The sequence below is a fragment of the Pseudomonas pharyngis genome, assembly GCF_021602345.1.
Taxonomy (GTDB): Bacteria; Pseudomonadota; Gammaproteobacteria; order Pseudomonadales; family Pseudomonadaceae; genus Aquipseudomonas; species Aquipseudomonas pharyngis.
Genome location: NZ_BQID01000002.1, coordinates 1 through 461373 on the forward strand (window position 1 = coordinate 1; position 461373 = coordinate 461373).

Sequence of the window (461373 nt, forward strand, 5' to 3'; positions counted from 1 at the left end):
GGGAGGGGGTGGAGATGCCTAGGTTGGCGAGGCCGTGATTTGTTGTTGGAAAAGCAGTTTTTTTGGTATTGGGGATAGCGTGCGGCAGCCACAGCTAGCCACTTGCTTCACATCTGCGCCTCCGCTTACGCTTCTTTCAAAGGACCGAGCTCCCTGCGTAGAGCTGCGGAGGTACGGGTAGGATAATATTTAGGAGCGGCCATGGAACACTTCGTACCGTTTGAGATTGCCACTTGCGAAACGGTTGAGTCGTCACAAAGGCACTACCCCCTGGACCCCGACCCAGAACGACCCTTTCATCCGTTCAGAATTCAGGATCCCTTTGGGCTGAGGAATGCCGTAGTACCCGTATTTCGGCAAGACACAAAGGGACAGCTCTTTGGGCTTGGCACTGCATTCAACATTAATCAGTTTGGCACGTTCCTTACAGCCCATCATGTCATCGACTTCTCTGAAGAAAGGGGAATGAGCCGACCGATCCTGTTTCTGAGCATGAATGCGATCCTGTTCGGCTCACTCACCATTCCCAGTGAGTGTTTTGTACCTGTAGCCGGGTATCACATAGCCATGATGGATTCTGATGACCCTATGGGGGCTTGCGAGGGAGGCAGGAGCGTAAAGTTGCCATGGATTTAGCAGTCATGCAGGCCTCTCCACTAGGTCCGCAAGTGCGCCCTCCTCAAACGGTGAGCGTGTGTATCAACGGATGGCAGCCTCAAGTCGGGGATATATTGCTTGCTGTGGGATACCCAGAATTGGACCTTTCTAAGCTCTCGGGCGACTCTCAAAAAATGCTTTTGTCGGAAGGGATGTATGGCGCATATGGACGCATTGTTGATGTGCACCTGAATGGGGTTGGCACGGCCAACCCTAGTCCGGTTATTGAGGTGGAGACTGACTGGCCACCGGGTATGAGCGGTGGTCCGGTGTTCAATCGGGCAGGAGACGTTGTTGGTATCGTTAGCCGTTCAATTCGAGCCGAAGGCAATCTTCCCGGCAGAGGTTTTGCGGTGGACCTTGGTAGGGCATACGACATCCAGCCATTTGCGCCAAGCTTGGATGCGCCAGGATGGCAGGTGTGTTGGGGTGTCTTCCTAGAAAATGAGATCGGACCTTTTAGTGTTCATGCTTCGGAGGAAGACGCGGTGTCAGCTGGAGACTTGCTCAGAAAGCCTCACCGCATCGTGAAAGTTGTAAACAAAATCGGTACCAAAGATTTTATGTCGGCGTAGAGAAAGCGTGGTTTCACCACGAAGATGGAGAAAGATGACTGATTTATTTCCAGAAAATACATCAGTCCTCTTTGTTTCTGCCTGTCCCAACATCCTGCGTGCTCCCAGCTGCCCGATGCGAGAGTTTTGCCGCAAGCCAGACGGGGCGGCTACTTTTTCAACAGAATCCGCTGAGCAGACTGGCTAATTCCTCATCACGAGCAGTATTAGCTCGGCCCAAACAGCCTGTGGACACGCTGCGACCGAATTTGTAATCTCTGCTTAAGCCATGTCGTTTTTTCTTCTTGCCTCATGTTGCGTTTCCACCGCGCCCTGCATGCCGCTGAAGGATTTTTCATGGACAAGGATCGTTATCAGACACAAGTGGTGGAAGAGTATTACACCGCTTGTGGCGTTTACTTACAGTTGGGCGTCTGGAGAGAAGTTTGGCTAACAACATTCCAAATTCAGTTATAGGTGCGGTCGCTTCCGTTATCGGGGCGTACTACTTCAGCCATTCGACGCTGAACTCGCTTTTTATGGAAAGCGGAGCCCCCGGTGACGCGCCTATTGGTAACTGCGAGACGAAGTGTTCCCTTTGGCTTAAGCGATGCAATGAAGATCCGTCAGTGGATGCGTTGGCAGTACTCGGTCAAGTCATACAAAAATTTATGGATCAAGAGCCCAACGACTGGCGTCCGGAAATCGTTATCGGTCAGAAACGGATACGTGAAAGCCTCGCAAAGAATCAGCTCACATATCAGCTAAATGGATATGTCGGGCTTGCTGGAGCAAGTCTTGCCGCTAAGACATTAGCTGACTTCCTCCGGACTGGCGACTTCGCCTCTGTTGAGGCGGAATTCAAGCGGGCAATCGGTCAACTTGAGCGTGATCCCCATGCGGCTATCACCGCGGCCTGTTCAATCATTGAGGCGACTTGCAAGACGTACATTGAGACGTTTGCTCTTGATATGCCCGCCAGCCAGACAGTCACGCCGCTTTGGCGCACGGTTCAAAGTCACTTGGGCCTTAACCTAGATCCAACGCTTCGAGATGACGAGAAGAGGATCCTTCAAGGGCTGGCGTCCATCGTGGATGGTGTTGGCGCGTATCGAACACATATTGGTTCAGCGCATGGGCGTGGCGTAAGCCCGCCGTCGCTAGCTGTGTCCGAGGCACGACTTGCGGTGAACGCATCGCACTCGTTGGTCATATTCATCATGGAGCGTTGGCACTCAGCGCGGACGCCCAACCATTCGTTCTAGCGGACTGCGTTCGGTAGCCGCTGAACTCAGAATTTATAAGTCTTATCAATTTAAGAGTAACCAATGAGCGACTATCAAGATTTATGTGAGATGTTCGGCAGAAGTCCGAATGATCCTGACTTTATCGATGACTTAATTGATGATGTTTCGGGAGATACTATTCTCGAACAGGAAGATTATGAGTGGTATGAAGAAAATGAGAACAGAAAGCACTATCAGCTATTAATAGATCAGCTGGAGAGTGTTGATTTGATTCGAGAGCTAAATGTTCCTGAGAAAGCACGATTTAGCTTTTTAGTTATGATTCACGCTCATGTGGTTTCTACGATTGAAGGGTATTTGGCTGGTGTATTTATCCATCAGGTTTGTAATTCTGAAGAGCTCACTAGAAAGCTTGTTGAAAGTGATCCGGAGTTTTCCAAGCGTAAGCTTACCCTGCGTGAGATATATCAAGAAAAAGAAACTTTAAAAGTAACCGTTGCCAGCTATCTAAAGGGTCTGATATTTCACGACATTAAAAAAATAAAGCCAATGTACGAAGTGGTGTTGAATCACAAGTTTTCAGACCTTTCTTGGTTATTTAAAGCCGTAGAAGTTCGCCACCATTGCGTACATCGTGCTGGATACAATAAAGATGGTGAAAGAGTAGATATTTCAGTTGGGTCCATCGCTGATCTGCTAAATTCCGCAAATGATTTAGCGATTGAAATTGATTCCACGGTTGACACTGTGCAACGCGAATTATAACAACTACCACAAGTCGTTTTTTCTCTCGCTCGGGTGTCAGCAAGCTACGCATCGCGAATGCCCAAAATCCAAACGTTAGGTTCTTAGAATATGCCAACTTCAAAGCCTGCATTCTTTTTTTCATCGACTCAGAGTGTAGATGACCGTCTGGGCGATATTTTTAGTTTTATTTGGGGGAGTTATGCAGGGTTGCGCGATCTTTGGTGGCAAGTAAGAGGTTTTAAAGAGCAATTCCCAGAGCTACATATCAGCGCAATTGAAAAAAAATTTCTTGCAGGCTTGCCTATGCCAGGTGGAATTGACTTTCAAAAAACATTTATAGAAAAAGATTGGAATGAGCACGAAAGGGAGTTTTCGCGCTGGATTATATTTGATGCGTGCACCCTATATGAAGGCTGGGCAGAGAAAGTATGCAAGGACATATTTACCTCATCTACCTATGAAAAAAACGCCAAGGCAATACAGTATCCTTCTGGAGTAAAGCCAAACGGTAAATTATCTGGCTATCCTATTGCAGTGAATGAGGCCAATGCCTCCGTATCAAATCTGATGAAAAATGAATTCCTTCCAACCCTTAAAAATACACACCAAAATTGTTGGAGCTATATAGATCAGCATTTGATTGCGTACAGGTTTTTCAAAGAATGTAGAAATTCATTTATTCATTCCGAAGGCATTGTGACGCAAGACATAGTCGATAGGCATGCTGAGCTGTCAGCTGTTCAGATCGTCGCACCCTCACCATTTCGCAATAATTTTATTTTGCCGAGCCAAATACTTGGTCATCGTATTGAACTGAACCTAAAAGACTGCGTTAATTTTGCTACAGTTGTTAGAAAATTGATCTGCACATTCGATGCGGCACTATCTGTTTCCATTGCAAGCGAAACTATTCTCGAGCAGCGAATTAGAAAATTAATATCAAACAATCCAAAATGGAATAGTTTGCCATCTGATTCTGTGAAAAGAGAAAGGCGAGTTCACAGGATATTAGCTGCTTCAAAAATCCCGGAACCTCAATGCTTTGCAAATATGATGGCTTGGATGAGATTAAAAAATATTATTTAAGATTTAACCTAACAATCATCTAGCAACTGGTTCAAACCGTTTGCCCGCTCTCTGCGAAAAAATAGATCAGCGCCCTTTTTCTCTAGCTGCCTGCGGCGCCAAAGGCACCTTAAAAGAAAAAAGGACTGATTTATTTTCGATTTAGAAAAAAGTGGTGGATTTGTTTTCCAGAAAATAGATCAGTCCCCTTTGTTGGTCCCTGTGTTGAGTTATAAGCTCCTACGGTTAGGGTCATAGAGAGTTACATGAAAGTAAGGCGGTAACCCCAAAGCATTTAAATTCAGTTCAGGGTGTTTGCGTTAGTGCGGCGTTCAAGGGGTTAGTTAATCGAGTTGTATCGATATTTCGTGAGAGGCCTAAATGCAATTGTCATTGACTACTTTAAACTGTCCACCAACCCAACAACGGCTACTAGACTCCTTGGTATTGCTCTATAGACGACTTGAGTCTATTTCCAAAGGTGAGGCGAGTTTTGGCGGCTTTATCGAACGGGGCGATCTAGCAGAAAAATTTCACTTGAAACTTGAAAAATATCCTCGATTGACTATGAAGTTTTTGCCGTCGGATTACAATGTCTTGGCAAACTATGCACAGATGAGTAGAGCGGACTTGTTAGCCTCTGCTACAACTCCTCTAGAGCGATTGGCAATCGCTGCTTTATGGAAACAGGAAGATCTTGGAAAAATTGGATATATCGCAGCGGGAATTGTTGAGAGTGCAAGTGTCGGCGATAGCAATATAACTGGCTCTGCAGCTCCTGTTTTTAGGCAGTTTGGCCGACACCTAGCCAATCCGGATGCCCAACCGATAGCCGACCAACACAGCTTGCGAGCCTACAGATATCTGCTAAACCGAGATCTTTCTGATAGTCGACATAGACTTGGCACTGTCAAGATGGAGGAGGTCAAAAGTTACGTAGAGTGGGTGCGGGCTCTATCTAATTGCAATGTATCTAGTTCTCGTGCGGATCAAATGTATAAATTTGATAGGTCTATGTTTTCGCTCGGCAAGGCAACAAAATTTTTTATCGATGCAGTGGTTCCAACTCCTAAGACGAATAATGTTAAAAAAAAGGGCAAAAAAGGGGGGTGATTTATTTCCATAAATAAATCAGCCCACTTTATTGGTCCTTTTGTTACATGTGAAAATAGATCCGTCTTTGTCACCATTTTATTAGAATCTTACTAGGAGCGAACATGACGATACCGACGCCATGGGCGGTAGTCTTCAAAGCCCTTGTGTGGAGCTGGCACCGCGTTACCAAAGCACTGTTTTATAAAACCTACTTTGAGGCTCATCAGCGATGGGCCAGCCGTAATCGGCTAGGTGCTCGCTGGCAAAAGCTTGGTCAGCATGTTGAGTACTCTCTTTACCTTCCAAACCCAACTGACGCGGAGCCCCGGGTACCCAAGGTCGCATTTCGATCTGTTAACACTGATGTGGCGAAATTCGAATGTGTATTTGAGGCAGAGGGCGCGGGAGTTCGCTATCAGGATGCGCTAAGTGTGTATGACCTCGATCGCTCCCCGATTGTTTTCAACCTAAAAAGTATCCCTTCGCAAGATTTTCTGTCTCACCACCACAACATCCGATTCTCCTTGGAACACTACCAATTTCGAAGGTGCTCCGTTTTTGTGGACGGTAGCCAACTCGAGGAGTTCGATTCTCTAACTTCGTACCTCACTCACAACTGGTTAATGAATGACACTTGGAGTCGGCGATGGGGTACTTTTTGGAATTGCAATTCGATCACGTATGCGAAGAGAGAGATTGAGATTTACTGGAAGTGGGGGTTTGGCGCCCGTGGCGGATCTTTTTACACACCTCTACTTTGGCGCAAAGCATTGGCTTGGATTATGTTTAGACCATGGATTCTAACGATTCAGTTTTGGGCTGCAATCTGGTCACGACAGTTCATATTGGATGAAAACGATCGGTTGCGACGGCGGAGACTTTAAGATGAGTAACATCAGTTTTTTCGTAAGCGCTTCGGTGAGAATGTTAGGGAAGGAGGTTTCGGGACCTTCAGAAATTTTGCGTGTGGACCGTTACCGGTCCACACGAAAAAAAACTGACACTCTCCAACTGCTTCCTCCGCCGGTGCCACAGCAATGGAAAAGCTTTTAATCGCAGTAACCTTCGCCGTAGTAACAATACTCTATGTCGGCTACTACGAAGCCCTTGAGGACGGAGACATCGAAACCATTGTCTTCATCAAGAAGCATCCGATGTTTCAGATGAAGTTCTACAACATCCACGCCAACGATGGAGAGATCAGGAAGGTAGAGCGCCTGACGGCAGAGGAGCGGGGGTGGATTATTGATTACTGCAGGTATCGCTTGGGAATCGACACTGACCTGAAGACTCAGGATGACGTCGAGATGTGTCGAAAAAAATAGAATTGCTCACTTGGCCGAGGTCGTCAGTTACACCTGACAACCTCGGCCATTTTCTTTCGGCTGTTGATCTAAAGCGCTCAGCCGCTTACGCCTTCACCTCAACATGATCCAACGCCTGATTCACCGCCAACTCGCTCAACATCACCAACTGCGCAATCCCAATCGCGGTTTTGCGATGAGCAGGCTCGAGAGTGGCGGCGAAGTTGTTGAGCATTTCGCTCGCCGATCCCAGTGATTCACTGGCGTTGGCGAGGAGGGATTCGGTGTTGTACGCCGGATTGGCCAGGTACATGGGGTCGTGTTTGTGGTGGCTGCCCATGATGCGTTGTTGTGGGGTGAGGTAGTGGTCGAGGGCGCGTTCGGCGGCTTCGTTGAGGGTTCGGGAATCAGGGAATTTGTAGGGGGATACCGGATCGGTTTCAGGGGGATTGGGCGTCGGTTTGAACATAGATGAAACTCCTCATGCTTCAAAAAGGGAGGCCATCCAATTTCGCTACCAAACGAAGGTGGCGGCCATGCTCAGGTTGGTAGACCGGCACATGAGGAACCCGGCGCACCCGAAGGTGCCCTGTGCATGACCACCATAAAGCCGAGACGAAACGACGCCGCGAATGGTGATGCTGTGCAACTCTCATGTGCAGGCTACCAAACCCGATCACTGTTTTTCAGTGACCCGGAAACGATAAGACCCGCGCACTAGACGCACAAGCCGGCGGATTCTGGCGTAGTCGTAGGTAATGACGCAAGGTTGTGTAGCCTTGGGGACGTTACGGTTGGTGTCTTTTAAACGGGGTTTTTGGGAGGCGTTAAACGGGTGGGTCAAGAGCGGCCCTCACCCCAGCCCTCTCCCGGAGGGAGAGGGGGCCGACCGAGGTTTCTGGCGTTGTACATCGACCTGGGCGACCGCGTTGATTATGAGTTTGGAGGCGGGCGTTTGAGTTGATTATGGGTTCAACGCGGTGTGTGCGTGGTGGTGAAGATTTTCAGGTGGTTGTCGGAAGTATCTCTCGGTCAATTCTGCTGCATACCAGCGGTCTGACGTTTCGGGAGGGCTAGGGATTTTCGGGGCGGCTGAGTAACGTCTCCAGCCGAGCCAGCGGCGGCGCATCTTGGTTGCGGTCAAACACCTGAACTCCAACCTTGAGCAACCGTCCATTCTCTGCCGCTGCGATCACCTGCTCACACCGCAACAACAACCGCCCCTGATCACACTCCATCGCCTTAACCCCCATCGGCAATTTCCCTTCCAACCGAAGTTCAGCCATCCGACTCTGCGCCGCAATCATCGCAATCGAACGATCCCGCAAAACCCCGCTGCTCTGCGTCATCAACCCCGCCACGCGCACGGCGGCGGACATGGCGACGGCGATGATCGCCAGTGCGACGAGCACTTCAATCAGGGTGAATCCGGCTTGCGGGGAGGGGGTGCGCATCGGGGGCTCGGGCAGTCGGGCAGCCCTTGACGCTAACGCCCGTGCTTGACGGCTTGACGACGAAAACACCCGAGGATTTTCAACATCCCTGACATATCTTCTTGCAACACTGCGCGTCGAATCGAATCAAGCCAGGGAATGACGAGATGGATATCGCGCAGTTCAAACAGCCCAATCGACCGAGCCGGATGCCCCGTGGGCAGCAGGGTTTCACGTTGATCGAGATCATGGTGGTCGTGGTGATTCTCGGGATTCTGGCGGCGATGGTGGTGCCCAAGGTGCTCGACCGGCCGGATCAGGCGCGGGCCACGGCAGCGAAGCAGGACATTGGCGGGTTGATGCAGGCGCTGAAGCTGTATCGCCTCGATCACGGCACTTACCCGAGCCAGAGCCAGGGCCTGAAGGTGCTGGTGGAGCGGCCGACCGATGCGAAGAACAGCAACTGGCGCTCGTACCTGGAGCGCCTGCCGAATGACCCGTGGGGTCGTCCTTATCAGTACCTCAATCCCGGTGCCAACGGCGAGATCGACATTTTTTCCCTCGGCGCCGACGGCCAGCCTGACGGCGACGGCGTGAATGCCGACATCGGTTCCTGGCAGTTGTAAGGCCGGTCATGAACAGCCAATCGAACCAGCAGGGGATGGCGATCATCAGTGCGCTGCTGATTGCGGCGGTGGTCGCGGTGATCGCCGCCGGCATGCTGACCCGCCAGAGCGTTTCGACCCGGGCGCTGGAAGCCGAACAACTGCGGGTGCAGGGCCGTTGGGTGCTGCACGGCGGGTTGGAGATCAGCCGGCAATTATTGTGGGACGCCCGGCAGCGCGATCCGTTGACCCGACTCGATCAACCGTGGGCGCAGCGGTTGAACACTCAGGGTTTCGAGGGGTGGCTGGAGGACGAGCAGGGCAAGTTCAACCTGCGCAATCTGGTGGCCAACGAGCGGATCGATGACGCGCAGGTGCAGGCGTTCGAGCGTTTGTGCGAGTTGATCGGTGTCAGCACTGGCTTGAGCCGGCGCATCAGTCAGCGGGTGATCGGCTCTTATCCGCACCTGTTGAATGCCCAAGTGGTGGACAAGCCTGTGACGAAAAATACGTTCGACAGCGGGCGCGCCACGTCGCCGTCCGCGTCGCGCAAACCGCAATCGCCGACCTTGCCGATGCTGCGCACGCTTGACGATTTGCGCAGTGTCGACGGGGTCAACGATGCGCTGTTGGCGAAGCTCGCGCCGTACCTGACGGTGATTCCGGCGACCACCTGGCTCAATGGCAACACCGCCACGGCGCCGGTGCTCGCGGCGTATGTGCCGGGGTTGTCGCTGGAGCGGGCGCAGGCGTTGATCAATGAGCGTGACGCCGGGCGCTGGTTTATCAATCGCGGGGATTTCGTCAATCGCCTGCGCTTGCCGCAACTGGAGATCACCAGCGTCAAGGTCGGCATCACCAGCGACTGGTTCCGGTTGCGCGGGCAGGCGCGGCGGGATCAGCGGCGGGTCAGCCTCGATGCGTTGCTGCATCGCAGTGAAGACCGTTTGCCGCAAGTGATCTGGTCGCGGGTGGGCGTATGAGCCCGTTGCGCGTGAGTCTGCCACCGCTGGCGGAGCTGAGTCTCGACAGTGAAGTGGATTGTGCGTGGCCGGATCGTCAGGGGCAGGTCACACGCCAGGAACGTGTGCGGCTCGGTGCGCTGCCGAAGCAACCGCTGGTGTGCTTTCTGCACCCGTCGGACAGCCTGCTGGCGAGCATTGATCTGCCGCCGCTCCCCGCGAACAAAACCGCTGCGGCTGTGCAATGTGCGGCGCAGGCGTTGATGCTCGGCGACAGCGCCGAGATGCACATCGCTCACAGTGCTCGTAATGAAAGCGGCCAGGTGCAGATTGCCTGGGTAGCACGCAAGGATTTGCAGCACCTCGGGCAATTCGGCCTGAACCTCAAAGGCCTGTACCCAGCGGCTTACAGCTTGCCGGTGATGGCCGGCGGCGTTGGCTGCCTGCACGACGATCATCTGTTGCTGCGCCACGGCCCGAATGCGGCGCAGGTGCAGCCGATGATCGATGAAGCGTGGTTGCTGGAAACCGGTCTGCCGGCGCACTGGATCGGTGACGGCGCACCTGAAGCGGTGCAATCGACATTGGCCGACTCGCAACGCTGCTCCGGCCCGTTGCCGAACTGGGGCCTGCACGGCGGCCTTCAGCAACCGGGCACTGAGCATCGCGGTTGGGGCCGGGCGCTCGGTTGCTGTGCGCTGGCGCTGGCGGTGTGGGTGATCGGTTTGAATCTGTACGCCGCTCGCGAGGCCGGGCAGGGTCAGCAACTCAAGGCACAAATGGCGCAGCGGGTGAAGCAGGCGTTCCCCGAGTTGCCGGTGATCCTCAATCCGCTGCAACAGGCGCGTCAGCAAATCGCGGCGCGCCAGCAAGGCGCGGTGGATGCGCCGGGGCAGGATTTCACGCGGCTGGTGTCGCAGGCCGGCAGTGGCATGCCGTCCATGGCGGGCACGGTGCAGCGGCTGGAGTTTGTCGACGGCGCGTTGCAACTGAGTCTGTTGCCCGAGGCGCGGCGTTCGGGCAACGACAAGGATTGGCAAGGCACGCTGGCCCAGGCCGGTATCAGCATCAGCCCGAATGACGACGGCTGGGTCCTGCGCCCGGCCAGCGAGGCGACCGCCGCCAGCGACAACGACGACACCAGCGGAGCCGAAGATGAATAGCCCATCGCTTGCGAAATACCGCGCCGGTTGGCAGCGCTTCAACGCTCAGTTGCAGGCCCGTTGGCAGCCCTTGGCGCGGCGGGAAAAACGCATGGTCTGCGGCATGGCGGCGCTGTTGTTGGGACTGTTTGTGTGGGTGGCGTTGATTCAGCCGCCGCTGAAGAAGATTGCCGTATCGCAAGTCGAAATCCCGAAATTGCGCGCCCAGGCCGAAGCGCTGGAAGTGCTGTTGCGCGACGTCAGCGTGCGCCCCGACGGGCAGAACCTGGAGCAGTCGCTGCAACAAACCTTGCAGGCCAGCGGACTGGGCGGCCATTACCAATTGGCGGCCGTGTCCGCCGGCTGGCAGTTGACCTTCGACGCGGCACCGGCCGACGCCGTGCTCGACTGGCTGCTGAGCCAACCGCGGATTTTTTCACTGCAAGTGGTCGAGGCCCGTCTGCAACGCGCAGACGACGCCGCGACCGATGACACCGCCGGCACTCTGTCGGGCACCGTACGCATGGATCAGGCGCTGGGCGCTAAGGAAGCTTCATGAAGGGGTCAGGATCCAAACGCATGGCGTTGCCGATGCTGTTGATGGCATTGAGCGCGTGCAGCAACACCACGCCACCGAATCAACCGCCGCTGTTGGTGGACAGCGAACTCGGCCGGCCGCTGGCCAACACCCAGCGCAGTGGCGACGCGGTGCTCGACCGCGAGCGCGCGCAAGCTCAGGTCAAACCTGCGCCGAAGCAATTGCACAACATCACCGAACGCGCCCGCAGCGGCGGCTCGGCGCGTGGCACGACGTTGCCGACCAATCCGTTGGGCGATCAACCGGTGACGCTGAATTTTGTCGACGCGGATATTCAAGCGGTGGTGCGGGCGTTGTCGCGCTCGACCGGCCAGCAGTTTCTGGTCGACCCTCGGGTCAAGGGCAACCTGACGCTGGTCTCCGAAGGCCAGGTGCCGGCGCATCAGGCTTACGACATGTTGCTGGCGGCGCTGCGCATGCAGGGTTTCAGCGTGGTGGACGTCGGCGGCGTGGCGCAGGTAGTGCCGGAGGCCGACGCCAAACTGCTCGGCGGGCCGATCTACAGCGCCGACAAACCGGCCGGCAACGGCATGCTCACTCGCACGTTCCGCCTGCAATACGAGAACGCGGTGAACCTGATCCCGGTGCTGCGCCCGATCGTGTCGCCGAACAATCCGATCAACGCCTATCCGGGCAACAACACCATCGTCGTCACCGATTACGCCGAGAACCTGACGCGGGTCGCGCAACTGATTCAAGGCATCGACACCCCGAGCGCCATCGACACCGACGTGGTGCAGATCCAGAACGGCATCGCCGCCGACATCGCGCCGATGGTCGCCGACCTGCTCGACGCACCGGGCAACGATCCAACCCAGAAAATCGCGGTGATCGGCGACCCGCGCTCCAACACCATCATCATCCGCGCCGGCAGCCCCGAGCGTACGGAGTTGGCGCGCAACCTGATCTACAAACTCGACAACGCCCAGAGCAATCCGAGCAACCTGCACGTGGTGTACCTGCGCAACGCTCAGGCCGGCAAACTGGCCCAGGCCCTGCGCGGTTTATTGACCGGCGAGAGCGACAGCGGCACCAGCGACAATGCGCGTTCGGTGCTCAGCAACATGGGCAGTTCCACCAACTCGGGCGGTGGGCAGAACGGCCAGGGCGGCACGCAAACCACCGGCAGCACGTCGACCACCAACAGCGGCAGCACCGGCGGCAGTTACGCCCAGGGCAGCGGCGCCACCAGCGGCAGCGGTAATGCGCAAAGCAGCGAACAGAACGTGGCCTTCAGCGCTGGTGGCGTGACTATTCAGGCCGACGCGACCACCAACACCTTGCTGATTTCCGCGCCGGAGCCGTTGTACCGCAACCTGCGCGAAGTCATCGACCTGCTCGACCAGCGCCGCGCGCAAGTAGTGATTGAAAGCCTGATCGTTGAAGTCGGCGAGGACGACGCCAGCGAATTCGGCGTGCAATGGCAGACCGGCAATCTCGGCGGCAAAGGCGTGATCGGCGGCGCCAACCTTGGCGGTTCGGGGATCAACGTCAACGGCAAGACCAGCCTCGATGTGCTGCCGCAAGGTCTTAACCTCGGCTACGTCAACGGCACGGTCGACATCCCCGGCATCGGCAAGATTCTCGACCTGAAAGTGCTGGCCCGGGCGCTGAAGAGCAAGGGCGGCACCAACGTGCTGTCGACGCCGAACCTGCTGACCCTGGACAACGAAGCGGCGAGCATTTTCGTCGGCCAGACCATCCCGTTTGTCAGCGGCAGTTACGTCACCGGCGGCGGGGGCACCAGCAACAACCCGTTCCAGACCGTGACTCGCGAAGAGGTCGGTTTGAAGCTCAACGTACGGCCGCAGATTTCCGAGGGCGGCACGGTCAAGCTCGACATCTATCAGGAAGTCAGCAGCATCGACGAGCGCGCCTCGGCGGCGGCCAATTCGGCGGGGATCGTCACCAGCAAACGCGCGCTCGACACCAGCATCCTGCTCGATGACGGACAGATCATGGTGCTCGGCGGTCTGCTGCAGGATGGCTACAGCCAGAGCAATGACGCGGTGCCGTGGCTCTCGAATATTCCAGGGCTGGGCGCACTGTTTCGCAACGAGCGCCGCTCGATCACCAAGACCAACCTGATGGTGTTCCTGCGCCCGTATATCATCCGCGACAGCGCGGCGGGGCGCAGCATCACGCTCAACCGTTACGATTTCATGCGCCGCGCCCAAGGCGGTCTGCAACCGGAGCGCAGCTGGGCGATGCCGGACATGCAGGCGCCGCAATTGCCGGCCACCGCCCAAGGCGTGCCGGCACCGGTGTCCGGCCCCCGCGCGACGATCAAAGCGGTGCCGCTGCAATGAGCGCATTGCCTTACGCCTGGGCCAAGGCGCAGCGGATTCTGCTGCGCGACGGCGTGCTGACGGTATGCCCGTCGACGCCGGGCTGGTCGATCAGCGAAGTACGGCGGCAGTTCGGCGCGGCGAGGCTTGAGCGGGTGCGCGATGACGAGCTCGACGGCCTGCTGGCCACGGCCTACGCCGACACCGGCAGCGCGGCGGCGGTGGTTGGTGCGGCGGAAAACGAAGTCGACCTCGACCGCCTGATGCAGGACATGCCGGAAATCACCGACCTGCTCGACACCCAGGACGGCGCGCCGGTGATCCGCATGATCAACGCCTTGCTCACCCAAGCGGCGCGGGACGAGGCCAGCGATATTCACATCGAACCGTTCGAAACCCATTCGGTGGTGCGCTACCGGGTCGACGGCACCCTGCGCGACGTGGTCTCGCCACGCAAGGCATTGCACGGCGCGCTGGTGTCGCGGATCAAGATCATGGCCCAGCTCGATATCGCCGAAAAACGCCTGCCGCAGGACGGCCGCATTGCATTGCGTGTAGCGGGGCGGCCAATCGACATTCGTGTTTCCACCGTGCCCACCGGCCATGGCGAGCGAGTGGTGATGCGTCTGCTGGACAAACAGGCCGGGCGCCTGCATCTGGAAACCTTGGGCATGGACGCGCAAGTGCTGGCCAAACTCGATCACCTGATCCGCCAGCCCCACGGCATCGTGCTGGTCACCGGCCCGACCGGTAGCGGCAAGACGACGAGTTTGTATGCGGCGCTGGCGCGACTGGATGCGAGTACCAGCAACATCCTCACCGTGGAAGACCCGGTGGAGTACGACCTGCCGGGCATCAGCCAGATTCAGGTCAACGCCAAGATCGACATGACCTTCGCCCTCGCGCTACGCGCCATTTTGAGGCAGGACCCGGACATCATCATGATCGGCGAGATCCGCGACCTCGAAACCGCGCAGATTGCGGTGCAGGCTTCGTTGACCGGTCACCTGGTGCTGGCGACGTTGCACACTAACGACGCGGTGTCGGCGGTCAACCGCTTGGTCGACATGGGCGTCGAGCCGTTTCTGCTGGCCTCGTCGATGCTCGGCGTTCTGGCCCAGCGCTTGGTGCGGCGCCTGTGCAATCAGTGCAAACAGGAAGACCCGGCCACGCCCGGCACCTGGCGCCCGGTGGGCTGTGCGGCGTGCAATCACACCGGTTACAGCGGCCGGACCGGCATTCACGAGTTGTTCTGCATCGATGACGACATCCGCACCCTGATTCACCAAGGGGCAGGGGAGCAGGCGTTGCGCGCAGCGGCGAGCAAGGCCGGGATGTTCAGCCTGCGCGAGGACGGCGAGCGCTGGATCCGCAGCGGTGCCACGGCGCCTGAAGAAATCCTTCGTGTGACACGGGACGCCTGATGAATCGCTATCGTTTTGAGGCCGCCGATGCCAGCGGCAAGATCGAGTCCGGGCATCTGGAGGCGGAGAGTCAGGGCGCGGCGTTTGGCGTGCTGCGTGGTCGTGGTTTGACGGCATTGTCGGTGGAGAAGGAAAGCAATGTCTCCCAGCACGGCGGCGGTGGAATGTTCAGCGCCAGGCTGTCGGATAACGATCTGGCGTGGGCCACCCGGCAGCTGTCGAGCCTGCTCGGCGCCAGCCTCCCGTTGGAGGCTGCGCTGAGTGCCACCGTCGAACAGGCCGAAAAAAAGCACATCGCCCACACCCTAAGCGCCGTGCGCGCCGATGTGCGCAGCGGCATGCGCCTGGCCGAAGCGCTGGCGGCGCGGCCACGGGATTTTCCGGAGATTTACCGGGCGCTGATTGCAGCAGGTGAGGAGTCCGGGGATCTGGCGCAGGTGATGGAGCGGCTGGCGGATTACATCGAGGAACGCAACAACTTGCGCGGCAAGATTCTCACTGCGTTCATCTATCCGGGCGTGGTCGGGCTGGTGTCGATCGGCATTGTGATTTTCCTGCTGAGTTACGTGGTGCCGCAGGTGGTCAGCGCGTTTTCCCAGGCGCGCCAGGATCTCCCAGGGCTGACTTTGGCGATGCTCAATGCCAGTGATTTCATTCGTGCGTGGGGCTGGTTGTGCGCGGGCGTCATGGCCGGTGCGTTCTGGAGCTGGCGTCTGTATTTGCGCAATCCGGCGGCGCGCTTGAGTTGGCATCATCGGGTACTGAAGCTGCCGCTGATCGGGCGCTTTGTGCTGGGGCTGAACACCGCGCGGTTCGCCTCGACGCTGGCGATTCTCGGCGGCGCCGGGGTGCCGTTGTTGCGCGCGTTGGAAGCGGCGCGGCAGACCTTGTCCAATGATCGTCTGAGCCTGAGCGTCAATGAGGCCACTGCCAAGGTGCGCGAGGGCGTCAACCTGGCAGCAGCGCTGAAAGTGGAAAACGTGTTCCCGCCGGTGCTGATTCACCTGATCGCCAGCGGCGAGAAAACCGGCGGGCTGCCACCGATGCTTGAACGCGCTGCGCAGACCCTGTCACGCGATATCGAGCGCCGGGCGATGGGCATGACCGCGTTGCTTGAGCCGCTGATGATTGTGGTGATGGGCGGGGTGGTGTTGGTGATCGTGATGGCGGTGCTGTTGCCGATCATCGAGATCAACCAGTTGGTGCAGTAGTTTTCTCAACTTTTTTTACCGGCGTCTGATCTCACCCGAGCGCCAAAAACAGCATCCTCGGGTTCTCCTTTCTGTCATCTGCAACGGCCCTTCAAGGGCTGTGGCCGATTCCCTCGAAAAGCTTGCCGTAGACACTCCGCACAACCCCCGGAACACCCGAGAAAATCCCTCAAAAATCACCTCGCACCTCCCGAGGTTTTTTCCTTTATCTGTCACCGGAAACTGCGAATTTCTCAGTGCGACTTAACCCCGGACCCCGCTTGCGAAGGTCAGCGGTGAGTCCTCCCAGCGTCATGCAAGACCCCTGAAAACCTGTGTTCACAACCAACGTTGAAAAGGAGATTCTTCATGTTCAAGCGCACTCTGATCGCAGCTTCCCTGACCGTTGCCGCTCTGGCTTCCGCTCAAGCCATGGCCGTTACCGGTGGTGGTGCAACCCTGCCAGCCGCTCTGTACAAAGGTTCGTCCGACAGCATCCTGCCAGCCAACTTCAGCTACGCTGCCATCGGCAGCGGCGGTGGCAAGACCGCTTTCCTGACCAACAACCCGGCTGGCTTCAGCACCACTGGCACTGTGCACTTCGCCGGTAGCGACTCGATCCTCAGCGCTTCGGAACTCAGCACCTACAGCAGCACCTACGGCGCTTCGTTCGGCCCGCTGATTCAACTGCCTTCGGTTGCCACTTCGGTTGCCATCCCTTACAAAAAAGCCGGTCAGACCGCTCTGAACCTGACCAGCGCTCAACTGTGCGACGTGTTCTCCGGCGCCAAAACCACTTGGGGTGCTGTACTGGGCACTTCCGACACCACCGCCATCCGCGTTGTTTATCGCAACGTTTCCAGCGGCACTTCGGAAATCCTGACCCGTCACCTGAACGCCGTCTGCCCGACTCAGTTCGCCACCAGCACCACCTTCACCGCCGCTCGTATCGGTGGCATCGCGCTGCCTTCGAACTGGGTCGGCGTTGCCAACACTTCCGATGTCGCCACTGCCGTGAACGCAGTTGACGGCTCCATCGGTTACGTCGGTCCGGACGGTGTAGATGCCACCAGCAACGCTGTTGTTGCCCGCGTCAACGGTGTTCAGCCGACTTCGGCCAACGTCAACCTGGCACTGGCATCGGTTACCGCTCCTTCGACCGCTGCCCAGGCTGCCAACCCGGCCAACTGGTCGCCAGTGGTTGCCAACCCGGCTCTGGGTTACAAGCTCGCTGCCTACACCAACTTCATCTTCGGTCAATGCTACAAGGATGCAGCCGTGGCCGCCGACGTCAAAGCCTTCCTGACCAAGCACTACAGCATCCCGGGCAACAACGCCGCGACTCAGGCTCACAAGTTCGTCGCAGTGCCTGATTCCTGGAAAAACGCTGTAACCGCCAACTTCATCACCAACACCTCGGGCAACAACCTGGACATCAACAACACCACCGTGTGCAACACCATCGGTCGTCCTTTGTAAGCTCGCGCAGTCGTAACAGAAATGGCGGCAACCTTCGGGTTGCCGCCATTTTTTTTGGCTGGATACACCTCAATCATGAAGTTTGTGTGACATCCGTTCGGTCGCGCCCCTCGCCAACTGCCTATGACGTAACAGCAGGTTTTTGCACGCCTGCGGCCTTGTGTGGCAATCAAAAAGGATCTCGTAGTGATGCTCGCTCGCCCATCCCGTCGTCGTACCAGCGTTCTGTCCTCCAAACGTGAAGCCATGGAGCCGGCGCTGTGGTTGCTCAAACCGTTGGCGCACGCGGTGGCGTTGTGTCTGGTGGCGGGCAGCGCGCAGGCGCAGACGGCGTTCAGTTCGGGCTGGTTTGCTGCCAAGGGCGCGGCGCAACAGGCTGCGGCGGCGCGTCCGAGCGTGGGTGGCTTGCCTGGAATGACACCGCCGCTGGCCCAGCAGCAGAAGGCCAATGCGCAGTTGCAGCGTTCGATTCAGACCCTGAACAACACGGTCGCCGCGATTGCCGCGCAACAGGCGGCGCAGGCGGCCGGGCGCGCCGCCGCGTTGGGCTCGGTGCAGTTTGTGCCGGACGGTCTGGGCGAAGGCGGTCTGAAAGTCGACAACAGCCTGACCCAGGGCTGGCAGAACGCGAAGGGCCCGCAGCAGACCCAGGTCGATGGCAAGACCACAGTGACGATCGAGCAGACCGCCGACAAGGCCATTCTCAACTGGGAAACCTTCAACGTCGGTCGCAACACCACGGTCGATTTCGCGCAGCAGTCGAACTGGGCAGTGCTCAACCGGGTCAACGATCCGAACGCCCGGGCCAGCCAGATTCAAGGCCAGATCAAGGGCAACGGCACGGTGATGCTGATCAACCGCAACGGCATCGTGTTCAGCGGCAGCAGTCAGGTCAACGTGCGCAACCTGGTGGCGGCAGCGGCGAACATCACCGATATCCAGTTCCGTGATCGGGGTCTGTATTTCGACAGCACCGGCAGTCAGCCGACCTTCACCGATGCGGCCGGCAAAGTGCTGGTGGAGCGCGGTGCCTCGATTGAAACCCATAAACCGTCGGCTTCCACCGATGCCGGCGGCTATGCGCTGCTGCTCGGCAACGAAGTGCAGAACGACGGCAGCATCAACACTGCCAAGGGCCAGGCCGTGCTGGCCGCCGGTGACCGTTTCTACATCCGCAAGGGCTCGGGCACCGAAAGCAATGCGCTGTCGACCACATTTGGCAGCGAAGTGATTCCGGGATTCAAGGCCGGTGCGGTGGCGGGCAAGGTCAGCAACAACGGATTGATCCAGTCCGCTACGGGCGACATCACCCTGACCGGTCATGAGGTGGTGCAAAACGGCGTATTGCTCGCCAGTACGTCAGTAGCGACGCGGGGCACGATTCACCTCACCAACCCGATCTCCGATACCAACGGCAGCGTGACGCTGGGGCAGGGCAGTGCCACGGCGATCATGCTCGACAGCAGCGACATGACCGCCCTCGACAGCCAGCATCAGGCCGCGCTGACGGGCGTCACGGCCAACAACCGGATCCGTGGCGACCAGTCGCGCATCGAGATCCAGAGCGGCGGCAGCGTCGAGTTCCAGAACGGCTCGATCACCCTGGCCACCGGCGGGCAGGTCGCGGTCAGCGCGCAGCGCCGCAGCCTGGTGCGTGAGGGCGCGATGATCGATGTGTCCGGTGCCATCGGCGTCAAGGTGGCGATGGAAAACAACAGCATCAAGATCAACGTGCAGGGCAATGAGCAGCGTGATGCGTCGGTCAACCGCGAGAAGGGCGCGCTCAACAGCAACGACATCTGGGTCGATGTTCGCGAGCTGGTGTATGTGCCGGCCGGCACCAACGGCTATGCCACGGATCGCTGGTACACCGCCGGTGGCCTGTTGGAAGTCGGTGGTTATCTCGGCACCCAGGGGCACAGCGTCGGCGAGTGGATGGCCCAAGGTGGCGTGGTGAATTTCGCCGGCAACGACGTGGTCACCGAAAAGGGTTCGCTGATCAACCTGTCCGGCGGCACCCTGGATGTGCAGAGCGGGCAGATCCGCCAGAGCTGGCTGCGTGGCGCAGACGGGCGCTTGTACGAAGTTTCCCGTGCACCGGGGGATCTGCTCTACACCGGGCTGTACAAAGGTTATGAAGACAACAGCGAGCGCTGGGGCCAGACCAGCTACTTCTACAACCCGCTGATCGCTCCGCGTTCGCGCTTCGAGTCGGGTTACACCGTGGGCCGGGATGCCGGGCAACTGGTGATTTCCACTGCCAGCGCCGTGCTCGACGGGCAGATGATCGGTGATGTGTACCAGGGCGAGCGGCAGAATCAGGCGCCGAAACCGGTGCTCGACGGCTATCAGCAGAGCCAGACCGCGCTGGCCCGGCGTGCGCAATTGATTGTCGGCAGTTACGACCCGACCTTTGTCGCGGCATCGAACGGCCTGCTCTACACCCTCAATCCAATGCTTGATCAGGTGCAGATCGGTGGCACGCGCCCGGTCGCCGGCAACGATCTTGAATTGACCGGCGCGGTGTCCGATGCCCGCAAGGGCAAGCTGTATCTCGATAACGATCAGCTCAACGGATTCCGCCTGGGTGCGCTCAAGGTTTCGGCCAAGGATCAGATCGCCGTTGACGGCGCGCTCACGGTCGATAACGGTGGCGACATCACCCTGTACGCCCCGGATGTGCAGGTCGGCGCCGACCTGACTGCTCGCGGTGGCAGCCTGCGTCTGGGCAACGTACTCAATCAGTTCAACGGCGGTACAAACACCGACACTCGCCTGGCGGCCAAAACCGACAAGGCGACACAAACCCGCATCGCCGAGGGCGTGCTTCTCGATACACGAGGCCTGTGGAGCAACCTGCGCACCAACCCGGACGATAACGCCAGCCTGGCGTATCTGAACGGTGGCCTGATATCGGTCCGCAGCAGCGGCGATATCGACGTCGCTGCCGGCAGCCTGCTCGATGTCTCTTCCGGTGGTGCCGTGCTTGCCAATGGCAAAACCCGGGGCGGCAAGGGCGGCGACCTGACGCTGGAGTCGAGCGCTATTTCCGCGCCAGGCAAAACCCATCTGAACCTCGATGGCGAACTGCGCGGGTACGGCGTCACGGGCGGCGGCACCCTGACGGTGCAGGCCAACAAAATACTCGTCGGGCAAACGGATAAAGCCCTGGCGGACAACACCCTGCAACTGTCCGCGGATCTGTTCGGCAAAGGATTCTCCGCCTATAACCTGATCGGCCTGAGCGGACTCGAAGTTGCCGAAGGCACCGCAATCGACGTGACCATGCCGGTCTACCGTTTCGGCGATGCGGCACCGAACGAGATCAGCGGCGTTGATCCGCGTACGGCGCTGGAGCTGTGGACCGCGACGCTGTTCCAGGAAAACCCGACCAAGGGCGTTCTGACCCAGCGCGCCGGTGCCAGCCTGACGTTGCAAGGTGGCGCAACATTGGACGACCTGATCGATGCCGCCAACAGCACCTTGACGCTGGGCCGTGGCTCGCGCATCAGCGTCGACCCGGGACAAAGCATCAAACTGCGTGGCGCCGGGCAGATCACCGTCGATGGTGAGCTGTATGCAAGGGGGGGCACGATTGACATCCGCCAGCAACAGTTCGGCTCGATCAAGCCGGCGACGTCCATCCTGGTTGCCGATCCGAAGGCCCATGACCGTTCGATCTGGATCGGTGAACAGGCCGTGCTGGATGTATCCGGCCAAGTCAGTACCGCAACGGACGTTCTGGGGCGCACGTATGGTCAGGTGGGCAAGGGCGGCAGCATCGTCATCGGCGGCGAGATCGACTCGAAACTCGCCACAGCCACCGCTGCCGATGCTTACGTGATCGTACGACCAGGCGCACGGCTGGATGCCTCGGGTGCAGAGGCGTTGCTCGATATCGCCGGCCAGGGTCCGATCCGCATCGCCACTGACGGTGGTCGCATCAGCCTGAGTTCTTACAACGGTCTGTTCATCGAAGGCAGTCTGCGTGCGGTGGCGGGTGGTCTCGGGGCCGCTGGAGGACGTCTGGACATTGCCCTGGAATCACCGTTGTACGCGGACTCTGCGGACAACAAGGTGCGAGCGCCAAGGGAGATGATCATTGCTCAAGGCGCGGCTGATCAGCGATTGGGATCGAATCTGGAACCCGGCCATAGCGCTGACGGTTTGCGCTACGGGCAGGCGCGCTTGAGTGCCGATGGTTTGATGAGTGGTGGTTTCGATAACCTGAGTCTGCTCAGCAACGGTCTGCTGTCGTTCGACGGTGACGTGAATCTGCACATGAATCAGAGCCTGAGCCTGTATGCGGGCGCCTTGTCTCTGGCCGAGTCGTCGAACGATGCAACGCGTGTCAATGTCAGCGCACCCTATCTGCGCCTGTCCGGAGTCGGCACTTACTACGGCATCGTCGGTAAGGTTCGACCTCAGGCAACACTCAATCCGACGACCCGACTGTCAGAGGCCAGCTTCAACGCATCAGCGAATCTGCTGGATCTGAGCAACGGTCTGTCGTTCGGTACCCAGGGCGTGATCCGGCAAGTCAGCGGCCCTGCCGCTGAATACAGCCGACGGGCTTTTGGCGAGGTATCGCTTGATAGCAGCGGTGATCTGCGTTTCCTGGCACAGACCGATGGCGCGGAGAAGACCCGCCTGTGGACGCCGGGTGACTTGAGCCTTGGCGCTGCACAGATTTATCCCGCCAGCGGCGTCCAGGCTGAAGTGCGTGTCGGTTATCAGGGCTCGATTACGGCGCCGGCGCACACGTTGCGCATCAGCGGACGGGGTGCGGCGCCCGTTGCATTGCCGTACTCGGTGTTCGGCAAGTTGAGTCTGTATGGCGGGTACGTCGAGCAGGGAGGGGTGATTCGCGCACCGCTGGGCCTGATTTCTCTGGGTGACGATCTGTTGACCCAGACTCGCGAGGTTCATCTGCTTCCCGGCAGCCTGACCTCGGTCAGCGCTGCCGGCCTGGTGATGCCGTATGGTGGCACCACCGATGGCATCGACTACCTTTACAACGGCAAGTCCGTCGCCCTTGAGGGGATCACGGGCGAGAACACAGGCGTGGCAATCCGCTCGCAATTCATTGACGTACAGAGCGGCGCGGTGATTGACCTTTCGGGCGGTGGCGATCTGCGCGGCGCCGGTTTCGTTTCCGGGCGTGGCGGCTCAACCGATGCGCGTTTCAACCCGCTGGTACGCAACGCCGCTGACGGTACATTCAGCTTGCCGGGGCTGGCAAGCAACCCGGTCTACGCCATTGTCCCGGGCAATCAGAGTATCTACGCGCCCGTGCTCGCCGAAGCCGGTGCGGTGGACCCGCGTATCGGCCAGCAAATCACGCTGGGGGCTGGTGTGCCGGGGCTGCCGGCGGGCACTTACACACTGTTGCCTTCTACTTTCGCGCTGTTGCCCGGTGCGTTCCGGGTCGAGGTCAATGGTCAGGCCGCACCAGGCACGACAACGGGCACATTGCGCAATGGTTCGTGGACCAGCAACGCACAGATGTCGATTGCCAATACCGGCCTGCGCGACAGTCTGGCCAGTCAGGTCATTCTGACTTCGGCTGATGTGTTGCGCCGTTATTCGCAGTACAACGAAACCGGATTCACTGCATTTATCCAGAGCGATGCCGCGCGCCGTGGCGTGCCAAGGGCGCTGGCACCGATGGATGGCAAGACACTGGATTTGCGTCTGGTTGCTGGCGGCAAGCAAGACATTGCGCTTCAGTTCGCGGGTAGCGCGTTATTCGCGGCAGCCGAAAATGGCAGGGTTGGCACAGCGGTGGTACGCAGTGGCAACGCCGGCGCAGATTTTGAAATCCTGGGTGCAGGGCATGCACCCACGGAAGGTTTCAAAGGCGTCTCTCTCTATGCCGATACCCTGAACAACCTGAATGCAGGACGTCTGACCGTCGGCGCAATGCCGAATGTGCGGTACACCGTGGAAGGTAATCTCATCAGTTTCCTGGGTGATAACTCCAGCATCGTTCTGCGCGAAGGGGCCGTATTGTCGGCGCCGGAAGTGCTGTTGCGCACGACATCGGGCGCCGGCGGGATAACGGTCGAGGCGGGGGCGGGCATCAATACGCTGGGGCGCGGCAATGTCGCTTATGACTCCGCAGACGGCTATCTCTATAAACCGGGGGCCGCCAGCATGTTGTTGGTGTCCAACGGCTGGACCAATGTGCTGGCACCCGACCTCGGCAGCGGCGGCAACGTTCGTATCGGCACCTGTGCGTCTGACGCATGCAGCAATCCGGCGCTGCTTTATTCCAATGGCAGCATTACCGCCGCCACCAACGATCAGTTCGAGCTGGGTGAGACAGTACGTTTCGGTACTCGACATCTGGCGCTCGCCGTTGGCGCGGTGAATGTCGGTAATGCAGCGTCGCTGGCGGCGGCAGGCAACCGCGTACCCAATGGCCTGGTACTGAACCCGACTGTGCTTGACCGCCTGTTACGCGGCGATACCCAGTATGGTGCGCCAGCCCTTGAAACCCTGAGCCTGACCGCTCGCGATGCAATCAACTTCTTTGGCAGCGTGACCCTCGATACGCTGGATCCGCAGACCGGTCAGAGCAAGTTGCAGAATCTGTTACTCGTGACACCTGCGATTTACGGCTTGGGCGATGCCAGTGATGTGGCGACCATCCGTACCAGCAATCTGATCTGGAACGGTGCCACTCAAAACCCGGGCACGGTGATCAAAGAGGGGGCCGGCACCGGAAAGGGGACGCTGGATATTCAGGCGCAACGCATCGAGTTGGGTTACGGGCCGATGCCACAGCCCAATGGTCTGGATCAGAACAATCGTCTGGTGCTGGGTTTTGCCAACGTGAACCTGAGTGCCAGCGACCGTATCACCGCCAATCACAAGGGCAGCCTGGCGGTGTATCAGGAGCAGGGCGTTTACGACCCGGTCAAAGGCTACACCTACAGTGGCGGCAATCTGAATCTGCGCACACCGTTGCTGACCGGTGAAGCGGCATCGGTCAGTCTGCTCAAGGCCGGCAACAGCCTGACGCTCAGTGGCGCCGGGGCTGTCGGAGTGGCCAATGCCCTGGGGGCGGAGTTGAACCTCGAAGCCCGCGACATCGTGCTCGACAGCCGTATCGCATTGGCCAGCGGCAAGCTGACGGTGAAGTCCGAGGGCGATCTGACCCTGGGCAGCGGAGCCATGCTGGATATGGCCGGGCGCACCTTGCCGTTCAACGATGTCAACAAGTACAGCTGGGGCGGCGATGTTTCGCTGTACAGCGCCAACGGCAATATCCGTCAGGCCGCGGGCTCGCGCATCGATCTGTCGGCGCAGAACAATCAGGCCGGCAATCTCAGCGTCGTCGCATTGGCGGACGCAGCCGGGATGGTCGACCTGCAAGGCGAGATTGTCGGCGGCAGCAGCGGTTACTACGACGCCGGGGGCACGTTGGTGCCGTACAAGGCCGGGGGCGTGGACATTCGCGCGCAGCGTCTGGACGGTGACGCCTCCGAGCAGTTTGCCGCGCTCAACCAGCGCTTGAACGCCGGTCAGGTGTTCGGCAGCCGCAGCTTGCAGCTCAAGCAGGGCAACCTGGTGATCGGCGACGGTCTCAAGGCCGGTGAGGTCAATGTGTCGGTGGACAATGGCAGCCTGATGGTGGCCGGTCTGATCGATGCCAGCGGCGAACGTGTCGGCAGCATTCGTCTGTCGGCGAAAAACGGTCTGACCCTCGCGGGTAACAGCGTGCTCGATGCCCATGGTCGCGTGCTGCGGGTGGACAGCTACGGCAAGATCATCGATGCGCCGAACCGTGCCACGGTCGAACTCGGTTCCGGCGATGGCTTGCTCACGCTGGGCAGCGGCGCGCGCATCGACCTGCGCCACGGCACCGATGCCGTGCCCGGTTTCCTCGCAGGGCAACACGATGGAATGCTGCGCGGCACGCTGGAGCTGAACGCGCCACGCCTGGGCAACAATGACATCGCCATCGACGCCAGCGGTGCGCTGACCATTCAGGGCGCGCGTTCTATCGGGCTCAATGGCATGCGCCGTTACACCGATGCCCGTGATGGTGTCGATCAGGCCGTCAGCGGGCGGCCGTATCAGGTCATCGATCAAGCCATGCTCGATCGCATTCACGGTGACAGCAACAACTTCATCAACGCTGCGCTGGGCAACAGTGATCTGCTGCAACGCAAACTGGCCGGGCTGAACAACGCCACCTACGCCGATGCATTCCATCTGCGACCGGGCGTGGAAATCGCCAGCAAGACTGCCGACGGTGATCTGGTGGTGGAGGGCGATCTGGACCTTTCGGGCTATCGCTACGCCAGTCTCAATCCGCACACGCGGCTGAACCCTGCCGTTTACGGTTCAGGGGAGGCCGGCAGCCTGGTGATCCGTGCCGGCGGCAACCTCGATATTTACGGCAGCATCAACGACGGCTTCGCCCCGCCACCTGAAACCGTCGATGATGCCGGCTGGAAACTGATTGCCGGTGTGCAGCCGTTCGGCGGCGATCTGATCGTTCCGGGCACCGGTGTTTCGCTGGCCGAGGGTACGAGGTTCCCGGTAGGTGCAACGCTGAACTATGACGTGGCGATTCAGAGTGCGACCTTCGCCAGCGGTACGTTGCTGCCAGGTCAAGTGACCCTGAAAGAGTCCTATACCTTCAGCGCCGGTACGGTGCTGGCTGGCGCGATTCACGACCAGAACGGCAATTTGCTGTACGCCGCAGGAACATTGCTCAGCGACAGCGTGACCTTGCCAGCCACTACGCGTCTGGGTGCAGGCATTCGCCTGAACAAGGCGACCTCGCTGGACGCGATGACCTGGCCCAAAGGAGTGCCGCTCCCCGGGACTGTCGATGCAGACACCGGCAACACTGACGGCGTTCTGTTGAGCGGTTCACTGGCCTTGTTGCGCGGGTCGCTGATTCCGTCAATGACGGACGTGAAACTGGCCGACGGTACGTCCCTGATCGAGTTGCGCCCGTTCAACGGCACGCAGCAGGGCAAGAACTGGGCAGTGGCGAGCATGTTGCCGTCGGGCAGTGCTTCGTGGTCAATGCGTGTGGTGGCCGGTGCCGATCTTGAGGCCGCCGATAACCGCATGGTCAAACCGGTGACCAGCGAAGGCAATTTGCGACTGGCGGATACTCACTATGGCGTGACGGTCACTCAGGGTGCCGCGAAACTGGTCTGGGCCGTCGGCAACCAGTATGGCTTCCCCGCGTATGAGCCGATCCCCGAGGAATACCTGATTCTGTGCGAGATCGGTCCCGGCGATTGCGCGCCGATGGCACGCTGGGTCTGGGCACCGGGCAGTGGCATGGGCGCCGATTACGAGCCCGTTCCGGATGACTACCTGATCCTCTGCCAACTGATGCCGGAGTTGTGCCTGGAAAACAATCCGCAGAAATCCGCCAAGGCTCACACCCAGATGTTCAGTGTGCTGCGCACAGGGACGGGCGATCTCGACCTGATATCGGCGGGCAATCTGAGCATGGACTCACCTTTTGGTGTGTACACCGCAGGGACGCAGTCGGCCAATGTCGATCCGCTCTATAACCAGCCACGCGGGCACCTTTCCGATACCAACTCGGTTCTGGGCAGCACGGGGGCCGACTACGAAAAATGGGTCAACGGTGGCACTGACAGCCTTTATCAGGCCTGGTATCCACAGCTGGGCGGCAACCTCACAATCAATGCCGGTGGATCGATTTCCGGCGATTCGGTAGGGCACAAGGAGCAAACCACGTCCGGCGGTTTCCGCGACCAAATCGCCAGCGTCGCCGTCGGCAACTGGGTGTGGCGCCAGGGGACGGGGAGTGCCGATGTTCCAACCGCCTGGTGGATCAACTTCGGCAGTTACATCACTCAGCCGATACCGAATGCAACCAGTACCGACCCATATCTGGTGGGGTTTACCGGCTTTGGTACGCTTGGCGGCGGCAACATCAGTTTGCGCGCCGGGGCTGACGCGGGCCTGTTGAAGCCCATGGGCGATTCGCGCAATTACCTGCGCAGTCAAGGGCTGATCGTGGCAGTCGGCAGCACAGGCAGAATCGGCAGCGATGGTAGCGTGCAGATGACCGGTGGCGGTGACATGGATATCCGCATTGGCGGTCAGCTCAACCCGTCGCTGCAAGCCCGGGCGGGTGATACCGGCACGGCGCGACCATTCCACGATCTGCAAGGTGCACTGATCAACCTGCGCGGCGCGGCACAATTGAGTGGCGGGGCTGTGGGCGGAATTGATCTGCAATACGGCGCGGCCTCGCAATTCAATGACCCGCGAGAGACGCGCGCTTTCGATCCGTTTACTTCCACGCTCAGCAAAGCTTCCGGTGGCCTGGTGTTGATTCCCGGTGACTCGGGCATGAGCCTTAGCACCCGTGGCGATCTGGTGTTGGGCGGGGCTGGGGATCCGGGGCGAGTGAGCCTGCAGAACGCGACCCCTGTTTTCGACAGCAATGGGGACATCAATAGAGGCGGGATCCTGAGTGGTTTTTCGTTGTGGACCGACCATACGGCAATCGACTTGTTTTCGGCGGGTGGCAATCTCACGCCCAGTACGCAGATCGCAGAGTTCGACGGTTCCAACAATCTGATCCTTGGGCGAAACACTTCGCCTACGGACGGTCGATTCGTCTATCCCTCCATCCTTCGGGCAGTGGCGGGGCAGGGTTCCATTTATGCCGGTCCGTCTGCCGCTTTTGACGGCGGGCTTGGCAACAACCCGCTTAAAGCCTATTCGTTGCTGCTGGCGCCATCGCAGTCAGGTCAGCTGGAATTGTTGGCGGGTGATTCGATCTACGCAGGTGGCTATGCGATCAATCAATCCGGTGCCAGTCCTTTAGCCATCGCGACACCATTCAATCCGGCGTTCAATCGCTTTGATGCCAATTCGCAAGGCACACTGGTGGCCAGCAATTACAGTCGCGACGGTGTTGTTCCGGACGGAAACACGCGTTATCCGTTGTTCGCATTCGGTCCCGACAGCTATTCGGGATTGAGCGATGTGCAGCAGCCTGCACGCTTTTATGCGTTGACCGGTGATCTGGTGGGTATACGCACCGGTGAGACCTTGAATTTCGAAACATCCAAACGTACCTGGTACGAAGCCGCGGGCCCCGTCTGGATGATCGCCGGTCGTGACATCGTCGCGTCCGGAACCAATCTTGGACAGCCAACCTCCGTGCAGCCGGAAGAGATGGGCATCAACCGTGAGAACATCACGTCCACCGGCAACCTGTTTGTCCATAACGATCCACGAGACATTTCTCGCGTTTCTGCCGGTCGCGACATTCTCTACAGCAGCTTCGATATCGCCGGTCCTGGTGTCCTCGATATCAATGCCGGGCGCAACATCCTCATGGAAAACCGCGCCAGCATCACCAGCCTCGGATCGCTGGTGGCAGGCGATAAGCGGCCCGGCGCCAGCGTGGTGATGCAGGCGGGCGTGGGTGCGCAAGGACCGGATTATTCGCGGTTCATCGCGCGTTATCTGAACCCGCAGAACCTTGCCGATCCGAGCGTTTCCCTCAACGGTCAACCGGGCAAAGTGGTCAAGACTTACCTCGACGAATTGCAGAGCTGGCTGACCCTCGGCTACGGCTTCAGCGGCAACGCCGAACAGGCGCAAGCCTTCTTCGCTGAATTGCCAAGCGTTGAGCAAGCGATCTTCGCCCGCCAGGTGTACTTCGCCGAATTGCGTGCTGGCGGCCTGGAATACAACGATGTCGACGGCCCGCGCAAAGGCAGTTACCTGCGTGGTCGCAACGCCATTGCTTCGCTGTTCCCGACCACCGACGTGGCCGGAAACCCGATCCGGTATGACGGCGACATCACCCTTTACGGTGGCGCCGGGGTCAAGACCCTGTTCGGTGGCGATATCCAGATGCTCACGCCGGGCGGCGGTCAGGTGTTCGGCATCGAGGGTGCCGCGCCGCCGTCCACGGCAGGGATCATCACTCAGGGTTCGGGCAACATTCAGCTTTACTCCCAAGGCAGTATTTTGCTGGGGCAGAGCCGGATCATGACCACGTTCGGCGGCTCGATTCTCGGCTGGTCTGCCGAGGGCGACATCAACGCCGGTCGCGGCTCGAAAACCACCGTGGTCTACACCCCGCCGAAACGCGTGTACGACACCTGGGGCAACGTGACCCTGTCGCCATCGGTGCCGAGCACCGGCGCCGGTATCGCCACGCTCAACCCGATTGCCGAAGTGGCCCCGGGGGACATCGACCTGATCGCGCCGCTGGGCACCATCGATGCGGGCGAGGCGGGGATTCGCGTGTCGGGCAACGTCAACATCGCCGCGCTGACGGTGGTCAACGCCGCCAACATCTCGGTGCAGGGCAAGGCGACCGGCGTGCCGGTGGTTTCGGCGGTCAACACCGGGGCGATCACCTCGGCCAGCTCCGCTGCGTCGTCGGCAACCCAGGCGGCGGAAGACGTCGCCCGTCAACAACAGGCCGCCTCGCGCCAGAACCAGGCCTCGGTGTTCACCGTGCAGGTACTGAGCTTCGGCAACGAACAACTGGCCCCGACCCGCGACGGCGCCAGCCGCGCGCCGACACCCGGCTACAACCCCAACAGCCCGGTGCAGGTGCTGGGCGCCGGGGCGCTGGATGAACAGGCGAAACAGCAGCTGACCGAGGAGGAGCGGGGACAGCTGACGTTGTAAAGAACTCTCGTGTAGTACGCTTCGGGCGGCCGTTTGGTCGCCCTTTTTTTTAGGTTGATGAAGTTGGAGGGTATTTTTGTCGGGCGTGAAGCACCCTCAGTATTTTGATGTGGCCATTCACTCGATAGACCAGCAGATAATTCGGATGAATCACCATTTCGCGAGTGCCAGGTACTCGGCCGGGTCGGTAACCATAAGGTATTGATGAAAGTCGCTGTGCTGCTGCACCCACCTTGTTTCTTAGCGAAATTGAAGCGTTGGTGTTGTGTTGCTCGATGTATTTGAAGATATCAGCCAGTTGACGCGAGGACTTGCTGCTCCATTCAAGCAGCAGAGCGGCGCTTCCTGCGCATCTCTTCCAGCATCTGGTCGAGCATTGCCATAACTTCATCATGGGGAATGCCAGGACTTGGATCATCAAGTGCATCCTGTACCTCCGCACGAAACCAGCGATCGTAGCTCTCTGCCTCTTCTTCGGATTCGAAGTCAGCGTAAAACGGGGAATGCAATATGCTCATAGTGATCTCCGTGATCAATTTCAGCAGTTTAAGGGGGAATGGCCCATTGTCGTCACTGGCAGACGATGTACCCCATGAGCCCTTGAAGAACCATGGGATAACGAAGCCCAGTATCTGCAAGCGCCCCTTTGAAATCTGCCGGACGTTTCCCCCCGTTGTCCGGCAATCTCGACTGCCACTGTAGGCCTATTCCTACCCTCTGTTTTTCAGGTTTTCAGCCTACAAATCCGCGCGCACCTTCCTACAAATGCACTCAGAACGAATACGGAATGCTCACCTTCGCCCACAGCATTTCCCCCTCCGGCCGGTTCTCCACGTCGAACTCCTTGGCCCAGCGGATCTCCGCGCTGGCGTACTTGAGGAAGGTGAAGTGCAGCGCCGGACCGATGGCGAAGACCTTGCCGCGCACGCCGTCATTCACGTCTTCGCCGGCGAATTGCACGGTGTGGCCGAACTGTTTGTCGTCGGTGGTCTGCTTGAGGTAATAGCCGTTGATGCCGAGCATCAGGTCGTCGGTGATCTTGTAGCTGGCCGAGTAATCGAAGTGGAAGATCTGCCCGGACTTGTAGTCGGTGTCCTTGTTCTTCTCGTTGAAGCTGTAGGTGGTCTTCATCGACACCTCGGTGCGTTCGGTCGGCAGCCAGGTGAAGGAAAACAGCGGTTTGTAGGTGTAGAAATTGTTGCTGGTGTTGGCCAGGCGATCGACGCTGTATTCGCCGGTGGGCACGGTGATTTCCACGGCGGCGCCGAGGGTCAGGTCCTTGCCCATGTCCCACAGGATGATCGGCGCGATGGTGGTATCGCCCATGCCTTCACGCGTGTCGCTCAGGCCGAACACCGAGACTTCCTGCTTGAGCCACGGCTGGGCGATGTAACCGGCCAGACGTCCGCCGAAAATCCGCACCGGGCTCAGGTAATCGAGGCGCGGGATGACGGCGGTGGATTCGATCTCGACATTCGGCACCTTGCCGCCGAGCGAACTGATGTTGAGCTTTCGTGACTTGTAGTGGTTGTAGTAGAGGTTGAAGGCGACCATGTTCTCCGGAAGGCTGTCGACTTCCAGCGGCAGCATGAAGAAGCCGTCGGTGCCGGGGCCGATGTTGTCGACGCCGGCTTCGGTGGCCAGCGCCGGCAGGGTCGCGGCGCAGCCGAGCAGGCTCAGCGCCAGTCGCACAGGGAATGTCGCGCGGTTCGGGGTCATGTCCGTCCTCATTATTATTGTGTTTGGGCGCAACGCCGGCACGCAGGGTGCCCGGCCACGATAGAAATAAGCCCTTGGCGCACAACAGGGCAGGGTATTGGCGGACACGGAAGGGGACTTCTGCGGACAGTCCGCCAACCCTGTGCTAACTTCCTTCGACATAACCGGTTACAAAAATAACAATTCAGCGTGATCCGGAATGTCAGCCCCCATGAACGTAAAAGTCCAAGACCCGACCTTCGAAATGGCGCTGGTGTCGCCGTTTCTCCTGCAAACCCTGGCCGAAGTCGCCGCCAACAAGGGCGTCGAGCCGCAGAGCCTGTGCCGTGGCCTGGGTTTTGATTTCGAAGATCTGCAGGATCCGGCGCAGCGGATTTCCTACCGCCAGGCCGTGGCGATGATCCAGCGGGCGCTTAAAGCTTTGCCCAATCAGGGGCTGGGCCTGTGGGTGGGCGCGCAGAACGTGCTCGGTACGCTCGGTTTGCTGGGGCACGTACTGTCGCTGTGCAAGACCTTGCGCGATGCGTTCGAAATCGGGGTTCGGCATCAGCACACCTCCGGCGGGATCGTCGTTTCCAGCGTCGATGTGGTGGGCGATCAGGTCTACGTCGACGTTGAATGCCGGCTGCCGTTTGCCGAGGTGCAGGTGTTTGCGGTGGAAGAGTTTTTCGCCAGCCTGCTGGTCTATGGCCGGGCCCTGGTGGGCGAGACGTTCAAGCCGATTGCCGTGGAATTCATGCACGCGGCGCCGGATTACGTTGATGAATACCGGCGCCTGCTGGGGCCGGAGGTGCGCTTCGGTTGCCTGCACAATCGGATGCTGATCGACGTGCAATGGCTGGATGTGAACCTGCCCAATCATCATTCGCTGGCGCTGCGTCAGGCGGTCAAACTGCTGGAACTGGAAGCGGCGCAGGTTCATCAAAAACTTGATCTGATCCAGGCTGTGGAGCGGGCGATTGCCCGGGATCTGAGCCGGGGCAGTCACATTGAAAAGATTGCCGGTGACTTGAACATGAGCAGCCGGACTTTGCGCCGGCGGCTGACTGAGCACTCGCTGACATTCGAAGCGTTGCTGGAGCAGGTGCGGCAGGCGCGCACCATGAGTTTGCTGGCCAATCCTGATATGCCGATCGAGCGGATTACCGAGGAGGTCGGCTACAGCGATGTGCGCAGTTTTCGCCGGGCGTTCAAGCGTTGGACGGGGAAGAGTCCGAGTGCGTGGCGCATGGAGAGTTCTGTGATTTGACTTGAGACCGATACCCCTCACCCCAGCCCTCTCCCCGAGGGAGAGGGGGCCGACCGAGTTGTCTTGCGCGATACATCGACCTGAAAATTCTGTGTCGATTATGGATTCACCATCGTTCGTTCAGGTCGGCGTACCTCCTCAATTTTCCCCAATCAGTTCCCTCTCCCTCCGGGAGAGGGCTAGGGTGAGGGGGCGCTTTTGAGGCCATTCAACTCCACACAAACCCTCCGCCTACAGTTAAACTCCGCGCTCTTTCCAAGGAGTCGACATGAGTTACTACCAGCCGGGCATTCTCGCCACCCCTGTTCCGCCGCAAGCACGTCACCTGTTTTTCGCTCTCGAGTCGGTTGAAGCGCTGCCGCAGGCGATCGACAACCTGCTGAACCTGGTGGATGGCAAGTCGGCGGTGGTCGGTTTCGGTGAATCCCTGGCCAAGGCCCTGAATGTGCACGTCGACGGCCTGCGCAGCTTTCCGGCGCTGACCGGTGTCGGCGTGGAAAACCCGTCGACCCAGCACGCCCTGTGGGTTTGGCTGCACGGCGTCGACCGTGGCGAGCTGCTCAACCGCAGCACTGCGCTTGAGGCCGCCCTGGCCCCGGCGCTGCGTCTGGTGCAGATGCAGGAAGCTTTCCGCCACAAGGACGGCCATGACCTCACCGGTTATGAAGACGGCACCGAAAACCCCCATGACGAAGCCGCCATCGCCGCCGCACTGCAAAGTGAAGGCGCTGACGGTCTGGTCGGGGGCAGCTTCGCTGCGATCCAGCAGTGGCAGCACGACCTCAAGGGATTCCATGCGCTGTCCGCTGAAGACAAGGACAACATCATGGGCCGTCGCCTGAGCGACAACGAAGAGATCGACGACGCCCCGGTGTCCGCTCACGTCAAACGCACCGCCCAGGAAAGCTTCGCCCCGGAAGCCTTCGTCGTGCGTCGTTCGATGCCGTGGATCGAAGGCGATCGCGCCGGCCTGATGTTCCTCGCGTTCGGCTTCTCCCTTGATGCCTTCGAAGCGCAACTGCGGCGCATGAGCGGTCTGGAAGACGGCATCACCGACGGTCTGTACCGCATCAGCCGGCCGATCACCGGCGGCTACTACTGGTGCCCGCCGCTGCAAAACGGCCACCTCGACCTGCGCGCACTGCGCATCGGCTGAGGCGCAAGCATGCACGTGGTGCGTTGGGGCATGATCGGTTGCGGCAGCGTTGCCGAACGCAAGAGCGGGCCGGCTTTCTACAAGGCCCCCGGCTCGGCGTTGGTGGCCATCATGGGGCGACGCCTCGAAGCGGTGACCGATTACGCCTCGCGCCACGGCATCGCCCGGACTTACACCGACGTCGATGCCCTGATCAACGATCCCGAGGTGGACGCGGTGTACATCGCCACGCCACCCGACAGCCACCACGCCTACAGCCTGAAAGTCGCCGCCGCCGGCAAGCATTGCTGCGTGGAAAAACCCATGGCCCTCAACGCCGGGCAAAGCCGCGAAATGCAGCAGGTGTTTGCCGATGCCGGTTTGCACCTGTTCGTCTCCTATTACCGCCGTTCATTGCCGCGCTTCCAGCAGGTGCGGCAATGGCTGGAGCAGGGGCGCATCGGTGAGGTGCGGCATTTGAGCTGGACGCTGACCAAGGCACCATCGCCCAAGGATCTGGACGGCAGCGCAAACTGGCGCACCGATCCGGCGGTGGCCGGTGGTGGTTACTTTGCGGATCTGGCCAGCCATGGGTTCGACCTGTTCCAGTACCTGCTCGGCGATATCGTTGAAGTCGCTGGCTTCACCGCGCGTCAGGCCGGGTTATACGCGGCGGAGGATGCGGTCAGCGCCAGTTGGCGATTCGCCTCGGGCGCGTTGGGCATGGGCTGCTGGAGTTTCGTTGCGGACCGGCGCGAGGATCGGGTCGAGATCATCGGCAGCCAAGGGCGGATCGGTTTTTCGGTGTTCGACGAGCACCCGGTCGAGTTGCATGCCGGTGAACACATCAGCCTGGAAATCCCCCATCACGATCACATCCAGTGGCACCACGTACTGGGCATGAACGCGCAGATTCGCGGTGAGTCCCGGCACCCGGCAGTCGCCGCCGAAGCCCTGAAGACCGATTGGGTCATGGATCAGATCCTCAAGCGCCACTGAAGGCGCATCTAACCTTATGCTCATTCGGTATTTCTCAAGCTTGTCATAACGTCTCTAAGATCACGTCATAACTCGTTATAACAAGTGATCCCGTGATGACCGATAACGTTCTCTCCTTAAGCAGCGTTCCTCTGCATACCCAACTGCGCGACGTGCTGCGCGCCCGGATTCTCGACGGCGAATACCCGCAAGACAGCCAGATGCCGTCCGAAAGCGAACTCGGCGCACTGTTCAAGGTCAGCCGCATCACCGTGCGCCAGGCCCTGGGCGATCTGCAGAAGGAAGGCCTGATCTTCAAGATCCACGGCAAGGGCACCTTCGTCGCCAAGCCCAAGACCTTTCAAAACGTCAGCACCCTGCAAGGCCTCGCCGAGTCCATGACCGGCCGTGGCTACGAGGTGATCAACCGCCTGCGCAGCTTCAAATTCATCGCCGCCGACAAACTGGTCGCGGAGCGTTTGCAGGTCGCCGAAGGCGAAACTGTTGCGCAGATAAAGCGTGTACGGCTGATCAATCGCGAGCCGATTTCGCTGGAAATCACCTACCTGCCCAAAGCGGTCGGCGAGCGTCTGGAGAAGGCCGATCTGGTCACCCGCGACATCTTCCTGATCCTCGAAAACGACTGCGGCATCGCCCTTGGTCACGCGGATCTGGCCATCGACGCGGTGCTGGCCGACAGCGACCTGACTCAGGCGCTGAACGTCGAGGCTGGCTCGCCGATCATGCGCATCGAGCGTCTGACCCACGACGCCAACGGTCAGCCGCTGGACTTCGAACACCTTTACTACCGTGGCGATGCGTTCCAGTACCGCCTGCGGATCGACCGGCAAAAAGGGGCCTGAACATGACCCGCAATACCTTAGAGCAGGAATACGACATCGTCGTGATCGGCGGCGGCACCGCTGGCCCGATGGCCGCGATCAAGGCCAAGGAAAAGAACAAGGAGCTGCGCGTGCTGCTGGTCGACAAGGCCAACGTCAAGCGCAGCGGCGCGATCAGCATGGGCATGGACGGCCTGAACAACGCGATCATCCCCGGCCACTCGACGCCCGAGCAGTACACCAAGGAAATCACCATCGCCAACGACGGCATCGTCAATCAGGCAGCGGTCTATGCCTATGCCACCCACAGTTTCGAAACCATCGAGCAGCTCGACCGCTGGGGCGTGAAGTTCGAGAAGGACGAAACCGGCGATTACGCGGTGAAGAAAGTCCACCACATGGGCGCCTACGTGCTGCCGATGCCGGAAGGGCACGACATCAAGAAAGTCCTGTATCGCCAGTTGAAACGCGCAAGGGTCAACATCACCAATCGCCTGGTCTGCACCCGTCTGCTGACTGACGAGGAGGGCGCCGTCAACGGTGTGATGGGGTTCGACTGCCGCACCGCCGACTTCCATGTGATCAAGGCCAAGGCAGTGATCCTCGCTTGTGGCGCGGCCGGCCGATTAGGTCTGCCGTCCTCGGGTTACCTGATGGGCACCTACGAAAACCCGACCAACGCCGGCGACGGTTATGCGATGGCGTATCACGCCGGGGCTGAACTGGCGAACCTCGAGTGCTTCCAGATCAATCCGCTGATCAAGGATTACAACGGCCCGGCCTGCGCCTACGTCACGGGGCCGCTCGGCGGCTACACCGCCAACAACAAGGGCGAACGCTTCATCGAGTGCGACTACTGGAGCGGGCAGATGATGTGGGAGTTCCACCAGGAGCTGGAAAGCGGCAACGGCCCGGTGTTCCTCAAGCTCGATCACCTGGCCGAGGAAACCATCCAGAACATCGAGGAAATCCTCCACAGCAACGAGCGCCCGAGTCGCGGCCAGTTCCACTCCAATCGCGGCACCGATTACCGCACGCAGATGGTCGAGATGCACATCTCGGAAATCGGTTTTTGCAGCGGCCATTCGGCGTCCGGCGTGTGGGTCAACGAGCGCGCCGAAACCTCGGTGAAGGGTTTGTACTCGGCCGGCGACATGGCTGCCGTGCCGCACAACTACATGCTCGGCGCGTTCACCTACGGCTGGTTCGCAGGTAATAACGCGGCGGAATTTGTCGCCGGGCGCGAGTTCTCCGTGCTGGATGCCGAGCAGATCGAAAAGGAAAAGGCCCGGGTCTACGCACCGCTGGATCGCGAACACGGTCTGCCACCGGCGCAGGTCGAGTACAAGCTGCGGCGCTTCGTCAACGACTACCTGCAACCGCCGAAAGTGACGAAGAAGATGGAAATCGGCCTGCAACGCTTCAGCGACATCGAGCGCGATCTCAACCAGATGAAGGCCAACAACGCCCATGAACTGATGCGCGCCATGGAAACCAGCGTGATCCGCGACTGCGCCGAAATGGCTGCGCGTGCCTCGCTGTTCCGCGCCGAAAGCCGCTGGGGCCTGTATCACTACCGCGTCGATCATCCGCAACGGGACGACCGCGAATGGTTCTGCCACTGCCATCTGAAGAAGGGCGAAGACGGGCGCATGACCAGTTTCAAGAAAGCCGTCGAGCCTTACATCATCCCCCTCGATGCCGAGGAAATGCAGGCCTACGACCGTTTGCGGGTCGGCGCTTTCGCCGCTTGATGCATCACTAGAGAGAGTCCGAACCATGGCCTATCAAGCCCAGGAAATCTTCTTCCGCTCCAACGCCCCCGTCACCGTGGACGAGGACAAATGCATCGCCGAAAAGGGCTGCACCGTGTGCGTCGACGTCTGCCCGATGGACCTGCTGGCGATCAACCCGGCCACGCAAAAGGCCTACATGGCCTTCGATGAGTGCTGGTACTGCATGCCGTGCGAAAAGGACTGCCCGACTGGCGCCGTCAAAGTCGAAATCCCGTATCTGCTTCGCTAAAACGCTATCCGGCAACACCGGACGCCTGATTCAACACACCCCTCGTTTCCCACCGCGCCCTGATCGCGGCGGAGACGAACATCCTATAAATGATTCGAGGGGATTCAACCATGTTGCGTGCAGCAATCGCCGGTCTGGTACTGGCTTCGTTCACCCTGTCGGCCTCGGCCGAAACCATCCGCATTGCCATCGGCACTCAGGACACCACCATCAACTGCGCCGCCGGCGGCCTGTTGATTCGCGAGCTGGGCCTGCTCGACAAATACCTGCCTCACGACGGCGCCTACAAGGACGCCAAGTACGACGTGCAGTGGAAGAACTTCACCAGCGGTGCGCCGCTGACCAACGAGATGGTCGCCGGCAAACTCGACTTCGGCGCCATGGCCGATTTCCCCGGTGCGTTCAACGGTGTGGCATTTGAAACCGCCGGCAAACACAGCCTGTTCATCAGCGTGCTGTCGGGCAGCATCAAGGGCAGCGGCAACGGCATCGTGGTGCCGAGCGCGTCGGGCGTGCAGTCGTTGAGCGAGCTCAAGGGCAAGACCATTTCCGTGCCGTTCGCCTCCACCGCCCACGGCATGCTGCTGCGCGCGGTGGCGGAACAGGGTTGGGACCCGCTGAAGGACGTGAACATCATCGCCCAACCGCCGGAGGTCGCAGGTTCTGCGTTGCAGGCCGGCAAGATCGACGCCCACGCCGACTTCGTACCGTTCTCCGAGCTGTTCCCGAGCCGTGGCTTCGCTCGCAAGATTTACGACGGCGCCCAGGCCAATGCACCGACCTTCCACGGTGCGCTGGTGGATCAGGCCTACGCGAAAAAATACCCGGAAATCGTCGTTGCTTACCTGCGCGCCAGCATCGAGGCCAATCAACTGCTGGCCGCCGAACCGGAGAAATACAGCGAGCTGATTGCCAAGGTCACCGGCGTTGATGCCGAGGTCAATTACCTGTTCCACGGCCCGCTCGGCGTGCAGACCCGCGACCTGAGCTGGAAACCGGAATACCGCCAGGCCGTGGGCACTGCCATCGACACGCTAAAACTGCTGAAGAAGGCCGATCGCGGGCTCGACCTGAACACCTTTATCGACGATCAGTACATCCGCGCGGCGTTCAAGGCCTCGAATCTGGATTACACCGCGCAACTGGCCAACTACGCGCAGACGCCGTTGAAGTCTGTCGATGCGGTGACTGGAAAAGCTATCAGCGATTTCAGCCATGTCGCGGAAATCTGGGTGCGCGGTGAGGACAAGGTCCGGCGCTATGCCTCGGCTGAAGAGGCGTTCACCGCGCTGGCCGGCCTGAAGTCGGAAGGCAAGAACATCCGGGCGGTGTATGCCCAGGCGAGTGACAGCGGGATCAAGTTGCTGGCGGAGCAGGCGTGGTTTGCCAGTGATGCGAAGGGGCGGTTGAGCGCGTTCTTGCTCAAGGGGCAGGCGCAGCAATTTGCCTCGGCGCAGGGTGGGAAGGTCTTCGACTTCACCGATGCCACGACTCAGGCCGTGGCTGCACGCTGATTGAAGATCAAGAGCCCCTCACCCTAACCCTCCCGAAACGTCGGACCGCCCGGAGGGAGAGGGGACTGACCGAGGTGTTTGCTGGAGCTACACCGACCTGAAATATCGAGTCGAGCTCAGGTTTTGAACATCATGAACACCTGCTCGCTATCGAGCCGAATCGAGATTTTGAAACGCTTGAAGATCGGCTCCCTTTCCCCCTCGCCCCCTTGGGGGAGAGGGCTGGGGTGAGGGGGTAATCTCAGCCACAACACAGCTCCACAATTGGAAACCCGATCCATGAAGTCACCCACCCTACGCTGGACATCGAGAGCCGCCTCATTGCTGCTCTGCCTTCTCTTCTGGCAACTAGCCGCCAGCCACCACTGGAACCTCGGCCTCGTCACCTTCGCCAACGTCCCGACCCCGCTGGCCGTGATCGAAGCCGCCCTCGGCCTCGGCGACTCCGGCAAGCTCATCCAGCACCTGACCGCCAGCCTCGGCCGGGTCTTCGCCGGCTACCTCGCGGCGCTGGTGATCGGCATCGCCCTGGGCCTGGCCATCGGCCGTTCGAAATGGGCCGAAGACCTGCTGCTGCCGCCACTGGAAGTCCTGCGCCCAATCCCCGCCGTGGCCTGGATTCCACTGGCCATCCTGATGTTCCCGTCGTCGGAACTGTCGATGGTCTTCATCACCTTCACCGGCGCGCTATTCCCGATCCTGCTCAACACCGTGCACGGCGTCGAAGGCGTCGACCCGCGTCTGATCGCCTCAGCGAAAAGCCTCGGGGCCGGGCGTCGGGCGATTCTGCTGGAAGTGATCCTGCCAGGCGCCGCGCCGAGCATCATCACTGGCCTAGCGATCGGCATGGGCACTTCGTGGTTCTGTCTGGTGACCGCTGAAATGATCTCCGGCCAGTTCGGCATCGGTTACTACACCTGGGAGTCCTACACCATCCAGAACTATGCGGACATCGTGGTCGGCATGTTGCTGATCGGCGTGTTGGGCATGGGCAGCAGCCTGCTGATCAAACGCCTGGGCGGGCTGTTCACGCCCTGGCATCGACCACGAGGAAAAGCCTGATGAGCATGATGCAAACCCCGGAAGGGCGGATCGATATCCGTCAGTTATCCATTGTCCTCGGCGAAGGCCGGCAAGCGTTTGAAGCGGTGCAGGGCCTGGATTGCCAGATCGAACCCGGCCAGTTCGTGTGCATTCTCGGTCCGTCCGGTTGTGGCAAGTCGACCTTGCTCGGCGCGCTGGCCGGGCATCTGCAGCCCCATGGCGGGCAGTTGAAAGTCGATGGCGCCGAAGTGTCCGGCCCGTCGCCACAGCGCGGCATGGTGTTCCAGCATCACACCCTGTTCCCGTGGCGCACGGTGCGCGACAACGTTGCCTTCGGCCTGAAAATGCGTGGAATCGGCAAGTCCGAGCGCCATCGCGCCGCCGATGAAATCCTCAAACTGGTCGGCCTCGACGGTTTCGCCGAACGCTGGCCCGATCAACTTTCCGGCGGTATGCAGCAGCGGGTGGAGATCGCCCGGGTGCTGGTCAACCGGCCACGGCTGTTGCTGATGGACGAACCCTTCGGCGCACTGGACGCGCTGACCCGGCTGAACATGCAGGAACTTCTGCTGGACATCTGGACACGGATTCGCACCACCGTGGTGTTCGTCACCCATGACATCGACGAAGCGCTGTTCCTTGCCGACCGCTTGCTGGTGATGAGCGCACGGCCAGGGCGAATCATCGAAGACCTGCGCCTGGATTTCCCCCGGCCACGCACCACCGAACTGGTCACCAGCCACGAGTTCTCGCGCCTCAAGCGCCACTGCCTCGACCTGCTGCGCCACGACAACGACCGACCGCTGCCGCGCCTCAACCCGCTCGGCCTGCCTCCCGAAAACTCCTTGCCGAGATTTGCCCTGTGACCTCATTTTTTGCTGTGACCGATAACGACGACATTCTCGCTCTGCAACCGCGCCTGACCGCCGATGATGCCGGGGTGCGGCGGATTGCCCTGATCGACCTGGCCGACCTCGAAGAGCCGGACGGTCTGCTCTGGCTGGTCGAACGACTGGCCGAAGACCCTGCCGAAGAGGTGCGTGCCGAAGCGGCGCGTTTATTGGAAGCCTGGGAAGACGAGCCGGTGGTTGAAGCGCTGTGCCAGGCGCTGACGGATCCGTCGCCGGCGGTGCAAGCCGCTGCGGCGCAGAGCCTGAGCCTGCTCAAGACCGAAGCGGCGGGCAGGGTGATTCTGCCGTGGACCAGCCATGCCGAAACCGGCGTGCGGATTGCCGCGTTCCGGGCCTTGCGTGAATTGCGCTTCCCCGGCGCTGCGCCGGCCGCGATTCAGGCGCTGAACGATGCCGACGCCAGCGTGCGCCGTGAAGCCGTCGGCGTGCTTGGCTGGCTCAAGCAACTCGACGCGCTGCCGGCCCTGGCCCGCTTGGCCAGCAATGATCCGGACACCGAAGTGCGCCGCGCCGCCACCGGCGCCCTGGGCCTGGCAAGTGACGCTGACGTGCTGCCTGCGTTGCGTCAGGCCTTGCAGGATCAAGCCTGGCAAGTGCGCGAAGAAGCCGCGACCACCCTTGGCAAGGTCGGCCATACCGACGCGGGCCCGGCGCTGATCGAAGCCTTGGCCGACGACTACTGGCAGGTTCGCCTGCGTGCCACCCGCAGCCTCGGGCGCCTCAAGTACGTCGCAGCCCTCGACGCCCTGATCGACACCCTCGGCCATCGCATCAGCAACCTGCGCAAGGAGGCCGCGCTGGCCCTCGGCGAATTGAACGATCACGGCGCCGTGGCCGCATTGCAGGCCGCGCAGGACGACGGCGATCCGGAAGTGCGCAAAGCCGTGCGGATTGCCTTGAGTCAGCTGCAATGAATCCGCTGTCGGTCGGCAATTCTCAAACTGAGCACCGGTTGCGGCTGAGCTGGCCGGATGGCCGCGAGCAGTTGCTTGACCATGCCGAACTGCGCCGCCAATGCCCGTGCTCGCAATGCCGGGCGTTTCGCCTGCGGGGCTCGCCGCCCATGGTTGACCCGCGTGTGCGGGTCCTCGAATTGAACGCTCAGGGCTACGGTCTGCAACTGGTGTTCAGCGACGGCCATCAGCGCGGGATTTACCCGTGGGCCTATCTGGCGCAGCTGGAGGGGATCACTGTCCCGCCGTCATCGCCGGCCGACAGCCATGGAAAATATCCAGCCCCGGCTGATACAGCGACGTCCTGACCTCGAACAACCCCAGCACCGAGTGGAACAGGTTGTCATGGCTCAGATCCGGCTGGCTGCTTTTGCCTTGCAGGCAGCCACGGTCGATGCCCAGTTGCGCCAGGGTGTTGTTGCCGAACCACATCACCATCGGCACATGGGTCTGCGCTTCCGGCGCCAGCGCATAAGGTGCGGCGTGCAGGTACAGGCCGTTTTCGCCCAGGGATTCGCCATGGTCGGAGACGTACAGCATCGACGTATCGAGGTGGTCCTGATTGCGCTTGAGCAACTCGATCACCTTGGCCAGGAAATGGTCGGTGTAGAGGATCGTGTTGTCGTAGACATTGACCAGTTCGTCACGGCTGCAACTGCCCAGTTGATTGGTGTGGCAGATCGGTTTGAAGCGCTCCATGTCCTTGGGATAGCGCTCGTAGTATTCCGGGCCGTGACTGCCGTCGGCGTGCAGGACGATGATCGCGTTGCCCTTGAGGCTGTCGATGTAGCCTTGAAGGTCGGCCAGCAGCGCTTCGTCGAGGCAGTTGTTGCCGTCGCAGAACGGCCCCGGCTGGTTCTTCGCGATGTCGCGGTTCGGCACCCGCAGGCAAGTGCCCTTGCAGTCGCTGTTGTTGTCCAGCCACAGCACCTGTACGCCGGCCCGTTGCAGGATGTCCAGCAGGCCTTCGTAGGTTTTGCCTTTCTTGTCGCTGTAGTCCTCGCGCGGGAACATCGAGAACATGCACGGCACCGACACCGCCGTCGAGGTGCCGCAGGAATGCACCTGGGTGAAGTTGAGGATGTCGAGTTTGCTCAGCTCGGGATTGGTCTCGCGCTCATAACCGTTGAGCGAGAAATGGTCGGCCCGGGCAGTTTCACCGACCACGAACACCATCAGCGATTTCTTCTCGCGACCGGCCGCCTTGGCGCTCATCACCGCGTCTTCGCCGATGGCCTGCACCACGAAATGCTTTTTGATCCCCAGCCGTTGCTTGGAGTATTTGCTGATCGCGTAGATGTAGTTGGTCGGGTTGATGAAGTGGGTGAGCTTGTCTTCCTCGCGAAAGATCGGCGCGTAGGTCGAATAGAACGCGCCCACCGAAGCGCCGATCACCAGCACACAGGCCGCGATCACCAGCACCTTGTTCAGCAAACCCCGAAAGAACGGCCGATACACCACCGGCCAGCGCCAGATCAGCACGGCCGGCAACACACCGAGCAACAGCACGTAAGCCAACAGTTTGCCGCTGAACAGCGCCGTGGCTTCCCCGGGGTTGGTTTCGAACACGTTCTGGATCATCACCGTGTCGATGGTGATGCCGTATTCGTTCATGAAATACGCCGCGCAGGCCGAGAGGAGGGCCACCAGGGTCAACGCCGGTTTCAGCGTCCAGCGAAACGACACCAGGGTCAGTAACAGGGTGATCGCCGCCCACAGAAACAGCCCGAAGGACGCGAAAAACGCCAGTTTCTGTGCGCCTTGCAGGGTGATCAGCGTTCCCAGCGCCTTCCAGGTCGCCAGGTTGTACAGCGCCACCAGTGCCAGCGAAAACAGCAGCACCAGGCGGGTCGGAGTGATGGACGGTAAACGCAGTCCTTTGCCCAAAGCCATTTCGAAACCTTCCTCTACGTCAGTCGAAAACCCATACGGTTACGCGCGTAACTGTAGAAGAGCATTGGTAAAAATTCCGTAAACATCCGGTAACAAAATCCACGGTAAGTGCAAAAAAACGTGGGCGCCAGCAGGCCGGCTCCCACGGAGAACTGCGGAGGTTCAGAAGGATTTGCTGATGCTGGCGACGACCGTCGCCGTGCACACGTCCTTGAAGCCCCAGTTGCTCAGGCATTGGCTCTGCGACAGGTCGGTGTCGATGTAGCTCAGGCCCAGCACTACGCCGGCCAGGTTGTGGGTCAGTTTGACTTCCCACTCCCGGTAGGACTCTTCGCTGTGACCGGACGCCGAATACATATGCGGATCCTTGAAGTCCATGTTGCCGTAGCGCAGTTTCAGCCCGGAATCGAACGGCAATTCGGTTTCATAGCCGATGTAGCTGTAGAGCGAGCTCTGTTTGCTGTCGATGCCCGGCGCGTCGCTGGAGTAGTAGGCCGCGAGTTTCACGCCGTAAGCGCTGAGAATCGAGTACACCTCGCTCTGGTTGAACTGGCTCTCCTTGGGATACGCGTATTTGATGTAGCCCAGATCCAGGCTCACGGCCTCGGTCGCCTGCCACAACCAGCCGGCGTAGTAATCGACTTCCTGACGGGTTGTCAGGCCGCCACCGAAATCGACGTTCGAGCTCCACGCGCCGAGGTACAGGCCGCTGCTGTGGGCCAGGGTCAGACCGGCCTGTACGGCCGGGTCGTTCTGGGTCTGGGAGATGCCGCGGGTGCGGTAGTCGCTGGCCAGGGTCAGGTCGACCAGCACCGCGAAATCATCGTTCAGGGGAATCGCGTGGCTGCTCAAAGGCAGCAGGCTCAAGGAAGCGAGGGCGAGCAGGGGCAAGGCTTTCATGTGAAGTCCCGTTGTTGTGGTTGTTATGGGCAGGAAGCGGGCAAGGCTGCGCCGGACCCCGGCGGCTGGCGCGGGGTCGGGCAGCGGATACGGCGATTGTTATTAGAGGGTAGGGGCGTAGACCTGACGGCCGGCGAACCAGGTTTGCAGGACCTGGGTGTCATGCAGGGCCTTGTCGTCGACGCTGAACACGTCGCGATCGAGCACGATGAAGTCGGCCTGTTTGCCGGGGCTCAGCGAGCCGATCTGTTGTTCCAGGCCGATGGTTCGCGCGGCATTGGCGGTGTAGGCGTAGAACATGGTTTCGCGGTCCAGGCGTTCGTCGGCGTTGAGCACGCCCAGCGGCCCGGTGCGGGTGATGGCCTGGGCCATGGCGTTCCACGGGTTCGGCGAGGACACCGGCCAGTCGCTGGCGCCGGCAATCGTCGCGCCTTGCTTGAGCAGCGAATGCGCCGGGTATTGATAGCGGAAGGCTAGGGCGCTGACGTAAGGCTTGATCATGTCGGTGGTGTAGTCGTCGGCGCTGGCCCACAGCAGTTGCATCGAGGCAATCACGTTCAGCGGCTTGAAGCGGGCGAACTCCTTCGGGTTGACCATTTGCAGGTGGGTGATCGAGTGCGTTACGCCGCTCTGTCGGTCCTTGCGCGCCTGGGCGATACCGTTCAGTGATTCGCGCACCGCGCGATCGCCGATGGCGTGGATGTGCACCAGCCAGCCGCGCTGGTCGATGGCGCTGACCAGTTCGCCGAAGTGCTGTGGATCGATCAGCAGCTCTCCCTGTTTGTGCGAGTTGCTGTAGGGATCGATCATCGCCGCGCTCTGGGCCGGGTATTCGATCACGCCGTCGGCGAAGATCTTGATCCCCGGCAGCGTCAGATTGGGAATGTCCTGAAACTGCCGGCGAACCTTGTCGAGGGTGTCGAGATCGGCCGGGACGCTTTTCGGATTGGCCACCAGCAGCGCGGCGACGTGAGCGGTCATGCCGCCGCTTTCCGACAGGGCCTTGTAGGCCGGCAATACGCCGACGGTTTTTTCGGTGGGCTTGAGGGCGAACACCGGCTCACCCGGCGCGGCGTTGGCGGCGGGGTCCATCCACGCGGTGATGCCAAGGCTGTTGTTGAAGCGCACTGCCGATTGCGCGGCCTTGAGCATGTCGGCCGGGCTCGGCACCGGCATTTTCGAGGCGACCCGATCCCAACCGGCGTCGACCACAAAGCCGTTCGGTTCACCGCTGGCCAGTTTGCCGATGGTGTCTTTTTCCGCATCCGGCAGGGTTTTCAGCAGCGCGGCGTCGATGCCCGCACGCTTGAGCATCACGTTGTTGGCCCACGCCGTGTGGTGATCGCTGCCGGTGAACACCACCGGCACGTCGGTCCATTCGCCGTTATTGAAGATTTTGCCCAGCGCTTCAGCCTTGGCCCAATACGCCGAACTCATGCCGGCCACGCTCAACACATCGCCATGCCGGGCCTTGCCGTCGTCACGCCAGCCGCGCAGGCGTTTTTCCAGTTCGTCGAGTTCGACCACCTCGTCTTCCATGTTGGCCGAGACCATTTCCAGTCCGCCGAAAATCGCGTGGGAATGGCTGTCGATCAGGCCGGGCATCAGCGCCTGACCTTTCAGGTCGATGACCTGGGTGCCGGGCTCGATCAAGGCCTTGATCTGCGCGTCGCTGCCGACTTTCAGCACCTTGCCGCTCTCCACGGCCAGCGCCTGAACCTTCGGTTGAGCGCGGTCGGCGGTGAAAATCTTGCCATTGAACAGCACCAGATCGGTGGCGGCCATGGCTTCCATCGAGGCAAAACTCATAGCGGCGATCAGCAGATTTTTTGTGAAATGCGGGATGAATCTTTTCATTGAACATTTCCTTGTTATTGCGTCTGATGGCCAGATTAGTGGCTGCCAACGCCCGACAGAACGCCTCCCTCACGAAAAACGTTTTTGCCTGAATGGAAAAAGCATGGACAAGCTGGGTGCACTGAAAATGTTCGTGGTCACCGCGCAGCTCGGCAGTTTCAGCCGCGCTGCCGAGCAACTGGGCAAGACCCCGTCGGCCCTGACCAAAGCGGTCAATCACTTGGAATCCGAACTTGGGGCGCGGCTGTTCGAGCGCAGCACGCGGCGGATTCTGCTGACCGAAATCGGCCGGCTGTATCTGGAAACCGCACGCCAGGTGCTGCAACGGCTGGACGAGGCCAGCGAAGAAATCGAGCAGTTGCAGCATGGCCTGCGCGGCAGCCTGAAAATCACTGCGCCGCTGGCCTATGGGCGAGCGTTTCTCGATCAGGTGTGTGACGGCTTTTTGCAGCAATTCCCGCAGATCAGCCTGCAAGTGGATTTGTGCGACGAATTCGTCAATCTGCTGGAAAGCGGCTACGACCTGGCCTTGCGCGAAGGGCACGATGATTTGCCGGGGCTGATTGCGCGGGTGGTCGGCAGCAATCGGCTGGCGCTGTGCTGCAGCCCCGAATACCTGGCGCGCAAGGGCTTGCCGGTCACGCCGCAAACCCTCGATCAGCATGAATGGCTGCTGTACCGGCATCCGTTGCTCAGTCGCGAATTCTGGTGGGCCGAACGCGACGGCCAGCGCCTGAGCCTGGCGCAACCGGCGGCGCCGCTGTTGCGCAGCGACAATTACGACCTGCTGCTGGCCAGCGCCCTGGCCGGGCGTGGCCTGCTGCACACGCCGCTGTGGAGTGCCGCGCCGTACATCGCCGACGGGCGACTGGTGCGGGTCATGGCCGATTACGAGATCGACCCGGACAGCTTTGGCCCGCACATTCTGGCGGTGTACCCGAGCCATCGACGGGCGACGGCCAAGGTTGTGGCGTTCATTGATTACATCGCGGGGTTTCTCGCGGAGCGCGGTTTGAACTGACTGGCGGTGCTTGTCAGGAAATTCCCACAAGAGTACAAATGTACTCCATGACGACTCTGACTCCCCGCCGTACCGCCATCCTGACCTTTATCCGCGAACGCATCGCCGAACACGGTCAGCCCCCAAGCCTCGCTGAAATCAGCGAGGCTTTTGGTTTTGCCTCCCGCAGCGTGGCGCGCAAGCATGTGCTGGCGCTCACCGAAGCCGGGTTTATCGAGGTCAATCCGCATCAGGCCCGGGGCATTCGCCTGCTCGGGCAGCCGGCGCGGCCGGAACTGCTCGAAGTGCCGGTGCTTGGCCGGGTGGCCGCCGGTGCGCCCATCGGTGCCGATGCCGACCTGCACAATCGGCTGATGCTCGACCCGGCGCTGTTCTCCCGCACGCCCGACTACATGCTGCGGGTGCAGGGCGATTCGATGATCGAGGACGGGATTCTCGACGGCGATCTGGTCGGCGTGCGGCGCAACCCCGAGGCGCTCAACGGCCAGATCGTGGTGGCGCGGCTCGACGGTGAAGTCACCATCAAACGCTTCGAGCGGGTCGGCGATGAGGTTCGCCTGTTGCCGCGCAACCCGGCGTACCAGCCGATTGTGGTGCGGGCCGATCAAGACCTGGCCATCGAAGGGGTGTTCTGCGGTCTGGTGAGGCAAGGCTGATGGGGGCCGTCGTTGCGCTGGATACGCTGTTCAATGGCGGCCAGGTCTGGAAGGGCCGGCCTGCGCCACCGACCGCCAGCCCGCAACCCACCGGCCATGCGGTGCTGGATGCGGCCTTGCCCAGTGGTGGCTGGCCGGAAGCGGCACTGAGCGAAATCCTCCTGGCCGGGCCCGGTGTCGGTGAGCTGCAACTGGTGTGGCCGACGTTGGCGCGGCTGTCGGCGGCGGGCGAGCGCATCGTGCTGGTGGCGCCGCCGTTTGTGCCGTATCCGCAGGCCTGGGCCAATGCCGGGGTCGATCTGCGGCAGTTGTCGGTGATCCAGGCCAGCGAGCGCGATGCGTTGTGGGCGGCAGAACAATGCCTGCGCTCGGGCAGCTGCGGTGCGGTGCTGTGCTGGCCGCACAAGGCCGATGATCGCGCCTTGCGCCGTTTGCAGGTGGCGGCGGAAACCGGCCAGACCCTGGCGTTCGCGTGGCGCCCATTGAGCGAGGCGGTCAACCCGTCGCCGGCCGCATTGCGCATTGCCATCGATGCACGACCCGCGCAATTGCGCGTGCTCAAGTGCCGGGGTGGTCTGGCGCGCAGCGCACCGATTGCCTTCGCCGTGGGGCATTGAGGTCGCCATGCGCTGGGTTTGCATTCTGTTCCCGCAATTGGCTCTCGACGCCGTGCTGCGTCAGCGCCCCGATCCCGAGCAACCGTTGGCGCTGCTCAGCGGCCCGGCCCAGCGCCGGGTGCTGCAAGCGGTCAACCCGGCGGCGCGGGCACTGGGCTTGCGTCCGGGGCAGTCGATGACCGCCGCGCAGGCCATGAGCAAAGGGTTCGCCACCGTCGATTACGATTCGGCCGAGGTCGAGCACTGGCAGCAGTTTCTCGCCGCCTGGGCCTATCGTTTCAGCGCCCAGGTCAGCGTGCATTATCCGCGCACCGTGGTGTTCGAGATCGAATCGAGCCTCGGGCTGTTCGGTTCCTGGGCGCAGTTCGAGGCGCGGTTGCGCACGGAGCTGACCGAGTTGGGTTTTCGTCATCGCATCGTCGCCGCGCCCAATCCGGTGGCGGCGCGGGTGTTGGCCAACGCCTACGACGGATTGGTGGTGCCCGACGGTGAAGCCCTGCGCCATCACCTCGGACAATTGCCGGTCGACCGCATCGGGCTTGAACCGAGCGTGGCCACGGCGTTGTCGCGCATGGGCCTGCGCAACCTCCATCAGGTGCAGAACCTGCCGCGTCAGGCCTTGGCCCGGCGTTTCGAGGCGCCGATGCTCAAGCACCTGGACACGCTGTTCGGCGCACGGCCGCTGGCGCTGGCGTTCTACCTGCCGCCAGATCGCTTCGACGTGCGCATCGAACTCAATTTCGACGTGCAGTCCCATCAGGCGCTGCTGTTTCCATTGCGCCGCCTGACGTCCGATCTGGCGGCGTTTTTGTGCGGGCGCGACAGCGGCGTGCAGCGCTTCGATCTGCATCTGGAACACGCCGGGTTGCCGGACACGCTGATCAAGGTCGGCCTGCTCAGCGCCGAGCGCGATCCGGCGATGCTGTTCGAGCTGGCCCGTGGTCGACTGGAGCAGGTGCAGGTCGAAGCCCCGGTGCGCGGTTTTCGTTTGCGCGCCGAGGATCTGCCGAGTTTCGTGCCGCAGTTTCAGGAGCTGTTCGACGACCGTCCGCAGCAGACCTTGCCCTGGGAACAATTGCGCGAACGCCTGCGCGCGCGGCTGGGGGATGAGGCGGTGCAGGGCCTGCGCTTTCAGGCCGATCATCGACCGGAGTGCGCGTGGCAGAGCGCCGATGACAAACAGCGTTGTCCTGCATTGCCGGGCGTGCAGCGTCCGGGCTGGTTGTTGGGCGAACCGCAGTCCGTGCCGGAAGGTTCGGCGCGCATCCTCATGGGCCCGGAACGGATCGAGTCCGGCTGGTGGGACGGTGACGACGTGCGCCGCGACTATTACCTGATCCAGAACCGCGCCGGCCAGCAAGGCTGGGCGTACCGATCAGTGGGTGAGGGCGGCCCGTTGTGGCTGCAGGGCTGGTTCGCGTGAGCCAGGGTTATGCCGAGCTGCACTGTCTGTCGAACTTCAGCTTCCAGCGCGGGGCGTCCAGTGCACTGGAGCTGTTCCAGCGGGCGAAAAAACACGGCTATCAGGCACTGGCGATCACCGATGAATGCACCCTGGCCGGGATCGTTCGTGCCTGGCAGGCGGCCAAATCCGTGGAGCTGCCGCTGATCATCGGCAGCGAAATCCGCATCGAGAACGGCCCGAAACTGGTGTTGCTGGTCGAGAACATCGAGGGTTATCAGGCGTTGTGCGGTTTGATCACCCAGGCTCGACGGCGAACCCGGAAAGGCCAGTATCAAATACTGCGCGAGGACTTCAGCGAACCGCTGCCGGGGCTATTGGTGCTGTGGGTGCCGGATTCGGTCGATGAGGAGGAAGAGGGCCGCTGGCTGAAACAGGCGTTCGGTGAACGGCTGTGGCTGGCGGTGCAGTTGCATCGCGGGCAGAACGATCAGCAACGGCTGGCCGCACTGCTGAGTCTGGCGGATGAACTGCAGATTCCAGCGGTGGCCAGCGGCGATGTGCACATGCACGCCCGTGGTCGCCGGGCCTTGCAGGACACCATGACCGCGATCCGACACCACGTCCCGGTAGCGGAAGCCGGATTGCGCCTGCACCCCAATGGCGAGCGGCATTTGCGCAGTCTCGATGTGTTGCGCGAGTTGTATCCGCAGACCTTGCTGGACGAGTCGGTGAATCTGGCTCGCCGCTGCACCTTCGATCTGGGCGAGTTGCGCTATCAATACCCCAAAGAGCTGGTGCCTGAAGAGCACAGCGCCAGTTCCTGGCTGCGCCACCTGACCGAGCAAGGCATCGCCTGGCGCTGGCCGAAAGGCGCACAACCCAAGGTACTCAAGCAGATCGACGATGAACTGAAGCTGATCGCCGAACTCGGCTACGAAAGCTACTTCCTCACCGTGCACGACGTGGTGCGCTTCGCCCGTGAGCAGAAAATCCTCTGTCAGGGCCGGGGGTCGGCGGCCAACTCGGCGGTGTGTTTTGCCTTGGGCATCACCGAGATCGATCCGGACCGCACCACGCTGCTGTTCGAGCGTTTCATGTCGAGGGAGCGCAACGAGCCGCCGGACATCGACGTGGATTTCGAGCACGAACGCCGCGAAGAAGTCCTGCAATACGTGTTCCGGCGTTATGGCCGCCGTCGTGCGGCGCTGACCGCGGTGGTCAGCACCTACCACGCTTCCGGCGCGATCCGCGATGTGGCCAAGGCGCTGGGTTTGCCGCCGGACCAGATCAATGCGCTGGCCGACTGCTGCGGCCACTGGAGCGATGACACGCCGCCCGTGGAGCGCCTGCGCGAAGGCGGTTTTGACCCGGAAAGTCCGCTGCTGCACCGGGTGCTGAGCCTGACCGGGCAACTGATCGGCTTCCCCCGGCACCTGTCGCAACACCCCGGTGGTTTCGTGATTTCCGAGCAACCGCTGGACACTTTGGTGCCGGTGGAAAACGCCGCCATGGCCGACCGCACCATCATCCAGTGGGACAAGGACGACCTCGACGCCGTCGGGCTGCTCAAGGTGGATATCCTCGCCCTCGGCATGCTCAGCGCGATCCGCCGCTGTTTCGATCTGCTGCGCCGTCATCGTAACCAGAAGCTGAGCCTGGCGACGATTCCGGCCGAGGATCGCGCCACGTACGACATGATCAGCCGCGCCGACACCATCGGCGTATTCCAGATCGAGTCCCGGGCGCAGATGTCGATGCTGCCGCGCCTGCGCCCGCAAACCTTCTACGACCTGGTGATCGAGGTGGCCATCGTCCGGCCGGGGCCGATCCAGGGCGGCATGGTCCATCCGTACCTGCGCCGCCGGAACAAGGAGGAAGAGGAAACCTATCCGTCCCCGGAACTGGAAGTGGTGCTCAAGCGTACCCTCGGCGTGCCGCTGTTTCAGGAACAGGTGATGCAGATCGCCATTGTCGCCGCCGACTACAGCCCCGGTGAGGCCGACCAGTTGCGCCGCTCCATGGCCGCGTGGAAGCGCCACGGCGGGCTGGAGCCGCACAAGGAGCGATTGGCCGCCGGCATGAAGAAAAACGGCTACAGCCCGGAATTCGCCGCGCAGATCTTCGAGCAGATCAAGGGCTTCGGCAGTTACGGATTCCCTGAATCCCACGCTGCCAGTTTTGCCTTGCTGACCTATGCCAGTTGCTGGCTCAAGTGCCACGAACCGGCGGCGTTCGCCTGCGCGCTGATCAACAGTTGGCCGATGGGGTTCTACAGCCCGGATCAGATTCTTCAGGACGCGCGCCGGCATCATTTGCAGATCCGCCCGGTGGACGTGCGCGCCAGTGACTGGGATTGCAGCCTGGAGCCGATCACCGGCGAGCAACCGGCCATCCGCATGGGCCTGCGGATGATCAAGGGCTTTCGCGAGGAGGATGCGCGCAGCATTGAAAGCGCGCGGGCGAGGGGTGCGTTTGCCGATGTCGCCGATCTGGGCGAACGGGCCGGGCTCGACAGTCGCGCTCAGGCGCTATTGGCCGATGCCGGGGCATTGCGCGGTCTGGCCGGTCATCGTCATCGGGCACGCTGGGAAGTGGCCGGGGTGCAGAAACAGCTCGGATTGTTTGCCGGGTTGCCGAGTCAGGAAGAGCCGGATGTGCTGCTGCCGACGCCGAGTGTCAGCGAAGATCTGTTCACCGACTACGCCACACTGGGCACTACGCTGGGGCCGCACCCGCTGACGTTGTTGCGCAACGAGTTGCGGGCACGGCGCTGCCGCAGTTCCCGGGAGTTGCTGGAAGTCGAGCATGGTCGGCCGGTCAGCGTGGCGGGGCTGGTGACCGGTCGCCAGCGACCGGGCACCGCCAGCGGCGTGACCTTCGTGACCCTCGAAGACGAGTTCGGCAACGTCAACGTGGTGGTCTGGCGCGATCTGGCCGAGCGTCAGCGTCAGGTGCTGGTGGGCTCACAACTGCTCAAGGTCGATGGCCGCTGGGAGCGTGAAGGCGAGGTGCGGCACCTGATTGCCGGACGCCTGAGCGATCTGACTCCGCTGCTCAACGGCATCCGCGTACAGAGCCGCGACTTCCACTGATCAGCGCTGTGGCCAGAACCGTTCGCCACCCCCCGGCGCTTCCGTCCACGCTTGCAACGAGCGGGTCGGCAGATCGAAGTAATCCCGGGTCCGCGCATAACCATGCCCGCCCATGCGCCCGATCGCATCCAGCCCCAATTGATCGATGTACAGGGTTTTCGGGTCGATCAACTCGTCGCGCACATGCGCCATCAACACCTCGCCAAAAATGATCTCCCGGGACTGACCGATGTTCAGCGCCATCATCCGTCGGCATTCCAGCGCCACCGGTGCTTCGCCGATTCGCGGGCATTTGACCGAGATGCCGGGGATTGCTGTCAGGCCGGCAGCGGTCAACTCATCGAAGCCCGGCGCAAACGGCACGGCGCAGACGTTCATGGCTTCCACCAGTGCATCGTTGACGATGTTGACCGTGAACTCCTGATTCATCTGGATATTGCGCGTGGTGTCCTTCGGGCTCTGGTCGCCGTAGTTCTCGACGCCGAGCGCGAGAATGGGCGGATCTGCCGACAGGGCATTGAAGAAGCTGAACGGCGCGGCATTGACCCGGCCTTCGCCGTCGATGGTGGTGACCAGTGCAATCGGGCGCGGCACCACGCTGCCGATCAGAATCTTGTACTTTTCCCGTGGGCTCAGTTGGCTGAAGTCGAAGCTGTGCATGGCAGTGTTCTCTAAAGAAGGGGGTCGATGGCGCTCAACGGCGCTTCGGCGCTGTAGTCGTCGGCGAACGCAATGGCCGGCTGGAACAGGGTTTTCCAATCCGGTCGGCCAAAGGCCCGGTCGCTGTGGCTGCGCATCAGTTTTTCGTATTGGCGTTGGGCCTGGCGTTGCAGAGAGGGGTAGTCGACGCCGATGACCTGACCGTTGTGCATCACGCAGCGACCGTCGATGTAACTGGCGATGCAGTCGTCGCCGCGTCCGGCCAGCAGCAGGTTTTTCAGTGGATCGAACAGCGGGCCCAGATGCAGACCGCGCAGGTTGAACACGGTGATATCCGCTTTGGCGCCGGGGGCCAGACGACCGAGGTCGTCACGGCCCAGCGCCTTGGCGCCGCCGAGGGTGGCGGCGTTGTACAGGTCGAGGCTGCTGGTCAGCGATGGACCACCTTCCATGAGCCGGGCGATGTTCAAACCGTGGCGCATGTTCTCCAGCAGGTCTGCCGGCCAGGTGTCGGTGCCGAGGGCGAAGTTGATGCCTTTGGCGCGATAGCGGCCGAACGAATTCAGCGCCTCGCCGTCACGGGCGAACACCAGCGGGCAGTGCACCAGACTGGCGCCGCCATCAGTGACCCGCTGCAAGTCGTCATCGCCCGAGGTGTAGAGGCCGTGGGGCAGCAGGCTGCGCGGGGTGAGCAGGTCGAGTTGCTGCAACCAGCCCAGCGGCGTGGTGCCGCGCAACTGTTCGACCATCGCCACTTCCCCCGGCGCCTGACAGCAATGCAGACGCATCGGTGCGTTCAGTTCGCGGCTCAAGGCGGATGTGCGTTGCAGCAGTTTCGGCGTGCAGGTCTGGATGCGATCCGGCAGCAGCGCGCCGCGAATCAACCCGGCGTGGGCGCCATCGAAATCCTTGAAAAACCGTTCGGCCGCGTCCAGTCCCGCCAGGCCCCGAGCCTCATCCCAGTGATGGGCGAGGGTGCCGTCGGCGCGCCAGTAACTCATGCCGCTCATGTAGCAGGGGCCGAGATAGGTACGCAGGCCCAACTCGCCCGCCACGTCAGCGACCGCGGCGAACTCGTCGTAGGTCTCCGCCCATTCGCGGTAGTACATCGAGGTGATCGGCATGGCCGTGGTGATGCCGTTGCGGATCAACTGGGTGAAGGCGTAGCGGTATTTGAAGACCTCTTCCTCGGGGCTGAACGACTCGTGCGGGCCGGCCGCCAGATACTCCGCCGACCACATGCGGCCCATGGCGCGTTCGTCGCCGTTGTCCAGGGTCAGCACGGTGGAGTCGAGATCGCCGAGGGCATCCAGGTCAATGAAACCGGGGCCGATCAGCGCGTTGCCGTAGTCGATCCACTGATCCACCGGGCCTTGGTAACCGCGCCCGACAAATTCGATGCGCGAGCCAGCAAACACCACTTCGCCGTCGCGCCACAGCACATGTTGCGTGCCGTCGAAACCGACCACGCAACCGGCCTTCAGGCCGATGCGTTTCACAGACGGCTGCCCAGCAAACGACCGCCGCTGGCGATCAGTTCGCCGCCGCGATAGACCTGACGCACCGGCCGCGCGACCACCGCTTCACCGAGGGTTTCGACCGGCATCAGCAGAAAGTCCGCCGGTCGGCCGATGGCGAAGCCGTAATCCTCGATCCCCAATGCGCGCGCACCGTTGACCGTCGCCGCGTCGAACGCCGCCGCCAGTTCATCGTCCTTGCCCAGATCAAAACGAAACGCCAGCAGCATTGCCCGTTCCAGCATGTCGCCATTGCCCATCGGCGACCACGCATCACGAATGCCGTCGGAGCCCAGGCACACGTTGACGCCGGTCTCGCGCAGCGCCAGGAAGGGTGGAACGGCGCAATCGGCCGGCGCCGAACTCATCAGCGAAATGCCCAGTGCAGCAAGGCGTTCGGCGACCGGTTTGACCTGACTCCACGGCAGCATGCCCAGGCAATAGGCGTGGCTGATCATCACCCGGTTGTGCAGGTTGAAACGCTCGGTGTAATCGGCGATCCGGGCGATCTGCCACAGGCCCAGTTCACCTTTGTCATGCAGGTGAATGTCGACGCCACGCTGGAATTCGCTGGCCAGTTTGAACACGAAATCCAGTTGCGCGATCGGGTCGTTGTCGATGCCACACGGGTCGAGCCCGCCGACGTTTTCCACGCCCAGGGCCATGGCTTCACGCATCAGTTCGGCAGTGCCGGGGCGGCTGATCAGGCCGGTTTGCGGGAAGACCACCAGTTGCAGGTCGATCAGGTCGTTGTAGGTTTCGCGCAGTTGTTGCATGGCCTCGACGTGGCGCAGGCCGAATTCCGGGTCGATGTCGACGTGGCAGCGCATCGTCAGCGAACCCCGGGCGATGCAGTTCTCCAGCAGGGCGCCGGCGCGTTCGGCGATCGGCGCTTTGACTTCGCGCAGGACGCGGCGCTCGTTGCTGATGTAGTCCTTGAGCGTCGGGCCGGCGCTGTTCGGGCGCCAGGGTTGGCCGTAGAGGGTCTTGTCGAGGTGGACGTGACTTTCCACCAGCGGGGCGGTCAGGAGCTGGTTCTGGCCGTCGATGTCGGTGGCGGCCAGCGGAGCATTGGAGGCCGGGCGGCGTTGCGTGAATTTGCCGTTTTCGATCAGCAGGTCTTCGGCGGGGGCGCCGTAGGGGCGGATGTTTCTGAGCCAGCGGGGGGCAGTCATTGGAACCTCGTTTGTTCTTTGGATTTTTCCCCTCACCCTAGCCCTCTCCCGGAGGGAGAGGGGACCGACCGAGTCGTCTCAGGTACTACGCCGACCTGAGAAACCGAGTCGATTATGGATTCAGAGCAAAACGTTCAGGTCGGTGTATTTCTTGAATATTCCCCAATCGGTTCCCTCTCCCTTTGGGAGAGGGCTAGGGTGAGGGCTGCGGTTTCGGATCAACCCTTAAGCTTCGACCAGATCCGATCCTGCAGCTCCCGCGCCTTGTTGCTGCATTCCTTCTCCGGGCGCAGGCGCGAGGCGTACTCCTCGGGCATGTTGATCGCGTCCATGACCTTCCATTTCGCATCCAGCAACTGATCGCTCTGAATGCCGTTGGCATAGGCAATCGCGTTGGACACGGCCGCCGCGTTTTCCGGTTTCATCATCCAGTCGATAAAGATCTTGGCGTTGCCCGGATGCGGCGCGCTTTTGGGTACGGCGAAGTTGTCCTGGAACATCGCCAGGCCTTCTTTCGGGTACACGTATTTGATCGTGCTCTTCTGCAACGTGGCGCGGGCCGTCGAGCCGTTCCAGTTCTGCATCATGATCACTTCGCCCGAGGCCATGCGGTCGACGGTATTGTCGGAGCTGTACATCTTCAAAAACGGTTTCTGCTTTTGCAGCAGCTCGAGGATGCGCTTGGCGTCCTGCGGGTTTTCCGTGCATTCGTCGACGTTCAGGTAATGACTGGCGGCATTGATCACGCTGCTGGAGGTGTCGAGGGCGGCGAGCTGGCCTTGCAGTTCCTTGCGCGGCTCAAAGAACTCTTTCCACGAATCATCGAGCTTGCCGCCCGGCACCCGTGCGCTGTCATAGGAAAACCCGGTGGTGCCCCACAGGTAAGGCGCCGAAAACTTGCGGCCCGGGTCGAAGCTCGGGTCGCGGAACGGGCCTTTGACGTACTGGAAGTTGCTCAGGGTCGGGGCGTCGATTTCCAACAGCAGGTCCTGCTTGATCAGCGTCTGCATGATCGACTGCGACGGCACGATCACGTCATACGCGGCGCCGCCGGCCTGTAACTTGGCGAGCAGGGTTTCGTTGCTGTCGTAGCCGTCCATGGTGACCTTGATCCCGGTCTCCTTTTCGAACTTGGCCAGCAAGTCCACCGGGTAGTAATCGGTCCAGTTGTAGAAGAACAATTGCTTGGGCTCGGCGGCGTGGGCGCCGAACGCGGTGAAACAACTCAGGGCCAGACCGGATACTGCCAGACGCATGTTTTTCACTTTCATGAGCGCGCTCCAGGTTTATTGTTGTTTGCCGCGTTGGCCAAGCCAGAAGGCCAGCACCACCAGCACGATGGAAATCACCAGCATCAGGGTTGAAATCGCGTTGATTTCAGGTGTTACGCCAGCCTTGATCGCCGAGAAGATGTACACCGGCAACGTGGTCGAACCGGGCCCGGCGACGAAGAAGGTCATGATGAAATCGTCGAGGCTGACCACGAACGCCAGCACCGATCCGGACAGCACCGCCGGCCACAGCAGCGGCAAGGTCACGCGGCGAAACACCTGCCACGGATTGGCATACAGGTCGTTGGCGGCTTCCAGCAGGCTCTTGTCCAGATCGTTGAGCCGCGCGCGGATCGGCAGGTAGGCGAACGGAATGCAGAAGCCGATGTGCGCGACGATCACCGTCATCAGCCCGAGCTTGATGCCCAGCGCCATGAACAGCAGCAGGGTGGCCACGGCGGTGACGATCTCCGGCAGGATCAGCGGCAGGTTGATCCCGCCTTCGACCATTTTCTGCCCGTAGAACGGCCGGTAGGTCGCCAGCGCCGCCAGCAGTGCAATCGCCGTGGCGCAGACTGTGGCGATGGTCGCGACGATGATCGAATTCAGCGCTGCGGTCTGGATCGACGGGTTGGCCAGGATCCGCCCGTACCAGGCGAACGAGAACTCGGTCCACACCGTCGCGGAGCGGTTGGCGTTGAAGCTGTAGGCGATCAACACCAGGATCGGCACGTACAGATAGGCGAGGATCAGCAGGCTGATTTCCCGGGTCGCCGGGAGTTTTTTCAGGTGCAGAGAGATCATGCTTTCGCTCCCCGGTTCAGGGTTTTCGCCGCGCTGCGGCTGTACAGGGCGTAGAGCACCAGTGACAACAGCAGAATCCCCAGCAGCAGGAACGACAGCGAACTGCCCAGCGGCCAGTTGCGTGCGGTGCCGAATTGCTGCTGGATCAGGTTGCCGATCATCAGGGTCTTGCCGCCGCCGAGGATCGCCGGGGTGATGAAGGCGCCGAGGCTCGGCACGAACACCAGCAACGCACCGGCAATCACGCCGGGCATCGACAGCGGCAGGATGATCCGCCGCAGCGCATGCCAGCGGTTGGCGCCCAGGTCATAGGCGGCTTCCACCAGGCGCCAGTCGAGTTTTTCCAGGGTCGAGTAGATCGGCAGGATCATGAACGGCAAGAAGCTGTAGACCAGACCGACGCTGACCGCGAAGTCGTTGTACAGCAGGGTGATGCCGCCGGCACTCGGGAACAGCGCGTTGAGGCTTTGGGCGACCCAGCCCTGTTCGCGCAGGATGATCAGCCACGCGTAGTTGCGGATCAGCAGGTTGGTCCAGAACGGAATGGTGATGAGCAACACCATCAAGTTGCGCCGACGTGGGGTCAGGCTCGACATCCAAAGCGCCACCGGAAACCCGAACAGGAAGCACAGCACGGTGGTGCCGCCGGCCTGGAACACCGAACGCAACAGCGCTTGGGCGTAGACCCAGTTCAGCTCCAGTTCGCCGTCAAAACCTTCCTGGAAAAACAGCTGCACGTAACTTTGCAGTTGCCATTGGGCCTGCCAGTCGACGCCGCCGTAGGTGTTGCGCGGCAACAGGCTGATGTAGCCCATGATGCCCAGCGGAATGGCGATCAGGGCGAGCAGGGTCAACACCACCGGGCTGAGTAACAGCGCGCGGTTGAGAGAGGGGGAAGTGCTGCTGACGCTCATCTCAGGCCTCCATCAGCAGGCAGGCTTGGGGCGGCAGGTGCACCGCCACGGGCTCGCCGACTGCACGACCACGGTTCAGGCCTTCGTTGTTTTCCCGCAGCATGACTTTGATGTCGTTGTTCAAACGGCACTGGTACAGCGTCGCGGTGCCGACATACAGCACCGCCTCGATTACCCCGCGCAGGTGATGCGGTTGATCCGCCGCGACCAGTTGCGAACGTTCGGGACGAAACGCCAGTTGCACGCTGCTGCCGCTGACGCCTTGCGGCGGGCAGGGGATTTCCACCGGCATGCCGCTGGGCACGAAGAGGTTTTCGTTGTGGTCGCCACGCTTGAGTTCGCCGGGGAGGAAATTGATGTCGCCGATGAACTGGGCGACGAAACGGTGCTGCGGGCGTTCATAGATGTCGGTCGGGGTGCCGATCTGCAGGATCTTGCCGGCGGACATCACCGCGATCCGGTCGGACAGGGTCAAGGCCTCTTCCTGATCGTGGGTGACGAAGATGAAGGTGATCCCGGCTTCCTGCTGCACGCGCTTGAGTTCGACCTGCATTTCCTTGCGCAGCTTCAGGTCCAGCGCCGACAGCGGCTCGTCGAGCAACAGCACTTTCGGCTTCGGCGCCAGGGCCCGGGCCAGCGCGACACGTTGCTGCTGGCCGCCGGATAATTCCGCCGGTTTACGCCCGGCCAGGTGCTCCATCTGCACCAGCGCGAGCATTTCATCGACCCGTCCCGGAATTGTCTTGCGATCAAGACCCTGCATCTCGAGGCCGAAGGCGATATTCTGCGCGACACTCATGTGCGGAAACAGCGCGTAACTCTGGAACACCGTGTTGACCCGACGCTTGAACGGCGGCAGGTGATTGACCGTTTCGCCCGCCAGACGGATCTCGCCGTCGCTGACGTGTTCGAAACCGGCGATGGTGCGCAACAGGGTGGTCTTGCCGCAGCCCGAGGGGCCGAGGAGGGTGAAAAACTCGTTGTCGGCGATGTTCACCGACACGTTGTCGAGGGCAGGCGCGAGGCCAGGGTCATCAGAATACCGCTTGGATACGTTACGCACTTCAATGGCTATTGGTTGACCCATAATGGTGCAATCCTCTAATTATTGTATGCAATATCTGAATGCAATTTAGAAATACCCGGATTAATCTGCTGGCGCAACCCCCCATTTCCCTGACTGAGTCGTTCGTCGGGCAGCGTTGCCAGCATTGAAGGAGTTTTGGAATGACCGAGAAGAAAACGGAAACCACGGTCGACCGCGTCTACCAAGGGGTTTACGAGGCGATCAGCAAGCGTTCGCTGCGTCCGGGGATGAAGCTGGGCGAGGCCTCGCTGGCGGAATTGTTCAATGTCAGCCGCACGTCGGTTCGCGCTGCGCTCAAGCAACTGGAGGCCGACGGACTGGTCACCACCGAGCCCAATAAAGGTGCATCGGTATCGTTGCCCAGTGATGAAGAGATCCGTTCGCTGTTCGAAACCCGGCGCCTGATCGAGATCGGCATCGTCACCGAACTGTGCCGGCGCAAGGACTCTGCGGCGATGCAGGATTTGCGCGACCACCTGCTGTTGGAAGACGAAGCTCACGAAGCCGGCGACCACGAGCGACTGATTCACCTGCTCGGCGAGTTCCACATCAAACTCGCCCGTAGCCTGAACAACCCGGTACTGCTCGACTGGTTCCAGAAGCTGATTTCCCGCGCCTCGCTGTACGCCGCCGCGCTGGATGACGACAGCCACGAAGCCTGCCGTGATGACGAGCACCTGCGCCTGATCGAGTACATCGAGGCCGGCAATCAGAGCGCCGCGATCGAGCTGACCTGCATGCACCTGGACGGCATCCAGAAGGCGATCCTCGACGTCGCTGCGAAAATGAAGACTGGCTACCACCCGCTCAAACACCTGATCGGAGTGTGAGCGTCGAGTGCAGGTGAAATCGGCTATACCTCTAATGAAACCATCGCTGCCCGACACGCTCGAAACAGACGGGCGTGGCGTTTGAACGCGCGGCGATAGAACCGAACCCACTACAAGGCGTTGAAGCAGCTGATGCAGTTTTTATCCGATAGCCATGGGTGTGACGGCTGGCAAGGCGAGATGGCCGGGCGCATTCGTGCGTTTGACTGGAGCAGGACTGATCTGGGCCCCCTCGAAACCTGGCCGGCCAGCCTGTGCAGCACGGTCCAGCTGATGCTGGCCTCGCCGCTGCCGATGGTCATGCTCTGGGGTCATGCCGGTTACATGATCTACAACGACGCCTATTCGCGATTCGCCGGTGGCCGACATCCGTACCTGCTCGGATCGCCGGTGGAACTGGGCTGGCCGGAGGTGGCCGATTTCAACCGGCATGTGGTCGACACCTGTCTGGCCGGCGGCACCCTGGAATACCGCAACAAGGTCTTGGTGTTGCTGCGCGACGGCGTGCCCGAGGACGTCTGGCTCGATTTGTATTACAGCCCGGTGGCCAACGATGCCGGCGTGCCTTCTGGCGTGATGGCGATGGTGGTGGAAACCACTGAACTGGTGTTGTCCGAGCGTCTGCGCCAGGCCGCTGAAGATGCCTATCGCGCCGACAACGAGCGGGTGCGCCTGGCACTGAATGCCGGGGCATTGCTCGGCTCGTTTGTCTGGGACGTCAGAAACAACGTGCTGTCGGCCGACGAGCGTTTTGCCCGGACATTTTCCTACCCGCCTGATCAAGACCTGAGCAACCTGCCGCAGCATATCGCCGAGGCGCACATTCATCCGGACGACCGTAATTGGGTACAGGAGTGCGTGGAGAATTCGGTGCGTACCGGCGAGCCCTACAACGCCGAGTACCGGGTGGTGCGTGCCGATGGCAGTTGTCTGTGGGTGCTCGCCAGCGGTGCTTGCGAATTCGACGAGCAGGGCCGGCCGTTCCGTTTCCCCGGTGTGCTGATCGATATTCACGAGCGCAAGACCGCCGAGGAATCGCTGCTCAAGTTCACCCGCAACCTCGAACAGCGGGTGGCGGATGAAGTCGAGGCGCGCCTCGCCGCCGAAGAGCAATTGCGTCAGTCGCAGAAGCTCGAAGCCATCGGTGGCCTCACCGGCGGCGTGGCCCATGACTTCAACAACCTGCTGCAAGTGATCGCCGGCAATCTGCACCTGCTGGCTCGCCATGAACCGGACAATGCCAACGTCCAGCGTCGTGTCAGCGCCTCGCTGGCGGCGGTGGAGCGCGGCGCCAAGCTGTCTTCGCAACTGCTCGCGTTTGCCCGGCGTCAGCCGCTGTCGCCGGCGGTGTGCAACCCCCGCCAGATCTTCGAAGGCGTGGGCGAGTTGCTGCAACGGGCGCTGGGCGAAACCATTCAGATCGACGTGCAACTGCCTGTTGAGCCTTGGCACATCAACGTTGACCGCAATCAACTGGAAAACGCCATTCTCAATCTGGCGATCAATGCCCGGGACGCCATGAAGGGCGAGGGCACGATTGTGCTCGGCGCCTCCAACCTCTCACTGGACCGGGCGTTCTGTTCGGGCAAGGGCATCGTGCCGGGGGATTTCGTTCGGGTCTCGGTCAGTGACAGCGGCGTGGGCATTGCCCCGCACATGCTCGAGCAGGTGTTCGAACCGTTCTTCACCACCAAGGCCGATGGCCAGGGCACTGGCCTGGGCTTGAGCATGGTGTTCGGCTTCGTCAAGCAGAGCGGCGGGCATGTCGAGATCGACAGTCGGATCGGCGAAGGCACACGGGTGCAGTTGTACTTTCCACGCAGCCTGCGCCCCGTGCTCGATGACTCGCCGAGCGTCAATCATCAGCAGGCGGGCGGTCACGAGACGATCCTGGTGGTCGAAGACAACGAAGCGGTGCGCACCTCGGCCGTCGAGCTGCTGCGCGAAGAAGGCTACCGCGTGCTGATCGCCGGCAACGGCGATGCGGCCATGCAGATGTTGATGGAAGGCGCGCGGGTCGACCTGATCTTCACCGACGTGGTCATGCCCGGTCTTATCAAAAGCTCCGATCTGGCGGCGTGGGCCAAGGTGCAAATGCCGCCGGTGGCCGTGCTGTTCACCTCGGGCCACACCCGCGACATCATCTCGCGCAACCACCAGCTCAGCCCCGACACCCATTTGCTCGGCAAGCCCTATGGCCCCGAAGCATTGCTGCAGATGATCCGTTCCGTGCTCAGCACCTGAGCTCCAATCCCCTGACCAAGGCTGGCCGATGACTTCCAGACGCAATTCCAGTTCTGCCGCCGGCATGGTTCGCGTGCGCGGTGCCCGTGAACACAATCTGAAGAACGTGGACGTCGACATTCCTCGCGATGCACTGGTGGTGTTCACCGGGGTGTCGGGTTCGGGCAAGTCGTCGCTGGCGTTTTCGACGCTGTATGCCGAAGCCCAGCGGCGCTATTTCGAATCGGTGGCGCCCTATGCGCGGCGGCTGATCGATCAGGTCGGCGTGCCGGACGTCGATTCCATCGAAGGCCTGCCGCCGGCCGTGGCCCTGCAGCAACAGCGCGGCACGCCGAGCACACGCTCGTCGGTGGGCAGCGTCACCACGCTCTCGAGCCTGATCCGAATGCTGTACTCGCGCGCCGGCAGCTATCCGCCGGGTCAGCCAATGCTGTATGCCGAGGATTTTTCACCGAACACGCCACAAGGCGCGTGCCCGCAATGCCATGGACTCGGCCGGGTCTACGAGGTCACCGAGGCGTTGATGGTGCCCGATCCGAATCTGACCATCCGCCAGCGCGCCGTGGCCTCCTGGCCGCTGGCCTGGCAGGGGCAGAACCTGCGCGACATCCTGGTGACCATGGGCATCGATGTCGATATCCCGTGGCGCAAGCTGCCGAAAAAACAGCGTGACTGGATCCTCTTCACCGAGGAAACACCGACCGTTCCGGTGTACGCCGGGCTGACGCCGGAAGAGACCCGCGTCGCCCTCAAGCGCAACATGGAACCGAGCTATCAAGGCACCTTCACTGGCGCCCGGCGCTATATCCTGCACACGTTCACCCATTCGCAAAGTGCGCTGATGAAGAAGCGCGTGTCGCAGTTCATGATCGGCAGCCTTTGCCCGCTGTGCGATGGCAAGCGCCTCAAGCGCGAGGCGCTGTCGGTGACGTTTGCCGGGCATGACATCGGCGAGTTGTCGCGCATGCCGCTGCTGCAAGTCGCCGAAGTCTTGAAGCCGGTGGCGGACGCGAGCTGGCTGGAACACGCCGATGAAAGCGGTGAAACCCTGACCCACAGCCAGACCCGCGAAGCCCGCCAGCAGCGCGTGGCCCATGGCGCCAGCGGCCACGCCAACGCGCCGGACGTGCGCCATACGCCGAACCTGTCGCTGGAAAAACGCCTGGCCGCGCAGCGCATTGCCGAGGACTTGCTGGAGCGGGTCAGCACCCTGACCGATCTCGGGCTCGGATATCTGGCGCTGGAGCGCAGCACGCCGACCCTGTCGTCCGGCGAATTGCAACGCCTGCGACTGGCCACTCAATTGGGCTCGCAATTGTTCGGCGTGATCTACGTGCTCGACGAACCCTCCGCCGGCCTGCACCCGGCTGACGGCGAGGCGCTGTTCGAAGCCTTGCAGCGCCTGAAGGCCGACGGCAACAGCGTGTTTGTGGTCGAGCACGATCTGGACACCATGCGCCGGGCCGACTGGCTGATCGACGTCGGCCCGGCGGCCGGTGAAAAGGGCGGGCAGATTCTCTACAGTGGCCCGCCACCGGGGCTGGCCGCGATCGAGGACTCGCAGACCCGCGCCTATCTGTTCGCCGAACAGCAAAGGTCGACCCGTACGGCGCGCAAACCGTCGGGCTGGCTGAAGCTCGACGGTGTCACTCGCAACAACCTGAATAACCTCAGCGCCGAATTTCCCCTGGGCTGTTTCACCTCGGTCACCGGTGTTTCCGGTTCGGGCAAATCCAGTCTGGTCAGCCAGGCGCTGCTGGAACTGGTCGGCGCACAACTCGGGCGCAGCGTCAGTGACGCCGAGCCGGAAGAGCTCAATCTGGAAGACGATACCCCGTCTGCCAGCACCGGCCAGGTCAGCGCCGGGCTGGAGTCGATCAAGCGTCTGGTGCAGGTCGATCAGAAACCCATCGGCCGCACGCCGCGTTCGAATCTGGCGACCTACACCGGGCTGTTCGACAACGTGCGCAAGCTGTTTGCCGCGACCGATGAGGCGAAAGCGGCGGGATACGACGCCGGGCAATTTTCCTTCAACGTCGCCAAGGGTCGCTGCCCGACCTGCGAAGGCGAGGGGTTTGTCAGTGTCGAATTGCTGTTCATGCCCAGCGTTTATGCACCGTGCCCGACCTGTCACGGCGCGCGTTACAACCCCGAAACCCTGGCCATCCTCTGGCAGGGCTTGAGCATCGCGCAGGTGCTGAAACTGACGGTGGACGAAGCGGTGACGGTGTTTGCCGAGCAACCGGCGATCCGCCGTTCGCTAGAGGTGCTGCGCGACATCGGTCTCGGTTACCTGCGCCTCGGGCAACCGGCGACCGAGTTGTCCGGCGGCGAAGCCCAGCGCATCAAACTGGCCACCGAACTGCAGCGCAACCAGCGCGGGGCGACGTTGTATGTGCTGGATGAACCAACCACCGGGTTGCACCCGCGCGATGTCGACCGCTTGCTGGAGCAACTGGATACGCTGGTGACGGCGGGGCACACGGTGATCGTGGTCGAGCATGAAATGCGCGTGGTGGCGCAGAGCGACTGGGTGATCGACATCGGCCCGGGCGCGGGGGATCAGGGCGGCCAGATCGTCGTGGCCGGGACGCCGCAGAAAGTGGCGGCGAGCAAGAAGAGCCGGACTGCGCCGTTTCTTTCTCGTGCTCTCAGCCGCTAGCCGTAGCGTGTCGAATATCGTCATCGCCAGCAGGCTGGCTCCCACAGGTTGCTGGTTTTCCATGTGGGAGCCAGCCTGCTGGCGATGGCGGTGTATCAGGTGCCGTCGAGCGTGCGACGGACTTTGTCGAGTAGTTCGCGGATCTGGAACGGCTTGACCAGCATCTCCATGCCGGCCCCGAGGAACACCTGGCGGTTGATCGCGGTTTCCGCGTAACCGGTCATGAACAGGATCGGCAGCGCTTCACGCCAGCCCCGGGCAACGTCCGCCAGTTCACGGCCGGTCATGCGTGGCAGGCCCACGTCGGTCAGCAACAGGTCGATCGACGAGTCGTTCTGCAAGCGCTCCAGCGCGGTTTCGATATCGGCCGCCTGGGTGCAGCGGTAGCCGGCGTCTTCCAGCACTTCGGTGACGAACAGGCGCACGGCCGGCATGTCTTCGACGATCAACACATGCTCGCCCGAGCCTTGCGGATCGATGGTCACCGGGGCCACATCGACAGCGGTCGGATCACTGGTGGCCGGCAGCATGATCGTCACTTCGGTGCCGCGTCGCGCCACGCTGCGGATGTGCGCATCGCCACCGGATTGACGAGCGAAACCGTAGATCGTCGACAGCCCCAACCCGGTGCCCTGGCCCAGCGGTTTGGTGGTGAAAAACGGCTCGAACACCTTATCGATGACGCTGTGCTCGATGCCGGTACCGTCATCGCGCACCGATAGCGCCACATAGGAACCATCGGCGAGGTTCGGGTCGCCGTGGGAATACGCCGCGTAAGTGCTGACCCAGATATTGCCGCCCCGTGGCAATGCGTCCCGGGCGTTGATCACCAGGTTGAGCACTGCGCTTTCGAGCTGGATCGGATCGACCAGCGCGATGGCAGGTTTGGTGGTCATTTCCAGTTTGAGGGCGATGCGTTCGCCGATGGTGCGCACCAGCAATTCTTCCAGCGAGCGGACGTGCTTGTTGATGTCCACCGGACGGGTGTCGAGCGGTTGCTGGCGGGCAAAAGCCAGCAGGCGATGGGTGAGCGAGGCCGCGCTCATCGCCGAACTCAGGGCCGCTTCGGCATAGAACTGGACCTTGTCCGGGCGCGCATCGGCGACGCGTTTCTGGATCAGTTCGAGGCTGGTGATGATCCCGGTCAGCAAGTTGTTGAAGTCATGGGCGATGCCGCCGGTGAGTTTGCCCAGCGCATCCATTTTCTGTACTTGCAGCAGTTGCGATTCGGCGCGTACCCGGTCGGCGACTTCCTTGGCCAGTTGCGTGGTGGTGTCGTCCAGTCGCGCCAGGTGCGAACGTTCGCGGTGACGGTGTTCGGTGACGTCTTCGACGAACACCAGGTTCAGTTTCGGGGTGCGGTAGGGGGAAATTTGCCACTCGGTCTCACGGATCTCGCCCTGCACGCGCATGTTCAGCGTGCCTTTCCAGCGTTCGCCATCCACCAGCCGCAGGCGCAGTTCGTCGAGGATCGCGCTCTGATCCTCGGCGAAGCATTCGCTGAGGGTCTGCGGGTCGCGGTTGTCCTGGATCAGTTGGGAGAAAGCGTGGTTGCACTCGTGGACTTTCAGGTCGGCATCCAGCACCGCGATGGGCGCGGAGATGTTGACGAAGATCTCGCGGAAACGCGCCTCGCTTTCGCGCAACGCGTTCTCCGTGTCGCGCACCCGAAGCAGGGTGCGCAATGTTGCCAGCAGCACATCGGGATCGACCGGGTGAATCAGATACGCATCGGCCCCGGCATCGAGGCCGGTGATGATGTCGCCGGTCTGGATCGACGCGGCCGACACGTGGATCACCGGGAGCAGGGCGGTGCGCGCGTCGGCGCGCAGTTCGCGGACAATATCGAAGCCGCTCATGTCCGGCAGGTTGACGTCGAGAATCAACGCGTCGAGCTTTTCACTGGCGATCAACGCCAGGCCTTCGCCACCGGTGCCGGCCTCTGACACCTCATAGCCGTGGCGTTCCAGCCGTCGGCGCAAGGCATAACGGGTCGCGACGTTGTCGTCGACAATCAACAGACGGATGTCATGTTTCATCGACGCTCTCCTGGGCGATCGCCAACGGGATGATCACGAAAAAGCACGAACCCACGCTCGGGGTACTCTGGACGCCGACCTCGCCACCGAGCAATTCGGCGAAGCGTTTGCACAGGGACAATCCGAGCCCGGTGCCGCGCAGGCGTTTTTGCAAAGGAGAGTCAACCTGTGAAAAGTCCTCGAACAACGTGCCGTGCAGTTCGGGGGCGATGCCGATGCCGGTGTCGCTGACGGCGAACCGCACCTTGTCCTCACCTTCAAGGCGCGCCGAGATCCGGACTTCGCCACGGGTGGTGAATTTCAGCGAGTTGGAAATGAAGTTGCGCAGAATCTGCGCGAGCTTCTTGTCGTCGGTATAGAGACGCGGCAGGCCTACCGGCTCCTCGAAAATCAGGTCGACGGCGGTGGCGTCGACAATCGGCCGGAACATTCCGCGCAACGCCGCGAACAGGTCGAACATGTCGAACCACGCCGCAGAAATGCTGATGCGTCCGGCCTCGATCTTCGCCAGATCGAGCAGGTCGTCGACCATGTCACTGAGTTCCCGGGCGGCGCTGCTGACGAAGGCCACCTGTTTGTGCTGCTCGGGGCTGAGCGGGCCGTCGAGTTCGTCGGCCAGCAGGCTGTTGATGCTCAGGATCGAGCCCAGCGGTGTGCGGAACTCGTGGCTCATGTACGACAGAAAGCGGCTTTTCAGATCGGACGCCTGGCGCAGTTGTTCGGCCTGAGTGTCGAGTTCGGCGTACAGCGCGAGCACGCCCTGATTGGTTTCGTCGAGCTCTTCGCGCAACGCAGCGGTTTCGCTCTGCAACTGGGCGATCAACGCAGCCTGTTCGGCATTGCTCAGTGTCGGGGACTCAGCCATGGGCGGCCTCCAGGGCAACGACCAGCACCGTTACATCGTCGCGCCCACGACAGAAATCGCGGTGCAGGACGGTGGCTATCACGGCGGGATGGCGATGCACCAGACCGGGGTAGTCTTGAAGGTTCCAACGGGACTGCAAGCCGTCGCTGTACATGATCAATAGATGTCCGTTCACGTGAGCATAGTCAAAGGGCTGGGCTTTTCGGTATTGGCCGCCGACGATCCCCGGGTGCGAGGCCAGTCCGCGCGACTTGTCGGAGGCAATCAGGCTGGCACCGATGTTACCGACACCGGTGAACGACAGACTGGCACGCCCGGCGTGAAACTGCGCGAATGCCACCGCGCCGCCCCGGCTCCCGATCATCTCGCGGTGCATGTCTTCCATCAGCAGCGTTGGCGCACCGAACGGGCTCAGGGCAAAGGCTTTCTCTCCTGCACGGGCCGCACGCTCGGCGTCCTCGCCATGGCCCAGACCGTCGACGATCAGGGCACTGATGTCACTGCCATGAATCGCAAGATGCCAGACGTCGCCACAGGCTGGATCGTTGTGCAGAGAGTGCTGGCTGACACCATACGGCAGATCCGCCTGACGGTCGCTGCGCGGGTACAGACGAGCCAGCAGCACGGCGCCGCGATGATCGGCAAATACGTCGAAGATATCCGCCTGTCGAGCCACTGCACCGAGGCCGATGCCCTGAGTGCCACCAGTGGAAAAGCCGTCCGCCAGACACGCGTCCAGATCAAACCCCTGGGCACGGTCGACCGCAATCATCTCGATGCCGTCGTCACCCTGACGGGGCAACAGGCGCAGGTGCAATTCCCCGCGCCCGGCATGCTTGAGCACATTGCTCGCCAGCTCCGTGGCCACCAGCGCCACACGGCCTGCGTCGCTTTCGCCAAAACCGTGTTGCTCGGCCAGACGCTGGGCCGTACGCCGGGCATGGCCGATCTGGCTGCTGTCCTCGATCACCAACACCTGGGTCAATGTCCCGCTGATGTTCATGTCCATCGGGTGATCGTTATGCGAGTGCCTTTGCCGGGCTCGGTGTCCAGTTCAAATTCGTCCACGAGACGCTTTGCCCCGGTCAGGCCCAGGCCCAGACCGCTGCCGGAGGTCCAGCCGTCGGTCATCGCCAGTTTGATGTCGGGAATGCCCGGGCCTTCGTCGCGGAACGTCAGGCGCAGGCCGACCTTGTGGTTGTCGTCGAGGATCTGCCAGTCCATGTCTCCGCCACCGCCATACACCATGGTGTTGCGCGCCAGTTCACTGACGGCGGTCACCAGTTTGGTCAGGTCGATCAGGCGCATGCCGCATTCGGTGGCCAGTTTGCGCGCCTGTTGCCGGGCCAGCACCACGTCCTGCTCGATGTTGATCGGTTGGGTACCGCTGCTGCGCACGGTCATTGCTGGCGTACTCGTTCCTGCAGCAGTTTCATGCCGCGCTCGACGTTCAGCGCGGTACTGACGCCTGGCAGGTACAGACCGAGCTCGACCAGGGTAATGGCGACCGCCGGCTGCATGCCGACGAGCATGGTTTCGGCATCCATGATTTTCGACAGGCCGGAAATGGTGCCGATCATCCGGCCAATGAACGAATCGACCATGTCCAGCGCCGAGATGTCGATCAGCACCCCGCGCGCGGAGGTCTTGCTGATGCGCTCGGACAGGTCGTCCTGCAAGGTGAGGGCGAGCTGGTCGTGCATGTCGACCTGGATGGTCACCAGCAGGAAGTCACCCATCTGAAGAATCGGGATACGTTCCATTGTTCAGACCGTCTTGGTGAGGGTGATGCCCAGACGGGTCAGGGCCAGCTTCAGTGCGTCGGCCAGATTGGCTTTGGTGACCACGCCTTGCAGGTCGAGGCCCAGGTGCACGATGGTCTGCGCAATCTGCGGTCGCACGCCGCTGATGATGCAGTCGGCGCCCATCAGGCGGATCGCGGTCACGGTCTTGAGCAGGTGTTGGGCGACCAGCGTGTCGACGGTCGGAACGCCGGTGATGTCGATGATGGCGATTTCCGAGCCGGTGTCGACGATGCGTTGCAGCAGCGATTCCATTACCACTTGGGTGCGTTGCGAGTCGAGGGTGCCGATCATCGGCAGCGCGAGCACGCCGTCCCACAGCTTGACCACCGGGGTCGACAGTTCGAGCAGTTCTTCCTGCTGGCGCTTGATCACCGCTTCACGGGATTTCTGGAACGTGCGAATGGTGTACAGGCCAAAAGCATCGAAGAGTTCGGAAATTTCCCAAAGCTGTTCGGCGAGCAGGGCGGGCTGATCCTGATAATGGTTTTGCAGCAGGGCGAACAGCGGGCCCTTGAGCGAGAAAATGAAGCTGGCGGTCTGCTGGGAATCCTGACCGAGCTGGGCACGGCTGTGGGAGAGTTTTTCGAGGAACTGGCGCATGCCTTCCCAGCCCGGCGCGGTGATGTTGGTGCCGCTGTCGTTTTTCAGGCCACTGACCACCAGCTGCAGGAATTCACTGGTCTGCTGCTGCAAGTCGTGTTCTTTGAGATTGCGGGTGGCGCCGCTGTCTTGCAGTCCCTTGATCCATTCGCCCAGCAGTTGAACCTGATTGTTTTTAATCGCATCGAGTGTGCTGTTCTGCAGTGCTGCCATGTGCCTGTTGCTCCATTGCGAATTGGGGGCCGGTTCTTCGGGAAATGACCGGCGCGAAGTGAATGACCTTGGCCGTTCGAAATAGTTGTTCGTTCCCCCGAGGATATTTTTGATCTGCCGCAAGTAACGCACCGGTAACTCTAGTCGGCGTGGCCGGGAATGCTGATCTTTTGCCTGCAACAAAGCCCCAACGCAAAGAGGCCGCGTCCAATGGAGGCGGCCTCTTTGCGTACCTGGCGGTTACTTGCTGGGGTGTTTGGCCTGCAGCTCTTTGGCGTGGGCCAGGTGTTTCTCCAGCGCCGGCAGCATTTTCTGCGCAAAGGCTTTGAGTTCGGTGGCGCCTTTGACTTTGTCGTCGGTCACGGTGTTGGCTTGTTTCTTGAACAGCTCGATGGTTTCTTCGTGAGCCTTCACCTGATTGTTGGCATAGGCGGCGTCGAACGACTCATCACGAACTTCGAGTATTTTTTCCTTGGCCTGTTTGACCAGGGTCGTGGTGTCCGGCACCTCGATGTCGTTGGCCTTGGCAATCGTCGCCAGTTCATCGTTGGCCTTGCCGTGGTCGGTGATCATCATGTTGGCAAACGCTTTGATGTCGGCGGATTGGCTTTTTTCCAGCGCCAGGCGACTGGTTTCGATTTCGGCGATGCCGCCGGCCGCTGCGTTGTCGACAAAATCGTTGTCGGTAGCGGCGAAAGCCGAGCCCATGCCGGTGCTCAATGCAACGGCCAGAAAGAGATGACGCAGTTTGAATCCGTCCATTGGTGTTTCTCCACGCAGGTTTTTGTGAGCGTTATTCAATGGAGGGAGTTCGCCGACCAAAGGTTTTATCGCATTTGCGAAAGGGCGACGAACGGACACCGCTGGTCTGACAGGTGGTCGACAGAAGTGGCCAACCGAGGCCATTCTGATACCTGGCCAGCGCAATCGGTCGCGTTGGCTGCCGATCAACTGACGGAGGTGTTCCATGCCGGTGACCCATGATTTGTTACAGGACTTGAAACTTACAAAGGAAGAGATCCAGCAACGACGCACCGCGGATCCACATCTGGATGCACTGATCAACAAGTATTCCCTGGCGGACGCCGAAGTCGTCAAGGCCGAGACGGCGACCTCGGATGCGCCGAGCGACGACACCCTGAAGAAACTGAAAGAAAAACGCCTGCAGGTCAAAGACAAGATCGTCGAGCAGTTGCAGGCTCGATCCTGACCGTCAGTCGCACCACCGGCCTGCGGTGGTGAATTGACTGGAACGACAGCCCCGACCGGCACCTCGAATGTTCAGAGTCTTCACATTGCGACTCTCAACGAGGTGCCTTATGAACGATCCAAAATTCCCCAGTGAAGAACAGGGTGCATTCGACCCGGTTCCCACCCATCCCGAGCCCAATAGTCCGGCGCATACCGTCCGTAATCCTGAAGAGGAACGCAAGAGCGAGGAAGTGCCGGAGGACGAAGACCCGGAAACCTTCGATAGATCCAGTAACTGACTATCCGCTATCGCCAGCAGGCTGGCTCCCACATTTGGGATGCAAATTCTTTGTGGGAGCCAGCCTGCTGGCGATAGGGCCAGTCGACTCAATACAAAGTCCAGGGCCTCACTTCAAGGCGGCGTCCAACGGCATCCGCGCCATGTGCGTCGCCTTCAGCGAGCCGAAATACAGCCAGTCGCCATACTCGCGCACCGTGGTGATCGGCGAGTAATTGCCGGCGCTGGCGTCCTGCAGATTGGCGATCACCTTGCCCTCCAGATCCAGCCCCAGCACGAACCCGCGCTTTTCCACCGGTTTGGGCAGCACGGTCATCGCCCGCACCAGCATCTTGCGCACGAAAGGGTGGGCGGCGGTGCGGTCGAGCAACGGATTGCGAGGCGTGTACAACGCCACCCAGAAACGATCCCGACCATTAAACGCCAGGTTGTCCGGCAGCCCCGGCAGGTTGTCGATAAACAGGTCGTGGGTGCCGGCCTTGGGCCCGGTCAGCCAATAGCGGCTGATACGGTAGGCGCCGGTTTCGTTGACCAGCACATAGGCGTCTTCCGGGCCGAGGGTCACGCCGTTGGCGAACTCCAGCCTGTCCAGCAATACGCTGGTTTTTCCGGTCTGGAAGTCGTAACGCAGCAGGCGCCCGTCGCCGCCATGCTCGATGATCGCTTCGCCATCGTGGCCGTAACCCCAGCGACTGGAGGCATCGCTGAAGTAGGCGTAATGCCCGGACTTGTCGATGGCCACGTCATCGGTAAACCCGAACGGCAGGCCATTGGCTTCGGTGGTCAGCGCCACCAGTTGCCCCTGTGCATCAAGGGACAGCAAACCCTTGACCCCGTCGGCGATCACCAGCAAACCGTTGGGATGCCGCGCCAGCCCCAGCGGCCGGCCGCCGGTATCGGCCAGCACCTTGCGCTCCTGGCCATCGAGACTGGTGCGCAGCAGGCGTCCGTCGTGCAGTCCGGTGATCAGAAAGTCGTTTTCCAGCAGCAGCGCTTCCGGGCCTTCGATGTCACTTGGACCGACCTGTGCCGCGCTCTTGAGCCGCTGATTGCCAGCGTACTGGCCTTCGGTCAGCGAGGGCGCCGGTTGCGGCGTCCAGGCCACGGGCTCGACCCTGGTCGGCATCAACAGCAAAAAGCCCAGAACCCCGACAACCAGCAGCAACACCAGATAACGCCATCTCACACGTGGGCTCCCGCGAGTGCGAGATGCCGGGTGGCCATGTCGCGCAGGGCCAGCATCGATGTTGCCGACTCGCGCTCGATGCGCCGCTTGAGCAGCAGATGGTTGGCGATGCGCAGGCCGATCCCTTCGAACCGGTAATCGAGGGTGCGCACGAACCGCGTGGCATCGTTGTGCGTCGAGCATTCATAGGTCAGCCGCAACGACAGACCCTGATCACCCTGGGCCTGGGCGCACCAGCGTCGGCCGGGCAGGTACTCGGTGACCTCCCAGCGCAAATGCCCCTCGCGACCGCCGGCATGGATGTCCTCGTCGAATCGTGCGCCGGCATGCAACGCACCGCTCGGGCCGTCGATCTTCAGCGAAGACGGGTGCCACTCCGGCCAGCGACTGACGGTGGCGGCGTAGGCGAGGACGGCAATCGGATCACCGGCGATATCGACTGTGTGCTGCATGCGGGTCATGGGCGTTCTCGAATCGGTCAAAGGGGCGGTTTCCGGCTCCCGGTAGAGGGTGCCGAACAGGTAGTCCATCAACGGAAAAACGATATTGAAATTGCGTTCCTGCATGTGCTCGCGACGGTGATGCAGCTCGTGCAGACGGCGCATCTGGCGGATCCACGGCAGGCGGGTCAGCGGGTTCTGCGGCGGCAGATGCTCGCAGGCGTGAAACACTTCATAGGTCAGGTAACCGAACACCATGCAGCCACCGAACAGCCCGGCGACGTTGCTGTTGACCTGCGCGAACAGCCACCACAGGGGCAGGGTGATCGCCAGCGTGTGCAGCACGATCAGCCAGGCCGGGAACAGGATCACCCGCCAGTCGCGGGCGCCGTCGTAGGTCATGTGGCCGGGGGTGAAGAAACTGTGATGATCACCGGCATGCCGGGCGTAGAACATCCGCGCGAAGCTTTTTTTATGATGGCCCAGGTGGCGGTGCACCATGTACACGCCGAAATTGAAGAACAGCAAGGTCAGCGGCACGGTCAGCCATTCCAGCGGCCGCACCTGGTGCACGCTGCTCCAGAACGCGCCGATGGCCAGCACGCCGAACAGCAGCACGAACGCGCCGTGCAGCCATGGGTTGTAGCGGGGATGAATCGCCGCCCGGTAGCGGCTGCGAAATGCCTCGGTGGTCTGCCTCACTGCGCTCACCTGCGGATATTGTCGTTATCCCGGCAGCGTAGCCGATCCGGCCGTTTGTGCAGCGCCAACCTTCAGGTCACAAGTGCCATGCTCCGGTGCATAGCGGCCGTCAGCTCAACGGGTTCCAGCGCTGCGACCAGTCGTCATCGGCTCTGATCACCTCACGCAGCAGGTCGAACGCCTGTTGCAAGATCGCCGAGTCGCGGTCACGGGAGTAGACGAGGTAGGTCGGGTAGCCGAATTCCGGGGCTTTGGTCACCGGCTCCAGCGCGCCGCTTTCCAGATAAGTACGCACGACCCGGGTCCGGAAATAGCCGCTGCCGCCGTTCTCCAGAATGTATTGCAGGGCCAGCGGGCCGAGGTTGAAGCTCAGGGCAGCCTTGGCTTTTTCCGGCAGGGCGGCGTCGTGCTGGCGGCGGAAATCCGGGCCCCAGTCGATGTACACGTAAGGGGCAGGGCGGCCGGGCGTTGTCACCAGAATCAGTTTCTCTTCCAGCACTTGCTCGACCTGCAGCCCCGGCCAGTATTCCGGCTGATAGACCAGCGCCGCATCGAGCACCCCCAGTTCTAGCTGACGCAGCAGGTTTTCACCATCGCGGATCTCCATGCGCAAGGCGTGGCCGGGGATTTTCTCGCGCAATTCGGCGGCCCAACTGAGCATCAACGGGTTGCACAGGCTGACCTCGCCACCGATGTGCAGCACGTTGTGATAGCCCTCGGGCAAGGGCAGGTCGCGGCGTGCGGCTTCCCAGGTCTGCACCAGCTGATTGGCGTAGACCACGAAGGCCTCGCCGTTGGCGGTCAGCCGCGCACCGGCACGGTTGCGCACGAACAGCGTGCTGCCCAACTGGCTTTCGAGTTTCTGGACCCGGGCGGTGATTGCCGTTTGCGTGACAAACAGCTTTTCCGCCGCCGCGGCGAGGCTGCCGTGGCGGACGATTTCCAGAAAGGTGCGGGCGAGGTCAATGTCCATGGGCGGGCCGGTGGTTGAGGTGCGCGCATTGTAAGGCAAAAGCGCCCTCACCCTAGCCCTCTCCCGGGGGGAGAGGGAACCGATCCGGGGATATTGACGAGATACGCCGACCTGAAAGATTTGCTTTGAATCCATAATCGACACGATTTTTCAGGTCGATGTATAGCGAAAGACATCTCGGTCAGTCCCCTCTCCCTCCGGGAGAGGGCTAGGGTGAGGGGAAAAACAGACGCCGCCGATCAACTGACCAGCTCGGTATCAACCACCCGCGCCCATTCCTCCACCAACCGCGCCGGCGTGCAGCAAGTCTTGCGCTTATACACAAAATTCCGGCACTTCTCGGCAAACTGATTGCGGTTGTACAGCATGTCTTCCTGCATCTCCTTCAACTCAGCCTCGCGACACTGACGGATCAACACATGATCGACCCGCAGCTTGCGTTCGCGCACCGGCGCATAAGTCGGATCGCTCAGCACGCTGTTGGCCCGTTGCAGCAGCCACAGCGAGAACTCGTCCGGGCAGCGCGGGCCGATTTCCTGAACCATGCCCAGTTGCAGCGCCTGAGCCGCGCTGACCGGCAGACAGGCCTGGGTCAATTGTTCCGCCATGGCCGGGCCGACGGCGCGGGGCAGGCTGTAAGTCCAGTATTCCGAGCCGTACAGGCCCATGCTCTTGTAATGCGGGTTAAGCACGATGTCGGCGCGGGCAAACACGATATCGGCGGCCAGTGCGAGCATCACACCGCCTGCGCCGGCATTGCCGGTAACCCCGCTGACCACCAGTTGCCGTGCGCTGAGCAATTCTTCGCACACATCATCGATGGCCTGGATGTTGGCCCAGGCTTCGGCACCCGGATCTTCGGCAGCCTGGATCACGTTCAGATGCACGCCATTGGAAAAACTGCCGCGTCCACCCTTGATCAACAGCACCTGAGTGTCGCGGGATTTGGCCCAACGCAGCGCCTCGGCCATACGCTGGCATTGCTCGGTGCTCATGGCGCCGTTGTAGAACTCCAGCGTCAGCTCGCCGACCTGACCGGACTCGCGATACCGGATCGGTTGATACATCTCGTCAGTGAACGGCGAGTTGGCAATCGACCAGTCCAGCACCGGCACGCCAGACAACTGACCGGCCAGCACATGCCGCGCCGGACGCTTGAAGGTTTCCTCGCCCGGTTGCGGTTTGCGTCGCAACGAGCCGATCCACAGGCTGTGATCACCGGTCGCCACCAGTACCGCGTCGTCGTGTACCGCGAGAATCTCGCCGGGCATGCCGGTGCGATGATCGAGGTGTGCGTCGTACACGTAATACTGCCCGCCGGCCAGGCTGGCGAGTACGCCGGGCTGGCCGTCCGCCGCGTCGATGCAGCGCTTGATGAAGCGCGAGCAGTCGTGCCAGCTGAAGGTGCGATCGTCCTGTTTCATGTTCGGCTGCAAGCGTCCACGAACCTTGGGATCGTTGTAGTCCAGCGCCACCGGCACGAAGCCGTCGATGAATTTTTCCACCACCTCACGGATGCAACGGGTCGCCGCGTCGCTGACCCGACCGTTGTACAGCTCCGATTTGCGCAGGCCGGTCGGCAGGTTGAATTCGCAGGTGGCCCAGACCGGGCCGGCGTCCATTTCTTCCACCGCTTGCAGGGCGGTCACGCCCCAGGACGGCAGCTCGCGCATGATCGCCCAATCCAGTGCGCTGGCACCGCGATCGCCGACGATGCCCGGGTGGATGATCACCACCGGACGCTGCGGGTTGCTCCACAGCGCGTGGGGAACGCGGTCCTTGAGGAAAGGGCAGATCACCAGGTCAGCGCCGCTGTTTTCGATCTGTTCGCACACGGCGGTTTCGTCGGTGAACAGCACCACGCTGGGCGAATGTCCGGCCTGGCGCAGCTCCAGCCACGCGCGCTGGGTCAGGCCGTTGAACGCCGACGACAGAAGAATGATGTTGAGTGATCGCATGGTTGCTCTTCCTTGAAAGGTCAGCCGCAGGCTCCCGGTGAGCCGTCCGTGGCTATCGATGGAGGCGCAAGGTTAGAGACTGGCGTGGGGGGCGCCACTGATCGAGATCAACGTTGTGTCAGGCAATGTTGCCGTGCCGACGGCGTGCCTTATTCTCAAAGGTTTGCTGATCCTGATTTTTTATTACTTCAAATGTATCCGGCGCTATTGCACAGTCGCACCCTTGATCACCGCCGGAAGATCCCGGCGTATCCATGGATTTTCGCAGCGGGTGGAGCCCGTTTTCAGGGAGTAAGGCATGGGGAGTCACAACCCGCATTACCAGGTCATCGGGCAAATGTTCCAAAAGGACTACCGATGGTTGTGCGCGGCGGTCAGTCGTACCCTCGGCTGCCCGCACAGCGCACAGGACATTGCTTCGGAAACTTTTCTTCGGGTTTTGGCACTGCCCGATCCGCTGGCGATTCGCGAACCCCGCGCGCTGTTGACCACGATTGCGCGGCGGCTGGTCTATGAAGGCTGGCGCCGGCAGGATCTGGAGCGCGCTTATCTGCAAAGCCTTGCCTTGGCGCCGGAACCGGTGCACCCGTCGCCCGAGGAACGGGAATTGGTGATCGAAACGCTGCTGGCGGTGGATCGCTTGCTCAACGGCCTGTCGGCCAAGGCCAAGGCTGCATTTCTCTATCACCAGCTCGATGGCCTGACCTACAGCGAAATCGGCGAACGCCTCGGCGTGTCCACCAGCCGAGTGCAGCAATACATGGTCGAGGCATTCAAACGTTGCTATCAGGCGATGCAGACATGAGGCCGGACGACACGCTGATCGACGAAGCCGCGCAATGGATGGCGCTGCTGCAATCGGGGCACGTCAGCTTGCAGGAGCGCGCGGCCTTCGACGCCTGGCGCACGGCGGATCCACGGCATCAGCAAATCATCGAGCAAATGGGTGGCGGGTTGAACCTGCTGCGCCATGCGAACCTGCGCGGCTTGCCGCGTGAGAGCGTGCTGCACAGCCTGAATGCACCGTCCAGTCGGCGTCGATTCCTCAGCGGCAGTTTGAGTGTGCTCGGGATCGCGGTGCTGGCGGGTCTGCTCGGGCGACACTATGACTGGCTGCCGGAGGCCGGCGAGTTGTCGACCGGAACGGGCGAGCGTCGGGAGTTCACTCTGGAGGATGGCAGCGCCCTGACCCTCAATGCCCGCAGCCGCGTGGTGCCGCGCTTCAACAATCTCGAACGTTTGCTGGACTTGCGCAGCGGTGAGCTGCTGATCGATGTCGCAAAAAATCTGGCCCGGCCGTTTGTGGTCGAAACCGAGCATGGGCGGATGCGCGCGCTCGGGACCAAATTCCTGGTGCAGCGCGGTGAGGATTCGACGCGGCTGGTGATGTTGCATTCGCAAGTCGAAGTGGCCACTGCCAGTGGCGCGCGGCAAGTGGTGGAGGCGGGTGAAAGTCTGCTGTTCAACGCTCAGGAAATCCTCGCGCTGGAACGCAGCAAAGGGCAGGAAAGTGCCTGGGTGCAAGGGCGGCTTGAAGTGCATGATCGCCCCTTGAGCGAAGTCATCGACAGCCTGCGCAGCTACCGTCGCGGCATCCTGCACCTGAGTCCCGAGGTCGCCGGTTTGCGCCTCAGCGGTCTCTATCCGCTGGACGACAGCGACCGCACCCTGCAGCTGCTGGAGCGTTCGCTGCCGATCCGTGTCACCTGGCACAACCCGTACTGGGTCAGCATCGAAGCACGGTTATAAATCCATAACTTCCCGGTCTATCCGCGACCCTATAAAAAGCGCCGGCCCGCTGCTCATTCCCTGCAGACGCCTTCAACAGGGAAGCCCCTCGATGTTCTCATTCAAACAACAACAATTGTCCCGCCTGACGCTGGCCATCGTGCTGGCGACGGGCATGGTTCCGGTCGCCGTTCAGGCACAAGACGCCGCCGCTCAGGTCTTTACCTTCGACATTGCCGCCGGGGCCCTCGACGAGGTGCTGCTGGACATCTCGCGCCAGACCGGCGTGCCGATTTCCTTCAGTCAGAATCTGGTTCAGGGCAAACGCAGCAGTGCGGTGCGCGGCGCATTGGGTGGCCGCCAGGCGGTAGAGAAAGCCTTGCTCGGCAGTGGTCTGCAAGTCGAGCAGGGGGCGCAGGGCCTGAGCATTCGCCCGGCCGATACGCCGAGTGCCGCGCCGGCCAAGGCCGCTGCCGTGGCACCCGCCAGCACTGCCGATTACCGCATGGAAAAAGTCACCGTCACCGGCTCGCGCATTGCCCGCGCCCAGAGCGATGGTGCGACCCCGGTCAACGTCATCACCCACGAAGAGATGGAAGCGCGCGGCTACAAGAACGTCTACGACGCCCTCGCCACGCAAACCCAGAACACCGGCATGACCCAGGGCGAAGACTACGGCAACACCTGGCAACCGGCCGCCAGCGCCCTCAACCTGCGCGGTCTCGGGCCCAACCACACGCTGGTGCTGATCAACGGCCGACGGGTCGCCGATTACCCGACGCCGTATGACGGCAAGGTCAACTTCACCAACCTGGCGAACATTCCGTCGGCGATCATCGACCGCATCGAAGTGCTCAGCAGCGGCGCCTCGGCGATCTACGGTTCGGATGCGATTGCCGGGGTGGTGAACATCATCCTCAAGGACAAAATGAATGGCGTTGACGTTAACCTCAAGGGCGGCAGCAGCGAGCGCGGGGGCGGTGACAACCAGCGCTTGCAGATCAGCGGCGGCGGCAGTTGGGGCGACTTCGACGGGTTGTTCGGGCTCGAACTGACCAACCGCGATCCGATCTGGGCCGATGACCGTGGCTTCATGCAGAGCGGGCCGCTGGCGGATGTCGGCTACCGTCGCGACCTGACCAACAACCGCTACCTGGGACCCGGCTGTGGCGCGTATCAGGGCACGTTCGACAACAAGCTGTTCAACAGCGGCGGACGTTGCCGCACCGATCAGATCTACAACGATTACTGGACGGTGCAGACGCAAAAGGAAAACTACGACGGCTACACCCGTGGCACCTGGCATTTCAGCGACAGCGGGCAGGTCTTCGCCGATTTGATGTACGGCCTCGATCACATCCAGAACAACACACGGGGCCCGAGCTTCACCTCGCCGGATTTCATCAACCAGAACAGCGGCAATCTGGAGCGTTGGTATCGACGCTTCGGCGAAGAGGAAATCGGTGGGCGCACCAGCAACAACAGCAAGTGGCGCGATACCTCATGGACCGGCACCCTGGGCCTCTCGGACAAGATCGCCGACACCGGGTGGAACTATGAACTGGCGGCCAACCGGTCCGAATACAAAAGCGTGCGTACCACCCGTTACACGCCGCTGTCGTCGATCCAGGATTTCTACCTCGGCCCGCAGTTGGGCACCCGTGGCGGTTACCCGGTGTTCGCGCCGGATGCCTCGCGCCTCGACCGGCCACTGACAACCCAGGAGTGGGAGCAGTTTCGCGGCAACCTGACGCAGAGCAGCAAGTCGGTGTCGACCAGTTACAACGCTTCGGTCAACGGCGAGTTGTTTGACCTGCCGGCCGGCCCGGTGGGATTCGCCGGCGTGCTTGAGGCAGGCAAGCAGGAATACCGCATCGACCCGGATGACAGCCTCAACGACGGCAGTTTCTACGGCGTGACCCCGGCGCAAAGCTCCGGCGGCTCGCGCAAGCGTTATGCGGCCGGTGGCGAGTTCAGCATTCCGGTCACCGACACGGTGCTGGCGACAGCGGCAGGGCGCTGGGACCAATACAAATTCAGCGGCCGCACCGAGCAGCAGAAAACCTACAACCTCGGCCTGGAATGGCGGCCGGTGACCAGCCTTTTGGTGCGCGGCAGCTACGGCACCAGTTTCCGCGCACCGGACCTGAACTACATCTATCAGTCCGACAGCAACGGTTACTACCCGGCGCAGATCGACTATTACGGCTGCAGCCAGGGCGTGGAGGGCGCCTGTGATCGCGGGCGGGTCGATTACACCCAGAGCGGCACGGCGGATCTGGAATCCGAACGCGGCAAATCCTGGACCTACGGTTTCGTCTGGTCGCCTTCACGCAATTTCGATTTCTCCACGGATTTCTGGCGGGTGGAGATCGATGACCTGCTGACCACTGTCGACGAAAACCGCCTGTTGCAGCAAGAGAACGAATGCCGCAATGGCACCCAGGACATCAACTCGGCCAACTGCCAGTCGACCCTGGCGCGCGTCGATCGCAATCCCGGCAACGCCGCCGTAGATCCCAATCAGTTGCAACGGGTACGCGTGAACGCGATCAACGCCGCCAGCGAACGGGTCAGCGGCCTGGACTTCAAGAGCAACATCCGCTGGGGCGCCGGGCAGTACGGCGCGTTCAGTTCGGCGCTGGGCTACACCCTGGTGCTCTCGCATTACTACAAAGAATCGGACGAGGCGCCGACCCAGGACTGGCGCACTTCGCGCACCAACTACGACTGGCGCAGCAAGGTCAACGCCAGCCTGACCTGGGATTACCAAAAGGCCACGGCAACGCTGATGGGGATTCGTTACGGCTCGGTCACCAATGGCGCGGGCGACGGGCGTCTGTCGCCGTGGACGGTGTTCAACGCCAGTGCGCGGTACAAGCTCAACGACCGGGCAAGCGTCGGGCTGACCGTGAACAACGTGCTCAATCAGGTCAAGCATGACGACTCGGCGGGCTGGCCGTATTACCCCACCGGCAATTACGACCCGTACGGGCGCCAGTGGTGGCTGGATGTGAGTTATCACTTCGGCAGTTGAGGGCGAAATGACGTCCGGCAGCGTCCTACGGAAGTTGCCGGACTTTGGGCGAAAACGGGGATATTTCCGACGACTTTTTAAGGTTGGCCGTCGGAAGCGGGGCCTATAGCATCGGTCGTGACATGAAGTCACTGACCGGCCTGGAGACTCGGGCCCCTGACATTGGATGGATTATGCGAATCCCACATCTCGAGCACGAAAACTCTACTTATTCCCCTCGTGATTCCTGGCGCCACGATCACGCCAGATGCCCTATGGAGGGTGTTCCGATGCCCCAAGCGAAAGCACCCCGGTTTACGGGGCTGAAGAAGGTCGAGGGGAAGCCTGTTGAGGTGTTGCTGAACGGCCGGATATGGGACAGAGACACCATGCACATTGTTGGTTACGCGCGGGAAGGTTTTGATCTGCGGGACGTTGTGAACATGATTTCAACATCCGAGCTCTACCGGGAAAGCGAGCTTGTGCAGCTCATCACCGGAAAGTCCGTCAGAACCGTGCGGCGCTTGCTGAATAGTGGCGAGCCGACGCGAATGAGCCGACAGCAGAGCATGATCGCTTTTCAGTATGCGCACGCTCTTGAGTCCGCTATCGAGGTGTTCCACGATCAGCCGAGCGCCGAGGAGTGGATGAGCAAGGCGACCAAATGGTTAAACGGTTACAGACCCGTTGCATTGATTGAAAGCTCACTGGGGTATCAATCGGTCATTGCTTATCTGCACCGGATTAAATACGGGGTTTATCAATGAACCCGCTGCCTTGGGACGACCGCTGGTATGCGTGGCGTTTGGACCCTGAGCTTTACCGGTGCACATGGGACAGCGGCATCGGTTCAGAACTGCAGGGCGGTCGATGGAACCGGCCCGGCCGCCGTGTCGTTTATGCTTCGATCGATCCATCTACAGCCATTCTGGAGGTGGCCGCTCACGGGAGTTTCAACGCACTTGATAGAAGTCCCTATGTGCTGACGTGCTTTGAGGTGGTCAGTGAGGCGCTTGTGAAAATCGTGCAACCCGAGGAGCTGCCCAACCCCTACTGGATGAGTCCCGCACAGGCCTCGCCCAACCAGCAGGATTTTGCCGACGCGTTGCTCGCCGAGCACCCGTTTGTACTGATTCCATCGGCAGCCACCCGGCACTCGTGGAATTTGCTGGTGAGCTGCGATTTGGCAGAGGGGCAATTCAGGATGATCTCGCAAGAGCGATTCGGGCTGGATACGCGATTGCTCACGGACGCGGAACTGGTATGAGAAATCACGCGCGTCTTTTTGCATAACCTCAGCACCCAACGGTCTAAATCGCGCCCTATAAAACCCTGTCTGCCATCGCACATCCCTGCATAAACCAAAACGCAGGGATGGCTGTTCATGATCCATTTTTCACCCGTTAAATCCCCTTTGAGCCTGGCCTTGCTGCTGGCGATCAACACGTTGCCGGCCGTCGCTGCCGACAGCACGGCAAACGAACCGACCACCCAACTGCAACGGGTCGAAGTCACCGGCACCGCGATCCGCCGGGTCGATGCCGAAACCGCCGTGCCGGTCACCATCCTGCGGGTCGAGGAGTTGCAGAAGCAGGGCGTGACCACCACTGAAGAGCTGGTCAACCGCATCTCGGCCAACCAGTCTTCGGTGGGCTCCGGGCGCTCGGTGGGGTCGAGCAGCGGCGGGGCGTCCTATGCCGACCTGCGGGGCATTGGCCCGAACAAAACCCTGGTGCTGCTCAACGGTCGGCGTCTGAGCAACAACGCGACCAATGCGATCAATGGCTCTGGCGTCGACCTCAACACTATCCCGTTCGCCGCTATCGACCGGGTGGAGGTGCTGCGCGACGGCGCCTCGGCGCTGTACGGCACCGATGCCATCGGCGGGGTGATCAACTTCATTACCAAGACCAGCCTCACCGAAGGTCAGATCAGCACGAACTACGACACACCGACCCATTCTGGCGGCGGCGAAAGTCGCAATTTCAGCGGCAGTTGGGGTTTTGGCGATTTACAGGACGATCGCTTCAACGTTTTCGGCGTGGTGAGTTACGACAAGCAGAATCGCCTGGCCGCCGATGATCGTGGCTACACCTATAACTACCAGCCAGGGCGCGGTCTGGATTACACCTCCGGCACGGCATCGCCCGCCAACTGGAGCCAGGGCAGCAATGCCACCAACCCGCTGGCCGGTTCCGGTTGCAATGCGCCGGGGCTGTTGTCACGCAACGGCATCTGCCGCCAGAGCCTGTGGAACTACCTTGATCTGGTGCCGGAAACCGAGAAGACCTCGGCCTTCGCCAAGGCCACCGGCAAGCTGTCGGACGATCACAACGTCAGCCTCGAATACTTCTGGGCGCGCAACGAAAACCGTACCCAGATCGGGCCCGGCACTTTGATGGGCAATCAGGTCAACCCTGGCACGGCGTTCTATCCGGGGAACGGCATTACGCCCGGACCGAGCGGTTTTGCCCTCGACCCTACGCAACCGGTGGACGTGAACTGGCGTGAAACCGCCGTCGGTGCCCGTCAGCATGAGGACGACAACACCGGTCAGCGCCTGCTGTTGAGCTTCGACGGCACCCTGGTCGGGTGGGATTACAACCTCGGCGCGTCGTACAACCAGAACAAGGTGGTCAACACGATTCGCAGCGGTTATGTGAACGACCGTGCCGTCAGCCAGGGCATCGCCAACGGTGTGATCAACCCGTTCGGCCCGCAGACCGCCGCCGGTTCGGCACTACTGGCAGCCAACGAGGTAGAAGGCGATTACGCGACCGCAGTGGGCCGGGTCAAGGCGATTGACGGGCGTGTCAGCCGCGAGATCGGCGACTGGTTCGGTGCAGGGCCTTCGGCACTGGCGCTGGGCGGCGAGTATCGCAAGGAAGATTTTCATCAGGATTTCGCTGCGTTTGCCGGCGACGTGCAGAGCCTGGGTGTTGATCCCAACGGCAGCGTACAAGGGGATCGCAGCGTCTCGGCGCAGTACGCCGAGGTCAACGTGCCGGTGCTCGACAGCCTGGAACTGTCCGCCGCCGTGCGCCACGACAAGTACAGCGACTTCGGCAGCACCACTAACCCGAAATACTCGTTCCGCTTCCAGCCGTTCAAGGAACTGGTGGTGCGCGGCGCTTACAGCGAAGGTTTCCGTGCGCCATCGCTGTACGAGTTGTACAACCCGACGTTTACCTCGTTCACCAACGCCAACTACAACGACCCGCGCCTGTGCGCTGGAGGCAACCCGAGCAACGGCGGCATTGCCAACCGCGACTGCGCCCAGCAGTTCAATCGCACCTCCGGCGGCAACACCGACCTGAGCCCGGAGACCGCGCGCAACGTCACCCTCGGTTTCGTTTACCAGCCGTTCGATCGCCTGACCACCGGCCTGGATTTCTGGTGGATCGACATCGCCAACCAGATCGCCGAGTTCCCCGAATCGGCGGTGTTCGAGAATCCGGAGCTGTACCCGGAGCGCCTGATCCGCAAGCCCGACGGTTCCATCGATCACATCGTCACCGGGCTGGCCAACCTCGGCAAGATCAAGACCAACGGCGTCGACGTGAGTTTCGACTATCGCCTGCCGAGCACGCCGTACGGTGATTTCGGCATCGGTCTGCAAGGCACTTACGTGACCCGTTATGACTATCAGCAGCAGCTCAAGGGTGACTACATCGACAAGCTCGGCGATTTTCGCGGTGGCGACTTTGCCTCGGCCGGCGCCGTGGCCCGTTGGCGTCACAGCCTGACCGGCAGCTGGAACTACGGCCCGCTCGGCGCAAGCCTGACCAACCGCTACACCAGTGGTTACCACGACTCGGATCGCGAGACTCACGATTACGTCGGTTCGTACAACGTCTGGGACGTGGCCGGCACCTACACATGGCGCAAGACCCTGGCGGTGACCCTCGGGGTGAAAAACCTGTTCGACCGCGAGCCGCCGTTCAGCAACCAGACCTACACGTTCCAGAGCGGCTACGACCCGAAATACGGCGACCCGTTTGGCCGCACGCTATACACGCGGGTCAATTACAAGTTCTGAAAATGATCGGTCGTGGCGGGTTTTAGTCACTTATCGTTCTAAACCCCGCCCTATAAAAAATGCCTGCCTGCTGCACATCCCAGGTAGGCAGGAGGTGTGGTGACTGCTCTGACCTCTTCGCGAGCACGCTCGCTCCCCCAGGGATTTGTGTTCACCACGAACCTGTGTGGGAGCGGGCTTGCTCGCGAAGAGGCCCTTGGCGTCGCCCAATCATCAGGACCTTGCCAATGCGCTTCAGACTCATGCTTTTTGCCGCCTTAGTGTGGTTGAGCCCGCTCAGTTTCGCCGCGCCCCAGCACGCCCTCACGGTCTACGGCGAAGCCCCGAAATACGCCGCGGATTTCCAGCACCTGGCCTACGCCAACCCCGACGCGCCAAAGGGTGGAACCCTGCGCCGCTCTTCGCTGGAGAGCGGTCCGTTCGATCACCTGATTCCCTACATCGACAAAGGTACCGGCGTTGCCGACATCGACGGCTGGCTCTATGCGCCGCTGGCCTATCGCAGCAAGGACGAGCCTTACAGCGTATACGGTCTGGTCGCGCAACGGATGGAGCTGGACGCGGACCGGCGCTGGCTGCGCTTTTACCTCAACCCCAAGGCCCGGTTCGAGGACGGCACGCCGATCACCGCCGAAGACGTGCGCTACACCTTCGAGTTGTTCACCACTCAGGGCAGCCTCAAATATCGCCAGCAGTTTCGCGATGTCGCCGAGGTGCAGGTCGAGTCGCCGACCCAGGTGCGTTTCGTGTTCAAGAACAACGAGAGCCGTACCTTGCCGCTGGATCTGGCGACGTTGCCGGTGCTGCCCGAGCATTGGTGGCGCACGCGCAATTTTGCTGATGGCGCAGGTTTCGAGATTCCGCCGGGCAGCGGGCCGTACAAGGTCAGCGCGGTGGATGCCGGACGCAGCGTGAAATTCCAGCGGATCAAGGACTGGTGGGCCAGGGATCTGCCGATCACTCGCGGGCTTTACAACTTCGATCAGTTGAGCGTGGAGTTTTTTGCCGACACCGACGTGTCGCGACAAGTGCTCAAGGCCGGCGGCTTCGATTACAACCGCGAGTTCTCCGCCACCAGTTACACCATCGGTTATGCCGGGGCGGCGCTGGAACAGGGCAAGTTGCTGCGCGAACACCTCGCACCCGGCGCCGCGCAAGGTGCCCAAGGCTTTGTGTTCAATCTGCAGAAGCCGATGTTTCAGGATCGTCGGGTGCGGCAGGCGATTGCCATGCTCTGGGATTTCGAATGGAGCAACCGGCAGATGATGCGCAGCATGTACCTGCGCCAGCGCAGCTTCTTTTCCCACAGTGCGTTGTCGGCCACCAAACTGCCGGATGCCGAAGAACTGAAAATCCTCGAACCGTGGCGCGGCAAGATTCCCGATGAAGTCTTCAGTCAAGTGTTCGAAGCGTCGCGCACCGACGGCAGCGGCAACATCCGCGCGCAACAGTTGCAGGCATTGAAACTGCTGGAGGCCGCCGGTTGGAAACCCCGTGGCGATCAATTGGTGAATGCCGCCGGCGAGCCGTTGCAGTTCACCTTTCTCAACGGGCAGAAGGGTTTCGAGCGCCTGCTGCTGCCGTTCAAGCGCAACCTGGCGCAGATCGGCATCGGCTTCGATATCCGTCAGGTCGACACCGCGCAATACACCAACCGCGTGCGCAGCCGCGACTACGACATGATCGTCGTCGGTTACCCGGTGAGTCAGGCACCGGGGCGCGAGCTGTTCAACTACTTCGGCTCCGACGGCGCCGATGATCCAGGCTCGAACAACTACATGGTGCTGCGCGACCCGGCGGTGGATGCGCTGCTCGAAGGCGTGGTGCAGGCCGACAATCGCGAGAGCCTTCTGCGCCACGCCCATGCTCTGGATCGGGTGTTGCAGTGGGGCTATTACTGGATTCCCAACTATTACCCGCCGGGAATTTCCACGGTCTGGTGGAACCGCTTCGGTCGCCCGGCAATTGCGCCGTTGTACGACGCCGGACTCGACACCTGGTGGGAAATCAGCCCGACCGCGCTGACCTCGACGCAGATGCAGCAACAGCACAAGGAGTACGCCCATGTGGGGTTATAGCCTGCGGCGTCTGCGGCTGATCGTGCCGACCTTGCTGGCGATTCTGCTGGTGAACTTCGTGATTGTGCAGGCCGCGCCCGGTGGCCCGGTCGAGCAGGCCATCGCCCGATTGCAGGGGATCGGTGTCGGTGCGGCGGTGGGTGCCAGCCATGTCGAAAGCATTGGCGGCGAGTCCCGCGCGACTCGGGGCCTGGATCCGAAACTGGTGACCGAGATCGAGCGGCAGTATGGCTTCGACAAAAGCGCTGGCGAGCGCTTGTGGCTGATGCTCAAGAGCTACGCGCAACTGGACTTCGGCAAGAGCTTCTTCCGTGGCGCGACGGTGACCGAACTGATCTGGCAGAAGCTGCCGGTGACCCTGTCGCTGGGTTTGTGGGCGACGCTGATCACCTATCTGGTGTCGATCCCGCTGGGGATTCGCAAGGCGGTGCACAACGGTTCGGCGTTCGATGTCTGGAGCAGCGCGGCGATCATCATCGGCTACGCCATGCCGGGGTTTCTGTTTGCGCTGCTGCTGATCGTGGTGTTCGCCGGCGGTACGGCGCTGGACTGGTTTCCGGTGCGCGGGCTGGTCTCGGACAACTTCGCCGAGCTGTCGCTGTGGGGCAAGGTTGCCGATTACTTCTGGCATCTGGTGTTGCCGGTCAGTGCGCTGGTGATCGGCGGTTTCGCGACGCTGACGATCCTGACCAAGAACAGCTTCCTCAACGAGATCTCGCGGCTGTACGTGGTCACGGCCCGGGCCAAGGGCTTGAGTGAACGACAGGTGTTGTACGGGCACGTGTTTCGCAACGCGATGTTGCTGGTGGTGGCCGGATTGCCTCAGGCATTGGTCACGGTGTTTTTCGGCGGCTCGCTCTTGATCGAAGTGATCTTCTCCCTCGACGGTCTCGGCCGCCTGAGCTACGAGGCGGCGGTGTCGCGTGATTACCCGGTGGTGTTCGGTTCGCTGTTCATCTTCACCCTGTTCGGGCTCTTGATAAAACTGCTGGGCGACCTGTGTTACACGCTGGTCGATCCGCGCATCGACTTCACCGCGAGGACTGCCTGATGCCGACGCTTTCTCCCATCGGACAGCGCCGTTGGGCGCGGTTCAAGGCCCATCGACGCGGCTGGTGGTCGTTGTGGCTGTTTCTCGCGCTGTTCGGCCTGAGCCTGGGCGGCGAACTGGTCGCCAATGACAAACCGTTGCTGGTGACGTATCAGGGCGAGTGGTATTTCCCGGCGTTCAAGCGCTACACCGAGCAGGATTTCGGCGGCGAGCTGCCGTTCCAGCCCGACTACCGCAGCGCGCAGGTGCGTGAACTGATCGAGGGGCAGGGCGGACGGATGTGGTTTGCGCCGATCCCGTTCGGTTTCGACACGGTCAACTACGACCTCAGCGAACCGGCCCCGAGCCCGCCCACCGCTGAAAACTGGCTGGGCACCGACGATCAGGCGCGGGATGTGCTGGCGCGGGTGATATTCGGCACACGGGTGTCGCTGTTATTTGCTCTGGGGTTGACAGCGGTGAGCGCGTTGATCGGCATCGCCGCCGGTGCCTTGCAGGGCTATTACGGCGGTTGGGTCGATTTGCTCGGCCAGCGTTTACTGGAGGTCTGGTCGGGGCTGCCGGTGCTTTACCTGCTGATCATTCTGTCGGGCTTCGTCGAGCCGAATTTCTGGTGGTTGCTGGGGATCATGGCGCTGTTTTCCTGGCTGAGTCTGGTGGACGTGGTGCGCGCCGAGTTCCTGCGCAGCCGCGGACTTGAATACGTGAAAGCGGCGCGGGCGCTGGGTGTCGGCGATTCGCAGGTGATCGTGCGTCACATTCTGCCCAACGCCATGAGTGCGACCTTGACGTACCTGCCGTTCATTCTGACCGGGGCGATCGCCACGTTGTCGGCGCTGGATTTTCTCGGCTTCGGCATGCCCGCCGGCAGTGCTTCGCTGGGTGAGCTGATCGGTCAGGGCAAGAACAATCTGCAAGCACCGTGGTTGGGCCTGACGGCGTTCTTCGCCCTGGCGCTGATTCTTTCTTTACTCGTTTTCATCGGCGAAGCCTGCCGTGATGCCTTCGACCCCAGGACTTGATATGCGTGAACATCTGATCGAAATACGCGACCTGCGGGTGGCGTTCAAAGGGCAGGAAGTGGTGCACGGCATCGACCTCGACATTTGCCCGGGGGAATGCCTGGCGCTGGTGGGCGAATCGGGTTCCGGCAAGTCAGTGACGGCCCACAGCATTCTGCAACTGCTGGACCCGCACATCACGCAGATCGACGGCTGCATCCGTTATGGCGGCGAAGAGCTGCTGGGTGTGCACGAGCGCTATCTGCGGCAACTGCGCGGCAACCGCATCGCAATGATTTTTCAGGAGCCAATGAGTTCGCTGAACCCGTTGCACAGCATCGAGCGACAACTCGGCGAAAGCCTGGCGCTGCACAAAGGCCTGGCGGGCACGGCGGCGCGCAAACGGATTTTGGAGCTGTTGGAACTGGTCGGCATTCAACGTCCGCGCGAGCGGCTGAAAGCGTATCCGCATCAGCTCTCCGGCGGGCAGCGGCAGCGGGTGATGATCGCCATGGCGCTGGCGTGCGAACCGCAGTTGCTGATCGCCGATGAGCCGACCACAGCCCTCGATGTCACGGTGCAACGCAAGATTCTGTTGCTGCTCAAGGAGCTGCAACAGCGGCTGGGCATGGCGCTGCTGATCATCAGTCACGACCTGAATCTGGTGCGCACCATTGCCCAGCGGGTGGCGGTGATGCGCGCGGGCGAAATCGTCGAACAGGCGAGCTGCGAGCAATTGTTCCGCGCGCCACAACATCCCTACAGCATCGAATTGCTCAACGCCGAACCCGGCGGTGCGGCACTGTGTCGTGATGCGGCGGAGGATTTGCTCGAGGTTCGCGATCTGAATGTGCGTTTTCCGCTGGGCGGCGGATGGCTGCGGGCCAAGACTTATCTGCACGCGGTCAATGGCATCGATCTGAACCTGCAACGGGGCAAGACCTTGGGCATTGTTGGTGAATCCGGATCGGGCAAGTCCACTTTAGGTCAGGCGATTTTGCGTCTGATCGACGCCGACGGCAGCATCCGCTTCAAGGGTGAGGCGCTTGAACGACTGAGCGGCAAGCAATTGCGTCCGCTGCGCAAACGCCTGCAAGTGGTGTTTCAGGACCCGTTCGGCAGCCTGAGTCCGCGCTTGTGTGTGGAGCAGATCATTGCCGAAGGTTTGCAGGTGCACAGCGACTTGAATGCGCAGGCACGCGAGCAGGCTGTGATCAATGTACTGAAGGAGGTCGGGCTCGATCCGGCGACGCGTCATCGCTATCCCCACGAGTTTTCCGGCGGGCAACGGCAACGCATCGCCATCGCCCGGGCGCTGGTGCTCAAGCCGGATCTGATCCTGCTGGATGAGCCGACGTCGGCGCTGGATCGCACGGTGCAGAAGCAGATCGTTGCGCTATTGCGCCGGTTGCAGGAGGAATACGGGCTGACCTATCTGTTCATCAGCCACGACCTGGCGGTGGTGCGCGCGCTGGCCCACGATCTGATCGTGATGAAGGATGGCGAGGTGGTGGAACGTGGCGAAACGGCCGGGTTATTCCATTCGGCCCGGCACCCGTATACGCGGGAGCTGCTGGCGGCGTCGTTTGCCGGTGTGAACGCCTGAAACGACAAATCCCGCCACAGGGGCGGGATTGTTTGCAGACTGGCTGCGGTCTTACGCAGGGAACAGCTCGGACAGTTTCATCGACAGCATCATGTCGCCTTCAACGCGCAGCTTGCCGCCCATGAAAGCCTGCATGCCGTCGGTTTCGCCGCTGACGATACCTTTGAGGGTTTCGCTGTCCAGCACCAGCGTGCAGTTGGCGTCCGGGTTTTCGCCTTCCTGGATGTCGCAGGTGCCGTCTTTGACGATCAGGGCGTATTGCTTGTCTTCGTCAGTGATGTTGAAACCGAAGACCAGATCCAGACCGGCAGCGGCGGCTGGGTTGAACTTGGCTTGCATTGCTTTTACGGCATCAGCTACGGAGGTCATGGTTCGATCCTTTTTGGTTGATTGCAGCAGGGTCACAGTAATCCGGACTCAGCGAAAGGTGATGAGTTCCGGGGCCTTCAGCAGTTGCAGATGCGCATGACTGTTGAAGGAAGCCAGAGCCACCTCGCGACCGCGGAACTTCAGCTGGTTGAGCGAGGTGTTGACGATTTGCCAGTTCAGTTCAAAGGCCTGCCGGGCAGGCATTTGAGTGATGAGGTGGAGCAGGGCGGTGATCGTGCCACCGGAGGTGAACACTGCGATTTTCTGGGTGTTGTCGGCTTGTTCAAGTATTCGGTGCAGACCTGCCTGGACCCGCTCGACGAAAGCCAGCCAGCTTTCCAGGCCCGGTGTGTCGTAGGTGCCGGCGAGCCAGCGTTCGATGATCAAGGCGAAGATGCGCTGGAACTCGCCACGGTTTTGCGCGGCGTTACGCAGGATTTCCAGGGCTTCGGGCTCTTCGGGCAGCATGGCCGGGAGCAGGGCGCGGATCACGGCGTCGGCATCGAATTCGTTGAACGCCGAATCGATTTCCAGAACCGGAACCGGCAGGCCGACGGCGGCGAACTGTTCCAGCGCGCTGTTGGCCGTGTGTTGCTGACGGCGCAGGTCGCCCGACAGGCAGCGGTCGAAGCTGATTCCGAGTTCGGCGAGGTGGCGGCCGAGGATTTCTGCTTGGCGTACACCGGTCGGCGACAGGACGTCATAGTCGTCTGCACCGAAGGAGGCCTGGCCATGTCGAATCAAGTAGATGCTGCCCACGTCCGCGTCATCCCGGTACGTTGAAGGTTGTGGCGAGGTTATGGGGATGACGGTGAGCTGTCAATGAAAAAACATACGCTTGTTTGAAATGCCCGTTCCAGCCTTGTTGCCAGAGGTTTCACGGCTGGCCGACGGGCCGGTGCATGGGTATGCTGGAGCCAATTCCCGCGCGTGTTTTACGACCGCGCATCGTTTGAAGGAGTCTCTGTGGAGTTTTTGACTGAATACGCCAGTTTCCTGGCCAAGACCGTGACGCTGGTCATCGCCATTCTGGTGGTGCTGGCAAGTTTTGCTGCATTGCGCAGCAAGGGCCGGCGCAAATCGGCCGGCCAGTTGCAGGTCAGCAAGCTCAACGATTTCTATAAAGGCCTGCGTGAGCGCCTGGAGCAGACCCTGCTCGACAAGGATCAGCTCAAGGCCTTGCGCAAGGGCCAGGCCAAGTCCGAGAAGAAACAGAAAAAGAAACCCGAAGCCAAACCTCGGGTGTTCGTGCTCGACTTCGACGGCGACATCAAGGCTTCGGCCACCGAAAGCCTGCGCCACGAGATCACCGCACTGCTGACCCTGGCCACGCCAAAAGACGAAGTGGTCCTGCGCCTGGAAAGCGGCGGCGGCATGGTGCACAGCTACGGTCTGGCCTCGTCGCAACTGGCGCGCGTCCGTGAAGCCGGCGTGCCGTTGACCGTGTGCATCGACAAGGTCGCGGCCAGCGGCGGCTACATGATGGCGTGCATCGGCGAGAAGATCATCAGTGCACCGTTTGCCATCCTCGGTTCCATTGGCGTGGTGGCTCAGTTGCCCAACGTCAACCGCCTGCTGAAAAAGCATGACATCGATTTCGAAGTGCTGACCGCCGGCGAGTACAAACGCACCCTCACTGTATTCGGCGAAAACACCGAGAAGGGCCGGGAGAAATTCCAGGAAGACCTGGACATTACCCATCAGCTGTTCAAGAACTTCGTCGCTCGTTATCGCCCACAGCTGGCAATCGACGAAGTTGCTACAGGGGAAGTGTGGCTTGGCATCGCCGCACTGGAAAAACAACTGGTCGATGAGCTCAAGACCAGTGACGAATACCTGGCCGAGCGTGCCAAGCAGTCCGAGGTTTATCACCTGCACTACGCCGAACGCAAAAGCCTGCAGGAGCGTATCGGCATGGCGGCCAGCGGCTCGGTGGATCGCGTGTTGCTGAGCTGGTGGAGCCGCTTGACCCAGCAGCGTTTCTGGTAACAATTGCGCACGCTCGCGAGGTCTTCGCCCCGCGAGCGCGATGCATTTTCAACGCAAGACAGTGCGGTATATAGATATTTTGAAGTTTGATAATGTTGCTGTTTTCAGTGACGAACTCATCAAATAAGCGCGCTGTATTCAAAGGTTTTTCGACTTTATTCTGAATGTCCACTTCAGAATAAAGTTGTTAAACATGGACGTTGAAAATAGTAAATCAAGTTTGCCTGCCATGACGCCTGATCAACAAGGCGTCTTTTTTGAGCTGTATAAAAAACAGATTCCTTCCTGGTTGCTGACGTCGGCTGAGACGGTTCGCAATGACCTCTACGAAAGTTTGAAGAAAAGTTTTAAGTCGCGACATGCGGCACTGCAGCAACTGCGCGCACTTAAATCTCCACAGAGCTTCTGTACGCCGCTGTTGGCCAAGGCGATGAGTGAGAAACTGGGTGAACCTTTCGAGGTCGAGGGAGCGATTTTTCAGCATGTGCGTTCCACCTCCAGCCTGTTGGGCCTGCGCAAGAAACTGGTATTACCCATCGAACGCGATTTACTGATGGCTGCCTGCGAAAATTTCGAATTATCGGAAACGCTGGCCAGCAACTATCACGAACATTCCTTGCTTTATATTCCGGAACAGATAACCGGGCGATCCAGTCGTGTGTTGTCGATGCGGCCCAACGAATTCGCCAGACTGTGCCGTTTTCTGGATCTTGGCGAGCAATATCAAAAACATGTGAAGACTTTTTTTGGTGGCGGTAGTCAAGTCGCAAGTCTGCAGGCAACTTCGGTAACGTACTCGAAAGACCAGTTTGATGTTGATCGGCACATTGCTTTAATGCGCGGCTACATCAGCCCAGATGTCTATCAGATGCTGAATTCGGTAAAAAACCAGGAGCCGTCGATCAAACTGGGCAACAACACACTTGGATTTCAAAGCCTTGAAATGCTCGGCGTGACGCTCAGGGGCCCAATGTTCATCGGCCCGGTCAGCGAGCATGCCGACAGCGATTACCGCTGTGTGATCTATATGCCAGGCGATCCTGATCACCCGTTGAAAGAATACCCGTCGTTTCAGAGGTTCGAACTCGAATTGAGCGGGCGTCTGCGTGACGCCCGGTTCCACCGTTTTTTTTCGCGCTTCATTACGATGAAGGATCGTCCGGCGTTCCTTAAAGGACTGGATGTAAGGTTGTTGAAAGTCCAGCCGAATCAATTCCCGATCTCCACGACGTTTCTGCCCCTGACAGGTATCGATCTTGAAGGTGATGCAAAACAGGATCTGTTTCTGGCGATCTTCCAGCACCGTGCCGCGCAGGTTTGCGCCGACGCCCGTCTGCTGGTGGTGCCGACCGACGACGAAGACGAGAAAACCCGACTGGCGAGGCTGGACACTTATAAGACCATCGGGCTGAACACCGCGCTGTTCTTCCTTTCATTTGTCCCGGTCCTGGGTCAAGTCCTGTGTGCCGTGGCCGGCTTGCAGTTGCTCAACGAAATATATGAAGGCATTGACAGTTGGGCCCACGGCGATCAGGAACATGCCGCCGACTGCCTGTTTGACACGCTTGAAAACCTGATCCTGATGGCGGGGTTCGCCACCGGCGGCGTAGCGGTGGGAAAAGCCTTTAAAACCGTGCGCTCGTCGAATTTCATCAGGGGCCTTGAGCATGTGCCGGTGGCTGACAACCTGTCGCATCGGTTGTGGAATCCAGACATGAGCGCTTACCGCCAGCAGGAGTCGATGCCGAGCAGTATGTCGACCGATGCACAAGGTCTGGTCTGGCGCGGCGAGGACGGTTATCTGCCCTTGGGGCCCGATGCTTACGCGGTGCGTCCGTTGAGCGGCACCAGTCTGTGGGAGGTGCATAACCCCACATTGCCCAAACGTTATTCGCCATTGCTTGAGTCCAATGGTGCGGGCGCCTGGCGGCATGACTCGGAGCTGCCTCACGAGTGGAATGCGCTGACGCTGTTCCGTCGGCTGGGCTTTCGTGAAGAACAGATTTCGGACACTCGTGCCGAACAAATCATCGCCGCAACCGGGATCGACGAAGCCGCCATGCGCCGGCTGTTTGTCGAGCGTGGCAAGCCCATGGCGATCCTGACTGATTCGGTCAGGCGCTTTCGTGCGGATATCGGTGTCACCCGGTTCATGGACCAGATGGCCGTGGCTGCCTCCGCGCCGCTGGCCGATGCCGATCTGCAGCTGTACTTGCTGACAGCAACGGGCCGCTGGCCGCGGGATCTGGCAATCAGCGTGACGGATATCATGGCCAACGAAGTGACCCGATACGGTGGGACCCAAGGCACCCGCGAGGTAAAAATCAATGAAGATCTGATGCGCGACGGCCGGTTTTATCCGCCGTTGCTGGCAGCGCTCAGTGACAGTGAGCGTTCGCATCTGCTGGGTTCTGCCACCGTAGAGCCCAACAATCAGAGCGCGCTGCTCGGGATGCACATTGCCGGGCTGGCGCCTCGCATGCGCATGGCAATGATGGATCGACTGTTTCGGCGCGCGGACGTCTGCGAACGTTCCAGGAGCGAGCCGATCGTCAAGGCCTTTCCGGGGTTGTCGGCAAGCGTCGCCGACGAGTTGGCGCATCATGCCGATGCGCATGAATGGGCGCAGCTTGACGCAGGTACCGTTCCGCTGCGTCTGGCAGAAGAAGCACGGCGATATCAGCAGATCCTGCGTCTGAACCGCGCCTATGAGGCGTTGTATCTGGACGCCGCCAGCGGGCGCGATGCGGATATGTTGATACTCGACACCTTGACGCACTTGCCAGGTTGGCCTGGTGATGTGTTTATCGAAATACTGGATTGGGGTGTATTTGCCGATCAACGAGCCACGATCGGTGCTGACGGCGCTGAACATCAGGCGTTGCTCGAGGCTTACCCTGAACGCTATCAGGGCCTGGATTCGAGCCATGCCGTCGTTTCCAGGCAGCCGGGGCGTACCCGGACGAATTTTTTCCAGGCATTGTGGCAAAGCCTTCCGTCACACAGCCGTAAAGCCATTGGCGTCGATGAGGATCTGGATGGCACGGGCCTGAGAGAAAAAATAACCGCGCTGGCACTGCAGCGACGTGTGGCCTACGCGAAGGTGCTGGGAATGGAAGCTCCGCATGCCGACTATCGGTCTCCCATGGGGCTGGCGGATCGGAAAGTCGAACAATCGGTTGTGCAGGCGGGGTCGCCCACTCACCCGATGCCGCATCGATCGTCCGTGTTGATACGCCGTGCCCGACGGCTGTATCCCGCGCATTCAATGGCGCAGATTGAGCGCTTTGTGTCGACGCTTGGGACTGACGAAGTGCTGGCCATTCGAAAGCTTGAGGACATGCGTCAGGAATACCGGACAATCCTCGACACGCTTGAGCGGTGGGTTCATCGCGAAACGTGGTATCACGACGGCGATGGCATGAGGCTGAGGGTTCCTTTCCATACCAAGAGGCGCGCGGCGCAGGCGATCCTGCGTGCGTGGCGCAAGGAAGACCAGACGCCCGCACCTTCCGGTGAGAACCTGTACAACCTTGTTTTCGATGCGGTCCCGCTGGGAAATCTGCCGGTGGTCGTCGGTGATTTCACCCATGTGACGGCGTTGCAGATGAGTGGTGTGGGGGCGAGTTCAGGACTGAATGCATTTCTGCGCAACTTTACCCGGCTGCGAGCGCTGAACCTTTCAGGAAACGAACTGACCCGCATCCCTCAGGTCGTTGCGGACATGTCGGGACTCACAGAACTGGATCTGAGTAACAACGAAATTCGCCTGAGCGAACGAGCAGCGCAGGAGCTGGGTAGCAAAACACACCTGCACTCGTTGAACCTGAGTCTGAATCCAGCCCTGGGCCAAGTGCCCGCGTTGGCAGGGATGCGCAATTTGCGCCACCTGGATCTGCACCACACGGGAATCACCCAGTGGCCGGCGGACATCGACACGCTTACGCACCTGGAAACCCTGGATCTGCGCAACAACAAAATCGTCGAGGTTCCGGATTCTGTGTTCAAGGCGCGCGCCGTGCTCAATCGAGGCACCCATATCGACGGCAACCCGCTGTCCGTGGCCAGCCTTCAGGCCCTTGCCGATTATCAGCGAGTGCAAGGTATCAGCCTGGGTGTGATCACCCCTGACTACCTCGCTACGGTACGACCGGCTGTCGATGTGCAGGGTGCCGGGTGGGTCAGCGGGTTGCCGAGGACGCAGATTGCGCGGGCGCAGGAGGTCCTGTTATCGCTGTCGGCTGATCCCGATTCCCGGGCCTTTTTCGAGATGCTCATGCAATTGCGCGGGACGGCCGATTATTTCCACACCCGCACCCAGCTTGGGCAGCGGGTCTGGAACGTGCTGGAGGCCGCCTGTGAAAACGACAGGCTGCGTCGTGTGCTGTTTCGGATGGCCAGAGAAGGGCGTGTGAGTACCGCCAATGCCACTGCGTTATTTAGCGATCTGGAGGTCAGGGTTCTGTGCTTCAGGGCTTTGGTAGCGGCTCGCACCGGCAGTCAGGCGCTAGAGGGTGATCTGATTCGTCTGTTGCGTGGACTGTTTCGATTGCAGGAGCTTGAAAAACAGGTTGTCCTGGAAACGGCGCGTCGCGCCAGAACGGAATCGCTGACCTTGCGCCAGGCTCTGGATATCAACCTGATTTACCGGGTGCGACTGGCAGAGCGGCTGGAGCTGCCTGCGCAACCGACTGAGCTGAATGTGCGGCTGGACGTCGAGGTCAGCGATGAGCAGATCGATGAAGCCTATCAAAAGGTGGTCAAGGCCGAAAATACTGCGCAATTGGCAAACTCGATCAGCCGGCAGGAATTCTGGGCCGAGTATTTGTGGACGAGTCGTCAGGACGTGTTTGCCGAGATTCTGGATCGCTGTGCGCGGGCTTTTTCCCTGCTGGAGTCTCAGGCCAATCTGTCTCGCGAAGCCGCCGCACAGCAAATGACGACAATCTACGACAACTTCAGAAATGAAAGCCTGGAGTTGCGCAAGCAACTGACCAATGCGGCATTGGCACGCCATCCAGGGCTGCCATTGCCGGCCACCTCGGGGCCCAACAGATTAGGAACGAAATAGGACTGAACAGAGGCCCCGGGCCCTTCGACAAGGGCCCGGGGCAGGCGGTCAGCGGCGACGGAACAGCGGCAGCGGTTCGTCAGTGGCGGCCTGATAGGTCACCGAGAAGTCCTTGAGGCTTTCAAGGGCGTCGTACGGGTCTTTGTCCGCGCGCAGGGCGAAGGCATCGAAACCGCAACGGCGCATGTAGAACAACTGGTCGCGCAGCACATCACCAATCGCCCGCAGTTCACCTTTGAAACCGTAACGGTCACGCAGCAGGCGGGCGTTGGAGTAGTTGCGGCCATCGGTGAACGCCGGGAAGTTCAGGGCAATCACCTGGAACTCGTTCACGTCGTCACCGATTTCTTCGGCTTCTTCGTCGGCATCCAGCCACACACCCAGACCGCCATCGCGGGCCTTGAGCATGCGGGCGTGTTCACGCCACAGCTGCAGCGGGACGATCAGGTCGTCGCAGTTGCTGATTTCGTCGATGTTGAAATCCTTGGGCAGCAGGTGCCAGGTTTCGTCGACGACCTCGTTGTTCTTAATGATTCGCTGCATAGACGCGTTCCTTGAAGAGGTCGATGCCAATACGCTGGTAGGTGTCGATGAAACGCTCGTCTTCGGTGCGCTGTTCCACGTACACGTCGATCAGTTTGGAGATCACGTCCGGCATGTCTTCCTGGGCGAAGGAAGGGCCGAGGATCTTGCCCAGGCTGGCGTCACGGCTGGCGCTGCCGCCGAGCGAGACCTGGTAGAACTCTTCACCTTTCTTGTCCACACCGAGGATGCCGATGTGGCCGACGTGGTGGTGACCGCAGGCGTTCATGCAGCCGGAGATGTTCAGGTCCAGTTCACCGATGTCGAACAGGTAGTCCAGGTCGTCGAAGCGGCGCTGGATCGATTCGGCGATCGGGATCGACTTGGCGTTGGCCAGCGAGCAGAAATCACCGCCAGGGCAGCAGATGATGTCGGTCAGCAGGCCGATGTTCGGCGTGGCGAAACCTTGCTCGCGCAGCTCGCCCCACAGGGTGAACAGCTGGCTCTGCTCGACGTCGGCCAGAATGATGTTCTGCTCGTGGGAAGTGCGAAGTTGACCGAAGCTGTAGCGGTCGGCCAGGTCGGCGACGGCGTCGAGCTGCTTGTCGGTGATGTCACCCGGTGCAACGCCGGTCGGCTTCAGGGACAGGGTCACGGCCACATAGCCCGGCTTCTTGTGCGCCAGGGTATTGCGGGTGCGCCAGCGGGCGAAGCCCGGATGCTCTTTGTCGAGTGCGGCCAGTTCGGCGGTCTGGTTTTCCAGCGCCTTGTAGTCCGGGTCGACGAAGTGTTTGGCCACACGATGCACTTCGGCTTCGGTCAGCGTGGTCTGGCCGCCGCGCAGGTGTTCCATTTCGGCATCGACTTTCTGAGCGAAGACTTCCGGCGTCAGCGCCTTGACGAGGATCTTGATCCGCGCCTTGTATTTATTGTCACGACGGCCGTAGCGGTTGTACACCCGCAGGATCGCGTCGAGGTAGCTCAACAGGTCCTGCCATGGCAGGAACTCGTTGATGAACGCACCGACCACCGGGGTACGACCCAGACCACCGCCGACCAGCACACGGAAACCGAGTTCACCGGCAGCGTTGTGTACCGGCTCAAGGCCGATGTCGTGGACTTCGATGGCCGCACGGTCGGAGGTCGAACCGTTGACGGCGATCTTGAACTTGCGTGGCAGGTAAGCGAATTCCGGGTGGAACGTGGTCCACTGACGAACGATTTCGCACCACGGACGCGGGTCGATCAACTCGTCGGCTGCAACACCGGCGAACTGGTCAGTAGTGACGTTGCGCAGGCAGTTGCCGCTGGTCTGGATGGCGTGCATCTGCACAGTGGCCAGTTCGGCGAGGATGTCCGGGATGTCTTCGACCGCCGGCCAGTTGAACTGCACGTTCTGCCGCGTACTGATGTGGGCGTAGCCCTTGTCATAGTCGCGGGCGATCTTGGCCATCATGCGCACCTGACGCGAGGTCAGTTGGCCGTAAGGCACCGCCACTCGCAACATCGGCGCGAAACGCTGGATGTACAGGCCATTCTGCAGGCGCAGGGGGCGGAATTCTTCTTCGCTCAGCTCACCTGCCAGATAGCGTCGGGTCTGATCACGGAACTGCTTGACGCGGTCCTCGATGATCCGCTGATCGTACTCGTCGTATACGTACATATAAGTCCTGTTCTCAGGCTTTGGCCACTCGGAAAACGCTGCGTTTTCGCTTGCTGGAGTCCGATGGTTCCTCTGCAATTCTGCGCGCACGGCCGCGCACTCCCTGACGGAGCCGGGGCAATATACCCGTTTGCAGTTATGCGCAAAAGTGATGTTTGAGTATATGTAAAGAACCAAATCGCCTAACAAGAATCACTGTCAACTAAACCACATTTGTCGTGCGGACAATCATCGTCTTAACTGTGGTCGAGTCTTTCTGCAATCACCGATAAAACCGACAAGAGGCGATGCAATGAGCAACCCAACCAAAGCAAGGAAAAGCGATAGCAGCGTCGATGCCTGGGCGATTCTGTTCCTGATCATTCTGGTCGTTGGAACGGCGGTATTCTGGGTCAGCCATCAGTAAAACGACTCGTCCGGGCCCCGCTTGCGACGATTGTCGGACAAAAGGCGGGATCAAGCGCCGAAGGCCAGGTGATCAATGGCTATAATGCGCGGCCATTTTTCCTTGGGCCCGGATGATTCATGTTCAAGTTTTTCCACCTCAGCCTGCTGCTGTTCGGCGCGGTTTTCGGTACCTGCGCGCGTGCGGAGTCGGTGCTGTTCCTGAATCCGGGCTCGACGCAGGAAGCATTCTGGGTCAGCTATTCGCAATTCATGCAGGCTGCCGCCCGGGATCTGGGCATCGACCTGCGCATCCTCTACGCCCAGCGCCAGCCGGAACTGACCCTGGCGCAAGCGCGACTGGCCCTGCAGGGGCCTGAGCGCCCGGATTATCTGGTGTTCGTCAACGAACAGTACGTGGCACCGCAGATTCTGCGCTTGGCCAATGGCAGTGGTGTGAAGCTTTTTATTGTCAACTCGGGACTGACGTCCAACCAGCAGGCACTGGTGACAGAGGGCGCGGATCGCATTGGTAGCCTGGTGCCCAACGACGAGGAGGGCGGCTACCTGATGATGAAGGAACTGATTCGCCTGCATCCGCCCGTGGCGCCCGGTGAAAGCATCGATCTGCTGGCGTTCTCCGGCCTCAAGATCACGCCATCGGCGCAATTGCGCGAAAAGGGCATGCAGCGGGCCCTGGCGGAGAATCCGCAGGTGCGTTTGCGGCAATTGGTCTATGGCGGCTGGACCCAGCAACGGGCTTACGAGCAGGCGAAGCAGTTGCTGGTCCGCTATCCCAACGTTTCATTGGTATGGGCAGCTAATGATGAAATGGCCTTCGGCGCGATGCGTGCCGCGTCCGAGGCCGGCAAGGTGCCGGGCAAGGACGTGCGGTTCAGCGCGGTCAACACCTCGCCCGAAGCCTTGCAGGCGGTGGTCGACGGGCGTCTGAGCGCGTTGCTCGGCGGCCATTTCACCCTGGGTGGCTGGGCACTGGTCGAGCTGCATGATCACGCGCAAGGCGTCGATCTGAATCAGTATGGCGGCCGGGATCGGCAGATTCCGTTGCTGCAACTGATCGACAGGGATCATGCCCGCCGAATCCTTGCAATGGGCGCCTCACCGGACTACGGCGTGCAATTTCGCAAGCTCTCGGCGAAAGGGCGCCCGGTTTCGTATCGCTACCCGTTCAATTTGCAGACCCTGATGCACTAGGGCCGTCAGACGCCCGCCAGATGCACCACCAGTTGCACAATGCCGAACAGCGTCAGGGCGAACACCGCCGTGAACGCGATACCCAAAAAGATGAAATGGCTGGGCTTGCCGTGGGTGAAGTCCCTCGCCCGGTTCTTGCCGCTCTGCACCCCGAACGCCGCCGCCATGACGCTATGCAGCATCTGCCAGAACGTCGGTGGCTTGTTGTCGACTGGATCGTCCATAAATCCCCCGTCTGCCGTGTGTGTCAGACAAGCATAGCCAACCGTTTTCAGGCCGCAGAAATAACTGTGGGAGCCAACAGGCTCCCACAGGGTGTCGTCGCGTGAAGCGGGATCAGTTGTCGTAACCCAGATTCGGCGCCAGCCAGCGTTCGGTCAGGCTCAGTTCCTGGCCTTTGCGCGAGGTGTAGCTCTGCACCTGATCCTTGTCGACCTTGCCCACGGCGAAGTACTGCGCCTGCGGATGGGCGAAGTACCAGCCGCTGACCGCTGCCGCCGGGAACATCGCGTAGTGCTCGGTGAGGAACACGCCGCTGCGACCGGCGCGCATTTCCTGGGCATCAGGGTCGAGCAGGGCGAACAGTGTGGCCTTCTCGGTGTGATCCGGGCACGCCGGATAGCCCGGGGCAGGGCGGATGCCGGAATACTGCTCTTTGATCAGCGCCTCGTTGTCGAGGGCTTCATCCTTGGCGTAACCCCAGTGCTCCTTACGCACCTGCTGGTGCAGCCACTCGGCGCAGGCCTCGGCCAGACGGTCGGCCAGGGCCTTGACCATGATCGAGTTGTAATCGTCGCCAGCGTCCTGATAAGCCTTGGCCACTTCTTCGGCACCGATCCCGGCGGTGGTGATGAAACCACCGACATAGTCGGTCACTTCACTGTCCTTCGGCGCGACGAAGTCGGCCAGGGAGAAGTTCGGCTTACCGTCGGTCTTGATGATCTGCTGACGCAGGTGATGCAGGCGGGCCATTGGCTTGCCGTCATCGCCGTACAACTCGATATCGTCGTCGTGCACCTGATTGGCCGGCCAGAAGCCGAATACCGCACGGGCGCTGATCAGCTTCTCGTCGATCAGCTTGGTCAGCATCTCGCGGGCGTCCTTGTACAGCGAGGTCGCCGCTTCACCGACCACTTCGTCTTCGAGGATGCGCGGGAACTTGCCGGCCAGATCCCAGGAGATGAAGAACGGCGTCCAGTCGATGTACTCGGCCAGGACGTTGAGGTCGATATTGTCCAGCACGCGGGTGCCGGTGAAGGTCGGTTTGACCGGGGTGTAAGTGGCCCAGTCGAACTGCGGCTTCTTGGCGATCGCGGCGGCGTAGCTCAGGCGCTCGGTGCGGGCGCTGCGGTTGGCGGTGCGCTCGCGGACGTCGATGTACTCTTCGCGGGTCTTCTGGACGAAGCCGGCCTTCAGTTCTTTGGACAGCAACTGCGTCGCCACGCCCACGGCGCGGGAGGCGTCGGTCACGTAGACCACCGCGTCGTTGCTGTACTTGGGCTCGATCTTCACCGCCGTGTGCGCCTTGGAGGTGGTCGCGCCGCCGATCATCAGCGGCAGGTGGAAGTCCTGGCGTTGCATCTCGCGGGCCACGTGGACCATTTCATCCAGCGACGGGGTGATCAGGCCGGACAGGCCGATGATGTCGCACTTCTGCTCCTTGGCCACCTGCAGGATCTTCTCGGCTGGCACCATCACGCCGAGGTCGACGATGTCATAGCCGTTGCAACCCAGCACCACGCCGACGATGTTCTTGCCGATGTCGTGCACGTCGCCTTTGACCGTGGCCATCAGGATCTTGCCCTTGGCTTCCGGCTTGTCGCCCTTTTCCAGTTCGATGAACGGAATCAGGTGCGCCACAGCCTGTTTCATCACTCGAGCGGATTTCACCACCTGGGGCAGGAACATTTTGCCGGCGCCGAACAGGTCGCCGACGATGTTCATGCCGGACATCAGCGGGCCTTCGATCACTTCGATCGGGCGAGCGAAGGACTGACGGGACTCTTCGGTGTCTTCAACGATATGGGTGGTGATGCCCTTGACCAGCGCATGCTCCAGACGCTTGTTGACGTCCCAGCCGCGCCATTCTTCGGTCTCGGCTTCCTTGACACTGCCGTCGCCCTTGTACTTGTCGGCGATGGCGAGGAGGGCGTCGGTGCCTTCCGGGGTGCGGTTGAGGATCACGTCTTCAACGGCGTCGCGCAGTTCCTGCGGGATCTGGTCGTAGATCTCCAGTTGACCGGCGTTGACGATACCCATGGTCAGGCCGGCGCGGATGGCGTACAGCAGGAACACCGAGTGGATCGCCTCGCGCACCGGGTTGTTGCCGCGGAACGAGAACGATACGTTGGACACACCACCGGAGCTCAGGGCATACGGCAACTCGTCACGGATGTAGGCACAGGCGTTGATGAAGTCCACAGCGTAGTTGTTGTGTTCTTCGATGCCGGTGGCCACGGCGAAGATGTTCGGGTCGAAGATGATGTCTTCTGGCGGGAAGCCGACTTCATTGACCAGAATGTCGTAGGAGCGTTTGCAGATCTCTTTCTTGCGCGCTTCGGTGTCGGCCTGGCCGGCTTCGTCGAACGCCATCACCACCACGGCGGCGCCGTAGCGCTTGCACAGTTTGGCGTGATGGATGAACTGCTCGACGCCTTCTTTCATGCTGATCGAGTTGACGATGCCCTTGCCCTGGATGCATTTGAGGCCGGCTTCGATCACGTCCCATTTCGAGGAGTCGATCATGATCGGTACGCGGGAGATGTCCGGTTCGCCGGCAATCAGATTGAGGAAGGTCACCATGGCCTTCTTCGAATCGAGCATCCCTTCGTCCATGTTGATGTCGATCACCTGGGCGCCGGCCTCGACCTGCTGCAGGGCGACTTCCAGGGCTTCGGTGTAGTTGTCTTCACGGATCAGGCGGGCGAATTTCGCGGAACCGGTGATGTTGGTCCGCTCGCCGACGTTGACGAACAGCGAGCTGCGATCGATGGTGAACGGCTCCAGGCCCGACAGACGGCAAGCCTTGGGAATGTCCGGAATCTGCCGCGGCGCATAGCCGGCAACGGCTTCGGCGATGGCTTCGATGTGGCCCGGCGTGGTGCCGCAGCAACCGCCGACGATGTTGAGGAAACCACTCTGGGCGAATTCTTCGATGACCTTGGCGGTGTCCACCGGCAGTTCGTCGTATTCGCCGAATTCGTTCGGCAGGCCGGCGTTCGGGTGCGCGGAGACGTGGGTGCTGGCCTTGTCCGACAGCTCTTCCAAGTACGGACGCAGTTCGCGGGCACCGAGGGCGCAGTTCAGGCCGACCGAAATCGGTTTGGCGTGGGCCACGGAGTTCCAGAACGCTTCGGTGGTCTGGCCCGACAGGGTACGGCCGGAGGCGTCGGTGATGGTGCCGGAAATCATGATCGGCAACTCGAAGCCCAGTTCTTCGAATACGCCTTGCACGGCAAAGATCGCGGCTTTGGCGTTGAGAGTGTCGAAGATGGTTTCGATCAGGATCAGGTCGGCGCCGCCTTCGATCAGGCCTTTGGTGGCCTCGGTGTAGTTTTCCACCAGTTCATCGAAGGTAACGTTGCGATAGCCCGGGTTGTTGACGTCCGGCGACAGCGAGCAGGTGCGGCTGGTCGGGCCCAGAACGCCGGCGACGAAACGCGGCTTGTCCGGGGTCTCGAGGGTTTTCGCGTCGGCGACCTTGCGCGCCAGACGAGCGCCTTCTACGTTGAGTTCGTAGACCAGTTCTTCCATGCCGTAGTCGGCCATGGAAATCTGCGTGGCGTTGAAGGTGTTGGTCTCGAGGATGTCGGCGCCGGCGTCCAGGTAGGCTTTCTCGATGCCGCCGATCACGTCCGGGCGGGTCAGCACCAACAGATCGTTGTTGCCCTTGACGTCGCTCGGCCAGTCGGCAAAGCGTTTGCCGCGATAATCCTGCTCTTCGAGCTTGTAGCTCTGGATCATCGTGCCCATGCCGCCGTCGAGAATCAGGATGCGCTCTTTGAGAGCTTGCTTGAGAGCTTGAAGGCGGACGCTGCGATCGGACATTGGGGCTACTCGAAAAAGACCATGACGAAGGGCCGGGATCATAACAAACCTGTGCGGTTTTAGAGCATGTGACGCTTTTGCATGAATATCGCTCATGTTGGTACGAGCGTCATAACGGTAGAATCGCGGCGTTTTTCTTCAGGATCAGGGTCAGGGACATGTCGTACCGCGTCATCAGCATTTTTTTGCTGTTCTTAAGCTGGGGCGCCGCCGCGCAGCAACCCTCGATTTCTCCCGCTATTTCTTACAGCCGCGATATTCAGCCGATCTTCACCGAGAAGTGCGTGGCCTGCCATGCGTGTTACGACTCTGCCTGTCAGCTGAATCTGGGCAGCGGCGAAGGCGCAGCGCGGGGCGCGAGCAAGATGCCGGTCTACGATGGCGAACGCACCCAGGCGGCGCCGACCACGCGGCTGTTTTATGACGCTTTCGGCAAACGGGCCTGGCAGCAGAAAGACTTCTATTCGGTGCTTGACGCTCAGGGCAGCCAGGCCGCACTGATGGCGCGCATGTTGGAGTTGGGACACAAAACGCCGCTGACCCCCAACGCCAAACTGCCGCAAGACATTGTGCTGGGTCTCAACCGCGAAAACCTGTGCGCGATGCCCGCCGAGTTCGAAGGCTATGCCGGCGCCCATCCGAAAGAGGGCATGCCGCTGGCGGTGACCGGGCTGACCGATCAGCAATATCAGACACTGCAACGTTGGCTCGCTTCCGGCGCACCGATCGATGAGCAAGGCCTGGCGCCAAGCGCCAAGGAAGCGATGCAGATCGTCCAGTGGGAAAATCTGCTCAACCAGCCTGGCGCGCGGGAAAGTCTGGTCGGGCGCTGGCTGTTCGAGCACTGGTTCCTGGCGCATATCTATTTCAAGGACGGCGAGCCGGGGCATTACTTCCAGTGGGTGCGCTCGCGCACGCCGACCGGGCAACCAATCGATCTGATCGCCACCCGTCGCCCGAACGACGATCCGGGTACTCAGGTGTATTACCGCCTGTGGCCGGTGCAGGGTGTGATCGTGCACAAGACCCACATCACTTATCCGCTGAGCGCGGCGAAGATGGCGCGGGTCAAAAGCCTGTTCTACAACGGTAACTGGCAGGTCAATGCCTTGCCGGGCTATGGGCCGCAGAGCCGGGCCAACCCGTTCGCGACCTTTGAGGCGATTCCGGCGCAGGCGCGTTATCAGTTCATGCTCGATAACGCCGAATACTTCGTGCGCACCTTCATTCGTGGCCCGGTGTGCCGTGGGCAGATCGCAACCGACGTGATCCGCGACAACTTCTGGGCGCTGTTCCAGGCCCCGGAACACGACCTGTACATCACCGACCCGAACTATCGCGGCCAGGCCACGCCGTTGCTGGCCATGCCGGGGCAGAACGACGATGTCGGCAGTGTCCTGAGCCTGTGGCACAACTACCGCAACAAGCGAAACCAATACGAAGCCCTGCGCCGTGACAGCTATGCGGATCTGCCGGCGCCGAGCTGGTCGACCCTGTGGGCCGGCAACGACAACGCCTTGCTCAGCATCTTCCGCCACTTCGACAGCGCTTCGGTGACCAAAGGCCTGATCGGCGAAGTGCCGCAGACTATGTGGCTGTTCGACTACCCGTTGCTGGAGCGCACCTATTACCAGTTGGCGGTGAATTTCGATGTGTTCGGCAACGTCTCCCATCAGGCGCAAACGCGCTTGTATTTCGACCTGATCCGCAACGGCGCCGAACAGAACTTCCTGCGCCTGATGCCCGCCGATTCCCGTGAGGGCTACCTCGACGATTGGTACCAGAGCAGCGGCCAGTTCAAGATGTGGCTCGATTACGAAGCCATAGACGATGACAAGCCGACCGCGCTGAAACTCGACGAGAAAGACCCGAAACGCGATTTCGCCATGCAATTGCTGGCGCGCTACGGCGATCTCAACGCGCGTCCGGATCCGATCAACCGTTGCGAAGACGCCTACTGCTCGCGCCCGAACATCGACCCGGCGCTGCAAAACGCCGAACAGGCGCTGAGTCGCCTGACTTCGCGCCCGGCGGCGGGCCTGAAAGTGATCGATCAATTGCCGGAAGCCACCATGCTCCGGGTTGAAACCCGCAGCGGCAAGCGCGAGGTCTACAGCCTGCTGCGCAACCGCGCCCACAGCAACGTGGCGTTCCTGCTCGGCGAATCGCTGCGCTACCAACCGGGGCTGGACACGCTGACGATCTACCCGGGCGTGCTCAGCAGCTACCCGAATTTCATGTTCAACGTTCCGGCAGACCAGGTGCCGGCGTTTGTCGATGCGATGGAAGGGGCAAAGGACGCGGCGCAGTTCGAGAAAGTGGTCGAGCGCTGGGGGATTCGCCGCAGTCATCCGCAGTTCTGGTTCTATTTCCACGATTTGAGCCAGTACATCCACGAAACCGAGCCGGTGGAAGAGGGCGTGCTGGACATGAACCGGTACGAGAATCTTTGATCGTTTGAGCGATGGCGGTTGTCCCAATCCTGTGAAGTACGGGATCGGGAGCGCCATTGATGTTGATTTCAGTGCAGGCCCTGCGAGCGCTCGCCGCGTGGGCGGTGGTCTGCCATCACTTCATGCAGATTTTCTTCGACTTCGAGGCGCGGGGGCCGATCGGGCAGCTGTTCATCGACAAGGGCGCGGTGGGCGTCGATATCTTTTTCGTGATCAGCGGGCTGGTGATTTTCCTGTCCACCGAAGGCAAGGCGCTGCCGCCCGCGCGGTTTCTGCTGTATCGACTGTTCCGGATTGTCCCGGCGTATTGGCTCTACACCGTGCTGATGGCTTTGTTGGTGGTATTCGCCCGGCCGTTGCTGCCGGATCAGACGGTGGACTGGAGTCATTTGCTGCTGTCGTTGCTGTTTATCCCGACCGAAAACCCCGGCGGCTACGGGATCTACCCGACCCTGAATGTCGGCTGGACCCTGAATTACGAGATGCTGTTTTACGTGTTGTTCGCTTGGGCGCTGTTGTTTCGGTTGCAGGTGCGCTTGCTGGTGGTCGCGGCGCTGCTGTTTGCGGTGTGCCAGGCCTGGACCGGATTTGGCTGGGTCAGCGAGTTTTATCGCTCGGACATCGTTTATGAGTTCCTGCTCGGGATCAGTATCGGCATGTTCTATCGCCGCGGCTGGATCGGACCGGCGCTCTGGCTGCCGTTGCTGGGGATCGGTGCGGCGTTGCTGGCGATCTATCACCTGCCGCCGGAACCCCGTTTGCTGAATTGGGGCGTGCCCAGTGCGGTGCTGGTCATGGCCAGCATGGCGCTGGAGCGCTATGTCGAGCGCAACAGGCTGCTCAAGCTGCTGGGCGACTGTTCGTACTCGGTGTATCTGATGCACGTGCTGGTGCTGTCGGCTGGCGGTTATCTGGCCCGACGCTATGGGATCAACCCGTATTTGATGTTTGTTGTCTGTGCGCTGGCCATCGGTATCGGTTCTTGGCTGAGCTACGAATGGGTGGAAAAGCGCAGTTATCAGTGGCTTAAAGCACGGATTGACGGCGAACGTGGCGCTTAGCCGATTTGCGAACTATTCCTACGTAAATACTAGGACTTTGTGCCGCGCGCCGATTGGCGTAAACTCCGCCCCAAGCCTGCGAGGAGTTTCCATGACCGCTATTACCATTACCGACGCCGCCCATGATTACCTGGCCGATCTGCTCTCCAAGCAGAACACCCCGGGCATCGGCATCCGCGTTTTCATCACCCAGCCTGGCACCCAGTACGCCGAAACCTGCATTGCCTACTGCAAGCCGGGCGAAGAGAAACCTGAAGATACGGCGCTTGGGCTGAAAAGCTTCACCGCTTACATCGACTCGTTCAGCGAAGCGTTCCTCGATGATGCCGTCGTCGACTACGCCACCGACCGCATGGGCGGCCAGCTGACCATCAAGGCGCCAAACGCCAAAGTCCCGATGGTCAACGCCGACAGCCCGATCAACGAGCGCATCAACTATTACCTGCAAACCGAAATCAACCCGGGGCTGGCCAGCCACGGCGGTCAGGTCAGCCTGATCGATGTGGTTGAAGACGGCATTGCCGTGTTGCAGTTCGGCGGCGGTTGCCAGGGCTGCGGCCAGGCGGACGTGACCCTGAAGGAAGGCATCGAGCGGACTTTGCTCGAGCGCATTCCGGAGCTCAAGGGCGTTCGCGACGTGACCGACCACACGCAGAAAGAAAACGCCTACTACTAAGGTGTTCGCTGCGGCATGAAAAAACGGCGCCCCGTGAGCGCCGTTTTTTTATGCGTGAGATTCAATGAAGCCTTCGCGAGCAAGCCCGCTCCCACATTTGGAATGCGATCGAATGTGGGAGCGGGCTTGCTCGCGAAAGGGCCGTCATGGGCGGTAAAGATGTGCATGCCCCGCGCGATACAGCGACGACTCGCTAAAGTGATCGCTACCCAACACCCGCCCAACCAGAATCAACGCCGTACGCCGAAACCCCTTGGCGGCAACCTTCGCGGCAATATCCTCCAGCGTCCCGACCGCCCAGTCCTGATCCGGCCACGTCGCCCGGTGAATCACTGCAATCGGGCAATCCGCGCCGTAATGCGGCAGCAATTCGGCAATGATTTTCTCCAGATGATTGACCCCCAGATGAATCGCCATGGTCGCCCCGTGCTGCGCCAGACTGCCCAGTTCCTCGCCAACCGGCATCGCCGTCTTGTCCGCATAACGGGTCAGAATCACGCTTTGCGAGATGTCCGGCAGGGTCAGTTCAGCGCCCAACAGCGCGGCGCACGCGGCGGTGGCGGTCACGCCGGGAATGATTTCGAACGGAATATCCAGCTCGCGCAAATAACGAATCTGCTCGCCAATCGCGCCATACAGGCTCGGATCGCCCGAATGCACCCGCGCCACGTCCTGGCCCTTGGCATGGGCGGTCTTGATCAGGTCGATGATCTGTTCCAGGTGCAGCTCGGCGCTGTTGACCACGGTTTCCGCGCAATGACCTTCCAGCACCGCCGTCGGGACCAGCGAACCTGCATAGATGATCACCGGGCAACTGCGGATCAGCCGCTGGCCTTTGACAGTGATCAATTCCGGGTCGCCGGGGCCGGCGCCGATGAAGTAAACGGTCATCGTTGGATCCTGTAAAAAAGGGGCAGGGCGGTGCTTCACAAGCGCTTCAGATGAAGAATGCTCATGATCGAAAGCATGAATTATCGGGAATTTACGCCGCGCCGGCCAATGCCAGAGTTGCCTGGGCGTATTTTTGCCGGGGTATCAGCAGTTTTGCCGGGCCGCTTATCAATTGTTCGGCGAGCGCCAGCGCGGCACTTTCCGCTACGCCGTAGCAACCGGTGCGTTCGAAGGCAATCTGTGAATGATGGCTCAGTCGTTGCTGATAACTGGCCAGTTCTTCGCTGCTGAAATACAGCAACGGCAGCGCCAGTTGGGCGGCGAGTTCCTGCAGGCCAGGTTCGTCGCGCTTGAGGTCGATGCTGGCCAGCGCCTTGACCTTCTCCAGATCAATTCGATGGGCCTGTAATGCCTGATCAAGCAAGGCGCGCAGCGTGCTGGCCGGGCAGCCGCGCTGGCAGCCCAGGCCGACCACGAAGGTCGGCGCTGCGCTGTCATCGGTCATGCCTGGTACTGACCTTCGCTTTTGCGGCGGAACAACCAGGCGCTGATCAGGCCCAGGGCCAACCAGAACGCGACGTTGGTCAGCTGCGAAGCGATTTTGAACTGCTCTTCGAGGGCTTCCGGGGCGAGCATCGAGTGCACTTCCGGTTGCGGCGCGCCGATCACGTGCGGCACGGCAAGGATCGCCACGCCGAGGATCTTCATCAGCCAGTGACGGCTGAATGCAATCAGGGCCAGACCGACAGCGGTGGAAGCGGCGGTGCCGATCCACCACATCTGACGCGAGGCCAGATCCGCGGCGGCGGTGCCCGGCAGCTCAGGTGGCAGGCCCAGGGTCGGTGCAAGTACGAAAGTCGCATAACCGGCCAGGCCCCAGAGCAGGCCTTGCGAGGTTTTGGTCGGCGCACGCAGGGTGTACAGGCCCGCGAGCATCAGTGCGAAACCCACGGCAACCACCAGATTGCCACCGGTGGTGGACACCACGCGCTGCCAGCCGTCTTCCGGCTCCCAGGCTTCGGCATCGTGGGTGTGGGCGGCGGTGCCGGCAGCGTGTTCGTGAACTTCGGCCACCGGTTCGGCTTTCTCGAAGGTTTCGGCCTGCAGAATCAGCGGTGATACCCAGAAGCTTTGCAGCAACGTCAGGAGCAGGGCGGCCAGAAGGCCGGTGAAACCTGCGGTCTGCGCAATACGCTTGATCATGTCGTCAGGTCTCAGTGGCACGGAAACGCAGCGCTGTGGCGGGTATCGTGAGCAGCGTTGTGCACCGCTTCGATGTGCGAGAAACCGGCGAAATACACAAGGCACGCACCGAGGATCGACGCGCAGGCGGCGGCGGTCAGGCGTTGGCTCAGGGTGGTGGTGCTGGAGATCTTGTCCGAATTGCTGCCGGTGCTGCTGATGATCGACATGGCGCTTCCCTCTGAAGTGTCAGCGGGTGAATAGAGCGCATGAAAACCCCTGCGGCCGGGCACGCAGAGGTTCGAACAGCGCCCGCCCACCGCGGGTTTGTTATGTTCAGCGACGCAAGATGCGCACTGTGTGTTGCGGGCCGGTCTCCGGGCTCACGAGGGGTGGCTGTCTGCCGACCTGCAAGCGTCACCTTCCCATGCCTGTGGGCACAGTGGATCTGACGCTTCGCTCGCTTACCGTTGCGGGGGCAGCACCGGACTGACATGGCTTTAGAGTAAAGCACATGATTCACCGGTTTCCCGTTTCACCCTGTGAAGGGCACCCGTAACAAGTTGTGTAGGAGACCATGAGGGGGAATTTGAGTCAATTGGGGATTGGGATTGGGGCAGATCCGTTGCTGCGGTTATGGCTGCTTAGGGTTCCGCCCTTACGGCGGGTCACTTTTGGCAAACGCCCCAAAAGTAACCAAAAGGTCTCTAACCCTGACGTACGGCCCCTCGCTTAGGCTCGGGGTTCCTTCGCTCCGGGATTGATCCGGGGGCATCGCCTACGGTTTGCTCCGCTGCACCTCCTCTCGATGCATGCGGCTGCGCCGCACGGTCGCTGCGCTCCCACCCCCGGATCAATCCCTCCACTCAGCCTGCCGACGGGCCCTGCGATCAAAAGCGGTACTCGAGCTAACGCTCATCGTTTTGAGTGGGGAGGAGCGGGGCGTGTTCGGCTTTGGTTTTTGTGGTGGGTTTACCCCTCACCCCAGCCCTCTCCCCGAGGAGAGGGAGCCGTTTTTTGTGCTTTTCAAAGCCTGAGTTCGACTCGGTATTGCACGTCGGCGAATCTCTTCCAAACCACTCGGTCAGTCCCCTCTCCCTACGGGCGGTCCGACGTTTCGGGAGGGCTAGGGTGAGGGGCTCTTGATCTGGCTCTTGATCTGGCTCTTGATCTGGCTCTTGATCTGCTTTTGATTTTTTGCCTCTTCGGCAGGCCGAGCGGAGGTGTCCATCAGGGGGTAGGCGCGCAGCGCCGTGCGGCGCAGCCGCATACATCGAGAGGAGGTGCAGCGAAGCAAACCGTAGGCGATGCCCCCTGATGGACACCGTAGCGAGGGAACACTGAGCCTAAGCGAAGTGCCGTACGCCGGGGCTCAGCCTTTTTGGTTACTTTTTCGGCGTTTGGAAAAAGTGACCCGCCGTAAGGGCGGAACCCTAAGAAGCCGTTACCGCAGCAACGGATATGCTCACAAATCCCAAAACCAAAAAACAACGGCCATTGACCCATCACGAACCCATGCGTAGCCTTGCGCTTTCGAGGTTCTTCGGCCCACGCCGAAGCTAAGAAGGGAACGCGGTCCAAGCCGCGGCTGCCCCCGCAACTGTGAACGGTGCTGTTCGCTGCCACGCCACTGCCAACTCAATCCAGAGCCAGCGGGAAGGCGCAGCGGATACCGGGCCAAGGCCCGAACACCGTCAGCCAGGAGACCTGCCTCGTCACAGATTCTCACTTTCAACCGGGCGGGGTGATCCGGTGGCGAACTCTCCAGGCACGCACCCGCGTTGCCGGTCTCGTCCCGTATGCCCGCCACCTTGCCAAAGGGCATCCGATGAAAACACTGGCCAAACTCCCCGTCACCATCGTCACCGGCTTCCTCGGCTCGGGCAAAACCACCTTGCTGCGGCACATGCTCGACAACGCTCAGGGCCGCCGCATCGCGGTGATCGTCAACGAGTTTGGCGAGCTGGGCATCGACGGTGAAATCCTCAAGCAGTGCACCATCGGCTGCACCGAAGAAGAAGCCACCGGCCGCGTCTACGAACTGGCCAACGGCTGCCTGTGCTGCACGGTGCAGGAAGAGTTCTTCCCGGTGATGCGCGAACTGGTGGCCCGTCGCGGCGACCTCGACCACATCCTCATCGAAACCTCGGGCCTGGCCCTGCCAAAGCCGCTGGTGCAAGCCTTCCAGTGGCCGGAAATCCGCAACGCCTGCACCGTTGACGCGGTGATCACCGTGGTCGACAGCCCGGCCGTGGCCGCTGGCACCTTCGCCGCGTTCCCGGATCAGGTCGACGCCCAGCGCAAACTCGATCCGAACCTGGACCACGAATCGCCGCTGCACGAGCTGTTCGCCGACCAACTGGCCAGCGCCGACCTGGTGATCCTCAATAAGGCCGACCAGACCAGCCCTGAAGACCTCGCGCGCGTCCGTCTGGAAGTCGCCGAAGAGCTGCCGCCAGCAGTGAAAATCATCGAAGCCAGCAACGGTCGTCTGCCGCTGGACGTGCTGATCGGCCTCGGTGCCGGCTCCGAAGAACACATCGACAGCCGCCACAGCCATCACGATCACCACCACGGTGAAGGCGATGACGATCACGACGACCACGATCACGACGCCTTCGACTCGATCTCCATCGAGCTGCCGCAAGCCGACGAAAGCCTGTTGCTCGACGCGCTGACGCAACTGGTGGTTCAGCACGGCATTCTGCGGGTCAAAGGCTTCGCGGCGATTCCGAACAAGCCGATGCGTCTGCTGATCCAGGGCGTGGGTACACGTTTCGACAAGCACTTCGACCGTCAGTGGGGCGCCGATGAGGTGCGCGTGACGCGTCTGGTGTTGATCGGTCAGGAACTGGATGCCGCTCAACTCGAAGCGCAACTGCGCGCCGCGCTCAGCGTTTAAGCCATGCACCTGCTCAGGACCCAGCCCGGCGGTTTCGTGTCGGATGACAACATTGCCGACCTTGGACAAACCCCCGCCGAGCTGGTGATCCTGTGCAGCGGTGATTCCAGCCTCGCGCTGCTCGCCGAAGCGGCGCAGCAACTGCCCGAGGATTACCCGAGCGTGCGGCTGGCCAACCCGATGCAGGTGCAGAACCATGCGTCGGTCGACCTGTACGTCGATGAAGTGCTGCGCCACGCCAAGGTGATTCTGATTTCGCTGCATGGCGGCATCGCCTATTGGCGTTATGGGGTCGAGCGGCTGGTCGAGTTGTCCGAACGTGGCGTGCAGGTGATTCTGGTGCCGGGCGATGACCGACCCGATCCGGAGCTCAGCGACCTGAGCACCGTCGGCGCGGAAGACCGCGACCGGCTCTGGCAGTTTTTGCGTCAGGGCGGCATGGGCAATGCGCTGGACTTTTTCCGGTGTCTGGCCAATCGCTGGCTGGCGCGGGATTACGTGTGGGGCGAGCCGCAAACGCTGCCACGCACGGCGATTTACCACCCGAACAAAAACACCGCCGCACTGGGTGACTGGCAAGCCGATTGGCGGCCCGGTCAACCGGTGGCGGCGGTGTTGTTCTATCGCTCGCATTTGCAAGCGGCGAACACGGCGTTTATCGATGTGTTCTGCCAACGGTTGCTGGCGGCCGGACTCAATCCGCTGCCGATCGCCGTGGCCAGTTTGAAAGAGCCCGGCTGCCTGTCGGTGGTCGAGGACTGGCTGGATGAGGTCGAGGCCTCGGTGATTCTGAACACCACCGGTTTCGCCCAGTCCAGCCCGGAGGCGCCGCATCTGCGGCCGTTCCGTCGCAACATTCCGGTGATCCAGGCGATCTGTGCCCAGGACAACGAGCCCGGTTGGCGCGAGAGCGAACAGGGCCTCGGTCCGCGGGATCTGGCGATGCACATCGCATTGCCGGAGCTGGACGGCCGGATCATCAGCCGACCGATCAGCTTCAAGGATTTGGCCTGGCGCAGCGAGCGCAGTCAGTCCGATGTGGTGTGTTATCGGGCCCAACCCGAGCGCATGGATTTCGTGGCCGAACTGGCGCGCCGCTGGGTCGAACTGGCGCGGGTGCCGAACGCTGAAAAACGCGTCGCGCTGATCCTCGCCAACTACCCGACCCGGGACGGACGCATCGGCAACGGCGTCGGCCTCGACACGCCGGCTGCTGCGCTGAATATCCTGCGGGCGTTGCAGGCCGAAGGTTATCCGCTGCCGGCCGAACTGCCGGACAGCGGCACCGAACTGATCCAGCAATTGCTCGGCGGCGTCAGCAATGACCTCGACACCCTTGATCAGCGCCCGTGCCAGCAAAGCCTGGCGATGGACGATTACCTGACGATGTTCAACGCACTCCCGGAAGCCAATCGCGCGGCGGTGCTGGAGCGCTGGGGTTCGCCGCAGAACGATCCGATGTGCCGTGACGGGCGGATGATGATCGCTGGTCTGCGTTTTGGTCTGACCTTCGTCGGCATTCAACCGGCGCGGGGGTATCAGGTCGATCCGAGCGCGGTGTATCACGACCCGGATCTGGTGCCGCCGCACGCGTACCTCGCGTTCTATTTCTGGCTGCGCCAGACCTACGGCGCTCATGGCGTGATCCACGTCGGCAAGCACGGCAACCTCGAATGGCTCCCGGGCAAAGGTGTGGGCCTGTCGGAGAACTGCTGGCCGGACGCATTGCTCGGGCCGCTGCCGAATATCTACCCGTTTATCGTCAACGATCCGGGCGAGGGCGCCCAGGCCAAACGTCGCACCCAAGCGGTGATCATCGACCATTTGATGCCGCCGCTGACCCGCGCCGAAACCTACGGCCCGTTGCGCAATCTGGAACTGTTGGCGGACGAGTATTACGAAGCTCAGTTGCTCGATCCGCGCCGCGCCCGTGAATTGCAGCGCGACATTCTGCAACTGGTGCGTGACACGCAGATCGATCGCGAGCTGCAACTCGACGAAGCCCTCGACAGCGATGCCGATGCGGCGATCTGGCTGCCGCGTCTGGATACCTATCTGTGTGATCTGAAGGAATCGCAGATCCGCGATGGTCTGCACATCTTTGGAGAGTCGCCGAGTGGCCGGCTGCGCATCGACACTTTGCTGGCGTTGCTGCGCATTCCACGTGGCGATGGCAAAGGGGCACAGTCGAGTCTGTTGCGTGCGCTGGCCAAGGCGTTTCAGTTGGGGTTCGATCCGCTGGATTGTGCACTGGCTGATTCCTGGACCGGCCCGCGTCCAATGGAACTGCAATCGCTGAGCGATGAGGTCTGGCGCACGGCGGGTGATACTCGCGAACGTCTGGAGCTGTTCGCGGCGCAATTGATTGAACAGGCTCTCAAACAAAATCAAGCCTTGCACAATCCCTGTGGGAGCGGGCTTGCCCGCGAAGGCGTCGTGTCAGTCAATATCTCTTTCACTGACATACCGCTTTCGCGGGCAAGCCCGCTCCCACAGGATTCTCGCTGGGCCGAAGTCAGCATGATCATTGACCATCTGCGTGAGGTCATCGCCCCACGCCTCGATGCCTGCGGCCCGGCCGAAATGCGCGGCTTGCTCGACGCGTTGAGCGGCCGCTTCGTCCCCGCCGGCCCGAGCGGCGCACCCAGTCGCGGCCGCCTCGATGTGCTGCCCACCGGGCGCAATTTCTACTCCGTGGACGTGCGTAACCTGCCGACCACCACGGCCTGGCGAATCGGCTTCCAGTCCGCGACCCTGATTCTCGAGCGACACCTGCAGGATCACGGCGATCACCTGCGCCAACTCGGCCTCTCTGTGTGGGGCACCGCGACCATGCGCACCGGCGGCGATGACATTGCCCAGGCCATGGCGCTGATGGGCGTGCGCCCGGTATGGGCCACCGGCAGTCAGCGGGTCGATGATTTCGAGATTCTGCCTCTGAGCCTGCTCGACCGGCCTCGGGTCGATGTCACGCTGCGGGTCTCCGGATTTTTCCGCGATGCGTTCGCCAACCTGATCCGCCTGTTCGACGCCGCCGTACAAGCCGTGGCGGAACTGGACGAGCCGGACGATCTCAATCCGCTGGCTGCGAAAGTGCGTGCCGAGCGTGAGGCGTTGCGTCAGTCGGGGCTGGATGACGAGGCTGCCCGACGTCAGGCCGGCTGGCGGATCTTCGGTGCCAAACCCGGCGCTTATGGCGCGGGTGTGCAGGGCGCCATCGACGGTCGTCTGTGGCAAACCCGAGAAGATCTGGCCGAGGTTTACTTGAATTGGGGCGCCTATGCTTACGGTGGCTCCGATGAGGGCACCGCCGCCCGCGAGCAATTCGTCCAGCGCCTGAGCCAGGTGCAGGCCGTGCTGCAAAACCAGGACAATCGCGAGCATGACCTGCTCGATTCCAACGACTATTACCAGTTCCAGGGCGGCATGCTCGCCGCCGTGGAAAGCCTGCGCGGTGAAGCGGCAGCCAGTTATCACGGCGATCACAGTCAGCCGGACCTGCCAAAGATCCGCACCTTGAAAGAGGAACTGAACCGGGTCATCCGCTCCCGGGCGGCGAACCCGAAATGGATCGACGGGGTCAAGCGCCACGGCTATAAAGGCGCGTTCGAACTGGCGGCGACGGTCGACAACCTGTTTGCCTTCGATGCCACCACGCAACTGATCGACGACCATCAGTACGCCTTGCTGGCCGATGCGTATCTGCTGGACCCGGCGACCCGCGAGTTCGTGCGCGAGCATAATCCGCACGCACTGCGCGACATGACCGAACGCATGCTCGAAGCGCAGCAGCGCGGGATGTGGCAGGCACCGGGCGCCTACAAAGAGGCGCTGGAAAGCCTGCTGCTGGACATAGAAGAAGAGAGCTGAGACTGAACATGACCGACACCCCGCATTTCCCGCTCTCCGCCGTGGTTGGCGCCGATGATCTGAAACTGGCGCTGTACCTGACGGCCATCGACCCGAAGATCGGCGGCGTGCTGATCGAAGGCCCGCGCGGCATGGCCAAGTCGACACTGGCCCGGGGTCTGGCGGATCTGCTGGCCAGCGGTCAGTTCGTCACCTTGCCGTTGGGCGCCACCGAAGAGCGACTGGTCGGCACGCTGGATCTGGACGCGGCGTTGAGCGACGGTCGTGCGCAGTTTTCTCCCGGCGTTCTGGCGAAGGCTGACGGCGGCGTGTTGTACGTCGATGAAGTGAATCTGCTGCCGGATCATCTGGTGGACTTGCTGCTTGATGTGGCCGCCAGCGGCACCAACCTGATCGAGCGTGACGGGATTTCCCATCGGCATTCGGCGAAGTTCGTTTTGATCGGCACGATGAACCCGGAAGAGGGTGAATTGCGTCCGCAATTGCTGGATCGCTTTGGTTTGAACGTCGCCCTGAGCGGTCAAACGGCGCCGGCCGAGCGTGGGCAGATCATCCGGCGTCGACTGGATTTCGACAGCGATCCGCAGGCGTTCTGTGCGCAGTGGGAGGCTGAACAGCAAGCTCTGCGTCAGCGCTGCGAGAACGCCCGCAAGGTTTTACCGGGCATCCCGCTGGATGACGCGGCGCTGGCCCAGATCACCGAGCGCTGCTTCGCGGCAGGCGTCGACGGTTTGCGCGCCGATCTGGTCTGGCTGCGTGCCGCGCGGGCGCATGCGGCGTGGCGCGGTGCGGACGCCATCGCCGAGCAGGATATCGATGCGGTGGCTGAGTTCGCATTGCGTCATCGTCGTCGCGAACAGTCCTCATCCAGTGCGCAGCCACCGGCGCAATCACCGTCCGGCTCCCAGACTGATCCAAGCGAAGGGCAGGGGCAGTGGGGTGAAATGCCGGCGCCGGCGCCGGCACTGGCTACCGGCGCACGCCGCGAAGTACCTACCTGGCCGCCACACCTACAAAAAAAGCTTTAGGCATTCGCCCCCGATCCGACGCGGGGGCGAATGCCAGACCCCGCGCCGGACGCCTCGATAACGGCCGCCAGGGCAAGCGTCATGCCGCTCGCAGTGGCTCGGTGAACTGGCCCGGAACCTTGCTCAATGGCCGCCCGAAAACCCGGGCGGATCTGCTGTTTCAACTGCGCACCCGCACGCCCCATGAACTGTGGCTGGTGATCGTCGATGCCTCGGCCTCGACCCGTCGTCATCAGGCGCTGAGCGATGCCAAGGGCGTGCTCGCACAACTGTTCGATGACGCTTACCGGCAGCGCGCGCGCCTTGCGTTGCTGACCGCAAGCGGCGCCGCGCCGAAATGGCAGGTGCAAGGGCTGAAGGCCTCCAGCGGATTGCGCGCGTGGCTCGATGGATTGGGTGCGGGAGGCGGCACGCCTCTGTTGGCAGCGCTGACGGAAGCCGGGCATTGGCTGACGGTGCGGCGCAAGCGTTTCCCCGCTGAACAGCAACGGTTGCTGGTGATTACCGATGGCCGTTTGAAAGACTGGCCGCAACTGCCGGCGCTCGCGTGTCCGGGCCTGTTGATCGATATCGAGCGCGGGCCGATCCGCCTGAAGCGCGCAAGGCAATTGGCGACAGCGCTGGACGCGGATTACCGGCATATCGACGAGTTGTTGTCGGTCTGAGGACTATGCTGCAGTGAGGCCAAATCACAAGGAGTGAATCATGCGCGTACTGGTCGCCAATCCGCAGGACGATTTTCGCGTCAAGGCCTACGCCGGCACCAACGGCGTGCTGCTCGCCATGGACCTCGCCGAACCCCGGCGCAAAGGCCTGCTTGGGTTTGCCATCGAAAAGCAGCAGGGCGACAAACCGTGGTTGTTCCTGTTCAACAGCCTGACCTTTCCCGGCAAGGCTCATACCTTCCCGCAGTTCCACGCCACGCCAAGCGACAAGGCGCCGTTGCAGAAATTTCGCTGGGCCGATTACGCGGTCAATCCGGGCATGACGATTCACTACCGCGTGCACCTGGCGTATGGCACGCCGGATGCGCTGCAACTCGGTGAGGCGCTGGAGCTGACGATCCGCTCCGACGACGGTCATCCCGCCAATCAGGGCGTGATCTTCAATCGTGCCGTGGCAGCGAGCCAGGCGTTTCAGCGCAAATTCCCCGATCTCGACGCACAGATCAGTGCCAACAAAAACCTGCCCATCGAAGCCTGGCCCGATGCGGCGCGTCAGTGGCTGGAGAACGGTCTGCTCGGGCGCCTGCAAGGCTTTATCGAACGAGCGGTGGACGCTCAGTGGGCGCTGGACATCGCGATCTACGAGTACCAGTTGCAAGCCATCATCGACACGGTGAACGCGGCGTTCGATCGAGGTGTTCAGGTGCGCGTGCTGTATCACGCCCGGCCCGACGACGAAGACACGACGATCAACGAAGCAAGCCTTGCGAAACTGCCGGCAACATGCAAACGCGGGCGGGTCACCCACAACATTTTCCATAACAAGTTCATCGTCCTCAGCCGCCTCGACGGAGGCGGCGAGCGTCAGCCGCAAGCGGTGCTGTGCGGCAGCACCAACTTCACCGCCAACGGCGTGTACCGCCAGGCCAACGTGGTGCATGTGCTGGACGATTCGGCGGTCGGCACGAGTTACTTGAAAACCTTCGAGCAGATCTGGGCCGAGCCGGCAGACGTCGGCGCCACCCGCGACTGGATTACCCAACACAACCCGATGAATCCGGCGCAGCCCCTGTTCGCCGGGTTCTCCCCGCGTACCGGCGGCGCGGATCTGCGGGAGTTTGTCGATATCATCGAGGCGGCAAAAAAAGACCTGCTGTTCGTCACCGCCTTCGCCTTGCCCGACGCGATTCTCAACGCGTTGCTCGGCCAGCCCCACGACAACATTCTGCGTTATGGCCTGCAAAACACGGTCAGCCGCATCACCGGGTTTCACGCCGACCGAACCGCCGAATTCGCCGCCACCGCGTTGCTCAACACCGGACTGGAAGGCTGGTTGCGGGAAAACATGAAAGGCCAGAAAGGCAACCTGCTGGTGCACACCAAAGCGGTGGTCACCGATTTCACCAGCGACAGCCCGACCCTCATCAGCGGCAGCCATAACCTCAGCACCTCCGCCAGCAACGGAAATGACGAGAACTATCTGATCATTCGCGGCGACACCGATCTGGCGGATCGCTATGGCCTGGAACTGCTGCGGTTCTACGAGCATTACCGTTTTCGCTACTTCGCAAAAAAACTGGCGTTGAAGCAGGTGCAGCCGTTGGCGGCGGATGACAGCTGGACCAACGACTACTACGTCGAGGACGATCTGCGCCAGTTGTCTCGCCTGCGGTTTTCCGGGCGTTAGCCCTTACATATCCGTTGGCTGCCGATGCTGACAAGAGCGGCGATAGTCAGGCGGCGTACAGATTTTGAAATGATTTCCAGCTGTAGGAAAAGTCATCAGAGCCTGTACGCTTCAAGGCCTTTTTTCATTCAGGATTTGCATGAACACCCTCTCGGAGCCTCCCAGTTCTTCTAAAAAAACAACGTTCCCTTCGCGCCATTGCGCGGTCTTGACGCACTCGCAGCATCCGGTCTTCCGACTCCCGACTATCGTTGATGGCGCAGCCTTCGAGCTTTCGCGCCGCGCTTTGCCGTGTCCGGCAGCCTGAATTCACTGAAGAGAGACAGAGACAGATTATGGAATGGTTAGCGGATCCCACGGCATGGCTGGGCTTGTTGACACTGATCGTGCTGGAACTGGTATTGGGCATCGACAACCTGGTGTTCATCGCCATCCTGGCGGACAAACTGCCGCCGCATCAGCGCGACCGCGCACGCATCATCGGCTTGAGCCTGGCGCTGATCATGCGTCTTGGCCTGCTGGCGAGTATTTCCTGGCTGGTTACCCTCACGCAGCCTTTGTTCGAGGTGTTCGACAAGAGCTTCTCCGGCCGTGACCTGATCATGCTGTTCGGTGGTGTGTTCCTGTTGTTCAAAGCAACCATGGAATTGCACGAGCGGCTGGAAGGCCATATCGGCGAGCGTTCGACCAACGCCGCTTATGCGCTGTTCTGGCCGATCGTGGCGCAGATCGTCGTGCTCGACGCGGTGTTCTCCCTGGACGCGGTGATTACGGCCGTGGGCATGGTCGATGAACTGGCGGTGATGATGATCGCGGTGATCGTGTCCATTGGTGTGATGATCGTTGCCAGCAAGCCGCTGACCCGTTTCGTCAACGCCCACCCGACGGTGATCATGCTGTGTCTGGGCTTCCTGATGATGATCGGTTTTGCCCTGACCGCTGAAGGCCTGGGTTTCCACATCCCGAAAGGTTATCTGTACGCGGCCATTGGTTTCTCGATCCTGATCGAGATCTTCAACCAAATCGCCCGCGCTCGTCGCAAGCGCTCGATGCAGGGCTTGCGCCCGATGCGCGAGCGCACGGCCCATGCGGTGATGCGTCTGTTGGGTGGTCGCAAACTGGCGGCGGAAGAAGTCGGCGAGGAGATTTCCGACTTGCTGGACAACGGTGAAGCGCCGAGCGCGGAGCTGTTCGACCGTCGCGAGCGGGTGATGATCAGCGGTGTGCTGCAATTGGCCGAGCGACCGATTCGCGCCTTGATGACAGTGCGCGCCGATGTCGATCACATTGATCTGGCGGACGACGCCGAGGCTATTCGCACGCGACTGATGCATTCGTCCTACTCGCGCTTGCCGCTGATTCGTAACGGCGCAGTGGATGAGCCGCTGGGCTTCGTGCACAAGAAGGAATTGCTCAAGGAATATCTGGCCGGCAACGAGCCGAACCTTGAACACCTGGCGCGCAAGACCGTCAACCTGCTGGACAGCTATTCGATCCTCAACGCACTGGAACAAATGCGTGCAGCCTCGACCCACATTGCCTTTGTGGTGAACGAGTTCGGTGACTTTGTGGGTGTGTTGACCATGACCGACATTCTCGAATCGATTGCCGGTGAACTGCCCGATGCCAGTGAAATCGCCGGCCCCGATGTAGTCGAGGAGCAGGGCGGGTTTATCGTCAACGGTGCGCTGAACCTGACCCGCATCCGCGAGCACACCGGTTTTCGCGCTGAGCCGACCGAGGATTACCAGACCCTCGCCGGGCTGGTGATGAGCCTGCTGGATCGCCTGCCGATGAAGGGCGATCGACTGGAGCATGCAGGCTGGGGCATGACCGTGATGGCGGTCGAAGAACGTCGTGTGACACGGGTGTTACTGGTGCGTGAGGCCTGATGGCCTCACTGATGTCAGTTCGAAGGCCTCCAGTACCTGAGTCAGCATCTCGCGATGCTGACCGGTGGAGCAGATGTTGAGTGTGATGTCGGGCCACTGACGCAGTATCCGGGCCAGCGGAGCCATTTTGATGGCCTCCGGGCGAGTGCCGAAAACCATCATGACTTCAAAGGACATTGACCCTTCCTGGACGTAGCATGGCTGCGACCCGAGGGGCCGGCAGCACTCATCTCTTTCTGAGAAATAAAGAAAAGCAGCCGGATGGGAGCTTGTCCAATCCGGTCTCGAGGCTAGTTGTTACAGATCAATAGGAGCGAAGGTGCAACTGCCTGATGGCGCTTGGATTGCACTTTCAGGAAAGGTTCCACCGTTTTGCGCGGTGGACGGTGCAGAGGGTGCGGAGGGTGTGACGCAGCCAGTTCAGGTCATGGCTCGGTTTGCGTGTTGCAGCGCAGTGCCTGGTTTTGCCGAGGTGTTGGGTGAAGTTGTGACGCAGTGATTCCTCTGTACCGATGCCTTTCAGTTTTTTGACCAGAACGCCTTCCTTGTAGAACAACACGGTCGGTGTGCCCGTGACATCCGGATGTCGACACGACTGTGCGGTATCGAGCATGAAGATATCCATCCAGGGCCGGAAAGGTTTGGCGATCTCGAGAAAAACCGGGCTGGAAAACACGCAGGCAGCGCAATGCTCATTGAAGAAATACAGGACGACAAGACGCCTGGCTTTCAAGACTTTCCGGTACGTCGGGGGCAACGCTGAATATCGAGTCGGTGTCGTCATTGGAGCCTCCTGGTCAATGAGTCTGGAAGGCCTTTGAAGTTAAAGCAGGGCAAAACGGCGGTCTACTGTCAGAAATTACAGGTAGGTCCTGCAAAGGATGATTTCGTCCTACTTTGATGCAAGAGCATTCCCTCAGAAGACTCAGATCCGTGGAGGCCAGGCAGCTGGTATCGTTTTTCAGGCATTTATCAAAGGAGCTTCTGATGGGCGGCGATGCAGGTTTGAAAGCAGTTTCCGTAGTACGAATCGATGAGGCACTTATGAATCGCCTTGAGGATCTGGAGCTGATAGCTCTCTGCAAGGAGCGGGAAAATGATCCGACCATAAAAGTTTCGATAGACGACCTTCGAGCTCGGTTCTCGGAGATAAACGCTGCCCCTGAATCGATCACCCGTGCACCGACTGGGAACCTGTTACCCGCATTGTTGTAGCCAACGGTAGCGCACGCTCCGCTCTCTCGCTGTTTCTCTATTTTTCCGTTTTACGTATCTCTTTGATTCCTTTGAATTTTCAAACGGGTGCAGATTCCCCGCGAATCCTGTGGCACACTTTCTGCTGTTTATTCCGTAGTAACAAACCGTATTCCGGTATAGCGGAATAAACAATCCTCTGGAGTGCTTGCCATGCATCGCCGACCTTCCTTGTTCAAAGCGTGTGTTTTTGTTCTCGCGGCTTCGTCCGCTGTCATGGGTATGGCCCAGGCGGCCGACAGCAAGCTCGACAGCGTCCTGGCCCGTGGAAAACTGATTGTGGGCACCGGCAGCACCAATGCGCCGTGGCACTTCCAGGGTGCGGACGGCAAGTTGCAGGGTTTTGATATCGACATCGCGCGGATAGTGGCCAAAGGTCTGTTCAATGACCCGAGCAAGGTCGAGTTCGTGGTGCAGTCGTCCGATGCGCGGATTCCCAACCTGCTGACCGACAAGGTCGATATGAGCTGCCAGTTCATCACCGTCACCGCCAGCCGTGCGCAGCAAGTGGCGTTCACTCTGCCGTACTACCGCGAAGGCGTCGGCCTGCTGCTGCCGAACAACAGCAAGTACAAGGAAATCGAAGACCTGCAGGCAGGGGGCGATGGCGTGACCGTGGCCGTGCTGCAGAACGTGTACGCCGAGGAGCTGGTGCATCAGGCGCTGCCCAAGGCCAAGGTCGATCAGTACGACAGCGTCGATCTGATGTATCAGGCGGTGAACTCCGGCCGCGCCGATGCCGCCGCCACCGACCAGTCTTCGGTCAAATACCTGATGGTGCAGAACCCTGGCCGCTACCGCAGCCCGACTTACGCCTGGAGTCCGCAGACCTACGCCTGCGCCGTCAAACGTGGCGATCAGGACTGGCTGAACTTCGTCAATACCGCGCTGCATGAAGCCATGAGCGGCGTTGAGTTCCCGACCTACGCCGCGTCGTTCAAGCAATGGTTCGGCGTCGATCTGCCATCGCCTGCCATCGGTTTCCCAGTCGAATTCAAATGATCCCGTGAGAGTGGGGCGCCCTGATGCGCCCCGCTCAAGGTACTGCCGACCATGAACTATCAGTTGAACTTTGCCGCCGTGTGGCGCGATTTCGACACCTTGCTGGCGGGGCTCGGTCTGGGCCTCGAACTGGCGCTGGTGTCGATCGCCATCGGCTGCGTGATCGGCCTGCTGATGGCGTTTGCCTTGCTGTCCAGGCATCGCGCCTTGCGGGTGCTGGCATCGGTGTATGTGACGGTGATCCGTAACACGCCGATTCTGGTGTTGATTCTGTTGATCTACTTTGCGTTGCCAAGCCTGGGGATCCGGCTGGACAAGATCCCGTCGTTCATCATCACCCTGTCGCTGTATGCCGGGGCGTACCTGACCGAAGTGTTCCGCGGCGGTTTGTTGAGCATCCCCAAGGGCCAGCGCGAAGCGGGGCTGGCGATTGGTCTGGGCGAGTGGCAGGTGAAGGCCTACGTCACCGTGCCGGTGATGTTGCGCAACGTGCTGCCGGCGCTTTCGAACAACTTCATTTCGCTGTTCAAGGACACCTCGCTGGCCGCTGCGATCGCGGTGCCGGAGCTGACCTATTACGCGCGCAAGATCAACGTCGAAAGCTACCGGGTGATCGAAACCTGGCTGGTGACCACGGCGTTGTATGTCGCGGCCTGTTACCTCATTGCCATGCTGCTGCGTTACCTCGAGCAGCGTCTGGCAATCCGCCGATAGGAGGCTGCGATGTACGAATCCCCCAGTTGGTTGCATGAGTTGTGGATTGCCCGCGAAGCCTTGTGGCAAGGCTTTCTGACCAGCGTGCAGGTGTCGGCGCTGGCGATTTTGTTCGGCACGGTCATCGGTGTGTTTGCCGGGCTGGTTCTGACTTACGGCAAGTTCTGGATGCGCGCGCCGTTCCGCTTTTATGTCGATCTGATTCGCGGCACGCCGGTGTTCGTGCTGGTGCTGGCCTGCTTCTACATGGCACCGGCGCTCGGTTGGCAGATCAGTGCCTTTCAGGCCGGCGCCCTCGGGCTGACGCTGTTTTGCGGCTCTCACGTGGCCGAAATTGTGCGCGGTGCGTTGCAGGCCTTGCCGCGCGGGCAGATGGAAGCCGGCAAGGCCATCGGCCTGACGTTCTATCAGTCTCTCGGTTACGTGCTGTTGCCGCAGGCGCTGCGGCAGATCCTGCCGACCTGGGTCAACTCGTCCACGGAAATCGTCAAGGCGTCGACCTTGCTGTCGGTGATCGGCGTGGCCGAGCTGTTGCTCAGCACCCAGCAGATCATCGCCCGGACGTTCATGACCCTGGAGTTTTACCTGTTCGCCGGTTTTCTGTTCTTCGTCATCAACTACGGCATCGAATTACTCGGCCGGCACATTGAAAAGCGGGTGGCCCTGCCATGACTCAAGCTCAAGTTTCCAACATCCAGAACGCTCAGCCGCTGCTGGACATCCGTGGCCTGCACAAGCAATACGGCGCGGTCGAAGTGCTCAAGGGTGTCGACCTGAGCATGCAGCGCGGCAACGTGGTGACGCTGATCGGCTCCAGCGGCTCAGGCAAGACCACGCTGCTGCGTTGCGTGAACATGCTGGAGGAATTTCAGGGCGGGCAGATCCTGCTCGACGGCGAATCCATCGGCTATGACGAACTCAACGGCAAACGCGTGCGCCACCCGGAAAAAGTCATTGCCCGTCATCGGGCGATGACCGGCATGGCGTTTCAGCAATTCAACCTGTTCCCGCACCTGACCGCGTTGCAGAACGTCACGCTCGGCCTGCTCAAAGTCAAAAAGATGCACAAGGACGAAGCCGTGGCCCTGGCCGAAAAATGGCTGGAGCGGGTCGGTCTGCTGGAACGGCGCAATCACTTTCCCGGCCAGTTGTCCGGCGGTCAGCAGCAGCGCGTGGCGATTGCCCGGGCGATTGCGATGAACCCGAGCCTGATGCTGTTCGACGAAGTCACCTCGGCCCTCGATCCGGAACTGGTCGGCGAAGTGCTGAACGTGATCAAAGGCCTGGCCGAGGACGGCATGACGATGTTGCTGGTGACCCACGAAATGCGTTTTGCCTTCGAGGTATCGGACAAGATCGTTTTCATGAATCAGGGGCGCATCGAAGAGCAGGGGCCTCCCAAGGAACTGTTCGAGCGTCCTCAATCGCCGCGGCTGGCGGAATTTCTCAAAAGCACGCGGTTCTGACTTTTCACTTTTTCAATCAGGAGAAACACCCATGAGCATTACTCGTTACGGCACCGGCAGCACCGCCGCTGGCGGCCAGCCGCGTCCATTCGCCCGCGCCGTTGAAGCCGATGGCTGGCTGCATGTTTCCGGGCAGGTGCCGGCGGTGGATGGCGAGATCATTGTGGGCGGCATCGTCGAGCAGACGCACCAGACCATGAAAAACCTGATCGCGATTCTCGAAGAAGCCGGTTATGGCCTGGAAGACGTGGTACGTGCCGGCGTGTGGCTGGACGATCCGCGGGATTTCAGCAGTTTCAACAAGGTCTTCGGCGAGTACTTCAAGCCCGAACACGCACCGGCCCGGGCCTGTGTGCAGGCGAGCATGATGGTCGACTGCAAGGTCGAGATCGACTGCATTGCGTACAAGAAGAAGGCCTGAGTATCGACCGCTCCCGCGCAGAGCGTGGGAGCGATCTTTCGCGATAAACTCCCGGCACTTTGAATGGGAACCACTGAAATGACCGAAGACACCATCAAGCGCCGGGCACGCGGTCTGGACCGGGCGTTCGATATCCTCGATTTTCTCAAGGAAATCGGCCAGCCACTGCGCCCGAACGACATCGCCAACGGCATCGGCAGCCCGAAATCCACGGTCTACGAACTGGTGGCGTCATTGCTCGAGCGGCGGATCCTGGAGCCGGTGGGCAAGGACGGTCACGTCTATCTCGGTCGTCAGCTGTACTTCCTCGGGCAGGCGCATTTGCGGCATTTCGACCTCAGTCGCGAGGCTGATCACGCGTTGCAGGAGATCGTCAGCCAGACCCGGGAAACCGCGCAGATGTGCCTGCTTAACGGGCGTAAATACACGGTGGCGCTGATGAAGGAGGGCGAGCGGCATTTCCGCATTTCTTCCGATATCGGCGAAAACGCGCCGATCCCGTGGACCGCCTCGGGACGCCTGCTGCTGGCGCACTTGAGTGACCAGCAGATCAGCGATTTGATCGACCCCGAGGACTTCATCCTGCCGGATGGCGAACGCCTGCCGATGGAGACGTTTCTGGCGGAAATCCGTCAGGCTGGCATCGACGGTTTCTTCTCCTTCGACAGTGTCGCCGACACCTTCACCCATTGCTTCGCCGCCCCGGTCAAAGACCCTCAAGGCGTGGCCATCTGCACCCTGTGCATCGTCGCCCCGCGCGCCGATGCCAAGACCCATTACAACGACTATCGCCGGGTCTTGATCGAGAGCGCCAACAGCCTCGCCCGGCGAATCAACGAATAACCGCGCTTGCCTGCGGGCGCGACTGTGAGGAGTTCGACCATGACGACTGCCAACAACACTGCTGCCGTGGAAAAGGGCGATGCCGCCGTCGGCGCGCAACTGGTGCGTGACATCAGCCTGCCGGCGCTGGTCCTGCACCGTGAAGCGCTGGGACACAACATCCGCTGGATGCAGAAATTCGTCAGCGACAGCGGCGCCGAACTCGCGCCCCATGGCAAGACCAGCATGACCCCGGCGCTGTTTCGTCGTCAGCTCGACGCCGGCGCGTGGGGCATCACCCTGGCCAGCGCCACCCAGACCCGCGCCGCTTACGCCCACGGCGTACGCCGGGTGTTGATGGCCAACCAACTGGTCGGCACGCCGAACATGGCGTTGATTGCCGATCTGCTGGCGGACGATTCCGGTTTCGATTTCTATTGCATGGTCGATCACCCGGACAACGTCGCCGATCTGGGCGCTTACTTCGCGTCGCGTGGCGTGCGGTTGAACGTGATGATCGAGTACGGGGTGGTCGGTGGCCGTTGCGGTTGCCGCAGCGAGCAGGAAGTCATCGAACTGGCCAAGGCCATCGGCGCGCAGCCGGCACTGGCCTTGACCGGCATCGAAGGTTACGAAGGCGTGATCCATGGCGATCACGCCGTCACCGGCATCCGTGAATTCGCCGCCTCGCTGGTGCGTCTGGCGGTGCAGTTGCAGGACAGCGGCGCGTTCGCCATCGCCAAGCCGATCATCACCGCGTCGGGTTCGGCCTGGTACGACCTGATTGCCGAATCGTTCGAAGCGCAGAACGCTGGCGGGCGTTTCCTCAGCGTGTTGCGTCCCGGCAGTTACGTGGCGCACGACCATGGCATTTATAAAGAGGCGCAGTGCTGCGTGCTCGATCGTCGCAGTGACCTGCACGAAGGGCTGCGTCCGGCGCTGGAAGTCTGGGCCCACGTGCAGTCGATGCCGGAGCCTGGCTTTGCCGTGATTGCCCTGGGCAAGCGTGACGTGGCGTTCGATGCCGGGATGCCGGTGCCGTTGCTGCGTTACAAGGCCGGTGTGCTGCCGGCGGTGGGCGACGATGTCGGTGCCTGCAAGGTGACGGCGGTGATGGACCAGCACGCGTTCATGACCGTGGCGCCGGGCGTGGAATTGCGCGTCGGCGACATCATTTCCTTTGGCACTTCCCACCCGTGCCTGACCTTCGACAAGTGGCGCGTAGGGCTGCTGGTGGACGAGCAGTTGTCGGTGATCGAAACCATGGAAACCTGCTTCTGATGAACATGCTCAGTGCATTGGGTCCGAACACCCCGCGCATCGCCCTGATCGGCGAATGCATGATCGAACTCCAGCAACGTGCCGATGGCAGTCTGCAACAGAGCTTTGGCGGTGACACGCTGAACACGGCGGTCTATCTGTCCCGCGCCATGGGCGACAAGGCGAACGTCGATTACGTCACGGCGCTGGGTGACGACAGCTTCAGTGACGCGATGTGCCGCAGTTGGGCCGACGAAGGCATTGGTCTGGATCTGGTTCAGCGCTTGCCCGGTCGTCTGCCTGGCCTGTATTGCATCCAGACCGATGCCGCCGGGGAGCGTCGCTTCCTTTACTGGCGCAACGAAGCCGCCGTGCGCGACTGCTTCACCACGCCGGCGGCCGCACCGATTCTGGCGGCGCTGCCGGATTATGACGTGTTGTATTTCAGCGGTATCACGTTGGCGGTACTCGGCACACAGGGCCGTGAAAAACTGATTCAAACCTTGATCGAAGCCCGTCAGCGTGATGCGCGAATCGTCTTCGACAACAACTATCGGCCGCGACTGTGGGCTTCAGTGGAGGCGGCGCGGGCGGCGTATCGCAGCGTGTTGCCTCATGTCGATCTGGCATTGCTGACGGTGGACGACGAGCAGGCGCTGTTTCATTTCGAAGACTGTGATGCGGTGTTTGCAGCGTATGCGCAGATCGGCACGCCGGAAGTGGTGCTCAAACGCGGCGCCGAAGCCTGTCTGATCCGTTGCGACGGGGAGGCGTTCGAAATCCCGGCGCAGAAGGTCGAGAAGGTGGTGGACACCACGGCGGCGGGGGATTCGTTCAGTGCGGCGTATCTGGCGAGTCGTTTGCTTGGGGGTGGCCCGGCGGAAGCGGCGCAGGCCGGCCATCTGCTAGCGAGCCAGGTTATTCAAGTACCCGGCGCTCTGATTCCGAAGTAATCGGTGACCGATTGCCGGGCAATCGGATCGTGAGCAGGCTCGCTCCCACAGTGATTGTGTGTCGTTCACGATTTTTTTGTGGGAGCGGGCCTGCTCACGATTGGCCCTGAAGCCAAACACTTAATCGCGGTAAAACACCTGCACCAGGTGATAACCGAACTTGCTCTTGATCGGCCCGTGCACCGTGCGCAGCGGCTTTTTGAAGATCACCGCATCGATCGCGCCGACCATCTGTCCCGGCCGCACTTCACCCAGATCGCCGCCGCGCTTGCCGGACGGACAGGTCGAAAACTTCTTCGCCAGCACATCGAACGCTTCACCATTGGCGATGCGTTGTTTGAGTTTTTCAGCCTCTTCGGCGGTCTTCACCAGAATATGGCGGGCTTGGGCTTTCATCGTGCAATACCTGTAGCGGGGTGACGGCGGGGCGCGGATTATGCCTCAAGTCACGGGGTTTGGCTGGTCATCGTGCGGATCTTGCCGGCCAGCTGTTCGATGGAAAACGGTTTGGCGACCATGTCCATACCGTCTTCGAGGAAGCCCTGGCGTTCGGCGGCTTTCTGCGCGTAACCGGTCATGAACAACACTTTGAGCCCCGGACGATGCTGGCGGGCGATCTCAGCCAGTTGCCGGCCGTTCATGCCTGGCAGGCCGACGTCGGTCACCAGCAGGTCAACCCGCATGTCCGATTCCAGCAGCGGCAGGGCACTCCTGGCGTCTTCGGCCTCATGGGCGCGATAACCCAGCTCCTTGAGCAGGTCCATCACCAGCATGCGCACCGCCGGATCGTCCTCGACCACCACCACGGTTTCACCGGTCGCGGGGGTGGGTGTCTCGCTGACCGTTTCTGCCAATGGCTGCTCAGGTTCCGGCGCGTGGAGGCGCGGCAAGTACAGCCGCACGCAGGTGCCCTGGCCAGGCAGGCTGTCGAGGCTGACGTGTCCACCCGATTGCTGGGCAAAGCCATAAATCATCGATAACCCGAGCCCGGTGCCTTGCCCGATGGGTTTGGTCGTAAAGAACGGATCGAACGCCTTGGAGCGCACCGAAGGCGTCATGCCGGTGCCGTTGTCGCTCACCGCGAGCATCAAGTAGTCACCGGCCTTGACCGGTTCGAGGGTGGTGATGTCGTTGCCGTCGAGGTAGACGTTAGCGGTTTCGATTAATAGCTCGCCGCCGTCGGGCATGGCGTCGCGGGCGTTGATCACCAGATTGAGCAGGGCGTTTTCCAGTTGGCTGACATCCGTACTGACGGACCAGACATTGTCGGCAAGGCGCAACTTGAGCTCGATCGGATCACCCTTGGTGCGGCGGATCAGGTCTTCCAGCGAACGGATCAGTTCGTTGACGTCGATGGTCTTGCGATCCAGCGACTGGCGCCGGGAGAACGCCAGCAGACGGTGGGTCAGTGCCGCCGCGCGGTTGGCCGAGGACACCGCCGCGTCGGTGAAACGGCCGATCTCATCGGCGCGGCCATTGGCGATGTAGCGCTGCATCAGGTCGAGGCTGCCGATGATGCCGGTCAGCATGTTGTTGAAGTCGTGGGCGATGCCGCCGGTGAGCTGGCCGACCGCTTCCATTTTCTGCGCGTGGCGCAGAGCGTCTTCGGCGCGTTCGCGTTCGAACATCTCGTTCTGCAAACGCTGGTTGGCCTGGGCCAGTTGTTCGGTGCGCGCACTCACGCGTTCCTCAAGGGTTTCATTGAGGTTGCGCAGGGCTTCTTCGGTCTTTTTACGTTCGGTCTCGTCGATCACGAAGATGTAGAAACCGTTCACCGCACCGTCCGCGCCGTGGCGCGGCAGGTAGTTCATCAAGGCATGCCGCTGGCTGCCGTCGCGGTGCGGCGTGTACAGGCTGAACGAGCAAGGGCGGCCGGCGAGGGCTTCGGCGATGTACGGCGCCCGCAGGAAATAGGCCTCTTCGCCGATCACCTCACGGATCGTGCGACCGTACAGCTCTTGAGGCGTGAGCCCGTACCAGTCGAGGTACGCGGCGTTGTTCAGGCGAAAGCGTTCTTCGTGGTCGACATAGCTGATCAGGATCGGCATGGCGTTGATGATCAGTTGCAGCTCGGTCTGGCTTTGGCGCAATGCCTGTTCGGTGTGCTTGCGCTCGGTCAGATCCAGCGCGGCGCCGAGAAAACGCATCGGCCGGCCATGATGATCCTTGTAGCAGCGCCCGCGGGCGAACACCCAGCGCAGCTCGCCATTGGCTTGCAGTAACCGGTATTCCTCGGCGTATTCGGTGCCGTGGGTGATGCAGTGCTTGATGCTGCGGGCAATCATCGCGCGGTCTTCGGGGTGCACGCCTTGCAGGTATTCGCTGATCGGCAACTGACCGGCCAGCGCCGGATCGACACCGTGCAACTGGGCGAAATGCGCGTCGGCGATGAAGCGGTCTTCGCCGATGTCCCAATCCCAGGTGCCGACCGCATCGGTGGCTGCCAGCGCCAGTTGCAGGCGCTCTTCGCTTTCGCGCTGGGCCTTGAGACTGTCTTCCGAGCGTTGCTGCAGTTCCAGGGCGATGCGCCGGCGTTCGTTGGTTTCAATGGCGGTGACCAGAATGCCAGCCACTTGCGCGCTTTCATCGCGGATCGGGCTGTAGGTCAAATCCAGCCAGAAGTCGGAATCCTTGCCGTCCCGTTGCAAGGTGAAGCGCCGTTCGCTGTAGGTTCGCACCTGGCCTTGTAGGACTGCGCTGTAAATCGGGTCGGTAAAGTCTCGAAGTTCCGGCCATATCTGGTGTGCCGGCTGTCCGAAAGCGTGCGGATGCTTGCTGCCGGCCAGCAGCGCAAAGCCGTTGTTGTAGATCTGGGTCAACTGCGGACCCCACAACAGCAGCATCGGCATCGGCGAGTGAATCACGATGTCTACCGCGGTGCGCAAGCTCTGTGGCCAGGTGCCGGAGGCGCCCAGCGGGCTGCGGCTCCAGTTGGTGCGGGCAATCAATGCCTGGGCGTCGTTGGTGTTCGGTACAGCGTTCATCACATCAATCCTGAGCATCGGTCGGTGAGGCGGCGTCTACTATCCTAGTGCGGTAGACGCTGTAAGGCCCGTTGCGTCACGACGACGGGCCTTGCGATTCATTGAAAGCTTCACGGGTGTTTCTTGCCATGGAAATCGACGCACTGCTCAAACTGCTGGCGAGCCGTCACGGTTCGGATCTGTTTCTTTCCACCGGTGCACCACCCAGTGCGCGGTTCGACGGGGTACTGATGCCCTTGAGCGACCAGCCCTTCAAACCCGGCGAGGTGAGCAGTGTCGCCGCCTCCCTGATGGACGCCGAGCAGCGCCGTGAGTTCGACCGGGATCTGGAAATGAACCTGGCGATTTCTCGAACGGGTATCGGCCGCTTCCGGGTCAATATTTTCAAACAACGCAACGACGTGTCGATTGTTATCCGTAACGTCAAACTCGACATTCCGCGATTCGAAGACCTCAAATTACCGCCAGTGCTGCTCGAAACGGTGATGCTCAAGCAGGGGTTGATTCTGTTCGTGGGCGCTACCGACTCCGGCAAGTCTACCTCCCTGGCGGCGCTGATCGATCATCGCAATCGCCACAGCAGCGGGCACATCATCACCATTGAGGATCCGGTGGAGTATATCCATCGACACAAGAAGTCGATCATCAATCAGCGCGAAGTCGGGGTCGACACACGTAGCTTTCATGCGGCGCTCAAGAACACCTTGCGCCAGGCTCCGGACGTGGTGCTGATCGGCGAGATCCGCGACCGCGAGACCATGGAGCATGCATTGGCGTTCGCCGAAACCGGGCATCTGGTTCTCTCCACATTGCATGCTGTCAACGCCAGTCAGGCGCTGGATCGAGCCGTCAATTTATTTCCCGAGGAGCGGCGTCCTCAACTGATGCACGCCTTGGGCAACAACCTCAAGGCCCTCGTGTCCCAGCGTCTGGTACGAACCGTCGATGGACAGCGGCGCGCGGCCGTGGAAGTGATGCTGGGATCGCCGACGATTGCCGACCTGATCAAGAACAACCAGTTGGACGATCTGAAAGTCATCATGGAAAAGTCCGGGGAACTTGGTATGCGTACCTTTGACAGCGCCCTGCATCAACTAGTGATTGAAGGTGCAATCAGTGAAGACGAAGCATTGAGAAATGCTGACTCAGTCAATAACTTGCGTCTTTCACTGAAGTTAAATGAGCAAAATGTACGTGCCGACAAAACTTCTTCGGAAAGTTGGGGACTGCTTGATGAATAGTAAGCAACTGTAAAAAATGTTTTTCCGCAAGGCCTGGCAATTTTGAAGAGTAAAAGGCGTGGTGCTGGTTTTGTTATTGTTTTTTTGAAGTTTGCATACTTTTGAATGGTTCTGAAAAATTAGCTGACATCGTAAGGGTCGATTTTAAACAGTATTTGATTGAGTCTGTTTAAAGGTTATTTGCCTGTTCTTTTGTCAGATATTTTTTGAGGATTATTTGTGAGAATTCAATCGAATGCGTCTGCTGTCTCGACGACAGAGGCGGATGTAAAACGTTTGGCAGCTGATCGTGAAGAAACACTATTGGTTGTAGAGCGACTGAATAAGAATGTCGGCAAGTATGGCGAGAGCGATGATGTTCAGCTGGATCTGTCAGGCAGTTTTTTTAACATGGTCAAGGGCTCGTCAATTTACAATCTGCATGCACCGCTGGCTGGCCGCATCGGGGAACTGCAGGAGCGTGCATTCATACAGGACGTTATCAATGCACTTGCTATCGAAACCTATAGCCACGCCGCCTTGACGGAAGAGGGTGAACTGCTGATTTTTTCCAAAGGTAAGCTGCTGCCCCCGTTGCCGCTGTACGCCACCCTCGACCAAGACCGCAATGACTTGGACTTGTTGGCGCGGTGCGCGGCGCAGACAGGTGGAGTGATCTGGGACACCAATGAAGGGTCGCTGGAACAATGGCTGAGATTCTATGAGTTCGATATTCCTGCCACTGTGGGCGATTGCAAAAAGCTTATCGAGCATCTAAGCATTGAAGCATTTGATCCTTGGTTTGGGAATTATTGGGGGCAGATCAGTGGCGAAGATGAGATGTCCGTCGTTCTGACAGATGCAGAAAAAAGTCGTATCAAGGCTTTTACAGCTACTTTATTAACCCATGATGTCCGATTGCTGGATAAGGTATACAAGGGCGCCGCAAGCGCGTTGGCAGGAGCCAATGCCGATAATGGATGGTTGATAGAGGGGATTTTGTTTCACGAGGACACTCAACTTCTGGCGAAAAAATATATCCAGGCACTGGATTGGTATGGCGCCGATGACACCGACGCCATGGCGCCGGAAGAACTGGGTCAATTGATGTTGAGCGCCATTATTATCGATCTAGACTCAACAGAAGGCTCTGCCAACAGAAACGTTATTTGTGGGTATGATCTTTATCAGCCAGCTAATTGCGATTTGCATCCTTATGCAGTCTTCAAACACTTCGAAAATCATTTGATTGCTACAAGAAAAGTGTCCCGGGAAGCCGCCGCTCTGGCCGCCCATATCATGCTCGGTGAACAGGCACCGGAATTTCTGGTGCAAGGCATCAGTGAAGATATGCTGGTCGGTTCTGTTGGCTGGATCAGCTTTTGCAGTGCGGTGGCGACCCTCGAGCTGAAAACCAAAGGGCTGGCCCGTGTAATGAATGCCAGCAAAATCCAAGTGTTTGGCAATATGGAACCGCCGAGCAAATCCTTGCGTGATCTACGAGCCATTGCGGTCATTGACCCGGTGCTCGATTGGGGGCTTATCAACGGCATCATCACTCATGACGCCTTGGCTGCGGACCCTCAGAGCGCATCGAATGTGGTGTTTGGCCATTATGAAACGCACATGAAACTGTTAGCCCGGACAGCCGAGGTGCTGGCCAGACCATTGCCTGACAAAATGACCTGCGCATTGCAAGAGTTGAAAAGAGCCCTTCCGGGATGCGATTTCCTGGAGAAGGACGTTCTTTTTGAACAGCGAGTGCGTGATGCGGGCGAGGTGCCTGCACCATCGTTCGCGTTGGACATACGGCCTGTACTGGATAAAGTGACCAAACCCGATCCAAAAGCCAGATCAATGGTCGAAATTCATGCCTCGGGAGAACTTACGAGCCGGCAGTGGGACCTGATGAATCAACCCAGCATCTTCAGACAGTTCGGCGCGCCGATATACGCGTTGGCGCCGATCAAGCCCTTTGTAATCAAGGAGGTTTCGCGGTGGTATGACAACCTGAAAGGTGCAATGACCACCACGTTGAAGCTGGCCATTTCCAGAATGCCTTCGGCGGATCGTCGGGTATTTCTGAACGGTGATGTCAGTTTCTTCACCCTGCGACCGTCCGTAGGTGTTTATCACACGCCGCCGGTGTCCACACAGAATGGCTTGACGGGCGCCGCGTCAGTTTCCAGGACGGTGCTGTCGGAGACTCAGCAGGCTCGAGATGAAGCGACCGGCCGTTATGGCTTTGTCATGTGTGCCTTGAAGGGTGGCAATGAACTGCTCTGCTATGAAGTATTCACCTTGCAGGGTGTGTGTCGCAAAAATGAACGACTGGCTGAACTGGTCCGCCTTTGCGGTGCCATGAACAAGGCTTCGCGTCTGGACTATGACGGGAATCTGAAAGCGTACGTGCCGGCAGCAGCGGTACTGACGTTGCCGACGGACCTGGGGTGTTTCACCGAAGGGCGCAGAAGCGCCAGTGCCAACGACAGTCGTGGTGTCATCGACAAACTGGGAACGTTGCGCAAAATAAATCGTTCGGCCGAATACAACGGTACTGCCTATCAAAGTTTTGACGACGTTCAATTAACGGCGCTGGCAGCCTTTATCGTCGATCATCATCCGCCAGCGACCTACAAGGATGTCGAATCCGTCGCATTGCTGCCGACGCCGCTGGAAGAAGAAAGGCAACGTCTGGAGAAACTCGGGGAGTACGTTCTGAATCTGGTAGTGCCTTTCAGAAGCTGTATCGCCGATCTGACCTCCGGTGACAAGGATCGTATTGGCAGTGGTGTGTTTGGTTGCGTCATGGATGCTATCGGACTGCTCGGAACCGCTGTTGGCGTCGCCAGCAAAGTGATGAGCGTGATCGCGCGTTCGGTGTCGACTACGGCTAAGGTTGCCAGTCTGGCCAGGTTCGCCTTGAGCACGACGATTTCGGTCTTCAATCCACTCGATGGCTTTGGCGCGATGGCCAGAACCGGCGGCAAACTACTGGGACGAGGCGGTGCGCGGCTTGTTCGAAATGGTGTGAAGACCCTCACGTCCGCCAGGTTCCAGTTGCGTCGAATTGTGGGCCATGCAGCGTCTGTCGATCTGTGGCAGGCGAGTGATTACGCAAGACTGTGCCAGGGTAGCTGGCGGCCATCGGCTACGTCGGCTCAAGTACTGAATGTCCGGGCGCTCAAGCAAGGTACTCACTGGTTCGCAATCAACCGATCAGGGCGGGCCTGGGGGCCGAAGCTGAGTGATTTCACCTTTGCTCATGCGTTGCGACCCTATCAGTCTTTCCGAAAACTGCCGGATGCCTATATCGGCCAAATCATCGGCAGAGCCTTGCCCAGGGCGTCCAGCAAGGTCGATGGAGCCTTGAGGTCTCTAGTCAATAATGTCGATCAGCTCAAGACTGACCTGGTAGCCGGTTTGCTGTTTGGCAGCAGTGCCAGGGGGCGAGACAACATGCTGACGTATCTCAAGTTAATCAAAACCGACTTCGACGGCTTTTCGTTCGGCAACTGCCTTCTGGAAGCGGTTCAGGAGGATGGCCGAACGATGCTTATCGACTCCGCGCTTTACCTTGCGTGGAGGCGAGCTGGCAAGCCAGCCTCCGAGACGCATCGGTTTATGAAGGTGTACGGAGAAAATCTGCAGGATCATTTCCACAATGCACATCTGAGTACCAACGTCATTGCCGATGACCTGATTCATGAAGTCTTTAAAGTCGATCCGAAATTCCGACAGCTTGCAATTGCCCCCATGAAGCCGGCAATCGAGGCCGAGCATTATAAGTTGGACGTCGCACCGTTGATTAATCTGGCGCGGGGTCACGCGCGCGTCCCGACGAGTATCCAGGCCGATGCCGGTGTGGATGCGAGCCGGGGCAGTTTCAAAGCATCGACCGGCGAAGGCGCGTCGGGAAAATACGACAAGAGTCGCGCCCTGGAGAATGCCGATACCTACGCCGTGATGACCCTGTTGTTGGATCAGGCGTCGGGTGAGTACAACTGGCGATTCCGTCGCAACCTTGAAACCCTGCAGAGCGCCGTGACGGCCAGCAACGGCGAGCAGATTGAAGGAGAAGTCCTGCTGGCGTTCGACCTTTGATCGCTGGGGCATCCACTCAGAGGATGCCCCATTTCACTGACCAGTCAGTTCTGGTCGATCCCGAAACTGCTCCAATGCTTCGGGGTTGGCCAGGGCATCGGTGTTTTTCACGGGCTCACCGTGCACGACATTGCGAACTGCCAGCTCAACCACTTTGCCGCTGATCGTGCGTGGAATGTCGGTGACTGCAACGATCTTTGCCGGCACATGCCGCGGCGTGGTGTTGGCGCGGATCACCTGGCGGATCTGCTGTTGCAGTGCCTCATCCAGCGTTACGCCTTCCTTGAGACGCACGAACAGCACCACGCGCACGTCGTCCTGCCACTGCTGGCCGATGGCGACGCTGTCCAGCACTTGCGGGACTTTCTCCACCTGGCGGTAGATTTCCGCCGTGCCGATACGCACGCCACCGGGGTTGAGCACGGCATCGGAGCGGCCGTGAATCAGCATCCCGCCGTGGGGCAGTTGTTCGGCGTAGTCACCTTGGGCCCAAACGCCGGGGAACTGGCTGAAATAGGATTTGTGCAGCCTTTCGCCATCGGGATCGTTCCAGAGTCCGATCGGCATCGCCGGAAACGGTCGGGTACACACCAGCTCACCTTTTTCGCCGATCACCGGCTTGCCTGCGTCGTTCCACACCTCCACCGCCATGCCCAGGCTCTTGCCCATGAGTTCGCCCCGACGCACAGCCGATAGCGGGTTGCCATTGACGAAGCAGGACACGATGTCCGTACCGCCGGACATCGAGGACAGGCAAACGTCCGGCTTGAAGTCGCGGTAAACGAATTCATAACTCTGCGGTGACAGCGCGGAACCGGTGCAGAGCAGGGTTTTCAGGCTGCTGAAGTCATGGCTTTCCCGGGGCTTGATGCCGCTGCTTTCCAAGGTTGCGAGGAATTTGGGGCTGGTGCCGAACACGCTGACCTGTTCGTCGTCGAGCAGCTCCAGCAGTCGCTCGTTGTCCGGGTAAAACGGTGAGCCGTCATACAGCACCACCGCGCTGCCCACCGCCAGCGCCGAGACCAGCCAGTTCCACATCATCCAGCCGCAGGTGGTGTAGTAGAACAAGCGGTCGCCGGGGCCGAGGTCGACATGCAGCCCGTGTTCCTTGACGTGTTGCAGCAGCACGCCGCCGGTGCTGTGCACGATGCATTTCGGCACGCCGGTGGTGCCGCTGGAATACAGCACGTACAGCGGATGGTCGAACGGCACCGGGACGAAGTTCGGCTCATCGCCGGGGTCATAGAAGTCGTCCCACAGCGTGACGTTGGCGGGTGTCCGGTAATCCGTGGCATGGGCCTGAGGTCGCGCGTAGGGCACGATGATCAACTGCTGCAAGGTCGGCAGTTGTTCGAGGATTTCATTGATCTTGATGGTCTGGTCGATCTCTTTGCCGGCGTAACGGTAACCGGCGCAGGTGATCAGTACTTTGGGCTCGATCTGGCCGAAACGGTCGATCACGCCATGGGTGCCAAAGTCCGGTGACGAGCAAGACCAGATCGCCCCCAGGCTGGTGGTCGCGAGCATCGCCACCAGGGTTTGCCAGGTGTTGGGCATGCAGGCTGCAACCCGGTCGCCGAGCACAACACCGGCCGCTTGCAGGCTGGCCTGGAACCCGGCGACTTGCCGGGCCAGCTCGGCCCAGGTCAGCAGTTCTCGCTGGCCGTTTTCCCCGATAGCGATCACAGCGATGGCATCGTCGCGCCGACTCAGCAGATGCTCGGCGAAATTCAACGTGGCGCCGGGAAACCATTCGGCCCCCGGCATTTTCATGCCTCCACGCAGAACAGCGTCGGGCTGGGTGTGAAAACTGATGTCGAAGAAATCCACGATCGCCTGCCAGAACGCTTCGCGCTGGTCGATGGACCATTGGTGCAGGGCCGGGTAGTCGTCGAGCTTCAGGTGGTGGCGCTGATTGATGAAGCGCCGAAAGCCGTCCATGCGGGACCGGGCAATGCGTTTGGCATCGGGTTGCCAGAGAATGTCGGACATGGTTTGCCTCTTATTGTTGGTCAGAAAGCTCCCACTGCAATGTGGGAGCGATCAGTTGCAAGCTTACTGCGCCAGCCATCCGCCATCGATATTCCACGCCGCGCCACGCACCTGGCTGCCGGCCTCGCTGCACAGAAACAGCACCAGCTCACCCAGATGTGCCGGGGTGACGAACTCCAGCGACGGCTGTTTCTCTGCCAGCAGGTCGTGTTGCGCCTGCTGCGGGTCGACACCTTTGGCCGCGCGATCGTCGATCTGCTTCTGCACCAGCGGCGTCAGCACCCAACCCGGGCAGATGGCGTTGCAAGTGACGTTGCTGGCGGCGGTTTCCAGGCCGACCACTTTGGTCAGGCCGATCACCCCATGCTTGGCCGCCACATACGCAGCCTTGCCGGTGGAACCGACCAGACCATGCACCGAAGCGATGTTGACGATCCGGCCCCAGCCCTTGGTGCGCATGCCCGGCAAACTCAGACGAGTGCTGTGAAACACTGACGACAGGTTGATCGCGATGATCGAATCCCAGCTTTCTACCGGAAATTCTTCAACCGCCGCGACGTGCTGGATACCGGCGTTGTTGACCAGAATGTCCACGCCGCCGAACTCGCGCTCGGCGTAGGCGATCATGTCGGCGATCTGCGCAGGGTCGCTGACGTCTGCCGGGTGATGGCCGACCTTGCCGCCGAACTGTTCGACTTCGGCGATCACCTTCGACGCGTCGCCAAAGCCGTTGAGGATCAGGTTGGCGCCAGCCTTGGCCAGCGTCAGGGCGATGCCCAGTCCTATGCCGCTGGTGGAGCCGGTAACCAGTGCGGTCTTGCCAGAAAGAGTCGTCATCAATACCTCACACAATGCCAGTGGCGTAGAAAGTGCCGATCACCACGAAAACCGCCAGGGTCTTGATCAGCGTAATACAGAAAATGTCCTTGTAGGCCTCACGGTGAGTCAGGCCAGTGACGGCGAGCAGGGTAATCACCGCGCCGTTGTGCGGCAGGGTGTCCATGCCGCCGCTGGCCATCGCGGCCACCCGGTGCAGCACTTCCAGCGGAATGTTGGCGGCGTGGGCAGCGCTGATGAATTGTTCGGACATCGCTGCCAGCGCGATGCTCATGCCGCCCGAAGCGGAACCGGTGATACCGGCCAGCAGGGTCACGGTGATCGCTTCGTTGACCAGCGGATTGGGAATGCTCTTGAGCCAGTCGGCCAGCACCAGAAAACCCGGCAACGAGGCGATGACCGCACCGAAACCGTATTCCGACGCAGTGTTCATCGCCGCTAGCAGCGCACCGCTGACTGCGCTTTTGCTGCCTTCGGCGAGCTTGCTTTTGATCGCTTTAAAACCGAATGCCAAGACCATCAGAATGCCCACCAGCAATGCTGCCTGCACCGCCCAGATCGCGGTCAGTTTAGCGATCTCGGTGGTGACCGGCGCGGCCATGCCCGGCAGTGCGAGGCTGTGGGTCTTGCCGTACCACTGCGGAATCCACTGGGTGAACAGCAGGTTCATGATCCCCACCGCCAGCAGCGGCGACAGGGCGATCCACGGGTTCGGCAGTTTCAGGTCTTCGGCGGTTTCCGGTTCGTTGCTCAGTTCGGTGCCGTAGCCTTCACCGGCACGCTGCGCCTTGTTGCGTTGACGTTGCAGGAACAGCATGCCGGCGCAGAACACGAAAATCGTGCCGATCACACCCAGCCAAGGTGCCGCCCACGCGGTGGTGTTGAAGAAGGTGCTGGGGATGATGTTCTGGATCTGCGGCGTGCCGGGTAGGGCGTCCATGGTGAACGAGAACGCGCCGAGGGCGATGGTTGCCGGGATCAGGCGCTTGGGGATGTTGCTCTGGCGGAACATTTCCGCTGCGAACGGGTAGACCGCGAACACCACGACGAACAGCGAAACGCCGCCGTAGGTGAGCAGGGCGCAGACCAGCACGATCACCAGCATCGCCTGGCGTGTGCCGAGCAGACGAATCGCTGCAGCAACAATCGAGCGGGAAAACCCCGACAGTTCGATCAGCTTGCCGAACACCGCGCCGAGCAGGAACACGGGAAAGTAGAGTTTGATGAAACCGACCATCTTCTCCATGAACACCCCGGTGAAAGCAGGGGCGACGGCAGACGGGTCGGTGAGCAGGACGGCGCCGAGGGCGGCGATCGGGGCAAAAAGGATAACGCTGTAGCCACGGTAGGCCGCGAGCATTAGCAGCGCGAGGGCTGCCAAGGCGATGATCACACTCATGGTGTGCTCCTTCGATTGTTATTTTTGTGGGTGGAACGGGTGTGGGGAGGGCTATAGCGAGAACTGTGCCAGATGGTTAAGTTATTGAAATAAAAGGAATTAATTTGATGTTTGGCGGTGGTATTCGGGGTTTTGTCTCTGTTTAGAGACTTCTATGGCTGTGAGGACGCTTTCGCGGGCAAGCCCGCTCCCACAGTTGAGCGCATTACCCTGTGGGAGTGGGCTTGCCCGCGAAGCTTTTGATTCTGTCTTTATTTGGAGAATGGTGTCTCTCTATTGAGACTCTGCGATCCCGAGCGCGATCATCTTCTTGTAAAGCGTCGAACGACCCAGTCCCAGCCGCTCAGCCGCTTCAATCACCTTGCCCCCGCATTGCGCGAGGGTGGATTGAATCAACTGTCGGTCAAACCGCTCGCGGGCCTGACTGAAAGTCTCGTTGTTTGCCGGCTCTGACAGAGGCGTCAGCGTTCGCTCAACCGGAGTAAACGTGCCAATCGCCGCCCGAATGTCATCCGCCGTCAGCATCAGGTCATCACTGAGCAGCGCCGCTCGCTCCAGCACGTTGCGCAATTCGCGGATATTCCCCGGCCAGGCATGCTGACCCAGTAGCTCAAGCGCTTCACGGTTGAGTTCGTGCTGACTGCGCAGCTCTTCAAGAATCGCTTCACTGAGCGCCGGCAGATCATCCAGCCGCTCCCTCAGCGGCGGCACCTGAATCGGAAGCACGTTGAGCCGGTAATACAAATCCGCGCGGAATTCGCCGCGCTTGATCGCCGCTTCCAGATCCGTTGAGGTCGCGGCGATCACCCGAACATCGCTCTGGATCACATCGTTGGAGCCGACAGGCTCGAATTCCTTTTCCTGCAACACCCGCAGCAATTTGCTTTGCAGCGGTAGCGGCATGTCGCCGATTTCGTCGAGAAACAGCGTCCCGCCCTGAGCGATCTGCAACTTGCCGGTGCGGCCCTTGCGGTCGGCGCCGGTGAAGGCGCCCGGTGCTGTGCCGAAGAACTCAGCTTCAAGCAACGCTTCGGGAATCGCCGCGCTGTTGATGCTGACGAAGGCCTTGTGCGCCCGTGGCGAAGCACCGTGGATGGCCTGTGCCAGCAACTCCTTGCCGCTGCCGGTTTCGCCCAGCAACAGAACCGGTGACTCAGCACTGGCGCTGCGACGGGCACGACGTTTGACTTCCAGACTGGCAGCGCTGGTGCCGATGAAGTGGGCGAAGTTGTATTTGGTCTGCCGGGCGCGCAGCAGCGAGCGGGTCGAGGCCAGTTCTTCCTGCATGCTCAGGTAGCGCTTGAGCATCGGCGACAGCGTGCGCAGTTCGTCGAACAGGGCAAACCCGATGGCGCCGATCACCGCGCCGGCGTCGTCATGGATCGGCAGGCGCATGACCACCAGCGGTTCTTTCGGGGTGTCCTGCATGTCCAGCAGAATCGGCCGCCCGGTGCGTACTACCTCGCGCAGCAGGCTGCCGGGGATCACGCTTTCGCAGGGTTTACCGATGGCCCCGGCGGCGGAGTCGAGACCGAAGCGCCGGGCGTAGCGCTCGTTCATCCAGACGATGTTCGCATCGCGGTCGACAATCACCGTGCCTTCACTGGATTGCTCGATGATCTCGAACAACGAACGGATCGCCAGCGTGCGGACCCGTTGGTAATCCTTGAGGCTTTCGGTGGTGTTCATGGCGGCGTCCATTGGCGGAAGTCAGGTGGCGCGATTATGCCTATCCCGGATGCGCCGCCGCCAACAGCTCTTTGGTATAGGGATGCTGCGGTGAGTCGAACACGTCATGGCTGGCGCCGCTTTCGACCACTTTGCCGTCCTTGATCACGATCATGTCGTGGGCCAGCGCCCGCACCACAGCCAGGTCATGACTGATGAACAAATAGGTCAGGCCGTGTTTTTCCTGAAGCTGGCGGAGCAGGGCGACCACCTGTTTCTGCACGGTACGATCCAGTGCCGACGTCGGCTCGTCGAGCAGGATCAGCGCTGGTTTGAGCACCAGCGCCCGGGCGATGGCAATGCGCTGACGCTGGCCACCGGAGAACTCATGGGGATAGCGATGGCGGCTTTCAGGGTCGAGCCCGACTTCCTTGAGCACGCGGATCACCTGATCGTCGCACTCGTCGGCGGTGGACTGGCAATGCACTTCCAGCCCTTCGCTGATGATCTGTGCCACCGACATGCGCGGGCTGAGGCTGCCGAACGGATCCTGAAACACCACCTGCATCTGCCGGCGCCACGGTCGCATCTGCTTCTGGTCGAGACCGTCGAGTGCCGTGCCCTGGAAGCGAATGCTGCCCTTGGAGTCGAGCAGCCGCAGGATCGCCTGACCGAGGGTCGACTTGCCCGAACCGGACTCGCCGACGATGCCCAGCGTCTTGCCGCGCTGGATGTTCAGGCTGATGCCGTCCACCGCGCGCAGGTATTGCTTGCGCTGGAACAACCCGCCGCCGACCGTGAAATCCACCCTCAGGTTATCGACTTCGAGCACGTTTTCGCGTTCGTCCCGCGGGAGCGCTTCGCCTTCCGGTTCGGCGTTTAGCAACACGCAGCTGTAAGGGTGTTTCGGTTCGGTGAACAGGGTTTCGCACGGCGCCTGCTCGACGATTTCCCCGGCCTTCATCACGCACACCCGTTGGGCGATGCTGCGCACCAGATTGAGGTCGTGGCTGATCAGCAGCAGCGACATGCCAAGGCGCCGTTGCAGGGACTTGAGCAGCATCAGGATCTTGCGTTGCACGGTCACATCGAGGGCTGTGGTCGGTTCGTCAGCGATCAGCAGTTCAGGTTCGCAGGCCAGGGCCATCGCGATCATCACCCGTTGGCGCTGGCCGCCGGACAGCTGATGCGGATAAGCCTTCAGCCGTTCTTTCGGCTTCTGGATGCCCACCAGTTCCAGCAGTTCGAGGATCCGTGCCTGAGCCTCTTTGCCGCCGAGGCCACGGTGCAGCAACAGGGTCTCGCCAATCTGCTTTTCAATCGTGTGCAACGGATTGAGCGAGGTCATCGGCTCCTGGAAAATCATGGCGATGCGGTTGCCCCGCAGGTCGCGCAGGGTCTTGGGATCAGCGCCGACCAGTTCCTGCCCACGATAACGGATGCTGCCGGTGGTCCGGGCATCGCATTCGGGGAGCAGTTGCAGGATCGAATGGGCCGTCACAGATTTCCCCGAGCCCGACTCGCCGACCAGTGCCAGGCACTCGCCGGGGCGGATGTCCAGGCACAGGTTGCGCACCACGGTCTGGCCATGGAAGGCGACGCTGAGATCACGGATTTCGATCAGGTTGTCAGTCATATCAAGGGTCCGTTCATGAGCGCGGGTCAAAGGCATCGCGCAACGCTTCGCCGATGAATACCAACAGGGAAAGAATCAGCGCCAGGGTGAAAAACGCGGTCAACCCGAGCCACGGCGCCTGCAGGTTCTGCTTGCCCTGACCGATCAACTCACCCAGAGACGCGCTGCCGGCAGGCATGCCGAAGCCGAGGAAGTCCAGCGCGGTCAGGGTCGAAATCGCCCCGGTCAGAATGAACGGCAGGTAGCTCAGGGTCGCGTTCATTGCGTTGGGCAGGATGTGCCGGACAATCACTTTGCGATCGCTCAAGCCCAGGGCCCGGGCAGCCTTGACGTACTCAAGGTTGCGTCCGCGCAGAAACTCGGCGCGGACCACGTCCACCAGCGCCAGCCAGGAAAACAGCGCCATGATCCCCAGCAGCCACCAGAAATTCGGCTCGACGAATCCCGAAAGGATGATCAGCAGGTAGAGCACCGGCAATCCCGACCAGACCTCCAGCAATCGCTGGCCGAGCAGGTCGACCCAGCCCCCGTAATAACCCTGCAGGGCGCCGGCTGCGATGCCGATCAGAGCGCTGACGAAGGTCAGCATCAGGGCGAACAGGATCGACACCCGCGCGCCGAAGATCACCCGGGCCAGGACGTCGCGCGCCTGATCGTCTGTGCCCAGCCAGTTGACCGAAGTCGGCGGGCTCGGCGCCGGTTTGTTGAGGTCGTAGTTCGGGGTGTCGTCACTGAACGGAATCGGCGGAAACAGCAGCCAGCCACCGTCCTTGCGGATCAGCTTCTGCACGTAATCGCTGCGGTAATCGGCCTGAAACGGCAGTTGTCCGCCGAACTCCTGCTCGGTGTGGCGCTTGAATACCGGGAAGTACCATTGGCCCTGATAACTGACGATCAGCGGCTTGTCGTTGGCGATCAATTCGCCGCCGAGACTGAGCAGGAACAGCCCGATGAATAACCACAGCGACCACCAGCCCCGGCGGTTTTTCTTGAAGCGTTCGAAGCGGCGACGGCCCAGAGGCGAGAGCTTGAACATCAGGCATTCCTCGCGGCGAAGTCGATGCGCGGGTCGACCAGCGTGTAGCACAGGTCGCCGATCAGTTTTATCAGCAGGCCGAACAGGGTGAAGATGAACAGCGAGCCGAACACCACCGGATAGTCCCGGGACACGGCTGCTTCGTAACTCATGCGCCCCAAGCCGTCGAGGGAGAAGATCACTTCGATCAGCAACGAACCGGCGAAGAACACGCTGATGAACGCCTGGGGAATGCCCGATACCACCAGCAGCATCGCGTTGCGGAACACATGCCCATAGAGCACCCGGTTTTCGCTCAGGCCTTTGGCGCGCGCGGTGACCACGTATTGGCGGGTGATTTCATTGAGGAACGAGTTCTTGGTGAGGATGGTCAGGGTGGCGAAACCGCCGATCACCAGTGCCGTGACCGGCAATACCAGGTGCCAGAAGTAGTCGGTGATCTTGCCCAGCGTTGACAGGGATTCGAAGTTGTCGGACACCAACCCGCGCACCGGGAACCAGTTCAGTGAGGTGCCGCCGGCGAACATCACGATCAGGAACATCGCGAACAGGAATGCCGGCATGGCGTAGCCGATGATGATCGCCGTGCTGCTCCAGATATCGAAATGGCTGCCGTGGTGCACGGCTTTGCGGATGCCCAGCGGGATCGACACCAGATAAGTGATCAGCGTCGCCCACAGGCCGAGGGAAATGGTCACCGGCATTTTCTGCAGGATCAGGTCGGTGACCGTGGCGCCACGGAAGAAGCTCTTGCCGAAATCCAGCTGCGCGTAGTTCTTGAGCATCAGCCACAGGCGTTCATGGGCCGGTTTATCGAAGCCGTACTGTTTTTCGATGTCCTTGATCAGCTGCGGATCGAGGCCGCGACTGGCGCGGGACGTGCCGCTCATGGTCTCGCTCGCACCGCCGCCGACACTGGCACCGCCGATGCCTTGCAAGTGGGCGATGGCTTGTTCAACCGGACCACCTGGCGCGGCCTGGATGATCACGAAGTTGACCAGCAGAATGATCACCAGCGTCGGAATGATCAGCAGCAGGCGCCGCAGTATGTAAGCCCACATCAGTGCGGCCCTCCGGGTCTGCCACGGCTGATTTTCTCGGCCGTCATCTGCTGGTTTGTCAGCGGCGTGCTGCTGATTTCCCACCAGCTCTCGATCGCTTCGTCATTGCTCGCCTGCACGGTGGGAATGCCGAAACGGTTCCACCACACGGTGGACGTGCCCGGCGGGTAGTAGTTGGGAATCCAGTAGTAGTTCCATTGCAGAACCCGATCCAGTGCATGGGCGTAACGCAGCATATCGGCTTGGGTCGAAGCGCGGATCAGGCCGTTGATCAAGGTGTCGACCGCCGGGTTCTTCAGCACCATGTAATTGTTGGCACCGGGGTCATTGGCCGATGCCGAACCGAAGTAGTTCAACAGTTCGCCGCCGGGGGAGGTGGTGACCGGGTAACCAGTGACAATCATGTCGTAGTCGCGGCTCATCAGACGGTTGACGTATTGCGAGGAGTCGATGCGACGGATGTCGAGGTTGATGCCTATCTGTTTAAGTGTGCGCTTGTACGGCAGCAGCAGACGGTCCATGCCGTTCTGGCTGACCAGGAATGTGAAGCTCAACGGCTCGCCACGGTCGTTGACCAACTGGTCGCCATCGGGTTTCCAGCCGGCCTGTTCCAGCAGCTCCAACGCTTGCAGTTGTTTGTCGCGGATAAGGCCGCTGCCGTCGGTTTTCGGCGCTTCGAAGACCTGGGTGAACACCTCGTCGGGAATCTGTCCGCGCAAGGGTTCCAGAATCTTCAGCTCGGCGGCATCCGGCAGCTGGCGCGCGGCCAGGTCGGTGTTGGAGAAGTAACTCTGCTGGCGAATGTACATGTTGCGCATCATCTGCCGGTTGCTCCATTCGAAATCCCAGAGCATGGCCAGGGCCTGTCGAACGCGGCGATCCTGGAACATCGGCTTTTGCAGGTTGAACACGAAACCCTGGGCCGACTGCGGTGCCTCGGTGGCCAGATGAGCCTTTTGCAGGCGCCCGTCGCTCAGGGCCGGACTGTCGTAACCGATGGAGTAGCCGGTGGCGGAGAATTCACGGTTGTAGTCATAGGCGCCACCGCGCAAGACCTGGCGGGCGACGTCGGTGTCGCCGAAGTACTCGATGCTGAAATGATCGAAGTTGTACAGGCCACGGCTGACCGGCAGGTCCTTGCCCCACCAGTCGGGATTGCGTTCGAAGGTAATGCTGCGCCCGGAGTCGACTTTGCCGACCCGATACGGACCGCTGCCCAGCGGCGGTTCATAGCCGCCACCGCCAGCGAAATCACGGGTCTTCCACCAATGTTCGGGAAATACCGGCAGGGTCGCGATGTCCAGCGGCAGGGTACGGTTTTCGTTGCTCTTGAAATCGAAGCGCACGGTCAGCGGGGCTTCGACTTCGACGCCTTTGACGTCGGCGAACTGGGTGCGATAACGCAGGCTGCCCTGGGTCATCAGCAAATCATAGGTGTAGCGCACGTCTTCGGCGGTGATCGGCTTGCCATCGGCGAAGCGGGCTTTTGGATTGATAAAGAAGCGCAGGGACAGGCCGTCATCCGAGCGTTCCATTTTCTGCGCCACGAGGCCGTATACGGTGTAGGGCTCGTCGAGCGAACGCTGGGCCAGCGGGGAATACAGCAGGCCGTCGATCTGGCTGACGCCGATGCCTTTGTCGATATACGGCAGGACATGATCGAAGTGGCCGATCTCGATGGCCGAGCGGCGCATTGTCCCGCCTTTTGGCGCCTGGGCGTTGGTGTAATCGAAGTGACTGAAGCCGGGCGGGTACTTTGCCGGTTCGCCATAGACGGTCATCGCATGTAGCGGTGCGGCGTCCACACCAGTGATCCCAAGCAGCAGGGTCAGGGCAGTGAACATCAATGTCGGGAAAGCCAGTCGCATTGTCAGCCTTAAAGCCGGGTAATCGATAAGCGCAATTTGTACGCGAGCGGCGCGCCGTTCGCCAGCGGTGCGGTGCAACCAAAACAAAACGGCCCGCCATCAGGCGGGCCGTTGCACAGCAGGTCGGGCTGAAATCAGTCCTGACGGCTGGTGACTTCCAGCAGGTGATAGCCAAACTGGGTCTTCACCGGGCCTTGCACGACGTTGATCGGTGCGCTGAATACCACGGTGTCGAATTCCTTGACCATCTGGCCAGGACCGAACGAACCCAGGTCGCCGCCCTGACGGCTGGACGGGCAGGTGGAGTTGGCCTTGGCCACTTCGGCGAAATCAGCGCCACCTTCGATCTGGGCCTTGAGTTCGTTGCACTTGGCTTCGCTGGAAACCAGGATGTGGCGGGCAGTGGCTTTAGCCATGGGGAAATTCTCCAATCAAATCGATAAAGGGTGGAGACTACCGGATTCAGTGGTCGATTTCTCGGCAAAGTTCCGTTCGCTGGTCTGATGAGGCATCTATAGATCAGCGGCTTGAAGGCGCAAGGCGTGCTCGACATAGAGACGTATCGAGTCGTTAGCCATGGCGTGGTGTCCGCTTGCCCGCCGCAGAGTATGCAGGTGATCGAGGGAGTAGTCGGAGCGGATCACGGTGCCCAGGTGAGAGCTGAAGCGACCGACAAGTCCGTCGTTCTGGGCGAGTTCTGTAATGAAGTATTCCGAGAGGGCGCAGCAGATGCCCTGGACAGGGTCGAGCGAGGGCTCTTCGGGTTCGGGTACGACGCCGCTCCATGAAAAATAGCGAACGCCATTCACCCATTCTGCACCGTGACCGCCCCAGACCTCGGGCAGACCCTGCGGGTATTTGTCGTTGAAGTTGCCGACCCCCTCCGTTGTCAAGGCACCCAGCGCAGCCAGTGCGCTGTGCGGCAATGCCTTTTGCCCGCTGAGCAGTGACAGAAAATCGGCAAACCGGGTCGCTACATTCTGTGCCACGACCTCCGGAAGTCTTCCAGGTATCAACGCCTTGCGCAGGAAGTCCGCCAGTTCCGAGCCATGGTTTGGCCCGCTGACTGACGTAACAGACGCAACGTTGTGTGGGGCTAGCGCTGCAGCATAGCGTGCCGTGAGTGCGCCTTGACTGTGGCCGATCAGGTTGACTTTGGCCGCGCCTGTGCCCCTTAACACGGCGTTGATTTGCGAGAGCAGTTGCTCCCCCCGTATTTCATTGTCATGGATGACCGACAGATGGGGCACAAACACCTGCGCGCCAGCAGCCTTGAGCGCCTGTTTTACGTCGTGGAACAGTTCGAACGGGCCAATGCGCTCGAATCCGAACAGGCCATGCACCAAAAGAATAGGATGATTGGTTGTCGCATTTAGTAGCATTTTTCGTCCTTGATCGCAGATGATCGTCGATGTTTTCTGCTTGCCACTCTAAAACAGTCGTGAGGCTGGGGATGCCTGAAGAATCGCCGTCATGCGTTGGAAACTGGATCAATGCGTGTATGAATTTTCACTGCTGCATGAACTCCGCTTCGGAACATTCAGACAGCTCCCGCCTCGTCGAAAGTACTTTTCCCTTTTTTGCCTACTTCCTTTAGTGCGTTTGGTCATGGCTCGAACAGTAAGGAGCTGACATCCGATCGGTGGTGAAGCGGTTTAAATGGAGGCTCTTCGACGCAGAGCTCAGGCGACGTGTCATTTCCAGGGAATGGAGAGGCAACTGATGAATGATTTACAAGCAGCGGTCTTGCAAGAAAAGGACACAGGGATGGAGGGTGGCAGCGTTCAGTCGTTCGGACCCTGTCGGGAGGGCGCAGGGGCTTTGCCGTTGCCGGCGCCCACACTGGATTCGATTGTCGGCGCTGTCGTTGATCCGTCATTGAGCAAGGTTGTGGTGCGGATTGCGCCCTGGTCTGGAATGGCATGCGGTGACAGGGTCGTGTTGAGTTGGCATGGTTTCGATACAGAAGGCCTGCCGTATCGGCACGACATTGCGAGATCCGTCAGTGAAAGTCAGCTGGGCAAGGATGTCGTTCTGATCGTTCGGGACGTTCACATCGCAGCATTGGACGGGGGCACGCTGGAGGTGTTCTGGACATTGAACAGCGTCACGAGAACGGCGCCTGGTTCTTCAATGCGTACGCTGCTGGACGTCGGAGACGTCCGCTACAGTCTGTTACCGGTCCTCGTGGAGGATGCCGTCGGGGGCAGTCTCGATCCGGCTCGCGTACCCGACGGAACGACTGCCATCCTTCAACCCTATGCCGGAATGAGTGCAGGCGACCGGGTAGAGTTGATCTGGCAGGGGCCTTCGCCGGAGGCATCATTTCGAGACATTCTTATCGTTGAGTTCTTTGCTGTCGGTCAGCCCTTGGTGTTCGGAGTCGCGCCCGAATTCATCGCTCCGCATTTGGGGGGCGAGGTGTTGGTTCACTACCGTGTAGAGCAGAAAAGCGGAGCCATTCGCGAGTCAGGCGCTACGCGGATCAGCATTGGCCCATTGGCACGAGATGAGCTACCGGCACCCCGAGTGCTTGAAGCGGAAGACGGCGTGCTTGATATGCATGACGCCACCGATGGCATCAGCGTGATGATAAGTGATGCGCAGGTGGAGGAGGGTGAGCTGGTTTATCTCAAGTGTGACGGCGAGTCGTTCTTCCACCGGGACGACCGCGAAATCATCGGGGGGATGGCCATGCAGCCGTTGGTTTTCATCGTGCCTTACCGGTTCTGGCGAGAGCATGTGAACACTGTTGTGCGACTGTCCTACTCGGTCGAACGGCTGGATGATGTCAGTCAGGAGTCCGCGGTTACACTGGTTCGCGTACAGGCTTGATCTAGCGTTGCGAACGTAGCCCGCCCTCCGCTTGAAATTCGGCGGAGGGCGGTGCTCATCATCAGACCGAAGTCTGTTTGCGCATACGGTGGGCGGCGTCCAGCAGCAATTGTCTCGTAGCATCGAACCCGAGGCAGCCATCGGTTACCGAAACCCCGTAGCGAAGCGACTCGCTCAAGGGCTGGCATCCTTCGAACAGGTGCGATTCAAGCATCATGCCGATCAGCGAGCGTTCGCCCTGCAAACGCTGCTCCAGTACATGATTGAACACGTCAGGCTGGCGAAGGGGGTCTTTGCCGCTGTTGGCATGACTGCAGTCGACCATTATTCGGCTCGGGATTTTCAGTCGGTTCAATTCGTTGTTGATCCTGGAAACGCTTTCACGGTCGTAGTTCGGCCCCTGATGTCCACCCCGCAACACCAGATGCGTATCCGGGTTGCCGAGCGTCGGGACGATAGCCGGATGGCCCTGGCTGTCCACGCCGAAATGGCGATGGGGATGAGCTGCCGAACGCATCGCATCGACGGCAATGGCGACACCACCATCGGTTCCATTCTTGAAGCCGACCGGCATGCCGAGCCCGCTGGCCATTTCACGATGGATCTGAGATTCAGTGGTGCGGGCGCCGATGGCGACCCAGCTCAGCAAGTCGTCGAAGTATCCGGCGGCCATGGGTTGCAGCAGTTCAGTGGCGACCGGCAGTCCGAGGCGGATCATTTCCAGCATCAGTTCGCGCGATAGCGTCAGGCCCGCAGCCATGTCGTCGCTACCGTCGAGATGAGGATCGTATGCCAGGCCTTTCCAGCCAACGGTGGTGCGAGGCTTTTCAACGTAGGCGCGCATGACAAGCAACATGTCCTGACGGACTTCGCTGGCCAGTTGTGCGAGCTTTTCGGCGTATTCAAGTGCGGATTCGGGGTCGTGTATCGAGCAAGGGCCAACGATCACCAAAAGGCGTTGGTCTTCACCATTGAGAATCGCTCGGACCGCCTGGCGGTGGGCAACGACTTGATTGTTCAGGGCATTGCTGAGCGGCAATTGCTGCTTGAGTTGCAGCGAACTTGGCAGACGCAGGGTCAGTGCTTCGTTGGCAGAGTTCAGCGTGGACAGTGGCAGAGCAGAAACGGACGAGTTCATATTCGGTAATTCCTGGGCGGAGGGCGGGGGCTTCCCGCTTAATCGGCCCTAGTGGGGTGTTCGACAATTGGCCGGATTGGCTACGTGTGTTGGCTTGCCACCTGTGGGTGACCGATCGGAGGCGGCAGGTTGTCCCGAGCGGAGGCTGGTAAATCGCCAGGCGGAAAAACTGTCGTAACGGTAATAAGTGGCGTAGTTCATTGGTTGAATCCTCAAAGTGTCTGGTGTGTTGCTGAAAAAAGTTCGGGCCTGAAAAAACAAAACCCCCGGTCGGGAGGCCGACCGGGGGTTGAGAAATCTCTGGTAGGCGACCCGTTCAAATGGGCGCCGGTTGGGTATCAGGCGCGCCAGTGGCTAAACCAATACCCAAAATAAAAGCTTGCTGGAGCCGAGGCACCGTTCACCCGGGCAGCCGCAACCGAGCGCGAGGCGCTGGTGGTATGAAGCTGTGAAAGGGCGTTGAACATGAGCTGTCTCCGATGAATGCGCCGAGCTTACTAGAGGCTGCTGCGCGTCAGCAATCAGAAAATGCTATTGGAGTAGCAAGAAGGACTTTATGGGTTGAGCGCTCGCCTGGGTGTGCCACACTCTGCTTTTGACGCGTATCGAGGCAGGAATGAGTTTTGAACTGCGCCAGGCAACGGCCGCCGACCTGTCGTTTGTGCGAGAGCTGACTTGCCGAAATATGCTCCGCTACTACATTCACTATGACTTGCTGTGGCAGGACGAGGCGTTCGATGTCGCCTGGGCCGGGCGCGAGAACTGGTTGATCCTTCGGGAAGGCGAATTGACGGGGTATTTCAGTCTGAGCCGTGATGCTCGGGCCCTGTATATCCGCGAATTGCAGATCATCGAGAGCGCTCAGGGCCAGGGCGCGGGATCCTGGGCGATCGATCAGGTTGTTGCGATGGCGCGGCTGGAGTGTCGCCCGGCGTTGCGCCTGACGGTGTTCAAAAACAATCCGGCGCAAAACCTGTATCGAAAAAAAGGAATGTTGGTGCAGGGTGAGGATGAGTGTTTCCTGCGAATGCAGCTCGATTTCAGTACACCTGTGCTCTGAAACCCACAGCCGGCAAGCCCCCGATGAAGAATTGAAACTTTTAATATGTCGCTTGCCGCTAGGTCTGCCCCGCACTTTTTGCTAAGGTGTCCGGCATCCCAATAAGACCATATCGCGAGGTGTCTGCTTGATTAGGGTGCTAGTGGTCGATGACCATGATCTCGTTCGTACAGGCATTACACGTATGCTGGCCGACATCGATGGCCTGCAGGTGGTGGGCCAGGCCGAGTCCGGGGAAGAATCCCTCATCAAGGCTCGTGAGTTAAAGCCCGACGTGGTGCTGATGGACGTCAAGATGCCGGGCATCGGCGGCCTCGAAGCTACGCGCAAACTGTTGCGCAGCCATCCCGACATCAAAGTGGTTGCAGTCACCGTGTGTGAGGAAGATCCGTTTCCTACACGTTTGTTGCAGGCCGGTGCGGCGGGGTATCTGACCAAGGGCGCCGGATTGCCGGAAATGGTTCAGGCCATTCGCCTGGTGTTCGCCGGCCAGCGCTATATCAGCCCGCAGATTGCCCAGCAACTGGCAATCAAATCCTTTCAGCCGACCAATGATTCACCGTTCGATGCCTTGTCGGAACGGGAAATCCAGATTGCGCTGATGATTGTCGGCTGCCAGAAGGTTCAGATCATTTCCGACAAACTGTGTTTGTCGCCGAAAACCGTGAATACCTATCGCTACCGCATTTTCGAAAAGCTCTCGATCAGCAGCGATGTCGAACTGACGTTGTTGGCGGTTCGTCACGGCATGGTTGATGCCAGCCTCTGACCATGACTGAAATATTCGATTCGGGCGCTTTTTTATCGACCGTCAGCGGGCGCCCCGGCGTGTATCGCATGTTCGACAGCGACGCGCGTCTGTTGTACGTAGGCAAAGCCAAGAACCTGAAGAAACGCCTGGCCAGTTACTTTCGCAAGACGGGCCTGGCGCCGAAAACGGCGGCACTGGTCGGGCGTATCGCCCAGGTCGAAACCACCATTACGTCCAACGAGACAGAGGCGTTGCTGCTTGAGCAGACTCTGATCAAGGAGTGGAGGCCGCCGTACAACATCCTGTTGCGCGATGACAAATCCTATCCCTATGTCTTTTTGTCGGACGGGCAATTCCCGCGCCTGAGCATTCATCGCGGGGCCAAGAAGGCCAAGGGTAAGTATTTCGGTCCCTATCCGAGTGCCGGGGCTATCCGCGAAAGCCTCAGTCTTCTGCAGAAGACGTTCTTCGTGCGTCAGTGCGAGGACAGCTACTACAAGAACCGGACCCGACCGTGCCTGCAGTATCAGATCAAACGTTGCAAGGCACCCTGCGTCGGGCTGGTCGAGCCTGAGGTTTACGCCGAGGACGTACGTCACTCGGTGATGTTCCTCGAAGGGCGAAGCCATGCGTTGACCAATGAGCTGTCGACGGCGATGGAAGAGGCTGCGGTTAACCTCGAATTCGAGCGCGCCGCCGAACTGCGCGACCAGATTGCCTTGCTGCGTCGAGTGCAGGATCAGCAGAGCATGGAAGGCGGAACGGGTGATATCGATGTGATCGCCGCATTCGTCAATCCGGGCGGTGCTTGTGTCCACCTGATCAGCGTGCGGGGAGGGCGGGTGCTTGGCAGCAAGAATTTCTTCCCCCAGGTCGGGATCGAAGAAGACGTAGCCGAAGTCATGGCTGCGTTTCTGGGGCAATACTTCATCAGCAGCCCGGAGCGCGACTTGCCGAGCGAGTTGATCGTCAATGTCGTTCACGAAGACTTTCCTGCGTTGATCGAGGCTATTCACACGCTCCGCGGACGCGAGCTGACCATCAGCCATCGGGTGCGCGGTACGCGTGCGCGCTGGCAACAACTGGCCGTGACCAATGCCGAACAGGCACTGGGTGCGCGGCTGGCCAATCGTCAGCACGTTGCCGCACGTTTCGAAGCGTTGGCAGAAGTGTTGAACCTCGACGAGCCGCCGCAACGGCTGGAATGCTATGACATCAGCCACTCCAGCGGTGAAGCGACGGTTGCTTCCTGCGTGGTGTTCGGGCCGGAAGGGGCAATCAAGTCGGATTATCGCCGCTACAACATCGAAGGTGTGACCGCTGGCGACGATTACGCCGCCATGCATCAGGCCCTGACCCGACGCTTCAGCAAGCTGAAGGAAGGCGAGGGCAAGTTACCGGACATCCTGTTGGTGGACGGCGGCAAGGGGCAGTTGTCGATGGCGCGTGACGTGCTCAACGAACTGGCTGTTCCGGATCTGATCTTGCTGGGGGTCGCGAAGGGTGCCACGCGCAAGGCGGGCTTCGAGACTTTGTATCTGAATGATGCGGCGCATGAATTCACCTTGCGTGGCGATTCGCCGGCGCTGCACCTGATCCAGCAAATCCGTGACGAGGCCCACCGCTTTGCGATCACCGGCCACCGTGCTCGGCGCGGCAAGACCCGCCGCACGTCAACGCTGGAAGGCGTTGCGGGTGTAGGGCCGACCCGGCGGCGGGACTTGTTGAAACATTTTGGTGGATTGCAGGAGCTGTCTCGTGCAAGCATCGAAGAGATCGCCAAAGCACCGGGGATCAGCAAAAAGCTAGCAGAGTCGATTTATGCAAACCTGCATAGTGAGTAGAATGCCCATTCACCTCGTAGCCAGTTGTGCCGATGAATATCCCTAATCTGATTACCGTTCTCCGCGTCCTGCTCATTCCGATCTTCATTCTGCTGTTCTATCTGCCCTACCAATGGAGCTATCTGGCCTCAAGTTCGGTATTCGCCTTTGCGGCAGCGACTGACTGGCTGGACGGCTACCTCGCGCGACGCCTGGAACAAAGCACGCCTTTTGGTGCGTTTCTCGATCCGGTAGCCGATAAGCTCATGGTCGCCGTCGCACTGGTCTTGCTGGTGCAAGAGCATGGCAACCTTTGGCTCACACTGCCGGCAGCTGTCATTATCGGTCGCGAGATCGTGGTCTCGGCGTTGCGTGAATGGATGGCCGAACTCGGTGCCCGGGCTCATGTGGCCGTATCCAATCTGGGTAAATGGAAAACTGCTGCGCAGATGCTGGCACTGGTGATTCTCCTGGCCAACCCCAAGGCTTTCAGTTTCTGGGTTCTCATGGGTTATGCGTTGCTGATGATCTCTGCAGGTCTGACCCTGTGGTCGATGGTTCAATACCTTCGCGCAGCCTGGCCACATCTGAAGACCGATGTAGAAAAGAAATAAAACTTTTTTGAATCAAAGGGTTGACGGGGCATCTGGAATCTATAGAATGCGCCACACCAAGCGGGAATAGCTCAGTTGGTAGAGCACGACCTTGCCAAGGTCGGGGTCGCGAGTTCGAGTCTCGTTTCCCGCTCCAATTTGTACAACGTTTGTTGTTGCGCTACTGACAGCAAATGTTTTGAGGCCGAGTAGCAAAATGGTTATGCAGCGGATTGCAAATCCGCCTACGCCGGTTCGATTCCGACCTCGGCCTCCACTATAAACAAGCTCCGTAGATCCATGATTTACGGGGCTTTTTTATTTGCGTTGCAGTGAAAGATTTTGTCTTTGAAACGGCAACTGCAAACTTGCTTCACCGGGAAGTGATGTATATATTTCCCCCTCTGCTGCCAATGTGCAGTCCTGTCAGGATTGTGAATCGTCGTCAGCACAGTGCAACATCGCGCTACCGCCCGAATGGCGAAACTGGTAGACGCATGGGACTTAAAATCCCCCGCTCGTAAGGGCGTGCCGGTTCGATTCCGGCTTCGGGCACCATGAATATCAAGGGCTTGCATGACATACCTCATGCAAGCCCTTTTTCGTGCTCATACAAACGCCTGCCCGCTAAATCCTCTAGGCAAACGCTGAAGCCCGGCCATAGCCGTCAACCGCTCGATCCACTCGGAACGCCAGTCGGACGCCGAGCGTGCAGCCCAGGATTGGCGAGCCGCGCGCCGCGCCTCATTGCGCTGATTTTTGCGCGCATCCTTGTACGCATCGGTATTGCGGCAACTACGGCACTTCACTCGATTGAGTTCGCTGCTGGAGGAGAGGTTGTTGCCCTTGTGCCCACAGGCCAGATGCCCGTCGACTTTGAAATGAATGACCATGGGACGTCTCCTTGGTGACGTGTAAAGGTTTTGACCTCTCACGACCAAGGGCGTTCTTTCATGCGCCAAGCGAATCGACGAGCTATCTGAAGCGTGGTAGCGGCCGATCAATGGGTTTGAGCGACGACAAGGTACTGCGAATGAGGGGAGTGTCCTTGTCGATATCGTTCAGCCGGTCGCGGATGCGCAGAGCGGTCGGGTGTCCGCCTTGATGATCGACCCAGTCGGCGATCTCTTTGCAAGCTGCCGCGAGACGCGCCTCCCGAGCCTCGAGCAAGGTCAGCAGAGTGGTGATGGACTCTTTTTCGGACATGGAGCACCTCCGTTCATTAATCCGCTCGGTAGCAGCAAAAAGCTCGCCAAGCGCGAGCTCTCTGCCGTTGGGGCGCTGCTCCTTCAGCTGGTTTGAGTATAGACCCGTAAATGACAGCTATCAGCCCGACGACTCGGGGGCGGTCACTTGCGAGCTGGCGGCGTTGAGCCGATGACATTCCTTGCGGGCGTCTTCTTCCCGGTCGTAACCATCGCCGATGAAACCACCGGTTCGCGTGTCGCAGATGCGATACCAGCCCAAGGCTTCGGCGGGCTCATGGAGCGTTTCTCCGGCGCGCCGGCCGTGGATGACAATCTTGTTGCAGCGCTTCACGACAAATATGTCTTCCATGGCGTCACCGCAGCTGATTCCTACCAGATCAACTATAGAAGCCCTGACCAATCGTGCAAAAAATAGGCAAGTCAGTTCGTCGGTTGCAGTTGCCAGCCTGACTGCCGCCAGCGCAGGTGGTGGGTCGGATTCAACGCCTCAAGGAAATCCTGATCGTGGGAAACGGCGCCAATGGCGCCCGGAAATGTCTGCAATGCCCGCTCGAATGCTTCCACGGAAGGCAGATCCAGGTGATTGGTCGGCTCATCCAGCAACAATAGCTGCGCAGGATCCGATCGCCACAAGGCCAGTGCCAACGCCGCTTTCAGGCGTTCGCCACCGCTCAACGACGCGCAGGGGCTCGTGGCGCGGCTTGCATCCAGTTGCAAGTGAGCGAGATAGCTGCGCAGAGTGCCCTCGGTCAGCGCAGTTCCCTGCATCATCAGCTGTTCGGTGATGGAGCGCTGATCGCTCAGTTGGGCCAACTGCTGATCCAGGAATGCTAAGGGCACGTGTGTTGTGGCGGTTCCGTTGATGGGTGCGAGTTCCCCGGCGAGCACCTTCAGCAAGGTTGATTTGCCGCAGCCGTTGGGACCGCTGACAGCGATCCGCATCGGGCCATGGATCGTGAGATTCAGTGCATCGCCCGGCAGCCACGGCAATCGGGCTTCACTCAGCGTGCAGATCTGACGGTTGTTGGGCACGGCGCTCCCGGGCAGGTTGATCAGCACGCTGTCCTCGGGCTGTACCTTGGCATAAGCCTCGCGTACCTGGGCATCGAGCTCGGACTTGCGGGCCTGATGTCCCTGACGGACATGCCCCATGATTTCCCGTGCGGCGCCCTTGATCGCGACGTATTCGAAACTGGCAATATTGGCGGTTTCGGCGTTGCGTCGGGAGTTGGCGGCATGGCGTTGTATCGTGTCGTGCTCGCGGCGAAGTCGAATCCGCTCGCGCTGACGCTCGCTTCTGGCCTGATCCAGACGTGCCTGCGCCGCCTCTTGATAGATTCGCTGGTGCTCGCGGAATGCCGAGTAATTGCCACCGAATTCGATAGCCCCCGACGCGCTCAACTCAACGATACGCTGCATCCGGTCGAGCAATTGCCGATCATGGCTGACGACGATCAACCCGGTGTGCCAGCGCTCAAGCGAGTTCATCAGCCATTGCCGTCCCAATGCATCCAGATGGTTCGTCGGCTCATCGAGGATCAGCAATTCAGCCTGGCTGATAAACGCGCCAATCAGCGCGACTCGTGCTTGCTGGCCGCCACTGAGTTTGCCGGTCTCGTCGGAGAGGGCAACCTCGGTCAGCCCGGCGTCATCGAGCGTACGCCGCAGGCGCTCCGCCAGGTCCCATTGTTCACCTATGAGATCGAAATCCTCGGCCGATCCGCCGCCATTCTTCATGCGCTCAAGCGCCTCAAGAATGGCGGCGCTGCCGGTGGTCTCGGCGACCGTTTCGCCGGGTGCGGCAATAAAGGTTTGCGCCACGTAGGTCGTCGTTACGGAACGCGTCACGCTACCGGTGGTGGGTTGCCATTGTCCGGCGATCAGGCGCGCCAGTACGCTTTTGCCAACGCCATTGCGCCCGACGATGGCGGTCGGGGTGTGATCGAATTTCAGGTTGAGTGCAGTGAAAATCGTCTCGCCATTGGCGAACTGAAAACCCAGCTGGTTCAGGGAGACGAGAGCAGGCGTACGCGAGACGTGAGTCATCGGCACCTCCAAAAAATGTTGTGAGCACTGACAGGCGCCTTGAGCGGCGTGTCGCGATTACATTTTTGAAGGCTTAGTTGTTCACTTCTGCGGTCGTCCTGAGGAGGTAGGAGGGCGTAGCCTATTCGAGATGGGCGAAGGCTTCAAGGCGCTGTTGCCTTCTCTACCATGCGTTCGAGAAACAGGGCCAGCGCGACTTCTTCCTTGCGCAGCCCCTTGCGGACGCGCGGCTTCGGCAATTCGGCCAAGGCGCCGAGCATGAAGTGCTCCACCACCGCCGGGTGGATGTAGCATTTGCGACAGACCGCCGGCGTGTTGCCCAGTTGGCGGGCGACACCTTTCACCATCTCCACCACATGTCGCTTGGCCTCGCTCTCGGACTCCCATTGCAGCTCTCGCAGGACCGCCAACGCCAATGCGCTGCCGGCCCAGGTCCGGTAATCCTTGGCGGTGAAATCCGCGCCGGTCAGGGTTTGCAGGTAGGTGTTGACGTCGGAAGAGCTGACGGTGTGTCGCTCGCCGTTTTCATCCAGATACTGAAACAGGTTCTGCCCTGGTATTTCCAGGCAGCGCTTGATGATCCGCGCCAATCGCCGGTCCTTCACTGTGATCTGATGCTCGATGCCGCTCTTGCCGCGAAACTGGAACAGGATCGCGCTGCCGTTGACCTCGACATGCCGGCTGCGCAGGGTGGTCAGGCCGTAAGAGCGATTGTCCCGCGCGTATTGCGTATTGCCGACGCGAATCAGGGTGGCGTCGAGCAACGTGATGACCGTGGCCATGACTTTGTCGCGGCTGAACCCGGGCGATGCCAGCAGCGCTTCCAGCTGTTTGCGTAACTTGGGCAGCGCCAGCCCGAATTCGCGCAGGCGCGAATACTTGTCCGCGTCGCGCACTTCGCGCCAGCGAGCGTGATAGCGATATTGCTTGCGTCCACGGGCATCGCGACCGGTGGCTTGCAGATGGCCGCACGGGTCGGCGCAGATCCACACGTTGGTGTAGGCCGGCGGAACGGCCAGCGAGTTGATGCGCTTGATCTCGTCAGGGTCGGTGATGCGCTGGCCTTCGGGATTGAAATAGGCGAATTTTCCGCGCAGTTTTCTTCGGCTAATACCCGGCTGGGTGTCATCGACGTAATGCAGATCCGAAGGCAATACCTCGGTGAGCGCAGTATCGGGCATGGCGGATTTTCCTTCGCGGCAATCAGGCTGTTAAAACCATTGACCGCACGCCATGACGGACGTGCCCGCGGGTTTACGCCAGCACCGCGACGGCCTTGATCTGGGCCCACAATGACTGGCCCGGATGCACGCCGAGTTGGTCCCGCGAGTAGCGAGTGATGCGCGCCAGCAGTGGTGTGCCCCCAACATCGAGGCGGATAAGCACATGCGCGGCGTTATCCGCCGGCTGCTCGCTGACGACCGTAACCGGCAGTCGATTGAGGATGCTGCTGAACTCACTGTTTTGCAGAGTCAGGCTGATGTCTCGCGCGTGTACCTTGCAGCGAAGACTTTGGCCCGTCGTCATCGGCGCGTGGGTCACGCGAATGCTCAGTGGCGAGTCCGGCAGTTGCAGGGTGAGCAATTGATAGTCGGCATCGTAGCCGCTGACCTGGCCTTCGATGATCACCCCGGCGTCATTGTCCATGGCCAGCGGCAGATCGAGCCGCGCCAGGGTTTCACCAATCGGGCCGCTGGCCAGCGCTTTGCCGTCGCTGAGCAGCACCAGGTGGTCGGCGAGCCTGGCCACTTCGTCCTGGGCGTGGCTGACATAAAGCACCGGGATTTCCAGTTCGTCATGCAGGCGTTGCAGGTAGGGCAGGATTTCGCTTTTGCGCTGACTGTCCAAGGCTGCCAGAGGCTCATCCATCAGTAGCAATTCAGGGCTGGTCAGCAGCGCCCTGGCGATGCCGACACGCTGACGCTCGCCGCCGGACAGATGCTGAGGGTGACGATCCAGCAAATGGCCGATGCCCAGCAGTTCGGTGGCTTGGGTCATGTCGACCCGGCGCTGCGCCTTGGGAATGCGTTTGAGGCCGAACTGCAGATTGGCCAGCACCGACAGATGCGCAAACAGGCTGGCTTCTTGAAACACATAGCCGACCGCACGTTTGTGTGGCGGCACGAAGATGCCTTTTTCGCTGTCCTGCCAGACCTGGTCGTTGATGCGGATAAAGGCTTGCGGCGCGCGCTCGAGCCCTGCGATGCAGCGCAGGCACGTGGTCTTGCCCGAGCCGGACTGACCGAACAGCGCCGTCACGCCGCGACCGGGCAGCTGCAGATCAACGTCGAGGCTGAAGCCCGACCAGGCCAGTTTCAGGCGTGCATCAATCATCGATCAGCTCCAGCCCGTGCGGGTCTTGCGGCTGGAATACAGCGCCAGCAATACCAGAAACGAGAACACCAGCATCGCCCCGGCCAGCCAGTGCGCCTGTGCGTACTCCATGGCTTCGACGTGGTCGTAGATTTGTACGGAAACCACCCGGGTCTTGTCGGGAATATTCCCGCCGATCATCAGCACTACGCCGAATTCGCCGACGGTGTGGGCGAAGCCGAGGATTGCCGCGGTGATGAAGCCGGGGCGAGCCAAGGGCAGAATCACGCTGAAAAAAGTGTCCCAGGGATTGGCGCGCAAGGTCGCCGCTACTTCCAGAGGACGAATACCGATTGCGGAGAAGGCGTTTTGCAACGGCTGCACCACGAATGGCATGGAATAGAGCACCGAACCGATGACAAGGCCGGTGAAGCTGAAGGTCAAGGTGCCAAGCCCCAGCCACTGGGTGAAATGCCCGATGAAGCCATTGGGGCCAAGGGCCAGCAGCAGATAAAAACCGATGACCGTCGGTGGCAGCACCAGCGGCAGCGCGACAATCGCGCCGATGGGACCGCGCAGCCAGGAACGGCTGCGCGACAACCACAGGGCAATCGGCGTACCGACGACCAGCAGGATCGCGGTGGTCAGGGACGCCAGTTTCAGGGTCAGCCAGATCGCCGCGAAATCGGCATTCGTCAGCGACATTTACAGCTGGTAACCGTAGGACTTGATGACCGCAGCGGCTTTCGGGCCTTTGAGGTAATCAACCAGCGCCTTGGCAGCGGCATTGTCCTTGCCTTTGTTGAGGATCACGGCGTCTTGTTTGATCGGGTCGTGCATGTTCGCCGGAACGATCCACGCGGAGCCGCTGCTGACCTTGCCGTCCTTGTAGATCTGCGACAGGGCGACAAAGCCCAGCTCGGCGTTGCCGGTGGACACGAACTGGTAGGCCTGGGTGATGTTCTGGCCTTCAACGATCTTGGCTTTGGTGGCGTCCGTCAGTTTCAGTTTTTCCAGCACCTGAGTGGCGGCCAGACCATAAGGGGCGGCCTTCGGGTTGGCGATGGACAGGTGCTGGTATTGGTTTTTCTTCAGGACATCGCCGTTGGCGTCGACGTAACCTTCCTTGGCCGACCACAGCGCCAGGGTGCCGATGGCATAGGTGAAGCGCGACCCCTTGACGGTGTCGCCTTCTTTTTCGAGTTTTTCCGGGGTGGTGTCATCGGCCGACAGGAAAACTTCGAACGGCGCGCCGTTTTTGATCTGGGTGTAGAACTGGCCGGTGGCGCCATAGGCTGCGACCAGTTTGTGCCCGGTGTCTTTTTCAAAGTCAGCGGCAATCGCCTGGATCGGCGCGGTGAAATTGGCCGCGACCGCGACTTGCACTTCATCGGCCTGAGCAGCGCCGATGGCGAATACCGCGAGCAGGGCAGGGGCAAAACGTGAGGCACGATTGATCATGTAACGGCTCCGTGGGTGGCAAGTGCAGTGGGCAGTTGTTATTGGAAGGTAGACTGCGCCGATGCGAAGGGATGAAACGCTATATAGCGAAATATATAGCGAAATGCCGCCAAACAGGAAGCACTGCTTTTAAACCGGGCGAGGGCGCCACGCCCCTCACCCGTTCGGGTTCATCACCGCGTCAGTCTTGCCAGTGCGCCCTCAGCCAGTTGCCGGGTCAATTCAGCGCTGCCGAGGTCTTTGCCGAGTGTGAAGGCCTGGCCGGCCCAGAGGTTGCTGAAATCTGCTTCGCCCTTTGCACGCAGCGGCATCAAGGCACCGCCAGCCAGCGGAAAAGCGGGGGCCTTGTCCGACATCGGGCCCAGTTCGCGCATCACCCGATTGAGAATCCCCCGCGCCGGGCGTCCGGTAAACAGGTTGGTCACCGCCGTCTCGCTTTCCTTGGCGGTGCGTAAGGCCTTGTGATGCGACGCACTGACTTTCGCTTCCGGGGTAAACAGATACGCCGTCCCGACTTGAACCGCCGAAGCGCCGAGCATGAACGCTGCCGCGACGCCGCGCGCATCGGCAATCGCACCGGCCGCAATCACCGGGACGCTCACCGCGTCGACCACTTGCGGCACCAGGGCAAACGTACCGACCTGACTGCTCAGGTCAGCGCTGAGGAACATCCCGCGATGGCCGCCGGCCTCGTAACCCATGGCGATGATCGCGTCGCAACCGTTCTGCTCGAGCCAGATCGCTTCGTCGACGGTGGTTGCCGACGAGATGATTTTCGCACCAGTGGCCTTGACCCGATCCAGCAAGGATTTTTCCGGCAGGCCAAAGTGAAAGCTCACCACTTCAGGGCGAAATTCTTCCAGCACTTCACAGGCGGTCGCATCGAAGGGCGCACGGTTTGACACCGGCGTCGGCGCATCGAAATCGACACCCAGTTCGCGATAGTAGGGTTCCAGCAGGTTTTTCCATTCACGGGCTTTTTGCTCATCCGCGCCCGGAGCTTGATGGCAGAAAAAATTGACGTTGAATGGCTTGCTCGTGCCTTGGCGAATGGTCTTCAGTTCTTCGCGCAGTTGCTCGATGGTCAGCATCGCGGCCGGCATCGAACCGAGGCCACCGGCGTTGCAAGTTGCGATGACCATGGATGAATTAGTGGCTCCGGCCATGGGGCCCTGGATGATCGGCAGTTCGATGCCGAACAGGTCAAGAATGCGGGTATCAGGCCATTGGCTCATGGAATAGCTTCTCCGACGACAAAACAGGGCAGGGACGGTAGCAGCCGGTTTTTTAACGCAAAGCCACCCCCATGACCAGCACAGATTTGTAGCTTGAGCAGCGGGCGCTGGCTCGGTGTTCACGCCCGATTGGCTAAAAGTCGAGTGGGGCAAAATGTTGCAATGTGCTATTCCAATGCCTCGACATCCTTAATTTCACCGATAAGAGGCAGTCATGTTCAAAGGCATTCTGATCGATAAAGACGACAGCGGTTATCGCGCCAACCTGCAGGAAATCAGCGACGAGCAGTTGCCGGAGGGCGATGTGACAGTGGATGTCGCTTACAGCACGCTGAACTTCAAGGACGGCCTGGCGATCACCGGCAGCAGCCCGGTGGTGCGCAAGTTTCCGATGGTGCCGGGGATCGATCTGGCGGGCACCGTCGAAGTCAGCTCGCACCCGGACTACAAGGTTGGCGACGCGGTGCTGCTCAACGGCTGGGGCGTCGGCGAAAGCCACTGGGGCGGACTCGCGCAGAAGGCGCGACTGAACGGTGACTGGCTGATTCCGCTGCCCAAGGCATTCACCGCCGCGCAAGCCATGGCCATCGGCACGGCGGGTTATACGGCGATGCTGTGCGTCATGGCGCTGGAGCGCAACGGCGTGACAGCGCAACAGGGTGAGGTGCTGGTGACCGGCGCCAACGGTGGCGTCGGCAGTTTTGCCATCGCGTTGCTGAGCAAGCTGGGCTACCGCGTGGTCGCTTCGACCGGTCGGGTGTCGGAACACGAATACCTGAAACAACTGGGCGCCGGCGAAATCATTGATCGCGCCACCCTGTCCGACCCCGGCAAACCACTGGCCAAGGAGCGCTGGGCGGGCGTCATCGATTCGGTCGGCAGCCACACGCTCGCCAATGCCTGCGCCAGCACCCGGGCCGAAGGTACTGTGGCCGCGTGCGGTCTGGCTCAGGGCATGGATTTTCCGGCATCCGTGGCGCCGTTCATTTTGCGCGGCGTGACGTTGGCCGGAATCAACAGCGTGACCCAGCCCAAGGCCCGCCGCATCGAGGCTTGGGATCGTCTGGCGAAGGATCTGGATTTTGCCCTGTTGCCACTGATCAGCCATGAAATCGGCCTCGGCGAAGCTATCGACGCGGCACCGAAGTTGCTGGCGGGGCAACTCCGGGGGCGGGTTGTCGTTGATGTGAATCGCTGATTACTGTTGGGTTTTTCCTTCACGCTCGAGCAATTCGCGCTTGCGCTCCACGCCCCAGCGGTAACCCGACAGATTGCCGTCACTGCGCACAACGCGATGACAGGGGATTGCTACCGCCAGGCTGTTGGCACCGCAAGCCTGAGCCACTGCGCGCACGGCTTTTGGCGAGCCGATCTGCAGGGCAATGTCCGCGTAGCTGGCGGTGCTGCCGACCGGTATTTCGCGCAGCGCCTGCCACACCCGTTCCTGAAACGCCGTGCCGCGCACATCCAGCGGCAAATTTAGTCCGATGGCGGGCGCTTCAATGAAGCCGACGACGCGAGCGATCAGTTGTTCGAACTCGGCATCGGCGCCGATCAGGTTGGCCCGGCGAAACTGGTCCTGCAGGTCGCACACCAATTGGTGTGGATCGTCGCCCAGCAGAATCGCGCAGATCCCGCGCTCGCTCTGTGCCACCAGAATGGCGCCGAGCGAGCACTGGCCGACGGCGAAGCGGATGTCGTTGTTCTGGCCGGCGGCCCGGAAGTCGCCGGGTTTCATACCCAGTAACTGATCGGCCGACTCGTAAAAACGGCTGTTGGAATTGAAGCCGGCGTCATACAGCGCTTCGGTCACCGAGCCGCCGTCTGCCAGACGCTGACGAACCCGGCGCGAGCGATGCGCGGCTGCATAGCCTTTGGGCGTCAGGCCCGTCGCTGCTTTGAACACGCGATGAAAATGAAAGGCGCTCAGGCCAGCGGTCTCGGCGAGATCATTGAGTGCGGGCAGGCTGTCCGACGCTTCGATCTGGCGACAGGCTGCCGCAACGGTGGCGGCATGCTGCGCGGCGACCTCGGTCTGATCCTTGCTCACTCGTCTGCTTGGGCGATAGCCTGCGGCTTCGGCTTCTTCGGCGGTATCGAAGAACTCGACGTTCTGCGGTTTCGGCAAGCGAGCCAGGCTGCTGGGGCGGCAATAGATGCCGGTGGTTTTCACGGCATAGACAAACTGGCTGTCCGCCCGAGGGTCGCGCGCCACGACAGCGGCCCAGCGTGGATCGTCTTCAGTGTTCAGCGAGGTGGTAAGCGTTTTCATGATGGAAAGTCCGTTGACCTGTTGAATTTCAGGTTAACCAGTGCCACCGGCCGGAACACTCCGAGCCTTGCGGTCAAACTTTGCAGAATTATCCGGCGGTGCGAAACGTGAGATTGAAGCGTTGTTCGCCCAGGCGCGGGTGCCGGCCAGGTTTGATCGGCAGGATGCCGTGGTAGCGCAACCGGTCGGCGCCGCCCCAGATCACCATGTCGCCGTGCAGCAACGGGATTTTCTGGGTCCTGTCGCCGCGCGCGAAACCGCCGAACAGGAACGTCGCGGGCAGGCCCAATGACAGCGAAACGATCGGCGCTTCGTAGGCGTTTTCGTCTTTGTCCTGATGCAACGACATCTTCGCGCCCGGAATATAACGATTGATCAGGCAGGAATCCGGCGTGAAGTCGGCAAATCCGGCGCGTTTCGCTGCTGCCTGGGCCAGTTCACGAAACACCTCGGGCATCGCCGGCCAGGGTCGATGGCTCACGGGATCTTCGGATGAATAGCGGTAACCGCTGCGATCGGTGATCCAGCCCAGTGCACCGCAACTGCTGGTAGCCACCGACATGCTGAAGCCCCCGGGCGTCATCATGTGGCGCAACGGAGCGCAGGCTATGATCGATTCCAGGGCCGGCAACAACTGCTCGATTCGCGCCAATGCAAAGCCGCGCAACACCCAGGATTGCTCGCCGATCTGTTCGGCGCGTCGTGGTTGCTCGGATTCTGTGTCGGCGAACAGGTCGAAGGTGGTTTGCATGATCGTCAGGTCGCGTCGTGGAAGATGATGCCCAGAGTATGCCGTTTTCCGCTGTGCAGTCGGCTGACACCGTGGCGCATGGTCACCCGGTAGTCACCGCGCACGCCTTTGACCGGGCGCTGGCTGACGGCAAAGATCAGCGCGTCGCCTTTTCGCAGGTCCATCACCAGCGGGCGCGACTGCATTCTCGGACGTTGTTCGGTCATGACGAACTCGCCACCGGTGAAATCTTCGCCAGGTTCTGACAGAAGAATCGCCACTTGCAGCGGAAACACATGTTCGCCGTACAGATCCTGATGCAGACAGTTGTAGTCCTGCGGGCCGTATTGCAGCAAGAGCGGGGTAGGCCGCAGTTGACCGGCGGCGTGGCAGCGCTCGAGAAATTCGCTGTGTTGCGCTGGAAAACGCTCCGGTAGTCCCATTCGTTCATGCCAGCGGTTGGCCAGAGGCACGAGTCGCGAGTAAAGCGCGCTGCGCAGGCGTTCCACCACGGATGGAAGCGGATAGCGCAGGTATTTGTATTCCCCGCGTCCGAAACCATGGCGGGCCATGATCACCTGGGACCGGAACGGTTCGCTTTGTGGGTAAAGCGCACTCAATCGATCGCAGGTCTCCGGGCGCAGCAGCGTGCGGATGACGGCACAACCGTCCTGATCCAGTTGCCGCTCCAGGGCGATCCAGTCGAGCGCAACGAGCGGGGAGGCGGGTGAGGATGACATGCTGATTCCTTGGCTTGCATTCAGGTATCAGTCTGGGTCGTCCACCCGGCCGCAACACTCCGCCGCTTGCGGTCGAATTGTCACCCGGGTCTTACAGGGCCTTGCTGACGCTGATGTCGCTGATCTCATCAGCGCTCTGGCCGTGCAGGGCATCCAGTGCGGCCTTGGCTTCTTCCGGCGTGCCGTTTTCCAGCTGGGCGAACTCGAAGCGGCGTTCACCGTTGAGTTTGTACTTGATCACGTATTTGGTTGTTTGGGCCACGTTGATGCTTACCTGTCTGCGTTGGCGGAACCGCTCAGTTGAGTTTGGAGCTGGAGCGGCGAATGATCTTGATCGAGTGCGTCAGGGTTGGCTTGCGGGTCACGCTGATCGCGCGGCGGCTGACGGTGTCGATGGTGATGTTCCAGAAACCGGTGCTGGGTGCGGTGATGCGGGCTGGAAACGTGTCAAAGGCGCCGCCGTGATAGGTGTGGCGCCCGCCATTTTTGAAGCTTCGGAAGTTGGCGTCGTTCATCAAGCGGATGTTGCAGGTTTGCGAGCATTGAATGACGACGATGTCGTCTTCGTTGAGGTGCTCGCGCTGGTGAATGAATTTCATGGGCGCCTCCAGAAGGGCTTTTTCTACAAAATCAAAACGATAGCATTGTCGATCGGCGCAGTTTATCAGCCCGGACAGGTTATTATCCGGCCGTCGGGCAGCGCTTTGACAATTAAAAACAGAATTCACGATTCGATGTGGGTTAAATGCAGTGAGCCTCGGAGAAAAACGGCATTCATGCTGTCGGAGGGTCTTTATTGGAGGTTTTGTATGAAGTGGGGTGTGGTGATTCTGCCGTTGGCATTGGCAATGGGTGGTTGCGCAAGTGTTTCGGAAATCAATGAAACACTGCCGACCATGAACGTCATTTCCGGCAAGAAGCCCCATGAATATGCTGAATGCCTGGCCGAAAAGCTGTCCAGCAGCCGCGGTGCCCTGCAGGTAGAGCGGAACAAGGACGAGGTTCGGGTCATTGTGCCGGGCAAGCTGGGATCGGGTCCGGCGGCGGTGTTTGACATCGAGGATCGCTCCGGTGGCAGCAGCATCAAGCTGCACGAGCGGATGTCCAACGTGCCGCTGCGTCCATGGGATGTACGCAAAGCCGCCACGGCCTGTATTTCCGGCTGATAGACTGTCAGCAGTCAGCATTGATGCCGTCACAGCGTTGCTGTGGCGGCATTGTCATTTCCGGAGCGGTGAATGAAGAGAGAGCAGGTGCGGGAGCGACACAAGGAAGGGCTTATTGCGGCTACCCATGTGATCCAGAACCCGGCGAATCCGGGGGAGTGGATCGTGTTTTTCAAGAAAAGCGCCGGGCGCAGTTACTTCCTGGTCGACGATAACGACGAAGTCGAGTCCTTCAACCGGCTCGACGACCTGATCGAGGTCGTGCGCGGGCTGGGGATCAAGTTCGCCGAAATTCACATGTAAGGCTACTTGCAGACCACTACCACGCTGCGGTTTTTGTAGTTGCCGACGTCGACGCCCAGCGTCTTGTCGTCTTCCTTGGGCGCCGGTGTGCCGTCAGTTCCGACGATGCGATAACCGGTTCCGGCGCAGGACGCGTCAGCCTTTTCATAGCAGGTGGCCCAGGAATTGGCCTCGCCGGAGCAATCGATGCTCAACCCTTGTTCGCCATTGTTCAGGTAAGTGGTCTGCGAAGTGGCACAGCCGGTCAGGGCGGCGAGTGCAATCAGCGGCAGGAAACTGATGAGGGAACGGTTGGTCATGGCAATGTCATCTTCGAGGAGGAGGGGGCTAGACGCTATGACAGCGCCGGCAGGAAAAGGTTATAGCGATTGGCCACTTCTTTTCGCGCAGCCAAAAAAAGCCCTGCGCAATGGCAGGGCCGGCCTTCATCATTACCGATCAGTCTTGTTCCTTGCCGCGACGTTTCGGGGCTGCGGGCGTGTAATCGAGCACCGCGGCGACTTCAATCGCCATCGCCTCTGTGGGCAACGGGCCGGACACGTCTTCGCCGTTGGCGGCAGTGATATGCCACTGGCCATCTTTAGCCTTGGCGACGGTGTACCCGTTGATGATTTTTGCTGCGGACATCTAGCGGCCTCGTTGGCTGGTTCAAAGGCGCCATGATAACGGTAAATGGGCGAACGGGCGCAGGTCGATGCGGCGTTCCGAGATCTTTGGGCTAAGCTGAATGCGCAGCCTTTGTGAGCGGATTGAACTATCCGCCAGATTATTTCTCTATGTTGACATCGGTTAGCCAGTGCGGGGCATTGTAAGGTGCACGCCGCCTGATTAGACTGCGCCGAAACTCGTACACACAGCCCTTTCAAGGACTTATATGATCAAGAAATGCTTGTTCCCAGCAGCCGGTTACGGTACTCGCTTCCTCCCAGCGACGAAGGCCATGCCCAAAGAAATGCTGCCGGTGGTAAACAAGCCACTGATCCAGTACGGCGTCGAAGAAGCTCTGGATGCTGGCCTGAACGAAATTTCCATCGTGACCGGCCGTGGCAAGCGCGCCCTGGAAGACCACTTCGACATCAGCTACGAGCTGGAAAACCAGATCAAGGGCACCGACAAGGAAAAATACCTGGTCGGTATCCGCAAGCTGCTGGACGAGTGCTCGTTCTCCTATACCCGCCAGACCGAAATGAAAGGCCTGGGTCACGCGATCCTGACCGGTCGCCCATTGATCGGCGACGAACCGTTCGCCGTGGTGCTGGCGGACGACCTGTGCGTTAACCTCGACGGTGACGGCGTCCTGACCCAAATGGTCAAGCTGTATAAACAGTTCCGCTGCTCGATCATTGCCATTCAGGAAGTTGATCCGCAGGAAACCAGCAAGTACGGCGTGATCGCTGGTGAAATGATCCGCGACGACATCTACCGCGTACACAGCATGGTCGAGAAGCCAAAGCCGGAAGACGCGCCGTCGAACCTGGCGATCATCGGCCGCTACATCCTGACTCCGGACATCTTCGACCTGATCGAGCAGACCGAGCCAGGCAAGGGCGGTGAAATCCAGATCACCGACGCCCTGATGAAACAAGCCCAGAACGGCTGCGTGATGGCTTACAAGTTCAAGGGCAAGCGTTTCGACTGCGGTGGTGCTGAAGGCTATATCGAAGCCACCAACTTCTGCTTCGAGAACTTCTACAAAACTGGCAAGGCTTACTGATAGCGCCTGATCTGCCTGTGCGAAAAAGCCACCTTCGGGTGGCTTTTTCATTTTCCGCCCCTATATCGGCAGGAGTGCTTGCCCAACGGACGACGGCGGGTATGCTGATCGCCTGCCGAGGAGATAGAAATGGCCTACGATTTTGACCTTTATGTGATTGGTGCCGGTTCCGGCGGTGTGCGGGCTGCGCGTTTTGCTGCCGGGTTCGGTGCGAAAGTGGCGGTGGCCGAGAGCCGTTATTTGGGCGGTACTTGCGTCAACGTCGGTTGCGTACCGAAAAAACTGTTGGTGTATGGCACGCATTTCGCCGAAGACTTCGAGCAGTCCTCGGGTTTTGGCTGGAGCCTGGGCGAGGCGAATTTCGATTGGGCCACGCTGATTGCCAACAAGGATCGCGAGATCAATCGCCTGAACGGCATTTATCGCAATCTGCTGGTCAACAGTGGCGTGACCCTGCATGAAGCGCACGCGAAAATCGTTGGTCCGCACGAAGTCGAGGTCAACGGTGAGCGATACACTGCGAAGAATATTCTGATCGCCACTGGTGGCTGGCCGCAGATCCCGGAGATTCCGGGGCATGAGCATGCGATCAGCTCGAACCAGGCGTTCTTCCTGAAAGAGCTGCCAAAGCGCGTGCTGGTCGTCGGCGGCGGTTATATCGCCGTCGAATTTGCCGGGATTTTCCATGGGCTGGGCGCCAACACGACGTTGCTGTATCGCGGGGATCTGTTCTTGCGCGGTTTCGACGGTTCGGTGCGTAACCATTTGAAGGAAGAACTGACCAAGCGCGGTATGGATCTGCAATTCAATGCCGACATTGCGCGCATCGACAAGCAGTCGGATGGCAGCCTGAAAGCGACTCTCAAGGATGGTCGCGTACTGGAAGCGGATTGTGTGTTCTACGCCACCGGTCGGCGTCCGATGCTGGACAATCTGGGGCTGGAAAACACTGATGTGCAGCTCGACGACAAGGGCTTCATCAAGGTCGATGAGCAATACCAGACCACCGAGCCGTCAATTCTGGCACTGGGTGATGTCATCGGTCGCGTGCAGTTGACGCCGGTGGCGCTGGCCGAAGGCATGGCAGTGGCGCGACGCCTGTTCAAGCCTGAGCAATACCGTCCGGTGGATTACAAGATGATCCCGACGGCTGTGTTCAGCCTGCCGAATATCGGCACCGTCGGCCTGACCGAAGAAGAGGCGCGGGAAGCGGGTCACGACGTGGTGATCTACGAAAGCCGCTTCCGGCCGATGAAGCTGACTCTGACGGATTGCCAGGAACGCACGCTGATGAAGCTGGTGGTCGATGGCAGATCTGACAAGGTGCTGGGCTGTCACATGGTAGGGCCGGATGCCGGCGAGATTGTGCAGGGTTTGGCAATCGCATTGAAGGCTGGCGCCACCAAGCGTGACTTCGACGACACCATCGGGGTGCACCCGACGGCGGCCGAAGAGTTTGTCACCATGCGTACGCCGGTCGGCGCTTAAGTCTTTTTCGGTTCTACTGCGTCTGGTGCTGCCGCAACGGTGGTGGCCAGGCGCAGGCTGGCTTGTGCCGTGGCCAATTCCTTTTCCAGTGACTGATTGAGCTGCGACTGCTCGTCGACGTTCTGCTTGAGCGTCTGGCTTTCCAGCAGTGCCACACGCAAACGTTCCTGGAGGAGGGTGCGTTCGCTGTCGACGCGAGACGCTTGCTCCAGCAGTTGATCCTGACGCTGATTGCTTTGTTTGAGCTGATCCTGCATCAGGCTCAATTCGCGCACGGTGCCGCGATTCTCGGTCAGCAGACGTTCGTTGTCGCGGTGCAACTGAGTGATCTCGTCCTGACGTACCAGTGCGCTTTGCTGCGCCTGGCGCAACTCCATCTGCAACTGCTGAACCTGAGTTTCGTGACGGCTTTGCTCCTGCTCGCGCTGTTCCTTGATGGCGTTGCGGTAGTGCTCAAGCGCATCGCGGGCATGCAGGTGCTTCTCTTCCAGCGAGCGGATCTGCTCGTCCTTGTCCTGCAGGCGCAATTCAAAGTCTGACAGTGCCTGATTCAGCCCGGCGTTGCGGGTCTGCTCGGTCTGCAACATCGAGCGGGTATCGCTCAGCGCTTCGGATTCCTTGGCCAGCGCGGCAGCCTGAATGTCGTGCTTCTTCTCCAGTTGCACATGATCCTGACGAAGCTGATTCAGTTCGTCCTCCAGTGCCTGACGCTGTTGCTCGTACTGCTCGCGCGCCTGGTCAATCGGTTCCTGCGCCTGTTCTTTCAGGCGTTGTGCAAGGCGCGTAACGAGTGCCAGCAGCTCGTCATCGATGGGTTCCGCCGAAGGATCGGCCGGTTCGCTGCCGTCATCCAGTTCTTTTAAATACCGATGAATCGTGGTTTTCGATCCTGTATTGCCCAATTCGATACGTACTGCGTCGATGCTGGGGTGTTCGCCACGGGCGAGGATCGCTGCGCGCGCGATCTGGACCACTGCTTTGTTAACGCCGCCACGGGCCATATCTGCTCCTACCATTTCGTACTGTGGTACATGCCACTAAGGTAGGAAGTGTACCATGTTGAAAATAAAGTGAAACAAGCGCTGATAAACGGACGGGATATACTGGTATTACCCCATGTGAAACCCATAAAATCGGTTTCCGCACAAACCTTCAGTACGCCACGAGAAAATCAGCCCATGAGCGATATCGATCGCTATCTGCAAGCCGCCACCCGTGACAACACCCGCCGCAGCTATCGTGCGGCCGTCGAGCATTTCGAAACGGTATGGGGCGGATTCCTGCCCGCGACAGCGGACAGCGTCGCGCGGTATCTGGTGGCGCATGCCGGCGTGCTTTCGGTCAACACGCTGAAGTTGCGCCTGTCGGCGCTGGCGCAGTGGCACAACAGTCAGGGCTTTGCCGATCCCACCAAGTCGCCGGTGGTGCGCAAAGTGTTTAAGGGCATTCGCGCCCTGCATCCCGCGCAGGAAAAACAGGCCGAGCCATTGCAACTGCGCGATCTTGAGCAGACCGTCACCTGGCTTGAGCAGGAAATGAAAGACGCCCGGGAAAAACAGGACCGGCCGCTGCTGCTACGAGCCTGCCGCGACCGCGCGTTGATCCTGCTGGGCTTCTGGCGCGGCTTTCGCAGCGATGAGCTGTGTCGGGTGCAGATCGAGCACGTGCAGGCGCACGCCGGCAGCGGCATCACCCTGTACCTGCCGCGTAGCAAGGGCGATCGCGAAAACCTCGGGCAGAACTATCAGGCCCCGGCGCTGCTGAAGTTGTGCCCGGTGCAGGCTTATATCGAGTGGGTCACCGAAGCGGCTCTGGTACGGGGCCCGGTATTTCGCGCCGTCGACCGCTGGGGCAATCTGAGCGAAGAGGGCTTGCACGCCAACAGTGTGATCCCGTTGTTACGCCAGGCCCTGGAGCGCGCGGGGATCTCCGCCGAGCGCTACACCAGCCATTCCCTGCGTCGCGGCTTCGCAACGTGGGCCCATCAAAGTGGGTGGGACCTCAAATCGTTGATGAGTTACGTGGGCTGGAAGGATATGAAGTCCGCCATGCGCTATGTTGAAGCGAGCCCCTTTCACGGGATGGCCCGGATTACGGATAAGCCGCTGTCGCCGTAGATATCGTTTTCTTCTATTAATATCCTCAGCTAATAGCGAAAACAAATCAGCAGCATCAGGTTTGCCAATGAGCCATCCGTCGAGTGACTGGGTAGGATTCACCCATCGAATTCACAACCCTGACGGAGAGTCATCAATGCCTATCATCAACAGCCAAGTAAAACCGTTCAAAGCTACCGCGTTCAAAAACGGCGACTTCGTACAAGTCTCGGACGCTGACCTGAAAGGCAAATGGTCCGTGGTGTTCTTCTACCCGGCCGACTTCACTTTCGTTTGCCCAACCGAGCTCGAAGACCTGGCTGACAACTATGCCGCCTTCCAGAAACTGGGCGTAGAGATCTACAGCGTTTCGACCGACACCCACTTTGCTCACGCTGCCTGGCACAACACTTCGCCAGCCATCGGCAAAATCCAGTACACCATGATCGGCGACCCGACTCAGGTCATCTCCCGCAACTTCGACGTGCTGATCGAAGAAGCTGGCTTGGCGGATCGTGGCACCTTCGTGATCAACCCTGAAGGCCAGATCAAAATCGTTGAACTGAACGATGGCGGCGTTGGCCGTGACGCTTCCGAGCTGCTGCGCAAAATCAAGGCTGCTCAGTACGTTGCTGCTCACCCAGGCGAAGTTTGCCCGGCCAAGTGGAAAGAAGGCGAGGCCACTCTGGCTCCGTCCCTGGACCTGGTCGGCAAGATCTAAGTCTGTGATACGCAATGCAGGGCGGGATTCCGCACCTACTTAAGTAAGCTGCACCGCCCAATAGAAAAGCCCGGGCGAGATTCGCTCGGGCTTTTTTTCGCCTCAAATAAAGTCAGGAGATCGCCCGTATGTTGGACGCCAATCTTAAAGCCCAGTTGAAATCGTACCTGGAACGGGTCACCCAGCCGATCGAGATCGTTGCTTCACTCGACGACGGTGCGAAATCCCGTGAAATGCTCGACCTGCTGAAAGACGTTGCCAGTCTTTCGCATCAAATTACCTTGATCGACAGCGGCGACGATGCACGCAAACCGTCGTTCTCGATCAACCGCCCCGGTGCCGACATCAGCCTGCGTTTCGCCGGCATCCCGATGGGCCATGAATTCACTTCGCTGGTGCTGGCCCTGCTGCAAGTCGGCGGCCACCCTTCGAAGGCCAGTGTCGAAGTGATCGAACAGATCCGCTCGCTCAAGGGCGAGTTCAACTTCGAGACTTACTTCTCGCTGTCCTGCCAGAACTGCCCGGACGTCGTTCAGGCACTGAACCTGATGGCCGTGCTGAACCCGAACATCCGCCACGTCGCCATCGACGGCGCGCTGTTCCAGGACGAAGTCAACGATCGCAAGATCATGGCTGTGCCGAGCATTTACCTGAACGGCGAAAGCTTCGGCCAGGGCCGCATGGGCCTGGAAGAAATCCTCGCCAAACTCGACACCGGCGCCATCGAGCGCCAGGCCGAGAAAATCAGCGCCAAGCAAGCCTTTGATGTGCTGGTGGTCGGCGGTGGCCCGGCTGGTGCTTCGGCGGCGATCTACGCCGCACGTAAAGGCATTCGCACCGGTGTAGCGGCAGAACGTTTCGGCGGTCAGGTGCTGGACACCATGGCCATCGAAAACTTCATTTCCGTGCAGGAAACCGAAGGCCCGAAACTGGCGACCGCGCTGGAAGAACACGTCAAGCAATACGACGTCGACATCATGAACCTGCAACGCGCCGACAAGCTGATCCCGGGCAAGAATGGCGAGCTGCATGAAGTTCACTTCGCGAGCGGCGCGACCCTCAAGGCCAAGAGCGTGATTTTGGCGACCGGCGCGCGGTGGCGTGAAATGAACGTGCCGGGCGAGCAGGAATACCGCAACAAAGGCGTGGCGTACTGCCCGCACTGTGACGGTCCGCTGTTCAAAGGCAAGCGTGTGGCGGTGATTGGCGGCGGTAACTCCGGCGTCGAAGCGGCCATTGACCTGGCCGGTATCGTGTCTCACGTCACCTTGCTGGAGTTCGACGTACAGCTGCGCGCCGACGCCGTATTGCAACGCAAGCTGCACAGCCTGCCGAACGTCACCGTGATCACCAGTGCGCTGACCACTGAAGTCACCGGTGACGGGCAGAAGGTCAACGGCCTGCGCTACAAGGATCGCAATACTGACGAGTTGCGCACGGTCGAGCTGGAAGGGATCTTCGTGCAGATCGGTCTGCTGCCCAACACCGACTGGCTCAAAGGCACCATCGAACTGTCGCCGCGCGGTGAGATCATCGTCGACAATCGCGGTGAAACCTCGATCCCCGGCATCTTCGCCGCCGGTGACGTGACCACCGTGCCGTACAAGCAGATCGTGATTGCGGTGGGCGAGGGCGCCAAGGCTTCCCTCAGTGCTTTCGATCACCTGATCCGCACTTCGGCTCCGGCGTAAATCCCGGGCCTGAAAAAAGAAAACCCCCATCAGTGATGATGGGGGTTTTTCTTTGCGGGGTGCTTTCTACCCAGGTTCAGCTTTACAGCGGCGCCGGCTGGATGATCTCGACCCAGTAGCCATCCGGATCCTTGATGAACGCCAGGCTCTTCATGCGGCCATCGGTCAGGCGCTTCTGGAAGTCGCAGCCCAGCTCTTCAAAGCGTGCGCAAGCCGCAACGATGTCCGGTACCGAAATGCAGATGTGGCCGAAACCGCGCGGGTCAGTGTTGCCGTTGTGGTAGGCGAAGTCTGCGTCGTTTTCAGTGCCGTGGTTGTGGGTCAGTTCCAGAATGCCGGGAATCGACTTCATCCACTCGGTGCGGGCGGCAGCGTCGGCGGGGATCTGCGATTTATCGACCAGGGCGAGGAAGTACAGGCTGAATTCCGCTTCCGGGAAATCACGCTTCTCGACCAGCGAGAAACCCAGTACGCGGGTGTAGAAATCCAGAGACTTGGTGATGTCTTTGACGCGCAGCATCGTGTGGTTGAACACGAAATTGCGGGTTGCGCTGTCCGGGGTGGCGGTGACGCCAGGGAAGGAGTTCAGTTCTTGCAGGCTCATGGGCCCTCCGTAACAAATTGGGGCGAGTGAATGGGCGCAATGATACGCATGCCAGGCAGCATCGCCAAACCGAAAGCGCGGGCTTGCCCTGTGAGCGGGCGGGCCTCAGACTTTACGGCTCAATCCGCGAGTGCCTCTGGTAATGATCCGACCGTTCAAATCGCTGTTCGTTTTCCTGGGTTTTTCCCTGCTTGCTCTGCCGGCTTTTGCTGAGGCGCCGAGCATCACCTGGCCCGCCGGCTGGGAGGTCGAGGCACTGCCCGAAACCTCCCCTGAAGTCTCCCGTCAGCGGGCAGTGAAGACTGACGCCGATGGCAATCAGGTGATGGTGATGGAGTTGACGATGACCCGTGTGGAAAGTGGTCATCAGGTCAACTTGCAGGGCGTGTTGCTGGAGATGCGCAAGTCGGTGCAAAAAGACTTTTTCCAGAGCGGTTATCAGAGTGTCTGCAACAGGGTTCATCCGAGTACGCTGGGTTCGCTCACAGCGCTTGAGACCACTTGTACGGTGACTGAAAACGGCCGTCATGTGTTGTCGCAAACATTGGTTGCAGCGGTCGAGGCGGATAAGGCTTACGTACTTTCGTATGCTGGGCAGGCAGAGATTTATAAGGCGAGCGGTGACGACATAGTGGCTGCGCGAAACAGCTTGAAATTCTAGTCGTCTGTTCGTGGTCAGCCTGATGTTAGATACCGGAACTGATTAAACATAAAGTTAATCTCCGGCTAACGGGGCAACATTCGGAAGCATAGTTTCAGCGCAAGAGCGGTTTGATACTCAACTTTCCCACCAGAAAAATCGTTGCATTTGTTAAATATTGTCCAAAAAAAGCCCTGCATATGCAGGGCTTTCATGTTTGCGAGGGATTAACCGCGCAACCAGGAGTCGACGGTGGCTACACCGTATTGTTCCTTCCAGGCTTTCAGGCCACGGTGGTTGCCACCCTTGGTCTCGATCAGCTCGCCAGTGTGCGGGTTCTGATAGACCTTGACCACGCGAGCTCGGCGGGTTTTAGGTGCGGCGGTCGATTGCAGACCGGATTTCGCCGGGTTCGGATCGAGAATGGCGATGATGTCTTTCAGGCCTTTGCCGTAGGTTTTCATCAGCCCCTGGAGCTTTTCTTCGAATTCGATTTCTTTCTTGAGCCCGGCATCGTTCTTCAGCGATTCCAGCTGCTTGAGCTGTTCCTGAAGGGCCTTTTCAGCTGCACGAAATTCAGCGAGTCTGGACAATATCTTTACTCCAATAGTGTGTTTGGCTGATACCAACCGCAAACAAAGCTATAAGCCAAGAGCCTTGAAGCGACTCGGTGATAATGGCTCACCTGCCCATCTTGCAACAGGTAAGAAAAATTGTAGTAGTTAATGTGGCAAGAGTAAATCCTGACTTTTTCTTCATGTAACAACAACGTTGTTTTGTATCAATTTGGTGCGGGCTGTCGGCAAATCAGGATTTATCCCGCCAAGTTAATGATGAGTTAATGCTTCGATGAAATCTGCGGTCGGCATCGGCTTGCCGAAAAGGTGGCCCTGCAGAAAGTTGACATGGTGGGCGGCCAGATAATCACATTGCGCTTGTGTCTCCACACCTTCGGCCACAATGCCCAGATCCAGCTTGGTGGAGAGCTCGATGATGCTGTCCAGAATGTGCCGGGACAGGGCATCCTTATCGATCATGGCGACGAATGTCTGGTCGATCTTGAGGAAGTCGACATTGAATGTCCTCAAGTAGCCGAGGCTTGAATGGCCGGTGCCAAAGTCGTCAATCGCGATCTTCACACCCATCGCACGCAACTGTGCGAACAGTTGATGAGTGATGTCGGACGGCTCGATCAGCTCGCGTTCGGTCAGTTCCAGGACCAGCGTGATGCTGCCGGGCTGGAAAGCTGACAAAAATTCACGGCAATCCTCAACCAGCTCAAGATCGCGGCAGTGGCTGGCGGTGATGTTGATGCCGATGTGGAACGGCGAATCGAAGGTTGGTGACAACGGCCCCAGTATGACAGCGGTTTGCTGCATCAAGGCGCGAGTCATTGGCACGATCAGCCCGGAGTGTTCGGCAAAGGGTATGAACAGGTCCGGACGCACCAGTCCCTCCTTGGGATGGTTCCAGCGCATCAGCACTTCCGCGCCCGACCAGCGTTTGCTGTCGCCGTGCACCACCGGTTGAAAATAGGGAATGAATTCACCTGCTTCCAATGCCCGAAGCATTTCATGGCTGGGCGAGGTGGAGCGCTTCTGCACGATGTAGCCGATCGCTGCCGATACCGCACCGAAGAACATCAGCAGGCTGAACAGCGGTGGGTATTCATCTTTCATGTAGCGCCAGGTTTCGCCTTCCGCAAATGCGGCGCTGACCGAAAATGCATAGTGCGACGAGTGCAAGGTACTTTGCGCCACCGGCAACGCGGGCAGGGCGCCCTGATGCACTTTGCCGTCGGCGGAGAGCCAGTTGTTGCCGACTTGCAGCAACAACAATGTATGCCGGCCGATCAGGCGCAGAATGTTGCTCAGGTGATAGCCGTCCAGCGTGGTCAGCGCGCCACCGCGCCCTTCGCTCAGGCGATACACCAGCAGCGCGGTATTGGGTGTCACCGGGTTGCCGTTCATGAGCCACAGCTTGCCTTCGGCGTAATCGCCCGGATTCACGGCTTCCTTGAAGTCGCCGAACAGCGAACTGCAATAGAGATTGTCGTCCCACACCAGGTTGGTCGAGCGCACGAACGGGCGGCGGGTGACTTGCTCGCGCAAGGCCAGCTTGACGGTCTCGCAGGTCTGGCCGGCCAGGGGCAACAGTTCGCGGGCGGCCTGGGCAGTGTTGTCGAGCATCAGTTCGAACTGGCGCAGGGCTTCATCGGCGGTGTGCTGTGAGCTCTGCTGGAGGGCGCGTTCAGCCTGCATATAGAGAATGACGCTGCCGAGCACGATCGGCAGCAGGCCACACAGCAATGTCACGATAATCCTGGTGCTGCGCTTGCGGCGGGGCCTGACGGTCAGTGGCATGGGCGCATCCTGTCGCGAATGGAGTGGGGCTCTTGATTGCAGGCGAAGCGTGCGCGCAAAGCCCAAGGTCTGAGCCCATGATAGATGGCCAATGGCACCTGCGCCGCTCAACGGTAATCCAGTCGTGTTGCCAGTTGAATAAACGCCAGCGTGGCGGGCGAAGCCTGACGCTGATCCAGCACCGCCAGGCCGACTTGCCGGGTGACTGTGGGGGACAGCGTTCGCTTGACGTAACGCTGGTCTGGGTCGGAAGGCAACAGAGGCTACCACGGTCATCGCATCGGCCCGGCCAGTGGCATCGAGGGTGCTGAGCAACTCGCGTAGCGATACCGAATGTTCGGGCTCAGCCGGGCGGCGTTGAATAGGCGCGGAACTTACTGGCGGGCATCTGGCTGAATACAAACCCCTTGCACCAGCCGGAAAAAAGCGGATTTTATAGAGAGGGCAGACAACCCTATTTACGCTGTGTAGAATCGGGTTACGCATACAATAATAATCGTCTTCTGGCAGCAGAAGCCTCGCCCGCAAGAGCCTTGGGTCGACAATGAAGATATTCGGGTTTCAACTGATCTACGGTGATTTCCTCGCCCGCAGTGTGCGTGGCATCTCCTGTGCGCCACCCACTGGTCTCAGCATTACTGACAAATAACTCTGGTTAATTGATAAGAATGATGAGGCGCCAACCATGGCAGATTTATACGAAAACCCAATGGGCCTGATGGGCTTCGAGTTCATCGAGTTCGCATCGCCGACACCTGGCACCCTGGAGCCGATCTTCGAGATCATGGGCTTCACCAAGGTCGCGACCCACCGCTCCAAGAACGTGCACCTGTATCGCCAGGGCGCGATCAACCTGATCCTCAACAACGAACCCCACAGCGTTGCTTCGTACTTCGCGGCCGAGCACGGCCCGTCGGTTTGCGGCATGGCGTTCCGGGTCAAGGATTCGCAGAAGGCTTACAACCGCGCACTGGAACTCGGCGCCCAGCCGATCCACATCGAAACCGGCCCGATGGAGCTGAACCTGCCGGCGATCAAAGGCATTGGCGGCGCGCCGTTGTACCTGATCGACCGTTTCGGCGAAGGCAGCTCGATCTATGACATCGACTTCGTGTTCCTTGAAGGCGTTGACCGCAACCCGGTCGGTGCCGGCCTGAAGATCATCGATCATCTGACTCACAACGTGTATCGCGGTCGCATGGCCTACTGGGCGAACTTCTACGAGAAGCTGTTCAACTTCCGCGAAATCCGCTACTTCGATATCAAGGGCGAATACACCGGCCTGACCTCGAAGGCGATGACCGCGCCGGACGGCATGATCCGCATCCCGCTCAACGAAGAGTCGTCGAAGGGTGCCGGGCAGATCGAAGAGTTCCTGATGCAGTTCAACGGCGAGGGCATCCAGCACGTGGCGTTCCTCACCGACGACCTGGTCAAGACCTGGGATCAGTTGAAGAAGATCGGCATGCGCTTCATGACCGCGCCGCCGGACACCTACTACGAAATGCTCGAAGGTCGTCTGCCGAACCACGGCGAGCCTGTCGATCAGCTGCAATCGCGCGGCATCCTTCTCGACGGCGCGTCGGACAAGGAAGACAAGCGTCTGCTGCTGCAGATCTTCTCGGAAACCCTGATGGGCCCGGTGTTCTTCGAATTCATCCAGCGCAAGGGCGACGATGGCTTCGGCGAAGGCAACTTCAAGGCACTGTTCGAATCGATCGAGCGTGACCAGGTGCGTCGTGGCGTGCTTGCCACCGAGTAATCCGCATCAGATGTAAAAAAGCCCGGCCTGCAGAAATGCAGGCCGGGCTTTTTATTGCGCGTCTTACGGGCGCCGTTGGCGCATCAGGTGCTTGAACCCTTCAAACACCAGCACCACCACCGCGAGCCAGATCGGGATGTAGGTCAGCCATTCACCGGGCTTGATGCTCTCGCCGAGCAGCAGCGCCACTCCGAGCAGCAACACCGGCTCAACGTAACTCAACAAACCAAACAGGCTGAACGGCAGCAAGCGGCTGGCGATGATGTAGACCACCAGCGCCGAGGCACTGATCAGGCCGAGCAGCGGTATCAGCCACGTCAGCGCCGGGTACTGATCGAACACGCCGAAACCCTGTTCGCCGCCGCGCACAAACCAGTACGCCACCGGCAGCATCAGGGTCATGTCGACCCACAAACCGCCGAGGTTGTCCGACTTCAGGTATTTGCGCAGCACAAAGTACAGCGGGTAACCGACGACCACGACCAGCGTCGCCCAGGAAAATCCGCCGACCTGATACAACTCGTTCAACACGCCGAGGCTGGCAAAGAACACCGCGACTTTTTGCAAGTACGACAGGCTTTCGCCATAAGCGATGCGCCCGGTCAGCACCATGGCCAGCGGCAACAGGAAGTAGCCCAGCGAAACATCGAGGCTGTAGCCATTGAGCGGCGCCCACATGAACAGCCACAACTGCACACCCAACAACGCGGACGAGAGGAACAGGCCTGCGATCAATTTGGGCAGCGCAGGAACCCGGCGCAGCAGCTCCAGCACTCGCCGCCATTCGCCGGAAACCAGCATGAACACGGTCATGCAGGGCACGGTCAGCAGCATCCGCCAACCGAAGATTTCCACGCCGCTCAACGGGGTGAGCAGCGAGGTGTAGTAATACATGACGGCAAACAGCGTCGAGGCTGTTACCGAGAGAGCGATACCTTTAGACAAACTGTCCTCGCGGGGGTGATGGTCAAACGGGGAGCGAAGGATACGTGGTTTTTGTGCTGAATATTGGGCAGATGCTCAATATTTGCCACACATCAAACAGCCTGTAGACCTTAGCCTGCTCGCGAAGCGTTCAGCCTTGCTGCGGAGCCCGTCCGGAGGCACGAATCATCACTGCGCACCTTGCAAGGGATTGCCAAAGTTCATGAGGTACATCTCGCCAAACTTGTAAGAGGCGTAATCGGTGATGTGCCCTATGTCACGATAGACCGGAAAACCGTCGACCGTGTTCATGCACGCATCACCTGTGCATTGCACGGTTTTCGGGTCAATGACAATTAATCCGGGGTACTCAGTCTTCAGGTCATTAAAGAGTGTTTCCAGCGCTGGTTCTTTGCTGCCGGACCATGGCGTAGTAGCACAGAGGTTGCCTTGCTCGACACTGCCCATCAACCCACGCAACTTGACCTGGCGCAACAGGCACGCATTGATCCCAGGTGGCATGGGCAGCGTGTTCTCCAGAAACACCGGGATAGCGCCTGATGCGACGATAATATCCAGGGCTTGCCGGATTGCTACGCCAAAGCGTTGTCGAGACAGTTCCAGGCTGTGAGGATCATCGCGTTTAGTGACGATGTCACCGTTCAGATAAGCCTCCCAGAACTGGCCCACAATCACATACTTGAAGTGCTTGTTCGCAATCATCTCGTAATAGCGTTGAGCGGCGTCGTGGCATTTTTGAAACAACGCGTTCTTGTATTTTTTCGCGTCGTACTGGTAGATCCCGGGCAAGGCCAGGCACGCCGGGTAAGCCTGTGCGAGTACAGCAAGATTGGCATCCCTGGCCAGCGTTTCAACGAAACCCCAGTAGTGATTCGAAAACGAATCGCCCATCAGAAATATTTGTGGCGCCGCGTGATCGGCGCCCGATATGCAGCCAGGATCGGCACCATCGCTGACACCAAGACATCCTTCCCGAGCAACTGGCACGGATGCTTTCAAATCGTTGAGCATGTTGCTGTAGCCCTGATTGAAGCGGCCCGGCCAGCCTTCGTGCCTGACACTGGCCGAGTGCAGCAGCGACAGGCCGATAGCGGGCAAAATCATCAGTACCACGAGCGTTTTGGCAAAACCAAATCGTGCCTTGCGGAACTTGTTTTCAATCAGCACATAAGAGAGCCAGGCCGAGACGAAAGTGCAAACGAAGTAAATGATTGTCATCGACGGGGTTAGCGCTATTCCCATGTAATTCATCACCGCCAGGATCGGCCAGTGCCATAGATACAAGGAGTACGAGAGCGTGCCGATAAACACCAAGGGTCTAAACGCGAGCAGCTTGGCGAAAATGCTTGCATCACCAATCCCCTGATACAGCAACGCTGCAGTGGCGAGACACACGGCAATGGCATGGTATTGCGGGAATCCCGGCAAGATATCGTCCCGGGTGGCGCAATAGATGATCGTGACCAGCGAAAGTGCACAGACCACAGAGGCGCTCAGGCGATTGAGCCGGAACTTGCCCGTACTGAAGATGACCGCACAAGAGCCGATCATCAATTCGAAAATCCGCGCAGCGAAGAAGTAGTAGTTTTTCTCAGGAGTGGCGTAAGACAGGTACAGCGCGAGTACCATTGCTGCCACGGTCAGGCCGAGCACCGCTGCTTTGAAAATAACGTTCGGCAGATAGCGGTTGAGCAGCCAGATGCCCAGGGGGAGTATCAGATACCACTGCCATTCGATGGCCAGAGACCAGGTGTGCAACAGCGGCAGGCTTGCTGCATCCGGTGTGGCGTAACCCGTGGTCACTTTGGAAAAGTACTGGTTGGAGATGATTAACGAGGTGTACTTTTCGCTTTTTAAAAAATCGACGTAATCATCGGGCAAGTACAGCAGCGTCGTGAGCATCAATGTGACGATCAATAAAGCAATAACGGCCGGTTGCAGTCGCCAGATCCGGCGCGTGTAGAACCCGGAGAAAGTGAACGTACCGTTGTGCAGCGACTTCATGATGATAGCGGTGGTCAAATAACCCGAAATCACGAAGAAGATATCGACGCCGATGAAACCGGACGGGAAAAGCGCCAGTCCGCCGTGGAAGATCAACACCAGTAGAACAGCGATGGCGCGAAGTCCGTCAATGTCGGCCCGGTACGCGAGGGAAGGGCGGCGATCGCCGAAAGTTGCGGGCTCTATAGCGCAAGTGAGGGGGCGCAGATCTTTATCGCCCGTTAATTTGAACAGCAGCCCGCGCAGTGGCTTTCTGAAGAGCTCGGCGGAGCGATTGGACATGTGCTGATCCCTGGCAAATTCCGAACGATCAATCAGCTTCCGTTTGATCGCGCTTGATTCGATAAAAAACAGCCGATTGTATCGGCTGTTCAAGGTTAAGGAAAATCCTACGCCTGATGGGGTTTGCGGCCTGAAACAAAATGGCTCACATCATTAAACCCCGGCGTAGACGCATGCCCCGGCGTCACCAGCGAGTCGATAAACGCCTCATCCTCGGCTGTAATCTTCACCGACTGCGCTTTGGTGTACGCATCCCACTGCTCCTCAGTGCGCGGCCCGACGATCGCCGATGTCACCGCGCCGTTGTTCAGCACCCAGGCAATCGCAAACTCGACGATCCCGACCCCACGCTCCTGGGTGTATTGCTGAATCTGCTGGGCAATGCGCAACGATTCCACCCGCCATTCGGTTTCCAGAATCCGTTTGTCCTGGCGTCCGGCACGGCTGTTGGCATCCGGAGTCACGTCCGGCGCGTACTTGCCGCTGAGCACGCCACGGGCCAGCGGGCTGTAAGGCACCACGCCGAGGCCGTAGCTCTGGGCGGCGGTAATCTGCTCGGTTTCGGCCTGGCGGTTGACGATGTTGTACAGCGGCTGGCTGATCACCGGGCGATCGACTCCCAATTTGTCCGCCACTCGAATCACCTCGGCAATCCGCCAGCCGCGATAGTTCGACAGGCCCCAATAACGGATCTTGCCCTGGCGAATCAGATCGCCTATGGCCGAGATCGTCACTTCCAGCGGGGTGTTGTGGTCCTCGCGATGCAGGTAATAGATGTCGAGGTAGTCGGTGCCGAGCCGGGTCAGGCTGGCCTCCAGACCATTGAAAATGTGCTTGCGGCTCAGACCGCTGCGGTTCGGCACGCCGTCCACCGGGCCGAAACCGACCTTGGTCGCCAGCACCCATTCATGGCGGTGGCGGGCAATGGCCTCGCCGACGATCTCTTCCGAGCGGCCATTGGTGTAAACGTCGGCGGTGTCGATGAAATTGATGCCCTGATCCCAGGCCTTGTCGATGATGCGCAGCGAATCTTCTGCGCTGGTCTGCTCGCCGAACATCATCGTGCCGAGAGTGAGGGTGGACACCTGCAACCCCGAGTGACCCAGTGTGCGATAGCTCATGCCGAAATCCTTTTGTCGGTGGGAAAGCTTCCATCAAATACCAGAAACCTTGCTGGGGGCAATCCGATTTATCGCAGGCTACGGAAGTCCGATCGAAGTAAACGCTCGATCCACAGATATAAAACGACAACAGACAACCACTTGTCGCCACTGTCAGATCTGACAGTAGCGAACGGACTTCAGGATCAGATCTTATTTCATCTGAGACCGGAGAGTATCCGGGTGAAATGCCGATGACTCAGGAGCGTTGCCATGAACACTGAAACACTGGAACAACCAGATAGCGATAACGCTGTGCTTGCGTTGTATCCACCCAATCTGGTCGACAGCAACAAGTCGGTCGTGGGGGCAGATTGTGGCATTGCCATCAATTACTACGACCTGACCCCTATGGGGGCGAAAGTCAGGGTCGATCCTTATGTCGATCAAGCTCCGGGAGACACTGTCTCTCTGAATTTGAACGGCGAACTGAATATCGCCAGCACTCAAACTCAGTCCACGGATGATGCAGTCATTCTGTACATCCCGAAAAACAAGCTGTTATCCGGTGCAGATATCATCAATGAGCTGACTTACACCGTGACCAGACGCAGCCAGAACCAAGGCACCTCCGAACCACCGCTGCGAGTCCTTTATTACGGCATTCGACCCGGCAAGGAGAATCGCATTCCCGGTAGGCCAGGCCATTCTGAGCTCAAACTGATCTTGCCGCAGGATGTGCTGGACTACGGAATCGATGCGGATCGCGCCGAGCAGGGTGTACACGTTAGTTTCGAATACCCCTATTGTGGGGCGTTCAACACAATTCGCCTGAACTGCAACGGCCATGACGTATTCCGCGAGGTTACCGCAGATGAGGCACCCTTGACGCCGACAGCCGTACCGACACGAATTTGCCTTACATTGACAAAAGCTGATCTGGAACAGGTCAAAGACCATCCGCAGGCTGTTTTCAACTTCACGGTTAATGACCAAGTCGGCAATGGAGCTGACCCGGATTCCCCTTGGTCGGCATCCCTGTTGGTGACTGTTGATATGCAGGGCGCGCGTTTGACTGCACCTGATATCACCGAAGACCCGGATGATCCCAATGATGCGCCGGACACCATCGACCTGAACAAGCTCGGCACCAACGACCTGACCATCCAGGTACACGTACTGAGCCCGCCATGGACGGCGAATGACGTCATTCGCGTGAAGTACGTGGCAACACCGAACTCCGGCGGTACTCCGGTGGAGCACAGTGTTGAAGCTCCCGTCGCGCGCATCCCGTTCGTGCAGAAATTGCTGATTCCCAACACCAAGGTCATTGCCGACAGCGTGGTCAGGGTCAGTTACGAGCAAGTCAGGGGCGGGGCGGTCATTGCGCGCTCTCGAGTGGCGATGGCGCGGGTCATTCTGGCGCCGGTCATTACCGCAGCCAAAGACCTGGCCGGCGTTGTGTTGGAAAACGGAGGTTCCGTTTCCCACAACAAGATAATCCTGGAAGGGTCGGCACTTGCGGGCGCGGTATTGGAAATTCTTGATGGTGCGGTGGTTGTCGGGGAGGTCCGTACGGGCGCTGATTACAAATGGAAAAGCACGGCGATATCGATTGCTGTTGGGCGGCATGTTTTTACTGCCCGGGAAAAGGCAGGGAATCAGTTGGTTTCGGAACCTTGGGCGATTGAGCGGTTGGCGTTCAGCATGGATAGGACGCAACTAAGGCTTGCGGGACTGTCGATCAGAGTTCCACAGTGGATAAAGACCGGCCAGGACTCAATTGGCAATATCGGCGTTCGGGTTCCAACCGGAGGGGTTAAGCCGTATGACTATGCATCGTCTGATCCGACGACCGTTTCGGTGACGGAGCAAGGGAAAGTCAGCGGATTGAAGAATGGCGTGGCAACCATCTATGTCACTGATCAGGAGGGGACTACCCTGACTTATCTGGCAGTTGTCACCAACGTCTGGAAACTGCAGATCAGTGATCAGTTATATACCTTTCTGAACGCTGAAAAATGGATGCATACGCTGGGAGGGCGTCACACCTACGACGGTGCAATCATGCAGGACCTCCTGCGAGTTTATGTAGTCCCGCCTCGTGAGATCAATGTATGGACGTGTGGGACTTTCGGGCATTGGGGAGGGTACATCGCACCTAGTAATAGATTTAATAGCACTACACATTCAACTGCCCAGTGGACTTCCTGGTGCTTGACCGCTACCTGATTGAAGCGTCGTTTTCCATGGCCGGTGTGACGCTCGCCATGGGAATAACTGCGAGTTCATAGATTGAATGACAGGCAACGCTCGCGCAAAAATGCCTGCAACACCTTCACCCGCTCCGAGACCTGCACCCGGTGCGGGCACAGCAGATTGAATGGCACGCTCTCGCCGTGCCAATCATCGAACAGGGTCACCAGCCGCCCGGCGCGCACGTCTTCGGCCACGTCGAGCCAGGCCTTGTAAGCGATGCCGTGCCCGGCGAGTGCCCAGCGGCGGGCGACTTCGCCGTCGTCGCTGAGGTAGTCGCCGCGTACTTCGACCTCGATGGTTTCGTCGTCGCGATGGAAACGCCAGGTGTTGTAAGGACGGCCGTTGCGCAGGTAGAGCAGGGCGCTGTGATCGCTCAGTTCAGCAGGATTTTGCGGTGTGCCGTGGCGTTTCAGATACACAGGGCTGGCGCAGGCGACACGACGATGCTCAGGCAGGATCGGCAACGCCACCAGCGTCGAATCAATCGGCACGCCAAAGCGCAGCGCCACATCCACCGTTTCGCGAAACAGATCCGCATGCCGGTCGTTGAGCAGCAATTGCAGTTGAATGTGCGGGTGTTCGCGCTTGAAATCGTCCAGCCATGGCAGCAACACATTGCGCCCGAAATCCGACGGCGCTGCCAGTTGCAGCACGCCGCTCAGGCCTTCGGTCTGCTGCTTGAGCGCCTGCTCGCCCTCGGCCAGTGTCGCCAATGCAAGACGCACGCTTTCCAGATAGCGCCGGCCTTCTTCGGTCAGGCGCATGCTGCGGGTCGAGCGGGCGAAGAGGCGGATGCCGAGGCGGGTTTCCAGGCGTTTCAACGCGATGCTGGCGGCGGCCGGCGTCAGCTCAAGCGCCCGGGCGGCGGCGGAAATGCTGCCGGAGTCGGCGGTGCGGACGAAGATTTCCAGATCGAGGATTGAGCTCATTAGTAAAAATCCGTTGAAGATCCTTGGCGTTTTGCGGGATTTTTCCGGGATTGGCAAGCACAGATACTGGAATCCTGAATAACCGCAGGAGACAGACATGACGTGGACATTTGATCATCTGGCCTTCAACACTGGTGACGGCCAAGCGCTGCAGGACGCTTTTGGTGGGTTACTGGGATTGACGCCGGGGCGTCGGCCGCCGTTTCCGTTTCCCGGGCGGTGGTTGTATCAGGATGAGCAGGCGTTGGTGCATGTGATTGAGCAGCCTTCGTTTGGGGACGCTGCTTTGAGCCATATTGCGTTTCGCACCGATGAAGAGGCGGCGGTGGTTTTGAAGCGGGTGCAGGGGAGCGGGTTGCCGTATCAGGTGGCGCAGTTGCCGGAGGATGGGATCTGGCAGATTTTTGTGCAGATGCCGGGTGGGGTGGTTCTGGAGTTGGATGCGAAATCGGGGGCCTAGAATCAAGGGCTCCCTCACCCCAGCCCTCTCCCGGAGGGAGACGGAGCCGACGGAGGTGTTCTCACAAGTTACGCCGACGTGAAATACCGAGTTGGACTCAGGCTTAGAAAATCACACCTCACGATTCTTACAGACGTGGGATATCGAGTCGAACTCGCGCTTTGAAAAGCACCGAGATCGGCTCCCTTTCCCCCTCGCCCCCTTTGGGGGAGAGGGCTGGGGTGAGGGGGTAGGTTCTCAAGTGCACCGCAGTGTTTAAGCCATGCGTTTAAAGGACACGTTCAGACACGCCTCCCAGGCTACACAACCTTGCGCCGTTGCCTACGACTGCGCCAGAATCCGCCGGCTTGTGCGCTTATGGGCCGGGTTTTATCGTTGTCCCGTCGCTGAAAAGAACAGCGATCGGGTTTGGTAGCCCGGGTCTTTAAGTGCAGAGTGCTCCATTTTGTAGAGTCTTTTGTCTCTGTTTTATGGTGGTCATTCGCAGGGCACCTTCGGGTGCGCCGTTTCTCCTAAGGCCCGGTCTACCAACCTGCGTCTGGCCACCACCATCGTTTGGTAGCGAGTGTGGTGGCTCCAATAAGCGCCTTAGGAGTTTCACCATGATCAAACCAACACCCAACCCACCCGAAGCCGATTCAACGTCCCCCTACGAAACCCTCGACTCGAAGAAATTCCACGAAGCCGCCGAACGCGCCCTCGATCACTACCTCAATCCGCTGCTTCCCAGAAAACCGCTGCTCAAACCCAACGCCCGCTACCTCATCGCCTCCGGCATCGACAGCGAAGAACTGCTGGCCGATGCCTGCGAGACGCTGACCTCTGCCAAAGTCATGGCGACCGACTTCGCCGGACTGGTGGACGGCTCGCAGAGGCATGTGCTGCTGGGCATTGCGCAACTGATCATGCTGAGTGAACTGGCGGTGAACCGGGCGCTGGATAATCTGGAACTCAAGACTGAAGCACCGCTGTAGCTAGATCCAAAAGAAAAACGGCCCGAAAAGGGCCGTTTCTGTATTTCGACTAAGGCTTAAGCCCGCAACGTCCGCGTCATCCGCAACGCCAGCAAACTCCCGCCAACAATCACACCCGCCAGCAGGTACAACGCCGCATCCGTCGACCCGGTGCTGTCTTTGACCCAACCCACAAGGTAAGGGCTCAAGAACCCCGCCATCTGCCCCATGGAGTTGATCAACGCCAACCCACCCGCCGCAGCACCCGCGCTCAGCATGGCCGTCGGCACTGGCCAGAACATCGGCAACCCAGTCAACGCACCCATGGTCGCAATGGTCAGACCGAGAATCGCAATCGCCGGATTCGCCGCGAAGTTCACCGCGATCAGCAGGCCGACAGCGCCCATCAACATCGGCACCACCAAGTGCCAGCGGCGTTCTTTACGCAAGTCCGCCGAACGCCCGACCACCAGCATGAATACCGCCGCCAGCAGATACGGAATCGCACTCAACCAGCCGATCACCAGGTTGTCGCTGAAGCCGAGGTTCTTGATGATCGACGGCAGCCAGAAGTTGATTGCGTACACGCCGCTCTGGATGCAGAAGTAGATCAGACCGAAAGCCCAGATCGCCGGGTTCTTGAACACGGCGATCAGCGAATCGGAAGTGGTTTTCGGCTTGTTCGCCAGGTCTTCCGCCTGATCGGCTTCCAGCACCGAACGCTCATGCGGGGTCAGCCACTTGGCGTTGGCGAAGTTGTCGCTGAGCAGGAAATAGGCGAGGGCGCCCAGTACTACGGTCGGAATGCCTTGCAGCAGGAACATCCACTGCCAACCGGCCAAACCGCCCTGGCCGGCGGCGAAGTGATTGAGGATCCAGCCGGAAAACGGGCTGCCGAGCAGGCCGGACACCGGGATCGCCGACATGAACAACGCCATGATCCGGCCACGGCGGAAGGTCGGGAACCACTGCGAAAGGTAGAGCACAACGCCCGGGAAGAACCCGGCTTCGGCCGCGCCGGTGAACAGGCGCAGGGTGTAGAACTCGGTCGGCGTGGTGACGAACAGCAGGCAGGTCGACAGCGTGCCCCAGGTGATCATCATCAGCGCGATCCAGCGCCGTGGCCCGAATTTGGTCAGCGCCAGGTTGCTCGGCACGCCGCACAGCACGTAGCCGATGAAGAAGATACCGGCACCGAGGCCGTACACGGTTTCGCTGAATTTCAGCGCATCCAGCATCTGCAGTTTGGCGAATCCAACGTTGACCCGGTCGAGGTAGTTGAACAGGTAGCAGATGAAGATGAAGGGGATCAAACGCAGGGTGATGCGTTTGTAGACGGCATTTTTATCGTCAGCGATGGTCTGGGCGGCAGCGGCGCTCTGCGACATGGCGGCTCTCTCTTTATTATGATTTTTTGCGATGCAAAGGGTAACGTTGATCGCCCTGAGAGTCTCGGCCACCTTTGGCCGGATTGTCTTTGTGCCTGAGCACAGGGTTTGCCGCCAGACCCTGTGCGGGTGAACAACCGTCCGCGCCTGTTTTCAAGGATTCCAGCCCCTATGTTCGAACTCGATCACGACCTCGCCCAGGACATCGTCGACCGGGCCATGGCCATTTTGCCGTACAACGTCAACGTCATGGACAGCCAGGGGCTGATCCTCGGCAGTGGCGAGCCGGAGCGGATCAACACCCGCCACGAAGGCGCGCAACTGGTGCTGGCCAACGGGCGGGTGGTCGAAATCGACGCGCAGACGGCGGTGCATCTCAAAGGCGTGCAACCTGGGATCAATCTGCCGCTGCTGCTCGATCAGCGTTTGATCGGTGTGCTCGGCATTACCGGCGAGCCGGAGCAATTGCGCACTTACGCCGAACTGGTGCGCATGACGGCTGAAATGCTGGTCGGCCAGCGCAACCAGCAATCCGAACAGCAATGGCGGCGGCAGCGTTGCGATGATTTGCTGGCACTGCTGTTGAGTGAAGCAGGGGATTCGCCGCGTTTGGTGGATGAAGCCCAGCAGCTAGGGCTCAAACCGCAACTGACACGAGTACCGTATCTGTTCGAGTTGGGCCTGGAACACGGGCCGGGGCAAACCGTCGAGGCGCTGAGTGCCTGGCTGGTGTCGCGCTATCCCGACAGTTGGTGCGTGAGTTCGGCCAAGTCGTCACTGCTGTGGTGCCGGCCGGCGAGTCAGAACGTCGAGCATGATCGCCTGCTGGAAAAACTCGATGGTCTGGGCTGGAACATTCTGCGTATCGCGGTTGGCGGGCAGGCCGATGGGCTGGCCGGGTTGCGCCGTTGCTATCGACGGGTCGGCGACTTGCTCGCTTATGGCCGTGAAGTGCTGCCGCGTTCACGGCTGCTGACCCTCAATCGCTATCGCTTGCCGGTGATGCTCTGGCGCCATCGCAACGACGATGCGCTGGATGAACTGCTCAAACCGTTGCGCAAAGTGATCGCCAAGGACAGCAACGGCCAATTGCTCGCGACCCTGCGCAGCTGGTGCGATCACGACGGCCAGAGCCAGGCCTGCGCCGATGCCTTGGGGATACACCGCAACAGCCTGCGCTACCGAATGGAGCGGGTTGCCGAGTTGAGCGGGGTCGATCCGTTGAAGCTCGACGGGATGCTGGCGTTGTATCTGGGTGTGCAATTGCTGCCGCAGACCGACGATTTGTCGAAATGAACAATAAACGCCTGCACGACTTGTGCAGCGGACAGGCGTCAACGCGCAAGGCGACTGGCAGCATGAGGGCATTGGAACTGGAGAATTCGCATGAAAATCGTCATCGCCCCCGATTCGTTCAAGGACAGCCTGAGTGCCCAAGGCGTTGCAGAAGCCATTGCGTTGGGCCTGGCGCAGGTCTGGCCGCAGGCGACGCTGGTCAAGTGCCCGATGGCCGACGGTGGCGAAGGCACGGTGGAGTCGATTCTCGCCGCGTGCGAAGGCGAATTGCGCCGGACCCGCGTGCGCGGCCCGTTGGGCGCAGCGGTCGAAGCCGCGTGGGGCTGGTTGCCACACAACCACACCGCAATCATCGAAATGGCCGAGGCCAGCGGTCTGCAATTGGTGCCGCCGGGGCAGCGTGACGCGTGCATCAGCAGCACCTTCGGCACCGGTGAGCTGATCCGCGCCGCGCTGGATGCCGGCGCGCAGCGAGTCATTCTGGCCATCGGCGGCAGTGCCACCAATGACGGTGGCGCCGGCGCCATGCAAGCGTTGGGCGTGAAACTGCTGGATGCTCAAGGGCAATCGCTGGTGCCGGGAGGTCTGGCGTTGGCGCAACTCGCACGTCTGGACCTGAGCGAGCTCGACCCGCGTCTGACGCAAGTGCGTTTCGACATCGCCGCCGATGTCAACAATCCGCTGTGCGGCCCCCACGGCGCCTCGGCGATTTTCGGCCCGCAGAAGGGCGCATCCCCTGCGCAAGTGCAACAACTGGATCAGGCCCTCGGTCACTTCGCCGAACTCTGCGCGCAAGCGCTGGGCAAGGATGTACGGGATGAACCGGGCAGCGGTGCCGCAGGTGGATTGGGCTTTGCCGCCAAGGCGTTTCTCGGTGCGCGATTCCAGGCCGGTGTCGAAGTGGTCGCCGAGCTGGTCGGACTGGCCGACGCAGTAAAGGACGCAGATCTGGTGATTACTGGAGAAGGGCGCTTCGATGCCCAGACCCTGCGCGGCAAAACCCCGTTTGGCGTCGCGCGGATCGCCAAGCAACACGGCGTACCGGTGATCGTCATTGCCGGTACGTTGGGCGAGGGCTATCAAGCGCTCTACGATCACGGCATCGACGCTGCATTCGCGGTCACCAGCGGCCCGATGACCCTTGAACAGGCCTGCGCCGAAGCCCCGCGCCTGTTGCGTGAACGTGCAACAGATATTGCTCGCGTATGGCGTATTGCAACTCCGGCCTGACCTGTCAGTCATCATCTGAAACGACGGGTGTTTCAGCGCTGAAACACCCGCAGCGCCATGAAAAATATTTCATCTTTCCCCGCAAACTTCCTCAAGCCTGGCCGATACAGAAATCAGGCGCACACAAGATTTTCCAAAACAGTGACGCCGGAACGAAGCCCGCCCACGGGCCCGTGATAACAGCATGGACGCTCGTAGTTTCAACTATCCGAGAGTCCTTCTATGTCCCTGCGTAATCTGAATATCGCGCCCCGTGCCTTCCTCGGTTTTGCCTTCATTGCCTTGTTGGTGATCGTGCTCGGCGTGTTCGCCGTCAATCGCATGTCGATCATCCGTCAGGCTTCCCTGGAGATGGACTCGACGCAGTTACCAAGCGTCACCCAACTCGCGGTGGTTACGGAGAACGTGTTGCGCCTGCGGATTCTCTCGTTCCGCATTCTGGTCAACCGCGAACCGGCCGGTTTGCAGGAAGCCCAGACCCGCATCGGTGTGCTGGTGGACAAGGTGCGCGCTGCCCAGGCCGGTTATGCAGTATTGCCGGCGGGGCCAGAAGAACGGGCGCTGTATCAGGAATTCTCGACGACCCTCGACAACTACGTGCAGGCGCAGAACCAGATGATGGATTTGTCGCGCCAGGACAAGCTCGACGAGATGCGCGCCTTGATCAACACGAAGATCAAGGACGGCACCGACAAGATGGGCGAACAACTCAACAAGCTGATCGCGATCAACGCCGCCGACGCGAAGACCGCTTCCACTCAGGCGGGTGAGTATTACAACAGTGCCATTACCGGCATCATCGCCGTGTCTGTAATTGCCGCGTTGTTGACCGTATTGCTGGCCTGGCTGCTGACCCGCAGCATCGTCACCCCGCTGAACCGCGCTGTCGCTGCCGCGCAAACCATCGCTGGCGGCAACCTGACCAAAGCCATCGAAATCGACGGCAAGGACGAACCGGCGCGCCTGCTTGAAGCGCTGGCGGCGATGCAGACCAACCTGCGCAAAACCATCGAGCAGATCGCCGGCTCCGCCACGCAACTGGGCGCCGCCGCCGAAGAACTGAGCGCCGTGACCGAAGAAGCGTCCCGTGGCTTGCAACAGCAGAACGACGAAATCGAACAGGCCGCCACTGCCGTCAACGAAATGACCGCAGCGGTGGAAGAAGTTGCGCGCAACGCGGTGTCGACCTCCGAAGCCTCGAACCAGTCGACCCACGCCGCCCGTGAAGGTCGCGATCAGGTGGTGAAAACCGTCGACGCGATCCAGACCATGACCCACGACGTGCAGAACACCGCGCAAATGATCGAAGGCCTGGCCGCTCAGGGCCGCGACATCGGCAAGGTGCTGGACGTGATCCGCGCCATCGCCGAACAGACCAACCTGCTGGCGCTCAACGCCGCCATCGAAGCGGCCCGTGCCGGTGAAGCCGGGCGCGGATTCGCGGTGGTAGCGGACGAAGTTCGCGCCCTGGCCCATCGCACTGCGCAATCGACCCAGGAAATCGAAAAAATGGTCGCCGGCATCCAGAACGGAACCGGTGAAGCGGTCGAGTCGATGCAGCAAAGCAACCAGCGCACCCAGACCACCCTGGAAATGGCCCGCGCCGCCGGTGTTGCACTGGAGCAGATCACCCAATCGATTCACCAGATCAACGAGCGCAACCTGGTGATCGCCAGCGCCTCGGAAGAGCAGGCGCAGGTGTCCCGCGAGGTCGACCGCAATCTGGTCAACATCCGCGATCTGGCCACCCAGTCAGCGGCTGGCGCGAATCAAACCAGTGCCGCGACCCACGAACTGTCGCGCCTGGCGGTGGATTTGAATGCGATGGTGGCGCGCTTTGTGATTTGACCTAGGGTGAAGGCTGGAGACCGCGCAATCAGGAGACGTACATGCGCTATTCAGCCTTGACCCAACTAATCGCCGGGGAGGGAGCAGCGGCCTGGCGGATTCACGACCGAGCGCTGGAGCTGCGCGCCGAGGGCATTGATGTCTTGCTGCTGTCCGTGGGTGATCCGGATTTCGATACGCCGCTGCCGATCATCCACGGCGCCATCGACAGCCTGCTGGCGGGCGATACCCATTATTCCGACGTGCGCGGCCGGCTGGAGCTGCGCAAGCAGATCGCCGAGCGCCATCGACGCAACAGCGGCCAGGATGTGGATGCCGAGCAGGTGATCGTGCTGCCCGGCGCGCAATGCGCGGTGTATTCGGTGGCGCAATGTCTGCTGGATCCGGGCGATGAAGTGATCGTTGCCGAACCGATGTACGTGACCTACGAAGGCGTGTTCGGTGCCTGCGGCGCAACCGTGGTGCCTGTGCCGGTTCGTCCGGAGAATGGTTTTCGCGTCGACCCGGCGGATGTCGCGGCGCGGATCACTCCCAGGACACGAGCCATTTTGCTCAACAGTCCCAACAATCCTTCCGGTGCGAGCCTGTCGCTGCTGATCTGGCAAGAGCTGGCAGCGCTGTGCATCCGTCATGACTTGTGGCTGATCAGCGATGAGGTCTACAGCGAATTGTTATACGAAGGCGAGCACGTCAGCCCGGCGAGCCTGCCGGGCATGGCCGAGCGCACGGCGACCATTAACAGCCTATCCAAATCCCATGCCATGACCGGGTGGCGGATCGGCTGGATGATCGGGCCGAAACCCTTGGCGGAACATCTGGTGAATCTGTCGCTGAGCATGCTGTTCGGGCTGCCGGACTTTGTGCAGAAAGCGGCGCAGATCGCGCTGGAGAAAGATCTGCCGGAAGTGACGCAGATGCGCGAGGAATACCGCTTGCGTCGGGATCTGGTGTGCGAGCGGTTACGTGGGTGTCCGGGGTTGTACCCGATCAAGCCGGATGGCGGGATGTTCGTGATGGTCGACGTGCGCCAGACCGGGCTCGGCGCGCAGGACTTTGCCGAGCGCCTGCTGGAGGGGTATGGGGTTTCGGTGCTGGCAGGGGAAGCGTTCGGGCCCAGTGCGGCGGGGCATATCCGTATCGGATTGGTGGTGGATCGGGTGAAGCTGGCGGATGCGTGTTCGCGGATTGCCTTCTGTGCTGCGCAGCTTTTGCAAGTGCGCAGTGCCTGAGAATTTTGTGTTGTCAGCACCGGCCTCTTCGCGAGCAAGCTCGCTCCCACAGTGACCGTGTCGTCCACAAAATCTGTGTACGCCATAAAACCTGTGGGAGCGGGCTTGCCCGCGAAGACGGCCTGACAGGCGCTGAAGATTTCAGCCTTGCCAAGCTGATGAATTCACCAAATTCACCGGCCTTTCTCCCGCCAACGCCGCCAACAGATTCTCCACCGCACACCGCGCCATCGCCTCGCGCGTCTCATGGGTCGCCGAGCCCATGTGCGGCGTCGCCACCACGTTGTTCATCTGCAACAACGGCGAGTCATGATTCAGCGGCTCACGCTCGAACACATCCAGCCCCGCCGCGCGAATCCGGTTATGCCGCAAGGTGTCGATCATCGCCGCTTCGTCCACCACTTTGCCCCGGGAAATATTGATGAAGATGCTCTCCGGGCGCATCAACGCAAACTGTTCGGCGCCAATCAAACCTTCAGTCTGCGCTGTCAACGGCAAGGTCAGGCAGATGAAATCCGCCTGCTGCAACAGATCCTCCAGGCTGCGGTACTGCGCATCGAAGCGCGCCTCGACCGCGGGTTTGCGCGACTGGCTGTGATAGATCACCGGCATCCCGAAGCCGAAATGCCCCCGCTGCGCCAGCGCCTCACCGATCCGCCCCATGCCGATGATGCCCAGGGTCTTGCCATGCACATCGGTGCCGAAATGCGCCGGGCCGATGCTGCGGTGCCAATGACCGCCGCGCACCATGTTCGCCAGTTCCACCACGCGCCGGGCGCTGGCCAGGATCAGGGCGAAACCGGTGTCGGCGGTGGTTTCGGTGAGCACGTCCGGGGTGTTGGTCAGCAGGATTTTGCGCCGGGTCAGGTAGTCGATGTCGTAGTTGTCTACGCCCACCGACACACTGGAAATCGCCTCGAGCTTTGGCGCCAGATCGAGCAGTGCCGCGTCCAGTTTCAGGCTTGCGCCGAGCAAACCGTGAGCACCGGGCAAGGCGTCGCGCAGTTTCATCAGGCCATCGGCGTCGAGGCTGTCGATAAGCGTCACATCGACCTGTTCCTCAAGGCGCGCCATCAACGTCGGCGACAGTTTTTTGTACAGCACAACCTGCTTTTTCATCGCAGTCATCTCTCTATCAATTCAGGAATGGGCCGGCAGCGGACGCGGTGCGACACGCTTGGCCGTCACCCGGTCGCTCGCGCCGGGCTTGAGAAAAATCGTCAGCACCACCGAGAGCATCAGTGCGCCGCTCATCAGCAGGTACGAAGCGCCGGGCGAACCGGTGGAGCTGTTCAGGTAGCCGACCAGATACGAGCCGCCGAACGAGCCGAGGGCGCCCATGCTGTTGATCAGCGCCATCGCACCGCCGGCGACATTGGCCGGCAGGATCTCGGGGACGATGGCGAAGAACGGCCCGTAAGGCGCGTACATGCAGGCGCCAGCGATCACCAGCAGCGTGTACGACCACCAGAAATGCTCCGCGCCCAAGGCGTAGGAACCGTAGAACGCCACCGAGGCAATCAGCAGCGGCGGCCAGACGAAGCGTTTGCGCTTTTGCAGTTTGTCCGAGCCCCAGGACACCAGCAGCATGCCGATCACTGCCGCCAGATAAGGCAGGGCCGAGAGCCAGCCGGCCTCGATCATGTCCATCTGCGCGCCGGCCTTGAGGATCGACGGCAGCCACAACACGAAGCCGTAGACGCCGATGCTCCAGCAGAAAAATTGCAGCGCCAGAATGATCACCTTCGGCGAACGGAAGGCTTCGGCGTAGTTCTTCACTGCTTTGATCCCGACCTGTTCGGCCGCCAGGGCGCTTTCCAGATCGTGCTTCTCCTGGTCGTTGAGCCACTTGGCCTGGGCCGGACGATCATCGGCCAGCTTCCACCAGATAAAGGCCCAAAGGACTGCCGGCAGACCTTCGATGATGAACATCCAGCGCCAGCTGAAATGCTGCACCAGATAGCCCGACACCACCGACATCCACAGCATCGTTACCGGGTTGCCGAGGATCAGGAAGGTGTTGGCCCGCGAGCGTTCGGCGCGGGTGAACCAGTGGCAGAGATAGACCAGCATCGCCGGCATCACCGCCGCTTCGACCACGCCGAGCATGAAGCGGATGACGATCAGCCAATAGGCGTTGGAGACCACGCCGGTCAGGGTGGCGAGCCCGCCCCAGAGGATCAGGCTGACGAAAATCAGCTTCTTCACGCTGTGTTTTTGCGCGTAGATCGCGCCGGGCACCTGGAAGAAAAAGTAACCGAGGAAGAACAGCGCGCCGAGCAGCGAGGACAGGCCCGGCGTGATCATCAGGTCGGCGGCCATCCCGGAGGCGGCGGCGAACCCGTAGTTGGCACGGTCGAGGTACGCCAGGCTGTAGGTGATGAACACGATCGGCATGATGTACCACCAGCGGCGGGTGGCGAGGGTTGCGGTTTTCATGGTCTTGCTCCTGAGCTTGTTGTTTTTGTCGCAGCAGGTTCAATTGATTGATTGGTTGTTTGTACTGGCCCTATCGCGAGCAGGCTCGCTCCCACAAGGGGTCTGAGTTGGAACCCGATCCAGTGTGGGAGCGAGCCTGCTCGCGATTGGCTGCCTCGAATTCAGCAGACAGTTCGGATCGGGTCGGCAAACCTTCCATATCACCACGGCTCTGCACCGCTCGGCTGCCAATCCAGTTGGCGCGTCTGACCGCCTCGGGAAAACTCTGGTGCTCCAGCAGGGCGCTGATCATCCCCACCGCAAATCCGTCCCCGGCCCCCACCGTATCGACCACGGTCTGGACCGGCACGCCGGCGACAAACCCCTGATCCAGATGGGTGCGGTAATACGCACCCTGCGGCCCGAGCTTGATCGCTACGGCTTCGGCACCTTGATCGAGATAAAACGCCGCGATATCCGCCGGGTCCTCAAACCCGGTCAGCAAGCGGCCTTCGCTCAAGCCCGGCAGCACCCAGTGGGCGAGGGCGGCGAGACGGTTGATCTCGCTGATCATCTCCCGTGCGCTGGCCCACAGGCTCGGGCGCAGGTTCGGGTCGAACGACACGCTGCGCCCGGCGTTGCGCATGCGGGTCATCAGTTCACGGGACATTTCCCGCGCCGAAGCTGACAGCGCCGGCGGGATGCCGGTGGCGTGCAGATGCCGGGCGCCCAGCAGCGTCGGGGTGATCGACTGCGGTGACAGATGGCTGGCTGCCGAGCCACGACGGAAGTACTCGACCGTCGGATCGCTGCCGTCATCGTTGCGCGACTTGAGCTGGAAACCGGTCGGATGAGCCTTGTCGACTTCGACATGGCTGCAATCCAGTCCCTCACGGGCCAGGGTTTCGACGACAAATCGTCCCAGCGAATCAGCACCGACCCGGCTCAGCCACGCGACCCTGAAGCCCAGCCGCGACAAGCCGATGGCGACGTTGCTGTCCGCCCCGGCAATCCGTTTGTGGAACTGCCCGACGCAGGCCAGATCACCGCTCTGTTCGGCGACAAACATGGCCATGGTTTCGCCGAACGACAGAATATCGATCTCAGACATGAGCAGGCTCCAGACGGGATTGGCCGAGGCGGGCAAGGGCGGCGACGTGTTCGGTGGTGAGTTGCACCAGGTCATCGCCCTGCAACGGGTATTCGGCGGCGCGCATAACGCCTTGGGCCATGTGCCGCAGCAGTTGTTCCCACAGATGCAGGTCGGTGGCGGCGGGCGGTACTGCCACCAGTTTGCCGTCGGCACGGCGGGCCACGGCTTTGCAATGCACGTAACCGACATGACGGCCCAACAAGCGTGCGGCGCTGGTGGCGGACTGGTCTTGCCACTGCCAGTTGCCGATGTCGAAGGTCATCTTGATCGGCAGGTTGTGTTGCTCGACGGCAGCGAAGAAACGCTGGAACGGTTCGATCCGCCCGCCGTGCAGGGTCTGGTCGTTCTCTACCAGCAGTTGCACAGGGCTCTGCGCAAGAATTTGCGCGAAGGTCTGCAAATCGTTGTTGTCGGTGAAGAAGCCCAGGGAAACCTTCAGCCACTTCGAACCGAACGCTTCGGCATTTTGTAGCGCCGTGATGAGCTCGGGATTGGGTCGCGACTGACCGGCCAGCCACAGTTCGGTGGGTGAGGAATAGATGCTCTGCAGGCCTTGAGCGTGTGTGGCGGTGGCGAGTAGATCGGGGACTTCGTTGGTCAGCAGTTCTTCGCGCCACTCGATGCGATTGGCCCCGGCAGCGGCCAGCACCTCGATGAACGAAGCCTGACCATTGCGGCGAACGAGGTCAGCGCCGTAGCTGGACAGGCTGATGGAAACGGCGGGTTTAGTCACTTGGGCAAAAGAGTCATGATCCGTGCATGACACATGGGTCGAGCCTTGGTTGGGGAAACTGCTGGAAACGGCGGGTTTAATCACTTGGGCAAAAGAGTCATGATCCGTGCATGACACATGGGTCGAGCCTTGGTTGGGGAAATTGCTGGAAACGGCGGGTTTATTCATTGTTATTTACCTCTGAAACCGGTTTCATTTTTGTTCAAAAAAAATCAGCCAAGGCTGTGTTGTTCTTTTTGGCCTCATCGCTGGCAAGCCAGCTCCCACAGATAGCGGGTCGCTCACAAATCTCAGGTACACCCCAATACCTGTGGGAGCGGGCTTGCCCGCGAAGAGGCCGTGTCAGTCACCACAAAGTCCACGGGTCGAACCGCGCTCAATAAGCACCGGCGCAAAATCCAGTGTCCGCGCCGCTTCATCATTCCCACGCAACCGTTTGAGCAAACACTCAAATGCCTGCGCCCCAATCTCGGCAGTTGGCTGGGCAAGGGCAGTAATCCCGCTGCCCACCAACGGATACCAATCCAGATCATCCAGCGCGATCAGCCCGACATCCTCGAATAACCGGCAGCCGATCTCGCGCAAGGCAAGGGTGCAGGCCAGCGTCGCCACGCCATTGGCGCAGAACAGGGCCTTCAGGCCTGAATCAGGTGTGTTCAAAAAGGTTTGAAGGTCTTTAACCAGACTGGAGCCGGTTTCCAGCACTGCACCACGCATGTCTTCGCGCTGGCCAATCTGCTGCTGAAAGCTGCTGACCCGCTCGATCCGCGAACTGGTGCCGTCATAGGGTTCGGTCACCAGCAGTACATCGCGATAGCCACGTTGCTGAAGATGTTCGAGCGCCATCTCGATGGCTTGCGGGTTGTTCAGCCCGACCATGTCGCTTTCCAGCCCATCGACTTTGCGATCCACCAGTACCAGCGGCATTTCCCGCTTCAACTCATCCAGCTCATCCCGGTGATGGCCCAGGGTGTTCACGATCAGCCCTTCGATGTTGTACGAGCGCAACAGCGCCAGGTGCTGGCGTTCCTGTTCGTCATCGCGGTCGGTGTTGCACACCACCAGGCTGTAACCGTGTTGGCGGCAGGCGGTTTCCACCCCGTGCATCACGGCAATCGAATAGGGGTTGCGGATATCGGCCACCAGCATGCCGATCAGGCGGGTGCGGCCGCGCTTAAGGCCACGGGCCATTTGATTGGGGCGGTAACCGAGTTCGGCAATCGCCAGCTCGATGCGCTGGGCAATCGCATCGGAGAGCAGGGCGCGGTCGTCGCCGATGAAGCGCGAGACGCTGGCCTTGGACACGCCAGCGTGCTCGGCGACGTCGAGCATGGTGATGCGGCTGCGCTGGGCGGCGGAGAAATCGTTCACGGTTGGGTCTTCTTATTCTCTGAAACCGGTTTCAGGAGACAACAGGCGCTTCGTTCAAGTCAAGTGAAAATGCCTTTGATTTAGGGGGTGAAGTCAGAAATATCCGACAGACGGTAGAAATACCTGTCAGATCTGACAGTAGCCCAAAGTCATGAAAGCGCCCTTAATCTGTTCAGGAGTAACAGGCACCAGCGAACAGAATTTCAGATTGAAAGAGGTGTTCAAATGTCATCCAGTGGGCCGCTGAATTTCAATCCTCCTCAAGTTATTGGGGTACTGGATCATTCACTGGATCCAGAGGGGCATATTCCCTATGAGTTGCTTTCCGAAGGCATTGATGTGGTAGTCCCTCTGTGGCCTTCCTATGCCACGAAGCCAGGGGAAAGAGACAAACTCATTGTCCGTTTTGAAAAAAATGACCAGGCACCTGTAGAAATCATAAAGGAGTATCTTCCAGCGGATATACAGCCAGAATTCGTCATTCATATCGGTCCTGAGTATTTGTTAAATGATGGCGTCGGCCAGCTATGGTATGAAGTTTATGATACTGCGGACCACCTGTCCTGTTCAGATCCCCGCAATTTGACAATTGATCACACGCCTATAGCCGATGAACTTGATGAGGCCGATTTTCGTGATGCAACCATATGGGGCTACGTTAATTGTGATACCGACCCGCCCATTTGGGAAGGCATTCGGGTTGATATTCCACCGTTGAATAATTTTAAAATCGGCGACCGCTGTGAAACGCTCTGGAGAGGATACCGTTCATTGAACGGAAGCGGTGTCGAGTTTGTACGAGCTCGCTGGAAAGATGTGCGGAAAAGCTTGTCTGCGGAAGATATCGAAAGGGGATACGGCCTGACTGTTCTGCCTTACGAACCCCATATAAAGCCAATGGATGACCAGTGTTCCGCGACAATTGTCTACCGGATTTTTCGCGGTGACAGGCTAGTAGGCATTTCAAAACTTGCGGTTCTGAAAATTGATCGAGTGATATCGGGTGACGGTTTTTGCGGCCCGACCTAACGTCTTTCCAAAGGGAAGGCAGGGGTAACAAAGAAAGCAAGTGATGTATTACGCTGAATGAATGCTTGATGGATATTGATTTTTATTTTGAGCAAGGGCGCGATGACGAATGTTTGTTTATTGTTGCGCTATTACTTTGATGGAGCGAGGAAATCATGAGTGCGATAATTGAGAAAGGCAAAGCGGTACTTCAATCAAAAACCAAAAGGGCAGATGGCATACTAGTTGATCCCCCCGCTGCGCCCACTTTTCCCGCGCAGACTATTCCGGATGGTGATAAGCGAATTCCTGTCGCACATCTTGATAAAGATCTGGATTATCTGATCAGGAAACCTACTTTGGAGGCAGCCCGCGACTTCATTCAACCGCAAATTCGTAAAAAAGGCACTACTGTCTGGATCGATATTCTTGTTGATCAATATTTGGAATTGGGACCGGTAGCGGACAGAGACTGGACTCAACCCTTTAAAATTGCGCAATCTTTTTTGAGAGAAGACCCCACCCCTGAAGAGCCAACTGAATGGGAGTTTCGCTACATCTTTTGGGCGGACGGTACAAATGACGTTGCGTCACTCGAGAGCTCCTTTGCCATCGACCGGACGCCTTACAACGTAGTCAAGACCCCGCCATCTGACCGCACACCAGGCGCCCCTACCTGGCCTTCCGATCTCGGCCCCACGGCCCCAATCGATGATGCATATCTCGACGGCAAGACCGGCATTATCGTCAAGCCATTTATCGCGCATAATTACCTGCCCAATGATACCTTTCACTGGTTCTTCAGCCCGGCGCCCGATCCTGAGCGCGACACACCGGTCCATAAAGGATCTCTGTCTCCCACCAACCGGGACACCGAAATTCCTGCCGCTGTTTTCTTGGCGGCTGAAGAGGGGCCCAATCGGTTGGTCTATGTAAATATCGATGCGCCGGGTAATAGGGCGCGCGCTTCCAATTTCAGCCAACGCAACGTGGTCCATACACCTAAGCCTGATCCTGGCACGGTTTTTCCGCCAATTGTTACGTTGGCCGATGGTGTAGATGGCGATAACCTGATTGACCGTGAAGACATGCTTTCTGATCCGCGGGGAGTCGAGATTGTAGTTAAAGTCCCTACTCCGAATTCTCCAAGAGACACGATCTTCGTTACTCTGCACAACGAACAGGTTGGAACTGAACAGAGAGTCGAAAATGCGACTGAACTTAAGTTTTATGCACCGCGTGCGTTGGTAGAGCAGATATATGGAGATACAGACGGTATCGTTCAGCGGACGGTGGCCTTCGAAATGTTTCGTGGTGTCGAGGACCTGGCAACCGACAGTGTCGATATTAATGTGGATATATCAATTGTCGGCGCAGATCCACTGCCGGCGCCAAGCTTGGAAACGACGGCGGGCAGTGACAACGAAATCAAGGAGCCCGATTATGGCGATAATGGCATACAGGCCAGTTTGGCTATGCCGGCGACTCCACCGACAGAAGAGGGTTGGTTGCTTGATTTTATTTTTGGCTCTGAAACGTTCGCTACCGTGCCCCTGACTACCGGGCAGGAAGGCACAACCATTTCCAGAAACCTGCCGTGGTCGGTGGTGGAGGCACTAGGCGGTGGATTGACACACGTTCTACGCTGTGAAATCTATGTGCCCACCGGTAACAATCGAAACAAGTCCGCTCCTCAGGGTATTCCTGTAGAAGCCTTTCCGATTCAAATGGACGCGCCGGAGATACTCAATCTTGCAGGCCCGGCCCGAAGAATCGGATGTGCGACTCTAAATTTCCCTACCGCTACAAACCCAGGAGATGGCACACCACGGCGAAATTTGCAGGTGCGTATATTGCCGAACGCATTCACTGTGGATGGCGAGGAAATTACATTGAAATATATCGCCTATCCAAGTAATGACCCGACAACGCCTATTCCCGATACAGACGCTGAAACCAAGTATCCGATATCAGGGACTTTTCCCACCGATGGGGTTGTTATCGGAATCGGCGATTATGAAGAGGATTTCAAACCTGCCCACCAGGCATTGGGCCATGTCTGGTATGTAATTTCGCGAGGTGGGCCAGGCAACAACCCTACACCTGATTCAGGAGTGGCGATCCGGGAACTGGATTTGGATGACAGTGAAGGGCGGTTCTGCGAAGAGTTTGTACCGACCCCTTAGCGATCACGACTACGGGCGGCGAGGTTAAAAACTCGCCGCTTTTTTCGCCCTTCCAAGAGTTTTCGCGGAATATTCGTCGGTAAATAGAGATTAATCCTACATAAATATTTGAATAGTCCGGATAGTCTGCCAGCCCTCGAATGGTCGGTCGTCTGTGTGGAGGGCCGCAAGCGTTAATCCAGCAGGTGACAGTTATGTGGCAGAAATCGACAACCTATTCAAACATTCCGTTTTTAAGAATCGTTTTAAGTACGTCGTTATTTTCCGTGTGTATTTCATCGGTCTCCGCAGCCCCGGTTGTTGGTAGGGACGAAACCGTAAGCGGTGGTACCCCGGAATCCTGGGACCTCAGCCAGGGTGCCAAGTTAACGGTCAATGGTGCGCAGACGCTTCAGATCACCTCTGATAGTTCTATCCTTAACGTCAACGCTGGCAGTACGACCCAACAAATATCCGCGCGTAATGGATCCACGGTCAATCTGAGCGGCGCAACCGTTGTCGGTACGGGCGGACTGGCCGCTGTTCTTCTGAGCAACAGTGACGCCACGATCGATAGCAGCACGATCACTGGCAATCGCATTGGGCTTCAAGCGATTCGTGACTTCACTACGCAGATTGGCTCTCACGTCACGGTTGCCAACAAAAGCACGATCAGCGGTGTTCTGGGCGGAGCGCTGGTGAGTGCTTTCAGTACCCTTGATCTGGTCGACTCGACACTGATCGGCACTGGAGCCACCAGCTACGGGCTTCGATTGCGAAGTGGTCAGGCATCTGCGACAGGTAGCACGATTGTGGGCGGGCAGGAAGGTGTCGTGATCGATCTGGATCCCAACGAAGTCCGGCCCGCGGTCCTGAATCTTGAAAACACTACCGTCCAGGGGCAAACCGGATCGGCCATATTGGTTGACTTTGCCAATGCGTCAGACTCGACAGCCACAGTTTCACTTACCCGCGCTCGCTTGCTCGCGGGTAATGGCACTCTGCTTGACGTAAAGGGCGGAGCGAATACTTCACTATTGGTCAACGACAGCCAACTGGCAGGCAACATTGTCTCGGAGCAGGGCAGCACGACACATTTGACGCTGCAGAACAATTCCACCTTGACAGGTCATTTGGAAAACGTTGCCAGCGCTACTGTCAATGACACGTCGAGTTGGGTCATGGTCGGCAATGGCAGCATTGAGCAATTGACGCTTAACAACGGTGGGTCGGTGGTGTTTGGCGGCAACGATGCGTTCTACCAGTTGAACGTGGGCTCGCTGTCCGGTGAGGGTCGGTTTTTTATGGGCACTGATTTCGCCACCGGGCAGACCGATTTGTTGAACGTCACTGGCAATGCCAGTGGGACGCACGAATTGTTGATTGAGAGCAGTGGCGTTGATCCGGCGGCTGGACAACCTATCCGCGTCGTCCAGACCGCTGGAGGCGATGCACAGTTCTTCATCAACCGCGATGTCGATCTGGGTACTTATTCTTACGGCCTGGCAAAAAGTGGCAACGACTGGATCCTGGACCCAAGCACTCGGACGGTCAGTCCGGGCGCGAGGTCTGTTCTCGCCTTGTTCAATACCCCCTCGACAATCTTGCTTGGAGAACTCGCACCCTTGCGCACGCGTATGGGGGAATTGCGTTTCAATGGCGGGCGAGCCGGTGCCTGGGGCCGCACTTACGGCAGAAAATACAATGTCGCCGATGGTTCTGGCGTGGGTTACAAGCAAACTCAGCAGGGTTTCACCCTGGGGGCAGATGCTGCAATTGGCGACTCCCAGTGGTTGGTGGGCGCAATGGCTGGTTACAGCAAATCCGACCTCGATCTTGATGCCGGAACTTCAGGAAAGATCGACAGTTACTATCTGGGCACCTACTTGACCTGGCTCGACGCGGTCTCCGGCATTTATTTCGATGGTGTCTTGAAAGCCAACCGATTTCGTAACGAAGCGAAAGTAAGCCTTAGCGACGGCAAGCGTGCAAAAGGTGACTATGACAACACAGGTATTGGAGGATCAATCGAGGTCGGTCGCCATATACCGCTTGGCGATGGTGTGTATGTCGAACCTTTCACCCAATGGTCTGCGTCCGTGGTTCAGGGCAAAAACTTTTCCCTCGATAACGATTTGCAAGCTGAAGGCGATCGCATGCATTCCTTTATCGGCGAGGCAGGTGCAACGGTCGGTCGTAATATTGAACTGGAGAGGGATCGAGTCCTGCAGCCGTATCTGCGCGCCAGTTGGGCGCACGAATTCGCCAAAAACAATAAGGTCGAGGTCAACAATAATGTCTTCAACAATGACCTGTCGGGGTCACGGCTGAAGTTGGCTACGGGCTTTGCCATGACGCTGACGAAAAGCTTTCATGTACACGCCGACTTTGATTACAGCAATGGCCGCAATATCGAACAGCCATTGGGCGTCACTATCGGTGGACGTTATGAATGGTAAGCGCTGACATTCTTTGCAAAAAAAAGGAAACCGCGTGGTTAATGCCGATCAGTTAAGCCTCGATGCTTGACCTTTGGCCGCAAGAAATCAAAATCCGATGCCTGAATAGGCATCGGATTTTTTTATGCGTCTGGCTCGGGCATTGGAACTAACCCACAACTTCGTCTCGACTCCCGATTCCCTCGAGGGATTGGACTCGTTGCTTGATCCTTCTCTGGTCGAGCAGGCCTTGAAACAGTCTGGTGTCGCCGAAATGAAGCTGGCAGAGCAACTGATCGAGACCACGCCGGATCACATCGTTGACGTTGTTCGATCGCGGTTTTTATTCCCTGGGGTTGCTGCACCAATGGCAGCAGGCCGGCACCGAGCGGCATTGGCTGATGCCGTTACGCAAAGGGGCGCAGTACGAAGTCATTCAGCGATTGGGCCGTCAGGATGCGGTGGTCTCGTTAAGCACTTCGCCGCAGGCCCGCAAGCAATGGCCGGAATTGCCGGAGCGCCTGACCGCAAGGCTCCTGAGCAAAACCGTCAAGGGCAAGGTCTGTCAGATTTTGACGTCGATGGCCGATCCGCTGCGTTTTCCTTCCGATGAAATCGTCGACCTGTACAGCCATCGCTGGGAGATCGAATTAGGGGGGCGGGAGATGAAACAGACACTGCTCAACAGCAGCTACATGCTGTGTAGCAAGACGCCCGAGATGATCGAACAAGAGTTGTGGGGCGTATTACTGGGCTACTACCTGTTGCGTTATCAGATGGTGGAAATGAGCCGCCATTGTCCAGGCATCCATCCGTGCGAACTGAGCTTCACCGCGTGTACCTGGGCGATCCCGGGGTTTATCAACGGCGTTTCTGCGGATCGCTCAGGGAACATCCCCAAATATCTCGCCGAACTGCATGCCTCGGCCTCGCACTGTGTGTTGCCCCAATGCCGGGAAGAGCGCATTTATCCTCGGGCTATCCGGCTAAAATCGCCGAAGTACCCGATCAAAAACAAAAATGCCAGTCAGCTTAACTGACTGGCATTAAACCGCGTGGTTTCATTTTTTATTTTATGCCAGTTATTACGCGACACGTTTTTGTTTGGTGGCACCGTACATAACAATGTGGTTGACCGCTTCGAATTTTACGTTGATTTTCAGTTGGACCGGTGTTTCATCCTCTCTGTATTCAACAATCGCGTCTTTCAGTTCGCCGCTTAGGACGCCGCTGATCGAATCGAATTTCAACTCTGCTTTCCCACTCATTTGTGAATAGATGTAAGCTTCTGTTTGACTTCTATTGTAAACATACGTCAACCTGACTACGGTCTGTTCGGGAGTCAGGTCGTACGTGCCATCGGCCGCTCCTTCGGAGAAAGAAAGAATGATTTCCTTCGTGGCGCGTTGTTGTAAATCGCGATGGCGGGCATACATTTGAAGTGCTTTACCATGTGGCGGATCGTATTCCTCTAAGGTGAGTTCAACCAGCGATGCCTTGAACTGTTCAGAGTCATTCAGCTTTCCTTCACACATTCCTGCTCGGGGAGCCTGCCGGGTGTTGAGCGTTTTTGCGTTCATCGAAATAATCTCCATAGTCATCACAAAGTATCCCGCTTCATAAAGACTACCCTCGGGATGAGGTATCAGACTGCTAAAGTGGCGCACTGTAAACTGTCAGAGTTGACAGTTTACAGTGCGCCGTTTGTGTGATTTTTATCTGATGCACTGATTAGCCGAACAGCCCGGCCGCAATGTTGATCGAGAGCCCAAGAATCGCCGTATTGAACACAAATCCGATCAACGACTGCGCCAGCACGATCTTGCGTATCTCCCGCGTGGCCACGCCAACATCCGCCGTCTGCACGGCGACGCCGATGGTGAACGAGAAGTACAGAAAGTCCCAATAGTTGGGCGTCGTCAGGCCTTCGGCAAAGCGCAGCGCCGGTTCGTTGCCGTCCCAGGTATAAAACAGCCGGGCGTAGTGGACGCAGAAAATCACTCCGATCAGCAGCCATGAACCGATGACCGTCAGTGCGGTGAAACCATAGTGCAGGAGTTTGCGGGTGGTTTCGAGGTCCTTGCTGCCGGCCAGTTCGAAGGTGATGGTGGCGAGGCTGGCCAGCGCCGCGATGCACACAACGAACAGTACCAGCCCGGCATTTTCATCCTCGACTTCGGCGATGCGTCTGACGTCCGGTGCTTTCGCGCGAGCTGTCAGCCAGAACATCAGGAGCAGATAGGTCCAGACGCCGGCGTTCCAGCCGATAAGGATTTTGCTGATGACCGAGTCGGCAGGGACCAGCAGGCCGACGGCAAGACCGAATAACACGGCGGCGGAGAGGCGAGGGTGGGTGCGGGCGAGGAAGCGCATGGGAACTCGATGGGCCAGGGTGTGCTGACACCTTAGCCCAGCGTTGACAGGTGTGGCCACAATGCCGGATGTTTGCCAATCCCGCATTGAGATCAGTGAGGTTTGGTGAATCGTTGTACAAGCTTCATGACGACAACAAAGAACACCGGCACAAAAATCACCGCCAGCGTCGCCGTAATCATCCCGCCAATCACCCCGGTTCCAATCGCCTGCTGACTCGCCGAACTTGCGCCCGTGGCAATCGCCAGCGGCACCACGCCCAGAATGAACGCTAGCGAAGTCATGACAATCGGCCGCAACCGCAGACGCGCCGCTTGCAGCGTGGCATCAATCAGATCGTGATCTTCGTCATACAGGCTCTTGGCAAACTCGATGATCAGGATCGCGTTCTTCGCCGACAGGCCGATGATGGTGATCAGGCCGACTTTGAAGAACACATCGTTGGGCATCCCGCGCAAAGTCACCGCCAGCACCGCACCGAGCACGCCGAGCGGTACAACGAGCAGCACGGAAGTCGGAATCGACCAGCTCTCGTACAACGCCGCCAGACACAGGAACACGATCAGCAGCGACAGCCCGAGCAGGATCGGCGCCTGGCTGCCGGACAAACGTTCCTGCAACGACAGACCAGTCCATTCCTGACCCAGACCTGTCGGCCCCTGGGCCACCAGCCGTTCGATTTCCGCCATGGCTTCGCCGGTGCTGTGGCCGGGTTTCGGCTCGCCGGAAATCGAGATCGCCGGGTAGCCGTTGTAACGGGTCAGCTGCGCCGGGCCTTGAGTCCATGTGGCTCGCACGAATGCCGACAGCGGCACCATTTTCCCGGCGTCGTTGCGCACGTGCATCTTCAGCAGGTCATCGACCTGACTACGACGGTCGCCTTCGGCCTGCACGACAACCCGTTGCATCCGCCCCTGATTGGGGAAGTCATTGACGTACGAGGAGCCGATGGCGGTGGACAGCACGTTGCCGACGTCGGCGAAGGAAATCCCAAGTGCATTGGCCTGCTTGCGATCCACTTCCAGCTGCACTTGCGGCGCTTCGGCCAGCGCACTTTCACGCACGTTCATCAGGATCGGGCTTTTCTCGGCGGCCGCGAGCAACTGGGTGCGAGCCTCCATCAAGGTCGCATGACCGAGGCCGCCGCGATCCTGCAGGCGGAACTCGAAGCCGCTGGACGTACCCAAACCATCCACCGGCGGCGGCAGCACGGCGAACGCCACGGCATCCTTGATCTGGCTGAGGGCGATGTTGGCGCGGTCGGCAATCGAACTTGCCGAGTCGTCGCTGCCGCGCTGTGACCAGTCCTTGAGCGTGGTGAACGCCAGCGCGGCGTTCTGCCCGCTACCGGAAAAACTGAAACCGAGAATCACGGTGCTGTCGCCCACACCCGGTTCGCCGGCGTTGTGCGCTTCGATCTGCTCGACCACCTGCACCGTGCGGTTCTTGCTTGCACCGGGTGGCAGTTGAATGTCGGTGATGGTGTAACCCTGATCCTCGACCGGCAGGAACGAGGAGGGCAGGCGCGCGAAGCACAGGCCCAGGCCGACCAGCAACACAACGTAGATCAGCAGGTAACGACCGGTGCGTTTCAGCGCGTAACCGACCCAGGCCTGATAGCGATCGGTCAGTTGCTCGAAACGGCGGTTGAACCAGCCGAAGAACCCGGTTTTTTCGTGGTGTTCGCCCTTGGCAATCGGCTTGAGCAAGGTGGCGCACAGTGCCGGGGTCAAGGTCAGGGCGAGGAAGGCCGAAAACAGGATCGAGGTGGCCATCGACAACGAGAACTGGCGATAGATGACGCCCACCGAGCCCTGCATGAACGCCATCGGAATGAACACCGCCACCAGCACCAGCGTAATGCCGATGATCGCCCCGGTGATCTGGCTCATCGCCTTGCGCGTTGCCTCTTTCGGTGACAGGCCTTCGGTGGCCATGATCCGTTCGACGTTCTCCACGACCACGATGGCGTCGTCCACCAGAATGCCGATGGCCAGCACCATGCCGAACATGGTCAGCACGTTGATCGAGAAGCCCAGCGCGAGCATGGTCGCGAAGGTGCCCATCAGCGCCACCGGCACCACCAGCGTCGGGATCAGGGTGTAGCGGATGTTCTGCAGGAACAGGAACATCACCGCAAACACCAGCAGCATCGCTTCGCCGAGGGTGTAGACCACTTTGGTGATCGAGACCTTCACGAATGGCGACGTGTCATAGGGAATCTTGTACTCCACGCCGGCAGGGAAATAGCGCGACAGCTCATCCATCTTCGCCCGGATCAGCGTTGCGGTGCTCAGAGCGTTGGCGCCCGGCGACAGTTGCACACCGACGGCGGTGGAAGGCTTGCCGTTCAGACGCGTGCCGAACTGGTATTCCTGGCTGCCGATCTCGACCCGCGCCACATCCTTGATGCGCACGGTGGAGCCGTCCGGATTGGCCTTGAGCACGATGTCGGCGAACTCTTCCGGCGTCGAAAGCTGACCCTTGACCAGAATCGTCGCGGTGATTTCCTGGGTGCTCGGGTTCGGCAGATCGCCGATGCTGCCGGCAGACACCTGGGCGTTCTGCGCGGCGATGGCGGCGTTGACGTCAGCGGGTGTCAGGTTGAAACCGATCAGCTTCTGCGGATCGACCCAGATCCGCATCGCCCGCTCGGCACCGTACAACTGGGCCTTGCCGACGCCGTCGATGCGCTTGATCTCGTTCATCACGTTGCGCGCCAGGTAATCGCTGAGCGCCACGTCGTCGAGCTTGCCGTCGCTGGAGGTCAAAGTGATCAGCAGCAGGAAGCCGGCGGAGACTTTCTCAACCTGCAAACCTTGCTGATTGACCGCTTGCGGCAGGCGTGACTCGACTACCTTCAGGCGATTCTGCACATCAACCTGCGCCAGCTCCGGGTTGGTGCCCGGCTGGAACGTGGCCTTGATCGTGGCGCTGCCGAGGCTGCTTTGCGATTCGAAGTACAGCAGGTGATCGGCGCCGTTGAGCTCTTCCTCGATCAGGCTGACCACGCTTTCATCGACGGTCTGCGCCGAGGCGCCCGGGTACACGGCGTAGATTTCGATCTGCGGCGGCGCGACGTCGGGGTATTGCGCCACCGGCAATTGCGGGATGGCCAGCGCACCGGCCAACAGGATGAACAACGCGACGACCCAGGCGAACACCGGGCGGTCGATAAAGAACTGCGGCATAGAAGAGCGTCCTGCTTACTGACCAGAGGTCTGGGCAAGTGGAAGAGGGGTGTCGTCGATCTGCACCACTTCGCCCGGACGGGCATGTTGCAGGCCTTCGATGACAATGCGGTCGCCGGCCTTCAGGCCACCGGTGACGATCCAGCGGTCGTTCTGCACAGCGCCAAGCTGCACCGGCTGCTGGGCAACACGCATCTGATCGTCGACAGTCAGGACTTGCGCCACACCGGCGCTGTCACGCTGTACCGCGCGTTGCGGCACGGTGAGACCGTGCTGGATCACGCCTTGTTCCAGGCGCACGCGAACGTAGCTGCCGGGCAACAGATCGAGATCCGGGTTGGGGAACTCGCTGCGCAGGATGATCTGCCCGGTGCCCGGATCGACCGTGATGTCGCTGAACAGCAACTTGCCGGGTAACGGATAGAGGCTGCCGTCGTCCTGGATCAGCGTGGCCTTGACCTGATCCTGGCCGACCTGCTGCAACTGGCCGGAACGAAATGCCCGGCGCAGTTCATTCAATTCGCGGGTCGACTGGGTGAGGTCGGCGTGGATCGGGTTCAGTTGCTGGATCAGCGCCATGGGCGTGGTTTCGTTCTGGCCGACCAGCGCGCCTTCGGTCACCAGAGCACGACCGACGCGGCCGGAAATCGGCGCGGTGACGGTGGCGTAGCCCAGATTCAGCTTCGCCCGCTCGACGGCAGCCTTGTTGGCGGCCACGTCGGCGGCGGTCTGCCGGGCGTTGGCGCGGGCGTTGTCATAGTCCTGAGCGCTGATGGCCTTGTCTTCGATCAACTGGGCGTAGCGCTGCTCCTGCAGTTTTGCCTGGAACGCGTTGGCCTCGGCCTTGCGCAGCGCGGCTTCGGCGCTATCGAGGTCGGCCTTGAACGGGGCCGGATCAATGCGGAACAGTACGTCGCCCTTTTTCACGTCGCTGCCTTCGCGGTAGGTACGTTGCAGTACCACGCCGGCGACCCGGGCGCGGACTTCGGCAATGCGCGGCGCGGCAATCCGCCCGCTCAGTTCGCTGCTGATCGACAGGGGGCGCGCCTCAAGGGTTTCGATCCGCACGGTGGCCGGCGGCGCCTGTTCCTCGGCGTTCGAGGATTTATCACAGGCGCTCAGCGTCAGCGCCAATGCGATCAGGCCGAGCCCGGCCAGCAGATTCTTCGACATGTACAACCCCCAATATTGAACTGCGCATCCTACGGACAGTCAGCGAGGGTAGCGGTGAAGCTTTGTAGGTGCTGTGTGAAATTGTGTAAGGGTTTTGCTCAGGGACGGGTGAGGGCGTATATCCTTTACGCCTTGATATTTATTGCGACAGATAAAGCATCGCGAGCAGGCTCGCTCCCACAAGGGATTGCATTCCAAATGTGGGAGCGAGCCTGCTCGCGATAGCGGACGATGGGTCGCCACTGTATTTCTGGATCACCTCAATGCCCAACATCCTCCTGGTCGAAGACGACACCGCCCTCGCCGAACTGATTTCCAGCTATCTGGAACGCAACGGTTACTCCGTCAGCGTGATCGGTCGTGGCGACCATGTGCGCGAGCGGGCACGGCTCAATCCTCCGGACCTGGTGATTCTCGACCTGATGCTGCCGGGGCTCGACGGTTTGCAGGTCTGTCGCCTGTTGCGCGCCGACTCGGCAACGCTGCCGATCCTGATGCTCACCGCCCGTGACGACAGCCACGATCAGGTGCTGGGCCTGGAAATGGGCGCCGACGATTACGTCACCAAACCCTGCGAGCCGCGCGTCCTGCTGGCTCGGGTGCGCACATTGCTGCGGCGCAGCAGCCTCGGCGAGCCGATGACCGCCAACGACCGGATCCTGATGGGCAATCTGTGCATCGATCTGTCGGAGCGCACGGTGACCTGGCGCGAACAACCGGTCGAGCTGTCCAGCGGCGAATACAACCTGCTGGTGGTGCTGGCCCGCCACGCCGGTGAAGTGCTGAGCCGCGACCAGATCCTGCAGCGCCTGCGCGGTATCGAATTCAACGGCACCGACCGTTCGGTGGACGTGGCGATCTCCAAGCTGCGACGCAAGTTCGACGACCACGCCGGCGAGGCGCGCAAGATCAAGACTGTGTGGGGCAAGGGTTACCTGTTCAGCCGTTCCGAGTGGGAATGCTGATTCGATGTTCAGAATCCTGTTTCGCCTCTATCTGGTGACGATCGTTTCCTACAGTGCGGCGATCTATCTGGTGCCGGATCTGGTGGTGATGGCGTTCAAGCAGCGGTTCGTCACCTACAACCTCGACTATTCCCGTGGCCTGCAATCGCTGATCACCAAGCAGTTTCGCGCGGTGCCGCAGGCTCAGTGGCCGGCGCTGGCAGCGTCGATGGACAAGGATTTCCAGCCGCTGCACATCGTGCTCGCCCGTATCGATGACCCCGGCTTCACCGCCATCGAGCAAGAACGCCTGCGGCGCGGCGAGAACATGGTGCGGGTGGGCGACTGGGGCTGGCGCACGCTGGCGGTCACGCCACTTAACGACGAAATGGCGGTGCAGATGGTGGTGCCGCCGGATCCGATGGACGTGAACCTGTTGTACTGGAGCATCAACGTGCTGATCGGCGCGAGTCTGCTGGCGTGCCTGTTGCTCTGGTTTCGTCCGCACTGGCGCGACCTGGAACGCCTCAAGGGCACCGCCGAACGTTTCGGCAAGGGCCACTTGAGCGAGCGCACGCAAATTGGCCCGAGCTCCAACATCGGCAGCCTGGCCAACGTGTTCGACACCATGGCCGGCGACATCGAAAACCTGCTCAACCAGCAGCGGGACCTGCTCAACGCCGTGTCCCACGAGCTGCGCACGCCGCTGACCCGTCTTGACTTCGGCCTGGCGCTGGCGCTGTCCGACGACTTGCCGCAAGCCAGCCGCGAACGCCTGCAAGGGCTGGTCGCGCACATCCGCGAACTGGATGAGCTGGTGTTGGAGTTGCTGTCTTACAGCCGTTTGCAGAATCCGGCGAAGTTGCCCGAGCAGGTCGAAGTGTCGCTGGACGAGTTCATCGACAGCATTCTGGGCAGCGTCGACGAAGAGCTGGAATCCCCGGAAATCGTCATCGATGTGCTGCTGCACAATCAGCTGGAGCGCTTCACCCTCGATCCACGCCTGACAGCCCGGGCGATTCAGAACCTGCTGCGCAACGCCATGCGCTATTGCGAAAAACGCATTCAGATTGGCGTGCAGGTCTGCCCGAAGGGCTGTGAGATCTGGGTGGATGATGACGGGATCGGCATTCCGGAAGACGAGCGGGAGCGGATTTTCGAGCCGTTTTATCGACTGGATCGCAGCCGGGATCGGGCCACTGGCGGGTTTGGACTGGGGTTGGCGATCAGCCGTCGGGCGCTGGAGGCCCAGGGCGGGACGTTGACGGTGGAAGGTTCGCCGTTGGGCGGGGCGCGGTTCAGGCTCTGGCTGCCAACCCCCGTTTAGCACTCGTGACGATCGTTCCCACGCTCTGCGTGGGAATGATCAGTGTTCTGGATTAGAGGATCTCAGTCGACTGGATCAATCCAACCCCGGCCACTTGCATCCGTTCGATCGCCGCCGCCAGTGATCCATTCAAATCAATCGCCCGGCACGCATCCAGCACCACAAACGCATTGAACCCAGCCGCCCGCGCATCCAGCGCGGAGAACATCACACAGAAATCCAGCGCGAGACCGACCATATACACCGTGTCGATCCCGCGTTCCTTCAGATAACCGGCCAGACCCGTAGTCGTGACGCGGTCCGCTTCCAGAAACGCCGAATAGCTGTCGATGTCCGGGTTGCAGCCCTTGCGGATGATCAATTGCGCATGGGGCAGATCAAGTCCCGAATGAAACTCGGCACCGCGTGAGCCCTGAATGCAATGGTCCGGCCACAGAGTCTGCTCGCCATATGGCAGTTGAATCAAGTCATACGGCTGGCGGCCAGGATGGCTGGAAGCAAACGAAGCATGTCCGGCCGGGTGCCAGTCCTGGGCAATGACCACTTGCGTGAACTGCCCGGCGAGCCGGTTGATCAGCGGAACAATCAAATCACCTTCCGGCACGGCCAGTTGGCCGCCGGGAATGAAGTCGTTCTGCACGTCGATGACCAGCAGGGCTGTGCGTGGCGAAATCGGCATAAATCCATCCTTCTTGGAAAATCACCCGAGCAGCATAGTGACAAAATTCTTTAAACGTTCAGCCTGGTCTTAAACATTTTCGCCATGTCTTCCAGCTCGGAAGCCGGGTGATGGCCGATCAGCATCCAGGCGTGCTCGCGTTCGGTCCAGTACACCACGTTCATCCCGTGACGGCGCTCATGGGCCAGCGGCTGGCTGCCGCTGTTGGTGCGCGTGACGCACAGCGCCAGCGGGCCGTGGGTGGCGTCGAGCCAGGTCATCTGGGCGATGGGCACGCCGTCATACTCGAGCAATTGCGCGCGTTTGAACTGCGCGCCGGGCAGTTTGAGTTTCGCCGGCGACAGGCTTACACCCAGCCGCGCATCGACGGTTCGCAACTGCGCCAGTTGCGAGGCTTCATCGGTGGGCAGATGTTCGAGGGTCTGCGGCACATACAGCGCCATGTAATCGCCCACCAGTTCGCGCCAGTTGTGCGATTGCTGCGCTTGCCAGGCCAGAAACAAACGGTCCGCCGCAACAGCTGCGAGCGCCACGCCCGCTGCCGCCGCGCCGATGAACCAGCGCCGGCTGAAACCGGGTTTCTGCGGTGACGGCGCGGCATCGAGCCGGGCCTGCAAACGGTCGAGCGGCGCCTGTTGCGCCTGTTCGTCATAGGCGGCCTTGAACGGCAGGGTGCTGCGGCTCAGCCATTGCACCCGCAAACTCAGCAGCGGATCGTCGGCGATGAGGCTGTCGAGCTGGCTGCGCTGTTCGCGGTCCAGTTCATCGTCCAGATACGCCACCAGTTGCTCGTCGGAAGGCGTATTCATTGCCGGTCTCCTGCGGGGGTGTTCGGAACCGCTTGCAGCGGCGGGTATTCGGCCAGCTTCAGGCGCGCGGTGGCCAGGCGGCTCATGACTGTGCCGATCGGCACTTGCAGGATCTCGGCGACTTCGCGGTAGGACAGGCCTTCAACGTAGGCCAGATAAACCGTTTCACGTTGAGTTTCCGGCAGCGCATCGACCCGGCGGATCACCTGCGCGGCCATCACGTGGGTCTGCGCGGCGTATTCGCCATCGAAGGTCAGCTGCCTGTCGGCATCCGCCACACCCTGGCCCTGGCGCACCCGGCGGGCGCGCACTTCGTTGAGCCAGATCGAATGCAGGATGCTCAGCAGCCAGCGATCCATGCGCGTGCCGGCCACGTACTGGCCCGAACGCTCCAGCGCCCGCACGCAGGTGGCTTGCACCAGATCCTCTGCCACGTGCCGATTGCGCGACAGCAGCAAGCCGTAACGCCACAGGCGCGCCAAGTGTTGCCCGAGTTCGGCTCTGAAGGCCTGATCGCTGAAAATGTTCGCCTCCGCGTGTCGTGTCAGGTTTTCGATGAATCGTTGATGGCTTCGGCCAGGTCCCGGTATTCCTCGCAGGTCGTGCCGCAGATCTTCTGGATGTGCTGCAACTGCTCCTGCGCCAGATCGACGCGGCCCTTGATGACGTAAGCCTCGCCCAGGTATTCGCGGACCTGCGCGTACTGCGGATCAAGCTTCACCGATTGCAGGTAATAACCGATGCCTTCGTCGGTGCGCCCCAGTTTGCGCGTCGCGTAACCGCGATAGTTGAGAGCCTTGGCGGTGTTCGGTTGTTCCAGCGTATCGAGCAGGGCCAAGGCTTCTTCATAGCGGCCGGCCTTGGCCAGGCGGTAGGCGTAATCGGTCCGGTCGGCGTCGGGCACCAGATGGCTGGTCTGCATCACGCACTTCTGCGTTTTGGTGTCGAATACCTGGCCTTTGGGGCAGTTGGGTTTCTGCACCGGTGCCTCTTCATCGCCATTGGCGAAGGCGAGGGGGCTCGCGAAAGCGGCGGCTACCAGCAACGGGGCGGCGAACATAACGGAACGGATAGTCATGGGCAAGGCTCCACAAGGGGTCATGTTTCACTTTGAACACCGCAGGGTGAACATTTATTCATTGCTTTGTCAGGCTTTGTTAAAGGAAAGCCGTTTTTCCGGCGCTATGCTGGTCAGCGTTCGTCGTCGATCTGCAGTTCTACCATGGGAGTTTGGCCATGAAAGATCAGGTTCACCACTCGGCCGCCAGCGGCTACAAAACCGCCGCCGACACCTACGTCAAAGGCCGGCCCGACTACCCGCCGGCCGTCAGCGAATGGCTGACCGGCACACTGGGCCTCGATGCCCACAAGACTGTTATCGACCTTGGCGCCGGCACCGGCAAGTTCACCGGACGGCTGGTGGCGACCGGCGCCCAGGTGATTGCCGTAGAGCCGGTGGCGCAGATGCTGGAAAAACTGTCGCTGGCCTGGCCGCAGGTGTTGGCCGTCAGCGGCACAGCAACGGATTTGCCGCTGCCCGACGCCTCGGTGGATGCCGTGGTGTGCGCGCAAGCCTTTCACTGGTTTGCCCGTACCGAAGCCCTGGATGAAATCGCCCGGGTCCTCAAGCCGGGTGGCAAGCTGGGCCTGATTTGGAACCTGCGCGACACCCGGATCGACTGGGTGCCCAAGCTGGACGCCATCGTCAATGCGCTGGAAGGCGACACGCCACGCTTCTACACCGGCGAATGGCGCAAAGCCTTTCCCCATCCGGCGTTCGGGCCGTTGCAGGCGCAGCATTTCCAGCACGGGCATACCGGCGCGCCGGAAGATGTGATTTTCAACCGAGTGCGCTCCACCAGTTTCATTGCCGCGCTGAGCGATCAGCAGCGCGCGAAGATCGACGAGCAAATTGCTCAACTGATTGCCGGCGAGCCGCAGCTGTGGGGCAGGGAGATAGTGACGGTGCCTTACGAGACCGCCGCCTTCATCGCGGTGAAGAACGGCTAGAGTCCCGCATTTGGCCGAACCGCCGTGCTGATGCCTTGTTATAGTTCGGACCTCATTTTCAGCCCGGTAAAGGATTTCTGCCATGACTCAATACACCGCCTTCAGCGTCGAACTGGCCGACAACATCGCCCATGTGCAGATCAATCGTCCGGAAAAGATCAACTCGATGAACGCCGCGTTCTGGAGTGAAATCGTCGAGGTGTTCCAGTGGATCGACGACACCGACGAAGTGCGGGTGGTGGTGCTCAGCGGTGCTGGTAAACACTTCTCCTCGGGCATCGACCTGATGATGCTGGCCGGTGTGGCCAATGAGCTGGGCAAGGACGTCGGCCGCAATGCGCGCCTGCTGCGCAAGAAGATCCTGAGCCTGCAAGCGTCCTTCAATGCGGTCGACAATTGCCGCAAACCGGTACTCGCGGCGATCCAGGGTTATTGCCTGGGCGGCGCCATCGACCTGATCGCCGCCTGCGACATGCGCTACGCCGCCGAAGACGCGCAATTCTCGATCAAGGAAATCGACATCGGCATGGCGGCCGACGTCGGCACCCTGCAACGGTTGCCACGGATCATCGGTGACGGCATGCTGCGTGAGCTGGCTTACACCGGTCGCACCTTTGGCGCCGAAGAAGCGCGCAGCATCGGCCTGGTCAATCGCGTCTACAGCGACAAGGACAGCCTGATCGAAGGCGTGATGGACATCGCTCGGGACATCGCCGGCAAGTCGCCGATCGCGGTCACCGGCACCAAGGAAATGATCAGCTACATGCGCGACCATCGCATCGACGACGGTCTCGAGTACGTTGCCACCTGGAACGCCGCCATGCTGCAATCCAACGATTTGCGCGTGGCCATGGCCGCCCATATGAGCAAACAGAAACCCGAATTTCTGGATTGAGAAACCATGACATCTCGCTGGACCACTGCAGTACTGGACACCGATCAACCCGGCGGCTGGGCCGTGGCGCGCAGCCCCGAGGGTTTCCTGTTCGATGACAACGGCGCGCTGTTCCCCCGGGAATGGCTCAAGCGCCAAGACTTGTCGATCCTGGCCGAGCACGGTATCGGCCACCTTGATGGCGAGCCGGTGTATCTGCTGGAACTGCACAGCACCAGCGAGGTGCCGGGTTGCAACTGGAAAGGCTTGCGGGCGTTCATGCTCGACGGCGATCACACGATCTACAAAGTGCTGGGTTACGCGGCGCAAATCGGCACCTGGGCCCGTGAGCACCGGTTCTGCGGCAATTGTGGTCAGGCCATGACCCAGGTGCCGCGGGAGCGGGCGATGTATTGCCAGCCCTGCGATCTGCGCAGTTATCCGCGGATTTCGCCGAGCATGATCGTGCTGGTGACCCGTGGCGATGAGATCTTGCTGGCGCGTTCACCGCGTTTTGTCACCGGGGTCTACAGCACGCTGGCCGGGTTTGCCGAACCTGGGGAGTCGGCCGAGGATTGCCTGATCCGCGAAGTGCGCGAGGAAGTGCAGATCGAGGTGAAGAACATTCAGTACATGGGCAGCCAGTGCTGGCCGTTCCCGCACTCGATGATGCTCGGCTTCCATGCCGAATATGCCGGTGGCGAGATTGTCTGTCAGGAAGACGAGATCGAAGACGCCCAGTGGTTCAACGTGCACGCTCTGCCGCCGTTGCCGGCGTCCAAATCGATTGCCCGTTACCTGATCGACGTCTACGTGGCGCGGCGCTTAGGCCACGCTGAACCAGTGCTGCCAGGCTAGGCGCACGGTCAACCCCAACACCACGGTGATGAACACCGGACGAATGAACTTGGCGCCGCCGCTGATCGCGGTGCGCGCCCCGAAGAATGCGCCGACCATCACCGACAGGCCCATGCTCAGGCCGATGATCCAGTCCACCTGCCCGGAAAACACGAACACCGACAGCGCGGCAATGTTGCTGACGAAGTTCATGCTGCGTGCCACGCCGCTGGCCTTGACCAGATCGATCGGGTACAGCAGCAGGCTGCTGACGGTCCAGAACGCGCCAGTGCCGGGGCCGGCCACGCCGTCGTAGAAACCGAGGCTGAAGCCCTGGGTCGATTGCCACTTTTTCTTGATCGGTGCGTCGCTGTCCAGCGGCGCTTTCGGCGTGCCGCCAAACAACAGGTACAGGCCACAGGCGAAGACGATCACCGGCAGCATCTTGTTCAGCCATTCGGCGGGCAGGTAATGGGCGACGATGGCGCCGGTCAGCGCACCGACCAGCGTGCCGACGATAGCGTGCATCCACTGTTTGGGGTGGAACAGCTTGCGCCGGTAGAAGGTGAAACTGGCGGTGGCCGAACCGAAGGTCGAACTCAACTTGTTGGTGCCCAGAACCAGGTGCGGCGGCAGGCCGGCGGTGAGCAACGCAGGCGTGGTCAACAGACCGCCACCGCCGGCGATGGCGTCGATGAATCCGGCAATGAAAGCGACAAGGGCCAGAACGGCCAGGGTGGTGAGGTCAACGCTGAGTTCGAAAGGCATGGAATCGGCTTATTCGGCAGGGCGCAGAGCTGGGCTGCGGGGAGGGCAGCCATGTTACCTGTATCCAGCTTTTGCGGCGACCTGTCGGACGCCTTCGCGAGCAAGCCCGCTCCCACATTCTGGAATGCGTTCCCCTGTGGGAGCGAGCTTGCTCCGGGCGGCGATCCGACGAAGAGGTCAGTCCAATCCGCACATATCTCAACTGTTGCCCCTAGAACAGCCAGTCAACAAATCACCCTCACACAACGCATCCTGATTATCTGCAAGCCCAATAAAACCGGGCTATCGAGGCTGGCACGCTTGCTGCTCTAGCTCACTCACCTTCATCAACTGTCCCGAGGACACGCCAATGAGTCAGCAAGCCGTGAAATTTGCCTACTGGGTACCGAACGTCAGCGGTGGGCTGGTGGTCAGCAAGATCGAGCAACGCACTGATTGGGGCATCGACTACAACCGCAAGCTGGCGCAACTGGCCGAGGCGGCGGGTTTCGAATACGCCCTGACGCAAATCCGCTTCACCGCCGGTTACGGCGCCGAGTTCCAGCATGAATCGGTTGCTTTCAGCCATGCGCTGCTCGCGGCCACCAGCAAGCTCAAAGTCATCGCCGCCATTCTGCCCGGGCCGTGGCAACCGGCGCTGGCGGCCAAACAGTTGGCGACCATCGATCAACTCACCAACGGCCGGATCGCGGTGAACATCGTCAGCGGCTGGTTCAAGGGCGAATTCCAGGCGATTGGCGAGCATTGGCTGGAGCATGACGAGCGCTACCGTCGCTCGGAGGAGTTCATCCGTTCGCTGCGAGGGATCTGGAGTCAGGACAATTTCACCTTCCGTGGCGATTTCTATCGCTTCGACAACTACAGCCTCAAGCCGAAACCGCTGGGCCGGCCGGAAATTTTTCAGGGCGGCAGTTCTCGTGCCGCGCGGGACATGGCGGCACGGGTGTCGGACTGGTATTTCACCAATGGCAACAGCGTCGAGGGTATCAAGGCGCAGGTCGACGATATTCGCGCCAAAGCGGCAGCGAACCAACACTCGGTGAAAATCGGGGTAAACGCGTTTGTCATCGCTCGGGATACCGAGGAAGAAGCCAAAGCGGTGCTGGCGCAGATCATCGATCAGGCGGACCCGGAAGCGGTGAATGCCTTTGGGGATGCGGCGAAACAGGCGGGCAGGGCGTCGCCCGAGGGCGAGGGCAATTGGGCCAAGTCGACGTTCGAGGATCTGGTGCAGTACAACGACGGCTTCAAGACCAACCTGATCGGTACGCCACTGCAGATTGCCGAGAGGATCGTGGCGCTGAAAGCGGTGGGTGTCGACCTGGTATTGGCGGGATTCCTGCATTTTCAGGAAGAGGTGGAGTATTTCGGCCAGCGGGTGTTGCCGTTGGTGCGGGAACTGGAAGCCAAAGCGCAATCGATCCAGACCGCTGAAGTTGCTTGAAAATCCCTCCTGCACACTATGCAGGAGGGATCGGCTACTTAATTACAGACCCAGTTCGGACAACCCCGGATGATCATCCGGGCGGCGACCCAGCGGCCAGTGGAACTTGCGTTCGCTTTCCTTGATCGGCATGTCGTTGATGCAGGCATAACGCTGGAACATCAGGCCGTGCTCGTCAAATTCCCAGTTCTCGTTGCCGTAGGAACGGAACCAGTTGCCCGAATCGTCGTGCCACTCGTAGGCGTAGCGCACGGCAATGCGGGTGTCGGAGTAGGCCCAGAGCTCCTTGATCAGGCGGTAATCCAGCTCCTTGGCCCATTTGCGGGTCAGGAAACCCTTGGCTTCTTCGCGGTTGTTGGCGAATTCGGCGCGGTTGCGCCATTTGGTGTCCAGGGTGTAGGCCAGCGACACGCGCTCCGGGTCGCGGGAGTTCCAGCCATCCTCGGCCAGACGAACTTTTTCAATGGCTGATTCACGGTTGAACGGTGGCAATGGCGGACGAACTTCGGCTGCAGTAGACATGTTTGTCTCCCGATCTGTTAACAGTTAAACAACTTGTCAGGCTTATTAAGGCGTTACAGGTCCAATAACTTTCGCGCCATGCATTGCGCATTATCGGCGGCACTGTGATCACCCATCACAAGCGCTACGGTAATGGCGCCGTCAATCAGGATCAGCAACTGTTTGGCCAGCAGTTGCGGGTCCACGGCCCCATGTTCGGTACACAGCTCGCACAGGTAGTCGAGCAGTTTCTGTTTGTGGTCTTTGGCGACCAGGCGAACCGGATCCTCGGGATCGCCGGTCTCGCCACTGGTATTGATGAAGGCACAGCCCCGGAAGCCTTCCGAGGCGAACCAGCCCTTGAGCACGGTAAACAGGTTGAGCAGGCGGTCGGCCGGGGTCTCGGCCTGATCGACGGCGCTTCTGTACCAGTGCATCCAGCGCACGTCGCGGCGTTGCAGGGCGGCGACGGTCAGCTCCTCCTTGTTGGCGAAGTAGCGGTAGATACTCTTTCTGGAAACGCCGGCGGTTTTCACCAGAAGATCCATGCCGGTGGCGGCGATGCCACTTTTGTAGATCAACTTTTCGGTGACATCCAGAATGATGTCTCGGGTGGTGTCGTTGCTTGTGATTTCGTTCATGTGGCGAACAGTAGAACGATCGTTCTCCTTGGTCAAGCGGATATTTCTTTCATCTGGAAGATAGCGATCGCCAGCAGGCCGGCTCCCACAGAAAAAATGCATTTCAGCCGAGGGAACCTGGCGGCTGGTGATGAAGTCATTACAGACACTCACAAGACCCGAAGGAGTTGATGGTGTAAGCTCTCGGGTTCTTCGGATTCGACCCATTGCGAGCCCTATGCCGTTGCTTTTCAAACGCTCTCTGCTGCCCAAACTGCGCAGCTTTCCGCTGACCGCCGAGGCCGTGACGATCCTGCCCGGCGCCGCCGATTTCCGTCGTTGCCTGCTGGAGAAAATCGCCCAGGCGACCCGGCGCATTTACCTCGTCGCGCTTTATCTGCAAAACGATGAAGCCGGCCAGGAAATCCTCGATGCCTTGCACGCCGCCAAACTCAAGCGTCCCGAGCTTGAAATCGCGGTGGTCGTCGACTGGCTGCGGGCCCAGCGCGGCTTGATTGGTGCCGGCAAGCAGCCGGGCAATTCGGCGTGGTATCAGGAAATGACCCGCACCCACCAGAGCGTGGTGCCGGTCTACGGCGTGCCGGTGCAGACCCGCGAGCTGTTCGGCGTGCTGCACCTCAAAGGCTTCGTGATCGACGATTGCGTGGTCTACAGCGGTGCGAGCCTGAACAACGTCTACCTGCACAAATTCGACAAGTACCGTTTCGACCGTTATCACGTGTTGCAAAGCCGCGAACTGGCGGACTCGATGCACCATCTGGTCAAGCACGGCCTGATCGAATCGAAAGCGGTGCATCGCCTCGACCTGCCGAACCTGCCGACCACCCGCAGCCTGCGCAACGACATCGGCGACCTGCGCAGCCGCCTCAAATATGCGGCCTACGACACCAGCGTCGGCAGCACGGCGCACACTGGCCTGTCGGTCAGCCCGTTGCTGGGTGTGGGCAAGAACAATCCGCTGAACCGGGTGATTCTCGAGCTGATCGCCAGCGCCCAGAAGCAACTGACCATCTGCACACCGTACTTCAACCTGCCGCTGGGGGTGATCCGCGAGATCAACCGCGCACTGGCGCGCGGCGTGAAGATCGACATCGTGGTCGGCGACAAGACTGCCAACGACTTCTACATCCCGCCGAGCGAGCCGTTCAAGGTGATCGCCGCGCTGCCGTATCTGTACGAGATCAGCCTGCGCCGCTTCGCCAAGCGGCATCAGCGCAACATCGACAGCGGCCAGTTGAACCTGCACCTGTGGCGTGAAGGCGACAACAGCTATCACCTCAAGGGCATGTGGATCGACCAGCGCTACACGTTGCTGACCGGCAATAACCTGAACCCGCGGGCGTTTCGGCTCGATCTGGAAAACGCCTTGCTGATCGATGACCCGAAAGGCGAATGGCTGGAGCCGCGCCGCCTGGAGCTGGAGAACATCTTCGAACACACCACGCGGATCGCACGCTTCCAGGATCTGGAAGCCCTGCCGGATTACCCGGCCGGGGTGGCCAAGTTCCTCAAGCGCGTGAGCCGGGTGCGGGTCGAGCGGTTGCTGTATCGCATTCTCTAGGATCCGAAATTTTCGGCGCTGCTAAAAATACCTTCGCGAGCAAGCCCGCTCCCACACAGGGTCTTTGTTGAACACAAAATTGTGCTCAGCGAAGATCCAGTGTGGGAGCGGGCTTGCTCGCGAAAGGGGTAGAACAGGCGCTACACGTCTCAGTTCAAACCCAATTTCCCACGCAATGTGGAAAGGTCTTCAGCCAGGGTATTGACCGGGCCGACCAACGCCTTGCGGTCGTTGTCCTTGACCTTGTCGTAAGTCTCGAAACCACCGTCCCTGGTCTTGTACTTGGCCAGGATCTTGTCCACGGTGGCGAAGTTCTTGTCGACTTTGGCGACGAAGGCTTTGTCCTGTTTCTCAATCTGCGGACGGAACAGGTCGACGATTTTCTTCGCGCCGTCGATATTGCCCTGGAAGTCATAGAGGTCGGTGTGGCTGTATCGGTCTTCTTCACCGGAGATCTTGGTCGCGGCGACTTCTTCGAGCAGTGCAGCGGCGCCGCCGACGACTTTCTCCGGCGGGAAGGTCAGGCCGGCGACGCGGGTTTGCAGGTCCTTCACGTCCTTGTTCAGGCCGTCGGCCAGGGCGTCCAGATCCTTGGTGCTCTTTTCCGAGAACAGCGAGTACTCGATGCGGTGGAAACCGGTGAAGTCTTCGGCTTTTACGCCTTGCTCGTGGTCGTCGACGCGAGAGTCGATGGACGCGTCGAGGTCACTGAACAGCTCGGCGATCGGCTCGATCGACTCGTAATAAACGCGGGTCGGTGCGTAGAGCTTCTGCGCGGTGGCCAGGTCGCCTTTTTTCACCGCGTCGGTGAACTGCTGAGTGTGGCTGGCCAGTTCATCCAATTGTTCGGTGACGTAGATCTTGTAGTCCGACACCGGCCCCACCAGATCCAGAGGCGCGGTCGCGGCGAACGCCGACAGCGGGGTGTTGAGCAAACCAAGGGTCAGCAATAACGCGAGTGGCGTCTTTTTCATGGGGGCGGCTCCTGTTGAATGCTATGCAGTTGTTTTTGGTTGAGTAGCGTTGAGCAGCGAGCGACCGATGAAGTCCTTGTCGCCCGTGACACCCGGCAGGGTGAAGAAGTAACCGCCGCCGACCGGCTTGAGGTATTCCTCCAGCGGTTCGCCGTTGAGACGGGTCTGCACGGTGATGAAGCCTTTTTCCAGATCCGCCTGATAGCAAATGAACAAAAGGCCCATGTCGAGCTGGCCGTTCTTGTTCACGCCGTTGGAGTAGTTGAACGGCCGGCGCAGGATCAGATTGGCCTGACTCGCGGCGGTGCGCGGATTGGCCAGGCGAATGTGCGCGTCGAGTTTGGTCAGCTTGCCTTCCGGATCCTTGCTGTAATCCGGGACTTCGGTCTCATGGCTGGCGCCCATCGGCGCACCGGTGGTTTTGACTCGGCCGATGATGCTTTCCTGTTCCTGCAACGGCGTGCGGTCCCAGCGTTCGACAAAGTTGCGGATGATCCGCACCGCCTGATAACTGCCGTGGGTGGCCCAGGCCGGTTCATCACTGCCCGGTTGCACCCAGACGATGCGATCCATGGCTTTGCCGTCGTTGGAATCCGGGTTGGCCGAACCGTCGCGGAAACCCAGGAAATTACGCGCCGATTGCGCCGGCACACCGGGCTTGGCCGGGGCTTGTGGCGGCACGCTGCCTTCCTGTTTCCAGCGCACCAGCAGCAGGTCCGGCAGGTTCTTCACGATGTCGCGCAGGGCGTGGATGTTGGTGTCGGCGGTGTTGGAGCAGAACTGCAGGCTCAGGTCGCCGTGGCAGCAATCGGCTTCTAGCGCATCGTTGGGGAAACCGACCATGCGCACCAGACGCTTGGGTTTGGCGGACGCGAGGCCGAAGCGCTCATCGAACAACGATTCGCCGACGGACACGGTGATGGTCAGGTTGTCCGGCGTCACCACCGGGCCGAGGATTCCGGAATCCGGCGGCGGCAACTTCGGATCGATCTGCGCCACCGGGCCGCCCTTCATCAGGAATGAGATGCGCTCGTTGAGGGTGCGGAACAGCCGCTCCAGGTCTTCACGGTCGCTGGCCAGTACATCGAACGACACCAGCATGCCGGCCGCCGGACGCGGGGTGACGATGCCAGTCTGGTGCACGCCATGGAAATCGTGGTGATCCTGGGTCTTGTCGCTGCTCGGCGCTTCGGTGACTTGCGCAGGGGCGGCGGCCATTGCCGGGCAGCTCAGGGCAGTACCGGCCAGTGCGACGCCGGCGGCGCCCATGCCCATCAGTACGCGGCGACGTTGCAGGTTGAAGTGTTCGGAATCGTTCATCGGTATTCGTCTTCTGCTTACAGGCCGGAGAGGCCGAGGGCGGGATCAATGGCGTCGAGGGCGTCGGCCAGGGCCTTGGCCTTGTCGGCGATCTGCTTGCGTTGCTCACCGTTGACGGTGTCGTAACTGGCGTAGCCGTCCTTGACCTTGAAGCCGTTCAGCGTGGTATCGAAATCAGCCATTGCGCCGTCGATTTTCGGCAGCAGGTCAGCGGCGGATTTGCTCAGCAGCGGGCGCAGCAATTCGACGACTTTGTGCGCGGTTTCCTGATTGGCTGCGAAGCCGTTGAGATCGCTGTGGCTGTAGCGTTCCTCTTCGCCGCTGGCGGCGCGCACGTCGGCGAGGGTGTTGAGGTTGCGCACGACGATTTCCACCAGTTGCTCCGGCGGCAGCGATTGGGCCAGCAGCTGTTGTTTGAGCGTGGTGACGTTGTCGAGCAAGCCCTGGGCAATCGGTGTCAGACCATCGAGTTTGCGTTGCTGGAACAGCGCGTATTCGAGACGGTGGAAACCGACGAAGGCCGGATCCTGCTCGCGTTTTTCGAAGTAATCGGCGCGGGCGTTGATGCTGTTGTCCAGTTCCGCCAGGCGTTGTGCGGCCGGGGCCAGACGCTGGTACGCGGCGCGGGCCGGCAAATACAACGCCTGGGCCTGGGCCAGATCGCCGCTGTCGATGGCTTGATTCAGCGCCGTCACGGCTTTGATCAGCGCGCTGCTCTGGCTGGCCAGGTAGACGCGGAACTCCGACAGCGGCCCGACGAAGGCAACCATTGACGGCTTGGCCTTGGCGGCGGCATCCGAAGCGGCGGTCGGCGTCACGTGCAGGGTGCCGCGCGGGTTGCTCAGCAGGCCGCAGGTGATGGCGTAGTCGCCGGGTTGCAGGTTGGCGTTGATCACCTGGCTCAGGCCCGGCGCGATGTTCTCGCGCTCTTCGATCACCAGCACGCCGTCGAGAATTTCCCACTCCACCGCCCGGTCGGAGCGATTGACGATGCGGAAACTGGCGCGGCCGGCCGGCACCGTCAGGGCGTTCGGTTCGCAACTGTGCGGATGGATGTTGACCACCACTTCGTCACGGTTGTGCTGACGTTTGGCGGCGGCCAGTTTCGAGGCGTAGTAGAACAGGCCACCGGCGGCGATCATCACGACCACCGAACCGGCCACCGCCCAGCGCAAGGCGCGGGGAGGCGAGGCCTGAGGAATATTAGGCTTTGACATGAAGGCCCTTATTGGCTGGAAACGGAAGACGATTGGGCAGCGGGTTTGGGTGCCGGCATGAAGAACATGACCAGCGCCACCAGCAGATAAATCAGGTACGCGCCGAGGGTGCTGACGGTCGGTGCATCCTGATAACCGAACATGCCGGCCAGCACCGAGCCCAGCGGGCCGTCCATCGGCAGCGTCGCGCTGAAGTCGAAGAGCACGGTTTGCAGGTGGTTCCACACCCCGGCTTCATGCAGGGCCTGCACCGAGTTGGCGAGAATCCCGGCGGCGACCACGAGGATGAACAGCCCGGTCCAGCGGAAGAACGCCGATAGATTCAAACGCATGCTGCCGCTGTAGATCAGGAAGCCGACGACGATCGCCAGAATCAGGCCGAGCAGGGCGCCGATCGGCGCGGCCGGGCCTTCGCTCTGCTGGAACACGGCGAGCAGGAAGAACACGGTTTCCAGGCCTTCCCGGGCCACGGCGAAAAACACCATGGCGATCAGCGCGATGACCTGATGCTTCGACGCGGTCAGCGCATGATCGAGGGAGGCTTGCAGTGAATGCTTGATCGAACGCGCCACTTTGCGCATCCAGAACACCATCGAACTGAGAATCCCCACGGCGACGAGGCCGACCACGCCTTCGAACAGTTCCTGTTGCTTTTGCGGGAATTCGGCACTGACCAGCTCCAGGCCACCGCCGACCAGCAACGCCAGCGCAGCAGCGAGAAACACGCCGATCCACACCGCCGGCATCCACTGGCCACGGCCGGTCTGTTGCAGGTAGCTGGCGATGATGCCAACGATCAGCGCGGCTTCGATGCCTTCGCGCAACATGATCAAAAAGGGAACGAGCATTCGGCGGTCACTGTGTAACGAAATGAGGTTACAAGTTGTAACATAATGAAAGTCATTCTCACATGGCATTCATTGACATTTAGCTGAACCTCAGCTGAACGAGTCTGAACATCCACGCCGCCCAGCCAGCTGCGCTAAGATGCCCGCCACTCGAACAACAACAGGATTGCGCGCGTTCCATGTCGGAAAAAGACACCATCGCCATTCAACTGGTGCGCGAAGCACTGCTGCAAAGTTGTGCCCCGGGCGTGGCCACGGAAGAAGTTTTGAGCAAGGTCGGGATCGATCCGGCGTTGCTGCCCACCGATGACGCCCGTGTGCCGGCCAGCCAGTACGCGCGGTTGTGGCGCCTGTTGGCGCGGCGCGGCGATGACGAGTTCTTCGGCATGGACCCGCGCAAGCTGAAATCCGGCAGCCTCGAATTCCTCTGCCGCAGCGCAATGGCCCAGCCGAACCTGGCGGCCGGGCTGAGCAGCGGTTTGAATTTCCTGTCGTTGATGCTTGAACGCCTGCCGGCGCAACTGGTGCACCAGCAGAGTCTGGCGGAGATCGTCCTGCTGGAAGACGATCCGGAACCGCGTCGCGCCTTCACCTATTTCACTTACTGGATGATCGTCCACGGCGTGGCGTGCTGGCTGGCGGGGCGGCGGATTCCGATCCTTGCCATCGAGCTGCGCTGCCCGGCGCCGGATTTCTGTGATGACTATCGGGTGATGTTCTCGGAAAACCTGCGTTTCGACCGGCCGCGCACGCGGATGATTTTCGCCGCCGACGTGCTGGATCTGCCGATCAAGCGCAGCGCCGAGGAATTGAAACGCTTCCTGGCCCATGCACCGGCCAACATTCTGGTGAAGTACCGCGACCCGGAAAGCCTCGCCAGCCGGATCAAGCAGGATCTGCGGCAACTGCCCGCCGAACACTGGCCGGAAACCGACGCACTGGCCCAGCAGTTGTGCATGTCGGCCTCGACCCTGCGCCGGCGTCTGGCTGAAGAAGGGCACACCTATCAGGGTTTGAAGGACAGCGTGCGCAAGGAGCTGGCGATTACCTGGCTGGCGGAGCCTTCGATCAGTTTCGTCGAAATCGCCGCGCGCTTGGGCTTTGCCGATGTCAGCTCCTTTTATAAAGCGTTCCGCAAATGGGCGGGTTCCAATCCAGGGCATTACCGTAATCTGATCCTCAGCCAGCCAGCCGAAGCTGGCTCGACTGAGGCGTGAGTCACAATTCTTTCACGTTGACTAACGAGGTGGTGCCGGTACCGAACGCCGAGGCCTTGATGCGCAATTGCAAGTCATTCTTGGACCCGCGCAAGACGTAGATATGATCCGACAGTTTCGGGCTTTCGAGCTTGAACAGCTTTACAGTGCCCTCTGGATAAAGCGTGGGATCAAGCTCCAGAACCGCGTGGATCTTGTTGGCACGGGATGAGACGTTGTAACGGTTTTTACCGAACAGGGTTTCCGAAAGCTGTTGCAGCGGCATCGAGTCTGGAGCGAGATCCGTCACATACAGTCCAACGATATTGCGTTGCGGTCTGCCGTAAGCATCGTTGGATGAGTTGTCGATAAACGCGCTTTTTGTGGCTCTGATTGTCGCCAGTTTATCCCTGTTCACGTAGTGATACAGACGCTTGGGCAGGGACTTGATTTCGGTTTCGACAACCGTCGGAAACCCGCTACTGTCAGCGATCAACCGGCGTGACGGCGCGGGTGCATCCGCGTTGGAACCGTCGTGGCCGCGCTTGCTTGGCGCGCCTCCTTTCAGATACAACCCCTTATCGAATGTCCATCGTCCCCGACCGTCCGACATCAGGAAGGGGCCGGGCCGCGGGTTATCCACCGGATCAATGATCAGCACCACCCCCTCTTCAATCGAAACCCGAAAAAACTGCCCTTCAACCAAGGCATGCCACTTGTCGTTGTACCGATAAAGTCCTTTGTTGCGTCCTTGCGCTACTGGTTCTCCGAGATCTGCCGGCTTTTCCAGCGCGAAGCTGTCGAGTATCGCTTTTTGCGCCCGGGAATAGGGTGAGCGTGGCGTAGCCCAGGTGTTTGTGGTGACTGATAGGTCTACCTGCGGATGCTGTTCACTCGGTAAGCCATGGTTTTCGACAATCGGTAAATCGGGCGTAGGGGAGGCGGGCCTTTCGACGGAATATTCGAATCCTTCCGTTTCGATAGACAGCTGCGCAACAGGTTCGGCGTTTTGTAAGCCCGTCGTGATGCGTCCGGCGTGCATGAGCACTGCCGCCAGGTTTAGCAGCATGTCAGCCACGGCAAAGGATTTGTCCTGACCGTCCGATTGCGCCAATGCTGCAAGGTCGGCCTTGAGACTAACTGCCAGTTGCACCAACCATCCGGCAGTGGCTGCCGGCCCGGTCACGAGCGGCAACAACGACTCGAATATCAACCAGCCGAGCGTCTTGAAGTGGGCCCAGCGATTTTCAGCGTTGGACACCGATTGCCGGTCTGCCAACTCAACGAGCGCCCGACCGTTCGCCTCATACCAGTTCTGAAAAACATCACCCTGCAGTGGGGATGCGTTCTCCAGTTCCCAGCGCAGACGTATTTCGTTGGCGCCCAGTAGCCCGGGGCGCCTGACCACGGCTTTGTACCAGGCATGGATGTTTTTTTGCAGTGTAGAGTCGGATTGAATTGCCTGTTGCAGATGGCTGCGCGAAGGGTATTGGATCAATGAAGGTGAATAGAAGGGTTGATAGAGGATGACGGGAGCATCGCTCCGGTCGCCGGCAGTAATGACGAACATATTCAGAACCGGCCCGAGCCGCAGGAGCAGAGGGCTGACAACGATGTCTTGAGTGGCCTCGCCGCCGTCAGCCAATGCGACGATCAGACGCACACCTTCCTCGTCAAAACCATGGGCGCCTGTCAGTTTGGCTTCCAGTGCCTGGAGCGGCAGTTGATTGCGCAGGTGAGCCGTAAACAGATTTTGGCGGAACGACGCCTCGGTAGGATTATCGAACAGATGCTGTTGCAGATACGCCGGGAAGGTACGGCCAATGTCCACCGACTGGATGAGTGCCTTGACATAATCGGTTGTCATCCATGCAGGTATTTCGCGCTGGTTCAGGCTTTTGACGGTTATCGTGCCCCATGGCAGGCCAGCGAGATTTTCCAGTGCAAAATCGATAATGCCCAGGCGAATCGTTTCCAGGCTTCCCCACCCACCAGGTACACCTCGAGCAACCTTGATGTTGAGTTCAATGTCATCAGGATCGACCGGCTCATGCCCGTCAAGGCTCATCTGATTGATGAGCGCTTGATAGGCAAAATCGCGAATGGAATCGAGATGAGTGAAAAACGTCGCGCCATCATGCTCCAAGTGAGTTGCCGCCATGGCCAACACATAGCGCCGATAGGTGCATCTTTCGCCGGGATCCGCATTCTTCAGCCATCGTGGCAAATGCTTGTCGACATTTTCCGCTTGGGAAACAGGCGACTGTTTCCCGGCCAACAGGAGTAGTGGATCGGTGGCCTGGTCGAACTGCTGCTCAGCGCTCTCGAACATTTCGTCGACCGGAATCTGTATGCGTTCAAGTTCCAACAGTTGCTGATCGATCAAGACCCGCACCAATTCATCAAAAATATCCGCATCAGGTTCATAACGTTCAACACTCAGGGACGTGACATCCCAGCGACACTCCAAGTGTCGGGAGATATTCTGTATGCAGTCTGACTCGGAGTTGAATCGCTCCCAGGCTCCCGAGGGTTGAATCAATACTGTTCCTGACTTATCCGTGACGAGCAAGGCAGGATAAACCAGCGAAAGACTATCCGTCCCGTTATTCAAAGTGAACTTCAATAGATAGGTCGGGGGTCGCAAATGCTCATTGAATAGTTGTCGATGTTGTTTTTGGGATTTTATGACCAAGCCAGTTAAAGCGAAATACAAGTCTTGATCTGTCTGGTGAAGCGACTCGTTGATATTCGATGCACAGGCATCTTTCAATGCCTCCGACAACCACTGCCAACGGCTCATGCCGTTATCGGTGGGTTGCTGCCAGTAGTCCAGCAACTGCTGCTGCAATGTGGTGATCAGTGTTTGACAGAGTTCTTCCAGGCTCAATTGGAAAGCGGCAAGATCGAAACGAACGCCGCCAGGGATATCCAACGGAGTGATCAGGTTATCCTCGTTTACAACAATACAGCGCCCTTCACAGAAAGCCTGGATAAACGTATCCAGTAAAGGTGCCGGCTCAGAGCTCGGGCCAAACCGGGTATCAAGATACAGTATCGTCTCAAGCAGCAGTGGCTGCGATCCAAGACAGTGCTGTAAATAATTCTCCAATTGCGATCGGGCAACACTGCGCAATGTAGGGCGGTCTTGGAATTTAGTAATTACCGATTGTTTGAAGATGAAATTATTATGATTGAACGAATTTTTTTGGGACGGCATGATGCGCTCCTTGCATGAAACAAAACCGTGGTTGTTTGTCATTGGACGCTATCAAGAAAACCAACTTGCGACTAATGGTTATAGTTATCTATATGTAAGGAATCGGTTGTGCGAAAGTCATGTTTGGCCAAACCAGTCATCCACTTTGAGGGCTTTGACCATTGCCGCAGCCGGCGTGCGGCGCGAGTATTCCTCTGTTGTTAACGGTTCCCCAACCTAATAAGAACAGAGGGATTCTGGCAATGCGCGATTACTTGTCTGCCACTGCACAGTTTGATTATCAGCACACCGTGGACGCCGCGCTCAGCGGCACGCTCGAGGCGCTCAACGCTTGCGTCGAATGTTGTGACCGCCACGCCTTGCCGGGGCGCATCGCCCTGTTCTGGGAAGGCCGCGATGGCACCAGTGCGACGTACACCTTCAGCGACCTGCAGGACAAAGCCGCGCGTTTCGCCAATTTCCTTCTCGCCCAGGGCGTGCAGAAGGGCGACAAGGTCGCCGGCCTGCTGCCGCGCAATATCGAATTGCTGATCACCGTGTTCGCCACCTGGCGCATCGGCGCGGTGTATCAACCGCTGTTCACCGCGTTTGGCCCCAAAGCCCTCGAACATCGCCTGAACAGCTCCGGCGCCAAAGTGGTGGTCACCGATGCCGCCAACCGGCCGAAACTCAGCGAAGTCGCCGATTGCCCGACACTGGTCACCGTCGGCGGCCCGAAAGGCCAGGGCATCGTCCGTGGCGATTTCAGTTTCTGGGCCGAGTTGCCCAACCATTCCAGTGTCTGCGAACCGCTGATGCTGACCGGCGAAGACCCGTTCCTGCTGATGTTCACCTCGGGCACCACCGGCCCGTCGAAAGCACTGTCGGTGCCGCTCAAGGCCATCGTTGCGTTCCAGAGTTACACCCGCGATGCCGTCGACCTGCGCCCGGAAGATGCGTTCTGGAACGTCGCCGATCCAGGCTGGGCCTACGGCATCTATTTCGGTGTCACCGGCCCGTTGTCGATGGGCCACCCGATCACGTTCTACGATGGCCCGTTCACCCTCGAAAGCACCTGCCGGGTGATCAACAAATACGGGATCACCAACCTCACCGGTTCGCCCACCGCCTATCGCCTGTTGATTGCCGGTGGCGATGAGTTCGCCAAGTCGATCAAGGGCAAGCTACGGATCGTCAGCAGCGCCGGCGAGCCGTTGAACCCGGAAGTCATCCGCTGGTTCGCCGACAACCTCGGCGTGGTCATTCACGACCACTACGGCCAGACCGAGCTGGGCATGGTCCTGTGCAACCACCACGGCCTCGAACACCCGATCCACCTCGGTGCCGCCGGTTTCGCTTCGCCGGGCCATCGCATCGTGGTGCTCGACGAGCAGAACAATGAACTCGGCGTCGGCCAGCCCGGCATCCTCGCCATCGACCGCACACAGTCGCCGATGTGCTGGTTCGCCGGCTACGAAGGCGCGCCGACCAAAGCCTTCGTCGGCGATTACTACCTGAGCGGCGACACCGTCGAGTGGAACCCGGACGGCAGCATCAGCTTCGTCGGCCGCAGCGATGACGTGATCACCACGTCCGGTTACCGGGTCGGCCCGTTCGACGTGGAAAGCGCACTGATCGAACACCCGGCCGTGGTCGAAGCGGCAGTGGTCGGCAAACCCGATCCGGAGCGCACCGAACTGGTCAAAGCCTTCGTCGTGCTCAACCCGCAATACCGCGCGGAACCGGCGCTTGCCGAAGAACTGCGCCTACACGTGCGCAAGCGTCTGGCCGCGCATTCGTACCCCCGTGAAATCGAATTTGTCAGCGAGTTGCCGAAAACCCCGAGCGGCAAATTGCAGCGCTTTATCTTGCGCAACCAGGAAATCGCCAAGGCTCAAGAGGCTGCGGCGCACAACGTTTCAGCTTGAATCAGGAAGTCAGTCATGCAGATCGAGAACAAGGTTTTTATCGTCACCGGCGGCGCGTCCGGCCTGGGTGCCGCTACCGCTGAATTGCTGGTGAACGCCGGCGCCAAAGTGATGCTGGTGGACATGAACGCCGATGCCGTCTTTGCCCAGGCTCAGCGCCTCGGCGCGCAAAGCGTGGTGGCCGACATCAGCAACGAAGCCGCTGCCGAGGCCGCTGTTCAGGCAACGGTAAAAGCCTTCGGCAGCCTGAATGGTCTGGTGAATTGCGCCGGCATCGTTCGCGGCGAGAAGATCCTCGGCAAGAACGGCCCGCACGCCTTGTCCAGCTTCGCTCAGGTGATCAACGTCAACCTGATCGGCAGCTTCAACATGCTGCGTCTGGCAGCGGCAGCGATTGCCGAAACCGAAGCCAACGCCGACGGCGAGCGTGGTGTGATCATCAACACCGCGTCGGTTGCGGCGTTCGACGGCCAGATTGGCCAGGCGGCGTACTCTGCATCCAAAGGCGCTATCGCCAGCCTGACCTTACCCGCCGCCCGTGAGCTGGCGCGCTTCGGCATTCGCGTGATGACCATCGCTCCGGGCATTTTCGAAACCCCGATGATGGCCGGCATGACCCCGGAAGTGCGCGACTCGCTGGCCGCCGGCGTGCCGTTCCCGCCGCGTCTGGGCAAACCTGCCGAATACGCCGCGCTGGTGCGGCATATCATTGAAAACAGCATGCTCAACGGTGAGGTGATCCGTCTCGACGGTGCCTTGCGCATGGCCGCCAAGTAAGGAGGATTTCCCATGACTATCTCCAATGATCCGATTGTCATCGTCAGCGCCGTCCGCACCCCGATGGGCGGTTTCCAGGGCGAACTGAAAAGCCTGACTGCGCCGCAACTCGGCGCAGCAGCAATCAAGGCGGCGGTTGAACGCGCCGGTGTCGCCGCCGATGCGGTCGATGAAGTGCTGTTCGGCTGCGTATTGCCGGCCGGTCTCGGTCAGGCGCCTGCGCGTCAGGCTGCGCTGGGCGCCGGGCTGGACAAATCCACCCGCTGCACCACGGTCAACAAGATGTGCGGCTCGGGCATGGAGACCACCATTCTGGCTCACGACATGCTGCTGGCCGGCAGTGCCGATGTGGTGATCGCCGGCGGCATGGAAAGCATGTCCAACGCGCCGTACCTGCTGGACCGCGCTCGCGCCGGCTATCGCATGGGCCACGGCCGGGTGCTGGATTCGATGTTCCTCGACGGCCTCGAAGACGCCTACGACAAGGGCCGCCTGATGGGCACCTTCGCCGAGGATTGCGCTGAAACCAACGGCTTCAGCCGCGAGGCTCAGGACGCTTTCGCCATCGCCTCGACCACCCGCGCCCAGCAGGCGATCAAGGACGGCAGCTTCAAGGCCGAGATCGTGCCGCTGACCGTGACCGTCGGCAAAGAACAAGTGATCATCAGCAACGACGAGCAGCCACCGAAGGCCAAACTGGACAAGATCGCTTCGCTGAAACCGGCGTTCCGCGAGGGCGGTACGGTAACTGCGGCCAACTCCAGCTCGATTTCCGACGGCGCCGCTGCGCTGGTGCTGATGCGTCAGTCGCAAGCGCAGAAACAGGGTCTGAAACCGCTGGCGGTGATTCACGGCCACGCCGCGTTTGCCGACACCCCGGGCCTGTTCCCGGTGGCGCCGATTGGGGCGATCAAGAAGCTGATGAAGAAAACCGGCTGGTCGCTGGATCAGGTCGATCTGTTCGAGGTCAACGAAGCCTTCGCCGTGGTCGGCATGGCGGCGATGACCCACCTGGAAATTCCTCACGCCAAGCTGAATATCCACGGCGGCGCCTGCGCCCTCGGCCACCCGATCGGTGCGTCCGGCGCGCGGATTCTGGTGACCTTGCTCTCGGCCCTGCGCCAGAAAGGCCTGAAACGCGGCGTTGCGGCGATCTGTATCGGTGGCGGCGAAGCCACGGCGATGGCTGTCGAGTGCGTCTGAACCCGAGTTAAGGATTTGCCATGATTCCCAATGACGACCAACAACAAATCCGCGACATGGCCCGGCAGTTTGCCGAGGAACGGCTCAAACCGTTCGCCGCCGAGTGGGATCGCGAACACCGCTTCCCGAAAGAAGCCATCGGCGAAATGGCCGGGCTGGGCTTCTTCGGCATGCTGGTGCCGGAGCAGTGGGGTGGTTGCGACACCGGTTATCTGGCCTACGCCATGGCCCTGGAAGAAATCGCCGCCGGCGACGGCGCCTGTTCGACCATCATGAGCGTGCACAATTCGGTGGGTTGCGTGCCGATCCTCAAGTTCGGCAACGACGACCAGCGCGAGCGCTTCCTCAAACCGCTGGCCAGCGGCGAGATGCTCGGTGCGTTCGCGTTGACCGAGCCCCAGGCCGGTTCCGACGCCAGCAGCCTGAAAACCCGCGCCCGGCTGGAAGGCGATCACTACGTGCTCAACGGCTGCAAACAGTTCATCACCTCCGGGCAGAACGCCGGGATCGTGATCGTGTTTGCGGTCACCGACCCAAGCGCCGGCAAGCGCGGGATCAGCGCGTTTATCGTGCCGACCGACTCGCCGGGCTACAAAGTCGCTCGCGTCGAAGACAAGCTCGGCCAGCACGCCTCGGACACCTGCCAGATTCTGTTCGAAGACGTGAAAGTGCCGGTGGCCAACCGGTTGGGCGAGGAGGGCGAGGGCTACAAGATCGCCCTGGCCAACCTCGAAGGTGGCCGCGTCGGCATCGCTTCGCAATCGGTGGGCATGGCCCGCGCCGCGTTCGAAGCGGCACGCGATTACGCCCGTGAACGTGACACCTTCGGCAAGCCGATCATCGAACATCAGGCCGTGGCTTTCCGTCTGGCTGACATGGCGACCCAGATCGCCGTGGCGCGGCAGATGGTGCACTACGCCGCCGCCCTACGTGATAGCGGTCAGCCGGCGTTGGTCGAAGCGTCGATGGCCAAGCTGTTCGCCTCGGAAATGGCCGAGAAGGTCTGCTCCATGGCATTGCAAACCCTGGGCGGTTACGGTTACCTCAACGACTTCCCGCTGGAGCGCATCTACCGCGACGTGCGGGTCTGCCAGATCTACGAAGGCACCAGCGACATTCAGCGCATGGTCATTTCGCGCAATCTTTGAGAAGGAATCTGCACATGAGTTACGAAACGATTTTGCTGGAAACCCATGGCCGCGTCGGCCTGATCACCCTCAATCGCCCGCAGGCGCTGAATGCCCTCAACGCGCAACTGGTCAGCGAAGTGAACCGCGCGCTCGATGGTTTTGAAGCCGACGCGAACATTGGCTGCATCGTCATCACCGGTTCGACCAAAGCCTTCGCCGCCGGTGCCGACATCAAGGAAATGGCTGATCTGACCTACCCGCAGATCTACATGGACGACCTGTTCAGCGACAGCGACCGCGTAGCCAACCGCCGCAAGCCGATCATCGCCGCCGTCAATGGTTTTGCCCTGGGCGGCGGCTGTGAACTGGCGCTGATGTGCGACTTCATCCTGGCCGGCGACAACGCCAAATTCGGCCAGCCGGAAATCAACCTCGGCGTGCTGCCGGGCATGGGCGGCACCCAGCGTCTGACGCGGGCGGTGGGCAAGGCCAAGGCCATGGAAATGTGCCTGAGCGGCCGCATGATCGACGCGGTGGAAGCCGAGCGCTGCGGCATCGTCGCGCGGATCGTGCCGAGTGCCGAGTTGCTGGATGAGGCGCTGAAAGTCGCTGCAGTGATCGCCAGCAAATCGCTGCCGATTGCGATGATGGTCAAGGAAAGCGTGAATCGTGCATTCGAAGTGAACCTGACTGAAGGCGTGCGCTTCGAGCGTCGGGTGTTCCATGCGGCGTTTGCGACGCAGGATCAGAAGGAAGGGATGGCGGCGTTTGTGGCCAAGCGACCTGCCGAGTTCCAGGGCAAGTAACGCGACGCCTCCATCGCCAGCAGGCTGGCTCCCACATTGGATCTGTGATTACACAAATCCCTGTGGCAGCCAGCCTGCTGGCGATGCTTTTAGAGCTGATAGTTCTTCAATTCCCGCGCAATCACCATCCGCTGTATCTCGCTCGACCCCTCGTAAATCTGGGTAATCCGCGCATCCCGGTAGTACTTCTCAACCGGGTAATCCTCCAGATACCCATACCCGCCATGAATCTGAATCGCTGACGAACACACCTTTTCAGCCATCTCCGACGCAAACAGCTTGGCCTGCGAAGCCTCCGACAGACACGGCTTGCCCGCCGTGCGCAGCCGCGCCGCGTGCAGGATCATCAAGCGGGCCGCGTTGATCTGCATCTGCATGTCCGCCAGCAGGTTGGCGATGCTCTGGTGCTCGACGATGGCCTTGCCGAACTGCACCCGATCACGGGCATAACCCAGCGCCGCCTCGAACGCCGCACGGGCGATGCCCAATGCTTGCGCGGCAATACCGATGCGTCCGCCTTCCAGGTTGGAAAGGGCAATCGCCAAACCTTTACCGCGTTCACCCAGCAGATTGGCTTCAGGAATGCTGCAATTGTTCAGCGTCACGGCGCAGGTGTCGGAGGCGCGGATGCCCATCTTGTGTTCGGTGCGATCGACGATGAAGCCCGGCGTATCGGTTGGCACCAGAAACGCCGAGATGCCACGCTTGCCCAGATCCGGATCGGTCACCGCAAACACGATCGCCAGCTTCGCCCGCTTGCCGTTGCTGACAAATTGCTTGGCGCCGTTGATCACCCATTGCCCGTCGCGCAGTTCGGCGCGGGTGCGCAGGTTGTGGGCTTCGGAGCCGGCCTGGGGCTCAGTCAGGCAGAAGCAGCCGATCACCGCGCCGCTGGCCAGATCCGCCAGCCAGGTCTGTTTCTGTTCTTCGCTGCCATAGTTGAGTACCGGCCCGCAGCCCACCGAGTTGTGGATGCTCATGAACGCGCCGGTGGCGCCGTCACCGGCGGAAATCTCTTCCACCGCCAGCGCATAAGCCACGTAGTCGACGTACGTGCCGCCCCATTCCTCCGGCACCACCATGCCCAACAGGCCGAGTTCGCCCATCTTCGCCACCAGGGCGTCATCGATCCAGCCGGCCTTTTCCCAGGCTTGTGCGTGGGGCGCGATTTCGCCACGGGCAAAGTCCCGGGCCATGTCGCGGATCATGACCTGGTCTTCAGTCAATTCGAGATCGTGCATGGCTCAGCTCCCGCTCTCTGCGAAACCGTGGAAGAAACTCGCGACCTGTTCGGCGTGCAGCGCGGCCAGGGTCGGCGGATTCCAGCGTGGTGATTTGTCTTTGTCGATCAGCAGGGCGCGCACGCCTTCGATCAGGTCGCCACGTTCGAACCACTGGCGATCCAGATGCAGTTCGAGGGCGAAGCAGTGTTCCAGGCTCAGATGACGGCCGCGACGGAGCATTTCCAGGGTCACACCCATGGCCAGCGGCGAGCGGGTTTCCAGCAGGTCGGCGGTGGTGGTCGCCCATTCGTGGCTGTCGGCGACGGTTACGGCGCGCAGTTGCTCGACGATGCTCGGCACATCTGGCAAGGCGAAGAAGTGGTCGATGGCCGGGCGCAAGGCTTCGAGCGGCGCATCCGGCAGGGTTTGCACGGCGTGGCGGGCCAGCAGGCTTTGCAGGTCTTTGAGCGGCGTGTCGTGCCACTCCAGATGATCAAGCTGTTCGTCGAGGATGCCGAGTTTGCTGCTGTCCAGATACCAGTCGGCGAGGCCGCAATACAGCGCATCCGCTGCACGGATCTGCACGCCGCTGACGCCCAGATAAATCCCCAGCTCGCCGGGAACCCGTGGGAGGAAATAACTGCCGCCGACATCCGGGAAATAGCCGATCGCCACTTCAGGCATCGCCAGACGGCTCTTCTCGGTGACCACCCGCAGATCCGCGCCTTGCACCAGACCCATGCCGCCGCCGAGAACGAAACCGTCCATCAGCGCCAGCACCGGTTTGCGGTAGTGGTGGATCGTCAGGTCGAGGGCGTATTCCTCGACGAAGAAATCTTCGTGCAGCGTGTCGCCGCTTTTGAAGCTGTCGTACAGCGAGCGAATGTCGCCACCGGCACAGAAGGCTTTCTCGCCGGCACCGCGCAGTACCACCGCGTGGATATCGGCATCGGCGGCCCAGACGTCCAGGTGCTGCTGGAGCTGGCGCACCATGTCGAGGGTCAGGGCATTGAGGCCGGCGGGGCGATTGAGGGTCAGATGACCGATGTGGTTGCGAACCTCGGCCAGCACTTCGTGTGGCGTGGCGTCCATGGACGAAGTCCGCGGGGATGAAACCTGAGCAGTCATCACTAACTCCCTGCTTTTATTGTCTTTATTCGAGAAACTCGCGCGCGAGCGTTAGCGGATCGTAACAGTGCAAATTTGCCGTGTACAACGGGGATATGTGCATGGGCTGTCTGCATTTTTGCCTGATCTTGACCGGGGGAACTCCCGCGCAGAGAAGCACTGGCTGTCACTCCCCGCGAAACTGTGCCTGCAGCGAGCGGACGCATGACAGCAGTGCCTGCCGAGCCTCATCATGCGCCGCGGGATGGTTCATGAAACCATGGCGCATGCCTTTAAATTCCAGGTGTTCGACGCTCACACCTGCTGCACGCAATCTCGCTGCATAGGCACGGCCTTCATCCCGCAGAATGTCGAGTTCGCTGGTGATGATCAGCGTCCGCGGCAGTCCGTGCAACGCGTCGTCGAGCAGGGGGGACAACCGCGGATCGGCGCGCGATATGCCGGGCGGCAGATAGTGTCCGAGATACCATTCGAGCATCTGTGTGGTAAGGCCATGTCCTTGCGCGAACTGCTCGTGGGACGGATATCGGGTGTGACAATCGAGCAAAGGGTAAAGCAGCAGCTGAAAGCCGAGACACGGTCTTTGCTGCGCCGAGTCGCGCTGACAGATGACCGCGGCCATTGCCCCTCCGGAGCCACCGCCGGCGACCGCGATTCTCGAAGTATCAAGGCCATGCTCGCGACCCTGCCGTACGACCCACTGCAAAGCTGTCCAGCAATCATCCAGGGCTGCCGGAAACAGGTGTTCCGGAGGGCGGGCGTAATCAACGGCGATCACCGCACAGCCAGCCCAGTCACACATCAGTCGGCAGAAACCATCATGGGTATCCAGGTCGCCCGTGACCCAGCCGCCACCATGGAAGAACACCAGCACGGCAAAAGGCCCCTTGCCCGCAGGCCAGTAAAGGCGCAGCGGCAATCGGCGACCGTGACTTTCAATCGCCATGTCGTGAACACGGGTCACTTGTGCCTGACGCAACGCTGCTCTGGCGTCCTCTACGGTCAAAGAGGCCTCATTCATGACCGCGATCCCCGGTCGAGCGCGCCTCTGCCTCAATCTCTATAACGAATTCAGGGCCGATCAATCGTGCGACTTCCAGCAGCTTGGTGGTGGGTGGATGTTGATCAAAGAATTCCTTGTGGGCCTGGGCGATTTTCGGCCAGAGATCCATATTGCTGGTGTACATGCTGGTTGCAATGATGCGCGTGCGATCCGCGCCCAGTTGTTTTAGTGCCTGTTCGATGATCTCCAGGCACCGCAGCGTCTGGGCATAGGCGTCGCCGGGCTTGAAGGGTTTGCCGTCATCATCGAACGCCACCGTGCCACCTACCAGAAGGGTATCGCCAGCCTTCAAGGCCCTGCAGTAGCCGGCGATGGATTCCCAGGGGGCGGCAGAAAACACACGTTGAAACTCCATGGTTCAGACTCCTTTGCCAAGATTGATCGGAAGTGCCTTCAAACCCCGGAATTGAAGGTTGCTGTTGCGCCAGGTCGCAGGGCTGTCCACGACAAGACCCAAATCGGGAAAGCGCTTGAGCAGGGACGTAAAAACGATCTCGGCCTCCAGGCGGAACAGCGCCGTGCCCATGCAGAAGTGCTGTCCACGGCCAAATGCCAGATGGTCATGGTCAGCTCGACGGATATCGAAGGTGTCAGGGTCAGTGAATTTCGCAGGATCGCGGTTGGCGGAGGCTCGTATCAGATAGACCAGGTCTCCTGCCTTCATCGTGACGCCTTCGATCGTGACGTCTTCGGTCAGCACTCGATGGCTCAAGGAACCGGCGGCATCGAAACGCAGCATTTCCTCCACGGCCGGGTTTACCAGGGCCGGATCGTCTTTGAGGGCCGCATGCTGCGCAGGGTGTTCGAGCAAGTGCAGCAGGCCGATACAGAGTTGGTCAGCGCTGGTGGTGTAACCGGCAACCAGAATGAAGACAATCTGCGCCAGTACCTCGTCATCGCTTGCCGCACTTTCCAGACTCGACTCAAGCACCCGACTAACCAGATCGTCCCGGGGTTGGCGGCGGCGCTTTTCAATGAGGTCGGCAAAGTAGGCGTACATTTCTTCAATCCCTGCCAGCGCCTGTTCAGGCCCATAGTCGGGATCGTGGCTGCCGCCCACAAACATCACGATGTCCCTCGTCCAGCGCCGCAGTTTCAGGGCGTCTTCGCGATCGATGCCGTACAGCTCGGCGAGGATCAGCGCGGGAATCCGGTCGAAAAGGCTGGCCTTGAGGTCGACCTGGCCTTGCAGGCCGGACAGTTCTCGATCGGTGATGTCCTGAATGATCTGGCGCAACGACTCAATGGCGCGGGGTGTGAATGCCTTGCCCAGCAACTGACGACTGGCCTTGTGCGCGTCTCCATCCTGGGAATACATCCATTGCGAGGCCAGGCGGACGAAGACGTTCAGCTGCTCGCGTTGTTCTTTCGATACGCGGGTGTCCACCAGTTGCCGCATACGGTTCGAGGAGTAACGGCGGGTATCGGCCTGGGCGGCATGGACATCGCCATAGCGGGTCAGAAACCAGGCATGCAAGTGATCGCACCAATAGACCGGTTGATGAGTTCTCAGGTACGCATACGCCGGATAGGGGTTCTGGATGGTGTAGCGGTCAGAGAAGTCCGGAAAGGAATGAATGGCCATGCTCACGCGTCCTCATAGAGTGCAGCCGTGAAACGCTCCGCGTAATCGGGTTTGTCGATGGGGGCGCTGACCAGCTCCGGCGGTGGCTTGAGCAGATCGTCGATCTCGCCGAGCCGGGCTTGCGTCGCGTGCAGTTCCAGTTCGTCGCCAGCGACCGACAGCCCCCAAGGGTGCAACACCGGGGAAAAGACATGGAGCATGTCCTGAAGCGTTGCGGGCGAAACGAGCCGGTCGCGTTCGCCTTCGACCAGTATCAGGTCCAGCGCGCGGGCGTAGGTGAGTGCCACGGCCTGGCGGTGGGAAAAGTCAGCACTGGCGCGGCATTGATCAACGATGAGCGACTCGATGCGCTGGGCGATGTTATGGGAGGCAAACCGTGGTCGGGTGATGGCGTCCCTGGCGACCTGAGCACACAGGATGCTGTTATCACCGGCGAACGTGGTGCTGATCTCGTGATCCATGCACAAGGTGACGATCTGATTGTCATGGTGAAACCCCTGGGACCCACAGAGCTGCCGGGTTGCCCGGATGACGTCCAGCCCCAGCCAGGTGCCGACGCTTTTGGCGATGGCGGCGAGAATATGCAGCTCGGTGCGCTTTTTCGGCTGGCTCCACATTCCCTCGAACCGGGCCAGGACCGCCTGTTCCAGCAGCTTCAGGGCCAGGACCTTGAGTTGCTCGACATACAACCGTTGTCGAAACAAGGCCCGGCTCAGCAGTGGCTGGTTGTTATCGGCATTCTTGACCAGTCGATGGCAAGCGAAACGATACCCCAGGTGGACACACAGGCTGGCGGCCCCGCAAGCGGCCGCAATAAGGAACAGGCGTTCCTGAATGAATGTCTGCATCGCGCACGTCAGGCGCTCCTTGCGCATGATGTCGCTGCTGAAGACGCCGTCTGGCGAGAATCGGGCATAGCGTTGCATCATCGCTTCCAGCGGTAGTTTCATTGCACAAAAGCGGATGCCGGCAACCTGATTGGCATGAATGCCGCCCTTCGGATCGCAGGTGGTAATGCGCACGCCCGGCAGCAATGGGCCGTTCTCGTTCTCGCGAATGCGCACTCGGAACCAGTGAAGTCCCTCATCCACGCCATTGACGATCAGACGTCCCAGTACCATGACCACCTGGGCCGCGTGCAGGGCGTTGCCGATCCAGAACTTGCAGGCTTGCGCAGACGGTGAGTCAAGGATCAGGCAATGGTTTTGCGAGTCGTGGATGACCGTGGTCTGCAGATTGCCGACTTCCGAACCCCTGGCGATTTCCGTGCAACCAAATGCATAGACGGCACCCAGTCGGTTGATTTCTTCACGGTAGTCATGCACCTGACGATCATCGCCATGAGCAAGCAAGGCATCGCCGGCAATCATGTGATCGACGATGCTGGCAATCAGGGAATAGTCATAAGCGCCCAGGTAGGCGGCGCGTTGAAGCAGCAGTCGGAAATCGGACTGACAGGGTTGGCCCAGCCACATGCCGTTGGTCATGTGGCCGCCGCCTAAAATGGCGCGCATACGATCGATGTTCAGATCCATGTATTCGCGTAAGGAAAGACGATGGCGCTTGCCGGGGTCGAACAAGGGCGTGCGCAGCAATTGCAGCAGTGGGTCGCTCATGAAACGTTCCTCTCGCAGATCTCGAAATCAGGGATTCGAAAACCACCAGATTCACGGAGCTGGCGAAGAACACATGTACCTGTGTGCAACAGGCGGGGCATCGAGCGGACAACAGGTTACGCAGGCAATGCGGTGTTTTCTGAAGTGAACGGTTCAATCAAAGCGCAAAGCCAGCTCGCTTCTCAACGACGTTGAGCGTTTCTCCATGGCCAGACTTCCGATGTCATCGCTACTGGGCGTTACAGCGAGCCAGACTTCTTAGTGAAAGGCAGACAACTCTGTGCGGTACAGAGATGAAATCTAGTGACTCCCGATCATTTGGCAAGGTTGGCGAAGGGCCTTTTGTCGGAAGCACGCACAAGCGCACGCGCACAGTCTCTTCAATCGTCGAGGCGGGGAGCGATTCGGTCAGCTGAATACCTGACCAATGCTGCGCCGCTTGGCATGCAGCTCACTGGCATGAATCAACCGTTCCAGATCCTCCGGCGTGACATCGATGAATGCCTCCATATCGGCCATTGCCCGTTTCAGATCCTCGGCCGTGATGGACTGAATATCCACCGGCGCCACGGCCGGCGCCGGTTCTGCGGGGCGTTTCGGGTAGCGGATGCGGGTGAGGTTGTTGTAGGCCAGTGCGGCGAGCAGCAGGCAGGCGGCGCTGAGCATCACCGGTTCCAGGGCTTTCCAGTCCATGGCGATGGTCATCGGGTCGGCCAGCACCATCGTCAGCGCCACGGCGCCGGCCGGCGGATGCAGGCAGCGCAGCCAGCACATCAGGATCAGCGCCATGCCCGCCGCGAGGCACGCGCTGCCGAGGGTTCGGCCGAGCACGTGGGCCACCAGCAACGCGACGACACCGGCGCACAGGTAGCCGCCGATGATCGACCATGGTTGGGCGAGGGCGCCGGAGGACACCGCGAACAGCAGCACCGCCGAAGCGCCCAGCGGGCCGATCAGGTGGTAGGCCACTTCAATGCCGAATACCTGACTGCACGCCCACACGCTGAACAACGTGCCCAGGGCCATGCCGATGGCGGCGCGGCTCCATTCGGTGGGACGGGTGTTGATGGCGGCGGGCAACCAGCGAGCGAGCATGCAGAATCGATCCTTTGCGAAATTCAGGGCAAAAAAAAGGACTTGTCCGTAAACGCGGAAAGTCCTTCGAAGTGTTCCAACTATTGGGGGAGGAACGCGCACAGTGTGCCAAGCAATCACGATGCTGACAAATTCATATAAATGCAGTTTCAGTGCATTATTTATGCAGTAAAGCCACGCGCCGCCCACTCATGAAACATAGAAACCCGCCCATCGCCGTCAGTGCGCTGAGGGCGTAGAACATGGTCGGCGCAGGCGTATGCATCAGCAGAAAGCCGCAAATCACCGGGCTCAGCGCGCCGCCGAGGGCCGCCAGGTTCTGCGCGCCGTAATAGCTGCCGCGCAGTTCTTCCGGGGCCAAAGTGTCGACGAACAGGAATTCCGACGGGTAAATGATCATCTCGCCGAGGGTGAAGATGAACATCGCGATGCACCAGGTCACCAGGCTGTCGGCCAGGCTGAAGCCGATCAGGCCGAGGATGAACAGGCTGGTGCCGGCGGCGATCCAGTAGCGCAGTTTTTCCCGGTTGAGGAAGCGACCGATCTGGTATTGCAGCAGGATCACCGCGATGGCGTTGCAGGCGAGCAGGGCGGCCATGGTTTGCAACGCGCGCTGCGAATCCTCGACCACCAGCAGGTATTGCGACAGGTACAGGGTGAAGCGGCCGTGAACCACGGTGCTGAGCAGACAGCCGCAGGTGAACATGATCAGCGTGCGGTCGTTTTTCAGGGTGATCAGGGTTTTCAGGAAGCTTTGCGGCTGGCCGATGGCGGCGACCGGGCTGGCATCCTTGGGAATCCCGATCATCAGGAAGATGCTGCCGAAAGCAATGCCGGCGGCAATCAGGAAGGGCGCAATCGGATAGACCCCGGCGATTACCACGCCGAGCATCGGGCCGGTGGCGTAGCCGATGTTGGTCAGCGTATAGCGCAGGGAAAACGCCTTGGCCCGCTGGCCCATGGGCAGGTTTTCACTGAGGATCGCCTTGGAGCCGATCAGGAACAGCGCAGAGGCGGTTTCGGTGATGACCAGGGTGGCGGTCGTCAGGTACAGGTCTTTGGCGAAGGTCAGCAGCACGAAGCCGATGGCGCTGGAGAGCATCGCCAGAATCAGCAACCGGCGCTTCTCGAGCCGGTCGATGATGTAGCCGCCGTACAGCGCAAGCAGGGTGGCGATGAACACCGCGATGCCCAATAACAACCCGACGTCCTGTTGGTTGAGGCCGAGCTTGTTGCTCAGAAACAGCGTGAGCAACGGACTGGTGATGGCGCGGCTGACGACGATGGTCAGCGAGACGATCATCAGGCGGCGGATAACGAGCGAGTAGGTGGCCACGGAAAATCAAATGTCCTTATTCGGTTAACAGGTGCTCAAGATCGCGCACGGAATCCAGCGTTTGCAGTTGCCGCAGTTGCGCCAGTAACGGCTCGGCCTTGACCGGTGGAATCATCCGCAACGCCAGACTGAAAAACTTGTCCTCCAGCGCCGCCTCGCTTAGCGGATTGCCCGGCGCACCCAGCGGCACCTCGACGCACAGACTCGCCTGACGCCCGTCGCGGGTTCGAACAATGACCAGCGGCTCGCCATCCTCCGACAGTCGCTCATCCACTTCAAGGCGAATGCGCGTCAGCCAGTGGGTGATTTGCGGATCGTTGCGCGGCTGCTCATCGTAAGCCTCGAGGCGGCAATGGCCGTGCACCAATCGCGCGGCGAGGGCGTAGGGCAGACTCATTTGCGCGGCGGCCAGACTGCGGGTGTCGCGGCCGCCGCACATGTCGAGCAGAAACCCGCACAGGTTCACCTGGACGTCTTCCACCTGATCGGCGCCGACCTGCAATTGCTCCAGCAACAAGCCGAGTGCATCGATGGCCGAATGGGTGCCACGGCACGCAGCGTAGGGTTTGATCGAACAGCGCGCGAGTTTCCACACACGCCCCAATTCGGCATCCAGCGCATCCGGTTGCGCGCTGCCCGGCGCCAGGGTCTTGAGAAATCCACCCCAGACATTCTCGAACAACACCGACGGCCCACTGACGCCTTCACGGGCAAAACGCGCTGCGAGCAAACCACCCTCGGCCGCCCGGCCACTGTGCAGTTTTTTGCTCTGCGAACCGTCGTGAATGAACGCCCACAACCCGCCGCTGAAACTGCCGGCGATGCCCAGCGCAGATACTGTTTGCCCGACATCCAGCGCAAAGATCCGCGCACAGGCCGCCGCCGCGCCGAACACGCCGCAGGTGGCGGTTGAATGCCAGCCGGCGCCGTTGTGCGCCGAATAACTGCCGCAGGCTTCCAGCACCCGCCGACCGATTTCGTAGCCGATCACCACGGCGGTGATGAATTCGCGACCGTCCACCGGCCGATCCACCAGTGACAGCGCCGCCATCACCGCCGGCAACACCACCGCGCCCGAGTGATCGCAACCGCCGGTGTCGTCCAGCTCCAGCGCATGGGCGGCGATGCCGTTGAGCAAGGCCGCATGCCCTGCGCCGACCCGCAACGATGAACCCCAGACCAACGCGGTGCCCGGCTCGGCGCCGAACACCTGCCGTGCCTGAAGCGCCACCGCACTGTCAGCCCCGGCCAGCGCTGCGCCGAAGGTGTCGAGAATGTGCCGCTTGGCCTGTTCCACCAACGCTGGCGGCAGGTCTTCAAAGCGGGTCTCGACGCAAAACTGCGCCAGCCGCTGCATGCGTTCGGTCATACGAGGTAGTCCCGATAATGGCGCTCATACACCGACGCCGGATGATCCTGCGTGACCGGCGCCGCCGTTTGCGCCCACCACTGCGCGACTTCGGCTCCGGTGGCGATCCACACGTCGTCATGCTGCTGAATGCCTTGCAGCAATTCGCGCAGCACACCGATGCGCCCCGGCGTGGCGATGATTTCCGGGTGCAGGCGCAGCACGTAGCACAGGCCGAAGCGGTGGAACCCGGCGAAGTCCATTTGCAGGTTGCCCAGGGTGTGGCTGTAGGAAGCGATCCGCGATTGTGCCGGCGGCACGGCCGGGCTCAGGTTGAAGGCGAAATAAGGTTCGTCTTCCAGTTCGTAATGCAGCGGCAGCTCGACCACTTCGGGCGCGGTCGGATGCAAGAACGGCAGGTCATCGCCACGCCAAGATGACGACCAGAGAATGCCGTGATCTTTCAAGGCTTCAATGAAGCCCGGCGCGCCGTTGCCGGCGGGAATCCGGAAACCGGTAGGATGCACGCCGGTCAATGCTTGCAGCGCTGCACAACCCTTGGCGACTTCCGCACTCTGCGCCGCCAGATCCAGCGTGTCGTAATTCTGATGGCGGTAACCGGCGCAGGCGATTTCATGGTCGTCAGCCTGAATCGCGGCGATGTGCTGCGGGTTTTCCTCGGCGACGATGCCGGGCACGAACCAGCTGCTGCGCACCCCGAGTTCCCTGAACAGGCCGAGCAAACGCTCGACGCCGCGTTGCGTGCCGTAGCGCCACACCGACAGCGTCTTGTCGCGCCCGGCGACTTCCGGGGCCTGGGTGAGAATGCCGTGGATGTCGTTGTAATCGACGGTCAGCACCACCGCGCAGCGTTTGCCGGCGGGCCAGAGGTTGTCAGCGTCAGCCATGGTGATGCTCCTTCAGCCACCAGCGGGCGACGTCGCGGCAAGTGGCGAACCACACGTCATCGCGCTGGCGCATGTGGTCGAAGAGTTTCTCCAGCAACAGGATGCGCCCCGGTTTGCCGGTGATTTTCGGGTGGAACAGGGTGGTCAGGCACAGGCCTTCGTCCATCGCGCCGTCGTACTCGCGTTGCCAGTTGTCGAGGGTCAGTTCGTAGCTGGCGGTGCGGTCGAGTCCGGACGGAAAGTTCGGTGCGCGGGTGTAGGCGAGGGAGGCGTAGTCGTCCATTTCCCAGCGGCCGGGGATTTCCACCAGCGGCGTGTCATGGCCGGGGACGTTGACCAGATACGGGCGGTCATCGCCGCGCATGCTGCTGGAATAGATGACACCGTTGTCGGCCAGCATCGCCGGGGTTTCGGCGCGCCAGTCACCCGACGGGGTGCGAAACCCCTCGGCGCGGATGTGCAGGTATTGCCAGAACACGTCGCGGGATTTGTTCATCACGGCCTGCTGCTGGTCCAGCGTCAGGGCGTAGAAGGATTCGTGTTTGTAGCCGTGGTAGGCGACTTCATGACCGCGCTCGACGATGGCCTGGCATTGTTTCGGCCAGTTTTCCACGACCCACGCGGGGACGAAGAAGGTGGTCGGGATCTTGAAGGTGTCGAGCAGATCCAGCAGGCGCGGCAGGGCGCGGTAGGGGCCGTAGCCGCCGAAACCGAAGTATTCGGGTTTGTGCCAGATCGAGTTGTTGAGCATGGCATCGCCGGTCGGGCCGTCGAGGTCGAAGGCCAGGGCGAGGCAGGCTTTGTGCTGGTCGGGCCAGGTGGGTTGTTGAGGGGCGGACATGGGGGTGACGCTCCGATGGTATTTACAAGCTTTCCCTCACCCCAGCCCTCTCCCGGAGGGAGAGGGAGCCGATTGAGGTGTTTTGGAGGGTTGCATCGACCTGAAAAATCGAGTCGAACTCAGGTTCTGAACAGCACGCAAATCGGCTCCCTTTCCCCCTCGCCCCCTTGGGGGAGAGGGCTGGGGTGAGGGGGAGCGATCTTGACCGTTACTTGCCGGCGTTGACGGTCACCGTCTTAATGGCACCCAACTCCAGATCCCACTTCTTCAGGATCGCGTTATAGCTGCCGTCATCCACCATGCTCTGCAACGCCACTTTCACCGCTTCACTCAGCTCAGGCTTTTTCTTGCTCACCCCCAGCCCGGTGAACTGCACGGAGATCGGCTGGCCGACCGTCTTGTACATGTCCTTTTCCTGGGTCTTGAGGTACGACAGGGTTTCGCTGCCCTGCATCGCCGCGTCGATACGGCTCTGGCGCAGTTGGGCGCGGGCGTCGGCCGAGCCTTCGGTACCGATCACGTTGATCGCAGGTTTCCCGGCGGCTTCACAGTTGGCCTTGCTCCACTCGGCGATTTCCGCCGGGAACGTGGTGCGGCGGCTGGTGCCGACTTTCTTGCCGCACAGGTCGATGATCTCGTTGGTCGCGGTGTTCTTCTGCAAGGTGTAGAACTGCGGGCCGCTGGTGAAGTAGTCGACGAAAGTCACGCTGGCCTGGCGCTCGGCGGTGTCGGTCATGCCCGACAGGACCATGTCCACGCGATCGGTGGTCAGGGCGTTGATCATTTGCTCGAAGCCGGTTTCCTGCCACTTGATCTTCACCCCGAGGCGTTCGGCCAGGGCGTTGCCCAGGTCGTAGTCAAGGCCGGTGAGCTTGTTGGTGGCCGGGTCCTTGAAATCCATCGGCGGATAGTTGGGCATGATCGCGACGACGATCTCGCCTTTTTCCTTGATGCTGGCCGGCAACTCGGCGGCCACGGCGACACCGCAAGACATGAGGGAGGTGAGTACTGCTGGAATGACGAAGTTCTTCATGGACGTTCTCTTATGAGTGTTGTGAAGGCCAAAGGGGCCTCAGGTTCGAACGGCAGAAATGAAGCTTTGGGTGCGCGGGTTTTGCGGACTTATTAGTATTTCTTCGGGGCTTCCAGCCTCCACGATCTGCCCGCCGTCCATGAACACCATGCGGTTGGAAACCTCCCGGGCGAAGCCCAGTTCATGGGTGACGACGATCATGGTCATGCCGGTCTGCGCCAGATCGCGCATCACCGACAGCACCTCACCGACCAGTTCCGGGTCGAGTGCCGAAGTGGGTTCATCGAACAACATCAGCTTGGGTCGCATGGCCAGCGCGCGGGCAATCGCCACCCGTTGCTGCTGACCGCCCGACAGTTCGATCGGGTAGCTGTTGCGTTTGTCGGCCAGGCCGACCCGGGCCAGCAGTTCCAGGGCTTCTTCGTGCGCCTCCTTGGGCGAACGCTTGAGCACCTGACACGGGCCTTCGATGATGTTTTGCAGCACAGTCATGTGCGGGAACAGGTTGAAGCGCTGGAACACCATGCCGGTGGCCAGGCGCTGACGGGCGATCTGCGACTCGTTGAGTTCGTGCAGCTTGTGCCCGACCACGCGGTAGCCGACCAGTTCGCCGTCGACCCACAGGCCGCCCTTGTCGATCTTTTCCAGCTGGTTGACGCAGCGCAGCAGGGTGCTCTTGCCCGAGCCGGACGGGCCGATGATGCACAGCACTTCGCCTTGCTCGACTTCGATGTTGATGTCCTTGAGCGCGTGGTACTGGTCGTAATATTTGTTCAGGCTCACGGCCTTGACGATGTTTCTCATGTTCGACTCCTCAAGAACGCTTGCCGGCGCCGCGAGCGAAACGACGCTCCAGACGGCTTTGACCAAAGGACAGGACGGTGACGGTGGCCAGGTACCAGATACCGGCGACGATCAGCAGCTCCATGACCCGGGCGTTGGCGTAGTAGATGTTCTGGGCGTTGTAGAGCAGTTCCGAGTACTGGATGACGCTCGCCAGTGAGGTCATTTTCACCATGCCGATGAACTCGTTACCGACCGGCGGAATGATGATCCGCATGGCCTGCGGCAGGATGATCCGGCGCAGCGCTTGCAGGCGCGGCATGCCGATCGATTTGGCTGCTTCGTACTGACCGGTGTCCACCGACAGCAGGCCGGCACGCACCACTTCAGCGGTGTAGGCGCCCTGGTTGATGCTCAAGCCGAGCAGGGCGGCCACGAACGGGGTCATCAGGCTCACGGTGTCAAGTTCGAACAGGCCCGGAATGCCGATGGTGGGGAAGATCAGCGCCAGGTTGAACCACAACAGCAGTTGCAGGATCAGCGGCGTACCGCGAAACAGCCAGGTGTAGGTCACGGCCACGTAGCGCAGGATCGGGTTGGCCGACATGCGCATGATCGCGGTGATCACGCCGAACACGATGCCCAGCGCCATGGCCAGCACGGCCATGATGATCGTGTTGAACAGGCCCCACATGATCGCTTCGGAGGTGAGGAACTGGCCGATGTACGACCATTCGATCTTGCCTTCGGCGAAGGCCCGCAACAGGCCGATGATCGCGATGACGATCAGGGTGGCGAAGAAGATCCGCCCGTAATAACGCCGTGGCACATGCTGGTACTGGGTAATGTCGAACTGGTTTTCCGCCAGTTTGCGCTCCGCCTGGAGTCGTTCTGCCTGAGTCTGGCTCATGGTGTTTCTCCGAACTGTACTTTTCGATCAACCCCCTCCCGGTGGGAGGGGGACTCGGCTTAGAGGCGGAAGCCCTGGTAGTTTTCGGTCCACTGTTGCTGTGCGGCGAGGGCGGTTTTCAGGCGGCCGATCTGCTCGCGCACCTGTTGCGGTGCGGTGCCGCCCCAGCCGCTGCGGGCAGCGATGGCGGCCTCCAGGGTCAGGCTGTCACGCACGTCCGCCGTGAGGCGCGGGTCGATCTCGGCCAGCAGCGCCGGCGAGGCTTCCCACAGTTCGATGCCGTGTTTCTCGCAGGCCTGCACCAGCGCGCCGGTGATTTCGTGGGCTTCCTTGAACGGCACGCCGCGCACCGCCAGCCAGTCGGCGACTTCAGTGGCGAGGGTGAAACCCAGCGGTGCCTGACGCCGCAGTTCCTCGACGTTGACGGTCATGGTCGCGACCATCCCGGCCATGGCCGGCAGTACCAGCAGCAGGGTGTCGACGCTGTCGAGCACGCCGTTCTTGTCTTCGCTCAGGTCGCGGTTGTACGACAGCGGCAGGGATTTGAGGGTCGAGAGCAGGCCGGTCAGGTTGCCGATCAGACGGCCAGCCTTGCCCCGTGCCAGTTCGGCGATGTCGGGGTTTTTCTTCTGCGGCATGATCGAGCTGCCGGTGGCGTAGGCGTCGTCCAGATCGACCCAACGGAACTGGCGCGACGACCACAGGCAGAACTCTTCGGCCAGACGCGAGATGTTGATCCCGAGCATGCTGGCGATGAACAGGAATTCGGCGACGTGATCGCGGCTGGCCACGGCGTCGATGGAGTTTTCGCAGACCCCGGCGTAGCCCATTTCCCTGGCCGACTGCTGCGGCTGGCGAGCGATCGCGGAACCGGCCATGGCCGCAGCACCGAGGGGCGACAGCGAAGTGCGGGCGTCCCAGTCCACCAGCCGTTGCACATCGCGCAGCATCGATTGCGCGTGGGCCAGCAGGTGATGGGCGAACACGATAGGTTGCGCCTGCTGCAAGTGAGTGAAACCCGGGCAGATGCTTTCGATGTGCTGCTCGGCCTGATCCACCAGCGCCGTTTGCAGGGCCAGCACTTCCACGGCCAGGGTGCGGACGTGATCACGCAGGAACAGGCGCAGGTCGTTGGCGGTCTGGTCGTTGCGCGAACGGCCGGCGCGCAGCTTGCCGCCCAGTGCGCCGAGGCGTTCGGTCAGCAGGCGCTCGATGAAGGTGTGAACGTCTTCGTCGTCCAGGGTCGGGGCGGTGCGCCCGGCAGCAAAATCGGCACCGATGCCGTCCAGGGCTTCGATCATCGTGCGGGTTTCCTGCTCGTCGAGCAGGCCGGCACGTTGCAGTTCCCCGGCGTGGGCCTTGGAGCCGGCCAGATCGTAAGGCGTCAGGCGGAAATAGCGCTCGGGGCAACGGGACAGGGCCGCCAGGGCTGCGGACGGGCCGCTTTTGAAACGGGCACCCCAGAGACGGTCGGTGGTTTGAGACATTTGTTGTTTTCCTCGTCGGTAACGCGAACTGAAATCGGTGTGCTGGGCCCTGAAAAATCGTGCCGGCCAATTAGTGGACAGAAGCGGCAGACAGAATCAGGCCAAAGCAGTTTTCAAGAGGGCAGTTGCAAGAGACAAGAGCTGATCGAAGTGTCAGCTTTTAATGTTTGGCGATCAGTGAGTTGGCACTGATGTTCGGGATTTTCTGGCGGTTGCCAAGGCTGGTTTTCTGTGATCATTATTATTAGCCGGCGATGTTTTTGTTGTTGGACACAGATTGTTGAACATTGCGCCAGAGGTAAATCAGCATTATGGAAACCCCACTTTCCAATTCCGGAAACCCACCGGTCAAAACCGCTCACCGGGCACCTTTGGCCCTCAGCGGACTGGATTTCAAACTGCTCAAGGTGTTCAAGGCGGTGGTCGAGGCCGGCGGCTTCAGCGCGGCGCAAAACGAGCTGAACGTGGGCTTGGCCGCGATCAGCAAACAGATCTCCGACCTGGAAATCCGGATCGGCATGCGCCTGTGCACCCGTGGCCGCGAGGGGTTTCACCTGACCGAAGAAGGGCGTCTGGTGTATCAGGCGTCGATTGATCTGTTTGCTTCGGTCGACAACTTTCGAGACCGGCTTAGTTCGGCACAGAACGAACTTATCGGCGATCTCGGAGTGGGGGTGATCGACAATACAATTAGCGACGATAATTCACCGTTAGTTGCCGCGCTTAGAAAGATAAATGAACATTCGCCGAAAGTAAGGTTTCAACTTCAGGCGACCCAGTTGGATGAAGTGGAAAGAGGCGTGGTAGAGGGGCGCTTAGTTGCCGGAATAGTCCCGGTTTATCAAAAGCGCGAAGAGTTCGATTATTACCCGCTCTATGAAGAACGCTCGCAGGCTTACTGCGCCGTCGGTCATCCGTTGTTCGAGATGCCGGCGGAGCAGATGGGCGGCAACGTGCTGCAGGATTACGAGTGCATCAACCACCGCTACGCAATCCATCGCGACAAGCTCAACTTCGCCCGCTACGACAGTTTTTCCGCCTCGGCGACCCAGGTCGAAGCGGTGGCATTGTTGATCAAGACCGGGCGTTTCGTGGGCTTTCTGCCCCAGCACTACGCCGCCACGCTGGTGGCCGCCGGGCAGTTTCGCGCGGTGTGCCCGGAGCTGATCCACTTCGACACGCCGTTCAATTTGATCCTGCGCCACAACACCGTGCGCAGTCCGTTGGTCAAGGCGTTCGCCCAGGCGCTGGGGGTTGATCTCAAGGCGACGGCGTGAGGATCAGGCGCATGGCGCAACGTCGCTCGCCGGGCAATCCGTGAGCGATTTCATCGCGCAATACATGGTTCAGACGCGCGTCCTTTTCCTCGGCGTTCAATAGCGCAAAACCCATGCGTTGATAGAACGGCGCATTCCACGGCAGATCGCGAAAGGTCGTCAGCGTCACCGCCCGAAGTTGCCATAGACGTGCCTGTTCAATCGCCGCCAACAGCAACTTGCGACCGACACCCCGGCCCTGAAAGTGTTGGCTGACGGACAGTTCCTCAATGTGCAACTGTTGGTCGACCGTCACCGCCCTTAAAAAACCTGCAAGTTGCCCGTCGTTGTTTTGCGCCACCCACAGTTCACCCCGTTCAATGGCCGGCAAATGCGCCGAAGCCTGCGGCACAGCGGCATCCGCCAGCCAGGCCAGTGAAGGGTCGAGTCGAAACAGCGCGGCGGCCGAACGCTCGATGGCGGGGAGGGCGATGGCATCAGCTGCAAGGGCCTGTCGCACGGTAAAGGTCATCAGTCAGCGGTCCCTGTGGAAATCACGTCGCGCAGGTTAAGGCGCCAGCCACAGCAACACATAATCGTTTTTATCGAAACGGCCGCTCAACGCAGGCTGCAACGCCCCGAGCGGCGTGCCTTGCAGCGCTCGATAGTCGCTGCGATCCATCATCAACCATGCCGGCCCCTTGAGTGCTTCGAGCGCTTGCGTGGTTTCGCTGAACTGCGGTTGCAGATCCTGATCGACGTTGACCATGAACTTGATGGCCTTGGCGTCCTTGCCCATGCCGTGCAACACCAGCGGCGCGGGTTGCGCGTGGATTCGCGCAAGCGCCGACTGGCTGAAGCTTCGCGTGTCGTAGAGCAGCCGTTCCACCGGCTCGAACACCAGAACGTAGGCCGACCAGACCGCCAGCACAGCGCTGAACGCGAGGACTTCGGTTCGCCAGCGGGGTCGCCACAACCGCGACAACGCAGCCAGTTGCAGCAATCCCAGCACGATCATTACCAGTGTCAGGTCGGTCAACGACTCGGGAAACCGCCGCTTCGCCACCCACAACAAAGCGATCAACAACGCGGGAATCAACAACCACAGCCCCTGCATGCCGACGCGCAGCCAGGCAAACACCCGGCCATGCACCACCTGAAACGGATACGCCGCAATGATCGCCGCCATGGGCAACATCGGCAGCAGGTAACGGGCCTTTTTCGCCTGTGGAATCGACAGCCCGACCATGACGATCAACCCCGCAGCGGCGCAATACTGCACCAGTCGCAGGGCCGGGCCGCGTTGCCGGGGCTTGCTCAGCCACGCCGCCGCCAGCGCGAGCAAGGCCAGCGGATACGCCAGCGCATAGTTGCCCAGAGAACTGGTGAAGTAATACAGCGAACCGCTGACGCCTTCGCTGCCGTCCATGCGCCCCATGAACTGCATGCGGATCACGTCCTGCCGAAACGCCGGCCCGCCGCTGACCTCCGCCAGCCACAACAGCAGCCCCACGCCGGCCGCCAGTAGCAGCGAAGCCAGCACGCCGAAGGTCAACAGACGCGACCACTGGCGATCCAGCAGGTAGTAACTGCAGAGCATGCCGCTCGGCACCACCAGCCCGATCGGCCCCCGAATGCCGAACCCCAGCAGCAACAGAACGAACACCAGCGGCCAGCGTCGACCGGCAGCGAAATGGTCGTGGGCATAGCCGAGGTAGAACACCGAAAACGCCACGGCGGCGAGCATCAGGTCCTGCGACACCGCGCGGGTCTCGGTGATGAAGGTGCTGGTGAGCATCAGCAGCGCGATGCTGACCACCGCCCAACGCACGGATGAGGGCGCAAGCAAGCGATACATCAACGTCACGATCACCGCGCCGGCAGCCGCGCTCGGCAACCACGCCGTCAGGCTGTTGACCGTGCCGAACGGCAGCGACAACAGCCATATGAACAGCGTCGACAGCGCTGAATAATCGGCGTACGGCTCACCATAGGTGGTGGGAAATACACCGGGCCCGTGCCGCAGCATTTCCTGGGCGAACAACACGAAGCGCGAGTCGAAACCGATGGGCGCCTGCCCGTACACGCCAGTGATGAACAGCAGAAACGACAGCAGCCCTGCGATCAGGGACTGCCGGCGCAGGGCGGGGGTTAACCCCATCAAGCCACGTCCGAGGCGTGCGGCCACTGCTGCAAAGGAATCGGCAGGGAGCGCGATTCGCCACGGCCCATCGGGAAGTAATGGAAGCCGTTGCGGGCCAGGCGTTCGGCGTCGTACAGGTTGCGACCGTCGAAGATCACCGGGGCCTTGAGACGTTGTTGGATCAGGTCGAAATCCGGCGCCTTGAACTGCTGCCATTCGGTGCAGATGATCAGCGCATCGGAACCGGCGAGTACCGATTCCGGCGTACCCATCAGCATCAGTTTCGATTCGTCCGGGTACAGATGCTGGGTTTCCTGCATCGCCTCCGGATCGAACGCGCGCACATTGGCGCCGGCGGCCCACAGCGATTCGAGCAGGACCCGGCTCGGCGCGTCGCGCATGTCGTCGGTGTTGGGTTTGAAGGCCAGGCCCCAGACGGCGAAGGTCTTGCCGCGCAATTCGCCCTTGTAGAACGCGTTGATGCGCTCGAACAATTTGTGTTTTTGCCGCTGGTTGATCGCTTCCACCGCTTGCAGCAAGTCGCTGGAGCAGTGCGCCTCTTCGGCGCTGTGGATCAGGGCGCGCATGTCTTTCGGGAAGCACGAACCGCCGTAGCCGCAACCGGGGTAGATGAAGTGATAGCCGATACGGCTGTCGGCGCCGATGCCCTGGCGCACCGACTCGATGTCCGCGCCCAGGTGTTCGGCCAGTTCGGCGATCTGGTTGATGAAGCTGATCTTGGTCGCCAGCATGCAGTTGGCGGCGTACTTGGTCAGCTCGGCGCTGCGCAGGTCCATGAACATGATGCGATCGTGGTTGCGGTTGAACGGCGAGTACAGGTCGCGCATCACGTCGCGTACTTCTTCGCGCTCGCAACCGATGACGATCCGGTCCGGCCGGCGGCAATCGGCGACCGCCGAGCCTTCCTTGAGAAATTCCGGGTTGGACACGATATCGAACTGCAGCAGGCGCCTGGCCTTGACCAGGGCTTTGTCCAGGTGCGTGCGCAAGGTATCGCCGGTGCCGACGGGGACGGTGGATTTCTCCACCAGAATCAGTGGCTGTTCACGGTGCCGGGCCACCGCGTCACCCACCGACAGCACGTAACGCAGGTCGGCCGAACCGTCTTCTTTCGACGGGGTGCCAACGGCAATGAACGCGACCTTGCCGTGCTGCACCGCGAGTTTTTCATCGCAGGTGAATTGCAGGCGCCCGGCGTCCAGGCCTTCGCGGACCAGACTGGCCAGCCCCGGCTCAAAGATGCTGACGTGACCCTGGCGCAACAGTTCGACTTTTTTCTCGTCGATGTCCATGCACACCACGTCATGGCCGACTTCGGCCAGCACGGCGGCCTGCACCAGGCCGACATAACCGCTACCAAACACTGTGATTTTCATGGCGAACTCCTCAATTCGGGCGCACGGGCCGGACGAGTGTTGATGGTGATGACCCCGAGCATGACCAGCGCCACGCCCAGTGATTTAGAGAAACTGAAGGATTCGTTGAACAGCGGCAGGCTGGCCGCCAGCAGGTACACCAGCGCGTAGCTGATGCTCAGCAGCGAATAGGCCCGGCCCAGCGGCAGATCGCGCAGGGCGGCGAGCCAGCAGAGCATCGAAAGCGCATAGGCGAAGATCGCCGCGAGCACCACGGCCAGCGCGGTTGAATCGACGCTGGGCACGGACAGCCACTGATCCGGCCGGGGCAGGCGCGTCATGCTCCAGCGCATGCTCAATTGCGCCACGCTGACCAGCAGCACACTGGCAAGGGCGAAGACGATTCCACGACGTGAGTTCATGACTGTTGCCCCAACAGGGCCACGCCACCAATCACCAGCAACACGCCGAACCAGTGCTGAACGTCGACGGGCTCCTTGAATGCGAAGCGGGCGATCAGGGTGATGATCACGAAATTGAGGCTGAGCATTGGGTAGGCGATGCTGACCGGCAGGCGCTGCAACACCAGCAGCCACACCAGCAGACCGGCACCGAGGGCAAACAGCGCCAGCCACAGCCACGGCGAGCGTACTTTCCGCGACCACGACAGGCTCGCGCCGCGCCAGCTCTCGACGGCGTATTTCTGCGCGACCTGGCCCAGGCAGGTCAGCAGGCAGGCGAGCAGCAGCAACCACAGGCTCATGACGCCTCCTGCGGAAGAATCATGATCACGAGGTTGCCTTGCTCATAACGAATGCCGTCCTTGGGCAGTCTGTCGAGTTCGTCCAGTTCGTCTTGCCCCTTGACCCGCATCACCACGCCGACCGAACCGGTCTTGCGGGCTTCGCGCATCCACTGTTGCACCTGATCGGGATCGACCCGTTGGTGAATGCCGTCAGGATAGGCAAGGCCATATTTCAATTCGCCTATCGTGTTGTACAGCGCCACCTGCGGGCGTTTGACCCGCCAGGACAGAGCCGACGCGGCGCCCAGGTCGTTGCTCAACAGGTGCGTAGTGGTCGCCAGTTCCGTCTGGTGGGCGAGGACGAACTGGTCAGGCATCTTGTTGGCGACCACCGATTTGGGCAGCGCCGCCGGCAGCAGCGCGATCAGCAGCAGACTGCCCACCGCCGGCGCCGCCCAGCATTGCAATGGGCGGAACGCTTGCAGCAGGTTGCTGATGATCCAGCCGGTCAGGGCGATGAACACCAACACCAGACTGTGCAATTCGTGGTCGTACAGCGGACGCTTGAGCTGCACGTAAACCAGCCCGATCAGCGTGACGATGCCCAGCAACAGGTTCAGCAGGCCATTGAGACCCAGCGCCCGGCCGTGCTCCAGACGCAAGCGATCTGCCAGCGCGTGGCCCAGCAGCAAGGCCAGCGGCAGCAGGCACGGCAGAATGTAGGTCGGCAGCTTGCCGTTGCTCAGGCTGAAGAACAGCAGCGGCATCAGCAGCCACAGCCCGAGAAACGCGATGCCGGTTTCGCGGCGGGTCTGCCATGCCTGCTTGAATGCGACCGGCAACATCCCGACCCACGGCAGACTGAACGCCACCAGCAGCGGCAGGTAGAACCACCACGGCGCGTCATGCTGGGCATCGTCACCGGCAAAGCGGCGGATGTGTTCGTGCCAGAAGAAGAACCGCCAGTAATCCGGTTCCTGACCGTGCACCGCCACCACCCACGGCAGGCTGACGATGATCGCCACCGCGATGGCCACTGGACCGTACAACAGCAGTTCCTTCCAGCGTTTTTGCCAGAGCATCCAAGGCAACGCGATCAGCACCGGCAGCAACCAGGCGAGAAAACCCTTGGTCATGAACCCCATGCCGCACGCCAGACCCAGCACCGCCCAGCCGGCGATCCGCTGACCATTGGAACGGCTGTCGAGGGCAAACCACAGCGCCACCAGACTCAGGTTGACCCAGAAGGTGAATTGCGGATCGAGGTTGGCGTAACCGGCCTGGCCGGCGACGATGACGAAACTCATGTAGAGCAGGGCGCAGACGAAGCTTTTGCGCGGGTCGTTCCACAAACGGCGGGCGATGAGGAAGCACAGCAGCACGCTCAACCCGGTGCTCAGGGCCGAAGCAAACCGCACGCCAAACAGGTTTTGCCCGAACACGGCCTGCCCGATGGCAATCATCCAGTAACCGGCTGCCGGTTTTTCGAAGTAACGCAGGTTCATGAAATGCGGCGACACCCAGTTGCCGCTCAGCAGCATCTCCTGGCTGATTTGTGCATAACGGGTTTCATCGGGAATCCACAGACCATGACTGCCCAGCGGCAGCAGATAGGCCAGCAGGAAAATCCCCAGCAACAGCGGCAATGCCCAGCGTTTGCTCATGCGCCTTGCACTCCCAGCCAGCCTTCACGGCCTTCGAGGGCTCCGCGGTGCACGCGGCCAACGGGCAGGGTGTTGAGAAACTCGGGCAGCAAATCGCCCAACGGTTGGAAGTGAATGTTTTGCTGGCGTGCCTCGGCCAGCAGTCGACGAAAATCATCGGCCATCAGAATCCCTTCTACTTCGGCGTGAATGGTGTAGACGTTGAGGTTTTCAGGGCGGAACCGGTCGAGGATGAAGGCGTTGAAATCCTTCGCTGCCACGCTCGGCCCTACCACTTCATCGAAGGTCGGCAGGTCCACCGGAATCTGCGGCGCACCGACCGAGCCGTCAGACAGCAATGGGCGAAACAGCCGTTGCCCTCGGCAATCGCTGTTGTAGCGAAAGCCGAAGGCCTGCTTGGCTTCGATCACACGCTCGTCCGCACGCCAACCGGCGGCGGCCGAACACGTGACTTTTTCGCCGAGGATGTCGCTCAAGGTGTCGACGCCCTGACGGATCTGCTCGACCAGTTGCGCATCGCTCCAGCGCCCGGCATTGGCCTGCCAGCCATGGTGGTCCCAGGCGTGCAGGCCGACTTCGTGGCCGGCGGCCCGGGCCTGACGCATCAGGTGCCCGAGGTCGCGGCCGATCGGCTTGCCCGGCCAGGCCGTGCCGGCCAGCAGGATGTCCCAGCCGTACAGGCTGGCGGCGTTGGAACGCAGCATCTTCCACAGGAACTGCGGACGGATCAGGCGCCACAGATGCCGGCCCATGTTGTCCGGGCCGACACTGAAGAAAAATGTCGCCTTGATCTGCGCCTCGTCGAGGATGTCGAGCAGACGCGGCACGCCTTCACGGGTGCCGCGAAAGGTGTCGACGTCGATGCGCAGGCCGGCCTGCATTAACGCTTGCTCTCGATTTCGGCCATGGCCTCACGCAGGAAGAAATCCAGCGTGTTGCCGATGGTCTCGCGCATTTCCACGGTCGGCGTCCAGTCCAGCAGGCGCTTGGCGTTGGCAATGCTTGGTTTGCGGTGCTCGACATCCTGATAACCGGCGCCGTAGAACGCCTTGCTTTCCACGTCGCGGAAACCGGCGAACGGCGGGAAGTTGGAACGCAGCGGATGAGCCTCGAACTGGCGCAGCAGCTCTTCGCCCAACTGGCGAATGCTCGCTTCGTTGTCCGGGTTGCCGATGTTGATGATCTGGCCGTTGCAGACGTCGTTGTCGTTATCGATGATCCGCGCCAGCGCCTCGACGCCGTCGGCGATGTCGGTGAAGCAGCGTTTCTGCTCGCCGCCGTCGAACAGACGAATCGGCGTGCCTTCCACCAGATTGAGGATCAACTGGGTAATGGCGCGGGAGCTGCCGATGCGCGCCGAATCGAGGCGATCCAGCCGTGGGCCCATCCAGTTGAAGGGGCGGAACAGGGTGAAGTTCAGGCCCTTGGCGCCGTAGGCCCAGATCACCCGGTCCAGCAGTTGCTTGGACACCGAGTAGATCCAGCGCTGTTTGTTGATCGGGCCGACGATCAGGTTCGAGCGGTCTTCGTCGAAATGCTTGTCCTGGCACATGCCATAGACTTCCGAGGTCGACGGGAAAATCACGCGCTTGTTGTACTTGACGCAGTAGCGCACCAGTTTCAGGTTTTCTTCGAAGTCGAGTTCGAACACCCGCAGCGGGTTGCGCGTGTATTCGATCGGCGTGGCGATGGCCACCAGCGGCAGGACCACGTCGCATTTCTTGATGTGGTACTCGATCCACTCCGAGTGAATGCTGATGTCGCCTTCGACGAAGTGAAAACGCGGATGGCTGCGCAGGCGGTCGATGGCATCGGAGCCGATGTCCAGGCCATAGACTTCATAGCGCTCGTCACGCAGCAGGCGCTCGGACAAATGGTTGCCGATGAAGCCGTTGACGCCAAGGATCAGCACCCGTGTACGGCGCGGGCCACGGCCGGATTCGGCACCGCGCAGCAGCGAGCCGTCCACCAGACCCAGTTCATTGGCCAGTTGCGGGCCGCTCAGGTACAGGCCGTTGTCGTTGCGCTGGCCGGCGTTGATCACCAGCGAATCTTCACCGCAGGCGATGCGCAGCGGATCGACGCTGATGACCCGGCCCGGCGCCTGGCCTTCGTTGCCCTTGACCACGTCGGCGTTCCACACGATCAGCTTGTGTTCGCCCACGGCGCAAAAGGCGCCGGGGTAGGGCTGAGTCACGGCCCGCACCAGGTTGAACAGTTGCTCGGCCGGTTGCGCCCAGACCAGTTTGCCGTCCGCCGGGGTACGGCGACCGAACACGGTGGCTTTGGATTCGTCTTGAGGGGTCTCGGTGATCTTGCCCTGAAGCATCGCCGGCAGCGCGTCGCGCAACAGGTTGCTGGCGGCCGTGCGCAGTTTGCCGTGCAGGCTCAGCGCGGTGTCGCTGCGTTCGATGGCCACACGCTGCTGGGCGAGGATGGCGCCGGCGTCGGCGCGTTTGACCATACGGTGCAGGGTGACACCGGTTTCGGTTTCGCCGTTGACCAGCACCCAGTTGGCCGGCGCGCGGCCACGGTAGCGTGGCAGCAGCGAGCCGTGCAGGTTGAATGCGCCTTTTTTGGCCAGCGCCAGCAGTGGCTCGCTCAGCAGGTTGCGGTAGTAGAACGAGAAGATGTAATCCGGGTCGAGCTTGGCGATCCGCTCGATCCACAACGGGTGGTTGGCGTCTTCCGGTGCGTGAACCGCGATGCCTTTGTTGGCGCACAGTTGCGCGACCGAGGCATAGAAGGTGTTCTCCTTCGGGTCATCGGCATGGGTGAACACGGCCGCAATGTCGTAGCCACTGTCGAGCAGGGCTTGAATGCCGGCGCAGCCAATATCGTGGTAAGCGAAGACAACAGTTTTTGCACTCATGAGAGAACCTGACCGGTAGTAGAAGTTGTAGAAGCAGTAGAGGAAAGACCATCAACGGTGACCGCAGGCGCCGGAGCGGCGGGGTGGCTGCGCAGCACCTTTTCAATGAAGAAACGCGGGCGGGCACGCACGTCGCTGTACATGCGGCCCAGGTATTCGCCGAGCAGGCCCATGCCGATGAACTGGCCGCCGGTGAACACGAACAGCACCGCGAACAGCACGAACATGCCGTCCCCGGCCCAGCCGGAACCGAAAGCCAGACGCAATACGACCAAGGCCACGGCAAACAGCATGCCGAGCCCGGCCATGGTGAAACCGACGATGCTCAGCAGGCGCAGGGGCGTGGTGGTCATGCAGGTGATCAGGTCGAACATCAGGTTGATCAAACGCATCGGGCTGTATTTCGAGTCGCCGTGCTCGCGCTCGGCGTGGGCCACGACGATTTCGGTGGTGTGGCGGGCGAAGCTGTTGGCGAGGATCGGAATGAACGTGCTGCGTTCGCGGCAGGCGAGCATCGCGTCGATGATCGTGCGGCGGTAAGCGCGGAGCATGCAGCCGTAGTCGCTCATGGCGACGCCGGTGGAGCGTTGCACAGCGAGGTTGATGAGTTTCGACGGATAACGGCGCAGGGCCGAATCCTGACGATTGCCGCGCACAGTGCCGACGACGTCAAAGCCTTTTTCGGCCTCGGCCACCAGGCGCGGGATTTCTTCCGGCGGGTTTTGCAGGTCAGCGTCGAGGGTGATTACCACGTCGCCCTTGCATTGCTCGAACCCGGCCATGATCGCCGCGTGCTGGCCGTAGTTGCGGTTGAGGATCACCGCAACAAACGGGCTGTCTTCGCGGCTCGCGGCTTCCTCCAGCAGGTTGGCGGACTCGTCGCGGCTGCCATCGTCTACAAGGACGATTTCGTAGTCATGGCGCAGCATCTGGCACGCAGCCTCGGTGCGACGCAGCAGTTCCGGCAGGCTGTCCTGTTCGTTGTAGACCGGGATGACGATCGACACGCAACGGATTGGGTAAGGTTTCACGGGCGTTTATCCATAAGGTTGGCGATGGCGCCGACCACGCGATCAAGGTCCTGATCGGTCATGTCGGGGAACAACGGAATCGAACACAGCCGCGCCGAGTTCCATTCGGTGTCGGGCAGATACAGGTCGGGGTCACGCTGGCGGTACCAGGTGTGCAGGTGGGTGGCGATAAAGTGGATGCCGGTGCCGATGCCCTGATCCTGCAAACCCTTCATGAAGGCCTCGCGGTCCATGCCGCAGCGCTCGCTGTCGATACGCAGGATGAACAGGTGCCAGGCGTGGGTTTGCGCGTAGGCAGGCACAGCCAGCGGTTGCACCGGCAGGCCTTCGAGTTTTTGCAGGTATTGCGTGGCCAGTTCGGTGCGGCGGGCGTTGATCGCGTCCAGGCGCTCGAGTTGCACCAGGGCAATCGCGGCGTTGATGTCGGCCAGGTTGTACTTGAAGCCTGGCTCCATGACCTGGGCCTGAGGCTTGCGGCCACCGGTCAGACGATCGTAGGCATCGACGCCCAGACCGTGGAATTTCAGCATGCGTACACGGCTGGCCAGTGCTTCGTCGTCGGTGACGAACATCGCCCCTTCGGCGCAGGTCATGTTCTTGATCGCGTGGAACGAAAAGATCGCGGTGCCTTGTGAGCCCACATGGCGACCCTTGTAGCGGGTGCCAGCGGCATGGGCGGCGTCTTCGATCACGGCGATGCCGTGCTTGTCGGCCAGCGCGTAGAGCGGGTCGAGATCGAACGCTGCGCCGGCGTAATGCACGGGAATGATTGCTTTGGTACGCGGGGTAATGGCGGCTTCGATGCGCGCGGCGTCGGTCATCAGGGTGTCGCGGTCGACATCGACGAACACCGGCGTGGCGCCGAGCAGCGAGATCATGTTGGCGGTTGACACCCAGGTCTGCGAAGGGGTGATGACTTCATCGCCGGGGCCGATTCCCAATGCCAGCAACGTTACATGCATGGCACCGGTGGCCGAGGAAAGTGCCACGGCATGACGACTGCCGACGTACTGGGCAAACTGTTCTTCTAGGGCCTGGTTTTTCGGCCCGGTGGTGATCCAGCCGGAGCGCAGGACTTGCTCCACGGCGGCAATTTCTTCATCACCGATACTGGGGCGGGAGAAGGGGAGAAACGCCTGACTCATGCACACCTCATTGCAAAGAAAAAAGAAATAGATCCATTGAAAGGTTGGATCCAATCAAAGCGTAGACGCGAAAAAATGCTTTGCATCAATAAGTTGCCAAGACGACATAACGTCGGGTTCGGTTGACTTTTCAGGCATTGCCCGGCAGCTTGGGCGGCGCCGGCACAGGACTCAGTGGAATTAAGGTTATGCCCGTTTTTGTGAAAGGAACATGAAAAACCGGTCGGCGAATCGTTTATCTGAAACCCATACAGCCACTGTTCAGACTTCTACCGTTTATCGCGGTTTTTAGTAGAAAAGTCCTACGGAAGTGTTCCCCTTATATTAAGAATGTTGCAGTTGTTAGTTGCTGTGTTGAACTGTTTTTACTCAAGGCCCGACGTTTGATTGACTTACCCGTTGCATCCCCCGACCCCCTGAAAACCAACCCGATGACCGTGTATCTGGCGCGTCTGGCTCCCTCCAGCCAACTCACCATGCGGTACGTTTTACAAGATGCCGCCGACCGTCTCGGTTTCGAAGACATGAACGTCGAAGAAATTCCCTGGCATGCGCTGCAACCGGAAGATGTGGTTGCATTAGTCGCTGCATTGCGCGCCGATAATTACGCACCGAATACTTCTTCGCTGTATGTAAACGCCATTCGCGGTGTGATGAATGAAGCCTGGCGCATGAGTCTTATCAGCCAGGAACATCTATTGAAGATGCGCTCGGTCAAAGGCATTGCCGGCACGCGACTGTCCCAGGGGCGCAATCTGAAGCGCACGCTGATTCATGAATTGATGGAAGTCTGCGCCGCTGATCCGCGACCACAGGGTTTGCGCGATGCGGCGGTGATTGCGCTGTTGTACGGCACTGGCATGCGCAAGTCGGAGTCGGTGGATCTGGATCTCAATCAGGTCGATTTCAACGAGCGCAGTTTGTGTGTCACCGCCAAGGGCAATAAACAACTGATCAAATACGCGCCGGCGTGGGCGTTCGCCAAACTGAATGCCTGGCTGGAGTTTCGTCGTTCGGAACTCAAGGAGGGCGAGAGCGACGACGCGTTTCTGTTCAACCGCATTCGCCGTGGCAGCCACATCACCCGCGAGCGCATTACCAAGCACGCGATCTATTACATCGCCCGCCAGCGCGGCACCCAGGTCGGGGTGAAGATCATGCCCCATGATTTCCGCCGTTCGTTCATCACACGGGTGATCGAGGAGCATGACCTGTCGATTGCCCAGAAGCTCGCCCACCACAGCAATATCCAGACGACCGCCAACTACGACGTGCGCGACGACAACGAGCGGCGCCGCGCGGTGGATCGCTTCGACCTGTAGTCAGGGCGTTGCAAAGACGTGGGCCGCCCCCAGAATGGACAATTGCACGGCGCTGCCGGCCGGTGGCGCGTGCATGCCGGAGCTGCGCACCAGCAGTGAGCGACCGGGGCTGGCTTGCGCGCGCAGCTCCACCGTCAGGGTGCAGACGTTGCCGCCAAAGTCTCGATCCGTCACCACTGCGTGGCAGCCGTCCGGGTCGGCGGGAATGTCCGAGAGTTGCAGTTGCTCGGGCCGCAGCATGATCTGCGCGGCGCCGGAAAACCCGTTGCTGTTGACCATCGCCCGGCCCAGGTCGCAGTGCGCCCAGCCGGCTTCGATCCGGGCGGGCATGACCACGGCTTCGCCGAGAAAATGCGCAGTTTGCTCATCGTTGGGGTAGCGGTAGAGGTCCATCGGATGGCCCGACTGCACCAGACGCCCGTCACGCATGACCGCCAACTGATCGGCGAACGACAGCGCTTCGCCCTGATCGTGGGTCACCAGAATCGTGGTCACGCCGGCATCCTCCAGCAGGCGCGCGACCATTTTGCGCATGGCGCCGCGCAGGCCGGTGTCGAGGGCGGAAAAGGGTTCGTCGAGCAGCATCAGGCGTGGACGTTGGGCCAGTGCCCGGGCGAGGGACACCCGCTGCTGTTGGCCGCCGGACAACTCGTGGGGCCAGCGTGTGGCCATGTCGGCGTTCAGGGCGACGTTGTCCATCAGCGCCTGAATACGTTCGGCTCTGGCGCTGCCGGTTTCTGCCAAGCCGAAACCGATGTTGTCGGCCACGGTCATGTGCGGGAACAGCGCGCCGTCCTGCGGCACGTAACCGATCTGCCGCTGATACGCGGGCACGGCGTGGGTGCGGTCGACCAGGGTCTGGCCGTTGAGCGTCAGACTGCCGGCGTCGGGGAATTCGAACCCGGCGATCATCCGCAACAGGGTGGTCTTGCCGGAGCCCGAAGGGCCGACGATTACCGTGCGGCTGCCGGTCGGGACGGACAGGTTGATGGAGTCCAGCGCCGTTTGTGCGCCGAAGGATTTGCTGAGATTGATGATGTCGAGAGCGTTCATCGGCCGGCACTGCGCCTGGATTGGTGATAGAGGATGGCCGTGAGCGGCAGCGACAGCAGCACCATCAGCAGTGCGTAAGGCGCTGCGGCGGCGTAGTCGATTTCGCTGGTCATGGCCCAGAAACCGGTGGCCAGGGTGCGCGTGCCGTTGGGCGCGAGCAGCAGGGTCGCGGTCAGTTCATTGGTGATCGCCAGAAACACTAGCGCTGCGCCCGCCGCCGCACCGGGTGCAGCGAGGCGCAAGGTAATCAGCCACAGGGCGCGCAACGGTGAGCGACCAAGGCTTTGTGCGATGTTTTCCAGCTCCACCGGGGCCTGTGCAAACCCGGCGCGCAGGCTGACCAGCGCGCGGGGCAGGAACATCAGCAGGTAGGCCAGCAGCACGGTAATGGTGGTCTGGTAGATCGGTCGGGCGAAATGGATGGTCACGGTGACCAGCGCCAGCGCCACGACAATCCCCGGCAGTGCGCTGGTGATGTAGTTGCAGCCTTCGAGCAGGCGTTGCAGTTTGCCGGGGGCGCGGATCGACAGCCATGCAATCGGGATTGCCGCCAGACTGGTCAACAGCGCGCCGGCCACGCCGAATGACAGGGTCTGAAGCAATGCCGGCAGCAGTTCTTCGCCTTGCCAGACCTCGGCACCGCCGGCGATCAGCCATTTGCCCAACGTCAGCATCGGCACGCCGAGGGCCAGCAGGCAGGTCACGCCTTGCAGGCACAATCCCAGCGCGGTAGTGCGTCGTTGCAGGCGCACGGTGCGTTGTTCGCGAGCGCTACCGGAGCCGACGCGGGCGTATCGCGCATGACCACGGGCGCCGGATTCCACCACCAGCATCGCCAGGCAGCACAACGCCAGAACACTGGCGAGCATGTTGGCGGCCGGGCCGTTAAAGGTCGATTTGAACTGGTCGAAGATCGCCGTGGTGAAGGTGTCGAAACGGATCATTGCGTACAGGCCATATTCGGCCAGCAGATGCAGGCCGACCAGCAACGCACCGCCGCAGATCGCCAGCCGCAGTTGCGGCAACACCACCCGGAAAAATACCGCCCATGGCTTGAGGCCGAGGGATTCGGCGACGTCTTCAATCGCTGGATCGAGACGACGTAACGTCGCCGCAATCGGCAGATAGAGGAACGGAAAATAGGCGATCACCGACACCAGCACCCCGGCCGGTAATCCATTGATCGACGGAATCAGGCTGACCCACGCGTAGCTGTGCACGAACGCCGGCACCGCCAGCGGCGCCACCGCCAGCAATGACCAAAGCCGTCGCCCCGGCAGATCGGTGCGCTCGGTCAGCCAGGCCAGGGTGGTGCCGAGCACGATGCAGATCGGCAGCGTGATCAGGACCAGCAACACAGTGTTGATCAGCAACTCGGCGACCCGCGGACGGAAGATCAAGGCTTCGATGGTCGCCCAGCCGGTGTACCACGACACGCCGACCACAAAACCGATCGGCAGCAGCGACAACAGCGACACCGCGATGGCCAGCACGACCACCCACGGACTTCCGCGCCCATTGAGGGCGCGGGGCCGGCGTGACAAATGGGCGGAGGGCGCCGCAGCGATCCCCGCCGGTAGAGTTTCAGGCATCAATTACAGCAGTCCTGCCTGGGTCATCAGTTCGACTGCTTTCTTGCTGTCGAGCTTCGATGCATCGACTTTCGGCGCGTCCAGGTCCTTCAACGGCACCAGTTTTGGGTTGGAAGCAGTGTCCTTGCCCACGGCGTATTCAAAGGAATTGCCGGTGCGCAGCACTTCCTGGCCTTGTTTGCCGGTGATGTACTGGAGGAATTTCTGCGCCTCCTCCTGGTGTTTGCTGGAAGCCAGCACGCCGCCGCCGGAAATGCTCACGAACGCGCCCGGGTCCTGATGCTTGAAGTAGTGCAGGGCAGTGTTCTTGCTGTTTTCGCCGGTCTTGGCCTGATCGACGAATGCGTAATAGTGGTAGATCACGCCGCTGTCCACCTGGCCGGCGTTCACCGCTTTGAGCACCGAGCTGTTGCCACGATAGGCGGTGAAGTTGGCTTTCATGCCCTTGAGCCATTCGAGGGTGGCGGCTTCGCCTTTCTGTTCCAGCACGGCGGCGACGATGGCCTGGAAATCCGCACCGGCAGGCGACGCGGCCCAGCGACCTTTCCAGGCTGGGCTCGCGAGGTCCATCAGGGATTTGGGCAGGTCCTTTTCCGGCAGTTTGGCCGGGTTATAGACGAACACCGTGGAGCGCGCGGCGATACCGACCCATTGGCCGTGGGCCGGGCGATACGCCGCGTCGACTTGCTCAAGAGTCGCCGGAGCCACCGGCGCGAACAGCTTGGCGTTGTCCACCAGCACCATGGCCGGGGAGTTTTCCGTCAGGAATACGTCGGCAGGAGAAGACGCGCCTTCCTGGACAATCTGGTTGCCCATTTCCGTGTCGTCGCCGTTGCGCACGGTGACCGGGATCCCGGTTTCCTCGGTGAAGCCGGCGACCCATGCCTTGGTCAGGGTTTCGTGCTGGGCGTTGTAGACCACAAGGCCGACGGAGTCGGCGGCAAACACCTGACCGGCCGCGAGCAGCGCAGTCGCCAGCGCGGCCTGTTTCAGAAAGGACGGAAGGGATGGACTCATGGCGGGGGCAGCTCCTGTTTTTAGACGTTATGGGCAAGCATTCGCGGGAGTTTCAATGCGAATGATTTGCATATGTTGGCTGGCTGGCAATGTAGAGAGGCAAATGAGAAAAAAACGTCAAAACAACCGTTAATACATGTCATTGCCATTCAGGTTAGCAGTCACTCGGCGGGGACGCCGGGCGAACCCGGCGCCGTCTTTCAGGAGCCTTGGGGGAGGTAGGCCACGCTTTGATCTTCGCGACCGTGGAACAGCTGTTCGCCGCGGGTGGGCGTGGTGGTAATGACCTGATGATCGCGGCTGAGGTGACTCAGCGGAACGGGATCGCCGGTGCGGTACTGGGCGATAAAGAGGGTCCGTTGCGGATCCCAGTGCTGGCCGCTGGTGCGTTCCAGCCAGGCGATCATGGCTGCGGTATCGCCGTCGCGCGGGAAATCCCGGCTCTGCGGCACGTAGTAGAACGGCGCACCGCCGGTCTGCAGGTACATCGGCACTTTATTGTCGACCTCGACCATGACCAGATGCCATTGACTCAAGGGAGCGCGTTGGCTGGCTTGCAGGCGCACGGTTTCGCCGAAACGGATTGCACCGCCTCCGCTGTTGGTCCACGGGTAAAGCACACCGAGTATGCCGAGCAGCAGGACAGTGGCCACGCCGAAACCGATTTTCAAACCACGTCCGCCGAACGGGCCTGCGGCATTTCGATCCGCCAGACGCCGGGTGATCCACCACGCCCCGAGCAGTTGCGCGAACGGCACCAGTGGCAGCACGTAATAACTGCGTCGGCTGCCGCTGGCCGTGAAGAACAGCATTAATAACCCCAGGCTCTGAATCAGCCAGCGGGTGTCCGGTTCGATGTGTTTCCAGTGCCGCGCTGCGACCCACAAGGCAATGATCCAGCACGGCGCCCAGGGCAGGGTATAAATCGGCAGGTACAGCAAATAGGTGTAGATCGGGCCGATGTTGTCGAATGGCTGGAAAAACCGTACGACGTTTTCCCGCAAGACCAGCCCGAGGCCGCTTTCCCCGTAGTTCGGCGCGCCGTAGAAGTGGGACAGCAGGAACGGCGTCATGTAGAACGCCCCGGCAATCACCAGCGCTGCCAGCAGACGTAGATTGAGATGACGCTTCCAGCGGCCTTCATGCAACAGGTGCGGCAGCAGCACCAGTCCCGGCAGGATAAAGCCGATCAGCCCCTTGAACAGTGAGGTCAGGGCCAGCAAACCGCAGAACACCACGTAGCGCGAAAACCGGGTGTCTTCAGGACCGCGCCAATACCACCAGACTGCTGCCAGCACCCCGCACACGGTCAGAATGTCGGCCGTGGCGACCCGTGCCCAAAACACGAAGTAGAAGTTGGTCGCCAGCATCCACCCGGCGATCAGTCCCGTGCCCTTGCGAAACAACTGATCGCCCAGCCGATATACCAGCCACACGCTTAACCACGCGGACACCACCGAAGGCAGGCGCAGCGACCAGTGATTCAGGCCACCGGTCAACCACGCGGTTGCTGTGATCAGCCAGTACGACAGTAACGGCTTGTCGTAGTAGGGATCGCCCTTGAGGTACGGGTCGAAGTAATCGCCGCTTTGCAGCATCTGCAACGCGATGTTGGCCCAGCGGGTTTCCGCGCCCCACAGTTCGCGGTTGCCAAGGCCGAGCAGCAACATCAGGGCGCTGGCCGCCAGCAGGAGCAACAGGGCGACGCGGTCGTTGTTGCGCACCGTCATGGCTGTTTCTGCGCAAAGATGAAAATGTGCAGATTGCCGCGCCGATAATGTTTGCCGTCCACGGGCAGCAATTCGACTTCCTGTTCTTCCTGCGTACTGTTGACGCGCAAGACCACACCGACGGCGCCTTTTTTCCGCGCGTCAGTCATCCACTGGCCGACGCTGTCCAGGGTGACTTTGCGTGCCGCCATGGCCGGGTCTTCGAGGCCGTATTTCAATTCGCCGATGGTATTGAACAGGTCCACTTGCGGGCGTTTCAAACGCCACGCCAGCGCCGAGGCCGCCCCCAGGTCGTTGCTCAGCAGGGACGCGGTTTCACTCAGTTCCCGTTGATGCTCGGCAATGAACTGATCCGGCATCTTGCTGTTGACGATCTGCGCCGGCATGGCGGCGGGCAGCAACGCCACGAGCAGGCCGATGCCCAGCGCCGGCATTGCCCACAATGTCAGTGGCCGCAGCACTTGCAAGGCGTTGGCGATGATCCAGCCCACCAGCACGATATAAGCCAGCGACAGGCCGAACATCTCGGTGTTTTCGTAGATTTCCTTCGTGGCCTGAAGATAGAGCAGGGCCACCAGCGCAGCACTGGCGAGCACCGTGTTGATCACACCGTTCAGACGCAAGAGCCGGCCATTGCGTTGATCCAGCCACTTGACCACGGTCTGCCCCATCAACAGCGCGACGGGAAGCAGGCACGGCATGATGTACGTAGGAAGTTTGCCGCTGCTGAGGCTGAAAAATGCCAGTGGCAGCAGGAACCACAGTGCCAGGTACGCGGTTTTTACCTCACGCTTTTCGCGCCACATGCGCAGCAGGGTCGAAGGCAGAAGCAGCGCCCAGGGCAGGGTCGAGGCAAACAGCAAGGGCAGGTAGAACCACCACGGGCGGGCATGTTGCGCGTCGTCACCGGCGGCGAAACGACGGATGTGTTCGTGCCAGAAGAAGAACCGCCAGAAGTCCGGTTCCCGGTAATGGACCGCCAATACCCATGGCAGGCTGACGAGGGCGCAGACCACCACGGCGACCAGTCCGTAACGCACCAGCTCACCGAACCGTCGTTGCCAGACCATGTAGGGCAGGGCGATCAGCACGGGCAACAGCAGGGCCAGGAACCCTTTGGTCATCAGACCCATGCCGCACGCAACACCCAGCAGTGCCCAGCCACCCAGGCGAGCGCGGGGCGTGCGGCTGTCGATGGCAAACCACACAGCCACCATGCTCAGGTTGACCCACAAGGTGAATTGCGGATCGAGGTTGGCATAGCCGGCCTGACCTGCGATCAGCCCGAAACTCATGTACAGCAGGGCGCTCGCGACGCTTATACGCGGGTTGTTCCAGAGTCGACGGGCCAGCAGGTAGGTCAGCCAGACACTCACTCCGGTACTCAGCGCCGAAGCAATGCGTACGCCGAACAGGTTGTCACCGAAAATCGCCTGGCCGATGGCAATCATCCAGTAGCCGGCAATCGGCTTCTCGAAATAACGGATGCCCATGAAGTGCGGGGCGACCCAATTACCGCTCAGCTGCATTTCCTGGCTGATCTGGCCGTAGCGGGTTTCATCGGGGATCCACAGGCCGTGGCTCATCAATGGCAGCAGGTAAAACATTACGAACGCCAGAATGAGGCCGGGGATGGCCCAGCGTTCGACCGCAGTCGTCGAAGGGAAAAGGGCAGTGTGTCGCAGCGGGTTGTTTTCAGACGTCATGACAAAGCCTTGGTACCGTACGAAGTTCTGATGTCGATGACCTGCCCGGCGTGTTCCTGAGCGGGCGAGTCATCGTGTTGAATGAATGCAGGTGTCGGGGCATTTCCTGTATCCAGAGAACTGTCGTACCTCCAGGCCGAAGTTCTCGCGATATAGCCAAGCATGAAAAAACCAGCTGTCCAGCAAGTCGGGGGGCAGATACATTTCTCATTACAATTTAATGAAGTGTGCTTTGTTTAATTAAAAACAGCTCAAAACTATTAATTAGCTGTAACCAGGACGTTAATCACTATTGAGTTGAGACCAGGCCTCGGCATTCAGAATGCCCAGCACTTTAAGTTGCCCCTTGGCATCAATGCGAACAAACAGCGTGCTTCCATAATCAGCGGCGATCGCATGGGGAAAACCGGTCTGTTTTTCAAAGTCGCTGATGCAGCCGCTGTGGGTGACCAGCACCAGATTGCGCTGTGCAACTTTGTGCGCCACCACCTCGTTACGCAGCGACGAACCGCAGGATTCAAGCCAGGTCTGTGCAGTAGCGTCCTGCCCGAACATGGCACGCGCCGTTTGCACGGTCCGGGTCAGCGGGCTGGTGAATACCTGTGCCTGCTGCATGCCCAGGCTCGTGAAACCCTTGCCCACTCGCACAGCCGAGTCATTGCCTACCTGAGTGATGCCGTCTTCCGGGCCCAGACAAAGATGGTCGGAGCGGTCGCAACGTTCAGCATGGCGCACCAGTGCCACCACTTCGCCCGCCTGCCAGGCCCTGGTCCAATCAGCCCTTGAGGCCTGCCCCGCGTGGCCCAGATCAATGGGGGAGCGGGTTACCCAGACAAAGCCGCTGACCAGTGCAATCGCCACCCCTGCACCGATGACTGTCAGCAGTTTTCCAGGTCGCAATATTCGACGTTGTTTATAGACTGCTGTTAATAGCATCTGTCGCTCCACGCCATGCCCCTTAACTTCGCAGGCGCAACTGGCCTGCGATTTAATCAACTTTATGGTTGCGTACTTGAATGCTGGCTGAATGTTGGGACTATTCACGTCGGGCCGCAGTGAAGAACATGTGAAAAATTTGCGGGAGTTGAAAATGTGCAATTAATCAAGTTTCTGATAACCAGACTCAAATACGCTTTTTTTACCGGGCTGGCTTAACAACTGTTGCTGTTTGAGGTGAAGCTGAATCTGTTCGGTCCATCTATTGAGTACACACCTGATGTTGACCGCTGAGTCTGATAACCGAGGTGGAGTCCTCCAGCCGAATGGATTTCAAGCAAAGCCTGACGAAACGGATCGTCATCGTATTCGCCTCGATGAGTGCGCTGGTGGCCGGCGTATTTGCGCTGGGAATCGTAGCCACCGTGCATGTGGTGGAACACAAGTTGACGGCCACGACCTTGATGGGCGGTCTGCATCGTTTGCTGGCAATGGATGACATCAGTCGCTGGAGCCATCGACCGGAAAAGAGCGAGCTGTTTTTCTTCGAAGGCGGGCCGGGCGCCATGGCGCTGGTCCCGTCACTGGCGGCGCTGTCGCCGGGGTTTCAGGAGGTCATGTTCGAGGGCGATGGCTTTTTCGCCATGGTCGAGATGGTGGGCGGACGCAAGTACGTGCTGTTGCGTGATCAGGAAAGTCTCGAACAGCGTGAGCGTCTGTTGTTCATTGTGGTGGCGGTCGGGTTCATCCTGAGCATTCTGCTGGCGATTGTGCTGGGTCGATTGCTGGCGCGACGGGTGATGGCCCCGGTCATTCGCCTGGCGCGGCAGGTGCGTCACCGCGACCAGTTACTGGTGCTGGCGCCGCCCCTGCATCCGGACTACGCGGCGGACGAAGTCGGAGAACTGGCACTGTCGTTCGATCAGACACTGGGCCGGCTGCGCGAAACACTGAGCCGCGAAAAGCTCTTCACCAGCGACGTGAGCCATGAACTTCGCACACCGTTGATGGTGCTCGGCGGTGCCTGCGAGTTGCTGCTCGCCAATCCGTCGCTCGATACCCGCTCGGCCGCGCAGGTCAACCGCATCGCCCGGGCCAGCCATGAAATGCGTCAGTTGGTGGACACCTTCCTCATGCTCGCCCGCTCGCAGGAAGATACCGGTGGCGACATTTGCGTTTCCCTCGGGGAGGTTGCACGCGTTCAGGCGGAGATCTGGGGACGGCTGATCCGCGAAAAAGGGCTGGAATTTTTCTGCGACATCAATCCGGCCGGCACGGCTCGTTACAACCAGACCTTTTTGCAGTCAGTGATGGGTAACCTGCTGCGCAATGCCTGGCATTACACCGATCAGGGTTTTGTGAGGCTGACCGTCGGGGAATGCGGGTTTGTGGTTGAGGACAGTGGCATCGGCATTCCCGAAGAACGCCGACAAGCGATGTTCCAGCCATTCGTGCGGGGTGACGAGCGTCGAGGCGAGGGGCTTGGGCTGGGGTTGTCACTGGTGCAGCGGATTTGCAATCGCGAGCACTGGCAGGTCGACCTGACAACCCGTGAGCCCCACGGTTGTCGCTTTACCGTCCTTTTGAAGACGCCCGCTCAGGACGCCGGTGGACAGCCCCGCGCAGTGCCCGCCGCCTGACCGATCAACGCAGCCAGGCGCTTGACGTTGTTCTGCTGGGCCACCACCAGATCGTCGATGGTCGGCCCGGACGGGGTTTGCAGCAGCGAGCGGCAAGCGAGCAGGGCGTCGTCGCCTGCGTTGGCCTGGCGCAGGCGCCATTTGACGTCGATCAGCCCGTATTGCCCGGGAATCGAATCGAAGCGTTGCACATCAATGCGCACGGAGGTTTTGCGCGGGCCGCCGGCATTACTCAGTTGATCCATCAGTGCGCTGCGCAATTCATCGCTGAGGCTGGCGCCCCACCATTCGGTCTCCAGAATCGCCAGGCCGCTGTTGCCCTGGCGGATGACGATTTGCGGCCGGTCGACCTGCGGCGGCACGCTGATGCCTTCGATGGCGATTTCCGAACCGGCGCGGCCGGCCATCGGTTGCGTCGGCGTCAGGGTATGAAAGCTGATCGGGGCGCTTTTGCAGGCGCCCAGCAGCAGGCCGATCGCGAGCACGGTGAACTTCAGCTTTAAAGCCATGGGACAGCTCCTGTGCTCAGTTGCGCGGCGGCCCTTTGAGGTCCAGCGGCGGGGCGTTGTCGGGACGGCCGCGAATCAACGATTCCGGATGACGGCCCAGGTAATCGGACAGTTCACGCAACGAACGCGACATGCGCCCAAGCTCGTCGAGGGTCTCGGTCAGTTGTTCGCGTTGCGGCGAATCTTCGGCCAGGGTCGAGCTGGCCGACTGCAGGGTCTTGCTCAGGTCGGCGAGGGTGTTCTGCACGCCGGGCAGGGTCCTGGCATTGAACTGGGTCAAGCCTTTGCGCAATTCCACGAGGTTGCTGTCGAGGTTGCCGGCAATCCGTTCCACCGGCAGCTTGTTGAGCTTGTCGATCATCGCTTCGAGTTTTTCCTGCAACTGTTCGAGGCTGCCGGGGACGGTCGGAACGCTGATCGGGCGGGCGGTCGGGTCGAACGCGACTTTTTCGGCTTTGGGGAAGAAATCCAGCGCGATGTACAACTGGCCGGTCAGCAGATTGCCGCTGCGGGCCTGGGCGCGCAGACCGTTGTCGATAAAGGTGCCGATCAGGCGCACGGCGGCGGCTTCGTCGTCCGGATTGTGCTCGAGTACCTTGAGCATCTTGACGTGAGCCTGGCCGAGGCGTTGCGGGTAAATCACGATGCCGACGTTGAGCGGGAAGCTGCGTTTCTTCGCGTCGAAATCCAGGTTGACACTGACCACCCGCCCGATCTCGATGCCGAGAAATTCCACCGGTGCGCCGACTTTCAACCCGCGCAGGGCCTGATCGAAACGTAGGGTCAGGTATTGCGCCTTGCCGTTGGGCGGGGCGAGGGCGGTTTGCTGGTCGTCGAACAGGTCGTAAGTCCTTTCTTCGGCGGCGGCGACATCGTTGGGGCTGTATTCCGGTGCGCGGAAAGCGATGCCGCCGACCAGCAAGGTCGACAACGATTCGGTTTTCACCGCAAAACCGTTGGCGCCGACGTTGACGTCAATCCCGCTGGCGTTCCAGAACCGGGTGTTTTCCGTGACGTAGGCATCGTTCGGCGCATGGATGAACACCTCGATGTTCACCCCTTTGCCATCGGCGTCCAGTGCGTAGGCCACCACCTGGCCGACCGGGATCTTGCGGTAGTAGACCGGCGAGCCGATGTCCAGCGAGCCGAGGTCCGAGGCGTGCAGGTTGAAGCGTTTGCCCGGCTCGCCGTAGGTGATCGGCGGTGGATTTTCCAGGCCTTTGAAGTTTTTCGAGCGCGAGTTGGACTGACCGATGTCGGCGCCGATGTAGTCACCGGAAAGCAGCGTATCGATGCCCGAGACACCGCCCGCACCGATGCGCGGCCGGACGACCCAGAACTGCGAATCTTCGCGGGTAAAGGTTTCGGCCTGCTTGGCCAGTTTGATGGTGGCGTTGACGCTTTTCTGGTCGTCGCTCAATTCGACGTCTGTGACCTGGCCGATGACCACGTTGCGGTATTTGACTTCGGTCTTGTTGGCGGTCAGGCCGCTGCCGGTCTTGAAGGTGACGGTGATGGTGGGGCCTTCCTGCATCAGGTTGTGCACCACCAGCGACAAGCCCACCAGCACCGCGACGATCGGCACGATCCACACCAGCGAAATGCTGAAACGCCGGGTCTTGACCGGCGCCTGGCCGGGCGCTCGCGGTTGATCGGCGGCTGACGACTCCATCCATGACCTCCAGGGTGTGTTGGGCACTGAGCGTCAGGAACGCAAAAGCACTTCATCAATATAGAAGTGCTTCGCGATAGAGCAAATGCGCAGGCCGCTTTAACCGGGAAGCGTCATCCCAGCAGTTCCCTCAGGCGATACCAGAACATGCCCAGTGCCAGCAGTGGCGAACGCAGCGCCGGGCCGCCGGGGAAGGTCATGTGCGGCACGCTGCTGAACACATCCATGCCCTGACTGTGACCGGCATGAATTGCTTCGCCCAGCAGCTTGGCGCACCAGTGGGTGACGTTCAGGCCATGGCCGGAATAGCCCTGGGCGTAGAACACATTCGGGTGCTGTTTCAGTCGGCCGACCTGCGGGAAGCGATTGGCGGTGATGCCGATCTTGCCGCCCCATTGATAGTCAATGCGCACATCCGCCAATTGCGGGAACACTTTGAGCATCTTTGGTCGCATGTAGGCGGCGATGTCCGTCGGATCCCGCCCCGAATAATGGCAGGCGCCACCGAACAGCAAGCGTCGGTCCGCCGAGAGCCGGTAGTAATCGAGGCCGACTTTCTGGTCGCACAGCGCTAGGTTCTGCGGAATCAGCTCGGCGGCGCGTTCCGCCGGCAGCGGTTCAGTGGCGATGATGTAGCTGCCGGCGGGCAGGACCTTGCCGCTGAGTTGCTGTTCGAGTTCGTCCAGATGCGCGTTGCAGCCGAGTACCAGACTGCCGGCGCGCACGCTGCCGCTCTGGGTGCGGACTTGAACGGTCGGGCCGTGGAGAATTTCCAGCACCGGGCTCTGCTCGAAAATCCTCACCCCGAGAGATGCCGCCAGCCGCGCTTCACCCTGCACCAGATCCAGCGGATGTAGATGGCCTGAGCCCATGTCGATCAGGCCGCCCTTGTAGACCCCCGCGTTCACCACTTGCTGACGAATCAGCTCAGGTGCAACCAGCCGCGTTTCATGGCGGTAGCCCAACTGCGCCAGGCTGTCCTGCTCGGCCTTGAAGGCGTCGAACTGCGCTGGCGTGTTGGCCAGTTCGCAGAAGCCCCAGCGCAGGTCGCACTCGATGGCGTTGTCGGTGATGCGCTGGCGCACCAGCTCCACCGAGTCGATCCCGGCTCGGTGCAGGTAGCGCACGCCTTCGCTGCCGACATGCCGGGCGAAGCCTTCTACGTCATGACCGATCCCGCGAATCAACTGCCCGCCATTGCGCCCGCTGGCGCCCCAGCCGATGCGCCGGGCTTCGAGCAGAATCACCGAAAGCCCGCGCTGCGCCAGTTCAATCGCCGTATTGACGCCGGTGAACCCGCCACCGATCACGCAGACATCGGCAATCAAGTCACCCGTCAGTTCCGGATAGGGGGTGCTGGCCCGGGCCGACGCGGCGTAATAGGAGCGGGCGTGTTCCTGGGTGTACTGATTCATTTGTTCGACTTCACTTTGCTCCAGGACCGGGTCATCAGACGCATGATCGACTGGGGCGGGGTAGAGGAGATGTAGAGCTTGTCGAGGACTTCCTGAGACGGATAGACCTCGGGATTGTTGACCAGCTCCGGATCCATGTATTGCTTGGCCGCCGGGTTCGGGTTGGCGTAGCCGACCGAGGCGCTGACCTTGGCGATCACTTGCGGATCGAGCAGGTAATTGATGAACGCGTGAGCTTCCCTGGTGTTGCCGGCGTCGGCGGGAATCGCCAGCAGGTCGAACCACAGGTTCGCGCCTTCCTTGGGAGTCGAGTACGCGATGTTCACGCCGTTCTTGGCTTCCTTGGCGCGGTTGGCGGCCTGGAACACGTCGCCGGAATAACCGAAGGCCACGCAGATGTCGCCGTTGGCCAGGTCGGACACGTACTTCGAGGAATGGAAATAGGTGATGTACGGCCGGATGCTCAGCAGTTTCTCTTCGGCCTTCTTGTAGTCCTCGGGTTTCTCGCTGCGCGGGTCCATGCCCATGTAGTTGAGGATCGCCGGGAACACTTCATCGGCCGAGTCCATCATCGACACACCGCACTGGGTGAGTTTCTTCAGGTTTTCCGGTTCGAACAGCACGGCCCAGGAGTCGATGTGATCGATGCCCAGCACTTGCTTGACCTTGTCGACGTTGTAGCCGATGCCGTTGGTGCCCCACAGGTACGGCACCGAGTGCTCGTTGCCCGGATCGTTCTTCTCAAGCAGGGCCAGCAGTTTCGGGTCGAGGTTTTTCCAGTTCGGCAGTTGCGAGCGATCCAGTTTGAGGAACGCGCCGGCCTTTACCTGACGCGCGAGGAAGTGGTTGGACGGCACCACCACGTCATAGCCGGTGCGGCCGGCGAGCAGTTTGCCTTCGAGGGTTTCATTGGAGTCGAAGACGTCATAAATCACCTTGATCCCGCTGCTGGACTGGAAGTCGGCGAGGGTGGTTTCGCCGATGTAATCGGTCCAGTTGTAGACGCTGACCTGGGGTTGGGCGAAGGCACCGGCACTGCACGCCAGGGCCAGCGCGGCGGGGATCATGGATTTCAACAGACGCATATCGACACCTCTTCGAATTATTGGGTTTTTCAGGTGAGCACGTTCCCTTGTGGGAGCTGGCAAGCCAGGTCCCACAAGGGCGGGTGTTGGTTACACGCTCAGCAACAGGAACTCCCGCTCCCAGGAACTGATCACGCGCTTGAAGTTTTCATGTTCGGCGCGTTTCACCGCGACGTAGCCGCGCACGAACTTGCTGCCCAGGTACTGCGCGACGGTGTCGCACTCTTCCATCTGGGTCAGGGCTTCTTCGATGGTGATCGGCAGGCGCAGGTTGCGGCGCTCGTAGGCCCGACCTTCGACGGCAGCGCTCGGTTCGATGCCTTCGACCATGCCGATGTAACCGCACAGCAGGCTCGCGGCGATGGCCAGGTACGGGTTGGCGTCGGCGCCCGGCAGACGGTTTTCAACCCGCATCGCCTCGGGCCCGGAGGTCGGTACACGCAGGCCGACGGTGCGGTTTTCTTCGCCCCATTCGACGTTGACCGGTGCCGAGGTGTCCGGCAGGAAACGGCGGAACGAGTTCACGTTGGGCGCAAACATCGGCAGCACCTTCGGGATGTACTTCTGCAGACCGCCGATGTGATGGCGGAACAGGTCGCTCATGCTGCCGCCGGCATTGGCGAAAATCGGCTGGCCGCTGGCGATCTCGACCACGCTCTGGTGCAGGTGCATGGCGCTGCCGGGCTCATCGCCGATCGGCTTGGCCATGAAGGTCGCGGTCACGTTGTGCTTGAGCGCGGCTTCACGCAGGGTGCGTTTGAACACAGTGATCTGGTCGGCCAGATCCAGTGCATCGCCGTGGCGGAAGTTGATTTCCATCTGCGCCGGGCCGTCTTCGTGGATCAGCGTGTCCAGGTCCAGGCCTTGCAGTTCGCACCAGTCGTAGACGTCTTCGAACAGCGGATCGAATTCGTTGGCGGCGTCGATGGAGAACGACTGACGACCGCTTTCGGCGCGACCGGAACGGCCCAGCGGTGCTTTCAATGGCAAGTCCGGGTCTTCGCAGCGCTGGGTCAGGTAGAACTCCATTTCCGGCGCCACGATCGGCTTCCAGCCTTTGTCGGTGTACAGCTGCAGGACTTTCTTCAGCACGTTGCGCGGCGAGAGTTCGATCGGGTTGCCGAACTTGTCGAAGGTGTCGTGGATGACGATGGCGGTCGGCTCGATGGCCCACGGAATCACGTACACCGCGTCGCTCACCGGCTTGCAGACCATGTCGATGTCGGCCGGGTCGAGCAGGTCGTAGTAGATGTCGTCGTCGACAAAATCCCCGGTTACCGTTTGCAGCAGCACACTTTCCGGCAGGCGCATGCCTCGCTCATGCAGGAACTTGTTGGTCGGTGCGATCTTGCCGCGGGCGATGCCGGTCAGGTCGCTGACCACGCATTCCACTTCGGTAATCTTGTGATCTTTCAGCCATGTGAACAGCTGATCGAAAGGGGCATTCATAAAGACCTCGTCGTTGGTTTTGTTGACGCGGGGGAACGCGATTTCATCTTTCGCAGGCTTCCCCTGTGGCGCGTTGACGACTATCTTGGGCGGGCCTTGCCGTTCCATCTATCCACTTTCAGCAGCACCAAAGCGCACCAAAAGAGTGCGCAAGGTTCCCCATGACGACGTGCAATCCGCTTCAGGTTCAAGCGTTCAACACAGCCGATGTCACCGAACAAATCCGCGCCACGCCGGGTTGGGTGCAGCATTACCAGCAGATGTCGCCAGGGCATTTCGCCGGGCAGATCCGCTATCTGGATTTGCAGGGTGTGGAGGTTTACGAAGAACAGATGAACACCCGGGTCGAGCAGAATTTCAGCGCGCCGCAAGGGGCGCTGGCGTTCTGTTTCGATCGCAGCGACAACGCGCTCTATCTGCTCAATGAAGAGAGCCGCAACATCTGGATCACCCCGGAGAACTACCAGGAAATCGCCGTGGTGTTCGGCCCGGAATTCGTCCAGCGCAACGGACTGGACGTGGCCAGGCTGGAAGGTCTGTTCATGGCGCCGCTCAATGGCGCGCAGAATGGATTGTTCAGCCGCTGGTTAAGCTCGACTCTCACGAAGTTGTCGCAAGCCCTTGATCTGCCGAGTAAAGAGGCACTGACTCAGCAGCTATTGGAGGATTGCCTGTTCATCCTCGACAACGCGAGCGTGTGTCTGGATGGCGGCGGTTTGCAGCGTCGCGCCGAGGAGCGAATCACCCTCAAACGCGTGGGCGAGTGGGCGGCGGATTCGCCGGAAGAAACCCTCAATCTGCTGGAATTATCGCGGGTCGCCGGGGTTTCCCTGCGCCAGTTGCAGCAGACCTTCAAGGCCTATACGGGGATGTCGCCAAGCCAATGGCTGCGTTTGCGCAGGCTCAACAGTGCGCGGCGCGAATTGCTCAAGCGTTCGCCCGCGGAGACCACCGTGGCGGAAGTGGCGATGAATTGGTCGTTCTGGCATTTAGGCCGTTTTTCAAGCAGTTATCGAGCATTGTTCAAGGAGTTACCGAGCGAGACGTTGAAGCGTTCATCGTCCTTGTGACGGGCGCTCTGCGCCACAAACAAAAAAGGCGGGAGAGGTTTCGGTATTCACCGAAGCCTCTCCCGCCTTTTTCATCTGCCGATATTGCCAAGCCTGTTGCGTTACCGGCTAACCAACTCTGAGACGCTTGAAGGAGGACGAAAGGGATCTTTTCATCAGTCTGGCCATCGGGGTTTCTATTTCCTTATGGATGACATGGGACGCACCTATCATCAAAGCGATGGTGCCCCAGAGCAGCACGTGTGGATTGATAGTCGGATAAGCGATGTTGAAGATCATGAAGCCGATCATTTGATGCAGCAGGTAAAGCGGGTAAGTCAGTGCGCCCAATGCTGTCCAGTCGAACTTCCCCACGGCTGACGTCTTATGCGTCGCGATAAAAAGGAAGGTCATGAAAAACAGGGCAATGACACCGCAGATGATCAAGGAGTCGTATTCGGTCGAATATTTCAGTTCAATCGACTCGGCCCACTTGATCGCGTTGAAGCTGGCCAATGCCTGCGCGGCTGCCAGCAGGGAAATACGGGATTTGGTAAAACCCTTGTCCCAGATGATGTAGAACGTGGCGCCAGCGATGAAATAGGCCGCGTAGTCGGTGATCAAGACCGAGCGCAGTTTTTCGAAAGCAAAGACTTCCGCTGCGGCCGAGATCAGCAGCCAGAGTACGAGGAAGGTTTCTATTTTCTCTATCTTCTTGAAAGCCAGCAGGACGGCGATCATCAGGTAGAACTTTATTTCGACGAACAGAGACCAGTAGACCCCGTCTATGGGGGGCACACCGAGCAGGTCGCCCAGAAAGGTCAGGTTGATCACGTACTGATAAAAATCGGCCGAAAATCGTGGCTGCCCGATGGCCAGCGTGATGAGAAACGTGATCGTGCAACACACCCAGAACGCCGGGCAGAGACGAATGACGCGGGAAATGAAGAACACCTTGAGGTTGTTGCTCGAAGCCGTCATCAGGATCACGAATCCGCTGATCATGAAAAACAGTTCAACGCCCAGATAACCGTATTTGGCAACGTCAGCCAAAAGTGGATAGGGCATGACCGACATCTCACCCCTCGCATAGCCGCGAAACGCATAGTGAAAGATCACCACCGCGAACGCCGCAAGAAAGCGCAGCAAATCCAGTTCTGTCAGCCGTCTGTCGTTCATGTGCATGCGCTCCGGGGTTTTAGCGCGGATTGAAAACTGACGACTGTGCCGAGTGAAAATCGACTCAAGGCGAAAGCTATGACGGTTGGGGCGGCTCATCGTCTGGCCCCAGGCTTGGTGTGAGGGTCAAGGATTGCGTTGCCACATGCGGATGTAATCGACTTCAAAAGTGGAGGGCAGGTCAGCATCGTCGACCACGCCGAACCATTTCCACATGGCCTCGCTGTCGAAGACGATCTGCATGGGGAAAAAGAAATAATGGTTCTTCGATTCTCTGACCAGCACACCATCGACGTACCAGCGCAGGGTATCGGGCTGCCAGTCGAAGCCGTAGACATGAAAGTCGCCGGCCAGCCGCCAGGGACTGGTCCAGGTGCTGCCGTTGGCGATATGTTCGGTGCTGTGCGGCGTGGCCCAGAGGTGGGCGTTCATGTTGTAGGCGCGGTCTGAAAGCGCATTTTTGGTCTTGCCGCCGATTTCAAAGATGTCGATTTCGGTGGCGTTGTCAGTCATGCCCGTCCAGGCCAGCCAGAAGGCGCTGGACGCTGCGGAATTCATGGGTTTGGCCCGCGCTTCGTAGTACCCGTAGAAGCCGCGTTCAAGGGTACGCACCATGGCTGAGGTGTAGTCCTTGAAGCCGAGCTCGACGTACTTTTGTGGCAAGGTTTCCTTGCGAAAGACAATGTTCAGGTTGCCATTGCCGACGCTGGCGTTGCGCTCGGTGAACAACGCCGGCTTGCGGCCCAGCGACTCATTCCCGACGGCATTGTTGACGTGCCAGCGTGTGCGGTCGAGGGTGGTGCCATCGAACTCGTCGGACAGCGTCGTGTTGAGCACCCATTGCCCGGCATTGGCCTGATCGGACAAGGGCAGTTGGGCGTTGATGCGCGTCGGCAATGTCCCCAATGGGCCGACGCGGGTCCAGGTGTCGGCATGCGTGGGGATGGCCACGGACCATTTGTCTGCCAGGTATTGAAAGGCGCGCTGGCGCTCGGCGAGCGAGGCGAATGGACGGTCATATACCAGCACTTCGGCGATGTCGCCGCGAAAGTTTTCCGAGTGACCGACGGCATTGCGCCCGACCCCGTAGGGGCCGATCGGCACGTCGTGCAGTTCCAGCACGGAAACCGTCGGCTCGTACTCCCCGGTTTGCGCCAGGCTGACCGCGAAATTCGGCAGCACGTTGTCGTTGCTGGCGGCCTGCGGGCGTGAACTGAACAACCGTTGCCAGGGATCGACTCCGGCCTGTTCCGGCAACCGCCGGGACACGATCAGTACGGTCACAGATCCTTTAGCCGTGCGCAGGGCCCGGCCGAGTAATCCCGAATTGCCGTCGAAGCGCACCACCGCATGGCCATTGAGGCTGTTTCCTGTCCACTGTGGCGTTGAGGTGGCGTCAGCGACCGTCGCGTCATTGGCCTTGCCGGATTTGTCGCTCCAGCGCTGGAGCCGGTTCTGCGCATCCAGGGTCATCGCGGATGAGTCGGCCGCGTCCAGCCACAACACGAGGCCGGTGGTCGGTACAGGCGCTGGCGCCTGCGCGGCGTTGCTTGCCAGCGCAACCGAAAACAGCACGACCAGCAGACATTCCTTGAGCATCGGCATCACTTCACCGCAACGGGTGCCGGAATCTTGAATGACGATTGATACCCCTGCGGATTGCACGACTGCCAGCGCCAGCTATCGGTGATCATCTGTTCCAGGCCGCGTTGCGCGCTCCAGCCCAGTTCGCGTCCCGCCTTGGCCGGATCGGCCCAGCACTTGGCGATGTCGCCGAGACGTCGAGGGGCGAAGCGGTAGGGAATGCTGATGCCGGTGATGTCCTCGAAACTGTGGATGATCTGCAGCACGCTGTAGCCGACGCCCGTGCCGAGGTTCCAGAAGTGAATGCCATTGTCGTGCTGCAGCACTTGCAGGGCCTTGAGGTGACCGATGGCCAGGTCGACCACATGGATGTAGTCGCGCACGCAGGTCCCGTCCACGGTGGGATAGTCGCTGCCGTACACCGTGAGTTCGGGTATCCGGCCTATGGCGACCTGGGTCAGGCACGGCAACAGGTTGTTGGGGCGGCCGCTCGGGTCTTCGCCGATCATTCCGCTTTCGTGGGCGCCGATCGGGTTGAAGTAACGCAACAATCCAATGCTCCAGCGCGGATCGGAGTTGCACAGATCCGTCAGTAACTCTTCGATCATCAGCTTGGTGCGGCCATAGGGATTGACCGGTTTGCCGGTGCCGAAATCTTCGGCAATCGGCGTGCACGTCGGCTCCCCGTACACCGTGGCTGACGAGCTGAACACCAGCCGGAATACGTTATTGCGGGCCATCGCCTGACACAGGCCAAGCGTGCCGGCAACGTTGTTGACGTAGTAGTCCAGCGGCTTGCGCACGCTTTCTTCGACGGATTTGAGACTGGCAAAGTGCACGACGGCGTCGATGTCGTACCGGCTGAAGATATCGTCGAGCAGGGCCGGGTCGCGAATATCGCCCTTGATGAAGTCGACGCGGGTCAGGGTCAGTTGCTCAAGGCGCCGGATGCACTCTCGACAGCTGTTGCACAGGTTGTCGAGCACCAGCACCTTGTGGCCGGCGTTAATGAGGGCCAGAGCCGTATGCGAGCCGATGTAGCCGGCTCCGCCAGTAATCAAGGTGGTTTTGCGCATGGTGAGGCCTTCCTGTCTCAGGGCTGAACTCAGCGGGAGGTGAAAACCGATTTGAATTCCTGTGGCCAGTGCGGGTGCAGGGCGCTGTAACCCACGGCATAACTCAGTGCGCCGAGCACGACGCTGCCGATCAAATGCAGGTAACCCTGAAGACCCAGCTGCGGTAGCACCAGCAGCACGGTTGCAGCCATGACCAGGGAGGCGATCACGCTGCGGTAACTGGCTTCGAAAAAGCCGCGCCAGCTGTAACCGATCGCCGTGTTCAGGCCGCGGATTTGCAACGGCGTGATGACCAGCATGCGCGCCAGCAGAGCGACGGCTGCAGCCATGCCGCCGTACAGGTTGCCGAGGGCGTAGACCAGCGCCAGGGCCAGCGCGGTGGTCAGCACTTCAGCCTTGATCGTGAGGTGGCTGCGGTTGACCGCCACCAGTGCGGTGGTGGCGTACATGGCGCTGTTGCCGATGGCGGCGGTGCAGGCCAGCACTTGCAGCAGCGGGATGGCCTCTGCCCATTTGGCGCCGAAGATCAACAGGATCAGGTCGCTTGCCGTAAGTGCGAGTCCGATGAACAGGGGCGTCAACAGAAAGCCGCTGACGGCGGTTGAGTCGCCAACGATCCCGATCAATCGCTTGGGTTCTGCGCTGCGCCGGGAGAACGCCGGCAGCGCGTAGCTCAGCAAGCCGTTGTAGATCGCGGTGCGTGGCAGTTCGATGATGCGCATCGCCATGTTGAACATGCCGACAGCGTTCGCCCCGGCGGTGATGCCCAGCACCACGTTGACCCCGCGCTGCAAGGTTTGCGAGCTCAGCGCGTTGATGGCCACCGGTGCGCCTGACCTCAACAATTCACGCAGGATCGGACCGTCGATGTAAAAAGGGATGCGTCGCGGGTCGGCGCGCATCAACACAATGATCGACACCAGTTCCATGATCAGCGCCTGGGCAATGACCGCCCACGCACCCAGTCCCCAAAGCGCAACGGCAATGCCACCGACTCCACCCGCCACTTTGCCCAGCAACGTGCGCGACGCCAGCATCTTGAAGTTACCGCTGCGGCGCATCTGCGCCACATAGACCCGCGCCATCATGGTGAACAGGATCTTTATCGAGGCTATCGCCGTCATCCATTGCAGCACCGGGTCGGGGGTGTACAGCATGACCGCGCCCGAAATGACGCCAATGCTCGCCAGACTGACCAGCACCGCCGCCCAGTAGGCGGTGCTGATGTGCTTGTCTTCCAGTCGCTCAAGCCGGACCAGCGGGTCTTCGAGCACCGACGAGTACACCAGACCGATCAACTCGACGATGGCGATGATTACCGTGCCCACACCCAGCTCGGCAGGCGACAGCAGCCTGGCGTAGGCGACAAAGGTAATCATCGACAACAGGATCAGGCCGAATTTCTCGGTGAAGATCCAGGTCAATGTCGTCAGACGGTGGTTGGCCATGGCGGATACCGGATCAATGAGCCGTGGTTGAAGCCGTTGCCTTGCGCAAGGTTCTGGCGCGGGCATACAGGTAGCGCAAGGTCGGTTTGCCGCTGGCGAAGATCAGGGCCTGCCAGGAGCAATCCAGCATTCGCCGGTATACGCCAAGGACCTGGTCATGCTCGCCACGTCGGGAAAACGCCTCGAGAAAATCGGTGTGGTTGCCCAGCACGAAATCGATCCGCTGCTGCCGAGTCAGCTGCGCGCCGTAACGGGCGAGGTACACCTCGATGAAGCGGATTTTGTTCTGGTAGTACTTTTTCGGATTCGCGGTCATGTTGCCGCCATTGACCGTGCGCTCCAGCAGCACCTCCGGCACCGTGTGGATCTCCCAGTGTTCGGCGATCCGCGTCCACATGAAGCGGTCTTCGGAATAACGCAGGCTGGCGTCGAAGCCGCCGAGTTGCATGATCACGTCACGTTTGACCAGCGCGGTGGAAACGCCATTGACGACGTTGGCGTGGATGAAATCGTAGAAGTGCCGGCCGTTCTTCAACCGGTCGTCCAGTTGGCGCCTGCCATCGCTGTAGTTGACTTGCGCGTAGCAGTCGATCAGCCCCACAGGCCGGCCCTGTTGCGTGAGCTCGCCATACAGTGCCAGCTGTAACTCCAGCTTTCGCGGATGCCATTGGTCATCGGCATCGAGCATCGCCACAAACGTCTCTTTAGAGTGGCGCATCCCATGGTTACGGGCACTGGCCTGGCCTTCGTTGGCTTGCTGCAACAGGGTCAGGCGAAACGGCGCGGTGAAGTCTCTGACCCGTTGTGGTCCGTCATCGGTGGACCCGTCGTCGATGACGATGACGTGATCGGGCAGTCGGGTTTGCCGGGCCAGGGAGGTCAGCGTCTGCTCGATGCTGTCGGCGCCGTTGTACATCGGAATGATGACGCACACTGAATCTGCTGAACGGGGAGCTTGGTTGGGCACGGTGATTCTCCTTGGGTTACGCGCGGGCGGAATCGCGCGGTAGTGCGCGGCCCGACGAACGCTGACGCAGCGCTGCCGGTGAGGATTCGGGGTAGGTCGCGTGGTGGTGCCGGAAGGTCAGGGCCAGGGTGCAGAACACCAGAAACTCGGCGGAGCGGTAGTTGGGGATCACGTACGCCACATAATTGGTGACGGCGAACAGACCGATGATGACCAGCGCACTGGCACGAAACCGGGCTGCCTGATTCGCCGTCACGGCGCGGTATTGCTTGAACAGTGCTTCACCGAACATCAACGCCAGCGCCGTCAGCTGAATGAGGCCACCATTGAGCAGGGTCTCCATGTAGCCGCTGTGGGCGTTGCCGATGTAACCCCAGCGGGTAATGAACGCATCGGCATCGGGACTTGCCCAGAAGGCGCCGAAGCCGTAGCCCTTGAGTAACTGGCTGTCGATGAAAGGCGCGAGCAGTTCCCAGATCAGGGTCCGATCGGTCAGTGACGGGTCGCGCCCGGCCATTTCCAGCAGCATCGCAAAGTTGCTGTACAGAAACAGACAGACCAGCAGGTAGAGCAGGGTGCATCCGAGGAACATCAGCTGCGAGCGATTGATGCCCAGGCGGATCATCGTGAGGAAGTACCAGTAGCTGATCGTGCCGGAAATGATCAGCGCTACACCGGTGGCTGACTGGGCAAGCAGGATCGCGACCAGCGAAAAAAATGAGCACAAGAGCGCCCAGCGATTGCGCTGCCGGATCATCGGCAGCAACAGCATGATGGCGATCGCATTGAGTCGGGCGCCGGCATTCTTTTCGGCGAAAACACCTTTGAATGCGCCGTCGCGAATGCCCCCGGAGAGAAACGCCACTTCAGGCATGACCACGGCGAGCAACAACCCGATCAACGCCGCGATGCCGATAGCGCAGCCGAGCATGAAGGCGATTCTTTCAAGGGAGTAGTTATAGGCAATGAAGCCTGCAAAAAACACCACGCCGAGCAGGGCGATAAACCGTTTGAGACTGAGCATCGGGTCGTGGGACCAGCCGATCGACGCGATGACACAGAGCAGGAACACCAGCAGAAAGAAGTTGCTGCGATAAAAGGTCTTGCTGAGGAATACCTTGTTGCGGATGAAAAAGAACAACGGCACCAGCAGCGTGATGAGGCCGCAGACCTGATTGGCGACATTGCCTTCGAGGTCTTTGTTGATATCGCCGAAGCTCGCGGCACTGCCCAGACCGAGGACAAAGGTAATCACCTGGATGTAGAACAGGATGCCGAACAGCGTGAAGGCGTCGCGCAGTGTCGAATAGCGGATCGTCAGTGGGCTCATGATGACGGGTCTCCAACCAGTGCTTTGAGGTAGGTCTGCACTGCACTGGCACTCATGAATCGTGCGGCCGCATCAAGGCGTGATTGAAGCTGCAGATCGCGCGGTATGGACAGTTGCTCGACGATGGCCTGTGCCAGGGCGATCGGATCTTCCACTGCGACCAGCGGGGCAACCACGCCGCCGCCGAGAATCTCCTGAGGACCATGGGGGCAGCGGGTCGCCACCACCGGCGTGCCGGTGGATAACGCCTCGACCAGCGCGTTGGGGCTGCCCTCGAAACGCGACGACAGCACGAAGCAATCGGCTGCGGCTACTTCTGCCAGGGGATCATCGGCATAGCCCGGCAGATCGAAGCGCTCCGCCACCCCCAGCTGTTTCGCCTGTTCAAGCAGTTCGGCCCGGAGTGCGCCTTCGCCAAAAATGATCAGACGGGCATCGCGATCCGGCAGTGCGGCGAACGCTGTGATCAGCGTGTCGAAACCTTTTTGTGGCGCCAGACGCCCCACGGCGACGATCACCGTGCCGGACTTTTCCAGCAGCCAGCGGTGGCGGGGCGGTCCCGGTGTCTTCTCGCGAAAATCGTTGTCGAGCACCGGATTGTCGGCGATGGTCACGTCTTGGCGCCGGGCGAGGGTGGTATCGACCAGGTCCTGGGCGACACCGCGTGAAACGCAGATCACCGGGTTGGGAATCAGCCTGTACAGCAGGGGCGCCACCCGATAAGCGATGCGCACCATCAAATCGGGATTCACGTGCCGGTCATGGGAAAAGGCATTGCGCTCGCTGACGTGCAGCCGGGCCAGCGTGCCGGACAGTGCCGCCGCGATGATCGCCACCACGTTGACGTGGGTGAGGGCTGCCAGCTGGGCGTCAAAGTGATTGTCACGCAGGAATCGCGTCAGTGCCGGCACCGCACGGACGCTGCGCGGGCTGTGCAATTCGACTTTTTTCACACGCGGATCGAGATGCGCTGCGTGAAGGCCACCGCCGGTGAGCATCAGCAATGTCACGTCATTGCCCGCATCCACCAGCGCTTTGGCCAGGCGCGCCATCATTTTTTCAGCACCGCCGGCGCTGAGGTCATGGAGGATGATCAGTAACTTTTTCATTGATTCCAGACCTGGTAGTACGCCTGCGCCGCGTACTGACTGGTGTACGGGCGCAGGGTGGCAGTGAGCGTCTCTTCGCCGGGGGCGATGGCATGACCTGAGGTCAGGTTGCGCAGCATGCCGTCGGCCAGTGCCTGTACATCGTTGACGATCACCAGTTGACCGAGTCGGCCGTGGTCCAGCAGTTCTCTGGGCCCGGTCTCGCAATCGCAGGCCAGCACCGGCGTGCCCAGCGCCAACGCCTCGATCAGCACGGTCGGCATGCCTTCTTGCAGCGAACTCAGAATGAACAGTCGGGCGTGCCTGAGCACGGGATAGGGATTGCTCATAAAACCGCTGAAGTGCACCCGTTGCGCGATACCCAATTGCCTGGCCTGGGTGACCAAGGCTTCGCGCAACGGGCCATCACCGACGATCACCAGATCCGGCAGCGCTGCGCTGCGCAGCGCCAAGGCGTAGGCATCGAGCAGCAGATGAAACCCTTTGGGTTCGACCAGACGCCCCAGGCTCAGCCAGTAGTTGCGGGGCAATCCGGCCGGCCTGGGCGCTTGGGCGGCTTGAAACAGTTGATCGGTGACGACGGCGTTGGGGCAATAGCGGATGCGCTGCCGGCCCCATGGCACGGTGTCGGCGAGGGTCTGACGCAGAGCCGAGGAGACCGTCACTACTTTGCCGCTGCCACACAGGTACAAGGCGTAGAGAAAGCGCAGGCTTGAGGGGCCGGTTTTCTGTTCGCTGCAATCGAGGGTCGCATGGCGGCTGTAGATGACTTTGCAGGCACTGCCCAGGGTGGCGAACCACGTGCAGAGGTTGGCCTGCTCCTTGGCGGAAATGAGATGGGTGACACCTTCGTGCCGTATGAGCCGGCGCAGCAAAACGATGGACTTGAACAGGCCGACGAGGCCGTTGCCGCCACCGCTGTAGGATTGAATGTCCCGGGCGTCGGGCATGTCTGCGTTCATGACGAAAAAGCTCACCCGCCGGCCATCCTTGAGAAACTGCTCGGACAGCCGCTGCTGAACGCGCTCGACGCCACCGCCGGGCTTGAAATCCTTGAGGGTAAACAGGATGTGCATGGTCATTCCCCAACGCTGATGGCGACTTTGTGTCGAACGATCATGTTCAGCAGGTGCAGGAAGTTGCTCGGGTAATCGATGAGGTAGCGTTTGATCGTGTGGGGCTCGCGGTACATGCGATAGAACGCGCGCAAGTGCAGGCGATTGATCAGCGCCGGGTAGTACTGCCGCGTCGCCAGAGCTTCCTGGCGGATGAACCCGCCACAGCTGAAGGCGACCCCGCGAAAGCCTGCGCGCAGGGCATCCTGCTCGAACTGCTCTTGCCGTCCGGCGCCCAGGCCGACGATCAGAATGTCCGCTGCGCTGCGACAGATGTCGTACCGAATGTCTTCGGCCTGGGCAGCGTCGAAATAGCCGTTGTGATAGCCGGCGATGCTCAGTTGCGGATAAAGGCTCTTGATCTTGCTGATGAACAGGTCGAGTTCGGCTTGTCGGGCGCCGACGAAATAAACCCGTTTGCCCTGTTGCTCGGCGCTGCGCAGCACAACGTCGGCTATCGAGGTGAAGTCGAAGCTGACCCGGCCAATCGGTCTGCCGGTGATGCGAGACATGAAGGTCGACATCAGCATGCCGTCGCAAAAATAGGCAACGCTGCTCGGGTTTTGCTCGAAAAAACTGCCGATCGAGGCAAAGTTAATGAAGGAATAGGCTTGGTTGGCCTCCAGCAATTTCGCCGAGTAGTGGCCGACTATCTCCAGTTTGAACATGGCGCGGCTCCTCTCAGAGAACTGAAGGGGTCTGCCGACCCACGGAGACGTAGGTGAACCCACGTTTGCTCAAACGCTGCGGATCGAACAGATTGCGCCCGTCGAAAATCAACGGCTGTTTGAGCAACCGGCTGAGCTGGTCGAAGTCCGGTGCCCGAAACGATTGCCACTCGGTGACGATGATCAGGGCGTCGGCATTTTTCAGCGCCGCTTCCTTGGTGCCTGTCAGCGTCAGGTCGTCGCGCGAGCCGTAAAGGCGCTGGGCCTCTTCCATGGCTTTGGGATCAAACGCCTGCACGCTGGCGCCGGCTTGCCACAAAGCCTCCATCAGTACCCGGCTGGGGGCTTCGCGCATGTCGTCGGTATTGGGTTTGAAACTCAGCCCCCACAGGGCAAACGTCTTGCCGCGAAGGTGGCCGTCGAAGTGATCGAATACCTTGCGATAGAGGCTGGCTTTCTGTTCCTGGTTGCGCGCCTCCACGGCCTTGAGCACCCGGGCGTCGATGTCGACACCGTCGGCCGCCTGTATCAGCGCTTTCACGTCTTTGGGAAAGCACGAGCCGCCGTAGCCCAGACCTGGGTAGATGAACTGGTAACCGATGCGCGGGTCGGCGCCGATGCCGTGGCGCACTTTTTCAATGTCGGCGCCGAGCCTTTCGGCGAGGCAGGCCATTTCGTTCATGAAGCTGATCTTGGTCGCCAGCATGCAGTTGGCGGCGTACTTGGTCAGCTCGGCGCTGCGAACGTCCATGACAATGATTTTTTCGCGGCTGCGATTGAACGGTTCATACAGTTCGCGCATGACCTCTTCGGCACGCGGGCTGTCGGTGCCGATGATGATCCGGTCCGGGCGCATGCAGTCTTCGACCGCGCAGCCTTCCTTGAGAAATTCCGGGTTTGAAACCACGTCGAACGTCAGATCGCCGCGACCGTTGTCGGCCAGCACCTGCTCGATACACGCGCGAACTCGGTCCCCCGTACCGACGGGCACGGTGGATTTGTCGACGATGATCTGGTGCCGATCCATGTTCAGCGCGATGGTCTGCGCCACGCTCAGCACGTATTGGAGATCCGCCGAACCGTCTTCGTCGGGCGGTGTGCCGACGGCGATCAACAGCACATCGCCATGGTGAACGGCGTCCACCAGGTCTGTGCCGAACCGCAGCCGGCCGCTTTGGTAGTTGTCGCGCACCAGGCTTTTCAGGCCCGGTTCGTAGAGCGGCAGCGTGCCCTCTTTCAATGCCTCGACCCTGCCGGCGTCGACGTCGACGCAAAGTACGTTGTGCCCGACCTCGGCCAATGCAGCACCCTGGACAAGGCCTACGTAACCAATACCGAATACGCTCACATTCATGGTCGAACCTCAGATCGTGGTGACGGTTATCAACGGTCGGGCAGGGGACGGCAGAGTTGGGGCGGGCTTAGTAGATGTTTTTCGAGAACAGCGTGAAGGGGGTCTTGATGAGGATTTTGATGTCGAGCCACAGCGACCACTGGTTGATGTAGTTGAGGTCCTGGGCGACGCGCAGCTGCATCTTTTCCACGGTCTCGGTTTCGCCACGATGGCCGGTGATCTGGGCCAGCCCGGTGATCCCCGGCTTGAGGCGATGCCGGGCCATGTAGGCGCGCACCTTGCCGGTGTAATAAAGGTTGTGGGTGACGGCATGCGGACGCGGGCCGACCAGGGCCATGCGGCCGGACAGCACATTGAACAGCTGTGGCAATTCGTCGATGGAACTGCGGCGCAGAAAACCGCCGATCGGCGTCAGGCGATCATCGTTGCGGGTGGCCTGCCGAACCTGCTGGTCGTCGTGGACGTGCATCGAGCGAAACTTCCAGACCTTGATCACTTCGCCGTTGCAACCGTGACGGTTCTGCTTGAACAGCACCGGGCCGGCGGAGGTCAGCTTGACGGCGATGGCCACCACCAGCAGCACCGGGCTGAGCAGGATAATCGCCAGGGCGGCAAGGCTGCGTTCAAACAGATCCTTGCAAAACAGGCTGGCAGGGTGCGAGCTGATCAGGCTCTCGTTGAGGTAGATGGCCGGCATTCGCTCGATTTCCGAGATCGAATGGTTGAGCAGCACCATGCTGCCGAAATCCGGTATCCACACCACGTCGACGTTCATGTCCAGCAGGTCGATGTAGAGCGCTTCGATGGTGGCGGCATGGGCCATTGGCAGCACGATATAGACGCGGCGCACTTCCTGGCCCGTGATGATCTCGCGGATGGCGGAAACGTGGCCGAGCAACGGCAGAATGCTGGGTGCAGGGCCGCAGCTGTCCTCGGCGGCAATGAAGCCCAGCACCAGCGCGCGGTTCGGTCGGGACAGTTTTTTCGCCAGTTCATGGGCCGTCGGGCAGGTACCGATGATCACCGAACGGCGTCCGTTGCAGACCTTGCGCGAGTACAGGCGGGCCAGGTAATGCAGGGGCAGAAAGCTCAAGGCCTGAACCACAAAACCCAGCACCGCCCAGACCATGATCACCTGGCGTGAATAAATGGCGCTGGTCTGGGTGAAGAACGCAATCGCCGCCAGTACGGCCAGCAGGGTCAACCACCCGGCCAGCAATCTGCCGAGCCCGACCAGCAGGCCATGGCGCTTGTGGTAGACCTGCATCACGCTGTAGATCGGCACCGAGCCGAGCACCGTCAGAATGATCAGGATGCGATATTCGCTGGTCAGACTGCCGACGCGCCAATGCACGAGCAATATCAACAGCGCCGTCACCAGCGACAGCGCGCAAAGCCACTGGCCCCAGAACGTCAGGCCTCGGCGGTGTGTCATGTGAGCGGTATAGAGCGATGTCATGGGCTTAACCTCGAGACAGCATTCATGCATCAGCGCGAATCGAGCAGGCACGGCGTGCCTCCCGATGGCTTTTCCGTAGCTCGGCGGAGGTGAAGCGAGTAGTGCGTTGGCAGAAGAGGGCGTAGCGGCGGGCGTACGCGCCCGATGGTTACCTGGGCGCGAAATCGTAGTTATAGAACGCCCGGGAGTGGTGGTAGCCGTACTTGCGCGCCTTGCGCAGGTCGACCTGGTTGAGCACCGTGCCAAAGACCGGCACATGGCTTTGTTGCAACATGGCAATCCCTCGCTGAACCTGGCTGATCGACGTGCTGTCAGCCTTCACGACATAGATCACCGCGTCCGAATGTTTTGCCAGCAGCAGCGCGTCACTGATCATCTCCGCTGGGGGAGAATCGATGATGATGTGGCGATAACGTGACCTGAGCGCTTCGAGCATGCGCGCCATGCGCGGCGAGCTGAGCAAATCCTGTGGCGGTGGCTGAACCGGGTTGAGCGGATCGCCAGGGGACGGCAGGCGTGGCGCAACGAACATATCCAGCGACGGCGGCAAGACCTTCCCGGCCGGCAGCATGTCCAGATTGCCCACTGAAACAATGCAGTCTTCAAGCCTGGCCGTGCCGGCAATGACATTCGCCAGTCCGGGGCTGTCCGGCGGAAAATCGAAGTTCAGCGACAGGGTTGGCTGACGCATGTCGGCATCGATCAGCAGCACGCGTTCCAGCGGTGTCAGCGAACTGGCGAGGTTGGTGGCGATGGTGCTTTTACCCTCGCCGGCAACCGTGGAGGTCACGAGCACCACTTGTGACGGTTTTTCGCTGCTTTGCAGCATCAGCCAGGTGCGCAGGTTGCGAATGGTCTCGGAAAAACGCGGGTTGTCGTTGTCCTCGAACAGGCGCGCCAGTTGCCGGCGGCTTTTCTTTATCACCAGCGGCACGACGCTGAGCAGTGGAACATTCAACACGCTCTCGATCGATTCATCGGTTTTGAAGGTATTGCTCAGACTCTCGAAGAGCAGTGCCAGCCCGACGCCGATGACTGCAGCAATCAACCCGACGATCGCGACAATCAATGTCTTGCGCGGTTTGCTCGCGTCGACGGGAACGATGGCCGGGTCGACGATGCGCACTTTCGTCGAGTCCATGTCGGCGGTGGCCGTGGTTTCTTTCAGGCGGGTGACGAAGGTTTCATACAGCGCGCGCGTGCTGTCGACTTCACGCTGGAATTCGCGCAACTGGAACTCTTTGCGCGCGATGTCCTGGATCTGCGCCTTGTTGCTGTTGAAGGATTGACGCAGCGACGCTTCACTCGCCGTGGCGAGCTGGTATTGCCGCTCGATACCGGCCACCACTTGCTGCACCTGCAATTGCAGACTGGTTGTCGCGGTGCGCAGCTCGGTTTGTGCGGAGATCAGGCTGGGGTGCTTCGGACCGTAGCGCCCGGCCAGTTCATCAACCTTGGCCTGGGCCACCGCGCGATCGGCCTGGAATTTCTGCACCAGAGGGTTGCTCAAGACCGCCGGCACGCTGGACAGTCGGCTCAGATCGCCGTTGCCCAGGGCTTTCGCCTGCCGGTACTCGCTCTCGGCTTCAGCGCGGTTGCGTCGGGCGTCGACCATGCGATTGCCGGTCATTTCCAGTTCGTTGGCGCTGATGGTGGCAACGCCGCCAACATCCACCAGACCTTGTTCTTCGCGGTAACCCTGGAGTTTTTTCTCGGCCGCCCGCAGGTTGTCGCGCAGCTTGATCAGACGTGTGTTCATCCAGGCCGTGGTGGTTTGCGACGATTTCTCGCTGGTATCGAGCTGGCTGTCGGTAAAGCCCTGAGCCAGTGCGTTGGCCGCCGCCGCTGCCAGAACAGGGTCTGGCAACTCGACTTCGATTTCGAGCAACTGGCTTTTGCCAACGAACTTGACGCTGGTGTGCAGCATGAGGTTCTGCGTGACCTGATTGAAGACGTCTGCTTCAGTGAGTGGCTCTTTCTTTTGCGGTAGATATCGACCTAGCCCCGGGATCCATTGATCAAGGTCCAGATCGGCCAGCCATTGGCGCGGCGCAAACCAGGACTTTGGCTGCTGGCGCGGATCGGTGACCGGGTGAGTCGTCAGCCCGAGTTTTTTCACCGCGCGTTCGGCGAGGTCTCGCGATTGCAGGAGCGCCTGCTGAGTCTGCAAGTAATCTGTGGCGTTGCCGCCGGAGTCCTTGACTTGCTGGAACGACATCAGCGGAGGTGTTTTGTCGTTGAACAGCAGGGTGGTGCTGCCAATGTATTGCGGCGTGATATTGGAGACCACCACGGCCGCCAATACGCAACTCAGCAGAACCAGCCAGCCGATGCGCCACTTGGCGCGCCAGATGATCCTCCACAGATTGAGCAGATCCAGGGTGTCCTTGTCGTCGGCGTGCTGCGGATGCAGATGCGCTTGAAGAGGACGTTCGACGTAGTTGCTTGGGCTGTTGTCCATGATCAGAAAAAGCCTTGTGCAATGGAAATGGTGTCGCCGGGGGCGATTGTGGTGCTGCGCGTGACGTTATCGGTCACGGTCGCGCCACCATCACCGCGCAAGATGGTCACTCGCTTCATCGAAGCCCGCTCGGTCAAGCCACCGCCCAGTGCAATGGCTTTTTCCAGTGTCAGTCCGGGCACGAACGGATAGCTGCCGGGCTTTTTCACTTCGCCATTGATGTAGAACGAGCGGTATTCGATCTGGCTGAGACTGACTTTCGGGTCGATCAGATAACCCTGCTTGAGCCCGTCGACGATGATTTTCTCGACCTGGCCGGGGGTCAGTCCCTTGGCGGATATTTCGCCGAGAAACGGGTAGGAAAAGGTGCCGGCATCACTGAGCCGGATCTTTTTCATGCTCAATTCCGGCTCACCGAAAACGATGATTCGCAACACGTCGCCGGCAGCGAGTTTGTATTGCGTATCGGGATCTGCCGCATAGGTGTGGGGCAAGAGAAACAACGCGAACAAAAGGACAAGTGTGCGAGTGTTCATGTCGAGACCCTCTTAAAGGCTGACGTTGAAGCTGATCTGAAACACGTTGCGGGTGAAGCTTTCATTGTCGGCATCGGAATCGTTGTCGCGGTATCGATAACCCAGTTCGATATCCAGCCAACGGCGCATGGCGTACACCACGGCCAGGTTGTAGTCCTGAAGATTGTCGGTACGGCTTTGGCCTTCGTAGACATAACGCCCGTAACCGGCCTGGGCCACGGTAGTAATCCGCTCAGTCCAGCCGTGACGCCAGCCGACCTGGGTGAAGGTCGACTTCACGGCATCAGCGCCGTCGTCACCCTCGGCGAGGGCCTGGCGAGCGACGAAGGTGAATGTCGAATAGGTCCGCGGTTTCCATTGCAGATCGACTTGCCAGGTCGGGTTGTCGAGGTCTTTGGATTCGCTGTTGTCGAAGTTCTTTTTCTCGTAACCGACGCGGACCTTGCCCGTCGTGCGTGCCGTGAAATCCCATACGGCACCGGCCATGACGGCGTCGGATTTACTGCTGCGCGGGCTGTTGGCCTGCTGGTAATCAAAGTCGGTGTGGTTATATTCGACAAGACCCCGGGTATTGCTGCCGATGCGGTGATACCAGGTGCTGGTGAGGGCAGTGGTATTGCGTTCCTTGTCGTCGTTGATGCCATCGGCGTTGTCGTAGCGCAGTTGTGCGTAACTGGCCCCGAGATCGATTTGGTTGTCAGCGCTTTTCGCCCCGAAGGTGTAGAGACCGCCCACCCGTTTGTTGTTGAGCTTGTCGTTGATGCCTTCGACCGCCGTCGATTCCGTGCGCTCCCATTTGCGGTACTCGGCGTCGAGCTTCAGACGATGCCGGTCAGTAAACTCCATGATGCTGTCGGCACGCACGCGTTGTGCCGTGTTCGAGGCATCCGACTCGTCGTGATAAATGTAGCGAGTGGGTTGCCAGATCAGTCGCGTGGCACTGTTGCGATCCTCGGCCTTGAGCTCGAAAGAAGGCGCCAGCTTGGTGACCATGGAGGACTGTTTGCTGTTTTCCAGTTCGCGAAAGTTGTCGTCATAACTTTCCGAAAACAGGAACGATGGCGTGAAGTCGAATCCATACACATCAATGGCTTGCGGATTGATGCTCCAGGCCATTTCGGGATAGAGACAGGCCATCATCAGCGCGACAGGGCATCGTGACTTCAAAGCCATGTTATAGCTCCTGAGCAAGGGCATATAAGGCAAGTCGTTAGTTGTAGGGGTGAAAACCGGCTTGTTGTCGTTCAATCACGCCCAATGGCAGGCAGACAGGCTGCTCACGGTTGAGAAACTGCAGGAGGATCATCACGCGGTCGGTTCCGTGCAATCCGAGGAACACGCCCTCCAGTGGCGCGAGCGGGCCGCTGACAATCTGTAGATTCTCTCCGGGTTTCAGCGCTTCATCCGGCCCCGACGTCATTGATTCGATGCAACGCGTACGCAGATGCTCGATGACGTGCTCAGGCACTGTCGCGGGACCATGATTGAATTCGACAAAACGACTGACCCCTCGGGTGGAACGCAAGGGTGCCCAGTTGTCGTCACGACTGAGTTGGATGAACAAATATCCAGGAAAGAGGGATTCGTGCACTCGCTGGCGTTTTCCGCGAATAATGCGCTCGCTGACGAGTTGGGGATGAAAGACCACGTAATTCTGTTGAAGCAGATTGAGATGAGCACGCTCATCCTGACGTGGCTTGCATTGCAAAAGGTACCAATTTGGGTGGTCCGAGCTGATGACTGGCATGCTGGTAAACTCTGTAATGATCGAAAGTTTATGGCAGGCAGAAGCTCTATTGAGGGCTAAGTAAGGGCTGTCAGCGAAAGTGATTTTTATTATGGGTTATTGAAGTGTTTCAAACATGAATCACAAAGTGTTTCATTGGTGTGCATCGAGCAGTGAAGTTTCGCTCTGTTATGCGTCACCTCTGGAGGAATTATCGGTTCAACTTTTTAGAAGGCAAAGCTACCGCACGGTCTGTTCATTCAGGCTTAAGGTTAGGTAACTAAGTAGTTGTCCCTGAAGCGACAGGGCGCGAGTAAGTGACTGCTCGCGCCCTGCAAAAAATCAACCTTGGTAGTTATCGGCCAGTCTTTCTGGTCTGTCAAACGTTAGCAGTCAAAAAACACGCCATCCATCCAGTAATGCTTTTGCCGATGGATAACTGACTGTTTTTTAATGACTTATTCTTTTGGCTGAACGGTAGAAACTTTTTCTGCCTGTTATGGTCTCGACTATTATTTAGATCGAAAGCTTTCCCCACTATTGGGTGCTGTTATAAAACCTGGACTGAATAAGTCATCCAGCGCTATAACTTATCGCCTGTCGGCTTGTGGGGAGCAGGGATTATGACCGTTCTTGTTACAGGCGCTGCGGGCTTTATCGGCTATCACGCGGTCAAACGATTGGCGCAGCAAGGCCAGGAAGTTGTCGGTATCGACAACCTTAACGATTACTACAGTGTGGATCTCAAACAGGCGCGGCTTGAACAGTTGAGTAGTCTGCAGAGTTTCAGTTTTGAAACACTGGATATTGTCGACAAGCCTGCCTTGATGGCGTTATTCAAAGCGCACGATTTCACCGAGGTGGTGCATCTGGCCGCTCAGGCGGGTGTGCGCTATTCGCTCGACAACCCGGATGCCTATGCGCAATCGAACCTGGTGGGGTTTCTGAATGTGCTGGAAGCCTGCCGACATTATCCGCCCGCGCATCTGATCTACGCGTCGAGCAGCTCGGTATACGGGGCCAACAGCAAGTTGCCCTACAGCGTCGATGATGCGGTCGAGCACCCTGTCTCGCTGTATGCCGCCACCAAGCGCGCCAATGAGCTTCTCGCCGACAGCTATTGCCATCTCTACGGCTTGAAGGCCAGCGGCCTGCGCTTTTTCACGGTTTACGGGCCCTGGGGCAGGCCGGATATGGCGCTGTTCAAATTTACCGAAGCCATTCTTCAGGGACGACCGATCGACATCTACAACCAGGGTCAGATGGCGCGGGACTTTACTTACGTCGATGACGTTGTCGAAAGCATCGTCCGCCTGTGTCCGAAACCGCCAGCGCCGGAGAAGGAGGTGAGTGGCGTCAACCGGATTTTCAACCTGGGACGCGGCAAACCGGTCGCATTACTGGATTTCGTCGACTGCCTCGAACAGGCACTGGGCATAAAAGCCCAGCGCAATCTGTTGCCGATGCAGGCCGGCGATGTCATCAAGACCTGGGCTGATGTTTCGGCATTGGAACAATGGATCGGGTTTTCTCCGCGAGTGGAAGTTGCAGAGGGTGTGGCGCAGTTTGTGAGTTGGTATCGCCAGTACTATCGGATTTGAGCGGCGCTTCATGCGCCTGTAGTACGGTCATGAGCCGAGACCCACCCGGTTGTTGCGCATGATCGAAAAATTAAGCGCCGCAGCGACACACAGCCAGGCCAGATAAGGAAACAGGATCAACCCGGTGATCACATCCAGGCGCAGGGCCAGGACCACCATCACGGCGACGACCAGCCACAACAGTACGAGAATAATCATCGCGGCAACGATCCGCTGCGCGCCGAAGAACACAGGCGTCCACAGTGTGTTCAGCGCAATCTGCGCCGCCCACAATGCCAGCACCTGTTCGCTGCCGGGAATCATGGTCAAGCGATAGCCGACCCAGGCCAGCAGCAGGTAGATCGTCGTCCAGGCCACCGGAAACACCCAGTTGGGTGGCGTGAACTTCGGTTTGTTGAGCTGCGCGTACCATTGGCCGGGCTTGAAAACCATGCCGGTGGTTGCCGCCGCACCGCACGCGATCAGAAAAATCAGGAAAGTCACCATTTCATACTCCTTGGCCGCAGCCCGTTTGCCTGGTTTGTTCCGCCGCAGCGGTCGTTCATTCGGATCTTGAGCACATCAGTTCACTGACCCGCGCCACCAGCGTGTCGACCGCGAAGGGCTTGGTCAGCACCTGCATGCCCGGGCCCAGTTGGGCGGCGCCGATTACTGCGTTCTCCGCGTAACCGGTAATGAAGAGGGTCGTCAGGTTCGGGCGGATCTCCCGGCCGGCGTCGGCCAGTTGCCGGCCGTTCATGCCACCTGGCAGGCCGACATCGGTGATCAGCAGGTCGATATGCACGTTTGATTGCAATACTTTCAGCCCGGCAACGCTGTCGCCTGCCTCAAGCAAGTTGTAGCCGAGATCGCCAAGCACTTCGGTCAGCAGCGCGCGCACCGTGGGTTCGTCGTCCACCACCAGAATGGTCTCGCTGGCCTTGGGCACCACCGCCGGTGCGATGTGCTTGTCATCGTGGCTCTGCACGGGATCGCCACGGTGACGAGGCAGGTAGATGCACATCGTGGTGCCCCGGTCGACCTGGGAGTGCACGCGCACCTGGCCGCCGGACTGTTTGGCGAACCCGTAGATCATCGACAAGCCCAGCCCTGTGCCCTGACCCAGCGGTTTGGTGGTGAAGAACGGGTCGAAGGCCTTGGCGATGACATCGGCCGACATGCCGGTGCCGGTATCGGTGACGCACAGGCACACATACTCGCCCTCGGGCATGTCCAGCGCGCCGGCGATCTCGGTGTCGACGATGCGATTGGCCGTCTCGATGGTGATGCGTCCGCCATCGGGCATTGCATCGCGCGCGTTGATACACAGATTGAGCAGCGCGTTCTCCAGTTGACTGGCATCCACCAGTGTTGGCCAGAGTACGGGCGAACCAATGGTTTCCAGGAGAATGCTCGGGCCCACGGTGCGCTGGATCAGCTCGGTCATGCCGGTCATCAGCGTGTTGACGTCGGTCGGTCGTGGATCGAGGGTCTGGCGTCTGGAGAACGCCAGCAGGCGGTGGGTAAGGGCCGCGGCTCGCTTGACCGCGCCCTGTGCGGTCACCATGTACTTGTCGACTTCGTTCAAACGGCCCTGATTGATTCGCGCGCCCATCAACTCCAGTGCGCCGGAAATGCCGGCCAACAAGTTGTTGAAATCGTGAGCGAGGCCTCCCGTCAGTTGGCCGACCGCTTCCATCTTCTGCGACTGACGCAGTTTTTCCTCTGCCTGCATCAACTCGGCGGTGCGCGATGAAACCCTTTGCTCGAGGGTGTCGTTGAGCGAACGCAACGCGGCAAGAGCCCGGTCGCGCTCCGCCTCGACAGTGCGCCGCTCCTCGACGTCGATCAGCACGCCGGGAAAACGCAGGGGAACTCCGTCATCTGCACACTCAACGCGTCCGTTGGCTTCGATCCACTGGAATCTGCCGTCCTCGCGCCGTACACGGTACTGATGGGAATAGGCGCCACCGCGGCCAATGGCTTCGTCGATTGCCATGGTCAGGCTATCGCGGTCGTCGGGGTGCACGCTGGTGATCACTTGTTCGAGGCTGAGGCCTTCGCGCCCCAGTGCCGGGTCGAGGTTGAACACCTGGGCGAAGCCTTCGTCGATGGCAAAGCGGTCGGTCAGCAGGTCCCAGTGCCAGGTGCCGATGATGGCGCCCGCGGCAAGGGCCAGTTGCACTCGTTCGACGTTTTCCCGGGCAATTGCCTCGCTGGCGCGCAAGCGTTCCTCGGCGGCGCGCCGCTCGGTGACGTCGTTGAACAGGATCGCGATCTGCCGGTCAGCCGGATCGCCGACCCGCACCGCGCGCACATCGAACCAGCGTTCAAAGGTATTGGCGTAATTTTCGAAGTTCGCCGGTTCCCCGGTCTTGGCCACGTGGCCGTAGGTTTCGAACCAGAAGCGCTCAAGATTGGGCGCGAACTCGGTGACCCACTTACCGCGCAGGTTGACCCCGCACTGGCGCTCGAACGCCGGGTTGGCCTCGACGAAGTAGTAGTCGACAGGCTCGTCGTTGGCGTCGAATTTGACTTTGACGATAGCGAACGCCGACTCGATGGTTTCCAGAATGGTACTGAAGCGTTCCTCACTCTGGCGCAGCGCCGTTTCGGCACTGCGCGAGCGCGTCAGGTCAAGCATCGCGCCGATCATGCGTTCGGCCTGGCCAGCGGGATTGCGGATCAAGTGTCCGCGATCGAGCACTTCGGCGTAGGAGCCGTCCTGACAGCAGAACCGATACTCCGCGCTCCATGTCGTGCCGTCGCCTTCGATGGCGGCGCGGATCGATGCCTGCACCCGCGCCTGATCCTGCGGATGGATCCGCGCGAACCGCCAGTCGCCACTGGGATCAACATTCTCCAGCGGGAAACCGTACGCCTGTTGCAACGCCTGGTTCCAGATGATCTGGTTGGTTTGCAGGTCCCAGTCCCACACCGCATCGCTGGTCGCCTTGACCGCCAGTCGATAGCGCTCCTGGGTTTCGGCCATGGCGCGTCCGAACAGATGCTCCTGAGTCCGGTCGCGGAGAATTTTCACGAACCCCAGGTGAGTCTGGTCTTCATCGTAAAGCGGCATCAGCTCGCCCGAGGCCCAGAATCGCTCGCCGTTCTTGCGCAGATGCCAGCGCTCATCGTAGGCACGGCCAGCGCAAAGGGCGCGTTGCATTTCCTCTTCTACACGGCCGGCAGCGCGGTCCTCAGGTGTGAAAAAGCAGGCCGCGCTCTGGCCGCGAACCTCTTCGGCGGACCAGCCCAGCACGTTGGTCGCGCCGCAGTTCCATTCCGTGATGTTCCCGCCAAGGTCAGTGACGACCATCGCAAAATCCACTGCACTCTCAAAAACCGCCCGCTGCCGCGCCTCACTACGAGCGAGCGCGGCCTGACTGGCGTGCAGTCGCGCCGTGATGTCGCGCTCAATGTCGACTTCATTGCTCTGCAGCGCGGCGCGTAATCGCTTGACCTCGCACTCGAGCGCTTCGCGACTAAGGTGTTTGAGGGTGTCCATCTCACCTTCTTGGTTGAATTTTTCAGGGACCGGTTTCAGTGGTTCGGGCATGCCCGAGCGCTGCAGTCAGCAGCGGGAAGCGTTGTGGCTGCTGATCCGTTGACAGGTTGCTTCATCGTTAAGTTTCACTGATGGAGCAAGGTCGCTTCGAGTGAACGCTGATTTCAAATCGAATCGCCGTTATCCAGGCGCGCCAACAGTGCCTGGCCGCGTTGCCAGAGTGCCTGTTGCCTGGTTTGCGGCATGCGGTCGAGGTTCTTGTACATCATGCTCATGCGCTGATTGCCGCGCAGCAGCTCACCGTGGCGCATCAGGAAATGCCAATACAGCGCGTTGAACGGGCAGGCATTGTCCGCCGTGCTTTCGCGGACCTTGTACGCGCAACCGCGGCAGTAATCCGACATGCGATTGATGTACTGGCCGCTGGCGCAATAGGGTTTGGAACCGAGATAACCGCCATCGGCGTGCATGACCATGCCCAGCGTGTTGGGCAGCTCGACCCAGTCAAAAGCATCCATGTAGATCGCCAGGTACCACTCGCAGATCTGACTCGGCGCGATGCCGGCGAGCAGGGCGAAGTTGCCGGTGACCATCAGCCGCTGGATGTGATGCGCGTAGGCGTGTTGCAAGCTTTGCCCGATGGCCTGGCGCATGCAGTTCATTTGCGTCTCACCCGTCCAGTAGAACTCGGGCAGCGGCCGGCTGTTGCCAAAAGAGTTGCCCAGCGCGTAATCCGGCATCTTCAGCCAGTACACGCCCCGCACATATTCCCGCCAGCCAATCAGTTGCCGAATGAAGCCTTCGGCGGCATTGAGCGCAACGCTGCCGGCCCAGTACGCCGACTCCACATCACTGCAAATTTGCCGCAAATCCAGCAGGCCAATGTTGAGCGCTGCGCTGATGCGCGCATGAAACAGGAACGGCTCATCACTGGCCATGGCGTCCTGGTAATCGCCAAACCCGGCCAGACCGTAATCGAGAAAGTACGCCCAAAGAGCCTGCGCATCGGCATGGGTGACGGGATAGTTGAAGTCATCGAGCGCACCGTAGTGCTGGCTGAAACGCGCCTTGACCAGTGCCAGTACATCGCGGGTGATGGCGTCGTTTTTGAAACGTGCCGGGTAGGGCGCTTTGACGCCCTTGGGCAGGGCCTTGCGATTCTCGGCATCGAAGTTCCACGCGCCGCCCACTGGCGAGCCGTCACCATTGAGCAGCAAGCGGCTCTTGCGACGCATCTCACGGTAGAAAAACTCCATGCGCAGCTGTTTCTTGCCCTCGGCCCAGGCGGCAAATTCTTCGCGACCGCACAGAAAACGCGTATCGGTGTGCCACTGGACGGGCAAACCGCATTCCTTGATCGAATGCTCCAGCCGCCAGTCGCCACACTCAGTCACGTGCACTTCGTCGGCCTGCAACAGCTTTTTCCAACGATGCAGCTCACCCGGCACCGAACCGCTGTTTTGCGGGTCATCCAGGGTCACGTATTCAACACGTATGCCTTGGTCTTCCAACGCCTGAGCGAAGTGGCGCATGGCACTGAAGATCAGGGCAATCTTCTGTGGGTGGTGGGGCACGTGGCTGGCTTCTTCCATGACCTCAACCAGCAACACCGTGTCGCGCTCGGCATCGAGTGCCTGTAAGGAAGCCAGGTCGAACGACAACTGGTCGCCCAGTACTAGGCATAAGCGGCGGGTAGTGTTCATTTTGCGGTTCATTGGCTTGCTTCGGTGCTCTGGCGACGGAAGAACAAGGTCACCTGGCCGACCTCCACGCCGAACTTGGACATGCGGGTGCGGTTGATCAACGTGTCCTCGTCCATCAGATACATCCAGTCGTCCATGCTCATTTCATAGGTCGAATCGTCGACCGCTACGTTCAGCCGATAGCGCCAGTGAAATGTGTTGCCCGCCACCTGGCCTTGGGCAACGCCGACTACATCGCCGGCGCGACCGCTCCAGCGTCCCTGGCCCTCGGGCGTCAATGTCCATACGCGGTGTTGGCGGGTGCCATCGCTGTACAGAAAGCGCTCGTCGAGAATCAGGTTGTTGCCTTCGCGACGGCTGACGATATTCACTTCGAAACGCTTGGTCACTTCGCCGCTGCGCTTCTGAAACATTCCCCAGGCCTTGACGGGCTGGCTGAAAAACCGATGCAGATCCAGGGCTGGTTGTTGGTCGGCATAACGGGCGACGTCCACGCTGGTGCAGCTTGCGATGCTGAATATCAGTGTCAGTAACAGCAGGAATCGCGTCATTGCCTTACTCCCTGATTGCAAAGGTGTCGAAGGCCAGGTTCGAACCATTCGCTTGTACGGTGGGCTGGACATGTACAGGTTTATCGTTTTCCCCGGCTGGTCTTGACGCTCGACTTTTGACGACGTCAACGAGAGTCTTACGGCGATGGCCGGCTTTGTTTTTCTCGCGGCAGCGCTGTACGTGAGGCCAAGCGTTTTGCGAATAGTTGTACGTAGACAGATAGTTTGTATAGGTATGAATCAAGATAGGCCGAAAAAAACCACCTGACAATACTTCCTATCCCAGGCAGGGCGCTTGCTGCGCCTTTCTCACACACTTCTCGGTGTTGCAACGGCTAGGTCATCAAAGGAGGTCGATCAGGTTGCCGAGTACGTGGCGTTTTTTGAAATGGATGGTTGCGCGATGGTTTGAAACGAGAGGAGGCGGGGAGTCAGCTAAAGGTGAACGCTGCATGCCATCAGGCATGCAGGGCCGAGCGGGTAGGTTCAGTCTTGGAGATGGATTCAATCCGTTTCAATTTGCAGCCAGCAGTCGCCTGGCGGTAGCAAGGATTGAATCGATATTGAAAGGCTTTTCCAGGACAGCATTGAACAAGTCCGATCTCTCCATGCCGAGGTGGGCTTGCGCGCCGCTGATCAGAATGATGGGCAAGAGATGCGCTGAGGGCAGGGCGCGGACGGCCGTGGCGAATTCGAGTCCGTCCATTACCGGCATCATGAAGTCGGTAATGATCAGGTCAGGGCGCTCTCGCTCAAGCACCTCAAGCCCTTTTTTGCCATTGCTGGCTTTCACGACCATGAAGCCTTCATCCTCCAGCGCAAAGCCGAGAATGTCAGCGATCAAATATTCGTCGTCGACAACCAGGATGGTGGTCATGAGAATGCAACCTGAATAGAAGACCTAGGAAAATGAACCTGGCAGGGCTGCAGGATTAGGAACTGGCGGTTCATTTCTTGAAGCCTTTTTCAGATCAACGTCCTGGTCACGGATGACCACTTCAAATCGCGAAGGGTCATAAGAGCTATCTCTGACTTTAAGAATGGAAATGGTTCTGCTTAGTTCAGAGTCATTCTCGAAGAACCGCATCAGCATCAGATTGTCGACGATGCTGGACAGGTCAGAGTTTGGTGAACTGATCTCGGAGCCGAACAGATCTCGCATCTCCCAAGAGGCAAACACGGTCACGCCCCTGGAGCGTAATTCGTTCATGAGGGCACTGTAAAAGTCAGTAATTCGGGCTGGATTCGTCGACACCCGCGTCATGCCGCTAAGGCTGTCGATGAATAAACGCTTGATGCCCTTTTCTTCGACGATGCTCAGCAACCTTGAGCCCAGGCCGTCCAGGAGACCTTCGGTGGTCGGTTGCCACGCGATGCTCAACGCACCGCTTTCTTCCATGCCTTTGATGTCGATTCCTAGTGACTGGCCCTTCAGGCGTAACCGCTCCGGGCTTTCATAAAAGCCAAAATGCAGGCCCGGTGCCTTCACCGTCGACTCACCCAGGAATTTAAGACCCAGCGTTGTCTTGCCTATTCCTGATGGGCCCATGACCAGCGTCACGCTGGAACTGTGCAGCCCGCCACCCAGTATCGTGTCCAGAGAATGTATACCGCTGGGGATGCGCGTCATGTTGGCGCTGTCGGGCGAAGAGGGGTGGCTGTAGAGGCTTTCCAGGCGCGGATAAACCACCAGACCGTTCTCGGTGATTTCGCACTCGTGAAGTCCGGTCAGTGCCGCGCTACCCCGGGTTTTACGCAGTTGAATACGACGCACCGAGCGGGTGCCATAAAGCTCCTCTCCCATTTCGATCACGCCATCCACCATGGTGTGCTCGGGGCTGCCGTCATCCAGTCGGGAACTGGTGAGAAACAACACGGTGCATCCAGCAAATGCAGCGTGCCCTTGCAATTCAGAGATGAACTTCTTGGTGTCGATTGGCGAGTCGGCTTTAGAGCGTGCGTTCAGCAATCCGTCGACAACCATGACTGTCGCCTTCTGGCGGCTGATCTCACGCCTCAGCAGTTTTACGACTTCATCCAGACCTTCATTTTCCAGCGTATCGAATGCACTGACGAACTGGATTTCAGCGCCAACTTTGGAAGCGTCGTAAAAGCTCAAGGTGGACAGAAACTGAAAAAGCCGGTCATGGGATTCGGCAAGCAGTGTCGCTACCAGTACACGGCCGCCGTTGCGCGCATGATGGAATCCAAGTTGGTTGGCGAGGATCGTTTTGCCCGACCCTGGACGCCCCTGAATAATGTAGGAAGCGCCTGAGACCAATCCGCCCTTGAGCAGAGCATCCAGGCCTTCGATTCCACTCTGAAGGCGATTTAACTTTTCCACTATGCGACCCTGATCTTGAAATCATGCTGTTAAACCGAATGTACGGGATGCTAACGCCATTTCTGTGCCGGAGCTATCTGCACTTCACTGACGTTTCAGGCAGCAGTGCCGGTAAAGCTACTCATTCGCCGCTGAACATGCGTTGGAGCAGCAACGCAACTTACTCAACCTGTTTGCACACTCTTTTCCACTCTGGGCGGCTCCAGCAAGTGTCAGCGGATGAACTACGCTCCTGAAACAACCCCCGCAGATTGAAGAAAACAGTGCAAAGGGTCGATATGACCAGAAGGCTGGAGGGAACCAACAGGCCATTCTTCAGGATCCGGTTTCCCTGATGTTCATTGCCCGGAGTACGCTCCGTGAGAAACCAGAAGCGATGAGCCTTGGAGATGAAGGCTTTGCCTGACGCTGGCGGCTGGATTTCATATAGCCTAAGCGTAGCTTTTTATTCCCAAAATGAAGTACATATTAATTTTATAGTGCGTTTTAATCTAACCAGGCATTTCCTGATTGGAGCATTCGCACTTGAAGATCCCCACACATTTGACACTTGGCCTGGCGCTCGCCGTCAGTTGCGCGGCAGCCTTCGCCGGGCCCACCCTCGATCGCGTGACGCAAAAAGGTGAGCTCACCGGTGTCCTGATGGAGAGTTACCCGCCGTTCTCTTTTCTCAATGACCAGAACCAGCTCGACGGCTTCGATGTGGATGTCGCTAAAGCTGTGGCCGAGCGCCTTGGGGTCAAGCTGAAACTTGAAACACCTTCCTGGGACGTGATTGCCGCGGGGCACTGGAACGGTCGATACGACATCTGCGTGTGCTCGATGACACCGAGCAAGGCGCGGGCCGAAGTGTTCGACTTCCCCGTGGAGTATTACCAGTCACCGGCGGTGATCGTGGTCAATGCGAAGGACAAGGAGATAGTCACCGGCAAGGACTTGTCCGGAAAAAAAGTCGGTGTGATCAGTGCGTCGACCTATGAGGCCTATCTGAACAAGGATCTGGTCATTGAAGGCGCCGAGGACAAACCGTTGAGCTATCCGTTCGACAATGTCCAGATCGCGCCTTACGACAACGAAACCGTTGCCTTCCAGGATCTCGCACTGGGTACCGGCGTGCGCCTGGACGCCATGGTCACCAACCTCATCACGGCGCGTGAACGCATCGCTCAGGATCCGCGTTTCAAGATTGCCGGAGATCCACTGTATGCCGAGCCGAACGTCGTGGCGGTCGAGAAGGGCGATCCGCAATGGAATGCGAAAGTCACCGAGGTCATCGCACAACTCAAGACTGACGGCACGCTGAGCAAAATATCCCGCAAGTGGATCGGTTCTGATATCAGCCAATGACAGCCATCAATCCGCATCCGGCCAAAGCGGCCGTCAGCCCGCAAAAGCAGCCGCCACTGACACGTCAGCTATTCGGTTTTCGCACGCGCCTGTATCTGACGTGGGCGGCGCTTTCGGGTCTGGGCGTGTGGTTTTTCATGCGCTTCGATCTGAAATTTTCGATCATTGTGGAAAAGTTGCCGAACCTGGTCGGCCTGCATCTGGGGCCGAACGGGTTCTTGCAAGGCGCCGCGCTGACGATATTCCTGTGTTTCTGCTCGATCTGGTTTTCGTTATTGCTGGGCTTTGTCACCGCGCTGGCCAGGCTGTCGAGCAGCGCCGTGGCGTTTGGTATCGCCAGCTTCTACGCCTCGTTCTTTCGCGGCACGCCACTGTTGATCCAGATCCTGTTGATCTATCTGGGGCTGCCGCAGTTGGGCGTGGTGCCAGGCGCAATCAGCGCCGGGATCATCGCGCTGTCGCTCAACTACGGGGCTTATCTCAGTGAGATTTTTCGTGCCGGCATCCTCGCTGTTGCCCCAGGTCAGCGCGAAGCGGCAGCCGCACTGGGCCTGAGGCCGGCCGCGACGTTCATCCATATCATCCTGCCGCAAGCCATGCGCACGATCATTCCGCCGACCACCAGCCAGTTCATTTCGATGCTCAAGGACTCGTCCCTGATTTCGGTCATGGGGGTTTGGGAAGTGATGTTTCTGGCGCAGTCGTACGGGCGTTCGTCCTACCGCTACATTGAAATGCTGACCACCGCAGCCGCCATCTATTGGCTGTTATCCATCGGTCTCGAACTGATCCAGCATCGCCTCGAACGCCATTACGGCAGAGGCTTCAAGCATCAGCGCTGAGCCATTCCGTTGAATGATTTCTTGCAGGAACCAAGATGTCCGATCCTAAACCTCTGCTTTTTGCACTCTATGAACAAGCCAGTGTCGGGTGCGGCGTGGATAGCAGTGATCGCTACCACCCTCGTGGCAATCGGGCTCACGCTGACGGGGACGCTAGCCACACTCGCTGAAACGGTCGTCCTGCTCCTGTTGTTCGTATTTCTCAGTACCAATTTGTCCGTGTTGATCCTGCGCCGTGACGAGGTTGCGGAAGATCACTTTCGAGTACCTACGTGGGTTCCGCTACTTGCTATCGTCTCGTGCCTGATACTGCTTGGTCAGCAAAGTCTGGAGACCTGGATGCGTGGAGGCGCATTGATCCTGACAGGCATGCTGCTTTTCGCCTGTGCAAGAGTGGCACTGCCGGCGCCAGTGGAGCCTGGCTAGGCTTGCAAGCGCTTTCCCTGTCTACCGCAGCGTTAACTTGGCTAAGTTATACAAGTGCCAGGGGAGAGCGGTTGTATTGGGTGCATTCAATGCCTTGGATCGGCGGTTGTGAGCAACACTGGAACATCATCAGAATCCCGCCTTACGCCGAGAGTTAATCAGGCTCTTGGAGCGAGCTGAACCATTCGGCATAAGGGGAATTGATGACCAGCCGCCGGTTGAAGTCCGGGCTTCCATCAGTCCACCAGACAGGCCCCCGTTCCCCGAGGGCCACTTTGGCCATTTGTACCTTTTCCCGAGCGCGCTTCAGTTGCGACGCGTCTTGCGAACCCTTGGCGTTCTTGACCTCTCGTCGAGCGGCCATAAGCGCATCGACAAGACGCTGGCGCACATCTTCATCCAATGATGGGTTGGAACATCGCCATAGCTGGCCTTTGACAACAAAGTAGCGACCGTCTGGTGTCACTGGATGCATTCCTGTCTCCGATCGTTCAAAGAGCACTTCTCCAAAAAATCAGCAAGGACGGCTATCTCGGTTTTCGGGCAGGAAGGCGATTGGCTTGTTTGACTCCAAGCAGTATTCCCAGTACTAGCGCGGCGCCTGCCGCCAGGAGTATTGGATACGGATGTTTACCTGACATCCGCACACCTTCGACTCCGTGTTGATCGCTTGCCGGAGCAGGTCGATGTCGTGATGACGATGGAGTAAGACGGCTTGGACTGGCAGCGGGGTCGGCATCTGCCCTGTACGGCATTTCGTTCAAGGGCAATCGCGCACCGTCCGCGAGAGTCAGGGTGAGGTCTTCGACAGTCCCGGCGAGTCGATCGGGAAACACCGGCTCACCCGTGGGATCAAGCTCATCGTAATAAAACTGCTTCCCTTCCAGCCAACCTATGGCCGTCATCAATTCCGGGCCAAGGTAATATTTTCCGTCGAGGAAGAAACCCGGGAAATGTCGCGTGCGTTCGAGACTGTCTATGGTGTAGCGCTCGCCTGCCTTCATACCGGTTGCTGGGTCGATCATGATGAAATCCTCAGATTCGCTGGTGTTGCGATAGAGGACGGGGCTTGGCGCAACGTTCCATCGAGATTACCGAAAGGCTGTTCTTCGTCAGACCTTTTGAACCTAATTCGAAAACTGTTGCTCAACCGGGAAATGTTCGGGGTAGGTGAAATGAATGCTTTCAAGAATCAACTGACGCTTGAGCAGGAATCCAAATTGAAAGCCCTGGATGCCTGGCATCTTGCATTGGAGAACCGAGCGTTACGCATGGAGTGTCCCGATGCCTATCACGAGGAGCTATTGCGCCAGACTGATGAGATGCATCGGTTGGGTAGATTGACCGATTCCGAATGGCGTGACCTGAGAAGGGAGGCAGATGCGGCCTATCTGCGTGCGGTCGCTGGTGAGGATTATCACTGAGGTCATTCAGCTCATGTCTATTGCCGACGACACTCGCAATTGCGTAGCCGGAATTATCCAATACGCGAGGACATGGCCTATCAGTTGAAAGTCTCGATCTCCGTTATTGTCCAGGAAGACTGACTCACAGGTTTCCAACCGCAAAGGGAAAGCAGCACCCGTTGGTCGACAGGGCAGAAGGTTTTTGAAATTAACCCCGGCGCATTTGCTTCAGATGAATGTGGGTTGGCATTCGGTCTATTGCCGAGTGAACGGCAGCCCTGATGCACCTGAGGAGAATGTCATGTTCCTACATAACAAACGACTTCAATACACCGTGCGCGTTGCTCAGCCCAATCCGGGGTTGGCCAATCTACTACTGGAACAATTCGGGGGCGCCCAAGGGGAACTCGCTGCAGCTTCACGCTACTTCACACAGGCGTTGGCCGAAGATGATCCAGGCAGAAAGGATCTCCTTATGGATATTGCCACCGAGGAGCTCAGCCACCTTGAGATCGTCGGGTCGATTATCGTGATGTTGAACAAGGGCGCCAAAGGGCAAATGGCCGAAGGTGTCGAGGAAGAGGGCGAGTTGTATCGCGCCATCAACGGGGCCGGCAACGATTCCCACATCACAAGTCTGTTGTACGGAGCGGGTGCTCCTTTGACCAACTCGGCAGGCGTTCCCTGGTCAGCGGCTTACGTCGATACCATCGGCGAACCGACTGCAGACATGCGCTCCAATATCGCCGCTGAGGCCAGGGCGAAGATCGTCTACGAGCGTTTGATGAATGTCACAGATGATCCGGGTGTAAAGGAAGCCCTCGGATTTCTGATGACCCGTGAAATCGCCCATCAACTGTCTTTCGAAAAAGCACTGCACGCCATCCAGCCTAATTTCCCTCAGGGCAAACTGCCGGGTATGCCTGAATTCACCAACGTTTACTTCAACATGTCTCAGGGCGAAGGCAGCACCCGCGGGCCGTGGAACGAAGGGGAGGACTGGGAGTTCGTAGAGAATCCAGCGCCGGCGGTGGATGGAGGCGAGGGCACCGCGACTGTGCAATTGAGCGCCGAGGATGAAGCGCTGCTCATGGACATGAAAGCCAGGACGATGTCCGACCCAGACAGCAATCCGATCACGGGTGCGGACCTGGGGGCGGGTGTGCAAGGCGAACCACAACCTTAACGACGCGACCGCACGCCGAAGGGCGTGCGGTTTTTCCAACTCAAGAAAACAGGAGGGTGCGATGTTCGAGCCGTTGACCTCATCTGGCGCAACACTTCGCTCACGGTTTGTTCGGCTGTCAAAATCCGGATGGGGCGGGCTAGCCTTCTGGTCAATTCTGATTGGCGTGACGCTTTGCTTGCTGATCAGCGGGTACGGCGCCTTCGTCGGCGCCAACAAACAAAATCTGCACTTTGCATTTCTCGGCGGCATGTCAGGCTTCGCTGCGACGGCCATAGGTGCGGTGGCAGCGATTGCGTTACGCGATATCGCCGCCAGAACGCAGGACATCATGCTGGGCTTCGCCGCCGGAATGATGCTGGCCGCCAGTTCGTTTTCGCTCATTCTTCCGGGTATCGAAGCCGCCCAGGAGCTCTGCGGTAACCAGCTGCTCGCAGCCTGTGTCGTCGTTGCAGGATTGGGATTGGGGGTAGCGCTGATGATCGGTCTGGATCGCTTCGTGCCTCACGAACATGAGAAAAGCGGTCGCCGTGGGCCCGAGGCGCAGCGCATCAATCGTGTATGGCTGTTTGTCCTGGCAATCACGCTGCATAACTTGCCGGAGGGGATGGCCATTGGAGTGAGCTTTGCCAATGGCGATATGAAGGTGGGATTGCCGCTCACCACTGCCATCGCCATTCAAGACATTCCCGAAGGCCTGGCGGTGGCGCTTGCGTTACGCGTGACCGGGATTTCAGCGCTTCGCGCTGCGCTTATTGCGGTGGGCTCAGGGTTGATGGAACCCATTGGCGCGATCGTCGGCTTGGGGATTTCGAGCAGCTTCGCATTGGGATATCCCATAGCGCTCGGTCTGGCGGCGGGCGCGATGATTTTTGTGGTGTCCCATGAGGTCATTCCCGAGACCCATCGCAACGGTCATGAGACACCTGCGACCTTGGGGTTGATGCTCGGTTTCGGGGTCATGATGTTCCTCGACACGGCTTTGGGTTGACCCTTTACCTCCCATCCATCATTGGACGGCTTGGTTGAAGAAACTGGAAGCAAAAATCCGACGGTAGACGTCGCGATCCCACCTGCACTGCCTTTCAATTACGTGCAGCAAGGAGAAATCATGACAACGCACAGGCTGACAACGAAGGGCTTGCAGTTGAACGTTTCGATCTGCGGTCAAGGCTCTCCGCTGCTTTTGCTCAATGGTTTGGGTGGTTTGATTCGTACCTTCGATCCGCTGCGCAATGAACTTGACGACTTCATGACCATCACGCTGGACGTGCCCGGAGTCGGCAAGTCGCAAATGCCCCGTTGGCCCCTTCGCCTGCCACGCCATGCCGACGTGATTGCCGGGATGCTTGAGCAATTGGGGATCGACCAGGTCGATGTGTTCGGCGTGAGTTGGGGAGGTGCATTGGCTCAGGAATTCGCTCTTCGTTACCCGAGCAGGGTACGCAGGCTGATCCTCGCGGCGACCTCTCCCGGTCCATTGCTGCTGATGAAGCCTGCAGACGTAATGGATTTTTTCCGCAAGAGCAAAAACACCAACATGCACAAGCAAGAACGATCCGGCCATTCAGTTCAGACGCTGCTGCGGTTCGGTGTGATGAAGGGCATGCTCTCTGTTAATCCGCGAACCTACTATTTCCAGCTCGCAGCCTTGATCGGATGGACAAGCCTGCTTCGCTTGTCCCGACTGCTTCAACGCACGCTGATTCTTGCCGGCGACCGCGATCCGTTAATACAGGCGTACAACGGCCATGTCCTGCGCCGCACAATTGGACGTTCAGAACTTCGCCTTCTGAAGGGTGAGGGACATTTCTTTGTGGTGACCAGCGCTAGACGAACTGCCGTCCTGGTCCGCGAATTTCTTTGCCGCCATTACGACGATGAAGAGAAGGCGCCGAGGATCGCGAACTGAAACACCAAGGCTGGCCTGGAGCGCACACGCTCGTCTCATCAATAGTCGCTCTGCACCTGATAAAGAAAAGGGGAGACCCGCTATCACACTGCTGCTTAAGCAGCGCCTCCGGCGTGCTCTTCAAGCCTGCGCACATCACCCAACGAATCACGTTGCATCGACTGCAAGTTCTTTTCAATGGTTTCGCACAGTGCTTCCATTTGAATCTGGTGTTCGCTGTGGCGAAACGGGCTTTGCAGATCGGTGCCGATGCGTTCGATGGCCAGCAGCATGAATCCCACCACGGTCGACGCCAGCGGCGTGAACCAGCCCAGGGATTCGACCAGTCCCACCGGCACGATCAAACAGAACAGCGAAATAAACAGCCGCGGAAAATAGACGTAAGGGTAGGGCAGCGGGGTATTGGCGATCCGCTCCATGCCGCCCTGACTGTTGGAAAGGTCGACCAGCGTCGACTCAAGCCGCGCCAAGCGAATACTGTCCAGATGCCCGGCCTTGTATTCCTTGGCGAGCAAAGTCGCGGAGCCGGTGAGGATATCGTTGGCAAAGTTATTGGTCGTGCCACTGCGGGCGAACTCTTCGGCGGGAATAAACGCCCGCACCTCGTCGGGACAAGGCTGGCCTTGCAGGTGCGCGGCGAGGCAGTTCACATAAGCGACGTGGCGGCGCAGCAGAGTGGATTTGACCGGATTCACCTCGCCGCCGGTGTCGTCCAGCAGCGTCAGCACCTGCCGGGCGAAGCTGCGGGAGTTGTTGATCATCGCCCCCCACAACGTCCGCGCTTCCCACCAGCGGTTGTAGGCGCTGCTGTTGCGAAAACTGATCAATACGATCAACGCCGAACCCAGCAAGGTCAGCGGCATCAGCGGCAGGTTCAGCTTGGCGTTGAGAAACAGCATGAAGTCGACGGTGACGGCGATGTCCCACAGCAGCAACCAGAACAGAGACCAGCCCACGTAGCCCAGGGTCTTGATGATCAGGCGGTATTTTTTGACGATGGCAGCTTTCAAACGGAAACCTCGTGTTGAGCAGTTTGCTTAAACGCTTAAGCATCGGACGATGCCTGGCATCGGCAGTTCCCTGGTGAAGCAGCCAACCGTCAGTCAATCTGCGAAGCCCGGCCATCTGAATGGCCAATGCTTGCGAGAAAAATCCTCGTATCCCGATTGGACCGCAGATGAACCACGCGGCAAGCAAGTGCACGAGCGTCAGGCTCTGGAAGTCGCCCACTGGTTACAGGCACACCCGCAGGTGAAGCAGGTGTTCCATCCGGCCTTGCACGATCATCCCGGCCATGCCTTGTGGCGCCGGGACTTCACTGGCAGCAATGGCCTGCTGTCCTTTGAATTGCGTGAAACGGACGCAGCGTACAAGGATCAAGGTCGTGCCGTTTGATGTTCGCTCACTCAGTGAGGGGACTCTAAGGTAGCGTCTGCACGGGCGCGGAACACTCCATCAAAACCGGGCTGAGTCTGCTGCTGGACGTCAGCCCGTCGATGAGTCGATCAAGCGTTGACCGGCACGGCTTTGGGCCTGCGATACAGGATCGTTGTCGGTGTGCAGCACGTCCAGCCGTCGGCACGCAGCAATACCAGATCGCTTTGAAAAGCACCTCCGGAAAACCGGGCGGGAAGGCCTAAGCTCATTCCAAAAAGATATTTATTTAATCTTTTTAAGATCGTTTAGCTTTTAGCAAAGGAAACGTGCAGCGCCTCGCTTGCGGCGTTTTTTTGCCTCAGGCCAACCCTGTCCGCGGTCATGCCTGAGGCTCCTGTCCATTTTTTCTACCCTGAACGGCCACATATCTGGCCGTCAGCGGTTTGTTGCCCGGAGCCCTCGTGACACTTATTCAAACCTCTTTGGCAACGGTACAGGTCGACTTGCCTGAACGATTGGCCCCACCCACCGGCGATAGCGCCGAGGAGGGCGATGTTGTCCTCGAACTGCAAGGCGTCACTAAAGCTTATCTGCGCAAAGGCGGGTCGCCGTTGCCGGCTGTCAACCATGTCAGCTTGAAGGTCCGGCGCGGCGAAGTGCTGTGCCTGATGGGCACCTCCGGCAGCGGCAAATCGACCTTGCTTCGCCATATCAATCGTTTGATCGAACCCACCAGCGGTGAGGTCTTGATTGAAGGTCAGGCTATCAGCGGCCTGAGCCACAAAGCGTTGCGGGATTTGCGCTCGCGGCGAATCGGCATGGTCTTCCAGCATTTTGGTCTTTTGCCCCATCGCACGGTGCTGGACAACGTTGCGCTGCCTCTGGAGTTGCGCGGCGAATCCGAGGCCGTCCGGCACGCAGCGGCCACCCGACAGTTACAGGCGATGGGCCTGGAGGGATGGGGCGAGCATTATCCCCACGAGTTGTCCGGCGGTATGCAGCAACGGGTCGGTCTTGCGCGGGCATTGGTGACTGATCCGGATATTCTCCTGATGGACGAGCCTTTCAGCGCACTGGATCCGACCATCCGGCGAGACCTGCAAAGCCACTTTCTGGCCTTGGTACGCGAGCGCGGGATCACCACGTTGCTGGTCACCCACGATCCTGCCGAAGCGGTACGTCTCGCTGACCGGATAGCGGTATTGCGCCAGGGACGTCTGGTGCAGTCGGGCACCCCGAAACAGCTGCTCGAGACGCCGGCCGATGCTGAGGTCGCGGATTTCTTCCGCGATTGCCTTCCAGCCGCACCGGTATTGCACGATGCCGGTGGCGCGGTACGTCAGGTTCCCGAAACGGCACCGAAGGAGCAACCGGTTCAGCCGGGCTTGCGCGGCTGGCAAGCCCTGTTGCTCGGGCCGGCAGCGCTGGCGGCGCGGGGCCGAGGCGGGTTGTTCTGGCTCGGGTTCGCCGCAGAACTCGCGGCCCTGGCCACTGCGGTGCAGGGCATTGCGAGCGCATCATGGATATCGGTCGTGGTGGGATTGGCCGTGCTGGCGGCCAGTCGTTTCACCGCGTATTCGCTGAGCCATCAACCGGTGCGGCGCGCCGTTTCGAGTTGGGCGTTGCCGCTGGCGGTGCTGCTGGTCAGTCAGGCATTGGTGATCTGGCGCGTGTTGACGCCCGATACCACCCAGGCGTTCTTGCAGTTCCCGGCCAGCCGCCAGGCGCTGTTACTGACTGCACAGAGCCTGGATGATTTTATCGGTTGGTCACAGGTGACATTCGAGAGCGCTTTTGTCGGCGTAATCGTTGCGGTTCGCACGGTCATTGAAGGGATCGAAACCCTGCTCGGTTGGCTGCCCTGGCCGGTTTGCGCGCTGGCGCTGGTATTGCTGGCCTGGCGCTCGGCGGGCCTGGCCCTGGCGCTCACCAGCAGCGCTGCGTTGTTGTATATCGGCCTGTTCGGGTTTTGGGAGCGGACAATTGCCACGCTGGCGCTGGTTGGTTCGTCGGTGCTGATCGCACTGGTGATCGGCGTACCCACCGGCATTTTGCTGGCGAAGCGGCCGTTTGCCCGCAGGCTGCTCACGCCCTTGCTGGATGTCATGCAGACCCTGCCGACCTTTGTCTACCTGATTCCCGCTGTGGCGTTCTTTTCGGTGGGCAAGACCCCGGCAGTCATTGCGACGGTGATTTTTGCCCTGGCACCGATGATTCGTCTGACGTCCCTGGGTATTCAGGAAGTCCCGAAGGATGCCGTGGAAGCGGCAATCGCCCATGGAGCAACCCCCTGGCAAACCCTGGTGAAGGTGCAACTGCCGCTGGCGCGACGATCTCTGTTACTGGGGATCAATCAGACCATTGTCATGAGCCTGTCGATGGTGGTGGTTGCTGCCCTGATCGGCGCTGGAGGGTTGGGTTACGACGTCATGACGGCGTTGCGCAATATCAAGGGCGGCGAGGGCGTGCTGGCCGGCGTAGCGATCGTGCTGTGTGCATTGATCCCCGATCGAATCATTCAATCGAGCTTGCGCAAGCAAGACCATCTGCATAACTGAACTGTGAGACTTATCGTGACAAAACATCTATTGCGTAACCTGAGTGTGGTTGCAGTGCTGGCTTCCCTGATCGTGCCGGCCAGCGTGATGGCCAAGGACAAAATTGTCATTGGCGAGCAGAACTGGACGGGGGCCATCGCCATTCAACACATTCTGGGTGAGGTGATCAAAAGTCGTCTGGACGGTGATGTGTCGTATCTCGCCGGGGACGTGCCGGTGCTGTTCAGTGCGGCGGCCAAGGGCGACGGTTCTGTGGATGTGCTGACGGACATCTGGCTGCCCAATCAGTCAGCGGCGTGGGCCAAGTACGTCACCGGCGGCACCCGCTCACTGGTGCCCAATGCTCACCCTTATACCGGCGAACAAGGCTTCTACATTCCCGGTTATCTGCAAGACAAGTACGGCGTCAAATCGATCTACGACCTGAAAAAACCGGAAGTGGCCAAGCTCTTCAAGCCAGAGGGCGGTGGCAAGGCCGAACTGCTGGTGGGGGCAGCGGGCTGGGAGTCGAGCTATATCTGCCAGATCAAGGCCAAGGATTACGGCTTCGCCGATAAATTCGAGTCCGTGTCGACGGAAGCCTCGGTGACTTACGCCAAACTGGCCTCGGCTTACAAAGCGCAACGCGGCGTGGTGTTCTACGCCTACACCCCTGACTGGATTTTCTCGGCCTATGATCTGCGTCGCCTGGAAGAGCCCGCGTTCGATGGCTACGCCCAGGACAACAAAAAAGAAGATCCTCTTTACAAGGCGGATGGCTGCTGGAAATTCATCAGCCCGACCGTCGATCCCGACTGGCTGAACAAGAGCCACATCACCTGCGCCTTCCCGGATGCCAAGGTGTACGTCCTGGCTTCCACAGCACTGCAAAAGCGCGCACCGAAAATTGCCGAGTTCCTGCACAACTTCTCCATCGACCCGGCACAGTTGAACGGATTGATCCAGAAGATCGAAAAGGAGAAACAGCCAGCAGACGTCGCCGCCAAGGCCTGGGTTCAAGCCAATTCTTCTACTGTTGACCAGTGGTTTGCAGGGCAGGCGCAGCAAGTGAGTTCAGCCCAATGACCAGAGCGAACGTACGTGTGCTCGATGGCGGCATGGGGCGGGAGTTGAAGCGAATCGGCGCGCCGTTCCGTCAACCGGAATGGTCGGCCCTCGCGCTGATCGAAGCGCCCGAGTATGTGCTGCAGGCGCATCAGGCGTTCGTGAAAGCGGGCGCCCGGATCATCACCACCAACAGCTATGCGGTGGTGCCTTTTCATATTGGCGACGAGCGATTTGCCGAGCAGGGAAGAGCGCTGGCTGAGCGCGCCGGACGCTTGGCGCGGCAGGCCGCCGGCGAAAGTACCGATGCGGTCACCGTGGCCGGGTCGTTGCCGCCGGCGTTGGGGTCGTACCGGCCGGATCTGTTCGATCATCAGCGTTCAGTAGCGATCCACCGCGAACTCATTGCCGGATTGCAGGCGCACGTCGATGTGTGGCTGGCCGAAACGCAAAGCTCCATTGCTGAAGTGCGGGCTGTGGTCGAAGCCCTTGGAACGGATCCCGCGCCACTCTGGGTGTCATTCACGCTGTTGGACGAAGAGGGCCGGGAACCGCGATTACGCTCAAACGAGGCCGTTGCCGATGCGGTTCGCGTGGCGGCCGAACTGGGGGCCAAGGCGGTGCTCTTCAATTGCAGCCAGCCGGAAGTGATGGCCGCGGCCTTGATTGAGGCACGCGCTGTGATTGAAAACCTGGATCATCCTGTCGAACTGGGGGTTTATGCCAATGCTTTCCCCCCTGTCAGTGCCAAAGCCGAGGCCAATAGCGATTTGTTGGACATTCGGCGCGATCTGGGCCCCGAGTCCTACCTGGACTGGTCGAAATCATGGGTTGCCGCAGGGGCCAGCATTGTCGGCGGATGCTGTGGGATCGGCCCGGAGCATATCGCCCAGTTGCATTTGCACCTGCACTATCAAAAGGGTGAGGAGGCCGCGCATGAGTGATTTTCCAGGCGACGTTCTGTCAGAGCAGGCGACATTGGGTGCCGGTTGCTTCTGGGGGGCGGAAGCCTCATTCCGGGCATTGCCGGGTGTGCTCGACACCCGCGTCGGGTTCGCGCGGTCAGACTTGGGCGATGCCACCCTGATCGAAGTCGTGCAAGTCGACTTCGACCCCCGACTCATTTCCTACAGCCGTCTCGTCGAGCACTTCTGGACACTGCACGATCCAACGTCAGTCGACCGGCAGGGTGCGGACGTCGGGGCGAAATACCGTTCCGCGCTGTTTTTCAACAGTACCGAGCAGGCCCGACTGGCGCTTGTCGCCAGGCAGCAGCTGGACGCCAGTGGCCAGTTGGGCAAGCCAGTGGCTACGGTGATCCTGCCACTGGGTGAGTTTCAAAAGGCAGATGAAGAACATCAGCGCTACCTTGAAAAGCACGGTGGCAGCGCCTGTTCCATTTGATGCATAGGCAACGCTTTTGCCGTCAGGGCCGGGGCGTTGCGATTTCTCGGCGAGGTACTGGTCGCGGGGACGCGGATCGATCTGCGGAAAAGTGCCGTTTCAGCTTTGCCGATTCTGGCGACCAGGTTGTCGGCTTGACGGCCGCTTTGGAGCCAGATGGCGTAACCGTCGAGAAAGCCAGAATCTCCTCGCAATAGAAAGCCTGGATCGCTCGCAGGTGCGCCGCAGCCATGTTGTACGCAGGGTGCCTGAGTTCAGTTGGACGTAGATGAATGGAATGAGTATGGGCAGCGGCGCTGCATCACCAACTAAAATTTCAGTTCGACGAGATGGGGTCGAGCGCGTGCGCCTGGAACTGGGTAGGGGAAGTCCGGTTAGAGTCGGTGGGCTCGTCGATATTTGGTGGGCACGTTTGGCCGAACGCCTGAGCGGGGAGACCCGTTTGCCGGCGTTACCTAGTGAGGTGTCGCAGGCGTTGTGCTGGACGCCGAACGTGAGCGACTCGCAGAAATTGAAGATAGAGCGCATCAGGATCTGGCAAAAGGGCGCCAACAGGTTTCAGAAGCAATGGCCGGGCGTCAGGCGGCCGAATCTCGCTTGGCTGACCTGGACCTTCTGTTGGTGCAGCGGCAGGCCCAGATTGAGGAGCTCCAGCAACAGCGTGATGTCTTTAAGCGTGAACGGCACGATGCCCAGGGGCAAAATCAAATTCTCCAACAGGAACTCCACTTGCTACGACTCAAGGCCGAGCAGGAGCGAATCACACAGGAGAACTATTTGCGGGGCGTTGAGGATCGGGCTCACCGCGAGGTTGATCGGGCCCGGGAGGAGGGGAAAGCCGCAGTAAGCCAATCAAAAGTAGCCAGCCGCAGGTGCGACGACTTGCGACGTAGGTTGGAGTCGGCCCAGAGCGAGCTCAGCCAAGCGGAGCAACGTACTGCGGCGCAGTTGGCCCGCGCAGAAACTTTAGAACAACAGTTGATTCAGATACGCCAGCTGTCAGAGATCAAGCGCAAGCCGCGAGTCAGAAAAAACCGACATCAAGCAACCCTAAAGACTAACCGCAGGTGTCAGCTAGCGGCCATTAGAGAACCCTCAAAAGCGACCGCTATCGGCCAAAAGCGGACAATCATGACCGACCGCTTACGGCTAGAAACAGACGTTCATGGACGACTGCTTTTTCGACCCATAGCTGCCGGTCAGTTGCAATGGCAAGGCGTTGACGATGCTGGTCGATGAGTTGTGCCAGGCGGTGTTACAACTAACCTGCCGCCTCTTGGGCACAAGGTCATCTAATGCCGGACCGTGTTTCAGTCAGCATATTGATCAACGCTCTCAGGCCGGATGGTACATGGCGATTCGCCGAGTAATAGAGGCACAGCCCCGGATACGCGGGACACCACTCTTCCAGAACTCGTTTGAGTCGTCCGTCCTTGAGCGCATTGGCTGCAAGATGGTCGGGCACAAAGGCGATGCCGACTCCATCGATTGCTGCCTCCACCATCAGCGGCTGATCAGTCAATGTGAGAGGGCCGGGAGCATTGATCCTTTCGACAGCGCCATGGCGCTCAAACTCCCATCGGTAGATTGCACCACTTTCAAACCGGAAGCGGATGCAATGATGGTCATACAGATCTTGCGGCACCCTTGGATATCCGCGTTGCTCGAAGTACTCGGGCGACGCCACTGCCGCAAAGCGAACCTCTCCCATGACTGGGATGGCCACCATATCTTTGGGTACGGCTTCCGCTAATCGGATGCCCGCATCAAAACCATCTGCAACGATATCGCTCAGCTTGCCATCACTGAATATGTCGAGATGGACGCGAGGATACTCGCGCAAAAAGCGCGCAAGCACTGGCCACAGTACCAACCGGATGGCGCCCTCACTGGCATTGATTCGCACCGTTCCGCTGGGGGCGTGGTCAATGCCCTCCAACTCCCGAACGGCTTCTTCAACTGAGGCCATTGCCGGTCTTAGTTTTATGGCTAGGCGCTCTCCCGCCTCGGTCAAGGAGACGCTTCGAGTCGTCCGGTTGAAAAGGCGGACGTTCAACCGTTGTTCGAGAGCCTTGATCGAGTGGCTGATCGCCGAGGGCGTCATGTCGAGATCGATTGCGGCGCTGCGGAAACTTCGGTGGGCTGCGACCGCCAAGAACGCGGCAAAAGCCGACAGGTCATTACCCTTGGATTGGTGAATTATTTTCATCATGGAATCAAATATTGACCAGATTGTTGCGACAGTCAATGAGCCATAGACTCGAATGAAGCTGCAGTATCGCGGGTCCAAAATGGCCTGTGTCGCTCTCAGAGCATCTCGTCCGCAGCCCTAACAGCAATGACCACCTGATCGAAAGGAACATGCGATGAAGATGAAGGCAGTTGTGATGACTGGCGCGAACAAGCCTTGGGAGGTTCATGAGGTTCCCATGCCCAAGGCAGAGCCAGGGCTGGTCCTGGTGAAAGTTCACGCCTCCGGCATGTGCTACACGGACGTGTGGGCAACTCAGGGGGCTGGCGGTGACATTTATCCCCAGACCCCGGGTCACGAAGTAGTCGGTGAAATCGTCGAAGTCGGTGCGGGCGTCCACACGCGCAAGGTTGGAGACCGAGTGGGCACCACTTGGGTACAGTCCTCGTGCGGTCGATGCCCGTACTGCCGCCAGAACCGCCCGTTGACCGGCCAGACGGCCATGAACTGCGTTTCGCCCAGAACGACCGGTTTCGCGTCGCAGGGCGGGCACGCGGAGTACATCGCAATTTCTGCGGAAGGCACCGTATTGTTGCCCGATGGGCTGTCCTACACGGACGCCGCGCCCATGATGTGCGCGGGCTATACCACCTGGAGCGGCTTGCGAGACGCGGAGCCAAAACCGGGTGACAGGGTCGCGGTGCTGGGTATCGGCGGGTTGGGCCATGTCGCCTTGCAGTTCTCAAAGGCGTGCGGGTTCGAGACCATCGCGATCACGCATTCCCCAGACAAGCACAAGCTTGCGACCGACTTGGGTGCCGACCACGTCGTCATCAATGCCGAGGAGCTCTTGGCAGTCGGTGGTGCCGACGTGCTGCTGATCACCACCAACGACTTCGAAACCGCCGAAAAGGCGCTCGCGGGAGTTAATCCTGACGGTCGCATCGTCCTGTGTGGGCTCGACTTCAGCAAGCCGTTCTCGATTCCGTCCGACGGCAAGCCATTCCATATGATGCGCCAACGGGTGGTTGGCTCCACGCATGGCGGACAGCATTACCTCGCCGAAATTCTCGACTTGGCCGCGAAGGGTAAGGTCAAGCCCATTGTCGAAACCTTTTCGCTTGACCAGGCAACGGAGGCTTATGAACGTCTGTCCTCCGGGAAGATGCGATTCCGTGGTGTGTTCCTGCCTCACGGCGGAAATTGATACGCAGAGCGGTTCTGGCGACCGCGCGGTCGCCGGAACCGCGTTAATTATGAAACGTGGGGACTGAAAAATGGCGGCGGGTAGGTCATCGGCAATGCGCAAAGGAACGCCCCCTCAACATCGCCATGCTGAAAGCCTGCGACGTGGCATTGATATCGGTCGAATATCGGCTTGTGGTAACGACGCCTGATTTATTGCTCAGAAAATAAATCAGCCCCCTTTTCTATGCCCGCGCTCCGCAGCTAATCCTGATCGTGCGCCTAAGATAGGACCGAAGTGGCTTGGTGACAAAACGCCACGTCGGGTTGAGTCGTGGCAAGTCGCTTGGATCAGTGCGTAGCAAATGGTGATAGGTCTATTTTCTCCTAGCTAGACGTCCGCTTCTGGCCGAAAGCTGCCGCTCACGGAATGCCGCTTTTGGCCGATTGCCGTCATCCACGAGCATCGATTTTCGAGCAACCTATAAGTTGCTCTCGATCAAAAGTGGTCGCAGGGCTTTTGCTTACCTGATATAGCGCGCATTGGCGCTTGGTATCTTCGTTAGCGATACCTCCCAACGACGCATGCGATTGGCGCATGGGTACACAGCTCGATAAGGTCATGGTTCGTTTTTGATCATGCCCGTAACTCGGAGCAGACAAGCCGCTACCAGCGCCAACGGAACCCACATGCGATATCGACGCCTCGACCTTAATCTCTTGGTTGCGCTGGACGCCTTACTGAGCGAATGCAGCGTCAGCAGAGCGGCCGAGCGTTTGTGCCTGGGGCAGTCAGCTGCCAGCTCGGCATTGGGCCGCTTACGTGAACATTTCAATGACCCGTTGCTGGTGCAAGTGGGGCGCCGCCTGGAACCCACGGCGCTGGGCCTGGAGTTGCTGCCAAAAGTGCGTGCAGCGTTGGCGCTGACACGGGAAGTCGTCGACGCGGCACTAAGTTTTGATCCGGCGAACTGTGACCGGCACATCACCCTCGTAGCCTCCGATTACGTCGCCGACGTGCTGCTTCCGGCGGTCAGCCGTGTTTTGGCGCGTGTCGCTCCGAATATTCGCTTGAGCCTGCGCGACATGCCGGTGCCACGCGACGGCGATGTCGTCAGCGAAGCGCTGGATTATCGGCGCAGCGATTGTGTGGTCGTGCCGCAACGAACGCTGAATCCGGCCTATCCCCATATGCCGCTCATGACTGACCAGCTCTGTTGTATTGTCTGCGCCCAACAGCCACAGTTTGCCGAGCAACTGAGCATGGCTGACTATCGCGCGGCAGCGCATGTGGTGCGCGAGTTTGCCGACGGGCACAACTTGGCGATGGATGCCATGCACCTGCATGAACTCGGCATTGAACGGCAAGTGGCGGTGACCGTTGAAAGCTTTGTGCTGATGCCGGAGTACATCGTTGGCACTGCGCGTATTGCCACGGTGTTTCAGCGACAGGCTCAGCGCTTCGCCCAGCGATATCCATTGCGCGTCCATCCAGCACCGCTGGCGTTCCCCGAGGCTGTTCAAGTCTTGCAATGGCATCCCTATCAAGAGCATGACCCGGCCATGCAATGGTTTCGCGGCCTGCTTCTGGAACAGGCCGCGTTACTCGATCAACCCTCTGCCTGATCGCCGTTGTCGGCGACCAATCCGGCCTTGGCGATGGCCAGCAATGCGCAGCGCTCGTCGTTGTCCGAGGTATCGCCACTGATGCCGATGGCCCCGAGCACCACGCCCTCGGCATTCCGGATCAACACCCCGCCCGCCACGGGAATCACCTCGCCGCCGGTCAAACTGTTGATCGCGTCGAAAAACGCCGGCATTGCCTGCGCGCGTCGCGCCAGTTCACGGCCTCCAAAACCCATACCCAAGCAGCCACGCGCCTTGCCGTTGGCGATTTTCGTTCGCAGGAAAGTGGCGTGTTCGTCGCGCAGAACCGCCAATGGATGGCCGGCGGCATCCAGTACCGCGACGCCCAGAGGTTTGATCCCGGTTTCCCGAGCAAAGTGGATGGCGGCGCTCGCTATGTTCGTGGCAGTGAGCAGATCCAGTCGTTGCATGGTTTGTGTCCTCATACGGCCCATTTACCCAATTGAGCAACGCGGTCGCGGGTGTAAAGATCCGTCCATTTCAGTGAGTTGAAATCGGACACCTGCTTGGGGTTGTAGGGGCTGCGATCCATACGTACCGGTTGGCCGGCCTTGTAAACGGCCTTCAGGCGCGAACGATCTTGAAGGATGCGGATGTCATCCAGCGGTGAACCGTCGAGCACGAGGAAGTCTGCCTGCTTACCCACTTGCAGGGTGCCGAGGGTTTCACCGCGTGGCATGCAGCGCGCACCGACAGCCGTCGCGGCGTATAGAGCTTCTGCTGTTGTGAAGCCGAGGCGTGTCACCAGCAGTTCCAGCTCACGGGCATGCCATTCGCCATAGGGCGTCACCGCAAAACCGCTATCACTGCCGCAGGCAAACGGTACGCCGGCCGCTTTGGCGCGTTTGAGTACCGCAGAACCGACCTCCAGTGTGCGAGCACAATAACCGGCATAACCGGTGCTGATGGCCGGATCATGGGGCTGGCAGAAATCCACGGTGTTTTGCGGGAACGTCATGGTCGGGGCAAGGATGCTGCCGGCCTCAAGCAGCGCTTCGATGCACGCGTCGTCCATGTAAAAGGCATGAAAGACCAGATCAACGCCCGCGCGCGCCGCGTACATCACGGCTTCGCGACCGTAGGCATGCGTGGCGACCTTGCAGCCGAGACGATGTGCTTCCTCGACCATTTCGAAGGTTTCGTCGGCAGTGAAGGCCGCAATGATTTCGCCGTTGGGGCGGCGGTGCGTGCCGTCCATGGCGATCTTGATCAGGTCAACGCCATCCTTGGCCTGCTTGCGGATCTCCGCGAGGGCGTCGCTTCGGCTGGTGACCAACTGCGCGGTGAAGTACTGCGGAGCGCCAACCCGACTCGGGAACCAGTCATTCAGACTCTGCCGATTGGTGATGACGCGGCTGCTGGCCGCGATCCTCGGGCCTTTGAACAAACCAGCGGTCACCGCATTGCGCACGGCGATGCTGAGCTGGCCGCTGTCGCCGGGGCAGACCATGCTGGTGACGCCGGCGGCCAGCACGTGTTGCGCGAAGAACATCCCGCGCAACGCGCGAAATTCGTCGCTGGTCCATAGATCAATGTCTTCTTCGCTTTGCGCGTTGCCGAAGGCCAGATGCGTGTGCACATCCACCAGCCCCGGCATCACGAAATCATCCCCCGCATCCACCTGTGTATCGCCTGGCTGGGGAGCGGGTGCCAACGCGGTAGCGCCGACGTAACTGAGCAGGCCGTTTTCGACGATCAATGTCTGTTGTTGGCGGGTCTCCAGTCCAGTGCCGTCGAACAGGGTCTGGCATTTCAGGTGCAGGGCAGTCATGGCGTCTTCGCTTTGTGATTGTTCTGCAAAGAGAGGCTAGAGAGCAGGCGAGGGGACGACCAGCAGATTGCATCGATGGCTGCGTATTGACGGCGTCAATAGGTGCGCCAGCGCTTGAATCCGTTAATGCAAAACGCCGGAAAATCGAAAGATTATCCGGCGTTTTTTTTTGCGTGTTTTTTCAGTGGATCAAGCGGTGCGACCGCCCAGGGTTTCGGCGATCCAGTCGGCAATGTAATGCCCGGCATTGATGCTGTTGTCGAAGCTCGAATGCTGCACGCCACCTTCACGTTCCGTGAAGATTTTCAGTTCACATTTTGGACTGTTGACCAGTTGTTCGTAGGTGCGATGCGCCCACTTCAACGGAATCTGCGAATCCTGCTCGCCGTGGGTCACGAGGAACGGCACCTTGATCCGGTCGAGCACGCCGTCAAGGTGGACGTTTTCGGCGATGGTCATGAACTCTTCGACGTTCTTGGCCCCCCACACCCAGCAGACATGCGCCCAGTAGTGCGGCACCGGGAAGCTGCCTTCCTTTTCCAGTCGACGCTTTTGCACATCACGCCAGTCGTGGTTGGCGCCCCATACGACGCCACAGGCGAAGCGCGGTTCGAATGCGACCGCGCGCGGGCAGTAATACCCTCCAAGGGAGACACCTTCGAGCCCGATACGTTTGGCATCGATGTCGCTTCGGGTTTCCAGCCAATCCACCACGCGACTGGCCCAGTGCTCACTGTCAAATCGTGCGGTCAGGCCGTGCAGGCGCAGCGCTTCGCCGGTGCCAGGCTGGTCGATGATCAGCGAAGAGATGCCGCGTTTCGCCAGCCAGGCTGGCAGGCCCACGCGGTATTTCATTTCTTTGGTCGAGTCCAGACCGTTGACCTGCACCAGAATCGGCGCCGGCCCATCGACGCCTTCGGCGCGCACCAGCAAGCCGGAAAGGTGTTTGCCCTCATACGGGATTTCCACCCGTTCACAGTTTTCACGCGACAGTTCGATGCCGCGCTTGAAGGTTTGCAGGAAGCGTTGATAGAGCTCGGTACGGCCCGGCGCGCCGTGGGCTTGCAGGCGCTCGCAGGTCAAATAATAGGTGGCGGCGCGGTTGTATTTTTCGCCAGCCGAGAGCATCCGGCCATTGCCTTCGTCTTCCTCGGCCAGACCGCAGAGCTTGTCGGCCATTTTCGCCCAGGTTTCGCGAAAGGCGCGGGTGCCGGCCGCGTCTGGCTGTTTCGCAGCCTCTTGCAGCGGGGCGCACATCGCTTCGATTTCACCCATGCGGGCGCCCATTTCAATGGCCAGGTCGACAGAGAGATTCCAAACGTAGTTGGTCGGGAAATAGCGAAACATGATTATTGTTGTCCTTATGGTTGCCGTGGCATTCCCAAGGCACGTTAAGGATCACCCGGTTAATTGGCCAATCGTGACGGCGGATACGAGGTATCGCGCGATACGATAGGCACGTGTTGCAGCTGCTGGATGGATTCGCTGATGCGTTCGCGCAGCCAGCGGTGCATCGGGTCGCCGTCGACGCTGCGGTGCCACAACATGTACTCGCGCATGACCGGGATTTTCACCGGCGGCGGCAGGATGCGCAGTGGCAGATAGTGCGCGTAGAGGTTCGCCAGACGTTGGTGCATCGTGGCGATGCGCTGCGTGCCGACGATCAATTGCGGCAAGGTATTGAAGTCGCTGGTGATCACTTCAATGCGCCGATTGAAGCCGTATTGATTCATGAACCATTCTTCAATGCTCATGTGCCGAGTACGGCCGAAGCCTACCGAGACATGGCCCATCTCCATGTACTGCTCAAGGGTCAGGCTGTCGCCAACCTGCGTATTGCCTTGCCACACCACGCACACGTGCTCTTCTTCGAACAGCAGGTGCGAAGGGTGGCCATCAATGATGTAGCGCTCGGGGACAATCATCAGGTCGACCTCGCCACGTACCAGCAACTCGCCGGAGTTGTCGCTGGGGCCAAGCATTTCGAACGTGATATTGGGCGCTTCCTGATGAATGTTCTGGATCACCTGGGCGAACAGCACGCTGATCAGATAATCCGAGGTCACCAAACGAAAATGTCGCTTGCTGGTCGCCGGATCGAACACCGGTTTGGCGGTAATCGAGGACTGAATCGTTAGCAGTACTTCACGCACCGGTTTCGCCAGTTCCGTGGCATAGGGTGTGGGCTGCATCCGGCGTCCCACCTGGACCAGCAGCTCATCCTCGAAGTAGGTGCGCAAACGCGCGAGCACGCCGCTGGTGGCGGATTGGGTCATGTGCAGGCGTTCGGCAGCGCGGGTGATGTTCTGCTCTTCGAGCAACACATCGAGCGCGACCAGCAGGTTCAGATCCAGATGGTTGAAACGCATGGGCAGGTCCGTTCTTGTATTTATTTTCGCAATACATTCGAACGAATCCATCGACACGTCAACCTTCGTCGCAGGTATCGCGTTTGCCGATAGGTCGCATCCCGACTTGCGATTAGTCAGCTGTCAGCCCTTGCGCCAATCTTCGCCGCAGTCGGCCCTGCTGCCGACACCACCACCGGTTTCCAGTCAGGCCTGGCGCGCTGCAAGGCGTCCATGGCGACAGTCTCCGGATCATAATTTCAATGGAGTGGTAAGCCATGAACATCATTGGCCTTGATGCCCTGATTTTTGGCGTCGATGACATTCAAACCTGCACCGATTGCCTGCGCGATTACGGCCTCGCGCCGGTTGGCGTTGACGGCGAGGGCGGGCGTTTCGAAGCGCTGGACGGCACCGCCGTGATTATCCGCCGAGCCGACGATCCTGACTTGCCGGCGGCGATAGGCCCGGCGCCGTCGATTCGCGAGACGGTCTACGGGGTCGCTGCGATCAGCGATCTGGATGCCATCGAAGATGAGCTGGCCCGTGATCGCATCGTCCGTCGTGATCAGCACGGCGTGCTGCACAGCGTTGACGACATGGGTTTCGCCATCGCTTTTCAAGTCAGCGTACGCAAGCCTTACAGCGCTCCGAATGACCTGACCAACGCCGCCGGCCATGCGCCACAGCGGCCGCTTAACCAGCCCGGCATTACCCTCGATATGGGCGCTGTTCCGCGCACTTTGTCGCACGTGGTGTATTTCGTACCCGATGCAGCGAAAGCAGAAGCGTTCTACGCCGAGCGTCTGGGTTTTCGCACCACCGACACCTTCATTGGCGCCGGGCCGTTCATGCGCCCGGCCGGTTCTGACGATCACCATTGCCTTTTCATGATCCAGACCCCACCGCACATGAAGGGCTGCGAACACTTCACCTTCCACATGGGCAGTGGCACCGAAGTGCTGCTGGCCGGGACGAGATTCGAGCAAAAGGGTTGGACCAGTTTCTGGGGCCCGGGCCGTCACCTGTTTGGCTCCAACTGGTTCTGGTACTTCAACAGTCCGCTGGGCTGCCACATCGAATACGACGCCGACATGGACAAGCACGATGACGCCTGGGAGGCCCGTCGCGCGCCGCTGTCGGCGGATAACTCGCAGCTGTTCCTGTTCAGCGCCAAAGAAAAATGGGCCCCCGGTGGCCCGCCGCCAAAACTCGGCTGAGGGCCGCGCTGATCATGAGCGGTATTGCGCAGCCATTGTGTCGGCTAGACGAACTGGAGGAGGGCCGGGCGCGCGGATTCGATCCGTTGGCGCAGGGCCGCGACAGCGTGTTCGTTCTGCGTCACGACAATCAGGTGCGGGTCTATCGCAACCGTTGTCCGCATCTGGACGTGCGTCTGGAGTATCGCAAGGACCGCTTCCTGTCCGCCGATGGCCAGTTGATCGTCTGTTACGCCCACGGCGCGCAATTTCTGCCGGCGACGGGCAAGTGCATCTACGGCCCGTGCCTGGGCCAGAGGCTGGAGGCGCTGCCGTTCTGCGAGAAGGATGGCTGGCTGCTGTTACGAATGCCTGAAGAGTTGCCGCAGCCGGGATAAGTCGAGGTATCGCGTATGGCGATACATCGCATCCTTACTCGCGATTAGTCAAATCCCTGCTTTGCCGGGAAGCTTCATCCAACGATGCCGTGCCCGACGCAGCATCGATCACAAGAATAAAAAGAGAGAACACCATGAGTACAGTGAACAACGTTCTGATCGTGGGCGGTGGTATCGGTGGCTTGTGCGCGGCCATCGCCTTGCGGCGTAAAGGTATCGAGGTCGACCTGATCGAGCTCAAGTCCGAATGGACAGTCTATGGCGTCGGGATTATTCAACAGAGCAACGTCGTCCGTGAGATGGCCAAGCTGGGCGTTCTCGACGGTTATCTCGATGCCGCTTATGCCTTCGAAGACGTCGCCATCTATGGCCCGGGCGGGCAACAACTGGCGCGCATTCCGGGTCAGCGACTGGCCGGCCCGCAATACCCTGCCAACGTCGGCATTTCCCGCCTGGCGCTGCACAAAGTCCTCAGCGAAACCGCCCTGCAACTCGGCGCCAACGTGCGCTTGGGCTTGAGCGTGGAAACGCTGAACGACGATGGCACAGAGGTCGACGTGTTGTTCACCGACGGCAGTCGCGGCCGCTACGACCTGGTGGTCGGTGCCGACGGTCTGTTCTCGAAAGTGCGTAGCCTAGTCTTTGGCGATGCCTACACCCCGCGTTTCACTGGTCAGTCGGTGTGGCGCTACAACTTTCCCCGCGCGCCGCAGATCGATCATCTGGCCAACTATCAAAGCGCTGACGGCAACGCCGGGCTGGTGCCGCTGGCCGGCGATTTGATGTACCTGTTTCTGACGTCCCACGAACCGTCCAATCCGTGGATGGATCCTGCCGATCTGGCTGCGCAAATGCGCCAGCGCCTGCAGGGTTTTACCGGGCTGATCGGCGAGCTGCGCGAGCAAATCACCGACAACAGCCTGGTCGTCTACAAGCCGATGGAAGTGGTGTTCGTCGATGAGCCGTGGCATCGCGGACGCGTCCTGCTGATCGGCGATGCGGCCCACGCCACCACGCCGCACCTCGGTCAAGGCGCCGGCATGGCCATCGAAGACGCGATTGTGCTCAGCGAAGAACTCACTCGCGAGCAGTCCGCCTCCAGCAGCGTCGAACAGCAGCTGCAGCGCTTCATGGCGCGGCGTTTCGAGCGTTGCAAATACATCAGCGAAAGCTCGGTGCTGGCCGGCGACAAGGAAATGCAACACGACCGCGACTTCGATCGCATCGGTCTGGTCAAGCAAATGCTCGCGCGCACCGCCGAGCCGATCTAAGTCCCACCTGCGACGCATCCACAGCAGTTACCACTATAAAAACAAGAGGTTAACGCGATGGTTAGTTCTACGACTGCGGCGCTCGCGCGTCGCCCGGTCTGCTCGTCTGCACCCTTTGGTTTGAGCGTCGCTGCGCTGCTGGTGCTGTGCAGCCAGGCCGCTCACGCTTTCGACATCGATACCGGCAACCCGGATTTCAAGCTGCGTTGGGACAACACGGTCAAGTACAGCGCTGCCTGGCGCACGCAGAATCCGAGCAGCAAGTTGACCGAGGGGCAGGTGGCGCTCAATCAGGACGATGGAGATCGTGCGTTCAAAAAAGGCCTGATCTCCAATCGCACCGACATCCTCTCGGAGCTTGATTTGTCGTTTCAGGACTTCGGCGCACGTTTGAGCGGTGCAGCGTGGTACGACAGCGAGTACCAGGGCAACAACGACAATAACGATCCGTCCCGCGCCAACGCACGTTCGGTGGGCTACGACGAGTTCACCGATGACACCCGTCATTTGCACGGTGGTGACGGCGAAATCCTCGACGCCTTCGTCTACTGGAACGGTGAACTGGCCGACCGTGCAACGTCAGTGCGCGCCGGCCGTCATGGCCTGATCTGGGGCGAAAGCCTGTTCTTCGGCGCCAACGGCATTGCCGGTGGCATGGCCCCGGTTGATGTGGTCAAGGCGCAGTCGGTGCCTAATACGCAGTTCAAGGAAATCACCCGTCCGGTCAATCAACTGTCTGGCACTTTCCAACTGACTGACGACGTCTCGCTCGGGGCGTATTACCAACTTGAATGGGAAGAAACCCGACTGCCCGCCGCCGGCAGCTATTTCTCCACCAGCGACACCATTGGCGAAGGCAATGAGCGTCTGATCGTCGGTGCACCGTTTCCGGCATTCCTCGGCGGCAACCCGGCCAGTCCCGCCGCGTTTTTCCACGGTAATGACAAGGAAGCGCGCAGTTCGGGGCAGGGCGGTCTGCAACTGAAATACAGCGCTGAGACCGTCGAATACGGCCTCTACGCCATTCAGTACCACGACAAGACACCCAAGCTGTATCTGAAACCGTCAACGGCGGCGCCGAACTTCAGCACCGGACAGATCGGCGAGTACTACTGGGTTTACCCCGAAGATATTCGCGCGCTGGGTGCGAGTTTTTCCACCACCGTGGACGAGTACAGCTTCGCCGGTGAAGCGTCGATGCGCTGGAACATGCCGCTGGTTTCGAACGGTCAGACCGTGCTGCCCGGCGTCATCGCAGACAACGATGATGACGCGTTGTACGCCGTGGGTCGCACCGCTCACGTCAACTTGAACGTGTTGGCATCGTTTGGCCCCAACTTCATCGCCCGCGAGTCCGGACTGGTTGGCGAAGTGGCGTGGAACCGTTTGCTCAGCGTCACTAAAAATCGCGCCGCGCTGGACCCGAACGCCACCGATGATGGCCTCGGTTTCAAAGTCGTCTACACGCCGACGTACCGCCAGTTCTTCTCCGGCATCGATATCAGCATTCCAGTCGGCGTCAGTTACTTCCCGCTGGGCAAATCAGCGGTGGTCAGTTCGTTCGGCCCGGACAACGGTGGCGACATCAACATCGGCATCACCGCCACATACCTCGATCGCGTCACGGCCGGCCTGACCTACACGCATTACTACGGCGCCGAGGACACCAACCTCAACGGCCTCAGCCAGTTCAATTACAAGCAATCGCTGAAGGATCGGGATTACCTCGCCTTCTCCGTCAAGACCACGTTTTAAGAGGACTTGCGCATGACTTCTCACCACCACAATCGCTTCCCACGGCTGAAGGCCCTGTGCTTTGCCTTGCTCGGAACGCTGACCGTCCTGAGTCAGGTTGCAACTGCGGCCACCGCAGAAGAGGCGGCCAAACTGTCGAGCAGTCTCACGCCAATGGGTGCCGAACGCGCAGGCAATGCCGACGGCAGCATTCCGGCCTGGCAGGGCGGTTACACCAAGGTCGACCCGGCGTATAAACCGGGCGGCAAACGCAGCGATCCGTTTGCGGCCGACAAGCCGCTGTTCAGCATCACCTCGAAAAACCTGGCGCAATACGCCGCCAAGCTCAGCGATGGCACCAAGGAAATGTTCAAGCGTTTTCCCGAGACCTATCGCATAGATGTCTATCCGACCCGTCGCACGGCCGCCGCGCCGCAATGGGTGTATGACAACACCCTGAAAAACGCGACCCGCGCCAAACTGGTCGACAGCAGCGCCGGACCGGTGCCCGAAGGTGCGTTTGGCGGTATTCCATTCCCGATTCCGCATAACGGCGCCGAAGCCATGTGGAACCACATCCTCAACTGGCGCGGCACGTCACTGGCCATGCACTTTCGCCATTACCTGATGACCGCAGACGGCAAACAGGTGATGACCACCGACGGCCAGGCGATCCAGGACATGCCGTATTACTACCAGGACGGCACGCCGGAAAGCTTCGCCGGTGATTACTGGCTGTTCCGCCTGCTGAACGTCGGCCCGCCGTTGCGTGCCGGTGAGCAAATCATGGGGCGCACCAATATCAACGGCGACAAGTCCCAGGCCCACGTCTATCTGACCGGCCAGCGCCGCGTGCGCAAGTTGCCGAATGCCTGTTGCGACACACCGACGCCGGCCACCGCCGGGGTGATGTCGTTCGATGAGTTGAGCGTGTTCCAGGGGCGCATCGATCGCTTCGACTGGAAACTGGTCGGCAAGCAGGAAATGTACATCCCTTACAACACCAACAAAGTCCTGACGGCCGGCAAACCGGAAGATTTGTTCCTGGCTCATCACATGAACCCCGATTACGTGCGCTGGGAATTGCACCGCGTGTGGGTGGTGGACGCCGAACTCGCGCCGGGCAAGCGTCACCAATTGCCGAAAGGCCGCTACTACCTCGACGAAGATACCTGGCAAGCCATGCTCGGCGATCGCTGGGACGCCAACGGCCAACTCGCCAAAACCTTGTGGTCGCTGCCCGCCGTGCTGCCGGATCTGCCAGCGCAAGCGCAGCTGTCTTCGGGGTTCTACGACCTGACCTCCGGCGCCTGGTTTATCCAGAACGTCTACACCGGTCTGCCTGAGCAATACGGCGTGGTCGATCGCTACAAGGCGTCTGAATTCTCGCCGGCGGCGATGGCGGGTGCCGGGGTTCGTTGAATCGGGCCGGATCGCCACACGGTGTGGCGATCCGGTTTCACAGGTGGTTTCGAGGTCGGTATGAACAGAATCTGTCAGGTGCTCGGGCGGTTGTTAGCGTTACTGGCGCTGCCTTGCGTATTACCCGTGAGCCAGGCTCAGGCTGCTGTCGTTGGGGATGTATTGCACACCCCGGCGATGCGCGCGCCGCAGGCCCGGCAAGCCGTGTTGCTTGATCTGGCGCGGGCAGGTGCGCGGTTGGTGGCGGTCGGCGAACGCGGCATCGTCTTGCTCTCCGATGACAACGGTATCAATTGGCGGCAGGCGCAGGTGCCGGTCTCCGTCAGCCTTACGGCGGTGCAGTTTGTCGATGCCAACACGGGCTGGGCGGTCGGTCATGCCGGTGCGGTGCTGGTCTCCCACGACGGCGGCGAAAACTGGGCGTTGCAGCTGGACGGCAACCGCGCTGCGCAACTGGAGTTGCACGCCGCACGCGAGCAACTGCCGACAGCGATTGACCCCGACGCAGCGGCGGCGCGCGTGCAAACCGCCGAACGGATGGTCAGCGAAGGCGCGGACAAACCGTTTCTCAGCCTCAAGTTCACCGATGCGCGTCACGGCCTGATCGTCGGCGCCTACGGCCTCGCGTTTACCACCGAAGACGGCGGCGTGAGCTGGCACTCGCTGATGGGCCAGATCGACAATCCGATGGGCGCGCATCTGTATGCCATCGCGCAACACGGCGAGCGTTGGTTCATCTCCGGCGAGCAAGGTTATGTGGCGCGTTCCGAGGACGGTGGACAATCTTTCGTCGCGCTCGACAGCCCGTACAGCGGCAGCCTCTTCGCCCTGCAAGTGCGCGATGACGGCACGCTGCTGGCGGCAGGACTGAAAGGCAACGCGTTCATTTCCACCGACGACGGTAACAGCTTTCTGCCCGCGCCCGTACCGATGCCGGTTTCCTTCAGTGAAGCGATTCGCACCGCCGACGGCCAGCTGTTGTTGATCAATCAGGCGGGCGCAATGTTTCGCACCTCGGGTGATGCACCCACCCTTCAGCCTTTCGGCAAACCGCTGGGCAAATCGATTTCCAGTGTCGTGCAGGCCGCTGATGGCAGCCTGGTGCTGGCCGGTTTCACCGGGTTGACGCGGCTTGCATCGCCCACTGCTACAGCTTCGGAGTGAGGTTATGAAACCATTCGACAACGCCACGGCCAGCCTGGCGAGTTTCGACCCGCGCTCCGGCTCGGTCGTGGAACGCACTTTGTTCAATCACCGGTTGTGGGTGTTGCTGGTGTGCCTGGTGACCACGCTCTTCTTGGGCTATCAGGCCACGCGCGTCGAGCTGAACGCCAGTTTCGAAAAGATGATTCCCACACAACAACCCTACATCGCCAATTATCTGCAACATCAAAAGCAGCTCAGCGGTCTGGGCAACTCCTTGCGCATTGTCGTCGCCAATCGCCAGGGCGATATCTACGACGCTGATTATCTGAAAACCTTGCAGGCGTTGAGCGACAAGCTTTACCTGCTGCCCGGCGTCGACCGTGCCTACATGAAGTCGCTGTGGACGCCCGCAACACGTTGGGTCGCAGTGACTGAAGACGGCCTGGATGGCGGCCCGGTGATTCCGGATGATTACGCTGGCACACCGGCCAGTCTTGAGGCCTTGCGTCGCAACGTGCAGCGCTCCAACGAGCTCGGTCAACTGGTGGCGTTCGATCAAACCTCGAGCATCATTTATGTGCCGTTGCTGGCGACCACTGCTGACGGCCAGGCGCTGAGTTATTCGGTGCTGTCCGAGCAACTGGAGGCGTTGCGCAGCGAGTACCAGAACGACAGGATCGACATCCACATCACCGGCTTCGCGAAAAAGGTCGGCGACCTGATTGCCGGGCTCAAGCAGATCCTGTTGTTCTTCGCCGTCGCGATCCTGATCACCACCGCCGTGCTGTTCTGGTACACACGCTGCCTGCGCAGCACCGTGCTGGTGGTGTTCTGCTCGCTGGTGGCGGTGGTCTGGCAACTGGGTCTGTTGCCGTTGCTCGACTATCAGCTGGATCCGTACTCGGTGCTGGTGCCGTTTCTGGTGTTTGCCATCGGCATGAGCCACGGCGCGCAGAAAATGAACGGCATCATGCAGGACATCGGTCGCGGCATGCACCGGGTCGTTGCCGCACGTTTCACCTTTCGCCGGCTGTTCCTGGCCGGGCTGACGGCATTGTTGTGCGACGCAGTGGGTTTTGCCGTGCTGATGCTGATCAAGATCCAGGTGATTCAGGATCTGGCTGTGATCGCCAGCATCGGTGTAGCGGTGTTGATTTTCACCAACCTGATTCTGCTGCCGGTGTTGCTGTCCTATGTCGGCGTAACGCCGCGTGCGGCGCAATTGAGCCTCAAGAGCGAGCAGAACGATCAGACCGGGGCGCGGCGTCATGGCTTCTGGCGTTTTCTCGATCTGTTTACCCGACGTCGCTGGGCCAGCCTGTGCATTGCCATCAGCCTGGCGTTGGCGGCATTGGGTTTTGTGGTCAGCCTGCAATTGAAGATCGGTGATCTGGATGCCGGTGCACCGGAGCTGCGTGCTGACTCGCGCTACAACCAGGACGATGCGTTTCTGACCCGGCATTACGGTGCCAGCAGTGATTTGTTCGCGGTGATGGTCAAGACCCCGGCCGGGCAATGTGCGCGTTACGACATCCTTGCCAAGGTCGATGCGCTGGACTGGCAACTGCGCGCGCTGCCGGGGGTGGATTCGACCAACTCGCTGGCCTTGCTCAACCGGCGCATGCTGGTTGGCCTCAGCGAAGGCAGCGCCAAGTGGTACGAGCTGCAGAACAATCAGGCGATGCTCAACATGATCACCGCCAGTGCGCCACGCGGCTTGTACAACGAGGACTGCAGCCTGCTGACGCTGTACGCCTATCTCACCGACCACAAGGCTGAAACGCTGACGCGGCTGGTCGATCATGTCGAGCAATTCGCCGCCGCCAATAACAACGATGATGTGCAGTTCCTGCTGGCAGCGGGCAATGCCGGCATCGAAGCGGCGACCAATATCGTGGTCAAACAGGCCAATCGCGAGATGTTGTTCTGGGTCTACGGCGCGGTGATCGTCCTGTGCCTGATCACCTTCCGTTCGTGGCGCGCCACGCTGTGCGCGGTGATTCCACTGATGGTCACCTCGATCCTCTGCGAAGCATTGATGGTCTGGCTGAACATCGGCGTGAAGGTCGCGACGTTGCCGGTCATTGCGTTGGGGGTCGGCATTGGCGTCGATTATGCGTTGTATGTGATGAGCATTCTGCTCGGCCATCTGCGCCAGGGCGCGAGCCTGTCCGAGGCTTATTACCGCGCACTGGTGTCCACCGGCAAAGTGGTGATGCTCACTGGTATCACGCTCGCCATTGGCGTGGCCACGTGGATCTTCTCGCCGATCAAATTCCAGGCTGACATGGGCGTGCTGCTGGCGTTCATGTTCGTCTGGAACATGGTCGGCGCACTGGTGTTGTTGCCAGCGCTGGCGTACTTCCTGCTGCCTGCACGGCGCACGAACACCGACGCGGAAACGCCAGCGGAGGCAGTCGATGTGGCCGTGCCGTCACGAGCTGTGGCGGTAGATATTGTTCAATCGCGTCATCGGGAGACCTGTCATGGCCGTTGAATCTTCATTGGAAAGCAGCGGCCGCCGTGCCGGTTTGTCGCAATCGTTGCTGTTGCTGCTCGGCAGCTGTCTGCCCGTGCTCGGCGCGGTATTGCTCGCACCGGTATTGCCGCGCATGCAGGCACATTTTGCCGATGTCGCGGGCAGCACCGTGCTGGTGCCGATCGTGCTGACGTTGCCGGCATTGATGATTGCATTGCTGGCACCGTTTGCCGGGGTCATCGCCGATCGGCTCGGACGCAAACCGCTGTTGTTGGCGAGCATGGCCCTGTACACGCTCTGCGGTGTGTTGCCGCTGTGGCTGGACTCGCTGCCGGCGATTGTCGCCAGCCGCGCCGGGATAGGTCTGGCGGAGGCGGGGATCATGACCTGCTGCACCACGCTGATGGGCGACTACTACAGCGGCGCACGCCGTGAACGCCTGTTTGCACTGCAAATGGTCGCGACGTCGCTGTCTGCTGCGGTTTTTATCGCCTTGGGTGGTTTTCTCGGTCAGGACGACTGGCGCACGCCGTTTGCGCTGTACGCGGTCGGGCTGATCTTCCTGCCGCTGATGGCGTGGAAACTCTGGGAACCGCAACCCCGCGTGCAACCGGCAGCAACATTGCCGGTGCCAGCCCCGCGCGCATTTCCATGGCGGGCACTAACACCCATGTATGCATTGTCGCTGCTCGCGGGCCTGAGCCTGTTCATCGTGCCGGTGCAGGCCGGCTACTTGCTCAACTTGTTGCACGTGGATGCGCCGCAGCAGATCGGCATGACCATGGGCGCCAATCAACTCGGTGTGCTCGTCGGGGCCTTGAGTTTTCGCCTGTTGAGCGGTCTGCGCAGCCAGCATGTGTTGCTGATTGCCTTTGGCCTGGCTGGCATCGGCGGGCTGTTGATGGCCGCTGCCGGCAGCCACGCGCAGGTGGTGGTCGCGGTACTGGTTAATGGTCTGGGCATCGGTCTGATGTTGCCGACGTTGATCACCTGGATCATGGCGCAAGTCGGCTTTGATCAGCGGGGGAGAGCGGCGGGGTGTTTCACCGCCGCGATTTTTGCCGGCGAGTTCATCAGCCCGCTGGTGGTACTCGCCATCACTTCCGGGGCTTCCACGGTGTTGCCTCAAGCACTGGCCATGATCGGTTGGCTGCAACTGGTTGTGGCGCTGTTTTGTCTGTCCGTGCCGAGGCTCGGTGGACTGTTGACCCGCAGCCATGTCGGCGGGCACGACTCCATCGGCAACGGCCATTGAACGAGGATTTTCCATGCAAGCGCTTCCCCCATTCAAACGCGTGGTCACCGGACATGATGCCCAAGGCCGCGCGGTCGTCGCCAGTCACGGAGCAACTGCCAACGTCTTCGCACTGCAAGCGGTGCCAGGCACGGTGTTTCATGAAATATGGAACAGCAGCGGCAGTCCGGCACTGCTCGACAATGCCGATGATCCAACTAGCAAACCCTTGCAACTGAGCCCCGGCCCGCTAGGCAGTGTGATTCGTGTCGTCGACATTCCGCCGGACAGCGTGCAGAACCAGGTCAGCGATGCCTCTGCTGCGGCTGCATTTGCCGAGATTGGCCAGGCGCACGCCGGCACCGGTCACGCCAACGCGCGACACAAACTGATGCACCGCACCGAAACCCTCGATTACGGCATCGTCACCGAAGGCGAAGTGTGGCTGGTGCTCGACGAGACAGAAGTCCACCTCAAACGCGGCGACGTGGTGGTTCAGCGCGGCACCCATCACGCGTGGAGCAACCGTACCGAGGCCATGGCGCGCATGGTGTTTATTCTGCTGGACGGGCGTTTCGCCGCTGAATTGCAAGACTGCCCGGGAGAAAAATCATGAAGCTCGCAACCTTGAAAAACGGTAGCCGTGACGGCCAATTGGTGGTGGTTTCGCGTGACATGGCCCGGGCGCTGGACGCCCGTTCGGTAGCGCTGACCTTGCAGCAAGCCATCGAAAACTGGGCTGAAGCCGAGCCGCGTTTGCAAGCCCTGGCGCGTGAGCTTGAAAACCACGATTGCCGCGAGGCCTTTGCCTTCGACCCCGCGCAGGCGATGGCCCCGTTGCCGCGTGCTTATCAATGGTGCGATGGCTCGGCGTTTCTCAGTCACGGTGCACTGATGCAGAAGGCGTTCAACCTCGACCCGATCGAAGGCGCTGACCGTACGCCGTTGATGTATCAGGGCGCCGGTGATGACTTCATCGGCGCACACGATGACATCGAACTGCCGAGCGAAAGCCAGGGCATCGATTTCGAAGGCGAATTTGTCGTGCTGGTCGATGATGTGCCGATGGGCTGTTCGGCGGAAAACGCGTTGCAGCACATCAAGCTGATTCTGCAGATCAATGATGTCAGCCTGCGTGCGCTGGCACCGCGTGAAATGCGCACCGGTTTTGGATTTCTGCAAGCAAAACCGTCCTCCAGTTTTGCCCCGCTGGCGATTACCCCGGATGAACTCGGCGAAGCCTGGCGTGATGGGCGCGTCAATTTGCCCCTGCAAGTGCAATGGAACGGCGAGTGGTGTGGCCAGCCGCACGGCGCGCAGATGAACTTTCATTTTGGCCAACTGATCGCCCACGCCGCGTTAACCCGGCGCTTGCGCGCCGGCACCCTGATCGGCTCCGGCACGGTGTCGAATGCCGAGCGCAACGTCGGCTCGGCGTGCATCGCCGAACGTCGGGCCATCGAGATGATCGAGCACGGCGCGCCGGTGACAGGCTTTATGCGTTTCGGTGATCGCGTGCGCATGGACGTCACCGGCAGCGATGGCCGGTCACTGTTCGGTGCGATCGATCAACGCGTCGTCAAGGCCCACGGCTAAGGAACGCCCATGCGTGTACTGATTACCGGAGCCAATGGCTTTGTCGGTCGCGAACTGCTGCGTTGTCTGCTCGCGCGCAGCAGTTTGCGCGGGCAAGTCATTCGTTCGTTGCTGGTGCTGGACACCGATGTCCAAGGCCTGCCAGTCGATCCGCGCCTGCGTCGGCACAGCGGCAGCGTGACGGATGCGGCGTTGATGCGCCGTGTCTTGGCCGATGGCATTGATGTGGTGTTTCACCTGGTCAGCATTCCCGGCGGAGCAGCGGAGGCGCATTACGAATTGGGTTATCAGGTCAACCTGCTGGCCAGCCTCGAACTGCTTGATCAACTGCGCAACAAGGCGCGACCTCCGGTGTTGGTGTATGCCAGCAGCGTCGCGGTGTACGGCGCTGATCTGCCGGCGAAGATGAACGAGCAGGCTGAACTGCAACCGCAACTGTCGTACGGCACACACAAGGTGATGGTCGAGCGCGCGCTGATCGATCTGGGTCGGCGCGGTGAAGTCGACAGTCGCGCGGTGCGCCTGCCGGGCATTGTCGCGCGCCCACGCGAACCCAACGGGTTGCGCTCGGCCTTCATGAGCGACTTGATGCGTGCCTTTGCCGAGGGCGCTGACTATTGCTGCCCGGTGTCGCCGCAAGCGACGGCGTGGTGGATGTCGGCGCGCTGTTGCGTGAACAACTTGATCCACGCCGCTGAACTGGATGACGTCGCCGCGCAACAGCGGGTCTGGCAACTGCCGGTGCTGCAGTTGTCCATCGCCCAGGTCATCGATGCACTGGCGGCAACTTACGGCGAGCAACGCCGTGCGCTGATCAGTTTCGCCGCTGACCTTGACCTCGAAACCCTGTTCGGGCGCATGCCTCCCTTGAAAACCCCGCAGGCCCGCGCTGCCGGTTTCTGCCATGACGGCAACGTCGCCACGCTTATTCGCAACGCCCTCAATCCAGCCCCTTATCGGCCTCTGCCGTTGAACGGAGATACGCCTCATGTCACAGCCCATCCAGCGTAAACGTCGTCTGGTCGACCTTTCGGTGACCCTCGATAACAACCCGTATACAGACCCGCCGCCGCTGTTGCCGAAAATCGATTACATGGATCACCAGCAAGGCTGGCCGGAGATGGCGGCGATGTTTCCGGGTTTGCAGCTAGAGCAGATGCCCGGCAATGAATCGTGGGCCGCCGAGCGCTTGCAGATCACCACCCACAGCGGCACCCACATGGACGCGCCCTGGCATTACGCCTCGACCACCGATGGCGGCGAGCCGGCGTTTGGCATTGACGAGTTGCCGCTGGACTGGTGTTTGCAGCCGGGGGTCAAACTGGATTTTCGCCATTTGCCTGACGGTCACGTGGTGACGGCAGAAGAGGTCGAAGCGGAGCTGGCACGTATCGAGCACACGTTGCAACCGCTGGATATCGTCCTGGTTAATACACGCGCCGGGGCGTTGTTTGGCCAGCCGGGTTATCTCGATGCCGGCATTGGCATGGGACGCGAAGCGACGATGTATCTGCTGGAACGCGGCGTGCGCGTGGTCGGCACTGATGCGTGGAGCTGGGACGCGCCGTTCAAGTACACCCGTGAACGTTTTGCCGCCAGCGGCGATGCCTCGATCATCTGGGAAGGGCATAAGGCCGGGCGCGATATTGGCTACGGGCAAATGGAAAAACTGGCCAACCTCGCATCCCTGCCAGCGAGCGGCTTCACGGTGTCGTGCTTTCCCTACAAAATCCGGCATGCGTCTGCAGGTTTTGTGCGTGCGGTGGCTATTTTCGAAGAGTGATCGGGCTGTTTAAGACATTCCTTTAACGACAGCAAGAGAACGGCAGGCTTTGAACACAGTGGACGGCGTTTGCCGCCGCCACTGTTTTGCGGCCATCAACCCGTCGGATTGCGCAGTCGCTCAATGATTCTACGGGCACGATTGGCACCGACGTCGACATGAATATCAATCATCGGGCGCGTACCGAACCGGCACATGTTCTGGTACTGCGCCTCGATCACCACTTTGTCTTCGTCGAACGTCAATCGCGTCTGATGCAGGACTTTGGCTGTGACGGCCTCGGGATCATGTTCAGGGTTGGTGGCCATGGTCCAGAAGTAGTGGCTTGAAGTGTCTGTTTCTGGCGTTACGCCGTGAAAACCACGCATGTGGAAACCGCCTCGATCCGGGTTATTCAAGTCGTCAGTGCCTGCGTCGATCGCGCCGGTCCAGATGCGCAGGTGATTGACGTGAAACTCGATCTCCTGCCAGCGGTCAATGTTGCCTTTGAACGGATAGGCGGCGGTGTAGGTCGGCGGCGGAACGGAATCGGGCATGTGGCGAACCACGCGAACCATCGAGTCGTCGCTGTCCACACTCATATGCGCGTTCATGTGAATGCTGGCGTTGCCACCAATGGTGTGCAGATGGACATAGCCCAGGTGACTCAGATCCATGAGGTTGTCGTGGATGAGTTGATAAGGCGCGTCGTAGTGGTAGACATCACCGTCGAACAGGTATTTGCCGCTGCTGTGCACGTCGTAGACCGGTGGCGAGAATGTCGGCTGCGGATGCTCAGCGCTGCCGAACCAGATCCAGATGATCTGATCCTGCTCCCGGACAGGGTAGGCAGGCACTTTGGCTTTGCTCGGAATCTTGTCCTGGCCCGGAATTTCGATGCATTTACCGCCTTCATTGAATAGCAGTCCATGGTAACCGCAGCGCAAACCGCGCTCCTCTACCGTGCCACCGGACAGGGGCAGTGCACGATGGCAGCAGCGGTCTTCCAGTGCGGCGACCTGGTTATCCGCCGTGCGAAAAAGCACTACCGGTTTGTTCAGTAACGTGCGGCCAAGCGGCTGGTTTTTCAGTTCCCGGCTCAAAGCCGCGACGTACCATTGATCGAGCGGGAAGCTCGACGCAGTGGCCGGGAGAATTTCGTGTGCAAGGGGCAGGGCAGCGGTGGTCATGATGTTCTCCGGCGAGCGGTCAAGGCTCGGTTCAGGTCAAAGGTCCAATACCAGGCGGGGCGATTTGGCACGTGAGCAGCATGGGGTGAAACGGTCATTGGCAGCGTGTTCGGCGGCGGTCATGAACTGGTCACGGTGATCGGCTTTCTGTGCAGGCGATCCGCTGTCGTCATGCAAATGCACGCGGCTGGCGAAGGGCGCTTGGGCGAGCCATTGGATAAACGCGGCACGCTCACGGGATCGAAAGCTGTAATGCAGCTCGAAATCTGCTCCTTGGTGGTGAAGTTCATGGGCCATTGCCACCATCGGCGTGATGCCAATGCCTGCGCCAAACAGCAGGTGGCGCCTGGCTGAGCCTGCGAGTGGAAAGAGGTTGCGTGGTTCGCTGATGCTGAGCGTCTGTCCCTGACTGATGGTGTCGTGCATCGCAGCGGAACCGCCGCGCGAGGCGGGATCTTTCAGCACACTGATGACGTAGCGATGACGCTCTTTGGAGTCATTGCACAGCGAGTACTGCCGGGTCAGACCTTCGGCAATGTGGATGTCGATGTGTGCCCCGGCGTTGAACGGCGGTAGGGGGCGACCGTCTGCTGAGCACAGCTCGAAACTGCAGATATCCTCGGCCTCGTCGACTTTGCGGGTGACGTTGACTTGGAGCATGACTTCTCCCTCCACATTGAAGTGGCTGCTGAAAAAAGAAAGGGGGGCGAGCGGGTGACGAATCAGCCGGGCAAGAAGAAGTAGAAAGGGTGGCTAATCATGGGCGCCAATAAAGGGCACGGGTGGGGAGCGTTCATAAGCAAGACCTGTTAATTATTTTTTTGAGGTTGTGCTACGGCGTATCATGCGGCGCATTGTCCGCAATGCTTGGCTGAGTGAATCCTCAGATAAATTGGTTGCGGTGTCAACCAATATGTAAGGTCTTTGATCTATGGTGTTTTCTCGATGGCTACTGATACACAACTGAACCTGTCGCGTTATGTACCTGGCCTGGTGACGTTCCTGGCGAACAAACTCGCCACCGGGGCCTCCCAGTGCTATCGCAAACACTTCGGAATCGGCGTGGTTGAATGGCGGATGCTTTCAATGCTGGCCGTTGAATCCGACATCACCGCCAATCGAATCTGCCAAGCCATCGGCCTCGACAAGAGCGCTGTCAGTCGTTCATTGCAGACATTGGAAGCGGCGGGGCGGATCACCAGTCAACTGGATCCCAAGGATGCACGGCGTTACACCGTGCGATTGACGGCCAGCGGTAAAGAACTGCATGACCGCGTGCTCAAAGTTGCACTTGAGCGAGAGTCGCGTCTGCTCAGCGGCTTGACTCCGGCTGAGGTTGATACATTGGTTGACTTGCTTGGGCGCCTGCATCTGCAAGTGCCCAATGTGAACAGCTACGACCCGAGTGAGGAATGAATCAGCGGAAGACCGAGATTTAGCTGTTAAATTCGTCGTTCGTCTTGAATTTTCGCTTAACTACACTAAATGGTCGTTTAGTCGAGTTATTACATAATGTATTGAAAAACAATGGAGCAGGCCATGAATCCGAGTCAGATCAGTGCGTCGAACTTGATTGAATCACTGGACCTTGAAGATCATGTTGAGGGCGGCTATTTCCGCAGGACATACCAGGCTGATCACCGGGACATGCTTGAAACCACGAGCGGCTCACGCTTTCTGATGACGTCGATTTACTACCTGCTTACCGAAGATTCACCGGTCGGCCAGTTTCATTTCAACCATTCGGACATCCTGCATTATTTCCATCTGGGCGATGCCATTGAGTACAGCTTGATCCTTGAAGACGGTTCACTGCAGACGTTGGTGATGGGCAGCGATGTTCTAGCCGGACAACATTTGCAATTGCACGTACCGGGCGGAATCTGGAAAGCCTCCAGACTGCTGAATGGCGAGAACGGATTTGGTTTGATCAGCGAAGCGGTTTCACCAGGCTTTGATTTCGCCGATATGGAAATGGGAAGTCGGCAAAAACTCACAGCGCGGTATCCGCAGCATCGAGCGCTGATTGAAAAGCTGACGCGTGCCGAGGATTGAGAGCGGCACATTTTAAATAGAGGGATCTACAGGTAACAAAGATCAGGTCGTTTGAAAGCGATGCTGGAGATCGAAATGGCGTGCGCAACCGGGCTGACTCCGTAATACTTTGTTACGTGTAATGTATATTATGTTAAATAGTGTTTCTGATCGGAACTTCCTCGGTTCACCTTTGACGCCAGGACGCCCTGACTCCCCGGCGTCCTGGTGATATGCAGATTGAAAACCAAGCCATCGTCACGAAACTCTTCGCGGGTCTTACCGTCACTACTTGCGCTTCCCGGGCAATACCGTCCCCAATACCTGTTTAGCCGTTTGCACGATGACGCCCGCTTCGTCCGGATCACCCTTGAGCAACGTGCTGGCGAATTTCTTTGCCTGTTCCAGCTTGATATGCGGCGGCAACGGCGGCACATTCGGGTCGGTCTTGAATTCAATGACGACCGGTACTTCGGAAGCTAACGCCTGCTCCCAGGCTGCGGCCACGTCTTCCTCCCGATCGACAAAAATGCCTTTGAGGCCGATGGAGATGGCGAACAAATGGTAAGGCACATCCGGAATACTCTGCGAGGCAACGAATTTCGGATCGCCCTCCATCACGCGCTGTTCCCAGGTGACTTGATTCAGATCCTCATTGTTGAACACGGCGCAGATCCACTTCGGGCTGTCCCACTGTCGCCAGTATTTGGCGACCGTTATCAGTTCGGCCATGTTATTCATCTGCATGGCGCCATCGCCGACCAAGGCGATCACCGGCCGTTGCGGGAAAGCGAACTTCGCCGCTATCGCGTATGGCACAGCGGCGCCCATCGAGGCCAGGCCACCGGAGAGCGAGCACTTCATGCCCTTGCGGATTTTCAGGTCACGGGCGAACCAGTTGGCGCAAGAACCGGAGTCGCTGGTGATGATGGCCTGCTCGGGCAGACGCGGGGACAACTCATACACCACCCGTTGCGGGTTAACCGGGTCGGCCTTGGCCATCGCGCGCTTCTCGAGGGTTTTATCCCAGCTCGCCCGCCAGCCTTCGATCTTTTTACGCCACTTGCGCAGCGGCTTGTGTTCGAGCAACGGTGCCAGTGCCGCCAGGGTCTCGGCCGCATCGCCGGCAAGGTTCACCTCCATCGGGTAGCGCAGACTGAGCATGTCCGGTTGCAGGTCGATCTGAACCCCGCGCGCCTGCCCTTCTTTCGGCAAGAACTCGGCATAAGGAAACCCCGATCCGATCATCAGCAGGGTGTCGCACTCCGTCATCAATTTGTAGCTCGGTTCGGTGCCGAGCAGACCGATACAACCTGTGACCCAAGGTAATTCGTCCGGTAATACAGCTTTGCCGAGCAGTGCCTTTGCCACTCCGGCGCCCAGTTTCTCGGCAATCGCAAACACTTGCTCGCTGGCGTGCAGCGCTCCGGCACCCACCAGAATCGCAACCTTCTCTCCCGCATTCAGCACATCGGCCGCACGTTGCAGATCCGCGTCATAAGGCAGCACTTTCGGCTTGCTGTAACCAACCCCCGAATGCGCAGTGCCGTGGGCCCTCGCCGGCGCCTTGTACTCTAAGTCCTGCAGGTCGTTCGGCAGGATCAACGCAGTCACCCGGCGTTCGCCAATCGCCGTGCGCACCGCACGATCCAGCAAGTGCCGGACCTGGGACGGCGCCGAGGCCTGTTGCACAAATGCTCCGGCCACATCCTTGAACATCGAGACCAGATCCAGCTCCTGCTGATAATGGCTGCCCAGTGCCGTGCGCGCCTGCTGCCCGACAATCGCCAGTACCGGCATGTGGTCCAGCCGAGCGTCGTACAGTCCGGTGATCAGGTGCGAGGCGCCGGGGCCGGATGTCGCGATGCACACACCCAGTTCACCGGTGAATTTGGCATGGGCGGACGCCATGAACGCCGCCATTTCCTCGTGACGCGCCTGGACGAATTCGATCTTGCCGCCCGCCCGGCTCAACGCACCGAAGACGCCGTTGATACCGTCGCCGGGATAACCAAAAATTCGCGTCACACCCCATTGGCTCAGGCGTTCGACCAGAAAATCACCCACTGTCACCGTCATGTCCGACCTCATCTTTTCATTGCGTATGACATCCCGGTGCGCCGACATCCACGACACGCTCGGGAGATGTAAAGGTCTGGACCGCCCGGCGGACGGCGAAGTTTCGATTAATTGCGGATCACGACGGAGACGCAAGACAGGGTGATAAGGCGCTCTTCATTGTGAGGACCACCGCCAGTCACTTCCCCCGCCTTTCATTATGAACTTACGCTCTCCGTGTGCCCTCTCCCACTTACATCCAGTGAAAGTCAGAGGTAGGACGCCATGAGAGCACTTACGTATCACGGCGCGCACAGCGTCAAAGTCGACAACATTGCGGATCCAGTCATCCAGGACAGCGATGACATCATTCTTCGAGTGACGGCAACCGCGATTTGCGGATCTGACCTTCACCTTTATCGAGGAAAGATTCCAACCGTCGAGCATGGCGATATTTTCGGTCATGAGTTCATGGGGATCGTCGAGGAGGCAGGTTCAGCGGTGACCGCCGTGCAGCCGGGCGATCGGGTTGTCATTCCCTTCGTCATTGCCTGCGGCAGCTGTTTCTTCTGCGCAATGGATCTGTTCGCGGCCTGCGAAACTACAAATACGGGGCGTGGAGCGATCTTGAATAAAAAGGCGATACCCCCGGGAGCCGCGCTGTTCGGATTCAGCCATATGTACGGCGGAGTGCCTGGCGGGCAGGCCGAATACGTGCGTGTACCGAAAGCCAACACCGGGCCGTTCAAAGTGCCAGGGACACTGCCGGATGAAAAAGTTCTTTTCCTCTCCGACATCCTCCCGACTGCGTATCAGGCTGTAACGAACGCGGGGATTGGCAACGGCTCCAGCATCGCCATTTATGGTGCGGGCCCTGTCGGTTTATTAAGTGCAGCCTGCGCAAGAATGCTCGGGGCCGACCAGATTTTCATGGTCGATCACCATCCTTACCGCTTGGCTTACGCGCAGAAAACATACGGCGTAATTCCCATCAACTTCGATGAAGACGACGACCCTGCAGATACGATCATTCGGCAAACCAAAGGAATGCGGGGCGTCGACGGCGTCGTGGACGCGGTCGGGTTTGAAGCGAAAGGCAGTACGACGGAAACGGTTCTCGCGACACTCAAGCTCGAGGGAAGTAGCGGCAAAGCTCTGCGCCAGTGTATTGCAGCTGTCAGACGTGGTGGCATTGTGAGTGTCCCTGGAGTCTACTCTGGATTCATACATGGATTCCTTTTCGGGGACGCGTTTGACAAGGGTCTGACTTTCAAAATGGGTCAAACCCACGTGCATCGCTTCCTGCCGGAACTGCTACATCACATCGAGGCAGGCCGCCTCTCACCGGAGGTTATCATCAGCCATCGTATGTCGCTGGAACAGGCTCCAGAGGGCTATAAAATTTTTGATAAAAAGGAAGAGGATTGCCGCAAGGTCATTCTGACGCCGGGCGATAGCGATGTGGCTCTACCGGAACACGATGTCAACACCACGGCGTTGGCCACGTAAATGTGTGAATAAAAGAAAGGACGTGAAATATCAAAAGATTGTGAGTCATCGGTGGGTCTTTGATTCGGGCCAGGGACCGATCGGCCGGGACGAAATTTTCCCCGTCCCGACCTGTCTGTCGCCGTTATATCTGACCACCGTTGCGCGCAGCGACGGCAACGGTGGTCGGTGAATCGGACAGTGGAACGAAGCGTCGAGTGGCTCCATCCAGCGCATCGATGCAACCTGCCTCGATGTCATAGACCCAGCCATGCAAATTCAAACGTCCTTGCTCAAGCGCAAGCGCCACCGATGGATGAGTCCGCAGGTTCGCCAGTTGTGCGATCACGTTTTCACGAACGAGGCCATCGAGCTTGTCGCGTGGCGTATCGAACTCATGCGCCGCGTTGATCGCTTTCGCGGCGTCCGAGTGCCGAAGCCAGTTGGCAACTGCCGGAAGATGATCCAGACACGTGCAGCGTGAAATCGCGCCCATCGCTCCGCAATCCGAGTGGCCGCAGATCACGATGTCCCGTACGCCGAGCACTGCAACCGCATATTCGACGGTGGCCGAAACACCACCGGGTTCAGGGCCATACGATGGCACAATGTTGCCGGCGTTGCGGATCACGAACAGCTCACCCGGCTCCCGCTGTGTGAGCAGTTCAGGCACTACACGACTGTCCGAGCATGTTACGAACAACGCCTTTGGGTTTTGCTCTGTCGCGAGCTGCCTGAAAAGCTCGACGCGTTGTGGATACACCTCGCGTTGAAAACGCAGAAAGCCATCAATAATGTCACGCATGGAGTCCTCCAAAACCTGATTCCGGATGCCGAGACGAGCACTTGATGCCTTCGCGTCTCAGTGGGGCGTCATTATTGCAGACGTCGCATGCGAGTGCGCGACATCACATCACTCGAGCTTCGTTTCAAAACCTGTTACGACCAAAACCCCCTGTGCGGTTCAGCCGCCTCCCCCTCCAGCATCGGCCCCAACACACTGACCTTACGTTGCCCCTTGGCGAACACCTCGCGGCACGGCAGCGAGAACGTCGGATTCTCCGGATGGTCCCCCGTCAGTCCCAGCAAGGCATGCTCCGACAAGGCATAGACCACACGTCCGATCCCCGTCCAATACACCGCGCCGGCGCACATGCAGCATGGCTCGGCGCTGGTGTACAGCGTGCACAGTTCCAACTCCTGCGGCGACAGGAGTTTTGCCGCTGCCGCCGCTGCCACCAACTCGGCATGCTGGGTTGGATCACCTTCCGGGGGCATTGAGTTGTTCCCCGCTTCGACAATCACCTTGCCGTTGCGGTCGGCCACCAATGCCGCGAACGGATGGCGACCGCGTTGCTTCGATGCCTCGGACAAGGCAATGGTCTGGCGCAGTAACGTCAGATCAAGCGCGCTGATGCCAGCCGGGATGAGTTCAGTCAATTGATTCATGGGTAACTCCAGGGCAGTGGAAAACAAAAGTCAGTCGGCCAGTTCAGCCGATGTAGCGCCGATGGTTTCGGTCGATTTTTTTTCATCGTTGAGCAGGATGTTGAGGACGATGGCGGTGATCGCTCCGAGAAAAATCCCGCTGTCGAGCACCAGTTTCAGGGTCGGGCCGACGTGTTCGAACAGCGCCGGAAAGGACATCGGCAGCACCCCGACACTCACTGACACGGCGACGATAATGCCGTTGCGCGTGCCCTCGAATTGCACCCGTGACAGTTCCTGAATCCCCGCCACCGTGGTCATGCCGAACATCACAATCGCGCAGCCACCGAGCACCGGCGTCGGCACCGCGGCGATCAACGCGCCGAGTTTCGGGAACAGGCCCATCAGCACCATGATTGCCCCGGCAGCGGCCACAACGAAGCGGCTTTTAACGTTGGAGAGCGCAATCAAGCCGGTGTTCTGGGTGAAGGCGTTGTAAGGAAAGCTGTTGAACAAGCCACCGAGCATGGTCGACAAGCCATCGGCGCGAAATGCATTGCCGAGGGTCTGTTGCGTGGTCGGTTTGCCGGTCAATTTGCCGATCGCCAGACAGTTGCCGGTGGTCTCGGCCATGATGACCAGCATCGCCAGGGTCATGATCAGAATCGGCACCGGCGCGAATTCCGGCGCGCCGAATGCCATCGGCGCACTCAGCTCAAACCACGCCGCTTCGCTGACCCGATTGAAGTGAGTCATGCCGCAAGCCGCTGCGATCAGGCTGCCGACAAAGAGGCCAATCAGCACGCTGAGGTTGCCGATGAAGCCCTTGAATCTGGCGTAGATCACCAGGGTCACACTGACCGTGGCCAAACCCAGTAACAGATTGGCGGGATTGCCAAAATCTGCCGCATCGGGATTGCCACCGCCCAGCCAGATCGCCGCGGCCGGCATCAGCGAGATGCCGATAATGGTGATCAGGCTGCCAATCACCACCGGCGGAAAAAACCGCAACAAGCGGCTGAACACCGGTGCCAGCGCAACGGTGATAAATCCCGCCGCGATCACCGCGCCGAAAATCTGACTGAGGCCGAACTCTTTGCCGATCATGATCATCGGCGCCAGGGCAATGAACGAGCAGCCCTGAATCAGCGGCAGGCGGGCGCCGAACTTCCAGAAACCGAGGGTTTGAATCAGCGTCGCCACACCAGAGGTCAACAGGTTGGCGTTGATCAGCAACACCACCTGCGCCGAGGTCAGCCCCATCGCGCTGCCAAGAATCAGCGGCACCGCCACCGCTCCCGCGTACATCACCAGCACATGCTGCAAGCCAAACGTGAACAACTGTCGCAGTGGCAAAACCTCGTCCACCGGATGAATGCGTTGTGTGGTCATTTCACACGCTCCTGAAGGTGCGGCATCTGTTGAGATTGCGGGCATGCCCAGGGCGTTTGAAGGTGGATCCGCCCCGGAGATCGTTTGAAACGGGGCCATATTTGAACGTTTATTGCGATGAAACAAATTAGCAACCATCGCTTTTTCCGATGGCACGGATCTGGCATCCGTTAGCCGCTCCAAACCTTCATTTTCGAACCGGGAGTTCAACGCTTGCGCTTCTCACTCGATCAACTGTTGATGTTCGTCCAAGTAGTCAAAAGCGGATCGTTTTCCGCCGCCGGGCGCAAACTGGGCAAGACCCAATCGACCATCAGCGCAGCGATTGCCAACCTCGAAACCGACCTTGGCGTCGACCTGTTCGACCGCAGCAACCGCAGCCCTGCCCTCACCGCCAGCGGCCACAAATTGCTGGTGCAGGCCGAAGCCGTGCTTGAACGCTGCATGACCTTCGAAGCCCACGCCGATTGTCTGTCGGAAAACGTAGAGCCCAGCCTGACACTGGCCATTGAAACGCCGTACGGCCCGATCATGCCGGTGCTCAAAGCCTTCGAAGCAGCCTTCCCCTTTGTCGACCTGATCATTCGTCATCCGGTCCATGGAGACGTCAGTGAACTGGTCAGCAGCGGCGAAGCGGTGCTCGGTGTGGCGTTCTCACAGCCTGGTTACCCCAAGGAGCTGGCGTTCCAGCAACTGGGCAAACTGATCATGCTGCACGTCTGCCATCCCCGGCACCCATTGGCGCAACTCGAAAACGTCACGTTCGAGGACCTGCACGTCCATCGCCGCCTGGCCTTCAGCGCCCACGCGAGCAAACTGCCGAGCAGTGAATACCTGCGTTCGACCCAGTTGTGGCAGGCGGAAAGCTATCTGGCGTTATTGGAAATGGTCCGCGCCGGACTCGGCTGGGCCACCCTGCCCCGCCAACTCATTCAGCGTGAACTGGCCAAGGGTGAGCTGGTGGAACTGCAGCTCTCGGCGTATCCGCATACGGACTGGCAGATTGGTGTGGATTTGCTCTGGGCGCGGCAGCGGCCGTTGGGTAAGGCGGAGCGATGGCTGAAGGAGAAGTTGCAGGGCAACAAGGTGTATGAACGGGATCGCAACGGGCAGACCACCACGCTATGAGATCAATGCAGATGGAACAAGTCGCCTTACGCCTGCCCGATGCTTTACCAATCCCCTGCTTCAGATTTGCGATAAACCACCATCGACCATCAGCTCCACGCCGTTCACGTATCTGGCGTCGTCCGAGGCGAGAAACAGTGCCGCGCTGGCAATTTCTTCGGGTTGCGCCATGTAGCCCAATGGCGTGATTTGCTCGACGTGCTGGCGCAGCGCGGCAATGTCGCTCTCGCTCATTTTCAGCCCGTTGTCCATCAGCGGTGTGCGGGTGAAGCCAGGGCTCAACACGTTTGCGCGGATTTTGCGGTCCTTGAGCTCATTGGCCCACGTGCGTGCAAACGATCGCACCGCCGCCTTCGACGCGTTGTACAGACTCAATCCTTCCATGCCGTTGCTGGAGCAGATTGAGGCAGTCAAGACGATGGACGAAGCGTCTTTCATCAACGGAAGAAGCGTTTGAACGCTGAAGAAAACGCCTTTCACGTTCACGTCGAACATGGCGTAGTAAGCCGCCTCGCTGGTCTCTCCGAGCGGATTTTTCTCACAGATCCCGGCATTTGCGAACACTGCGTCCAGCCGGTCGTCGCGCGTTTGGATTGTCGCTTTGAGCGTGTCGAGATCGGCCTGAAGCGAGACATCGGAAACCACTGCGACAACTTTGTCGCCGAGTCTGGCAACTGCCGCCTCCAGCCTGTCTGCTGCTCGTCCAGTGATGTAAACGCGTTCGGCGCCCTCGGCGATCAAGGCTTGCGCGATGGAAAACCCGATCCCTGTGGAACCGCCGGTCACGACGGCAACCTGATTGCTGAATTTACCTGACATGTCTGACTCCTCGGTCGTTGATGAAGGGAATGTCTGAAACGACCTGGCCCATGGTGAGCGTCAACGGCGCAGAACGGCACTGACAGGAATGAACGTTGGCCGTGCAGTTTTGTAAGGCGAAAACGCAGGAGAGACTCCCTAAATTGGGACCCGGCGACCTGACCCGGGCAGGCGCGAAGCCTTGCCCTTCAGTCGTCGTCAAACCTGAGTTTCCCTACAGGATGCCTGTCATGTCTCGAATCGAAATCGAAGTGCCCGAACCCCGGCGCTGGTTGATGTTTGCCATCTTGCTCGTCGGTGCGTTTCTGCCGCCCCTGGATTTTTTTATCGTCAACGTCGCGCTGCCCTCGATACAGGAGGATCTGGGGACAGGCTCCTCTGCCGAGCAGCTGGTGATTTCTTCCTATGCAACGCTCTATGCAGTGACGCTGATTACCGGCGGACGACTCGGCGACCTGTACGGCCGCGGGCGGATGTTCTTCCTTGGCCTGCTGGGCTTCGCCGCCGCGTCGCTGATGTGCGGCGTGGCGGTTTCGCCGTGGATGCTCATCCTCGGACGCGCCTTGCAGGGTGTGACCGCCGCGGTAATGGCCCCTCAGGCACTTGCATCGGTGCAGGCGATTTTCCCAGTGTCGGAAAGACCATTGGCATTGAGCATTTACGGGGCCGTATTTGGACTGGCGTCTGTGATCGGTCAGGCACTGGGCGGCTTTTTGATTGAGGTCGACGTGTTGGGCATGGGATGGCGCGCGATCTTCCTGGTCAACCTGCCGATCGCGTTGCTGGTGATTGCGTTCGGCATCCGTGTGCTCAAAGAAACCCGTGCGCAACACGCGAGCAAGCTGGATCTGGTGGGCACCGCGTTGTCGATGCTGACCCTGACCACCCTTGTGGTGCCGTTGATTGAAGGCCGCGAGGCGGGATGGCCGTGGTGGGCCTGGCTGTCGCTGGCCGCCAGTCCTGTGCTGGCGGTAGTGTTCTGGCGCTACGAGAGCTGTTTGCACCGGACCGGAGGAACTCCCATCCTCGCCCCGGCCGTACTGAATGCACCGGGCCTGGGGCGAGCGCTTCTGGTCGCGCTTTGCTTCTATTCAATCGGTGTGTTTTTTCTGATGTTTTCGATGTACATGCAAAGCGCATTGCATATGAGCGCACTGCATGCCGGCCTGATCTTTCTGCCGTTTGGCGCGGGATTTCTGCTCGGTCCCCTGTCGGTTCCGCTCCTCAGGCGCGTCCTCGGGGGCTACGTGAATCCTGTAGGCATGGGACTGGAAGTAGTCGGATTACTATGGCTGGGCTGGCTCGTGTCAGTGACACCGACTACCCTCGCCCCGCCCTTCACTTCCATGACGGTCATCCTGTTCCTGATCGGTCTGGGACAAGGGCTCGGCCTGCCGACGTTGATGCGCATGGTCACGGGCCGGGTAGCGCCGGCGTATGCCGGGATGATCGCAGGCATTACCAGCGCCACGCTGCAGATCAGCACATCGCTGAGCGTCGCACTGATTGGCGGTGTGTTTTATACCTTGCTCGGAGAACCGGCGACGGCGGTCAGCATCACTCATGCGTTCACGATCGCTGTTCTGTGCATCGCCGTTTGCCTGGCCGTAGGGGCAGCGATAAGCCTGACGTTAGCGCGCGAGCCAGCGACGGTAGCGCAAGCCTCGGCTGTACGCCCGACCTGAGGCGCGCTACCCCGCACCGATCATGTTGGAGGCAAGGTCAGCCAGTGCGCGCAGCCGGTCCATCTGGCGCATGTCCTGGTGATACCCCATCCAGATGTCCCGCCCTGGCGGTGGCTCGTGCTCATCCAGCAGTCGCAGTCCCGGCACGGAGTCGCCGAGGACGCGGGGCAACACCGCAACACCCAGCCCCTTCGCGCACATCTGTGCCTGAACCGTACGGCTACTGCTGGTGAACACGGTGCGGGCCAGCGGATAGCGTTGCTGCAACCATTGCACGTCCGGGTAATGGGCCTGGGCGATGTTCATCAGGATCAGGCCAAGCCCCTCGCCGTCCGGCTGCGGCGCCGGGGCATGCAAAGCCGCGTATAGGCCGTACGACAGAGTTGTCAGCTTGCGGTGCACTATGTCGGGTTCGGTGAAAGGCACGATCCGGAAAGCGATGTCGGCATCCCGGCGGGCAAGATCGAACAGTCTATGCCCGGCGATGACTTCGGGAACGATCAACGGGTAGCGGTGCACCAGTTCGCTGAGAACCGGCGACAAAACATGACAGGCGAACCAGTCGGCTGAGGATATCCGCAACAGGCCTTCAGGCTGATCACCATGCCCCGCCAGACGCCGCTCGATGGCCAAGGCGCTGTGTTCCATGTCCTGCGCCAGACCGAGAATCCTCTCGCCACTGTCCGTGAGCACCAGCCCCTGGGCGGTCCGCAGGAAAAAGGCTTGCCCACTGGTTTGTTCAAGCACCTGCAAGCGCCGTCCGACCGTCGGATGACTGACCCCCAACTCCCTGGCGGCTCCGCCCAGCGAGCCGCTGCGGGCAATCGCCAGGAAGATCCGCATGTCACTCCAGTCCATGCCCTCGCCCCGTACAAAAATGAACATTGAGTGGTCAGCTTATAGTTCAAGTTGATGGCTGTTCATGAATTTCGATTCAATCAGCCGATCTGATCAGCCTCGCGACAATGACTTCAAACGCTCCACCAGCGCGGCTTCGAAAATGATGTACAGCTTCTCGGCATCGCCGGCACGCAACGCCCCGCCGGTTTCCAGTCCCAGCACGAAACCATCCGCCCGCGCCCCTGCCTTGACAGCAATGATCATCGAGTCTGCCCGGACAATCTGCGCCAGCAGCCGGTCCGCTTCTCGCTGAATCTTGTCGCCCAACACTACGCCTTCCACATCGCCACCCAGTACGTTCAATTAGACATCCAGTACATGACCGCGATAACCGCTGAAACCCAGATGATGGTCAATACAATCGAGTAGCCAGCCAGTTGTTTGTCCATTTTCACCACGGCATCAATATGAATTTGAATGATGGGTCAGGATCGTCCGGCTCGCAACGTCAGCTCGTCCCCTTCATCCATCGCACTCCGGGTAAATGTCCGGACTCCGATTTGTAACAGAACCCCTTTCAGCGACAAGGGTCTGCTCTCTTAATACACCTCGGAAATCTATCCAATGTCCGCGCAACGCAGTCTCGTCATACTCGCTCGGGGCGGATACGCCGCTCGCGGAGTGCTTTATTTGATCATCGGCATATTCGCGCTATTGGCAGCCCAGGATTCGACAAAACCCAAAGACAGTCACAAGAGCCTGGAGGCCTTGCTGAGCCAGCCGTTCGGCTATTTTCTGGTGGGCCTTGTGGTGGCGGGTCTGCTTGCGTTTGCCGCCTGGCGTGTCCTGCAAGCGATACGCGATGTCGATCATCACGGCACGCAGCTCAAAGGTCTGGTGATTCGTGCAGGCCTGTTTGCAGGAGGTCTGGTCAACGGTGCTCTGGCATTTTTTGCATTGGGACTGCTTGTGAGCGGTAGCCGCAGTTCGAACCATTCCGCAGAGCAGACCAAAGACTGGCTGGCGCATCTTTTGTCGTGGGAACACTCGAATCTATTGTTGTACCTGATTGCGCTCATTCCGCTGGGGGTTGGCGTTGCGCACATCATCAAGGGCTGGAAGGCCTCGTTCGAGAAGTATTTTGAGGCCGACGAAGAGGTCATGCGTTATGTCCGTCCGGTGTCTCGCTTCGGTCTGATCGCTCGCGGCGTCGTGTTTATGGAAATTGCTTTGCTGCTGGCCGTCAGCGGTTCCGCTTATCAAGCCATGGACCCGCCTGGCATGAAGGAAGCGCTGGACGCGCTGCAGAATCTGCCCGCTGGATGGCTTCTTTTGATGGTAATGGCCCTGGGGCTGATTGCGTTCTCGGTTTACAGTTTCTCGGAAGCGTGTTGGCGCAAGATCAATATGGATGTGCTTCAGTAACTGAAGTCATGCCCCAACTCACGCTGCATCCATTCCAGAAAACGCCTCACCCGTGGAAACCCCGCATGCGCCTTCGGGAAAACCAGGTGGTGTGCGGTGATCGGGGCGCTCAACCCGGGAATGACTTCGACCAACTCGCCGCGCGCCAGGTAGTCCTGCGCCAGCAGCGTGCTTTCCAATGCAAATCCAAGCCCGTGGCTGGCGGCTTCGAGGGTCATGTAGGAGCGGTCAAAGCTCAAGGTGTAGGGGCTTTCTGGGCGCGACAGCCCGTGTTGAGCAAACAGTTGCGGCCACTTGATCAGCGTCGCTTCCGACAGGATCAGGTTGCAGTCCAGCAAGTCGGCGACGGCGCGGATGGGGCGTTTTTCCAGAAGCTTGGGTGATGCGAGAACTGCGATTTTTTCGTTGCGCAGCGTGCGCACTTCGAAACTTGGCCAGTTCGGCATGCCGTGGCGGATGTCCACGTCGATCTTGTCCCGACTGAAGTGCAGCGATTCATAAGAGCATGAGAGATTGAGCTGAATGTCGGGATGGCTCTCGCGAAACTGTTCCAGGCGCGGCATCAGCCACAACAGGCCGAAGCTGGGTGATGAATGCAATCGCAGACAGTCGAGGCTGACATCACTGGTCGCGCGCTCTGTTGCCACCGCCAGGCTGTGCAGGATGCCGGATATCTCGGACAGGTATTGCTCGCCCACGGGCGTCAACGTCACCCCTCTGGCCGTTCTGAGGAACAACTGCCTCCCGATCATCGCCTCGAGTTTGGCCAGTTGGTGACTGACTGCCGAGGGCGTCAGGTCCAACACTTCGGCCGCACGCGCGACGTTGCCAAAGCGCGCAGTTTGCTCAAAGGCCTGAATGGCTTTCAGGGGTGGCAGGATTGGCGGTGCTTCGCCGGATGAACTCATGATGAGGGTTGTTCCGCTGCAAGTGGCTGAGGCCGGGCGTTCGGCTATTCAAACACCACAACCGCATGTTGGCGAGTGCTGAATTTTTTTCAGCATCCAGTGAAGTTTGCGTTATTGCTCAGGGTCGTTGCGGGAGACAAGCTGAGTCATCGGTTCTGCACGGACCGACTCAATAACAACAATCAGAGGTTTTCTCCCATGCTTCTTCAAGGCAAAGTCGCGATCATCACAGGTGCTGCCTCCGCACGTGGTATCGGCCGCGCGACAGCTACGACCTTCGCTCGACATGGCGCCCGGGTGGTGATTCTGGATCTGGACGCATCCGCTGCCCGCGATGCCGCTGCCTCTTTGGGCGAGGGTCATCTCGGCCTGGCTGCCAACGTCGCCGACGAGTCCCAGGTGCAGCAGGCTGTCGCCACCGTCATCGAACACTTTGGGCGGATCGACATACTGGTCAACAATGCCGGCATCACCCAACCCCTCAAGACCCTCGATATCCGCCCCGGTGATTACGACAAGGTGCTGGACGTGAGCCTGCGCGGTACGTTGCTGATGTCCCAGGCGGTGATTCCGCTCATGCGCCAGCAAGCCAGCGGCAGCATTGTGTGCATGTCTTCGGTTTCCGCACAGCGTGGCGGCGGCATTTTTGGCGGGCCTCATTACAGCGCCGCCAAGGCCGGTGTGCTGGGCCTGGCCAAGGCCATGGCGCGTGAGCTGGGGCCGGACAACGTGCGCGTCAACTCCATCGCTCCCGGCCTGATTCACACCGACATTACTGGCGGCCTGATGCAGGACGAGCGCCGCCACGCGATCATCGACGGCATTCCGCTGGGTCGCCTGGGCGAGGCCCAGGATGTGGCCAATGCGGCGCTGTTCCTGGCCAGCGACCTGTCCTCCTATCTGACCGGCATCACCCTGGATGTGAACGGCGGCATGCTGATTCACTGACACACGTGGCGGGCCTCGCGGCCCGTGCGGTTCTGGATCGATGATACGGCCGGGCAGACTTGCCCGGCGGTCAATAAAAACAAGAGATCAGACCATCATGACTACCCTGTCGCTCGAAGCCGTTTCGGCGGTGCGTTCCAACGCCTACCGTAAAACCGCCTGGCGCCTGATGCCGTTCCTGATGCTGTGCTACCTGTGCGCCTACCTCGATCGCGTCAATGTCGGCTTTGCCAAACTGCAAATGATGAACGATCTGGCGCTCAGCGAAACAGTCTACGGGCTGGGCGCGGGCATGTTCTTCATCGGCTACTTTCTCTGCGAAGTGCCCAGCAACATCATCCTGCACAAGGTCGGCGCGCGGGTCTGGATCGCGCGCATCATGATCACCTGGGGCATTGTCTCCGCCCTCTTCGCCTTCGTCGAAACCGCCTGGCAGTTCTACGCCCTGCGCTTTCTGCTGGGCATTGCCGAAGCCGGCCTGGCGCCGGGTCTGCTGCTGTACCTCACCTACTGGTTTCCGTCCTACCGACGTGCGCGCATGACGGTGTTGTGGTTCATCGCCATCCCGTTGTCGGGCATGGTCGGCGGCCCGCTCTCCGGCTGGATCATGAACCACTTCGCCGGTATGCACGGCTGGGCCGGCTGGCAATGGATGTTTGTGCTGGAGGCTGTGCCTACGGTGGTTGTCGGACTGCTGGTGCTCAGCTATCTCAAGGATGGCGTGCATCAGGCCAGTTGGCTCAACGACGACGAAAAAGCCCTGATCGCTCGTGAGCTGGCGGAGGACGACCAGCAGAAAGTGACGCATGCGTCCGTGGGCGAATTCATTCGTGACCGTCGCCTCTGGCTGCTCGCGGGGATCTATTTCTGTGTGGTGATGGGGCAGTACGCAATCACCTTCTGGCTGCCGACCCTTGTGCGTAATGCCGGGGTCTCCGATCCGATGAAGATCGGCTTGCTGACCAGCCTGCCGTACCTCTGTGCCATCGCCGCCATGTTGCTGGTCGGACGCAGTGGCGACAAACATCGCGAACGCCGCTGGCACCTGATCGTGCCGATGATCGCCGGGGCCATCGGCCTGACCCTCGCGGCGCTGATTGGAGGCAATGTGATGCTGTCCATTCTCAGTCTGTGCCTGGCGGCTTCCGGCATCCTGTCCGCGACCTCGCTGTTCTGGATGCTCCCCACCACGCTGCTTGGTGGTGTCTCCGCCGCGGCCGGCATCGCCGCCGTCAACAGCTTCGCCAACCTTGCCGGCTTCTGCTCGCCCTACCTGATTGGCTGGATAACCACACTCACAGGCTCCAGCGCTATCGGCATGTATCTGATCACCGGCGTGCTGCTGATCGGCGCCTCGCTGGTCCTGCGCATTCCCGCTGCCTTGGTCAATCGTTGATTCACAGGAGAATTCACCATGACTGCCAACCTTTCATTCACAACACCCCAGACGCTGGCCGAGCGCGCCCATAACATTCGCCGCCATGCCTTGCGCATGGGCCAGGTGCAAGGCCAGGGCTACGTCGGCCAGGCCCTCGGTGCGGCGGACCTGCTCGCGGTCGCTTACTTCCATGCGCTGAGCTATCGCCCCGAAGACCCGGCGTGGGAGCCGCGTGATCGTTTCTATCTGTCGATCGGTCACTATGCGATTGCGCTGTACGCGGCGCTGATCGAAGCCGAGATCGTCCCGCTCGATGAGCTTGAAACCTACGGCTCGGATGACAGCCGATTGCCGATGTCGGGCATGGCCGCCTACACGCCGGGCATGGAAATCACCGGTGGTTCGCTGGGTCAGGGGCTGGGCATCGCGGTCGGCGCCTGCCTGGGTCTCAGGCGCAAGGGCTCGACATCGTTCGTCTACAACCTGCTGTCGGACGGCGAGCTGAACGAAGGCTCGACCTGGGAAGCCGTGATGTCGGCCTCGCACTGGAAGCTCGACAACCTGATCGCCATCGTCGACGTCAACAACCAGCAAGCGGACGGCCACTCCAGCGAGATCCTGTCGTTCGAACCCATCGTGGATCGCTGGAAAGCGTTTGGCTGGTTCACCCAGCGCGTCGACGGCAACGACCTGGACGCACTGGTCGAAGCCTTCGATGCCGCCCGCCACCACCCCGGCACTCAGCCACGGGTGATCATCTGCGACACCACCATGGGCAAAGGTGTGCCCTTCCTCGAAAACCGCGAAAAGACCCATTTCATCCGCGTGGACGAACACGAATGGGATCTGGCACTGACCACGCTTGAAGAAGGAAAAAACCAATGAGCAACGCCGCCAACACACCGACCTCGACTGGCGAACCGATCAAGAAGCGCCTGACCACCTCGGCGATGATTGCCTCGATCGCGTCAGAAGGTCAGGTCACCAGATCTGCACCTTTCGGACATGCATTGGCTGCACTGGCGGATCAGCGTCCGGACATCGTCGGCCTCTCCGCTGACCTGTCCAAGTACACCGACCTGCACATTTTCGCCAAGGCCCACCCGGATCGCTTCTATCAGATGGGCATGGCCGAACAACTGTTGATGAGCGCTGCCGCAGGCATGGCCCGCGAAGGTTTCGTGCCGTTCGCGACCACGTATGCGGTGTTCGCCTCGCGTCGCGCCTATGACTTCATCTGCATGGCCATTGCCGAGGAAAACCTCAACGTCAAAATCGTTTGCGGATTGCCCGGCCTCACCACCGGCTACGGCCCCAGCCACCAGGCCACCGATGACCTGGCGATCTTCCGGGCGATGCCCAACCTGATGATCGTCGACCCTTGTGATGCACTGGAAATTGAACAGGCCGTGCCCGCCATTGCCGCGCATCAGGGGCCGGTCTACATGCGGCTGCTGCGCGGCAACGTGCCGCTGGTGCTGGATGAATACGGGTATCAATTCGAGATCGGCAAGGCCAAGACCCTGCGCACCGGTAACGATGTCCTGATCATCTCGACCGGTTTGATGACCATGCGCGCATTGGAGGCCGCCAAGGCGCTGCAGACCGATGGCGTCGATGTTGCGGTGCTGCATGTGCCGACGATCAAACCGCTGGATGAACAGACCATTCTCGCCGAGGCCCGCAAGTCTGGCCGGCTGGTGGTTACCGCAGAAAACAGCTCGATTATTGGCGGGCTCGGTGAAGCGGTTGCCGGGGTACTGCTGCGCAACGGAGTGACGCCGACGTTCAGGCAGATCGCATTGCCCGACGCGTTCCTCGACGCCGGTGCACTGCCGACACTGCATGATCGCTATGGCATTTCCACCGACGCCGTCTGCGCGCAAATCAAATCCTGGCTTTGACTGCTGATCGGGGCGCTTACGGATGAGCGGCCCGATCAGATGGATTCTCCTGGCCGATCCGCCTGGCATCCCTTCGAACTGCCTGCGGCGGAACGCCAAACCCTCTCATGAACACTTCGCGCATGTGGCGACGGTCTCGAAACCCCGTTTCCTTCGCCACGCGTTCCAGGCTGTGACGGCTTTGCTCGATCATCACGCGAGCGGCCTCCAGACGCAGGCTTTCAACAGCCTTGGCCGGTGACTGGCCTGTCTCGGCGGTAAACACCCGGGTGAATTGTCTGGGACTCAAGTGCACGACGTCGGCAAGTTCCTCCACGCTGAGCGGGCGGTCCAGGTGCGTGCGCGCATACTCCAGCGCACTTTGAATACGGTCCGACTTTGGAGCAAGCGTAAGCAGTTCCGAATGCTGGGATTGCCCACCCGAACGCCGTTGATGCATGACCAGTTTGTGCGCCACCGACCTGGCCATGTCGGTGCCCAGATCCTTTTCCACCATGCCCAGCGCCATGTCCAGCGCGGCTGTCATGCCTGCCGACGTCCAGACGGGACCGTCGACGATGAAGATCCGGTCTTCCTCGACCTCGATTCTTGGATGCAGCTCACGGAGCTTGTTCGCATAGGCCCAGTGGGTGGTCGCCCTCCGATCGTCCAGAACCCCTGCCTGCGCCAGAACGAACGAGCCGGTGCACAGACCTGCTGTGCGTCGGGCTCCATCGACGAAGGCGCGCACGCTGGCCAGCACTTCTTCATCTGGTGGATTCAACGGGGTCAGCGTACCGGTAATCATCCAGGTGTCGGCCAATCCCGGGGCGCCCAGAGGGAGCGTGTCGATGTACATGCCCAATGAAGAACGCACGGTTCCGCCGCCGATCGAGAAGTTCTGGACCTTGTAGATCTCTTCCCCCGCAACGATGTTGGCGAACTCGAATACAGCTTGGGTTGCCAGGGACATCACCTGAAAACCCTCGGTAATCAGATAGCCGACGCGATGCATGACTGAACTCCTTTTTGAATGTCCTTAAACACTACCATATACGTCGTTTAAGACATCAGTCCCCTCCTTCATCATGGCTCCACACACAACCCACGGAGCTTGATCATGACGCAACAATACAAAGGCACTGCGCTCATCACCGGCGCGTCCACCGGCATCGGCTCGATTTACGCCGAACACCTTGCCCGCCGGGGTTACGATCTGGTGCTGGTGGCGCGCAACCGCGAACGTCTGAACGCACTGGCCAGCCGCCTGACCAGCGAAACCCGGCAGAACATCGAAGTGTTGCAGGCCGATCTTGGCCGCCCCGAGGACCTCGCCAAGGTAGAACGCAAGTTGCGTGAGGACGCCAGCATCACTTTGCTGGTCAACAATGCCGGCATCGGCACCCATACCGGCCTGCTGGAGAGTGATGTCGAGCGAATGGCCGAGATGATCACGCTGAACGTCACCGCCCTCACCCGCCTGACCTACGCCGCGATTCCAGGTTTTGTCGCCCGTGAACAAGGCGCCGTGATCAATATTTCCTCGATCGTCAGCCTGGCGCCGGAGCTGCTCAACGGCGTGTACGGCGGCAGTAAGGCCTACGTCACCGCGTTCACCCAGTCCCTGCATAAGGAACTCTCGGATAAAGGCATCCGGATCCAGGCTGTCCTGCCCGGCGCAACCGCGACGGACTTCTGGCAAATCGGTGGATTGCCTGTCGAGCATCTGGATCCGGGCATTGTGATGTCGGCCCAGGACCTGGTCGCCGGCGCTCTGCAGGATTTCGACAACGGCGTACTGATCTCCATCCCCTCGATGCACGACCTGCAAGGTTACGAGCGTTACGAAGCCAGTCGTCAGGCCTTGTTCTCCGAGCTTTCGAGCAACCGGCTCGCGCCGCGCTACAACGCCAACTGATCGCTATCAAAAGGATATGAATCATGAAACTCAGCGCTAACACGATCTTCATCACCGGCGGCACCTCCGGCATTGGCCGCGCTTTGGCCGAGGCATTTCACCAGCGCGGCAATCAGGTCATCATCGCGGGCCGTCGCCAGGCCCTGCTGGATGAGATCGCCCGGGCCAATCCCGGTATCGACACGGTCCAGCTGGACATCAATGACCCGCAGCAAATCAAGGATGTCGCCCAGGAAGTCATACGCCGCCACCCCTCGCTGAACGTGATCATCAATAACGCCGGGATCATGCCGTTCGATAATCCAGCCTCGGGTGATTACGACGACGAACAGGCGGTGAGTCTTTTGCAAACCAACCTGCTCGGCCCGGTGCGTGTCAGCGCCGCATTCGTCGAGCACCTCAAGCGTCAACCCGAAGCCTTCATCATCAACAACAGCTCCGTGCTGGCCTACCTGCCGCTGGCCGCGACAGCGTTGTACTCGGCGACGAAGGCGGCCATTCACTCCTACTCGCTGTCGCAACGCTTCACCCTGCGCGACACCCGCGTAAAAGTGCTGGAGATCGCGCCGCCATGGGTCGACACCGACCTGATTCACAAAAGCGGCGATGAGCGCGCCATGCCGCTCGACGAATTCATTCGGGAAACCCTGGAAAAACTCGAAACGGCGACCACGGAAGTGTTGGTGGATCGGGTCGTCCCGTTGCGAGCCAACCAAGGCATTAATGAGCACGCTCTGATCAATCAGTTCAACCAGGCACTGGAGGAGAACCCGATTCCGGTCGCCTGAGTTGAAGCCATCTGTCGTCAAGGCTGCCAGCCCTCCCTGATGGAAGGCTGGCAGTTTTGTATTTTCCGCAAAATGCGGAAAGTCTTCCTGCGATCTGCTTCTGTCTGAAGAAGGTCGTCGCGCATAGCCTGTCACTGCCTTCTCGCGCTCACTGATTTATCGCGACTCGTGCTTGAAGGCTCCTCATATCACTGGCGCTCAAGGACTTGAACATGAACAGATTATTTAAAATCGCAGGCCTGGCCCTTGCGGTATCCGTAAGCGGCCTGGCCGTAGCGCAAAGTGATACGGGCAAAGGCGCCGCCATCGAACGTGTTTACGCGTTCAACGGGGCCATGCCGACAGGCGTGACGGTAACCGAAACCGGCCGGATCTTCGTGAACTTCCCCCGCTGGGGCGATGACGTGCCCTACACCGTTGCGGAAATTTCCAACGGTCAACTTGTGCCCTACCCTGATCTGAAAACCAATGTCGCGGATCCGCAGAACCCGGCCAAGGGATTCATCAGCGTGCAAAGTGTGGTTGCCGACGGCAAAGGCCGCGTCTGGGTGCTCGACACGGCAGCACCGAAGTTTTCCGCGCCTCAGGCGGGCGGAGCCAAGCTGGTGGCGATCGACCTGGCCTCCGACAAGATCACAAAAACGATTGTGTTCCCTGACGACGTCATCCTGCCGACCACCTATGTCAATGACGTGCGCTTTGACTTCCGTACAGGCAAGGAAGGGACCGCCTACATTACCGACTCTTCGGTCAGTGGTCCTGGCGGCATCATCGTGGTCGATCTGGCGAGTGGCCAGGCAAGCCGCAAACTGACTGGCGCCCAATCCACCTCGGCCGACCCGTCCTTTATCCCGAAGGTTGAAGGCAAGCCCGCACTGGTGACGCGCGACGCTCAAGGCCAAACCGGCCTGTTGACGGTGGCGTCTGACGGTATTGCCCTGTCCAGTGACGGCAAGACGCTTTACTTCTGCCCGTTATCGAGCAGGCATCTGTACGCCGTGCCGACTGCCCTGCTGCGTGATCCGGGGGTGAGCGATGCCGAACTGGAAAAAGCCGTCGTCGACCTCGGTGAAAAAGGTGCTTCCGACGGTCTTGAAGCCGATGCCGACGGTGCCGTGTACGCCGGTGACTACGAGCACAACGCGATTCGCAAACGCCTGCCGGACGGTCGCTGGCAGACGCTGGTCGAAGACTCACGAGTGCTTTGGCCCGATACGTTGTCGATCGGCCCGGACGGCTATCTGTATTTCACCGCCAACCAGCTTCATCGCTCGGCAGGTTTTAATGACGGACAGGACAAACGCGTCAAACCGTACAGCCTGATGCGCGTCAAGATCGGCGCCAGGCCTGCAGCGACGTACTAAAGAAACGTCAGAGCAATGAGGTATGGCTCAAAGGCCTGAACCTGACGCGGCACCTGCAGCCTCGTCAGGTTCTCAATGAGCTACGTAACGTTCGAAGCGTTGCGCCAGGAAAGCCCTCAATGCCTGCACGGCAGGTGTGAGCGAGGTGCGATGGGGGCACACGAGCTGGAGCGGTGCCGGCTGTCCGACGTCTGCCGGGAAAAGCTCCACCAGTCGACCGCTGCGCAAGTCATCCAGCACATCGATTTTCGACCTGTAGACGATTCCGAAACCGGCAACCGCCCAGCGCCGGACGATATCGGCATCATCACTGACCCGGTCGCCCGTCACCTGAACGGTCCTGACACCGTCCGCAGAATGAAAGCTCCAGCGTTCGTAGGTCTGCTCCCCCATCACAAATCGAAGGCAGTTATGGTTGCCCAATTCTTCAGGTGTGGCTGGCCGGCCATGGCAAGCCAGATAGTCCGGCGAGGCGCAGACCGTTCTTCTGTTCGACGGCGCCAGGGCCAGAGAGACGAGGCTGGAATCGGCCAGCAAACCATAGCGAATACTAGCATCCAGTTGTTCGCCGACCAGGTCGGCAATCTGATCGCTGACCCGTAACTGCAGCAGCACCTTCGGATGCAGTTGCTGAAACTCGTCGAGCCATCGCAACAGCACGTTTCGGCCGATATCCGACGGTATCGACAATCGAATCGTGCCGGCGATTTCATCGCGACCTTCACTCAGCGCGATCTCGCCATTTTCGAGCGCTTCGAGTGCCTGCCGGGCATGGGAAAGATAGCGTTCGCCATCGTCCGATAATCTCAAGCGCCGGGTCGAGCGAACGAACAACCGTGCTCCAAGACTGCCTTCAAGACGCTGAACCGCTCCGCTGGCCAAGGCTGGAGAAATGTCGAGCAATCGGGCGGCGGCGGAGAAGCTGCCGGCCGCAGCCGTGGTGACGAATACCTGAAGGTCATCTACGCGGACTATTTTCTTCACGATCACGAAATTCTGTAGGGTGCGGACGAAGTTTTTCAGCGTAATGGGAAAAATGATCATTGCCCAGCCGCGGCTCAGGCGCCGGCGCTGTTAGCCATTAGTCTAATCAGCCCAGGCACCGACGTAATCACTGCGCGAGCCATGCCTGTCACAAATCCCACTTCCCCTGACAGAAAAGCGACTTTCAACCACTTTTCAATATCGCTTGCAGCCTGACAGGCGCAAACCGTCCCCCGATCCGACGCTTCGCTGAGCAGCAAACTACACTTCATGCTGATTTAGTGATTTAACTAGGTAGTTACCTAACTATATAATGCTCGCCTCATTTCAACGGGACATTCAACGTGAAGCAGAGTCAACGCCTCTCGGGCATATCAACATTCATTCTGGTCGGGCTCGGGGTGATCATCGCCCTGCTCGGCCTGGCACTGGCTGCTGGCGGTGTGAAATTGGTCAGCCTGGGAGGCTCCTGGTACTTCCTGGTGGGTGGTCTGGTGATGGCCGTTTCCGGTCTGCTGATCGCGCGGCGCAAGCCTGCCGGGGCCTGGCTGTTCGCGGCGTTTCTGGTTGGGACCGCCATCTGGGCCGTGATCGACGCAGGGCTGGTGTTCTGGCCAGTGTTCTCGCGCCTGTTCATGTTCAGCGCGGTGGGTCTGGTGGTCGCGCTGGTCTATCCGCTGCTCAAACGCGCCAATGGTGACGTTGCGGGTCGCGGTGCTTACGCCGTTGCGGCTGTTCTGGCCGTTGGACTGGCCGTGGCTGCCGGCAACATGTTCGTTGCGCACCCGACCGTCGCCCCTACCGGTACCGGTCCGGGCCTGACGCCGGTCGAGCCGGAAAAGGCGCAGAAAGACTGGGCGCACTACGGTAATACCGAAGGCGGCAGCCGCTTCGCCGCGCTTGACCAGATCAATCGCAGCAACGTCGACAAGCTGAAAGTCGCGTGGACCTACCACACCGGCGACATCGCCGAGAGCGATGGCAACGGTGCCGAAGACCAGCTGACTCCGTTGCAGATCGGCAATAAAGTCTTCATCTGCACCCCGCACAACAACCTGATCGCACTGGATGCCGACACCGGTAAAGAACTCTGGAAAAACGCGATCAACGCTCAGTCCAAAGTCTGGCAGCGTTGCCGTGGCATGGCGTATTTCGACGCCAGCGCCGCCGTCGCCAAACCGGCCAGCTCGCCAGTGACTGAAACCCCGACCGCTCCGGTCGCCAACTGCACACGTCGCTTGCTCACCAACACCATCGACGCCCGCCTGATCGCGGTCGATGCCGACACCGGCGAGTTCTGCCGGGGTTTCGGCAACAATGGCCAGGTGGATCTGAAGGCCGGTCTGGGTGATGTGCCGGACAGCTACTATCAACTGTCCTCCGCGCCGCTGATGGCCGGCACCACCGTGGTGGTTGGCGGTCGTGTGGCCGACAACGTGCAAACCGACATGCCGGGCGGCGTGATCCGTGGTTTCGACGTGATGACCGGTGCCATGCGCTGGGCATTCGACCCGGGCAATCCAACCGATCGCAAGGCACCCGCAGACGGCAGCACTTATGTGCGCAGCACGCCGAACAGCTGGGCGCCGATGTCCTACGACCCGGCGACCAACACCGTATTCCTGCCGATGGGCAGTTCTTCCACTGACATCTATGGTGTCGAGCGCAGCAAACTCGATCACACCTACGGTGCCTCCGTCCTGGCGCTGGACGCCAACAGCGGCGAAGAAAAGTGGGTATTCCAGACCGTCCACAACGACCTCTGGGACTTCGACCTGCCGATGCAGCCAAGCCTGATCGACTTCACCAAGGACGGTAAAACCGTACCGGCGGTGGTCATCGGCACCAAGGCCGGGCAGATTTACGTACTCGACCGCGCCACCGGCAAACCGTTGACCGACGTTAAAGAAGTGCCGGTCAAGGCTGCCAACATCCCCAACGAGCCGTACTCGCCGACCCAGCCGAAATCGGTGGGCATGCCGCAGATCGGTGCCCAGCACTTGACTGAATCGGACATGTGGGGCGCCACCCCGTACGACCAACTGCTGTGCCGGATCGATTTCAAGTCGATGCGTTACGACGGCTTGTACACCGCGCCGGGCACCGACAAATCCCTGAGCTTCCCGGGTTCGCTGGGCGGCATGAACTGGGGCAGCATTTCTACTGACCCGGTGCACGGTTTCATCTTCGTCAACGACATGCGTCTGGGCCTGTGGATTCAGATGATTCCGTCGCAGAACAAGGCTCAGGCCTCTTCCGGTGGCGAAGCGCTGAACACCGGCATGGGGGCCGTGCCGCTCAAGGGCACGCCTTACGCCGTGAATAAAAACCGCTTCCTGTCGGTTGCCGGCATTCCGTGCCAGGCCCCGCCGTTCGGTACGTTGACCGCCATCGACATGAAAACCCAGAAAGTCGCCTGGCAAGTGCCGGTCGGCACCGTTGAAGACACGGGCCCGCTGGGCATCCGCATGCACCTGCCGATCAAGATCGGTCTGCCAACCCTCGGCGGCACGCTGTCGACCCAGGGCGGCCTGATCTTCATCGCCGGCACCCAGGACTTCTACCTGCGCGCCTTCAACAGCGCCAATGGTGAAGAAATCTGGAAAGCGCGTCTGCCGGTCGGCAGCCAGGGTGGCCCGATGACCTATGTGTCGCCGAAAACCGGCAAGCAATACGTGGTCATCACCGCCGGTGGCGCTCGCCAGTCGACTGATCGCGGTGACTACGTAATGGCTTACGCCCTGCCGTAAACCGTCGCGTTCGCCTTCGTTTCACTTGTGCGCGGCACCTTCGGGTGCCGCGTTGTTTAATGTCCTTCGCTCTGGATTTGCGCAATGTCATTGGCTGTTCGCTTTTCTCACGCCGGGGTTTTCACCGGCATGCTGTTCGGTCTCACCTGCGGCGCTGCCCTGCCCGCCCTTGCCGATACCGATTCGAACGTATTTACCCGCAGCACCCTGACCGGCGACTGGGGCGGCCTGCGCCACCAGTTCGACGAAGACGGCATCAAGTTCACCGGTGATTACACCGGCGAAACCGCCTACAACGCCGACGGCGGCCTGCACCGCTCGGCGCGTTACTCGCAGAACATCAAGCTCGGCGCGCAGTTCGACCTTAGCAAACTGTACGGCGTGGACAACGCGGGCAAGATTCAGCTGACCATCAACGATCGACGCGGCAACAGTGCCTCCGAAGACCTGGTCGGCAACCGTCTGCCGATTCAGGAAAACTACGGCGGCCTCTACACCCGCCTGACCGAGCTGAGCTACGAGCGCAGCCTGTTTAGCCCGGCGCTGAACGTCAAACTCGGCTACATGGCGATGGGCAACGACCTCGGTGGGCTGGACAGCGGCATTCTCTGCAACTTCATGAACGCCGGTTTCTGCGGCCATCCGTTGAACATGTCCGGTGGCAGTGGCTGGACCAACTACCCCAACGCCCACCTGGGTGTGCGGGTGAAATACGACCTCTCCCCGGCCTGGCAACTGCGCGTAGCCGCGTTCAATGTCGATCCGGAAAGCAACGGCAATTCCAGCCGTGCCTGGCACCTGGGCCCGAAACACACCACCGGCACCGTGGTGCCGATCGAACTGGTCTACAAGCAGGCCGGCAAACTGCCCGGCGAGTACAAGCTCGGTTATTACTACGACAGCTCCGACGTCAAACGCATCGGCAGTGACAAGGAAGTGTCCGGGCGCGGCGGCCATTACGTCCTGATCGATCAGGCCGTCTGGGCTTCGGACGTCTCTGAAGGTCGCAGCCTGCACGCTTTCGGCCAATACTCGGCGGCCAGCGAGGCAGCTTCGCCGTTCAGCAAGTGGTACGGCACCGGTCTGGTTCTGTACAAGCCTTTCGAAGGCCGCCCGCGTGACACCGTGGCGCTCGGTTACGGCCGCGCAGTGCCGAACCCGCGCAGCCGCGATGTGCTGCAGGACACCGCCATGGCCAATGGCGCCGCGTTCCCCAATCTGGACAGCGCCGAACAATTGATCGAACTCGGCTATGGCTACCAAGCCACTCCATGGCTGACGCTGCGCCCGAATGTGCAATACATCATTGAGCCGGGCGCGTTTTCCGGCCAGGACATCGACAATGCGTTGGTGTTTGGATTGCAGGTGAAAGCCGCGCTCTGACACCATCATCTGCCGACCACAAAAAAAGCACCCGCGAAGGTGCTTTTTTTGTGCCTGCTGCCAACCGAATCAACCCGCGAAGTTGGCCCGCGCTGCGTGCAGTTTCTTGTAGCTCTCGATCAGGCGCAGGTGCCGATCCAGCCCTTCCAGCTTCATGCTGGTCGGCGTCAGGCCGTAGAAGCGCACAGTGCCGTTGACCGAGCCGATCGCCGCATCCATGCGCTCGTCGCCGAACATGCGGCGGAAGTTGGCTTCGTAGTCCTCCAGCTGCAGATCCTCATCCAGCTCCATTTCCAGCACGACGTTGACCGCTTGATAGAACAAGCCACGCTCGACGGTGTTGTCGTTGTATTGCAGGAAGGCTTCGACCAAATCCTTGGCCTGCTCGTACTTCTGCAAGGCGAGGTAGATCAGCAGGCGCAGTTCGAGAATGGTCAACTTGCCCCATGGCGTGTTGTCGTCGAACTCAATGCCGATCAGCGTGGTGATGTCGGTGTAATCGTCCAGCTCGCTGTGTTCCAGACCTTTGGCGAGGTTGCGCAGGCCGACTTTGCTGAGGTTGTGCAGGTTGAGGATGTCCGCACGGAATTGCAGCGCTTTGTTGGTGTTGTCCCAGATCAGGTCTTCTACCGGATAGATCTCCGAATAGTCCGGCACCAGAATGCGACAGGCCTTGGCGCCGATGTGCTCGTAGACCGCCATGTAGACTTCCTTGCCCATGTCTTCGAGGATGCCGAACAGCGTTGCGGCCTCTTCGGCGTTGGAGTTTTCGCCGTTGCCGGAGAAGTCCCACTCGACGAATTCGAAGTCGGCCCTGGCGCTGAAGAAGCGCCACGACACTACGCCGCTGGAATCGATGAAGTGCTCCACAAAGTTGTTCGGCTCCGTCACGGCCTGGCCCGAGAAGGTCGGCTGCGGTAGGTCGTTGAGGCCTTCGAAGCTGCGGCCCTGCAGCAACTCGGTGAGGCTGCGCTCCAGCGCCACTTCAAAGCTCGGGTGCGCGCCGAACGAGGCGAATACGCCGCCGGTGCGCGGGTTCATCAGCGTCACGCACATCACCGGGAATTCACCGCCCAGCGACGCGTCCTTGACCAGCACCGGGAAGCCCTGCTCTTCCAGCGCCTGGATGCCGGCGAGGATGCCCGGGTATTTCGCCAGCACCTCTTGCGGTACATCCGGCAGGGCCATTTCGCCCTCAAGGATTTCGCGCTTGACCGCCCGTTCGAAAATTTCCGACAGGCACTGCACCTGCGCTTCAGCCAGGGTGTTGCCGGCGCTCATGCCGTTGCTGAGAAACAGGTTTTCGATCAGGTTGGAGGGGAAGTACACCACTTCGCCGTCAGACTGACGCACGAACGGCAGCGAGCAGATGCCGCGCTGGGTGTTGCCGGAGTTGGTGTCGTACAGGTGCGAGCCGCGCAGTTCGCCGTCGCGGTTGTAGATGCCCAGGCAATATTCATCGAGGATTTCCGCAGGCAACTCATCCTTGGCGCCGGGCTTGAACCAGCGCTCGTCCGGGTAATGCACGAACTCGGCATTGGCGATGTCTTCGCCCCAGAACTGATCGTTGTAGAAGAAGTTGCAGTTGAGCCGCTCGATGAACTCGCCCAGCGCCGAGGCCAGCGCGCCTTCTTTGGTCGCGCCCTTGCCATTGGTGAAGCACATTGGCGACTGCGCATCGCGGATGTGCAGCGACCAGACGTTGGGCACGATGTTGCGCCACGAAGCGATTTCGATCTTCATGCCCAGGTCGGCCAGAATCCCCGACATATTGGCGATGGTCTGTTCCAGCGGCAGGTCCTTGCCGGCAATGCAGGTGCCCGCGCCTGAGGTGGACGCCGGCATCAGCAAGGCCTGGGCATCGGCGTCGAGGTTCTCGACTTCCTCGATTACGAACTCCGGCCCGGCCTGCACTACCTTCTTCACCGTGCAGCGGTCGATGGAGCGCAGGATGCCCTGGCGATCCTTCTCCGAGATGTCTGCCGGCAGCTCGACCTGGATCTTGAAGATCTGGTTGTAGCGGTTTTCCGGATCGACGATGTTGTTCTGCGACAGACGAATGTTTTCGGTCGGGATGTTGCGGGTGCTGCAGTACAACTTTACGAAGTAAGCCGCGCACAAGGCCGACGACGCCAGGAAATAGTCGAACGGACCCGGTGCAGAGCCATCGCCCTTGTAACGGATCGGTTGGTCGGCCACCACCGTGAAGTCATCGAACTTGGCTTCGAGTCGGAGGTTGTCGAGAAAATTGACCTTGATTTCCATGCGGGTTACCAGAATAGCGAGCTAAACAAATTGGCCGCCATTATCCGGCTTTTGAGCGTGAAGTCTTGTGCTTTGAACAATCAATCCTGAGCCGGCCGGCGGAACATGACGCTTGTTCACACATTCAACTCAGCACATGCGCTCAATCGCCGGCAGCCGATCCGCGTGACCATGGCGTCACCTTCCGCCAATCCTGGTTGCTGACACATGATGGTTTTATCCAAGCCGCGCCTCGCGCTCGCCTTAATGATTGGCGGGCTCGCCGACACCGCGTGCGCCAGCGGACTTCTCGACGACGCCAAGACCGAAGTGCTCAGTCGCAATTTCTACTTGAGCAACGATTACCGCTCGCCCTCGCCTGCCGGAAAAAACTACAAACAGGAATGGGCTCAAGGGTTTATCGGCACTTTCGCATCCGGTTTCACTGAGGGAACCGTCGGGGTTGGTCTCGATGCCCACGCCTTTTATGGGCTGAAACTCGATGGCGGCAAGGGGCATTCCGGCACCGGACTTTTGCCGGTGGACAGTGATGGCCGTAGCGAAAGCGAATACTCCAGCGCCGGTGGTGCGCTGAAGTTGAAGACTTCGAAAACCACCCTCGCCTTCGGTGAAATGACCGTGGAAACGCCGGTGTTCGACACCTCGGACAAACGCCTGCAACCGGAATACGCCACGGGGTTGCTGCTCGACAGCCACGAGATCGATAACGCGCGCCTTGTCGCCGGGCGCTTCACGGCGTTCAAGAACCAGGACAGTTCTTCCGGCAAAGGCGACTTTCAGGGCTATGGCGCCAGCACCCAAGGCGAAAGCATCAGTTTTGTCGGCACCGAGCTGTTCAGCGACAGCCCGGTGGGCGGCGCGCTGTATGCGTCCGATCTGAGCGACACCTGGCGCCAGTACTACGCCAACCTGCATTTCAAACAGTCCGGTCTGTTGCTCGATGCCAACGTTTATCACACCCGCGACACCGGGCAGGCACTGGCCGGCGACATCGACAACACCGCGTTCAGCCTTTCGGGCAAATACACCGTTGGCGCCCACGCGGTCATGCTCGGCTGGCAACGCATCAATGGCGACACGCCCTTCGATTTCGTTGGTGGCGACTCGATCTACCTGGCCAACTCGATCAAGTACGCCGACTTCAACGGTGCCCACGAGCGCTCCTGGCAAGCGCGTTACGACCTCGATCTCGGCGCCTTCGGCATTCCGGGGCTGAATTTCATGACCCGCTACGTTTCCGGCAGCCACATCGACGGCACCCACGCGCCCAAGGGCGGCGCCTATAACCCGTTCGACGCGGATTCCGGTGAATATCAGCCTCAGCAAGGGGACGGCGGCAAACACTGGGAACGCGACATCGATCTGCGTTACATCGTCCAGTCCGGCGCGGCCAAGGATCTGTCGGTGCAGCTGTCCCACGTGTCGCACCGGGCCAACAGCGCTCAGGCGGGCGACGACATTGACCGGATCTACGTGGTGATCCAGTACCCACTGGGGTTTTGAGGGGAGAAATGGCGGAAGGCAGCCGGAGTCGAACCTGCCCGGGAACGGATGCCGTCCCCAACCGGGTTTGAAGCCCGGCCGCGCCACCGGGCGCGATTGCCTTCCTTGAACTCAGTCCGCGCCGGGGTTGGCCAGCGCACTGTCGGAGCGGATTTGCCGGCCTTCGCCGACGCGCCGGGTCAGGCCCAGCCGATCGAAGTATTCGAGGATCTGAATACTGCGCTTGCGTCCCAAGCCTAGCGCATCGCGGAAGGCCGTGACTTCGATCTGCGGATTTTCTTCGGCCAGGCGCAACAGCACCGCCACCATTTGCCGCAGGGTGATGTCGGTGACAAACAGGTCGCGCACCACTTGATGCATCACGCCAAGGCGCGCCAGTTTGCGCAGCAGCAAACGCACGATTGCGTCGTCCTGACCGACGACTTTCGCCACGTCACGTACCCACGGTGGATCGAAGCCGGCCTGTTCAAACAACGGCTGCAACGCCTGCCACAGAGTTTCGTCGTCGGCGCTCAGGAGCACCTGATGGTCGGGCAAATGCAGCCACGGGCCGCTGGCGACCAGTGAGCCGGCGCCGAGCAACTCTTCCAGCAGGCTGATGAAGCTCGCGCGTTCGAGGCTCAAACTGCTGAAACGCCGCAGACGGTCGCGGTCCGGACCCATCTGATCGGGCTCCAGCTCATGAAAACGCGCCAGTTGCTCCAGCAGCCTGAACTTGAGCATGCCCCAGCGCTGCGCATTGAACAGCACCGGGCCCTGACGGGTTTCGATCAGGCGGACATTGTCCGGCAGCGTCCAGCCGTCACGCGGACGATTGAACTGTCGCTCCAGGCGTTGCGGGTCGAGGCCGCTTGCGCTGTATTCCAGTAACGTCGGCAAGGCCTGTTCCAGTTCGGAGCTGATCGCCAACGAGCGCAGTTGTGCCAGCCGTTCCGGGCTGCGGCGCTGGCGGGCCGGGGCGAAGGGATCGAGCACGCGCCCACCGCCGAGCGTTCGCTGGGCGCTGGCATCACGCAGGATCAATGGATCACCGTGGACGCCGTGCACCGGGACGTTGGTCAGCAATTGCGCAAACGTGCGCTCGCCGGGTGCCAGACTCGGTCCCTCCAGCAAGGCGACCCGGGCGATCACGTCCTGCGTGCCGAGATGCAGGTGCACCGGCTGGAAATGCTCGAAAACCCGCTCGCCCGGCAACAACCGGAATTCGATATCCAGCCGCTGGGTCGGCGCGTGCAGCCATTCGGCGAGCAACCATTGGCCGCGATGGATCTGCCCGAGTTCCAGACGATCCGCGCTGATATTCAGGGCCACGCGCTGGCCGGCGAAGGCTTGTTCGGCGGTCTGATTCTGCGCGTGCAGGCCCCTGACCCGCACGGTTTTGTCCGCCGGGCCGAGGCTGAGTTTGTCACCCACGGCGACCGAGCCCGAAAGCGCCGTCCCCGTCACCACAATACCGGCGCCGGCGACACTGAACGCGCGGTCGATGGCCAGGCGAAAACCGCCTTCGCGACTGCGCTCCTCGCCTTCTATCTGCCGCAACGCTTCGCGCAGCGCATCGACGCCCTCACCCGTCACACTGGAAACCGTCAGCAACGGTGCTTCGGCATAGGGCCCGGGTGCCAGCAGGCTTTCAACCTGTCGGCGCACCTCTTCCACCCTGCGCGCCTCGACCCGGTCGCATTTGGTGATCGCCACCAGCGCCCGTGGTATGCCCAGCAGCTCGACAATCGCCAGATGCTCGCGGGTCTGCGGCATCACGCCGTCATCCGCCGCCACCACCAGCAACACCAGATCGATGCCTTGGGCTCCGGCCAGCATGTTGTGGGTGAATTTCTCGTGGCCCGGCACGTCGATGAAACCGGCCAGCCCGGCGCCGGGCGCCAGTTCTGCGTACAGATAACCGAGGTCGATGGTCATCCCGCGTTCGCGCTCCTGCGGGCGTCGGTCGCCGGTTTGCCCGGTCAGCGCTTCGAGCAGTGACGTCTTGCCATGGTCGATGTGCCCCGCCGTGCCGACGATCACGTTTGCAACTGCCCGAGTTGTGCCTGCCACGCCGGCTCATCGTCGAGTTGCCGCAGATCCAGCCACAACGCATCGTCATCGATGCGCCCGAGCACCGGGATCGGCAAGGCGCGCAGCGCGGCTTCCAGATTCAGCAGGTAACGTCCGCGCAGGCGCTTCGACACCAGCGGGCGCAGGCACAGCGCCGCGCTTGGCAGGCGCGCCACCGGTTGGCTGCCGCTGCCGATCATGCCCAGCGCTGGCATCGCCGTGACGGTCCAGCCCTCGCCCAGCAGTTGGGACAAGGCCGGTTGCAAGCGTGCGGCCTGGGCCAGAATCTCGGCTTGCGGACGGGTCAGCAAACGCAGGCTCGGCAAGCGTTCGGCCAGCCGATCCGGGTCGCGATAGAGTCCGAGTACTGCTTCGAGTGCGGCCAGGGTCAGTTTGTCGACCCGCAACGCGCGTTTCAGCGGGTTCTTCTTGATCTTCGCGATCAGGTCCTTGCGCCCGACGATCACCCCCGCCTGGGGCCCGCCGAGCAATTTGTCGCCGCTGAAGGTGACGATGTCGGCGCCATCAAGCAACGCTTGACGCACCGTCGGTTCCGCCGGCAACCCCCAGCGGGTCAGGTCCAGCAGACTGCCGCTGCCAAGATCTTCCAGCAGCGGCAGGTCATGCCGATGGGCCAATACGGCCAGTTCGGAGGTTGGCACCCGGGCAGTGAAGCCTTCGATGCTGTAATTGCTCGCGTGCACGCGCATGATCAGGCCGCTGCGTGGGCCGATCGCCGCTTCGTAATCGCGGGCATGGGTGCGATTGGTGGTGCCGACCTCGTGCAGGCGCACGCCGGCGCGGCTCATGATGTCGGGGATGCGGAACGCGCCGCCGATCTCGATCAACTCGCCACGGGAAATGATGCCTTCCTTGCGCGCGCCGAGGCTGTTGAGGGTCAGCAGCACGGCGGCGGCATTGTTGTTGACCACGGTCACGGCTTCGGCGCCAGTCAGTTCGCGGATCAGGCCTTCGATCAGGTCGTCGCGGTCACCGCGCTTGCCGCTGGCCAGATCGAATTCCAGATTCAACGGATAGCGCGCCGCGAGTTGCACCGCTTCAATGGCTTCTTCGGGCAACAAAGCGCGCCCGAGGTTGGTGTGCAGCACGGTGCCAGTCAGGTTGAACACCCGGCGCACCTGGCTGCGCTGCTTCAGGGCCAGGCGTTCAGAAACCCTTCCGGCCAGCGCTTCAGGGCTGATTTCTACGGCGGTCAGTTGCCCTGCCACCACGGCGTCGCGCAAGTCATCCAGTAACTGGCGAAACCCCGTCACCAGGGCCTCGCGTCCGTAACGCTCGGCCAAGGGCTGGCACGCGGGGTGGCGTAACAGACTGTCGAGGGAAGGCAAACGCAAGGCACAGACACTGACGGACATCAGGCACTCCGGAAAAAAGCCGATGCGCCTGAGTGTAGACCCTTGCCTCATTCGTCTCCTGGCGCCAACAGCAGATTCGGCGCCAGCCGCTGATAGCCGTCCTGAGCCAGGCGCATGTCGAGCAACAGACTGCCCAGATCCGCCGACAGTGCCTCGCCCTCGCCATCGTTTTCCAGATACAGCAACTTCAGATAGCTGTTGCAGCCCGGACAGACTTCAGCGCGCAGCGGCGCCTGATTGGCGGCGTGGCGGTCATCCTCAAGGCTCAGGTATTCCAAGCCTTTGCTCTGTTCGCAATACACGCACTTGACCCGTACCACATGCCATTCGCAGGCGCACAGCGAACACACCAGATAACGCAGGCCGTTGTGCTTGCCGCGATGGCGGATCACCCCGGCCATGGCCGGCGAGCCACAGGCCGGGCACTGGCTGAGGCTGTCGCCGGGTGTCAGTTGCAGGTTCGGTGCGCTGAGCAGCCAGTGACTCCACGCCGCTTGCAGCGCCGCCCCGAGAAACGGCACCAGCGCCGCCGGCACCAGCGAATACTGGCCGCTGACCAGCGCCACGGTCCAGGCGCGCAACTGGCCGGGGCTGGCGATGCGCAGCGTGGTCACGGCCTCGATCACGGCCGGTTGCTCGGGGGCGACATAACGCTGAAGCAAGGCCTCGAGATACAGCTGCCAAGTGTCCTCGCGAATCAAGGTGTCGGCGGCAAACGGTGGCATGCCGTGTTGCCGACAGACTTCCAGCCGCTGTTCATCAAGCGGCGCGGTCGAGGGCGGATCATCGAGGATTTGCTGTTGGACACGGCACAAACCGGCGATCAAATGCAGGTAATCGGCCAGCGGATGTCCTTCGGCCAAACGTTCCAGACGCTGGGCTCGCAGCATGAACAGGTTGGGTGGCGGCAAATGCAGAAACGGCGGCGAACTGGCCGCCGCTTCGATTTCTCCGGGTTCGAGGATGGTTGGCAACTGTCAGCCCTTTTTCGTGACCGGTCGCTCCGGCGGATCCTGGCTTTCCACCTCGCGATACCAGAGTGCATGGTGTTTCCTGGCCCAGGCGCGGCTGACCCAGCCGTGCATCATCGCGTCCACCGAGCCCTTGATCCAGATCCCGGCGTAGATGTGAACGATGATGCTCAGGATCAGCACAAACCCCGCCAGTGCGTGCAGCAGCATGGCCCAGCGAATCGTGGTGATGCCGAAGTAGTGACTGAAATACGCGCGCCAGATCACCAGCCCGGTGAACAGCAATCCGAGCATGCACAGCAGTAAAGTCCAGAACAGCAGCTTTTGCCCGGCGTTGTACTTGCCCACCGCCGGCACGGTTTCTTCATCGTTGACCATCACCCGGTCGATGCGCCGCAGCCATTTCCAGTCGTTGTCGATGAAGAAGTTCGAGCGCCAGAAGCGAAACACCAGGCCCAGGAAGAACACGAACATCAGCACGCCCATGAAGGGGTGCAGGATTCGCGTCCACGGCCCGCCGCCGAACAGGTTTGTCAGCCAGAACATCGACGGATGAAACAGCGCGAGCCCCGACAGCCCGGCCATGAAGAACAGAATCGCCACCAGCCAGTGATTGGTGCGCTGGTTGGCGGTGTAGCGCAGGATCGTCTTGTTGCTCATGGCCGGCCCTCCCCACGTGGGTCGAAGGTGTGCACTGCCGGATCGACGACGTGCACCGAGGTGTCGGGCGGATCGGGATGTTCATCTTCCTCGACCCGGTTCGGGCCGATCCGCACGTAATGGAAGAACCCGGCCAGCACCGCCGCGCCCATGGCCAGCAGACCCAACGGCTTGCTGATGCCTTTCCACAAACCCACCAGCGGACTGATCTCGGGGTTGTCCGGCAGGCCGGCGTAGATTTTCGGGGTGTCGGCGTGGTGCAGCACGTACATGACGTGGGTGCCGCCGACGCCTTGCGGGTCATACAGGCCGGCGTTGTCGAAGCCACGGCTTTTCAGGTCGACGATGCGTTCGGCGGCATGGGTTTTCATGTCGTCCTTGGTGCCGAACACGATGGCCCCGGTCGGGCAGGTTTTCACGCAGGCCGGCTCCAGCCCCACCGCCACCCGGTCCGAACACAGCGTGCATTTGTAGGCCTTGTGGTCCTTCTGCGAAATGCGCGGGATGTTGAACGGGCAACCGGTGATGCAATAACCGCAGCCGATGCAGTGGTCCTGATCGAAATCGACGATGCCGTTGGCGTGCTTGATGATCGCGCCAGGGCTGGGGCACGCCGCCAGGCAACCTGGCTCGGCGCAGTGCATGCAGCCGTCCTTGCGGATCAGCCATTCGAGGTTGCCGGCGTCGGTTTCGTGCTCGGTGAAGCGCATCAGCGTCCATGAATCGGCGCTCAGGTCCTGCGGGTTGTCGTAGGTGCCGTGGTTGTGGCCGACCTCGTCGCGCAGCTCGTTCCATTCCGAGCACGCGACCTGGCAGGCCTTGCAGCCGATGCATTTGGTGGTGTCGATCAGCTTGGCCACCTGTTCCTGGCCGCGTATTGAAGGCGCCGGCGTGGTGGTGGCCGAGCGGGCAATGATGTCTTGGCTGGCCATCTAAAGATTCTCCATCAGAGCTTCTCCACGTTGACCAGGAATGACTTGGATTCCGGGGTCTGTGTATTGCCATCGCCGAGAAACGGCACCAGGGTGTTGGTCAGGTAACCGTGGCGCGTCAGGCCGGTGAAGCCCCAGTGCAGCGGAATGCCGATCTGGTGCACCACCTGGTTGTTGACCTGCAACGGCCGGATCCTTTTGGTCACCACCGCCACCGCTTCAATGAACCCGCGCTTGCTGCTCACGCGAACCCGATCCCCGGCGACGATGCCTTTCTCTTTGGCCAACACCTCGCCGATTTCCACGAATTGCTCGGGTTGAGCAATCGCGTTCAACTTGCAGTGCTTACTCCAGAAGTGGAAATGCTCGGTCAGCCGGTAGCTGGTGGCGGCGTACGGGTAATCCTTGGCCACGCCGAGGCTGTCCCACACCGAATCGAAGATCCGTGCCGCCGGGTTGCTGGTGGCTTTCTTGTTGTCCGGGTGCAGCGGGTTGATGCCGATCGGCGTTTCGAACGGCTCGTAATGCTCGGGAAATGGCCCTTCGTTCATCTTGTCGACGGCGAAGAACCGCGCCACGCCTTCGGGGTTCATGATGAACGGGTTCATCCCGGCTTCCGGCGGCACATCGGCCTTGTAGTCCGGAACATCGGTGCCGCCCCAGGCTTTGCCGTTCCACCAGACCAGGCGTTTTTTCGGATCCCAGGGTTTGCCGGCGACATCTGCCGAGGCCCGGTTGTACAGAATCCGCCGGTTGGCCGGCCAGGCCCACGCCCAGCCTTGATGCTGATGCATGCCGTAAGGGTCGTTGTTGTCGCGGCGGGCCATCTGGTTGCCGGCTTCGGTCCAGCTGCCGCAGAAAATCCAGCAGCCGGACGCGGTGCTGCCGTCATCCTTGAGCTGGGCGAACCCGGCCAGTTGCGAATTGCCCTTGATCGCCGCACCCGTGGCGTCGGTGAAATCGGTGGTGGCGTAGCCGTTGACCTCTTTGGCGATCTCTTCCGGCGAGGGTTCTTCGGCGATCTTGTACGGCCACGACAGTTTCAACAGCGGGTCGGCGAATTTGCCGCCCTCCGCCTGATATCGCTCACGCAGACGCAGGAACAGCGCACTCATGATTTGCACGTCGGTGCGCGCCTCGCCGGGGCCGTCGGCGCCTTTCCAATGCCATTGCAGCCAGCGGCTGCTGTTGACCAGCGAGCCGTCCTCTTCGGCAAAACAGGTGGTTGGCAGGCGGATGACTTCGGTCTGGATGTCGGCGCTCTTCACATCGTTGAATGGCCCGACGTGTTCCCAGAACTGCGAGGTTTCGGTGGCCAGCGGGTCCATCACCACCAGCCATTTCAGTTTGGCCAGCGCCGCCATCACTCGGTTCTTGTCCGGCAACGCGGCGATCGGGTTGAAGCCCTGGCACATGTAGCCGTTGACCTTGCCCTGCCCCATCAGGTCGAACACCTTGAGGATGTCGTAGTTGGGGATGTCGAGTTTCGGCAGGTAGTGGTAGGCCCACTGATTCTCGGCGGTGGCATTGGCGCCGTACCAGGCTTTCATCAGGCTGACGTGGAATTTGCTGTAGTTCTGCCAGTAGGACAATTGCCCCGGCCGCAGCGGGACTTGCGTGCGTTTATGGATGAAGGCCGCGTAATCCTGCTCGGCGTCGGTCGGCAAGGTCAGGTAACCCGGCAGCGCGTTGGACAGCAGACCAAGGTCGGTCAGGCCCTGAATGTTCGAGTGCCCACGCAATGCGTTGACCCCGCCGCCGGGCATGCCGACGTTGCCGAGCAACAGTTGCACCATCGCCGCGCTGCGGATGATCTGCGAGCCGATCGAGTGCTGGGTCCAGCCCAGTGCATAAAGAATCGTCATGGTCTTGCCCGGTGCCGAGCAAGTGGCGATTTCCTCCCAGATCTTTTTCATCGCATCGACCGGCATGCCGCAGATCTGGCTCGCCAGGTCGATGTTGTAGCGGCTGTAATGCTGCTTCATCAGCTGATAGACGCAGCGCGGGTCCTGCAGGGTCGGGTCGACTTTCACGAAGCCGTCATCCCCCAGTTCGTAACCCCAGGTGGATTTGTCGGTGTAGCTGCGCTTGGCCGCGTCGTAACCGGTGAACAGCCCGTCCTCGAAGCCGAATCCGGCTCTGACGATGAACGATACGTCGGTGTAGTTGCGCACGTATTCGTGCTGGATCTTGTCCTCGGTCAGCAGGTAATTGATCAGCCCGCCCATGAACGCAATGTCGCTGCCGGTGCGAATCGGCGCGTAGTAATCGGCCACGGATGCGGTCCGGGTAAACCTCGGATCGACCACAATCAGCCGCGCGGCGTTATGCGCCTTGGCTTCGGTCACCCATTTGAAGCCACAAGGGTGGGCTTCTGCTGCGTTGCCGCCCATCACCAGGATCAGATTCGCGTTGGCGATATCGGTCCAGGTGTTGGTCATGGCTCCACGGCCGTACGTCGGGGCAAGACTTGCCACCGTCGGGCCGTGTCAGACACGCGCCTGGTTATCGAACCCCAGCATGCCGAGACTGCGCACCACCTTGTGGGTGATGTAGCCCGCTTCGTTGGACGCTGCCGACGCCGCGAGGAATCCTGTAGTCAGCCAGCGATTGACTGTCTGGCCTTGGGCGTTCTGCTCGACGAAATTGGCGTCGCGGTCGGCCTTCATCAGGTCGGCGACGCGGTCGAGGGCTTCGTCCCAGGTGATCCGGGTCCATTCGCTGCTGCCGGGCTTGCGCACCTGCGGGTACTGCAAGCGGCCGGGGCTGTGAATGAAGTCCAGCAGACCGGCGCCTTTCGGGCACAAAGTGCCGCGGTTGACCGGGTGGTCGGCGTCGCCCTCGATATGGATGATGTTTTGCGCAACGTTCTTAGCGGCATCGCCCTGGCTGTACATGATCAAGCCGCAACCGACCGAGCAATACGGGCAGGTGTTGCGGGTTTCATGGGTGTGGGCAAGCTTGAAGTGGCGCACCTGCTCGGCGAAGGCCTGCGTCGGGGCCATGCCCAACGCGCCCAGGCTAGAGCCTGCAAGGCCGATACCGGCGACCTTGAAGAACTGACGACGGCTGAGATCCATCGTGCACTCCTGATCAGGTGGAACCCGGTACTGGTGCCGGGTTTGTTCTGGACAATCACGGTTGCGGCACACGAGTGCCGACTTTTTCACTGTAGACAAAGCCTCTGCGACCTGTGTGAAAACCGACCGTCGGCCGTTTGTCGGAGCATCACCTCCCTGTGGGAGCGAGCTTGCTCGCGAAAAGCGGTGTGTCATTCAACATTGATGCTGCCTGACCAGACGCATTCGCGAGCAAGCTCGCTCCCACAGGTTTTGTGTGCTCCTTCAAGGGCATGGGCTTATCATGGCGGGCACGACCCATCTCCGCCTTCAGAGACCGCGCATGACTTTCGATTTTGATCAGGTATTCGACCGCCACGACACCGGCAGCACCAAGTGGAGCCGCTACCCGGCCGACGTGTTGCCGATGTGGGTCGCTGACATGGATTTCGCCGCCCCGCCGGTGGTCATCGAGGCGCTGCAACAACGTCTGCTGCACCCGTTGGTGGGCTACAGCGTGGCCCAGGACAACCTGCGCGAGGCCATCGTCGCCGACCTCTGGAACAAGTTCGCCTGGCGCGTGAAACCGCAAGAGCTGATCTTCCTGCCGGGCGTGGAGTCGGGCTTCAACATGGCGCTCAAGGCGCTGGTGCAACCGCAGCAGAACGTCGTGGTGCAAACCCCGAACTACCCGCCACTGCGCCATGCACCGGGTCATTGGGGCCTGAACAAGGTCGAACTGGAATTCAACGCCCAGGCCGACGGCAGCTACGCCACCCCGCTGGACGCACTGCGTGAATCCCTGAAAGGTGGCGGCGCCCTGCTGCTGAGCAACCCGCACAATCCGATCGGCAAGGTCTTTGGCCGTGAAGAACTGCAAGCCGTGGCGGACATCTGCGTGGCGCAGGACGCCTGGATCATCTCCGACGAGATCCATGCCGAGCTGTGCTACGACGGCCGCGTGCACATTCCGACCGCGTCCCTGAGCCCGGAAATATCCCGCCGCACCATCACCCTGATGTCGGCGAGCAAGGCCTACAACATTGCCGGCCTCAAAACCTCGTTCATGATCATCCAGGACGCGGCCCTGCGCGAACGCGTCAACCACGCCCGCTGCGGCATGGTCGACAGCGTCAACCCGCTGGGCATGGAAGCCACCCGCGTGGCCTACAGCGAAGCCGGCCCGTGGCTTGAGGCGCTGAAACAGTACCTGCAAGCCAACCGTGACTGGCTGGTGGACGCGGTGCGCAACCGCTTGCCCGGGGTGACCCTCAATGTGCCGCAAGGCACGTACCTGGCCTGGCTCGACTGCTCGGCGCTGGATCTGGACGACCCGCAGAAGTTCTTCCTGGACCACGCTCGTGTCGGCCTCAGCCCGGGTCTGGACTTTGGCGACCACAGCCAGCAATTCGTGCGCCTGAACTTCGGTTGCCCGCGTTCGATGCTGGAAGAAGGCATTGCCCGGATGGAGCGAGCCCTCAAGTCCCGGTAATCAAGTCAGCGTAAATCCAAGCGTCAATCCGATCGAACTCAGCGCAAGCGGGTCGGGTCAACCGGCCTACTTGCCATGAGACCCGGAGATTGACGATGACCGACTATCCAAAACCCCCGTTCCCGAAACAGGCGCAGCCGGTTCCCGGTTCACAGCGCAAGATGGAGCCGTATCCTGATTGCGGCGAACAGAGCTACACCGGCTCCGGTCGGCTGGCCGGCAAGATTGCCTTGATCACCGGTGCCGACAGTGGCATCGGTCGGGCGGTGGCGATCGCCTTTGCTCGCGAAGGTGCCGATGTAGCGGTCGCCTACTTGAATGAACATGAAGATGCCAAGGAAACCGCGCGCTGGGTCGAACAGGCCGGTCGCCAGTGCCTGTTGCTGCCTGGAGACATTGCGCAGAAAGCCCAGTGCCAGGCGTTGGTGGACCAAACCGTCGAGCGCTTCGGCCGCATCGACGTGCTGGTCAACAACGCCGCCTTCCAGATGACCCACGAAACCTTCGAGGAGATTCCCGACGACGAATGGGTGATGACCTTCGACGTCAACATCACCGCGATCTTCCGCCTGTGTCAGGCCGCCATCAAACACATGGGACCTGGCTCCTCCATCATCAACACCAGTTCGATCAACTCGGACATGCCCAAGCCCACCCTGCTCGCCTACGCCACCACCAAAGGCGCGATCGCCAATTTCACCGGTGGACTGGCGCAGATGCTCGGTCCGCGGGAAATCCGCGTGAATTGCGTGGCGCCGGGGCCGATCTGGACGCCGCTGATTGTCTCGACCATGCCCGATGAGGAAGTGCAGCATTTTGGCGAGCAAACACCACTCGGGCGTCCCGGCCAGCCAGTGGAGGTTGCGCCGATCTACGTGCTGCTGGCATCGGATGAAGCCAGCTACATCACCGGCCAGCGCTATGGCGTGACCGGCGGCAAACCGATGCTCTGAACCGCCTGCCAGAAAAAGTGAACCGCTGGACACGGCGACCTCTCCATACCTTCATGGCCCGTTCGGGTTGCAAGAGATCAGGAGGTCGTCATGTCTGCGCCTATTATCAAACTCTTCACCCAGCCGAACTTTGCCTGGACCGACATCCGCCGCGAAGAAGAGGCACATCCGCGTCATTACCTTGCTCACCTGCTGTTGCTGGCCCTCGTCCCGGCGGTGTGCCTGTTCATTGGCACCACGTATGTCGGCTGGAGCCTGGCAGTGGGTGAAACCGTGAGGCTCAGCAGTGCCAGCGCCTTGCAGCTGAGTGTCCTGCTCTATATCACCATCGTGGTCGGCGTGGCGATCATTGGCGGTTTCATCCGCTGGATGTCGCGTACCTTCGATGCGCGGCCGACACTCAACCAGTGCATCGGTTTCGCGGCGTACACCGTCACCCCGTTTTTCATCGCCGGTCTCGCCGGCCTGTATCCCAGCCGTTGGCTGGCGGTGCTGGTGCTCGGCGCTGCATCGATCTATTCGACATTCCTGTTGTTCGTCGGCCTGCCGACCTTCATGCACGAGCGCAAGGAACAGGGCCTGTTGTACTCGGCCAGTGTCTGGGGTGTAGCGCTGCTGGTGCTGGTGACGTTGTTGGTGTCGATGATCCTGCTGTGGTTCAACGTGCTGACGCCGGAATACCTGCGCACGACTGCAGGTTAGGCCGATCATGTCGGGGCGGCATCGAACTGACCTTACGGGCCGCGCGTCATGAGCTTCATCATCTGGGTGGCGGTGCTCGGTGCCGTGCTGCTGACCCTGGCGCTGACATCGTCGTACCTGCGCTGGATGCCGGTCACGACCTCGGCTGTTTGCCTGCTGCTGGGCGTCGGCATCGGGCCGGCAGGGCTTGATCTGCTGAAACTGCCGCTGGACGAAGCCTCTTTGTGGATGGAACACCTGACTGAAGTCGCGGTGCTGTTTTCCCTGTTCGTCTGTGGTTTGAAGTTGCGGTTGCCGTTGCGCGACAAACGCTGGCGGATTGCATTCGGTCTGGCGGGCCCGGTGATGGTGCTGACGATCATTGGCGTCTGCCTGTTGCTGCATTTTGGCCTGGATCTGAATTGGGGCCCTTCGCTGTTGATCGGAGCGATTCTGGCTCCGACCGACCCGGTGCTCGCGGCGCTGGTGCAGGTCAACGATGCGCGGGACGTCGACAGCGTGCGTTTCGGCCTGTCCGGCGAGGCCGGGCTCAACGACGGCGTTGCATTTCCCTTCGTGATCCTCGGGCTGTTGCTGCTGCACGGTGAAGGGTTTGCCGCCGAGTGGCCCGACTGGGTACTGCGCAGCCTTTTGTGGGCGGTTCCGGCCGGGTTGCTTTGCGGCTACTGGATGGGCCGTGGCATCGGTCGACTGACCCTCTCGCTACGTATCCGCAACGATGACAGCACCCTGAGCCCGAACGACTATCTGGCCCTGGCGTTGATTGCGCTGGCGTATGTCGTGGCTGAATCCATTGGTGGCTACGGCTTTCTGTCGGTATTTGCCGCCGGCCTTGGCTTGCGTCAGGAGGAAGTCAAATCCACCGGCGCCCACCAACCGCCCGCCGAACACATGGTGCAACCGGTGGTCGGTCATCAGAACGTCGAGCCGCAGCAGGCGGTGCACGGCGATACCGAGCGGCTGGAAGACAGTCAGGTGGCAGCCGGCATCATGATGGGCGACATGCTCGCGTTCGGCGGTTTGGTGGAACGGGCGATGGAAGTGTTTCTGGTTACCCTGCTGGGCGTGGTGCTGGTCAGTCACTGGGATTGGCGGGCGCTGTTGGTCGGCGGCGTGCTGTTCTGTGTCATCCGCCCGGTCTGCGTGGGGTTGATGCCGTGGGGATCGCTGCTCGCGGGGCGCCAACGGTTATTGATCGGCTGGTTCGGAATTCGCGGCATCGGCAGTCTGTTCTACCTCTTCTATGCACTGAACCATGGACTAGGCGACAGCGTGGGCGCGCTGTGTACCGACCTGACCCTGTCGGTGGTGGCGCTGAGCATTCTGCTGCACGGCGTCAGCACCCAGCCGATCCTCGCCAGCTATGAGCGGCGCAAGAACCGAAACGGGCGAAAAAAGCCCGGCCATGATGACCGGGCTCGATAGCGGGGTGTCATTCATCCTCCCGGATTGGTCACCTGAATGTAGAAGGCATAACTGCCGAGCAACATCCAGAACGTGGCAAAGATCCACGGCGTACGAATGGAAAACAGCAATGACTTGCGATACCCCTTGTGGCTCGACTCCATTTCGCTGAATAACGGCGATTCGTCATAAGCGAGGCCCATCAGCGGTTCGCTGCGCAGCAATTCACTTTGCTTGTAGTGCCAATGATCGATGATGTCGTAGGCGGCGCGAATCCCCGGCCAGGCGTTGAGCGAACTGAGCAGCCCGAGTAACGCCAGAAACGGCGGCACCACCAGGGTGAACAGCTTGCCCCATTCCGGGTTGAGGTTGGCCATGCAGGACGCAAAGGCAATTACCAGAAACGATTGCGCGGCCAGGTAGGCGTCGGTGCGGTTGGCCAGGATGCTGGTTTCGTACTGGATTTCCCGACGGTAGAAATCCAGCCGTTCCTTGGGTGAACCGAACATCTTCGCGTTGTGTTCAGTCAGGGTTTCTTCGGCGGTCGGTTGGGTCAGTATGCGTGGCACGGGGAGCGCTCCGGAAACAAAGCGTTTGGAGGCCTACGGACTCGGACAAGTTCAGATGGATCCTGCGCGCCCTCGGTTCACTTCATCGACTGGGCGATGATCTCAACCAGATTCAGCTGATTGAACGGTTTCGACAGTCGCGGCAACCCCGCTGCAAAGCCTTCGAGACGCTCGGCATAACCGGTGGCGAGAATGATCGGCAGATCCGGCTTGAGCAAACGCACGGCATGCGCCAGTTGCGCGCCGCTCATCTGCGGCATGGCCATGTCGGTGATCATCAGATCGATGACCTCGCCTTGATCGAACAGCTCCAGCGCCTGGGCGCCGGAAGTGGCGCTGATCACGCGATGGCCGAGGTCTTCCAGCAGCAGAACCGTGCTGGTGAGCACCAGACTGTCATCATCCACCACCAGCACGCTGAGGCGCGGCACCGTATCGGTGGACACCATCGAGCCAAGCGGTTTGGCGACAACACCGTCGATGGCCACCGGCAACCACAGTTCAGCGGTGGTGCCCTGCCCCTGGGTGCTTTTCAGAATGAAGCGGCCACCCAGTTGTTCGATGAAGCCATGGACCATCGACAACCCCAGACCCGTGCCCTTGCCCAAGCCTTTGGTGGTGAAAAACGGATCGGTTGCCGACGCCAGCGTTTCAGCGTCCATGCCCTCACCGGTATCGGTCACCCTCAGGCAGACATAGCGCCCTGCCGCCAGGGTTGAATCGTTCTGTTCGAGCACCACTTCGGGTTCGGCACTGATGGTGACGCTGCCGCCTTCGGGCATGGCGTCGCGGGCGTTGGTCGCCAGATTGAGTACCGCAAGCTCCAGTTGGTTGCTGTCGGCCAGCACCGCTTGCAGGTCTTCGGGAAACTGCGTTTCGATGCGGATCCCCGGCCCCAGTGAGCTGCGCAACAGCCCGGTGATGCCCTGCACCAGTTTCGGGATGTCGATCGGTTCGGTCTTGAGCTCCTGACGCCGGGCGAAGGCCAGCATGCGTTGGGTCAGTGACACGCCGCGCAATGCGCCCTGCGTGGCGTTCTCCAGCAGACGGCTGACTTTCGGGTCGTCGCCTACGCGTTTGCGCACGATTTCCAGGTTGCCGAGGATCACCGTCAGTAAATTGTTGAAGTCGTGGGCGATGCCGCCGCTGAGTTGGCCGATAGCCTGCATTTTCTGCGCCTGGAACAGCGCCTCACGGGTTTTCTCCAGGGCCTGTTGTGCCTGGGTAGCCTCGGTGACGTCGCGGGTAATCTTGGCAAAACCGAGCAAGGTGCCGGTGTCTCCGCGTATCGCATCGACCACCACATGCGCCAGAAAGCGCGTGCCATCCTTGCGCAGGCGCCAGCTCTTGTTCTCGAAGCGGCCCTCGCGCACCGCAGTTTCCAAGGCGCGCTGGGGTTCACCGGCCTCACGGTCTTCCGGGGTGTAGAACATTGAGAAATGCTTGCCGATGACTTCATCCGGCTTGTAACCCTTGATCCGCTGCGCGCCGGGGTTCCAGTTGGTCACCAGGCCTTCGGGGCTGAGCATGTAGATCGCATAGTCGGTGACGCCCTGCACCAGCAGGCGAAACTGCTGTTCGCTCTGCTTGAGGGTTTCTTCGGCCATCTTGCGGTCGGTCAGGTCGCGGGTGATCTTGGCAAACCCGAGCAGTTGCCCGCTCGGACTGTAAATCGGATCGATCACCACATGGCACCAGAAATGCGTGCCGTCCTTGCGTACCCGCCAGCCCTCACCCTCGAACCGACCTTCGCGGATCGCCGTGTCCAGCGCCCGCCGCGGCAAACCGCTGGCGCGATCTTCGTCGGTGTAGAACCTTGAAAAGTGCTCGCCAAGGATCTCGGCTTCTTCGTAACCCTTGAAGCGTTTGGCGCCGGAGTTCCAGCTGGTGATGATGCCCTCGGGGTCGATCATATAGATCGCGTAATCGACCACCGCATCGATCAGCAAACGAAAACGCATGTCTTCGATTGCAGCGGACTTCTTGTTCTCGCTCATCAGGTTTGGCTCAAAGCAAATTCTCAATGACAGGAGTATGCGTCAAACCGATGGAATGGACAGCCGCTTCTGTTTGATCGATTTGCCACCAGCGCGGCAGCAACTGCCGAATCCGGCTCTCGGCAAAACGATCATCGATCAGCATCACCACGCCGCGATCCTGTTGGGTACGGATCACCCGCCCGGCAGCCTGCACCACTTTCTGCACGCCTGGGAAAAGATAGGTGTAGTCGTAACCGGCACCGAAGATCGCCGCCATACGGCGCTTCATCTGTTCATTGACCGGGTTGAGCTGGGCCAGCCCGAGGGTGGCGATGAACGCGCCGATCAGCCGCGCGCCGGGCAGATCGATGCCTTCACCGAAGGCGCCGCCGAGCACAGCGAAGCCCACGCCTTGGCTGTCGGCGGTGAATTGGTCGAGAAAATCCTGCCGCGCGCCTTCGGCCATGCCCCGGGATTGTTGCCACAGGGTGATCTGCGGGTGGCGCTCGGCCAGTAACTGCGCAACCTGTTGCAGGTAATCGAAGCTGCTGAAGAACGCCAGGTAGTTTCCCGGACGTTCACTGAACTGGCGGGCGATCAGCTCGACAATCGGTTCCAGCGACGCTTGCCGATGCGTGAAACGCGTGGAAATCCGGCTGACGATCTGCACCTGCAATTGTTCGGCGCTGAACGGCGACTCGACGTCGATCCAGACCGTGTCGGCCGGGGTGCCGAGCAAATCCGCGTAATAGTGGCGCGGGCTGAGGGTGGCGGAAAACAGCACGCTGCTGCGTGCCGCGCTCAGGCGCGGGCCGATAAATGCCGCCGGCACCACGTTGCGCAGGCACAGTTGCGATAACGGGCGTTTGCGTTCGAGATCGCGTTTGCTGATGTCAAACAGGTAATGCGCGTCGAACAGTTCCGCCACCCGGCCGAACTGCAGCATCTCGAAGTAGAAGTTCTGCAACCCGCTGTCGAGCCCTTGCGGGTGATCGTTGAGGTAGTCGCCGATGCTCGCCGTGCAGGATGAGAGCGCCTGCAGCAGTTTTTCCGGCGCCTTGTCGTAGGCCTGATACGGCGCCAACTGGTCATTGTGCAGCGCGTTCCATTCACGATTGACCCGTTGCAACGACTTTTTCAGGACCTCGGGCGCGGTTTTGCGCACGCTGCCCAATGTCGCCTGATCGAGGGTGGCGCTGTACATCTGCCGCCCGCGCTCGACCAGGTTGTGCGACTCGTCCACCAGCACCGCAACGTTCCATTGATTGAACTGGGCCAGACCGAACAGCAGCGCGCTGAAATCGAAGTAATAGTTATAGTCCGCCACCACCACGTCGGCCCAGCGGGCCATTTCCTGGCTCAGGTAATACGGACACACCGCGTGTTGCGCCGCGACGTCTCGCAGCGCGGTCTGATCCAGCAGGCGCAATTGACTGGCAGCCTCACGGGCGGCGGGTAAACGGTCGTAAAAGCCTTGGGCCAACGGACAGGATTCGCCGTGACAGGCCTTGTCCGGGTGTTCGCAGGCCTTGTCCCGGGCGACCATTTCCAGCACCCGCAGGGGCAAGGTTTCGCTGTGATCGAACAGCACTTGCGCTGCATCCAGCGCCAGTTTGCGTCCGGGCGTCTTGGCGGTGAGGAAGTAGACCTTGTCCAGTTTCTGCGGCGTCAGGGCCTTGAGCATCGGAAACAGGGTGCCGAGAGTCTTGCCGATGCCGGTGGGAGCCTGGGCCATCAGGCAGCGGCCGGTGCTGACGGCCTTGAACACCGATTCGGCGAGGTGACGCTGACCGGGACGAAAGGCAGCATGAGGAAAACCCAACTGCTGGGCCGCCCGGTTGCGCGCTTCGCGGTGGGCCATTTCCTGTTCGGCCCACTTCAGGAACAAACCGCACTGTTGTTCGAAGAACTGCCGCAGCGCTTCGGCACTGAAAACCTCGACCAGGCAGGTTTCCTTTTCCGTGACGATGTCGAAGTACACCAGCGCCAGGTTGATTTGCTCAAGCTGCAATCGACAGCACATCAACCAGCCGTAGACCTTCGCCTGGGCCCAATGCAACGAACGGTGATTGGCCGGTTGCTTGCTCAGGTCGCCGCGGTAGGTTTTGACCTCTTCCAGGCAGTTCTGCGTCGGGTCGTAGCCGTCCGCCCTGCCCTTGACCTTCAATGGCCCGAATGCGCCCTCCAGCGCCACTTCGCTCTGGTAGGCGTCGTTGCGCCGGGACGCCACGGTGCGATGTCCGGCGATGCCCTCCAGCGCGGTCGGTGACGGGGTGAAGCGCAAGTCGAGGTCACCGGTTTTCGCGGTGAATTCGCACAGTGCCCGCACCGCGATGCTGTAGCTCAAGCGCCCTGCTCCGCCCATTGCACGTAACACACGGCGACCGGCATCCGATGCGTGTTGCAGAACTCCAGCCAGCGCAGCTGGTTGTCCTGCAAACGATCGCCGGGCCCTTTGACTTCGATCATCCGGTAGGTTTTGTGCTGCGGCCAGAACTGGATCAGGTCGGGCATGCCGGCGCGATTGGCCTTGATGTCCAGCAGCAGACGGCTGAACCAGTGCTTGAGGTGTTCGGCCGGCAGACAGGCCAAAGCTTGCTCCAGCAGTTCTTCATTGAGCGCGCCCCAGAACACGAACGGCGACTGCACACCCCATTTGGTGGTGAACCGCGCGCGGATGGTGTCGGCATAACGGCCATCGTCGAGTTCGGCCAGACAGGCCTGGAACAGCTCGGCGCGTCGGAGCTGGAAGTCTTCATTGAGCAAATCCACCGGCCCGCGCTGGAACGGGTGAAAGAATGCGCCCGGCAATGGCGCGAAGATCGCCGGCCAGCACAACAGGCCGAACAATGAATTGATCAGGCTGTTTTCCACGTAATGCACCGGGCCCGTTTCTTCGTGCAGGTGCGCCTGAACGTGATATTCCACCGACAACGCCGGATCGAGGCGCGGCAGGTGCAGATCCAGCCGCTCCACCAGGCCGGGCGCCGTGCGCTTGATCGGTGGGCCGCCGAGCTTGCGCCGCAAACGCGGCACCAGCCGTTGCAGGCCCTGTTGTTCGGTGGCAGTTTCAGGTGCCTGCTCGGCAATGACCGCCAGTTCCAGTGCCAGTGCGTATTCGGCGCAGCGCTCCAACACACGGATCATCCGCAATCGCGCGCCGGGGTAGGCGCAATCGCGATAGATCTTCAGGGCCAGGGCAAACTCGCCGATGCGCTCGCAGTATTGGCCGATCTGGAACAACAGTTTGCCGCGCCGGCGTTGCAGCCACGGGTTGTCGAAATGCAACGCGGCGACCTGTTCGACGATCGGCTCCAGTGGTTCGCCCGCTTCGAAATACAGCTGGCAGTCGTGCAGAAACAGGCAGGCATCGACGTCGGCACGGCTGCGCAAGCCAAGGGAATCAGCACTGAATTCGACTTTTTCGTAGGTAAAAATGCCAAGGTCGGCGAGCACGAACTCTGACCAGTCCTGATAGAGGTTGCCGAAAAACATCAGGCGAAAACGGTCGCACAGGTCCATCAATGTCAGGCTGAGCAGCCGGTCGGCCAGCGTCGGGCACCATTGCTGGAAACTGCGTGGCTCGGGGAATTGTTCGTGCAACAGCGGCAGCCAGTCGACTTTCTTGCTTTTAGGCTGGTCGATGGCTGGGCCGAAGGCTTGCAGAAGCTCCGCCTTCAGCAACACCTCGAACAGCTCCACCATCGTCAACGGTGCCTGTTCATCGAGCCAGCCATGCTCCAGCAGTGGTTGCGCCGCTTCGGCGATGTCGCCGATTTCCGTGTAATTCAGCTTGCTGGCCCGGAAATGTACACCCTTGCGCATCACCATACGCACCAGCAAACCCTGGGACGGACGCGGCAGCGCCTTGAAGTCGCGAATGAAGGCATGTTCCGTTTCGCTCATGACATCGGCGTAGCGAAGCTCAAGCCAATCAAGCACCTGGCGAAAGTTGTTGAGGTAATAGAACGGGTCGTCGAGGGGATTGGCAGTCACGGTAGATTCGGGGCCATGGCAAGCGAGTACTGGTTATGCGTACAGATACCAGCCTGTCCCGGCGGGCGCAAACGGAAAAGGATCAGTGGCACCTTCATTGCGGTTTTTTTCAGGTGGCCATCGAACTTTTCCCGGCGTAATGGCACCAACCGCGTTAGAGGCCGACAATGGTCGAAATGAACAGGAATGCTGCTTATGAAAATCAAGACTCTCGGGATCCCTTTGGCTGTTGCGGCCCTGCTGACCCTGGCCGGTTGCTCGACCCCGACGGTGGTTACCCTGCAGAACGGCACCCAGTACCTGACCGAAGACATGCCCGATACCAAAACCGAGGATGGCTTCTACGAGTTCAAGGATATTTCCGGTGCCAAAGTCCGCGTACGTGCCGACGAAGTGGCCACGGTGCGCAAAGAAGACTGACGGATAAAACATCAAAAAAGGCTGCGAACCCTATGGGATCGCAGCCTTTTTTGCATTCATCAGCGTGGTAACGCCATGCCCGGGAGTGAGCTGTCGCAACTGAAGGGACGCTCGCCACGGCGAACCAGTTCTTCCTGCAAGCGCTGGCAGCGCTGACGCTCCTGTTGCGCCATGCGGTCGATGCTCAGATTTCCGGTCATTTCCGGCTCATGGTCTTCGCCGATGCGAATCGTCACGAACGGTTGTTCAGGCTGGATATGAAAGCGGCTTTTTTCTTCGACGGGTTTGGCGTCTTCGCTTTTGGCCGGTTCCGGTAATTGGTCGGGTGTCACGCCATAGCGGCTCAGAATCGAGCTGTGAGGCAGATCGGCCCAGGCATTGGCCGACAGCAGCACAAGCCCCGTAACACCGATATACCCCTTGAAACCTTTCACGTGTGAATCTCCTGTACTCGTTGGCAGCCCTTGAATGACGAACGTCGACGTCATGGCTTTAGGCCGCATTTCCTGTTGGTGCAGGTATTGGAGTCAGGGAGTGGTTGGTGAGTCACTTTTGATATGGGGAGGGAATGCGCTCCCTCCCCACCCTTGCCGTCAGGCGATCACGATCCCGTCGGCACTCAGGCTGTTCAACGCAACCCCGACCAGCGTCACCGAATCAGCGCCGAATTTCAGCACCGTGTCCTGCCCCACCGCCGTGGCATGGGCGCGGAAGTCGTCGTTGGGCAATACGCCCTGCACGCCGAGGAACACCAGTTTGTCGTTGGCGGTGTAACCCACCACGCGATCCTGGCCGAACGCGCCGCTGAACAAGAAGGTATCCGCCCCGCCGCCCGACTCCATCAGGTCATTGCCGGCGCCGCCGACGAATACGTCGTTGCCCGTCCCGCCGATCAGATGGTCGTTGCCGTCCAGGCCGAACAGCCAGTCTCCGCTGGCCTTGGCCTTGAGGGTGTCGGCGGCGCCGGTGCCCTTTACGCTCGATTCGTACTGGGTGACGTTGTTGCCGACCTTCAAACCGGTCGCAGTGACGCTGTGGGTCACGTCGTCCTTGAACAGGCCCCAGAGAAAGCCCGGCTCCTTGCTGACGATGCTGCCGATGTCGCGGGTGATGCTGATCCCGCCGTTGGCATCGCGGATGTACAGGTTGCCGGCGCCGTCGTTGGCGAAGTCGAAGCTATTGACCGGCTTCTGCAACTCCAGGGTGTTGTTGCCCGAGCCGCCGAGCAGGATGTTGTAACCCCCGCCATCGCGGAACGTATCGTTGCCGGCGCGGCCCTCCAGGTAATCGTTGCCGTTGCCGCCCTGGATCAGGTCATTGCCGTCGCTGCCGATGATGAAGGTGCTGCCCTTGTGGGTTTCGGCGTTGCGGTTCAGGTCCTGCACCCAGGTGTTGGCCCGCGCCGGATCCGACAGGTTGGCGACGATGATCGTCGAGTCCTTGCTGGTCAGGTCGTAAAACTTCGACTCGATCACGCGGTTCATGCCGTCGCCATAGGCGGTCGGCAGGTGCGAGATCCAGGTCGGAATGTTGACGATCGAGAACGGCAGCACGTTCCACGCCGCCGAGGCGTAGTGGTCGTTGAAGCTGACGATGTTGTCGGTCGCCGACTCTTTGGGCGCGTCGTGCACGCCGAGGGATGCACCGGTGAAGGTCGAGCCGTCGAGGGCGCGGAACACCGGGTCGTTTTCGTAGCCGACGTTGAGCACCTTGTCGGTGCTGCTCTGGGTCGGCGAGGCGTAGGCGATGTAGTTGGAGTCCTGGAAGAACCCGCCCCATTTGCTGGTGCTCAAGTCCGCCATGCTGTTGACCGCCAGCCCGCCCAGGCTGTGGCCGCTGACCAGCACGTCCTTGCCGGTCAGGCCGTTGGCTTTGGCGAACGCCACCACATCACTCATCAGGTTGCCGAAGGCTTCGCCGACGTAGCTCCTGGCGTAATCCTTGGGGCCGAACGCGGCGAGCAGGTCGCTGATCACGTCGCCGATGGAGTCACCGATCAGGATTTCCCGTGGGCCGCTGGTGCCGCGAAAAGCGATGCCGATTTCCGTCAGATGACCCTGAGCGTCGTATTTGCCGAGGATTTCCACCTGGGCGCTGGTGTAACCGGCCTTTTCACCGAAAAAGGTGCCGCGGGCATCGGTCTTGCCCTCGTAACCCAGTTGCGCGGCGGTGATCGGGGTCCAGCCGGCTTTTTTCACCGCGTCGAGTGCGGCTTTTTCCGAATCGGGGTTCCACGGAATGCCGGGGATCACTCCCTGGGAGTCCGTTCCGCCGATCAGCGCGGTCACCAGCGTGGCCGGCAAGCCGAGGCCGAAGCCGTTGTGCTGATAACCGACGGCAAAGCCGTTATCGAGGTTGTGGTAGGAATACAGCGTAATGGCCATGGCGTCGCTGAACAGCGCCTTGGATTCCGCCGTACCGAAATTCTTGTAGTCATACACACCCATTGCTGTTGCCTCTCTCTTTGTTGGAATTGTTCAGAGATAGCTCACAACCAGAACGCCCCTCCCGAGGCGCCCCGGAGCATTTCAGTACAACTTTCGTTTGTCAGGCGAAGACGAAACTCGAATCCGACAGGTTAGCCACACCAACCCCGACCAGCGTCACGGCAAAGTCGCCAATCTTCAGCACGGTATCGCTTCCGGACTGTGACGCGTGTTGCTTGTAGTCGTAGCCCTGCCCTGCGCCTTCGACGCCCATGAACACCAGTTTGTCGCTGCCCTGGTAGCCATTGATCGCGTCGAAGCCGAAGGCGCCGCTGAACAGGAAGGTGTTGTTGCCACCCACCGCGCTCATCACGTCATTGCCGGCGCCACCGACGAAGGTCACGTGGGCCTTGTCGCTTTGCAGGTGATCGTTGCCGCCCAGGCCGAACAGCCAGTCGCCGTCGGCGGTGGCTTTGAGGGTGTCGCCCATAGCGCCGCCGCTGAGCGAATGGTTGTACTGGGTCAGTTCGGCACCGTTGGCCAGGCCTTTGGCGGTGACGGTCCAGGTAATTTCCTTGCTGCCCCACCACGAACCCGACTCCTTGCTCACCAGCGCGCCGATGTCGCGGGTCATGCTGATGCCGCCGTAGGCGTCACGCACGTACAGCGTGCCGTCGCCGTCGTTGGCGAAGCTGAAGTTCTGCAGCGGCTTTTGCAGTTCGAAGGTGTTGTGGCCCTGGCCACCGAGCAGGATGTTGAAACCGCCGTCGTCACGGAAACGGTCATCGCCGCCCAGACCTTCGAGGAAGTCGTTGCCCGCCCCGCCCTTGAGCCAGTCACCGCTGTCGGTGCCGATGATGAACGTGCTGCCGGTATGCGGCTCGCCGCTGCGGCCCAGATCCTCGACCCAGGTCTTGCCCCGCGACGCTTCCTCAAGGTTGGAGACGATGATCGTCGAGTCCTTATGCGTCAGGCCGTAGAACTTCGACGCGATCACCCGATTCAGACCGTCGGCATACCCCAGCGAGCTGTGGGCCGACCAGTTCAGCGGATTGGCGATGCTGAACGGCACCAGGTTCTGCGCGGTGGACGCGTAGTTGTCGTTGAAGTTGACGATGTTGTCGGTGGTCGAATCGTGCGGCTTGTCGTGCTTGCCCATCGACGCGGTACTGAACGTGGTGCCGTCGAGCACACGGAACACCGGGTCGTTCTCGTAACCGATGTTCAGCACGTTGGTGCCGGTGCTGCTCTGGGTCGGCGAGGCGAACGAAATGTAGTTGGCGTCCTTGAAGAACCCGCCCCAGTTGCTGGCACTCAACTCCGCCACGCTGTTGACCCCGAGGCCGCCGAGGCTGTGGCCGCTGATCAAGACGTCCTTGGACGCGATGCCATGGGCGACGGCGAACGCGGCCACCGATTTCAGCAGGTTGTCGAACGCGTTTTTCGCGTACTGAGTGGCGTAGTCCGACGGGCCGATGGCGGCCAGCAGGTTGTTTTTCATGTCGCCGAAGGTGTCGCTGTAACCCAATCCACCGGTGCCCCGGAAGGCCACGCCGATGCCGATCAGCTTGCCCGCGGCGTCGTATTTGCCGAGCACTTCGGCTTCGGCGCTGGTGAAGCCGTCCTTCTCGCCGAAAAACGTGCCCTGCGCCCCGACCTTGCCCTGATAGCCCAGCGCCGTGGCGCCGATCGGCTTCCAGCCAGTGCCGGGCAAGGCCTGCCCGGTCGGCGTGTAGGCATACAGCGTCAGGGCGATGGCGTCGCTGTACAGCGCTTTGCCGTCGGCATTTTTGTAATCGAACAATCCCATGTTGTGCTCTCTCTTCCTTTCAAAAACGGCAGTTCTCGAAAGAACTGCCGCTACCCCTTAGAACTGCCAGTCCAGCGTCAGGCCCACACCGTGGTCCTTTTCGTTGGAGCCGATCAGCCCGTTGTAGTCCAGGTTGACCCGGACATCGCGATTGAGCGCCAGCCCGGCGCGTACGCCGACCACCGCGGCATCTCGATCCATCGACACACTTTGCACGGTGAATGCACTGTTGCCATTGGCGAACGCCAGGTGACTGTCAGCATCCACGCGGCTCAAGTTGTGCTGCCAGCCCAGGCTTGCGCCCAGTTCCAGCTGATGTTTCTCCGACAGGGCAAACGTGCGCTTGGCCCGCACACCGAGGGTCGACAACACCACATCGCGGTTGTCTTCGCCGCCCTTCAGTGCGGCGGCATCACCCTTCTCGGTGAAGCTGTCGCTGTTGAGGTGCACGTAGGCCAGATTGGCGAACGGCTCCAGGTTCATCGGTTGCAGGCCCAGGTCGTAGGCCGCTTCGGTGAACAATTGCGCGGTGGTCGCATCGCGCTTGGTTTTCTGTTTGCCGCTGACGCCACCGAACTGCAGGTCACGTTTGACGTCGATGCGATGCCAGCTGTAAGCCGCACCGGCGGTCAGACGCAACGCATCGATCTGATGCCCCAGGTACGCGCCCAGGTGATAGCTATCGACCGAGGCGGACGAATGCGTACCGTCGCCCATGCTCAACGAGCTGTCGCTATAACCAGTAACGAAACCCAGACGGGTATCTTCAGCGATCAAGCCGTCGACACCGGCCAGCAGGCCGCCGATGGAGCTGGTGGAATCGGCGTATTTCGACCCGCCATCGCTCTTGCCCCAGGCGCCCAGCACTTTGAGCCAGGCGTTGCTGCGGTCATCGGTCGGCGCGCCGGCATCGAACAGATCGCGCTCACGCAGACGTTCGCCCACCGCATCGCGCAGGTAGCGGCTGTCGTTGATCAGCAGCGTGCCGATGGCCGGGTGAATCTCGCCGGACAGTTGCTGGAAGGCATCCTGCGCAGCGGCCGCCGACGGCGACAGCAACAGGGTTTCGAACAACGCATTGCCGGCGCCGAGGCGTTCGGCGGCAGCACCGACCGCGCGCTGGTTCGGGGTCAGGCCGACGCTGGCGAACGAGGCGCCATTACGGCCGACGTCCAGTTGTACACCGTTTGCCGAGTAAGCCAGGGTGCCGCCAAGGAACGCGTAGTCAGGCAACACTTGTCCGAACTGCCCTTCAATACCGCCCGCTGCCTGCAAGATGTTGAACTGGGTGCCGAGCAGGCTTTTCACTTCGCCGGTGGTCAACAGCGTCGGGCTGTTTTCCAGCGACATGGTCACAGTTGCGCCTTCGATCACCGCTTTACCGCCGGCGACGATCCGGTCGCTGCTGGTCGGCGAGACTTCCACCGCATAGGTCGAACCCGGCGCGAAGGTCACGTCACCCGCCACGTTCAAGGTGCCGATGGAATTGCCCGGCGCCACAGTACCGCCGCTGTTGGCGGTCAGCGCGCCGATCCGGCCGTTACCGCCGAGGACGCCGCCGTCATTGACCGTCACCGCCGATTGCAGCGAGCCATTGATTGCCAGTCGCCCCTGATTGACCAGGGTCGGGCCGCTGTAGGTGTTGTTGCCGGTCAGCACCAGGGTGCCGATGCCTTGTTTGGTCAGACCACCATGGCCGGAGATATTGTTGCGCCAGGTGTCGAGCCCGCAGGTGATGTCGTTGCACACGCGCTCGGTGGGCTTGCCCGCATCAATGATCGCGCCGATGCCCGGCAGATCGGCCACGAACTGACCGGAACCGTAGGCGCCCTGGATGCGGAATTCTTCGGGGATGTCCTGCTCGGTGACGAACATCGCCGGGCCGTCGATGCCCTTGCGCAGGTTGATCATGCCCCAGCCGTACAGGGCGTCGATGCCCGGTGCGCCGAGGTCGGTAGCCGTGGTGCGCAACACGCTGGCGACCTGATCGCCGGTCATGTACGGGAAGCGCTCCATCAGCACTGCGATGGAACCGGCCACGTGGGGCGCGGCCATCGAGGTGCCGTTGTAGTTCTTGTAACCCGTGGTCAGGTTGTCGGCGTTGGTGCCTTCGATGATCGAACTGAAGATTTTCGTACCCGGTGCCGACACGCAGAAACTCGCGGTGTAGCCGCAGCGCGAAGAGAACGTACTCATGATGTACGGGTTGGCGCTGGCCAGATCCGGGTTCTTCTGCAAGGCGGCGACGGTGATCCAGTTCGGCGCGATGTCCGGCACGAAGTAACCGAGGCCGGCGATGGCGTCCGGGTTGTTCAGGTTGTAGTCGTTGCCCGCTGCGAAAATCGTCACGATCCCGCTGCGTGCGGCGGCGATTGCGCCGTCGTAGGCGCCGCCGGGTTTGGTGCCCAGCAGTGTGCGGATCTCGTTGAACTGCACTTGCGCATCGTTGACGGTGAAGTGCGGGTACGCAGGGTCACGGCCGCCGAGGTCAAAACGGTCGGTGATGCCGATGCCCCAGCTGTTGTTGATGATCCGCGCGCCGCTGGCGATCAGCGCATCCCAGCCGGCCTTGTACACCGCGCCGTCGTTGCCGCGCACGATGCCGTCTTCCGGGCCCGGGTCGCCGTTGTCGGCGCTGATGATCTGTGCGCCGAACGCCACGCCGTGCATCGGCCCGCCGTCACGGCTGCCGGCGGCGATACCGCCGACGTGAGTACCGTGGGCGCCGAGCTTGCCGTCGGAGCCGACCGAGGGCGAACCGTCATAGCGAAACGCGTCCCCGGCTTTGACCGGAATGTACGGGTCGGTGTATTCGCGGATCCCCGAGGTCACCAGGGTGATGACTTTGTTACTGCCGGAAAACTCCGGGTGCGCGGCGTAGACCGGCTGGTCGAAGATCCCCAGTTTCACGCCCTTACCGGTGTAACCGGCGGCGTACGCGTGATCCGCACCGATGGCGCCCAGGCCCCAGTCGGCCTGGAATTCGGCGCTGCGCCAACTGCCCGGATCCCCTGCCCGGCCGCTTTCCACGTAGGGCGCCGCGTTTGCGTTGCCCCAGGTGGCCAGTGCGCAGAGCAAGGCGACATTGAGAGTTTTCAGGCGAAAGCAGCCACCCGATTGCGCGGGGGTGTTGTTGTTTTTCATCCAGCGACCTTCCTTAGTGATGTTGCGAAAAATCCGTCTATTGAAGTGATCGTTGATCGTTCCCACGCTCCCGCGTGGGAATGCAGCCCGTGACGCTCCGCGTCCCTAGAGGCATTCCCACGCAGACGGTTCGACGCCTCGACGTGGGAACGATCATCCGTGTGTTTAGAACTGCCAGTTCAGGCTCAGGCCCACGCCGTGTTGTTTCTCGCGGCTGGCCAGTTGTCCGGTGTAATCGAGGTTGACCCGCACGTCGCGGGTCAGCGCCAGGCTGGCCTGCACGCCGACCAGGGCGGCGTCGCGCACCAGTGGCGAGCTTTCAACGGTGTACGGCGCGCTGCCGTTGGCGAAGCGCAAATGCTGTTCGGAGTCGATGTCGGTCAGGCTGTGCTGCCAGCCCAGATGACCGCTCACTTGCAGTTTCTGCGCGGACGGCAGGTCAAAGGTCTTGAGCGCCCGCACGCCGAGGGTGCTCAACACCGCGTCGCGCTGGTCGTCATTGCTTTTCAGCGCGGCGGCGTCGCCCTTCTCGGTGAAGCCGTCGGTGTCGAGGTGTACGTAGGCCAGGTTGGCGAACGGCTCCAGGGCCAGCGGTTGCAGATTCAATCGATAAGCCGCTTCGCCGAACACCTGAGTGGTGGCGACATCGACCTTGGCTTTTTGCTTGGCGCTGACGTTGCCGTACTGCAAGTCGCGCTTCACATCGGCGCGATGCCAGCTGTAGGCGGCGCCGGTACTCAGGCGCCAGGCGCCGATGTCGTGACCGGCGTAGGCGCCGAGGTGATAGCTGTCGACCTTGGCTGAAGAATGCGTGCCCGAGCCCATGCTCAGCGAGCTGTCGCTGTAACCGGTGACCAGACCGATGCGGGTCTGCTCGTCCAGCGCTCCGTCGACACCGGCCAGCAGGCCGCCAATCGACGTACTGTATCCAGCGGTGTCGTGGCGCGAATCGGTGCTGCCCCAGGCGCCGAGGGCCTTGATCCAGCCGTTGCTTTGCGTGGCTTGCGCATCGTGCAGGCGCTTGCCGATGGCGTCGCGCAGTTGGCGGCTGTCGTTGATCAGCACCGCGCCGAGGGCCGGGTAGATTTCACCGCTCAATTGTTGAAAGGCTTGTTGCGCATCACCGGTGGTGGCCGACAACAGCAGACTTTCGTACACGGAATTGCCCGCGCCCAGACCTTCGACGGCAGTGGCCACGGAGCGCTGATTCGGAGTCTGGCCGACACTGGCGAACGATGTCGCGTTGCGCTCGACATTCAAGCCGATGCCGTTGCCGCTGTAGGCCAGGCTGCCACCGATGAACAGATAATCCGGCAGCACTGCACCGAACCGACCCTGAATGCCGCCGGCCGCTTGCAGAATGTCGTACTGCTGGCCGAGCAGGCTTCTGGCTTCGCTGGTGCTGAGCAGTGTCGGGCTGTTTTCCAGCGACAGGCTCACGGTGGCGCCGTTGATGGAGGCGATGCCGCCGGCGACGATGCGGTCGCTGCTGGTGGGAGACAACTCCACGGCGTAGGTCGAGCCTGGCGCGAAGTTCACGTCACCGGCCACATTCAAGGTGCCGATGGAATTGCCCGGTGCCACCCGGCCGCCGCTGTTGGCGGTCAGCGCGCCGATTCGCCCGGAACCGCCAAGAGTGCCGCCGTCATTGACGGTCACGGCCGATGTCAGCGAGCCGTTCACTGTCAGCAGACCACCATTGACCGTGGTCGGCCCACGATACGTGTTGTCACCGGTCAGAATCAGTCGCCCGTCGCCGGATTTGATCAGGCTGCCCTGATACACCCGACCGGCCGCCGCTGCATCGCGAGCCATGCCCACAGCGTAATCAGTCTGATCCTGTTGGCTGGCACCTGCCGGCACGCCGTTCTGCCAGCCTTTGTTTTTCAGGGTTTGCTGCCAGGCGCTGTGTTCGGCGAGGTCTTCGCTCTGGCGCTGGATCAGCGCCTTGTCGCTGATGTCATTGCTCCAGACATCGCTCTGCCCGGCCGCCAGATGGGCGTCGAACGCCCCGAGCAATTGCCCCGGCCCACGCATCGCCCGGTACAGGTTGGCCACGCCCCAGCCGACCCGTTCGGTCGGCGCATTGGTCACCGAACCGTCGAGCTGGGTGGCCGTGGTCAGCAATACTTCGAGAGCCTGCTGATTGTTCATGTACGGATAGCGCTCCATCACCAGCGCCAGTGCGCCGGTGGCGTGCGGCGCGGCCATCGAGGTGCCGGACTTGATCGCATAACCGCCGTCGGGAATGGTGCTGTCAATCTTCGCGCCCGGCGTGGTGATGCACCAGTATTTGGCGATGCCACACTGGTTGTACTTCTGCTGATTGCTTTGATCCAGCCCGGAGACCGCCAGCCAATGCCCTTCCAGGTCCGGCTGAAAGTACGGCAGCGCCGAGCGCACGCTGGCATTCGGGTAGCCGCTGTTGCCGGCGCTGAACACGTTGATCACGCCACGACGGGAAACGTCTGCTGCCGCGTCGAGCCAAGTGCCCTTGTTCCAGTGCTGGGCATAGGCGGCATGCAGATCAGCGAGGGTTCGATAGCTGACATCCGGCGGCTGGCTGCCCCAACTGTTGTTGATCGCCCGCACGCCGGCGTCGGCCAGGGCGTCGTACACCGCTTTGAAGTAACGCGGATCGGGGTTGGGGCCGAACAGGAAACTGTCGTTCTTGTTGGTGTTGCCGACGTAGATCTGCGCGTTGTACGCCACGCCATGCATGCCGGTGCCATCGCGGGACGCGCCCATGGTGCCGACCACGTGGGTGCCGTGGGAGTCGTTGTTCGGGTTGAGGGTGCCGTTGACGCTGAACAGCGAGCCGTCGATGTAGCTGCCGCTGGCCAGCACCGGGTGATAGCGGTCGCTGGCGAACTCGGGATGGGCGGCGTCGAAACCGGAGTCCAGCGCGCCGACCTTCACGCCCTTGCCGGTGATGCCGGCGGCGTAGGCCTGATCGGCCTGCATCCGGCCCAGGCCCCAGTCACGCAGGAATTCGGCGCTGCGCCAACTGGCGGGATCGCCGGGTTTGCCGGCTTCGAGGTATTGGGCCTGAGCCTGGGTTGCAGACATCACAAGCAGCAGGGTGCCGACCGTGATCGGCTTGATGCATACGTCCATGTTCACCACTCACTTTTATTGTTTTATGCAGGTTGATTCTGCGGTGTTGCCCATTCCCCTCACCCCAGCCCTCTCCCCAAGGAGAGGGAGCTGATCGAGGTGTCTTGCGTCATACATCGACCTGAAAAACCGGGTCGATGCTGGATTCGGTGACGCCCGATCAGGTCGGTGTACCTCCAAAATATCCCCCGATCAGTCCCCTCTCCCTCCGGGAGAGGGTTAGGGTGAGGGCCGGTCTGAAGCCATGCACATCAACGTCGAGCCACCCCAAACGCCTCATCCACCCGCGCCAGATCCTGCTCGCTCAAGGTGCCCGCGTAGTAATGCAACTTGGTCCAGGCCATGAGGTAGTCATAGCGTGCCTGGGCCAGGTCGCGGCGGGTGGTAAATAGTTGTTGCTCGGCGTTCAGCGCATCGAGATTGGTGCGCTCGCCACCGAGAATGCTTTGTTTGGTCGATACCACCAGCGCTTCGGCCGAGGCCAGGGCCTTTTGATAGGCGCGCAGCTTGTTGACCCCGGACAGGCAGGCGCTGAACTGGCGACGCAATTCGATCAGGGTCTCGCGGGTCTTGCCGTCCAGTTCGTATTCAGCCTGTTCCATGGTGCGGCTGGCCTGACGGGTCGAAGCCGACACGCCGCCACCGGCGTACAACGGCACGCTGACTTCGAAACCGATGGTGTTGGTTTCGTAACGCTGGTTGTAGGTGTTGCCGCTTTCCGATTCGTTCTGGCGCATCGTGGCGTAAGCGCTGACTTTCGGCAGGTGCCCGGCGCGATTGCGCTCGACTTCGTAACGCGCCACTTCCACCGCCTGACGCTGGGACGCCAGGTTCGGGTTGTTGCTGATCGCCAGTTCGTGCCAGGTGTCGTAGTTGGCCGGCATCAGGGCGAATGTCTGGAAGTTCTGATCCAGTGGCGCCAGATCACTGATGTCCACCGCCGGCACCCCTACCAATGCGCCCAGTTCCCGTAGCGCGGCGTCTTGCTCGTTGCGGGCCTCGATTTCCTCGGCGGTTGCCAGTTCATAACGCGACTCGGCTTCGAGGATGTCCGTACGGGTACCCTCGCCCTGCTTGAACATGTGCTCGTTCTGCTGGAACTGCTGCTCGTACGCCTTCTTCTTGGCCAGCGCGATGTCGATCTGGTCCTGGGCAAACAAAGCCTTGGTGTAGTTATCCAGTACGCGAACCAGCAGTTCCTGGCTCTTGCCGCGGAAGTTCTCGTCGGCAAACAGCGACTGGGCCACGCCCTTGCGATAAGCCGCGTAGGCTTCGTAGTCGAGCAACGGTTGTTGCAAAGTCAGGCTCGAGCCGTAGCTGTTGTAATTACGCTCGTCGGTGCGATTGCGCGCGCGTTCGTCGAGGGACGTGGCCTTCGACGAGTTGCGACCCTTGTTGTAGTTGTAACCCAGTTTCGGCAACAGACCGGCGCGGCCGATGGCACGGTTTTCGAGGCCTGCATCGCGCTCCTTGATCGCGCCGAGGAACACCGGGTCATTGCGCAACGCCTGTTCGTAGATCTCGAACGGCCCCATGGCCGCCACTGCACTGTTGCCCGCGAGCAGCGCGAACGCTGCCGCCAGCATGGAAAGCTTATTCATACAGCCGAACATCCTTATTCTTCGGTCAACGCGGAACCGGCGCGGTCGAGCAGCGGCTTGAACAGGTAGTTGAGGAGCGAACGTTCGCCAGTGCGCACGAACATTTCCGCTGGCATGCCGGGTTTGATCACCAGGCCGTTGAGTTTTTCCATGGCCTGATCGCTGACGCTGCTGCGCAACACGTAGTACGGAACGCCGGTTTTCTCGTCGACCATCTGGTCGGCGGAAATCAGGCTGACTTCACCGGGCACCCGTGGCGTCTTGCTCTGGTTGAACGCGGTGAACAGGATGTCGACCGGCAAGTGGGTGCCGACCTTGTCGATCAGGTTGATCGGCAGGTGCCCTTCGACTTCCAGGCGCGTGCCTTGCGGGACGATTTCCAGCAGGGTTTCGCCCTGACGGACCACGGCGCCTTCGGTGTGCACACCGAGGTTGACGGCCACGCCATCAGCGGTGGCGAGGATTTCGCTGTGTTGCAGGTCGAAACCGGCGGAGGTCAGTTGCTCGGACAGGGTGACGCTTTTCAGTTGTGCGTCGGCCAGCTGGGTGCGGACCTCCTTCTGGTATTCCTCGCCGTGCTGTTGCAGTTTCAGCCGGGATTCAAGAATGCCCTGCTCCACCCGGCCGCTTTCACCGGTGTTCTCGGCCAATTGCTGCTGAACCTGCGACAGCTGACGCTGATATTCCATCAAGCGGTTGCGCGGTATGTAGCCGTTGTCGGCCAGCGGTTGCAGGTTGCTCAACTGCTGTTGCAGCGAATCGGCTTGCGCGTTTAGGTCAGTTCGGGCGCGGCGCATGCCCGCCAGCTGCGCGGTGGCGCCCTCGATGCTCGCGCGCAGGGCGGCCTGTTCGCGGGCAAACGCTTCGCGACGGCTGCTGAACAATTGCCGCTGACCTTCCAGCACCAGCGCCAGGCGCGGATCGGCGTTGTCGCTCAGCTCGGCCGGAAACGTCACTTGCTTGAGGTTGTCACGCTCGGCCTGCCAGCGCGCCAGGCTGGCCCAGGCCATGCGGTATTGCGCCTGAAGTGACTGCACGTCGGCGGCAACCTGGGTCTGGTCGAGGCGGAACAGTGGCTGGCCCTGCTTCACGATTTCGCCTTCACGCACCAGAATCCGGCTGACCACGCCGCTGCTCATCGACTGCACGGCCTTGCGCTTGCCCGACACCACCACGGTGCCCTGCACCGGAATGCCCTGATCCAGCGGCGCCAATGCCGCCCAGGTGAAGAAGCTGCCGGCGCCGACCAGCGCCAGAATCCAGCCCATGCGGGCGAAAAATCTGGCGTCGCGTTCCGGGCGCTCGGTGATGTAGTCGTGTTCCATCGTGGCTTCGTTTTGCGTGTTCATGCTTGCGCTGCTCATACACCCGAATTCCTTGTCGTCGGCTGATACTGGCGGCTCATGCTGAGCCCGGCCGGTGCTTGCGCAGGTTTTTCGTTTGGTTGTGGCGGGTTGCCGGGCTGGTTACCGGACAGTGCCTTGAGCACATCATGGCTCGGGCCGAAGGCCTGCAGACGGCCGTCGTTGAGTACCAGCAGCTTGTCGGCCTGAGCCAGTACCGAAGAACGGTGGGTGACCAGTACCACGGTGGTGCCCTGGGCCTTGAGCTGCACGATCGCGCTGGACAACGCGGCTTCGCCGACGGTGTCGAGGTTGGAATTCGGCTCATCCAGCACTACCAGGCTCGGGTTGCCGTACAGCGCACGGGCCAGTGCCACACGCTGTTTCTGGCCGCCGGACAAACCGCTGCCGTCCTCGCCCAATTGCGTGTCGTAGCCTTGTGGCATGCGCAGGATCAGTTCGTGCACGCCGGCCTGTTGCGCGGCAGCCACGACCTTTTGCGGATCGGCTTCACTGAAACGGGCAATGTTCTCGGCGATGCTGCCACTGAACAGCTCGATATCCTGCGGCAGATAGCCGATGTACGGGCCAAGCTGATCGCGGTTCCAGCGGTGAATGTCGGCGCCGTCCAGACGAACCGTGCCACCAAGGGCCGGCCATACGCCGACCAGCACACGCGCCAGGGTCGATTTTCCGGAACCGGAGGCACCGAGCACGCCCAGCACTTCACCGGCCGCCAGGTTGAAGTTGACCATGTGCAGGGTCGCGGAGCGTTGACCCGGAGGGCCGGCGCTGACTTGTTCAAAGGTGATCTGGCCTTTCGGCGCCGGCAGCGCCATGGCGTCATCGCTCGGCGGGAAAGCTTGCAGCAATGCATCGAGGCGACGATAAGCCAGCTTCGCCCCGCTCCACTGCTTCCACACGGCGATCAACTGGTCGATCGGGCTCAGTACCCGGCCCATCAGAATGGAGCCGGCGATCATCATCCCGGCGGTCATGTCACCCTTGATCACCAGCAGTGCGCCGAGGCCCAGCACCAGCGATTGCAGGCACAGACGCAAGGTTTTGCTCAGCGAGCTGATCACCGCGCCAGTGTCGCTGGCCTGATTCTGCAGGCCGAGGAAGCGCGAGTGCACCTGGAACCAGCGCTTGCGCAAGGCGCCCAGCATGCCCATGGCTTGAATGGTTTCGGCGTTGTGCAAGTGGCTGGTGGCCAACTGGCTGGATTTCTGCGAATAACCGGCGGCTTCGCCCAGCGGCTTCTTGGTCATGTATTCGTTCAGGCACGCCAGCGCGATCAGCAGCAGCGCTCCCGCTGTGGCCAGCACGCCGAGCCAGACGTTGAACAGGTAAATCACAAACAGATAAACCGGGAACCACGGCGCATCGAAGAACGCGAACAGCGCAGGCCCGGTGACGAATTGGCGAATGTGGGTCAGGTCGCCCAAGGACTGCCCGGCGTTACCCTCGCCCTTGAACAGGTTGCGTTCGAAAGCTGCCTGATAGACCCGCAGATTGAAACGGCGCTCGAGCTGGCTGCCGATGCGGATCACGATAAAGCTGCGCACCACTTCCAGCAGGCCGATAAACGCGAAGAAACCGACGACCATCAGCGACAGCATCGCCAGGGTAGTTTCGTTCTGCGAAGACAGCACCCGGTCGTAGACCTGGAGCATATATATGGAAGGCACCAGCATCAGCACGTTAATCAGTGCGGTAAAGCATCCGACGCTGATCAGAATGCTTTTATAGTCACCCAATGCCTTGAATAAGGGAGCGGTGGCTTGGGCCTTCGCCATCTTCATTGATTATTCCTGAAATGGTATTTCCCGCCCTGCTTGGCGAGACTTCAAATTAATTGCTCGCCATGAGAGCGAGACATACACCGCCAGCATTTGCTTACACTTCAATAACAACTTCCCCGATTAAAACCGGCCTCCGTGTTATTGCACTGCGGCTTATAACTGTAACGGGGTGCTTTATATTTAAACTGTCAGTCGGTTTTGGTCATCAAGGTTGCTGTACAGCACGCTTGAGTGTAATCACCAGGCCCGACTTCAAAGTGCTCAGATAAAGCCCATCACGTTGTCGGCTGAAAAACTGGATTCTTGAGCCTTCCTTGCCAGTGATCGACAGACCGTCAGGATCGGGGAACCAGCCGATGGCCGCGTCCTGCAACCACGCGCTCAGGCAATCGGCACCTTTGCCCAGCGTCTGGTTGGCTTCAAGGTCGATCAGGCAAGTGTTCGACGGTTTGTCCTGCAAAGCCTGGGCCTCTGGAGCGTCGTTGCGGTCGCTCAGGGTCGCTTGCCACTGCCCGGCAAATACCGATGGGTCTTCGAGTCTCAGGCTGCTTGCCATGGTTGTTTCTCCGGAAATCATCATCAGCATCGGCAACAGATACGCCGCCGCTTTGCGGGTAAAAGCGAATTGGATCATAGGAAATTTCACTCCGGCACGTAGCCTTGCTTACCGGTCACGGCGATGCAAGTGAAGAAAGCGGCGCATGACGCGCCGCTTTCCCGTGTTACATCACGCCACGATGTCGCTGGTGGCTGCCTGGCCAACGGTGCTGACCTGGAAATCAGCCACGCCGTGACCGGAGAAGTCCACTGACAGCAGGCTGTTGCCGCCCGAGGACGTCAGAACCGCATCACCCGCCGCGCCGGTGAAGGCGCTGACGAAGTGCAGGCCGGCGCCCTTGGTGATACCGGTCAGGTCGATTTTGTCGAGACCGCTGACGAAATCGAGGATCTGATCGATCGCCCCCGGCTTGGAGTCGGAGCTGGCTGCGAACACAAAGGTGTCCGAACCCGCGCCGCCCCACAGCTTGTCGGCGCCACCGCCACCCCAGATGATGTCGTTACCGGCACCGCCCTTGAGCTCGTTGGCCGCGCTGTTGCCGATCAGCAGGTCGTTGCCCGAACCGCCGATCGCGTTCTCGATGGTGACGCCCTTGGCGATGGACACGTTGCCCACCAGGCCGCCAACGTCGGAGAACGAGGCTTCATTGAGGTTGATCTTCTGGTTCTGGGTGAAGCCCGAGAAGTCGAAGGTGTCCTTGCCGCCCGCATCCCACACCGAAAACACCAGCTTGTCGGCCGACGACGAGGCGCTGAGGAAATCGCGACCGGCGTTGGAGTTGAAGCCGTAGGTGGTATCACCGGTTCGGGTGGTCATGTTGGCGCCGTAGAGCTTCTGGATCGCTGCGATGTCATCCATCAGCGGACCGGAGGAATAGGCTTCCACGCCGCCCTTGCTGAAGTTCTGGCTGGTGTTGCTTTCGCTCCAGTAGCTCATGACGCTGTAGCCGCGGGTGTCTTGCCCGTAGGTCGCGTCGTTGTAGGTCGGGTTACCGTTGCCGGCGTTGTAGTCGCCCGGGTGCGCCAGGCCAAGGGTGTGGCCGATTTCGTGGGTCAGGGTCTGACGGCCGTAGTTGTTCAGGTCCGGGGTCTTGTTCTGCGTGTAACCGCTGTTGATCAAGTACCACGAAGTGCCGTCGTAACCCGGACCGGTGCCCGGCAGGTAGGCGAACGCTGCTGCGCCGTCCACGCCACCGCTGTAGTTGGCGAAGGTCATGTGGCCATCACCGCCCGAGGCTTTCTCGGTGAAGGTGACGTTGGCCACGTCGGCCCAGGATTGCATGGCGAGCACGGCCTGGGCTTTCTGTTGGCTACTGAACTGACTGAACCCGGTGATCCCGTGCTTGTTCATCGTGCTGGACGATACCGAAGTCAGGAACGTGTAGGTAAGTTCGATCTTGCCGCTGCCATCCTTGTCCTGGTAGGCAGCGCCGTCGCGCAGCAACTGGGTTGCGGCCTGGTCGACGGAAAAGGAGGGTTTGCCATTGACCGTGAGGTTACCGCCACGATCGTACTGATGGCTGAAGCTATTGATCTGGTTATACGCCGTGCTGGTCGCTGCCAGAGGTTGCGGCGCCGCGTTCAGCTCAAAAGCCTGTTCGGCGGTATCAATAGCGTTAGCTTTTACTTTCGACATAAACACACTTCCTTGTTTAGCAATGGAACAGTTTTTGTCCGATAGCGACAACCTCTGGCGAGATTGTCCTATCACTCGCCCAATGAAGGCGTAAGAAACCTGACACAATTTGAAATCTGTCGTCTAGCATTTTTTCGAGATCAAATTGAACTGTTCCGGGAAACTCCCGTAAACAAAGCCCGTGCCGCCAAAAGAAGTTTGAAAGTGTGGTGAGGCTGCCTAATTGTCTGACGATTTCTTATTTAAATATTAAATATCGGTAAGTTGTTTTTTGTTAGCAGCGTCTCACTTTGCTGCACTTTACCGATGCAATGCCAGTGGTTTGATATCAAGTTGATCCAACAGAACATAGTCAGGCGAGGGCTGTGCCGCCCTCGCCTTTGTTCCTTCAGCTGCCGGTTCGAATCTTGTTCCACACCCGTGTCCGGATCCGGTCGATGTTCAGCGGCATCGCTTCCAGTGCGAACAGCTTGCCCATCATTTCCGGGCTCGGATAAACCTTGGTGTCGTTCTTGATCGCCGGGTCGATCAGGCTGTCGGCCTGTTCGTTGCCATTGGCGTAGTGCACGTAGTTGCTGATGCCGGCCATCACGTCGGGCTGCAGCAGGTAGTTCATGAACGCATAGCCGGCCTTCTCGTCCGGTGCGTCGGCGGGCATGGCGACCATGTCGAACCAGATGGCAGCGCCTTCCTTGGGAATTTCGTAGCCGATGTCGATGCCGTTCTTCGCCTCTTTGGCGCGGTTTTCCGCTTGCAGGATGTCGCCGGAGAAACCGACAGCCACGCAAATGTCACCGTTGGCCAGGTCGCTGGTGTATTTCGAGGAATGGAAGTAGCTGACATAAGGCCGCACTTTCATCAGCAGCGCTTCAGCTTTCTTGTAGTCCTCGGGATTCTTGCTGTGGTGCGGCAGCCCCAGGTAATTGAGCGCCGCCGGCAACAGTTCCGGGCCGTTGTCGAGGATTGCCACACCGCATTTCTGCAGTTTTTCCATGTATTCGGGTTTGAAGATCAGATCCCAGGAATCCACCGGCGCGTTGTCACCCAGCGCAGCCTTGACCTTGGCGATGTTGTAGCCGATGCCGGTGCTGCCCCACAGGTACGGAAAGCCGTGTTCGTTGCCCGGATCGTTGGTCTGCAAGGCCTTGAGCAACACCGGGTTGAGGTTCTTCCAGTTCGGCAACTGGCTCTTGTCGAGTTTCTTCAGCGCCCCGCCTTCGATCTGCCGCGCCATGAAGTGGTTGGACGGAAACACCACGTCGTAACCGGATTTGCCGGTCATCAACTTGCCGTCGAGGGTTTCGTTGCTGTCGTAGACGTCATAGGTGACGCCGATGCCGCTGGCCTTTTCGAAGTTCTTGGTGGTGTCCGGCGCGATGTAGTCGGACCAGTTGTAAACCTTGACCGTATCCGCCGCCTGAGCGAGGGAAACGGCGAGCATCAAGGGTGCGAGCGCGAGGGTCTTTCGGATCATGGATCGATTCCTGTATTGGCTATTGTTGTTGGCAGGCAATCAAAAGGATCAAAACGTCAGAAAATCAGGACATAGGTCTTGCGCACGGTTTCTTGGATATCCCAGATACCGAGCGTGTTGGCCGGCAACATCAGTGCGTCGCCACCTTGTATGTGCAGGGTTTCGCCGCCGTCGTCCGGGGTGAACGTGCAGCGACCGGAAATGAAATGGCAGAACTCCTGGGCAGTGATCTGCCGCCGCCAGCGACCTGGGGTGCATTCCCAGACGCCGGTTTCGACGCCGTCGTCGCGCTCGACGCTGGTGGTCGAGGCAATCGCTACCGGCGTGCCGAGCGGCACGGCCACCGGGTTGGACTCATCCAGTTGCAACGTGGCGGTGTTCTTGAATTGGGTGATGCTCATGGCGTTACCTGTCTGGTAGTAAACAACGTTTAGTGCATGAAACCTTCCATGAACCCGGCCACCTGGCTGGCAAGCTTGCGCCGCCAGGGCGCGGTCGCCGGGTTGGCCAGGGTCTGGTCTTCGTGGACGAAGCTTTTGATGATCGCGTTGTAGCCGAGCCAGCGGCACGGTTCCGGCTCCCAGGCGCGCAATGCGTGGATCCCGCCATCGGACAGCACCCATGGTTGATGCGTCAGCTCGGTGTCGCGCTCGAGAATCAGATCCGCAAGCGTCCGCCCGCCCAGATTGGAAGCGCCGACACCCTCCCCGCCATAGCCGCCGGACAGCGCGATGCCGTTGGCCCGATCGCAGAGCATGTGCGGTTTGAAATGCCGGGACATCCCGAGGTTGCCGCCCCAGGCGTGGGTGATCTGTACGTTTTTCAGTTGTGGGAACAGTTCGCCGAACAGGTAGCGGCGCAGCTCGACTTCATCGCGGGTCAGGTCGAAGTTATGCCGCAGTTGGCCGGCGAATTGATAACCGCCACGGGCGCCGAAGATCAGGCGGTTGTCGGCGCTACGCTGGCCGTAAGTGACCTGACGGCTGAACTCGCTGAAAGCCTGGCCCCGATTGAGGCCGATTGCATCCCAGGTCGCAGCGGGCAACGGCTCGGTGGCGACGATCAGGCTTTGCACCGGTAATTGATAACGGCCCAGCGGTGGCAGTGTGACGGAATAACCTTCGATGGCCGGGACGATCCAGCGGCCGCGCACACTGGCCTTGTCGGTGCGCAGGCTGCCGGACTGCCAATGGGTCACCGGGCTGTTTTCGTAAATCTTCACCCCCAGGTCTTCGACGGCTCGCGCCAGACCGCGCACCAGTTTCGCCGGGTGAATGGTCGCCACATGCGGGGCGAAGATGGCGCCGTAGGGCTTGGCGATGCGCAGCTGCTGCGCCAGTTGTTCGGGGCTGAGCCAACGGTAATCGTCGTCGGTCAGGCCCTGGGCGTGGAGCTTTTTCAGGTAGTCGCGAAGATTGGCTTCCTGCTCGGGATAGCGCGCGGCGCAATACAGCACTCCGCCCTTACGGTAGTCGCAGTCGATGCCTTCGCGTTCCAGGACGATTTCTACTTCATCGGGAATGCTGTGCAACAGGTCGAACGAAGCGCGGCGTTGTTGCGGTGACAGGCCCGCCAGCAAACGATCCTCGCCCAGCAGATTGCCCATCAACCAGCCGCCGTTGCGACCGGACGCGCCGAACCCGGCGGTTTGCGCTTCGATGATGGCAATGTTCAGGCTCGGCGCCTGTTGTTTCAGGTAGTACGCAGTCCACAGTCCGGTGTAACCGGCGCCGATGATCGCCACGTCGACATCCAGGTCCTGCGCAAGCGACGGGCGCGCGGTCAGCGGCTCGTCGAGTTGGTCCATCCACAAACTGATAGTGCGCCACGCCGGCATGCAAGACTCCGCCAATCCAGGTTTCGATGGCGTCGATCCTAGTGGCTGGACTCAGGGATTGTCTTGCGCGCGTGTCCGCAAAGAAATTTGCTTCGCATAAGCTTTCGGCGACTGCCCGGTGTGCTGGCGAAAGCAGCTATAGAAAGCCGACAGTGAATTGAACCCCGCGGCAAACGCCAGTTCGTCGATACGCAGTGGCGGCGTAGCGTTGTCCAGTGACTGCAATAGATGTTGCAGACGCGCCTGATTGACGTAGCGGTAGAAGCTTTGCCCCAGCACCTGATTCAGCAAATAGGAAATCTGGTTGCGGCTGTACCCGCACTCCTTCGCCACCCGTTGCAGGTCGAGCTCCGGATCGAGATACGGTTGCTGGCGCTGGAAATACTGCTGCAAGTCATCGGCCATGAAGCTCAACTGGCGCGGCGACAGGCCCAGGCGACTCACCGCCGGACGCTGGCGGGTTGTCGTCGGACTTTCAGCCTGTTCGCGCACCAACGATGCATATTCGTTGACCCGCCAGATCCGCCCGTCCTTGACCGTGATCGCTTCACTGGAACGAAACGACACCAGTCCGTTACCGCCGCGTAACGTCACTTCGTATTGAATGAAGGCGGTGTTGCCGTCGATACGGATGCGGTCGCAATGCTCCAGCGCTTCGTCGGACTCGCGCGGCATGCTGACCCGAACGTACTCGCGCAACTCGTCGAGGCCGAGCACGCGGTTCTGGAAGAAATCGTTGTACTGGATGTCCGGGTGGTACAGCGCCATCACGCCATCCAGGTCCCGGTGTTTCCAGCACAGGTGATAGCGCATGACCGTCTCGGCCGTAGCCTGGCTCTGATCCGGGCCGTCATCATCGGCGTGCATAAGAGACTCTTGGAAAAAGAACCGAGCTTGCCCAACTTCCGGCGCTGCTTCAACAACCGGTGGTGATGGCATTTTGGCGACGATTGGGGTGGACCGTGACTTACATCAAAAGAATCCTCGCAATCGCTAAATGAACTGAAAATTCTCACAGGAATTTCACATTCAGATGCTACTTTTAAAGGCAGTCACCGGTTGAGCCAATGAAGGCTCTTCCCACCTACCATGAGCAAACGGAAGCGCTCGATGAAGAAGGCGGGCAACACATGATCAAAGGGTCAAGCAAAGTCACGTTCCCCAATGCCTGCCAGCTGATGCGCTGGCATTTTCATCCCATGGGTTTCGAGGCGACCATGGATGCGCCTGGCAGTCTGGTCGCTCGCCTGTTCGATCGGGCCAGCGGCGAAACCCTGATTGCCATCGCCGGCATCCCCTGTGCCACGGTGATGAATGCGGCGGATGTGGAGCGAATAATCGAAGCGGTCGAGGATGAGCTGGAGGCTTTCATTCCTCCGGAATCTCTCAAGAGTTATGCGTAACTGGCTGATTTAGAATAAAAAAGCCCGCTTTGTGCGGGCTTTTTCATGGGCATTGGATTCAGGCCATTTTCTTTTCCGGACGATGATCGACGAAGAACGGTTTGCCTTTGGCGACCCGGTCCGAGGCCCGAGGCATGTTGACCGCCTGAGTGTCCTGCGGCTCGACATACCAGTAGCAATGGCTGACTGCACGGGTGATACCGACGTAGGCCAGGCGCAGGATTTCGTCTTTTTGCGCGCTGTCGTACGGCTCGCTGTCGCCGGCCTTGCCCAGTCCGGCCATGCGATACACCTGATTCTTGTACGGCGAACTGGTCAAGTGCTGGCAATCGCCCAACAGAAAAACCGCGTCGGCCTGCAGACCTTTGGCGCTGTGATAGGTCAGTTGTTTCAGGCGCCGGGAGTCGTACGGCAAGCTCGAATCAACATTAACTACTGACTGAATATGATGTTCTATCAGTAACTTATCGCTGCTTTTTCGATAAAGCATCAGGATTGAATCGCCCTTTCTATAGTGTTCCGCCAGGCGCTCGCCGAGCGCCTGATCGTCGCGCTCCAGCACATTGACTGGCTGCAACGGCCTCTCCTCGCCGCTGGCCTTGGCCTTCTTGCCCGGGATCGCCGGCGCTGCCCGAACGATGTGTTCTGCCGCGTCGATGATGTGCTGATGGCTGCGATAGTTGTCGCTGAGCATCACCCGCGTCGTGCTCGGCGACGGGAATTCCTTGTTGAACTCCATGAAATAGCTCGGCGAACTGCCGCGCCAACCGTAGATCGATTGCCAGTCATCGCCCACGCAAAGCAGCGACGATCGCTGCGCACCTCGTCCGACGTGCATGGCCGGGCCGCGACTGCGGATTTCCGAGAGGCTGGCGCGGATCCACGAGACGATCTGCGGTGAAACGTCCTGAAACTCATCGATCATCAGGTGCGACATTGGCCGCAGCAGTTCATCGCTGAGCAATTTGAAGTTTTCCGGTGAGTGCTCGCTGAACAGGGCAAACATCCGGTTGTAGGTCATGACCGGCGGCTTCTGATCCAGCAAGTGATCTTCCAGCGCTCGCCAGAACAGGCTTAAAGCTTCGAAGAAAAACCGGTCCGGATCGTCCTTGGCGAAATTCATGCGGCCAACGGCGTCCGGAACATCCAGGCCCAGGTTCTCGATGAAGCCTGCGGCAGCGACAAAACAATCGAGCAACGGCGCGGATGCCAGCTCGCCTTTGACCTTGTAATCGAAGCCCGGGCCGGCGCTGGCATCGCCCGCCAGCGTGGCCAATACACGTCTGGATGATTCGTAACTATCAAGCCATATCAACGGCTTACGGCAGAAAGCTTGAAACAGGGTGCGCTTGACTGCCCACTCTGCACGAACCGTCAGCTTGGCGTTGGGACGGCAAACCTGCGAGTTTTCCCGTGGGTCGAAACCCAATACGACCCAGGCGTCCAGGCTCGGAATGTAGCCGTGGCAATGGAACGATGCGCCATTGATTTCGAATGTCTGGCGGCTCGGTTCGATGCCCTTGATCGGCCAGGCGCCCGCGCGCAGCCACATGTCTTCGATCATGTCGCACAGCTCTTCATCGCGACGGGCCGCCAGTTCTGTCACAGCGACGCGTTTTTGCACGTCCGGGTGATCGCGTTCCAGCTCTTTAAGCTGCAAGGCGTGCAGGGACAGCGGCTGGATCAGTTGCGCAAAGCGCGGATCTTCTTTGTAGAGACGGTGGTAACAGGCGTTGAGCTGCTGACGCTGCGCGTCGTTGATGCGCAGATCGAACGGATTGCTGTCGACGTCTTCATCTGCACCCGGCGCGCGGTGGCTGAGGTTTTCGAATGCCTGCAAGCGCTCGAATCCGGGCAGACTGCGAACCATCGGCAAGATCCGCGAGTGGAAAGTGCGCACCAGATCCTTCGCAGCTTTCTGACTGAGTGCCCGGTCCCATAACGCAAACAGTTCGATCAGTTTGCTGATGAAATCCTTGCGCGACTCGCGGGTGAAGGTCACCACGGTCATCGAATCGAGCTCGAAGCCCAGGTAGTGAGTCAGCAGCAGGATCCGCAACACCAGCGTGGTCGACTTCCCGGCTCCGGCCCCGGCAATCACTGATGTTGACGGCGTATCGCTGAAAATCATCTTCCATTGCGCCGCGCTCGGCTGGGCGTGCGCAGGCAGCAGACGCGCGACGTCGGCTTTCATGCGCTTCTTCAGTTCTGCGCTGAGCGGCAGGCGCCAGTCGTCGAACAGGTGATTGTCGATGCCCGGCGGGCGATGCTCGGTATTGCGGCTGTCGCGGATCAACAAGACCTGGCGCCCCTCTTCCAGCCCGTCAGCCTTGCCTTCCTTGTACCCGTAATCCACGCCGGCGGTATGTCCGCTGCGAAAGCCGTCAGCCTGGCCGTGCAGCCACGAGGCACGGTGTTGGGCGCGTAGTTGCGTCAGACCGTGGCCAAGTAAACGCGCCGCCAGGCGTTTGAACCAGGGCATCTCGGCCAAGGGACGAAGTTCGGGAGGAAGATCGGGGGTGTGCTGCGCCACGCTGACGGACTCCGGATGTGAGGCTGTTGAGGACTATGGTGTCTGCATTTGCTTTTTTGTTCTAGCGAAATGCTTACAGGTCATTGGCTTAGCTGATCAATTGAAGGTGAGATGAGACGGTTTCGAGCTTTTTAAAAATCAATTTATTCGATTGGAATGACGCACTTTTTACGCTTTTTCTCGATGATTGACTGATAGAAGATGGCTGCCATCAATCACCGGTCTCGCTTCGTGGCTCAGGCATCACGCCCCATGACGAACCTTTTGAGGAGACGATCATGCTTGAACTCAGACCTTTCAGCTCGCTGGGCGGCGCCCATCACGGCTGGTTGGATGCCCATCACCATTTTTCGTTCGCCGAGTACTACGATCCACAACGCATGAGCTGGGGCAACCTGCGTGTATGGAACGACGACATCATTGCCGCCGGCACGGGCTTCCCTACCCACCCGCACCGTGACATGGAAATCATCACTTATGTGCGTGAAGGTGCGATCAGCCACCAGGACAACCTGGGCAACAAGGGCCGCACCGAGGCTGGCGACGTGCAAGTGATGAGCGCCGGCACCGGGATCGCCCACAGCGAATACAACCTGGAGGCCACGGACACCAAGATTTTCCAGATCTGGATTCTGCCGACCGAAACCGGCGCACCACCGTCATGGGGCGCCAAACCGTTCCCGAAAGGCGACCGCGAAGGTTTCGTAACCCTCGCCAGCGGCAAGACTGGCGACGATCAGAGCCTGCGCATCCGCGCCGACGCACGCCTGGTGGCGGCCAATATCAAGGCCGGGGAGACTGCTGAATATCGCCTCGATGCAGGACGTCGCGCGTATCTGGTTCCGGCGACGGGCGTCATTGAAGTCAACGGCTTGCGCGCACAAGCTCGAGACGGTGTGGCGGTGGCTGATGAACAAGTGCTGACCGTCACGGCGCTGGAAGACAGCGAGATCGTGTTGGTGGATCTGGCCTGAACGGCGAATCGCGGGCACAAAAAAGGGCGACCTCAGGGTCGCCCTTTTCCGTTGTCTGGATTTACTGGGTGCTGATCGCACCGTCTACCAGAGTTTGCGCTTCAGCCACCAACTGCTTGAGGTGGTCGTCGCCGATGAAGCTTTCGGCGTAGATCTTGTAGATATCTTCAGTGCCCGACGGACGTGCGGCAAACCAGCCGTTTTCGGTCATCACTTTCAGGCCTCCGATGGCCTGATCGTTACCCGGAGCCTTGCTGAGAATGCTCTGGATCTTCTCGCCCGCCAGTTCGGTCGAGGTGACCTGCTCCGGCGACAGCTTGCTCAGCAGGGCCTTCTGCTCCGGGTTGGCCTTGGCATCGACTCGCACCGAGAACGGTTCGCCCAGCTCGTCGGTCAGCGCACGGTAGGCCTGGCTTGGGTCGCGGCCGGTGCGGGCAGTCATTTCAGCGGCCAGCAGGGCTGGAATCAGGCCGTCCTTGTCGGTGCTCCAGACACCGCCGTCCTTGCGCAGGAACGAGGCGCCAGCGCTTTCTTCGCCGCCAAACCCCAGCGAACCGTCGAACAGACCGTCAGCGAACCATTTGAAACCGACCGGCACTTCGTACAGGCGACGGCCCAGACGCTTGGTCACGCGATCGATCAGGCCGCTGCTGACCACGGTTTTACCCACGGCCGCGTCGGCACGCCATTGCGGACGGTTCTGGAACAGGTAGTCAATCGACACCGCCAGATAATTGTTCGGTGCCAGCAGGCCGCCGGACGGTGTGACAATGCCGTGACGGTCGTGATCCGGGTCGCAGGCGAAGGCCACGTCAAAGCGTTCCTTCAGACCGATCAGGCCTTGCATGGCATGGCTGGACGATGGGTCCATGCGGATCTGACCGTCCCAGTCGACGGTCATGAAGCGGAACGTCGAATCGACTTCCTTGTTCACCACCTCCAGGTCCAGACGATAGTGCTCGGCAATCGCCGACCAGTAGCGCACCCCTGCTCCGCCCAGCGGATCGACGCCCAAGCGCAGTTTGGCGCCGCGAATGGCATCGAAGTCGATGACGTTGATCAGGTCGGCCACGTAGGTGTTGACGTAGTCGTGACGGTGGGTGGTTGCGGCCTTGAGCGCCTGCTCGTAGCTGATGCGTTTGACGCCTGCCAGTTTATTGGCCAGCAGTTCGTTGGCCTTGGCTTCGATCCACTTGGTGATGTGGGTATCGGCCGGGCCACCGTTGGTTGGGTTGTACTTGTAGCCGCCGCTTTGTGGCGGGTTGTGCGACGGGGTGATGACGATGCCGTCGGCAAGACCCGTGGTGCGACCACGGTTGTAGCAAAGAATGGCGTGAGAAACCGCCGGGGTCGGCGTGTATTCATCACCTTCGGCGATCATTACGGTCACGCCGTTTGCCGCCAGTACTTCCAGGGCGCTCGCCCCGGCCGGGGTCGACAGCGCATGCGTGTCGATGCCGACGAACAGCGGCCCGGTGATGCCCTGGGCTTCGCGATACAGGCAGATCGCCTGGCTGATGGCCAGAACGTGCCACTCGTTGAAACTCAAATCAAAGGAACTGCCCCGGTGCCCGGAGGTGCCGAACGCCACGCGCTGGGTGGAAACCGAGGCGTCGGGTTGACCGGTGTAATACGCCGTAACCAGTCGCGGGATGTCGACCAACAGTTCTGCCGGTGCCGGTTTGCCCGCAAAAGGACTGAGTGTCATGCAAAACCTCTGAAATAGAGTGGTTCAAGAAATTACAAGGGAGTTTACTGGCAGTTTGTCCGGAGTGCGATGGGGTCTATTGCACACAGGCCGGGTGTTTTCGAACATCCGCCCGCGGAGCCAGTCGTAACGCATCCCCAAGCAATCCGACAAGTCTTAACAACTCGAGTTCGGCGCTGCCGGTCACACTCAGACGCAGGTTCTGCGCGTGCAGCCCCTGGAGGCTGAACAGCTCTCCGGGTGCAATCAGCACGTGTTGTTTAAGTAACCGCTGAAACACGGCATCCATGGTGATCGGGCGCGCAGAATGCAGCCAGATCGTTGCACCGCCCCGGGGTTCGATGATCTGCACAACGTCGCCGAGGCGTTCATGTATCAGCTCGATCCATCGCGTCCGACGCTCCCTGAGTATGCGCTTGAGCACCGGCAAGTGCTGGTCGACCCGCCCGCTTCCATAGAGTCGGGCGATGGCCTTTTGCCGGATCGGTGAAAGGCGAAACGAACGCAACAGGAAGTGACGCTGCAAATCGGCGCGCCATTGTCGCGACAGGACAAACCCATAGGGGGCTTCAACCCCGATGATTTTTTCGAACATGGAAAAGATCAACAGCCGGTCGGGATCCACCAGCTCGCGCAGTGGCTCACCGTCATCGTCGTCCAGCAACTCGCCATGACAATCGTTCTCCAAAACCCAGGTGCCATGATTCGCGAGAAGTTGTGCGACGGCCTGGCGACTGTCCGGAGGGTGACGGCTGCCGTGGGGCATGTTCAGTTTCGAGGACAACAGGATCAGCCGCACCCGCTCGGTTTCGAGCAGCCTCTGCAGTGTCTGCAGATCGAGCGCCCCGTCTGGCTGAATCGGCAGTTCAATGACCCGGACTTCGGCAGACTCAAGCAAGCGCAGGATCATCCAGTCACACGGCGACTCGACGACTACGGTTGAGTGGCGCAGCCCGAGAACTGCGATCAGGATTTCCAGCACCCCTCTCAGATCGGCACCGATATAGACATCTTCGGCGTGCCAGCAATGTGTCGCCGACGAGGTGTAGCGGGCCGCCAGCAACGTGCGCAGCTCCAATTCACCGCAAGGCTGGGCGGGCGTCTGCAAGTGCTGGGGATACTGACGCAGCAGCTCTCGCTCGAGCGTCAGCAAGGGACGATCCAGGGGCTGAACCAACGCCGGCTCATCGGCACTCAGTACCTGCATGCCAGCGCATCTGGCATTGACGTAGACGGTTTCCAGCAAATCACTGCCGCGTCCTGGCGGCATGACCGTCGATGTCGCCTGTGCAAAGTATCCGGACTTGGCCACGGAGTAGACCCGCCCTTCTCTCTCCAGCAGCGCGTAGGCGTACTGAACGGTCGAGATCGATACGTTCAACCGTTCGGCCAATTGCCTCAACGATGGCAATCGAATGGCTCCCTGATTGCCCGGTTCGCTGATCAGTTGGGTCAGGTAGCGGTAGACCGCCTGATAGGCAAAATCGGAGGTTTGCGACTCATTCATGAGCCGGTGCCCGTAGATACTTCCCCGTGGCCGGGCAGCAAGATCACATTCAACCTTCCGCCGAACGATCACTCGCTGTGACCTCGTGCTCGGGCAATTCCTGCGTTTTGGCGAAAGGCTCACCCATCCGGATTGCATCCATTGCATACAACCGACAGATCAGTCGCAGGGGTAAACCGCTGACATCGGTCATCCATTGCAGAACCTGCTCTGGCGCGTGCAGGCCCTGCATGGCACGGTGCAGATCGGGCATGGCGACCAGCATGCCCGGATGGCAAGTGCGCAAGAATCGTTCAAGGCCGGCGCCGGCATCGATAAAGGGCGCGAACAACAGACAAACCACCTGCGCCTCGTTGAGGCCGAAATTCTTTTGCAGCGCCGCCGCAGCCAGCGACCGCTGCCCGTCCAGATCGGACAGATTGCCGAACCGGGATATGAAGCGTTCGCAAACCTGTTCAGGCGTGTTCCGGCGGCGCATCATCGCCAGGCATTGCTGCAGATAGTCCGATACACCGGCCTCGTAACTGCGGCCTTCCGTGTAACTGGCTTGCAGCCCCTTCAGGTAGGCACCGAGCAAGGGGTCGTTACATTCACCGGCACGCGCTTCAAACATCAGTTCATCGGCTTGGAACCCAAGAAAATCGCTGAGCAAAGGCCAGCGCTCCTCCATCTTGCCGACCACCATATCGTCGATGCCGATATAGCTGGTGCGGCGACAGGCCTCGAACTCACCCAGCGGCCGCCATGGCACCCGGTCTTCCTCGGAATAGAGCTCGCGATAACAATCGCCACCGATGCTGTCGAGCAATCCGAACAGTTCATCGAACCCCACTCCCCTTCGCACCAGCTCGCCAATGCCGGCCTTGCGCACCGCCCGGTCGAGACCGTCGATAAACTGCTCCTGACGGCGCGCGTTGTCGCTGCTGATCAAGGCGTCGACACCGTTGTTCCAGCGGGCAACCTGGCCATAGAACTCGGCAGTGGTCAGATACAGGTCGTCCCACAGTGTCAGCTCCTCATCCCGTCCACGACGATGACCCACCATCAGCAGATTGAGTCTGCCGGCCTCTCGCCCCTCATCGCTGACAGGCGCCAGATGGTTGAAAGGCAGGATCTCGCGATGATCCACCATCAGAAGCTCGACCCTTGGGTCGTCATGCAGGAACAGAGCACTGAAGCTGCGATGCATGTTGTGCAGTGCGGAATCCGGTACGCCATTGCAACGCACGGTGGCGACCCGCAACTGAAATGTGGCGGGCGCACGGCCGGCGATGCTCAACTGGGCGGCGCGTAACAGGGCCAGGCTGTAACAGCAATCACGGGTACCGGATTGAGTCACCAATACCTTGAATTCACCGATGCGATCCATCCCCCCCGCAGCAACCGCCAGGCGCTGGATCAACAGCTGCAATGCCGTGCGTTCGGCACGTGAAAAGAAACTCAGCAGGCGTTGCAATACTTGCTGGTAGACATAATTCATTGCCTGATCATGGATCGTGCTCATCAGTACTTCACCCGGTATCAAAGGTTTATATCGCGCGGCCACGAATGGCGAACGCACAATCATTCTTCATTAATTAATAGACGCTGAAATGCTAACACTTAAGTTTTCGTAGTTATTTGAAACAGTTGAGCGCGCGGCGTCTCGGATTTGCGAGCAGCATGACCGAAAGCCCCGTCGTAGCTGGGCTCTTCGAGAAAGTGAGTTTTCCTAGGAAACTTCTTACAAGCCCCTGCGCACGATGAGCACAAGAAAAAAAGAAGGGATTACATAGCGCCCCTACAAACATTAAACAAAAGTTTGAGGCGCGATGATAAACAGCTGATTGATATTGCACGGAGCAAATAGAATGCACAGACATAGCTCATTCCTTGAGATGAAAGTAGTCATTCAATTATCAGGGTCTTAAGGGCAATTAGAAGATACAGATCGAGAGCAAAAACCAGTTCAGTTGCTGAACAGCCCCAGGCGTCTGGCCCAGGGTTTCTCGATGTCTGAAGGAAAAAACGCACAAGAGTCCGTGGGGCCACGGACTCTAATTGGAAGGTCAGGCAGTTTCGATTTGCAGGGCAACCCGCTCGCGGCATGGGCACTCGTCCATGTAGCGGTGAGCTTCGACAAACTCGTTGAACGGAAACACCCGGGTCTTGAGCGGAAGCAGCACACGGTCGGCGGTGAGCTGGTTGATATCACGCAAGGCACGTTGCAAGGCGACGTGGTCCTGGATGATGCCCAGCTCTGGCTTGCCGGTGAAGTTGCCGATGCAGTGCACGAAGAACTGAATGTTCTTCTGGAACGCCGCACAGGCCGGGAACGGCGTCTGGTTGCCGCCCTGCAAGCCGTACAGCACCAGGCTTCCACGGGGCGCCAGCACATCACCGAGCAGCGACATCTGTGGCCCGCCGAGCCCGTCGAACACCACGTCGACACCCCGGTTGTCGGTGATCTTGTTGATTCGCATCAACAGGTCTTCTTCTTCGGTGACGATCACTTTCTCGGCACCGAGCGACAGCAGGTACTCGCGCTCTTCCGCCGTTTTGGTAGCGGCAATCACCCGCACACCCAGCGCCTTGCCCAACTGGACGAAGGACGGCCCGGCACAGTGACTGGCGTCGGTCACCAGGGCGAACTGCCCGGGTTTGACCCGTGCCAGATCGACGTAACCGAAATAGGCGATCAACAGCGGCGTGTAATGCACGCTGGCTTCAATCGGGCTGAGCACGTCCGGATAACGGGTCAGCGCGGTGCGCGGCAGAACGATCAGTTCGCCGTAGACCGGATAATCATTGGGGCTCTCGGCCGGGAAGCTGGCCACCTTGTCGCCCACGGCCAGATCTTCGACGCCGTCGCCGATGGCCGTGACCACGCCAGCCATTTCATGACCCAGGCCTGAAGGCAGACGCGCCTGGGACGACGCCAGATTCTGGCGCCACAGCGTGTCATACCAGCTGATGCCGATTGCCTCGACACGCACCTGCACTTCGCCAGGACCTGGCTGAGCAGCCGCATGCTCTTCGCATTTGAGCACCTCGGCCGGACCAAACTTGTGAAAACGGATCGTGCGGGACATCGCAAACCTCGTCAAAGTAACCTCTAATGCCCTGAACTCTATCTGGGCTTTCCAGCCAAGACTATCAGTGGCTATTAATAGTCGACATGCCTGTCATTGATTCCGCAGCATGGCCAGCATTGAAAAAATCCATGAAAAATCTGCTGCCGCCTTCTCAGTAAAGCTGAATTACCCGGTGCAGAGTACCAGCCTTTCCCCGTAAGATTCATGCCGGCCATTGTTCTCATATGGTCGCTCTCGTCAAGCTTGATGACTCTGCCAGGACTCCAGATGAATCGTAATGACCTGCGTCGTGTCGACCTCAACCTGTTGATCGTGTTCGAAACGCTGATGCATGAGCGCAGCGTGACCCGTGCGGCGGAAAAGCTGTTCCTCGGACAGCCGGCGATCAGCGCGGCGCTGTCGCGCCTGCGCGGCCTGTTCGACGATCCTTTGTTCGTGCGCACCGGACGCAGCATGGAACCTTCCGCCCGCGCGGTGGAAATCTTCGCCCTGCTCTCCCCGGCCCTGGACTCGATTTCCACCGCCGTCAGCCGTGCAGCGGAATTCGACCCGGCTACCAGCACTTCGGTATTTCGCATAGGCCTGTCGGACGATGTCGAATTCGCGCTGCTGCCGATGCTGCTCAAGCGCCTGCGCGCCGAGGCGCCCGGCATTGTGCTGGTGGTGCGTCGCGTCAACTACATCCTGATGCCCGGCTTGCTCGCCTCCGGCGAAATCTCCATCGGCGTCAGCTACACCACCGACCTGCCGGCCAACGCCAAACGCAAGGTCCTGCGCCGCAGCGCCCCCAAGTTGCTGCGCGCCGATACCGTGCCGGGGCCGCTGAGCCTGGACGATTACTGCGCCCGCCCGCATGCGCTGGTGTCGTTTGCCGGCGACCTCAGTGGTTTCGTCGATGAAGAGCTGGAAAAACTCGGGCGTAAACGGCATGTGGTACTGGCGGTGCCGCAGTTCAATGGACTGGGTACGCTGCTGGCGGGCACCGACATCGTCGCGACCGTCCCCGATTACACGGCGGAAGCACTGACGGCGGCTGGTGGTCTTCGCGCGGAAGATCCACCGTTGCCGACGCGCACGTTTGAACTGCACATGGCCTGGCGCGGGTCGCAGGACAACGATCCGGGTGAGCGCTGGTTACGGTCGCGGATTCAGATGTTTTTCGGGGACCCCGATAGCTTGTAATGGAGTTCCAGTGAATTCCATAAAACAGTTTTATAACAATAGGTTATTGGTAATTTCAGTCCATTACCGCCTGTCTAAATCCAATGGATTCCACGACTCATGGGGGCATAATTGGGGGCAAATTTCGGTTCCTTAAAAAGGATGCCCCCACCGATGCCCCCAGCTAATGCGGTCGTTTTCAAACGAAAACTCAGCGATGCCTTGATCCGCTCGCTGACCGAACCCGGCAAGCACGCCGACGGCGAAGTCCCTGGTCTCTACTTGGAGGTGAGGGCGTCGAGCAGGGTCGGCAAATCCCCTTCCAAGGTTTGGCGATTGAAGTATCGGCTGCATGGTAAGGAAAACCGCTTCTCCATCGGCGCTTACCCCGACATTGGTCTCAAGGAGGCGCGCGACATTGCCCGTGGCGCACGCCGCGACGTGGCTAACCACACTGCACCGCTCAAGGCCAAGACCGCCAAGATCGAAGCACACCTGCTCAACGAGGTGCGCACCTTCGAATACGTAGCCAAGCAATGGTTGGCATTCAAGTCTGCCGAACTGGTAACCAAATCCATCTCGGGGTTTAACGGAGCGCTGAACAACCACATCTTGCCCGCGATTGGTAAAAAACCGGTCAGCGAGATCAAACTGGAGCACATCACCACAGTCATTACGGAGTTGCGACGTCAGCGCACCATGGCCATGGCCCGGCGCGTGCGTACCATCATCCGTGCCGTTCTGGGTTTTGCCGAGGGGCGCGGATGGGTGGAACGCAATGTGGCGCTCAGCAACATTGAGGAGTTGAAGATCCGCCATGTCGTGACCAGCAACCCAGCGATCGAAAGGCCAGCCGACCTAGGCAAGTTTCTCCTGCGTCTGGATGACTGCAACGACGGCAGCGTTGCCGCCGCAATGCGTCTGCTGGTCATGTTGCCGGTCCGCCCAGGCGAACTGGTGCGGATGCGCTGGGAAGATGTCGACTTGGTGGGCGCGGATTGGCGTTATGTGGTGAGCAAGACCAAGCATCTGGATAAGAGCAAGCACATCGTGCCGTTGCCTGAGCAAGCCTTGGTTCAGTTACGTGAGCTACATAAAACCCGCGTGGTGGATGAAGAAGGCAAAGGCTGGGTGTTCGTCTCGCCGGTCTATCCGGGACGCCCCATAAACCCGACCTCCATGCTCAAGTCCTTTCAGCGTATCTGGCCGGAGTACAACATTACTGCCCACGGCTTTCGCGCCACCTTCCGGACCATAGCCCACGAGCATTTGGGTATAGATCCTATCGTGCTTGAACTGTCTTTATCCCACCGAATGCCGGGTGCGCTCGGGGCTGTGTATGCACGGGCTCAATTGCTGGCGCAACGCCGAGAGGCTTCCCAACAATGGGCGAACTACCTAGATCAGTTGCGTCAAAACGCGGCGCGAATAACCACAGATTGACGATACAGCGAATACAAATCAGGAGATTGGAGCGGGAAACGAGACTCGCATCTGGCGTCCGACCCATTGAAATCTAAGGGGTTTATTTTCTTGCCGAAGCAGGAAAAGACTCAATTCTGGACTTGTTTTTGGGGTGTATCAAGGGCCAAGACGCAGGTGATTCGGCGAACGACCACCACGTCCCAGCTCTGAGCCAGTTGCCTGACATTAGTGGCGACTGAATAGTCCTAGCGTGGAGTTTTTTCAAAACACAGTGCCAGACTACTTATGTCCACATCCGAAAGCTTGCCTGCCAGGAATCGTACTTTTAGCCACGACCTCAGGTAGGCATAACGCGCCTGGGCCAGATTGCGGAGCGCATCGTAGTATCGCTGCTCGTCATCCAGAATATCGGAATTGACACGCTCCCCGCCCGCCACGCTTTTTTTTCATTGCCACGGTCAATTCCTGAGCCGAATTTACGGCAAGCTGAAAAGCTCGCATTTTGGAAAAGCTGCCGCTGCGACTCACCGGACGTTGTGGATCAATCAATAGCCATTGATTACAAATGCAGGCACGATCTGTACTTCAACGCTCGTGCCCGCATATTTGATTCAGATCAATTGAGATAGCTTCAACGCGACGCCCATGTCGCCGTTCACCTTCAACTGCCCCTTCATAAAAGCCATCGTTGCTCCCTGCCGACCGGACAGGAGATCAAGGAAGGTGTCTTTTGAGCACAATAACTGACAGGTCCCCTTCTCGTCCGAATCCCAGGAGACGTCCTGCGTATCTGTCGTACTCGTTATTACGATCGCAGAACCGTCGTTGAACTCAACGCGCGCAACAGCCCCCAGGACACCTTTTGTCAGAACCTTTTTCAGCCCTTCGGTAATGATTTGATCGCTCATAGCAGACTCCATGACATTGAAATGTTAACGGATTTACGTGGGCAAATTGCGGAAAACCAAGCCTTCATACCGCACAAGAGGACTGCTTGACCAACCATAACCTGCTGTAAGTCAGATTATAGCGTTCAGACAAGGCTCGCAAGTCAGTCAGTAAGGTAGGGATCAATTCGACGATTTGACCGCACTGAAAGCGAATGAGCGCTCATCATGCGGTTGAAACGGGTACGAAGAAACGCACGCAACGCGGGGGAAAGAGTCTCGATGACCGCTCGACTCGTGTACGAATCCAGAGACCGCTCGTCCATTTCACGCAGACAGAGCACGACTGCGTGCCCCACCTGGCAAGCCAACTCAACAATGAACGACCAGTACGCCGGGTGGGCTATGCATTCTAAACAGTGCGCCGTGAACGAGTGTCAGGATACCTAGATATCAAACTACAACACGCCCCCTTAGACCGCTATTTAGCTCCGAGGACAGCCTTGGGATTAATTAAGCGCATCGTTTCAGGAAGAACATTTCGTAAGTAACCAATGATAGCCTTCATTGTCTCTTCGAATGTTTCATCATCGATATAACCACGAGCAGAATATGCTCCCGACCAAAAAGCATCGAGAATCTCTCCCGCGTACATAAAGTTTTTTTCTAGACCAGGAATATCCGGAACCATAAAGACGCGCTTCAGGTTAACCAATGCAGCCTGCCCCAAGGTATTACTACCCTGCATATTCGCCACGCGACTTTTCCTATGTAAAGCTGGCCCCAACAAAATCTCGCACATCGGGCGATTCGAATTAAAATGTACTCGAGCTGCATCCAGACTAATACGTGTCCACTCTTGCCAAGTGCTGACCTGTTGATCGACGAGCGTTGTTTGCGCAGCGATTATCTGCCCCGTTATAATATCATTATAAACCCTGTTCAACTCAACATGAACCGCCGCCACCGTATTAAACAAGTAGTGCACAGAGGCAGGACTAATCCCAGCCTCCTTGGCAATATCATATAAACTAATATCTTCAATATTGGCGGCATTCAACAATCTTTGGGTAGCATCGAGAATCGATTGGTATCGACGCCGACTTCGCTCCTGAGTTGGAACTCGGGGAGTCCGCAGCACCTCCGCAGTTCGCCCCTTTCGATGTGACGCCTTAGCGCGAACTACCGGCACATCACCATCATCACCGCCACCTGAATAATTTTCGTCCACTTTACTTACCTAATTTGAATTTCTGAACTTTTTCCTGCTTTATTTTAACCGGAGCTAGAGCTTAGTAAGCTACTTTATAAAGATACCACGACACTTGAATTTATGCGGCAAAAGGTCGCGCGCGCACCAGTTTAATCAGAATAGCATTACCCCTCGCATGCGCGCCGAGCTGCTCGCTGGCCGCTTCGAACGCCGGCCTCCATGTGAACGCCATCATAATCATTTCCCGCAAAGGAGATGCCCTCAAGCGTCTGGGCATGCCTCTTGAACTCAAGAATTTTGCGATAAGCACCAGGGACGTATCTCGCGATCCCCCACGAGTGCCTTATCACCCGGGCCTCATCCACCCACCCAGATATTCCAGGAAAAAATGCTTCCATATCCCGCAAAGCCTGGGAAACAACAGCGTCATCCGTTTGAAAAAAAAGGTTGGTTGAGCTCGGATAACTCGACCACGCTGAAATGATCGCCTTACCACTAGGTACCATGTAGGGCGCTTTCCTACTGTGATTAATCGCCATATTGAATACCACATCCCGATAGGGATGCCCCATGTATACATAAGCTTCGGACGAAACCGGTCTATCCAGAAAAAAATAAACCAATACAAATGGAGCACTGGGACATTCATACAGAAATTCTTTTGCAACACTTAGTTCATCGGGAAGAATTTTGGCTGCCGCCTCAATTGGGCATGCAACAATTACATGATCACACTTGAGTATTCTCCCGTCCTCAAGAAGAACCCCGTCGATACGCGCTCCCGCTGTCAAAATTTGCGCGGCCGAATTAGAATATTGAACCGACATCGATGATGCCAAGCGCTCAGCTAGCGTTACAATTCCCGTACGAAGCCCAAAAACCTTTGTCGAAAGCGCGAGCCTCATTGAATTAATAGCATGGTAAAGGCTGGTATCAGAGAGAGTTGTATTTGTCATTGCATGCATCATTGGTCGAAGCAGAAAATCGTGAAAATCATCACCCGCCCAAGAAAATGCGTCCTCCGCAGAAACATCATCATATGAGGGAATATCTCGAGAAATCTCGAATTGAGGAAATCGCTTTGCAAAAGCAATATAACGAGCAGCAAACCAGGAAAAGTCCCGGACACCACGCGCATTCATCAACTTTATCACGCCTAAATCCCTATCCGGGATACGGAGTGATCCGCTTCGATCAAGAAATGAAACCTTGCCTTGCAAAGGCATAAGCTCGCTCTGTAAACCCACTTGATTTATTAGACTGAGCATCTCTGTGTAGTTCGAATGAATTCCCTGTGCACCGACCTCCACTGAATCCCCGTGACGTGTTAAGCGCCGGATCCGTCCACCAGGTCGCTCAGATGCCTCGAGGACAGTCACCTTTCGACCACGCTTGCTCAAAGCAGCCGCAGATGCCAACCCAGTGATCCCAGCTCCAATCACAATAATGTGTCCGTCTTTCATGCTTCATCGCCCCTTCATCGCAAAGCTCCCACCTCGCTGATCCGCGATGCTACCACTATAAGTTGACTAACATCAGGTTTTATATGAAGCTGATGCAAGCGCCCACGATGGGCACATCTGCGCGAGCAACCGCCAAATAAGAGTTTCAAGACAGGGGTAGGGGTGAGATGAAAAACGACGAGACCGAATACCAAAAATCGTGGTTCACGACAAAGACAGGGCTGAAGCTTTTCTACCGAGACTACACCTCAAAGGGCTCTGAAATTCCGGTGATCTGCCTACACGGATTCATGCGCAACTCTCGTGACTTTGAGGATCTCGCCCCTCACCTGTCGACAGGCAGGCGCGTCATCGCGCCTGACCTGCGTGGGCGCGGGCGATCCGACCGTGCCACCGACGCCGAGGGATATCACTTTGATCTTCTAATCCAAGATACGTGGGAGCTCTTGGATCATTTGGAGATCAAGCGCGTCGTGATCATCGGTACAACACTGGGCGGCCTAATGGCCATTGAAATGGCAGGGCAAAACCCCGAGCGCGTTGCGGGAATCGTGGTTAACGATATTGGAGCAGAAGTCCCCTTGGCAGCGCTCAAACGAATGGCCAGCCATGCAGAAAATGCAGACTACTCATTCGATGAAGCTGTCGCGAGAGTAAAAGAGCACAACGAGGCTATTTACCCCGGGCTGGAACAGAGTGAGTGGAGTCGCTTGATGCTGCGCGCTTACCACGAGACCACTACTGGCCGTTACGAGCGAGATTTTGACCTGCTTACGATGCGCGAATCTGCGCGCATGCAAGCAAAACGACCGGAATTTTGGCTGGAGTTTGCCAAAGCGAGCGCAGTACCGGCTGCGCTAATAAGAGGAGAGCTATCGGATCTGCTTACCGCCGATATCGCTACACGCATGCTGGCCGTGAATGCTTCTGCGACGCTTACCAGCGTGTCAGACCGAGGACATCCTCCCTTGCTGGATGAGCCGCAGTCGCTGACGGCGATCACTGATCTTTTACAGCGCGCATCAAAAAAGGTTTGAGGGAATGCGAGCCAATTCTAGAAATGAGGTTGCACGTATGACCCCAGCCGAAATACAGGCATGCCAATGGGATGCAATCATCGTTGGTACTGGTATTGGGGGTGCCACTCTCGGTTATAGCCTCGCGCAATCCGGAATGAAAGTGCTCTTCTGCGAAAAAGGAATGGATCATCTGAGCACCTCAACTGCCCTTACGGGCGATTGGACAGAAACCTTGTTTGAACGCGAATGCGAGGGTGACTCCTATGCGAATTATCTCAAACGTAGCGGACGGTTATCGGACCCAATATTTGAGCTGAGCGGAATAACAAGCAGAGCCGTCCTCCCCATTTTGGGTGAGGGTACTGGAGGGTCCAGCACGCTCTACGGCATGGTCATGGAGCGTTTTTTCCCTTCCGATTTCGAGCCCGCCAAATACGCTAAAGCAGCGACACAAGCCCAGATTCCGGAACGGTGGCCAATCACAATGGAAGAACTGGAGCCCTATTATTCCGAGGCAGAAGCGCTTTACCGTGTAAAAGCGACTCGTGATCCCTTACGTCCTGATACAGAGTGCCGGTCGATCCTCTCACCACCCTCTTACAGTCCTGCAAACTCAGAGCTATTCGAGTACCTGAGCGCCCAAGGATGCAACCCCTACCATGTGCCAATGGCGTGCGACTACAAACCAGGCTGTCGAGAGTGTATTGGCTTTATCTGCGAGAAACGCTGCAAGGGGGACAGCGTAAATATTTGCCTGGAACCGGCATTGCGTGAACATGGAGCGGTCCTTGCCGATAACTGCGACGTCCTCAAGCTAACCACTGAAAATACATGCGTCACGACTTTGCACTGTCGGTGGAATGGCGCCGATGTCACGTTGCGTGGCAATACGATAATACTCGCAGCCGGCGCCATTGGTACGCCAGCATTACTATTGCGTTCAGCCTCCAAGGCATGGCCGCATGGACTCGCGAACGGATCGGATCAGGTCGGACGGAACCTGATGCGTCACCTGTTTGACTATTACGTTGTCAAACCGCGAAAGTCCCCACATGAGAGTGATTTAGTCAAACAACTGGCCTGGAACGACTTCTACATCAGCGACGGCGTAAAATTGGGTACGGTGCAATCCAATGGCAATCTTCCTCCCCCACGCATCATTGCGCGTTCAATGAAGGAAGACATCTCTCGCCATTCATCAGTGCTCGGATTTATCGCATCCAAGTTTTTGCCGGTTATTGAGCAAGCTGTAAAAGCCTCGCTTAAAAAAACGATCGTTTTCGCATCGATCATGGAAGATTACCCATACCCGGATAACCGACTCACGCTTGGAACTGATGGCAAGGTCGTCATTAACTATTCGATCCATGAGAACGACAAAGAACGCCTAGAACTATTTCGAGATAAAATAAAGAAGCTTTTAAAAAAGTACCACCCAAAATTAAATCAAGCGGCACAAAAAAATAGCCTCCTGGGCCATGTCTGCGGTACTTGTCGTTTTGGTGAATCACCTAAAGACAGTGTCCTAGACCGCTACAACAAGGCGCATGAGCTTGATAATCTCTACGTCGTAGATAGTTCATTCTTCCCGACAAGCTCCGGCACAAACCCCTCACTCACAATTGCAGCCAACGCACTTCGGGTAGCGGAACACATCCTCAAAAAACATACAAACCCAACACCTTGCCCCACCACACTCTACAAATAAAATATATGGAGCCTCTATGAAAACCAAGATAAATAAAATTGATCAACTGGGATTCATTGTTGACAATATCGAAGAAGCCGCCATGCACTGGGTTAACACTTGCGGAGTCGGACCATTCTTCATTCATCAAAATGTTGAATACGAAAAATTCACTTATATGAATGAAGACACACCCGTACAATTGACACTGGCGTTCTCCTACATAGGTTCCATAATGTTGGAGTTAATCTATCAACACAACGATGCGCCGTCAGTCTACACAGCCCTCAAGCACCGCAGTGGCAATGGTCTCATTCATGTGGCAAGTTTTTGTGATGACCTTGAAATCATAACTAACTCTCTAACGCCAGAGGATATCATTCAATATAGTTCGACACCCGACGGAGTAGAAACCATTTATTTGAACACCGAACATCACAATGGCGGGCTCGTTGAGTTTATAAAAATGCCCGAAATATACAAACCAATCACTGAGCTCTTCCAAAAAACGGTAGCCAATTGGAACGGCGAACGACCTTTGCGCTACATCGATCCGACAAATCCTTTTGCCGTATTAGATCTCTGAGATTACTCAGCCTAATATAGCGTTTTCATCATTCTATCAAAGAGATGCTTACCATGTTACATAGGAGTCGTTCGCATTGGTTTGAATCAGCCCTGCTATACCCACCCAACGAACCGTTGAAGCAATCGGTTGAGGTCGATGTATGCGTCATCGGTGGCGGTATCACAGGGCTATCGACGGCCTACCACGTTCGTAAGATTGATTCGAACGCTTCTGTGGCGCTGCTCGAGGGAGAGGTCATAGGGTTCGGTGCAAGCGGTAGGAATGCTGGCCAGCTTATCATTGCGTTTGGGGAGGGCGATTTCCGGGCGCAACTAAAGCGTTACGGCGAGAAACGATTAGCCCAAGCGTATCACTATGTCCATGAAGGCTTGCAGATGATTGAGGATCTCATCCTAGAGCACGATATACACTGCGATTATGAACAAACCGGCTATTACGAAATGGGATTAAAATCGAATGGCGATGGTGCAGTAAATGACTACATAAAATTCTGCAAATCGATAGGGCAAGCAAGCTACCTAGAAAGCATCTCCGCCGAACAAGTAGCACTAGAATTCAACAGTCCATACTTCGGCAATGCATGCTTCGATTCGCGGGGAGGTCAACTTAACCCCTTGAAGCTGCTTCACGGACTAAAGAACGCTACAGAACAGCTTGGTGCAAAAATTTATGAACATAGCCCAGCAGTTAGTATTGAGCGAGACTTAAACGGGATTACCGTTCGCACAGGCAGCGGAACCGTTCGTTGCGCAAAATTAGTTCTTGCCACAAATGCGTATTCACATTTGATTCATGGTTTGCAAGATCTGGGCACAACCCGCATGCAATCCCCTGTATTTGTCTACGCCAATATTACCGAGCGGCTTACCGCCGAGCAATGGCGCGAACTGAAATGGCCTCGACGATGTGGGGTCAATATGATGTCTAAGCTATTCTATTCTTTTGCCCCAACATCTGACGGCAGGCTTTTGTATGTCGGTAATTACTATGCGGCGGTGCCAAGCGGAAACGAAATGGCCCTGGATATTAGCAAGGGTTTTATGTTGGATGGGCCACAGCACCTCCAGTCGTTCTTCCCAGCACTAGCAGGAGTGCGGACTGAGCAGAGCTGGGGGGGCCCAATCTCAACAACAAGGGATTACATTCCGCACGTCGGGTTGCTTGAGGACGCGCGAATTGGTTATGCCAATGGCTGCTGGGGGCATGGTCTTCCCATTGGTGCGCATAACGGGCGAACACTTGCAGAACTCATGCTTGAAGGATCCACTGATAGTACATTGTCTTGGTTGGTTACCCGAGACAAACTAAAATGGCCGAATCGCTTTATCACATCGACCGTCGTAAAGGGATTGTCGGCGGTGATGCGCCACGACATACGCAAAGCGGGTCAAAAAATGAATCCAAAGTTTACTTTCACTAACTGAAAATAATTCACTAGACACTCCACTTAGATTTAGATCACGCATTTTAAGCCAAGATTGAGGATTCTCTATGGCCGCACACACGTGAAGTAAAATCTCTCCACAATAGATCAACAAAGCTTCAGCACACTCACCAATCAACATCTCTTAATATAATAGGAGCACTCCGATGCAGTCCGAAATTGACAGAAATACAGCATCCGTTACGCCTCTCTCAGTTCTAGTAGTTGGTGGCTATGGCGTAGTAGGTACGCAGGCATGTAATTTACTGTCCCAACGCCACCCCAGACTAAAAATATGGGTCGGTGGTAGATCACTGGTAAAAGCAGAACGGATTGCTCAAGGTATAAAAAATGCAAGCGCTATATTAATAGATGTCGACAATAGCGACCCATTAGCGTCGCTAGCCACGATGCCGGATGCAATCGTAGTAGCCGTCAATGACACCAATGACCGACTGTTACTTTCCGCAGTAAAGCGCGGCGTAGCGATAGTTGATATTGCTCGATGGCTAGAGCGGATTCACGATGCGCAAGAGGTCTTGGCAGGCCAGCCCCTCCGGGCACCGGTGGTGTTATCTTCGGGATGGATGGCTGGAGTTGCCTCAGTGACCGCGGCAGCATTCAGACGTCTCCCACAACCCGCTCAACAGATAGATATCGACATTCTATTTGCAACGGGTGACAGGGCCGGACCCGACTCCGTGGTTGGCTTTATTGATGCACATCACCCGTTTACAATCTGGAGCAACGGCGAGCGGCGCTTGGTGCAAGCCATGTCCGACGGTCGACCGGTACAGTTCAGCAATAACCAGTCGGCGAACTGTCGTCGCGTTGACAGCCCAGACCAAATGACCCTCGTCCGAACAGGAAATGCACTGGGTGTATCCACACGCATGGCCTTTGATAATTCGCTGATGACGTTCATTTTCGCCAAGGTCGTTCGCTCAGGGCTATGGGCTCGACTATCGAGAAACACTCGAATCAAGATGCTGTACAACCCGGGGAGCGGCGCTTCCCATGAGTTCGTTATAACCATAAAAGAAGAAGATACCCAGCGTATTCTAGTAAAGCATAAGCTAGGGCAGACTCACCTGACGGCCATAGGCACAGTAACTCAGGTTGAGCGACTCCTGGGGCTCAACGGTCGATCTCGCCCTCCCACCGGCATCAGCTATCCAGAACAAGCTGATGACATTCATGCCTACATTGATGCTCTACGCTCCATGGGAGTGGAAATCAAGGAAGTCTGAACTCGACACTGTTAAGATAAAAAATCATGAGAGCATGGGTGGGATCGTTGACCTTCTGCTCTTGTGAGTTTGTGTTGAGCTACAAAAAATGCAATTGACCCTCCTGCGATGCGTTATGCGCTCGCAAATCACACCCGGAAGCGTCCTACCAACTGAGCCAAACCATTGGAAAGCCGCGACAGATGTTGACTTGCCTGAGCGCTTTGCTCCGATGTTTTAGCCGCATCAATTGAAAGATCACGAATATCGGTAATATTACGGACGATTTCCTCAGTAACACAACTCTGCTGCTCACAGGCAGTAGCGATTTGTGCGGCCATATTACTTATTCGTCGCACCGAGTCGCCAGTATAGGATAACGCCTCTTCGACTCCTGCTGCACGTACTACACTGTCGCGGGCCTTCAGACTTCCAGAACGTGTCGCCTCCACCGCGTTTTGAACGCTAGCTTGAAGACGATCGATCATCTTTTGAATATCTTTGGTCGAGTCCTGGGTTCGTGCTGCCAGAGCACGTACCTCGTCTGCCACTACGGCAAAGCCACGCCCCTGATCCCCCGCACGCGCAGCTTCAATCGCCGCGTTTAGCGCTAACAAATTGGTTTGTTCGGCAATGCTCTTGATCACCTCCAGCACCGAACCAATGCTAGCGGTC

Annotated in this window: 374 protein-coding genes, 4 tRNA genes, 5 pseudogenes and 2 riboswitches (1 of these 385 only partly in view); of the genes and pseudogenes, 172 read left to right on the forward strand and 211 right to left on the reverse strand. The window is 60.0% G+C overall.

Translation table 11 applies throughout. The features are described from left to right. Positions 1-626: 626 nt before the first annotated feature. The 6 genes from L6D74_RS03700 to L6D74_RS03725 all read left to right on the forward strand — a co-directional run bounded on the left by L6D74_RS03700 (position 627) and on the right by L6D74_RS03725 (position 6690). The gene (locus tag L6D74_RS03700; RefSeq protein WP_236187698.1) at positions 627-1232 is read left to right on the forward strand and encodes a S1 family peptidase; all 606 of its coding nucleotides are present in this window, start codon (positions 627-629) and stop codon (positions 1230-1232) included. Between the two features lie 425 nt (positions 1233-1657). Further along, complete coding sequence (locus L6D74_RS03705) at positions 1658-2476, forward strand: abortive infection family protein (protein WP_236187699.1); 819 nt, start codon at positions 1658-1660, stop codon at positions 2474-2476. Positions 2477-2539: 63 nt separating this feature from the next. Then, positions 2540-3223 carry a hypothetical protein gene (locus L6D74_RS03710; RefSeq protein ID WP_236187700.1) on the forward strand — a complete coding sequence of 228 codons (684 nt, stop codon included), beginning with the start codon at positions 2540-2542 and terminating at the stop codon, positions 3221-3223. Positions 3224-3313: 90 nt separating this feature from the next. Further along, positions 3314-4291: a hypothetical protein gene (locus tag L6D74_RS03715; RefSeq protein ID WP_236187701.1), complete on the forward strand. Its 978-nt coding sequence runs from the start codon at positions 3314-3316 to the stop codon at positions 4289-4291. Between the two features lie 360 nt (positions 4292-4651). Further along, the gene (locus L6D74_RS03720; protein WP_236187702.1) at positions 4652-5383 is read left to right on the forward strand and encodes a hypothetical protein; all 732 of its coding nucleotides are present in this window, start codon (positions 4652-4654) and stop codon (positions 5381-5383) included. 1019 nt (positions 5384-6402) lie between these two features. Next, on the forward strand, positions 6403-6690 hold the full coding sequence (locus tag L6D74_RS03725) for a hypothetical protein (protein ID WP_236187703.1): 288 nt from the start codon (positions 6403-6405) through the stop codon (positions 6688-6690). A gap of 85 nt (positions 6691-6775) precedes the next feature. Here the strand turns inward: L6D74_RS03725 and L6D74_RS03730 are convergent, their stop codons facing one another. After that, the gene (locus L6D74_RS03730) at positions 6776-7138 is read right to left on the reverse strand and encodes a DUF6124 family protein (protein ID WP_007959368.1); all 363 of its coding nucleotides are present in this window, start codon (positions 7136-7138) and stop codon (positions 6776-6778) included. Positions 7139-7742: 604 nt separating this feature from the next. After that, on the reverse strand, positions 7743-8123 hold the full coding sequence (gene gspI, locus L6D74_RS03735; protein ID WP_236187704.1) for a type II secretion system minor pseudopilin GspI: 381 nt from the start codon (positions 8121-8123) through the stop codon (positions 7743-7745). 146 nt (positions 8124-8269) lie between these two features. On the opposite strand from gspI, the gene gspG reads away from it, so the two are divergent. The 9 genes from gspG to L6D74_RS03780 all read left to right on the forward strand — a co-directional run bounded on the left by gspG (position 8270) and on the right by L6D74_RS03780 (position 30462). After that, positions 8270-8728 (forward strand): type II secretion system major pseudopilin GspG, encoded by a 459-nt coding sequence (gene gspG / locus L6D74_RS03740; protein WP_276574940.1) that lies wholly within the window; start codon positions 8270-8272, stop codon positions 8726-8728. Positions 8729-8736: 8 nt separating this feature from the next. Continuing rightward, the gene (gene gspK, locus L6D74_RS03745) at positions 8737-9690 is read left to right on the forward strand and encodes a type II secretion system minor pseudopilin GspK (protein ID WP_236187705.1); all 954 of its coding nucleotides are present in this window, start codon (positions 8737-8739) and stop codon (positions 9688-9690) included. Further along, positions 9687-10832, forward strand: coding sequence for a type II secretion system protein GspL (gspL, locus tag L6D74_RS03750; RefSeq protein ID WP_236187706.1), 1146 nt, complete (start codon positions 9687-9689; stop codon positions 10830-10832). The genes gspK and gspL overlap by 4 nt, the downstream gene beginning before the upstream one ends. Further along, the gene (gspM, locus tag L6D74_RS03755; RefSeq protein ID WP_236187707.1) at positions 10825-11370 is read left to right on the forward strand and encodes a type II secretion system protein GspM; all 546 of its coding nucleotides are present in this window, start codon (positions 10825-10827) and stop codon (positions 11368-11370) included. Before gspL ends, gspM begins: the two co-directional genes overlap by 8 nt. Then, entirely contained in the window at positions 11367-13718 is a 2352-nt protein-coding gene (gspD, locus tag L6D74_RS03760; RefSeq protein ID WP_236187708.1) for a type II secretion system secretin GspD, read from the forward strand. Before gspM ends, gspD begins: the two co-directional genes overlap by 4 nt. Then, positions 13715-15121 carry a type II secretion system ATPase GspE gene (gspE, locus tag L6D74_RS03765; protein ID WP_085646839.1) on the forward strand — a complete coding sequence of 469 codons (1407 nt, stop codon included), beginning with the start codon at positions 13715-13717 and terminating at the stop codon, positions 15119-15121. Before gspD ends, gspE begins: the two co-directional genes overlap by 4 nt. Next, a complete protein-coding gene (gspF, locus tag L6D74_RS03770; RefSeq protein WP_236187709.1) occupies positions 15121-16332 on the forward strand; it encodes a type II secretion system inner membrane protein GspF in 1212 nt (403 codons plus the stop codon). Before gspE ends, gspF begins: the two co-directional genes overlap by 1 nt. A gap of 348 nt (positions 16333-16680) precedes the next feature. Further along, the gene (locus L6D74_RS03775; RefSeq protein WP_085610499.1) at positions 16681-17790 is read left to right on the forward strand and encodes a substrate-binding domain-containing protein; all 1110 of its coding nucleotides are present in this window, start codon (positions 16681-16683) and stop codon (positions 17788-17790) included. Between the two features lie 189 nt (positions 17791-17979). Next, positions 17980-30462 (forward strand): filamentous haemagglutinin family protein, encoded by a 12483-nt coding sequence (locus tag L6D74_RS03780; protein ID WP_236187710.1) that lies wholly within the window; start codon positions 17980-17982, stop codon positions 30460-30462. 49 nt (positions 30463-30511) lie between these two features. Here L6D74_RS03780 and L6D74_RS03785 read toward each other — a convergent pair whose 3' ends face one another. The 3 genes from L6D74_RS03785 to L6D74_RS03795 all read right to left on the reverse strand — a co-directional run bounded on the left by L6D74_RS03785 (position 30512) and on the right by L6D74_RS03795 (position 32181). Continuing rightward, positions 30512-30880: a type II toxin-antitoxin system RelE/ParE family toxin gene (locus tag L6D74_RS03785; RefSeq protein ID WP_373874451.1), complete on the reverse strand. Its 369-nt coding sequence runs from the start codon at positions 30878-30880 to the stop codon at positions 30512-30514. Further along, positions 30786-30980: a type II toxin-antitoxin system RelB family antitoxin gene (gene relB / locus L6D74_RS03790; RefSeq protein ID WP_064597149.1), complete on the reverse strand. Its 195-nt coding sequence runs from the start codon at positions 30978-30980 to the stop codon at positions 30786-30788. Before relB ends, L6D74_RS03785 begins: the two co-directional genes overlap by 95 nt. Before the next feature lie 253 nt (positions 30981-31233). Beyond that, positions 31234-32181, reverse strand: a complete 948-nt coding sequence (locus L6D74_RS03795; RefSeq protein WP_236187711.1) for a SphA family protein — start codon at positions 32179-32181, stop codon at positions 31234-31236. A gap of 211 nt (positions 32182-32392) precedes the next feature. Between L6D74_RS03795 and L6D74_RS03800 the strand changes: the two genes are divergently transcribed. The 11 genes and pseudogenes from L6D74_RS03800 to L6D74_RS03850 form a co-directional block, all read left to right on the forward strand. Beyond that, positions 32393-33430, forward strand: coding sequence for an AraC family transcriptional regulator (locus tag L6D74_RS03800; RefSeq protein ID WP_064597144.1), 1038 nt, complete (start codon positions 32393-32395; stop codon positions 33428-33430). Between the two features lie 268 nt (positions 33431-33698). Continuing rightward, positions 33699-34586: a Dyp-type peroxidase gene (locus L6D74_RS03805; RefSeq protein ID WP_085610495.1), complete on the forward strand. Its 888-nt coding sequence runs from the start codon at positions 33699-33701 to the stop codon at positions 34584-34586. Positions 34587-34595: 9 nt separating this feature from the next. After that, positions 34596-35564, forward strand: a complete 969-nt coding sequence (locus L6D74_RS03810; RefSeq protein WP_236187712.1) for a Gfo/Idh/MocA family protein — start codon at positions 34596-34598, stop codon at positions 35562-35564. 95 nt (positions 35565-35659) lie between these two features. After that, positions 35660-36406: a GntR family transcriptional regulator gene (locus L6D74_RS03815; protein WP_064597137.1), complete on the forward strand. Its 747-nt coding sequence runs from the start codon at positions 35660-35662 to the stop codon at positions 36404-36406. Positions 36407-36408: 2 nt separating this feature from the next. Next, entirely contained in the window at positions 36409-38139 is a 1731-nt protein-coding gene (locus L6D74_RS03820) for a fumarate reductase/succinate dehydrogenase flavoprotein subunit (RefSeq protein ID WP_236187713.1), read from the forward strand. Positions 38140-38164: 25 nt separating this feature from the next. Then, positions 38165-38410: a 4Fe-4S dicluster domain-containing protein gene (locus L6D74_RS03825; protein WP_007959413.1), complete on the forward strand. Its 246-nt coding sequence runs from the start codon at positions 38165-38167 to the stop codon at positions 38408-38410. Between the two features lie 110 nt (positions 38411-38520). Next, on the forward strand, positions 38521-39924 hold the full coding sequence (locus tag L6D74_RS03830; protein WP_236187714.1) for an ABC transporter substrate-binding protein: 1404 nt from the start codon (positions 38521-38523) through the stop codon (positions 39922-39924). A gap of 279 nt (positions 39925-40203) precedes the next feature. Then, positions 40204-40986 (forward strand): ABC transporter permease, encoded by a 783-nt coding sequence (locus L6D74_RS03835; protein ID WP_230731249.1) that lies wholly within the window; start codon positions 40204-40206, stop codon positions 40984-40986. Continuing rightward, complete coding sequence (locus L6D74_RS03840) at positions 40986-41834, forward strand: ABC transporter ATP-binding protein (protein WP_236187715.1); 849 nt, start codon at positions 40986-40988, stop codon at positions 41832-41834. The genes L6D74_RS03835 and L6D74_RS03840 overlap by 1 nt, the downstream gene beginning before the upstream one ends. Then, entirely contained in the window at positions 41831-42793 is a 963-nt protein-coding gene (locus L6D74_RS03845; RefSeq protein WP_236187716.1) for a HEAT repeat domain-containing protein, read from the forward strand. Before L6D74_RS03840 ends, L6D74_RS03845 begins: the two co-directional genes overlap by 4 nt. Beyond that, positions 42790-43059: pseudogene (locus tag L6D74_RS03850) on the forward strand (DUF971 domain-containing protein); the annotation flags it as partial. The gene L6D74_RS03845 and the pseudogene L6D74_RS03850, both read left to right, overlap by 4 nt. Positions 43060-43066: 7 nt before the next feature. Here L6D74_RS03850 and L6D74_RS03855 read toward each other — a convergent pair. The 3 genes from L6D74_RS03855 to L6D74_RS03865 form a co-directional block, all read right to left on the reverse strand. Next, positions 43067-44725 (reverse strand): phosphoethanolamine transferase, encoded by a 1659-nt coding sequence (locus tag L6D74_RS03855; RefSeq protein WP_236187717.1) that lies wholly within the window; start codon positions 44723-44725, stop codon positions 43067-43069. Between the two features lie 162 nt (positions 44726-44887). Further along, the gene (locus L6D74_RS03860; RefSeq protein WP_236187718.1) at positions 44888-45625 is read right to left on the reverse strand and encodes a TorF family putative porin; all 738 of its coding nucleotides are present in this window, start codon (positions 45623-45625) and stop codon (positions 44888-44890) included. A gap of 102 nt (positions 45626-45727) precedes the next feature. Then, positions 45728-47482, reverse strand: a complete 1755-nt coding sequence (locus L6D74_RS03865) for an amidohydrolase (protein WP_236187719.1) — start codon at positions 47480-47482, stop codon at positions 45728-45730. Positions 47483-47585: 103 nt separating this feature from the next. On the opposite strand from L6D74_RS03865, the gene L6D74_RS03870 reads away from it, so the two are divergent. The 5 genes from L6D74_RS03870 to L6D74_RS03890 are packed head-to-tail and all read left to right on the forward strand — an operon-like array spanning position 47586 to position 54273. After that, entirely contained in the window at positions 47586-48503 is a 918-nt protein-coding gene (locus L6D74_RS03870; protein ID WP_236187720.1) for a LysR family transcriptional regulator, read from the forward strand. A 38-nt stretch (positions 48504-48541) separates the two neighbouring features. Then, positions 48542-49159 (forward strand): transcriptional repressor LexA, encoded by a 618-nt coding sequence (gene lexA, locus L6D74_RS03875; protein WP_064381249.1) that lies wholly within the window; start codon positions 48542-48544, stop codon positions 49157-49159. After that, entirely contained in the window at positions 49159-49776 is a 618-nt protein-coding gene (imuA, locus tag L6D74_RS03880; protein WP_236187721.1) for a translesion DNA synthesis-associated protein ImuA, read from the forward strand. Before lexA ends, imuA begins: the two co-directional genes overlap by 1 nt. 7 nt (positions 49777-49783) lie before the next feature. Continuing rightward, entirely contained in the window at positions 49784-51199 is a 1416-nt protein-coding gene (locus L6D74_RS03885; RefSeq protein WP_236187722.1) for a Y-family DNA polymerase, read from the forward strand. Next, a complete protein-coding gene (locus tag L6D74_RS03890; RefSeq protein WP_236187723.1) occupies positions 51175-54273 on the forward strand; it encodes an error-prone DNA polymerase in 3099 nt (1032 codons plus the stop codon). Before L6D74_RS03885 ends, L6D74_RS03890 begins: the two co-directional genes overlap by 25 nt. Here L6D74_RS03890 and L6D74_RS03895 read toward each other — a convergent pair whose 3' ends face one another. From L6D74_RS03895 to L6D74_RS03925, 7 genes are all read right to left on the reverse strand, one after another. Beyond that, a complete protein-coding gene (locus L6D74_RS03895; protein ID WP_236187724.1) occupies positions 54274-54933 on the reverse strand; it encodes a flavin reductase family protein in 660 nt (219 codons plus the stop codon). An 11-nt stretch (positions 54934-54944) separates the two neighbouring features. Next, positions 54945-56432, reverse strand: a complete 1488-nt coding sequence (locus tag L6D74_RS03900; RefSeq protein WP_236187725.1) for an amidohydrolase family protein — start codon at positions 56430-56432, stop codon at positions 54945-54947. Further along, positions 56429-57625, reverse strand: coding sequence for an amidohydrolase family protein (locus L6D74_RS03905; RefSeq protein WP_085646823.1), 1197 nt, complete (start codon positions 57623-57625; stop codon positions 56429-56431). Before L6D74_RS03905 ends, L6D74_RS03900 begins: the two co-directional genes overlap by 4 nt. A 218-nt stretch (positions 57626-57843) precedes the next feature. Further along, complete coding sequence (locus L6D74_RS03910; RefSeq protein WP_064597104.1) at positions 57844-58896, reverse strand: extracellular solute-binding protein; 1053 nt, start codon at positions 58894-58896, stop codon at positions 57844-57846. A gap of 15 nt (positions 58897-58911) precedes the next feature. Next, on the reverse strand, positions 58912-59700 hold the full coding sequence (locus tag L6D74_RS03915) for an ABC transporter permease (protein ID WP_064597101.1): 789 nt from the start codon (positions 59698-59700) through the stop codon (positions 58912-58914). Beyond that, entirely contained in the window at positions 59697-60614 is a 918-nt protein-coding gene (locus L6D74_RS03920; protein WP_007959454.1) for an ABC transporter permease, read from the reverse strand. Before L6D74_RS03920 ends, L6D74_RS03915 begins: the two co-directional genes overlap by 4 nt. Before the next feature lies 1 nt (position 60615). Further along, the gene (locus L6D74_RS03925; RefSeq protein WP_085668233.1) at positions 60616-61701 is read right to left on the reverse strand and encodes an ABC transporter ATP-binding protein; all 1086 of its coding nucleotides are present in this window, start codon (positions 61699-61701) and stop codon (positions 60616-60618) included. Between the two features lie 140 nt (positions 61702-61841). Here L6D74_RS03925 and L6D74_RS03930 point away from each other — a divergent pair, with 140 nt between their 5' ends. The 3 genes from L6D74_RS03930 (at position 61842) to L6D74_RS03940 (ending at position 67437) form a co-directional block, all read left to right on the forward strand. Then, positions 61842-62531 (forward strand): GntR family transcriptional regulator, encoded by a 690-nt coding sequence (locus tag L6D74_RS03930; RefSeq protein ID WP_039768861.1) that lies wholly within the window; start codon positions 61842-61844, stop codon positions 62529-62531. Between the two features lie 132 nt (positions 62532-62663). After that, positions 62664-64775, forward strand: a complete 2112-nt coding sequence (locus L6D74_RS03935) for a hybrid sensor histidine kinase/response regulator (RefSeq protein ID WP_236187726.1) — start codon at positions 62664-62666, stop codon at positions 64773-64775. Between the two features lie 28 nt (positions 64776-64803). Further along, positions 64804-67437: an excinuclease ABC subunit UvrA gene (locus L6D74_RS03940; protein ID WP_236187727.1), complete on the forward strand. Its 2634-nt coding sequence runs from the start codon at positions 64804-64806 to the stop codon at positions 67435-67437. Positions 67438-67532: 95 nt separating this feature from the next. Here the strand turns inward: L6D74_RS03940 and L6D74_RS03945 are convergent, their stop codons facing one another. The 7 genes from L6D74_RS03945 to L6D74_RS03975 form a co-directional block, all read right to left on the reverse strand. Beyond that, a complete protein-coding gene (locus L6D74_RS03945) occupies positions 67533-69476 on the reverse strand; it encodes a response regulator (RefSeq protein ID WP_236187728.1) in 1944 nt (647 codons plus the stop codon). Beyond that, on the reverse strand, positions 69466-70341 hold the full coding sequence (locus tag L6D74_RS03950) for a sensor histidine kinase (protein WP_085646818.1): 876 nt from the start codon (positions 70339-70341) through the stop codon (positions 69466-69468). The genes L6D74_RS03945 and L6D74_RS03950 overlap by 11 nt, the downstream gene beginning before the upstream one ends. Next, positions 70334-71344, reverse strand: coding sequence for an ATP-binding protein (locus tag L6D74_RS03955; RefSeq protein WP_236188406.1), 1011 nt, complete (start codon positions 71342-71344; stop codon positions 70334-70336). Before L6D74_RS03955 ends, L6D74_RS03950 begins: the two co-directional genes overlap by 8 nt. Continuing rightward, entirely contained in the window at positions 71341-71745 is a 405-nt protein-coding gene (locus L6D74_RS03960; RefSeq protein ID WP_039768856.1) for an anti-sigma regulatory factor, read from the reverse strand. The genes L6D74_RS03955 and L6D74_RS03960 overlap by 4 nt, the downstream gene beginning before the upstream one ends. Further along, positions 71742-72104 (reverse strand): STAS domain-containing protein, encoded by a 363-nt coding sequence (locus tag L6D74_RS03965; protein ID WP_011334518.1) that lies wholly within the window; start codon positions 72102-72104, stop codon positions 71742-71744. The genes L6D74_RS03960 and L6D74_RS03965 overlap by 4 nt, the downstream gene beginning before the upstream one ends. Before the next feature lie 3 nt (positions 72105-72107). Then, complete coding sequence (locus tag L6D74_RS03970) at positions 72108-72959, reverse strand: STAS domain-containing protein (protein ID WP_064597079.1); 852 nt, start codon at positions 72957-72959, stop codon at positions 72108-72110. A gap of 240 nt (positions 72960-73199) precedes the next feature. Beyond that, positions 73200-73721 carry a DUF4142 domain-containing protein gene (locus L6D74_RS03975; RefSeq protein WP_039768854.1) on the reverse strand — a complete coding sequence of 174 codons (522 nt, stop codon included), beginning with the start codon at positions 73719-73721 and terminating at the stop codon, positions 73200-73202. A gap of 205 nt (positions 73722-73926) precedes the next feature. Between L6D74_RS03975 and L6D74_RS03980 the strand changes: the two genes are divergently transcribed. Continuing rightward, positions 73927-74169 carry an HP1242/YdcH family protein gene (locus L6D74_RS03980; protein ID WP_236187729.1) on the forward strand — a complete coding sequence of 81 codons (243 nt, stop codon included), beginning with the start codon at positions 73927-73929 and terminating at the stop codon, positions 74167-74169. A 109-nt stretch (positions 74170-74278) separates the two neighbouring features. Next, positions 74279-74449, forward strand: a complete 171-nt coding sequence (locus L6D74_RS03985; RefSeq protein ID WP_236187730.1) for a hypothetical protein — start codon at positions 74279-74281, stop codon at positions 74447-74449. 108 nt (positions 74450-74557) lie between these two features. Here L6D74_RS03985 and L6D74_RS03990 read toward each other — a convergent pair whose 3' ends face one another. The 4 genes from L6D74_RS03990 to L6D74_RS04005 all read right to left on the reverse strand — a co-directional run bounded on the left by L6D74_RS03990 (position 74558) and on the right by L6D74_RS04005 (position 79707). Further along, the gene (locus L6D74_RS03990; RefSeq protein WP_373874455.1) at positions 74558-75574 is read right to left on the reverse strand and encodes an SMP-30/gluconolactonase/LRE family protein; all 1017 of its coding nucleotides are present in this window, start codon (positions 75572-75574) and stop codon (positions 74558-74560) included. Positions 75575-75630: 56 nt separating this feature from the next. Beyond that, positions 75631-76776 carry an SRPBCC family protein gene (locus L6D74_RS03995; RefSeq protein WP_236187732.1) on the reverse strand — a complete coding sequence of 382 codons (1146 nt, stop codon included), beginning with the start codon at positions 76774-76776 and terminating at the stop codon, positions 75631-75633. A gap of 109 nt (positions 76777-76885) precedes the next feature. After that, positions 76886-77749: a LysR family transcriptional regulator gene (locus L6D74_RS04000; protein WP_039768849.1), complete on the reverse strand. Its 864-nt coding sequence runs from the start codon at positions 77747-77749 to the stop codon at positions 76886-76888. A 239-nt stretch (positions 77750-77988) separates the two neighbouring features. Then, positions 77989-79707 (reverse strand): hydrogenase maturation protein, encoded by a 1719-nt coding sequence (locus L6D74_RS04005; protein ID WP_236187733.1) that lies wholly within the window; start codon positions 79705-79707, stop codon positions 77989-77991. A gap of 298 nt (positions 79708-80005) precedes the next feature. Between L6D74_RS04005 and L6D74_RS04010 the strand changes: the two genes are divergently transcribed. From L6D74_RS04010 to L6D74_RS04055, 10 genes are all read left to right on the forward strand, one after another. Beyond that, positions 80006-80512 carry a sigma-70 family RNA polymerase sigma factor gene (locus L6D74_RS04010; protein ID WP_064597063.1) on the forward strand — a complete coding sequence of 169 codons (507 nt, stop codon included), beginning with the start codon at positions 80006-80008 and terminating at the stop codon, positions 80510-80512. Then, entirely contained in the window at positions 80509-81456 is a 948-nt protein-coding gene (locus tag L6D74_RS04015) for a FecR domain-containing protein (RefSeq protein ID WP_236187734.1), read from the forward strand. The genes L6D74_RS04010 and L6D74_RS04015 overlap by 4 nt, the downstream gene beginning before the upstream one ends. Positions 81457-81547: 91 nt before the next feature. Further along, the gene (locus L6D74_RS04020) at positions 81548-84472 is read left to right on the forward strand and encodes a TonB-dependent receptor (RefSeq protein ID WP_236187735.1); all 2925 of its coding nucleotides are present in this window, start codon (positions 81548-81550) and stop codon (positions 84470-84472) included. Positions 84473-84741: 269 nt separating this feature from the next. Continuing rightward, a complete protein-coding gene (locus L6D74_RS04025; protein WP_172829488.1) occupies positions 84742-85218 on the forward strand; it encodes an antitoxin Xre/MbcA/ParS toxin-binding domain-containing protein in 477 nt (158 codons plus the stop codon). Beyond that, positions 85215-85718, forward strand: coding sequence for an RES family NAD+ phosphorylase (locus L6D74_RS04030; protein ID WP_236187736.1), 504 nt, complete (start codon positions 85215-85217; stop codon positions 85716-85718). Before L6D74_RS04025 ends, L6D74_RS04030 begins: the two co-directional genes overlap by 4 nt. A gap of 117 nt (positions 85719-85835) precedes the next feature. Continuing rightward, positions 85836-88490: a TonB-dependent receptor gene (locus L6D74_RS04035; RefSeq protein WP_236187737.1), complete on the forward strand. Its 2655-nt coding sequence runs from the start codon at positions 85836-85838 to the stop codon at positions 88488-88490. Positions 88491-88717: 227 nt separating this feature from the next. After that, the gene (locus L6D74_RS04040; protein WP_236187738.1) at positions 88718-90568 is read left to right on the forward strand and encodes an extracellular solute-binding protein; all 1851 of its coding nucleotides are present in this window, start codon (positions 88718-88720) and stop codon (positions 90566-90568) included. After that, positions 90555-91619 carry a microcin C ABC transporter permease YejB gene (locus L6D74_RS04045; RefSeq protein WP_236187739.1) on the forward strand — a complete coding sequence of 355 codons (1065 nt, stop codon included), beginning with the start codon at positions 90555-90557 and terminating at the stop codon, positions 91617-91619. Before L6D74_RS04040 ends, L6D74_RS04045 begins: the two co-directional genes overlap by 14 nt. After that, positions 91619-92641 (forward strand): ABC transporter permease, encoded by a 1023-nt coding sequence (locus L6D74_RS04050; protein ID WP_236187740.1) that lies wholly within the window; start codon positions 91619-91621, stop codon positions 92639-92641. The genes L6D74_RS04045 and L6D74_RS04050 overlap by 1 nt, the downstream gene beginning before the upstream one ends. A 1-nt stretch (position 92642) precedes the next feature. Further along, complete coding sequence (locus L6D74_RS04055; RefSeq protein WP_236187741.1) at positions 92643-94226, forward strand: ABC transporter ATP-binding protein; 1584 nt, start codon at positions 92643-92645, stop codon at positions 94224-94226. A 51-nt stretch (positions 94227-94277) separates the two neighbouring features. Here the strand turns inward: L6D74_RS04055 and L6D74_RS04060 are convergent, their stop codons facing one another. Continuing rightward, complete coding sequence (locus tag L6D74_RS04060; protein WP_007959502.1) at positions 94278-94595, reverse strand: SCP2 sterol-binding domain-containing protein; 318 nt, start codon at positions 94593-94595, stop codon at positions 94278-94280. A 48-nt stretch (positions 94596-94643) separates the two neighbouring features. Further along, positions 94644-95354, reverse strand: coding sequence for a histidine phosphatase family protein (locus tag L6D74_RS04065; protein ID WP_085646803.1), 711 nt, complete (start codon positions 95352-95354; stop codon positions 94644-94646). Positions 95355-95561: 207 nt separating this feature from the next. Between L6D74_RS04065 and sohB the strand changes: the two genes are divergently transcribed. Together sohB and L6D74_RS04075 are read left to right on the forward strand one after the other, a co-directional pair. Next, complete coding sequence (sohB, locus tag L6D74_RS04070; protein WP_064597046.1) at positions 95562-96584, forward strand: protease SohB; 1023 nt, start codon at positions 95562-95564, stop codon at positions 96582-96584. Positions 96585-96777: 193 nt separating this feature from the next. Next, positions 96778-101655: a dermonecrotic toxin domain-containing protein gene (locus tag L6D74_RS04075; RefSeq protein ID WP_236187742.1), complete on the forward strand. Its 4878-nt coding sequence runs from the start codon at positions 96778-96780 to the stop codon at positions 101653-101655. 48 nt (positions 101656-101703) lie between these two features. Here L6D74_RS04075 and L6D74_RS04080 read toward each other — a convergent pair whose 3' ends face one another. Continuing rightward, the gene (locus tag L6D74_RS04080) at positions 101704-102198 is read right to left on the reverse strand and encodes a DUF934 domain-containing protein (protein WP_007959510.1); all 495 of its coding nucleotides are present in this window, start codon (positions 102196-102198) and stop codon (positions 101704-101706) included. Continuing rightward, complete coding sequence (locus tag L6D74_RS04085; protein ID WP_064597038.1) at positions 102182-103840, reverse strand: nitrite/sulfite reductase; 1659 nt, start codon at positions 103838-103840, stop codon at positions 102182-102184. The genes L6D74_RS04080 and L6D74_RS04085 overlap by 17 nt, the downstream gene beginning before the upstream one ends. Positions 103841-104365: 525 nt before the next feature. On the opposite strand from L6D74_RS04085, the gene L6D74_RS04090 reads away from it, so the two are divergent. Continuing rightward, a complete protein-coding gene (locus L6D74_RS04090; RefSeq protein ID WP_236187743.1) occupies positions 104366-105439 on the forward strand; it encodes an ABC transporter substrate-binding protein in 1074 nt (357 codons plus the stop codon). Positions 105440-105444: 5 nt separating this feature from the next. Here the strand turns inward: L6D74_RS04090 and L6D74_RS04095 are convergent, their stop codons facing one another. Both L6D74_RS04095 and metH read right to left on the reverse strand, forming a co-directional pair. After that, on the reverse strand, positions 105445-105663 hold the full coding sequence (locus L6D74_RS04095) for a DUF2970 domain-containing protein (protein ID WP_007959515.1): 219 nt from the start codon (positions 105661-105663) through the stop codon (positions 105445-105447). A 112-nt stretch (positions 105664-105775) separates the two neighbouring features. Further along, entirely contained in the window at positions 105776-109486 is a 3711-nt protein-coding gene (gene metH, locus L6D74_RS04100) for a methionine synthase (RefSeq protein ID WP_236187744.1), read from the reverse strand. 158 nt (positions 109487-109644) lie between these two features. Here metH and L6D74_RS04105 point away from each other — a divergent pair, with 158 nt between their 5' ends. The 3 genes from L6D74_RS04105 (at position 109645) to nfuA (ending at position 113676) form a co-directional block, all read left to right on the forward strand. Beyond that, positions 109645-111939 carry a fatty acid cis/trans isomerase gene (locus L6D74_RS04105; protein WP_085610457.1) on the forward strand — a complete coding sequence of 765 codons (2295 nt, stop codon included), beginning with the start codon at positions 109645-109647 and terminating at the stop codon, positions 111937-111939. A 59-nt stretch (positions 111940-111998) separates the two neighbouring features. Beyond that, positions 111999-113000 carry an acyltransferase family protein gene (locus tag L6D74_RS04110; protein WP_236187745.1) on the forward strand — a complete coding sequence of 334 codons (1002 nt, stop codon included), beginning with the start codon at positions 111999-112001 and terminating at the stop codon, positions 112998-113000. Between the two features lie 91 nt (positions 113001-113091). Then, positions 113092-113676, forward strand: coding sequence for a Fe-S biogenesis protein NfuA (nfuA, locus tag L6D74_RS04115; protein ID WP_007959519.1), 585 nt, complete (start codon positions 113092-113094; stop codon positions 113674-113676). 144 nt (positions 113677-113820) lie between these two features. Here nfuA and cobM read toward each other — a convergent pair whose 3' ends face one another. From cobM to L6D74_RS04135, 4 genes are all read right to left on the reverse strand, one after another. Next, on the reverse strand, positions 113821-114567 hold the full coding sequence (gene cobM / locus L6D74_RS04120; protein WP_236187746.1) for a precorrin-4 C(11)-methyltransferase: 747 nt from the start codon (positions 114565-114567) through the stop codon (positions 113821-113823). A gap of 91 nt (positions 114568-114658) precedes the next feature. Then, the gene (locus tag L6D74_RS04125; RefSeq protein WP_039768823.1) at positions 114659-115072 is read right to left on the reverse strand and encodes a cobalamin biosynthesis protein; all 414 of its coding nucleotides are present in this window, start codon (positions 115070-115072) and stop codon (positions 114659-114661) included. Beyond that, positions 115069-115770, reverse strand: coding sequence for a CbtA family protein (locus tag L6D74_RS04130; protein ID WP_236187747.1), 702 nt, complete (start codon positions 115768-115770; stop codon positions 115069-115071). The genes L6D74_RS04125 and L6D74_RS04130 overlap by 4 nt, the downstream gene beginning before the upstream one ends. An 11-nt stretch (positions 115771-115781) precedes the next feature. Further along, positions 115782-115979, reverse strand: coding sequence for a CbtB domain-containing protein (locus L6D74_RS04135; RefSeq protein ID WP_039768819.1), 198 nt, complete (start codon positions 115977-115979; stop codon positions 115782-115784). 121 nt (positions 115980-116100) lie between these two features. Further along, positions 116101-116321, reverse strand: a riboswitch (cobalamin riboswitch). A gap of 947 nt (positions 116322-117268) precedes the next feature. Next, positions 117269-117478, forward strand: a riboswitch (cobalamin riboswitch). A 99-nt stretch (positions 117479-117577) separates the two neighbouring features. On the opposite strand from L6D74_RS04135, the gene cobW reads away from it, so the two are divergent. The 6 genes from cobW (at position 117578) to L6D74_RS04165 (ending at position 127793) form a co-directional block, all read left to right on the forward strand. Beyond that, positions 117578-118651: a cobalamin biosynthesis protein CobW gene (gene cobW / locus L6D74_RS04140; protein WP_276574941.1), complete on the forward strand. Its 1074-nt coding sequence runs from the start codon at positions 117578-117580 to the stop codon at positions 118649-118651. 3 nt (positions 118652-118654) lie between these two features. Then, positions 118655-122521 (forward strand): cobaltochelatase subunit CobN, encoded by a 3867-nt coding sequence (gene cobN / locus L6D74_RS04145; RefSeq protein ID WP_236187748.1) that lies wholly within the window; start codon positions 118655-118657, stop codon positions 122519-122521. Between the two features lie 8 nt (positions 122522-122529). Next, complete coding sequence (locus tag L6D74_RS04150; RefSeq protein ID WP_236187749.1) at positions 122530-123549, forward strand: magnesium chelatase ATPase subunit I; 1020 nt, start codon at positions 122530-122532, stop codon at positions 123547-123549. Positions 123550-123650: 101 nt separating this feature from the next. After that, complete coding sequence (locus L6D74_RS04155; protein WP_080770625.1) at positions 123651-124214, forward strand: vWA domain-containing protein; 564 nt, start codon at positions 123651-123653, stop codon at positions 124212-124214. 40 nt (positions 124215-124254) lie between these two features. Next, positions 124255-125901, forward strand: coding sequence for a phospholipase D-like domain-containing protein (locus L6D74_RS04160; RefSeq protein ID WP_236187750.1), 1647 nt, complete (start codon positions 124255-124257; stop codon positions 125899-125901). A gap of 335 nt (positions 125902-126236) precedes the next feature. Continuing rightward, on the forward strand, positions 126237-127793 hold the full coding sequence (locus L6D74_RS04165) for a TerC family protein (protein ID WP_236187751.1): 1557 nt from the start codon (positions 126237-126239) through the stop codon (positions 127791-127793). A gap of 12 nt (positions 127794-127805) precedes the next feature. Here the strand turns inward: L6D74_RS04165 and L6D74_RS04170 are convergent. Both L6D74_RS04170 and L6D74_RS04175 read right to left on the reverse strand, forming a co-directional pair. Further along, positions 127806-127970, reverse strand: a pseudogene (locus L6D74_RS04170) (non-hydrolyzing UDP-N-acetylglucosamine 2-epimerase); the annotation flags it as partial. Between the two features lie 175 nt (positions 127971-128145). Next, positions 128146-128577, reverse strand: coding sequence for a thioredoxin family protein (locus L6D74_RS04175; RefSeq protein ID WP_236187752.1), 432 nt, complete (start codon positions 128575-128577; stop codon positions 128146-128148). A 203-nt stretch (positions 128578-128780) separates the two neighbouring features. On the opposite strand from L6D74_RS04175, the gene L6D74_RS04180 reads away from it, so the two are divergent. From L6D74_RS04180 to L6D74_RS04220, 9 genes are all read left to right on the forward strand, one after another. Then, on the forward strand, positions 128781-129008 hold the full coding sequence (locus L6D74_RS04180) for a hypothetical protein (protein WP_236187753.1): 228 nt from the start codon (positions 128781-128783) through the stop codon (positions 129006-129008). Between the two features lie 192 nt (positions 129009-129200). Beyond that, positions 129201-130049, forward strand: coding sequence for a transporter substrate-binding domain-containing protein (locus L6D74_RS04185; protein WP_236187754.1), 849 nt, complete (start codon positions 129201-129203; stop codon positions 130047-130049). A gap of 51 nt (positions 130050-130100) precedes the next feature. Continuing rightward, positions 130101-130763: an amino acid ABC transporter permease gene (locus L6D74_RS04190; RefSeq protein WP_007960243.1), complete on the forward strand. Its 663-nt coding sequence runs from the start codon at positions 130101-130103 to the stop codon at positions 130761-130763. A 9-nt stretch (positions 130764-130772) separates the two neighbouring features. Further along, positions 130773-131435, forward strand: a complete 663-nt coding sequence (locus tag L6D74_RS04195) for an amino acid ABC transporter permease (protein ID WP_007960241.1) — start codon at positions 130773-130775, stop codon at positions 131433-131435. After that, positions 131432-132229, forward strand: coding sequence for an amino acid ABC transporter ATP-binding protein (locus L6D74_RS04200; protein ID WP_236187755.1), 798 nt, complete (start codon positions 131432-131434; stop codon positions 132227-132229). The genes L6D74_RS04195 and L6D74_RS04200 overlap by 4 nt, the downstream gene beginning before the upstream one ends. 31 nt (positions 132230-132260) lie before the next feature. Further along, positions 132261-132650: a RidA family protein gene (locus L6D74_RS04205; protein ID WP_007912330.1), complete on the forward strand. Its 390-nt coding sequence runs from the start codon at positions 132261-132263 to the stop codon at positions 132648-132650. A 78-nt stretch (positions 132651-132728) separates the two neighbouring features. Then, positions 132729-133493, forward strand: coding sequence for an IclR family transcriptional regulator (locus L6D74_RS04210; protein ID WP_064597007.1), 765 nt, complete (start codon positions 132729-132731; stop codon positions 133491-133493). A gap of 39 nt (positions 133494-133532) precedes the next feature. Then, the gene (locus L6D74_RS04215) at positions 133533-134753 is read left to right on the forward strand and encodes an amino acid deaminase (protein WP_236187756.1); all 1221 of its coding nucleotides are present in this window, start codon (positions 133533-133535) and stop codon (positions 134751-134753) included. Beyond that, entirely contained in the window at positions 134753-135685 is a 933-nt protein-coding gene (locus L6D74_RS04220; protein ID WP_236187757.1) for a sugar kinase, read from the forward strand. The genes L6D74_RS04215 and L6D74_RS04220 overlap by 1 nt, the downstream gene beginning before the upstream one ends. Positions 135686-135805: 120 nt before the next feature. Here L6D74_RS04220 and L6D74_RS04225 read toward each other — a convergent pair whose 3' ends face one another. Next, a complete protein-coding gene (locus L6D74_RS04225; protein ID WP_007952044.1) occupies positions 135806-136081 on the reverse strand; it encodes a peptidylprolyl isomerase in 276 nt (91 codons plus the stop codon). Between the two features lie 50 nt (positions 136082-136131). Then, the gene (locus L6D74_RS04230; RefSeq protein WP_236187758.1) at positions 136132-138669 is read right to left on the reverse strand and encodes a PAS domain-containing hybrid sensor histidine kinase/response regulator; all 2538 of its coding nucleotides are present in this window, start codon (positions 138667-138669) and stop codon (positions 136132-136134) included. Between the two features lie 128 nt (positions 138670-138797). On the opposite strand from L6D74_RS04230, the gene L6D74_RS04235 reads away from it, so the two are divergent. Beyond that, on the forward strand, positions 138798-139910 hold the full coding sequence (locus L6D74_RS04235; protein ID WP_236187759.1) for a PilT/PilU family type 4a pilus ATPase: 1113 nt from the start codon (positions 138798-138800) through the stop codon (positions 139908-139910). Positions 139911-140129: 219 nt separating this feature from the next. Then, on the forward strand, positions 140130-143993 hold the full coding sequence (locus L6D74_RS04240; RefSeq protein WP_236187760.1) for a hypothetical protein: 3864 nt from the start codon (positions 140130-140132) through the stop codon (positions 143991-143993). Between the two features lie 33 nt (positions 143994-144026). Here L6D74_RS04240 and L6D74_RS04245 read toward each other — a convergent pair whose 3' ends face one another. The 10 genes from L6D74_RS04245 to L6D74_RS04290 form a co-directional block, all read right to left on the reverse strand. Then, positions 144027-145985: an acetoacetate--CoA ligase gene (locus L6D74_RS04245; RefSeq protein ID WP_236187761.1), complete on the reverse strand. Its 1959-nt coding sequence runs from the start codon at positions 145983-145985 to the stop codon at positions 144027-144029. 63 nt (positions 145986-146048) lie between these two features. Beyond that, complete coding sequence (gene hbdH / locus L6D74_RS04250; RefSeq protein WP_236187762.1) at positions 146049-146822, reverse strand: 3-hydroxybutyrate dehydrogenase; 774 nt, start codon at positions 146820-146822, stop codon at positions 146049-146051. Between the two features lie 7 nt (positions 146823-146829). After that, positions 146830-148221 (reverse strand): GntP family permease, encoded by a 1392-nt coding sequence (locus L6D74_RS04255; RefSeq protein ID WP_236187763.1) that lies wholly within the window; start codon positions 148219-148221, stop codon positions 146830-146832. A gap of 273 nt (positions 148222-148494) precedes the next feature. Beyond that, on the reverse strand, positions 148495-149910 hold the full coding sequence (locus L6D74_RS04260) for a sigma-54 interaction domain-containing protein (protein ID WP_236187764.1): 1416 nt from the start codon (positions 149908-149910) through the stop codon (positions 148495-148497). A gap of 40 nt (positions 149911-149950) precedes the next feature. Next, a complete protein-coding gene (locus L6D74_RS04265) occupies positions 149951-151525 on the reverse strand; it encodes an ABC transporter ATP-binding protein (RefSeq protein WP_236187765.1) in 1575 nt (524 codons plus the stop codon). A gap of 13 nt (positions 151526-151538) precedes the next feature. After that, a complete protein-coding gene (locus L6D74_RS04270) occupies positions 151539-152561 on the reverse strand; it encodes an ABC transporter permease (protein WP_085610438.1) in 1023 nt (340 codons plus the stop codon). Next, positions 152561-153622, reverse strand: coding sequence for a microcin C ABC transporter permease YejB (locus L6D74_RS04275; RefSeq protein WP_236187766.1), 1062 nt, complete (start codon positions 153620-153622; stop codon positions 152561-152563). The genes L6D74_RS04270 and L6D74_RS04275 overlap by 1 nt, the downstream gene beginning before the upstream one ends. Continuing rightward, complete coding sequence (locus L6D74_RS04280) at positions 153622-155490, reverse strand: extracellular solute-binding protein (protein WP_085646775.1); 1869 nt, start codon at positions 155488-155490, stop codon at positions 153622-153624. The genes L6D74_RS04275 and L6D74_RS04280 overlap by 1 nt, the downstream gene beginning before the upstream one ends. A gap of 134 nt (positions 155491-155624) precedes the next feature. Beyond that, positions 155625-155906 carry a peptidylprolyl isomerase gene (locus L6D74_RS04285; protein ID WP_007952068.1) on the reverse strand — a complete coding sequence of 94 codons (282 nt, stop codon included), beginning with the start codon at positions 155904-155906 and terminating at the stop codon, positions 155625-155627. Between the two features lie 96 nt (positions 155907-156002). Next, complete coding sequence (locus L6D74_RS04290; protein WP_064596978.1) at positions 156003-156872, reverse strand: esterase/lipase family protein; 870 nt, start codon at positions 156870-156872, stop codon at positions 156003-156005. A 340-nt stretch (positions 156873-157212) separates the two neighbouring features. On the opposite strand from L6D74_RS04290, the gene L6D74_RS04295 reads away from it, so the two are divergent. Next, positions 157213-158325: a hypothetical protein gene (locus L6D74_RS04295; protein ID WP_236187767.1), complete on the forward strand. Its 1113-nt coding sequence runs from the start codon at positions 157213-157215 to the stop codon at positions 158323-158325. Positions 158326-158386: 61 nt separating this feature from the next. On the opposite strand, the gene L6D74_RS04300 is transcribed toward L6D74_RS04295, so the two are convergent. Beyond that, the gene (locus L6D74_RS04300) at positions 158387-159463 is read right to left on the reverse strand and encodes a 3-deoxy-7-phosphoheptulonate synthase (protein WP_236187768.1); all 1077 of its coding nucleotides are present in this window, start codon (positions 159461-159463) and stop codon (positions 158387-158389) included. Between the two features lie 616 nt (positions 159464-160079). Between L6D74_RS04300 and L6D74_RS04305 the strand changes: the two genes are divergently transcribed. The 7 genes from L6D74_RS04305 to L6D74_RS04335 all read left to right on the forward strand — a co-directional run bounded on the left by L6D74_RS04305 (position 160080) and on the right by L6D74_RS04335 (position 164248). Continuing rightward, positions 160080-160523: a GNAT family N-acetyltransferase gene (locus L6D74_RS04305; RefSeq protein WP_236188411.1), complete on the forward strand. Its 444-nt coding sequence runs from the start codon at positions 160080-160082 to the stop codon at positions 160521-160523. A gap of 127 nt (positions 160524-160650) precedes the next feature. Next, positions 160651-161292 (forward strand): response regulator transcription factor GacA, encoded by a 642-nt coding sequence (gacA, locus tag L6D74_RS04310; protein ID WP_032829778.1) that lies wholly within the window; start codon positions 160651-160653, stop codon positions 161290-161292. A gap of 2 nt (positions 161293-161294) precedes the next feature. Next, on the forward strand, positions 161295-163118 hold the full coding sequence (gene uvrC, locus L6D74_RS04315) for an excinuclease ABC subunit UvrC (protein ID WP_236187769.1): 1824 nt from the start codon (positions 161295-161297) through the stop codon (positions 163116-163118). 32 nt (positions 163119-163150) lie between these two features. After that, on the forward strand, positions 163151-163711 hold the full coding sequence (gene pgsA, locus L6D74_RS04320; RefSeq protein ID WP_064596971.1) for a CDP-diacylglycerol--glycerol-3-phosphate 3-phosphatidyltransferase: 561 nt from the start codon (positions 163151-163153) through the stop codon (positions 163709-163711). A gap of 60 nt (positions 163712-163771) precedes the next feature. Further along, positions 163772-163847: transfer RNA gene (locus L6D74_RS04325), tRNA-Gly, on the forward strand. A 46-nt stretch (positions 163848-163893) separates the two neighbouring features. Then, positions 163894-163967 (forward strand) — tRNA-Cys (locus L6D74_RS04330). A 194-nt stretch (positions 163968-164161) separates the two neighbouring features. Then, a tRNA-Leu gene (locus tag L6D74_RS04335) sits at positions 164162-164248 on the forward strand. 50 nt (positions 164249-164298) lie between these two features. On the opposite strand, the gene L6D74_RS04340 is transcribed toward L6D74_RS04335, so the two are convergent. The 9 genes from L6D74_RS04340 to L6D74_RS04380 form a co-directional block, all read right to left on the reverse strand. Then, entirely contained in the window at positions 164299-164583 is a 285-nt protein-coding gene (locus L6D74_RS04340; protein WP_039768769.1) for a hypothetical protein, read from the reverse strand. 82 nt (positions 164584-164665) lie between these two features. After that, positions 164666-164896: a hypothetical protein gene (locus L6D74_RS04345; RefSeq protein WP_039768768.1), complete on the reverse strand. Its 231-nt coding sequence runs from the start codon at positions 164894-164896 to the stop codon at positions 164666-164668. A gap of 120 nt (positions 164897-165016) precedes the next feature. Further along, positions 165017-165247 (reverse strand): hypothetical protein, encoded by a 231-nt coding sequence (locus tag L6D74_RS04350; protein ID WP_064596965.1) that lies wholly within the window; start codon positions 165245-165247, stop codon positions 165017-165019. Positions 165248-165318: 71 nt separating this feature from the next. Next, a complete protein-coding gene (locus L6D74_RS04355; RefSeq protein WP_236187770.1) occupies positions 165319-166944 on the reverse strand; it encodes an ABC-F family ATP-binding cassette domain-containing protein in 1626 nt (541 codons plus the stop codon). A 143-nt stretch (positions 166945-167087) separates the two neighbouring features. Beyond that, positions 167088-168125 (reverse strand): DNA topoisomerase IB, encoded by a 1038-nt coding sequence (locus tag L6D74_RS04360; protein WP_085610426.1) that lies wholly within the window; start codon positions 168123-168125, stop codon positions 167088-167090. Positions 168126-168198: 73 nt separating this feature from the next. After that, a complete protein-coding gene (gene modC, locus L6D74_RS04365; protein ID WP_064596959.1) occupies positions 168199-169278 on the reverse strand; it encodes a molybdenum ABC transporter ATP-binding protein in 1080 nt (359 codons plus the stop codon). A 3-nt stretch (positions 169279-169281) separates the two neighbouring features. Then, a complete protein-coding gene (gene modB, locus L6D74_RS04370) occupies positions 169282-169962 on the reverse strand; it encodes a molybdate ABC transporter permease subunit (protein ID WP_236187771.1) in 681 nt (226 codons plus the stop codon). Continuing rightward, positions 169963-170718 carry a molybdate ABC transporter substrate-binding protein gene (gene modA, locus L6D74_RS04375; protein ID WP_064596955.1) on the reverse strand — a complete coding sequence of 252 codons (756 nt, stop codon included), beginning with the start codon at positions 170716-170718 and terminating at the stop codon, positions 169963-169965. 173 nt (positions 170719-170891) lie between these two features. Then, entirely contained in the window at positions 170892-171953 is a 1062-nt protein-coding gene (locus tag L6D74_RS04380; protein ID WP_085610422.1) for an NAD(P)H-dependent flavin oxidoreductase, read from the reverse strand. A gap of 214 nt (positions 171954-172167) precedes the next feature. Here L6D74_RS04380 and acuI point away from each other — a divergent pair, with 214 nt between their 5' ends. Continuing rightward, positions 172168-173151: an acrylyl-CoA reductase (NADPH) gene (gene acuI, locus L6D74_RS04385; protein ID WP_236187772.1), complete on the forward strand. Its 984-nt coding sequence runs from the start codon at positions 172168-172170 to the stop codon at positions 173149-173151. On the opposite strand, the gene ada is transcribed toward acuI, so the two are convergent. From ada to L6D74_RS04410, 5 genes are all read right to left on the reverse strand, one after another. Then, positions 173152-174225, reverse strand: a complete 1074-nt coding sequence (gene ada / locus L6D74_RS04390) for a bifunctional DNA-binding transcriptional regulator/O6-methylguanine-DNA methyltransferase Ada (protein ID WP_236187773.1) — start codon at positions 174223-174225, stop codon at positions 173152-173154. 88 nt (positions 174226-174313) lie between these two features. Further along, entirely contained in the window at positions 174314-174976 is a 663-nt protein-coding gene (alkB, locus tag L6D74_RS04395) for a DNA oxidative demethylase AlkB (RefSeq protein ID WP_236187774.1), read from the reverse strand. 5 nt (positions 174977-174981) lie between these two features. After that, a complete protein-coding gene (locus L6D74_RS04400; RefSeq protein WP_236187775.1) occupies positions 174982-175695 on the reverse strand; it encodes a 2OG-Fe(II) oxygenase in 714 nt (237 codons plus the stop codon). Positions 175696-175786: 91 nt separating this feature from the next. Then, positions 175787-175957, reverse strand: coding sequence for a hypothetical protein (locus L6D74_RS04405; protein WP_172829486.1), 171 nt, complete (start codon positions 175955-175957; stop codon positions 175787-175789). 34 nt (positions 175958-175991) lie between these two features. After that, the gene (locus tag L6D74_RS04410; protein WP_236187776.1) at positions 175992-176294 is read right to left on the reverse strand and encodes a DUF1883 domain-containing protein; all 303 of its coding nucleotides are present in this window, start codon (positions 176292-176294) and stop codon (positions 175992-175994) included. Positions 176295-176504: 210 nt separating this feature from the next. On the opposite strand from L6D74_RS04410, the gene L6D74_RS04415 reads away from it, so the two are divergent. Beyond that, positions 176505-176861 (forward strand): hypothetical protein, encoded by a 357-nt coding sequence (locus tag L6D74_RS04415; RefSeq protein WP_039768742.1) that lies wholly within the window; start codon positions 176505-176507, stop codon positions 176859-176861. Positions 176862-176933: 72 nt separating this feature from the next. Beyond that, complete coding sequence (locus L6D74_RS04420; RefSeq protein ID WP_011334337.1) at positions 176934-177164, forward strand: hypothetical protein; 231 nt, start codon at positions 176934-176936, stop codon at positions 177162-177164. Between the two features lie 2 nt (positions 177165-177166). Here the strand turns inward: L6D74_RS04420 and L6D74_RS04425 are convergent, their stop codons facing one another. Next, positions 177167-177463, reverse strand: coding sequence for a hypothetical protein (locus L6D74_RS04425; RefSeq protein WP_064596941.1), 297 nt, complete (start codon positions 177461-177463; stop codon positions 177167-177169). Positions 177464-177602: 139 nt separating this feature from the next. Beyond that, positions 177603-177791: a hypothetical protein gene (locus tag L6D74_RS04430; RefSeq protein ID WP_064596939.1), complete on the reverse strand. Its 189-nt coding sequence runs from the start codon at positions 177789-177791 to the stop codon at positions 177603-177605. A gap of 247 nt (positions 177792-178038) precedes the next feature. Here L6D74_RS04430 and galU point away from each other — a divergent pair, with 247 nt between their 5' ends. Together galU and gorA are read left to right on the forward strand one after the other, a co-directional pair. Next, positions 178039-178878: a UTP--glucose-1-phosphate uridylyltransferase GalU gene (galU, locus tag L6D74_RS04435; protein ID WP_039768735.1), complete on the forward strand. Its 840-nt coding sequence runs from the start codon at positions 178039-178041 to the stop codon at positions 178876-178878. Positions 178879-179007: 129 nt separating this feature from the next. Continuing rightward, complete coding sequence (gene gorA, locus L6D74_RS04440) at positions 179008-180366, forward strand: glutathione-disulfide reductase (RefSeq protein ID WP_236187777.1); 1359 nt, start codon at positions 179008-179010, stop codon at positions 180364-180366. On the opposite strand, the gene L6D74_RS04445 is transcribed toward gorA, so the two are convergent. Then, positions 180363-181367, reverse strand: a complete 1005-nt coding sequence (locus L6D74_RS04445) for a DNA-binding protein (RefSeq protein WP_064596934.1) — start codon at positions 181365-181367, stop codon at positions 180363-180365. The two genes, gorA and L6D74_RS04445, sit on opposite strands and share 4 nt — an antisense overlap. A 177-nt stretch (positions 181368-181544) precedes the next feature. On the opposite strand from L6D74_RS04445, the gene L6D74_RS04450 reads away from it, so the two are divergent. From L6D74_RS04450 to ahpF, 3 genes are all read left to right on the forward strand, one after another. Continuing rightward, positions 181545-182483, forward strand: a complete 939-nt coding sequence (locus tag L6D74_RS04450) for a site-specific integrase (protein ID WP_143491796.1) — start codon at positions 181545-181547, stop codon at positions 182481-182483. A 136-nt stretch (positions 182484-182619) separates the two neighbouring features. After that, positions 182620-183183: an alkyl hydroperoxide reductase subunit C gene (gene ahpC / locus L6D74_RS04455; protein ID WP_007958941.1), complete on the forward strand. Its 564-nt coding sequence runs from the start codon at positions 182620-182622 to the stop codon at positions 183181-183183. A 128-nt stretch (positions 183184-183311) separates the two neighbouring features. Continuing rightward, positions 183312-184874 carry an alkyl hydroperoxide reductase subunit F gene (gene ahpF, locus L6D74_RS04460; protein WP_236187778.1) on the forward strand — a complete coding sequence of 521 codons (1563 nt, stop codon included), beginning with the start codon at positions 183312-183314 and terminating at the stop codon, positions 184872-184874. An 82-nt stretch (positions 184875-184956) separates the two neighbouring features. On the opposite strand, the gene gloA is transcribed toward ahpF, so the two are convergent. Continuing rightward, positions 184957-185478, reverse strand: coding sequence for a lactoylglutathione lyase (gene gloA, locus L6D74_RS04465; protein ID WP_236187779.1), 522 nt, complete (start codon positions 185476-185478; stop codon positions 184957-184959). Positions 185479-185620: 142 nt separating this feature from the next. On the opposite strand from gloA, the gene L6D74_RS04470 reads away from it, so the two are divergent. After that, positions 185621-186139 carry a DUF4946 domain-containing protein gene (locus L6D74_RS04470; protein WP_236187780.1) on the forward strand — a complete coding sequence of 173 codons (519 nt, stop codon included), beginning with the start codon at positions 185621-185623 and terminating at the stop codon, positions 186137-186139. Between the two features lie 206 nt (positions 186140-186345). On the opposite strand, the gene L6D74_RS04475 is transcribed toward L6D74_RS04470, so the two are convergent. The 3 genes and pseudogenes from L6D74_RS04475 to L6D74_RS04485 all read right to left on the reverse strand — a co-directional run. Further along, positions 186346-186711, reverse strand: coding sequence for a histone-like nucleoid-structuring protein, MvaT/MvaU family (locus L6D74_RS04475; RefSeq protein ID WP_064596925.1), 366 nt, complete (start codon positions 186709-186711; stop codon positions 186346-186348). Positions 186712-186945: 234 nt separating this feature from the next. Then, positions 186946-188481: an EAL domain-containing protein gene (locus tag L6D74_RS04480; protein ID WP_236187781.1), complete on the reverse strand. Its 1536-nt coding sequence runs from the start codon at positions 188479-188481 to the stop codon at positions 186946-186948. A gap of 107 nt (positions 188482-188588) precedes the next feature. Continuing rightward, positions 188589-188855, reverse strand: a pseudogene (locus L6D74_RS04485) (type 2 periplasmic-binding domain-containing protein); the annotation flags it as partial. A 311-nt stretch (positions 188856-189166) separates the two neighbouring features. Here L6D74_RS04485 and hppD point away from each other — a divergent pair. Continuing rightward, positions 189167-190243, forward strand: coding sequence for a 4-hydroxyphenylpyruvate dioxygenase (gene hppD, locus L6D74_RS04490; protein WP_007958955.1), 1077 nt, complete (start codon positions 189167-189169; stop codon positions 190241-190243). A gap of 63 nt (positions 190244-190306) precedes the next feature. Here the strand turns inward: hppD and rarD are convergent, their stop codons facing one another. The 3 genes from rarD to L6D74_RS04505 form a co-directional block, all read right to left on the reverse strand. Continuing rightward, positions 190307-191188 (reverse strand): EamA family transporter RarD, encoded by an 882-nt coding sequence (gene rarD / locus L6D74_RS04495; protein WP_236187785.1) that lies wholly within the window; start codon positions 191186-191188, stop codon positions 190307-190309. A 168-nt stretch (positions 191189-191356) separates the two neighbouring features. Then, positions 191357-193474 (reverse strand): acyltransferase family protein, encoded by a 2118-nt coding sequence (locus L6D74_RS04500; RefSeq protein WP_236187786.1) that lies wholly within the window; start codon positions 193472-193474, stop codon positions 191357-191359. A 107-nt stretch (positions 193475-193581) separates the two neighbouring features. Next, positions 193582-194595: an aldo/keto reductase gene (locus L6D74_RS04505; RefSeq protein ID WP_064596917.1), complete on the reverse strand. Its 1014-nt coding sequence runs from the start codon at positions 194593-194595 to the stop codon at positions 193582-193584. 252 nt (positions 194596-194847) lie between these two features. Here L6D74_RS04505 and L6D74_RS04510 point away from each other — a divergent pair, with 252 nt between their 5' ends. Further along, complete coding sequence (locus tag L6D74_RS04510; protein ID WP_236187789.1) at positions 194848-196806, forward strand: Ig-like domain-containing protein; 1959 nt, start codon at positions 194848-194850, stop codon at positions 196804-196806. 56 nt (positions 196807-196862) lie between these two features. On the opposite strand, the gene L6D74_RS04515 is transcribed toward L6D74_RS04510, so the two are convergent. Next, positions 196863-197762 carry a LysR family transcriptional regulator gene (locus tag L6D74_RS04515; protein WP_236187791.1) on the reverse strand — a complete coding sequence of 300 codons (900 nt, stop codon included), beginning with the start codon at positions 197760-197762 and terminating at the stop codon, positions 196863-196865. A gap of 97 nt (positions 197763-197859) precedes the next feature. On the opposite strand from L6D74_RS04515, the gene L6D74_RS04520 reads away from it, so the two are divergent. After that, positions 197860-198222 carry a VOC family protein gene (locus L6D74_RS04520; protein WP_236187793.1) on the forward strand — a complete coding sequence of 121 codons (363 nt, stop codon included), beginning with the start codon at positions 197860-197862 and terminating at the stop codon, positions 198220-198222. A gap of 602 nt (positions 198223-198824) precedes the next feature. After that, positions 198825-199196, forward strand: coding sequence for a DUF6124 family protein (locus tag L6D74_RS04525; RefSeq protein WP_236187795.1), 372 nt, complete (start codon positions 198825-198827; stop codon positions 199194-199196). A 56-nt stretch (positions 199197-199252) separates the two neighbouring features. Here the strand turns inward: L6D74_RS04525 and L6D74_RS04530 are convergent, their stop codons facing one another. Next, positions 199253-200563, reverse strand: a complete 1311-nt coding sequence (locus tag L6D74_RS04530) for an MFS transporter (RefSeq protein ID WP_085646684.1) — start codon at positions 200561-200563, stop codon at positions 199253-199255. Positions 200564-200734: 171 nt separating this feature from the next. On the opposite strand from L6D74_RS04530, the gene L6D74_RS04535 reads away from it, so the two are divergent. The 4 genes from L6D74_RS04535 (at position 200735) to L6D74_RS04550 (ending at position 206166) form a co-directional block, all read left to right on the forward strand. Continuing rightward, positions 200735-201859, forward strand: coding sequence for a sugar diacid recognition domain-containing protein (locus tag L6D74_RS04535; protein WP_236187797.1), 1125 nt, complete (start codon positions 200735-200737; stop codon positions 201857-201859). Between the two features lie 90 nt (positions 201860-201949). Then, positions 201950-203089: a glycerate kinase gene (locus tag L6D74_RS04540; protein WP_236187798.1), complete on the forward strand. Its 1140-nt coding sequence runs from the start codon at positions 201950-201952 to the stop codon at positions 203087-203089. A 222-nt stretch (positions 203090-203311) separates the two neighbouring features. Beyond that, complete coding sequence (locus L6D74_RS04545; RefSeq protein ID WP_236187806.1) at positions 203312-204937, forward strand: methyl-accepting chemotaxis protein; 1626 nt, start codon at positions 203312-203314, stop codon at positions 204935-204937. A 41-nt stretch (positions 204938-204978) separates the two neighbouring features. Beyond that, a complete protein-coding gene (locus L6D74_RS04550; RefSeq protein ID WP_236187809.1) occupies positions 204979-206166 on the forward strand; it encodes a pyridoxal phosphate-dependent aminotransferase in 1188 nt (395 codons plus the stop codon). Between the two features lie 141 nt (positions 206167-206307). Here L6D74_RS04550 and L6D74_RS04555 read toward each other — a convergent pair whose 3' ends face one another. The 5 genes from L6D74_RS04555 to L6D74_RS04575 all read right to left on the reverse strand — a co-directional run bounded on the left by L6D74_RS04555 (position 206308) and on the right by L6D74_RS04575 (position 211841). Further along, a complete protein-coding gene (locus L6D74_RS04555; protein ID WP_236187811.1) occupies positions 206308-207285 on the reverse strand; it encodes a 2-hydroxyacid dehydrogenase in 978 nt (325 codons plus the stop codon). Positions 207286-207306: 21 nt separating this feature from the next. After that, positions 207307-208605, reverse strand: a complete 1299-nt coding sequence (locus L6D74_RS04560) for an MFS transporter (RefSeq protein WP_192561175.1) — start codon at positions 208603-208605, stop codon at positions 207307-207309. Positions 208606-208675: 70 nt separating this feature from the next. Then, on the reverse strand, positions 208676-209695 hold the full coding sequence (locus L6D74_RS04565) for a sugar kinase (protein WP_236187812.1): 1020 nt from the start codon (positions 209693-209695) through the stop codon (positions 208676-208678). Continuing rightward, positions 209688-210470 carry a sugar phosphate isomerase/epimerase family protein gene (locus tag L6D74_RS04570; RefSeq protein ID WP_236187814.1) on the reverse strand — a complete coding sequence of 261 codons (783 nt, stop codon included), beginning with the start codon at positions 210468-210470 and terminating at the stop codon, positions 209688-209690. The genes L6D74_RS04565 and L6D74_RS04570 overlap by 8 nt, the downstream gene beginning before the upstream one ends. Before the next feature lie 342 nt (positions 210471-210812). Continuing rightward, positions 210813-211841, reverse strand: coding sequence for a LacI family DNA-binding transcriptional regulator (locus tag L6D74_RS04575; RefSeq protein ID WP_276574942.1), 1029 nt, complete (start codon positions 211839-211841; stop codon positions 210813-210815). A 225-nt stretch (positions 211842-212066) separates the two neighbouring features. Here L6D74_RS04575 and L6D74_RS04580 point away from each other — a divergent pair, with 225 nt between their 5' ends. The 4 genes from L6D74_RS04580 (at position 212067) to L6D74_RS04595 (ending at position 218492) form a co-directional block, all read left to right on the forward strand. Next, on the forward strand, positions 212067-212870 hold the full coding sequence (locus L6D74_RS04580; protein ID WP_236187816.1) for a hypothetical protein: 804 nt from the start codon (positions 212067-212069) through the stop codon (positions 212868-212870). A gap of 155 nt (positions 212871-213025) precedes the next feature. Then, positions 213026-215035 carry a hypothetical protein gene (locus L6D74_RS04585; protein ID WP_236187818.1) on the forward strand — a complete coding sequence of 670 codons (2010 nt, stop codon included), beginning with the start codon at positions 213026-213028 and terminating at the stop codon, positions 215033-215035. 194 nt (positions 215036-215229) lie between these two features. Continuing rightward, complete coding sequence (locus L6D74_RS04590; protein WP_236187819.1) at positions 215230-217473, forward strand: autotransporter outer membrane beta-barrel domain-containing protein; 2244 nt, start codon at positions 215230-215232, stop codon at positions 217471-217473. Between the two features lie 299 nt (positions 217474-217772). Next, positions 217773-218492, forward strand: a complete 720-nt coding sequence (locus tag L6D74_RS04595; protein WP_236187820.1) for an IS4 family transposase — start codon at positions 217773-217775, stop codon at positions 218490-218492. 45 nt (positions 218493-218537) lie between these two features. Here the strand turns inward: L6D74_RS04595 and L6D74_RS04600 are convergent, their stop codons facing one another. The 4 genes from L6D74_RS04600 to L6D74_RS04615 all read right to left on the reverse strand — a co-directional run bounded on the left by L6D74_RS04600 (position 218538) and on the right by L6D74_RS04615 (position 224189). Beyond that, on the reverse strand, positions 218538-219053 hold the full coding sequence (locus tag L6D74_RS04600) for a hypothetical protein (protein ID WP_236187821.1): 516 nt from the start codon (positions 219051-219053) through the stop codon (positions 218538-218540). A 130-nt stretch (positions 219054-219183) separates the two neighbouring features. Further along, positions 219184-219825, reverse strand: a complete 642-nt coding sequence (locus L6D74_RS04605) for a DUF1345 domain-containing protein (protein ID WP_085646674.1) — start codon at positions 219823-219825, stop codon at positions 219184-219186. 92 nt (positions 219826-219917) lie between these two features. Next, positions 219918-223016 carry an efflux RND transporter permease subunit gene (locus tag L6D74_RS04610; RefSeq protein WP_236187825.1) on the reverse strand — a complete coding sequence of 1033 codons (3099 nt, stop codon included), beginning with the start codon at positions 223014-223016 and terminating at the stop codon, positions 219918-219920. A gap of 15 nt (positions 223017-223031) precedes the next feature. Beyond that, positions 223032-224189, reverse strand: coding sequence for an efflux RND transporter periplasmic adaptor subunit (locus tag L6D74_RS04615; protein WP_064596879.1), 1158 nt, complete (start codon positions 224187-224189; stop codon positions 223032-223034). 263 nt (positions 224190-224452) lie between these two features. Here L6D74_RS04615 and L6D74_RS04620 point away from each other — a divergent pair, with 263 nt between their 5' ends. Beyond that, positions 224453-225154 (forward strand): response regulator, encoded by a 702-nt coding sequence (locus tag L6D74_RS04620; RefSeq protein WP_007960391.1) that lies wholly within the window; start codon positions 224453-224455, stop codon positions 225152-225154. Between the two features lie 4 nt (positions 225155-225158). Further along, entirely contained in the window at positions 225159-226460 is a 1302-nt protein-coding gene (locus L6D74_RS04625) for an ATP-binding protein (protein WP_236187827.1), read from the forward strand. 52 nt (positions 226461-226512) lie between these two features. On the opposite strand, the gene pncA is transcribed toward L6D74_RS04625, so the two are convergent. The 4 genes from pncA to L6D74_RS04645 all read right to left on the reverse strand — a co-directional run bounded on the left by pncA (position 226513) and on the right by L6D74_RS04645 (position 229026). Further along, complete coding sequence (pncA, locus tag L6D74_RS04630) at positions 226513-227139, reverse strand: bifunctional nicotinamidase/pyrazinamidase (protein WP_236187829.1); 627 nt, start codon at positions 227137-227139, stop codon at positions 226513-226515. A 50-nt stretch (positions 227140-227189) separates the two neighbouring features. Then, complete coding sequence (locus L6D74_RS04635; protein WP_236187831.1) at positions 227190-227948, reverse strand: anti-sigma factor family protein; 759 nt, start codon at positions 227946-227948, stop codon at positions 227190-227192. Further along, on the reverse strand, positions 227945-228430 hold the full coding sequence (locus tag L6D74_RS04640; protein WP_373874452.1) for an RNA polymerase sigma factor: 486 nt from the start codon (positions 228428-228430) through the stop codon (positions 227945-227947). The genes L6D74_RS04635 and L6D74_RS04640 overlap by 4 nt, the downstream gene beginning before the upstream one ends. Positions 228431-228492: 62 nt before the next feature. Then, positions 228493-229026 (reverse strand): tetratricopeptide repeat protein, encoded by a 534-nt coding sequence (locus L6D74_RS04645; RefSeq protein WP_064596871.1) that lies wholly within the window; start codon positions 229024-229026, stop codon positions 228493-228495. Positions 229027-229184: 158 nt separating this feature from the next. Between L6D74_RS04645 and L6D74_RS04650 the strand changes: the two genes are divergently transcribed. The 3 genes from L6D74_RS04650 to nudC all read left to right on the forward strand — a co-directional run bounded on the left by L6D74_RS04650 (position 229185) and on the right by nudC (position 231690). Further along, positions 229185-229958: a class I SAM-dependent methyltransferase gene (locus L6D74_RS04650; protein ID WP_236187833.1), complete on the forward strand. Its 774-nt coding sequence runs from the start codon at positions 229185-229187 to the stop codon at positions 229956-229958. An 82-nt stretch (positions 229959-230040) separates the two neighbouring features. Beyond that, complete coding sequence (locus L6D74_RS04655; RefSeq protein ID WP_085646668.1) at positions 230041-230853, forward strand: crotonase/enoyl-CoA hydratase family protein; 813 nt, start codon at positions 230041-230043, stop codon at positions 230851-230853. A 6-nt stretch (positions 230854-230859) separates the two neighbouring features. Continuing rightward, on the forward strand, positions 230860-231690 hold the full coding sequence (gene nudC, locus L6D74_RS04660) for an NAD(+) diphosphatase (RefSeq protein WP_064596865.1): 831 nt from the start codon (positions 230860-230862) through the stop codon (positions 231688-231690). Here the strand turns inward: nudC and L6D74_RS04665 are convergent. Beyond that, a complete protein-coding gene (locus tag L6D74_RS04665; RefSeq protein WP_011334290.1) occupies positions 231658-232437 on the reverse strand; it encodes a TSUP family transporter in 780 nt (259 codons plus the stop codon). The genes nudC and L6D74_RS04665 overlap by 33 nt on opposite strands. 349 nt (positions 232438-232786) lie before the next feature. Here L6D74_RS04665 and sfnG point away from each other — a divergent pair, with 349 nt between their 5' ends. After that, the gene (gene sfnG / locus L6D74_RS04670) at positions 232787-233881 is read left to right on the forward strand and encodes a dimethylsulfone monooxygenase SfnG (protein WP_064596862.1); all 1095 of its coding nucleotides are present in this window, start codon (positions 232787-232789) and stop codon (positions 233879-233881) included. A gap of 42 nt (positions 233882-233923) precedes the next feature. On the opposite strand, the gene L6D74_RS04675 is transcribed toward sfnG, so the two are convergent. Together L6D74_RS04675 and L6D74_RS04680 are read right to left on the reverse strand one after the other, a co-directional pair. Continuing rightward, positions 233924-234403 carry a nuclear transport factor 2 family protein gene (locus L6D74_RS04675; RefSeq protein ID WP_007951263.1) on the reverse strand — a complete coding sequence of 160 codons (480 nt, stop codon included), beginning with the start codon at positions 234401-234403 and terminating at the stop codon, positions 233924-233926. 53 nt (positions 234404-234456) lie between these two features. After that, complete coding sequence (locus L6D74_RS04680) at positions 234457-235023, reverse strand: TetR/AcrR family transcriptional regulator (RefSeq protein ID WP_236187834.1); 567 nt, start codon at positions 235021-235023, stop codon at positions 234457-234459. A 217-nt stretch (positions 235024-235240) separates the two neighbouring features. On the opposite strand from L6D74_RS04680, the gene pssA reads away from it, so the two are divergent. Then, complete coding sequence (gene pssA / locus L6D74_RS04685; RefSeq protein WP_236187838.1) at positions 235241-236584, forward strand: CDP-diacylglycerol--serine O-phosphatidyltransferase; 1344 nt, start codon at positions 235241-235243, stop codon at positions 236582-236584. 149 nt (positions 236585-236733) lie between these two features. Here the strand turns inward: pssA and efeO (L6D74_RS04690) are convergent, their stop codons facing one another. Genes efeO (L6D74_RS04690) through efeU form a run of 4 tightly spaced genes read right to left on the reverse strand, consistent with a single transcriptional unit; the run spans position 236734 to position 240943 of the window. After that, entirely contained in the window at positions 236734-237558 is an 825-nt protein-coding gene (efeO, locus tag L6D74_RS04690; protein ID WP_039768660.1) for an iron uptake system protein EfeO, read from the reverse strand. A 21-nt stretch (positions 237559-237579) separates the two neighbouring features. Continuing rightward, on the reverse strand, positions 237580-238878 hold the full coding sequence (efeB, locus tag L6D74_RS04695; protein ID WP_085646664.1) for an iron uptake transporter deferrochelatase/peroxidase subunit: 1299 nt from the start codon (positions 238876-238878) through the stop codon (positions 237580-237582). 17 nt (positions 238879-238895) lie between these two features. After that, a complete protein-coding gene (efeO, locus tag L6D74_RS04700; protein WP_236187840.1) occupies positions 238896-240095 on the reverse strand; it encodes an iron uptake system protein EfeO in 1200 nt (399 codons plus the stop codon). An 8-nt stretch (positions 240096-240103) separates the two neighbouring features. Beyond that, the gene (gene efeU, locus L6D74_RS04705; protein WP_085603429.1) at positions 240104-240943 is read right to left on the reverse strand and encodes an iron uptake transporter permease EfeU; all 840 of its coding nucleotides are present in this window, start codon (positions 240941-240943) and stop codon (positions 240104-240106) included. A 179-nt stretch (positions 240944-241122) separates the two neighbouring features. On the opposite strand from efeU, the gene L6D74_RS04710 reads away from it, so the two are divergent. Continuing rightward, positions 241123-242160 (forward strand): AraC family transcriptional regulator, encoded by a 1038-nt coding sequence (locus tag L6D74_RS04710; protein ID WP_064596850.1) that lies wholly within the window; start codon positions 241123-241125, stop codon positions 242158-242160. A gap of 1 nt (position 242161) precedes the next feature. Here the strand turns inward: L6D74_RS04710 and L6D74_RS04715 are convergent, their stop codons facing one another. Continuing rightward, the gene (locus L6D74_RS04715) at positions 242162-245359 is read right to left on the reverse strand and encodes a dermonecrotic toxin domain-containing protein (protein ID WP_236187842.1); all 3198 of its coding nucleotides are present in this window, start codon (positions 245357-245359) and stop codon (positions 242162-242164) included. 242 nt (positions 245360-245601) lie between these two features. On the opposite strand from L6D74_RS04715, the gene L6D74_RS04720 reads away from it, so the two are divergent. From L6D74_RS04720 to L6D74_RS04740, 5 genes are read left to right on the forward strand one after another with little or no spacing between them, the layout of a single operon-like run. Beyond that, the gene (locus L6D74_RS04720; protein WP_236187846.1) at positions 245602-247266 is read left to right on the forward strand and encodes an AMP-binding protein; all 1665 of its coding nucleotides are present in this window, start codon (positions 245602-245604) and stop codon (positions 247264-247266) included. A 15-nt stretch (positions 247267-247281) separates the two neighbouring features. After that, positions 247282-248043, forward strand: coding sequence for an SDR family NAD(P)-dependent oxidoreductase (locus L6D74_RS04725; RefSeq protein WP_236187849.1), 762 nt, complete (start codon positions 247282-247284; stop codon positions 248041-248043). A gap of 12 nt (positions 248044-248055) precedes the next feature. Further along, entirely contained in the window at positions 248056-249246 is a 1191-nt protein-coding gene (locus L6D74_RS04730) for an acetyl-CoA C-acyltransferase (protein ID WP_236187855.1), read from the forward strand. A 20-nt stretch (positions 249247-249266) separates the two neighbouring features. Next, positions 249267-250394: an acyl-CoA dehydrogenase gene (locus tag L6D74_RS04735; protein ID WP_011334278.1), complete on the forward strand. Its 1128-nt coding sequence runs from the start codon at positions 249267-249269 to the stop codon at positions 250392-250394. A gap of 14 nt (positions 250395-250408) precedes the next feature. Beyond that, entirely contained in the window at positions 250409-251182 is a 774-nt protein-coding gene (locus L6D74_RS04740) for an enoyl-CoA hydratase (RefSeq protein WP_039768644.1), read from the forward strand. Positions 251183-251271: 89 nt separating this feature from the next. Here L6D74_RS04740 and L6D74_RS04745 read toward each other — a convergent pair whose 3' ends face one another. The 15 genes from L6D74_RS04745 to argH all read right to left on the reverse strand — a co-directional run bounded on the left by L6D74_RS04745 (position 251272) and on the right by argH (position 267538). Continuing rightward, positions 251272-252423 carry an acyl-CoA dehydrogenase family protein gene (locus L6D74_RS04745; RefSeq protein WP_007951276.1) on the reverse strand — a complete coding sequence of 384 codons (1152 nt, stop codon included), beginning with the start codon at positions 252421-252423 and terminating at the stop codon, positions 251272-251274. 3 nt (positions 252424-252426) lie between these two features. Beyond that, positions 252427-253533 (reverse strand): enoyl-CoA hydratase/isomerase family protein, encoded by a 1107-nt coding sequence (locus L6D74_RS04750; protein WP_236187857.1) that lies wholly within the window; start codon positions 253531-253533, stop codon positions 252427-252429. 166 nt (positions 253534-253699) lie between these two features. Then, entirely contained in the window at positions 253700-254554 is an 855-nt protein-coding gene (locus tag L6D74_RS04755; protein WP_236187859.1) for an alpha/beta hydrolase, read from the reverse strand. Further along, entirely contained in the window at positions 254547-254951 is a 405-nt protein-coding gene (locus tag L6D74_RS04760) for a RidA family protein (RefSeq protein WP_064596832.1), read from the reverse strand. The genes L6D74_RS04755 and L6D74_RS04760 overlap by 8 nt, the downstream gene beginning before the upstream one ends. A gap of 3 nt (positions 254952-254954) precedes the next feature. After that, positions 254955-256181, reverse strand: coding sequence for a cytochrome P450 (locus L6D74_RS04765; RefSeq protein ID WP_236187860.1), 1227 nt, complete (start codon positions 256179-256181; stop codon positions 254955-254957). Positions 256182-256183: 2 nt separating this feature from the next. Next, positions 256184-257797: an acyl-CoA dehydrogenase family protein gene (locus L6D74_RS04770; RefSeq protein WP_236187861.1), complete on the reverse strand. Its 1614-nt coding sequence runs from the start codon at positions 257795-257797 to the stop codon at positions 256184-256186. A gap of 408 nt (positions 257798-258205) precedes the next feature. Continuing rightward, entirely contained in the window at positions 258206-258892 is a 687-nt protein-coding gene (locus L6D74_RS04775) for an HPP family protein (RefSeq protein WP_236187862.1), read from the reverse strand. Positions 258893-259049: 157 nt separating this feature from the next. Further along, positions 259050-260228 carry an MFS transporter gene (locus L6D74_RS04780; RefSeq protein WP_064596823.1) on the reverse strand — a complete coding sequence of 393 codons (1179 nt, stop codon included), beginning with the start codon at positions 260226-260228 and terminating at the stop codon, positions 259050-259052. A gap of 16 nt (positions 260229-260244) precedes the next feature. Then, on the reverse strand, positions 260245-261597 hold the full coding sequence (locus L6D74_RS04785) for an MmgE/PrpD family protein (protein ID WP_236187863.1): 1353 nt from the start codon (positions 261595-261597) through the stop codon (positions 260245-260247). Continuing rightward, positions 261594-262484, reverse strand: coding sequence for a polysaccharide deacetylase family protein (locus L6D74_RS04790; RefSeq protein ID WP_236187864.1), 891 nt, complete (start codon positions 262482-262484; stop codon positions 261594-261596). The genes L6D74_RS04785 and L6D74_RS04790 overlap by 4 nt, the downstream gene beginning before the upstream one ends. After that, the gene (locus tag L6D74_RS04795) at positions 262477-263325 is read right to left on the reverse strand and encodes a polysaccharide deacetylase family protein (RefSeq protein WP_236187868.1); all 849 of its coding nucleotides are present in this window, start codon (positions 263323-263325) and stop codon (positions 262477-262479) included. Before L6D74_RS04795 ends, L6D74_RS04790 begins: the two co-directional genes overlap by 8 nt. Before the next feature lie 208 nt (positions 263326-263533). Next, entirely contained in the window at positions 263534-264358 is an 825-nt protein-coding gene (locus L6D74_RS04800; RefSeq protein ID WP_236187870.1) for an ABC transporter substrate-binding protein, read from the reverse strand. 39 nt (positions 264359-264397) lie between these two features. Then, the gene (locus tag L6D74_RS04805; RefSeq protein WP_039768627.1) at positions 264398-265162 is read right to left on the reverse strand and encodes an amino acid ABC transporter ATP-binding protein; all 765 of its coding nucleotides are present in this window, start codon (positions 265160-265162) and stop codon (positions 264398-264400) included. 10 nt (positions 265163-265172) lie between these two features. Beyond that, positions 265173-266051 carry an amino acid ABC transporter permease gene (locus L6D74_RS04810; protein WP_236187872.1) on the reverse strand — a complete coding sequence of 293 codons (879 nt, stop codon included), beginning with the start codon at positions 266049-266051 and terminating at the stop codon, positions 265173-265175. A gap of 59 nt (positions 266052-266110) precedes the next feature. Continuing rightward, complete coding sequence (gene argH / locus L6D74_RS04815) at positions 266111-267538, reverse strand: argininosuccinate lyase (protein WP_236187876.1); 1428 nt, start codon at positions 267536-267538, stop codon at positions 266111-266113. A gap of 311 nt (positions 267539-267849) precedes the next feature. On the opposite strand from argH, the gene L6D74_RS04820 reads away from it, so the two are divergent. Then, the gene (locus L6D74_RS04820) at positions 267850-268815 is read left to right on the forward strand and encodes a LysR family transcriptional regulator (protein WP_039768622.1); all 966 of its coding nucleotides are present in this window, start codon (positions 267850-267852) and stop codon (positions 268813-268815) included. On the opposite strand, the gene L6D74_RS04825 is transcribed toward L6D74_RS04820, so the two are convergent. The 10 genes from L6D74_RS04825 to arnB are packed head-to-tail and all read right to left on the reverse strand — an operon-like array spanning position 268799 to position 279770. Beyond that, positions 268799-269326, reverse strand: a complete 528-nt coding sequence (locus L6D74_RS04825; RefSeq protein ID WP_064596808.1) for a GNAT family N-acetyltransferase — start codon at positions 269324-269326, stop codon at positions 268799-268801. The genes L6D74_RS04820 and L6D74_RS04825 overlap by 17 nt on opposite strands. Positions 269327-269362: 36 nt before the next feature. Beyond that, complete coding sequence (locus tag L6D74_RS04830) at positions 269363-270955, reverse strand: ArnT family glycosyltransferase (RefSeq protein WP_236187878.1); 1593 nt, start codon at positions 270953-270955, stop codon at positions 269363-269365. Beyond that, complete coding sequence (locus L6D74_RS04835; RefSeq protein ID WP_236187880.1) at positions 270955-272334, reverse strand: UDP-glucose dehydrogenase family protein; 1380 nt, start codon at positions 272332-272334, stop codon at positions 270955-270957. The genes L6D74_RS04830 and L6D74_RS04835 overlap by 1 nt, the downstream gene beginning before the upstream one ends. Further along, complete coding sequence (gene arnF, locus L6D74_RS04840) at positions 272331-272735, reverse strand: 4-amino-4-deoxy-L-arabinose-phosphoundecaprenol flippase subunit ArnF (RefSeq protein WP_064596801.1); 405 nt, start codon at positions 272733-272735, stop codon at positions 272331-272333. Before arnF ends, L6D74_RS04835 begins: the two co-directional genes overlap by 4 nt. After that, a complete protein-coding gene (gene arnE, locus L6D74_RS04845; RefSeq protein ID WP_236187882.1) occupies positions 272732-273076 on the reverse strand; it encodes a 4-amino-4-deoxy-L-arabinose-phosphoundecaprenol flippase subunit ArnE in 345 nt (114 codons plus the stop codon). Before arnE ends, arnF begins: the two co-directional genes overlap by 4 nt. Next, positions 273073-274722, reverse strand: coding sequence for a lipid IV(A) 4-amino-4-deoxy-L-arabinosyltransferase (gene arnT / locus L6D74_RS04850; protein ID WP_236187886.1), 1650 nt, complete (start codon positions 274720-274722; stop codon positions 273073-273075). Before arnT (L6D74_RS04850) ends, arnE begins: the two co-directional genes overlap by 4 nt. Then, positions 274719-275603, reverse strand: a complete 885-nt coding sequence (gene arnD / locus L6D74_RS04855) for a 4-deoxy-4-formamido-L-arabinose-phosphoundecaprenol deformylase (protein WP_236187892.1) — start codon at positions 275601-275603, stop codon at positions 274719-274721. Before arnD ends, arnT (L6D74_RS04850) begins: the two co-directional genes overlap by 4 nt. Then, positions 275603-277594, reverse strand: a complete 1992-nt coding sequence (arnA, locus tag L6D74_RS04860) for a bifunctional UDP-4-amino-4-deoxy-L-arabinose formyltransferase/UDP-glucuronic acid oxidase ArnA (protein WP_236187895.1) — start codon at positions 277592-277594, stop codon at positions 275603-275605. Before arnA ends, arnD begins: the two co-directional genes overlap by 1 nt. Beyond that, positions 277591-278625: an undecaprenyl-phosphate 4-deoxy-4-formamido-L-arabinose transferase gene (gene arnC, locus L6D74_RS04865; RefSeq protein WP_236187899.1), complete on the reverse strand. Its 1035-nt coding sequence runs from the start codon at positions 278623-278625 to the stop codon at positions 277591-277593. The genes arnA and arnC overlap by 4 nt, the downstream gene beginning before the upstream one ends. After that, complete coding sequence (gene arnB / locus L6D74_RS04870; RefSeq protein ID WP_236187902.1) at positions 278622-279770, reverse strand: UDP-4-amino-4-deoxy-L-arabinose aminotransferase; 1149 nt, start codon at positions 279768-279770, stop codon at positions 278622-278624. Before arnB ends, arnC begins: the two co-directional genes overlap by 4 nt. 431 nt (positions 279771-280201) lie before the next feature. Between arnB and L6D74_RS04875 the strand changes: the two genes are divergently transcribed. After that, positions 280202-281092, forward strand: a complete 891-nt coding sequence (locus tag L6D74_RS04875) for a site-specific integrase (protein WP_011334252.1) — start codon at positions 280202-280204, stop codon at positions 281090-281092. Here the strand turns inward: L6D74_RS04875 and L6D74_RS04880 are convergent, their stop codons facing one another. The 6 genes from L6D74_RS04880 to pmrG all read right to left on the reverse strand — a co-directional run bounded on the left by L6D74_RS04880 (position 281093) and on the right by pmrG (position 289126). Then, on the reverse strand, positions 281093-282145 hold the full coding sequence (locus L6D74_RS04880) for an ABC transporter ATP-binding protein (RefSeq protein ID WP_236187903.1): 1053 nt from the start codon (positions 282143-282145) through the stop codon (positions 281093-281095). Then, the gene (locus tag L6D74_RS04885; RefSeq protein WP_236187905.1) at positions 282142-283737 is read right to left on the reverse strand and encodes an ABC transporter permease; all 1596 of its coding nucleotides are present in this window, start codon (positions 283735-283737) and stop codon (positions 282142-282144) included. Before L6D74_RS04885 ends, L6D74_RS04880 begins: the two co-directional genes overlap by 4 nt. A 3-nt stretch (positions 283738-283740) precedes the next feature. Further along, positions 283741-284754, reverse strand: coding sequence for an iron ABC transporter substrate-binding protein (locus tag L6D74_RS04890; RefSeq protein WP_236187907.1), 1014 nt, complete (start codon positions 284752-284754; stop codon positions 283741-283743). Between the two features lie 200 nt (positions 284755-284954). After that, a complete protein-coding gene (locus L6D74_RS04895) occupies positions 284955-286484 on the reverse strand; it encodes an ArnT family glycosyltransferase (protein WP_236187915.1) in 1530 nt (509 codons plus the stop codon). Next, on the reverse strand, positions 286481-288190 hold the full coding sequence (gene arnT, locus L6D74_RS04900) for a lipid IV(A) 4-amino-4-deoxy-L-arabinosyltransferase (RefSeq protein WP_236187918.1): 1710 nt from the start codon (positions 288188-288190) through the stop codon (positions 286481-286483). The genes L6D74_RS04895 and arnT (L6D74_RS04900) overlap by 4 nt, the downstream gene beginning before the upstream one ends. Positions 288191-288472: 282 nt before the next feature. After that, the gene (pmrG, locus tag L6D74_RS04905) at positions 288473-289126 is read right to left on the reverse strand and encodes a lipopolysaccharide core heptose(II)-phosphate phosphatase PmrG (RefSeq protein WP_108562021.1); all 654 of its coding nucleotides are present in this window, start codon (positions 289124-289126) and stop codon (positions 288473-288475) included. Positions 289127-289452: 326 nt separating this feature from the next. Between pmrG and L6D74_RS04910 the strand changes: the two genes are divergently transcribed. Further along, complete coding sequence (locus tag L6D74_RS04910) at positions 289453-290766, forward strand: sensor histidine kinase (protein ID WP_236187923.1); 1314 nt, start codon at positions 289453-289455, stop codon at positions 290764-290766. Here the strand turns inward: L6D74_RS04910 and L6D74_RS04915 are convergent. The 5 genes from L6D74_RS04915 to L6D74_RS04935 form a co-directional block, all read right to left on the reverse strand. Beyond that, positions 290724-291275, reverse strand: a complete 552-nt coding sequence (locus L6D74_RS04915; RefSeq protein WP_236187928.1) for a PqiC family protein — start codon at positions 291273-291275, stop codon at positions 290724-290726. The genes L6D74_RS04910 and L6D74_RS04915 overlap by 43 nt on opposite strands. Positions 291276-291291: 16 nt before the next feature. After that, on the reverse strand, positions 291292-292947 hold the full coding sequence (locus L6D74_RS04920; RefSeq protein ID WP_074690527.1) for a PqiB family protein: 1656 nt from the start codon (positions 292945-292947) through the stop codon (positions 291292-291294). A gap of 113 nt (positions 292948-293060) precedes the next feature. Further along, entirely contained in the window at positions 293061-294362 is a 1302-nt protein-coding gene (locus L6D74_RS04925; RefSeq protein WP_085646636.1) for an NAD(P)/FAD-dependent oxidoreductase, read from the reverse strand. Beyond that, positions 294359-295447 (reverse strand): polyamine ABC transporter substrate-binding protein, encoded by a 1089-nt coding sequence (locus L6D74_RS04930; protein ID WP_236187931.1) that lies wholly within the window; start codon positions 295445-295447, stop codon positions 294359-294361. The genes L6D74_RS04925 and L6D74_RS04930 overlap by 4 nt, the downstream gene beginning before the upstream one ends. Positions 295448-295537: 90 nt before the next feature. After that, complete coding sequence (locus L6D74_RS04935; protein WP_236187936.1) at positions 295538-296896, reverse strand: glutamine synthetase family protein; 1359 nt, start codon at positions 296894-296896, stop codon at positions 295538-295540. Positions 296897-297057: 161 nt separating this feature from the next. Here L6D74_RS04935 and L6D74_RS04940 point away from each other — a divergent pair, with 161 nt between their 5' ends. Further along, positions 297058-297966 (forward strand): helix-turn-helix domain-containing protein, encoded by a 909-nt coding sequence (locus tag L6D74_RS04940; RefSeq protein ID WP_236187943.1) that lies wholly within the window; start codon positions 297058-297060, stop codon positions 297964-297966. Positions 297967-298074: 108 nt separating this feature from the next. Here L6D74_RS04940 and L6D74_RS04945 read toward each other — a convergent pair whose 3' ends face one another. The 15 genes from L6D74_RS04945 to rfaH all read right to left on the reverse strand — a co-directional run bounded on the left by L6D74_RS04945 (position 298075) and on the right by rfaH (position 315978). Continuing rightward, positions 298075-299223: an acyltransferase family protein gene (locus L6D74_RS04945; RefSeq protein ID WP_236187945.1), complete on the reverse strand. Its 1149-nt coding sequence runs from the start codon at positions 299221-299223 to the stop codon at positions 298075-298077. A 27-nt stretch (positions 299224-299250) separates the two neighbouring features. Continuing rightward, positions 299251-300729 carry a family 16 glycosylhydrolase gene (locus L6D74_RS04950; RefSeq protein ID WP_236187948.1) on the reverse strand — a complete coding sequence of 493 codons (1479 nt, stop codon included), beginning with the start codon at positions 300727-300729 and terminating at the stop codon, positions 299251-299253. Next, positions 300729-301784: a UDP-glucose 4-epimerase GalE gene (gene galE / locus L6D74_RS04955; protein ID WP_236187950.1), complete on the reverse strand. Its 1056-nt coding sequence runs from the start codon at positions 301782-301784 to the stop codon at positions 300729-300731. The genes L6D74_RS04950 and galE overlap by 1 nt, the downstream gene beginning before the upstream one ends. A gap of 29 nt (positions 301785-301813) precedes the next feature. Then, positions 301814-303232 carry an oligosaccharide flippase family protein gene (locus tag L6D74_RS04960; RefSeq protein WP_236187953.1) on the reverse strand — a complete coding sequence of 473 codons (1419 nt, stop codon included), beginning with the start codon at positions 303230-303232 and terminating at the stop codon, positions 301814-301816. 13 nt (positions 303233-303245) lie between these two features. Beyond that, entirely contained in the window at positions 303246-304199 is a 954-nt protein-coding gene (locus tag L6D74_RS04965) for a glycosyltransferase family 2 protein (RefSeq protein ID WP_085646629.1), read from the reverse strand. A 16-nt stretch (positions 304200-304215) separates the two neighbouring features. Next, positions 304216-305529, reverse strand: a complete 1314-nt coding sequence (locus L6D74_RS04970; protein WP_236187956.1) for an O-antigen ligase family protein — start codon at positions 305527-305529, stop codon at positions 304216-304218. Next, positions 305526-306638 carry a glycosyltransferase gene (locus tag L6D74_RS04975; RefSeq protein ID WP_236187959.1) on the reverse strand — a complete coding sequence of 371 codons (1113 nt, stop codon included), beginning with the start codon at positions 306636-306638 and terminating at the stop codon, positions 305526-305528. Before L6D74_RS04975 ends, L6D74_RS04970 begins: the two co-directional genes overlap by 4 nt. Then, positions 306635-307714, reverse strand: a complete 1080-nt coding sequence (locus L6D74_RS04980) for a glycosyltransferase (RefSeq protein ID WP_236187960.1) — start codon at positions 307712-307714, stop codon at positions 306635-306637. Before L6D74_RS04980 ends, L6D74_RS04975 begins: the two co-directional genes overlap by 4 nt. Positions 307715-307716: 2 nt before the next feature. Next, a complete protein-coding gene (locus tag L6D74_RS04985; protein ID WP_039768580.1) occupies positions 307717-308421 on the reverse strand; it encodes a WecB/TagA/CpsF family glycosyltransferase in 705 nt (234 codons plus the stop codon). 13 nt (positions 308422-308434) lie between these two features. Then, entirely contained in the window at positions 308435-309775 is a 1341-nt protein-coding gene (locus L6D74_RS04990; RefSeq protein ID WP_064596759.1) for a UDP-glucose dehydrogenase family protein, read from the reverse strand. A 67-nt stretch (positions 309776-309842) separates the two neighbouring features. After that, positions 309843-311234, reverse strand: a complete 1392-nt coding sequence (locus L6D74_RS04995; protein WP_064596757.1) for an undecaprenyl-phosphate glucose phosphotransferase — start codon at positions 311232-311234, stop codon at positions 309843-309845. 148 nt (positions 311235-311382) lie between these two features. Beyond that, positions 311383-313695 carry a GumC family protein gene (locus L6D74_RS05000; protein WP_064596755.1) on the reverse strand — a complete coding sequence of 771 codons (2313 nt, stop codon included), beginning with the start codon at positions 313693-313695 and terminating at the stop codon, positions 311383-311385. A 2-nt stretch (positions 313696-313697) separates the two neighbouring features. Continuing rightward, positions 313698-314231, reverse strand: coding sequence for a polysaccharide biosynthesis/export family protein (locus tag L6D74_RS05005; RefSeq protein WP_085610331.1), 534 nt, complete (start codon positions 314229-314231; stop codon positions 313698-313700). A gap of 12 nt (positions 314232-314243) precedes the next feature. Beyond that, a complete protein-coding gene (locus L6D74_RS05010) occupies positions 314244-315404 on the reverse strand; it encodes an outer membrane beta-barrel protein (RefSeq protein WP_039768571.1) in 1161 nt (386 codons plus the stop codon). A 37-nt stretch (positions 315405-315441) separates the two neighbouring features. Then, a complete protein-coding gene (gene rfaH, locus L6D74_RS05015; RefSeq protein ID WP_236187962.1) occupies positions 315442-315978 on the reverse strand; it encodes a transcription/translation regulatory transformer protein RfaH in 537 nt (178 codons plus the stop codon). A 602-nt stretch (positions 315979-316580) separates the two neighbouring features. On the opposite strand from rfaH, the gene L6D74_RS05020 reads away from it, so the two are divergent. Further along, complete coding sequence (locus tag L6D74_RS05020; protein WP_236187963.1) at positions 316581-317558, forward strand: NAD-dependent epimerase; 978 nt, start codon at positions 316581-316583, stop codon at positions 317556-317558. A 27-nt stretch (positions 317559-317585) separates the two neighbouring features. Here the strand turns inward: L6D74_RS05020 and tspO are convergent, their stop codons facing one another. The 6 genes from tspO to L6D74_RS05050 all read right to left on the reverse strand — a co-directional run bounded on the left by tspO (position 317586) and on the right by L6D74_RS05050 (position 325646). After that, on the reverse strand, positions 317586-318041 hold the full coding sequence (gene tspO, locus L6D74_RS05025) for a tryptophan-rich sensory protein TspO (RefSeq protein ID WP_064600841.1): 456 nt from the start codon (positions 318039-318041) through the stop codon (positions 317586-317588). A gap of 58 nt (positions 318042-318099) precedes the next feature. Next, entirely contained in the window at positions 318100-321045 is a 2946-nt protein-coding gene (locus L6D74_RS05030) for a PAS domain-containing hybrid sensor histidine kinase/response regulator (RefSeq protein WP_236187968.1), read from the reverse strand. Between the two features lie 164 nt (positions 321046-321209). Beyond that, the gene (locus tag L6D74_RS05035) at positions 321210-322748 is read right to left on the reverse strand and encodes a cryptochrome/photolyase family protein (protein WP_236187970.1); all 1539 of its coding nucleotides are present in this window, start codon (positions 322746-322748) and stop codon (positions 321210-321212) included. An 8-nt stretch (positions 322749-322756) separates the two neighbouring features. Next, positions 322757-323299, reverse strand: a complete 543-nt coding sequence (locus L6D74_RS05040) for a DUF3833 domain-containing protein (protein WP_236187974.1) — start codon at positions 323297-323299, stop codon at positions 322757-322759. A gap of 514 nt (positions 323300-323813) precedes the next feature. Continuing rightward, positions 323814-324176: a response regulator gene (locus L6D74_RS05045; protein WP_039768563.1), complete on the reverse strand. Its 363-nt coding sequence runs from the start codon at positions 324174-324176 to the stop codon at positions 323814-323816. A 24-nt stretch (positions 324177-324200) separates the two neighbouring features. Beyond that, positions 324201-325646 carry an ATPase domain-containing protein gene (locus tag L6D74_RS05050; protein WP_166742306.1) on the reverse strand — a complete coding sequence of 482 codons (1446 nt, stop codon included), beginning with the start codon at positions 325644-325646 and terminating at the stop codon, positions 324201-324203. A gap of 522 nt (positions 325647-326168) precedes the next feature. Between L6D74_RS05050 and L6D74_RS05055 the strand changes: the two genes are divergently transcribed. Both L6D74_RS05055 and L6D74_RS05060 read left to right on the forward strand, forming a co-directional pair. Beyond that, positions 326169-326990 (forward strand): ABC transporter substrate-binding protein, encoded by an 822-nt coding sequence (locus L6D74_RS05055; RefSeq protein WP_064596729.1) that lies wholly within the window; start codon positions 326169-326171, stop codon positions 326988-326990. Beyond that, positions 326987-327832: an amino acid ABC transporter permease gene (locus L6D74_RS05060; protein ID WP_221397371.1), complete on the forward strand. Its 846-nt coding sequence runs from the start codon at positions 326987-326989 to the stop codon at positions 327830-327832. Before L6D74_RS05055 ends, L6D74_RS05060 begins: the two co-directional genes overlap by 4 nt. A 580-nt stretch (positions 327833-328412) precedes the next feature. Here L6D74_RS05060 and L6D74_RS05070 read toward each other — a convergent pair. Continuing rightward, entirely contained in the window at positions 328413-328733 is a 321-nt protein-coding gene (locus tag L6D74_RS05070) for a hypothetical protein (protein ID WP_236187975.1), read from the reverse strand. Between the two features lie 52 nt (positions 328734-328785). Continuing rightward, positions 328786-329283, reverse strand: coding sequence for a short chain dehydrogenase (locus L6D74_RS05075; protein ID WP_236187976.1), 498 nt, complete (start codon positions 329281-329283; stop codon positions 328786-328788). Between the two features lie 150 nt (positions 329284-329433). Between L6D74_RS05075 and L6D74_RS05080 the strand changes: the two genes are divergently transcribed. The 4 genes from L6D74_RS05080 to L6D74_RS05095 all read left to right on the forward strand — a co-directional run bounded on the left by L6D74_RS05080 (position 329434) and on the right by L6D74_RS05095 (position 332762). Continuing rightward, positions 329434-329682 (forward strand): hypothetical protein, encoded by a 249-nt coding sequence (locus L6D74_RS05080; protein ID WP_178076437.1) that lies wholly within the window; start codon positions 329434-329436, stop codon positions 329680-329682. 283 nt (positions 329683-329965) lie between these two features. Then, a complete protein-coding gene (locus L6D74_RS05085; RefSeq protein ID WP_064596678.1) occupies positions 329966-330850 on the forward strand; it encodes a manganese catalase family protein in 885 nt (294 codons plus the stop codon). A gap of 61 nt (positions 330851-330911) precedes the next feature. Further along, the gene (locus L6D74_RS05090) at positions 330912-331841 is read left to right on the forward strand and encodes a ZIP family metal transporter (protein ID WP_236187978.1); all 930 of its coding nucleotides are present in this window, start codon (positions 330912-330914) and stop codon (positions 331839-331841) included. Between the two features lie 120 nt (positions 331842-331961). Next, the gene (locus L6D74_RS05095; protein WP_236187980.1) at positions 331962-332762 is read left to right on the forward strand and encodes an alpha/beta fold hydrolase; all 801 of its coding nucleotides are present in this window, start codon (positions 331962-331964) and stop codon (positions 332760-332762) included. 95 nt (positions 332763-332857) lie between these two features. Here L6D74_RS05095 and L6D74_RS05100 read toward each other — a convergent pair whose 3' ends face one another. Next, a complete protein-coding gene (locus L6D74_RS05100; RefSeq protein ID WP_236187981.1) occupies positions 332858-333772 on the reverse strand; it encodes a bestrophin family protein in 915 nt (304 codons plus the stop codon). A gap of 184 nt (positions 333773-333956) precedes the next feature. Here L6D74_RS05100 and L6D74_RS05105 point away from each other — a divergent pair. From L6D74_RS05105 to L6D74_RS30065, 6 genes and pseudogenes are all read left to right on the forward strand, one after another. Further along, a pseudogene (locus tag L6D74_RS05105) lies at positions 333957-334142 on the forward strand (PLP-dependent transferase); the annotation flags it as partial. A gap of 500 nt (positions 334143-334642) precedes the next feature. Then, positions 334643-336697 (forward strand): ATP-binding cassette domain-containing protein, encoded by a 2055-nt coding sequence (locus tag L6D74_RS05110; protein ID WP_236188416.1) that lies wholly within the window; start codon positions 334643-334645, stop codon positions 336695-336697. Between the two features lie 3 nt (positions 336698-336700). Then, positions 336701-337762, forward strand: a complete 1062-nt coding sequence (locus L6D74_RS05115) for an ABC transporter substrate-binding protein (RefSeq protein WP_373874453.1) — start codon at positions 336701-336703, stop codon at positions 337760-337762. Beyond that, positions 337759-338685, forward strand: coding sequence for a homocysteine S-methyltransferase family protein (locus tag L6D74_RS05120; RefSeq protein WP_236187989.1), 927 nt, complete (start codon positions 337759-337761; stop codon positions 338683-338685). The genes L6D74_RS05115 and L6D74_RS05120 overlap by 4 nt, the downstream gene beginning before the upstream one ends. Further along, on the forward strand, positions 338678-339145 hold the full coding sequence (gene msrA, locus L6D74_RS05125) for a peptide-methionine (S)-S-oxide reductase MsrA (protein ID WP_236187991.1): 468 nt from the start codon (positions 338678-338680) through the stop codon (positions 339143-339145). Before L6D74_RS05120 ends, msrA begins: the two co-directional genes overlap by 8 nt. 283 nt (positions 339146-339428) lie before the next feature. Next, positions 339429-339629: pseudogene (locus tag L6D74_RS30065) on the forward strand (DNA-binding protein); the annotation flags it as partial. Positions 339630-339703: 74 nt separating this feature from the next. On the opposite strand, the gene L6D74_RS30070 reads toward L6D74_RS30065, so the two are convergent. Both L6D74_RS30070 and L6D74_RS05135 read right to left on the reverse strand, forming a co-directional pair. Next, entirely contained in the window at positions 339704-339862 is a 159-nt protein-coding gene (locus L6D74_RS30070; RefSeq protein ID WP_373874457.1) for a hypothetical protein, read from the reverse strand. A 571-nt stretch (positions 339863-340433) separates the two neighbouring features. After that, positions 340434-341354, reverse strand: a complete 921-nt coding sequence (locus L6D74_RS05135; protein WP_236187994.1) for a LysR family transcriptional regulator — start codon at positions 341352-341354, stop codon at positions 340434-340436. A 157-nt stretch (positions 341355-341511) separates the two neighbouring features. On the opposite strand from L6D74_RS05135, the gene L6D74_RS05140 reads away from it, so the two are divergent. Both L6D74_RS05140 and L6D74_RS05150 read left to right on the forward strand, forming a co-directional pair. Then, the gene (locus L6D74_RS05140; protein ID WP_236187996.1) at positions 341512-342543 is read left to right on the forward strand and encodes an alcohol dehydrogenase catalytic domain-containing protein; all 1032 of its coding nucleotides are present in this window, start codon (positions 341512-341514) and stop codon (positions 342541-342543) included. Positions 342544-343211: 668 nt separating this feature from the next. Then, complete coding sequence (locus L6D74_RS05150; RefSeq protein WP_236187998.1) at positions 343212-344147, forward strand: LysR family transcriptional regulator; 936 nt, start codon at positions 343212-343214, stop codon at positions 344145-344147. Here the strand turns inward: L6D74_RS05150 and L6D74_RS05155 are convergent. The 4 genes from L6D74_RS05155 to L6D74_RS05170 form a co-directional block, all read right to left on the reverse strand. Further along, positions 344132-344578 carry a GlcG/HbpS family heme-binding protein gene (locus tag L6D74_RS05155; RefSeq protein WP_064596627.1) on the reverse strand — a complete coding sequence of 149 codons (447 nt, stop codon included), beginning with the start codon at positions 344576-344578 and terminating at the stop codon, positions 344132-344134. The genes L6D74_RS05150 and L6D74_RS05155 overlap by 16 nt on opposite strands. A gap of 11 nt (positions 344579-344589) precedes the next feature. Then, complete coding sequence (locus L6D74_RS05160; protein WP_236188005.1) at positions 344590-345939, reverse strand: metal-dependent hydrolase family protein; 1350 nt, start codon at positions 345937-345939, stop codon at positions 344590-344592. 189 nt (positions 345940-346128) lie between these two features. Continuing rightward, positions 346129-347286: an alpha/beta hydrolase family protein gene (locus L6D74_RS05165; RefSeq protein WP_236188010.1), complete on the reverse strand. Its 1158-nt coding sequence runs from the start codon at positions 347284-347286 to the stop codon at positions 346129-346131. 59 nt (positions 347287-347345) lie between these two features. After that, a complete protein-coding gene (locus tag L6D74_RS05170; protein ID WP_064596621.1) occupies positions 347346-348308 on the reverse strand; it encodes a LysR family transcriptional regulator in 963 nt (320 codons plus the stop codon). Positions 348309-348565: 257 nt separating this feature from the next. Here L6D74_RS05170 and L6D74_RS05175 point away from each other — a divergent pair, with 257 nt between their 5' ends. From L6D74_RS05175 to L6D74_RS05230, 12 genes are all read left to right on the forward strand, one after another. After that, positions 348566-349507: a VOC family protein gene (locus tag L6D74_RS05175; RefSeq protein WP_236188015.1), complete on the forward strand. Its 942-nt coding sequence runs from the start codon at positions 348566-348568 to the stop codon at positions 349505-349507. Positions 349508-349521: 14 nt separating this feature from the next. Beyond that, the gene (locus tag L6D74_RS05180; RefSeq protein WP_236188018.1) at positions 349522-349884 is read left to right on the forward strand and encodes a Rieske (2Fe-2S) protein; all 363 of its coding nucleotides are present in this window, start codon (positions 349522-349524) and stop codon (positions 349882-349884) included. 134 nt (positions 349885-350018) lie between these two features. Then, complete coding sequence (locus L6D74_RS05185) at positions 350019-351155, forward strand: FAD-dependent oxidoreductase (protein ID WP_236188020.1); 1137 nt, start codon at positions 350019-350021, stop codon at positions 351153-351155. A 57-nt stretch (positions 351156-351212) separates the two neighbouring features. Continuing rightward, positions 351213-352910, forward strand: a complete 1698-nt coding sequence (locus tag L6D74_RS05190) for a DUF1302 domain-containing protein (protein WP_236188022.1) — start codon at positions 351213-351215, stop codon at positions 352908-352910. Between the two features lie 12 nt (positions 352911-352922). Beyond that, positions 352923-354311 carry a DUF1329 domain-containing protein gene (locus L6D74_RS05195; RefSeq protein WP_236188025.1) on the forward strand — a complete coding sequence of 463 codons (1389 nt, stop codon included), beginning with the start codon at positions 352923-352925 and terminating at the stop codon, positions 354309-354311. Between the two features lie 60 nt (positions 354312-354371). Beyond that, the gene (locus L6D74_RS05200) at positions 354372-355475 is read left to right on the forward strand and encodes a WD40/YVTN/BNR-like repeat-containing protein (RefSeq protein ID WP_236188031.1); all 1104 of its coding nucleotides are present in this window, start codon (positions 354372-354374) and stop codon (positions 355473-355475) included. A 4-nt stretch (positions 355476-355479) separates the two neighbouring features. Next, positions 355480-357954, forward strand: a complete 2475-nt coding sequence (locus L6D74_RS05205; protein ID WP_236188034.1) for an efflux RND transporter permease subunit — start codon at positions 355480-355482, stop codon at positions 357952-357954. Beyond that, positions 357944-359191 carry an MFS transporter gene (locus L6D74_RS05210; RefSeq protein ID WP_236188035.1) on the forward strand — a complete coding sequence of 416 codons (1248 nt, stop codon included), beginning with the start codon at positions 357944-357946 and terminating at the stop codon, positions 359189-359191. The genes L6D74_RS05205 and L6D74_RS05210 overlap by 11 nt, the downstream gene beginning before the upstream one ends. A gap of 13 nt (positions 359192-359204) precedes the next feature. Continuing rightward, entirely contained in the window at positions 359205-359786 is a 582-nt protein-coding gene (locus tag L6D74_RS05215) for a cupin domain-containing protein (RefSeq protein WP_236188036.1), read from the forward strand. Further along, the gene (locus L6D74_RS05220) at positions 359783-360766 is read left to right on the forward strand and encodes a fumarylacetoacetate hydrolase family protein (RefSeq protein WP_236188037.1); all 984 of its coding nucleotides are present in this window, start codon (positions 359783-359785) and stop codon (positions 360764-360766) included. Before L6D74_RS05215 ends, L6D74_RS05220 begins: the two co-directional genes overlap by 4 nt. Positions 360767-360775: 9 nt before the next feature. Further along, a complete protein-coding gene (locus L6D74_RS05225) occupies positions 360776-361777 on the forward strand; it encodes an NAD-dependent epimerase/dehydratase family protein (RefSeq protein ID WP_236188038.1) in 1002 nt (333 codons plus the stop codon). Continuing rightward, positions 361755-362549, forward strand: a complete 795-nt coding sequence (locus L6D74_RS05230; RefSeq protein ID WP_236188040.1) for a cyclase family protein — start codon at positions 361755-361757, stop codon at positions 362547-362549. The genes L6D74_RS05225 and L6D74_RS05230 overlap by 23 nt, the downstream gene beginning before the upstream one ends. Before the next feature lie 95 nt (positions 362550-362644). Here L6D74_RS05230 and L6D74_RS05235 read toward each other — a convergent pair whose 3' ends face one another. Both L6D74_RS05235 and L6D74_RS05240 read right to left on the reverse strand, forming a co-directional pair. Continuing rightward, entirely contained in the window at positions 362645-363718 is a 1074-nt protein-coding gene (locus tag L6D74_RS05235; protein WP_236188041.1) for an aromatic ring-hydroxylating oxygenase subunit alpha, read from the reverse strand. 36 nt (positions 363719-363754) lie between these two features. Beyond that, entirely contained in the window at positions 363755-364378 is a 624-nt protein-coding gene (locus L6D74_RS05240) for a ferredoxin reductase (RefSeq protein WP_236188043.1), read from the reverse strand. Between the two features lie 285 nt (positions 364379-364663). Here L6D74_RS05240 and L6D74_RS05245 point away from each other — a divergent pair, with 285 nt between their 5' ends. Continuing rightward, positions 364664-365134: a MarR family winged helix-turn-helix transcriptional regulator gene (locus tag L6D74_RS05245; RefSeq protein ID WP_064596594.1), complete on the forward strand. Its 471-nt coding sequence runs from the start codon at positions 364664-364666 to the stop codon at positions 365132-365134. 123 nt (positions 365135-365257) lie between these two features. Continuing rightward, positions 365258-365773, forward strand: a complete 516-nt coding sequence (locus L6D74_RS05250) for a cupin domain-containing protein (RefSeq protein WP_236188045.1) — start codon at positions 365258-365260, stop codon at positions 365771-365773. Positions 365774-366040: 267 nt separating this feature from the next. Here the strand turns inward: L6D74_RS05250 and L6D74_RS05255 are convergent, their stop codons facing one another. After that, entirely contained in the window at positions 366041-367831 is a 1791-nt protein-coding gene (locus tag L6D74_RS05255) for a thiamine pyrophosphate-requiring protein (protein ID WP_221397352.1), read from the reverse strand. A 264-nt stretch (positions 367832-368095) separates the two neighbouring features. Between L6D74_RS05255 and L6D74_RS05260 the strand changes: the two genes are divergently transcribed. Then, the gene (locus L6D74_RS05260) at positions 368096-369319 is read left to right on the forward strand and encodes a zinc-dependent alcohol dehydrogenase (RefSeq protein ID WP_236188046.1); all 1224 of its coding nucleotides are present in this window, start codon (positions 368096-368098) and stop codon (positions 369317-369319) included. Between the two features lie 124 nt (positions 369320-369443). Here the strand turns inward: L6D74_RS05260 and L6D74_RS05265 are convergent, their stop codons facing one another. From L6D74_RS05265 to L6D74_RS05275, 3 genes are all read right to left on the reverse strand, one after another. Beyond that, positions 369444-370103 carry a carbonic anhydrase gene (locus L6D74_RS05265; protein WP_011334144.1) on the reverse strand — a complete coding sequence of 220 codons (660 nt, stop codon included), beginning with the start codon at positions 370101-370103 and terminating at the stop codon, positions 369444-369446. A 134-nt stretch (positions 370104-370237) separates the two neighbouring features. Continuing rightward, positions 370238-370747 carry a nucleoside deaminase gene (locus tag L6D74_RS05270; RefSeq protein WP_011334143.1) on the reverse strand — a complete coding sequence of 170 codons (510 nt, stop codon included), beginning with the start codon at positions 370745-370747 and terminating at the stop codon, positions 370238-370240. A gap of 30 nt (positions 370748-370777) precedes the next feature. Further along, positions 370778-372118, reverse strand: coding sequence for a nucleobase:cation symporter-2 family protein (locus L6D74_RS05275; RefSeq protein ID WP_236188047.1), 1341 nt, complete (start codon positions 372116-372118; stop codon positions 370778-370780). Between the two features lie 213 nt (positions 372119-372331). Between L6D74_RS05275 and L6D74_RS05280 the strand changes: the two genes are divergently transcribed. Beyond that, positions 372332-373246: a LysR family transcriptional regulator gene (locus tag L6D74_RS05280; RefSeq protein ID WP_236188048.1), complete on the forward strand. Its 915-nt coding sequence runs from the start codon at positions 372332-372334 to the stop codon at positions 373244-373246. Between the two features lie 60 nt (positions 373247-373306). Here L6D74_RS05280 and L6D74_RS05285 read toward each other — a convergent pair whose 3' ends face one another. Continuing rightward, positions 373307-374065, reverse strand: a complete 759-nt coding sequence (locus L6D74_RS05285; protein WP_236188049.1) for an SDR family NAD(P)-dependent oxidoreductase — start codon at positions 374063-374065, stop codon at positions 373307-373309. Positions 374066-374295: 230 nt separating this feature from the next. On the opposite strand from L6D74_RS05285, the gene L6D74_RS05290 reads away from it, so the two are divergent. Further along, complete coding sequence (locus L6D74_RS05290; RefSeq protein ID WP_236188050.1) at positions 374296-375750, forward strand: MFS transporter; 1455 nt, start codon at positions 374296-374298, stop codon at positions 375748-375750. A 6-nt stretch (positions 375751-375756) separates the two neighbouring features. Here the strand turns inward: L6D74_RS05290 and L6D74_RS05295 are convergent, their stop codons facing one another. After that, positions 375757-376608 (reverse strand): LysR family transcriptional regulator, encoded by an 852-nt coding sequence (locus tag L6D74_RS05295; protein ID WP_074690691.1) that lies wholly within the window; start codon positions 376606-376608, stop codon positions 375757-375759. A 93-nt stretch (positions 376609-376701) separates the two neighbouring features. Further along, complete coding sequence (locus L6D74_RS05300) at positions 376702-376932, reverse strand: hypothetical protein (protein WP_221399702.1); 231 nt, start codon at positions 376930-376932, stop codon at positions 376702-376704. Positions 376933-377214: 282 nt separating this feature from the next. On the opposite strand from L6D74_RS05300, the gene L6D74_RS05305 reads away from it, so the two are divergent. Continuing rightward, positions 377215-378015, forward strand: coding sequence for a DUF1206 domain-containing protein (locus L6D74_RS05305; protein WP_221397345.1), 801 nt, complete (start codon positions 377215-377217; stop codon positions 378013-378015). Here L6D74_RS05305 and L6D74_RS05310 read toward each other — a convergent pair. Continuing rightward, positions 378009-378923, reverse strand: a complete 915-nt coding sequence (locus L6D74_RS05310) for a LysR substrate-binding domain-containing protein (protein WP_011334135.1) — start codon at positions 378921-378923, stop codon at positions 378009-378011. The genes L6D74_RS05305 and L6D74_RS05310 overlap by 7 nt on opposite strands. A gap of 198 nt (positions 378924-379121) precedes the next feature. Here L6D74_RS05310 and L6D74_RS05315 point away from each other — a divergent pair, with 198 nt between their 5' ends. The 4 genes from L6D74_RS05315 to L6D74_RS05330 all read left to right on the forward strand — a co-directional run bounded on the left by L6D74_RS05315 (position 379122) and on the right by L6D74_RS05330 (position 383153). After that, a complete protein-coding gene (locus L6D74_RS05315) occupies positions 379122-379871 on the forward strand; it encodes an SDR family NAD(P)-dependent oxidoreductase (RefSeq protein WP_236188051.1) in 750 nt (249 codons plus the stop codon). A gap of 97 nt (positions 379872-379968) precedes the next feature. Continuing rightward, on the forward strand, positions 379969-381267 hold the full coding sequence (locus L6D74_RS05320; RefSeq protein ID WP_236188052.1) for an MFS transporter: 1299 nt from the start codon (positions 379969-379971) through the stop codon (positions 381265-381267). An 18-nt stretch (positions 381268-381285) separates the two neighbouring features. Further along, on the forward strand, positions 381286-382134 hold the full coding sequence (locus L6D74_RS05325; RefSeq protein WP_236188054.1) for a transketolase: 849 nt from the start codon (positions 381286-381288) through the stop codon (positions 382132-382134). Then, on the forward strand, positions 382131-383153 hold the full coding sequence (locus L6D74_RS05330; protein ID WP_085646563.1) for a transketolase family protein: 1023 nt from the start codon (positions 382131-382133) through the stop codon (positions 383151-383153). The genes L6D74_RS05325 and L6D74_RS05330 overlap by 4 nt, the downstream gene beginning before the upstream one ends. 16 nt (positions 383154-383169) lie before the next feature. Here L6D74_RS05330 and L6D74_RS05335 read toward each other — a convergent pair whose 3' ends face one another. Beyond that, positions 383170-384147 (reverse strand): GlxA family transcriptional regulator, encoded by a 978-nt coding sequence (locus L6D74_RS05335; RefSeq protein ID WP_236188056.1) that lies wholly within the window; start codon positions 384145-384147, stop codon positions 383170-383172. 105 nt (positions 384148-384252) lie between these two features. Between L6D74_RS05335 and L6D74_RS05340 the strand changes: the two genes are divergently transcribed. The 3 genes from L6D74_RS05340 (at position 384253) to L6D74_RS05350 (ending at position 387202) form a co-directional block, all read left to right on the forward strand. After that, the gene (locus L6D74_RS05340; RefSeq protein ID WP_064381600.1) at positions 384253-385050 is read left to right on the forward strand and encodes an SDR family NAD(P)-dependent oxidoreductase; all 798 of its coding nucleotides are present in this window, start codon (positions 384253-384255) and stop codon (positions 385048-385050) included. A 23-nt stretch (positions 385051-385073) separates the two neighbouring features. Then, positions 385074-385838 carry an SDR family oxidoreductase gene (locus tag L6D74_RS05345; RefSeq protein ID WP_011334128.1) on the forward strand — a complete coding sequence of 255 codons (765 nt, stop codon included), beginning with the start codon at positions 385074-385076 and terminating at the stop codon, positions 385836-385838. 212 nt (positions 385839-386050) lie between these two features. Continuing rightward, entirely contained in the window at positions 386051-387202 is a 1152-nt protein-coding gene (locus tag L6D74_RS05350; RefSeq protein WP_236188419.1) for an L-dopachrome tautomerase-related protein, read from the forward strand. Positions 387203-387274: 72 nt separating this feature from the next. On the opposite strand, the gene L6D74_RS05355 is transcribed toward L6D74_RS05350, so the two are convergent. Further along, entirely contained in the window at positions 387275-388246 is a 972-nt protein-coding gene (locus tag L6D74_RS05355) for a LysR family transcriptional regulator (protein WP_236188057.1), read from the reverse strand. Between the two features lie 284 nt (positions 388247-388530). Here L6D74_RS05355 and L6D74_RS05360 point away from each other — a divergent pair, with 284 nt between their 5' ends. Next, on the forward strand, positions 388531-390936 hold the full coding sequence (locus tag L6D74_RS05360) for a glucose/quinate/shikimate family membrane-bound PQQ-dependent dehydrogenase (RefSeq protein WP_236188061.1): 2406 nt from the start codon (positions 388531-388533) through the stop codon (positions 390934-390936). 84 nt (positions 390937-391020) lie between these two features. Beyond that, positions 391021-392319, forward strand: coding sequence for a carbohydrate porin (locus L6D74_RS05365; protein ID WP_236188062.1), 1299 nt, complete (start codon positions 391021-391023; stop codon positions 392317-392319). Between the two features lie 69 nt (positions 392320-392388). Here the strand turns inward: L6D74_RS05365 and L6D74_RS05370 are convergent, their stop codons facing one another. Next, positions 392389-394584 carry an OsmC domain/YcaO domain-containing protein gene (locus tag L6D74_RS05370; protein WP_236188069.1) on the reverse strand — a complete coding sequence of 732 codons (2196 nt, stop codon included), beginning with the start codon at positions 394582-394584 and terminating at the stop codon, positions 392389-392391. A gap of 207 nt (positions 394585-394791) precedes the next feature. Here L6D74_RS05370 and L6D74_RS05375 point away from each other — a divergent pair, with 207 nt between their 5' ends. Further along, complete coding sequence (locus L6D74_RS05375; protein WP_373874454.1) at positions 394792-396087, forward strand: OprD family porin; 1296 nt, start codon at positions 394792-394794, stop codon at positions 396085-396087. A 9-nt stretch (positions 396088-396096) separates the two neighbouring features. Here the strand turns inward: L6D74_RS05375 and L6D74_RS05380 are convergent. The 7 genes from L6D74_RS05380 to fdnG form a co-directional block, all read right to left on the reverse strand. Further along, positions 396097-396192: transfer RNA gene (locus L6D74_RS05380), tRNA-Sec, on the reverse strand. Between the two features lie 6 nt (positions 396193-396198). Further along, positions 396199-398109, reverse strand: coding sequence for a selenocysteine-specific translation elongation factor (gene selB / locus L6D74_RS05385; RefSeq protein WP_236188425.1), 1911 nt, complete (start codon positions 398107-398109; stop codon positions 396199-396201). Then, positions 398106-399515 carry an L-seryl-tRNA(Sec) selenium transferase gene (gene selA, locus L6D74_RS05390; protein ID WP_236188072.1) on the reverse strand — a complete coding sequence of 470 codons (1410 nt, stop codon included), beginning with the start codon at positions 399513-399515 and terminating at the stop codon, positions 398106-398108. The genes selB and selA overlap by 4 nt, the downstream gene beginning before the upstream one ends. A 47-nt stretch (positions 399516-399562) precedes the next feature. Further along, positions 399563-400489 carry a formate dehydrogenase accessory protein FdhE gene (gene fdhE, locus L6D74_RS05395; RefSeq protein ID WP_236188080.1) on the reverse strand — a complete coding sequence of 309 codons (927 nt, stop codon included), beginning with the start codon at positions 400487-400489 and terminating at the stop codon, positions 399563-399565. Positions 400490-400492: 3 nt separating this feature from the next. Beyond that, a complete protein-coding gene (locus L6D74_RS05400; protein ID WP_011334113.1) occupies positions 400493-401146 on the reverse strand; it encodes a formate dehydrogenase subunit gamma in 654 nt (217 codons plus the stop codon). Further along, positions 401143-402078, reverse strand: coding sequence for a formate dehydrogenase subunit beta (gene fdxH / locus L6D74_RS05405; RefSeq protein ID WP_011334112.1), 936 nt, complete (start codon positions 402076-402078; stop codon positions 401143-401145). The genes L6D74_RS05400 and fdxH overlap by 4 nt, the downstream gene beginning before the upstream one ends. A gap of 14 nt (positions 402079-402092) precedes the next feature. Beyond that, a complete protein-coding gene (gene fdnG, locus L6D74_RS05410) occupies positions 402093-405158 on the reverse strand; it encodes a formate dehydrogenase-N subunit alpha (protein WP_143491792.1) in 3066 nt (1021 codons plus the stop codon). 322 nt (positions 405159-405480) lie between these two features. Between fdnG and L6D74_RS05415 the strand changes: the two genes are divergently transcribed. The 4 genes from L6D74_RS05415 to L6D74_RS05430 all read left to right on the forward strand — a co-directional run bounded on the left by L6D74_RS05415 (position 405481) and on the right by L6D74_RS05430 (position 409709). After that, on the forward strand, positions 405481-406629 hold the full coding sequence (locus L6D74_RS05415) for a MalY/PatB family protein (protein WP_236188083.1): 1149 nt from the start codon (positions 405481-405483) through the stop codon (positions 406627-406629). Positions 406630-406724: 95 nt separating this feature from the next. Next, entirely contained in the window at positions 406725-407582 is an 858-nt protein-coding gene (locus L6D74_RS05420; RefSeq protein WP_039768357.1) for a glucose 1-dehydrogenase, read from the forward strand. A 90-nt stretch (positions 407583-407672) separates the two neighbouring features. Then, entirely contained in the window at positions 407673-408284 is a 612-nt protein-coding gene (locus tag L6D74_RS05425; protein ID WP_085610274.1) for a Yip1 family protein, read from the forward strand. A 48-nt stretch (positions 408285-408332) separates the two neighbouring features. After that, positions 408333-409709 carry a cation:proton antiporter gene (locus tag L6D74_RS05430; protein ID WP_236188087.1) on the forward strand — a complete coding sequence of 459 codons (1377 nt, stop codon included), beginning with the start codon at positions 408333-408335 and terminating at the stop codon, positions 409707-409709. A gap of 11 nt (positions 409710-409720) precedes the next feature. On the opposite strand, the gene L6D74_RS05435 is transcribed toward L6D74_RS05430, so the two are convergent. The 4 genes from L6D74_RS05435 to L6D74_RS05450 all read right to left on the reverse strand — a co-directional run bounded on the left by L6D74_RS05435 (position 409721) and on the right by L6D74_RS05450 (position 416232). Further along, positions 409721-410257 carry a hypothetical protein gene (locus L6D74_RS05435; protein ID WP_064596549.1) on the reverse strand — a complete coding sequence of 179 codons (537 nt, stop codon included), beginning with the start codon at positions 410255-410257 and terminating at the stop codon, positions 409721-409723. Positions 410258-410334: 77 nt separating this feature from the next. Beyond that, complete coding sequence (locus L6D74_RS05440) at positions 410335-412254, reverse strand: hybrid sensor histidine kinase/response regulator (protein ID WP_236188088.1); 1920 nt, start codon at positions 412252-412254, stop codon at positions 410335-410337. 10 nt (positions 412255-412264) lie between these two features. Further along, on the reverse strand, positions 412265-414583 hold the full coding sequence (locus L6D74_RS05445) for an ATP-dependent DNA helicase (RefSeq protein ID WP_236188089.1): 2319 nt from the start codon (positions 414581-414583) through the stop codon (positions 412265-412267). Beyond that, positions 414580-416232: a VRR-NUC domain-containing protein gene (locus tag L6D74_RS05450; RefSeq protein WP_236188094.1), complete on the reverse strand. Its 1653-nt coding sequence runs from the start codon at positions 416230-416232 to the stop codon at positions 414580-414582. The genes L6D74_RS05445 and L6D74_RS05450 overlap by 4 nt, the downstream gene beginning before the upstream one ends. 195 nt (positions 416233-416427) lie before the next feature. Between L6D74_RS05450 and L6D74_RS05455 the strand changes: the two genes are divergently transcribed. After that, the gene (locus tag L6D74_RS05455; protein ID WP_039768348.1) at positions 416428-416652 is read left to right on the forward strand and encodes a YgdI/YgdR family lipoprotein; all 225 of its coding nucleotides are present in this window, start codon (positions 416428-416430) and stop codon (positions 416650-416652) included. Positions 416653-416711: 59 nt separating this feature from the next. Here L6D74_RS05455 and L6D74_RS05460 read toward each other — a convergent pair whose 3' ends face one another. From L6D74_RS05460 to L6D74_RS05525, 14 genes are all read right to left on the reverse strand, one after another. After that, positions 416712-417086, reverse strand: coding sequence for a hypothetical protein (locus L6D74_RS05460; protein WP_236188095.1), 375 nt, complete (start codon positions 417084-417086; stop codon positions 416712-416714). Between the two features lie 159 nt (positions 417087-417245). Beyond that, entirely contained in the window at positions 417246-419099 is a 1854-nt protein-coding gene (locus L6D74_RS05465) for a polyurethane esterase (protein WP_236188098.1), read from the reverse strand. Between the two features lie 100 nt (positions 419100-419199). Beyond that, a complete protein-coding gene (locus L6D74_RS05470) occupies positions 419200-420888 on the reverse strand; it encodes a polyurethane esterase (protein WP_085610268.1) in 1689 nt (562 codons plus the stop codon). Between the two features lie 57 nt (positions 420889-420945). Next, the gene (locus tag L6D74_RS05475; RefSeq protein WP_236188108.1) at positions 420946-424032 is read right to left on the reverse strand and encodes an autotransporter serine protease; all 3087 of its coding nucleotides are present in this window, start codon (positions 424030-424032) and stop codon (positions 420946-420948) included. 165 nt (positions 424033-424197) lie between these two features. After that, a complete protein-coding gene (gene eprS, locus L6D74_RS05480; protein ID WP_236188111.1) occupies positions 424198-427149 on the reverse strand; it encodes an autotransporter serine peptidase EprS in 2952 nt (983 codons plus the stop codon). 251 nt (positions 427150-427400) lie between these two features. Continuing rightward, on the reverse strand, positions 427401-428762 hold the full coding sequence (locus L6D74_RS05485) for a TolC family outer membrane protein (RefSeq protein ID WP_064596531.1): 1362 nt from the start codon (positions 428760-428762) through the stop codon (positions 427401-427403). Between the two features lie 2 nt (positions 428763-428764). Further along, positions 428765-430114, reverse strand: coding sequence for an HlyD family type I secretion periplasmic adaptor subunit (locus L6D74_RS05490; RefSeq protein ID WP_039768319.1), 1350 nt, complete (start codon positions 430112-430114; stop codon positions 428765-428767). Continuing rightward, positions 430111-431898, reverse strand: a complete 1788-nt coding sequence (locus L6D74_RS05495; protein ID WP_064596529.1) for a type I secretion system permease/ATPase — start codon at positions 431896-431898, stop codon at positions 430111-430113. Before L6D74_RS05495 ends, L6D74_RS05490 begins: the two co-directional genes overlap by 4 nt. Positions 431899-432103: 205 nt before the next feature. Then, a complete protein-coding gene (locus tag L6D74_RS05500) occupies positions 432104-432532 on the reverse strand; it encodes an AprI/Inh family metalloprotease inhibitor (RefSeq protein WP_236188112.1) in 429 nt (142 codons plus the stop codon). A gap of 93 nt (positions 432533-432625) precedes the next feature. After that, positions 432626-434092: a serralysin family metalloprotease gene (locus tag L6D74_RS05505; RefSeq protein WP_236188120.1), complete on the reverse strand. Its 1467-nt coding sequence runs from the start codon at positions 434090-434092 to the stop codon at positions 432626-432628. Between the two features lie 388 nt (positions 434093-434480). Then, positions 434481-435566 (reverse strand): polyamine ABC transporter substrate-binding protein, encoded by a 1086-nt coding sequence (locus tag L6D74_RS05510; protein ID WP_236188121.1) that lies wholly within the window; start codon positions 435564-435566, stop codon positions 434481-434483. A 56-nt stretch (positions 435567-435622) separates the two neighbouring features. Next, on the reverse strand, positions 435623-435967 hold the full coding sequence (locus L6D74_RS05515; protein WP_064596520.1) for a cupin domain-containing protein: 345 nt from the start codon (positions 435965-435967) through the stop codon (positions 435623-435625). A gap of 29 nt (positions 435968-435996) precedes the next feature. Beyond that, positions 435997-437403, reverse strand: coding sequence for an NAD(P)/FAD-dependent oxidoreductase (locus tag L6D74_RS05520; protein WP_236188122.1), 1407 nt, complete (start codon positions 437401-437403; stop codon positions 435997-435999). A 51-nt stretch (positions 437404-437454) separates the two neighbouring features. Next, on the reverse strand, positions 437455-438270 hold the full coding sequence (locus L6D74_RS05525; RefSeq protein ID WP_085646534.1) for a helix-turn-helix domain-containing protein: 816 nt from the start codon (positions 438268-438270) through the stop codon (positions 437455-437457). A gap of 263 nt (positions 438271-438533) precedes the next feature. Between L6D74_RS05525 and L6D74_RS05530 the strand changes: the two genes are divergently transcribed. Beyond that, positions 438534-438806 (forward strand): DUF1652 domain-containing protein, encoded by a 273-nt coding sequence (locus L6D74_RS05530; RefSeq protein WP_085610669.1) that lies wholly within the window; start codon positions 438534-438536, stop codon positions 438804-438806. 58 nt (positions 438807-438864) lie between these two features. Here L6D74_RS05530 and L6D74_RS05535 read toward each other — a convergent pair whose 3' ends face one another. Next, positions 438865-441339, reverse strand: coding sequence for a UvrD-helicase domain-containing protein (locus tag L6D74_RS05535; protein WP_236188125.1), 2475 nt, complete (start codon positions 441337-441339; stop codon positions 438865-438867). A gap of 278 nt (positions 441340-441617) precedes the next feature. Here L6D74_RS05535 and L6D74_RS05540 point away from each other — a divergent pair, with 278 nt between their 5' ends. Continuing rightward, a complete protein-coding gene (locus L6D74_RS05540) occupies positions 441618-442313 on the forward strand; it encodes a pirin family protein (protein ID WP_085610260.1) in 696 nt (231 codons plus the stop codon). A gap of 61 nt (positions 442314-442374) precedes the next feature. Here the strand turns inward: L6D74_RS05540 and pgm are convergent, their stop codons facing one another. The 4 genes from pgm to L6D74_RS05560 all read right to left on the reverse strand — a co-directional run bounded on the left by pgm (position 442375) and on the right by L6D74_RS05560 (position 448599). After that, entirely contained in the window at positions 442375-444021 is a 1647-nt protein-coding gene (gene pgm, locus L6D74_RS05545) for a phosphoglucomutase (alpha-D-glucose-1,6-bisphosphate-dependent) (protein WP_236188127.1), read from the reverse strand. A 76-nt stretch (positions 444022-444097) separates the two neighbouring features. Then, positions 444098-445528 (reverse strand): aminotransferase-like domain-containing protein, encoded by a 1431-nt coding sequence (locus L6D74_RS05550; RefSeq protein ID WP_085610258.1) that lies wholly within the window; start codon positions 445526-445528, stop codon positions 444098-444100. Positions 445529-445577: 49 nt separating this feature from the next. Continuing rightward, a complete protein-coding gene (locus tag L6D74_RS05555) occupies positions 445578-447032 on the reverse strand; it encodes a hypothetical protein (RefSeq protein ID WP_236188129.1) in 1455 nt (484 codons plus the stop codon). Between the two features lie 544 nt (positions 447033-447576). Beyond that, positions 447577-448599 carry a zinc-dependent alcohol dehydrogenase family protein gene (locus L6D74_RS05560; protein WP_064381679.1) on the reverse strand — a complete coding sequence of 341 codons (1023 nt, stop codon included), beginning with the start codon at positions 448597-448599 and terminating at the stop codon, positions 447577-447579. A gap of 270 nt (positions 448600-448869) precedes the next feature. On the opposite strand from L6D74_RS05560, the gene L6D74_RS05565 reads away from it, so the two are divergent. Together L6D74_RS05565 and L6D74_RS05570 are read left to right on the forward strand one after the other, a co-directional pair. Next, positions 448870-449784, forward strand: coding sequence for a LysR family transcriptional regulator (locus tag L6D74_RS05565; RefSeq protein ID WP_039768298.1), 915 nt, complete (start codon positions 448870-448872; stop codon positions 449782-449784). A 153-nt stretch (positions 449785-449937) separates the two neighbouring features. Next, the gene (locus tag L6D74_RS05570; protein WP_236184316.1) at positions 449938-451206 is read left to right on the forward strand and encodes a tyrosine-type recombinase/integrase; all 1269 of its coding nucleotides are present in this window, start codon (positions 449938-449940) and stop codon (positions 451204-451206) included. Positions 451207-451799: 593 nt separating this feature from the next. Here the strand turns inward: L6D74_RS05570 and L6D74_RS05575 are convergent. From L6D74_RS05575 to L6D74_RS05585, 3 genes are all read right to left on the reverse strand, one after another. Beyond that, positions 451800-452096, reverse strand: coding sequence for an SCP2 sterol-binding domain-containing protein (locus L6D74_RS05575; RefSeq protein ID WP_108538181.1), 297 nt, complete (start codon positions 452094-452096; stop codon positions 451800-451802). A gap of 460 nt (positions 452097-452556) precedes the next feature. After that, a complete protein-coding gene (locus L6D74_RS05580) occupies positions 452557-453306 on the reverse strand; it encodes a TetR/AcrR family transcriptional regulator (protein WP_236184318.1) in 750 nt (249 codons plus the stop codon). A gap of 146 nt (positions 453307-453452) precedes the next feature. After that, positions 453453-454751: a protoporphyrinogen/coproporphyrinogen oxidase gene (locus L6D74_RS05585; protein ID WP_236188131.1), complete on the reverse strand. Its 1299-nt coding sequence runs from the start codon at positions 454749-454751 to the stop codon at positions 453453-453455. 167 nt (positions 454752-454918) lie between these two features. Between L6D74_RS05585 and L6D74_RS05590 the strand changes: the two genes are divergently transcribed. The 5 genes from L6D74_RS05590 (at position 454919) to L6D74_RS05610 (ending at position 460719) form a co-directional block, all read left to right on the forward strand. Beyond that, entirely contained in the window at positions 454919-455788 is an 870-nt protein-coding gene (locus tag L6D74_RS05590) for an alpha/beta fold hydrolase (protein WP_236178719.1), read from the forward strand. 37 nt (positions 455789-455825) lie between these two features. Further along, entirely contained in the window at positions 455826-457478 is a 1653-nt protein-coding gene (locus tag L6D74_RS05595; protein ID WP_236184322.1) for a GMC oxidoreductase, read from the forward strand. Positions 457479-457494: 16 nt separating this feature from the next. Beyond that, positions 457495-458043: a VOC family protein gene (locus L6D74_RS05600; protein ID WP_108538186.1), complete on the forward strand. Its 549-nt coding sequence runs from the start codon at positions 457495-457497 to the stop codon at positions 458041-458043. 53 nt (positions 458044-458096) lie between these two features. Beyond that, positions 458097-459470: an NAD(P)/FAD-dependent oxidoreductase gene (locus L6D74_RS05605; RefSeq protein WP_236188133.1), complete on the forward strand. Its 1374-nt coding sequence runs from the start codon at positions 458097-458099 to the stop codon at positions 459468-459470. Positions 459471-459636: 166 nt separating this feature from the next. Continuing rightward, positions 459637-460719, forward strand: a complete 1083-nt coding sequence (locus L6D74_RS05610) for a saccharopine dehydrogenase NADP-binding domain-containing protein (RefSeq protein WP_236184326.1) — start codon at positions 459637-459639, stop codon at positions 460717-460719. A gap of 128 nt (positions 460720-460847) precedes the next feature. On the opposite strand, the gene L6D74_RS30310 is transcribed toward L6D74_RS05610, so the two are convergent. Then, positions 460848-461373, reverse strand: the 3' portion of a protein-coding gene (locus tag L6D74_RS30310) for a methyl-accepting chemotaxis protein (RefSeq protein ID WP_445009180.1). Its footprint extends 263 nt past the window's final position; only the last 526 of its 789 coding nucleotides appear in the window; the start codon falls outside the window, past its right edge; its stop codon occupies positions 460848-460850.

What these genes read in the sequence shown, in the direction of transcription:
- gspG (WP_276574940.1), top strand. Translation starts at nt 8,270, where the DNA reads ATGGATATCGCGCAGTTCAAACAGCCCAATCGACCGAGCCGGATGCCC.
- L6D74_RS04345 (WP_039768768.1), bottom strand. Translation starts at nt 164,896, where the DNA reads ATGTCCGAAAAAGAGTCCATCACCACTCTGCTGACCTTGCTCGAGGCT.
- L6D74_RS05530 (WP_085610669.1), top strand. Translation starts at nt 438,534, where the DNA reads ATGATCAAAGGGTCAAGCAAAGTCACGTTCCCCAATGCCTGCCAGCTG.
- L6D74_RS04810 (WP_236187872.1), bottom strand. Translation starts at nt 266,051, where the DNA reads ATGAGCCAGACTCAGGCAGAACGACTCCAGGCGGAGCGCAAACTGGCG.
- L6D74_RS04045 (WP_236187739.1), top strand. Translation starts at nt 90,555, where the DNA reads ATGTGGGGTTATAGCCTGCGGCGTCTGCGGCTGATCGTGCCGACCTTG.
- metH (WP_236187744.1), bottom strand. Translation starts at nt 109,486, where the DNA reads ATGTCCGATCGCAGCGTCCGCCTTCAAGCTCTCAAGCAAGCTCTCAAA.
- imuA (WP_236187721.1), top strand. Translation starts at nt 49,159, where the DNA reads ATGGGGGCCGTCGTTGCGCTGGATACGCTGTTCAATGGCGGCCAGGTC.
- L6D74_RS04055 (WP_236187741.1), top strand. Translation starts at nt 92,643, where the DNA reads ATGCGTGAACATCTGATCGAAATACGCGACCTGCGGGTGGCGTTCAAA.
- eprS (WP_236188111.1), bottom strand. Translation starts at nt 427,149, where the DNA reads ATGGACGTATGCATCAAGCCGATCACGGTCGGCACCCTGCTGCTTGTG.
- L6D74_RS04925 (WP_085646636.1), bottom strand. Translation starts at nt 294,362, where the DNA reads ATGAATCAGTACACCCAGGAACACGCCCGCTCCTATTACGCCGCGTCG.
- pmrG (WP_108562021.1), bottom strand. Translation starts at nt 289,126, where the DNA reads ATGCTATTAACAGCAGTCTATAAACAACGTCGAATATTGCGACCTGGA.
- L6D74_RS04990 (WP_064596759.1), bottom strand. Translation starts at nt 309,775, where the DNA reads ATGAATGTGAGCGTATTCGGTATTGGTTACGTAGGCCTTGTCCAGGGT.
- L6D74_RS03860 (WP_236187718.1), bottom strand. Translation starts at nt 45,625, where the DNA reads ATGAAAGCCTTGCCCCTGCTCGCCCTCGCTTCCTTGAGCCTGCTGCCT.
- L6D74_RS05265 (WP_011334144.1), bottom strand. Translation starts at nt 370,103, where the DNA reads ATGCGTGACATTATTGATGGCTTTCTGCGTTTTCAACGCGAGGTGTAT.
- arnE (WP_236187882.1), bottom strand. Translation starts at nt 273,076, where the DNA reads ATGAGCCTGTGGTTGCTGCTGCTCGCCTGCCTGCTGACCTGCCTGGGC.
- L6D74_RS04210 (WP_064597007.1), top strand. Translation starts at nt 132,729, where the DNA reads ATGACCGAAGACACCATCAAGCGCCGGGCACGCGGTCTGGACCGGGCG.
- L6D74_RS05200 (WP_236188031.1), top strand. Translation starts at nt 354,372, where the DNA reads ATGAACAGAATCTGTCAGGTGCTCGGGCGGTTGTTAGCGTTACTGGCG.
- L6D74_RS04090 (WP_236187743.1), top strand. Translation starts at nt 104,366, where the DNA reads ATGTTCAAGTTTTTCCACCTCAGCCTGCTGCTGTTCGGCGCGGTTTTC.
- L6D74_RS05095 (WP_236187980.1), top strand. Translation starts at nt 331,962, where the DNA reads ATGACAACGCACAGGCTGACAACGAAGGGCTTGCAGTTGAACGTTTCG.
- L6D74_RS05245 (WP_064596594.1), top strand. Translation starts at nt 364,664, where the DNA reads ATGGCTACTGATACACAACTGAACCTGTCGCGTTATGTACCTGGCCTG.
- L6D74_RS04245 (WP_236187761.1), bottom strand. Translation starts at nt 145,985, where the DNA reads ATGTCCGACATTCTCTGGCAACCCGATGCCAAACGCATTGCCCGGTCC.
- L6D74_RS04015 (WP_236187734.1), top strand. Translation starts at nt 80,509, where the DNA reads ATGAGGCCGGACGACACGCTGATCGACGAAGCCGCGCAATGGATGGCG.
- L6D74_RS04430 (WP_064596939.1), bottom strand. Translation starts at nt 177,791, where the DNA reads ATGTCCGCAGCAAAAATCATCAACGGGTACACCGTCGCCAAGGCTAAA.
- L6D74_RS03775 (WP_085610499.1), top strand. Translation starts at nt 16,681, where the DNA reads ATGTTCAAGCGCACTCTGATCGCAGCTTCCCTGACCGTTGCCGCTCTG.
- L6D74_RS04650 (WP_236187833.1), top strand. Translation starts at nt 229,185, where the DNA reads ATGAAAGATCAGGTTCACCACTCGGCCGCCAGCGGCTACAAAACCGCC.
- L6D74_RS03840 (WP_236187715.1), top strand. Translation starts at nt 40,986, where the DNA reads ATGAGCATGATGCAAACCCCGGAAGGGCGGATCGATATCCGTCAGTTA.
- L6D74_RS05220 (WP_236188037.1), top strand. Translation starts at nt 359,783, where the DNA reads ATGAAGCTCGCAACCTTGAAAAACGGTAGCCGTGACGGCCAATTGGTG.
- L6D74_RS04195 (WP_007960241.1), top strand. Translation starts at nt 130,773, where the DNA reads ATGTACGAATCCCCCAGTTGGTTGCATGAGTTGTGGATTGCCCGCGAA.
- L6D74_RS05495 (WP_064596529.1), bottom strand. Translation starts at nt 431,898, where the DNA reads ATGAAGATGGCGAAGGCCCAAGCCACCGCTCCCTTATTCAAGGCATTG.
- L6D74_RS05485 (WP_064596531.1), bottom strand. Translation starts at nt 428,762, where the DNA reads ATGTTCGGCTGTATGAATAAGCTTTCCATGCTGGCGGCAGCGTTCGCG.
- L6D74_RS05575 (WP_108538181.1), bottom strand. Translation starts at nt 452,096, where the DNA reads ATGAGCGATCAAATCATTACCGAAGGGCTGAAAAAGGTTCTGACAAAA.
- L6D74_RS05375 (WP_373874454.1), top strand. Translation starts at nt 394,792, where the DNA reads ATGATGGTTTTATCCAAGCCGCGCCTCGCGCTCGCCTTAATGATTGGC.
- L6D74_RS03910 (WP_064597104.1), bottom strand. Translation starts at nt 58,896, where the DNA reads ATGAAAGTGAAAAACATGCGTCTGGCAGTATCCGGTCTGGCCCTGAGT.
- cobM (WP_236187746.1), bottom strand. Translation starts at nt 114,567, where the DNA reads ATGACCGTTTACTTCATCGGCGCCGGCCCCGGCGACCCGGAATTGATC.
- L6D74_RS03935 (WP_236187726.1), top strand. Translation starts at nt 62,664, where the DNA reads ATGCAGTTTTTATCCGATAGCCATGGGTGTGACGGCTGGCAAGGCGAG.
- L6D74_RS04200 (WP_236187755.1), top strand. Translation starts at nt 131,432, where the DNA reads ATGACTCAAGCTCAAGTTTCCAACATCCAGAACGCTCAGCCGCTGCTG.
- ahpC (WP_007958941.1), top strand. Translation starts at nt 182,620, where the DNA reads ATGCCTATCATCAACAGCCAAGTAAAACCGTTCAAAGCTACCGCGTTC.
- L6D74_RS05035 (WP_236187970.1), bottom strand. Translation starts at nt 322,748, where the DNA reads ATGAACACTACCCGCCGCTTATGCCTAGTACTGGGCGACCAGTTGTCG.
- L6D74_RS05585 (WP_236188131.1), bottom strand. Translation starts at nt 454,751, where the DNA reads ATGAAAGACGGACACATTATTGTGATTGGAGCTGGGATCACTGGGTTG.
- L6D74_RS04730 (WP_236187855.1), top strand. Translation starts at nt 248,056, where the DNA reads ATGACTATCTCCAATGATCCGATTGTCATCGTCAGCGCCGTCCGCACC.
- L6D74_RS04075 (WP_236187742.1), top strand. Translation starts at nt 96,778, where the DNA reads ATGGACGTTGAAAATAGTAAATCAAGTTTGCCTGCCATGACGCCTGAT.
- L6D74_RS04760 (WP_064596832.1), bottom strand. Translation starts at nt 254,951, where the DNA reads ATGGAGTTTCAACGTGTGTTTTCTGCCGCCCCCTGGGAATCCATCGCC.
- L6D74_RS05135 (WP_236187994.1), bottom strand. Translation starts at nt 341,354, where the DNA reads ATGAAAATAATTCACCAATCCAAGGGTAATGACCTGTCGGCTTTTGCC.
- L6D74_RS04545 (WP_236187806.1), top strand. Translation starts at nt 203,312, where the DNA reads ATGTCCCTGCGTAATCTGAATATCGCGCCCCGTGCCTTCCTCGGTTTT.
- L6D74_RS05305 (WP_221397345.1), top strand. Translation starts at nt 377,215, where the DNA reads ATGTCCGCGCAACGCAGTCTCGTCATACTCGCTCGGGGCGGATACGCC.
- gspD (WP_236187708.1), top strand. Translation starts at nt 11,367, where the DNA reads ATGAAGGGGTCAGGATCCAAACGCATGGCGTTGCCGATGCTGTTGATG.
- L6D74_RS04585 (WP_236187818.1), top strand. Translation starts at nt 213,026, where the DNA reads ATGAGTGCGATAATTGAGAAAGGCAAAGCGGTACTTCAATCAAAAACC.
- L6D74_RS04160 (WP_236187750.1), top strand. Translation starts at nt 124,255, where the DNA reads ATGCGCGTACTGGTCGCCAATCCGCAGGACGATTTTCGCGTCAAGGCC.
- L6D74_RS04775 (WP_236187862.1), bottom strand. Translation starts at nt 258,892, where the DNA reads ATGCTCGCTCGCTGGTTGCCCGCCGCCATCAACACCCGTCCCACCGAA.
- L6D74_RS05365 (WP_236188062.1), top strand. Translation starts at nt 391,021, where the DNA reads ATGTCATTGGCTGTTCGCTTTTCTCACGCCGGGGTTTTCACCGGCATG.
- L6D74_RS05330 (WP_085646563.1), top strand. Translation starts at nt 382,131, where the DNA reads ATGAGCAACGCCGCCAACACACCGACCTCGACTGGCGAACCGATCAAG.
- L6D74_RS03980 (WP_236187729.1), top strand. Translation starts at nt 73,927, where the DNA reads ATGCCGGTGACCCATGATTTGTTACAGGACTTGAAACTTACAAAGGAA.
- L6D74_RS04790 (WP_236187864.1), bottom strand. Translation starts at nt 262,484, where the DNA reads ATGGCTGACGCTGACAACCTCTGGCCCGCCGGCAAACGCTGCGCGGTG.
- L6D74_RS05215 (WP_236188036.1), top strand. Translation starts at nt 359,205, where the DNA reads ATGCAAGCGCTTCCCCCATTCAAACGCGTGGTCACCGGACATGATGCC.
- L6D74_RS05525 (WP_085646534.1), bottom strand. Translation starts at nt 438,270, where the DNA reads ATGCACGCCGATGATGACGGCCCGGATCAGAGCCAGGCTACGGCCGAG.
- L6D74_RS04875 (WP_011334252.1), top strand. Translation starts at nt 280,202, where the DNA reads ATGACCGTGTATCTGGCGCGTCTGGCTCCCTCCAGCCAACTCACCATG.
- L6D74_RS04665 (WP_011334290.1), bottom strand. Translation starts at nt 232,437, where the DNA reads ATGCCTTTCGAACTCAGCGTTGACCTCACCACCCTGGCCGTTCTGGCC.
- L6D74_RS05040 (WP_236187974.1), bottom strand. Translation starts at nt 323,299, where the DNA reads ATGACGCGATTCCTGCTGTTACTGACACTGATATTCAGCATCGCAAGC.
- L6D74_RS04175 (WP_236187752.1), bottom strand. Translation starts at nt 128,577, where the DNA reads ATGACGACACCGACTCGATATTCAGCGTTGCCCCCGACGTACCGGAAA.
- L6D74_RS04750 (WP_236187857.1), bottom strand. Translation starts at nt 253,533, where the DNA reads ATGACTGCTCAGGTTTCATCCCCGCGGACTTCGTCCATGGACGCCACG.
- L6D74_RS05490 (WP_039768319.1), bottom strand. Translation starts at nt 430,114, where the DNA reads ATGAGCAGCGCAAGCATGAACACGCAAAACGAAGCCACGATGGAACAC.
- L6D74_RS05475 (WP_236188108.1), bottom strand. Translation starts at nt 424,032, where the DNA reads ATGAAAAACAACAACACCCCCGCGCAATCGGGTGGCTGCTTTCGCCTG.
- L6D74_RS05020 (WP_236187963.1), top strand. Translation starts at nt 316,581, where the DNA reads ATGACCGTTCTTGTTACAGGCGCTGCGGGCTTTATCGGCTATCACGCG.
- L6D74_RS03895 (WP_236187724.1), bottom strand. Translation starts at nt 54,933, where the DNA reads ATGCACAGCTTCGACTTCAGCCAACTGAGCCCACGGGAAAAGTACAAG.
- L6D74_RS03855 (WP_236187717.1), bottom strand. Translation starts at nt 44,725, where the DNA reads ATGGCTTTGGGCAAAGGACTGCGTTTACCGTCCATCACTCCGACCCGC.
- L6D74_RS05260 (WP_236188046.1), top strand. Translation starts at nt 368,096, where the DNA reads ATGAGAGCACTTACGTATCACGGCGCGCACAGCGTCAAAGTCGACAAC.
- L6D74_RS05560 (WP_064381679.1), bottom strand. Translation starts at nt 448,599, where the DNA reads ATGTCCCGCACGATCCGTTTTCACAAGTTTGGTCCGGCCGAGGTGCTC.
- L6D74_RS04340 (WP_039768769.1), bottom strand. Translation starts at nt 164,583, where the DNA reads ATGGTCATTCATTTCAAAGTCGACGGGCATCTGGCCTGTGGGCACAAG.
- L6D74_RS04805 (WP_039768627.1), bottom strand. Translation starts at nt 265,162, where the DNA reads ATGAGAAACATCGTCAAGGCCGTGAGCCTGAACAAATATTACGACCAG.
- L6D74_RS04415 (WP_039768742.1), top strand. Translation starts at nt 176,505, where the DNA reads ATGAAGTGGGGTGTGGTGATTCTGCCGTTGGCATTGGCAATGGGTGGT.
- L6D74_RS04510 (WP_236187789.1), top strand. Translation starts at nt 194,848, where the DNA reads ATGAACACTGAAACACTGGAACAACCAGATAGCGATAACGCTGTGCTT.
- gspM (WP_236187707.1), top strand. Translation starts at nt 10,825, where the DNA reads ATGAATAGCCCATCGCTTGCGAAATACCGCGCCGGTTGGCAGCGCTTC.
- L6D74_RS05400 (WP_011334113.1), bottom strand. Translation starts at nt 401,146, where the DNA reads ATGAGCAACAAGACGATCCTGCGCTACACCGCCAACCAGCGCACCAAT.
- L6D74_RS04130 (WP_236187747.1), bottom strand. Translation starts at nt 115,770, where the DNA reads ATGATCAAGCGTATTGCGCAGACCGCAGGTTTCACCGGCCTTCTGGCC.
- L6D74_RS04280 (WP_085646775.1), bottom strand. Translation starts at nt 155,490, where the DNA reads ATGCGACTGGCTTTCCCGACATTGATGTTCACTGCCCTGACCCTGCTG.
- L6D74_RS04725 (WP_236187849.1), top strand. Translation starts at nt 247,282, where the DNA reads ATGCAGATCGAGAACAAGGTTTTTATCGTCACCGGCGGCGCGTCCGGC.
- L6D74_RS03985 (WP_236187730.1), top strand. Translation starts at nt 74,279, where the DNA reads ATGAACGATCCAAAATTCCCCAGTGAAGAACAGGGTGCATTCGACCCG.
- L6D74_RS04360 (WP_085610426.1), bottom strand. Translation starts at nt 168,125, where the DNA reads ATGCCCGATACTGCGCTCACCGAGGTATTGCCTTCGGATCTGCATTAC.
- L6D74_RS04085 (WP_064597038.1), bottom strand. Translation starts at nt 103,840, where the DNA reads ATGTACGTATACGACGAGTACGATCAGCGGATCATCGAGGACCGCGTC.
- L6D74_RS05205 (WP_236188034.1), top strand. Translation starts at nt 355,480, where the DNA reads ATGAAACCATTCGACAACGCCACGGCCAGCCTGGCGAGTTTCGACCCG.
- L6D74_RS04540 (WP_236187798.1), top strand. Translation starts at nt 201,950, where the DNA reads ATGAAAATCGTCATCGCCCCCGATTCGTTCAAGGACAGCCTGAGTGCC.
- L6D74_RS05345 (WP_011334128.1), top strand. Translation starts at nt 385,074, where the DNA reads ATGAAACTCAGCGCTAACACGATCTTCATCACCGGCGGCACCTCCGGC.
- acuI (WP_236187772.1), top strand. Translation starts at nt 172,168, where the DNA reads ATGTTCAAAGGCATTCTGATCGATAAAGACGACAGCGGTTATCGCGCC.
- L6D74_RS04205 (WP_007912330.1), top strand. Translation starts at nt 132,261, where the DNA reads ATGAGCATTACTCGTTACGGCACCGGCAGCACCGCCGCTGGCGGCCAG.
- L6D74_RS03925 (WP_085668233.1), bottom strand. Translation starts at nt 61,701, where the DNA reads ATGGGTCAACCAATAGCCATTGAAGTGCGTAACGTATCCAAGCGGTAT.
- L6D74_RS05255 (WP_221397352.1), bottom strand. Translation starts at nt 367,831, where the DNA reads ATGACGGTGACAGTGGGTGATTTTCTGGTCGAACGCCTGAGCCAATGG.
- hppD (WP_007958955.1), top strand. Translation starts at nt 189,167, where the DNA reads ATGGCAGATTTATACGAAAACCCAATGGGCCTGATGGGCTTCGAGTTC.
- L6D74_RS05515 (WP_064596520.1), bottom strand. Translation starts at nt 435,967, where the DNA reads ATGAGCATCACCCAATTCAAGAACACCGCCACGTTGCAACTGGATGAG.
- modA (WP_064596955.1), bottom strand. Translation starts at nt 170,718, where the DNA reads ATGATCAATCGTGCCTCACGTTTTGCCCCTGCCCTGCTCGCGGTATTC.
- L6D74_RS04590 (WP_236187819.1), top strand. Translation starts at nt 215,230, where the DNA reads ATGTGGCAGAAATCGACAACCTATTCAAACATTCCGTTTTTAAGAATC.
- L6D74_RS04050 (WP_236187740.1), top strand. Translation starts at nt 91,619, where the DNA reads ATGCCGACGCTTTCTCCCATCGGACAGCGCCGTTGGGCGCGGTTCAAG.
- L6D74_RS04625 (WP_236187827.1), top strand. Translation starts at nt 225,159, where the DNA reads ATGTTCAGAATCCTGTTTCGCCTCTATCTGGTGACGATCGTTTCCTAC.
- L6D74_RS04135 (WP_039768819.1), bottom strand. Translation starts at nt 115,979, where the DNA reads ATGTCGATCATCAGCAGCACCGGCAGCAATTCGGACAAGATCTCCAGC.
- L6D74_RS04150 (WP_236187749.1), top strand. Translation starts at nt 122,530, where the DNA reads ATGACCGACACCCCGCATTTCCCGCTCTCCGCCGTGGTTGGCGCCGAT.
- L6D74_RS04550 (WP_236187809.1), top strand. Translation starts at nt 204,979, where the DNA reads ATGCGCTATTCAGCCTTGACCCAACTAATCGCCGGGGAGGGAGCAGCG.
- L6D74_RS04230 (WP_236187758.1), bottom strand. Translation starts at nt 138,669, where the DNA reads ATGAACGCTGTACCGAACACCAACGACGCCCAGGCATTGATTGCCCGC.
- L6D74_RS05005 (WP_085610331.1), bottom strand. Translation starts at nt 314,231, where the DNA reads ATGAACACTCGCACACTTGTCCTTTTGTTCGCGTTGTTTCTCTTGCCC.
- L6D74_RS05250 (WP_236188045.1), top strand. Translation starts at nt 365,258, where the DNA reads ATGAATCCGAGTCAGATCAGTGCGTCGAACTTGATTGAATCACTGGAC.
- L6D74_RS04740 (WP_039768644.1), top strand. Translation starts at nt 250,409, where the DNA reads ATGAGTTACGAAACGATTTTGCTGGAAACCCATGGCCGCGTCGGCCTG.
- L6D74_RS05190 (WP_236188022.1), top strand. Translation starts at nt 351,213, where the DNA reads ATGGTTAGTTCTACGACTGCGGCGCTCGCGCGTCGCCCGGTCTGCTCG.
- L6D74_RS04520 (WP_236187793.1), top strand. Translation starts at nt 197,860, where the DNA reads ATGACGTGGACATTTGATCATCTGGCCTTCAACACTGGTGACGGCCAA.
- L6D74_RS04610 (WP_236187825.1), bottom strand. Translation starts at nt 223,016, where the DNA reads ATGCCGCAGTTCTTTATCGACCGCCCGGTGTTCGCCTGGGTCGTCGCG.
- L6D74_RS05310 (WP_011334135.1), bottom strand. Translation starts at nt 378,923, where the DNA reads ATGAGTTCATCCGGCGAAGCACCGCCAATCCTGCCACCCCTGAAAGCC.
- L6D74_RS03920 (WP_007959454.1), bottom strand. Translation starts at nt 60,614, where the DNA reads ATGAGCGTCAGCAGCACTTCCCCCTCTCTCAACCGCGCGCTGTTACTC.
- L6D74_RS05570 (WP_236184316.1), top strand. Translation starts at nt 449,938, where the DNA reads ATGCCCCCAGCTAATGCGGTCGTTTTCAAACGAAAACTCAGCGATGCC.
- L6D74_RS04500 (WP_236187786.1), bottom strand. Translation starts at nt 193,474, where the DNA reads ATGTCCAATCGCTCCGCCGAGCTCTTCAGAAAGCCACTGCGCGGGCTG.
- L6D74_RS05370 (WP_236188069.1), bottom strand. Translation starts at nt 394,584, where the DNA reads ATGGAAATCAAGGTCAATTTTCTCGACAACCTCCGACTCGAAGCCAAG.
- L6D74_RS05170 (WP_064596621.1), bottom strand. Translation starts at nt 348,308, where the DNA reads ATGCGTTTCAACCATCTGGATCTGAACCTGCTGGTCGCGCTCGATGTG.
- L6D74_RS03710 (WP_236187700.1), top strand. Translation starts at nt 2,540, where the DNA reads ATGAGCGACTATCAAGATTTATGTGAGATGTTCGGCAGAAGTCCGAAT.
- L6D74_RS04005 (WP_236187733.1), bottom strand. Translation starts at nt 79,707, where the DNA reads ATGCGATCACTCAACATCATTCTTCTGTCGTCGGCGTTCAACGGCCTG.
- L6D74_RS04000 (WP_039768849.1), bottom strand. Translation starts at nt 77,749, where the DNA reads ATGGACATTGACCTCGCCCGCACCTTTCTGGAAATCGTCCGCCACGGC.
- L6D74_RS04785 (WP_236187863.1), bottom strand. Translation starts at nt 261,597, where the DNA reads ATGACCGAACGCATGCAGCGGCTGGCGCAGTTTTGCGTCGAGACCCGC.
- arnT (WP_236187886.1), bottom strand. Translation starts at nt 274,722, where the DNA reads ATGAGCAAACGCTGGGCATTGCCGCTGTTGCTGGGGATTTTCCTGCTG.
- L6D74_RS03810 (WP_236187712.1), top strand. Translation starts at nt 34,596, where the DNA reads ATGCACGTGGTGCGTTGGGGCATGATCGGTTGCGGCAGCGTTGCCGAA.
- L6D74_RS03940 (WP_236187727.1), top strand. Translation starts at nt 64,804, where the DNA reads ATGACTTCCAGACGCAATTCCAGTTCTGCCGCCGGCATGGTTCGCGTG.
- rfaH (WP_236187962.1), bottom strand. Translation starts at nt 315,978, where the DNA reads ATGCCAGTCATCAGCTCGGACCACCCAAATTGGTACCTTTTGCAATGC.
- L6D74_RS03965 (WP_011334518.1), bottom strand. Translation starts at nt 72,104, where the DNA reads ATGGAACGTATCCCGATTCTTCAGATGGGTGACTTCCTGCTGGTGACC.
- L6D74_RS04600 (WP_236187821.1), bottom strand. Translation starts at nt 219,053, where the DNA reads ATGACTATGGAGATTATTTCGATGAACGCAAAAACGCTCAACACCCGG.
- L6D74_RS04215 (WP_236187756.1), top strand. Translation starts at nt 133,533, where the DNA reads ATGACGACTGCCAACAACACTGCTGCCGTGGAAAAGGGCGATGCCGCC.
- L6D74_RS04125 (WP_039768823.1), bottom strand. Translation starts at nt 115,072, where the DNA reads ATGACCGATGACAGCGCAGCGCCGACCTTCGTGGTCGGCCTGGGCTGC.
- L6D74_RS04095 (WP_007959515.1), bottom strand. Translation starts at nt 105,663, where the DNA reads ATGGACGATCCAGTCGACAACAAGCCACCGACGTTCTGGCAGATGCTG.
- L6D74_RS05045 (WP_039768563.1), bottom strand. Translation starts at nt 324,176, where the DNA reads ATGACCACCATCCTGGTTGTCGACGACGAATATTTGATCGCTGACATT.
- gspF (WP_236187709.1), top strand. Translation starts at nt 15,121, where the DNA reads ATGAATCGCTATCGTTTTGAGGCCGCCGATGCCAGCGGCAAGATCGAG.
- L6D74_RS04645 (WP_064596871.1), bottom strand. Translation starts at nt 229,026, where the DNA reads ATGACTATCCGTTCCGTTATGTTCGCCGCCCCGTTGCTGGTAGCCGCC.
- L6D74_RS03955 (WP_236188406.1), bottom strand. Translation starts at nt 71,344, where the DNA reads ATGAACATCAGCGGGACATTGACCCAGGTGTTGGTGATCGAGGACAGC.
- L6D74_RS04180 (WP_236187753.1), top strand. Translation starts at nt 128,781, where the DNA reads ATGGGCGGCGATGCAGGTTTGAAAGCAGTTTCCGTAGTACGAATCGAT.
- arnD (WP_236187892.1), bottom strand. Translation starts at nt 275,603, where the DNA reads ATGCAGGCCGGCCTGCGCATCGACGTCGACACCTTTCGCGGCACCCGT.
- L6D74_RS04715 (WP_236187842.1), bottom strand. Translation starts at nt 245,359, where the DNA reads ATGCCGTCCCAAAAAAATTCGTTCAATCATAATAATTTCATCTTCAAA.
- L6D74_RS04605 (WP_085646674.1), bottom strand. Translation starts at nt 219,825, where the DNA reads ATGCGCTTCCTCGCCCGCACCCACCCTCGCCTCTCCGCCGCCGTGTTA.
- modB (WP_236187771.1), bottom strand. Translation starts at nt 169,962, where the DNA reads ATGTCGCTGACGAATGCCGATTTCGCGGCGATCTGGCTGACCCTGAAA.
- L6D74_RS05080 (WP_178076437.1), top strand. Translation starts at nt 329,434, where the DNA reads ATGAATGCTTTCAAGAATCAACTGACGCTTGAGCAGGAATCCAAATTG.
- L6D74_RS05285 (WP_236188049.1), bottom strand. Translation starts at nt 374,065, where the DNA reads ATGTCAGGTAAATTCAGCAATCAGGTTGCCGTCGTGACCGGCGGTTCC.
- L6D74_RS04880 (WP_236187903.1), bottom strand. Translation starts at nt 282,145, where the DNA reads ATGAACGCTCTCGACATCATCAATCTCAGCAAATCCTTCGGCGCACAA.
- L6D74_RS04260 (WP_236187764.1), bottom strand. Translation starts at nt 149,910, where the DNA reads ATGAACACCACCGAAAGCCTCAAGGATTACCAACGGGTCCGCACGCTG.
- L6D74_RS03835 (WP_230731249.1), top strand. Translation starts at nt 40,204, where the DNA reads ATGAAGTCACCCACCCTACGCTGGACATCGAGAGCCGCCTCATTGCTG.
- L6D74_RS05600 (WP_108538186.1), top strand. Translation starts at nt 457,495, where the DNA reads ATGAAAACCAAGATAAATAAAATTGATCAACTGGGATTCATTGTTGAC.
- L6D74_RS04975 (WP_236187959.1), bottom strand. Translation starts at nt 306,638, where the DNA reads ATGAAAAAGTTACTGATCATCCTCCATGACCTCAGCGCCGGCGGTGCT.
- L6D74_RS05060 (WP_221397371.1), top strand. Translation starts at nt 326,987, where the DNA reads ATGACAGCCATCAATCCGCATCCGGCCAAAGCGGCCGTCAGCCCGCAA.
- L6D74_RS03700 (WP_236187698.1), top strand. Translation starts at nt 627, where the DNA reads ATGGATTTAGCAGTCATGCAGGCCTCTCCACTAGGTCCGCAAGTGCGC.
- L6D74_RS04580 (WP_236187816.1), top strand. Translation starts at nt 212,067, where the DNA reads ATGTCATCCAGTGGGCCGCTGAATTTCAATCCTCCTCAAGTTATTGGG.
- L6D74_RS03780 (WP_236187710.1), top strand. Translation starts at nt 17,980, where the DNA reads ATGCTCGCTCGCCCATCCCGTCGTCGTACCAGCGTTCTGTCCTCCAAA.
- L6D74_RS05240 (WP_236188043.1), bottom strand. Translation starts at nt 364,378, where the DNA reads ATGCTCCAAGTCAACGTCACCCGCAAAGTCGACGAGGCCGAGGATATC.
- L6D74_RS05185 (WP_236188020.1), top strand. Translation starts at nt 350,019, where the DNA reads ATGAGTACAGTGAACAACGTTCTGATCGTGGGCGGTGGTATCGGTGGC.
- L6D74_RS05355 (WP_236188057.1), bottom strand. Translation starts at nt 388,246, where the DNA reads ATGATCATTTTTCCCATTACGCTGAAAAACTTCGTCCGCACCCTACAG.
- L6D74_RS04035 (WP_236187737.1), top strand. Translation starts at nt 85,836, where the DNA reads ATGATCCATTTTTCACCCGTTAAATCCCCTTTGAGCCTGGCCTTGCTG.
- efeU (WP_085603429.1), bottom strand. Translation starts at nt 240,943, where the DNA reads ATGCTCGTTCCCTTTTTGATCATGTTGCGCGAAGGCATCGAAGCCGCG.
- L6D74_RS04910 (WP_236187923.1), top strand. Translation starts at nt 289,453, where the DNA reads ATGGATTTCAAGCAAAGCCTGACGAAACGGATCGTCATCGTATTCGCC.
- L6D74_RS03720 (WP_236187702.1), top strand. Translation starts at nt 4,652, where the DNA reads ATGCAATTGTCATTGACTACTTTAAACTGTCCACCAACCCAACAACGG.
- L6D74_RS04105 (WP_085610457.1), top strand. Translation starts at nt 109,645, where the DNA reads ATGTCGTACCGCGTCATCAGCATTTTTTTGCTGTTCTTAAGCTGGGGC.
- L6D74_RS03950 (WP_085646818.1), bottom strand. Translation starts at nt 70,341, where the DNA reads ATGGCTGAGTCCCCGACACTGAGCAATGCCGAACAGGCTGCGTTGATC.
- L6D74_RS04830 (WP_236187878.1), bottom strand. Translation starts at nt 270,955, where the DNA reads ATGGGGTTAACCCCCGCCCTGCGCCGGCAGTCCCTGATCGCAGGGCTG.
- L6D74_RS04470 (WP_236187780.1), top strand. Translation starts at nt 185,621, where the DNA reads ATGATCCGACCGTTCAAATCGCTGTTCGTTTTCCTGGGTTTTTCCCTG.
- L6D74_RS03905 (WP_085646823.1), bottom strand. Translation starts at nt 57,625, where the DNA reads ATGACTGCCCCCCGCTGGCTCAGAAACATCCGCCCCTACGGCGCCCCC.
- L6D74_RS05610 (WP_236184326.1), top strand. Translation starts at nt 459,637, where the DNA reads ATGCAGTCCGAAATTGACAGAAATACAGCATCCGTTACGCCTCTCTCA.
- L6D74_RS04220 (WP_236187757.1), top strand. Translation starts at nt 134,753, where the DNA reads ATGAACATGCTCAGTGCATTGGGTCCGAACACCCCGCGCATCGCCCTG.
- L6D74_RS04410 (WP_236187776.1), bottom strand. Translation starts at nt 176,294, where the DNA reads ATGAAATTCATTCACCAGCGCGAGCACCTCAACGAAGACGACATCGTC.
- L6D74_RS04915 (WP_236187928.1), bottom strand. Translation starts at nt 291,275, where the DNA reads ATGGCTTTAAAGCTGAAGTTCACCGTGCTCGCGATCGGCCTGCTGCTG.
- L6D74_RS04950 (WP_236187948.1), bottom strand. Translation starts at nt 300,729, where the DNA reads ATGCCGATGCTCAAGGAATGTCTGCTGGTCGTGCTGTTTTCGGTTGCG.
- L6D74_RS04025 (WP_172829488.1), top strand. Translation starts at nt 84,742, where the DNA reads ATGCCCCAAGCGAAAGCACCCCGGTTTACGGGGCTGAAGAAGGTCGAG.
- L6D74_RS04060 (WP_007959502.1), bottom strand. Translation starts at nt 94,595, where the DNA reads ATGACCTCCGTAGCTGATGCCGTAAAAGCAATGCAAGCCAAGTTCAAC.
- hbdH (WP_236187762.1), bottom strand. Translation starts at nt 146,822, where the DNA reads ATGACGACTCTTTCTGGCAAGACCGCACTGGTTACCGGCTCCACCAGC.
- L6D74_RS04720 (WP_236187846.1), top strand. Translation starts at nt 245,602, where the DNA reads ATGCGCGATTACTTGTCTGCCACTGCACAGTTTGATTATCAGCACACC.
- L6D74_RS04420 (WP_011334337.1), top strand. Translation starts at nt 176,934, where the DNA reads ATGAAGAGAGAGCAGGTGCGGGAGCGACACAAGGAAGGGCTTATTGCG.
- L6D74_RS04265 (WP_236187765.1), bottom strand. Translation starts at nt 151,525, where the DNA reads ATGACTGACAACCTGATCGAAATCCGTGATCTCAGCGTCGCCTTCCAT.
- L6D74_RS05160 (WP_236188005.1), bottom strand. Translation starts at nt 345,939, where the DNA reads ATGACTGCCCTGCACCTGAAATGCCAGACCCTGTTCGACGGCACTGGA.
- L6D74_RS04795 (WP_236187868.1), bottom strand. Translation starts at nt 263,325, where the DNA reads ATGTCCGCCCCTCAACAACCCACCTGGCCCGACCAGCACAAAGCCTGC.
- L6D74_RS04940 (WP_236187943.1), top strand. Translation starts at nt 297,058, where the DNA reads ATGACGACGTGCAATCCGCTTCAGGTTCAAGCGTTCAACACAGCCGAT.
- L6D74_RS04355 (WP_236187770.1), bottom strand. Translation starts at nt 166,944, where the DNA reads ATGACTCACGTCTCGCGTACGCCTGCTCTCGTCTCCCTGAACCAGCTG.
- L6D74_RS05325 (WP_236188054.1), top strand. Translation starts at nt 381,286, where the DNA reads ATGACTGCCAACCTTTCATTCACAACACCCCAGACGCTGGCCGAGCGC.
- L6D74_RS03915 (WP_064597101.1), bottom strand. Translation starts at nt 59,700, where the DNA reads ATGATCTCTCTGCACCTGAAAAAACTCCCGGCGACCCGGGAAATCAGC.
- alkB (WP_236187774.1), bottom strand. Translation starts at nt 174,976, where the DNA reads ATGCAAACCACCTTCGACCTGTTCGCCGACACAGAATCCGAGCAACCA.
- L6D74_RS03975 (WP_039768854.1), bottom strand. Translation starts at nt 73,721, where the DNA reads ATGGACGGATTCAAACTGCGTCATCTCTTTCTGGCCGTTGCATTGAGC.
- cobW (WP_276574941.1), top strand. Translation starts at nt 117,578, where the DNA reads ATGAAAACACTGGCCAAACTCCCCGTCACCATCGTCACCGGCTTCCTC.
- L6D74_RS04765 (WP_236187860.1), bottom strand. Translation starts at nt 256,181, where the DNA reads ATGGCCATTCATTCCTTTCCGGACTTCTCTGACCGCTACACCATCCAG.
- L6D74_RS04960 (WP_236187953.1), bottom strand. Translation starts at nt 303,232, where the DNA reads ATGGCCAACCACCGTCTGACGACATTGACCTGGATCTTCACCGAGAAA.
- L6D74_RS04800 (WP_236187870.1), bottom strand. Translation starts at nt 264,358, where the DNA reads ATGAAGAACTTCGTCATTCCAGCAGTACTCACCTCCCTCATGTCTTGC.
- relB (WP_064597149.1), bottom strand. Translation starts at nt 30,980, where the DNA reads ATGAGCATATTGCATTCCCCGTTTTACGCTGACTTCGAATCCGAAGAA.
- L6D74_RS04185 (WP_236187754.1), top strand. Translation starts at nt 129,201, where the DNA reads ATGCATCGCCGACCTTCCTTGTTCAAAGCGTGTGTTTTTGTTCTCGCG.
- L6D74_RS04945 (WP_236187945.1), bottom strand. Translation starts at nt 299,223, where the DNA reads ATGAGCCGCCCCAACCGTCATAGCTTTCGCCTTGAGTCGATTTTCACT.
- L6D74_RS03815 (WP_064597137.1), top strand. Translation starts at nt 35,660, where the DNA reads ATGACCGATAACGTTCTCTCCTTAAGCAGCGTTCCTCTGCATACCCAA.
- L6D74_RS05295 (WP_074690691.1), bottom strand. Translation starts at nt 376,608, where the DNA reads ATGGACTGGAGTGACATGCGGATCTTCCTGGCGATTGCCCGCAGCGGC.
- L6D74_RS05290 (WP_236188050.1), top strand. Translation starts at nt 374,296, where the DNA reads ATGTCTCGAATCGAAATCGAAGTGCCCGAACCCCGGCGCTGGTTGATG.
- L6D74_RS04505 (WP_064596917.1), bottom strand. Translation starts at nt 194,595, where the DNA reads ATGAGCTATCGCACACTGGGTCACTCGGGGTTGCAGGTGTCCACCCTC.
- L6D74_RS05150 (WP_236187998.1), top strand. Translation starts at nt 343,212, where the DNA reads ATGCGATATCGACGCCTCGACCTTAATCTCTTGGTTGCGCTGGACGCC.
- L6D74_RS04525 (WP_236187795.1), top strand. Translation starts at nt 198,825, where the DNA reads ATGATCAAACCAACACCCAACCCACCCGAAGCCGATTCAACGTCCCCC.
- L6D74_RS05225 (WP_236188038.1), top strand. Translation starts at nt 360,776, where the DNA reads ATGCGTGTACTGATTACCGGAGCCAATGGCTTTGTCGGTCGCGAACTG.
- L6D74_RS05030 (WP_236187968.1), bottom strand. Translation starts at nt 321,045, where the DNA reads ATGGACACCCTCAAACACCTTAGTCGCGAAGCGCTCGAGTGCGAGGTC.
- L6D74_RS04930 (WP_236187931.1), bottom strand. Translation starts at nt 295,447, where the DNA reads ATGCGTCTGTTGAAATCCATGATCCCCGCCGCGCTGGCCCTGGCGTGC.
- L6D74_RS04290 (WP_064596978.1), bottom strand. Translation starts at nt 156,872, where the DNA reads ATGCTACTAAATGCGACAACCAATCATCCTATTCTTTTGGTGCATGGC.
- L6D74_RS04835 (WP_236187880.1), bottom strand. Translation starts at nt 272,334, where the DNA reads ATGAAAATCACAGTGTTTGGTAGCGGTTATGTCGGCCTGGTGCAGGCC.
- L6D74_RS05550 (WP_085610258.1), bottom strand. Translation starts at nt 445,528, where the DNA reads ATGAATGAGTCGCAAACCTCCGATTTTGCCTATCAGGCGGTCTACCGC.
- sfnG (WP_064596862.1), top strand. Translation starts at nt 232,787, where the DNA reads ATGAGTCAGCAAGCCGTGAAATTTGCCTACTGGGTACCGAACGTCAGC.
- L6D74_RS04920 (WP_074690527.1), bottom strand. Translation starts at nt 292,947, where the DNA reads ATGGAGTCGTCAGCCGCCGATCAACCGCGAGCGCCCGGCCAGGCGCCG.
- L6D74_RS05315 (WP_236188051.1), top strand. Translation starts at nt 379,122, where the DNA reads ATGCTTCTTCAAGGCAAAGTCGCGATCATCACAGGTGCTGCCTCCGCA.
- L6D74_RS03870 (WP_236187720.1), top strand. Translation starts at nt 47,586, where the DNA reads ATGGACAAGCTGGGTGCACTGAAAATGTTCGTGGTCACCGCGCAGCTC.
- L6D74_RS05565 (WP_039768298.1), top strand. Translation starts at nt 448,870, where the DNA reads ATGAATCGTAATGACCTGCGTCGTGTCGACCTCAACCTGTTGATCGTG.
- L6D74_RS04755 (WP_236187859.1), bottom strand. Translation starts at nt 254,554, where the DNA reads ATGAATGAGGCCTCTTTGACCGTAGAGGACGCCAGAGCAGCGTTGCGT.
- L6D74_RS03945 (WP_236187728.1), bottom strand. Translation starts at nt 69,476, where the DNA reads ATGAAACATGACATCCGTCTGTTGATTGTCGACGACAACGTCGCGACC.
- L6D74_RS03825 (WP_007959413.1), top strand. Translation starts at nt 38,165, where the DNA reads ATGGCCTATCAAGCCCAGGAAATCTTCTTCCGCTCCAACGCCCCCGTC.
- L6D74_RS03885 (WP_236187722.1), top strand. Translation starts at nt 49,784, where the DNA reads ATGCGCTGGGTTTGCATTCTGTTCCCGCAATTGGCTCTCGACGCCGTG.
- L6D74_RS05155 (WP_064596627.1), bottom strand. Translation starts at nt 344,578, where the DNA reads ATGCAACGACTGGATCTGCTCACTGCCACGAACATAGCGAGCGCCGCC.
- L6D74_RS04530 (WP_085646684.1), bottom strand. Translation starts at nt 200,563, where the DNA reads ATGTCGCAGAGCGCCGCTGCCGCCCAGACCATCGCTGACGATAAAAAT.
- L6D74_RS03800 (WP_064597144.1), top strand. Translation starts at nt 32,393, where the DNA reads ATGAACGTAAAAGTCCAAGACCCGACCTTCGAAATGGCGCTGGTGTCG.
- L6D74_RS05195 (WP_236188025.1), top strand. Translation starts at nt 352,923, where the DNA reads ATGACTTCTCACCACCACAATCGCTTCCCACGGCTGAAGGCCCTGTGC.
- L6D74_RS04480 (WP_236187781.1), bottom strand. Translation starts at nt 188,481, where the DNA reads ATGCCACTGACCGTCAGGCCCCGCCGCAAGCGCAGCACCAGGATTATC.
- L6D74_RS04295 (WP_236187767.1), top strand. Translation starts at nt 157,213, where the DNA reads ATGAATGATTTACAAGCAGCGGTCTTGCAAGAAAAGGACACAGGGATG.
- L6D74_RS05595 (WP_236184322.1), top strand. Translation starts at nt 455,826, where the DNA reads ATGACCCCAGCCGAAATACAGGCATGCCAATGGGATGCAATCATCGTT.
- galU (WP_039768735.1), top strand. Translation starts at nt 178,039, where the DNA reads ATGATCAAGAAATGCTTGTTCCCAGCAGCCGGTTACGGTACTCGCTTC.
- L6D74_RS03830 (WP_236187714.1), top strand. Translation starts at nt 38,521, where the DNA reads ATGTTGCGTGCAGCAATCGCCGGTCTGGTACTGGCTTCGTTCACCCTG.
- L6D74_RS04620 (WP_007960391.1), top strand. Translation starts at nt 224,453, where the DNA reads ATGCCCAACATCCTCCTGGTCGAAGACGACACCGCCCTCGCCGAACTG.
- L6D74_RS05425 (WP_085610274.1), top strand. Translation starts at nt 407,673, where the DNA reads ATGTCTGCGCCTATTATCAAACTCTTCACCCAGCCGAACTTTGCCTGG.
- L6D74_RS04995 (WP_064596757.1), bottom strand. Translation starts at nt 311,234, where the DNA reads ATGACATCGCTCTATACCGCTCACATGACACACCGCCGAGGCCTGACG.
- L6D74_RS05140 (WP_236187996.1), top strand. Translation starts at nt 341,512, where the DNA reads ATGAAGATGAAGGCAGTTGTGATGACTGGCGCGAACAAGCCTTGGGAG.
- L6D74_RS05340 (WP_064381600.1), top strand. Translation starts at nt 384,253, where the DNA reads ATGACGCAACAATACAAAGGCACTGCGCTCATCACCGGCGCGTCCACC.
- L6D74_RS04255 (WP_236187763.1), bottom strand. Translation starts at nt 148,221, where the DNA reads ATGAGTGTGATCATCGCCTTGGCAGCCCTCGCGCTGCTAATGCTCGCG.
- L6D74_RS03990 (WP_373874455.1), bottom strand. Translation starts at nt 75,574, where the DNA reads ATGCCGACCAGGGTCGAGCCCGTGGCCTGGACGCCGCAACCGGCGCCC.
- L6D74_RS05235 (WP_236188041.1), bottom strand. Translation starts at nt 363,718, where the DNA reads ATGACCACCGCTGCCCTGCCCCTTGCACACGAAATTCTCCCGGCCACT.
- L6D74_RS04350 (WP_064596965.1), bottom strand. Translation starts at nt 165,247, where the DNA reads ATGGAAGACATATTTGTCGTGAAGCGCTGCAACAAGATTGTCATCCAC.
- L6D74_RS04890 (WP_236187907.1), bottom strand. Translation starts at nt 284,754, where the DNA reads ATGAGTCCATCCCTTCCGTCCTTTCTGAAACAGGCCGCGCTGGCGACT.
- L6D74_RS04515 (WP_236187791.1), bottom strand. Translation starts at nt 197,762, where the DNA reads ATGAGCTCAATCCTCGATCTGGAAATCTTCGTCCGCACCGCCGACTCC.
- L6D74_RS05590 (WP_236178719.1), top strand. Translation starts at nt 454,919, where the DNA reads ATGAAAAACGACGAGACCGAATACCAAAAATCGTGGTTCACGACAAAG.
- L6D74_RS04980 (WP_236187960.1), bottom strand. Translation starts at nt 307,714, where the DNA reads ATGCACATCCTGTTTACCCTCAAGGATTTCAAGCCCGGCGGTGGCGTC.
- argH (WP_236187876.1), bottom strand. Translation starts at nt 267,538, where the DNA reads ATGTCTCAAACCACCGACCGTCTCTGGGGTGCCCGTTTCAAAAGCGGC.
- L6D74_RS04655 (WP_085646668.1), top strand. Translation starts at nt 230,041, where the DNA reads ATGACTCAATACACCGCCTTCAGCGTCGAACTGGCCGACAACATCGCC.
- galE (WP_236187950.1), bottom strand. Translation starts at nt 301,784, where the DNA reads ATGCGCAAAACCACCTTGATTACTGGCGGAGCCGGCTACATCGGCTCG.
- L6D74_RS04010 (WP_064597063.1), top strand. Translation starts at nt 80,006, where the DNA reads ATGGGGAGTCACAACCCGCATTACCAGGTCATCGGGCAAATGTTCCAA.
- L6D74_RS05070 (WP_236187975.1), bottom strand. Translation starts at nt 328,733, where the DNA reads ATGCATCCAGTGACACCAGACGGTCGCTACTTTGTTGTCAAAGGCCAG.
- gorA (WP_236187777.1), top strand. Translation starts at nt 179,008, where the DNA reads ATGGCCTACGATTTTGACCTTTATGTGATTGGTGCCGGTTCCGGCGGT.
- arnF (WP_064596801.1), bottom strand. Translation starts at nt 272,735, where the DNA reads ATGAACTCACGTCGTGGAATCGTCTTCGCCCTTGCCAGTGTGCTGCTG.
- L6D74_RS04450 (WP_143491796.1), top strand. Translation starts at nt 181,545, where the DNA reads ATGAGCGATATCGATCGCTATCTGCAAGCCGCCACCCGTGACAACACC.
- modC (WP_064596959.1), bottom strand. Translation starts at nt 169,278, where the DNA reads ATGATTGATGCACGCCTGAAACTGGCCTGGTCGGGCTTCAGCCTCGAC.
- L6D74_RS04235 (WP_236187759.1), top strand. Translation starts at nt 138,798, where the DNA reads ATGGAAATCGACGCACTGCTCAAACTGCTGGCGAGCCGTCACGGTTCG.
- L6D74_RS04535 (WP_236187797.1), top strand. Translation starts at nt 200,735, where the DNA reads ATGTTCGAACTCGATCACGACCTCGCCCAGGACATCGTCGACCGGGCC.
- L6D74_RS04735 (WP_011334278.1), top strand. Translation starts at nt 249,267, where the DNA reads ATGATTCCCAATGACGACCAACAACAAATCCGCGACATGGCCCGGCAG.
- L6D74_RS05180 (WP_236188018.1), top strand. Translation starts at nt 349,522, where the DNA reads ATGAGCGGTATTGCGCAGCCATTGTGTCGGCTAGACGAACTGGAGGAG.
- L6D74_RS04885 (WP_236187905.1), bottom strand. Translation starts at nt 283,737, where the DNA reads ATGCCTGAAACTCTACCGGCGGGGATCGCTGCGGCGCCCTCCGCCCAT.
- ada (WP_236187773.1), bottom strand. Translation starts at nt 174,225, where the DNA reads ATGAAAACGCTTACCACCTCGCTGAACACTGAAGACGATCCACGCTGG.
- L6D74_RS05440 (WP_236188088.1), bottom strand. Translation starts at nt 412,254, where the DNA reads ATGAGCGAGAACAAGAAGTCCGCTGCAATCGAAGACATGCGTTTTCGT.
- L6D74_RS04710 (WP_064596850.1), top strand. Translation starts at nt 241,123, where the DNA reads ATGTCGGAAAAAGACACCATCGCCATTCAACTGGTGCGCGAAGCACTG.
- L6D74_RS04680 (WP_236187834.1), bottom strand. Translation starts at nt 235,023, where the DNA reads ATGAACGAAATCACAAGCAACGACACCACCCGAGACATCATTCTGGAT.
- nfuA (WP_007959519.1), top strand. Translation starts at nt 113,092, where the DNA reads ATGACCGCTATTACCATTACCGACGCCGCCCATGATTACCTGGCCGAT.
- L6D74_RS05165 (WP_236188010.1), bottom strand. Translation starts at nt 347,286, where the DNA reads ATGTTTCGCTATTTCCCGACCAACTACGTTTGGAATCTCTCTGTCGAC.
- arnA (WP_236187895.1), bottom strand. Translation starts at nt 277,594, where the DNA reads ATGAGTGCAAAAACTGTTGTCTTCGCTTACCACGATATTGGCTGCGCC.
- L6D74_RS04165 (WP_236187751.1), top strand. Translation starts at nt 126,237, where the DNA reads ATGGAATGGTTAGCGGATCCCACGGCATGGCTGGGCTTGTTGACACTG.
- L6D74_RS04445 (WP_064596934.1), bottom strand. Translation starts at nt 181,367, where the DNA reads ATGGCCCGTGGCGGCGTTAACAAAGCAGTGGTCCAGATCGCGCGCGCA.
- gspL (WP_236187706.1), top strand. Translation starts at nt 9,687, where the DNA reads ATGAGCCCGTTGCGCGTGAGTCTGCCACCGCTGGCGGAGCTGAGTCTC.
- L6D74_RS05415 (WP_236188083.1), top strand. Translation starts at nt 405,481, where the DNA reads ATGACTTTCGATTTTGATCAGGTATTCGACCGCCACGACACCGGCAGC.
- L6D74_RS04615 (WP_064596879.1), bottom strand. Translation starts at nt 224,189, where the DNA reads ATGTCGAAGAATCTGCTGGCCGGGCTCGGCCTGATCGCATTGGCGCTG.
- L6D74_RS05085 (WP_064596678.1), top strand. Translation starts at nt 329,966, where the DNA reads ATGTTCCTACATAACAAACGACTTCAATACACCGTGCGCGTTGCTCAG.
- L6D74_RS03820 (WP_236187713.1), top strand. Translation starts at nt 36,409, where the DNA reads ATGACCCGCAATACCTTAGAGCAGGAATACGACATCGTCGTGATCGGC.
- L6D74_RS04400 (WP_236187775.1), bottom strand. Translation starts at nt 175,695, where the DNA reads ATGTCATCCTCACCCGCCTCCCCGCTCGTTGCGCTCGACTGGATCGCC.
- L6D74_RS04560 (WP_192561175.1), bottom strand. Translation starts at nt 208,605, where the DNA reads ATGAAAACCGCAACCCTCGCCACCCGCCGCTGGTGGTACATCATGCCG.
- L6D74_RS04190 (WP_007960243.1), top strand. Translation starts at nt 130,101, where the DNA reads ATGAACTATCAGTTGAACTTTGCCGCCGTGTGGCGCGATTTCGACACC.
- L6D74_RS04825 (WP_064596808.1), bottom strand. Translation starts at nt 269,326, where the DNA reads ATGACCTTTACCGTGCGACAGGCCCTTGCAGCTGATGCCATCGCCCTC.
- L6D74_RS05605 (WP_236188133.1), top strand. Translation starts at nt 458,097, where the DNA reads ATGTTACATAGGAGTCGTTCGCATTGGTTTGAATCAGCCCTGCTATAC.
- L6D74_RS05505 (WP_236188120.1), bottom strand. Translation starts at nt 434,092, where the DNA reads ATGTCGAAAGTAAAAGCTAACGCTATTGATACCGCCGAACAGGCTTTT.
- nudC (WP_064596865.1), top strand. Translation starts at nt 230,860, where the DNA reads ATGACATCTCGCTGGACCACTGCAGTACTGGACACCGATCAACCCGGC.
- L6D74_RS04110 (WP_236187745.1), top strand. Translation starts at nt 111,999, where the DNA reads ATGTTGATTTCAGTGCAGGCCCTGCGAGCGCTCGCCGCGTGGGCGGTG.
- L6D74_RS03730 (WP_007959368.1), bottom strand. Translation starts at nt 7,138, where the DNA reads ATGTTCAAACCGACGCCCAATCCCCCTGAAACCGATCCGGTATCCCCC.
- L6D74_RS05075 (WP_236187976.1), bottom strand. Translation starts at nt 329,283, where the DNA reads ATGATCGACCCAGCAACCGGTATGAAGGCAGGCGAGCGCTACACCATA.
- L6D74_RS04565 (WP_236187812.1), bottom strand. Translation starts at nt 209,695, where the DNA reads ATGTCTGAGATCGATATTCTGTCGTTCGGCGAAACCATGGCCATGTTT.
- L6D74_RS03725 (WP_236187703.1), top strand. Translation starts at nt 6,403, where the DNA reads ATGGAAAAGCTTTTAATCGCAGTAACCTTCGCCGTAGTAACAATACTC.
- L6D74_RS05275 (WP_236188047.1), bottom strand. Translation starts at nt 372,118, where the DNA reads ATGACCACACAACGCATTCATCCGGTGGACGAGGTTTTGCCACTGCGA.
- pgm (WP_236188127.1), bottom strand. Translation starts at nt 444,021, where the DNA reads ATGACACTCAGTCCTTTTGCGGGCAAACCGGCACCGGCAGAACTGTTG.
- L6D74_RS03865 (WP_236187719.1), bottom strand. Translation starts at nt 47,482, where the DNA reads ATGAAAAGATTCATCCCGCATTTCACAAAAAATCTGCTGATCGCCGCT.
- L6D74_RS04300 (WP_236187768.1), bottom strand. Translation starts at nt 159,463, where the DNA reads ATGAACTCGTCCGTTTCTGCTCTGCCACTGTCCACGCTGAACTCTGCC.
- arnT (WP_236187918.1), bottom strand. Translation starts at nt 288,190, where the DNA reads ATGACGTCTGAAAACAACCCGCTGCGACACACTGCCCTTTTCCCTTCG.
- L6D74_RS04305 (WP_236188411.1), top strand. Translation starts at nt 160,080, where the DNA reads ATGAGTTTTGAACTGCGCCAGGCAACGGCCGCCGACCTGTCGTTTGTG.
- L6D74_RS04270 (WP_085610438.1), bottom strand. Translation starts at nt 152,561, where the DNA reads ATGTTCAAGCTCTCGCCTCTGGGCCGTCGCCGCTTCGAACGCTTCAAG.
- L6D74_RS05430 (WP_236188087.1), top strand. Translation starts at nt 408,333, where the DNA reads ATGAGCTTCATCATCTGGGTGGCGGTGCTCGGTGCCGTGCTGCTGACC.
- L6D74_RS04675 (WP_007951263.1), bottom strand. Translation starts at nt 234,403, where the DNA reads ATGTCTACTGCAGCCGAAGTTCGTCCGCCATTGCCACCGTTCAACCGT.
- L6D74_RS05555 (WP_236188129.1), bottom strand. Translation starts at nt 447,032, where the DNA reads ATGAGCACGATCCATGATCAGGCAATGAATTATGTCTACCAGCAAGTA.
- L6D74_RS04425 (WP_064596941.1), bottom strand. Translation starts at nt 177,463, where the DNA reads ATGACCAACCGTTCCCTCATCAGTTTCCTGCCGCTGATTGCACTCGCC.
- L6D74_RS05510 (WP_236188121.1), bottom strand. Translation starts at nt 435,566, where the DNA reads ATGATCCGAAAGACCCTCGCGCTCGCACCCTTGATGCTCGCCGTTTCC.
- L6D74_RS04895 (WP_236187915.1), bottom strand. Translation starts at nt 286,484, where the DNA reads ATGACGGTGCGCAACAACGACCGCGTCGCCCTGTTGCTCCTGCTGGCG.
- efeB (WP_085646664.1), bottom strand. Translation starts at nt 238,878, where the DNA reads ATGAACGATTCCGAACACTTCAACCTGCAACGTCGCCGCGTACTGATG.
- L6D74_RS05320 (WP_236188052.1), top strand. Translation starts at nt 379,969, where the DNA reads ATGACTACCCTGTCGCTCGAAGCCGTTTCGGCGGTGCGTTCCAACGCC.
- L6D74_RS03960 (WP_039768856.1), bottom strand. Translation starts at nt 71,745, where the DNA reads ATGACCGTGCGCAGCAGCGGTACCCAACCGATCAACATCGAGCAGGAC.
- ahpF (WP_236187778.1), top strand. Translation starts at nt 183,312, where the DNA reads ATGTTGGACGCCAATCTTAAAGCCCAGTTGAAATCGTACCTGGAACGG.
- L6D74_RS04380 (WP_085610422.1), bottom strand. Translation starts at nt 171,953, where the DNA reads ATGAGCCAATGGCCTGATACCCGCATTCTTGACCTGTTCGGCATCGAA.
- gloA (WP_236187779.1), bottom strand. Translation starts at nt 185,478, where the DNA reads ATGAGCCTGCAAGAACTGAACTCCTTCCCTGGCGTCACCGCCACCCCG.
- L6D74_RS05210 (WP_236188035.1), top strand. Translation starts at nt 357,944, where the DNA reads ATGGCCGTTGAATCTTCATTGGAAAGCAGCGGCCGCCGTGCCGGTTTG.
- pncA (WP_236187829.1), bottom strand. Translation starts at nt 227,139, where the DNA reads ATGCCGATTTCGCCACGCACAGCCCTGCTGGTCATCGACGTGCAGAAC.
- L6D74_RS04770 (WP_236187861.1), bottom strand. Translation starts at nt 257,797, where the DNA reads ATGAGCGACCCACTGCTGCAATTGCTGCGCACGCCCTTGTTCGACCCC.
- L6D74_RS04285 (WP_007952068.1), bottom strand. Translation starts at nt 155,906, where the DNA reads ATGGCTAAAGCCACTGCCCGCCACATCCTGGTTTCCAGCGAAGCCAAG.
- pgsA (WP_064596971.1), top strand. Translation starts at nt 163,151, where the DNA reads ATGAATATCCCTAATCTGATTACCGTTCTCCGCGTCCTGCTCATTCCG.
- L6D74_RS05230 (WP_236188040.1), top strand. Translation starts at nt 361,755, where the DNA reads ATGTCACAGCCCATCCAGCGTAAACGTCGTCTGGTCGACCTTTCGGTG.
- L6D74_RS04935 (WP_236187936.1), bottom strand. Translation starts at nt 296,896, where the DNA reads ATGAATGCCCCTTTCGATCAGCTGTTCACATGGCTGAAAGATCACAAG.
- L6D74_RS05175 (WP_236188015.1), top strand. Translation starts at nt 348,566, where the DNA reads ATGAACATCATTGGCCTTGATGCCCTGATTTTTGGCGTCGATGACATT.
- L6D74_RS05350 (WP_236188419.1), top strand. Translation starts at nt 386,051, where the DNA reads ATGAACAGATTATTTAAAATCGCAGGCCTGGCCCTTGCGGTATCCGTA.
- L6D74_RS05270 (WP_011334143.1), bottom strand. Translation starts at nt 370,747, where the DNA reads ATGAATCAATTGACTGAACTCATCCCGGCTGGCATCAGCGCGCTTGAT.
- L6D74_RS03785 (WP_373874451.1), bottom strand. Translation starts at nt 30,880, where the DNA reads ATGATCCAAGTCCTGGCATTCCCCATGATGAAGTTATGGCAATGCTCG.
- lexA (WP_064381249.1), top strand. Translation starts at nt 48,542, where the DNA reads ATGTACTCCATGACGACTCTGACTCCCCGCCGTACCGCCATCCTGACC.
- L6D74_RS05465 (WP_236188098.1), bottom strand. Translation starts at nt 419,099, where the DNA reads ATGGGTGTGTATGACTACAAGAATTTCGGTACGGCGGAATCCAAGGCG.
- uvrC (WP_236187769.1), top strand. Translation starts at nt 161,295, where the DNA reads ATGACTGAAATATTCGATTCGGGCGCTTTTTTATCGACCGTCAGCGGG.
- efeO (WP_039768660.1), bottom strand. Translation starts at nt 237,558, where the DNA reads ATGAAAAAGACGCCACTCGCGTTATTGCTGACCCTTGGTTTGCTCAAC.
- selA (WP_236188072.1), bottom strand. Translation starts at nt 399,515, where the DNA reads ATGTCCGTCAGTGTCTGTGCCTTGCGTTTGCCTTCCCTCGACAGTCTG.
- efeO (WP_236187840.1), bottom strand. Translation starts at nt 240,095, where the DNA reads ATGTCAAAGCCTAATATTCCTCAGGCCTCGCCTCCCCGCGCCTTGCGC.
- L6D74_RS03715 (WP_236187701.1), top strand. Translation starts at nt 3,314, where the DNA reads ATGCCAACTTCAAAGCCTGCATTCTTTTTTTCATCGACTCAGAGTGTA.
- L6D74_RS04080 (WP_007959510.1), bottom strand. Translation starts at nt 102,198, where the DNA reads ATGCAGCGAATCATTAAGAACAACGAGGTCGTCGACGAAACCTGGCAC.
- L6D74_RS05420 (WP_039768357.1), top strand. Translation starts at nt 406,725, where the DNA reads ATGACCGACTATCCAAAACCCCCGTTCCCGAAACAGGCGCAGCCGGTT.
- L6D74_RS04745 (WP_007951276.1), bottom strand. Translation starts at nt 252,423, where the DNA reads ATGCACGATCTCGAATTGACTGAAGACCAGGTCATGATCCGCGACATG.
- pssA (WP_236187838.1), top strand. Translation starts at nt 235,241, where the DNA reads ATGCCGTTGCTTTTCAAACGCTCTCTGCTGCCCAAACTGCGCAGCTTT.
- arnB (WP_236187902.1), bottom strand. Translation starts at nt 279,770, where the DNA reads ATGAGTCAGGCGTTTCTCCCCTTCTCCCGCCCCAGTATCGGTGATGAA.
- L6D74_RS05000 (WP_064596755.1), bottom strand. Translation starts at nt 313,695, where the DNA reads ATGGACAACAGCCCAAGCAACTACGTCGAACGTCCTCTTCAAGCGCAT.
- L6D74_RS04985 (WP_039768580.1), bottom strand. Translation starts at nt 308,421, where the DNA reads ATGTTCAAACTGGAGATAGTCGGCCACTACTCGGCGAAATTGCTGGAG.
- L6D74_RS04970 (WP_236187956.1), bottom strand. Translation starts at nt 305,529, where the DNA reads ATGAGCCCACTGACGATCCGCTATTCGACACTGCGCGACGCCTTCACG.
- L6D74_RS05470 (WP_085610268.1), bottom strand. Translation starts at nt 420,888, where the DNA reads ATGGGATTGTTCGATTACAAAAATGCCGACGGCAAAGCGCTGTACAGC.
- L6D74_RS04820 (WP_039768622.1), top strand. Translation starts at nt 267,850, where the DNA reads ATGGAAACCCCACTTTCCAATTCCGGAAACCCACCGGTCAAAACCGCT.
- L6D74_RS03930 (WP_039768861.1), top strand. Translation starts at nt 61,842, where the DNA reads ATGACCGAGAAGAAAACGGAAACCACGGTCGACCGCGTCTACCAAGGG.
- L6D74_RS04020 (WP_236187735.1), top strand. Translation starts at nt 81,548, where the DNA reads ATGTTCTCATTCAAACAACAACAATTGTCCCGCCTGACGCTGGCCATC.
- cobN (WP_236187748.1), top strand. Translation starts at nt 118,655, where the DNA reads ATGCACCTGCTCAGGACCCAGCCCGGCGGTTTCGTGTCGGATGACAAC.
- L6D74_RS04040 (WP_236187738.1), top strand. Translation starts at nt 88,718, where the DNA reads ATGCGCTTCAGACTCATGCTTTTTGCCGCCTTAGTGTGGTTGAGCCCG.
- L6D74_RS03970 (WP_064597079.1), bottom strand. Translation starts at nt 72,959, where the DNA reads ATGGCAGCACTGCAGAACAGCACACTCGATGCGATTAAAAACAATCAG.
- gspE (WP_085646839.1), top strand. Translation starts at nt 13,715, where the DNA reads ATGAGCGCATTGCCTTACGCCTGGGCCAAGGCGCAGCGGATTCTGCTG.
- L6D74_RS05335 (WP_236188056.1), bottom strand. Translation starts at nt 384,147, where the DNA reads ATGCATCGCGTCGGCTATCTGATTACCGAGGGTTTTCAGGTGATGTCC.
- L6D74_RS04225 (WP_007952044.1), bottom strand. Translation starts at nt 136,081, where the DNA reads ATGAAAGCCCAAGCCCGCCATATTCTGGTGAAGACCGCCGAAGAGGCT.
- L6D74_RS05540 (WP_085610260.1), top strand. Translation starts at nt 441,618, where the DNA reads ATGCTTGAACTCAGACCTTTCAGCTCGCTGGGCGGCGCCCATCACGGC.
- msrA (WP_236187991.1), top strand. Translation starts at nt 338,678, where the DNA reads ATGAGTGATTTTCCAGGCGACGTTCTGTCAGAGCAGGCGACATTGGGT.
- L6D74_RS05455 (WP_039768348.1), top strand. Translation starts at nt 416,428, where the DNA reads ATGAAAATCAAGACTCTCGGGATCCCTTTGGCTGTTGCGGCCCTGCTG.
- fdxH (WP_011334112.1), bottom strand. Translation starts at nt 402,078, where the DNA reads ATGGCCAGCCAAGACATCATTGCCCGCTCGGCCACCACCACGCCGGCG.
- L6D74_RS04275 (WP_236187766.1), bottom strand. Translation starts at nt 153,622, where the DNA reads ATGTGGGCTTACATACTGCGGCGCCTGCTGCTGATCATTCCGACGCTG.
- L6D74_RS05010 (WP_039768571.1), bottom strand. Translation starts at nt 315,404, where the DNA reads ATGGCTTTGAAGTCACGATGCCCTGTCGCGCTGATGATGGCCTGTCTC.
- L6D74_RS05090 (WP_236187978.1), top strand. Translation starts at nt 330,912, where the DNA reads ATGTTCGAGCCGTTGACCTCATCTGGCGCAACACTTCGCTCACGGTTT.
- gspK (WP_236187705.1), top strand. Translation starts at nt 8,737, where the DNA reads ATGAACAGCCAATCGAACCAGCAGGGGATGGCGATCATCAGTGCGCTG.
- L6D74_RS04030 (WP_236187736.1), top strand. Translation starts at nt 85,215, where the DNA reads ATGAACCCGCTGCCTTGGGACGACCGCTGGTATGCGTGGCGTTTGGAC.
- L6D74_RS03795 (WP_236187711.1), bottom strand. Translation starts at nt 32,181, where the DNA reads ATGACCCCGAACCGCGCGACATTCCCTGTGCGACTGGCGCTGAGCCTG.
- L6D74_RS03805 (WP_085610495.1), top strand. Translation starts at nt 33,699, where the DNA reads ATGAGTTACTACCAGCCGGGCATTCTCGCCACCCCTGTTCCGCCGCAA.
- L6D74_RS04555 (WP_236187811.1), bottom strand. Translation starts at nt 207,285, where the DNA reads ATGAAAAAGCAGGTTGTGCTGTACAAAAAACTGTCGCCGACGTTGATG.
- L6D74_RS05500 (WP_236188112.1), bottom strand. Translation starts at nt 432,532, where the DNA reads ATGATCCAATTCGCTTTTACCCGCAAAGCGGCGGCGTATCTGTTGCCG.
- L6D74_RS04635 (WP_236187831.1), bottom strand. Translation starts at nt 227,948, where the DNA reads ATGAATACGCCTTCCGACGAGCAACTGGTGGCGTATCTGGACGATGAA.
- L6D74_RS05520 (WP_236188122.1), bottom strand. Translation starts at nt 437,403, where the DNA reads ATGCCGGCGTGGCGCACTATCAGTTTGTGGATGGACCAACTCGACGAG.
- gspI (WP_236187704.1), bottom strand. Translation starts at nt 8,123, where the DNA reads ATGCGCACCCCCTCCCCGCAAGCCGGATTCACCCTGATTGAAGTGCTC.
- L6D74_RS05120 (WP_236187989.1), top strand. Translation starts at nt 337,759, where the DNA reads ATGACCAGAGCGAACGTACGTGTGCTCGATGGCGGCATGGGGCGGGAG.